The organism is Arthrobacter sp. T572 (assembly GCF_056780115.1).
Genome location: NZ_JBRAZQ010000002.1, coordinates 3,590,258 through 4,043,820, shown reverse-complemented (window position 1 = coordinate 4,043,820; position 453,563 = coordinate 3,590,258). Strand labels below are relative to the sequence as shown.

At 64.0% G+C, this 453,563-nt stretch carries 408 protein-coding genes, 1 tRNA gene, 6 rRNA genes, 1 pseudogene and 4 riboswitches (1 of these 420 cut by a window edge); of the genes and pseudogenes, 215 read left to right on the top strand and 201 right to left on the bottom strand.

What is annotated here, in order from left to right:
• Positions 1–148 precede the first annotated feature (148 nt).
• From ACUYMZ_RS19905 to ACUYMZ_RS19875, 7 genes are all read right to left on the bottom strand, one after another.
• Positions 149–1,153, bottom strand: coding sequence for a hydroxyacid dehydrogenase (locus ACUYMZ_RS19905; protein WP_481605532.1), 1,005 nt, complete (start codon positions 1,151–1,153; stop codon positions 149–151).
• Positions 1,150–2,103, bottom strand: a complete 954-nt coding sequence (locus ACUYMZ_RS19900; RefSeq protein WP_481605530.1) for a carbohydrate ABC transporter permease — start codon at positions 2,101–2,103, stop codon at positions 1,150–1,152. The genes ACUYMZ_RS19905 and ACUYMZ_RS19900 overlap by 4 nt, the downstream gene beginning before the upstream one ends.
• The gene (locus tag ACUYMZ_RS19895) at positions 2,100–3,020 is read right to left on the bottom strand and encodes a carbohydrate ABC transporter permease (protein WP_481605528.1); all 921 of its coding nucleotides are present in this window, start codon (positions 3,018–3,020) and stop codon (positions 2,100–2,102) included. Before ACUYMZ_RS19895 ends, ACUYMZ_RS19900 begins: the two co-directional genes overlap by 4 nt.
• A 64-nt stretch (positions 3,021–3,084) precedes the next feature.
• On the bottom strand, positions 3,085–4,392 hold the full coding sequence (locus ACUYMZ_RS19890) for an ABC transporter substrate-binding protein (protein WP_481605526.1): 1,308 nt from the start codon (positions 4,390–4,392) through the stop codon (positions 3,085–3,087).
• A 182-nt stretch (positions 4,393–4,574) separates the two neighbouring features.
• Complete coding sequence (locus ACUYMZ_RS19885) at positions 4,575–5,771, bottom strand: substrate-binding domain-containing protein (protein ID WP_481605524.1); 1,197 nt, start codon at positions 5,769–5,771, stop codon at positions 4,575–4,577.
• 84 nt (positions 5,772–5,855) lie between these two features.
• Entirely contained in the window at positions 5,856–8,357 is a 2,502-nt protein-coding gene (locus ACUYMZ_RS19880; protein ID WP_481605523.1) for a zinc metalloprotease, read from the bottom strand.
• 3 nt (positions 8,358–8,360) lie between these two features.
• A complete protein-coding gene (locus ACUYMZ_RS19875; protein ID WP_481605521.1) occupies positions 8,361–9,050 on the bottom strand; it encodes a peptidoglycan-binding protein in 690 nt (229 codons plus the stop codon).
• A 165-nt stretch (positions 9,051–9,215) separates the two neighbouring features.
• On the opposite strand from ACUYMZ_RS19875, the gene ACUYMZ_RS19870 reads away from it, so the two are divergent.
• From ACUYMZ_RS19870 to ACUYMZ_RS19845, 6 genes are all read left to right on the top strand, one after another.
• Positions 9,216–9,440, top strand: a complete 225-nt coding sequence (locus ACUYMZ_RS19870) for a hypothetical protein (protein ID WP_481605519.1) — start codon at positions 9,216–9,218, stop codon at positions 9,438–9,440.
• A gap of 52 nt (positions 9,441–9,492) precedes the next feature.
• Complete coding sequence (locus tag ACUYMZ_RS19865; protein WP_481605517.1) at positions 9,493–9,786, top strand: hypothetical protein; 294 nt, start codon at positions 9,493–9,495, stop codon at positions 9,784–9,786.
• A 283-nt stretch (positions 9,787–10,069) separates the two neighbouring features.
• Positions 10,070–10,264 (top strand): hypothetical protein, encoded by a 195-nt coding sequence (locus ACUYMZ_RS19860; protein WP_426004733.1) that lies wholly within the window; start codon positions 10,070–10,072, stop codon positions 10,262–10,264.
• A gap of 178 nt (positions 10,265–10,442) precedes the next feature.
• Entirely contained in the window at positions 10,443–11,246 is an 804-nt protein-coding gene (locus ACUYMZ_RS19855) for a DUF1206 domain-containing protein (RefSeq protein WP_481605938.1), read from the top strand.
• A gap of 130 nt (positions 11,247–11,376) precedes the next feature.
• Complete coding sequence (locus ACUYMZ_RS19850; RefSeq protein WP_481605515.1) at positions 11,377–12,339, top strand: SDR family oxidoreductase; 963 nt, start codon at positions 11,377–11,379, stop codon at positions 12,337–12,339.
• Positions 12,340–12,389: 50 nt separating this feature from the next.
• The gene (locus tag ACUYMZ_RS19845) at positions 12,390–12,962 is read left to right on the top strand and encodes a cysteine hydrolase family protein (RefSeq protein WP_426004731.1); all 573 of its coding nucleotides are present in this window, start codon (positions 12,390–12,392) and stop codon (positions 12,960–12,962) included.
• Between the two features lie 233 nt (positions 12,963–13,195).
• Here ACUYMZ_RS19845 and ACUYMZ_RS19840 read toward each other — a convergent pair whose 3' ends face one another.
• The 3 genes from ACUYMZ_RS19840 to ACUYMZ_RS19830 all read right to left on the bottom strand — a co-directional run bounded on the left by ACUYMZ_RS19840 (position 13,196) and on the right by ACUYMZ_RS19830 (position 14,217).
• Positions 13,196–13,456: a hypothetical protein gene (locus tag ACUYMZ_RS19840; protein ID WP_481605512.1), complete on the bottom strand. Its 261-nt coding sequence runs from the start codon at positions 13,454–13,456 to the stop codon at positions 13,196–13,198.
• Positions 13,449–13,721, bottom strand: coding sequence for a GlsB/YeaQ/YmgE family stress response membrane protein (locus tag ACUYMZ_RS19835; RefSeq protein ID WP_426004729.1), 273 nt, complete (start codon positions 13,719–13,721; stop codon positions 13,449–13,451). The genes ACUYMZ_RS19840 and ACUYMZ_RS19835 overlap by 8 nt, the downstream gene beginning before the upstream one ends.
• Before the next feature lie 307 nt (positions 13,722–14,028).
• Positions 14,029–14,217 (bottom strand): CsbD family protein, encoded by a 189-nt coding sequence (locus ACUYMZ_RS19830; protein ID WP_481605510.1) that lies wholly within the window; start codon positions 14,215–14,217, stop codon positions 14,029–14,031.
• Positions 14,218–14,403: 186 nt separating this feature from the next.
• Here ACUYMZ_RS19830 and ACUYMZ_RS19825 point away from each other — a divergent pair, with 186 nt between their 5' ends.
• Positions 14,404–14,826, top strand: a complete 423-nt coding sequence (locus ACUYMZ_RS19825) for a hypothetical protein (RefSeq protein WP_481605508.1) — start codon at positions 14,404–14,406, stop codon at positions 14,824–14,826.
• A 115-nt stretch (positions 14,827–14,941) separates the two neighbouring features.
• Here the strand turns inward: ACUYMZ_RS19825 and ACUYMZ_RS19820 are convergent, their stop codons facing one another.
• Entirely contained in the window at positions 14,942–15,646 is a 705-nt protein-coding gene (locus ACUYMZ_RS19820; RefSeq protein WP_481605506.1) for an alpha/beta fold hydrolase, read from the bottom strand.
• Between the two features lie 193 nt (positions 15,647–15,839).
• Here ACUYMZ_RS19820 and ACUYMZ_RS19815 point away from each other — a divergent pair, with 193 nt between their 5' ends.
• The 7 genes from ACUYMZ_RS19815 (at position 15,840) to ACUYMZ_RS19785 (ending at position 23,227) form a co-directional block, all read left to right on the top strand.
• The gene (locus ACUYMZ_RS19815) at positions 15,840–17,336 is read left to right on the top strand and encodes a fumarylacetoacetate hydrolase family protein (RefSeq protein ID WP_481605504.1); all 1,497 of its coding nucleotides are present in this window, start codon (positions 15,840–15,842) and stop codon (positions 17,334–17,336) included.
• Positions 17,329–17,991 carry a GntR family transcriptional regulator gene (locus ACUYMZ_RS19810; protein WP_481605502.1) on the top strand — a complete coding sequence of 221 codons (663 nt, stop codon included), beginning with the start codon at positions 17,329–17,331 and terminating at the stop codon, positions 17,989–17,991. The genes ACUYMZ_RS19815 and ACUYMZ_RS19810 overlap by 8 nt, the downstream gene beginning before the upstream one ends.
• A 28-nt stretch (positions 17,992–18,019) precedes the next feature.
• Positions 18,020–19,531 carry a 5-carboxymethyl-2-hydroxymuconate semialdehyde dehydrogenase gene (hpaE, locus tag ACUYMZ_RS19805; protein WP_481605500.1) on the top strand — a complete coding sequence of 504 codons (1,512 nt, stop codon included), beginning with the start codon at positions 18,020–18,022 and terminating at the stop codon, positions 19,529–19,531.
• 104 nt (positions 19,532–19,635) lie between these two features.
• A complete protein-coding gene (gene hpaD, locus ACUYMZ_RS19800) occupies positions 19,636–20,724 on the top strand; it encodes a 3,4-dihydroxyphenylacetate 2,3-dioxygenase (protein ID WP_481605498.1) in 1,089 nt (362 codons plus the stop codon).
• Between the two features lie 3 nt (positions 20,725–20,727).
• Positions 20,728–21,513 (top strand): 2-oxo-hept-4-ene-1,7-dioate hydratase, encoded by a 786-nt coding sequence (gene hpaH, locus ACUYMZ_RS19795; protein WP_481605496.1) that lies wholly within the window; start codon positions 20,728–20,730, stop codon positions 21,511–21,513.
• A complete protein-coding gene (locus tag ACUYMZ_RS19790; RefSeq protein ID WP_481605494.1) occupies positions 21,498–22,301 on the top strand; it encodes an HpcH/HpaI aldolase family protein in 804 nt (267 codons plus the stop codon). The genes hpaH and ACUYMZ_RS19790 overlap by 16 nt, the downstream gene beginning before the upstream one ends.
• 86 nt (positions 22,302–22,387) lie before the next feature.
• Positions 22,388–23,227: an HpcH/HpaI aldolase family protein gene (locus ACUYMZ_RS19785; RefSeq protein ID WP_442423106.1), complete on the top strand. Its 840-nt coding sequence runs from the start codon at positions 22,388–22,390 to the stop codon at positions 23,225–23,227.
• Positions 23,228–23,322: 95 nt separating this feature from the next.
• Here ACUYMZ_RS19785 and ACUYMZ_RS19780 read toward each other — a convergent pair whose 3' ends face one another.
• Both ACUYMZ_RS19780 and ACUYMZ_RS19775 read right to left on the bottom strand, forming a co-directional pair.
• Complete coding sequence (locus ACUYMZ_RS19780) at positions 23,323–23,700, bottom strand: nuclear transport factor 2 family protein (RefSeq protein ID WP_481605492.1); 378 nt, start codon at positions 23,698–23,700, stop codon at positions 23,323–23,325.
• Positions 23,701–23,741: 41 nt separating this feature from the next.
• Positions 23,742–24,362, bottom strand: coding sequence for a hypothetical protein (locus ACUYMZ_RS19775; protein WP_481605490.1), 621 nt, complete (start codon positions 24,360–24,362; stop codon positions 23,742–23,744).
• Between the two features lie 262 nt (positions 24,363–24,624).
• Between ACUYMZ_RS19775 and ACUYMZ_RS19770 the strand changes: the two genes are divergently transcribed.
• Positions 24,625–25,833: an aspartate transaminase gene (locus tag ACUYMZ_RS19770; RefSeq protein WP_481605488.1), complete on the top strand. Its 1,209-nt coding sequence runs from the start codon at positions 24,625–24,627 to the stop codon at positions 25,831–25,833.
• Between the two features lie 13 nt (positions 25,834–25,846).
• Positions 25,847–26,521, top strand: coding sequence for a 4-carboxy-4-hydroxy-2-oxoadipate aldolase/oxaloacetate decarboxylase (locus tag ACUYMZ_RS19765; RefSeq protein WP_481605486.1), 675 nt, complete (start codon positions 25,847–25,849; stop codon positions 26,519–26,521).
• Positions 26,522–27,044: 523 nt separating this feature from the next.
• Here the strand turns inward: ACUYMZ_RS19765 and ACUYMZ_RS19760 are convergent.
• Entirely contained in the window at positions 27,045–27,998 is a 954-nt protein-coding gene (locus ACUYMZ_RS19760; RefSeq protein WP_442423100.1) for a LysR substrate-binding domain-containing protein, read from the bottom strand.
• Between the two features lie 279 nt (positions 27,999–28,277).
• Between ACUYMZ_RS19760 and ACUYMZ_RS19755 the strand changes: the two genes are divergently transcribed.
• From ACUYMZ_RS19755 to ACUYMZ_RS19735, 5 genes are all read left to right on the top strand, one after another.
• The gene (locus ACUYMZ_RS19755) at positions 28,278–29,066 is read left to right on the top strand and encodes a LamB/YcsF family protein (RefSeq protein WP_442423099.1); all 789 of its coding nucleotides are present in this window, start codon (positions 28,278–28,280) and stop codon (positions 29,064–29,066) included.
• Position 29,067: 1 nt separating this feature from the next.
• The gene (locus ACUYMZ_RS19750) at positions 29,068–29,796 is read left to right on the top strand and encodes a 5-oxoprolinase subunit B family protein (protein ID WP_481605484.1); all 729 of its coding nucleotides are present in this window, start codon (positions 29,068–29,070) and stop codon (positions 29,794–29,796) included.
• Positions 29,793–30,806, top strand: coding sequence for a 5-oxoprolinase subunit C family protein (locus ACUYMZ_RS19745; protein WP_426004707.1), 1,014 nt, complete (start codon positions 29,793–29,795; stop codon positions 30,804–30,806). Before ACUYMZ_RS19750 ends, ACUYMZ_RS19745 begins: the two co-directional genes overlap by 4 nt.
• 57 nt (positions 30,807–30,863) lie before the next feature.
• Complete coding sequence (locus tag ACUYMZ_RS19740; protein WP_426004705.1) at positions 30,864–32,204, top strand: MFS transporter; 1,341 nt, start codon at positions 30,864–30,866, stop codon at positions 32,202–32,204.
• Between the two features lie 62 nt (positions 32,205–32,266).
• Positions 32,267–33,016: an SDR family oxidoreductase gene (locus tag ACUYMZ_RS19735; protein WP_426004704.1), complete on the top strand. Its 750-nt coding sequence runs from the start codon at positions 32,267–32,269 to the stop codon at positions 33,014–33,016.
• Between the two features lie 151 nt (positions 33,017–33,167).
• On the opposite strand, the gene ACUYMZ_RS19730 is transcribed toward ACUYMZ_RS19735, so the two are convergent.
• The 4 genes from ACUYMZ_RS19730 to purB form a co-directional block, all read right to left on the bottom strand.
• Complete coding sequence (locus ACUYMZ_RS19730; RefSeq protein WP_426004703.1) at positions 33,168–33,602, bottom strand: acyl-CoA thioesterase; 435 nt, start codon at positions 33,600–33,602, stop codon at positions 33,168–33,170.
• A 33-nt stretch (positions 33,603–33,635) separates the two neighbouring features.
• Positions 33,636–34,139 (bottom strand): GNAT family N-acetyltransferase, encoded by a 504-nt coding sequence (locus tag ACUYMZ_RS19725; RefSeq protein ID WP_442423096.1) that lies wholly within the window; start codon positions 34,137–34,139, stop codon positions 33,636–33,638.
• 153 nt (positions 34,140–34,292) lie between these two features.
• Complete coding sequence (locus tag ACUYMZ_RS19720; RefSeq protein ID WP_481605481.1) at positions 34,293–34,949, bottom strand: histidine phosphatase family protein; 657 nt, start codon at positions 34,947–34,949, stop codon at positions 34,293–34,295.
• 480 nt (positions 34,950–35,429) lie between these two features.
• A complete protein-coding gene (gene purB / locus ACUYMZ_RS19715; RefSeq protein ID WP_442423094.1) occupies positions 35,430–36,836 on the bottom strand; it encodes an adenylosuccinate lyase in 1,407 nt (468 codons plus the stop codon).
• A gap of 167 nt (positions 36,837–37,003) precedes the next feature.
• On the opposite strand from purB, the gene ACUYMZ_RS19710 reads away from it, so the two are divergent.
• Together ACUYMZ_RS19710 and ACUYMZ_RS19705 are read left to right on the top strand one after the other, a co-directional pair.
• A complete protein-coding gene (locus ACUYMZ_RS19710; RefSeq protein ID WP_481605479.1) occupies positions 37,004–37,321 on the top strand; it encodes a hypothetical protein in 318 nt (105 codons plus the stop codon).
• The gene (locus ACUYMZ_RS19705) at positions 37,314–38,654 is read left to right on the top strand and encodes a WXG100 family type VII secretion target (protein WP_481605477.1); all 1,341 of its coding nucleotides are present in this window, start codon (positions 37,314–37,316) and stop codon (positions 38,652–38,654) included. Before ACUYMZ_RS19710 ends, ACUYMZ_RS19705 begins: the two co-directional genes overlap by 8 nt.
• Before the next feature lie 140 nt (positions 38,655–38,794).
• On the opposite strand, the gene ACUYMZ_RS19700 is transcribed toward ACUYMZ_RS19705, so the two are convergent.
• Positions 38,795–39,223, bottom strand: coding sequence for a phage holin family protein (locus ACUYMZ_RS19700; protein WP_481605475.1), 429 nt, complete (start codon positions 39,221–39,223; stop codon positions 38,795–38,797).
• Between the two features lie 72 nt (positions 39,224–39,295).
• Between ACUYMZ_RS19700 and ACUYMZ_RS19695 the strand changes: the two genes are divergently transcribed.
• The 5 genes from ACUYMZ_RS19695 to ACUYMZ_RS19675 all read left to right on the top strand — a co-directional run bounded on the left by ACUYMZ_RS19695 (position 39,296) and on the right by ACUYMZ_RS19675 (position 45,056).
• On the top strand, positions 39,296–40,414 hold the full coding sequence (locus ACUYMZ_RS19695; RefSeq protein ID WP_481605473.1) for a histidinol-phosphate transaminase: 1,119 nt from the start codon (positions 39,296–39,298) through the stop codon (positions 40,412–40,414).
• 150 nt (positions 40,415–40,564) lie between these two features.
• Positions 40,565–41,752 (top strand): pyruvate dehydrogenase (acetyl-transferring) E1 component subunit alpha, encoded by a 1,188-nt coding sequence (pdhA, locus tag ACUYMZ_RS19690; protein ID WP_481605471.1) that lies wholly within the window; start codon positions 40,565–40,567, stop codon positions 41,750–41,752.
• A complete protein-coding gene (locus ACUYMZ_RS19685) occupies positions 41,752–42,732 on the top strand; it encodes an alpha-ketoacid dehydrogenase subunit beta (RefSeq protein WP_426004687.1) in 981 nt (326 codons plus the stop codon). The genes pdhA and ACUYMZ_RS19685 overlap by 1 nt, the downstream gene beginning before the upstream one ends.
• A 52-nt stretch (positions 42,733–42,784) precedes the next feature.
• Positions 42,785–44,419: a dihydrolipoamide acetyltransferase family protein gene (locus ACUYMZ_RS19680; RefSeq protein WP_481605469.1), complete on the top strand. Its 1,635-nt coding sequence runs from the start codon at positions 42,785–42,787 to the stop codon at positions 44,417–44,419.
• Positions 44,420–44,441: 22 nt separating this feature from the next.
• Positions 44,442–45,056 carry a phosphatase PAP2 family protein gene (locus ACUYMZ_RS19675; protein ID WP_481605936.1) on the top strand — a complete coding sequence of 205 codons (615 nt, stop codon included), beginning with the start codon at positions 44,442–44,444 and terminating at the stop codon, positions 45,054–45,056.
• Between the two features lie 43 nt (positions 45,057–45,099).
• Here ACUYMZ_RS19675 and ACUYMZ_RS19670 read toward each other — a convergent pair whose 3' ends face one another.
• The 3 genes from ACUYMZ_RS19670 to ACUYMZ_RS19660 all read right to left on the bottom strand — a co-directional run bounded on the left by ACUYMZ_RS19670 (position 45,100) and on the right by ACUYMZ_RS19660 (position 47,318).
• Positions 45,100–45,438 (bottom strand): hypothetical protein, encoded by a 339-nt coding sequence (locus ACUYMZ_RS19670; protein WP_481605467.1) that lies wholly within the window; start codon positions 45,436–45,438, stop codon positions 45,100–45,102.
• 147 nt (positions 45,439–45,585) lie between these two features.
• On the bottom strand, positions 45,586–46,014 hold the full coding sequence (locus tag ACUYMZ_RS19665) for a universal stress protein (RefSeq protein ID WP_426004684.1): 429 nt from the start codon (positions 46,012–46,014) through the stop codon (positions 45,586–45,588).
• Positions 46,011–47,318 (bottom strand): aminotransferase-like domain-containing protein, encoded by a 1,308-nt coding sequence (locus ACUYMZ_RS19660; protein ID WP_481605465.1) that lies wholly within the window; start codon positions 47,316–47,318, stop codon positions 46,011–46,013. The genes ACUYMZ_RS19665 and ACUYMZ_RS19660 overlap by 4 nt, the downstream gene beginning before the upstream one ends.
• A gap of 96 nt (positions 47,319–47,414) precedes the next feature.
• On the opposite strand from ACUYMZ_RS19660, the gene ACUYMZ_RS19655 reads away from it, so the two are divergent.
• The 3 genes from ACUYMZ_RS19655 to ACUYMZ_RS19645 all read left to right on the top strand — a co-directional run bounded on the left by ACUYMZ_RS19655 (position 47,415) and on the right by ACUYMZ_RS19645 (position 50,021).
• Positions 47,415–48,263, top strand: a complete 849-nt coding sequence (locus ACUYMZ_RS19655) for an isocitrate lyase/PEP mutase family protein (RefSeq protein WP_481605463.1) — start codon at positions 47,415–47,417, stop codon at positions 48,261–48,263.
• 146 nt (positions 48,264–48,409) lie between these two features.
• Positions 48,410–49,501: a hypothetical protein gene (locus ACUYMZ_RS19650; protein ID WP_481605461.1), complete on the top strand. Its 1,092-nt coding sequence runs from the start codon at positions 48,410–48,412 to the stop codon at positions 49,499–49,501.
• Positions 49,482–50,021 carry a hypothetical protein gene (locus ACUYMZ_RS19645; protein WP_481605459.1) on the top strand — a complete coding sequence of 180 codons (540 nt, stop codon included), beginning with the start codon at positions 49,482–49,484 and terminating at the stop codon, positions 50,019–50,021. Before ACUYMZ_RS19650 ends, ACUYMZ_RS19645 begins: the two co-directional genes overlap by 20 nt.
• Positions 50,022–50,054: 33 nt before the next feature.
• On the opposite strand, the gene ACUYMZ_RS19640 is transcribed toward ACUYMZ_RS19645, so the two are convergent.
• The 3 genes from ACUYMZ_RS19640 to ACUYMZ_RS19630 form a co-directional block, all read right to left on the bottom strand.
• Complete coding sequence (locus ACUYMZ_RS19640) at positions 50,055–50,675, bottom strand: GNAT family N-acetyltransferase (RefSeq protein WP_481605457.1); 621 nt, start codon at positions 50,673–50,675, stop codon at positions 50,055–50,057.
• A 113-nt stretch (positions 50,676–50,788) separates the two neighbouring features.
• On the bottom strand, positions 50,789–51,691 hold the full coding sequence (locus ACUYMZ_RS19635; protein WP_481605455.1) for a GerMN domain-containing protein: 903 nt from the start codon (positions 51,689–51,691) through the stop codon (positions 50,789–50,791).
• 179 nt (positions 51,692–51,870) lie between these two features.
• On the bottom strand, positions 51,871–52,434 hold the full coding sequence (locus ACUYMZ_RS19630; protein WP_426004675.1) for an NAD(P)H-dependent oxidoreductase: 564 nt from the start codon (positions 52,432–52,434) through the stop codon (positions 51,871–51,873).
• Positions 52,435–52,518: 84 nt separating this feature from the next.
• On the opposite strand from ACUYMZ_RS19630, the gene ACUYMZ_RS19625 reads away from it, so the two are divergent.
• From ACUYMZ_RS19625 to ACUYMZ_RS19600, 6 genes are all read left to right on the top strand, one after another.
• Positions 52,519–53,127: a TetR/AcrR family transcriptional regulator gene (locus ACUYMZ_RS19625; protein ID WP_481605453.1), complete on the top strand. Its 609-nt coding sequence runs from the start codon at positions 52,519–52,521 to the stop codon at positions 53,125–53,127.
• 303 nt (positions 53,128–53,430) lie between these two features.
• A complete protein-coding gene (locus ACUYMZ_RS19620) occupies positions 53,431–54,414 on the top strand; it encodes an ABC transporter permease (RefSeq protein WP_426004673.1) in 984 nt (327 codons plus the stop codon).
• Entirely contained in the window at positions 54,414–55,376 is a 963-nt protein-coding gene (locus ACUYMZ_RS19615; protein WP_442423088.1) for an ABC transporter permease, read from the top strand. The genes ACUYMZ_RS19620 and ACUYMZ_RS19615 overlap by 1 nt, the downstream gene beginning before the upstream one ends.
• Positions 55,373–57,556 carry a dipeptide ABC transporter ATP-binding protein gene (locus tag ACUYMZ_RS19610; protein ID WP_481605451.1) on the top strand — a complete coding sequence of 728 codons (2,184 nt, stop codon included), beginning with the start codon at positions 55,373–55,375 and terminating at the stop codon, positions 57,554–57,556. Before ACUYMZ_RS19615 ends, ACUYMZ_RS19610 begins: the two co-directional genes overlap by 4 nt.
• A gap of 69 nt (positions 57,557–57,625) precedes the next feature.
• Positions 57,626–59,353: an ABC transporter family substrate-binding protein gene (locus ACUYMZ_RS19605; RefSeq protein ID WP_426004668.1), complete on the top strand. Its 1,728-nt coding sequence runs from the start codon at positions 57,626–57,628 to the stop codon at positions 59,351–59,353.
• 305 nt (positions 59,354–59,658) lie between these two features.
• Positions 59,659–60,717 (top strand): Gfo/Idh/MocA family protein, encoded by a 1,059-nt coding sequence (locus ACUYMZ_RS19600; RefSeq protein ID WP_481605449.1) that lies wholly within the window; start codon positions 59,659–59,661, stop codon positions 60,715–60,717.
• Here the strand turns inward: ACUYMZ_RS19600 and ACUYMZ_RS19595 are convergent.
• Together ACUYMZ_RS19595 and ACUYMZ_RS19590 are read right to left on the bottom strand one after the other, a co-directional pair.
• Positions 60,706–61,221, bottom strand: a complete 516-nt coding sequence (locus tag ACUYMZ_RS19595) for a hypothetical protein (RefSeq protein WP_481605447.1) — start codon at positions 61,219–61,221, stop codon at positions 60,706–60,708. The genes ACUYMZ_RS19600 and ACUYMZ_RS19595 overlap by 12 nt on opposite strands.
• Before the next feature lie 44 nt (positions 61,222–61,265).
• Positions 61,266–62,591, bottom strand: coding sequence for a hypothetical protein (locus ACUYMZ_RS19590; RefSeq protein ID WP_481605445.1), 1,326 nt, complete (start codon positions 62,589–62,591; stop codon positions 61,266–61,268).
• Between the two features lie 269 nt (positions 62,592–62,860).
• Between ACUYMZ_RS19590 and ACUYMZ_RS19585 the strand changes: the two genes are divergently transcribed.
• The 3 genes from ACUYMZ_RS19585 (at position 62,861) to ACUYMZ_RS19575 (ending at position 65,052) form a co-directional block, all read left to right on the top strand.
• Positions 62,861–63,565, top strand: a complete 705-nt coding sequence (locus tag ACUYMZ_RS19585) for a hypothetical protein (protein WP_481605443.1) — start codon at positions 62,861–62,863, stop codon at positions 63,563–63,565.
• A 144-nt stretch (positions 63,566–63,709) separates the two neighbouring features.
• Positions 63,710–64,252: an RNA polymerase sigma factor gene (locus ACUYMZ_RS19580; RefSeq protein WP_481605441.1), complete on the top strand. Its 543-nt coding sequence runs from the start codon at positions 63,710–63,712 to the stop codon at positions 64,250–64,252.
• On the top strand, positions 64,249–65,052 hold the full coding sequence (locus ACUYMZ_RS19575; protein WP_442423080.1) for a hypothetical protein: 804 nt from the start codon (positions 64,249–64,251) through the stop codon (positions 65,050–65,052). The genes ACUYMZ_RS19580 and ACUYMZ_RS19575 overlap by 4 nt, the downstream gene beginning before the upstream one ends.
• A gap of 124 nt (positions 65,053–65,176) precedes the next feature.
• Here the strand turns inward: ACUYMZ_RS19575 and ald are convergent, their stop codons facing one another.
• Positions 65,177–66,295 carry an alanine dehydrogenase gene (gene ald / locus ACUYMZ_RS19570; RefSeq protein WP_426004659.1) on the bottom strand — a complete coding sequence of 373 codons (1,119 nt, stop codon included), beginning with the start codon at positions 66,293–66,295 and terminating at the stop codon, positions 65,177–65,179.
• 208 nt (positions 66,296–66,503) lie between these two features.
• On the opposite strand from ald, the gene ACUYMZ_RS19565 reads away from it, so the two are divergent.
• Both ACUYMZ_RS19565 and ACUYMZ_RS19560 read left to right on the top strand, forming a co-directional pair.
• Positions 66,504–67,724, top strand: a complete 1,221-nt coding sequence (locus ACUYMZ_RS19565; RefSeq protein WP_481605439.1) for a PucR family transcriptional regulator — start codon at positions 66,504–66,506, stop codon at positions 67,722–67,724.
• A 65-nt stretch (positions 67,725–67,789) separates the two neighbouring features.
• Positions 67,790–68,710, top strand: coding sequence for an AEC family transporter (locus ACUYMZ_RS19560; RefSeq protein ID WP_481605437.1), 921 nt, complete (start codon positions 67,790–67,792; stop codon positions 68,708–68,710).
• Positions 68,711–68,897: 187 nt separating this feature from the next.
• Here the strand turns inward: ACUYMZ_RS19560 and ACUYMZ_RS19555 are convergent, their stop codons facing one another.
• Positions 68,898–70,253, bottom strand: a complete 1,356-nt coding sequence (locus ACUYMZ_RS19555; RefSeq protein WP_481605435.1) for a DNA polymerase III subunit gamma/tau domain-containing protein — start codon at positions 70,251–70,253, stop codon at positions 68,898–68,900.
• A gap of 14 nt (positions 70,254–70,267) precedes the next feature.
• Positions 70,268–70,417: riboswitch (cyclic di-AMP (ydaO/yuaA leader) on the bottom strand.
• 229 nt (positions 70,418–70,646) lie between these two features.
• Here ACUYMZ_RS19555 and ACUYMZ_RS19550 point away from each other — a divergent pair.
• Positions 70,647–71,714 carry an ATP-dependent DNA ligase gene (locus ACUYMZ_RS19550; protein ID WP_481605433.1) on the top strand — a complete coding sequence of 356 codons (1,068 nt, stop codon included), beginning with the start codon at positions 70,647–70,649 and terminating at the stop codon, positions 71,712–71,714.
• Positions 71,715–71,716: 2 nt separating this feature from the next.
• On the opposite strand, the gene ACUYMZ_RS19545 is transcribed toward ACUYMZ_RS19550, so the two are convergent.
• From ACUYMZ_RS19545 to ACUYMZ_RS19525, 5 genes are all read right to left on the bottom strand, one after another.
• Positions 71,717–71,959, bottom strand: a complete 243-nt coding sequence (locus ACUYMZ_RS19545) for a DUF6480 family protein (RefSeq protein ID WP_426004641.1) — start codon at positions 71,957–71,959, stop codon at positions 71,717–71,719.
• Positions 71,960–72,072: 113 nt separating this feature from the next.
• Positions 72,073–72,873, bottom strand: coding sequence for an alpha/beta fold hydrolase (locus tag ACUYMZ_RS19540; protein ID WP_442424133.1), 801 nt, complete (start codon positions 72,871–72,873; stop codon positions 72,073–72,075).
• A 61-nt stretch (positions 72,874–72,934) separates the two neighbouring features.
• Positions 72,935–73,573, bottom strand: a complete 639-nt coding sequence (locus ACUYMZ_RS19535) for a maleylpyruvate isomerase family mycothiol-dependent enzyme (RefSeq protein WP_481605432.1) — start codon at positions 73,571–73,573, stop codon at positions 72,935–72,937.
• A gap of 35 nt (positions 73,574–73,608) precedes the next feature.
• Positions 73,609–73,872 (bottom strand): hypothetical protein, encoded by a 264-nt coding sequence (locus ACUYMZ_RS19530; RefSeq protein WP_442424128.1) that lies wholly within the window; start codon positions 73,870–73,872, stop codon positions 73,609–73,611.
• A 77-nt stretch (positions 73,873–73,949) separates the two neighbouring features.
• A complete protein-coding gene (locus ACUYMZ_RS19525; RefSeq protein ID WP_481605431.1) occupies positions 73,950–74,372 on the bottom strand; it encodes a helix-turn-helix domain-containing protein in 423 nt (140 codons plus the stop codon).
• Between the two features lie 197 nt (positions 74,373–74,569).
• Between ACUYMZ_RS19525 and ACUYMZ_RS19520 the strand changes: the two genes are divergently transcribed.
• From ACUYMZ_RS19520 to ACUYMZ_RS19485, 8 genes are all read left to right on the top strand, one after another.
• The gene (locus ACUYMZ_RS19520) at positions 74,570–75,643 is read left to right on the top strand and encodes a LacI family DNA-binding transcriptional regulator (RefSeq protein WP_481605430.1); all 1,074 of its coding nucleotides are present in this window, start codon (positions 74,570–74,572) and stop codon (positions 75,641–75,643) included.
• A gap of 80 nt (positions 75,644–75,723) precedes the next feature.
• Positions 75,724–77,394 (top strand): ABC transporter substrate-binding protein, encoded by a 1,671-nt coding sequence (locus ACUYMZ_RS19515; RefSeq protein WP_481605428.1) that lies wholly within the window; start codon positions 75,724–75,726, stop codon positions 77,392–77,394.
• A gap of 103 nt (positions 77,395–77,497) precedes the next feature.
• Complete coding sequence (locus ACUYMZ_RS19510; protein ID WP_481605426.1) at positions 77,498–78,475, top strand: ABC transporter permease; 978 nt, start codon at positions 77,498–77,500, stop codon at positions 78,473–78,475.
• 11 nt (positions 78,476–78,486) lie between these two features.
• Positions 78,487–79,443, top strand: coding sequence for an ABC transporter permease (locus ACUYMZ_RS19505; protein WP_481605424.1), 957 nt, complete (start codon positions 78,487–78,489; stop codon positions 79,441–79,443).
• On the top strand, positions 79,440–80,402 hold the full coding sequence (locus ACUYMZ_RS19500; RefSeq protein WP_481605422.1) for an ABC transporter ATP-binding protein: 963 nt from the start codon (positions 79,440–79,442) through the stop codon (positions 80,400–80,402). Before ACUYMZ_RS19505 ends, ACUYMZ_RS19500 begins: the two co-directional genes overlap by 4 nt.
• Positions 80,399–81,529 (top strand): ATP-binding cassette domain-containing protein, encoded by a 1,131-nt coding sequence (locus ACUYMZ_RS19495; protein WP_481605420.1) that lies wholly within the window; start codon positions 80,399–80,401, stop codon positions 81,527–81,529. The genes ACUYMZ_RS19500 and ACUYMZ_RS19495 overlap by 4 nt, the downstream gene beginning before the upstream one ends.
• Entirely contained in the window at positions 81,526–83,178 is a 1,653-nt protein-coding gene (locus ACUYMZ_RS19490) for a glycoside hydrolase family 32 protein (protein WP_481605418.1), read from the top strand. Before ACUYMZ_RS19495 ends, ACUYMZ_RS19490 begins: the two co-directional genes overlap by 4 nt.
• 104 nt (positions 83,179–83,282) lie before the next feature.
• Positions 83,283–86,945, top strand: a complete 3,663-nt coding sequence (locus ACUYMZ_RS19485) for a glycoside hydrolase family 32 protein (protein WP_481605416.1) — start codon at positions 83,283–83,285, stop codon at positions 86,943–86,945.
• A gap of 27 nt (positions 86,946–86,972) precedes the next feature.
• Here ACUYMZ_RS19485 and ACUYMZ_RS19480 read toward each other — a convergent pair whose 3' ends face one another.
• Positions 86,973–87,251, bottom strand: a complete 279-nt coding sequence (locus ACUYMZ_RS19480; protein WP_426004625.1) for an HPr family phosphocarrier protein — start codon at positions 87,249–87,251, stop codon at positions 86,973–86,975.
• 45 nt (positions 87,252–87,296) lie between these two features.
• A complete protein-coding gene (ptsP, locus tag ACUYMZ_RS19475) occupies positions 87,297–88,997 on the bottom strand; it encodes a phosphoenolpyruvate--protein phosphotransferase (protein ID WP_481605414.1) in 1,701 nt (566 codons plus the stop codon).
• 130 nt (positions 88,998–89,127) lie between these two features.
• On the opposite strand from ptsP, the gene ACUYMZ_RS19470 reads away from it, so the two are divergent.
• The 7 genes from ACUYMZ_RS19470 to ACUYMZ_RS19440 all read left to right on the top strand — a co-directional run bounded on the left by ACUYMZ_RS19470 (position 89,128) and on the right by ACUYMZ_RS19440 (position 97,244).
• A complete protein-coding gene (locus ACUYMZ_RS19470) occupies positions 89,128–89,850 on the top strand; it encodes a TetR/AcrR family transcriptional regulator (protein WP_481605412.1) in 723 nt (240 codons plus the stop codon).
• Positions 89,851–89,914: 64 nt separating this feature from the next.
• Positions 89,915–91,975, top strand: a complete 2,061-nt coding sequence (locus ACUYMZ_RS19465; protein WP_481605410.1) for a PTS mannitol transporter subunit IICBA — start codon at positions 89,915–89,917, stop codon at positions 91,973–91,975.
• On the top strand, positions 91,975–93,123 hold the full coding sequence (locus ACUYMZ_RS19460; protein WP_481605408.1) for a mannitol-1-phosphate 5-dehydrogenase: 1,149 nt from the start codon (positions 91,975–91,977) through the stop codon (positions 93,121–93,123). Before ACUYMZ_RS19465 ends, ACUYMZ_RS19460 begins: the two co-directional genes overlap by 1 nt.
• Before the next feature lie 358 nt (positions 93,124–93,481).
• Positions 93,482–94,432, top strand: coding sequence for a siderophore ABC transporter substrate-binding protein (locus ACUYMZ_RS19455; RefSeq protein ID WP_481605405.1), 951 nt, complete (start codon positions 93,482–93,484; stop codon positions 94,430–94,432).
• Positions 94,433–94,443: 11 nt separating this feature from the next.
• The gene (locus ACUYMZ_RS19450; RefSeq protein WP_426004618.1) at positions 94,444–95,451 is read left to right on the top strand and encodes an ABC transporter permease; all 1,008 of its coding nucleotides are present in this window, start codon (positions 94,444–94,446) and stop codon (positions 95,449–95,451) included.
• On the top strand, positions 95,444–96,472 hold the full coding sequence (locus ACUYMZ_RS19445) for an iron chelate uptake ABC transporter family permease subunit (protein ID WP_481605403.1): 1,029 nt from the start codon (positions 95,444–95,446) through the stop codon (positions 96,470–96,472). The genes ACUYMZ_RS19450 and ACUYMZ_RS19445 overlap by 8 nt, the downstream gene beginning before the upstream one ends.
• Positions 96,473–96,485: 13 nt before the next feature.
• Complete coding sequence (locus ACUYMZ_RS19440) at positions 96,486–97,244, top strand: iron ABC transporter ATP-binding protein (protein ID WP_481605401.1); 759 nt, start codon at positions 96,486–96,488, stop codon at positions 97,242–97,244.
• Between the two features lie 220 nt (positions 97,245–97,464).
• Here the strand turns inward: ACUYMZ_RS19440 and cycA are convergent, their stop codons facing one another.
• From cycA to ACUYMZ_RS19415, 5 genes are all read right to left on the bottom strand, one after another.
• On the bottom strand, positions 97,465–98,925 hold the full coding sequence (gene cycA, locus ACUYMZ_RS19435; RefSeq protein ID WP_481605399.1) for a D-serine/D-alanine/glycine transporter: 1,461 nt from the start codon (positions 98,923–98,925) through the stop codon (positions 97,465–97,467).
• A gap of 149 nt (positions 98,926–99,074) precedes the next feature.
• A complete protein-coding gene (locus ACUYMZ_RS19430; protein WP_481605397.1) occupies positions 99,075–99,836 on the bottom strand; it encodes an ABC transporter permease in 762 nt (253 codons plus the stop codon).
• Positions 99,833–100,606: an ABC transporter ATP-binding protein gene (locus ACUYMZ_RS19425; RefSeq protein ID WP_481605395.1), complete on the bottom strand. Its 774-nt coding sequence runs from the start codon at positions 100,604–100,606 to the stop codon at positions 99,833–99,835. The genes ACUYMZ_RS19430 and ACUYMZ_RS19425 overlap by 4 nt, the downstream gene beginning before the upstream one ends.
• Entirely contained in the window at positions 100,603–100,974 is a 372-nt protein-coding gene (locus ACUYMZ_RS19420) for a DUF1048 domain-containing protein (protein WP_481605393.1), read from the bottom strand. Before ACUYMZ_RS19420 ends, ACUYMZ_RS19425 begins: the two co-directional genes overlap by 4 nt.
• Positions 100,975–100,976: 2 nt before the next feature.
• The gene (locus tag ACUYMZ_RS19415; protein ID WP_481605391.1) at positions 100,977–101,306 is read right to left on the bottom strand and encodes a PadR family transcriptional regulator; all 330 of its coding nucleotides are present in this window, start codon (positions 101,304–101,306) and stop codon (positions 100,977–100,979) included.
• Between the two features lie 108 nt (positions 101,307–101,414).
• On the opposite strand from ACUYMZ_RS19415, the gene ACUYMZ_RS19410 reads away from it, so the two are divergent.
• Positions 101,415–101,915, top strand: coding sequence for an N-acetyltransferase family protein (locus ACUYMZ_RS19410; RefSeq protein WP_481605390.1), 501 nt, complete (start codon positions 101,415–101,417; stop codon positions 101,913–101,915).
• A 58-nt stretch (positions 101,916–101,973) separates the two neighbouring features.
• Here ACUYMZ_RS19410 and ACUYMZ_RS19405 read toward each other — a convergent pair whose 3' ends face one another.
• Positions 101,974–103,131 carry an IS30 family transposase gene (locus tag ACUYMZ_RS19405; RefSeq protein ID WP_481601904.1) on the bottom strand — a complete coding sequence of 386 codons (1,158 nt, stop codon included), beginning with the start codon at positions 103,129–103,131 and terminating at the stop codon, positions 101,974–101,976.
• A gap of 136 nt (positions 103,132–103,267) precedes the next feature.
• On the opposite strand from ACUYMZ_RS19405, the gene ACUYMZ_RS19400 reads away from it, so the two are divergent.
• Positions 103,268–103,708 (top strand): MarR family winged helix-turn-helix transcriptional regulator, encoded by a 441-nt coding sequence (locus ACUYMZ_RS19400; protein ID WP_426004606.1) that lies wholly within the window; start codon positions 103,268–103,270, stop codon positions 103,706–103,708.
• 23 nt (positions 103,709–103,731) lie between these two features.
• Positions 103,732–104,958 carry an MFS transporter gene (locus ACUYMZ_RS19395; RefSeq protein WP_481605389.1) on the top strand — a complete coding sequence of 409 codons (1,227 nt, stop codon included), beginning with the start codon at positions 103,732–103,734 and terminating at the stop codon, positions 104,956–104,958.
• Between the two features lie 58 nt (positions 104,959–105,016).
• Here ACUYMZ_RS19395 and ACUYMZ_RS19390 read toward each other — a convergent pair whose 3' ends face one another.
• Entirely contained in the window at positions 105,017–106,486 is a 1,470-nt protein-coding gene (locus tag ACUYMZ_RS19390) for a sugar porter family MFS transporter (protein ID WP_481605387.1), read from the bottom strand.
• A 412-nt stretch (positions 106,487–106,898) separates the two neighbouring features.
• On the opposite strand from ACUYMZ_RS19390, the gene ACUYMZ_RS19385 reads away from it, so the two are divergent.
• From ACUYMZ_RS19385 to ACUYMZ_RS19355, 7 genes are all read left to right on the top strand, one after another.
• Entirely contained in the window at positions 106,899–107,582 is a 684-nt protein-coding gene (locus ACUYMZ_RS19385) for an IclR family transcriptional regulator (protein ID WP_481605385.1), read from the top strand.
• Positions 107,579–108,685: an ABC transporter ATP-binding protein gene (locus ACUYMZ_RS19380; RefSeq protein WP_481605383.1), complete on the top strand. Its 1,107-nt coding sequence runs from the start codon at positions 107,579–107,581 to the stop codon at positions 108,683–108,685. The genes ACUYMZ_RS19385 and ACUYMZ_RS19380 overlap by 4 nt, the downstream gene beginning before the upstream one ends.
• Entirely contained in the window at positions 108,682–109,332 is a 651-nt protein-coding gene (locus ACUYMZ_RS19375) for an ABC transporter permease (RefSeq protein ID WP_481605381.1), read from the top strand. The genes ACUYMZ_RS19380 and ACUYMZ_RS19375 overlap by 4 nt, the downstream gene beginning before the upstream one ends.
• Entirely contained in the window at positions 109,329–110,045 is a 717-nt protein-coding gene (locus tag ACUYMZ_RS19370; RefSeq protein WP_481605379.1) for an ABC transporter permease, read from the top strand. Before ACUYMZ_RS19375 ends, ACUYMZ_RS19370 begins: the two co-directional genes overlap by 4 nt.
• A 94-nt stretch (positions 110,046–110,139) precedes the next feature.
• The gene (locus ACUYMZ_RS19365; protein WP_481605377.1) at positions 110,140–111,054 is read left to right on the top strand and encodes an ABC transporter substrate-binding protein; all 915 of its coding nucleotides are present in this window, start codon (positions 110,140–110,142) and stop codon (positions 111,052–111,054) included.
• A 28-nt stretch (positions 111,055–111,082) separates the two neighbouring features.
• The gene (locus ACUYMZ_RS19360) at positions 111,083–112,810 is read left to right on the top strand and encodes a urocanate hydratase (RefSeq protein ID WP_481605375.1); all 1,728 of its coding nucleotides are present in this window, start codon (positions 111,083–111,085) and stop codon (positions 112,808–112,810) included.
• A 255-nt stretch (positions 112,811–113,065) separates the two neighbouring features.
• A complete protein-coding gene (locus ACUYMZ_RS19355) occupies positions 113,066–114,514 on the top strand; it encodes an aromatic amino acid lyase (RefSeq protein ID WP_481605373.1) in 1,449 nt (482 codons plus the stop codon).
• 109 nt (positions 114,515–114,623) lie between these two features.
• On the opposite strand, the gene ACUYMZ_RS19350 is transcribed toward ACUYMZ_RS19355, so the two are convergent.
• Both ACUYMZ_RS19350 and rraA read right to left on the bottom strand, forming a co-directional pair.
• Positions 114,624–116,276: an MDR family MFS transporter gene (locus tag ACUYMZ_RS19350; RefSeq protein ID WP_481605371.1), complete on the bottom strand. Its 1,653-nt coding sequence runs from the start codon at positions 116,274–116,276 to the stop codon at positions 114,624–114,626.
• Positions 116,277–116,396: 120 nt separating this feature from the next.
• Positions 116,397–116,870: a ribonuclease E activity regulator RraA gene (gene rraA, locus ACUYMZ_RS19345; protein WP_481605369.1), complete on the bottom strand. Its 474-nt coding sequence runs from the start codon at positions 116,868–116,870 to the stop codon at positions 116,397–116,399.
• 155 nt (positions 116,871–117,025) lie between these two features.
• Between rraA and ACUYMZ_RS19340 the strand changes: the two genes are divergently transcribed.
• The gene (locus ACUYMZ_RS19340) at positions 117,026–118,330 is read left to right on the top strand and encodes an MFS transporter (RefSeq protein ID WP_481605367.1); all 1,305 of its coding nucleotides are present in this window, start codon (positions 117,026–117,028) and stop codon (positions 118,328–118,330) included.
• Positions 118,331–118,335: 5 nt separating this feature from the next.
• On the opposite strand, the gene ACUYMZ_RS19335 is transcribed toward ACUYMZ_RS19340, so the two are convergent.
• The 5 genes from ACUYMZ_RS19335 to ACUYMZ_RS19315 all read right to left on the bottom strand — a co-directional run bounded on the left by ACUYMZ_RS19335 (position 118,336) and on the right by ACUYMZ_RS19315 (position 125,197).
• Positions 118,336–119,550 carry an FG-GAP repeat domain-containing protein gene (locus ACUYMZ_RS19335; RefSeq protein ID WP_481605365.1) on the bottom strand — a complete coding sequence of 405 codons (1,215 nt, stop codon included), beginning with the start codon at positions 119,548–119,550 and terminating at the stop codon, positions 118,336–118,338.
• Positions 119,551–119,603: 53 nt separating this feature from the next.
• Positions 119,604–120,887, bottom strand: coding sequence for an FG-GAP repeat domain-containing protein (locus ACUYMZ_RS19330; RefSeq protein ID WP_481605363.1), 1,284 nt, complete (start codon positions 120,885–120,887; stop codon positions 119,604–119,606).
• Positions 120,888–121,029: 142 nt separating this feature from the next.
• Positions 121,030–122,790: an FG-GAP-like repeat-containing protein gene (locus ACUYMZ_RS19325; RefSeq protein ID WP_481605361.1), complete on the bottom strand. Its 1,761-nt coding sequence runs from the start codon at positions 122,788–122,790 to the stop codon at positions 121,030–121,032.
• A gap of 87 nt (positions 122,791–122,877) precedes the next feature.
• A complete protein-coding gene (locus tag ACUYMZ_RS19320) occupies positions 122,878–124,020 on the bottom strand; it encodes an FG-GAP repeat domain-containing protein (RefSeq protein ID WP_481605358.1) in 1,143 nt (380 codons plus the stop codon).
• 49 nt (positions 124,021–124,069) lie between these two features.
• Positions 124,070–125,197, bottom strand: a complete 1,128-nt coding sequence (locus ACUYMZ_RS19315; protein WP_481605356.1) for an FG-GAP repeat domain-containing protein — start codon at positions 125,195–125,197, stop codon at positions 124,070–124,072.
• A 231-nt stretch (positions 125,198–125,428) separates the two neighbouring features.
• Between ACUYMZ_RS19315 and ACUYMZ_RS19310 the strand changes: the two genes are divergently transcribed.
• The 3 genes from ACUYMZ_RS19310 to ACUYMZ_RS19300 all read left to right on the top strand — a co-directional run bounded on the left by ACUYMZ_RS19310 (position 125,429) and on the right by ACUYMZ_RS19300 (position 128,115).
• Positions 125,429–126,037, top strand: a complete 609-nt coding sequence (locus ACUYMZ_RS19310; protein ID WP_426004591.1) for a TetR/AcrR family transcriptional regulator — start codon at positions 125,429–125,431, stop codon at positions 126,035–126,037.
• Between the two features lie 269 nt (positions 126,038–126,306).
• A complete protein-coding gene (locus ACUYMZ_RS19305; RefSeq protein WP_481605354.1) occupies positions 126,307–127,500 on the top strand; it encodes an NAD(P)-dependent malic enzyme in 1,194 nt (397 codons plus the stop codon).
• 111 nt (positions 127,501–127,611) lie between these two features.
• Positions 127,612–128,115: a DUF456 domain-containing protein gene (locus ACUYMZ_RS19300; RefSeq protein WP_442424100.1), complete on the top strand. Its 504-nt coding sequence runs from the start codon at positions 127,612–127,614 to the stop codon at positions 128,113–128,115.
• 106 nt (positions 128,116–128,221) lie between these two features.
• Here ACUYMZ_RS19300 and purU read toward each other — a convergent pair whose 3' ends face one another.
• The 7 genes from purU to glyA are packed head-to-tail and all read right to left on the bottom strand — an operon-like array spanning position 128,222 to position 137,041.
• A complete protein-coding gene (gene purU, locus ACUYMZ_RS19295; RefSeq protein WP_481605352.1) occupies positions 128,222–129,121 on the bottom strand; it encodes a formyltetrahydrofolate deformylase in 900 nt (299 codons plus the stop codon).
• A gap of 2 nt (positions 129,122–129,123) precedes the next feature.
• A complete protein-coding gene (locus ACUYMZ_RS19290; protein WP_481605350.1) occupies positions 129,124–130,503 on the bottom strand; it encodes an L-serine ammonia-lyase in 1,380 nt (459 codons plus the stop codon).
• Entirely contained in the window at positions 130,503–131,147 is a 645-nt protein-coding gene (locus ACUYMZ_RS19285; protein WP_481605348.1) for a sarcosine oxidase subunit gamma, read from the bottom strand. The genes ACUYMZ_RS19290 and ACUYMZ_RS19285 overlap by 1 nt, the downstream gene beginning before the upstream one ends.
• Positions 131,140–134,085, bottom strand: a complete 2,946-nt coding sequence (locus ACUYMZ_RS19280; protein ID WP_481605346.1) for a 2Fe-2S iron-sulfur cluster-binding protein — start codon at positions 134,083–134,085, stop codon at positions 131,140–131,142. The genes ACUYMZ_RS19285 and ACUYMZ_RS19280 overlap by 8 nt, the downstream gene beginning before the upstream one ends.
• Positions 134,082–134,453, bottom strand: coding sequence for a sarcosine oxidase subunit delta (locus ACUYMZ_RS19275; protein ID WP_426004582.1), 372 nt, complete (start codon positions 134,451–134,453; stop codon positions 134,082–134,084). Before ACUYMZ_RS19275 ends, ACUYMZ_RS19280 begins: the two co-directional genes overlap by 4 nt.
• A 21-nt stretch (positions 134,454–134,474) precedes the next feature.
• Complete coding sequence (locus ACUYMZ_RS19270; RefSeq protein WP_442424096.1) at positions 134,475–135,695, bottom strand: sarcosine oxidase subunit beta family protein; 1,221 nt, start codon at positions 135,693–135,695, stop codon at positions 134,475–134,477.
• Complete coding sequence (gene glyA, locus ACUYMZ_RS19265; protein ID WP_481605344.1) at positions 135,692–137,041, bottom strand: serine hydroxymethyltransferase; 1,350 nt, start codon at positions 137,039–137,041, stop codon at positions 135,692–135,694. The genes ACUYMZ_RS19270 and glyA overlap by 4 nt, the downstream gene beginning before the upstream one ends.
• Positions 137,042–137,191: 150 nt before the next feature.
• Here glyA and ACUYMZ_RS19260 point away from each other — a divergent pair, with 150 nt between their 5' ends.
• The 5 genes from ACUYMZ_RS19260 (at position 137,192) to ACUYMZ_RS19240 (ending at position 144,138) form a co-directional block, all read left to right on the top strand.
• Complete coding sequence (locus ACUYMZ_RS19260; protein ID WP_481605342.1) at positions 137,192–137,863, top strand: GntR family transcriptional regulator; 672 nt, start codon at positions 137,192–137,194, stop codon at positions 137,861–137,863.
• A gap of 496 nt (positions 137,864–138,359) precedes the next feature.
• Positions 138,360–139,688 (top strand): MFS transporter, encoded by a 1,329-nt coding sequence (locus ACUYMZ_RS19255; RefSeq protein ID WP_481605340.1) that lies wholly within the window; start codon positions 138,360–138,362, stop codon positions 139,686–139,688.
• 31 nt (positions 139,689–139,719) lie between these two features.
• Positions 139,720–140,976, top strand: coding sequence for an aminopeptidase P family protein (locus ACUYMZ_RS19250; RefSeq protein WP_481605338.1), 1,257 nt, complete (start codon positions 139,720–139,722; stop codon positions 140,974–140,976).
• Positions 140,977–141,091: 115 nt separating this feature from the next.
• The gene (locus ACUYMZ_RS19245; protein ID WP_426004574.1) at positions 141,092–141,895 is read left to right on the top strand and encodes an IclR family transcriptional regulator; all 804 of its coding nucleotides are present in this window, start codon (positions 141,092–141,094) and stop codon (positions 141,893–141,895) included.
• A gap of 206 nt (positions 141,896–142,101) precedes the next feature.
• A complete protein-coding gene (locus ACUYMZ_RS19240; protein ID WP_481605336.1) occupies positions 142,102–144,138 on the top strand; it encodes a glycoside hydrolase family 28 protein in 2,037 nt (678 codons plus the stop codon).
• A gap of 135 nt (positions 144,139–144,273) precedes the next feature.
• Here ACUYMZ_RS19240 and ACUYMZ_RS19235 read toward each other — a convergent pair whose 3' ends face one another.
• Positions 144,274–144,750 (bottom strand): DUF4383 domain-containing protein, encoded by a 477-nt coding sequence (locus tag ACUYMZ_RS19235; RefSeq protein WP_426004570.1) that lies wholly within the window; start codon positions 144,748–144,750, stop codon positions 144,274–144,276.
• 143 nt (positions 144,751–144,893) lie between these two features.
• Between ACUYMZ_RS19235 and ACUYMZ_RS19230 the strand changes: the two genes are divergently transcribed.
• Positions 144,894–145,865, top strand: a complete 972-nt coding sequence (locus ACUYMZ_RS19230; RefSeq protein ID WP_481605334.1) for a tetratricopeptide repeat protein — start codon at positions 144,894–144,896, stop codon at positions 145,863–145,865.
• Positions 145,866–145,867: 2 nt separating this feature from the next.
• Here the strand turns inward: ACUYMZ_RS19230 and ACUYMZ_RS19225 are convergent, their stop codons facing one another.
• The gene (locus tag ACUYMZ_RS19225) at positions 145,868–146,503 is read right to left on the bottom strand and encodes a LysE family translocator (RefSeq protein WP_481605332.1); all 636 of its coding nucleotides are present in this window, start codon (positions 146,501–146,503) and stop codon (positions 145,868–145,870) included.
• A 103-nt stretch (positions 146,504–146,606) separates the two neighbouring features.
• On the opposite strand from ACUYMZ_RS19225, the gene ACUYMZ_RS19220 reads away from it, so the two are divergent.
• Positions 146,607–147,062, top strand: a complete 456-nt coding sequence (locus ACUYMZ_RS19220; protein ID WP_426004565.1) for an Lrp/AsnC family transcriptional regulator — start codon at positions 146,607–146,609, stop codon at positions 147,060–147,062.
• Here ACUYMZ_RS19220 and ACUYMZ_RS19215 read toward each other — a convergent pair.
• Positions 147,059–147,523, bottom strand: a complete 465-nt coding sequence (locus ACUYMZ_RS19215; protein ID WP_426007614.1) for an Lrp/AsnC family transcriptional regulator — start codon at positions 147,521–147,523, stop codon at positions 147,059–147,061. The two genes, ACUYMZ_RS19220 and ACUYMZ_RS19215, sit on opposite strands and share 4 nt — an antisense overlap.
• 335 nt (positions 147,524–147,858) lie before the next feature.
• On the opposite strand from ACUYMZ_RS19215, the gene gluQRS reads away from it, so the two are divergent.
• Positions 147,859–148,749, top strand: a complete 891-nt coding sequence (gene gluQRS / locus ACUYMZ_RS19210) for a tRNA glutamyl-Q(34) synthetase GluQRS (RefSeq protein WP_481605330.1) — start codon at positions 147,859–147,861, stop codon at positions 148,747–148,749.
• 41 nt (positions 148,750–148,790) lie between these two features.
• Here gluQRS and ACUYMZ_RS19205 read toward each other — a convergent pair whose 3' ends face one another.
• Entirely contained in the window at positions 148,791–149,996 is a 1,206-nt protein-coding gene (locus ACUYMZ_RS19205; protein ID WP_481605328.1) for a type II toxin-antitoxin system HipA family toxin, read from the bottom strand.
• Positions 149,993–150,232 (bottom strand): helix-turn-helix transcriptional regulator, encoded by a 240-nt coding sequence (locus ACUYMZ_RS19200; protein WP_481605326.1) that lies wholly within the window; start codon positions 150,230–150,232, stop codon positions 149,993–149,995. The genes ACUYMZ_RS19205 and ACUYMZ_RS19200 overlap by 4 nt, the downstream gene beginning before the upstream one ends.
• Before the next feature lie 228 nt (positions 150,233–150,460).
• Between ACUYMZ_RS19200 and ACUYMZ_RS19195 the strand changes: the two genes are divergently transcribed.
• The 4 genes from ACUYMZ_RS19195 to ACUYMZ_RS19180 all read left to right on the top strand — a co-directional run bounded on the left by ACUYMZ_RS19195 (position 150,461) and on the right by ACUYMZ_RS19180 (position 157,128).
• A complete protein-coding gene (locus ACUYMZ_RS19195; RefSeq protein ID WP_481605324.1) occupies positions 150,461–150,838 on the top strand; it encodes a hypothetical protein in 378 nt (125 codons plus the stop codon).
• Between the two features lie 1,562 nt (positions 150,839–152,400).
• Positions 152,401–154,530: a DUF6531 domain-containing protein gene (locus ACUYMZ_RS19190; RefSeq protein WP_481605322.1), complete on the top strand. Its 2,130-nt coding sequence runs from the start codon at positions 152,401–152,403 to the stop codon at positions 154,528–154,530.
• Entirely contained in the window at positions 154,481–155,881 is a 1,401-nt protein-coding gene (locus ACUYMZ_RS19185; protein WP_481605932.1) for an RHS repeat-associated core domain-containing protein, read from the top strand. The genes ACUYMZ_RS19190 and ACUYMZ_RS19185 overlap by 50 nt, the downstream gene beginning before the upstream one ends.
• Before the next feature lie 662 nt (positions 155,882–156,543).
• The gene (locus tag ACUYMZ_RS19180) at positions 156,544–157,128 is read left to right on the top strand and encodes a recombinase family protein (RefSeq protein WP_481605320.1); all 585 of its coding nucleotides are present in this window, start codon (positions 156,544–156,546) and stop codon (positions 157,126–157,128) included.
• Between the two features lie 425 nt (positions 157,129–157,553).
• Here the strand turns inward: ACUYMZ_RS19180 and ACUYMZ_RS19175 are convergent, their stop codons facing one another.
• The 4 genes from ACUYMZ_RS19175 to ACUYMZ_RS19160 all read right to left on the bottom strand — a co-directional run bounded on the left by ACUYMZ_RS19175 (position 157,554) and on the right by ACUYMZ_RS19160 (position 162,041).
• Complete coding sequence (locus tag ACUYMZ_RS19175) at positions 157,554–158,798, bottom strand: low temperature requirement protein A (RefSeq protein WP_426004545.1); 1,245 nt, start codon at positions 158,796–158,798, stop codon at positions 157,554–157,556.
• Between the two features lie 128 nt (positions 158,799–158,926).
• Positions 158,927–160,255, bottom strand: a complete 1,329-nt coding sequence (locus ACUYMZ_RS19170; RefSeq protein ID WP_481605318.1) for an ATP-binding protein — start codon at positions 160,253–160,255, stop codon at positions 158,927–158,929.
• A gap of 109 nt (positions 160,256–160,364) precedes the next feature.
• The gene (locus ACUYMZ_RS19165) at positions 160,365–161,126 is read right to left on the bottom strand and encodes an SDR family NAD(P)-dependent oxidoreductase (protein ID WP_481605316.1); all 762 of its coding nucleotides are present in this window, start codon (positions 161,124–161,126) and stop codon (positions 160,365–160,367) included.
• Positions 161,127–161,129: 3 nt separating this feature from the next.
• On the bottom strand, positions 161,130–162,041 hold the full coding sequence (locus ACUYMZ_RS19160) for a fumarylacetoacetate hydrolase family protein (RefSeq protein WP_481605314.1): 912 nt from the start codon (positions 162,039–162,041) through the stop codon (positions 161,130–161,132).
• A gap of 146 nt (positions 162,042–162,187) precedes the next feature.
• On the opposite strand from ACUYMZ_RS19160, the gene ACUYMZ_RS19155 reads away from it, so the two are divergent.
• From ACUYMZ_RS19155 to ACUYMZ_RS19135, 5 genes are read left to right on the top strand one after another with little or no spacing between them, the layout of a single operon-like run.
• On the top strand, positions 162,188–163,492 hold the full coding sequence (locus ACUYMZ_RS19155; protein WP_481605313.1) for an L-fuconate dehydratase: 1,305 nt from the start codon (positions 162,188–162,190) through the stop codon (positions 163,490–163,492).
• Positions 163,489–164,775 (top strand): alpha-L-fucosidase, encoded by a 1,287-nt coding sequence (locus tag ACUYMZ_RS19150; RefSeq protein ID WP_481605311.1) that lies wholly within the window; start codon positions 163,489–163,491, stop codon positions 164,773–164,775. The genes ACUYMZ_RS19155 and ACUYMZ_RS19150 overlap by 4 nt, the downstream gene beginning before the upstream one ends.
• Complete coding sequence (locus ACUYMZ_RS19145) at positions 164,768–165,082, top strand: L-rhamnose mutarotase (RefSeq protein ID WP_426004536.1); 315 nt, start codon at positions 164,768–164,770, stop codon at positions 165,080–165,082. Before ACUYMZ_RS19150 ends, ACUYMZ_RS19145 begins: the two co-directional genes overlap by 8 nt.
• Positions 165,079–166,044, top strand: a complete 966-nt coding sequence (locus ACUYMZ_RS19140) for an aldo/keto reductase (RefSeq protein ID WP_481605309.1) — start codon at positions 165,079–165,081, stop codon at positions 166,042–166,044. The genes ACUYMZ_RS19145 and ACUYMZ_RS19140 overlap by 4 nt, the downstream gene beginning before the upstream one ends.
• Positions 166,037–166,894, top strand: coding sequence for an amidohydrolase family protein (locus tag ACUYMZ_RS19135; RefSeq protein ID WP_481605307.1), 858 nt, complete (start codon positions 166,037–166,039; stop codon positions 166,892–166,894). The genes ACUYMZ_RS19140 and ACUYMZ_RS19135 overlap by 8 nt, the downstream gene beginning before the upstream one ends.
• Here the strand turns inward: ACUYMZ_RS19135 and ACUYMZ_RS19130 are convergent.
• From ACUYMZ_RS19130 to ACUYMZ_RS19105, 6 genes are all read right to left on the bottom strand, one after another.
• Positions 166,891–167,562: a FadR/GntR family transcriptional regulator gene (locus ACUYMZ_RS19130; RefSeq protein ID WP_426004533.1), complete on the bottom strand. Its 672-nt coding sequence runs from the start codon at positions 167,560–167,562 to the stop codon at positions 166,891–166,893. The two genes, ACUYMZ_RS19135 and ACUYMZ_RS19130, sit on opposite strands and share 4 nt — an antisense overlap.
• Positions 167,563–167,758: 196 nt before the next feature.
• Positions 167,759–169,270: an amino acid permease gene (locus tag ACUYMZ_RS19125; protein WP_426004532.1), complete on the bottom strand. Its 1,512-nt coding sequence runs from the start codon at positions 169,268–169,270 to the stop codon at positions 167,759–167,761.
• A gap of 142 nt (positions 169,271–169,412) precedes the next feature.
• Complete coding sequence (gene aspA / locus ACUYMZ_RS19120; protein WP_481605305.1) at positions 169,413–170,828, bottom strand: aspartate ammonia-lyase; 1,416 nt, start codon at positions 170,826–170,828, stop codon at positions 169,413–169,415.
• 9 nt (positions 170,829–170,837) lie between these two features.
• Complete coding sequence (locus tag ACUYMZ_RS19115; RefSeq protein ID WP_481605303.1) at positions 170,838–171,887, bottom strand: asparaginase; 1,050 nt, start codon at positions 171,885–171,887, stop codon at positions 170,838–170,840.
• Complete coding sequence (locus ACUYMZ_RS19110; RefSeq protein WP_426004527.1) at positions 171,884–172,612, bottom strand: FadR/GntR family transcriptional regulator; 729 nt, start codon at positions 172,610–172,612, stop codon at positions 171,884–171,886. The genes ACUYMZ_RS19115 and ACUYMZ_RS19110 overlap by 4 nt, the downstream gene beginning before the upstream one ends.
• 123 nt (positions 172,613–172,735) lie before the next feature.
• The gene (locus ACUYMZ_RS19105) at positions 172,736–172,960 is read right to left on the bottom strand and encodes a helix-turn-helix domain-containing protein (RefSeq protein ID WP_426004526.1); all 225 of its coding nucleotides are present in this window, start codon (positions 172,958–172,960) and stop codon (positions 172,736–172,738) included.
• A 147-nt stretch (positions 172,961–173,107) separates the two neighbouring features.
• Between ACUYMZ_RS19105 and ACUYMZ_RS19100 the strand changes: the two genes are divergently transcribed.
• Both ACUYMZ_RS19100 and ACUYMZ_RS19095 read left to right on the top strand, forming a co-directional pair.
• The gene (locus ACUYMZ_RS19100) at positions 173,108–173,716 is read left to right on the top strand and encodes a hypothetical protein (RefSeq protein ID WP_426004525.1); all 609 of its coding nucleotides are present in this window, start codon (positions 173,108–173,110) and stop codon (positions 173,714–173,716) included.
• A gap of 61 nt (positions 173,717–173,777) precedes the next feature.
• Entirely contained in the window at positions 173,778–174,239 is a 462-nt protein-coding gene (locus ACUYMZ_RS19095; protein ID WP_481605930.1) for a DUF3817 domain-containing protein, read from the top strand.
• 269 nt (positions 174,240–174,508) lie between these two features.
• Here ACUYMZ_RS19095 and ACUYMZ_RS19090 read toward each other — a convergent pair whose 3' ends face one another.
• The 5 genes from ACUYMZ_RS19090 to ACUYMZ_RS19070 form a co-directional block, all read right to left on the bottom strand.
• Entirely contained in the window at positions 174,509–175,402 is an 894-nt protein-coding gene (locus ACUYMZ_RS19090; RefSeq protein ID WP_481605300.1) for a hypothetical protein, read from the bottom strand.
• Positions 175,403–175,451: 49 nt separating this feature from the next.
• The gene (locus tag ACUYMZ_RS19085; RefSeq protein WP_481605298.1) at positions 175,452–176,108 is read right to left on the bottom strand and encodes a DUF6318 family protein; all 657 of its coding nucleotides are present in this window, start codon (positions 176,106–176,108) and stop codon (positions 175,452–175,454) included.
• A gap of 101 nt (positions 176,109–176,209) precedes the next feature.
• Complete coding sequence (locus tag ACUYMZ_RS19080; protein WP_426004520.1) at positions 176,210–176,575, bottom strand: RNA-binding S4 domain-containing protein; 366 nt, start codon at positions 176,573–176,575, stop codon at positions 176,210–176,212.
• Positions 176,576–176,601: 26 nt separating this feature from the next.
• On the bottom strand, positions 176,602–177,705 hold the full coding sequence (locus ACUYMZ_RS19075; RefSeq protein WP_481605296.1) for a sulfite oxidase: 1,104 nt from the start codon (positions 177,703–177,705) through the stop codon (positions 176,602–176,604).
• A gap of 108 nt (positions 177,706–177,813) precedes the next feature.
• Positions 177,814–178,848, bottom strand: coding sequence for an aldo/keto reductase (locus tag ACUYMZ_RS19070; RefSeq protein ID WP_481605294.1), 1,035 nt, complete (start codon positions 178,846–178,848; stop codon positions 177,814–177,816).
• Positions 178,849–179,091: 243 nt separating this feature from the next.
• Here ACUYMZ_RS19070 and ACUYMZ_RS19065 point away from each other — a divergent pair, with 243 nt between their 5' ends.
• Complete coding sequence (locus ACUYMZ_RS19065) at positions 179,092–179,583, top strand: flavin reductase family protein (protein ID WP_442424049.1); 492 nt, start codon at positions 179,092–179,094, stop codon at positions 179,581–179,583.
• A gap of 20 nt (positions 179,584–179,603) precedes the next feature.
• On the opposite strand, the gene ACUYMZ_RS19060 is transcribed toward ACUYMZ_RS19065, so the two are convergent.
• Complete coding sequence (locus ACUYMZ_RS19060) at positions 179,604–180,674, bottom strand: hypothetical protein (RefSeq protein ID WP_481605292.1); 1,071 nt, start codon at positions 180,672–180,674, stop codon at positions 179,604–179,606.
• 186 nt (positions 180,675–180,860) lie between these two features.
• Here ACUYMZ_RS19060 and ACUYMZ_RS19055 point away from each other — a divergent pair, with 186 nt between their 5' ends.
• Entirely contained in the window at positions 180,861–181,265 is a 405-nt protein-coding gene (locus ACUYMZ_RS19055; protein WP_426004513.1) for a YchJ family protein, read from the top strand.
• Positions 181,266–181,282: 17 nt separating this feature from the next.
• On the opposite strand, the gene ACUYMZ_RS19050 is transcribed toward ACUYMZ_RS19055, so the two are convergent.
• Both ACUYMZ_RS19050 and ACUYMZ_RS19045 read right to left on the bottom strand, forming a co-directional pair.
• Positions 181,283–183,247, bottom strand: a complete 1,965-nt coding sequence (locus tag ACUYMZ_RS19050) for an acyl-CoA dehydrogenase family protein (RefSeq protein WP_481605290.1) — start codon at positions 183,245–183,247, stop codon at positions 181,283–181,285.
• Positions 183,248–183,309: 62 nt separating this feature from the next.
• Positions 183,310–183,612, bottom strand: coding sequence for a hypothetical protein (locus ACUYMZ_RS19045; protein WP_481605288.1), 303 nt, complete (start codon positions 183,610–183,612; stop codon positions 183,310–183,312).
• A 335-nt stretch (positions 183,613–183,947) separates the two neighbouring features.
• Here ACUYMZ_RS19045 and ACUYMZ_RS19040 point away from each other — a divergent pair, with 335 nt between their 5' ends.
• Genes ACUYMZ_RS19040 through ACUYMZ_RS19030 form a run of 3 tightly spaced genes read left to right on the top strand, consistent with a single transcriptional unit; the run spans position 183,948 to position 189,677 of the window.
• Positions 183,948–185,405 carry a DUF3375 family protein gene (locus ACUYMZ_RS19040; protein ID WP_481605286.1) on the top strand — a complete coding sequence of 486 codons (1,458 nt, stop codon included), beginning with the start codon at positions 183,948–183,950 and terminating at the stop codon, positions 185,403–185,405.
• On the top strand, positions 185,398–186,234 hold the full coding sequence (locus ACUYMZ_RS19035) for a DUF4194 domain-containing protein (RefSeq protein WP_481605284.1): 837 nt from the start codon (positions 185,398–185,400) through the stop codon (positions 186,232–186,234). The genes ACUYMZ_RS19040 and ACUYMZ_RS19035 overlap by 8 nt, the downstream gene beginning before the upstream one ends.
• Positions 186,231–189,677 carry an ATP-binding protein gene (locus ACUYMZ_RS19030; RefSeq protein ID WP_481605282.1) on the top strand — a complete coding sequence of 1,149 codons (3,447 nt, stop codon included), beginning with the start codon at positions 186,231–186,233 and terminating at the stop codon, positions 189,675–189,677. Before ACUYMZ_RS19035 ends, ACUYMZ_RS19030 begins: the two co-directional genes overlap by 4 nt.
• A gap of 79 nt (positions 189,678–189,756) precedes the next feature.
• Here ACUYMZ_RS19030 and ACUYMZ_RS19025 read toward each other — a convergent pair whose 3' ends face one another.
• The gene (locus ACUYMZ_RS19025) at positions 189,757–190,260 is read right to left on the bottom strand and encodes an FBP domain-containing protein (protein WP_426004505.1); all 504 of its coding nucleotides are present in this window, start codon (positions 190,258–190,260) and stop codon (positions 189,757–189,759) included.
• 480 nt (positions 190,261–190,740) lie between these two features.
• Here ACUYMZ_RS19025 and ACUYMZ_RS19020 point away from each other — a divergent pair, with 480 nt between their 5' ends.
• From ACUYMZ_RS19020 to ACUYMZ_RS18990, 7 genes are all read left to right on the top strand, one after another.
• Complete coding sequence (locus ACUYMZ_RS19020) at positions 190,741–191,814, top strand: iron-siderophore ABC transporter substrate-binding protein (RefSeq protein WP_426004504.1); 1,074 nt, start codon at positions 190,741–190,743, stop codon at positions 191,812–191,814.
• Between the two features lie 5 nt (positions 191,815–191,819).
• On the top strand, positions 191,820–192,935 hold the full coding sequence (locus ACUYMZ_RS19015; protein ID WP_481605280.1) for a FecCD family ABC transporter permease: 1,116 nt from the start codon (positions 191,820–191,822) through the stop codon (positions 192,933–192,935).
• 65 nt (positions 192,936–193,000) lie between these two features.
• A complete protein-coding gene (locus tag ACUYMZ_RS19010) occupies positions 193,001–194,041 on the top strand; it encodes a FecCD family ABC transporter permease (RefSeq protein WP_481605278.1) in 1,041 nt (346 codons plus the stop codon).
• Between the two features lies 1 nt (position 194,042).
• A complete protein-coding gene (locus ACUYMZ_RS19005; RefSeq protein ID WP_426004501.1) occupies positions 194,043–194,891 on the top strand; it encodes an ABC transporter ATP-binding protein in 849 nt (282 codons plus the stop codon).
• Complete coding sequence (locus ACUYMZ_RS19000; RefSeq protein ID WP_481605277.1) at positions 194,888–195,943, top strand: siderophore-interacting protein; 1,056 nt, start codon at positions 194,888–194,890, stop codon at positions 195,941–195,943. The genes ACUYMZ_RS19005 and ACUYMZ_RS19000 overlap by 4 nt, the downstream gene beginning before the upstream one ends.
• A gap of 170 nt (positions 195,944–196,113) precedes the next feature.
• Positions 196,114–196,944 carry an SGNH/GDSL hydrolase family protein gene (locus ACUYMZ_RS18995; protein WP_442424041.1) on the top strand — a complete coding sequence of 277 codons (831 nt, stop codon included), beginning with the start codon at positions 196,114–196,116 and terminating at the stop codon, positions 196,942–196,944.
• Positions 196,941–197,765 (top strand): SGNH/GDSL hydrolase family protein, encoded by an 825-nt coding sequence (locus tag ACUYMZ_RS18990; protein WP_481605275.1) that lies wholly within the window; start codon positions 196,941–196,943, stop codon positions 197,763–197,765. The genes ACUYMZ_RS18995 and ACUYMZ_RS18990 overlap by 4 nt, the downstream gene beginning before the upstream one ends.
• On the opposite strand, the gene ACUYMZ_RS18985 is transcribed toward ACUYMZ_RS18990, so the two are convergent.
• Positions 197,741–198,028 (bottom strand): YciI family protein, encoded by a 288-nt coding sequence (locus tag ACUYMZ_RS18985; protein WP_426004497.1) that lies wholly within the window; start codon positions 198,026–198,028, stop codon positions 197,741–197,743. The genes ACUYMZ_RS18990 and ACUYMZ_RS18985 overlap by 25 nt on opposite strands.
• Positions 198,029–198,101: 73 nt before the next feature.
• On the opposite strand from ACUYMZ_RS18985, the gene ACUYMZ_RS18980 reads away from it, so the two are divergent.
• The 15 genes from ACUYMZ_RS18980 (at position 198,102) to ACUYMZ_RS18910 (ending at position 219,650) form a co-directional block, all read left to right on the top strand.
• A complete protein-coding gene (locus tag ACUYMZ_RS18980) occupies positions 198,102–198,581 on the top strand; it encodes a MarR family winged helix-turn-helix transcriptional regulator (RefSeq protein ID WP_426004496.1) in 480 nt (159 codons plus the stop codon).
• Between the two features lie 51 nt (positions 198,582–198,632).
• Positions 198,633–199,397, top strand: a complete 765-nt coding sequence (locus ACUYMZ_RS18975; RefSeq protein ID WP_481605273.1) for an SGNH/GDSL hydrolase family protein — start codon at positions 198,633–198,635, stop codon at positions 199,395–199,397.
• Positions 199,398–199,762: 365 nt separating this feature from the next.
• The gene (gene rpmB, locus ACUYMZ_RS18970; RefSeq protein WP_021474712.1) at positions 199,763–199,999 is read left to right on the top strand and encodes a 50S ribosomal protein L28; all 237 of its coding nucleotides are present in this window, start codon (positions 199,763–199,765) and stop codon (positions 199,997–199,999) included.
• A complete protein-coding gene (rpmG, locus tag ACUYMZ_RS18965; protein WP_003798558.1) occupies positions 199,999–200,166 on the top strand; it encodes a 50S ribosomal protein L33 in 168 nt (55 codons plus the stop codon). Before rpmB ends, rpmG begins: the two co-directional genes overlap by 1 nt.
• A gap of 4 nt (positions 200,167–200,170) precedes the next feature.
• Positions 200,171–200,476, top strand: coding sequence for a 30S ribosomal protein S14 (gene rpsN, locus ACUYMZ_RS18960; RefSeq protein WP_021474711.1), 306 nt, complete (start codon positions 200,171–200,173; stop codon positions 200,474–200,476).
• A gap of 687 nt (positions 200,477–201,163) precedes the next feature.
• Positions 201,164–202,689 (top strand): 16S ribosomal RNA (locus ACUYMZ_RS18955).
• Between the two features lie 586 nt (positions 202,690–203,275).
• Positions 203,276–206,421, top strand: a 23S ribosomal RNA gene (locus ACUYMZ_RS18950).
• Positions 206,422–206,564: 143 nt separating this feature from the next.
• Positions 206,565–206,681, top strand: a 5S ribosomal RNA gene (rrf, locus tag ACUYMZ_RS18945).
• A 1,862-nt stretch (positions 206,682–208,543) separates the two neighbouring features.
• Positions 208,544–210,069 (top strand): 16S ribosomal RNA (locus ACUYMZ_RS18940).
• Positions 210,070–210,655: 586 nt separating this feature from the next.
• Positions 210,656–213,801 (top strand): 23S ribosomal RNA (locus ACUYMZ_RS18935).
• Positions 213,802–213,943: 142 nt separating this feature from the next.
• A 5S ribosomal RNA gene (rrf, locus tag ACUYMZ_RS18930) occupies positions 213,944–214,060 on the top strand.
• The 16S, 23S and 5S rRNA genes sit together here, the layout of an rRNA operon.
• Positions 214,061–214,197: 137 nt before the next feature.
• Positions 214,198–214,701 (top strand): GNAT family N-acetyltransferase, encoded by a 504-nt coding sequence (locus ACUYMZ_RS18925; protein WP_426004492.1) that lies wholly within the window; start codon positions 214,198–214,200, stop codon positions 214,699–214,701.
• A 206-nt stretch (positions 214,702–214,907) separates the two neighbouring features.
• Positions 214,908–215,195: an HU family DNA-binding protein gene (locus tag ACUYMZ_RS18920; RefSeq protein ID WP_011776355.1), complete on the top strand. Its 288-nt coding sequence runs from the start codon at positions 214,908–214,910 to the stop codon at positions 215,193–215,195.
• Between the two features lie 226 nt (positions 215,196–215,421).
• Positions 215,422–217,677, top strand: coding sequence for a bifunctional copper resistance protein CopD/cytochrome c oxidase assembly protein (locus tag ACUYMZ_RS18915; RefSeq protein WP_481605269.1), 2,256 nt, complete (start codon positions 215,422–215,424; stop codon positions 217,675–217,677).
• Complete coding sequence (locus ACUYMZ_RS18910; protein ID WP_442425046.1) at positions 217,677–219,650, top strand: NHL domain-containing thioredoxin family protein; 1,974 nt, start codon at positions 217,677–217,679, stop codon at positions 219,648–219,650. Before ACUYMZ_RS18915 ends, ACUYMZ_RS18910 begins: the two co-directional genes overlap by 1 nt.
• A 109-nt stretch (positions 219,651–219,759) precedes the next feature.
• Here the strand turns inward: ACUYMZ_RS18910 and ACUYMZ_RS18905 are convergent, their stop codons facing one another.
• From ACUYMZ_RS18905 to ACUYMZ_RS18890, 4 genes are all read right to left on the bottom strand, one after another.
• Positions 219,760–220,758: a ubiquitin family protein gene (locus ACUYMZ_RS18905; protein WP_426004489.1), complete on the bottom strand. Its 999-nt coding sequence runs from the start codon at positions 220,756–220,758 to the stop codon at positions 219,760–219,762.
• Positions 220,759–220,941: 183 nt separating this feature from the next.
• Complete coding sequence (locus ACUYMZ_RS18900; protein ID WP_481605266.1) at positions 220,942–222,630, bottom strand: helicase HerA-like domain-containing protein; 1,689 nt, start codon at positions 222,628–222,630, stop codon at positions 220,942–220,944.
• A 9-nt stretch (positions 222,631–222,639) separates the two neighbouring features.
• Positions 222,640–223,158: a GNAT family N-acetyltransferase gene (locus ACUYMZ_RS18895; RefSeq protein ID WP_426004487.1), complete on the bottom strand. Its 519-nt coding sequence runs from the start codon at positions 223,156–223,158 to the stop codon at positions 222,640–222,642.
• 80 nt (positions 223,159–223,238) lie between these two features.
• Complete coding sequence (locus tag ACUYMZ_RS18890) at positions 223,239–225,161, bottom strand: FAD/NAD(P)-binding protein (protein ID WP_481605264.1); 1,923 nt, start codon at positions 225,159–225,161, stop codon at positions 223,239–223,241.
• A 290-nt stretch (positions 225,162–225,451) separates the two neighbouring features.
• Here ACUYMZ_RS18890 and ACUYMZ_RS18885 point away from each other — a divergent pair, with 290 nt between their 5' ends.
• The 7 genes and pseudogenes from ACUYMZ_RS18885 to ACUYMZ_RS18855 all read left to right on the top strand — a co-directional run bounded on the left by ACUYMZ_RS18885 (position 225,452) and on the right by ACUYMZ_RS18855 (position 232,720).
• Positions 225,452–226,417, top strand: coding sequence for an amino acid ABC transporter permease (locus ACUYMZ_RS18885; protein WP_442425042.1), 966 nt, complete (start codon positions 225,452–225,454; stop codon positions 226,415–226,417).
• Positions 226,414–227,355, top strand: coding sequence for an amino acid ABC transporter ATP-binding protein (locus tag ACUYMZ_RS18880; protein WP_442425041.1), 942 nt, complete (start codon positions 226,414–226,416; stop codon positions 227,353–227,355). The genes ACUYMZ_RS18885 and ACUYMZ_RS18880 overlap by 4 nt, the downstream gene beginning before the upstream one ends.
• Before the next feature lie 11 nt (positions 227,356–227,366).
• Positions 227,367–228,386 (top strand): ABC transporter substrate-binding protein, encoded by a 1,020-nt coding sequence (locus ACUYMZ_RS18875; protein ID WP_481605261.1) that lies wholly within the window; start codon positions 227,367–227,369, stop codon positions 228,384–228,386.
• Positions 228,383–229,515 (top strand): annotated as a pseudogene (locus ACUYMZ_RS18870) (LLM class flavin-dependent oxidoreductase). Before ACUYMZ_RS18875 ends, ACUYMZ_RS18870 begins: the two are co-directional and overlap by 4 nt.
• Positions 229,499–230,320 carry a DUF1684 domain-containing protein gene (locus tag ACUYMZ_RS18865; RefSeq protein ID WP_481605259.1) on the top strand — a complete coding sequence of 274 codons (822 nt, stop codon included), beginning with the start codon at positions 229,499–229,501 and terminating at the stop codon, positions 230,318–230,320. Before ACUYMZ_RS18870 ends, ACUYMZ_RS18865 begins: the two are co-directional and overlap by 17 nt.
• Positions 230,317–231,366 carry an LLM class flavin-dependent oxidoreductase gene (locus ACUYMZ_RS18860; protein ID WP_481605257.1) on the top strand — a complete coding sequence of 350 codons (1,050 nt, stop codon included), beginning with the start codon at positions 230,317–230,319 and terminating at the stop codon, positions 231,364–231,366. The genes ACUYMZ_RS18865 and ACUYMZ_RS18860 overlap by 4 nt, the downstream gene beginning before the upstream one ends.
• A 10-nt stretch (positions 231,367–231,376) precedes the next feature.
• Entirely contained in the window at positions 231,377–232,720 is a 1,344-nt protein-coding gene (locus tag ACUYMZ_RS18855) for an NtaA/DmoA family FMN-dependent monooxygenase (RefSeq protein WP_426004475.1), read from the top strand.
• A gap of 143 nt (positions 232,721–232,863) precedes the next feature.
• Here the strand turns inward: ACUYMZ_RS18855 and ACUYMZ_RS18850 are convergent, their stop codons facing one another.
• Together ACUYMZ_RS18850 and ACUYMZ_RS18845 are read right to left on the bottom strand one after the other, a co-directional pair.
• On the bottom strand, positions 232,864–234,066 hold the full coding sequence (locus ACUYMZ_RS18850; RefSeq protein ID WP_481605255.1) for an FG-GAP repeat domain-containing protein: 1,203 nt from the start codon (positions 234,064–234,066) through the stop codon (positions 232,864–232,866).
• 105 nt (positions 234,067–234,171) lie between these two features.
• Positions 234,172–235,074: a helix-turn-helix transcriptional regulator gene (locus ACUYMZ_RS18845; RefSeq protein ID WP_481605253.1), complete on the bottom strand. Its 903-nt coding sequence runs from the start codon at positions 235,072–235,074 to the stop codon at positions 234,172–234,174.
• A gap of 87 nt (positions 235,075–235,161) precedes the next feature.
• Between ACUYMZ_RS18845 and ACUYMZ_RS18840 the strand changes: the two genes are divergently transcribed.
• Positions 235,162–236,049: an aldo/keto reductase gene (locus tag ACUYMZ_RS18840; RefSeq protein WP_481605251.1), complete on the top strand. Its 888-nt coding sequence runs from the start codon at positions 235,162–235,164 to the stop codon at positions 236,047–236,049.
• Between the two features lie 100 nt (positions 236,050–236,149).
• On the top strand, positions 236,150–237,079 hold the full coding sequence (locus tag ACUYMZ_RS18835; protein ID WP_481605249.1) for a threonine/serine dehydratase: 930 nt from the start codon (positions 236,150–236,152) through the stop codon (positions 237,077–237,079).
• Positions 237,080–237,131: 52 nt separating this feature from the next.
• Here the strand turns inward: ACUYMZ_RS18835 and ACUYMZ_RS18830 are convergent, their stop codons facing one another.
• Positions 237,132–238,289, bottom strand: coding sequence for an IS30 family transposase (locus ACUYMZ_RS18830; RefSeq protein ID WP_481602287.1), 1,158 nt, complete (start codon positions 238,287–238,289; stop codon positions 237,132–237,134).
• A gap of 188 nt (positions 238,290–238,477) precedes the next feature.
• Complete coding sequence (locus ACUYMZ_RS18825; RefSeq protein ID WP_442425034.1) at positions 238,478–239,473, bottom strand: ABC transporter substrate-binding protein; 996 nt, start codon at positions 239,471–239,473, stop codon at positions 238,478–238,480.
• Positions 239,474–239,747: 274 nt separating this feature from the next.
• Here ACUYMZ_RS18825 and ACUYMZ_RS18820 point away from each other — a divergent pair, with 274 nt between their 5' ends.
• Both ACUYMZ_RS18820 and ACUYMZ_RS18815 read left to right on the top strand, forming a co-directional pair.
• Positions 239,748–240,737, top strand: a complete 990-nt coding sequence (locus ACUYMZ_RS18820) for an LLM class flavin-dependent oxidoreductase (protein ID WP_481605247.1) — start codon at positions 239,748–239,750, stop codon at positions 240,735–240,737.
• Between the two features lie 141 nt (positions 240,738–240,878).
• Positions 240,879–243,515, top strand: a complete 2,637-nt coding sequence (locus ACUYMZ_RS18815; RefSeq protein WP_481605246.1) for a trehalase-like domain-containing protein — start codon at positions 240,879–240,881, stop codon at positions 243,513–243,515.
• A 77-nt stretch (positions 243,516–243,592) separates the two neighbouring features.
• Here ACUYMZ_RS18815 and ACUYMZ_RS18810 read toward each other — a convergent pair whose 3' ends face one another.
• Both ACUYMZ_RS18810 and panD read right to left on the bottom strand, forming a co-directional pair.
• Positions 243,593–244,519 carry an AEC family transporter gene (locus ACUYMZ_RS18810; protein WP_426004466.1) on the bottom strand — a complete coding sequence of 309 codons (927 nt, stop codon included), beginning with the start codon at positions 244,517–244,519 and terminating at the stop codon, positions 243,593–243,595.
• Between the two features lie 164 nt (positions 244,520–244,683).
• Positions 244,684–245,115 carry an aspartate 1-decarboxylase gene (gene panD, locus ACUYMZ_RS18805; RefSeq protein WP_426004465.1) on the bottom strand — a complete coding sequence of 144 codons (432 nt, stop codon included), beginning with the start codon at positions 245,113–245,115 and terminating at the stop codon, positions 244,684–244,686.
• A gap of 126 nt (positions 245,116–245,241) precedes the next feature.
• Here panD and ACUYMZ_RS18800 point away from each other — a divergent pair, with 126 nt between their 5' ends.
• Together ACUYMZ_RS18800 and ACUYMZ_RS18795 are read left to right on the top strand one after the other, a co-directional pair.
• Positions 245,242–246,165, top strand: a complete 924-nt coding sequence (locus ACUYMZ_RS18800; protein WP_481605244.1) for an AEC family transporter — start codon at positions 245,242–245,244, stop codon at positions 246,163–246,165.
• Between the two features lie 101 nt (positions 246,166–246,266).
• Entirely contained in the window at positions 246,267–246,545 is a 279-nt protein-coding gene (locus tag ACUYMZ_RS18795; protein ID WP_426004463.1) for a putative quinol monooxygenase, read from the top strand.
• Here ACUYMZ_RS18795 and ACUYMZ_RS18790 read toward each other — a convergent pair.
• From ACUYMZ_RS18790 to ACUYMZ_RS18775, 4 genes are read right to left on the bottom strand one after another with little or no spacing between them, the layout of a single operon-like run.
• Positions 246,524–248,029, bottom strand: a complete 1,506-nt coding sequence (locus tag ACUYMZ_RS18790) for a rhamnulokinase (RefSeq protein WP_481605242.1) — start codon at positions 248,027–248,029, stop codon at positions 246,524–246,526. The two genes, ACUYMZ_RS18795 and ACUYMZ_RS18790, sit on opposite strands and share 22 nt — an antisense overlap.
• 8 nt (positions 248,030–248,037) lie before the next feature.
• Positions 248,038–250,074 carry a bifunctional aldolase/short-chain dehydrogenase gene (locus ACUYMZ_RS18785; RefSeq protein WP_481605240.1) on the bottom strand — a complete coding sequence of 679 codons (2,037 nt, stop codon included), beginning with the start codon at positions 250,072–250,074 and terminating at the stop codon, positions 248,038–248,040.
• 5 nt (positions 250,075–250,079) lie between these two features.
• Positions 250,080–251,246 carry an L-rhamnose isomerase gene (gene rhaI / locus ACUYMZ_RS18780; protein WP_481605238.1) on the bottom strand — a complete coding sequence of 389 codons (1,167 nt, stop codon included), beginning with the start codon at positions 251,244–251,246 and terminating at the stop codon, positions 250,080–250,082.
• A complete protein-coding gene (locus ACUYMZ_RS18775; RefSeq protein ID WP_442424463.1) occupies positions 251,243–251,617 on the bottom strand; it encodes an L-rhamnose mutarotase in 375 nt (124 codons plus the stop codon). Before ACUYMZ_RS18775 ends, rhaI begins: the two co-directional genes overlap by 4 nt.
• A 127-nt stretch (positions 251,618–251,744) precedes the next feature.
• Here ACUYMZ_RS18775 and ACUYMZ_RS18770 point away from each other — a divergent pair, with 127 nt between their 5' ends.
• Positions 251,745–252,761 (top strand): LacI family DNA-binding transcriptional regulator, encoded by a 1,017-nt coding sequence (locus ACUYMZ_RS18770; protein WP_426004456.1) that lies wholly within the window; start codon positions 251,745–251,747, stop codon positions 252,759–252,761.
• Between the two features lie 62 nt (positions 252,762–252,823).
• Here the strand turns inward: ACUYMZ_RS18770 and ACUYMZ_RS18765 are convergent, their stop codons facing one another.
• Together ACUYMZ_RS18765 and ACUYMZ_RS18760 are read right to left on the bottom strand one after the other, a co-directional pair.
• Positions 252,824–253,789: a LysR family transcriptional regulator gene (locus ACUYMZ_RS18765; RefSeq protein WP_426004455.1), complete on the bottom strand. Its 966-nt coding sequence runs from the start codon at positions 253,787–253,789 to the stop codon at positions 252,824–252,826.
• Positions 253,790–253,814: 25 nt separating this feature from the next.
• Positions 253,815–255,095 carry an amidohydrolase gene (locus ACUYMZ_RS18760; RefSeq protein WP_481605235.1) on the bottom strand — a complete coding sequence of 427 codons (1,281 nt, stop codon included), beginning with the start codon at positions 255,093–255,095 and terminating at the stop codon, positions 253,815–253,817.
• 130 nt (positions 255,096–255,225) lie between these two features.
• Between ACUYMZ_RS18760 and ACUYMZ_RS18755 the strand changes: the two genes are divergently transcribed.
• From ACUYMZ_RS18755 to ACUYMZ_RS18725, 7 genes are all read left to right on the top strand, one after another.
• Positions 255,226–256,143 carry a LysR family transcriptional regulator gene (locus ACUYMZ_RS18755; RefSeq protein ID WP_481605233.1) on the top strand — a complete coding sequence of 306 codons (918 nt, stop codon included), beginning with the start codon at positions 255,226–255,228 and terminating at the stop codon, positions 256,141–256,143.
• Between the two features lie 150 nt (positions 256,144–256,293).
• Entirely contained in the window at positions 256,294–256,794 is a 501-nt protein-coding gene (locus tag ACUYMZ_RS18750; RefSeq protein WP_481605231.1) for a RidA family protein, read from the top strand.
• The gene (locus tag ACUYMZ_RS18745) at positions 256,787–257,572 is read left to right on the top strand and encodes an aspartate/glutamate racemase family protein (protein WP_481605229.1); all 786 of its coding nucleotides are present in this window, start codon (positions 256,787–256,789) and stop codon (positions 257,570–257,572) included. Before ACUYMZ_RS18750 ends, ACUYMZ_RS18745 begins: the two co-directional genes overlap by 8 nt.
• Positions 257,573–257,595: 23 nt before the next feature.
• Positions 257,596–258,366 (top strand): amino acid ABC transporter ATP-binding protein, encoded by a 771-nt coding sequence (locus tag ACUYMZ_RS18740; RefSeq protein ID WP_481605227.1) that lies wholly within the window; start codon positions 257,596–257,598, stop codon positions 258,364–258,366.
• 1 nt (position 258,367) lies between these two features.
• Positions 258,368–259,006, top strand: a complete 639-nt coding sequence (locus ACUYMZ_RS18735) for an amino acid ABC transporter permease (RefSeq protein ID WP_481605225.1) — start codon at positions 258,368–258,370, stop codon at positions 259,004–259,006.
• Positions 259,003–259,656, top strand: a complete 654-nt coding sequence (locus tag ACUYMZ_RS18730; protein WP_426004448.1) for an amino acid ABC transporter permease — start codon at positions 259,003–259,005, stop codon at positions 259,654–259,656. The genes ACUYMZ_RS18735 and ACUYMZ_RS18730 overlap by 4 nt, the downstream gene beginning before the upstream one ends.
• Before the next feature lie 26 nt (positions 259,657–259,682).
• Positions 259,683–260,525, top strand: coding sequence for a substrate-binding periplasmic protein (locus ACUYMZ_RS18725; protein ID WP_481605223.1), 843 nt, complete (start codon positions 259,683–259,685; stop codon positions 260,523–260,525).
• Positions 260,526–260,597: 72 nt separating this feature from the next.
• On the opposite strand, the gene ACUYMZ_RS18720 is transcribed toward ACUYMZ_RS18725, so the two are convergent.
• The 7 genes from ACUYMZ_RS18720 to xylA form a co-directional block, all read right to left on the bottom strand.
• Positions 260,598–261,494 carry an aldose 1-epimerase family protein gene (locus ACUYMZ_RS18720; RefSeq protein ID WP_481605221.1) on the bottom strand — a complete coding sequence of 299 codons (897 nt, stop codon included), beginning with the start codon at positions 261,492–261,494 and terminating at the stop codon, positions 260,598–260,600.
• Positions 261,491–263,020 (bottom strand): L-arabinose isomerase, encoded by a 1,530-nt coding sequence (gene araA, locus ACUYMZ_RS18715; RefSeq protein WP_481605219.1) that lies wholly within the window; start codon positions 263,018–263,020, stop codon positions 261,491–261,493. The genes ACUYMZ_RS18720 and araA overlap by 4 nt, the downstream gene beginning before the upstream one ends.
• A gap of 56 nt (positions 263,021–263,076) precedes the next feature.
• A complete protein-coding gene (locus ACUYMZ_RS18710) occupies positions 263,077–263,784 on the bottom strand; it encodes an L-ribulose-5-phosphate 4-epimerase (protein ID WP_481605217.1) in 708 nt (235 codons plus the stop codon).
• Positions 263,781–265,559 (bottom strand): ribulokinase, encoded by a 1,779-nt coding sequence (gene araB / locus ACUYMZ_RS18705; RefSeq protein WP_481605215.1) that lies wholly within the window; start codon positions 265,557–265,559, stop codon positions 263,781–263,783. The genes ACUYMZ_RS18710 and araB overlap by 4 nt, the downstream gene beginning before the upstream one ends.
• Before the next feature lie 198 nt (positions 265,560–265,757).
• Positions 265,758–266,741 carry a LacI family DNA-binding transcriptional regulator gene (locus ACUYMZ_RS18700; protein WP_481605928.1) on the bottom strand — a complete coding sequence of 328 codons (984 nt, stop codon included), beginning with the start codon at positions 266,739–266,741 and terminating at the stop codon, positions 265,758–265,760.
• Between the two features lie 69 nt (positions 266,742–266,810).
• On the bottom strand, positions 266,811–268,241 hold the full coding sequence (gene xylB, locus ACUYMZ_RS18695) for a xylulokinase (protein WP_481605213.1): 1,431 nt from the start codon (positions 268,239–268,241) through the stop codon (positions 266,811–266,813).
• A gap of 72 nt (positions 268,242–268,313) precedes the next feature.
• The gene (gene xylA, locus ACUYMZ_RS18690) at positions 268,314–269,501 is read right to left on the bottom strand and encodes a xylose isomerase (RefSeq protein ID WP_481605211.1); all 1,188 of its coding nucleotides are present in this window, start codon (positions 269,499–269,501) and stop codon (positions 268,314–268,316) included.
• A 58-nt stretch (positions 269,502–269,559) separates the two neighbouring features.
• Here xylA and ACUYMZ_RS18685 point away from each other — a divergent pair, with 58 nt between their 5' ends.
• Together ACUYMZ_RS18685 and ACUYMZ_RS18680 are read left to right on the top strand one after the other, a co-directional pair.
• Positions 269,560–270,825, top strand: coding sequence for an ROK family protein (locus ACUYMZ_RS18685; RefSeq protein WP_481605926.1), 1,266 nt, complete (start codon positions 269,560–269,562; stop codon positions 270,823–270,825).
• Between the two features lie 128 nt (positions 270,826–270,953).
• Positions 270,954–272,036, top strand: coding sequence for a YihY/virulence factor BrkB family protein (locus ACUYMZ_RS18680; RefSeq protein ID WP_481605209.1), 1,083 nt, complete (start codon positions 270,954–270,956; stop codon positions 272,034–272,036).
• 101 nt (positions 272,037–272,137) lie between these two features.
• Here ACUYMZ_RS18680 and ACUYMZ_RS18675 read toward each other — a convergent pair whose 3' ends face one another.
• From ACUYMZ_RS18675 to ACUYMZ_RS18665, 3 genes are read right to left on the bottom strand one after another with little or no spacing between them, the layout of a single operon-like run.
• Positions 272,138–272,977 (bottom strand): sugar phosphate isomerase/epimerase family protein, encoded by an 840-nt coding sequence (locus tag ACUYMZ_RS18675; RefSeq protein WP_481605207.1) that lies wholly within the window; start codon positions 272,975–272,977, stop codon positions 272,138–272,140.
• Positions 272,974–274,188, bottom strand: a complete 1,215-nt coding sequence (locus tag ACUYMZ_RS18670; protein WP_481605205.1) for a dihydrodipicolinate synthase family protein — start codon at positions 274,186–274,188, stop codon at positions 272,974–272,976. The genes ACUYMZ_RS18675 and ACUYMZ_RS18670 overlap by 4 nt, the downstream gene beginning before the upstream one ends.
• Entirely contained in the window at positions 274,188–275,357 is a 1,170-nt protein-coding gene (locus ACUYMZ_RS18665) for a Gfo/Idh/MocA family protein (protein WP_397325734.1), read from the bottom strand. The genes ACUYMZ_RS18670 and ACUYMZ_RS18665 overlap by 1 nt, the downstream gene beginning before the upstream one ends.
• A 197-nt stretch (positions 275,358–275,554) precedes the next feature.
• Here ACUYMZ_RS18665 and ACUYMZ_RS18660 point away from each other — a divergent pair, with 197 nt between their 5' ends.
• Positions 275,555–276,592, top strand: a complete 1,038-nt coding sequence (locus tag ACUYMZ_RS18660; RefSeq protein WP_426004431.1) for a LacI family DNA-binding transcriptional regulator — start codon at positions 275,555–275,557, stop codon at positions 276,590–276,592.
• A 234-nt stretch (positions 276,593–276,826) separates the two neighbouring features.
• On the opposite strand, the gene ACUYMZ_RS18655 is transcribed toward ACUYMZ_RS18660, so the two are convergent.
• The 4 genes from ACUYMZ_RS18655 to ACUYMZ_RS18640 all read right to left on the bottom strand — a co-directional run bounded on the left by ACUYMZ_RS18655 (position 276,827) and on the right by ACUYMZ_RS18640 (position 280,808).
• Positions 276,827–277,147, bottom strand: a complete 321-nt coding sequence (locus tag ACUYMZ_RS18655) for a hypothetical protein (protein ID WP_481605202.1) — start codon at positions 277,145–277,147, stop codon at positions 276,827–276,829.
• 87 nt (positions 277,148–277,234) lie between these two features.
• A complete protein-coding gene (locus ACUYMZ_RS18650; RefSeq protein WP_426004429.1) occupies positions 277,235–278,038 on the bottom strand; it encodes a cyclase family protein in 804 nt (267 codons plus the stop codon).
• A gap of 52 nt (positions 278,039–278,090) precedes the next feature.
• The gene (locus ACUYMZ_RS18645; protein WP_481605200.1) at positions 278,091–279,734 is read right to left on the bottom strand and encodes a thiamine pyrophosphate-binding protein; all 1,644 of its coding nucleotides are present in this window, start codon (positions 279,732–279,734) and stop codon (positions 278,091–278,093) included.
• A 132-nt stretch (positions 279,735–279,866) separates the two neighbouring features.
• Entirely contained in the window at positions 279,867–280,808 is a 942-nt protein-coding gene (locus tag ACUYMZ_RS18640) for a LysR substrate-binding domain-containing protein (RefSeq protein WP_481605198.1), read from the bottom strand.
• A 121-nt stretch (positions 280,809–280,929) separates the two neighbouring features.
• Between ACUYMZ_RS18640 and ACUYMZ_RS18635 the strand changes: the two genes are divergently transcribed.
• The 12 genes from ACUYMZ_RS18635 to dmpG all read left to right on the top strand — a co-directional run bounded on the left by ACUYMZ_RS18635 (position 280,930) and on the right by dmpG (position 292,695).
• Positions 280,930–282,408 carry a 2-hydroxymuconic semialdehyde dehydrogenase gene (locus ACUYMZ_RS18635; protein WP_481605196.1) on the top strand — a complete coding sequence of 493 codons (1,479 nt, stop codon included), beginning with the start codon at positions 280,930–280,932 and terminating at the stop codon, positions 282,406–282,408.
• Positions 282,405–283,193 carry a 2-keto-4-pentenoate hydratase gene (locus tag ACUYMZ_RS18630; protein ID WP_426004423.1) on the top strand — a complete coding sequence of 263 codons (789 nt, stop codon included), beginning with the start codon at positions 282,405–282,407 and terminating at the stop codon, positions 283,191–283,193. Before ACUYMZ_RS18635 ends, ACUYMZ_RS18630 begins: the two co-directional genes overlap by 4 nt.
• Positions 283,190–283,651, top strand: coding sequence for a RidA family protein (locus ACUYMZ_RS18625; protein WP_481605194.1), 462 nt, complete (start codon positions 283,190–283,192; stop codon positions 283,649–283,651). Before ACUYMZ_RS18630 ends, ACUYMZ_RS18625 begins: the two co-directional genes overlap by 4 nt.
• A complete protein-coding gene (locus ACUYMZ_RS18620) occupies positions 283,648–284,193 on the top strand; it encodes a 3-hydroxyanthranilate 3,4-dioxygenase (protein ID WP_426004421.1) in 546 nt (181 codons plus the stop codon). The genes ACUYMZ_RS18625 and ACUYMZ_RS18620 overlap by 4 nt, the downstream gene beginning before the upstream one ends.
• A gap of 39 nt (positions 284,194–284,232) precedes the next feature.
• Complete coding sequence (locus tag ACUYMZ_RS18615; protein WP_481605192.1) at positions 284,233–285,288, top strand: amidohydrolase family protein; 1,056 nt, start codon at positions 284,233–284,235, stop codon at positions 285,286–285,288.
• A gap of 73 nt (positions 285,289–285,361) precedes the next feature.
• A complete protein-coding gene (locus tag ACUYMZ_RS18610) occupies positions 285,362–286,711 on the top strand; it encodes an MFS transporter (RefSeq protein WP_481605190.1) in 1,350 nt (449 codons plus the stop codon).
• Between the two features lie 48 nt (positions 286,712–286,759).
• Positions 286,760–287,902: a thiolase family protein gene (locus ACUYMZ_RS18605; protein ID WP_481605188.1), complete on the top strand. Its 1,143-nt coding sequence runs from the start codon at positions 286,760–286,762 to the stop codon at positions 287,900–287,902.
• A complete protein-coding gene (locus tag ACUYMZ_RS18600) occupies positions 287,899–288,204 on the top strand; it encodes a PhlB family protein (protein WP_426004417.1) in 306 nt (101 codons plus the stop codon). The genes ACUYMZ_RS18605 and ACUYMZ_RS18600 overlap by 4 nt, the downstream gene beginning before the upstream one ends.
• Before the next feature lie 7 nt (positions 288,205–288,211).
• On the top strand, positions 288,212–289,828 hold the full coding sequence (locus tag ACUYMZ_RS18595; RefSeq protein ID WP_481605186.1) for an ATP-dependent acyl-CoA ligase: 1,617 nt from the start codon (positions 288,212–288,214) through the stop codon (positions 289,826–289,828).
• A gap of 33 nt (positions 289,829–289,861) precedes the next feature.
• Positions 289,862–290,668 carry a 2-keto-4-pentenoate hydratase gene (locus ACUYMZ_RS18590; RefSeq protein WP_481605184.1) on the top strand — a complete coding sequence of 269 codons (807 nt, stop codon included), beginning with the start codon at positions 289,862–289,864 and terminating at the stop codon, positions 290,666–290,668.
• Positions 290,669–290,707: 39 nt separating this feature from the next.
• Entirely contained in the window at positions 290,708–291,664 is a 957-nt protein-coding gene (locus ACUYMZ_RS18585) for an acetaldehyde dehydrogenase (acetylating) (RefSeq protein WP_481605182.1), read from the top strand.
• Positions 291,661–292,695 (top strand): 4-hydroxy-2-oxovalerate aldolase, encoded by a 1,035-nt coding sequence (gene dmpG, locus ACUYMZ_RS18580; protein WP_426004412.1) that lies wholly within the window; start codon positions 291,661–291,663, stop codon positions 292,693–292,695. Before ACUYMZ_RS18585 ends, dmpG begins: the two co-directional genes overlap by 4 nt.
• A 142-nt stretch (positions 292,696–292,837) precedes the next feature.
• On the opposite strand, the gene ACUYMZ_RS18575 is transcribed toward dmpG, so the two are convergent.
• Together ACUYMZ_RS18575 and ACUYMZ_RS18570 are read right to left on the bottom strand one after the other, a co-directional pair.
• A complete protein-coding gene (locus ACUYMZ_RS18575) occupies positions 292,838–293,611 on the bottom strand; it encodes a sugar phosphate isomerase/epimerase family protein (protein ID WP_481605180.1) in 774 nt (257 codons plus the stop codon).
• A gap of 71 nt (positions 293,612–293,682) precedes the next feature.
• Positions 293,683–294,537 (bottom strand): LysR substrate-binding domain-containing protein, encoded by an 855-nt coding sequence (locus ACUYMZ_RS18570; protein ID WP_481605179.1) that lies wholly within the window; start codon positions 294,535–294,537, stop codon positions 293,683–293,685.
• Between the two features lie 170 nt (positions 294,538–294,707).
• Between ACUYMZ_RS18570 and ACUYMZ_RS18565 the strand changes: the two genes are divergently transcribed.
• Positions 294,708–296,129, top strand: a complete 1,422-nt coding sequence (locus tag ACUYMZ_RS18565) for an MFS transporter (protein WP_426004407.1) — start codon at positions 294,708–294,710, stop codon at positions 296,127–296,129.
• Positions 296,130–296,208: 79 nt separating this feature from the next.
• Here ACUYMZ_RS18565 and ACUYMZ_RS18560 read toward each other — a convergent pair.
• Together ACUYMZ_RS18560 and ACUYMZ_RS18555 are read right to left on the bottom strand one after the other, a co-directional pair.
• Positions 296,209–296,279, bottom strand: a tRNA-Gly gene (locus ACUYMZ_RS18560).
• 70 nt (positions 296,280–296,349) lie between these two features.
• Entirely contained in the window at positions 296,350–297,849 is a 1,500-nt protein-coding gene (locus ACUYMZ_RS18555; protein WP_481605177.1) for a M15 family metallopeptidase, read from the bottom strand.
• A gap of 218 nt (positions 297,850–298,067) precedes the next feature.
• On the opposite strand from ACUYMZ_RS18555, the gene ACUYMZ_RS18550 reads away from it, so the two are divergent.
• Positions 298,068–298,511 (top strand): SRPBCC family protein, encoded by a 444-nt coding sequence (locus ACUYMZ_RS18550; RefSeq protein ID WP_426004405.1) that lies wholly within the window; start codon positions 298,068–298,070, stop codon positions 298,509–298,511.
• A gap of 93 nt (positions 298,512–298,604) precedes the next feature.
• Here ACUYMZ_RS18550 and ACUYMZ_RS18545 read toward each other — a convergent pair whose 3' ends face one another.
• Complete coding sequence (locus tag ACUYMZ_RS18545) at positions 298,605–300,632, bottom strand: CAP domain-containing protein (RefSeq protein ID WP_481605175.1); 2,028 nt, start codon at positions 300,630–300,632, stop codon at positions 298,605–298,607.
• Between the two features lie 110 nt (positions 300,633–300,742).
• Between ACUYMZ_RS18545 and dcd the strand changes: the two genes are divergently transcribed.
• A complete protein-coding gene (gene dcd, locus ACUYMZ_RS18540; protein ID WP_426004403.1) occupies positions 300,743–301,318 on the top strand; it encodes a dCTP deaminase in 576 nt (191 codons plus the stop codon).
• A 144-nt stretch (positions 301,319–301,462) separates the two neighbouring features.
• Here the strand turns inward: dcd and ACUYMZ_RS18535 are convergent, their stop codons facing one another.
• The 3 genes from ACUYMZ_RS18535 to ACUYMZ_RS18525 form a co-directional block, all read right to left on the bottom strand.
• Complete coding sequence (locus ACUYMZ_RS18535; RefSeq protein ID WP_426004402.1) at positions 301,463–302,662, bottom strand: cation:proton antiporter; 1,200 nt, start codon at positions 302,660–302,662, stop codon at positions 301,463–301,465.
• An 8-nt stretch (positions 302,663–302,670) separates the two neighbouring features.
• On the bottom strand, positions 302,671–303,153 hold the full coding sequence (locus ACUYMZ_RS18530; RefSeq protein ID WP_426004401.1) for a cation:proton antiporter regulatory subunit: 483 nt from the start codon (positions 303,151–303,153) through the stop codon (positions 302,671–302,673).
• A gap of 122 nt (positions 303,154–303,275) precedes the next feature.
• Positions 303,276–304,679, bottom strand: coding sequence for an MFS transporter (locus ACUYMZ_RS18525; protein WP_442424485.1), 1,404 nt, complete (start codon positions 304,677–304,679; stop codon positions 303,276–303,278).
• A gap of 196 nt (positions 304,680–304,875) precedes the next feature.
• Here ACUYMZ_RS18525 and ACUYMZ_RS18520 point away from each other — a divergent pair, with 196 nt between their 5' ends.
• Genes ACUYMZ_RS18520 through mnhG form a run of 6 tightly spaced genes read left to right on the top strand, consistent with a single transcriptional unit; the run spans position 304,876 to position 311,169 of the window.
• Positions 304,876–307,878 (top strand): Na+/H+ antiporter subunit A, encoded by a 3,003-nt coding sequence (locus ACUYMZ_RS18520; protein WP_481605172.1) that lies wholly within the window; start codon positions 304,876–304,878, stop codon positions 307,876–307,878.
• Entirely contained in the window at positions 307,875–308,375 is a 501-nt protein-coding gene (locus tag ACUYMZ_RS18515; protein WP_442424487.1) for a Na(+)/H(+) antiporter subunit C, read from the top strand. Before ACUYMZ_RS18520 ends, ACUYMZ_RS18515 begins: the two co-directional genes overlap by 4 nt.
• Positions 308,372–309,937 carry a Na+/H+ antiporter subunit D gene (locus ACUYMZ_RS18510; protein WP_426004396.1) on the top strand — a complete coding sequence of 522 codons (1,566 nt, stop codon included), beginning with the start codon at positions 308,372–308,374 and terminating at the stop codon, positions 309,935–309,937. The genes ACUYMZ_RS18515 and ACUYMZ_RS18510 overlap by 4 nt, the downstream gene beginning before the upstream one ends.
• Positions 309,934–310,500 carry a Na+/H+ antiporter subunit E gene (locus ACUYMZ_RS18505; RefSeq protein WP_426004394.1) on the top strand — a complete coding sequence of 189 codons (567 nt, stop codon included), beginning with the start codon at positions 309,934–309,936 and terminating at the stop codon, positions 310,498–310,500. The genes ACUYMZ_RS18510 and ACUYMZ_RS18505 overlap by 4 nt, the downstream gene beginning before the upstream one ends.
• Positions 310,497–310,775, top strand: coding sequence for an MrpF/PhaF family protein (locus tag ACUYMZ_RS18500; protein ID WP_426004393.1), 279 nt, complete (start codon positions 310,497–310,499; stop codon positions 310,773–310,775). The genes ACUYMZ_RS18505 and ACUYMZ_RS18500 overlap by 4 nt, the downstream gene beginning before the upstream one ends.
• Positions 310,765–311,169: a monovalent cation/H(+) antiporter subunit G gene (gene mnhG / locus ACUYMZ_RS18495; protein WP_426004392.1), complete on the top strand. Its 405-nt coding sequence runs from the start codon at positions 310,765–310,767 to the stop codon at positions 311,167–311,169. The genes ACUYMZ_RS18500 and mnhG overlap by 11 nt, the downstream gene beginning before the upstream one ends.
• 87 nt (positions 311,170–311,256) lie before the next feature.
• On the opposite strand, the gene ACUYMZ_RS18490 is transcribed toward mnhG, so the two are convergent.
• Entirely contained in the window at positions 311,257–311,517 is a 261-nt protein-coding gene (locus tag ACUYMZ_RS18490; protein WP_426004391.1) for a DUF4235 domain-containing protein, read from the bottom strand.
• A gap of 62 nt (positions 311,518–311,579) precedes the next feature.
• The gene (locus tag ACUYMZ_RS18485) at positions 311,580–312,257 is read right to left on the bottom strand and encodes an NUDIX hydrolase (RefSeq protein WP_481605168.1); all 678 of its coding nucleotides are present in this window, start codon (positions 312,255–312,257) and stop codon (positions 311,580–311,582) included.
• Positions 312,258–312,392: 135 nt separating this feature from the next.
• Positions 312,393–312,529: riboswitch (TPP riboswitch) on the top strand.
• A gap of 78 nt (positions 312,530–312,607) precedes the next feature.
• Between ACUYMZ_RS18485 and ACUYMZ_RS18480 the strand changes: the two genes are divergently transcribed.
• From ACUYMZ_RS18480 to ACUYMZ_RS18470, 3 genes are read left to right on the top strand one after another with little or no spacing between them, the layout of a single operon-like run.
• The gene (locus tag ACUYMZ_RS18480; protein ID WP_426004387.1) at positions 312,608–313,228 is read left to right on the top strand and encodes an ECF transporter S component; all 621 of its coding nucleotides are present in this window, start codon (positions 312,608–312,610) and stop codon (positions 313,226–313,228) included.
• On the top strand, positions 313,228–314,772 hold the full coding sequence (locus ACUYMZ_RS18475; protein ID WP_426004386.1) for an ABC transporter ATP-binding protein: 1,545 nt from the start codon (positions 313,228–313,230) through the stop codon (positions 314,770–314,772). Before ACUYMZ_RS18480 ends, ACUYMZ_RS18475 begins: the two co-directional genes overlap by 1 nt.
• Positions 314,769–315,563, top strand: a complete 795-nt coding sequence (locus ACUYMZ_RS18470) for an energy-coupling factor transporter transmembrane component T family protein (protein WP_426004384.1) — start codon at positions 314,769–314,771, stop codon at positions 315,561–315,563. Before ACUYMZ_RS18475 ends, ACUYMZ_RS18470 begins: the two co-directional genes overlap by 4 nt.
• An 18-nt stretch (positions 315,564–315,581) precedes the next feature.
• On the opposite strand, the gene ACUYMZ_RS18465 is transcribed toward ACUYMZ_RS18470, so the two are convergent.
• Together ACUYMZ_RS18465 and ACUYMZ_RS18460 are read right to left on the bottom strand one after the other, a co-directional pair.
• Positions 315,582–316,184 (bottom strand): GNAT family N-acetyltransferase, encoded by a 603-nt coding sequence (locus ACUYMZ_RS18465; RefSeq protein ID WP_442424490.1) that lies wholly within the window; start codon positions 316,182–316,184, stop codon positions 315,582–315,584.
• A gap of 36 nt (positions 316,185–316,220) precedes the next feature.
• Positions 316,221–318,338 (bottom strand): penicillin acylase family protein, encoded by a 2,118-nt coding sequence (locus ACUYMZ_RS18460; RefSeq protein ID WP_481605165.1) that lies wholly within the window; start codon positions 318,336–318,338, stop codon positions 316,221–316,223.
• Between the two features lie 102 nt (positions 318,339–318,440).
• On the opposite strand from ACUYMZ_RS18460, the gene ACUYMZ_RS18455 reads away from it, so the two are divergent.
• The gene (locus ACUYMZ_RS18455; RefSeq protein ID WP_481605163.1) at positions 318,441–319,175 is read left to right on the top strand and encodes a siderophore-interacting protein; all 735 of its coding nucleotides are present in this window, start codon (positions 318,441–318,443) and stop codon (positions 319,173–319,175) included.
• Here ACUYMZ_RS18455 and ACUYMZ_RS18450 read toward each other — a convergent pair whose 3' ends face one another.
• Complete coding sequence (locus tag ACUYMZ_RS18450; RefSeq protein WP_426004380.1) at positions 319,176–319,661, bottom strand: hypothetical protein; 486 nt, start codon at positions 319,659–319,661, stop codon at positions 319,176–319,178.
• Entirely contained in the window at positions 319,658–320,605 is a 948-nt protein-coding gene (locus ACUYMZ_RS18445) for a DUF6973 domain-containing protein (protein ID WP_481605161.1), read from the bottom strand. The genes ACUYMZ_RS18450 and ACUYMZ_RS18445 overlap by 4 nt, the downstream gene beginning before the upstream one ends.
• Before the next feature lie 223 nt (positions 320,606–320,828).
• Between ACUYMZ_RS18445 and ACUYMZ_RS18440 the strand changes: the two genes are divergently transcribed.
• Positions 320,829–322,352, top strand: a complete 1,524-nt coding sequence (locus ACUYMZ_RS18440; RefSeq protein WP_481605159.1) for a UDP-N-acetylglucosamine 1-carboxyvinyltransferase — start codon at positions 320,829–320,831, stop codon at positions 322,350–322,352.
• A gap of 134 nt (positions 322,353–322,486) precedes the next feature.
• Entirely contained in the window at positions 322,487–323,680 is a 1,194-nt protein-coding gene (locus ACUYMZ_RS18435; RefSeq protein ID WP_481605157.1) for a glutamate--cysteine ligase 2, read from the top strand.
• A 226-nt stretch (positions 323,681–323,906) separates the two neighbouring features.
• Here ACUYMZ_RS18435 and ACUYMZ_RS18430 read toward each other — a convergent pair whose 3' ends face one another.
• The 4 genes from ACUYMZ_RS18430 to ACUYMZ_RS18415 form a co-directional block, all read right to left on the bottom strand.
• Positions 323,907–325,115 carry an O-succinylhomoserine sulfhydrylase gene (locus ACUYMZ_RS18430; RefSeq protein WP_481605154.1) on the bottom strand — a complete coding sequence of 403 codons (1,209 nt, stop codon included), beginning with the start codon at positions 325,113–325,115 and terminating at the stop codon, positions 323,907–323,909.
• Positions 325,116–325,117: 2 nt separating this feature from the next.
• The gene (locus ACUYMZ_RS18425; RefSeq protein ID WP_426004374.1) at positions 325,118–325,528 is read right to left on the bottom strand and encodes a rhodanese-like domain-containing protein; all 411 of its coding nucleotides are present in this window, start codon (positions 325,526–325,528) and stop codon (positions 325,118–325,120) included.
• Positions 325,525–325,791 (bottom strand): DUF1737 domain-containing protein, encoded by a 267-nt coding sequence (locus ACUYMZ_RS18420; RefSeq protein ID WP_426004373.1) that lies wholly within the window; start codon positions 325,789–325,791, stop codon positions 325,525–325,527. The genes ACUYMZ_RS18425 and ACUYMZ_RS18420 overlap by 4 nt, the downstream gene beginning before the upstream one ends.
• Positions 325,792–325,804: 13 nt before the next feature.
• Positions 325,805–325,917: riboswitch (SAM riboswitch) on the bottom strand.
• Between the two features lie 78 nt (positions 325,918–325,995).
• On the bottom strand, positions 325,996–327,699 hold the full coding sequence (locus ACUYMZ_RS18415; protein ID WP_481605151.1) for a SulP family inorganic anion transporter: 1,704 nt from the start codon (positions 327,697–327,699) through the stop codon (positions 325,996–325,998).
• A gap of 129 nt (positions 327,700–327,828) precedes the next feature.
• Here ACUYMZ_RS18415 and ACUYMZ_RS18410 point away from each other — a divergent pair, with 129 nt between their 5' ends.
• From ACUYMZ_RS18410 to ACUYMZ_RS18395, 4 genes are read left to right on the top strand one after another with little or no spacing between them, the layout of a single operon-like run.
• On the top strand, positions 327,829–329,157 hold the full coding sequence (locus tag ACUYMZ_RS18410; RefSeq protein ID WP_481605149.1) for an NtaA/DmoA family FMN-dependent monooxygenase: 1,329 nt from the start codon (positions 327,829–327,831) through the stop codon (positions 329,155–329,157).
• Between the two features lie 2 nt (positions 329,158–329,159).
• The gene (locus ACUYMZ_RS18405) at positions 329,160–330,701 is read left to right on the top strand and encodes an aromatic amino acid ammonia-lyase (protein ID WP_481605147.1); all 1,542 of its coding nucleotides are present in this window, start codon (positions 329,160–329,162) and stop codon (positions 330,699–330,701) included.
• Entirely contained in the window at positions 330,698–331,741 is a 1,044-nt protein-coding gene (locus tag ACUYMZ_RS18400) for a PLP-dependent cysteine synthase family protein (protein WP_442424501.1), read from the top strand. The genes ACUYMZ_RS18405 and ACUYMZ_RS18400 overlap by 4 nt, the downstream gene beginning before the upstream one ends.
• A 24-nt stretch (positions 331,742–331,765) precedes the next feature.
• Positions 331,766–332,248, top strand: a complete 483-nt coding sequence (locus ACUYMZ_RS18395) for a carboxymuconolactone decarboxylase family protein (RefSeq protein WP_481605145.1) — start codon at positions 331,766–331,768, stop codon at positions 332,246–332,248.
• A 121-nt stretch (positions 332,249–332,369) separates the two neighbouring features.
• Here ACUYMZ_RS18395 and ACUYMZ_RS18390 read toward each other — a convergent pair whose 3' ends face one another.
• Both ACUYMZ_RS18390 and ACUYMZ_RS18385 read right to left on the bottom strand, forming a co-directional pair.
• The gene (locus ACUYMZ_RS18390) at positions 332,370–333,833 is read right to left on the bottom strand and encodes an amino acid permease (protein WP_426004366.1); all 1,464 of its coding nucleotides are present in this window, start codon (positions 333,831–333,833) and stop codon (positions 332,370–332,372) included.
• A 235-nt stretch (positions 333,834–334,068) separates the two neighbouring features.
• Positions 334,069–335,010 carry an aminodeoxychorismate lyase gene (locus ACUYMZ_RS18385; protein WP_481605141.1) on the bottom strand — a complete coding sequence of 314 codons (942 nt, stop codon included), beginning with the start codon at positions 335,008–335,010 and terminating at the stop codon, positions 334,069–334,071.
• Between the two features lie 85 nt (positions 335,011–335,095).
• On the opposite strand from ACUYMZ_RS18385, the gene cls reads away from it, so the two are divergent.
• Positions 335,096–336,568, top strand: a complete 1,473-nt coding sequence (gene cls, locus ACUYMZ_RS18380) for a cardiolipin synthase (RefSeq protein WP_481605140.1) — start codon at positions 335,096–335,098, stop codon at positions 336,566–336,568.
• A 3-nt stretch (positions 336,569–336,571) separates the two neighbouring features.
• On the opposite strand, the gene ACUYMZ_RS18375 is transcribed toward cls, so the two are convergent.
• The 3 genes from ACUYMZ_RS18375 to ACUYMZ_RS18365 all read right to left on the bottom strand — a co-directional run bounded on the left by ACUYMZ_RS18375 (position 336,572) and on the right by ACUYMZ_RS18365 (position 339,959).
• Positions 336,572–338,677, bottom strand: a complete 2,106-nt coding sequence (locus tag ACUYMZ_RS18375; protein WP_481605137.1) for a chorismate-binding protein — start codon at positions 338,675–338,677, stop codon at positions 336,572–336,574.
• Positions 338,674–339,222, bottom strand: a complete 549-nt coding sequence (locus tag ACUYMZ_RS18370; protein ID WP_426004361.1) for a low molecular weight protein-tyrosine-phosphatase — start codon at positions 339,220–339,222, stop codon at positions 338,674–338,676. Before ACUYMZ_RS18370 ends, ACUYMZ_RS18375 begins: the two co-directional genes overlap by 4 nt.
• A 98-nt stretch (positions 339,223–339,320) precedes the next feature.
• Positions 339,321–339,959 (bottom strand): TetR/AcrR family transcriptional regulator, encoded by a 639-nt coding sequence (locus ACUYMZ_RS18365; protein ID WP_481605135.1) that lies wholly within the window; start codon positions 339,957–339,959, stop codon positions 339,321–339,323.
• Positions 339,960–340,058: 99 nt separating this feature from the next.
• Between ACUYMZ_RS18365 and ACUYMZ_RS18360 the strand changes: the two genes are divergently transcribed.
• The gene (locus ACUYMZ_RS18360) at positions 340,059–340,388 is read left to right on the top strand and encodes a putative antibiotic biosynthesis monooxygenase (RefSeq protein WP_481605133.1); all 330 of its coding nucleotides are present in this window, start codon (positions 340,059–340,061) and stop codon (positions 340,386–340,388) included.
• Between the two features lie 27 nt (positions 340,389–340,415).
• On the opposite strand, the gene ACUYMZ_RS18355 is transcribed toward ACUYMZ_RS18360, so the two are convergent.
• The 4 genes from ACUYMZ_RS18355 to uriH all read right to left on the bottom strand — a co-directional run bounded on the left by ACUYMZ_RS18355 (position 340,416) and on the right by uriH (position 345,391).
• Positions 340,416–341,654 (bottom strand): IS110 family RNA-guided transposase, encoded by a 1,239-nt coding sequence (locus ACUYMZ_RS18355; RefSeq protein ID WP_481605132.1) that lies wholly within the window; start codon positions 341,652–341,654, stop codon positions 340,416–340,418.
• Positions 341,655–342,006: 352 nt separating this feature from the next.
• A complete protein-coding gene (locus ACUYMZ_RS18350; protein ID WP_481605129.1) occupies positions 342,007–342,948 on the bottom strand; it encodes a ribokinase in 942 nt (313 codons plus the stop codon).
• Positions 342,945–344,378 carry a uridine transporter UriT gene (gene uriT / locus ACUYMZ_RS18345; protein ID WP_481605127.1) on the bottom strand — a complete coding sequence of 478 codons (1,434 nt, stop codon included), beginning with the start codon at positions 344,376–344,378 and terminating at the stop codon, positions 342,945–342,947. Before uriT ends, ACUYMZ_RS18350 begins: the two co-directional genes overlap by 4 nt.
• Entirely contained in the window at positions 344,378–345,391 is a 1,014-nt protein-coding gene (uriH, locus tag ACUYMZ_RS18340) for a uridine-preferring nucleoside hydrolase UriH (protein ID WP_481605125.1), read from the bottom strand. Before uriH ends, uriT begins: the two co-directional genes overlap by 1 nt.
• 246 nt (positions 345,392–345,637) lie before the next feature.
• On the opposite strand from uriH, the gene ACUYMZ_RS18335 reads away from it, so the two are divergent.
• Positions 345,638–346,621 (top strand): LacI family DNA-binding transcriptional regulator, encoded by a 984-nt coding sequence (locus ACUYMZ_RS18335; RefSeq protein WP_481605924.1) that lies wholly within the window; start codon positions 345,638–345,640, stop codon positions 346,619–346,621.
• A 6-nt stretch (positions 346,622–346,627) separates the two neighbouring features.
• Here the strand turns inward: ACUYMZ_RS18335 and ACUYMZ_RS18330 are convergent, their stop codons facing one another.
• Positions 346,628–347,254: a LysE family transporter gene (locus ACUYMZ_RS18330; protein WP_481605123.1), complete on the bottom strand. Its 627-nt coding sequence runs from the start codon at positions 347,252–347,254 to the stop codon at positions 346,628–346,630.
• A gap of 181 nt (positions 347,255–347,435) precedes the next feature.
• Between ACUYMZ_RS18330 and ACUYMZ_RS18325 the strand changes: the two genes are divergently transcribed.
• Complete coding sequence (locus ACUYMZ_RS18325; RefSeq protein ID WP_481605120.1) at positions 347,436–348,509, top strand: DNA polymerase IV; 1,074 nt, start codon at positions 347,436–347,438, stop codon at positions 348,507–348,509.
• 91 nt (positions 348,510–348,600) lie between these two features.
• Here ACUYMZ_RS18325 and ACUYMZ_RS18320 read toward each other — a convergent pair whose 3' ends face one another.
• The 3 genes from ACUYMZ_RS18320 to ACUYMZ_RS18310 all read right to left on the bottom strand — a co-directional run bounded on the left by ACUYMZ_RS18320 (position 348,601) and on the right by ACUYMZ_RS18310 (position 351,050).
• A complete protein-coding gene (locus ACUYMZ_RS18320; protein ID WP_481605117.1) occupies positions 348,601–349,584 on the bottom strand; it encodes an aldo/keto reductase in 984 nt (327 codons plus the stop codon).
• A 68-nt stretch (positions 349,585–349,652) separates the two neighbouring features.
• On the bottom strand, positions 349,653–350,468 hold the full coding sequence (locus tag ACUYMZ_RS18315; RefSeq protein WP_481605114.1) for a methyltransferase domain-containing protein: 816 nt from the start codon (positions 350,466–350,468) through the stop codon (positions 349,653–349,655).
• A 69-nt stretch (positions 350,469–350,537) separates the two neighbouring features.
• Positions 350,538–351,050 (bottom strand): MarR family winged helix-turn-helix transcriptional regulator, encoded by a 513-nt coding sequence (locus ACUYMZ_RS18310; RefSeq protein WP_481605112.1) that lies wholly within the window; start codon positions 351,048–351,050, stop codon positions 350,538–350,540.
• Between the two features lie 159 nt (positions 351,051–351,209).
• Here ACUYMZ_RS18310 and ACUYMZ_RS18305 point away from each other — a divergent pair, with 159 nt between their 5' ends.
• Positions 351,210–353,375, top strand: a complete 2,166-nt coding sequence (locus ACUYMZ_RS18305) for an MMPL family transporter (RefSeq protein ID WP_481605110.1) — start codon at positions 351,210–351,212, stop codon at positions 353,373–353,375.
• Between the two features lie 64 nt (positions 353,376–353,439).
• Entirely contained in the window at positions 353,440–354,417 is a 978-nt protein-coding gene (trxB, locus tag ACUYMZ_RS18300) for a thioredoxin-disulfide reductase (RefSeq protein WP_481605108.1), read from the top strand.
• A 9-nt stretch (positions 354,418–354,426) separates the two neighbouring features.
• On the opposite strand, the gene ACUYMZ_RS18295 is transcribed toward trxB, so the two are convergent.
• Genes ACUYMZ_RS18295 through ACUYMZ_RS18285 form a run of 3 tightly spaced genes read right to left on the bottom strand, consistent with a single transcriptional unit; the run spans position 354,427 to position 356,223 of the window.
• Positions 354,427–354,768, bottom strand: a complete 342-nt coding sequence (locus tag ACUYMZ_RS18295; RefSeq protein WP_481605105.1) for a hypothetical protein — start codon at positions 354,766–354,768, stop codon at positions 354,427–354,429.
• A gap of 3 nt (positions 354,769–354,771) precedes the next feature.
• Entirely contained in the window at positions 354,772–355,227 is a 456-nt protein-coding gene (locus ACUYMZ_RS18290; protein WP_481605103.1) for a prevent-host-death protein, read from the bottom strand.
• A gap of 48 nt (positions 355,228–355,275) precedes the next feature.
• A complete protein-coding gene (locus ACUYMZ_RS18285) occupies positions 355,276–356,223 on the bottom strand; it encodes a prephenate dehydratase (protein WP_481605100.1) in 948 nt (315 codons plus the stop codon).
• Between the two features lie 402 nt (positions 356,224–356,625).
• On the opposite strand from ACUYMZ_RS18285, the gene ACUYMZ_RS18280 reads away from it, so the two are divergent.
• Positions 356,626–357,864, top strand: a complete 1,239-nt coding sequence (locus ACUYMZ_RS18280; protein ID WP_481602290.1) for an IS110 family RNA-guided transposase — start codon at positions 356,626–356,628, stop codon at positions 357,862–357,864.
• Positions 357,865–357,904: 40 nt separating this feature from the next.
• Here ACUYMZ_RS18280 and ACUYMZ_RS18275 read toward each other — a convergent pair whose 3' ends face one another.
• The gene (locus tag ACUYMZ_RS18275; protein ID WP_481605097.1) at positions 357,905–359,317 is read right to left on the bottom strand and encodes an aldehyde dehydrogenase family protein; all 1,413 of its coding nucleotides are present in this window, start codon (positions 359,315–359,317) and stop codon (positions 357,905–357,907) included.
• A gap of 178 nt (positions 359,318–359,495) precedes the next feature.
• Between ACUYMZ_RS18275 and ACUYMZ_RS18270 the strand changes: the two genes are divergently transcribed.
• A complete protein-coding gene (locus ACUYMZ_RS18270; RefSeq protein ID WP_481605094.1) occupies positions 359,496–360,137 on the top strand; it encodes a LysE family translocator in 642 nt (213 codons plus the stop codon).
• A gap of 3 nt (positions 360,138–360,140) precedes the next feature.
• Here ACUYMZ_RS18270 and ACUYMZ_RS18265 read toward each other — a convergent pair whose 3' ends face one another.
• From ACUYMZ_RS18265 to ACUYMZ_RS18255, 3 genes are all read right to left on the bottom strand, one after another.
• Entirely contained in the window at positions 360,141–360,524 is a 384-nt protein-coding gene (locus tag ACUYMZ_RS18265; RefSeq protein WP_481605091.1) for a hypothetical protein, read from the bottom strand.
• Positions 360,514–361,200 carry a helix-turn-helix domain-containing protein gene (locus ACUYMZ_RS18260; protein WP_481605088.1) on the bottom strand — a complete coding sequence of 229 codons (687 nt, stop codon included), beginning with the start codon at positions 361,198–361,200 and terminating at the stop codon, positions 360,514–360,516. The genes ACUYMZ_RS18265 and ACUYMZ_RS18260 overlap by 11 nt, the downstream gene beginning before the upstream one ends.
• A 112-nt stretch (positions 361,201–361,312) precedes the next feature.
• Positions 361,313–361,903 carry a TetR/AcrR family transcriptional regulator gene (locus ACUYMZ_RS18255; protein WP_481605083.1) on the bottom strand — a complete coding sequence of 197 codons (591 nt, stop codon included), beginning with the start codon at positions 361,901–361,903 and terminating at the stop codon, positions 361,313–361,315.
• A 121-nt stretch (positions 361,904–362,024) separates the two neighbouring features.
• On the opposite strand from ACUYMZ_RS18255, the gene ACUYMZ_RS18250 reads away from it, so the two are divergent.
• Positions 362,025–363,989 carry a primary-amine oxidase gene (locus ACUYMZ_RS18250; protein ID WP_481605080.1) on the top strand — a complete coding sequence of 655 codons (1,965 nt, stop codon included), beginning with the start codon at positions 362,025–362,027 and terminating at the stop codon, positions 363,987–363,989.
• Positions 363,990–363,992: 3 nt separating this feature from the next.
• Positions 363,993–364,436: a hypothetical protein gene (locus ACUYMZ_RS18245; protein WP_481605077.1), complete on the top strand. Its 444-nt coding sequence runs from the start codon at positions 363,993–363,995 to the stop codon at positions 364,434–364,436.
• A gap of 80 nt (positions 364,437–364,516) precedes the next feature.
• Here the strand turns inward: ACUYMZ_RS18245 and ACUYMZ_RS18240 are convergent, their stop codons facing one another.
• The 3 genes from ACUYMZ_RS18240 to ACUYMZ_RS18230 form a co-directional block, all read right to left on the bottom strand.
• The gene (locus ACUYMZ_RS18240) at positions 364,517–365,752 is read right to left on the bottom strand and encodes a pyridoxal phosphate-dependent aminotransferase (protein WP_481605074.1); all 1,236 of its coding nucleotides are present in this window, start codon (positions 365,750–365,752) and stop codon (positions 364,517–364,519) included.
• Between the two features lie 67 nt (positions 365,753–365,819).
• The gene (locus ACUYMZ_RS18235; RefSeq protein WP_426004327.1) at positions 365,820–366,482 is read right to left on the bottom strand and encodes a hypothetical protein; all 663 of its coding nucleotides are present in this window, start codon (positions 366,480–366,482) and stop codon (positions 365,820–365,822) included.
• 115 nt (positions 366,483–366,597) lie between these two features.
• Positions 366,598–367,575, bottom strand: a complete 978-nt coding sequence (locus ACUYMZ_RS18230) for an AraC-like ligand-binding domain-containing protein (RefSeq protein ID WP_481605070.1) — start codon at positions 367,573–367,575, stop codon at positions 366,598–366,600.
• Between the two features lie 199 nt (positions 367,576–367,774).
• On the opposite strand from ACUYMZ_RS18230, the gene ACUYMZ_RS18225 reads away from it, so the two are divergent.
• Positions 367,775–369,295 carry a GMC family oxidoreductase gene (locus ACUYMZ_RS18225; RefSeq protein WP_481605067.1) on the top strand — a complete coding sequence of 507 codons (1,521 nt, stop codon included), beginning with the start codon at positions 367,775–367,777 and terminating at the stop codon, positions 369,293–369,295.
• A gap of 3 nt (positions 369,296–369,298) precedes the next feature.
• Here ACUYMZ_RS18225 and ACUYMZ_RS18220 read toward each other — a convergent pair whose 3' ends face one another.
• A complete protein-coding gene (locus ACUYMZ_RS18220; protein ID WP_481605065.1) occupies positions 369,299–370,879 on the bottom strand; it encodes an alkaline phosphatase D family protein in 1,581 nt (526 codons plus the stop codon).
• Between the two features lie 232 nt (positions 370,880–371,111).
• On the opposite strand from ACUYMZ_RS18220, the gene ACUYMZ_RS18215 reads away from it, so the two are divergent.
• Entirely contained in the window at positions 371,112–372,125 is a 1,014-nt protein-coding gene (locus ACUYMZ_RS18215) for an Abi family protein (RefSeq protein WP_481605063.1), read from the top strand.
• A gap of 30 nt (positions 372,126–372,155) precedes the next feature.
• Here the strand turns inward: ACUYMZ_RS18215 and ACUYMZ_RS18210 are convergent, their stop codons facing one another.
• Complete coding sequence (locus tag ACUYMZ_RS18210) at positions 372,156–373,088, bottom strand: NAD-dependent epimerase/dehydratase family protein (protein ID WP_426004320.1); 933 nt, start codon at positions 373,086–373,088, stop codon at positions 372,156–372,158.
• 136 nt (positions 373,089–373,224) lie between these two features.
• Between ACUYMZ_RS18210 and ACUYMZ_RS18205 the strand changes: the two genes are divergently transcribed.
• The 8 genes from ACUYMZ_RS18205 to ACUYMZ_RS18170 all read left to right on the top strand — a co-directional run bounded on the left by ACUYMZ_RS18205 (position 373,225) and on the right by ACUYMZ_RS18170 (position 381,272).
• On the top strand, positions 373,225–373,938 hold the full coding sequence (locus ACUYMZ_RS18205) for a TetR/AcrR family transcriptional regulator (RefSeq protein ID WP_481605062.1): 714 nt from the start codon (positions 373,225–373,227) through the stop codon (positions 373,936–373,938).
• 22 nt (positions 373,939–373,960) lie between these two features.
• Complete coding sequence (locus ACUYMZ_RS18200) at positions 373,961–374,767, top strand: oxygenase MpaB family protein (protein WP_481605060.1); 807 nt, start codon at positions 373,961–373,963, stop codon at positions 374,765–374,767.
• Positions 374,760–375,668: a DUF817 domain-containing protein gene (locus ACUYMZ_RS18195; RefSeq protein ID WP_481605058.1), complete on the top strand. Its 909-nt coding sequence runs from the start codon at positions 374,760–374,762 to the stop codon at positions 375,666–375,668. Before ACUYMZ_RS18200 ends, ACUYMZ_RS18195 begins: the two co-directional genes overlap by 8 nt.
• 865 nt (positions 375,669–376,533) lie before the next feature.
• Complete coding sequence (gene dnaK / locus ACUYMZ_RS18190) at positions 376,534–378,402, top strand: molecular chaperone DnaK (protein ID WP_426004314.1); 1,869 nt, start codon at positions 376,534–376,536, stop codon at positions 378,400–378,402.
• Positions 378,403–378,404: 2 nt separating this feature from the next.
• Positions 378,405–379,064 carry a nucleotide exchange factor GrpE gene (locus tag ACUYMZ_RS18185; protein WP_426004313.1) on the top strand — a complete coding sequence of 220 codons (660 nt, stop codon included), beginning with the start codon at positions 378,405–378,407 and terminating at the stop codon, positions 379,062–379,064.
• A gap of 87 nt (positions 379,065–379,151) precedes the next feature.
• A complete protein-coding gene (locus ACUYMZ_RS18180) occupies positions 379,152–380,123 on the top strand; it encodes a DnaJ C-terminal domain-containing protein (protein WP_481605056.1) in 972 nt (323 codons plus the stop codon).
• Between the two features lie 10 nt (positions 380,124–380,133).
• The gene (locus ACUYMZ_RS18175; protein ID WP_426004311.1) at positions 380,134–380,565 is read left to right on the top strand and encodes a heat shock protein transcriptional repressor HspR; all 432 of its coding nucleotides are present in this window, start codon (positions 380,134–380,136) and stop codon (positions 380,563–380,565) included.
• A gap of 14 nt (positions 380,566–380,579) precedes the next feature.
• Positions 380,580–381,272: an HAD family hydrolase gene (locus ACUYMZ_RS18170; protein ID WP_481605052.1), complete on the top strand. Its 693-nt coding sequence runs from the start codon at positions 380,580–380,582 to the stop codon at positions 381,270–381,272.
• A 12-nt stretch (positions 381,273–381,284) separates the two neighbouring features.
• Here the strand turns inward: ACUYMZ_RS18170 and ACUYMZ_RS18165 are convergent, their stop codons facing one another.
• Genes ACUYMZ_RS18165 through ACUYMZ_RS18105 form a run of 13 tightly spaced genes read right to left on the bottom strand, consistent with a single transcriptional unit; the run spans position 381,285 to position 393,856 of the window.
• Entirely contained in the window at positions 381,285–382,190 is a 906-nt protein-coding gene (locus tag ACUYMZ_RS18165) for a MurR/RpiR family transcriptional regulator (protein ID WP_426004309.1), read from the bottom strand.
• 15 nt (positions 382,191–382,205) lie between these two features.
• Positions 382,206–383,162 carry a phosphoglycerate dehydrogenase gene (locus ACUYMZ_RS18160; RefSeq protein ID WP_426004307.1) on the bottom strand — a complete coding sequence of 319 codons (957 nt, stop codon included), beginning with the start codon at positions 383,160–383,162 and terminating at the stop codon, positions 382,206–382,208.
• 5 nt (positions 383,163–383,167) lie between these two features.
• Positions 383,168–383,776, bottom strand: a complete 609-nt coding sequence (locus ACUYMZ_RS18155) for a glucose-6-phosphate isomerase (RefSeq protein ID WP_426004306.1) — start codon at positions 383,774–383,776, stop codon at positions 383,168–383,170.
• Positions 383,773–384,732, bottom strand: a complete 960-nt coding sequence (locus ACUYMZ_RS18150; RefSeq protein WP_481605049.1) for a shikimate dehydrogenase family protein — start codon at positions 384,730–384,732, stop codon at positions 383,773–383,775. The genes ACUYMZ_RS18155 and ACUYMZ_RS18150 overlap by 4 nt, the downstream gene beginning before the upstream one ends.
• 35 nt (positions 384,733–384,767) lie before the next feature.
• Positions 384,768–386,267, bottom strand: a complete 1,500-nt coding sequence (glpK, locus tag ACUYMZ_RS18145; RefSeq protein ID WP_426004303.1) for a glycerol kinase GlpK — start codon at positions 386,265–386,267, stop codon at positions 384,768–384,770.
• Between the two features lie 43 nt (positions 386,268–386,310).
• Positions 386,311–387,360, bottom strand: coding sequence for a zinc-dependent dehydrogenase (locus ACUYMZ_RS18140; RefSeq protein WP_481605047.1), 1,050 nt, complete (start codon positions 387,358–387,360; stop codon positions 386,311–386,313).
• A complete protein-coding gene (locus ACUYMZ_RS18135; RefSeq protein ID WP_426004301.1) occupies positions 387,357–388,424 on the bottom strand; it encodes a galactitol-1-phosphate 5-dehydrogenase in 1,068 nt (355 codons plus the stop codon). Before ACUYMZ_RS18135 ends, ACUYMZ_RS18140 begins: the two co-directional genes overlap by 4 nt.
• Positions 388,425–388,430: 6 nt before the next feature.
• Positions 388,431–389,270: an SDR family oxidoreductase gene (locus ACUYMZ_RS18130; protein ID WP_426004300.1), complete on the bottom strand. Its 840-nt coding sequence runs from the start codon at positions 389,268–389,270 to the stop codon at positions 388,431–388,433.
• A gap of 45 nt (positions 389,271–389,315) precedes the next feature.
• Positions 389,316–389,957, bottom strand: coding sequence for a bifunctional 4-hydroxy-2-oxoglutarate aldolase/2-dehydro-3-deoxy-phosphogluconate aldolase (eda, locus tag ACUYMZ_RS18125; protein ID WP_481605044.1), 642 nt, complete (start codon positions 389,955–389,957; stop codon positions 389,316–389,318).
• Position 389,958: 1 nt separating this feature from the next.
• Positions 389,959–390,855 carry an MBL fold metallo-hydrolase gene (locus ACUYMZ_RS18120; protein WP_481605042.1) on the bottom strand — a complete coding sequence of 299 codons (897 nt, stop codon included), beginning with the start codon at positions 390,853–390,855 and terminating at the stop codon, positions 389,959–389,961.
• Positions 390,852–391,679 (bottom strand): ATP-binding cassette domain-containing protein, encoded by an 828-nt coding sequence (locus tag ACUYMZ_RS18115; protein WP_426004296.1) that lies wholly within the window; start codon positions 391,677–391,679, stop codon positions 390,852–390,854. Before ACUYMZ_RS18115 ends, ACUYMZ_RS18120 begins: the two co-directional genes overlap by 4 nt.
• On the bottom strand, positions 391,676–392,755 hold the full coding sequence (locus ACUYMZ_RS18110) for an ABC transporter permease (protein WP_481605039.1): 1,080 nt from the start codon (positions 392,753–392,755) through the stop codon (positions 391,676–391,678). Before ACUYMZ_RS18110 ends, ACUYMZ_RS18115 begins: the two co-directional genes overlap by 4 nt.
• Before the next feature lie 48 nt (positions 392,756–392,803).
• Positions 392,804–393,856: a substrate-binding domain-containing protein gene (locus ACUYMZ_RS18105; protein ID WP_426004295.1), complete on the bottom strand. Its 1,053-nt coding sequence runs from the start codon at positions 393,854–393,856 to the stop codon at positions 392,804–392,806.
• 134 nt (positions 393,857–393,990) lie between these two features.
• On the opposite strand from ACUYMZ_RS18105, the gene glmS reads away from it, so the two are divergent.
• Positions 393,991–395,901 (top strand): glutamine--fructose-6-phosphate transaminase (isomerizing), encoded by a 1,911-nt coding sequence (gene glmS / locus ACUYMZ_RS18100; RefSeq protein ID WP_481605035.1) that lies wholly within the window; start codon positions 393,991–393,993, stop codon positions 395,899–395,901.
• Positions 395,902–395,938: 37 nt separating this feature from the next.
• Here the strand turns inward: glmS and ACUYMZ_RS18095 are convergent, their stop codons facing one another.
• Entirely contained in the window at positions 395,939–396,715 is a 777-nt protein-coding gene (locus ACUYMZ_RS18095) for an SDR family oxidoreductase (RefSeq protein ID WP_426004293.1), read from the bottom strand.
• 249 nt (positions 396,716–396,964) lie between these two features.
• On the opposite strand from ACUYMZ_RS18095, the gene ACUYMZ_RS18090 reads away from it, so the two are divergent.
• On the top strand, positions 396,965–398,269 hold the full coding sequence (locus tag ACUYMZ_RS18090; protein ID WP_442424397.1) for an MFS transporter: 1,305 nt from the start codon (positions 396,965–396,967) through the stop codon (positions 398,267–398,269).
• A gap of 78 nt (positions 398,270–398,347) precedes the next feature.
• Positions 398,348–399,352: an alcohol dehydrogenase catalytic domain-containing protein gene (locus ACUYMZ_RS18085; RefSeq protein WP_426004291.1), complete on the top strand. Its 1,005-nt coding sequence runs from the start codon at positions 398,348–398,350 to the stop codon at positions 399,350–399,352.
• Positions 399,353–399,432: 80 nt separating this feature from the next.
• Here ACUYMZ_RS18085 and ACUYMZ_RS18080 read toward each other — a convergent pair whose 3' ends face one another.
• The 5 genes from ACUYMZ_RS18080 to ACUYMZ_RS18060 form a co-directional block, all read right to left on the bottom strand.
• Positions 399,433–400,197: an SDR family NAD(P)-dependent oxidoreductase gene (locus ACUYMZ_RS18080; protein ID WP_481605030.1), complete on the bottom strand. Its 765-nt coding sequence runs from the start codon at positions 400,195–400,197 to the stop codon at positions 399,433–399,435.
• Between the two features lie 30 nt (positions 400,198–400,227).
• On the bottom strand, positions 400,228–401,316 hold the full coding sequence (locus ACUYMZ_RS18075; protein ID WP_481605028.1) for a 1-phosphofructokinase family hexose kinase: 1,089 nt from the start codon (positions 401,314–401,316) through the stop codon (positions 400,228–400,230).
• Positions 401,317–401,333: 17 nt separating this feature from the next.
• The gene (locus tag ACUYMZ_RS18070) at positions 401,334–402,266 is read right to left on the bottom strand and encodes a transketolase family protein (protein ID WP_481605026.1); all 933 of its coding nucleotides are present in this window, start codon (positions 402,264–402,266) and stop codon (positions 401,334–401,336) included.
• Positions 402,263–403,156 carry a transketolase gene (locus tag ACUYMZ_RS18065; protein ID WP_481605024.1) on the bottom strand — a complete coding sequence of 298 codons (894 nt, stop codon included), beginning with the start codon at positions 403,154–403,156 and terminating at the stop codon, positions 402,263–402,265. The genes ACUYMZ_RS18070 and ACUYMZ_RS18065 overlap by 4 nt, the downstream gene beginning before the upstream one ends.
• A gap of 82 nt (positions 403,157–403,238) precedes the next feature.
• A complete protein-coding gene (locus tag ACUYMZ_RS18060; protein ID WP_481605022.1) occupies positions 403,239–404,270 on the bottom strand; it encodes a zinc-dependent alcohol dehydrogenase in 1,032 nt (343 codons plus the stop codon).
• A gap of 169 nt (positions 404,271–404,439) precedes the next feature.
• On the opposite strand from ACUYMZ_RS18060, the gene ACUYMZ_RS18055 reads away from it, so the two are divergent.
• Both ACUYMZ_RS18055 and ACUYMZ_RS18050 read left to right on the top strand, forming a co-directional pair.
• Positions 404,440–405,249, top strand: a complete 810-nt coding sequence (locus ACUYMZ_RS18055; RefSeq protein WP_426004284.1) for an IclR family transcriptional regulator — start codon at positions 404,440–404,442, stop codon at positions 405,247–405,249.
• Positions 405,249–405,989 carry an IclR family transcriptional regulator gene (locus ACUYMZ_RS18050; RefSeq protein WP_442424400.1) on the top strand — a complete coding sequence of 247 codons (741 nt, stop codon included), beginning with the start codon at positions 405,249–405,251 and terminating at the stop codon, positions 405,987–405,989. The genes ACUYMZ_RS18055 and ACUYMZ_RS18050 overlap by 1 nt, the downstream gene beginning before the upstream one ends.
• Here ACUYMZ_RS18050 and ACUYMZ_RS18045 read toward each other — a convergent pair.
• Positions 405,986–406,444 carry a hypothetical protein gene (locus ACUYMZ_RS18045; protein WP_481605020.1) on the bottom strand — a complete coding sequence of 153 codons (459 nt, stop codon included), beginning with the start codon at positions 406,442–406,444 and terminating at the stop codon, positions 405,986–405,988. The two genes, ACUYMZ_RS18050 and ACUYMZ_RS18045, sit on opposite strands and share 4 nt — an antisense overlap.
• Before the next feature lie 235 nt (positions 406,445–406,679).
• Here ACUYMZ_RS18045 and ACUYMZ_RS18040 point away from each other — a divergent pair, with 235 nt between their 5' ends.
• Entirely contained in the window at positions 406,680–407,009 is a 330-nt protein-coding gene (locus ACUYMZ_RS18040; protein ID WP_426004280.1) for a DUF3040 domain-containing protein, read from the top strand.
• Between the two features lie 6 nt (positions 407,010–407,015).
• Here the strand turns inward: ACUYMZ_RS18040 and ACUYMZ_RS18035 are convergent, their stop codons facing one another.
• Positions 407,016–407,489 carry a hypothetical protein gene (locus ACUYMZ_RS18035; protein WP_426004279.1) on the bottom strand — a complete coding sequence of 158 codons (474 nt, stop codon included), beginning with the start codon at positions 407,487–407,489 and terminating at the stop codon, positions 407,016–407,018.
• Between the two features lie 75 nt (positions 407,490–407,564).
• On the bottom strand, positions 407,565–408,221 hold the full coding sequence (locus ACUYMZ_RS18030; RefSeq protein WP_442424402.1) for a CG0192-related protein: 657 nt from the start codon (positions 408,219–408,221) through the stop codon (positions 407,565–407,567).
• Between the two features lie 104 nt (positions 408,222–408,325).
• Here ACUYMZ_RS18030 and ACUYMZ_RS18025 point away from each other — a divergent pair, with 104 nt between their 5' ends.
• The gene (locus tag ACUYMZ_RS18025) at positions 408,326–408,670 is read left to right on the top strand and encodes a hypothetical protein (RefSeq protein ID WP_481605017.1); all 345 of its coding nucleotides are present in this window, start codon (positions 408,326–408,328) and stop codon (positions 408,668–408,670) included.
• 103 nt (positions 408,671–408,773) lie between these two features.
• Here ACUYMZ_RS18025 and ACUYMZ_RS18020 read toward each other — a convergent pair whose 3' ends face one another.
• From ACUYMZ_RS18020 to ACUYMZ_RS17995, 6 genes are all read right to left on the bottom strand, one after another.
• Positions 408,774–410,507, bottom strand: coding sequence for a glycoside hydrolase family 35 protein (locus ACUYMZ_RS18020; RefSeq protein WP_481605015.1), 1,734 nt, complete (start codon positions 410,505–410,507; stop codon positions 408,774–408,776).
• Between the two features lie 16 nt (positions 410,508–410,523).
• Positions 410,524–411,222, bottom strand: coding sequence for a DUF624 domain-containing protein (locus tag ACUYMZ_RS18015; RefSeq protein WP_481605013.1), 699 nt, complete (start codon positions 411,220–411,222; stop codon positions 410,524–410,526).
• Complete coding sequence (locus ACUYMZ_RS18010) at positions 411,219–412,154, bottom strand: carbohydrate ABC transporter permease (protein WP_426004273.1); 936 nt, start codon at positions 412,152–412,154, stop codon at positions 411,219–411,221. The genes ACUYMZ_RS18015 and ACUYMZ_RS18010 overlap by 4 nt, the downstream gene beginning before the upstream one ends.
• Complete coding sequence (locus tag ACUYMZ_RS18005) at positions 412,154–413,083, bottom strand: carbohydrate ABC transporter permease (protein WP_442424404.1); 930 nt, start codon at positions 413,081–413,083, stop codon at positions 412,154–412,156. Before ACUYMZ_RS18005 ends, ACUYMZ_RS18010 begins: the two co-directional genes overlap by 1 nt.
• A gap of 8 nt (positions 413,084–413,091) precedes the next feature.
• Entirely contained in the window at positions 413,092–414,375 is a 1,284-nt protein-coding gene (locus tag ACUYMZ_RS18000) for an ABC transporter substrate-binding protein (RefSeq protein ID WP_426004271.1), read from the bottom strand.
• Between the two features lie 62 nt (positions 414,376–414,437).
• Complete coding sequence (locus ACUYMZ_RS17995; protein WP_481605010.1) at positions 414,438–415,451, bottom strand: hydroxyacid dehydrogenase; 1,014 nt, start codon at positions 415,449–415,451, stop codon at positions 414,438–414,440.
• A 163-nt stretch (positions 415,452–415,614) separates the two neighbouring features.
• On the opposite strand from ACUYMZ_RS17995, the gene ACUYMZ_RS17990 reads away from it, so the two are divergent.
• Genes ACUYMZ_RS17990 through ACUYMZ_RS17980 form a run of 3 tightly spaced genes read left to right on the top strand, consistent with a single transcriptional unit; the run spans position 415,615 to position 420,594 of the window.
• Positions 415,615–417,573, top strand: coding sequence for a heparinase II/III family protein (locus ACUYMZ_RS17990; RefSeq protein ID WP_481605008.1), 1,959 nt, complete (start codon positions 415,615–415,617; stop codon positions 417,571–417,573).
• Positions 417,563–418,699, top strand: coding sequence for a LacI family DNA-binding transcriptional regulator (locus ACUYMZ_RS17985; protein WP_442424407.1), 1,137 nt, complete (start codon positions 417,563–417,565; stop codon positions 418,697–418,699). The genes ACUYMZ_RS17990 and ACUYMZ_RS17985 overlap by 11 nt, the downstream gene beginning before the upstream one ends.
• Entirely contained in the window at positions 418,699–420,594 is a 1,896-nt protein-coding gene (locus ACUYMZ_RS17980; protein ID WP_481605006.1) for a DUF2264 domain-containing protein, read from the top strand. The genes ACUYMZ_RS17985 and ACUYMZ_RS17980 overlap by 1 nt, the downstream gene beginning before the upstream one ends.
• A gap of 305 nt (positions 420,595–420,899) precedes the next feature.
• Here ACUYMZ_RS17980 and ACUYMZ_RS17975 read toward each other — a convergent pair whose 3' ends face one another.
• Complete coding sequence (locus ACUYMZ_RS17975) at positions 420,900–424,430, bottom strand: discoidin domain-containing protein (RefSeq protein ID WP_481605005.1); 3,531 nt, start codon at positions 424,428–424,430, stop codon at positions 420,900–420,902.
• Positions 424,431–424,683: 253 nt separating this feature from the next.
• Here ACUYMZ_RS17975 and ACUYMZ_RS17970 point away from each other — a divergent pair, with 253 nt between their 5' ends.
• A complete protein-coding gene (locus ACUYMZ_RS17970) occupies positions 424,684–425,349 on the top strand; it encodes a GntR family transcriptional regulator (RefSeq protein WP_426004264.1) in 666 nt (221 codons plus the stop codon).
• Positions 425,346–426,524, top strand: a complete 1,179-nt coding sequence (locus tag ACUYMZ_RS17965; RefSeq protein ID WP_481605003.1) for an MFS transporter — start codon at positions 425,346–425,348, stop codon at positions 426,522–426,524. The genes ACUYMZ_RS17970 and ACUYMZ_RS17965 overlap by 4 nt, the downstream gene beginning before the upstream one ends.
• 74 nt (positions 426,525–426,598) lie before the next feature.
• Here ACUYMZ_RS17965 and ACUYMZ_RS17960 read toward each other — a convergent pair whose 3' ends face one another.
• On the bottom strand, positions 426,599–430,012 hold the full coding sequence (locus ACUYMZ_RS17960; RefSeq protein ID WP_481605002.1) for a DEAD/DEAH box helicase: 3,414 nt from the start codon (positions 430,010–430,012) through the stop codon (positions 426,599–426,601).
• 165 nt (positions 430,013–430,177) lie between these two features.
• Here ACUYMZ_RS17960 and ACUYMZ_RS17955 point away from each other — a divergent pair, with 165 nt between their 5' ends.
• Both ACUYMZ_RS17955 and ACUYMZ_RS17950 read left to right on the top strand, forming a co-directional pair.
• Positions 430,178–431,026 (top strand): DMP19 family protein, encoded by an 849-nt coding sequence (locus ACUYMZ_RS17955; protein ID WP_481605000.1) that lies wholly within the window; start codon positions 430,178–430,180, stop codon positions 431,024–431,026.
• Between the two features lie 234 nt (positions 431,027–431,260).
• Complete coding sequence (locus tag ACUYMZ_RS17950) at positions 431,261–432,205, top strand: type IV toxin-antitoxin system AbiEi family antitoxin domain-containing protein (RefSeq protein ID WP_481604998.1); 945 nt, start codon at positions 431,261–431,263, stop codon at positions 432,203–432,205.
• A 112-nt stretch (positions 432,206–432,317) separates the two neighbouring features.
• Here the strand turns inward: ACUYMZ_RS17950 and ACUYMZ_RS17945 are convergent, their stop codons facing one another.
• Positions 432,318–432,824 (bottom strand): COG4315 family predicted lipoprotein, encoded by a 507-nt coding sequence (locus ACUYMZ_RS17945; protein WP_481604996.1) that lies wholly within the window; start codon positions 432,822–432,824, stop codon positions 432,318–432,320.
• Between the two features lie 139 nt (positions 432,825–432,963).
• Between ACUYMZ_RS17945 and ACUYMZ_RS17940 the strand changes: the two genes are divergently transcribed.
• Positions 432,964–433,461 (top strand): sigma-70 family RNA polymerase sigma factor, encoded by a 498-nt coding sequence (locus ACUYMZ_RS17940; RefSeq protein ID WP_481604994.1) that lies wholly within the window; start codon positions 432,964–432,966, stop codon positions 433,459–433,461.
• Positions 433,458–434,126, top strand: a complete 669-nt coding sequence (locus tag ACUYMZ_RS17935; protein ID WP_481604993.1) for an anti-sigma factor — start codon at positions 433,458–433,460, stop codon at positions 434,124–434,126. The genes ACUYMZ_RS17940 and ACUYMZ_RS17935 overlap by 4 nt, the downstream gene beginning before the upstream one ends.
• Here ACUYMZ_RS17935 and ACUYMZ_RS17930 read toward each other — a convergent pair.
• Genes ACUYMZ_RS17930 through trmB form a run of 3 tightly spaced genes read right to left on the bottom strand, consistent with a single transcriptional unit; the run spans position 434,115 to position 435,918 of the window.
• Positions 434,115–434,597: an SRPBCC family protein gene (locus ACUYMZ_RS17930; RefSeq protein ID WP_481604991.1), complete on the bottom strand. Its 483-nt coding sequence runs from the start codon at positions 434,595–434,597 to the stop codon at positions 434,115–434,117. The two genes, ACUYMZ_RS17935 and ACUYMZ_RS17930, sit on opposite strands and share 12 nt — an antisense overlap.
• 1 nt (position 434,598) lies before the next feature.
• Positions 434,599–434,991 (bottom strand): hypothetical protein, encoded by a 393-nt coding sequence (locus tag ACUYMZ_RS17925; protein ID WP_442424416.1) that lies wholly within the window; start codon positions 434,989–434,991, stop codon positions 434,599–434,601.
• 21 nt (positions 434,992–435,012) lie between these two features.
• Positions 435,013–435,918: a tRNA (guanosine(46)-N7)-methyltransferase TrmB gene (trmB, locus tag ACUYMZ_RS17920; protein WP_426004253.1), complete on the bottom strand. Its 906-nt coding sequence runs from the start codon at positions 435,916–435,918 to the stop codon at positions 435,013–435,015.
• A 98-nt stretch (positions 435,919–436,016) separates the two neighbouring features.
• Here trmB and ACUYMZ_RS17915 point away from each other — a divergent pair, with 98 nt between their 5' ends.
• Positions 436,017–437,318 (top strand): CynX/NimT family MFS transporter, encoded by a 1,302-nt coding sequence (locus tag ACUYMZ_RS17915; RefSeq protein WP_481604988.1) that lies wholly within the window; start codon positions 436,017–436,019, stop codon positions 437,316–437,318.
• A gap of 80 nt (positions 437,319–437,398) precedes the next feature.
• On the opposite strand, the gene ACUYMZ_RS17910 is transcribed toward ACUYMZ_RS17915, so the two are convergent.
• Positions 437,399–438,691, bottom strand: coding sequence for an MFS transporter (locus ACUYMZ_RS17910; RefSeq protein ID WP_481604987.1), 1,293 nt, complete (start codon positions 438,689–438,691; stop codon positions 437,399–437,401).
• Between the two features lie 29 nt (positions 438,692–438,720).
• Positions 438,721–439,941, bottom strand: a complete 1,221-nt coding sequence (locus ACUYMZ_RS17905; protein WP_481604985.1) for a M20 metallopeptidase family protein — start codon at positions 439,939–439,941, stop codon at positions 438,721–438,723.
• Between the two features lie 139 nt (positions 439,942–440,080).
• On the opposite strand from ACUYMZ_RS17905, the gene ACUYMZ_RS17900 reads away from it, so the two are divergent.
• On the top strand, positions 440,081–441,118 hold the full coding sequence (locus tag ACUYMZ_RS17900; RefSeq protein WP_481604982.1) for an Lrp/AsnC family transcriptional regulator: 1,038 nt from the start codon (positions 440,081–440,083) through the stop codon (positions 441,116–441,118).
• Positions 441,119–441,222: 104 nt separating this feature from the next.
• Here the strand turns inward: ACUYMZ_RS17900 and ACUYMZ_RS17895 are convergent, their stop codons facing one another.
• Entirely contained in the window at positions 441,223–441,951 is a 729-nt protein-coding gene (locus tag ACUYMZ_RS17895) for an SAM-dependent methyltransferase (RefSeq protein ID WP_481604980.1), read from the bottom strand.
• 115 nt (positions 441,952–442,066) lie between these two features.
• The gene (gene soxR, locus ACUYMZ_RS17890) at positions 442,067–442,528 is read right to left on the bottom strand and encodes a redox-sensitive transcriptional activator SoxR (RefSeq protein ID WP_481604978.1); all 462 of its coding nucleotides are present in this window, start codon (positions 442,526–442,528) and stop codon (positions 442,067–442,069) included.
• Between the two features lie 66 nt (positions 442,529–442,594).
• On the opposite strand from soxR, the gene ACUYMZ_RS17885 reads away from it, so the two are divergent.
• Positions 442,595–444,007 carry an MFS transporter gene (locus ACUYMZ_RS17885; RefSeq protein ID WP_481604976.1) on the top strand — a complete coding sequence of 471 codons (1,413 nt, stop codon included), beginning with the start codon at positions 442,595–442,597 and terminating at the stop codon, positions 444,005–444,007.
• A gap of 328 nt (positions 444,008–444,335) precedes the next feature.
• Complete coding sequence (locus ACUYMZ_RS17880) at positions 444,336–446,069, top strand: DEAD/DEAH box helicase (RefSeq protein WP_481604974.1); 1,734 nt, start codon at positions 444,336–444,338, stop codon at positions 446,067–446,069.
• Positions 446,070–446,076: 7 nt separating this feature from the next.
• On the opposite strand, the gene ACUYMZ_RS17875 is transcribed toward ACUYMZ_RS17880, so the two are convergent.
• The 5 genes from ACUYMZ_RS17875 to ACUYMZ_RS17855 form a co-directional block, all read right to left on the bottom strand.
• Positions 446,077–446,727, bottom strand: a complete 651-nt coding sequence (locus ACUYMZ_RS17875) for an MBL fold metallo-hydrolase (RefSeq protein WP_481604972.1) — start codon at positions 446,725–446,727, stop codon at positions 446,077–446,079.
• Positions 446,728–446,731: 4 nt separating this feature from the next.
• Entirely contained in the window at positions 446,732–447,736 is a 1,005-nt protein-coding gene (locus tag ACUYMZ_RS17870) for an aldo/keto reductase (protein ID WP_481604970.1), read from the bottom strand.
• A 115-nt stretch (positions 447,737–447,851) separates the two neighbouring features.
• Positions 447,852–448,235, bottom strand: a complete 384-nt coding sequence (locus ACUYMZ_RS17865; RefSeq protein ID WP_481604968.1) for a DMT family transporter — start codon at positions 448,233–448,235, stop codon at positions 447,852–447,854.
• 2 nt (positions 448,236–448,237) lie between these two features.
• Positions 448,238–448,552, bottom strand: coding sequence for a DMT family transporter (locus ACUYMZ_RS17860; protein ID WP_481604966.1), 315 nt, complete (start codon positions 448,550–448,552; stop codon positions 448,238–448,240).
• Positions 448,553–448,561: 9 nt separating this feature from the next.
• Positions 448,562–448,627: riboswitch (guanidine-III (ykkC-III) riboswitch) on the bottom strand.
• A 56-nt stretch (positions 448,628–448,683) separates the two neighbouring features.
• Complete coding sequence (locus ACUYMZ_RS17855) at positions 448,684–449,277, bottom strand: HutD/Ves family protein (protein ID WP_481604964.1); 594 nt, start codon at positions 449,275–449,277, stop codon at positions 448,684–448,686.
• A gap of 99 nt (positions 449,278–449,376) precedes the next feature.
• Between ACUYMZ_RS17855 and ACUYMZ_RS17850 the strand changes: the two genes are divergently transcribed.
• Complete coding sequence (locus ACUYMZ_RS17850; RefSeq protein WP_481604962.1) at positions 449,377–449,973, top strand: phosphoribosylanthranilate isomerase; 597 nt, start codon at positions 449,377–449,379, stop codon at positions 449,971–449,973.
• 120 nt (positions 449,974–450,093) lie between these two features.
• Here the strand turns inward: ACUYMZ_RS17850 and ACUYMZ_RS17845 are convergent, their stop codons facing one another.
• A complete protein-coding gene (locus ACUYMZ_RS17845) occupies positions 450,094–450,546 on the bottom strand; it encodes an SRPBCC family protein (protein ID WP_481604960.1) in 453 nt (150 codons plus the stop codon).
• A 411-nt stretch (positions 450,547–450,957) separates the two neighbouring features.
• On the opposite strand from ACUYMZ_RS17845, the gene ACUYMZ_RS17840 reads away from it, so the two are divergent.
• Positions 450,958–451,359 carry a YccF domain-containing protein gene (locus ACUYMZ_RS17840; protein WP_426004232.1) on the top strand — a complete coding sequence of 134 codons (402 nt, stop codon included), beginning with the start codon at positions 450,958–450,960 and terminating at the stop codon, positions 451,357–451,359.
• On the opposite strand, the gene ACUYMZ_RS17835 is transcribed toward ACUYMZ_RS17840, so the two are convergent.
• Together ACUYMZ_RS17835 and ACUYMZ_RS17830 are read right to left on the bottom strand one after the other, a co-directional pair.
• Entirely contained in the window at positions 451,356–453,014 is a 1,659-nt protein-coding gene (locus tag ACUYMZ_RS17835; RefSeq protein ID WP_481604958.1) for a sialidase family protein, read from the bottom strand. The genes ACUYMZ_RS17840 and ACUYMZ_RS17835 overlap by 4 nt on opposite strands.
• An 18-nt stretch (positions 453,015–453,032) precedes the next feature.
• Positions 453,033–453,563 carry the 3' portion of a DUF4031 domain-containing protein gene (locus ACUYMZ_RS17830; protein ID WP_481605922.1) on the bottom strand. 342 nt of this gene lie beyond the right edge of the window, so the window shows 531 of its 873 coding nt (coding positions 343–873); its start codon lies beyond the right edge, outside the window; the stop codon is at positions 453,033–453,035.

Sequence of the window (453,563 nt, the reverse complement as noted above, 5' to 3'; positions counted from 1 at the left end):
GCGGGAATGGGTGCGCTGCGTTCCGCAAGGGGTGCGCCTACACTACGTAATCCGACCGGCGAATCAGGAAGAACGTCAAGGAGGACAAGACGCACACCGCGGGTTTCCGCCCTGGTGACAGCCGCCGTCGTGCGTTCCGCCCGGACCGTCAGGCAGTAAAGGCGAGGTCCTCCGCCCGCACCGGGAACCGCAGAGGTTCGCCGCGTGCCAGGCGGAGTGCTTCGGCCACGGCACTCGACGCCATTCTCTCCAGTTCATTGCCCAACGACCCTGCTACGTGCGGTGTCAGCAGGACATTGGGGTGGGTGTAGAACGCCGAATCCGAGGGGAGCACCCATGGTGTAGTGACATCCAGGATTGCGTACAGGTCCCCGCGTTGAATCCGGGCCAGCAGTGCATCCTGGTCCACCAACTCGCCGCGGGCTGTGTTGATGAAAGTGGCCCCGGAACGCAACCGCCGGATCAGCTCCGCATCGATCAGGTTCCTGGTGGACGGCAACGACGGCGCGTGGAGGCTCACGATGTCTGACGTCGCCACGAGCTGGTCCAGGCTCACGCGTTCGACGCCGAGAGCACCGGCCTCAGCCTCGGTGAGGTACGGATCCGCCACCACGATGTCCAGCTCGTAGTCGCGCAGGAGCCGGATGACATGCCGGCCAATCCTGGAGGCACCGATGATCCCAACGCGCTTGCGGTAGTTGCCCATGTCCGGGAAAAGCTGTTCCGGGAGGACCTCCGCGTGGGTGGTATGCAGCACGCGGGCAATCTGGAGGACGCGCTTGTTGGCCAGGACGATCATGGCCACTGTGTACTCGGCAACGGGGATGGCGTTGGCATCCGCGGCCGAGCTGACCTGGATGCCGCGCTCCCAGCACGCGGCACCGATGTGGTGTTTCACGCTTCCGGCGGCGTGAAGGACGTATTTAAGCTGTGGCGCGTGATCCAGTACGTCATCATCGATCATCGGGCAGCCCCAGCCGGTGAGGAGGATGTCGGTTTCCCGCAGGACAGCTTGCGCCCGCTGGGTGCGGAAATCCTGGAGGGGGTCCCGGCTCAGGAGGGTGAGCGAGGGCTCCAGCGGATTCAGGCTGCGGGCCGGGAAGACGGCGCGTGCCGTGTGTGCCGGCATGGCCAGGGCCACTTTCAGTGTCACTTGACGCTCCCTGCGGTGAGGCCGGATTTCCAGAAGCGCTGCAGCATGATGAAAGCTACCAACAGCGGAATGACCGAGAGCAGCGAGCCGGTGATCACCATGGGCGTGAACTCCGGCTGCGGGACGGAGTACCCCTGCCAGATGGAGATGCCGACGCTGACAGGAAGCAGTTGCTGGTCCTGCAACATGACGAGCGGGAGCATGAAGTTGTTCCAGACGCCGACGAACTGGAAGAGCGCGATGGTGATGTAGCCGGGCATCATCATCGGCAGTCCCAGGGAGAAGAAGGAACGGATCGGCCCGGCACCATCCACCCGGGCTGCTTCCAGGGTTTCCGCCGGAACGTACGCCGCCGAGTAGACCCTTGCCAGGTACACGCCGAACGGGTTGCACAGGACCGGGATCAGGATGGCCCAGATGGTGTTGGTGATCCCGAAGACCGAGGCCAGGAGGTACATGGGCAGCACGGTTGCTGTGTTGGGGATCAGGACGCCCACCAGGACCACCCCAAAGAATGAGTCCTTGCCGCGGAACTGGAATTTGTCGAACGCATACCCGGCCATGACCGAGATCAGCCCGCCGAAAACAGCCCCGAACGCTGCATAGAACATCGAGTTGGCCATCCAGCGGAGGAACATGCCGCCGTCCTGTGTGATGACAGCGCTGACGTTGTCGAAGAACGCTGGCTGCCCGAAGGCGTAGGCAGCCGTCGCGTAGAGGTCGGAGGCGTTCTTGGTGGAGGCAAAGAACAACCACAGAACAGGGAGGACCATGTAGGCGCACCCGAGGAGCAGGAGCGCGTTGACGGTAAAGGCACTGGCGAACGCCCCCGGACGGACCTTGTGGGTCCGGAGCCGGCCGGTCCTGCCGCTGCGGTGCGGTCCGCGCGGACCAACTGTGCTTCCGGAGCCGGGTATGCCCGTGGGGCGGGTAGGAGTGGAGGTGCTCATGCCTTGTTCATCCTTGAGCTGAAGCGGGTCACGGCCCAGGACAGCACGGCGGCCATGAGCGCGATGATGATCGATGCTGCTGCGGCCTGGTTCAGGTTGTGCCGGTTGAACGCGGCATCATAGGCCCACATATTGGGCACCCAGGTGCTGGTGACGGAGGCTGTGGCCTTGGAGATGATGGACGGCTCGGTGAACAGCTGCAGGGTTCCGATGATGGTGAACAGCATGATCACGCTCAAGGCCGGCAGGATCAGGGGCAGCTTGATGGACAAGGCAGCCCGGATTTCCCCGGCCCCGTCCACCCGGGCGGCTTCCAGGATTTCGCGGGGCACGGCCTGGAGCGCGGTGAAAAGGATGATCACGTTGTATCCCGTCCACTCCCATACGGCGATATTCACAATGGACGGCAGGATCATGTGGTTGTCCAGGAAATTCAGGGAGATTCCGCCGCCCTCCAGGACCGAGACGATCGGGCTGACGCCGGGGGTGTAGAGGTAGGCCCAGATGAGGGCCGCAATGACTCCCGGCACGGCGTGGGGGAGGAACACCAGCAGCTGGAACAGCTTCCTGGCCCGCGCGACGGCGGAATCCAGCAGGAGCGCGAAGGCCAGGGCGCCGCCCACCATGCACGGGATGTACAGCAGGCAGTACAGCGCGAGCCGGCCGATGCCGCCCACGAAACTTTCGGACTGAAGGACCTGAAGGTAGTTCTCCAGGCCAACGAACGTGGTCTTTGCCTCGCCGAAGCCCAGGCCCGACTTCTGCTGGGCGTAAAAGCTGAGGACGATCGAGTAGACCACCGGTGCCAACATGGCCAGGGTGAACACGCTGAAGAAGGGAACCAGGAACAGGGCTGCGGTCCGGCCGCCGGTTCCGGCCATGGCCCGCGATGCAGGGGGCGCTTTGGTGTGTGCCATTGTTTATCTCCTCGCCGGCGGGGTGGCTTCCCCGGGAGTGGGGAAGCCACCTTGCCGCGCGGGCCTACTCCTTGACGGAGAGGCCGTTCTGCTTGAGTCCGGCCACCGTGGCGGTTTGCGCGGTTTGGACGGCGTCGACGACTTTTCCGCCGGTGGTCAGCTTGGCGTAGGCGTCCTTGAGGGCGGTGTTGGTGATGTCCCAGTTGGGACCCCACTGCCAGCCCGGAATGATCGTGGAATAGGCCTTGTCGAAGACCTCGTAAATATCGTTTCCGAAGAAGCTGGCGTCGAATGCTTCCTGCGCCACGGGCGTGAGTCCGGGGAAGGCCAGGTATGCCGACCCGGTGTTACCCCTGGCCTTGATCGCATCAGGGCTGGTGGCCAGGTACTCGATGAACTTCGCGGCAGCGGCGGGGTTCTTGCTGCTCTTGGTGATATTGAAGCTGGATCCACCGTAGAAGGCGTCTGCCGGGGTGCCCCAATGGGGAACTTCCGCTGCGATCCACTGGCCCTTCTGGCCGCTGGCTTCGGTCCGCTTTTGGATGCCGGTGGCGCTCCAATTGGCTCCCAGGACACCCACGACGGCGCCACTTGCCAAATCTGCCGACCATTCGTCACTGAAGGACTGCTGGACCTTGACGATCTTCTGGTCGATCAGCTTCTGCCAATACGCGCCGACCTTCCGCGTGGCTTCGTCGTTGATGCCAACCTTCCAGCTGTCGCCCTCGGTACCGAACCACTTGGCGCCGGCCTGCCAGGACAAAGCGGCCGTTAGGGTTGCCTCGTTGGGGTTGAAGCTGGCCAAATGGGCTTCCGGCGCGACGGCCTTGATCTTGCGGCCCGCCTCCTCGAACTCCTCCCAGGTGGAGGGAACTCCGACGCCGGCCTTGTCCAGCATGTCTTTCCGGTACCACATGATCATGGGGGCCGCGTCGTAGGGGAGTGCGTAGGTCTGGTCGCCCAGCTGCACCAGGGACTTGGTTCCATCGGTCAGCTTGTCCACGGTTGCAGACTTGTCGATCAGGCCATCCAGCGGCTGGAGTTGGCCGTTGCTGACAAATTGCGGAAGCTGGGCGTACTCGATCGTGGCGACGTCCGGGCCGTTGCCGGCTGTGATGGCGGTTGACAGCTTGGCATAGCCGCCTGCCGCCCCGTTCGGCACTGTTTCGAATGTGACCTTGATCTTGTCCTGGCTGGCGTTGAAGGCCTCGGCGACCTTGTCCATCCCGGCCAACGAGGACCAGAACGTGATGTTTCCGGACGGGTCCTGTGTTGGGGTGGGTGCGGCGGCCGGGGTGCTGCCGCATCCGGTTACCAAGGCGGCACTGGCCATCAGGCCGGCCGCCCCAAGCAGAAGCTGGCGACGCTTCATTCTGTTCTCCTTTGAAGTTCACGATGCGAAGTCGTGGTGTGCTCTAGGCACGTTGTGACTGAGCACCATGCAATACTCAAAAGTGAACATGAGCAATGAAGTAAACAGAAGTGAACAACCCGGCGCGGCTCGCTGAGCTGACGCTCGATGGCAACCTGGAGCACAAACAGCCAGCTCGCGGGCTAGGGTTCCGTCGAGTCCCTGACCACAAGTGCGGGTGACAGGTTGACGCGCTGGAGGGCGCTGGTGCTGCCGCGACGGACCCCCAACCTGTTGAGGCACATCACCAAAGCCTGGTGGCCGACGTCGTACTTTGGTGGTGCCACCGCTGTGAGGGGAACGGCCCCCAAAGCCGCAATTTCGTCGTCGTAGGCCACAATGGCGAACTTGCCCGGAACGGCAAGGTCCCGCTCCTGGCACACGCTGGCGAACTGGAGGGCGTCTTCATCCGTATGGACCAGCGCCGCGGTGACCCCGGAAGCGGCGCACCAGTCGAGGATGCCGCCCACCATCAACCGATGGGCCTGCGGATCGTTTTGGGCGCGCGTCATGGTGCGGACCATGGAATCGTCGCGCGGCTTGCCTGCACGCTCCAAGGCGAGGTGGAAGCCTTCGATCAGCGGTGGGGCCGTGGGGCTGTTTTCCCGCAGGCACAAGGCGATCCGCTGGTGGCCGAGCCCGAGGAGGTGGTTAACCGCGATCTCGGCGCCGCGGACGTGGTCGCTCCGGACTGCTTCCAAGCGGCCATGGTCCAGCGCGTTGTCGATGGACCGCTCCACCACCACCACGGGAACCTCCGCCTGGGCCAGCAGTTCCAGCGTCTCCGTGCCGGCCAGGGACGTTGCACTGGGCGTGATGAGGATGCCGTCCACGCCGTGGTCGTACAAGCGTCGCAACTGCCGCTGCTCCTCTGCCTCCGAATAGTTGGAGACGCCCAGGACCAGGCGGACGCCCGCCTCCTGCGCTGCGGCCTCGGCACCGCGGATCACCCCGGGGAAGTAGTACGACGCCGATGGCACGATCATCCCGATCGTCGCCAACGGCCTCCTTCCGCCCGGCCGCCACGAGGTTTTGCGGACGGCCCCGGTGCCGGGGGAGGGCGCCCAGTTGGAAAGCGCGGCGCTGGAGGGCGCCCCGGCGGGATGCGCGCCGCTGGAAGGCGCTCCGCTGGAGGGTGCCCCGCTGGAGATGGCCCGGCCACCCGGGGGAACTGCTCCGCCATGGACCCGCTCCAGCAGCCCCTGTTCGGCCAGCAGGGCCAGGTCCCGCCGCACCGTCATGCCGGACGTCCCCAGCTTGGCGGCGAATTCGGCGGCATTGACGGACCCGTGCAGGGCCAGTTCCCGCAGGATGAGCTGTTGGCGGTCCTCGGACAACATTGGTGGCCTCCGCAGGGATCGTTCACTTGTGTTCAGTTGTTCATTATTGCCTACAACAGGACGGAGTGCTGGGGAGGGCCGCGCCTAGCCGCCCGTGCCCGGGGCCGGCGTGGTTGGTCCTGCTCCTGCCGGAGCCTGGGAAGGAGACGGGGCGGGGGTGATGGCTGGCGGGGCACTCACTGAAGGGGCTGGCTGGGGTTGTGCTGGTGACGGCACGGCCGTGGATGCGGGGACAGCAGGCGCGGGCGAGGCCGACGCCGCAGGCGAGGCCGGCGCAGCAGACGAGGGTTGGGGCGGAAGTGCTGTACCGGTTCCCGGTCCCTGTGAAGGGGCCTGTGATGGCGTCGTGTGCGGATTGGTTGGCGAGGCAGTGCCGTCGGATGCAGGTGTTCCGCCAGCGCCGGGGTCGGACCGGATGAGCTGCGCGATCCGGTCCTTGTAAGCGGAGAGGCGGGACTGCAGCTCGGACAAGGGAACGTTGCGGAGGTTCCGTCCGAATTCGGCGATCTCCTGCCACAGGGTTTCCAGCGTGGACATGCCTTCCGGGCTGAGCGGGCCGTCCAGGGTCAGCACCAGTTGACTGGCCAGCGCGTACGTGACGCAGGAAAGGCAGCCGTAGTTGGCCGCGGCGGACAGGTTCCGGGGCACCACCACATCGGCCTGCCCCAGGACCAGCACCACTTGGAAGCCCACCGCAATGGCAGCACATCCGGCGCAGGACGCGAAGGCATACGCTTCGTTGGTTGTGTCCACAGCTTTTGTGCCGTCCGCCCAGACCAGGGCGAAGGCCACGTCGTAGACAACAGAGCCGTCCGTGGTGTTGACGGCCAGTGCCTGGTTGCCGTCCGCTTCTGGCGCCTGCGGTTTGTCGAAAGGGAAAACCCACGACGGCGGCACGCGGCTTTCGGCGCCGGCACCCGGGCCGGGGGACACGCTGCCGGTCTGTGCCGTGCCGGTCCGGGGTACCAGGATCAGGCTGAGCTGGGGGTTGTCGCGTGTAGGCAACGACAGCCCCTCCGGCCACAGGGTCACTGTCTGGCCGGGCCTGCCCTCTGACAACCCGGCCGGGCCGGCAGCAGACGAGATGGCGGGAGCGGCGTCCAGGAGTGTTCCGCGCTCATAGGGCCTCACTGGCGTATAGGTGCCTGGAGCCGGCCACCATGCCCAGGCAAGTCCGGCAGCTACTGCTGCGACAGCCACCAGTGCCACGGCGCGTTGGCCTGCCTTCCCCCGGGTTTTGCGCCACAAGCCTCGAAGGAACTGGCGCAGCAGGCGCACCAGCATGTAGCTGATTCCCGCAATGGGCAGGGCGATGGCCAAGAGCGCGAGCACCTGCGCACCAGCACCGGCGAGGTCGCCGTTGGCCGCGCGTTCGGCCAGTGAAGCATAGTGGCCCGTGGCGCTTGCCCACGCAGTTCCTAGCAGCCGGGGCAGGGCAACAACCAGCAGCAGGAGGCTGATGACCAGGAGGGGCACTGTCACCAGCACCCACACGCTGACCACGGCCCGGGCCCACGGCTTCAGCGCTTGTGCCTCCGGGTTTTTCCTGTGCCTGGGAAGCAATGCCAGGAGCGTGGGCTTGATGCGGTGGAAGAGGTCGGGAACCCCGGTGGCATCAGCCAAAATGTGGTAACCGTCGAACCTGAGCAGCGGCAGGAGCTGACGCACCATCTGCAGTACCTGGGTGACAATCACCAGCAACCACGCGTCGTCGTGGGTCAGGAACCACACTGCCATGATGCCCACCGCAGTGATGGCATTGAAATAAAGGCCGCCCAGGTCCGTCCGCAGGCGGCCGCCGCGGCCCAGCCGGTAGGAATCGGTCACGTCCGTAAAGAAGGCGGGCCACACCAGGTACAACCCGGCCCCCATCCTCCCTGGAACGGCCCCGCCACGGGTGGCGGCGGCAGCGTGGCCGAACTCGTGGAACCCGGCCGAGACGATGGTTACGCAGAACACCAGCAGCAGGAGTCCCGGATTGTCAAAGGCGTTGTGTGTTGCCGAGGCGAGTCCCTTGACCATCAGAACCCACCAGCATGCGGCCAGGAAGGCTGCCGTGACGGCGAAGACGATGAAGGGATGGAACAGGATGGCGAAGGGTGTGGTCAACCGCCGCGTCATGGACGGGTCGGTCACGGTGAAGCGGAACCGCATGCCCAGCAGGGGGTCGGCCCGCTTCAACCCGGGCTGGGAGCCGTCGGCCAACTGGAGCAGCCCCAGGGGCAGAAGGTGGGAGGCCATCAGGGCGGCCACATTTCCTGCGGCGACGTGTTTGCCGAACCGGGGCGTCACCTCCGCGGCGATCTCGTCCAGCGTCCGGGTGCCGTTGGAAGCCTCGAGCACCATGAACAGCAAACTGGTCAGTTGCAGGACCTGGCCGTCAGCGCGCCGGACCAGCGACGGCGGTTCGCGGTAGCCCGAACCCTTCGTCTCACCCAGCAACTGCACACCATCGGCCAGGACGGGCAGCTCCGGCACATTCGCCAGGTCAGGCTGTTGTTTTTCGGGCAGCGCATTTTCTCCGGGCAGCGCGGAGGTGTGAGGCGGGCCGCCCGTGGTGGACGGCCCGCCGTCGGCGATCCTCATGGGCTACTGCTGCAGGTCGGACTGCTGGTTGGCGTTGGCTGTCGCTTCGCCTTCGATGTTTTGGTTGATGATGGCGTCCTGCTGCGACACGGCAGTGGCGCTGCTGTCGATGGAGCCGATGTTGGCCGCCACGGCTGCGTCGATCGGCGCTGCCACGTTCGCGTTTGCGGCGACAGCACCGTTGATCGGCGCGGCGATATCCGCATCGGCGTCCAGGTCCACGTTGACGTTCAGCAGGTCGCCGTCCAGGGCTGCTGTTGGGTCGGTGGGGAGGGCGCCGAGGTCAGTGGTCCCGTCGGTGTCGCCAGCCGGTGCAGCGGCGTCGTCACCGGTTGGCGCGGCGGTGGTCCCGCCGTCGATCGTGTCATTGCCTTGGTCGATCGCGCTGTCCTGGGCTGATTCAGCTGCGGCGTCGGCGGCGATGTTCTGGTCAATAAGGACACCCTGATCGGACAGCGCCTGGGCCTCGGAACCGAAGGAAAGGATGTTTGCTGCGGCAGCGGCATCGATGGGTGCCGCGACGTTGGCGTTGGCCGCTACAGCGAGGTCGATCGGCGCGGCGGCGTCGATGGCGAGGTCGAGATCCGCGTTCAGGTCCAACACGGACGCTACCTCCTTGTCTGGGAGGGCGGTGCTTTGCTGCTGCAGCAATTCGTCGTCGGTCAGCGGGGGCAGATCCTGTTCGTTACTCACGTTCAGCTCCTCTCCGGCACCGGCCGGCCCTCCCCCCTCGGGCGGACTCCACGCCGGTGCGCCTCATGCGACTGAATAGTAAGCATATTGATTATTTATTGGAAAGCGGCGTTACGGCGTGACCGTTCCCGCCTCCTGGTCCGCCTGTCGGTCCCCGCTGCGGAGATGCAGACGGCGGTGCGCGGGGCGGAGGTGCCAGCGGCGGAGATGCCGACGGCGGTGCGCGCGGCGGAGGTGCTGACGGCGGTGCGCGGGGCGGAGGTGCTGGCGGCGGTGCGCGTGGCGGAGGTGCTGGCGGCGGTGCGCGGGGCGGAGGTGCTGGCGGCGGTGCGCGGGGCGCGAATCCGGGGCCGCATCCTTCTCCATGGCTTTCTCGGGAATTTTAGTTAGACTTCCGTATAACTAGCTAAACAAGCTAGCTGCCACCATAAGAGGAGTGATCATGACAGCAGTACTGAGTGGAGAAGCGCTACAGCAGTCAGAAACCGGCTCCTTGGTTGAAACCCGGACCCCGGACCACCGGCCCGTGGTGCTTCCGGGACTGGGAAGATCCGAACTGCTGGGCGCGGTCTGGACCGCATCGGCCCGGCTGGAGAGCCTTCAATGGGAGGTCGATGCAGCACAGAACGACATGAACCAGGCGCTTAATGCAGCAGCAGCCGCGGGGGCTCAACTGCCGGACCTCGCTGTCGCCTCAGGGATGAGTTTCGCGGACATCGAGCAACTGCTGGCCTGAACCAAACCCCTGCCGGTCATTGGCCCCAGGCGCGACCCCCGGACAGTCCAGAAGCGTGGCTGTGGGCCGGGGCGCCTTCAACGAGGAACACGGGACCGGCACTACCTGGCGCGCAGGCTGCACCAGGCCTCCCCTTCAACCTTCCCGAAGCGCACTACGATCACGCGGGGCTGGAATCTTGAGCCAATCTTGAGATGACCCGGCGTGCTTCTTGAGGCCCCCCACCCATGGTTGAACTAACAGCCAACCGTGCTGATGGGAAGCTCCGGGAAGGACCGCCGAAATGCCCGACCAGATCACTGACATGTCCGCCACGGGTGCAGCCCGCATGGCTCCCGAATCGTTCGGTGCCGACAAGGCCCTCAGGGCCGGCGAGCCGTCTGCCCAGTCGCGCCCCGGGACGTCCATCCGCGAGCAGTTCAACCCGCTGGGCGGTGGACTCGGCAGCATCTGGCCCCAGTCGGTCTGCGGGTACTAGTCCGCGGACATTCGGTCGCGGGGTACTTGCCCGTAGGTACTGACCCCGTCGGTACTGACCCGTCGGCAGCGCCGGCCGCCGCACCCCTTTGCAACACCCTGCGTGGCCTTCCCCTGTTCCAAAGTGGCACCATGGATCGCAGCCACAAACTGTCAGGAGGCTTGCCATTAAGGAAGAGATCAAGAAGGCCGCCGATGTGGCCGAAGAAGCCTCAAATTCGAAGATCCTGGAGATCGCGGCGCGCGCCGGGTATGCCGTCAGCGGTATCCTTCACGCGTTGATTGGCGGCATCGCCCTTCAACTGGCCTTCGGCAACAGCGGAGAAGCCGATGTCAGCGGAGCTGTCGCCCAACTCGCCCTGCAGCCTCTGGGCCCCTTGTTGCTGTGGGCCTGCTTCGGAGCCTGTGCTGCGCTGGCCCTCTGGCAACTCGGGAACGCCGTCCTAGGCCACCGCAGGGAATCCGACAACAAACCCGGGAAGCGATTTTCCGCGGCCGGGCAGGGGATCCTCTTCGCGGCACTCGCAGCCACCATCATGTCCTTCGTCGTCGGGCAGGGAAGCAGCAGCCGTGAGTCGACCAGTGACTTTACGCTGGCGCTCATCAAGAACCCCTTCGGAGTGGCACTCCTCCTTGGCATCGGTGTCGGAGTCATGGTGACAGGTGTGGTTTTCGCCGTCCGCGGTTTCAGGCGGACTTTCACCAAGGATCTCGTCTTGTCCTCCCACAAACCTGTTCGAAAGTTCCAGGTGGTGGTAGGCGTCGTGGGATACGTGGCCAAAGGCTTGGCGCTGCTCTTGGTGGGCTTGTTGGTTTTCGTCGCCACGATCCGCGCCGAGCCTGAGCAATCCACAGGCCTGGACGGAAGCCTGCGTGCCCTCAAGGAACAGCCGTATGGGCCCTACCTCCTTGCCGCAGTGGCCGTGGGACTGATCGCCTACGGTTTGTTCCTCATGGTGAAGGCGAAAACGCTCCGGACCTAGCGGGAACGGGTTTGGGAGGAACCCCCGCGGGGTACAGCTTGTGACGAGACGACCTTGCACGCCGTTGCGGCTGTGCGCGGCAGTAAGTGGGCAGGGTCGCGGCAACCAGACTTCCGGGAAGGGCAGAACCGTGAATCAAGCCAAGCCAAACAAGCCTGGGCAGCAGACCAATCCTGGCCGGCACTCCGGTGCCGAACAGTCCGGCCAGCGCCTTGAGGCTCCGCCTGCGGATCCCCGCACCGGGTACCATTCGGACGAATTCCCCCAACAGGAACAGGAACAGCCCGGCCTGACCAAGCCCCTCGAACCCCAGCCGGACCACGGCGAAGCCAGCTACGTGGGCCATGGGCGGCTTCAAGGCAAGACGGCGCTTATCACCGGCGGTGACTCCGGGATTGGTGCCGCCGTGGCTATCGCCTACGCCCGTGAAGGCGCCAACGTGGCCATCAGCTATCTTCCGGAAGAGGAAGAAGATGCACAATCGACGGCGGAATGGATCCGCGAGTGCGGCGCCCAGGCTCTGTTGCTTCCCGGTGATGCCAGGGATCAAGGTTTCGCTGCGGACATCGTGGAACGAACGGTCCGGGAGCTCGGCGGGCTGAACATCGTGGTCCTGAACGCGGCCTACCAAAAGAACCGCGAAGGCCTGGAAACCATCCCCACGGACGAGTTCGACCGGGTCTTCAAAACCAATCTCTATTCCCTCATCTGGACGGCCCAGGCGGCCATACCGCATCTCCGCCCGGGTGCCTCGATCATCGTCACCGCCTCCATCCAGGCCTTCAATCCCTCGCCGCAGCTCGTGGATTACGCGATGACCAAGGCCGCCCAGGTCGCCTTCACCAAGGCCATGGCCCAGGAACTGGGGCCGAAGGGAATCCGGGTGAACGCGGTGGCCCCGGGACCTGTTTGGACCCCGCTTATTCCCGCTACCGAATGGCCGGACAAGCTCCCCACCTTCGGGCAGGACACGCCCTTGGGCCGTGCAGGCCAGCCCGCCGAGCTGGCTCCCGCCTACGTGCTCCTGGCATCCGATGAAAGCTCGTACATTTCCGGAGCCGTCCTTCCCGTCACGGGCGGCAAGGGCCTCTAGGGCCTCCTTCACCAGAATCCGACGCCGAACCCAAGGAAGTTACCCAGCTTATGATCGCGGTACTCGTCATCGACATGCAGAATGCCTTCTTCGAGGAGCCGGTGCTGCAGCGGCGCCAGGAAGAAGTGGTAGCGGCCTGCAATTCCCTTACCAGCGCAGCCCGGGAGGCCGGGGCGAAGGTCCTGCTGGTGGGAACTGAGCATGAGCGCGACAAATCCACGTGGAGCCTGAACATGCTGGACGATGACCAGGGGTTCATCTTCCGGGGGAGCGATCAGGCCAGGTTCGTCCCTGGCTTGGTGACAGCCGACATACCCCAGATGGTCAAGACCAGGGACAGCGCGTTCATGGGCACCGACCTGGGGATGCGGTTGCGGAACTGGGAGGTGGAAACCGTCATCCTGGCGGGCGTCTCGGCGCACAACTGCATTGCCCAGACTGCGGCGGACGCCTTCGCGCATAACCTCCGCGTCATCTACGCTGCAGAGGCCATCGCGACGGAGAACCCGGAGGCTGCCGAGGCGGTCCTCCGGGTTCTGACCCGCGAGTACCGGCAACGGGTTTTGCCTCTGGACGAGATCAAGGCACTGTTCGGCTCCGGCCCTGCCGGCGCGGGCGCGTAAGCCCGCCAGCGGTCAGTGCCTAAGCCTGCGGCGGTCAGCGCCTGAGCCTGCGGGGTCAGCGCCTAAGCCTTCCGGCGCCAGTACAACCCGGGCGTCAGCCGTGACTAAAAGTCCTGCGCCTTGTGCCCAATAAGGAGCCGGGGCCGGACGCCGGAAACCCGGAGCTGCAACGTGCGGCTCCGGGTTCCTGGTTTTTCACTTGTTCGAAGGTCCTGGTTCAGGACTCCCGCATCTCACGGGCTGCTTGAACCGGATGCCTCCTCATCGGGCTCGGACGAGAAAGGCCTGTCCTCCGGGGTATCTTCGGTGTTGCGCTCATCGAGTTCTGCGTCCGCTGAGGGGACCGTCTTCTCGGCGTAGTCGCCTGCCGTGTAATCCCCGCCGGCGTCGTCCTTCAGCGCTTCAGATGACACACCCGCGTCTCCGTAATCGCCGTTGTCGTACTGGCCCTCGCGTTCGCTCTTCGTGGGGTCGGGAACTCCGTGGTCAGCCATGGTGTGTCCGGCGGCGACCGGTGACCATGCCCCAGATCAGCAGCACGAGGATGGAGCCGCCGATTGCGAGGAGCCACGTCCTGATGGCAAAGAACTCGGTCAAACCCTCACCAAAGATGAGACCGCCGATCCAACCACCCAGCAAGGCGCCGACGACGCCGAGAAGGAGGGTGACCAGCCAGCCGCCACCCTGGCGGCCGGGAAGAATAAGCTTTGCGATGGCTCCAGCCAAAAGGCCGAGCAGAAGAAAACCAAAGAAACCCATTTTTGCTCCTACTTTCTTGTTGATGGAAATTCCATGAACTCGGTGAAGCGGTTCAGCTCATCGGGCGTCCGCTACGTGGGTAGGGTCACTCACGCCGGGCCGAATTCGGCTCGGCTGCACAATTGGGGATTTAGAACGGATAAACAATCCCGATGAATTTTTCATTAATGCAGCGAAGCATTGCTGCCGGCCTGTTCCGACCGCAGTGCTACATCAGTAACGCTAGCCGGTCCCCGGGCCAACAGCAAGTAACCTGACTATTTTTTGGTCACAGGCGTGCCGGCCTGTTCCCGGGCGCTCCGCTCCGCTACTTGTCGCCGAAGACGTCCTTTGCGGCGTCTTTGACCTTCTCGCCGGCCTGCTTGGTGTTTGCCGAGGCCTGATCGCCTACGCCCTCTGCCTGGAGATCCCTGTCTCCGGTAGCCTCGCCGGTCTTTTCCTTCGCCTTGCCGCCAAGGTTTTCAGCAGCATTCTTGATCTTGTCATCCAGTCCCATGGTTTTCACTCCTCGGGTAGCGATGTAGTTGTTGCCTGCGGGTTTCCGCTGGTTGGCAATAAAGTTTAGTCCAATATTTCAATTGAGCAAATTCAGATTAACCGGATGCTCATTACGGACGGCGTGACACCGTGTTCCAGCGGGACTAGTGTCGTAGGTAAATACACCTCGAAAGGAGTTGGTCCTGTGAAAGGGAAAGCATTCTTCGCTGTTGGCGTCGCTGTGGGATACGTATGGGGTTCCAAGTCCTGGCCGCAGGTGTACAGTCGGATCCGCGGAGGCGCGGAGAAGGTCTGGAAGACCCCTGAGGTCCAGGAAAACGTGCACCAGGCGGCGGGGACCGTGCAGGAGTCGGTGCCGGACATCCTGGACAACCTTTATGCTGCCGGCAAGAAGCTGCTGGAAAAGGTCGAGACCGTCCTGCCGGGCGTCCTTGATTCCAAGAGCGGGCAGAAGGCCGAGTCGGGGGACAAGCAGCCTACGGTGTCGACGGTCAAGGGTGACGTGGTTTCTGATCCAGCCCTTGACATCACCACCGGAAGCGACTGGACGGACGAAGGCGGTGCTGCGCCAGAGGGGCCGGCCACCAATACCAAGCCACGGCCCTGAGCTTGTCCGGCCCCGGACTCGGGGCGTTACTTCCCCGATGGTGGTTGGACCAGCACGACGCCGGGTGGTCCGCGGAACCGGGCCACCCGGCGTCGTACTTTTACCGGTTATCCACTCAGGCTAGGTGGTCCACTGCGGCGAGCAGCGCCTGGCCCAATTCGGCGGGCTTGGTGAACTGCGGCCAGTGTCCGGTGGGCAGGTCCACGAGTTCGACATTGCGGATCCTGGCCAACTCCTCGGTGAAGGGGTGGCCGGCGTCCATCATCTGGTTGAGCATGGACGTTGGGAACTCGCAGGCGATGATTGTGGCCGGAACGTCGTAGCGCCGGACGTCGTGGAGGTGCTGTTGCTCGTAGGCAACACCCTTGGGCTGGGGAATCGCCCGGGCGCGGAACTTTTCCCGCAGCTCCTCCGTCAGGTCCACGAGGTCCGCCTCCTCGAAACCGTCCCAAGGTGGCAGGGGGATGTCGTCGCCTTCGTGCGGCAGCTCGTCGTTAACGACACCGCCTTCGCCCAGCGGTCCACTGTCCACGTAGATCGCGCGGGCAATCCGGTCGGGCCGGGCGTCTGCGACGCCGTGGATGATGGCACCGCCGCCCGAGTGTCCTACCAGGACCACCTTGCCCTCCAGTGAGTCCACCTTGTTGATCACGGCGTCGATGTGTGTCCGCAGGCCGATGCCGGCGCGGGGCGTGTCTGCTGATTCCAGTCCCGGCAAGGTCAGCGGATGAACCGTGTGCCCGGCCGCCACGAGCGCCGGTGTTACCTCCTCCCAGGATGAAGCGTCCAACCAGAATCCAGGTACCAGGATGATGTCCATGCCCCGACCCTACGGGAGCCCCCTGACAAGATGTAAGGCCCAACTGGCTGGTCCGGGCGCACATAACAACCGCTACTGACAGTCAGTTGGGAAAGGGGGTTGACGCAGGCCACATTCTGGATCATAGTTTTCGTATACGATTTCGTACTTGATAGCTGAGTCGATCAGATAGCCAATGCAGGAGGAAGCGGTCGTGACAGTGGAGTTCCGGACGCAGGAGTTGGGCCAGGATGTGCTGGACCGGACGCGCAAGGTGATTGCGGTCCACATCAATTACCCCAGCCGCGCTGCCCAACGTGGGCGTACTCCGGCCCAGCCGTCATACTTCCTGAAGCCCTCGTCCTCGTTGGCGCTGGGCTCCGCGGATGCCCCGGGTGTGGTTGAGCGTCCGGCCGGTTGCGAGCTGCTCGGTTACGAGGGCGAGATCGCTTTGGTCATTGGCAAGGCTGCCCGCCGGGTTGATTTGGAGGACGCGTGGAGCCACGTTGAATGGATCACCGCGTCCAATGATCTTGGTGTGTACGACCTCCGGTACGCGGACAAGGGCTCGAACGTCCGGTCCAAGGGCGGCGACGGATTCACCCCGGTGGGCCCGGCACTGATCCCGGCCGACGCCGTCGACCCCGCCGCCTTGCGGATCCGGACCTGGCACAACGGCGAACTCGTCCAGGACGACACCACCGAGGACCTGCTCTTCCCGTTCGCGCAGCTCGTCGCGGACCTCTCCCAGCTCCTGACGCTGGAGGAGGGCGACATCATCCTGACCGGCACCCCGGCCGGGGCCTCGGTCGCGAAGCCCGGTGACGTCGTCGAAATCGAGGTCACCGGCGGTGAGTTCAGCACCGGCCGCCTCACCACCAAAGTGACGGAAGGTACGACGCCGTTCGCGGACTTTGGTGCCTTGCCCAAGACCGATGACACCCAGCGGGAAGAAGCGTACGGTTCACGGGAAGCTGCCGGTCTGGCGCCGGTTTCGGCGGGATTGTCGCCGGAGCTGAAGGCCAAGCTTGAATCCGTCGCGACCGCTACTCTTTCGTCCCAGCTCCGTAAGCGGGGATTGAACAACGTCAGCATCGACGGCTTGCAGGCCACCCGTCCGGACCGGAAAGTGGTGGGCCTGGCCCGGACCCTGCGCTACGTGCCCAACCGTGAGGACCTGTTCAAGACCCACGGCGGCGGGTTCAACGCCCAAAAACGAGCCATCGACTCGGTCAACGAAGGCGAAATCCTGGTCATGGAAGCCCGCGGCGAAAAGGGCACCGGCACGGTCGGTGACATCCTGGCCCTCCGCGCCCAAGTGCGCGGCGCCGCGGCGATCATCACCGACGGCGGCGTCCGCGACTTCTCGGCCGTGGCGGACCTGGAAATGCCCACGTACTTCGCCAACCCGCACCCGGCAGTGCTCGGCCGCCGGCACATCCCGTGGGACACGGACATCACCATCGCCTGCGGCGGAGCGACCGTGCAACCGGGAGACATCATCGTGGCCGACTCCGACGGCATCCTGGTGATCCCGCCGGCCATCGCCGAGGAACTCGTAGACGACTGCATCACCCAGGAAAAGGAAGAGATGTTCATCTTCCAGATGGTCCAGGAAGGCAACAGCGTTGACGGTCTCTACCCGATGAACACCGAATGGCAGGCCCGCTACAAGGCATGGGAAGCCACGGAAGGAGCCCACGGTGACTGAAACCGCCGTCGGAAGCAAGTCCCAGCAAGCCTATGACGCCGTCAAGGCGAGGATTGTCGAGGGCACCTACACGCCGGGATACCGGCTGGTGCTCGCGAAGATCGCCGAGGACCTGGGCTTCAGCGTGGTCCCCGTCCGGGAGGCGATCCGCCGCCTCGAGGCCGAGGGCCTGGTGAAGTTCGAACGCAACGTCGGTGCCACGGTTTCCGGGATCGACCCCACCGAGTACCTGTACACCATGCAGACCCTGAGCATCGTGGAGGGGGCGGCCACAGCGCTGTCCGCCCCGCTGATTGATGCCCGTGCCATAGAACGCGCGCGTGCAGTCAACGCAGAGATGCGCGAATGCCTGGAACACTTCGATCCCGTAAGTTTCACCGCGTTGAACCAGGACTTCCACAGCGTCCTGTTTGAACACTGCCCCAACCCGCACATCCTTGACCTCGTCCACCGCGGCTGGAACCGGCTGGCGTCACTGCGCTCGTCCACGTTCCGCTTCGTTCCCGGCCGCGCCCAGGAATCCGTGCGCGAACACGAGGCCCTGCTCCAGCTCATCGAGTCCGGAGCAGACGCCGACACCATCGAAAAAGCAGCCCGCCAACACCGCGCCGCCACCCTGGACGCCTACCTCGCCCAAGCCAACAACCAGGCCTAAAGCCGCCTCACCAGTTAGGACTTCAACGATGACGACCTCCGTAGAAACCGCCAAGCATTACGTCCCCGAGGATCTGCCCACGCACATCCAGCACTACATCAACGGCGAGTTCGTTGACTCGGTTTCGGGCAAGACGTTCGACGTCCTTGACCCGGTCTCCAACCAGAACTACGCCACCGCCGCCGCCGGGCAGAAGGAAGACATCGACCTCGCTGTCGCTGCAGCACGCGAAGCGTTCGTCAACGGTCCTTGGCCGAAGATGAAGCCCCGCGAGCGTGCCCGGGTGCTGAACAAGATCGCCGACGCCGTCGAGGCGCAGGAAGCCCGCCTGGCCGAACTCGAGACGTTCGATACCGGCCTGCCGATCACCCAGGCCAAGGGCCAGGCCCTCCGCGCTGCCGAGAACTTCCGCTTCTTCGCGGACCTGATCGTCGCCCAGTTCGACGACGCCATGAAGGTCCCGGGCTCGCAGATCAACTACGTCAACCGCAAGCCGATCGGCGTCGCAGGTTTGATTACCCCGTGGAACACCCCGTTCATGCTCGAGTCCTGGAAACTGGCCCCGGCCCTGGCCACCGGTAACACCGTGGTCCTTAAGCCGGCTGAGTTCACGCCTTTGTCTGCCTCGCTCTGGGCCACGATCTTCAAGGATGCCGGCCTTCCGGATGGTGTGTTCAACCTGGTCAACGGCCTGGGCGAAGAGGCCGGCGATGCGCTGGTGAAGCACCCTGAGGTTCCGCTGATTTCCTTCACCGGCGAGACCACCACGGGCCAGACGATTTTCCGCAACGCAGCCGCCAACCTCAAGGGCCTCTCCATGGAGCTCGGAGGCAAGTCCCCGTGCGTCGTGTTCGCCGACGCCGACCTGGACGCCGCCGTGGATTCGGCCCTGTTCGGTGTCTTCTCCCTCAACGGCGAACGCTGCACCGCCGGCTCCCGCATCCTGGTGGAACGCGCCATCTACGACGAATTCTGCGAAAAGTACGCCGCCCGGGCAAAGAACATCGTGGTGGGCGACCCCCACGATCCCCAGACCCAGGTTGGTGCACTGGTCCACCCCGAGCACTACGCCAAAGTCGCTTCCTACGTGGAGATCGGCAAGTCCGAAGGCAAGCTCCTGGCCGGCGGCGGCCGACCCGACCACCTCCCCGAAGGCAACTACATCGCACCCACGGTGTTTGCCGACGTCGCACCTGACGCGCGGATCTTCCAGGAGGAAATCTTCGGTCCCGTCGTGGCCATCACCCCGTTCGAGAACGACGACGAAGCCCTCGCCTTGGCGAACAACACCAAGTACGGCCTGGCGGCCTACATCTGGACGCAGAACCTGACCCGGGCCCACAACTTCTCCCAGAACGTGGAGGCCGGGATGGTGTGGCTCAACAGCCACAACGTCCGCGACCTCCGCACCCCGTTCGGTGGTGTCAAGGCTTCCGGGTTGGGCCACGAGGGCGGCTACCGCTCCATCGACTTCTACACCGACCAGCAGGCCGTCCACATCACCCTCGGCTCAGTCCACACCCCCAAATTCGGCGCCTAGCACCCAACTAGGTCGCATTAGTGCGCGTTTTGAGCCCTCAAAACGGCATCAGCTGCGACCTAGTTGGGTTCCCACAAGAACCCTTTCAACGAAGAGAGACCATCATGAGCAACTTCACCGGCCCCATTCCCACCCCGACGGTCCCGGCCCCGGACATTGTCCGTTGCGCTTACATGGACATCGTGGTCACGGACTTGGCCAAGTCCCGCGAGTTCTACGTCGACGTCCTGGGCCTGCACGTCACCGAGGAAGATGAGAACGCGATCTACCTGCGCTCCTTGGAGGAGTTCATCCACCACAACCTGGTGCTGCGCAAGGGCCCGGTCGCGGCCGTCGCCGCGTTCGCGTACCGGGTGAAGTCCCCGGCCGAGGTCGACGCCGCCGAGGCCTACTACCGTGAACTCGGTTGCCGGGTGGAGCGCCGCAAGGAAGGCTTCACCAAGGGCGTGGGCGATTCCGTCCGCGTCGAGGACCCGCTGGGCTTCCCGTACGAGTTCTTCTACGACGTGGAACACGTCGAGCGCCTCACCCAGCGCTACGACCTCTACTCCGCCGGTGAACTGGTCCGCCTGGACCACTTCAACCAGGTCACCCCGGACGTTCCCCGCGGCCGCAAGTACCTGGAGGACCTCGGCTTCCGCGTCTCCGAGGACATCAAGGACTCCGACGGCGTTACGTACGCGGCGTGGATGCACCGTAAGCAGACCGTGCACGACACTGCCCTGACCGGCGGCAACGGACCCCGCATGCACCACGTCGCGTTCGCCACGCACGAGAAGCACAACATCATCCAGATCTGCGACAAGATGGGCGCCCTGCGCATCAGCGACAGGATCGAACGCGGACCCGGCCGCCACGGCGTCTCCAACGCGTTCTACCTCTACATCCTGGACCCGGACGGGCACCGCATCGAGATCTACACCCAGGACTACTACACCGGCGACCCGGACAACCCCACCATCACCTGGGACGTGCACGACAACCAGCGCCGCGACTGGTGGGGCAACCCCGTGGTCCCGTCCTGGTACACCGAGGCCTCCCTCGTCCTGGACCTCGACGGCAACCCCCAGCCGGTGATCGAGCGCGAAGAGAAGTCCGAAATGGCTGTCACCATCGGCGCCGACGGCTTCTCCTACACCAAGCCCACCGAAGGCACGGCCGCTGAAGGATTCAAACTGGGAGCGCAGGTCTAAGCCATGTTGGACGCGAAGACGATCGAAGCCATTGCCGACGAGCTCGTTGAGGCCGGCCGTAACCGCAAGCCGGTGCCGCGCCTGACTGCCCGGTACCCGGAGATGACGGTGGAGGACTCCTACGCCGTGCAGCAGTTGTGGCGGCAACGCAACGAGGAAGCCGGGCGCACGTTGGTAGGGCGGAAAATCGGACTCACGTCCAAGGCCATGCAGGCCGCCACGGGCATCACCGAGCCGGACTACGGGGCCATCTTCGATGACATGGTCTTCGAAACCGGCTGCTCCGTCGATTGGGACCAGTACACCCACCCGCGGGTCGAGGTGGAGCTGGCCTTCGTCCTCAAGGAAGGACTGAAGGGCCCGGGCTGCACCATTTTCGATGTCCTCAACGCCACCGACTACGTGGTTCCGGCCCTCGAAATCCTGGACTCCAGGATCGAAATGGAGGGCCGGACCATCGTGGACACCATCTCGGACAACGCCGCGATGGGTGCCATGGTGATCGGAGGCCGGCCCGTGAAACCCGACGCCGTGGACCTCCGCTGGGTCTCGGCCATCCTGTACAAGAACCAGACCGTCGAGGAAACCGGAGTCGCCGCCGGGGTCCTGGACCACCCCGCCAACGGCGTGCACTGGCTGGCCAACAAGATCGCCGCGCACGGGGACTCGATGAAAGCCGGCGACATCATCCTGGCAGGCTCTTTCACCCGGCCCCTGTGGGTCTACAAGGGCGATACCGTCCACGCCGACTACGGACCGTTGGGAGTTGTGACATGCCACTTCAACTAGGCCCCACGTTCTACCAGTCACTGGACCAAACGGGCAGGCCTCTGGCCGGCATGTGGGTGTGTTCCGGCAGCCCCCTCGTGGCAGAAATCTGCGCCGGGGCTGGCCTCGACTGGATCCTGGTCGACGCCGAACACAGCCCCAACGGACTCGAATCGATCCTCGCCCAACTCCAGGCCATCCACGGCTACCCCGTCCAGGTCATGGTCCGGCCCCCGCTCAACGACACCGTGGTCATCAAGCAATACCTCGACCTCGGAGTGCAGAACCTGCTCATTCCCATGGTCAACTCAGGCACCGAAGCGGCCGCGGCTGTGGCTGCCGTGAGGTATCCGCCCCACGGCGTGCGCGGGGTCGGGTCCGCGCTGGCCCGCGCCTCGCGCTGGAACCGGGTCCCGGACTACCTCGCCGAAGCAGCCGGCACCGTGAGCGTCACCGTCCAGATCGAATCCACCGCAGCAGTGGACGCCGTCGAGGAGATCCTGGCCGTCGACGGCGTGGACGGCATCTTCCTCGGCCCCTCCGACCTCGCCGCATCCATGGGCCTGCTGGGACAGCAGGAACACCCGCAAGTGCGTGACGCCGTCGAACACTGCATCAAGGCCGCCACCGCGGCAGGCAAGCCAGCCGGCGTCAACGCCTTCAACCCCGACACCGCCCGCGCATACCTCGACGCCGGAACCTCCTTCGTGCTGGTCGGTGCCGATGTGGCGATGCTCGCGCGGGGGTCTGAAGCCCTTGCATCGCAGTTCGTCCGGCCGTCGGAAGGTGCGGTAAAAGCCAGCTACTGATCTGCGAAAAAGGGACTGTTTTGTCCGCCGCCAAAGGGGTACAACAGTGGTATCAACCTGCGGATTCGGACCCTTTGGGAGCTGTGATGTCGATCCGTCCAGTGCCTCACCCCACGTTTTATGCCGTGCTGGAAAACGAGGCCCGACCCCTGGTGGGCATGTGGGTTTGTTCAGGAAGTCCGCTGGTGGCGGAGATCTGTGCCGGGTCAGGGCTGGACTGGTTGCTGATCGACGCCGAGCACAGTCCCAACGGCATTGAGTCCATCCTGGGACAGTTGCACAGCGTCAGCGGCTACCCCGTGCAGGTCATGGTCCGGCCGCCGGTCAACGATCCCGTGGTCATCAAGCAGTACCTGGACCTTGGCGTGCAGAACCTGCTGGTGCCCATGGTGAACTCGGCACTGGAGGCAGAAGAAGCGGTGGCCGCCGTCCGGTACCCGCCGCTGGGAATCAGGGGGGTGGGTTCGGCCCTGGCCCGGGCGTCGCGCTGGAACCGTATTCCGGACTACCTTGCCCAGGCCGGTGACACCGTCAGCGTCACGGTCCAGGTGGAGTCCGAGGCCTCGGCAGCCGTGGTGGAGGACATCCTGGCAGTGGATGGCGTGGACGGCATCTTCCTGGGTCCCTCGGACCTGGCCGCTTCCATGGGTCTGCTGGGACAGCAGGAACACGCTTTGGTGCGTGCCGTCGTCGAGCATTGCCTGGCCGCCGCCCAGGTGGCCGGAAAGCCTGCCGGCGTGAACGCCTTCAACGAGGACATCGCGCGGGCCTATCTCGACGCCGGCGCCTCCTTTGCGCTGGTGGGTGCGGACGTTGCGGTGCTGGCCAGGGCCTCGGACGCGTTTGCCGAGCGGTACATCCACTCCAAGCGACCTGTGCGTTCAGCCGACGAACCGGTGGCCGAAACCCTGGACCGCGCCGGCTGACCTAGACCGCGCCGCCTGACCTGGCCCGCGCCGGCGCCCCCAACTAGGTCGCAGTTGTGCGCGTTTTCACGGCTCTAAACGCGCACAAATGCGACCTAGTTGGGTGTTGCGGGGGTGTCCTTCCGGGCCATGTACCACTCCGTGAATTCGCGGGCACGGCCGTCCTCGGCGAACCGGATGACCCACAGATTGTCGTAGGTGGGCTGGCCATTGAGGTAGGTGGTGACTCCCTGCACGAAAGCGGTATCCCCGTCCCGGCCCAGGAGCGTCCATTCGAACGTCCAGTCCCCGGGTGCGTCCGAGGACTCGCCGGACCACTCCTTCACGATTGCCTCGTGCCCGTGCCAGGCCTCCTGGTCATGGGGTCGGGTGTTGTAGACGGCGTCCTCGGTGAAGAGGGCCTTGATGTCACCGGGCTGGTTTGAGTTCCACGCCCGCACGTACTGGTCCATCCACGAATTCACATCGCTCATCACTCTGTTCTACCGGTGAACCCGCCAGGGGACAACGGTTGTCAGGCGGATCGGGTCAACCCCCGGATGGAGCGGCGGATGTGGTCCGGGGTCAGGCCGGTGAGGGACGCGAGTTCCAGATCATCGCAGGTTTGTGCCCTCGCCGCCGCAACGATCAGCGCCTCCCGGCGTTCCGTTACCTGCCCGCGGTGACTTTCGGCGGCCTTCAACTCATCGCTCTTGGCCTTCAGCGCGTCCAGCAGGGCCTGGCGGGGGAGGCCACTGACCTGCAGGTCGTCATAAGCCAAAGCGATGGTCCGGACGGTGCGGAGGTTCTCGCCGGTCACGGCTGCGATGGTGGCCATGGTGAGCCCGTCTTCCACGGCTTGGGCGATCAAGTCATTCCTTGCAGCCGTCAAGGTCCTGATGGAGCTGGCTGCATGGGAGAGGAGTTGTCGGTGCACACCCAGGGCGTGGGCCAGTTTCGCGTGCTCGGCGTCCGCGGTCGAGGAAGTGCGCGCAGGAGCGCCGGCGCGGTAGGTGTAGCGCCCAGTGGCGGACCGGCCTTGGGCGGTAGCTGCTGGAGCCAAAGCTGGCATGAAATCCCTTTCGAACGCTCGACGGCGGTGGGCCGGGACAGCCGTCAACGTCGCCGCAGCGGCGCTGTAGTCAGCTGTTCCCACCACTCGAATCTAGGCAGCGTTCACCCGCCCTTGGAAATACCAATACCGCGTGAACCCATAAGCAAAGTGCATGGATCCGGCCTGATTCAGGCGCACAGCCCCCTGTCTAAGCATGGAGCGCTGCGAAAGCAACCCGCGTCATAAGGGACCCTTATGAATCCACGCTATTTAGGTCTTATCCAGAGCACCGGATGCGTACTTAGTCTCGAACAAAGGGATCCGCGAATCCGCGCGTCCCGAGTTCCACATCCCTGGAGGAGACATGTCCGAGTTCCTGCCGGCGTCGAGGGTTACCCGCATCAAGGCCTCAGCCAGCGTCGCCGCGGCCGCCCGCGTGCGCGAACTGAAAGCCGAAGGCATTCCGATCATCGACCTGACTGTCGGCGAGCCGGACTTCGACACCCCGGACCACATCAAAGAAGCAGCTGTCGCCGCGATCAGAGACGGTGAGACCAAGTACACCTCGGTCACCGGAACTCCTGAGCTGCAAAGCGCGATCCTCAACAAGGTCGAGCGGGACACCGGACACGGTTACGGAGCCAACCAGCTGACCATCGGCGGCGGCGCCAAGCAGGTCCTGTATGTGGCGCTCATGGCCTCGCTCAACGAAGGCGACGAAGTGATTGTCCCGGCGCCCTACTGGGTGTCCTACCCGGACATGGTCCTGGCCAACGACGGCACCCCGGTGATCGTCCCCTGCGGTGAGGAAACCGGCTTCAAGCTCACTCCCGAAGCCCTCAAGCAAGCCATCACCCCCAAAACCAAGTGGCTGATCCTCAACGCGCCGTCCAACCCGACCGGTGCCGTGTACTCCCGCGAGGAACTTCAGGCCCTCGGCGAGGTGCTGGAGGAAAACCCGCACGTCTTCGTCCTCACCGATGAGATTTACGACGAGGTGTACTTCGGCGAAGGCCGCGTCACCAGCCTGGTCACGGCCGCCCCGGCGTTGAAGGACCGGATCCTGCTGGTCAACGGTGTCTCCAAGGCCTACGCCATGACCGGTTGGCGCCTCGGATACGGCGTCGGACCGGCTCCGTTGATCGCAGCCATGAACAAGCTGCAGTCGCAGACCTCGTCCTGCCCGTCCTCGATCAGCCAGGCTGCCGCAGCTGCCGCACTGAACGGTGACCAGTCCTTCGTCCGCGACAGCGTGGAGGTGTACCGCAAGCGCCGCGATGCCGCCGTCGATGGTTTGAACGCCATCGACGGCCTGTCCGTGGCCCCGGCCGAGGGCGCCTTCTACGCCTACGTGAACTGCTCCGGCGTGATCGGCAAGACCGCGCCGGACGGCCGGGTCATCGAAAACGACCAGGACTTCACGCTGTACCTGCTGGACGCCGCGCGCGTCGCTGTCATCCAGGGTTCGGCCTACGGCCTGGGCCCCTACTTCCGGATCTCCTTCGCCACCTCGCTGGAGACCATCAACGCCGGCGTGGACGCTGTCCGCGATGCCGTCAACGCACTCAACTAGAAGGAACCCGAAAATGATCCATGTCAAGACCAAATTCGAGCGCCCGGACGCCGACGTCGTCGCACGCCTCGCCAGGTTCTCCTCGGCCACGATCCACGAAGCACAAGGCCGCCGCGGCGCTCTGAGCTCCAAAATCAAGCCGATCGACCGCTCCATGTCCTTCTGTGGTCCGGCTGTCACCGTGGCTTGCGCTCCGCAGGACAACCTCATGCTCCAGGTCGCCATCCACTATGCACAGGCCGGCGACGTGGTCCTGGTCGGTGCGCAGGAAATGGCCGAGGCCGGAACGTTCGGCGACGTCCTGGGCAACGCCATGAAGGCCAAGGGCATCGCGGCCATGGTCACCGATTCCGGCGTCCGCGACACCCAGAACCTGATCGAACTCGGGCTGCCCGTCTTCTCCGGCAGCGTCAGCATCAAGGGCACGGTCAAGGAAACGCTCGGCCCGATCAACCATCCGATCGTTTTCGGCGACGAAATCATCTACCCGGGCGACATCCTGCGCGGCGACGCTGACGGCGTCGTAGTGGTCCGCCGCGAAGAAGCCGAGGAAGTCATCGCACTCTCCCAGGCCCGCGACGACCACGAGCGCGAGCTCATCAAGCTCTACCACGACGGCGGCAACACCATCGAGCTGTGCGGCCTCACGGAGAAGCTCAAGCAGAAGGGCCTCCTTGTGGAGGACTAGTCTTTCCGCTGAGGGGCCGGCCACTGTTGTGGCCGGCCCTTTGGCGTGGGTCTCAGGGAGTCCGGGCACAAGAAAGGCGCCGTGCCCGGGTCTTGGGGGCAGGGCGCCTTCAGCGCGGTGCAGCTGTGGTTGGCGTACGACGGCGGGTGGCTGGCGTCTGTGCCTGGCGTACTGGTCAGTCGAGGCCGGAATGGCCGGGCCGGGTGTCCACCAGGTGCCATTCGATGCTGTTCCCGGCGTGAGCCGGCATGAGGCTTCCTTCAAAGACGAACAACGGCTCGCCGATACCGCCAATGGGCCGCCAGAACCCATTCTTTGGGCAGTGAAATCCGGTTCGTGCTGTGACAGTTCCGCGGGTTGGATTCGAAACCCATCCGGAGGTGCTGATCTTTTTCACCGTTTTGTCCTTTGAACAGGCCCGCAGTCTTCCGTGGGCTGTATTTCGAATTTCTTCTTAATTCGATAATAGGAAACTAAAACGGCTTTGAATAAGACCAAAGCTGTCTGTCCGGATAAGACTTTGTTATGGATGTGCGGGCAGCTGCACGGGGTCTGTTCCGTACTTTGAGATCAGCTGCTGGTGGAGCATCTCCTTGACCACCAGAAGGACGGCGGAGGCTGCCTCGGACAGGGGCTCGTGGTCCGGTGTGCAGAGGGCGATCTTGCTTTGCAGGGCAGGCTCCACGATCCGCAGTACCTTGAATTCCTGGTCCGGGAAGAGGGCGTCCGCTGCCGACTTGGGCAGTACCGTGCCGCCAAGGTTCGCCCGGATCAGCCTGGTCAGGGAGGGGACAGATTCCACTTCACCCACGAGCTTGAGCGGCAGGTCCTGGTCGTCCAAGCCCTTCTCGATCAGTTGCCGGAGCGTGTGGTTCTTCTCCGGGAGGAACAGGCCCGCGGTGCTCGCTTCGGCCAAGGTAATGGTGTCCCTGCCGGAGCTGAGGCGGGCCACCTCAGCTTCCGGGTGAACCACCAGGTGCAGATCTTCGACGATCATGGTGGTGAACTGCACGCCCCGGATTTTGCCGGGTTCATAGATCAACGCCATGTCCAGGCGCCCATTCTTGATGGCTTCGCTGAGGACACCGCCGAAAATCTCGGTCAGATGAACCACGATGTCCGGGTAGCGCCTGCCCACTTCGCTGATGATCCTGGGGGTCAGGCTGGAAGCCATGCTGTAAGGGGCGATCGCGATGGATACCCGTCCTGACGGTGCAGCCCCGGAGGTTGCCACGTCCTGCCGGGCCTGTTCAACCAGGCGGAGGATCGACTGGGCGTGGCGGTACAGCGTGTGTCCGGCTGCGGTGGGTTCAACCCCCTGCTTGCTGCGGATCAGCAACCGCTGCTTGAGGTCGTTTTCCAGGGCGGACACCTGCTGGCTCAGGGCCGGCTGTGCAACGTGAAGGGCTGCAGCGGCCTTGGTGATGCTTCCTGAGTCGACGATTTGGACGAAGTAGGAGAGCTTTCGTGTGTCCATGGATCTACCTTTCTGGTTGTTCAAATATAGACGCACCCGCACGCGCTGGGAGCCGCGCCACAGCACCGGGTGGCGCAGGTCATAACGGAGAGCTATCACGGGATAGCGATTAGGTCTTTGTGCAAGGCAGTTGGCGGGTGCGAGACTTCTGGAAGAACCTTAGGCGAAGTTTTGAAGCATCAGGACAGCAGCCACTTTCCGGGAATTCCCATCATCAACCCTGATGGTCTGCGGCATTTTTCGGAATTTCATAAGAATTACCCACGGAAAGAGAACCACGTGAACCCGATGATTGATCTTGTAGCGGATCTCGGAGAGGGATTTGGCGCCTACACCATTGGTGACGATTCCGAACTCCTGGAGATCGTCTCAAGCGCCAATATCGCGTGCGGGTTCCACGCCGGTGACCCGGACATCATGGCAAACACTGTTGCTGAATGCGTCCGCCGCGGTGTGGGCATTGGAGCCCACCCAAGTTTCCCGGACCTCCGTGGCTTCGGACGCAGGGACATGGGTTTGAGCGCCGGCGAAGTCCAGAACGATGTCCTCTACCAGTTGGGCGCCTTGAACAGCTTCGCTGCCTTCCACGGCACCAAGGTCACGCACCTCGCACCCCATGGCCGGCTCGGTAACCTCGTGGCCGTTCGCGCCGACTACGCCAAGGCTGTGGCCGAGGCGGCAGCCCGCGTGGACAATGAACTCATCGTGGTGGCCCAGGAAGGCGAACTGGCTGCGGCCGCACGCACCGCAGGGCTGGACGTGGCCATCGTGGGGATCGTGGACCGCGCCTACCAGGAAGACGGCACGCTGGTTCCCCGCAGCCAGCCCGGCGCTGTCCTGCACGATCCTGCCGAGATCGTCGAGCGGACCCTTCGCATGGTGGTCGAGGGCAAGCTTCGCTGCGCCAACGGCGTGGACATTGTTATCGACGTTGACACGGTCCTCCTGCACGGAGACAACCCGGGCGCTGTCGAACTGGCCCGCCTGATCCGGTCCGAGCTGATCGCAGCCGGTGTCCGCATTGCACCCCTGGCCGAGGTCATGGACGCCAAGAGGAAGGCGGCCTGACATGACCGTCCTGACAGTGGCTCCCACCGAGATCTACGAATCGGGTGATTCGGCGCTCCGGGTGGTCGCAATCTCGGAAACCAGCGAAGACAACTGGCTGACCGTCCACCGCCTGGCCGGCTGGCTCGAAGAGTGCGGTGCCGAGGGCCTCCACGCCGCGGTTCCCACTTACGATTCCGTGCTCGTGGAGTTCGACCCCGTGATGGTTTCCGCGGGCCAGATGCGCGCGTTCGTGAAACTTGGCTTGGGCGAGCTCGGCCGTTCGGCAGGAAGCAGCTCAGCACCCCGTGAGTTCGACGTTCCCGTGGTCTACGGGGGCGAGTATGGGCCGGACCTGGAAAAGGTTGCCGCATTCCAGGGAATCTCCACGGAGGATGTTATCCGCCTCCACACGGAGAAGACCTACACCATCCGTTGCCTTGGCGCACCCGCGGGTTCCCCCATGATGGACGGTCCTGCATTTCCCAAGCCTGTACCGCGGTTGAAGGACCCCCGGCTGAGCGTACCGGCAGGTGCGGTATCCGTAGCTGGCCGCCAGGCTGTCATCGCTCCGGCCAAGGCTCCCGGTGGTTGGTGCGTCATCGGCCAGACTCCTCTGTCCGTCCTCAACATCCGCCGCGAACCGCTGGTCCCCTATCAGCCCGGAGATATCGTGCGCTTCCGGCAGATCGGCGCCGCCGACTTCCACACGTTGGCTGGACTGGAACTGGAAGCGCAGGCGCAGTCATGAACGGCCGGATCCTGATCCATCAGCCGGGAAACTCTGTCGTCACCGACCTGGGGCGCTTCCGGGGACCCCGGTTCGGGCTCCCCGTGAACGGCGCCCTGGACCAATACTCAGCCCGGGCAGCCAACATCCTTGCCGGAAACCTGGACAACGAACCCCTGATCGAAATCACTGCCCTGGACTTCCGCATGACGGCCACCCAGGACATCCTGATCGCGGTGACGGGCGCTCCCTTGACCCTCACGGTCGGTGGACGAACCGTCAGCCAATGGGAACCGGTATCGGTCCGGGCCGGCGAATCCGTTTCCCTCCGGGGCATCCACCGCGGACTGCGGGCCTACCTCGCCATCCACGGATCCGTGGAGGCGGATACGCTCCTGGACAGCGTTGCTCCGGACACCGTGGTCGGATTCGGACTGCAGCTCAAGGAAGGAACCACGCTCACCACCCGTCGCAGCGTGGGTCCCGTGCGGCAGCCGTACTTCGACCTTCCACTTTTCCGGCTGGGCCTCGAACGCCCCAGCATGGGTTCAGACCTGTCGGTCGACGTGACCGACGGACCGGACGTCGCTGAGTTTGGCGCATCCGGTGAATTGCTCTTCACCTCGGAGTACACCGTCAGCGGCCGCAGCAACCACATTGGCCTGCGGCTCGGCGGTGAACTTCCGGAAAGAACCTCAAGCAGTGAGGTCCTTTCCCGCGGAGTGCCAGTGGGCGCCGTCGAGGTTCCCTCCAGGGAAGAGTTGCTGGTACTGCACCGGGGACGCGGCGTCACCGCCGGGTATCCCGTGCTGGCAGTGGTCACCAGCACCGGACTGGATGTCCTGGCCCAGGCGCGGCCAGGGGACAAAGTCCGTTTTCGGAAAACCACAGTGGCAGAAGCAACTGCCGCCCACCGGCGCTCGCGGGCCCAACTTGAAACACTCCGCGAATCCGTCAACACCGTCTTCGGACTCCTCGGCATCGGATGCCGTCCCCAGTGGCAGGACCTACCAGTTGCGGCATGCAGCTAAAAAACCTGTCGTCATACCTAGTAGGCGTTGCTACGCTCATTTCAGTAAGGAAAAGTCATGACCGCAAGCACCAATGCTGCCCCGGAGCAGCATGAGCGGCTCACGAGCCGCCAAACCCGCAAGGTTGTCACCGCAGGTTGTGTTGGCATCTTCGTGGAGCTGTACGACAACGGCATCTTCGCCTTCATGGCGGGAACACTGGCCCTCGTCTTCCTGGCCCCCGGCAACCCGGACAACGCGCTCCTCTTTGTGTTCGCCGGTTACGCGGTCTCGTTCTTTGTCCGTCCCCTCGGCGCGATCGTCTGCGGTTACCTCGGCGATAAGATCGGCAGGCAAAAGCTACTGGTCTTCGTGATCATGCTGATCAGCGTCGCCACCGCCGGTATCGGCCTGCTTCCTCCGTATGCGGCCATTGGCATCGCCGCGCCGATCCTGCTGGTGCTCCTCCGCCTGGTCCAGGGCTTCTCCGTGGGCGGCGAAGCTGCCGGCGCCATGACCTTCCTGGCCGAACACGCCCCTGAGGGCAAGCGTGGCGTCATCACCTCTTTCGCGCAGATCGCGTCCTTCGCCGCACTCCTCACCGGTACCCTGGTTGCCTTCGCAATGTCGCCATGGCTCACCCAGGCTGCCATCGACGGCGGCGGTTTCGGTTCCTTCGCCTGGCGCATCCCGTTCCTCGTGGCCATCCCCATGGGCATCATCGGCTGGTACATCCGCAAAGCCATCAGCGACACCCCCAATTTCGAAAAGCTCAAGGAAGAGGGCGGACTCTCCAAGAACCCGCTCAAGGAAGCCCTCGCCAGCCCGGTCCACCGCCGCGCCATGCTGCTGGCCCTCTTCATCCCGCTGATGAACGGTTCCGGCTACTACGTCCTCTTCTCCTACATGCCCACGTTCCTCAAGGGCAAGCAGCTGAACTTCACCATCGGCGAGGCACTGCTGGTCACCGCCTGCAGCCTGGTGGTCATCTGCATCGCCATCCCATTCATGGGTGCACTCTCCGACCGCCTGGGCCGCAAGAAGGTGATCGCCGGATCAGCAATCGGAATGGCCGTTCTGGGCATCCCGTCCTACGCACTGATCGCTACCGGTGACATGGGCCTGGCCATCCTGGGTGCCTGCATCATGGCCGTGATCTTTGCCGGACACACCGCCGTCATCCACATCCTGCTCGTGGAACTGTTCCCCACCCGGGTCCGCTACTCCGCCTACGGCGTCGGCTACAACATCTCCTCGGCACTGTTTGGCGGCACCGCCCCGCTGCTCATGACCTGGCTCATCAGCAGCACCGGCAACATCTACATGCCGGCGTTCTACGCAGTCGTCACGGCCTTGGGCACCCTCATCGCCGTCAGCACCGTCAAGGACCGTGCCCACGAACCACTGCGCGACGCCTAGCAATAACCATCCGGCGGGCGCCGTCATCGATGGCGCCCGCCCCTCCCACTTTTGGAGAACCAATGTCCTTTTCTGACTACACCACCGCCCTGGTCACCGGAGCTTCCACCGGTATGGGAGCGGCCATCGCCGAACGCCTCGCCAAGCGCGGGTTGACCGTCCACGCCGTGGCCCGCAACGGCGAGCGCCTGGCCGAACTGGCCGACCGCACCGGAGCAGTCCCGCACGTGGTGGACCTGACCGACACGGCCGCACTGGCCGGCGTCGTGGGTGACCTCAAGGTGGACGTCCTGGTGAACTGTGCCGGTGTCTCGCGGCCAGGCAACATCCTGGACTCTTCGGAGCAGGACATCGACGAACTGGTGGACGTGAACCTCCGCGGCCTGCTGCAGCTGACGCGCCTGGTGCTGCCTGGCATGGTGGAACGCGACCTCGGGCACGTCATCAACATCAGCTCGATCGCCGGCGTGTACAACTTCTACGGGCACACGGTCTACCACGCCACCAAGGCCGCCGTGCACCAGATCTCCCGCCAGTTGCGCAACGACACCGTGGGCAAGCGGATCCGCGTTACCGAAATCTGCCCCGGCCGCGTGGAGACTGAGATCTTCGGCCGTAACATGGGCGGCACGCCGGAAGCCATGGAAGAAGCGTGGAAGACCTACTACGAAGGCTACGAGTCCCTCACCACTGATGACATCGTCAACGCCCTCGATTACGCCATTGAAACCCCGCGCCACGTCAACGTGGGCATGCTCGAACTGATGCCGACCTTCCAGGTTCCCGGCGGACTGACGTTCGACCGGCGCTGACGCCCTTCCGGTTCAGCCCCACAGGTTCCGGCGGCACTCACTCCCGCTGCCGGAAAACATAGGCCGGCGGCCGCGGTTTCCGCGGCCGCCGGCACCCGTTTAAGCATGATTGCAGTGCTGCAGTTGCCGGAAACCCACGACGGCGGGTGGTTTAGTCGTCGTCGCGGGTTTTGGTCAGGTGGTGGGTGGGGATGCGGTCCCGGTCATACGTAATTTCTGTGTAGCCGTGGGGCTGCGGGCGCCCGTCGGGGCCCAGGTTCACGAACACGATCTCCTCAATCGTGAGGATGCTTTGGCGTGTGATCATGTTGCGGACTTCGGCCCGCATGGTGAGCGAGGTGCGCCCGAACTTCTTGGCGGTCAGGCCCATCTCGATCAAGTCGCCTTGCACAGCCGAGCTCACAAAGTTGATTTCGGAGATGTACTTGGTCACGGCGCGGCCATTGCCCAACTGCAGGATGGCGTAGATCGCGGCTTCCTCGTCAATCCACTTCAGCAGGCTGCCACCGAAGAGCGTGCCGTTGGCGTTGAGGTCTTCGGGCCGCACCCATTTGCGGGTGCGGAAGGTGATGTCTGCTTTTTCCATGATCCGAGATTATCGAACCGTCCCCCGTGCCGCCTAAGCCATGGCGGTATGCGAAGCACTGTGCGAGTCGATGCGCTTGGAGTAGCAGTACGAGCCGCTGGCGCCAACGTAAGGGCCAAAGTTGGGAATCTCGGAGAACCCGGCGCTGACGTAGAAACTCCGGCCGTCGGACTGGGCCGACCCGGCTTCTGCCGCAATCACGCTGAATCCCCGTGAATGAGCCTGCGCCTCGAGTGCAGCCAGGATGGAGCTGGCCACTCCCGACCCGCGGGCGTAGGGGACCACATAGAGGCGCTTGACCTCTGCGGTGTTCTCGTCGAGCATCCTCAGTCCACCGCACCCCAGAGGTTGTCCCGAGCACTTTTCGTAGGCCACGACGAACACTGCCGTGTCCGCTTCAGACGGCGGCGGACCGGGTTCGTGGTCGGTGGTGCCGAAACGCGAGTCCAGTTCCGCCTGCTGTGCGGCCCGAAGATCTGCGCCAACCGGGTTCGCCCAGGTGACCTGCCGGATATTGAGCCGTGGGTTGGTCTGCATCAATGCCTCGTTTCGCTTCCGTACCGCTGAGGTGTTTATGCCTCTTAAGCCTAGGAAACGGCGGTTACCGTGGTGTTTCCTGCTCGTAAGCGTCCGGAGAAATGCTGGCTACTGCCGTGTCTGCTGCATGTCTGCAGGGCCTAAGGCCCACACCTACAGGGCGTCGCCCGTCGGATCCTCGGCCGTGCGGTCTGCAAGGGCCGGGCCACCCACGGGAACCTGGTCCCAGTGCACTACGTGCCAGCCGGAGGCAGGATCGCCTTCCAGGGCAACAACGCCCGTGTTGGGCAGCATGTGTGATTCCGCGAAACCGGTGCCGATGTCCGTTGCGCGCAGCCCGGCCCAGCACCGGATAGCGGCACCATGGCTCACTATTGCCGCAGTTGCATGTCCGGCGGCAGCTACCTTTTCCACCGAGGCATCGAACCGGGCAAAGAAGTCATGGCCGGTGAACCCGCCCGGCATCCGGGCTTCAAGGTCGCCTGCGGTCCACGAGAACACGGTGTGCATGTAGCGGAGGTGTGATTCGTGGTCGGTCTTCTTCTCAAGAGTTCCGGCTTCGATCTCGTGGACACCATCCAGGATGACCGGTTCCAGCCCGGTGGCCCTTGCCAGCGGTAGGGCCGTGCGCTGGGTCCGCACCAGCGTGGACGCGTACAGAGCCTCGATGGTTTCTCCGGCCAACGCGCGGGGGAGGGCGTCAGCCTGGCGCTCACCGAGCTCCGTCAGTCCGGGGCCGGGGAATGCCGTATCCAGTTGGCCCGCGACGTTGCCCGGTGTTTGTCCATGCCTGATCAACAGGAGCCTCATAAACGCTCCGCTCCTTCTCTGGTAGCTGACGTGTTTCCAGAAACCGCGCCTGGCTTTAGGGCGGTTCCTTGGTTCTTTGGTTCCTTGGTCCAGCCTAGACGCAGCGACTGGGAATCTTCGCCAGAGCGCAGCCCTGGGCAGCAATGACGCGGTGGAGACGGGCGGGTGTTGGCTCCGGGGCGCGGGGCTGTGGCGCGGCTGTGTGGTGCGGATGGCTAGCGCGGCTTGGTGGCGCGGCTGTGTGGTGCGGATGGCTAGCGCGGCTTGGTGGCGCGGCTGGGTAGCGCGGCTTGGTGGCGCGGCTGGATTGACAGACAACGACGGCGGGCCGTGTGGCGCGGCTGTGTGGCGCGGCTGGGTTGATAGACAACGACGGCGGACCGTGTGGCGGGGCTGTGGCGCGGCTCCGTGGTCGGACAACGACGGCGGGCTGGGTTTGCCCCGCCCGCCGCCGTGTGCGTTTGTGCTGCAGCTCTGAAATTACTGAAGGTGGTCTACGAGCTTTTCCGCAATGCCCGTGTACTTCCCGGGGGTGAGTGCCAGGAGGCGTGCTTCAGCTTCGGGGGACAGACCCAGGCCTTGGACGAATTCCTGCATACGCGCGGCGTCTACGCGCTGTCCGCGGGTGAGGTCCTTCAGGCGTTCGTAGGGGTTCTCCATGCCTTCCACTCCGGCAATGGCCTCTGCCCGCATCACCATTTGGATGGCTTCACCCAGAACCTCCCAGTTGGTGTCCAGGTCGCCGGCCAGGACGTCCTCGGCAACGTCCAGAGCCTTCAGGCCCTTGGCGACGTTCGAGATGGCCAGCAGGGAGTGCCCGAAAGCCACGCCGATGTTGCGCTGTGATGAAGAGTCCGTGAGGTCGCGCTGCCAACGGGAAGTAACCAGAGTGGCGGCGAGCGTGTCCAGGAGGCCGTTGGAGATTTCGAGGTTGGCTTCGGCGTTCTCGAAGCGGATGGGGTTGACCTTGTGAGGCATGGTGGACGAACCGGTAGCGCCGGCCACAGGGATCTGCCGGAAGTAGCCAATCGAGATGTAGCTCCAGATGTCCGTGCAGACGTTGTGCAGGATGCGGTTGAAACGGGCGATGTCCGCGTAGAGCTCCGCCTGCCAGTCGTGGCTTTCGATCTGGGTGGTGAGCGGGTTCCAGGTAAGTCCGAGTCCCTCCACGAAGGACTTGGCCACGGACTCCCAATCCGCGCCGGGTACCGATGCCACGTGGGCGGCGTAGGTTCCGGTGGCGCCGTTGATCTTGCCGAGGTACTCGGTCTTGGCGATGCGGACCAGCTGGCGGTTCAGGCGGTGCGCGATGACCGCCAGTTCCTTGCCGAGCGTGGTGGGCGTAGCGGGCTGGCCGTGGGTGCGGGACAGCATGGGGACGGAACGGTTGGCCTCGGCCATCGCCTGGATCTGCTGGACCAATGCGGTGGCATTGGGAAGCCACACGTCCTCCACCGCGCCCTTGATGCCGACTGCGTAGGAAAGGTTGTTGATGTCCTCGGACGTGCAACCGAAGTGGACCATGGCCGTCAGGTTTTCGATGCCGATGGCCGGCAGCCGACGCCCGATGTAGTACTCCACGGCCTTGACGTCGTGGACGGTGACGGCCTCGATCTCGGCGAGCTCATTGACGGAAGCGGCGTCGAAGCCTGTGACGATGGCGCGCAGTTTGGCGACTTGGTCGTCGGTGAGGGGACCGGCGCCCGGAAGCACTGAGTGGCTGGTCAGGTGGATCAGCCACTCGACCTCGACATGAACACGATCGCGGTTAAGGGCAGCCTCGGACAAGTAGTCGACGAGGGGCGCGACGGCGGCACGGTAGCGGCCGTCGAGGGCGCCAAGGGCGAGAGGTTCAGAAGCGAGGGAAACGCGGGGGGATTCAGCCATGGTGCCTATTCTTTCATGTTCCAAGCGAGGCCCTGAGTCGGTGACAAGCCGTATGTGGAAACCCCTCCGCGTTTTCCACATACATGACGCGCTCGCTTCCACCCCGCTCCGCGGCTCCGTACCGTCGAACTCACCGATCCGAATAACAAACCACGGAGTACACAGACATGAGCGTCGGCTTGATGCCCGCAGCCAACCCGCCCACCTTCGACCCCCTTGAGTGCGCGTCCCGCAGCCACGAAGTCCAACGACTGGCCTGGCGCATCAAGCGCTGCGTGGATCAGACGGACCAAGTGCTTGCAACCCTGCGGCGGACGCAATTGGAAAGTTGGCAGTCCCCGGCCGGGCGCGCGTACCGGACCACCATTGCAGTGCACGCTTCGGCGGTGATGCGCACCAGGGAGTCCCTGGACACGGCTGCAGGATTGATCCTCCGGCACTCGCAGAATGTAGCTGTCTCGGGGCAAAGGGTGAGTAATGGCTGATTCGGCACCGGTGGGGGCCGGCTCCCCGCCCCTTCCCTCTCCGCCCCTTCCAGATGGTTCCTTGACGATCCGCGGAGGGCTCGGCGGGATTTCCTTCCAGTTCGAGGAACTGTTGCGTGGCGTAGCCCAGCTGGATGACCTGGTCCAGCAGCTCAAAGGCGTAGAGGACGAAGCTCGTCGCGTCCAGGACGAACTGGCCGGGTCCCTTTATGAGTCTTATGCAACGGGGTGTGACGCTATCAATGCGGTAGCCGAGAGCGGCAAGGAAGCCGGCCGCGTCCGCCGGGAACTGGAAGCTGTAGCCGAGGGTGTAAGGCAGGGACATCGCGACTACGAGCGTGCCGAGGCCCGCAACGCAGCCCTGGGGGATTTCGGCCCGGAACAGTTCGGGCTGTCCGTGACGGCCCGGACCCTGAGCCGGGACATGACGGAGAACGTCATAGGAAGTGCTCTTCCGTCCGGCATGGGTGCCGGGGATATCTTGCGGAGTCTCGTGGGTTCGCCGTTCATGAAGGGAGTCCAACCGCGCCCGGTGCACGCTGAAAGCTTGGGCGAATCGGTGGAGCTGGTGGACCCGTCCATGGCTGCGAGCATGCGCCGGCTTCAATCCCTGCACGCCCGGGGTGACGGTGAAATCGAGGTCATTCAGTTCGATAACAATGGAACTGCAGCCTGGATGGTCCTCATTCCAGGCACGCAGCCCGATTCACCCAGCAGCAACCCGTTCGATATTGCCGGCATTGGAGAAGCTCTCGGTTACGACTCCGAGCAGGTAGTTCCCGCTGTTGCCCAGGCCCTGCGGCATGCAGGGGCTGAAGCCGGTGATCCAGTGGTGGCAGTGGGCCATAGCCAGGGTGGAGCACATGCGATGAACCTCAGCCAGAACAAGGCCTTCCTCAGCGAGTTCGACCTCAAGTATGTACTGACTGCGGGAGCCCCGACAGGAGGCATCACGCCGGGGCAAGGAATCAGCAGCATGCACCTGGAGCATGTCCAGGACTGGGTGCCAGGCAGCGATGGGCGTATCCCCGCGGATACCAAGGACAGGGTGACGGTCACGCTGACGAATCCTGTGCAGACACCCAAGGGGGAGGACCCGGGGTTGGGGCCAGGTCATGACCTTGAAAACTATGCTGAAGGTGCCGAATTGATCGCTGCCAGCCACGACCCGTCGCTCGCGGCGTCCAACGCTGCCTTCACTGCCGCTGTCGGATCCGGGGGTGCCGCCAAGGTGACGCGCTTCAAGCTGGAGCGGGAACCATTGCGGGATCCCCGGGCGGCGCTGCGCGATCCGCACCTGCCGGATTCCAAGCCGGCCATCGGTGAACGATGAACCAGGTGAGTCCCTGCTCGGCAGCGGTCGTTCCCCCGGCGCGGGATTCCTTTCTTCGCCTCGGGAGTTTGCCTGTGTTGCTATCGCGCGGGCTCGGCATCCACTCCACCCACGGACACTACCCCCGGGCGAGGAAGTTATCAGCGTTTGCGGGCACCCGGGATCAGCCCGGCCACCAAGCTGATGATGCTGACGATGATCGAGGCAAGAATGGCAGTCCAGAAGAATGAGTCGATAGTCAGATGCACCGGGGTGAAACTGCTCAACCATGCCGTCAGGTACAGCATTCCGGCATTGATGACGATCGTGAAAAGACCCAGTGTCAGAATCGTCACGGGAAGGGACAGGAACTTCACCAATGGGCGGACGAAAGCGTTGACCACACCAAAAATCAAGCCGATGAAGAGGTATGCCAGCACAATGCCTGCGGTGTCAGCGCTTTCCGTCAGGCCGGCATTGGCAGCTACCTGCTCCGTGGCGGACGTTGTGATCTCCAGTCCATCCAGCAGCCAACTGGCAACCCACAGGGCCAGACCGTTGATGAGGACGCGAATGATGAATGAACCCATGGGCCAATGCTGTCATATGGACCTGTTAAACAGCCCGGGAACAACCCGATGCGGGCAAGTAGTCTTGAACCCATGACTACTACTGACAACGCACCGGAGGGCGTACTCCCTCGGCCGGTCGTGGACAGGCTCCCCAAGTATGCTGCCGGCAAACCTCCGGCAGCAATTGAGGGCCTCACCAGCTACAAACTGTCGTCGAATGAAAACCCCCTGCCGCCGATTCCTGCAGTGTTGCAGGCCATCGCCGACCAGTCGGACATCAACCGCTACCCCGACCCCCTGGCCACCAAGCTGCGCACTGCTCTGGCAGAATTCCTGGATGTTCCCGCTGACGATGTCGTCACCGGTGCCGGAAGCCTGGGCGCGCTTAACCAAATCCTCGCAACATTCGCCGGGCAGAATGACGACGGCAAGCAGGACGAGGTGATTTATGCCTGGCGTTCCTTCGAGGCCTATCCGATCTGCGTCGGACTTGCAGGGGCCGCGAGTGTGCAGGTCCCACTGCTCCCGGACGGGCGCCATGACCTGGAGGCCATGGCCGCTTCAGTGACGGTGCGTACCAAGGTCATCCTCCTGTGCACGCCGAACAACCCCACCGGCCCCATCCTCACTGCAGAGGAAACAGAACGTTTCATCCAGTCGGTGCCGCCCAACGTCGTGGTGGTGATCGACGAGGCCTACCAGGAATTCGTTCGTGACCAAGCTGCCGTGGACGGCATCAAGCTTTACCGCAAATACCCTAACGTGGTGGTGCTCAGGACCTTCTCCAAGGCCCACGGTTTGGCCGGACTCCGGGTCGGCTACAGTGTTTCGGGCCCGTTGCTCACCCAGCACCTTCGGGTAACCGCCACACCTTTTGCTGTTTCCCAAATCGCGGAACGCGCCGCAATTACGTCTCTGGAGAATTTCGATCAAGTTGTCGAAAGGGTACAAAGCCTGGTTGACGAGCGGGACCGTGTGACTGCGGGCCTGCGAGGCCTCGGATGGTTCGTGCCGGAGGCGCAAGGGAACTTCGTCTGGTTGAATCTGGGCGAGAACAGTGGCGAATTCGCGGCCCTCGCGGCGGAACAGGCCTTGTCAGTGAGGGCCTTCGGGAATGAGGGTGTCCGGGTCAGCATCGGCGAGGTCGAAGCCAACACCCGGTTCGTCAAGTTATGTGCGGGTTATACAAAGGCACCCGCGGGTTCCTAGCGGTTAACAAATGCGCCTACGGTACTTACTACGGATAAAGTAAGGACCGAAAGCCAATGTATATGCCCATTCAGGAATGCATTCCTGAATGGGCATATATCCCAGCGACAGACATTGCACGGCATCCGCCGCGGCAAGCAAGGAGACGGAATGGGCTCGACACAACTGCCCCCTGGGGCCGATGACACCCTGGCGGCTACCTCAGCAGCGGTAGCTGCGTCCGGGGAATCCGTGGAGATGGTCCAGTTGCTCGGCCCCGACGGGACGCTGGGCAGCGACCCCGTGTTCTCCGACTACGCCAAGCGGATCGACCCTGAGAAGCTGCGGACCTTCTACGCTGACATGGCGCGGATCCGTCGCTTCGACCAGGAAGCCACTGCCCTGCAGCGGCAGGGTGAGCTGGCGCTCTGGGTACCCCTGACCGGCCAGGAAGCCGCACAGATTGGTTCCGGGCACGCGAGCCAGGCGCAGGACTACATCTTCCCCACCTACCGAGAGCACGGCGTCGCGTTGGTACGGAACGTGGACCTCGCGGAACTGCTGCGCCAGTTCCGGGGCATCTCCAACGGCGGATGGGATCCCCGCCAGAACAACTTCCACCTGTACACGCTGGTGCTTGCGGCCCAGACACTCCACGCGGTCGGGTACGCCATGGGGATCCAGCGTGACCAGAAAATGGCCCGGGACTCCACCGATCCCAAGGCGGCTGTCATCGCCTACTTCGGTGACGGCGCCAGTTCGGAGGGCGATGTCCATGAGTCCATGGTCTTCGCAGCCTCCTACGACGCCCCGGTGGTGTTCTTCTGCCAGAACAACCACTGGGCCATCTCTGTGCCCACTGAAGTACAGACGAAGGTGCCGCTGGCCAATCGTGCCAAAGGCTACGGTTTCCCCGGAATCCGGGTGGACGGCAACGATGTCATCGCCGTCCACGCCGTTACCGAGTGGGCGCTGGAGCATGCCCGCGAGGGTCGGGGCCCGGTCCTCATCGAGGCTTACACTTACCGGCTCGGTGCGCATACCACCGCCGACGACCCCACCAAGTACCGCGAATCGGCCGAGGAAGCCGCATGGCGTGCAAAGGACCCCCTGGATCGCCTTGAGAAGTACCTCCGGTCCGAGGGCCTCGCGGACGAGGCGTTCTTCGAGCAGGTCAAGGTGGACGGCGACGAGCTCGCGAAGTACGTCCGCGAAACCACGCATGGCCTCGAAGTGCCGGACATCCGGGACGCATTTGCCAATGTCTACGCCGAGCAGCACCCCCTGATCGCCGAAGAACTGGAGTGGTTCGAGGAATATTCCGCAGGATTTGAAGGCGAAGAGGAGGCATCCAACTGATGGCAACCATGACCATAGCCAAGGCCATCAATGAGGGCCTTCGCGCATCACTGAAGAACAACCCCAAGTCGCTGCTCATGGGTGAGGACATCGGCCACCTTGGAGGTGTTTACCGGGTTACTGACGGCCTCATCAAGGAGTTCGGCGAAGACCGCGTGGTGGACAGCCCCCTGGCTGAGTCCGGCATTGTCGGTACCGCCATTGGCCTGGCCTTGCGGGGCTACTCGCCCGTCTGCGAGATCCAGTTCGACGGATTCGTGTTCCCGTCGTTCAACCAAATCACCACACAGCTCGCCAAGATCCATGCCCGCAGCCACGGCCAACTGACGGTACCCGTGGTCATCCGTATCCCGTACGGCGGCGGCATCGGTTCCGTGGAGCACCACTCGGAGTCGCCGGAAGCATTGTTCGCCCACACGGCCGGCCTCCGTATCATTTCCCCGTCCAATGCCCACGATGCCTACTGGATGATCCAGAAAGCCGTCGAGTGCACGGACCCGGTGATCTTCTTCGAACCCAAGCGCAGGTACTGGCTCAAGGGTGAGGTGGATGTGGAGAACGCGGGACTCTCCGAAGATCCTTTCAAGGCCCACGTGATCCGTCAGGGGACAGATGCGACCATCGTGGCTTACGGCCCGCTGGTTCCCGTCGCACTGGCTGCGGCCAACGCCGCCGCTGAAGACGGACGAAGCATCGAGGTCATTGACCTCCGTTCGATTTCGCCGCTGGACTTCGACACCGTGGAAGCCTCCGTCAAAAAGACCGGACGGCTGATCGTCGCCCATGAGGCTCCCACGTTCGGTGGTATCGGCGGCGAGATCGCTGCCCGTATCGGTGAGAGGGCCTTCCTGCACCTGGAAGCCCCGGTGATCCGCGTCGGTGGCTTCCACATGCCATACCCCGTGGCGAAGGTCGAGGAAGATTACTTGCCGGACATCGACAAGATCCTCGAAGCCCTCGACCGCTCCCTGGCCTACTAACCCGCCCTGATCCAGCCCGCTACTGCAGGGCGCACGGAAACCGAGGACCACTGTGACTGTAAAGAAATTCCACCTTCCGGACGTTGGCGAAGGCCTGACCGAAGCCGAGGTCGTGGCTTGGAAGGTCAAGCCCGGCGACACGGTCGCGATCAATGATGTCCTGTGCGAGATTGAGACGGCCAAGTCCCTCGTCGAGCTGCCTTCTCCGTTTGCGGGCACGGTAACCGAGTTGCTGGTTGACGAAGGCATCACTGTGGAAGTGGGCACGCCCATCGTGGCGGTCTCCGATAACCAGCCAGGTGAGTCCCCGGGGGTCGCCCCGGACAACACGGCCCAGCAGGCGCCAGCTGCCGACTCCGAGAAAAGCTTCACGCCGATCCACGGCACTTTGTCCGCTGACAATTCCGCGGCGCCGACCTACGGCAAGCTTCCCGCCGACTCAGGGGATGCCCTCGCCGGCGGACCCTTGGTGGGCTCCGGTCCAAAGGCCGACGCCGTGAAGCGCCGCCCGCGCAAACGTCCGGTTGCGTCGCCGGTCGCCCCGGTTCATGTCGACGAAAACGCTGAAGGGACAGTCCAGGACAACCAGGCTGTCCTCGAAGCCGAAGCAGCCCGGACGCCGGCGCCTCACCGACCGCACGGAACTCCCGCCGTCGTCCGTCCTGCGGCCCCGGCCGCTGCGACCCCCGCCGGTGCGACGGCCCCGGAAGGTGCCGCCACGGTAACCGCTCCCGTTCCCCCCGCCTTCAGGGGCGCTGCCATCAGCGGCACCATCAGCGGGCTGGTCAACAAGGTCCTGGCCAAGCCCCCGGTACGCAAGTTTGCCCGGGACCTGGGAATCGACCTGGCAGACGTCGTGGCTACCGGTGAACGTGGGGAAGTGACCCGCGAGGACCTGGTCAGCTACCAGGCGCAGCGCGACGCCGAACTGGACAAGGCAGACACCTTCTGGGGAGCTTCCAAGAAGCCGCAGGAGCAACGGATCGAGCGTGTGCCGGTCAAGGGCGTGCGGAAGGCGACGGCCAAAGCCATGGTCGATTCGGCGTTCACTGCACCGCACGTGAGCATCTTCGTGGACGTCGATGCCAGCCGCACCATGGAGTTCGTCAAGCGCCTCAAGGCCTCCCGTGATTTCGAAGGCATCAAGGTCTCCCCGCTGCTCATTCTGGCCAAAGCCGTGATTTGGGCGGCCGCCCGCAACCCCAGCGTCAACGCAACCTGGGTAGAGGACGCGGACGGCAAGGGTGGCGCAGAGATCCAGATCAAGCACTTCATGAACCTTGGGATAGCGGCCGCTACCCCGCGCGGGCTCATGGTTCCCAACATCAAGGACGCGCAGGACCTCTCGCTCAAAGAGCTTGCACTTGCCCTGAATGAGCTGGCTACCAAGGCCAGGGCCGGCAAAACCCAGCCGGCGGAGATGCAGGGCGGGAGCCTGACCATCACCAACATCGGTGCCCTGGGCATCGACACCGGGACGCCGATCATCAACCCGGGCGAGGTGGCCATCATTGCGTTTGGCACCATCAAGCAGAAGCCCTGGGTCCTGGACGGAGAGGTCATTCCGCGGTGGATCACCACGCTGGGCGGCTCCTTTGACCACCGGGTAGTGGACGGGGACCTGTCAGCCCGCTTCATGGCGGATGTCGCCGCGATTCTCGAAGAACCGGCGCTGTTGCTTGATTGATCCGCAGACGTCACCCCGGCCCCTGGCCACACCACAGCTTCTCACCGGGCCGTGGCGCACCTTCGCCCGCGGGCTGACGGAGGTTTTCCAGCCTCCGGTGGTGGTGACGCTGCTGCTGCTGATCAGCCCCGCCATCGAGCCGGGTTTCCCGGGAACTGCCTGGTTCGGGGCGTTGGCTGCCTTCTTTACCTGCGTGCTGCCCTTGGGTTATGTGCTGGTGCTGGTCAAGCTGGGTCGGATCACTGACCACCATGTCAGCGACAGGCGCCAACGGACGCCGTTGCTCCTCTTGTCCCTGGTCTCTGTTCTGGCCGGACTGGCCGTGCTCCAGTGGCTGCACGGACCCGCCAGTGTATCGGTCATGATCATTGCCTTGATCGGCGGAATAGCGGTCCTGGCAGTCGTCAGTGCCTTTTGGAAGATGAGCGGTCACGGGTCTGCCATCTCCGCCGCTGCCGTCATTGTGGTCCTGATGTTCGGACCGGCGTGGAGCCCGGTGCTGCTGCTCATCCCGGCCGTTGGCTGGTCCCGCGTGGTGTTGCGGGCCCATACCCTGGGGCAGGTCATCGCGGGATCGCTGTTCGGCGGGGGCGTCATCGCCGGGCTGTGGTGGCTGCTGCGCGGCTGGATGGTGTGATCGTGCGGGCTACTGGAAAGCCAGGCTGCGGCTGCCAGCCCGCCTAGAAGGCCGGGTAGTCGACCAGCAGCGCCTGGAGTTCCGACGTGGACATGTGGTTTGCCATCTCCACGCTGATGCCCATGGCCACGGCAGCCACGGTGAGCATGCCCACCAAGGCTACGGAGAGGAAACGCCAGTCCTTGCGGAAGATGCTGCCCATGGTTTCGGGCATTTCCAGGCTGGGGGAGATCGTGTTGGGGGCGCTGTCCCAGGAGCCGTCATCCAGCAATGCGATCACGCGGTCGTTGCCGCGATCCAAACGCATGGTGCTGATGTTGTTGCCGTGGCGGGCAAGCAGGATGTCGTGTCCGACGCGCTGGCGCGGCTGCAGAGTAAGCAAGAAAGATCCCCTGGAAGTTTAGGTGGGTGGAAGTGGCTCACGCCGTTGGGGGCATCTCAATTTTATAACGGTTCAGTTTCTCCACATGCTCTGAAGACGCAAAAAGCCGGGTGAGTCTCCCCACCCGGCTGCGTGATTCAGCTCGCTTTACGGCTGATCGGTCTTGGCGATGTACACGTCGCAAGGAGCAGTATGGGCCACGGTATTGGCGACGCTGCCAAGGACCCTGCCCAGACCCTGCATGCGGCGGTTTCCCACCACAATGAGTTTCGCGTCCAGCATCTCCGCTTCCTTGACCAACGCCTCACCGGGCTTTCCGCGTGCGGCAGAGAAGGTGACGTTCAGGCGCTCGTCGGTCAGCTGTTCGGCGACAGCCTTTGCCACGGCCTCAGCCTCCGCTGCATCGGAGACGATCCATTTGTCCGTGCCGATTTCCACGACTTCGGTCCGGTTGCTGTCGAAGGCGCTGACCACGCGCAAGGTGGCGCCAAGTCCGATGGCCAGTTGCTGCGCGGCCCTCGCAGCCCTGAGTGCCGTTTCGCTGCCGTCTACTCCTACGATCACGACGTCGGTCATGATGCTGCTCCTTTGGTGGTGGCTTGGATGGCCTCTGCCAAAACAGGGGCCAGGCGGCGGACGCCTTCGGCAATCGTATCCGGAGGCACGGCGCTGAAGGCCAGCCTGAGCTTGTTGGACGGGCCGTCCGCGGGCGTGAACGCCGCCCCGGGGATGAAGACCACGCCGTCGTCGATGGCTTTGCCCAGCAGCGGGTAGGTGTCCACTCCCTGCGGGAGAGTGACCCACACGAAGAAGCCCCCGTCGGGCCGGGTCCAGGTGACCCCGTCGGGCATGTATTCGTCGAGGGCCTTCAGCAACGCCCGGCACCGTTCTGCGTACAGTCCGCGGTAGGTTTCGATCTGGCCTTGCCAGTCGTAGTCGCGAAGGTATGCCGAGATGAGCATCTGGTTCAACGGCGGCGGACACAGCGTCACCGATTCGGAGGCCAGGTAGAACCGGCGCTGCAGATGTGCGGGAACCAGCGCCCAACCAATCCTCAGGCCCGGTGCGAAAATCTTGGAGAAGGAGCCAAGGTAGATGACGTCGTCAGGGTTGGCAGCGCGCATGGGGGCGATGGGGTGGCCGTCGAACCGCAACAGCCCGTAGGGATTGTCTTCGAGGACCAGAATATTCGCAGCGCGGCATATATCGACGATCTTCTGCCGGCGTTCCTGCGCCAGCGTGATGCCTGACGGGTTGTTGAAATTAGGGATCGTGTAAAGGAACTTGATGCTTTTGCCTGCTGCCTGGAGCTCCGCGATCCTGGCCTCAAGGACCTCAGGTACCAGACCGTCGTCGTCCATGTCGATTGGCTCCACCTCCACCTGGTAGGCCTCGAACGTGTTCAAGGCACCCACGTAAGTGGGGTTTTCCACCAGGACGACGTCTCCCGGGTTGCAGAAGACTTTGGTGGCGACATCCTGTGCTGACTGCGAACCGGCCGTGACCACGATGTTCTCCGGCGTCGCGTCGTTGATGCCTTCGGCGGCCATGATCCGGCAGATCTGCCGGCGCAACTCCTCGGTGCCCTGTCCGCCGCCGTACTGAAGCGCGGTCATGCCTTCTTCGGAGATGATCCGGGCGGCAGTCTGTCCCAGCTTCTCCAGAGGCAGAGACTGCAGGTAGGGATTTCCGCCGGCAAGGGACACGAGTCCGGGCTGCATGGAGATGTCAAAGACATCGCGTACCGCGGATTGTTTGATGTTGGCGGCCCGCGCTGAAAACAGTTCTTCATGCGGGTGCGCGGCTGTGGCGGCACGTTCGATGGCGTCGATGGCTTCAGCGGGCAGCGTGGTGCCGGCATCCAGTGTTTCGTGGGTCACAGTGACAGGATACCCCCGCTGGTTGCCAATAAGGCAACATCTGTTTCCAGACATTGGTGACTTTACGCCGATGGCGCCACGGGCTGGAATGTACCTATGACACCGCACAGAGCATTAGCAGCCAAAGCCGAACTGTTCACCAAGCTCCACGACGCGGGGCCCACGCCGCTGGTGCTCGTGAATGTTTGGGACGCGGCCTCCGCGCGAGTGGTCCAGGAGGCGGGGGCGACGGCGATCGCGACCTCAAGCTCGGCGGTTTCCTGGAGCCTGGGCTTCCGGGACGGAGACCATGTTCCCTGGGGTTTGGCCATGGCTGCGTTGGGCCGGATCGTCGGTGCCACCAAGCTCCCGGTTACCGCGGACATCGAGACCGGTTACGGCCGTACCGACGACGAACTGCGGGCAACGGTCCATGCGGTCCTGGACGCCGGGGCCGTGGGAATCAACATTGAGGACTCCGCCGAGGAGCCACTGACGGACATGGCCGAACAATCACGCCGCATCGCCCTGATCCGGGCCACGGCCGACGAACGCGGCGTCCCACTCTTCATCAATGCCAGGACGGACACATACCTCTCCGGCCACTACCCCGAAACAGCCTACGAGGAGACGCTGCTCCGCGCAGGGTCGTACCTCACCGCTGGTGCCAGCGGCATTTTCGTCCCCGGCGTCGTGGACCTGCACGTCCTCCACGAGCTGTGCAGCCATATCCAGGCTCCCGTGAACGCCCTGGCGGGAGTGGGGGCGCCGTCGCCCCTGGAACTGCACGACGCCGGAGTCCGCAGGGTCAGTATCGGCGGCAACACGGCGAAGGCTGCTTACGCCAAGGTCGCGAAGGTGGCCCACGAGATTCTGGGGGACGGCAACTGGTCCGGCCTTGCCGGAACACGCAGCCACGACGAGATGGACGCCTTGTTCGCGCACGGTCCCAAGTACTCGCTGTAACTGCCGCCACGCAAAGTACGACGGCGGCACCTGGCTTTAATGTCGGACCCCGCCGATAGCTTGGGATCAATCAGGCAGAAGGCCCGCAGGCCGGAGTCCCGCAGGCGCGGGAAGGCGGTGGAACAGGGCAAGGAAGGGGTGGCAGTATGGCCAGGCGCAGCGTCCAGTTCTGGCGCATCGACCAGCTCAACGGCTTCCCCCTCACCCGGCCGTTTCCTGCCCGCCGTGTGGCAGAGGTCCTGGCGAACGCCCGGCAGGCCGGAACGGACAGGCACTTCACCTGCGCTGACGGAACGGTCCTGCTGGCCCAGACTGCAGCCATGTCTCCGGCTCCGGTGCTTGTGCTGGACCGGGTCCGGTATTCCAACCTGCCCAGCGTCGGTGATGCCCTGGGCAGGCGGAAACCCTTGCCATTGGCGCCGGGGGACCACCTGCTGGAAACCACGTACTTCGCCTTCCTGAAGCGCAATGTCATGGCGGTGCTGACCAGCGGCAACGGCCCCAGGCCACCGCGGCTCGCTGAATACCTGGACGGAATGCTGGGACTGGACTTCGGCTTGCTTCCGGTGGTCAGGGAGGATGTGGAGGAGATCCTGGCCCGGCTCGAGGTGAGCCGCTTCGAGTTCGCCCTGCCCGCCGAGCGGCTGACGGGGAAGCTGATGGAGGGTGAGTGGGCCGATGTCCTCGACAGCGCATCACGCCTAATGACGGAAGGGACCTTCCGGCTTTCCCTCAGTGTGGGCCGCTCAGGCACCACGGAGGACAAGCAACGCATCCGGGAACGGATCCAGCGGCTGATCGACCTGTTCCGCAGGTCCGGCTCCGTGGAGCACTTCGATTACGTGGTTGCCGAGGGCAGGGACTCCGTCAATGGAGACCGTGAAATCGTTGATCTCCTCAAGGAGCGGTTTGTTTCGCACGTGGAGGTCGAGTCCGATGTCCTCAACGATCCCGCCAAGTCCACTGCCCAGGCCATCGCCATCCTCAATCGTCAGGCCAAGGACAACGAGGCCTTCTTGGCCAGGACGCTCCCGGAGGTCAGGGGCTCGGCGGAACCGGGGCTCGTCCCGGACCTGGTAGCCGGCGGAATGGCCGCTGCCCGGGAGCTGGCGGCGCGGGAGCTGGCGGCGCGGGAGGAACAGGCGGCGCGGGAGGAGCAGCCCGGAACGCCGGTCTCCGTCGGAGCTGATTCTGCGGGAAAACAAGGTGGTGCGGGTCATGAGCTTGTACGAGGTTGATATCCAACGCAGCGGCCGCCGCCGAACACTCTGGCGGTGGTTCCTGTTGCATCCCAAAGCGGACTATGTCTGGGCGCTTCTGCTGGTCCTGGTGTGGTTGGGCCTGGCGGTGCTTGCACAGCGTCCTTTGATGCTGGAGAACGTCGGTACGGACGCCCGGCGCACCCTCTTCCAGACGCTCGCCACGCTGGCAGGTGCTACTGCGGGCCTGACCCTCACGAGCGTGTCCATGCTGATCAACGTTCTGGGCAAGAAAGCCGCTCCCGGACAGCAGGAACTTCCGCTGGAAAGGCTGACCGCCACGCATCGCCGGCAGATAGGCGAGGTCTTTCTGTTCGCCATTCCCGGGTTGGGGCTTCTTCTGGTTGCCGCCCTCGCCACCGTGGTTCTGGAAGGTGACCACGCCACCGGCCTGTGGATTCCGGAAGCAGTGGTTTTCGTCATGGCTTTCGCGTCTGCTTTTGCTGTCCTTCGTATCGCCTGGGCATTGCGCCGTGTTCTGGCGATCGCCACTGCCTGATCACACGGAGGCGGACAGCGGCCGTCCAGCGGGTCAGCTGGGTTGGTCCGGGACCGCAATTCGACGACCCGCAGTGAGTTTCTCCTGGAGCGCAAGCCTGACTGTTGGCCATTCGCTCTCGATGATGGAAAAGACAACCAGATCCCGCATTGTCCCGTCGCGCCACAGATCGTGATTACGGAGTATGCCGTCCTGCTTGGCTCCCAGGCGGGCTACAGCCGCGCGTGAAACGTGGTTGTGCCAGTGCGTCCGGAATTCGACGGCTATGCAGTCCAGGGTTTCAAATGCGTACGCGAGCTGCAGAAGCTTGGCCTCGGTGTTGATACCGGTCCTCTGTGCGCTCTTGGCCAGCCACGTTGAACCAATTTCCAACCTTCTGTTGTTGGCCCGGATGTTGCAGAAGGTGGTCATTCCGCAGATCTCTCCGGTGTCATTCCGACGAGTGGTCCATGGCACCATGGTTCCCTCCGCCTGAAGGCGAAGCCTTGTGTGGATCTCGGAGAGCATTTGGTCCGGCGCTGGAATCCGGGTGAACCAGGTGGTCCACATCCGGCCGTCCTCGACTGCTGCGCACAAGCCGTCCAGATGTTCTTCAGCAAGGGGCTCAAGGGTCACGTGGATACCGGAAAGCGTCACCGGTTGAGCGAAGGTCATGGCGCTTAGCCTATGTGATGGGCGGGCGCATGGCCTCGGGTGGAGCGGGTTTATCCACAGGCCCGGAGGTCGATATTTTCCAGGCCAACTGCCTGATCACGCGGAGGCGGACCTCACCCCACACCAAGCACATCCGCCAGCGTCCGGCCGTTGATGTAGATCTCTGCCCTGGACGCGCCGCTCGCCGACACCACGGTGTGCGTCAGTTGGGCTTCGATCCGCGGAATGTCGCACACCCCGCCGGGTTGCAGCGAGCCGCCAAGATTGACCACTACCGTTGACCCGCTGACGTAGCCGGAGAGGAAACGCAGCGACGATCCGGCCAGGGAGTCGTAGAGTCCGGCATCGCTGTCCACGGGCATGCCGGCGTCCAGCAGGCGGCTGAGGGCTACGGTCAGGGGGTCGCCGGGAATCGCCGCGCCGCGCACAGGCACGAGGCTGTCATTGCAACCGAACCGGACGCCCCGGGCGCCGCCGTCGTCCACCGCCACGTAGTAGACAGCCGGTCCCAGGTCGATTGCGTCGGGTGGCAGGGCCGCAGCCCTGGCGGCTGCCGCAGCATCCGACGGCGAAAGTGCTGTGGCGGTTGGCTTCGGTGAAGGCACGACGCCGGTACCCGGCGCCGGCGGGCTGGCCGCCCCGGGCGGGCTGGTCGACCCGGACGGAACTGTGGGCTCGGACGAACCCGCGGAACCGGATGATCCGGCAGAACCTGAAGAGCCCGAACCCGTCGCAGGTGTATCAGTGGACGGGCTTCCGGGTGCTGGGGGCGCGGTGGTGGGAGATCCACCGGCAGCAGTGGGAGGCAACACCGGACCGTCATCAACGGAAGCGTCGCTGGATGGGGCTGCGCCCGACGCGCCGGATGGCGTAGCCACTGCTGCGGAGGCCGGAGTACTGGAAGCGGCCGGGCTCCTCGAACCTTCGGGGGCCGTGCAGCCAGCCACCCACAAAGCCACCATGAGGCAGGCAGCCGCGATCGCCGTCGTACTTTCCGATCCCCGCCCGGCACGCATGACAGCCCCACGCTCCTGTCCGTCCACCCGTAGTTCAACGTTAGGCCGATGCCGGCGGCAGGAACATGCCGCTTCGGTGACGGTTAGGACAAGACTTGGTCACGCCGCGAGCGGACACGGCAGCGCCCCCGGTCCGCAAGGGGCAAGCAAGCGGAACGGGGGCGCTGGGGGTGCAACGGCTAGGCTGCGGCTTCTTCCTGAACGGCCGTCAGGGGCTCGAAGATGCCCTTGATCTGCTCAACGACCTCTGCGTCGTCCTTCGGGTGCAGTTCAGCGAAGCGGACCATGGAACCGGGAACGGCCAGCTTGACGTCCTCCAGGACCTTGGCGCCGGCAATGCCAACGGCCTTGCGGGCTTCGTCCTGCGCCCAGACTCCGCCGTACTGGCCAAAAGCGGTTCCGACGACGGCGGTCGGCTTGCCTGCCAGGGCGCCGGCGCCGAAGGGGCGGGACAGCCAGTCGATGGCGTTCTTCAGGGAGGCGGGCACGGTGCCGTTGTGCTCGGGGGTGACCAGGAGGATGGTGTCTGCCTTGGAAGCGGCGTCGCGGAGGGCTGCGGCCTCGGCGGGGATCTGGCCCTCCACGTCGATGTCCTCGTTGTAGAACGGGATGTTGCCCAGGGACTCGTGGATCTGGACTTCGACGCCTTCAGGGGCGTTGAGCTGGATGGCTTCAGCCAGCTTCTTGTTGTGGGAATCGGCGCGGAGGCTGCCGACGAGGGTGAGGACGGTGCTGCTGGACATGATGTCTCCTTTGGAAGTTGGGGCCTTCACCGATACTAAACGGACTGCGGTCCGCTTTCTATTCCCGGGTCTAGAATATTTCTTGTGAGCTCGATCCCACTCCAGCCGGAAGTGCCCTTCGGGCCGCCGCACGAGCGCAGTGATGCTGCCCGGAACCGTGAGCGGCTGCTATGTGCTGCCCGGGAGCTGGTGGAGGAGTTCGGCGCAGAAGCACTCACCATGGATGCGCTGGCCTGCAAGGCCAAGGTGGGCAAGGGGACCGTGTTCCGGCGTTTCGGCAGCCGTGCGGGGCTGATGATGACACTGCTGAGCGACTCCGAATCCGAGTTCCAGCGTGGCTTCATGTTTGGGCCGCCGCCCCTGGGCCCCGGTGCGCCTCCAGCGGACCGGTTGGTGGCCTTCGGGGAAGGCCGGATCTACTTCGTCCTGGAGTACGGCGACCTGTGGAAGGCGGCGGGCGCTTCTACGCGGAACCGTTTTGAGGTGCCGGCCACGCTTCTGGCGCATCGACATATCGAGGTCCTGCTGCGCGAAGCCGGCATCGCGGATCCTTGGGTGATGGCGATGACGCTGATTTCCGCACTGGACCCCGAACGGATCGTGAACGACGTCCGGGTGCACGGCGTCTCACCCACCCGGCTTACTGATTCCTGGCGCGACCTCGTCGGCAGGCTGTTGGGCAGCGTCCGCTAGCTTGCCCGGTTGTTGCGGCGGTGACCTGCGCGCCTAAGTAGCTCCGGCGTCGTAAATATGACGCAGTCTGCACATAACAATCTGGCTGCAGGCGTGAAACTGGACTCGTTGAAGCAAAACGTGAAGCAGTTATTGTGGTAGTTTCCTCTTGAATGTGACCCATGCCATATCAGGCCGGTGATCACTGAAGGGGTTTGGGGGTACAAGTTCCCCTGCGCCAATTCGTTGCTGACACCGGCCACAGCCGGGAACCGCGGAAGGACGACCATTGAGCTTTGCCAAGATCGAGGGCAGCCGCCCGACATGCTGAAATACCTTGCAAAGCGATCGGGCATCTACCTGATCATGATCTTCCTGACCACCAGTGCGGGCTACTTCCTGGCCGTAACATCCCTCAAACCGGCATTGCTGGAGCAGGAAAAGATTCCCCGGCCAACACCGGAACAGGTGGCAGCGTCCTTCCGGGGACTCGGACTGGATCCTGAAAAGAACGCCTGGGAGCGGTACGTCGAATGGCTCGGCGGGATCATCACCCGTTGGGACTGGGGCCGCAGCCCCAACGGCGCGTACGTCAACGCCGAATTCGCCGACCGCGTGATGGTCTCAACGCGGCTGTTCATCGCCTCGATCATCCTGACCCTGATCATCGGCGTGGCCTTGGGCGTGTACTCAGCTGCGCGCCAGTACAAGTACCAGGACCGTGTCATCACGTCCTACAGCTACCTGGTCCACATCCTTCCCGCCCCCATCGCCTACTTCCTGGTTCAGTTGGGCGCCATCAGCATCAATGAGACGGTCGGCGAACGGATCTTCTTCGTCACCGGAATTTCGACGCCGGGAATCGACCCGGGCTGGCCGGCTTTCGTCGACCTTGTGGCCCACTACGCCGTGCCCACCTTCGCGATGACCATCTTCGGTTGGGCGGGCTACCAGATCGCCCAACGGCAATACCTCCTGGACAACGTGAACGCGGACTTCGTCCGCACAGCCCGCGCCAAGGGCCTGACGCGCAACCAGGCCATCCGGCGCCACGCACTCAGGGTCTCCTTCATCCCCGTTGCGCAGAGCATAGCCTTCACCATTCCAGCGATCTTCACGGGCGGCTTCTTCGCCGAAGCGATTTTCGCCTGGCCCGGCATCGGGCTGTGGAGCATCCAGGCAATCGGGCTCCAGGACGTCAACGTCGCCACAGCCACGCTGGCCTATGGTTCGGTGATCTTCGCCATCGGTGCCATCCTGGCCGACTTCGCCACCACGCTGGTTGATCCGCGAGTGAGGGTCCAGTAATGACCAACATCATCGATCCCATCGCCGAAATCGACGAGTCACGTGTCTCGGACCAGGACGTCGTGATCGGGAAATCCCGCATCATCTTCCGGCGCTTCATGCGCAACAAGACCGCCGTCGCCGGACTCATCATCTTCCTGGCGCTGTTTCTCTTCTCCCTCTTCGGCGGCTTCCTGACGCCGTGGGACAAAGACACCATCGACCCCCTCAACATCGGCATGGGACCGTCCCCGGAGCATTTCTTTGGCACCACGCAGGCCGGGATCGACCTCTTCTCGCTGATCGTCGAGGGCACCCGCATTTCGATCTTCATCGGCCTGATCGTGGGTGGCATTTCGGTCCTCATCTCCGCCGTGTACGGCTGCACCATGGCGTTCTTCGGCGGCAAGGTGGATGCCACCATGCTGTTCATCCTCGAGGCCCTCATCATGATGCCGGCCATCCTGGTGGTGGCCGTGGCAACCAGCGGCGGCGGGGGACTCAAGGACCTGCCCAGCTGGCTTCTGCTGATCATCGTGCTGCTGTTCTTCAGCTGGATGGGCACGGCCCGCCTGGTGCGCTCGCTGTCCATGTCCCTCATGCAGCGCGACTACGTCAAAGCCGCAAAGTACATGGGCGTCCCGTCCCGCAGGATCGTGTGGCGGCACCTCGTACCGAACATCGGTTCCTTGCTGGTCCTCGACTTCACGCGCGGCATCACCGGCGCGGTCCTGGCCGAGGTGGCATTCTCCTTCATCGGTATAGGCATCAAGCTCCCCGACGTGAGCCTGGGTGTCCTGATCGGCCAGGCCACCGGCCAGGTGTCCTCGTTCCCGTGGATGTTCTGGGTTCCGCTGATTGTCATGTTCCTCCTGACCGGCTCACTGGCCATGATGAACGACGGCCTCCGTGACGCCTTCGACCCCAGCTCCAGTTCCATTGGCCGCGCAAAGTCAAAGACCGCAAAGAAGACCAGCAAATGAGTACCAACATCTCCCAGTCGGCCAGCTCCCCGGCACCAGCCGAGCGACTCCGCGACGCCGGGCTCTACGCCCCGGGCGACGCCGTCCTGAGCGTCCGCGACCTCAACGTCCGTTTCAACTCCGAAAACGGCGTGGTCCACGCTGTCCGCGGCGTCGATTTCGACCTCATGCCCGGAAAAACCCTGGGCATCGTCGGTGAATCCGGTTCCGGCAAGTCCGTCACGTCCATGGCCATCATGGGCCTGCTCCCGGAAACCGCAGACATCACCGGCTCGGTGCGCTTCAAAGGCAAGGAACTCCTGGGCCTCAGCGACAAAGCCATGTGCAAGCACCGCGGCAACGATATCGCGATGGTGTTCCAGGACCCGCTGTCCTCCCTGACCCCCGTGTACACCATCGGAAACCAGATCACGGAGGCGCTCACGGTGCACAACCCCACCATGAGCAAACAAGCCAAAGAAGCCCGCGCCGTCGAACTTTTGCGGATGGTTGGCATCCCGAGCCCGAAGGACCGGCTCAAAGCCTTCCCGCACGAATTTTCCGGCGGCATGCGCCAGCGCGTCATGATCGCCATTGCGATCGCCAACGATCCGCGGGTGCTGATCGCCGATGAACCCACGACGGCGTTGGACGTCACCATCCAGGCGCAGGTGCTGGAAGTCCTGCACACGGCGCAGGAGGAAACCGGTGCTGCGGTAGTCATGATTACGCACGACCTCGGCGTCGTGGCGGGCATGGCCGACGACATCATGGTCATGTACGCGGGCAAGCCTGTGGAAACCGGGACTGTGGAGGACATCTATTACAGCCCCCGCATGCCGTACACGCTGGGACTGTTGGGAGCGGTTCCCCGGGTGGATACGTCCACCAAGCAGTCGCTGGTTCCGATCGAGGGAACGCCGCCCAACCTCACCCTGCCCGTGACCGGCTGCTCCTTTGCGCCGCGGTGCCCGTTGGCCAGCCAGGAGTGCCTCGATGGTGAGCCCACACTGTGGCCGGTTACCGCTCCGGACGGCTCCGCCGTCGCCGGTCATCACGCCGCATGCATCAAGTCGGACAAACTGTCCGGCGACGCTGACGCGCACGAGATCTTCCACGCGCCGCCCCAGCCGGTGTCAAAGTTCGACGGCGTCACCCGCCTCGAGCGCCAGAAGGTCCTGGAACTCAAGGACGTCAAGAAGCACTTCCCGCTCCTCAAGGGGGCCCTCATCAAGCGGAGGATCGGCACGGTCAAGGCCGTGGACGGGCTGAGCTTCGACATCCGCGAGGGCGAGTGCCTGTCGATCGTGGGCGAGTCCGGTTGCGGCAAGACCACCACCCTGCTGGAAATCATGGAATTCCACCCGGACCAGGTGGGTGAAGTGGTGATCGGCGGGGTCAGCAACAAAGCTGCCACGGACAACAAGACAAAGCTGGCCATGCGCAAGGAAATGCAGATGGTCTTCCAGGACCCAACGGGTGCCCTGGACCCGCGGTTCACGGTGTACGAGGTTCTGGCCGAGCCGCTGGAGAACCTTGGCATGCCCAAGGCGGCCATCCGGAAGCGCATCATGGAGCTTATGCGGCTGGTGGGGCTTCAGCCTGACCACGTCAACCGCTTCCCCAACCAGTTCTCCGGCGGCCAGCGGCAACGCATCGGCATCGCCCGGGCGCTTGCCGTCAACCCCAAGCTCGTAGTGCTGGACGAACCCGTTTCCGCCTTGGACGTCTCCGTCCAGGCAGGAGTCATCAACCTCCTGGACCAGCTCCGCGCCGAACTCGGGCTGAGCTACTTGATGGTGGCCCACGACCTCTCCGTGGTTCGTCACATTTCCGACCGTGTAGCGGTCATGTACCTGGGCAAGATCGTGGAAACCGGACATGTCGATGACGTGTTCGATAACCCCCGCCACCCCTACACCAGGGCGCTGCTGTCCGCGATCCCCGTGCCGGATCCCCGCCTTGAGCGAACGCGGGAACGCATCATCCTTCAGGGAGACCTTCCGAGCCCGTTGGATGCTCCCAAAGGCTGTAACTTCGCGACTCGTTGCCCTGTCTTCGCCGCGCTTCCCCCTGCCAAGCAGGAGAAGTGCCTTAATCTGGAGCCGCCCCTGGCTTCGGAAGCGGATCAGCGTCAGGAATTTGCATGCTTCTTCCCTGACGGAGAGATTGATGCCGACATGCTGGTGGTGTATGCCTGACGACACATGACTCAACTGAACCCTGTATTCAACTCGCAAAATCCTGTCGTAAAAAATGAAGGGTAAACCATGAAGAAGTACACGACGATTGGCGGCGTAGCAGTTGCAGCTGCACTGATGCTGACCGCTTGCGGCGGGGGAACGCCGTCGGGTCCTGCCTCCCAGAAGGCAGAAGAAAGTGGCGGCGACATCAGCAAGCTGATCAGCGTCAACGCCAAGGAAGCAAAAGACTTGGAGCAGGGCGGCACTGTCACCCTGGCTGTGGGCAGCATCGGCCCGGACTTCAATGGTTTCTCCAATGTGGGCAACAGCGCCGACACCTCGGCCCTGATGACCCCGGTAAACGTCGCCTCCATCAACAGTGGCGGAATCGGCGGCTGCTGGAAGCTCGACTTCGACGGCAAGGCCGAGCCGAACAAGGACTTCTGCGAAGAGGTCAAGAGCGAAGTCAAGGATGGCAAGCAGACCATCACCATCAAGGTGAACGACAAGGCGACCTGGAACGACGGAACGCCGATCGACGTCAAGACGTTCGAGAACACCTGGAACATGCTCAAGGGCGAGGATACGTCCATCGATATCGTTTCCGCGGGTGCTTACGCGTTCGTTGATTCGGTCAAGGCCGGCGCCAATGACAAGGAAGTCATCGTCACCACCACCCAGCCGGTCTTCCCGCTGGAAGGCCTGTTCTTTGGCCTGATCCACCCCGCAGTGAACACCCCGGATATCTTCAACAAGGGCTTCGCGGGTGACATGCACCCCGAATGGATGGCTGGTCCGTTCAAGATCGACAACTACGACACCACCGCCAAGACGGTCACCATGGTTCCCAACGACAAGTGGTGGGGCCAGAAGCCGGTTCTGGAAAAGATCGTGTGGCGGCAGATGGAGCCCAGCGCAACGATCGCCGCGTTCAAGAACGGCGAAATTGATGCAGCCAACGGCCGCACCCTGGGCCGCTACAAGCAGCTCGAAGGCACCAAGGACGCCGACATCCGGCGTGGCCAGCGCCTGTTCGCCGGTGGCCTCAACCTGAACGCCAAGCGCCCGGCCCTGACCGACGTGGCCGTGCGCAAGGCGATCTTCACCGCCGTCGACCGCAAAGCCATCCGCGATGTCCGCTTCAACGGTCTGAACTGGTCCGAAGAGAGCTCGGGCTCAATGATGCTCATGCCGTTCTCCGAGTACTACCAGGACAACTACCCCGTCAAGGAATCGGGCGCCGAGGCAGCCAAGAAGGTCCTGACCGACGCCGGCTACACCGCCAATGACAAGGGCATCATGGCCAAGGACGGCGTTCCGGTTGCCTTCAAGATCACCAACTTCGGTGACGATCCCACCACGGCTGCCACCTCCCAGACCCTGCAGAAGCAGCTCCAGGCCGCCGGCATGGACGTGTCCATCGACCAGCGCGGTGACGCCGACTTCGGCAAGGTTGTTGGTACCCGCGACTTCGATGTGACCATTTCCGGCTACACCGTGGGTCCGGACGCCACGGACGCGGTCAAGCAGTACTACGACTCCGCAACCAACGAGAACGGCCTGGGCGACGCTGAGCTCGACGCCGAAATCAAGCGCCTGGCAACCATCGCCGATGACGCTGAGCGCAACAAGGCCGCCATGGAGGTCGAGAAGAAGCACATGGAGAAGTACTTCTCCATGGGTACCGTCCTGAACGGTCCGGAAATCCAGTTCGTCCGGACCGGCCTGGCCAACTACGGGCCGTCGCTGTTCAAGAGCCTGTCCAACGTTCCTGACTGGACCACCATCGGTTGGGAAAAGGGCGCCAAGAAGTAACGCCCGCAGCCTGATTCAAAGAAGGCCGGGACTCCCCGCGACCCATGGTTGATGCCAAGGTCCGCGGAAGGAGCCCCGGCCTTCCCCTTCCCGATCCTCTATCACCAAAACATCCCTTTCGCCCGATCCTCTCTCACCAAAACATCCCTTTCGCCCGATCCTCTCTCACCAAAACATCCCTTTCGCCCGATCCTCTATCGCTTTCCTCAGGGGAGTGAGAGAGCATCGGTGTATTCCGGGGGATAGGTGAGAGAGCATCGGGGCAGAAGGGGCGTTAGGTGAGAGAGCATCGGTAGCCTAGGCACATGACTTCCTCGAGGATCCGTACTGCCGTTGCGGGCTTTGGTCTGTCCGGCAGCGTCTTCCATGCGCCGTTCATCGCCGCCAACCCTGCCTATGACCTGGCCATCATTGCCACGTCGGACCCCGACCGGCAGGCCAAGGCCGCGGCCACCTACCCCCAGGCAACGATCGTCAACACCCCGCAGGACATCCTGGCCCACGCGGACCAGCTTGACCTGGTGGTCCTTGGCACGCCGCCCGCAACCCACTACCCGCTTGCGAAAGCGGCGCTGGAAGCCGGGCTCGACGTCGTCGTCGATAAGCCTTTCGTGGTCCACAGCGCGGACGGCGGGGAACTGATCGAACTCGCCGCGCGGCTTGGCCGCGTGCTCACCGTGTACCAAAACCGCCGCTGGGACGGTGACGCCCTCACCGTGAAGAAATTGCTCGACGCCGGGGCGCTGGGTACCGTGACCCGGTTCGAGTCCGGCATGGAACGGTGGGCGCCGGACATCGCCAAAGCATGGAAAGCCGGTGCCGCGGTGGACGACGGCGGTGGCGTCCTTTTCGATCTAGGCTCGCATGTGCTGGACCTTGCCCTCCGGTTCTTCGGGCCGGCGCAGGTCACGTACGCGGAGATCGCTGCCCGCCGACCCCAGGAACGCGCAGATGACGATGTCTTCATCGCCCTCAGCCATGACTCCGGCGTGGTGAGCCACGTGCGCCTGAACCTCACCAGCCATCTCCACGGACCCCGGTTCCGGGTGCTGGGCACCCACGGCGGCTTCGTGAAGTACGGCGTGGACCCGCAGGAGCCGTTTGTCCTGGGAGGTGGGCTGCCCACGAATCCGCAGTACGGCGTCGAGCCTTCCGAAAACCATGGCACTCTGGAAGCCGACGGGCGCCGCAGAACTGTTCCCACAGAACGCGGCGCCTACCCGGAGTTCTACCGTCTCCTCGGGGAAAAAATCAACGACGGCGGTACAGCCTCCGCGCTTCCGGCACCGGTGGATCCGGCGGACTCAGTGGCGGTGCTCCGGCTCATCGAGGAGGCAAGGGCCAAGGCATCGTCAGCGGGCTGAGGGCTTGTGCCCCACCGCTGTTTGCGAGGGTGCGGCGCTAACCTCTGCGCTGGCCACCAACGAATAGATGGCCTTTTTGTGGTCGTCTTCCTGGAAGCGGCAGCTACCCGTGAGTTGAACGACGTCGGCGGCAACGCCTTGGTCCACCACTGTGACCGCTGTGAACTGCGTCAGGGATCCGGCCTCCGGATGTGTGTACCGGGCTTCCCGCACATGCCACTGACGGCCATTGATCACGGCGGGTTCAGTACCGAGCAGAACAGCATCCGGCAAGGTGGCCATGAAGGCATCCACGGAGGCAGCAATGTCCTGCAGCTGATAGCCGGGGGTGCGCCGGGACACGGAGATCACCACGTTCGCCGTGTATTCGCCGTCGATGACCGGGCCCTTCAGCGCACCGAGGGCATCCGGGACCACATCCGGCGTCCACTCTGCAGGGGGAGTGAGGGAGATGGCGGGGTAGGCAGGGAACGTAGCGGACGGAAACACTTGCTGCGAGGTCATGGGGCCCTTTCGGCAGATTTTCGTGGAATGTGTGGCCGGTATGTCTACTTGGTGATGAAGTCCGCGAAGCCGCTCACGGATTCCATGAATCCCGAGGGGCTGATGGTGATTTCGGCGCCGGCGCCCAGGCCGATTTCAGCCGTGATCTTGGCCCCGACTCCGAGGGTGAAACCGTCCTCGTCCAAGGATGCAGTGAAGTTGTAGCCCTCACCCGCGCCGACAGCCGCAGTGGCTGACGTGGCGAGGCGCTGGCCCAGGACTTCAACATACTGGGATTGCGTCAGCTCGGCTCCGGCCCCCGCACTGGATGCTCCGCCCGTGACCTTGTCCGACTTGTCCACGCTCAGTTCGCCTTGTCCGGCACTGGCCCACGCGCCGCCGCGGAGCTCGGTGCCCTGGCCGGTGGTGAACAGGCCGCCGGCGAACTCGGTCTCTTGGGTGAGCGTGACCTTCTGGCCCGCGAAGGCCTCGCCGCCGGGGGAGAACAGGAAGCCGCTGCCCACGGCGTGTGCTTCTGCCTCGGCGCCGGTCATGAAACGGGCGGTGCTGGTGCTGTTGACCCAGCCATCGAAGAAGTCGCTCTTGGCTGTGGTGATGTTCTCGACGCCGACAAAGGCTTCGCCAGTGGCCTGAAACTCCGGCAAACCAAATCCGAAGGGGACGCTGGCATCTAGTCCGCCGTCGGCCCGTGCACCAATGAAGGTCTCGTTGGTGATGGACGAGCTGACCGGACCGTTTTCGCTGGTTGCGGTGAAGACTGCCCGACCCCCGGCTGACACCTCGCCCGTCGCCTCAACGTCTATGCCATGCGGACCCACGGAGCCGTTGACCTGCCCGGTGCCTCCCACGCCCACCGAGCCGTGACCCTCCACCGTGACCGGCCCGTAGGTCCTGGGGCCGATGGTGAATCCGGGGAGCCCGCCGGAGCCGGACCCGCCCGCGCCGGACCCGCCCGCGCCGGAGCCGCCCGCGCCGGAGCCGCCGGAGCCGGACCCGCCGGAGCCGGACCCGCCGGAACCGGACCCGCCCGCGCCGGAACCGGACCCGCCCGCGCCGGAACCGGACCCGCCCGCGCCGGAGCCGCCAGGACCCGCAGATCCCACCGATGCCTGCTCCTGCTGGTCAGCATTGAGCCGCAGAGTACGGGCATTCGTCTTCAGACACAGCGCGGCAGCCGCGAGGCGCGCGTGGAGGTCGCTGCGCCAGAGGCTGCGGAAGCGCTCGGCGTCGTTGCCCTTCCAATAGTGTCCGTTGTCGATCAGCGAGCCCAGTTGGCGCTGGAGCGTGGTGATCTTCTCCGCCTCGGAGTCCATCAGCTTGGACAACCGCCGCAGATCCGCGACGTCGGCGCCGACCAATCCCTGCCCCATGACGCATTCCCCTGCGCTAGTCGTGTCATGCCTGGCCGCAAGATGCTGCCTGGCTAAAAGTATGACCTGAGCTTAGCCGTCGGCGCGGCACAGCGGCGATGGGCAGAACTTCCCTTGTGGATGCAGGCGCGGAAAAAGTTTCAGCCCATGCGTAACCTCTGCACGGAAAGAAACGATGTAAGGGGAGTACGGGCCACGTCCGCACACTGATCATCCGGCAGCTGCACCATGGTTGCCGGGGCAATCCCCAATGTTTGACGGAGGAATCCATGTCCTTGTTCACTGTCCTTGCCACCAGCAAAGTCGCCGCGGGCGTCCTGGCCGCCGGAGCTGTTGCGGCCGGCGGAACCGGCGTAGCCGCCTTCAACGGCGCCCTCCCCGCTGGACTTCAGCAGGCAGCCCACGATGCCGTTGGCGCCCCGGCTCCCGTGGCAGAGCAGGCAAACACTACAGCAGCCGAAGCCGTGGCGGCGGGCGGGGACAAGGCCGCTGACGCCGTCGAAACCGCCCAGGCAAAAGCAGCCGACGCTGCCTCAGCGGGCCAGGCCAAGGCCGCAGACGCCGTCGGGACCGCCGCTGACGCCGTTGAAGACGCCACGTCCCCCGAGGCGTTCGGCCTGTGCACCGCGCTGCTGGGCGGCGGGCTCGCCGCGGACGCCAAAGTGCCCGGTTACGAGTCCCTGGTGATCGAAGCCGGCGGCGACGCCAACGTTGAAGCCCACTGCGCCGCCGTGGTCGAAGCCGGCAAGGCAGCCGGCCTGAAGGCCGACGGTGCAGCAGGAGCAAAGGTCGACGGCGGTGCCTCCGTCGCGGCGACGGTACCTGCTGTTCCGGCCACCCCGGCTGTCCCCGGTGCCCCTGACGCGCCGGCCGTGCCCGCGACACCCGCTGTTCCGGCTGCTCCGGAACTGCCCACGCAGGTTCCCACCGACATTCCTTCGGCTCCCGGCGCGCCGCTGGATTCTGTCCGCTAAACCGCCAGCGGCTACGGTTAACAGCGGGGCTCCCCGAAATCGATCTGATGTCGATCACCGGGAGCCCCGCTACGTAACGGACGGCAGCGCAGTGGTTTACCCGCCCGGGACGTCGCTGCGCTGCGTGGATGGAGGCATCCGCGGGTGCTTGGGCCTTTAACTGACGAATATCTGCAGACGGACAATGATGATCCCGCTCTGCTCTTCACGGCTGCCTACAACAACTTCGCCGGGCAGGTGTGCGGGTACCTGCGTGCCCGCGGTGTGGACGATCCCGAGGCCATCACCCAGGACGTCTTCCTTGCCTTCCACCCCAAGCTCCAGGGCCTGCACGGAGGGCTCCAGGGAGCCCGCACCCTGCTGTTCACCATCGCCCATGCGCGCATGGTGGACCATTACCGCAGGAAGGAGCGGACGCCGGAGGCAGCCCCCTACCAGCCCGAGCTGGATGGTCGGCGGGAGCCATCGGCTGAAGAGCAGGCGGTAGGAGCCCTGGGCGTGACCGGGCTCCTGGAAGAATTGGCCACCGAGCATCGTGAGGTCCTCGCTTTGCGGGTGGTGGCAGACCTTTCCGTGGAAGAAACAGCGGCCATCATGGGCAGGTCCCAAGGTGCCGTGAAGCAGTTGCAACGCAGGGCGCTGGGTGCACTGAGGAAGCGTGTACTGAAAAGGAACGGCACATCATGAGCGAACAGACCAAGGCACGCGCAGTCGAACAGCTACTGGCCGACGCCGGAATCGATGCTGCCCGTGACGGCTCCGGTGTCCGCGACGAACTGCTCCGCCTGCGCTCGCTGGCTGACACGGCGCCGTTGCCGTCGGAGGCCGTGCGCGCCTTGATGGCAGGGCAGGCGGGCGAGGCCGCCACTGCGTTGGTGCCTGTCGTTGAGGAAAACCCGACGGCGGTCCTTCCGTCCGTTGGCGGGTCCACCGCCCAACCTCCGCGCCACGACGAACTCGCGGCCCGCCGTCGTAAGCGCCGGGCAGCCATTGCCGGATTGGCCCTGGCAGCCACGCTGGCAGGTGGTGCCTCGGCGGCGGCCGCGCAGGAAGGCGGGATCCCGGGGACGTTCCAGCATCTCGGCGCGGCCATCGGCTCCGTGGTGTCGCAGCTTGCCCCGGGACCGGCCAAGGCTCCGCAGCCGGAGCGGCCGGCCGGGCCCGCTGAAGAACTCCCCACAAACGGCGCCCACCCGGCACCGACCGCCCCCAATCCAACGGACAGTGCCGGCGGAGCCACAGGAACCGGGCCTTCGACGGGCACGGACCACGGCAACTCCGCCAAGCACCAAGGCGGCGGAGTGTCCCAGGCACCCAAGGCCCCGGGGAACGCGGGCAATGTGCCCACTCCCGAACCCGGGATCACGCCGCCGTCCATCGGAACACCGGATCTTCCACCGAGCCTGGGTCCGTCCACCCTGCCGGTTCCTGTGCCCACGCAGGTGATCCCGGAGGTTCCCAAGGCCCCAGGCAACCCCGCGAAGTGACACTTAATGCCAATGTTTGCCCCAAACATTGGCATTAAGTGCCATCTCGTTGGGCAAGAGACAAACGACGGCGGGGTGCGGTCTCCGTGGAAGCCGCACCCCGCCGTCGTGCTCGCCAGGAAGCCTAGGCAGTGACCAGGCTGTGCCAGTCCTCAACCAGGGGCAGGTTGTGCGCCTCGGAGACGGAGTGGTGTGCCACCTGGCCGCCGGCGATGTTGAGGCCGGCTGCCAGTGCCGGATCGCGGTCGAAGGCGGCCTTGACGCCGAGGTTGGCCAGGGCGACGGCGTAGCGCAGGGTGACGTTGGTCAGGGCGTACGTGGAGGTGTTCGGAACAGCGCCGGGCATGTTGGCAACGCAGTAGAAGATCGAGTTGTGGACCTTGTACGTCGGTTCCTGGTGGGTGGTGGGGTGCGTGTCCTCGAAGCAGCCGCCCTGGTCCACGGCGATGTCCACCAGCACCGAGCCCGGCTTCATCCGGGACACGAGTTCGTTGGTGACCAGCTTCGGGGCCTTGGCGCCCGGGATCAGGACGGAACCGATCACGAGATCTGCGTCGACAACTGACTTCTCGATCTCGTAGGCGTTGGAGGCGACGGTCTTCAGGCGGCCCTGGTAAAGGGCATCGAGTTCGCGCAGCCGGTTGATGTTGATGTCCATGATGGTGACATCAGCACCGAGGCCCAGCGCCATGGCAGCGGCGTTGGTTCCCGCAACGCCGGCTCCGAGGACAACAACTTTGGCCGGGCGCACGCCCGGAACGCCGCCCAGCAGGATGCCCTTGCCGCCGGCGGGTGCCATGAGGGAGGATGCGCCGACCACCACGGAGAGCCGGCCCGCGACCTCGGACATGGGGGCGAGCAGCGGGAGGGCGCGGCCTTCCTGCACGGTTTCGTAGGCGATGGCCGTGACGCCGGAGTTGATGAGCTCGGTAGTGAGCTCGGGCTCGGCGGCCAGGTGCAGGTAGGTGAAGAGGATGAGGCCCTTGCGGAAGCGGTGGTATTCGGCCTTGATGGGTTCCTTGACCTTCATGACCATGTCGGCACGGGCCCAGACGTCGTCGGCTTCGTTGACGATTTCGGCGCCGGCGATCGAGTATTCCTCGTCGGTGATGCCCGAGCCGAGGCCGGCACCGCGTTCAACGAGGACAGTGTGTCCGTGGGTGCGGAACTCGTGCACGCCGGCGGCCGTGATGGCTACGCGGAACTCGTTGTTCTTGATTTCCTTGGGGACACCGATGATCATCTGGGGCTCCATCGTTTGCGGCTTTTTTCGGCCGGATTTTGCTGCGGGCTGTAGTTCCAGAATAGATCCGGCTGTGAGGCAGGCGACACGACTACCTCAGCGCTTGAGGGGGAAGAACCGCGGAAAATCAGGGTTTTTGGAATATCTAGCTCGACATTTGTCGAGCCTTGGAACGTCAGGTGTCGCCTGATGTTGGTACGCTGTCCCCGTGCAGCAGGACGTCGAACAGATTGTTGAGAGGGTCGCTTCGAAACTCGGGCGGGGCCTGTCCTTGGAAGACCTCGACGGTGTCCTCCTGGCCTACAGCTCCAACCAGTCCCATGCGGACCGCGTGCGCGTGAATTTCCTCCTGAGCAAGAAGGTCCCCGGCGACGTCAGCGCGTGGCAGCTTTCGCATGGAATTTCGACGGCGGTCCGTCCCGTTGTGGTGCCCGCCAACGATGATCTGGGCATGCTTGGCCGGGTCTGCGTGCCGTTGCTGGTGCGCGGTTTCCGGGTGGGATACCTCTGGGTGCAACAGGACCTTGAGGAGCAGACCGCGACGGCGATCCTCGCCCAGTTGCCCGGCGTGCGGGACGAACTGGATCTGTTGGCAGGGGTGTTGCTGGATTCCAATACTGCCGAGTCGGAGTTCCGGAGGCGGCGGGAGCAGGAATTCCTGGCTGCCTGCGGAGGCGAGTCGAATGCTGTGTCGGCTGTTGCCGGGTGGAAGGAAATCCAAGGCCGCGGACCATGGCAGGTGGTGACGGTGCTGGACGCCGGTGGTGCGGGATCCGCCGTCGATCCCATTGCCGCGACGCTGACGCACCGTTCCGCCGCATTGCAGTCCACCATTGGGGTGGACGCTGCCCTGTTCAGTGCCGGAACGGAAACCCATGCGGTGATGCTGTTCCGGGCTTCCGGCGGCCGGGCGGAGCATGCCCAGGTGCTGGTGCACTACCAGCTGGAACTGGCCAAGCGGGCCGGGCGGACCGTCGACCGCGTGATCCTGGGCATCAGCGAGCCCTTCCCGGTGATCCGCCAGTTGGCAGCGGCCTACCGGGAATCCAGGGTTGCTGCCCAGGCGGCTGCGGTGGACCCGCCGCTGGGAGAGTTGGTGGACGGACGCGCCGTGGGGATTTACCAGTTGTTCGACCGTCTGCAGGCCCCCGGCGGTTGGGACGACACGGGATCGGTCCACTTCAGGGCGCTGGAAGGCCACGACCGCAACGGCGAGCTGCTGCCGGTGCTGGAGTTGCTGTACGACAACGACGGATCGGTCCAGGATGTTGCCCGGAAGCTCCACCTGCACCGCAGCAGTATCTACAACCGGCTCGGCCGGATCCGCCAGCTCATCGGAGCTGATCCGCTGAGCGGCGCGATCCGGCTCGAACTGCATGCGGCGCTGAAGGCCCGTCGTTGGGCGGGGAGGCCCAGGATCCAGGGCTAAATGGACAGCCGCCACCTTCACCCCTATGCTGAGAAAACGTTTTCTCTGGCAATGGAAGGGGTGTGGTGGGCGGAGTCGTCTCGGGCATCCTGATTATCTCGGTGGTCATTGCGGTGGGATACGCCGCTGCGCGTTTCAAACTGTTGGCCCCTGAAGTCCAGGGAGCGCTGACCCGTACAGCGTTCTACATCACCAACCCTGCCCTGCTGTTCACTGTGGTGGCCGGAAGTGATATCCGGGCTGCCTTGGGCGTGGATGCGCCGCTCGCCCTCCTGTCCGCCGTCGCCGTGGGGCTCCTTTACTGCCTGGTGAGCTTCCTCTTCTTCCGGAGGCCCGTTGCCGAGACCGCCGTAGGGGCGATGGCCAGCAGCTATGCCAATGCCAACAACATCGGCATCCCTGTATCCCTCTACGCCGTGGGGACAGCGCAGCACGTTGCTCCCGTTCTGCTGGTGCAACTGCTGGTGCTGGCCCCGTTCTACGTGACGGTTTTGGGCTTGGCCGGCGGAGAGAAGATCCACTGGAAGCGCGTGGTCCTCCAGCCACTTGGCAACCCGATGATCATTGCCTCCGCGCTGGGCGTAGTGGTGGCGCTGACCGGCTGGCACGCGCCGGAGTTGGTCCGGAAGCCCATCGACATGCTCGCGGGCGCCGCCGTGCCCATGGTCCTGCTCGCGTTCGGCATGTCGCTCGCCGGCAAGGCGCCGCTGCAGAAGGGAGACGGCCGCGTCGAAACGGTGGTGGCCACACTCCTGAAGGTTGCGGGCATGCCTGTCATTGTTTGGGCGCTCGGCGTCGTCGTTTTCGGGCTGGAGGGCCGGCACCTGTTGGCTGTGGTCATCATGGCTGCCCTCCCCACAGCCCAGAACGTCTTCCTGTTCGCTTCGCCGTACGGGCGGGGCACTGTGGTGGCCCGGGACGTCATTCTTTGCACCACGGTCCTCTGCATCGGCGCTCTTCTGGTGGTCGCCTGGCTGTTGGGGTGACCAGGGAAGACAGGAGGCTGGCACCCGGTGTGGGTGCCAGCCTCCTGTTTTTCGTCCAGCTATTTCGATCGCCGCAGCCGCTGGCAGCTCCAGCGGCCCATCCGCCGCCGGAACGTTGCCGTACGGCTGCTGCTGCAGTAACGGCCGTGCCAGCCGACGTGCGTGGTGGTCCGGGGCATGCGGGTGCTCACTTAAGCGCCTCCTTGGCGAGGTCCAGCAGCCCGTCCACGTTCAGCGACGGGTCATTGGTGGCCGGGGCGCTGCCCGCTTTTGGGTCGTTGCTGGGCCTCGGCTTCTGGGTCTGGGTCGGTGTTGGCGTCTGCGTGGGAGTAGGCGTGACGGTGGGTGCCGGCGTCTGTGTGGGGGTGGGGGTCGGCGCAGTGACCGCATCCGACGGCGGCGCGGGCTGGCCCGGAGCCGGAGTGGTCACTCCTGGCACCGGCACCACGGCCGACGGGGTTGTGGACGGTACCCATTTCGGCGCCGCCAGTGATACCGACGGAACGGGAACGGACGACGGCGACACTGCGGCAGGTGCCTCCGGTGCCGACTGCGTGGGGTCGGCCGGCGGCTGATCCGCGCCGGTTGCCGTCTGGGATGCTGCCGACGCCGTGGAGTACGACGGGCTCGGCGCGGGGGAAGCGGTGCCGGTATGGCGTCCATTGCCGTTGCCGGATGCAGTACCGCCGGCCTCCTGTGCGGGTGCTTCCTGACCGATCAGCGGCAGCTCCCAGGCCTGGCTCACCGTGCCGACCGTCAGAACAAGTCCCAAGGCACCGGCAACCACCGCCATGCGCTGGCCCATGGTTTTCACGGAGGCGGCCTTGGTCAGGGCGTTGTGGGGCTCCCGGGTGAATGGTGACGCGCCCAGGGATCCAAAAGCGGACGCGCCGGGCGAGTGGGTGCTTTCGCTTCGAGCTTGTGCGTGGCCTGCCGCTTCGGCGCGGGCAGCTCTGCGGCTGGACAGGCCGGCCGCGGCCGTAGCTGCTGCGGCTGTTTTTACCTGGCCTGCTGTTTTTGCCGTGCCTGCCGCCTTGGGCTGGGCGGGGACAGGTTCGACGCCGGGCTCGGCGCCGGGTGCGGCAATGACCGGGAGCGCCGCGGTAGCGGGTTCGGGGACAGGTTCCGGCTCGGCGGGTGCCGAAATGACCGGGATCGCCGCGGTAGCGGGTTCGGGAGCAGGTTCCGGCTCCGCGGGCTTGATGACTGGAATCGCCGACGTTGGCGGTCCGGGCGTGGTGGATTCGGCGCGGGTGGGCGCAGGGACGCCAGGGATGGCGGCAGTCCGGGGCTCTGCTCCAGCAGTGGGACCGCTGGCGGGGGCGCCGGCAGTTTCCGCAGCCAGAACCGCCTGTGCTGCGCGCTCGCGCTCGGCCGCGCGGGCCGCTGCGCGCGTCATGGGCGCCTGGGTAGGAGTGGCCGCGGTGGCGGGTGCCGCCGTCGTGGTTTCTTCACCGGTGACCTGTCCGCTGGGTTGGGCCCGACGGCGTCCGGTTGGCTTGGTGCGCTCGGCGGCCCCTGGGGCACGGCGCGGCTGATCCATGGTTGGGGACATGGTGTTTGCCTCTCAACGCCTGCGAGGTTAGCTGTCGGGTTCGGACGAGGCCGTCCGGCCGCGCGTGGCGGCTTCACCCCAAGGGCCTGCGGAGAACAGGCCCGGGAACTCTGGGTCCCCCGTCTCTGCCGCGGATCTGGCGGATTCCGGGATGCGGCAGAGCTCGGCGTCAGCCCGGAAGCGGCCCAGCGGAGATTCGGGTCGCCCTTCGAAGGTACAGGAGCACGGAAGTAAAGTCACATTAATGTAACGGACGGAACGCCTAAGGGTGGTCCGGGTCCGCGGCGCCTACCCTTCGGGGTCCGCCCGGGAGGGCCCTGTTTATGCACATAGGGGATTGCGCCCTAGCTTTGGGCAGGTGCGGGCCGGTAGACATGAGCTATGGATCTTCCCGTGATGCCGCCCATTTCGCCCATGCTCGCCAAATCCGTCCCGAACATCCCGGATGTCGGGCACTATGAACCCAAATGGGACGGGTTCCGGACCATCGTGTTCAAGGACGGGGATGACATCATCCTGGGCAGCCGCAACGAGAAACCCATGACCCGCTACTTCCCTGAACTCGTGGAGGCGCTAAAGAAAAACCTGCCGGAGAAGTGCGTGGTGGATGGCGAGATCATTCTCATCTCCGGCAACCGGCTGGACTTTGAGGGCCTACAGCAGCGCATCCACCCAGCCGACAGCCGGGTCCGGATGCTCGCAGAGAAAACGCCGTCCTCCTTCGTGGGGTTCGACCTCCTTGCCCTCGGTGACGAAGACTTCACCGGCAAACCGTTCAGGGAGCGCCGCTCGGCGTTGGAAGACGCGCTTGCCGCGGCCGAACCGCCGGTCTATGTGACGCCTGCGGTCACCGACTTGGAGCGGGCTCAGGAATGGTTCGTGCAGCTTGAGGGAGCAGGGCTCGACGGCGTGTTGTCCAAGCCGCTCGACGGCATCTACCAGCCGAACAAGCGGGTGATGTTCAAGACCAAGCATGAACGGACAGCGGACTGCGTGGTGGCCGGGTTCCGGTGGCACAAAACGGCGGACGTTGTCGGGTCCATGCTGTTGGGCCTCCATGACGATTCCGGCAAGCTCCATCATGTGGGAGTGGTGGCGTCCTTCCCCATGGCAAAACGGAAGGCGCTCGTGGAGGAGTTGGAGCCTTACAAAGTGGACATCGGCGACCACCCGTGGGGCGAGTGGGCCAGCCAGGAAGCGGGTGCCGCGGTCAATTCGAGGATGCCGGGCGCCCAAAGCCGGTGGAGTGCGGGCAAAGACTTCTCGTTCGTACCGCTGCGGCCCGAGCTCGTGATCGAAGTGGCCTACGACTACATGGAGGGCGACCGGTTCCGGCACACCACCCAGTTCCGCAGGTGGCGGCCGGACCGGACGCCTGCCAGCTGTACGTACTCACAGCTGGAAGGGCCCGCAGATTATGACCTCGGGGAGATCCTGCGGTTGTCTTAGCGCTACTCCTCGTGCCCCTGGTCCATGCTCATGCTGTCCTCGGCCGGTGGGGTTTCTCCGGGAGGAACTCCGCCGCCCGGCTCAAGGCCGGTCACGTTACCGTTCTCCGGGTCAGGGTTGGCTGAGGCTGCGGGATCGCTGTCTTCGTCCTGGCGCAGGTCCGGGTCTTCGTGGATGCTGTCGGGTTCGGCTGCTCCACTTGCGCCGAAGGTCTGAGGGTCGTCTTCCGGGTCATAGCTGGTCATCGTCAAGCCTTCCTAAGCAACCTTATGATCATGCTTGCACCGCCAGCCTAGCCGGGTGGTCCGGCAGGCAACAAGGGGCGCCGCTGCCGCCTGCCGTCGTCGTACTCCCGATCCTAGGTGTGCGGAGATGTTGCCGACACGAAGCTGCGGATGGCGTCCGCAACCGCCTTCGGGCGCATGTGCTGGGCCACGTGTCCCACCCCCGGAATCTCCACCAGCCGCCCGTGCGGGACCGCCCGCGAGAGGCGCAGCGACCATTCAGGTCCGGCCACGTGGTCGCGGCTTCCGCGAAGAACCAGCACCGGCACATTGACGTGCGACAGGCGCTGTTCAGTGGGGTAGTCCATCATGACCGGCAGTTCGGTGAGGTACCAGCGCGGACCGCAGCGGAGGTAGTCGGACACCACGATCCAGTTGGACGTCGGGCTTTCCCTGAGGAGGCCGTCCAGGAAGAGCGCCAGCGATTGGCGTCGCAGGTTCTTATGCCGGGAATCGACCACGGGCCCCATGAGGACCAGGTGGCGGATGCGGTCGGGCTCGTACAGGGCGGCCTCGATGGCAAACTGCACGCCCATCGAGTGCCCCACCAGGACGTAGGACTCGATTCCGCTGGATTTGAGGGCCTCGGCGATGTACCGCCCATAGTCCTCCACGGAGAGTTGGTGGTCGGGCTTGGGGGTGCCGGCGAATCCGGGCAGGTCCAGCGAGTACGTGGTGGCACCCTCGGCCAGGACCGCGTGGAGCCGGGCGAGGTAGCGGTGGGAGACTCCAATGCCGTGGATCAAAATGTACGCAGGCCCGGCTGGCCGCGGCGCTCCAGGTGCCATGGCAGGGGGCGGTTGGGTTCCCTCCGTCCAGAGGATACGGCCGGTCAGCCCGGAAACTTCGACGTCGGCAGACAGCAATGTTGTCAGCTTCCCCTTGCGCCCGGCCTGGCTTGCCAATCGATCATCCTCGCTGTCTGTGGTGGTGTGTTCAGGACCGTTGCAGGAACACTGCGGCTCCGGGTCCGCTGAGTTCATTGTCCGCTACCGGCCGTCCTGAGACGGCCAGAAGCAGGGAGATGGCAGGCCCCTGCACTTCAGGACCGTGCCCGTGCCTGAAGTCGGTATCCGTGGCCACCAGCGTCCATCCGGTGGCGAACTCCTTGCCGCCTCCCATTGCGGTGGTCGTCCGCGCCTGGTATCCGAGGGCGGTGGCTACCGGCGCAGGCGGGTAGCTGCGGGACAAACCCAGCGGACGACGGATGTCCTCGCCGTGGACGAATGCTTCCACCAGCCGCGTTTGCGGCGCTGCCGGCGGTCCGGACGTCCGGCTGGCTGCAGCGCCAAAGGCCCGCAGCGTGCCCTGCGGGTCCTGGGCGCGTTCGCGGGCAACACCATTGGCATTGTCCCGATCGAAGTCGAAGCGCGCGGCCATCATGCGGCCGATGAAGCCCCAGCGGGTGGTCTTCGCCGTATCCACGAGGTGGGCCACGACATCGTGGACATCCCAGCCTGGACACAATGATGGTGTCCTCCAGAGGTGGTCGGGCAGCGACTGGAGGTCGTCAATAAGGGCGCGGCGTTCCTGGTGCACTGTGGGCCAGATGCTGGAGCGGGGACTCAACGCCATACAGCCATTGAACCCCATCCTGTGACGCGGGGTGGTTACTCCCGTGCCGCGTCGTCCGATTCCGCGGCATCGTTGGCGTTGTGCGGCCGTGTTCCCGGCGCCTGCGGTGCGTTTGCAGCGTCAGCAGCGTCCCGGCGTCGGGCGATCTTTGATTCGGTCCACATGGCCACCGCGACGAAGACCACGCACGCGAACATGAAGGTGGCCACGAAGTTCAATCCCAAGGCCGATCCCAGGGGTGCGGCAAGGGCCATGGCGGCCAAGCCGGCCACTATATGCCACCCTTTGAAATTGCCCACCAAACAAGCGTAACCCCGGCCTTTATGGGTGCTGGCCCGTTGGCTGGGATCGTTGCTTGATCCTTATCACTCCGACGTCATCCCGACGCCTGTTGCGTGCCGTCCGGCGGGGCCTTGGAACCGGCCTCTTCCTGCTTCCGTTTCTGGGTTTCCAGCCAGGTCATGATCGCGGCCTGGCGGATGCGGCGGTGCGTGCCGCGATATTCCACGGGGATCTCGCCCCGATCGGTCATATTGCGCAGGTAGGTGTGCGAGATTCCCGCCAGCTCCGCTGCCTGGGACGTCGTGAGCATTTCTTCCACGCTGCCCACGGTGACCGCTTCGCCCCGGCTGAGGCGTGCGAGAAGATCCACGACGGCGTCCCTCGCCTGGTCGGGGAGGCGATGGACCGTGCCGTCCACAAACACAGTGATGTCGTTGCTGTCCTGCAGGGAGCGCGCGAGTTTCCGGGCGTCCTCGGCCGGGAGCCCGGGCGTGACGCGGGGAGCTATCAATGCCATGGCAGAAGCCTAGCGCGCCACTTTGCCCGCCATGACGCCGTTCCGCTGCAAGCACTGGCCGTGCGCAGTGCAGGGTATCCGGCCGCGCCATGAAAACGTGTCAGGAGGACCCGTTGACAGTCAGGAGGTAACGCGCGTAACCTAAATCACACGTTCGAAGTAACGCGCGTTACCTAATCAGGATCCCGGAGCATTCAATGGCGAAAAGCACCACACCCAAGCAAGCTGCAGCCGTGCGGCAAAGGGGCGTCACCATGAATGACGTCGCCAAGCACGCAGGCGTCTCCAGGACCGCAGTCTCGTTCGTGCTGAGCAACCGCGAAAATGCCAGCATCTCCGAGGAAACGCGCACCCGCATCAACCAGGCCGTGCAGGATCTGGGCTACCGCCCCAATGCCGGAGCCCGGGCGCTGGCATCCCAACGCAGCGACTGGTACGGGATCGTCACCGAGATCGTCACGGCACCGTTCGCCGTGGACATCATCAAGGGAGCCCAGGACCAGGCGTGGCTTGACCGGCGGTTCCTGCTGATCGCGCCCTCCGACCAGGCCGACGCAGCAGGACCCAACCAGGGCATGGAAGATGCAGCCATCGAAAAGCTGCTGGAACAACGAGTGGAAGGACTTCTTTACGCGGCCACGTATCATCGTGGCGTTCACGTCCCGCAGAGCGCCAGCGAGGTACCCACCGTACTGATCAACTGCTTCGACGCCGACGGAAAGCTGCCCTCGATCGTCCCGGACGAACGCGCCGGGGGACGGGTCGCCGTCGAGCGTTTGCTCCAAGCCGGCCACCGCAGGATCGGCGTTATCAACCTGGACCCGGACATCCCCGCAGCAGTGGGCCGGCTGGAGGGTGCCCGCGAAGCACTCGCCAACGCCGGGCTGGAGCTGGACCCTGACCTGGTGGTTTCCGGGAACGCGACCGCGGACGGCGGCTATGAGGCAGCCGGCCGCATCCTGGACCACTATCCGGTGGGTGCAGGCAGGCCGACCGCCCTGTTCTGCCTCAACGACCGCATGGCGATGGGCGCCTACGACGCCATCAAGGAACGGGGCCTGACCATCCCCGGAGATATCGCCGTGATCGGCTTCGACAACCAGGAACTGATCGCGGCCTACCTCAGGCCAAAACTGACCACGGTTGCGTTGCCGTTCGAACAAATGGGCGCCCTGGGAGTCAGGACGCTCGCCGCTCTCACAGCAGGACAGCCGATCACTGCCGACCAGCAATTGGTCGACTGTCCGCTGCTAGAACGCTCCTCGGTCTGACCGCGAAATCACTTCCGAAGAGCAAACCCCTCACCCATTCCTTCACCTCGGACGATGAAGACAGGAAAGAGATACCCATCATGACACAACCCCGATTCCTCAGGGCTGCCCGGATCACGGCGGCCAGCCTGGCGGTGGGCGCCATGCTGCTGACCGGCTGCGCCGCCACGGGCGGAAACAAGAACAACGACGCCGGAGCGAACGCGAGCGCGCTCCTCACCATTCCGCGCGAGGACATGGGCACGTTCGTCCAGAACTTCAACCCGTTCGCTCCCACGGTGAACCCGATGGTCCAGCAGTCCATCTACGAATCCCTGCTGATCTTCAACCCGGCCAAGGGCGACACAGTGCCGTGGCTGGCAACGGAGTGGAAGGCGGCCGAGGACGGCAAGTCCATCACCTTCACCCTGCGCGATGGCGTGAAGTGGTCGGACGGCCAGCCGCTGACAGGCGATGACGTGGCCTACACCTTTGAACTCCAGAAGAAGCTCAAGGGCGGTTTCGAATACCTGGACACCGTGACGGCAGAAGGCAACAAGGTCACTTTCGCCTTCAACAAGCCGTGGTCTCCGGCCTTGTACGACGTCGGCCAGCTCACCATCCTGCCCAAGCACATCTGGTCAGCCCTGGCGGACCCGGAAAAGGACCCGAACGCCAAGCCTGTGGGCACCGGACCCTACACGGAGGTGGACAGCTTCCAGGCCCAGTCCTTCGTTCTGAAGAAGAACCCCAACTACTGGCAGCCGGAAAAGCAAAAGATCGCCGGCATCAAGATGCTCGCCTTCGCGGGCAACGACGGCGCCAACCTCGCCGCTGCGAACGGCGACGTGGACTGGGCCCCGCAGTACATCCCGAACATCGAAAAGACGTTCGTTTCCAAGGACAAGGAACACCGCCAGTACTGGTTCCCTCCCACGGGCGCCATGATCAACTGGCAGCTCAACACCACCAAGGCGCCGTTCAACGACGTTGATGTCCGCAAGGCGCTCAGCATGGCCGTGGACCGCGACCAGGTGACCAAGATTGGCATGAGCGGTTACGCCAAGCCGGCAGACTGCACGGGCCTCTCCGGTAACTACGAGACCTGGAAAAACAGCACGGTCAAGGACAACTGCACCTGGACCAACCACGATGTCCAGAAAGCCAACGAACTCCTGGACAAGGCCGGCTACTCGAAGGGCGCGGACGGCAAGCGCACGCTGAAGGACGGCACGCCGTTCGAGTTCAAGATCTCCGTGGGCGCTTCCTCCTCAGACTGGCTGTCCGTGGCCAACGTGATCGCCCAGAACCTCGCTGAAATCGGTGTGACCGCCAAGGTCGATTCCCCGGACTGGGCTGCCGTGGTGGCCGGGTACGAGACCGGCGACTTCGATTCCGGCATTGTGTGGTCCGCCAACGATCCCAGCCCGTACAAGTACTTCAACACCTCCATGGGTTCGGCGACCGTGAAGCCGGTGGGCACCAAGACCTTCGACAACTACCACCGCTTCGGCGACCCCAAGGCTGATGCCCTGCTGGCCGAGTTCGCTGCAGAGTCCGATGAGTCCAAGCAGAAGGACATCGCCAACAAGCTCCAGGAAGAGTACAACGACGTCGCACCCCTGGTGCCGCTCTTCTCCGGCCCCGAGTGGGGCGCGTTCAACGACACCCGCTTCACCGGCTGGCCCACCCAGGACAACCCGTACGCCACCCTGTCCGTCCGGGCTCCCACCACGGTGCTCGTCCTGACCACGCTGGAACCGCGCAAGTAGCGTAGCCGGCTATCCACCGCACGCCCGGCGGCCTCGTCGCCGAAGGACAGCCCGCCGGGCGTGCCCCCAAACGTCTCCGCAATTCCCGAATTGGAGGGAAACCGTGCGCTTCATCCTGCGCCGACTGGGTTTCTACCTGATCGCCTTCTGGGCATCCATCACCTTGAATTTCCTGCTCCCGCGCTTCATGCCCGGCGACCCCGTGTCCCGCATGTTTGCCCGCTCCCAGGACAGAATGCAGCCCGAACAGATCGAGGCCCTGCGCAAACTGCTGGGCGTTGACGACCGCCCCATCTGGGAGCAGTACGTCGACTACCTGCACAACGTCTTCACCGGCCAGATGGGCGTCTCCATTTCCCGGTTCCCCACCCCGGTGACGGAGGTCATCTCCTCCCAGATCGGCTGGACCCTCCTGCTGGGCGGGACCGCGCTGGTGATTGCCGCCGTCGTGGGCAACCTGCTGGGGATCGTGGCAGCCTGGCGGCGCGGCGGGGCGATCGACTCCGCACTCCCGCCGGTGCTGGTGTTCATCGGTTCCTTTCCGTACTTCTGGCTGGCCATGGGGGCGCTGTACCTGTTCGGCGTGGTGCTGGGCTGGTTCCCGATCCGCCACGCGTTCTCCGACGGTTTGGAGCCCGGGTTTACGTGGGAGTTCATCGGCGACGTCGGTGCGCACCTGGTGCTGCCCGCGTTGACGATCGTGCTGGTCTCGATCGGCGGCTGGATGTTGGGGATGCGCAACACCATGATCGCCACGAACTCCGAGGACTACATCCTGATGGCCGAGGCCAAGGGGCTTCGCCCGGGACGCATCATGCTCCGCTACGCCGCCCGCAACGCCATGCTGCCGTCGGTGACGAGCTTTGGGATGGGCCTGGGGTTTGTGGTGGGAGGTGCGCTCCTCACCGAGGTGGTGTTCGCCTACCCCGGCGTCGGCTACCAGCTCCTCAACGCCGTGCAGGGCCTGGACTATCCGCTCATGCAAGGGCTGTTCCTGACCATCACCGCGGCCGTGCTGCTGGCCAACTTCCTGGTGGACATCCTCTACGTCCGCCTCGACCCCCGCGTGCGCAGCAACTAGGAGGAAACATCATGGCAACCGCAATCCTGCAGCAGCCCACCAAGGCCGCTGCCAAACCCAAAAGCAACCGCAGTTTCCTCCGCGGGCTGCTCGGCAACAAGAAGGCCTTGTCCGGCATGGCCGTGATGGTCGTGTTCATTGTGCTGGCCCTCCTTGCCCCCGTCCTGTTCCCGGGCGATCCTTCCCGGATCACCGCGATGGCTTCCATGGAGCCCGACGCCGAACACCTGCTGGGCACCACCGCCAAAGGACAGGACGTGCTGGCCCTGACCATCCACGGAGCCCGCAGCTCCCTGCTGGTGGGACTGACGGTCGGCTTCGCCTCCACCTTCATCGGGATACTCGTAGGGCTGGCCTCGGCGTACTTCGGCAAGTTCATCGACGATGCCCTGTCGCTGGTAACCAACGTCTTCCTCCTGCTGCCCGGCCTGCCGCTGCTGGTCATCCTGGCAGCATTCCTCCCACCGGGGCTTGGCACCGTGATCCTGGTGCTGATCGTCACCGGGTGGGCCGGCTCCGCCCGGGTGCTGCGCTCGCAGGCCCTGTCCATCCGCTCCAAGGACTTCGTGGCAGCCGCCGTGGTCTCCGGGGAACGGGCAGGCCGCATCATGTTCCGCGAAATCCTGCCGAACATGGCCTCGATCGTCATGGGCACGCTCCTGGCCTGCGTCATCTACGGAATCGGCGCCCAGGCGGGCCTGGAGTTCCTGGGCCTGGGCGATGTCAGCACGGTCTCCTGGGGCAACAACCTGTTCTGGGCCGGCAACGAGGGCGCACTGCTCACAGGAAGCTGGTGGGTCTTCGTGCCATCCGGGGTGTGCATCGCGCTCGTCGCTTTCGCCCTGGCCCTCATCAACTACGCCGTGGACGAGATCACCAACCCCCGTCTCCGCAAGATCCGGAAGCCAACCGCCGTGGCCACGACCCGCGGAGCCCACGCCACCGCAGAAAGGAGCGCGGCACTGTGACTGTTTCACAGGTTTCCTTCGGCTCCCACGAGCCCGTCCTCGAGGTCAGGAACCTCACTGTCCAGTACGTCGGCGACACCCGCTCCACCACCGCCGTGGACCGCGTCTCCTTCAGTATCGGCACGGGCGAGGTGTTCGGCCTGGCGGGTGAGTCCGGGTGTGGAAAGTCAACCATCGCCAACTCGATCATGCGCCTGCTCAAGGACCCGGCAAAGATCGCAGGCGGCAGCATCTCCTTCGGCGGGAAGGACGTCCTGGCCATGGGCCCGGAGGAACTGCGGAGGTTCCGGTGGCAGGACGTCGCCATGGTCTTCCAGTCCGCCATGAACTCCCTCAACCCGGTCCTGACCATCGGTGAACAGATCGTGGACATCTTCACCACCCATGCCGGCTACTCGCTCAAGGAGTCGCTGCGACGGGCCGGCGAACTGCTGGAACTGGTCCGGATCGACCGGTCCCGCCTCAAGTCCTACCCGCACCAGCTCTCCGGCGGCATGCGCCAACGGGCCGTGATCGCCATGGCCGTGGCCCTCAAGCCCTCCCTGCTGATTCTCGACGAACCCACCACCGCCCTGGATGTGGTGGTGCAGCAGGAGATCATGGCCCAAATCAAGGACCTGCAGCGCGAACTGGGCTTCTCCGTCCTCTTTATCACCCACGACATGTCCCTCATGGTGGAACTGTCCCACCGCATGGCCGTGATGTACGGCGGGCGCATCGTGGAAACCGCCAAAGCGCAGGACGTCTACAAGGACCCCCGCCACCCCTACACGCAGGCCCTCATGGGAGCGTTCCCGCCCCTCACCGGTCCCCGGCTTCCGTTGGCGGGATTGCCCGACGGCGTGAAGTTCCGGAACATCCCCGACCTCGCCGAAGCAGCACCCGGCCATTTCGTGGCCCCCTTCAATGCCGACGTCACCACTTCCGATCCGCTCTTCCTGGAAGGAGCTGTCCGATGAGCCACGCGGCCGTCCAGGCAAGCACATCCACGGCACCTGCCGGCCAGGCGCCAGCCCTTGAAGTCCGCGGACTGGGCAAGTCGTTCCCTGTCGGCGGCCTGTTCTCCCGCCAGTCCGTCCGTGCGCTCCACGGAGTGGACCTGTCAATCGGCCGCGGCGAGATCGTTGCCCTGGTGGGGGAGTCCGGTTCCGGCAAAAGCACCCTGGCCCGGTGTGTGGCACGGCTGGAGAAGCCGAGCGAAGGCGCCATCCTGGTGGACGGCGTGGATGTCCTCAAGCGCGACCGTTTCCAGGCCTCACGGGCGTTCCGATCCCAGCTGCAAATGGTGTTCCAGGACCCCTTCGGCTCCCTGAACCCGGCCCACAGGATCGAACATTTCCTGCGGCACTCGCTGGCCATCCACGGCAAGGGCGGTACCGGCAAGGGCGGTACCGGCACCGGAATCCAGGAGCGGCTGGAGGAGCTCATGACCACCGTGGGCCTGCAGGCGGACATGCTGAACTCCTACCCGCACGAGCTCTCCGGCGGGCAGCGGCAGCGCGTGGCCATTGCCCGCGCGCTGGCGGTGGAGCCCGCGGTGATCCTTGCCGATGAGCCCACCTCCATGCTGGATGTTTCCGTCCGGATCGGCGTGCTGAACCTGATGCGGAAGCTGCGGGACGAGCAAGGCATCTCCATGCTGTACATCACCCACGACCTCGCCTCCGCCCGATACCTGGCCGATCGCACGGCCGTGATGTTCGCCGGGGAACTGGTGGAGGAAGGGGAGTCCCTGAACCTGCTGGCCAACCCCGCCCATCCGTACACGCAGCTCCTGGTGTCAGCGGTTCCGGACCCGTCGCGCGCCGGGTCCTACGACCCCGTCCGCCGCGCCGAACTGCGGCAGGCCGTCATGGCCTCCACGCACTGCCCGTACAACGGCGACCCTGACCAGCCGTGCTCGGCCCACCAACCGGTCCGCCACCGGATCGGCGACCCTGCCTGCAGGCACTGGGTCCGCTGCCACCTCTACCGGCCCAGCTCCGGCGCGGGCGGGCACGCGCTCGCCAGTGAACCGGCAACCGGGCAGCCCGCTGGACCCGGCCACCCGGCGTCGAACCTTAACGAAAAGAAGGCTTCCGCATGACTGAACTGACCCACCCGCTCGCCACGGTTCCCCGCGACGAGCTGGTTGCCCGTGCCGAAGCCGACCCGTTGCGGCCGCGTTTCCATTTCGTTGCACCGGCCGGCTGGCTCAACGACCCCAACGGGGTCTGCCAGTGGGACGGCACCTACCACCTCTTCTACCAGTACAACCCCGAGGGCGCCTTCCACCACCGCATCCAGTGGGGCCACGCCACCAGCACCGACCTGGTCACCTGGACCGACCAGCCGGTGGCGCTGGAACCGTCGGCGGGTCCGGATGCGGACGGCTGCTGGTCCGGCGTGTTGGTGAACGACGGCGGCACGCCCACGATCGTCTACTCCGGCCGCCTCGGCGAGCGCGAACTGCCGTGCGTCGCCGTGGGGTCGCCCGATCTGGCCACGTGGACCAAGATTCCGCAGAACCCCGTCATCGCCGCCCCGCCCGCCGGCGTGGACATCACCGCCTACCGGGACCACTGCGTGTGGCGCGAGGGCGCCGTGTGGCGGCAGCTGGTGGGTTCGGGCATCCGCGGGCGGGGCGGGACGGCGTTCCTCTACGAGTCCGCGGACCTCCGGACCTGGGACTACGTGGGTCCGCTGGTGATCGGGGATGCCTCCCAGGGCGACCCTGCCGGCAACCACTGGACCGGCACCATGTGGGAATGCGTGGACCTGTTCCGTGCCGGGACTGGTTCCCTGGGGTCGGTGCCGGAGGATGGCTCACCCGATGTGCTGGTCTTCTCGGCATGGAACGACGGCGACACCCGCCACCCGCTGTACTGGACCGGCAGGTACACGGGGGACTCGTTCGAACCCGCTGCCCTGCACCGCCTGGACTACGGTGGCCGGTTCTTCTATGCGCCGCAGTCTTTCCTGGACGAATCCGGGCGCCGGATCATGTTCGGCTGGATGCAGGAAGGGCGGTCCGACGCAGCCATGGTGGAGGCCGGCTGGTCCGGTGTGATGAGCCTGCCGCGCGTGGTGTCGCTGGCGGACGACGGCACCCTCAAGTTTGCCCCGGTGCCTGGGATCACCGCGCTGCGCCAGGAGCAGGTGAGCCTGCCGGGCCGGGTGCTGGTGGGCGCCGGGACGCCCGTGGATACCGGAGTCCGCGGCAGGCAGCTTGACCTGGAACTTGAGGTGCAGCTGTCGCCGGGGGCGGTGTTCCGGTTGGCCGTGCTCACGTCCGATGACGGTGCCGAGACCACGGTGGTGGAGCTGTCACGGCCTGTGGATCCAACGCAGCCGGACGGCGTCCTGCGCCTGGACCGCACCCGGAGCAGCCTCGCCCCGGCTGCTGGGGCGGCGGCCCCGGCACTGGATGAGGTGGATGTGGAGGAGAAGTCCGGACCCGTTCCCCTGGCCGACGGGCACGTGCGCCTGCGCGTCCTGGTGGACCGGTCCGCCGTCGAGATCTTCGCCAACGGCAAGCCGCTCACGGCCCGGGTGTATCCCACGCTCGGCGGCGGGAACGTCACCGTGTCAGCGGCGGCCGGAACCGTGCGCCTGCTCAGCTTCGACGCCTGGACGATGGCCGATATCTGGACCGCTCCCACAGCCCAAGCCGCCCAACCCCAAGCCACCCAACCCCAAGCCACCCAACCCCAAGCCACCCAACCCCAAGGAGGTACCCGCACCCTCTTCCCGTAGCACCAACGCTCTATCACCTAATCGGCGTTTTCCCCGGACTCTCTCTCACTAAAACGCAGGTTCCGGGGAACGCTCTCTCACTTCGAGATCAAAGGCGATCTGTTATGCACAAGAGAATAGTTGCGGGCCTCACAGCAGCGGTCCTCGGTGTCGGCTTCGCGGGGACGGGAGTCACTGCCCCGGCAGTGGCGCTCAACCCCGCGCCCGTCACCCTCAACAGCACCACCAGTCCCATCCCCGACGTCGCCGGCACCAGCGGCACGTGGACCCGGACAGCGCAGGGCGGGTACACCGCCGTCGCGCCTTCCGGGCAGAACGCGGCGGCAACCAGCGAGCAGGTGATTGCCGGCACCGCCCGCTACACAGCCTCCGTGAAGGTCGACGGCGGCAGCCCTTACGGTGTGGGGGCGCTGGTTTTCCGGGCGACTCCCGACGCCGGCGCAGGCTACGCAGCCACGATCGACCCCAACCTGGACCGGGTGAGGTTGTTCGACCTCGCGAACGGCCAGGACATTGTGGCACCCGTACCGCTGCCGCTGAACACCGGGCAGTCCTACAACGTGGATGTCCACGTGGACGGGCCGCGGATCTACGTTGCAGTGGACGGAGTCTCCCGCATTGACGCCACGGACCACCGCTATGAATCCGGCCGGGTGGGACTCCACGCGTTCAACGGGACTGTGGCCTTCGGGACACCGGGCGTCCGGACCATCGATGCGAATGTCCACGGGTGGGGCCTCACCGGGGGCGGATGGTCGGCCACGGCTACCGGCTTCCGCGGCGCCGCTCCGGCGAACACCAACATCCGCGCCATCGCCACCGGCCAGTCGCCCACGGACGTGGACTTTGCCACGGACATCCAGGTGACGTCCCAGTACGGCGTGGGCACGGTGTTGTTCCGGACCAACGCGTCGGGTACCAACGGGTATGCGGCAGAGGTCGATCCCAACGCAGGAAGGCTGCGCCTCTACCGGGTTTCCGACAACGCCACGCTGGGAACCTACACAACGGCCATCGCCCTGGACAAGGTTTACCGGCTCCGGGTCACAGCCCTGGGCAGCAACTTGGCAGTCCACTGGCAGACCGACTTCCTGGACCCCAACGGTGCCACCCCCTCGATCACGGCCACGGATTCCACGCAAGCTTCCGGGCACGTGGGCGTCGGCTCCTACAACGGGACTGCGGTCTTCCAGAGCATGACATTGCGCGGGCTCGAGACCTCCTTGCAGGGGTGGCGTACTCCTGCCGGTTCGTGGGAGCCGGATGCGGCAGGGCTTCGCGCCTCTGCGGCGAGCGGCACCGCGGTGCGGTTCATCCCGGCGGTAGCGTCCGACGTCGTTGCCTCCTTGGACCTGACCGTCACCTCGCCCTCGACCGCCTCAGTGGTGGTCCGCAGCGGTGCCGACGGTGCGGGCGGGCTGGAACTCAGGGTGGACCCGGCGACGGGAACCGCCAAACTGTACAACCGGGCCAGTTCCGCGCTGATGCTCTCCGGCGCCCTGCCGGGCCACAGCTTCAAAGCGGGGCAGCTCAACCGCGTCCAGTTGACGGCCCGCGGTACGGAAGCCTCGGTACTCATCAATGGCACCCCCGTACTGAATGGCCAGGTTCCAGCCGCTGCAGGCACGGGCTTTGCGTTGCTGGCCACCGGCACGGCCTGGTTCCAGAGCGTCCGCGCGGACAACGTGGACCAGTATATGAACGGCCTCTACCAACCCGGCTACCACTACACCCAGAACTCCGGAAACAGCTCCGACCCCAACGGCCTGGTCTACCTGGACGGTGAGTACCATCTCTTCCACCAGGACCGTGGACGCTGGGCCCACGCGGTGAGCTCCGATCTCCTGCACTGGAAGCAACTGCCCATCGCGTTGCCGCACATGGCGGCGGGGGAGTCGTGGTCAGGGTCGGCCGTGGTGGACGCTTCCAACGCGAGCGGGCTGTTTCCGGGTGGGTCCGGACTTATCGCCTACTACACGAGCTTCAACCATGATGCTCCCAACGGAAACCAGTCGGTCCGTGCGGCGTACAGCACGGACAAGGGCCGCAGTTGGCAGACCGTCCAGGCCGCACCCGTGGTGGAAAACCCGGGCGGCCCCAATGGCGGCTGGGACTTCCGGGACCCCAAGGTCACCTGGGACGCGACCTCCGGCAGGTGGGTCATGGTGGTGGCCGGCGGAGACCACATCCGCTTCTATTCCTCCACAGACCTGCTCCACTGGACGTTCAAGAGCACCTTCGGCTACGGCGACTGGGTGCGGGGCGGGGTCTGGGAGTGCCCGGACTTCTTCGAACTCCCTGTGGAGGGACAGCCCGGCGTGAAGAGGTGGGTCCTGTGGTGGAGTACAGGGGCAGTACGCGCCACCAACGGTTCAGCCGCGCAGTATGTCACCGGAAGCTGGAACGGTACGTCCTTCACCCCTGACACCCCTGCCTCGACCGTGCTGCAAGCCGACCATGGCCGGGACTACTACGCCGCCATGAGCTTCTTCGGTGCCCCTGACAACCGGCGGATCATGATCGGCTGGATGTCCAATTGGGACTACGCCTTCAGCCCGCCCACGGGCCGGTGGAACGGTCAACTGTCCGTACCGCGCGAGGTCAAACTGGTGGATGTACCCGGTGCCGGGCTTCGGCTGACGCAGGCTCCCGTTGTGGAGGAACAGTCGCTGCGCAGTTCCACCTGGCAGGTTTCGGATGTCCCGGTAACGCCGGCCTCCGCGAACCCGTTGGCCGGAGCCTCCGGACGTTCGTTCGAGCTGGAGGCCGAGGTCGGAATCCCATCGTCCGGCGGCGCTTCCTCCTTCGCCTTCGGGCTCCGCAAGGGGAACGGCTCCACCGGTGCGCAGGAGACCAGCGTGAAGTACGACGCCGGAGCTGCCGCCCTGACCGTGGACCGCGGAACCTCCGGGCGGGAGGACTTCACCCGGTACTTCGCCGGCTCGGCGCAGGACAATTCCACGGCGCCATGGGCTTCCACCACGGTGGGGTCTGAACGGCGGATCAAGCTGCGGGTCCTGGTGGATGCTTCCTCGGTGGAGGTCTTCGGAGGTGACGGCACGGCAGCCATCACATCGCTGATCTTCCCGGACCCGTCCTCCACAGGGCTGTCCTTCTCGGCCACCGGAGGGAATGCCCGGCTGGTGTCCGTCAAAGTACACCAGCTCAGCGACACTGCCCGCCTGACCAGTGCGCCGCCGTCGGGCATCCTGCCTCCCGCCACCGGATCAGCCCGCCACAACCTGGGCGCGTATGCGGTGGTGCCCGGCGGAACGTGGGAAGCCACGGGCGCAGGGTTGGCCGGTACGTTCGACAAGGACTCCACAGCCCTGAGCCAATCCACCTATGCCAACGTGCGCGTCCAGGCCACAGTGCGGTTCGGCGGCGAGGCCTTCGCCGGTGAACTCCTGAACCGCGACCTGGCTCCGGAGAAAGGCTACGGCGGTGCGGGTTCCATGCTGCTTCGGTCCTCTGCGGACGGATCCAGTGCCTACTACGTGAACCTGGACCCCAACCTCCGCGTAGTGCGGGTGTTCAAGCTGGTCAACGGCGTGTTCACGGTCCTCGCGAGCGTGCCTTCCGCCGTGGGCCATGGGGTGGGCTACTCCGTGGATGCCGCTGTCACCGGCAGCAGGATCACGGTGTCGGTGGACGGTGCGCAACTGATCGACGTCACGGACACGGCCCTGTCCTCGGGCAGGGTGGGCGTGAACGTCTTTGACGGCCGGGCCGCCTACCAGGACGTGCTGGTGACGGCCTTGCCGTAGCCTGCGAAACGGACCTGGGCAGTACAGCTAGACGGCGTCCAGGTCCGTTTCCAGCAGCTTCACCAGCGCATCCAGCGCAGCGTCGGCACCCTCACCCTCTGCCCGCAGCACCACGACGTCGCCCTTGGCAGCCCCGAGCGTCATCAGGGACAGGATGCTGGCGGCGTCCATGGCTTCGTCAGCGGGTTCGCCCTGCATGGCGATCGTGACATCCACGGGCTGCTCGCCTGCTGCCTCCGCGAAGAGGGCGGCAGGACGGGCATGGAGGCCGGAGCTGCTGGCGATGGTTGCTGTGCGTTCGGGCATGGGTTTCTCCTTGCGGTTGGTCGTAGCTGAACTGGTCGTGCGGGACTAGAGGCCGAGCTCTTCGAGCACGGGGAGCTTGGCGCGGACCCACTCGCGGGCCTCGGTGGCGCTGGGCGCTGAGAGGGCCAGCCGCGCCAGTTCCTGTGCCTGTTCCAGGGTGACCGTCTTCAGGACGGTTCCGACGGCGGCCAGCGAGCGGGCGGTCATGGACAGGGTGGAGACACCCAGCCCGGTGAGGACGACGGCGAGGGCCGGGTCCGCGGCAGCCTCACCGCAGACGCCGATCGGCTTGCTGTCCCCTTCGCGGCCGGACGCTTCCAACGCCGAGCCTTCCACGGTGAGCTGGACCAGCCGGAGGACCGCCGGCTGCCACGGAGTGTTCAATTCCGCGAGCGGGCCGAGCTGCCGGTCCGCAGCCATGGCGTACTGGGTGAGGTCGTTGGTGCCCAGCGATGCGAATCCCACTTCCCGGAGCACGGACGCCGCAGTCAACGCTGCCGAGGGCACTTCCACCATGACGCCGGGGGTCTTGAGGCCGGCCGCGGCACACAGGGACGCGAACCGCCCTGCTTCGGCTGCCGTGGAAATCATCGGTGCCATGACCCAGACATCGGCTTCGGATTCCGAGGCAGCCTGGGCGATCGCGGAGAGCTGCCGTTCCAACACGCCCGGCGTGGTGAAGTCGGTGCGGTAGCCGCGGACACCCAGCGCAGGGTTGGGCTCGGTGGCATCCGTGAGGAAGGGCAGCGGCTTGTCGGCGCCGGCGTCCAGCGTGCGGAGGACCACTTTCTTGCCGGGGAAGGCATCGAACACGGCCTTGTAGGCCGTGGCTTGCTCATCCACGGAGGGCTCGGTGTCACGTTCCAGGAAGCAGAATTCCGTGCGGAACAGGCCAACGCCTTGTGCGCCCAGGCCTGCAGCGGCCACGGCGTCCTTGGCACCTCCGACGTTGGCCAGCAGCGGTACCAGGTGGCCGTCCGCCGTCGTGCCGTTTCCGTCGAAGGAGGCAAGCGTGGCGGAGGTTTCGGCCCAGGCGGCGGCGGAAGCGCGCTGTTCCCCCGAAGGAGAGGCTGCGACAAAGCCCGCGGCGCCGTCCACATAGATCTCGGTGCCGTCGGCGATCCCGTCCACACCGTGCGCCGCCACCACGGCAGGGAGCCCCAGGGAGCGGGCGATGATGGCGGTGTGGGACTGCGGGCCGCCGCCGGAGGTAACCAGCGCCTGCACGACGTCGGGATTCAGCGTTGCGGTGTCGGCGGGAGCGAGGTCTTCGGCCACGAGGATGAACGGCGTTGTGGAGGCGGGGATGCCGGGAGCAGGGACGCCGCGGAGTTCGGCCACAATGCGGGCACGGACATCCAGGACATCGGTGGCGCGCTCGGCCATGTAGCCGCCGAGGTTGTGCAGCATTTCGGAGACGGATGCACCGGCTTCCCAGATGGCGCGCTCGGCCGAGGTCCCGCCGTTGATGAGCTTGGTGGCCGACTTCAGCAGCATGGTGTCCTTGGCCATGAGTGCGGTGGCTTCGAGGACCGCCTTGCCATCACCGGAGGTGGATTCGGCACGGTTCTTCAGTTCGTCATGGACGGATTGCGCTGCTGCCTTCAAGCGCGCGACGGCGTCTTCCGGACTTGCGTCCGCGGCGAGCCGTTCGCCTGACGGTGGTTCGCTGACTGGCTTGGGCATCTGGCGGACCGACCCGATGATGCGGCCCGGGCTTACCCCTACTCCCTGGAAATTCTGCACTGAATCCTCTGTTCCTGCTGGTTGGTCAAGACCCCCCGGCGTCGGCACCGAGAGCCTGCGAAACTTAGCTTACAAAATTCCCTTGTGAGCTACTTCATATAGCAATGCTATAGGTGCTAGGGTAGCGGTTATGAGTTTCGATGACCAGCTTCCGCCCAAAATTCGGTTGCTTCGCGCAGCTGCCGAATTGCTGGCGGTTTCTGAAGGGTCAGCGGTCTCAACGCGCCAGATCACCAAGCTTGCCGGGGTCACGGCGCCAACGCTCTACCACCACTTCGGCGACAAAGAGGGCCTGTTCGACGCCGTTGTTTCGGCCGGCTTCGAAGAGTATGTGGCCGGAGAGCGCGATTTTGCACCGTCCGGGGAGCCCCTGGAGGATGTCCGGCGGATGTGGGACAACCACGTCCAGTTCGGCCTCACCCAGCCCCACCTGTACTTGGTGATGTTCGGCAACATCCGTCCGGAAAGCCGCCCGTCCATCGTGGCCGACGCGGAAGCCCTCCTGGAGGAAATGCTGAACAAGGCCGCCATCACCGGTCAGCTCAACGTGCCGCCCCGCGAAGCTGCACGCAGCATCCTCGCGGCCAACGTGGGTGTCACGCTCATGCTGATCGCAGAACCGGTGGAGGAACGGAACCTGGAGCTTTCCACCATGACCCGGGATTCCATGATTTTTGCCGTCTCCACGGACACCGCCCGTGGCGCCGCAGCGGAGGATTCCGGCAAATCCTCCGTGGTTGTTGCGGCAATCGCCCTGAATGCGGCACTGCAGGCCTCGCATTCGGACCAACTGTCCAGCTCTGAACTGAAGCTCTTCCTGGAATGGCTTCACCGCATTTCCAGCAGCTCCTAAGGCTGCTCTCTCGATCTATATCGACTGACCCCGCGCCGCCGCGGGACACACGTTAGGAATTCACATGGCAACAGAGACCGTTGCGAAGCCCCGCACCAGCCTGCGCGTTGGCGTCCAAAAGTTCGGAACCTTCCTGTCCGGCATGATCATGCCCAACATCGGCGCTTTCATCGCGTGGGGCCTGATCACAGCACTCTTCATCGAGAAGGGCTGGATCCCCGTTCCTGCCCTCGGTGGCTTCGGCACGAATGCCGAGGGAGTTCCCAACGTGGGCCTGGTTGGCCCCATGATTACCTACCTCCTTCCGCTGCTGATCGGTTACACCGGCGGCAAGATGGTCTACGACGTCCGTGGTGGCGTGGTGGGTGCCATCGGAACCATGGGTGTCATTGTCGGCGCCGGTATCCCCATGTTCATCGGCGCCATGATCATGGGCCCGCTGGGTGGCTGGACCATGAAGCAGCTCGACCGCATCTGGGACGGCAAGATCCGCCCCGGCTTCGAGATGCTGGTCAACAACTTCTCTGCCGGTATTTGGGGAGCCATCCTCGCGCTCCTCGGGTTCTACGGCATCTCCCCGGCCGTCACGGTGTTCAGCCAGGGCGCCGGAAACGTAGTGCAGTTCCTGGTCAACAACGGCCTCCTGCCGCTGACCAGCATCTTCATCGAGCCGGCCAAGGTCCTGTTCCTCAACAACGCCATCAACCACGGAGTCCTGACCCCGCTTGGCATCCAGCAGTCGCTGGAGCAGGGCAAGTCCATCCTGTTCCTGCTCGAAGCCAACCCCGGCCCGGGCCTGGGCATCCTGCTCGCGTACATGTTCTTCGGCCGCGGTGCAGCCAAGGCGTCGGCGCCGGGCGCTGCGATCATCCACTTCCTCGGCGGCATCCACGAGATCTACTTCCCGTACGTCCTGATGAAGCCGATCCTTATCCTCGCTGCCATCGGCGGCGGCATGACCGGCATTGCTACCTTGGCCATCACCAACTCCGGCCTTGTTGCTCCCGCTGCACCTGGATCCATCATCGCGGTGATTGCACAGACCTCTCGCGACAGCTACATCGGCGTGATCCTCTCGGTTGTCCTGGCCACCGCCGTCTCCTTCCTGATCGCATCCCTGATCCTGCGCACGTCCAAGAACAAGGGCGAGGACGACCTCAGTGAGGCAACGTCCCGCATGGAAGCCATGAAGGGCAAGAAGAGCTCCGTTTCCTCCGCTTTGGTCGGTGAAGGCGCTGCGGCCACCCGCGGCGAGGGCACTGTCCTGACCCGCCCGGTCCGGAACATCGTGTTCGCTTGCGACGCCGGCATGGGTTCCAGCGCCATGGGAGCCTCCGTACTGCGTAACAAGATCAAGGCGGCCGGGTTCCCGGACGTCAAGGTCACCAACTCGGCCATCGCCAACCTGAGTGACACGTACGACGTGGTGGTGACCCATGAGGACCTCACCGAACGCGCCCAGCCGCGCACCTCAAGCGCCGTGCACTACTCGGTGGACAACTTCATGAACAGCCCCAAGTACGACGACATCGTCGAGCTGGTCCGCTCCAGCAACAGCGGTGACGCAGGCACGACGGCGGAAACCACCGCCGGTGCGCCCGCCGCCGCAGCTGCGGGTACCGGAGCTGCCGGTACCGCGCCGGGGACGAGCCATGGTGCCCATGCCGCTGAGCCGGCTGCCGCCGTCGGGGGCAAGGGAGTGCTGCTCCGCGACAGTGTGGTCCTGAACGGCAAGGCCGGCGACCGCGATTCCGCGATTGACGAGGCCGGGCAGCTCCTGCTGGACCGTGGTGCCGTGGACGTGAGCTACGTGCACGCCATGCACGAGCGCGAGGAATCCGTCTCCACGTACATGGGCAGCTTCCTGGCGATCCCGCACGGCACCAATGACGCCAAGGACCACATCAAGCATTCGGCAGTGTCAATCGTCCGTTACCCGGAGGGAATCGACTGGGGCGGCAAGCAGGTCAAGTTCGTGGTCGGCGTGGCCGGCCTGAACAATGAGCACCTCCACATCCTGTCCACCATTGCCAAGATCTTCACCAACAAGGCCCAGGTGGCCCAGTTGGAGGAGGCAACCACGGTGGATGAGGTCCTGGAGCTGTTCGGAAAGGTCAACGCATAGTGAAGGCAGTCCATTTTGGGGCGGGCAACATCGGACGCGGATTCGTGGGGCTCCTGCTGCACGAGGCCGGCTATGAAGTGGTATTCGCGGATGTCGCGGATGCGCTGATCAGCCAGCTTGCATCCGCTGACAGCTACGACGTGCACGAGGTCGGCGAGAACGCCGCGGTCAAGACCGTGGACGGTTTCCGGGCGCTCAACTCGGGCACGCAGGAGGCCGCGGTTGTGGAGGAAATCTCGACGGCGGACGTGGTCACCACTGCGGTGGGGCCGCACATCCTGAAGTTCGTGGCTCCGGTGATTGCCCGGGGACTGGCCGCCAGATCCGCTGACCTGGCACCGCTGCAGGTGATGGCCTGCGAGAACGCCATCAACGCCACGGACCTCCTGCACCAGGAAGTCCGGGCGGCCTGGGACGAGTCGGCCGGGGACCTCGATTCCCTGGCTGTCTTCGCCAATACCGCGGTGGACCGCATTGTCCCCAACCAGGCGCCGGGCCAAGGCCTCGATGTCACCGTGGAGACCTTTTTCGAGTGGGTGATCGACCGGACTCCGTTTGGCGGGAACGTCCCGGTCATTCCGGGTGCAACATTTGTGGATGAGTTGGGGCCGTACATCGAGCGCAAGCTGTTCACGGTGAATACCGGGCACGCATCGGCGGCGTATTTCGGGTACCAGGCGGGGCTCGAGAAGATCTCCGACGCCATGGCTGACCCTTCAGTGGCCGCGAAGGTGCGGGCGGTGCTGGAGGAAACCAAGGATCTGCTGGTCGGCAAGCACGGCTTCGAGGAAGCTGCGCAGGAAGCGTATGTGCAGAAGATCCTGTCACGCTTCACCAATCCGCACCTGCCGGACACCGTGGTTCGTGTGGGCCGTGCGCCGCTGCGGAAGCTGGGCCGCCATGAGCGTTTCGTGGGCCCGGCGGCGGAGCTCGCCGAGCGTGGCTCAACTCCGGTAGCCCTGCTCGAGGCAATGTCAGCGGCCCTTCGTTTCGACGATGGCTCCGATGACGAGGCCGTGGAGCTTTCCACCATGCTCGTCGAGGTTCCTGCTGCCGAACTGGTGGAGCGCGTCACGGAACTGACCCCGACGCATCCGCTGTTCCCCGCCCTGGAGAAACTCGTGGTGGACCGCCAGGCCGAATCCTGATCCTCTCTCACCAAACACCCCCTTAGGGCCGATCCTCTCTCACCAAACACCCCCTTAGGGCCCGATCCTCTCTCACCAATGACCCCCTCAGGGCCGACCCTCTCTCACCAAAGGCCCCCTTAGGGCCGACCCTCTGTCACGTCCTTCCGGAACGCTGGATTCACGTGAGAGAGCATCGCCGGAAAGGGGGTGTTTGGTGAGAGAGCGTTTGGGTCTACGAGGGGAGAAAAAACGTGACTTTGGCCACAATCGCCCCGGGGAGAGGCTTTCGGTTTTGAAGTTAGCCTCACCTTACTAATAGAGTCGCAGGAGCAATTAGGCAACGTAACTGTGACGTATTAGTGAGCGGAGTACCGGCGTGAAAAAGAGGCTGTCGAGCTACATCGGGGCATTGGCTGCAGGGGCGGCCTTGCTGGCCGTGACCGCCTGCGGAGGCGGGGCCACTGCGTCCTCGCAGGCCGGGGAAGCCACGACCATCACTATCGAGCACGCCCAGGGCTCCACCGCCAACGTTCCCGTGAACCCGCAGAAGGTGGTCACGTTCGACCTCGGCGTCCTGGACACCATGGACGCTCTCGGTGTCGACCCCACCGGTGTACCCGAGGCCAGCTACCCGGACGCCCTCAAGAAGTACTCCGACGCCAAGTACTCCAAGGTTGGCTCCCTCAAGGAACCCGACTTCGAAGCGGTCAGCTCCGCAGCCCCGGACCTGATCATCATTTCCGGCCGCACTGCCGGCGCCTACGGTGAATTGAGCAAGATCGCCCCCACCATCGACCTCTCAATCGATGCGGCCAAGCCCATGGAAAGCTTCAAGGAGCAGACCGAAAAGCTTGGCAGGATCTTCCAGAAGGAAGACGACGTGGCCGCCAAGCTCGCCGAGGTGGACAAGACCGTTGCCGACACCAAGACCAAGGCTGCTACCGCCGGCAAGGGCCTGATCGTCCTCACCTCGGGCGGCGAAGTCACCGCATATGGCGCCGGCTCGCGCTTCGGCATCATCCACGACGTCCTGGGCGTCCCCACGGCCGCCGACGTCAAGTCCGAGGGCTCCCACGGTGAGGCCGTTTCCTTCGAGTACATCAAGGAAACCAACCCGGACATCCTCTACGTGATCAACCGCGACACCGCCATTGGAACCGCCGGGTCCGCTGCCAATCCGATCCTGGACAACGAACTCGTAAAGTCCACCAACGCAGCCAAGAACAACAAAATCGTCAACCTCGATCCCGCCGGCTGGTACATCGTGGGCTACGGACTGAACAACGTCCAGGCCATGGTCACCGCAATGGCCGACTCGGTCGCCTGACTCTTCCTGAGGTGACAACTACAGCCGTGCGCGCCACGGCACCAGCACGCCGCAACCGGACGGGCCAAACAGCCCGCCTGGTTGCGGCCGCTGCCGTTGTGCTGGTGATCGCGGTCGGCAGCATCTTCGTCGGCGTCAGCGACGTCTCGCTCCAGTCGTTGTTGGCGAACGACGCCGGAACCTGGGAAATCTTTTGGGTTTCGCGGGTGCCGCGCACCTTGGCTGTGGTCCTGGCCGGGATGGCGGTGGCTGTCGCTGGATTGATCATGCAACTCATGGCGCGGAACCGGTTCGTGGAGCCCTCCACGGTGGGGACCGTGGAATCCGCGACGCTGGGAATTTTGGTGGTGACCGTGCTTGCCCCGGAGTCTCCGATCCTCACCAAAATGATCGTCGCCAGCGTCTTCGCGATCCTTGGTACGGCCCTGTTCCTGGCGATCCTCCGCCGGCTCCCGGCCCGCAACACCCTGCTCATTCCTTTGGTGGGCATCATGCTGGGCGGCGTCATCGCGGCTGTCACCACCTTCTTTGCCTACCGCTTCGACCTCCTCCAAACGCTCAGCAACTGGATGATTGGCGACTTCTCCGGTGTGCTGCGTGGCCGTTACGAGTTGTTGTGGATTGTGGCCGTCCTGGTTTTGGTGGGCCTCTTTGCCGCGGACCGGTTCACTGTGGCCGGCATGGGCCAGGACTTCACCACCAACCTTGGCCTCAACTACGCGCGCACCATGCGGCTCGGCCTGATGATCGTGTCGCTGATCTCAGCCGTAGTTGTGACAACCGTTGGCGCCGTTCCGTTCCTGGGGCTCGTGGTCCCCAACATCGTGTCCCTGCTCTTTGGTGACAACCTGCGCCGCGCTGTTCCGTGGACCGCCTTGTTCGGTGCCGCGTTCGTGCTGGTCTGCGACATCATTGGCCGCACCATCAGGTTCCCGTACGAGGTTCCGGTGGGCATGGTCATGTCGGTACTGGGTGCCGTGATGTTCCTTTTCCTGCTGTTGAGGAAGCGAAATGCCTGAAACCTCGCTCATGCCGCCGGTTTCCCCGGCATCACTGTCAGTACGGACCCGCCTGCGCGAGGCCGCCCGAAGCACCCCGCCGGGACTGGTGGTCACTGTGCCGGCGATTGCCGCCGTCGTGCTTGTTGCCGTTTTCCTGATGATCGACCTCAAGGGAAACGTGGCCTATGTCCTGCCGCGACGCGGGATCAAGGTGTCCGCCATGCTGCTGGTGGCCGTGGCGGTGGGTGTTTCCACGCTGCTGTTCCAGACCGTAACGGCCAACCGCATCCTGACCCCGTCCATCATGGGTTTCGATTCGCTGTACATCCTGGTGCAGACCGCCCTGGCGTTCGTGGCCGGAGCAGCGACGTTGGCAGCCGCGCCGTCCACGGCAACTTTCGGCCTGGAAATTCTGCTGATGGTGGGGTTCAGCGCATTCCTGTACCGGTGGATGTTTACGGGGGCTACGAGGTCGTTGCATCTGCTGCTGCTGGTGGGCGTGGTGTTGGGCACGCTGTTCCGGGGTATGTCCTCGCTGCTGCAGCGGCTCATGGAACCGAGCGAGTTCATCATCCTGCAGGACTTGTTCTTTGCGAGCTTCAACAATGTGGACCCGGGCCTGCTGGGCGTTTCTGCGCTGCTGGTAGCGGCCGTCTGCGCGGGAGTCTGGCGCATGCGGCACACGCTCGATGTCCTGGCATTGGGCCGCGACGTGGCGATCAATGTGGGCGTGGACCACAAGCGCGTGGTGATGCGGGTGCTCCTGATGTGCTCGCTGCTCGTGGCGGTTTCCACTGCCCTGGTGGGGCCGGTGACGTTCTTCGGGTTGCTCGTGGTCAGCCTTGCCTACCAGGTTTGCCGCGGATTCCGGCATGCCTGGTTGCTCCCGATCGTGGTGCTGCTCGGCGCGATCGCGCTGGTGGGCGGGCAGCTCGTCCTGGAACGGGTTTTCGGTTTTGCAACGGCGCTGAGCGTGATCATCGAATTCGCCGGCGGCATCCTTTTCCTCTACCTCCTGCTGAAAGGCTCGCTGAAATGACCGGGGTCCGCCCATGATCACCGTCCGCAACGTCACCAAGCGCTACGGTGGCCAGACCGTCCTGGACGATGTCAGCTGCGACATTCCGCGTGGGGGCATCACCTCCATCATTGGCCCGAACGGTGCGGGGAAGTCCACGCTGCTGTCGCTGATCAGCCGGCTCCAGCCGATGGACGCCGGAGGAGTCTCGGTGGCCGGCCTGGACGTCACGGCCACACCCAGCAAGGAATTGGCCAGGACCATGGCCATCCTGCGGCAGGAAAACCACCTGACCATGCGCCTTACCGTGCGGGACCTGGTGGCGTTCGGGCGTTTCCCGCACAGTGGCGGCAGGCCTACGGTTGAGGACCTGGCCCACGTGGACGAGGCCATCCGGCACCTGGACCTGGAGTCCATGGCGGACAAGTTCGTGGATGAACTCTCGGGCGGGCAGCGCCAGCGGGCCTACATTGCCATGGTGCTGGCGCAGGACACGGAGTATTTGCTGCTCGACGAGCCGCTGAACAACCTGGATATGAAGCACTCCGTGGAGATGATGCGCCTGTTGCGGCGGTTGGCGGACGAGCTCGGGAAGACCATCGTCCTGGTGGTCCACGACATCAACTTCGCCTCCTGCTACTCGGACACCATTCTTGCGATGAAGGACGGCCGGATGATTCACCAAGGCGCGCCTGCGGACATCATGCAGCCGGGGATGCTGCAGGATGTCTACGACATCGATATCCGGATTGAGGAGATCGACGGGAACCGCATCGGGGTGTACTTCGCCTGAACAGGTGAGAGAGCGTTGCGCCAAACGGGCGGTTAGGTGAGAGAGCGTCGCGCCAAACGGGCCGTTAGGTGAGAGAGCGTCGCGCTAAAGGGGCGGTTAGGTGAGAGAGCGTCGCGCCAAAGGGGCGGTTAGGTGAGAGAGCGTTGCGCCAAACGGGCGCAGAAAGCCCGACGCCGGCACTCAAGGTGAGTGCCGGCGTCGGGCTTTCATGGTTGGCGGCTTAGCGCGCTGCCGCGGTCTCGCGCTCGGCCATTGCTTTCCACTCCGCAACGCGGGCCTGGTGCAAGGGGGACTTGCGGACCACGGCGTAGGCCACGCCGAGGACTGCAAACCAGATGGGCGTGACCAGCAGCGCAGTCAGCGTGTCCGGCTGCGTGGTCAGGGCCCACACCAGGAAGGCGAAGAAGGCGAACACCACCCAGACCATCGGGACCCCGCCGGGCATCTTGAAGGGCGACGCCGCATGCTGCTCCGGACGGCGCTTGCGGTACACAAGGTAGCTGGCCAGGATGATCGACCAGACGAACATGAAGCAGACGGCGGACACCGTGGTCACCATGTCGAACGCGGCACCAACGTCTTTGCCCGCGTACAGCAGGACGACGCCGGCCAGCAGCAGGACGCAGGACAGGAACAGGGCGTTCTGGGGTACTTTGCGGCGGGAGAGGCGGCTGAAGACCTTGGGGGCGTCGCCGTCGTTGGCCAGGCCGAACACCATGCGCGAGGTGGAGTAGATGCCCGAGTTGGCGGAGGACATGGCGGACGTGAGGACCACCAGGTTCACGACGGTCGCTGCCATGCCGAGGCCGGCCAGGGAGAACATGGCGATGAACGGGCTGTGGCCGGCCTTGAACTCGGTCCACGGGGTGACGGACATCAGGATGATGAGGGCGCCTACGTAGAAGAGCATGACGCGCAACGGGATGGCGTTGATGGCGCGGGGGAGGTTGTGCTCGGGGTTCTTGGTCTCAGCCGCGGCCGTTCCAACGAGTTCGATGCCAACAAAGGCGAAAACAGCAATCTGGAAGCCGGCTACGAAGCCCATGAATTCCTTGGGGAAGAAGCCGCCGTGGCTCCACAGGTTACTGAAGCTCGCGGTGCCGGCGTTGGACTGGAAGCCGGTGAAGATCATGACCAGGCCCACCACGATCAGCGCCACAATGGCGACGATCTTGATGAGGGCGAACCAGAACTCTGTCTCGCCGAACGCCTTGACCGTGGGGAGGTTCAGGAGCAGGAGGATGAGGATGGTGGCCAGGCCCGGGATCCACAGGGGAATGCCCGGCCAGAGCTCGTTGGCGTAGCCGGCAATGGCGATGACGTCGGCAACGCCCGTGACCACCCAGCAGAACCAGTAGGTCCAACCCGTGAAGAATCCGGCCCAGGGGCCCAGGAGGTCGCCGGCAAAGTCGCTGAATGACTTGTAGTTCAGGTTGGACAGCAGGAGCTGGCCCATGGCGCGCATGACGAAGAACAGCATGAAGCCGATGATCATGTACACGAAGATTACGGAGGGTCCGGCCACGGAGATGGTCTTGCCCGAACCCATGAACAGGCCCGTGCCGATCGCGCCGCCGATGGCCAGGAGCTGGATGTGCCGGTTGCTGAGCGAGCGTGACAGGTGGGGCTCGCTGCCCCTGCTGGAGGCATGGAGCTGCCCCTGTGTTGTCTGGTCAGACATTGATAGAACCCTTCGGAAGGCCCGTCACAAAAGTGACGACCGTTACAAATCTGGTGTCACCAAGCTATAGGGAATGCCCTCCGGTTAGCCAATCGGCCCATATGGCGAAAGCTCCCGCCGGATGGTGGGAGCTTCGCCTGCCGGTTTTCCTACGCTGTCCTCCTCCGGTACACAGCCATGGCTCCGGCGTAGGCAACGACCAAGAGCCCCACGCACCAGGCCAACGCGATCCAGATGTCACCGCCCGCCGGCCGCTGTGCGAGCAGGTCCTGGATGGTGTTCACGATGGACGTGACAGGCTGGTTTTCAGCAAACCATCGCACCGGGCCTGGCATGGTTTCAGTGGGTACGAAAGCCGAGCTGATGAAGGGCAGGAAAATCAGCGGGTAGGAGAACCCGCCGGCTCCGTCCACCGACTTGGCAGAGAGCCCGGCGATGATGGCAAGCCACGTCAAGGCCAGCGTGAAGAGCGCCAGGATTCCAGCCACCGCCAGCCACTCCAGCAGGCCTGCAGAGGTGCGGAATCCCATCAGGAGCGCCACGGCCACAATGACCACCAAGGTCAGCCCGTTTGCTGCCAGGGAGGTGAGCACATGGGCCCACAGGACGGAAGAGCGCGCGATCGGCATCGACTGGAACCGTTCAAAGATGCCGCCCTGCAGGTCGGTGAACAGCCTGACCGCCGTATAGGCGATACCGGATGCGATGGCGATCAACATGATGCCAGGCAGGAGGTAGTTGATGTAGTTGTCCGTGCCGGTACGGATCGCTCCGCCGAACACATAGACGAACAACAGCATCAGGGCGACGGGGGTGATGGCCGTGGTGATGATGGTGTCCGGGCTCCGGAAGATGTGGCGCATGGAGCGGCCGGTCAGGACTGACGTGTCCGCCAGGAAGTGGGTGCTCATGACCTGTCCTTTGCTGGTGCTGTGCTGCCCACCAATGCCAGGAAGATTTCCTCCAGCGTGGGCTGTTTTTCCACATATTCCACGGTGGCCGGCGGCAGGAGTTGTTTCAGTTCCCGGAGCGTGCCGTTGGCAATGATGCGGCCCTCATGCAGGATGGCGATCCTGTCCGCGAGTTGCTCGGCTTCGTCCAGGTACTGCGTGGTGAGCAGGACCGTCGTTCCTTGTCCGGCCAGTTCCTTGACGACCTCCCACACTTCGAGCCGCGCCTCGGGGTCGAGGCCGGTGGTGGGTTCATCCAGGAAGATCACATGGGGATCGCCGATCAGGCTCATGGCGATGTCCAGCCTGCGGCGCATGCCACCGGAGTAGGTGTCTGCCCTGCGGCTGCCCGCTTCCGTGAGGCTGAAGCGGGACAGCAACTGGTCGGCAATTGCTCCGGGGTCCTTTTGGTGCCGGAGCCTGGCCAGAAGCACCAGGTTTTCCCGGCCGGTCAGCATTCCGTCCACGGCGGCGAACTGTCCGGTGAGGCTGATGGCTTCGCGGACCTGCTGCGGTTGGGCCGCCACAGCAAAACCGACGACGGCGGCCGCGCCGGCATCCGCTGTGAGCAGGGTGGAGAGAATCCTGACCATGGTGGTTTTTCCGGCGCCGTTGGAGCCGAGGAGGGCGAAGATGCTGCCCGGCGCCACCTCGAAGTCCACGCCGCGGAGAACCTGGAGGTCCTTGTACGACTTCTCGATCCCCCTCACTGCTATGGCTGGTGCGGTCATGACTCTGCCTCCTTGGTTTTTGCGTGGTCCACGGCTTCGATCAGGCGTGTGCGTTCCTTGTCGATCCAGCGCTTTCCGCCGTAGGCCTGGGCGAAAGTTTCGGCGAACCCGACCGGGTCGTCACCCACGATCCCGCTGACCGGCGTGCCGTCAACGGCTGCGCGTTCCCACAGGTCTGCGAGGTCCATGAACATCTGTACGATCGTGTCGCCTTCGGTAACCCCGCCGTAGTACGTGAGGTACCGGTTGTAGGCGTTGGCGACTGACCGGTAGGGCTCGGGGAGTGCGTCGAGCCGGGCCTTGGCCTGCTTGTACTGCTTCTTCTGTTCGAGTGATCCGGTGACCAGTTCGATCCATTTGGCTGCCATGGTTATTTCCCTTCTTTGCGGAGCTGTTCCAGCCGTTCGGACAGGAAGCTCCAGGTGTTCCAGAATTCGTCCAGTTCCTTTTTGCCTTGGGTGTTGAGCGTGTACACCTTGCGGGGCGGTCCCTTTTCGGAGGGGCGCTTTTCCACGTCCACCAGGCCCTTTTGCTCGATCCTGACCAGCAGGGCGTACACCGTGCCTTCGGCGATCTCGGTGAAACCCTGTGCCCGGAGCAGCGTGGTGATTTCGTAGCCGTAAGCCGGGTTTCCCGTGAGGAGGGCCAGTACGATGCCCTCCAGCGTCCCCTTGAGCATTTCGGTCATTTGCTTGCCCATCCAGGACACCTCCTTTAGTACTCAGTATTGCTAGCTACCACTACATAGTAGAACTAGGTACCGGTACTTAGCAATACTTACTTGCGCGGAAAATGCGATGCTTTGGTGATGACCGCCAAACCTGCCGTGCCCCCTCTGCTGACTGCCGCCGTCGAACCTGGAACCTTTAACCTGAGGCGTGCGGCAAGAGCGGATCTGCCGCAGATTCTTCAATTACTCGCCGATGATCAACTGGGCGCGGGGCGGGAAAGTGCCGACGAGTTGGCGCCCTACGAGGCGGCGTTTGATGCGATCGACGCCGATCCGGCCCACCTTCTGGTGGTGGGTGAGTTGGGTGGCGAGGTAGTGGCGACGTGCCAGCTCAGCTTCATCCCCGGCCTCTCCCGAAAGGGTTCCTGGCGCGCCCAGATTGAGGCTGTCCGTGTGTCCAGTGGGCTGCGCGGACATGGTGCAGGTGCGCTGATGATCCAGTGGGCCATTGACCAGGCGCGTGAACGTGGCTGCGCGCTGGTCCAGCTCACCACGGACAAGTCCCGCGTGGGTGCCCATCGTTTCTACGAACGCCTTGGGTTCGTCGCCAGCCACGAGGGCATGAAGCTCACCCTCTAGCCCTCCGTACCCAACTGGGTCGCACTTGTGCGCGTTTTGAGCCGGCGGTTTCTAGCGGTTATCGCAACAGGAAGGTTCTGATCATCTCATTTGGGGTGCAGAAGTCGAATCGTTGGCGGGGTCTGTCGTTGAGTTCGTGGGCGACGTAGTCGAGGTCGGTTTGGCTGTAGATGCTTAGGTCTGCACCTTTGGGGAAGTACTGGCGCAGGAGCCCGTTGGTGTTCTCGTTCGAGCCGCGTTGCCAAGGTGAGTGGGGATCGCAGAAGTAGATGTCGATGTCGGCTGCGATCTTCACTTCCTTGTGCCTGTGCATTTCAGTGCCTTGGTCCCAGGTCAGTGAAAGCCTCAGTTCGTCGGGAAGGGCGCCCATTTTGCGGATCAGCCCATCCCGGACGGCCTCGGCACGGTTCTGATCTGTGGGGATATGGACGAGCATCACGAACCCGGTGGTGCGCTCCACAACGGTGCCGATGGCGGTTTTTCCGTCCTTGCCGACGATCAGGTCCCCTTCCCAATGCCCTGGCACGGCACGGTCTTCGACTTCGGCGGGGCGGTCGGCGATCATGACCATGCCTGGGATTCTGCCGCGGCGTTCGTCGGGGCGGCGTTGGGGTTTGCGCAGGGTCCGGCCGGTGCGCAGGTTCTTGACCAGTTCCCGCTTCAGTCCGCCCCGGGACTCGAGATAGAGGGACTGGTAGATGGTCTCGTGTGACACCCACATCTCCGGGTTGTTCGGGTGGTCCTTGCGGAGTCTGCCGGCGATCTGGACCGGTGAGCCTTTCTTTTCCAGTCGCTTTTCGACTTCCAGGCGCAAAGGTTTGTTGCTGTTGAGCTTAGCGGTCTTGGGCCTGGCTGCCCGGGCATGGGCGCGGGCATGGGCAGTAGTGGCCCGGTAGTAGTAGACCTCATCAGCGTTACGACGTAGTTCCCGAGATATCGTCGAGGGCGACCGGCCCAACCGCTTGGCGATCTCACGGATGGATTCCTTGCCCCTGAGCAAAGCGATCTGCTCGCGTTCATCAAAGGACAGCGAACGCCCGGTAAGGGTCCGACCCCTGCGGGGCCGGACCCCTCCCGAGGACCTCAGTTCACGCCGAACGGTCGTGATGGACCAGCCAACGGACTCTCCCGCTTCCTCAAAACGGGAGCCTTCCGCTACCTGCTGCCAGAACGACTGAACAACCTCAGCAACCAAACGACTTGAGAACTTCACCATGGCAATCGACACCCTTCAATAATCAGGCGTTGCGATCACCGCATGATTCGAAGCCGGCATAACGCGCACAACTGCGACCTACTTGGGTTCCGTTCAGATTGACTATTAGGTGTCCTAACTATTAGGGTACCTAAATATGAGCGAAGACCATGACAGCCTCCTCGACCTCGCCCAGGAATTCCGTGAATCCCTCCGCCTTGGCGTTTACATGTTCCGCCGATTGGACCCGGAAGGTGAACTCACCGCCGCCCAGCTCAGTCTGCTGTCCATGATTTCCGACGGCGGGCTCCGCGTCGGTGACATCGCGCGGAACCTGGGGATCAAGGTGCCAAGCGCCACAGAGCAGATCATCAAGCTCGAACGCGCGGGCCTTGTCCGTCGCCAGGCCGACCCCGACGATTCCCGCGCCGTCCAGGTGGCTGTCACACAGGCGGGGGTGGCCGCCGTCGAATCCGCCAACCTGCGCCGGAACTCCATGGTGGCAGCCCTTCTCCAGGAGCTCAGCCGGGAGGAAAGAGAGCACCTGGCTGCTGCCCTGCCCGTCATCACCAAGCTCAACAACGCCTTCCAGAACTGAACCGCACCGTAAGGAGCCATTGAATGTCACGCCAGCTGGCTGACGCTTCAGCAAGCGCCGAAACAACACTCGAAGCCGAAAAAACCTCACTGCTCAAGCAACCCAAGGCTGTGTGGGCAACGGCCCTGGCCGCCGTCTTCGCTTTCATGGGAATCGGGCTGGTGGACCCCATCCTCCCCGCGATTGCCAAGAATCTGGAAGCCTCCACCAGCGAAGTGTCCCTGCTCTTCACCAGCTACTTCCTGGTGACCGCGGTGGCGATGCTGATCAGCGGATTCGTGTCTTCGCGCATTGGTGGCAAGCGGACCCTGCTGATCGGGCTTGCCGTCATTGTGGTGTTTGCATCCCTGTCCGGCCTGTCCGGAAGCGTTGAACAACTGGTGGGCTTCCGTGCAGGCTGGGGTCTGGGCAACGCCTTGTTCGTGGCCACGGCGCTGGCGGTGATCGTTGGCGTGGCCACCGGAGGAACCGGAACCGCGATCATCCTCTATGAAGCCGCCCTTGGCCTGGGTATCTCACTGGGGCCGCTCCTGGGCGCGTTGCTGGGTGGTTGGCAGTGGCGAGCACCGTTCTTCGGCACCGCGGTGCTCATGGCTGCGGCATTCCTGGCGCTGTTGGCCCTCCTGCCCAAGACCCCGGCGCCGGCAAAGAAATCGCGGTTCCGGGATCCCCTGCTCGCCCTGGGGCACCGGGGCCTGAGCACCACCGCCGCCAGCGCGCTCTTCTACAACTACGGCTTCTTCACCATCCTCGCCTTCACCCCGTTCATCCTGGGCATGGACGCCTACGGGATCGGGGAAGTGTTCTTCGGCTGGGGTGTTGCGGTGGCTGTGTTCTCGGTCTTCGTGGCACCGGTCCTGCAGAACCGCTTCGGTGCCGTAAAGGTCCTGGGCGGCACGCTCTTTTTGCTCCTGCTCGACTTGGTCGGGCTGGGACTGGCGGCCGGGCACGCGGTGATTGCCGTCGTCGTGCTTGTCATCGTGGCGGGGGCGCTGCTGGGAGTCAACAACACGATCTATACCGAGCTGGCCATGGGTGTTTCAGACTCGCCGCGGCCGGTGGCGTCGGCCGGCTACAACTTTGTCCGTTGGATGGGCGGTGCGCTTGCGCCGTTCGCCGCGGCCCAGCTCGGTGAGCACTTTGGCCCGCAGGTTCCGTTCTTTGCCGGGGCTATGGCCATGGCGGTGGCGATCCTGGTGGTGTTCGGTGGGCGCAAGTACCTGACGTCGCACGAGCCCCACCTCGTATAACCCCAACTGGGTAGCAGAAGAGCGCGTTATGAGCAGTCATAACGCGCTCTTCTGCTACTTACTTGGGTTCGTTGCCCACGGGCAGCGGCGACACCGGTGCGCCCTTGGGAACGAACAGCGTTTCCGCCTGCTCCAGGGACATGCCGTTGGTTTCGGGCACCTTGAACATCACAAAGAAGAACGACGCCGCAGCGAACGTCGCGTACATGGCGTACGTCAGCGGCAGCGAACCTGCCGCCATGATGGGGAAGCTGAGCGTGATGGCAAAGTTGGCGATCCACTGGGCCGCCGCTGCCAGCCCCAAAGCGCGGGCACGGATGCGGGAGGGGAAAATCTCGCCCAGCAAGACCCACACCAGCGGCCCCCAGGACGCACCGAAGCTGATCACGAAGACGTTGGCGGCGATCAAAGCCACAGGTCCCCAACCGCCGGGAAGGGTGATGTCGGTCCCGGTGCCCGTTGCGGACGAGAACGCCACGGCCATGACGCCCAGCGAAACGGCCATGCCGATGGAGCCTGTCAGCAGGATCGGCCGCCGGCCTACCCGGTCCACCAGCGCGATGGCCACCAGTGTCACCAGGATGTTGGTGACCGAGGTAGCAACGGAGATCGTCAGGGAGTCCTTTTCCTGGAAGCCCACGGCCTTCCACAGCGTGGTGGAGTAGTAGAAGATCACGTTGATGCCCACGAACTGCTGAAGCACGGACAGGATGATGCCGATCCACACCACGGCCTGCAGCCCGAAGGTGTTGCCACGCAGGGAGCCCTTTTTGCTGGAGAGCTGGTCCTGCTGGATGGATTCGCGGATGTCCCGGATGTGCCGCTCGGTGTCGTCCACCGGGATGATCGTGTGGAAGATTTTCCGGGCCTGGTCTTCCTTGCCGTTGAGCACCAGGAAATGCGGGGATTCGGGGAGGCGGAAAGCGATCCAGCCGTAGACGGCCGCGGGAACTGCGCAGGCGATGAACATCCAGCGCCACGCCTCAATGCCCAGCCAGAGTGTGTTGGCGGCGCCGCCGGCCGAGTTGGCCAGGACGGCGTCGGACAGGAGTGCCGCGAAGATGCCGGTGGTGATTGCCAGCTGCTGCAGCGATGCCAGCCGCCCGCGGACGTGGCGCGGGGAGATCTCGGAGATGTAGGCCGGCGCGATCACGGAGGCGAGCCCGATGCCGAGTCCTCCCACCAGGCGCCAGAAGACGAGGTCCCAGACGCCGAAGGCGAGTCCCGTGCCCACGGCGCTCACCAGGAACAGCAGCGCCCCGATCTTCATGGCGGGAATGCGCCCGTAGCGATCGGCCACCTTGCCGGCGAAATAGGCACCCAGCGCACACCCCAACAGGGCAACGGCCACGGCGAAGCCGGTGATGGCCTCACTCATCATGAACTCGTCCTTCATGGCATCCACGGCGCCGTTGACCACGGACGAATCGAACCCGAACAGGAACCCGCCCACAGCTCCAGCGACGGCCAGGCCGATGACTTTCCGGGAAACTGGCGGCGCGCCTTCTTTGGTGCTGGGACTGGACATGGGTCTCCCTTGGGGCAGGTGGTGTGGGATCGCGGTGCGGGACGTCGTCGGCTGTCCGACGGGGACGCCGGTGCACTCGCGCTACACAGTGTGGCATGTCATATCAGCCAAGTTCCAGTCACAGTGATGGACATGACATGCATTTACCTTATGAACGCATGAACCTCTCGGTGAAGGCTGAAAGTCCGCTGGGAGGAGGCAATGAGGCGCAAATGGTGCCTGACCGGGGCTCTTGACTCAACTTTATGAACGCAAAGCACGACGGCGGCAGGTGCCGTCCGTAGCGAGGCCGGGCGTCCGCCGTCGTCATGTTGAGGCGGGAAGAAAAACAACCATTGCCATTTGATGAAACTTGGTTTTTACTGAATGGCAAGCAAGTTGTGATGCGAACCACGTGTGAAGAAGGTGTGTTGTGGCGGATTCCTCCACCCGGACAGTTGAGAGGGCCCTGGCTCTCCTGGGGGCAGTGTGTTCGGAGGGAGCCATCGCCTTGAGCGACGCCGCACGCGTGGCCGACCTCTCGCCCAGCACGGCGCTTCGGCTCCTGCGCACGCTCGAAAACAGCGGATTCGTCTCGCGGGACGACGGCGGAAACTTCCGCCCGGGGGGCAGCATCATCCAGCTTGGTGCGCTGGCGCTCGGCAAGGAATCGCTGGTGGCCTTGTGCACGCCGGCCATGAAGCGGCTCGTCGCGGAAACAGGCGAGTCCTGCTACCTGAGCATTCCGGGCGTGGGGGACACGGGAATCTACATCGCGATCGTCGAAGGGACCCACTCCATCCGCCACTCCAGCTGGGTCGGACGGAGCATACCCCTCGAAGGAACGGCGTCCGGCCAGGTCCTCAAGGGCGAACAGCCCGCGCGGGGATTCGGCGTGGTCCGCAGCGGCGTGGAGGACGATGTCACGGCCATCGCGGCTCCGGTCATCATGGGCGGACGCACGGTGGCTTCCCTGAGCATCGTGGCCCCGAGCTACCGCGTGGATGAACTGAAGGCGCTCAAGATCGGCCAGCAGCTGGTGGACGAAGCCGCGAACATCCTCACCCTGAACAACGAAAACCATGAGCTACCCCAGGAAAGCATGGAAGCAAAATGATCAAGTTCGACAACGTCACCAAGGCCTACCCGGACGGCACTGTCGCCGTCGATGGCCTCAACCTGGAGGCGCCCACCGGAAAACTGACCATCCTGGTCGGACCTTCCGGTTGCGGCAAAACGACATCGCTGCGGATGATCAACCGCCTCATCGAGCCCACCAGCGGCACCATTTATCTTGACGACGAGCCCACGTCCGGCATGGACGCCGCACTCCTTCGCCGCAGGATCGGCTACGTCATCCAGCACGCCGGACTTTTCCCGCACAAGACCATCGTGGACAACGTGGCCACCATGCCGGTGCTGCTCGGTGAAAGCCGCCAGAAAGCCCGGAGCAAGGCGCTTGAGCTGATTGAGCGCGTGGGACTGCCGGCCAGCTTTGCCAAGCGCTACCCCTGGCAGCTCTCGGGCGGCCAGCAGCAGCGCGTGGGTGTTGCCCGCGCCCTGGCCTCGGACCCCGCGTTCATGCTGATGGACGAGCCCTTCAGCGCCGTTGACCCTGTGGTCCGCGGCCAGCTGCAGGACGAGTTCCTCCGTCTCCAGCGCGAAATCGGCAAGACCATCATCATGGTCACCCACGACATCGACGAGGCCCTTAAGCTCGGTGACCAGGTTGCCGTGATGCGCGTGGGCGGCAAGCTTGCGCAGATGGCATCGCCGTCCGAACTGCTCACCTCGCCGGCCGACGAGTTCGTGGCGGATTTCGTGGGCCGCGACCGCGGCTACCGTTCACTCGGCTTCACCAAGACGGCCGGAGCCGTGGCCATCGGCGAGGAAGCGGTGGTGCAGCTGGGGGCGTCGGCGGACGAAGCCCGCGCCAAGGCGTCCGGCGCCTGGGTCCTGGTGGTCGACGGCGAACGCAAGCCCCTCGGTTGGGTCCAGCCTGAGCTGCTCAGCGTCGAGGTGAAGCGCGGGGACCTGAACCTGAGCGGCATTCCTGCCGCGGTTTCGGGAACCATGCGGCAACTGCTCGACGCGGCCCTGTCCTCACCGAGCCGCCGCGGCGTGGTGGTCAACGATCATGGTGAGCTGCTCGGCACCGTCACAGCAACGGATGTCGTCAAAGCCATCGAGGCCGAGCCCCACCTGGAGACGGCACGATGAACTTTGAATGGCTGGGCCGCCAGTTCGACAACATCGTCTTCCTGCTTGGCTGGCACGTACTGCTGGCCGTCATTCCCCTGGCCCTGGGTCTGCTCATCGCCCTTCCCCTGGGCTGGTGGGCGCATCGCAGCCGCCGGATCTATCCCTTGTTGGTTGGTGTTGCGGGGCTGCTGTACACGGTGCCCTCCCTGGCCCTGTTCGTCCTGCTTCCGCTGGTCCTTGGTACCAAGATCCTGGACCCGCTGAACATCATTGCCGCCTTGACCATCTACACCGTCGCCCTCCTGGTGCGGGTGGTTGCCGATGCTCTTGAATCCGTTCCCGAGGATACGGTCCAGGCGGCGAAGGCCATGGGTTACCGCGGATACCAGAGCCTGCTCAAAGTGGAACTGCCTGTGGGCGTGCCCGTGATCTGCGCCGGGCTCAGGGTGGCTGCCGTCTCCAATGTCAGCCTCGTTTCCGTAGCCGCGCTGCTGGGCATCCCGCAGCTGGGTTCACTCTTCACGCAAGGGTTCCAGCTCCGCTTCTTCACTCCGATCATCGCCGGAATCGTCCTGTGCGTTGTCCTGGCCATGGTGCTCGACGGGCTGATCATCCTTCTCAACCGGTGGCTGACACCGTGGACCCCCAAGGTGGTGGCATCGTGAACTATCTGTTCGACCCCGCGCACTGGACCGGTGCGGACGGCATCCCCAACCTGATCGGCGAGCACCTTCTCTACTCGCTCATTGCCCTGGCCATCGCTGCCGTGATTGCCATCCCGCTGGGAATCTACATCGGCGTGACCGGCAAGGGAGTGTTCATGATCGCCGGCCTGGCCAACGCCCTCCGCGCCTTGCCCAGCGTGGGCCTGCTGATCCTCCTGGTGTTGCTGATCTCCCCGTCATTTCCCTCGCGGATGGGCTACATCCTGCCGAGCCTCATCGTCCTGATCCTCCTGGCAGTTCCGCCCATCCTGACCAACACCTACGCCGGCGTTCGCGCGGTGGACGCTGCCGCCGTCGACGCCGCCAAAGGCATGGGTTTCCGCCCCTTGAAGATCCTCACGGATGTCCAGCTGCCGTGCTCACTTCCGCTGGTTTTGTCCGGTATCCGCAGCGCGCTTCTGCAGATCATTTCGACGGCGACCATCGCCGCGTACATATCGCTCGGCGGCCTGGGCCGCCTCCTGATCGACGGCAAGGCGCAGAACGATTACGGCCAAATGGTGGCCGGAGCCGTGCTGGTGGCGCTGCTGGCCCTGTTCTTCGACCAATTGCTTGCGTTCATCACCCGTCGGGTCGTCTCACCAGGACTGACGCGGCGGACCATCAAGACGGCTGTCCCAGCCGAACCCGTGAAGACCCCCGTCGCGGCATAACCCCGGCGCCACCCCAACGGCGCACCCGATTCACCTCCATCCACCCCACCCTGGCCGCCGCATGCCCTGCGGCGCCCCCTTCAGGAGAGTTGACATGAAGAAGTACCTGACCGGTTTCACCCTGGCTGCCGTGGCGGCTCTGACCCTGAGCGCCTGCGGCGGTGGGGATCCTCTGAGTTCGTCCAACACTGCCGCTGCCGGAGCCTCCGGAGACAGCATCATTGTGGGCTCCGCCGACTTCCCGGAAAGCCAACTGATCGCCAAGATCTACGCCGAGGCCCTCAAAGCCAAGGGCGTCGACGTCACGGAGAAGCCGAGTATCGGCAGCCGCGAAGTCACCATTCCCGCGCTCAAGGACGGGTCCATCGACCTCATGCCCGAATATGGCGGCGCGCTGCTGCAATACCTTGATTCGGCTACAAAGGCCGTTTCCTCCGAGGACGTCATCAAGGAATTGGCCACCAAGATCCCGTCCGGCCTGACAGTCCTCACGGCCTCCGAGGCCGAGGACAAGGATGTCCTCACTGTCAAAAAGGAAACCGCCGAACAGTACAAGCTGAAGACCATCGAGGACCTTCAGCCCGTCGCCAAGGAACTCGTCCTGGGTGGTCCGCCGGAGTGGAAGACCCGTCTCAACGGCGTGGCTGGCCTCAAGTCCGTTTACGGCCTTGAGTTCAAGGAATTTTCAGCGCTCGACGCCGGTGGGCCGCTCACGCTGAATGCCCTCCTTTCCGGCCAGGTACAGGTAGCAGACCTCTTCAGCACCGACCCTGCGCTGGCCGAGAACAACCTGGTGGCGCTGGAGGACAACAAGAACCTGTTCCTCTCGGAGAACATCGTCCCCGTCATCAACCAGAAGAAGTCCACGGACACCGTCAAGCAAACCCTGGACAAGGTGTCGGCTGCCTTGACCACCGAAGACCTGATCACCATGAACGGACGGGTGGCCAAGTTCGAGGACATTGGCGAAATTGCCAAGCAATGGCTGAAGAGCAAGAACCTGGGCTAGTCGCCGGTTCGTGTTGAGGGAGTAAAGAATGAGTGCTGATTTCACTACTGGAGCCCGTCCGGTCAAAGCTGCCCGTGGTACGGAGCTCACTGCCAAGTCGTGGCAGACCGAGGCGCCGCTGCGCATGTTGATGAACAATCTTGATCCGGAGGTTGCCGAGCGTCCGGATGACCTGGTGGTTTACGGGGGTACGGGCCGGGCGGTGCGTTCGTGGGCTGCGTTTGATGCGATCACCCGGACGCTGGAAACCATGGAAAAGGACGAGACCCTGCTGGTGCAGTCGGGTAAGCCGGTGGGTGTGTTCCGTACGAATGAGTGGGCTCCGCGGGTGTTGTTGGCGAACTCGAACCTGGTGGGGGACTGGGCGACGTGGCCTGAGTTCCGCCGCCTCGAGGCCGAGGGCCTCACGATGTATGGGCAGATGACCGCCGGGTCGTGGATCTACATTGGCACCCAGGGCATCCTGCAGGGCACGTACGAGACCTTCGCCGCGGTCGGGAACAAGCTGGCTGAAGAGGGCCGGCACCCGGCTCCTGCCGCCGAGGGCTCGTCGGAGGGCCCGTTGGCGGGGACGCTGACCCTGACGGGTGGGTGTGGTGGCATGGGCGGGGCCCAGCCGCTCGCGGTGACGTTGAACGACGGTGCGTGCCTGATTGTTGATGTCGATGAGACGCGTCTGCGCCGCCGTGCGGGGAAGCGGTACCTGGACGAGGTCGAAACGGACCTGGACACCGCGATCGCGAAGGTCAACAAGGCCAAGGCTGAGCGTCGCGGCTGGTCCGTGGGGTATGTGGGTAACGCCGCGGAGGTGTTCCCGGAACTGCTTCGCAGGCATAAGGCGGGCGAGTTGACCATTGATGTGGTCACGGACCAGACCTCCGCGCATGATCCGCTGTCGTACCTGCCGGAGGGCATCACGGTTCAGGAGTGGCACACCGAAGCCGGAGCTGATCCGGAAGGGTTCACGAAGAAGGCCCAGGCTTCCATGGCAAGGCACGTACAGGCGATGGTGGAGTTCCAGGACGCCGGGGCTGAGGTGTTCGATTACGGCAACTCCATCCGCGACGAGGCCCGCAAGGGCGGCTACACCCGCGCGTTCGAGTTCCCCGGGTTCGTCCCGGCCTATATCCGTCCGCTGTTCTGCGAGGGCCTGGGCCCGTTCCGCTGGGTCGCGCTCTCCGGCGATCCGGAGGACATCCGCGTCACCGATGAGGCCATCAAGGAACTGTTCCCCGAGAACAAGCACCTGCACAAGTGGATCGACGCCGCCGCGGAGCGGGTCGAGTTCGAAGGCCTTCCGGCCCGGATTTGCTGGCTCGGCTACGGTGAACGCCACCAGGCCGGGCTGTTGTTCAACAAGCTCGTGGCCGAAGGCAAGGTCAAGGCCCCGATCGTGATCGGCCGCGACCACCTGGACTCCGGGTCCGTGTCGTCCCCGTACCGGGAGACCGAGGCCATGAAGGACGGCTCGGACGCGATCGCTGACTGGCCGCTGCTGAACGCCCTCACCGCCGCCTCCTCCGGTGCCACCTGGGTTTCCATCCACCACGGCGGTGGCGTGGGAATCGGCCGCTCCATCCACACCGGCCAGGTCTCCGTCGCTGACGGCACCGAACTCGCCGCGGCGAAACTGACCGCACTCCTGACCAACGACCCCGGCATGGGCGTCATCCGCCACGCCGACGCCGGCTACGAACGCGCCATCGACGTCGCCCACGAACGCGGCGTCCGCATCCCCATGAACGAAGGCAAGTAAATGTCGGTGACTGCCAGTCCGCGAACACTACGGGCCAATGGTTCGGAGGCCCGGGAGGTCGGGGCTGGATCAACCGTCCAAGCTTGCACGCGACAACAGGAGCCGGCCCGGACCATTCCCGCCGAGGTCTGGAACCCTGTCCGGTTCGCTCCCGAAACGGACTAGCTGAACGTTGTGGTTGCCATGCAGCTCATGGCAACCACAACTGCCGGCAAGCCCGGTGAAGCACCTCAATAACGATGAAAGGACCGGTCCATGATCGAGATCGACGGCAGGAACCTTGCCCTTGCGGACATCGTGGCTGTGGCAGATGGCGCGCCCGTCAGCCTGGCAGCGGAGGCCCTTGCCCGTATGGCTTCTTCGCAGGAGTCGGCTGTTGCCACGGCCGCCCGCCGTCCGGTCTACGGCCGATCGACGGGGGTTGGTGCAAACAAAACGGTGACCTTGGCCGAAGCGAATGGCGGCGACACCCATGGCCTGAATCTGTTGCGGAGCCACGCCGTGGATGCGGGAGAACCATTGGACCGGCGAACCGTACGTGCCATGATGGCGGTTCGATTGTCCCAGCTGGCTGCGGGTGGCTCAGGAATCAGCCCGGTGATAGCGGAGGCACTTGCTGGGATGATCAACGCGGACGTCGTGCCGGAGGTGAGGGAGTTCGGCGGCATCGGCACGGCTGACCTGCCTGCCCTTGCAGGAACAGCCCTCACCATGTTGGGTGAGCGCAGGCCGTTGGGCGGCGGAAATATGCCAGTCGAGCTGGAGGTCTGGCCTACCTCGGACGCCCTTCCATTCATCAGTTCCAGTGCCCTGACCATTGCCCAGGCGGTCTTGGCCCACCAAGAGCTGTCGCGTTTGGTGGAGAACGCCACGGTGGTGGCGGGCTTGTCCTTCATCGCGATGGCTGGAAACCCGGAGGCTTTGAGCCCTGCGGTGGCGGCGGCTGCCGACAGCCCGGCAACCACGACGGCGGCTCACACCTTGCGCGCGCTGGTGGAGGGAAGTGGTCGCCCTGCCAGAATCCAGGATCCTTACTGCCTGCGGACCCTGCCGCAGATCTTCGGCTCGCAGACCGAGGAGCTCGATGCGCTCGGCACGTTGCTGCGGTGGCTGGCGGTGGCCGCCAACGAGAATCCCTTGGTCCACGGGTCTCCGGCCGGAAGCACCAACGATGTGGCGCACCACGGCCTGTTCCAAATGACCAATCTGGCCAAGCGGCTCGACGCGGTGAACCTCGCTGTTGGTACCGCGTGCGCGACGCATCTGCGAAGGATCGACCTCCTTTGCGACCCTGACTACACCGGGCAGCATCCGTTCCTTGCCGAGGACGGTTCAGGTCAATCGGGTGTCATGATGCTCGAATACGTGGCCGCTGCTGCTGTTGGCCGGATCCGGGCCAACGCTCAACCAGCGAGCCTCCAGACAGTGGTCCTGTCGCTTGGGGCGGAGGAAGACGCCAGCTTCGCCAGCCTGGCCGCGGCGCAGCTCAGGTCCACTTCAGCCGCGTTGGCGACCGTGACCGCCGTCGAGCTTGTGTGCGCGGTCCGTGCCCTGCGCCTGCAAGGCAGGCGCGCTGACGAGTTCTCGAGCGCCACCCTGCGGAACCTGCTGGTGGCGGGTCTCGACATGCCGGCAGGGCTCCATGACCGGGATCTGCGCGGCGACCTGGAACAGGCAACACAGTTGGTCAAGCAAAAATACTGAAACACCGGAGGCTGTGCCAGAACTCCGGGGCTGCAGGGAATGAGGCTGCAGGGAATGAAAGTACGGCGGCAGTCCATGGACCGCCGCCGTACTTTTGTGGGTCGCGGCCCTAGTGCGCCGGGACGGACTCCTTGGCTGCCGCCTTGGGGTCGGTGAGCTTCTTGTTCGGCAAGGCGAAGCTGATGAGGAAGGCCACCAGCATCAATCCGGCAGCGGTGAGCATGACGACGTCGATCGCTTGGGCGAAGCCCTCGGTAATGGGCCGGGTCAAGGTGCTGTTGGCGGAGTGGAGCCAGCTGGTGTCATTCAGGGAGTCGTTGTTGGCGCCATTCTTGAAGAAATCGAAGAGCTTGGCGTTGGCGGGGTCGGAAGCCACCGCCGGGTCCTGCATGACCGCCTGGTAGTCCGGATTGGAAGCGGCATCCTTCATGGCGTCGGCAATCTTGTCCGCTGCCAGGCTGAAAAGCATCGAAATGAAGACTGCCGTACCCACGGCTCCGCCCATGGACCGGAAGAAGGCAGCGGTGGATGTCCCGACGCCCATGTCCTTCGGCGGCACGGATACCTGCATGGCGAGCGTCAGCGGCTGCATGCAGAAGCCCAGCCCAACCCCGAAGAAGACAGCAATGAGCCCTGGTACCCAGAGGCCCGTGTCAACGCCCAGGGACAGCCCCATCACGACGGCTGCTCCGGCAAGGACGGCGGTCCCGAGGATCGGGAAGATCCGGTAGACACCGGAGGATGAGATGGTGCGCCCTGCCGTGATGGAACCGAAGAGGATGCCCACGGTGAAGGTGATCATCATCAGGCCTGCCTCGGTGGGGGTAAGCCCCTTGACCAACTGCAGGTACATCGGGAGCATCGCGATGGCGCCGAACATGCCGATGCCGATGATGAAGTTCAAGAGTGAGGAGAGCCCGAACGTCGCGTTCCCGAACAAACGCAGCGGGATCAGGGCGTAGTCTCCCGCCCGCTTCTCAGCCAAAAGGAAGGCCACGATGCCGATGGCACCCAACGCGTAGCAGAGCAGGGAAGCGCCTGAAGCCCAGCCCCAGACCCGGCCCTGCTCCGCCACGAGCAAAAGCGGGACGATGGCCAGCGTAATGGCCGCGGCGCCCCAGTAGTCGATCTTTTGCTTGACGTGCCGTGCGGGGAGGTGGAGATACATGAAGACCACCACCAGTGCCGCCAGGCCGATGGGAAGGTTGATGAAGAAGACCCAGCGCCAGCCGTCGAAGCCAAGGATGTTGGACGTGCCCGCAAAGGCTCCGCCAATCACGGGACCCAGCACGGACGAGATGCCGAAGACGGACATGAAATAGCCCTGGTACTTTGCCCGGTCCTTCAACGCCACGATGTCGCCGATGATGGTCAGGGCGAGTGCCAGCAGGCCCCCGGCGCCCAGGCCCTGCACACCACGGGCCAGCGCAAGTTCCGTCATGGAGTGCACCGAACCGGCATACAGCGAGCCGGCCAGGAAGATCACAATGGCCACGAGGTACAGCGGGCGCCGGCCGAAGATGTCGCTGAGTTTTCCGTACAACGGTGTGCTGACAGTCGACGTGATCAGGTACGCCGTGGTGGCCCATGCCTGGAGCGACAAGCCATCGAGGTCGTTGGCAATGGTGTAGATGGACGTGGACACAATGGTCTGGTCCAACGAGGACAGGAACATGCCGAGCATGAGTCCCACCATGACGGTGAGGGTCTGACGATGGGTCAGGACCTCGCCGGCAGCCCGGACGGGCGTGGATTTGGACATATCTTCTCCAAGGGATGGCAGATCAGGAATTAAGCAGGATAGTTGCTTTCAGTAACTATCCTAATGCCTCATTGATTCCCGGTCCGATGAAGTTTCGCTGGACAGCAGCCGCCGGATAGGTCACTTCTCCACAAGGATGCCGTCCGGGTCGCAATAGATCATGGCGCCTGGCCGGATGCGCACACCATCCAGTGTCACGTCGACGTCCGTCTCACCCGCCCCGTTTTTGGCGCTCTTTCGCGGATTGCTTCCCAGGGCTTTGATGCCCAAGGGCAACTGCGCCAGAGCCTCACGGTCCCGGATGGCACCGTGGATCACCACGCCTGCCCAGCCGTTGGCGACCGCGCTGTCGGCAATCATGTCTCCCATCAAGGCTGTACCCAACGAGCCGTCGCCGTCGACCACCAGCACGCAGCCATTGCCGGGTGTAGCAAGCGTGGACTTCACCAACGCGTTGTCCTGGAAACAGCGGATGGTCCGGACGGGCCCGCTGAAATGGGTGCGTCCGCCCAGGTCCTGGAACTGCACCGAAATCGAGTCGAGTTCCTCTCCACGCTGGTCGTAGAGGTCGGCGGTGTTTACCTGATCGTTCATGGGATTCTCCTTCGGGGTTTGAGCCCACATTACGTTCGGATCGGTGGTGCGGCACGGCATGTCCACGCCTATGTGGATAACGCCGCCACAAAGGGCTCCACGCCTGTCTGCCGCGCTAGGCTGAATCCAAGCATCGAAAGTAGGGGGAACCTGCCATGAGTCTGTCCGATCTGCCGGGGCCGGTCCCGGATCCCCTCGTCGTTCGCGGCAGCACGGCCACGGCACTCGCCGAGCCGGTGGACCGGGTCCGCGGGCTTTGGGTGACCGGCGTCGTCCTGGTCAACCTGGGTATCAACGCAGCATTCTTTGGCCCACTCCAGGTTTTGCTGGGCCAACAGGCCGCCCACTTTGACGAAGGCGGAAAGGAAGCCATCCTGGCGTTGGTGACAGGGTGCGGAGCGGCCGTTTCCATGGTGGCGAACCCCTTGTTCGGTGCGCTGAGCGATCGTACGGTCTCCCGGTACGGCCGTCGCGTTCCCTGGGTGGTTATCGGTGCGATCCTCGGCGCGGTCGCCCTGGTGGCCCTGGCCGGCGCCCCCGATGTAGCGTTCATGACTCTGTTGTGGTGCGTGGTGCAGGCCGGAGCCAATGCCATGTACGCGGCAATTACGGCTGCCGTTCCCGATCGTGTTCCTGTTGTCCAGCGCGGGACCGTGGGTGGCCTCGCCGCCATGGGGCAAACAGTCGGCATCCTCCTGGGAGCGGTGATCGCCGCCGTTGTGGCCGGCGACTTCGCCGTGGGCTACTGGCTGTGCGCCGCGGCGCTGCTGGCCGGCGTCGTGCTGTACCTGGTCAAGAGCGACGACCAGCCGCTGCCCCAGGAAGCCCGGCCGCAGTTCCGGCTGCTGGAATTTATCAAGGGCTTTTGGGTGTCGCCAAGGCGCAACCCGGACTTCGCGTGGGCCTGGCTCACCCGCCTCCTGGTGAGCACCGGCAACCATATGGTCACCCTGTATCTGCTCTACTTCCTCAGCGACGCGGTGCACCTTGAGGAAACCGAAGGCATCAAACCCGAGTTCGGTGTGCTCATCCTGACGGGCCTGTACGCGGTTACCGTGATCATCACCAGTGTGCTCGGCGGGCGGCTGAGCGACCTGATGGGCAAACGGAAGCCCCTGGTCATAGCCTCGTCCGTCATCATCGCCGTGGCGTCCCTGATCCTGGCTTTTGCGCCCACATGGATCGGCGCCCTGTTGGGTGCGATAGTGCTGGGAATCGGCTTCGGCGCCTACCTGGCCGTCGACTTTGCGCTCATAACGCAGGTCCTTCCCACAGCGCTGGACCGCGGGAAGGACCTCGGAGTCATCAACATCGCGAATTCGCTGCCCCAAGTGATCGCACCCGGAATCGCGTTCCCGTTCGTGACGTACTGGGGCGGCTATATCTCGCTGTACGTGGCTGCTGCCGTGATCGGCTTGCTGGGTGCAGTGTTCGTGGTGAAGATCAAGAGCGTGGCATAGCCGCCTTAGAAGACTGCGGTGAAGCCGCCCCAGCCCCAGCCGACCACTGACTGGCCTTTCCAGATGTTGCCGGGCAGGCCGGTGGCCAGATAGTCAGCGCCGTTTCCGTAATACATGTTGAGGTTGCCGGCCTTATCGATCGCGAACACATCCGTTTTGTCATCACCATTGAAGTCACCGGCCGAACCAATGGGGCCAACGGCATCCCACCCGGTGCCCAATGCCCAGCCCGCGTAACGGTCAAACCACCCATTCCGGGGTGATTCGAACGACCGAAGGAATCCATAGGGTCCCCGTGCAGCGATAACCAGGTCACTCCTGCCCTGGAAGTGGTTCGCGCTCATGAGGTTGTCGTAGCTGCCCCAATTCCACCCAACGGTGTAGGAGGCCAGCCATCCGCCCCTTCCATTGCCAGGGTAGAGAACAAGATTGCTGGCGGCGTCCCGCGCCATAACATCGTTGGTGCCATCTCCATTGAAATCCCCCGCCCCAAAAATGGCGTTGAATCCTTGCCAGCCTTGGCCAACCTGCAGTGCCTTCTTCCAACCTCCGGAACCATTGCCCTGGTAAAGGAACAGCCGCCCTTGGGAATCGCGGGCCATCACATCGACATTGCCGTCGTTATCGAAATCCCCCGGTGAGAAGAGGTGGTTGAAGGCGTTCCACCCGGTTCCGATTACCTGCGCGGGCTGCCAGTGTCCACGTCCGTCGGTCGGATACAGCCAGAGCCGCCCGGACGTGTCCCGGGCAAACATATCCAAGGTGCTGTCACCGTTGAATCCGCGGGCACGGGGTTTTGCAGCTATGCGAAGGGATTCCCGCGCCTGAAGGGTCAGGACTGACTCTGCGTCGTAAGTGACTGTGACGAAGGCTGTTACGACTGTGCCGTAATCGTCCATAGTCGCCCGGTACGTCTGACCGGTGGCTCCCCGAATAACTTGACCGTCCCTGGTCCATTGGAAGGAGAGAGCAGGGCTTCCGCCCTCAGGAACAACCGTGGGCGTGGTCCAGCTGAGATCAGCCTTCAACAATCCGCCTACGGTCGGTTCCCCGGTGAGTTCGGGCGGTGCCATGTAGATCTGGCGGAGCGGGACAGCCACCGATGGTTCAGACGCATGGACAGGCAGGCCGGCAGCGAGGAGTCCGCAGGTCAGAACGGAGGCAGCCACCAGACTGGCGAGACGACGCCAACGGTGTGGTGTGACGTTATTGAGTTTCAAGAATCCTCATAAAAAGTTGCACGAAAGCGGTTGGACCCGGGTGGTGGAACCCGCTAGAAAACTGCGTTGAAGTCGCCCCAGCCCCAGCCGACTACCCCGGAACCCTTCCATCCGCCGGAACCGTTGCCGTAGTACATGCGCATCTGGCCGGCGGTGTCGATTCCCCAGACGTCGTTGGCGCGGTCGCCGTCGAAGTCGCCGACGCCGCCCAGCTTGGTGATGGCGTTCCAGCCTTGGCCAATCACGCGGCTGGTGGTCCATCCTCCGCGCCCGTTGCCGCCGTAGAACACCAGGTTGCCGGCGCTGTCGCGGGCCAGGACGTCGGGCTTGCGGTCACCGTCGAAATCTCCCGGGGAGAAGATCGAGGTCATGCCGTTCCAGCCCCATCCCACGGTGGACGCAGACAGGAAGCCGCCGTGCCCGTTCCCTGGATACAGGACCAGTTCTCCGTTGGTTTTGCGGGCCAGGAGGTCGTTGTTGCCGTCGCCGTTGAAGTCGCCGGCGGCGAAGATGGAACTGAAGACATGCCAGCCCCACCCGATTTGCTGGCGCGGGAACCATCCACCGTGCCAGTCGGCGGGGTAGAGATAAAGGGCACCGGAACCGTCACGGGCAATGACGTCGTTCTCGCCGTCGTTGTTGAAGTCGCCGGCGGCGAGCATGAGGTTGAAGATGTTCCAGCCGGAACCGACCTCGTAGGCCTGCTTCCACGTTCCGTTTCCTCCGGTGGGGAACAGGCCGAGCCGGCCCCAGGAGTCCCGGATCAGCAGGCTCATGGTGTAGTTGTCCCAGTACGCATCGCGGTAGAACCCGCTGGTGTGGGGTCGGTCGATGTTCACGGAAGTGACGTAATTGAAATCCAGGGCCTCCAGGGTCACCGCCGCAGTACCCGAGGCTGGAAGGTTCCCGGAATTGTGGACTAGGGATCCGTCCCGCCAGTAAGCAACCACGTTGCCCACCTCGGTCCGTGCTTCGACATACTGGGCGCGGTAGGAACCCGCAGGGGTGCCTTGGCCGAAGAACACTTCGAAGGTGTAGGTGGAATCGGCCGCACTGTAGGAGCCTTGGGTCAGTTCCTTGTGGACTTCGCCCGTGGCCGTGTTCCGGAAGGCGACATACACGTCGTTCAACGGGCCGGAAGCCTGGAACGTGATCCGCGATGTCGCATGACCGCCGGAGGCCACGTTTACGGGCGTCGTGGAGACCGCCACGGGAACGGGTGCGAAAGTGTCATCAGCCTGCGCCGCTGGTGCCACACCAAGTCCACCGGCCACCATGATGCTGCCAACGATTGCGGCCAGCCAATTGCGCACACGGCGCCGAGGAGTGCTCCCCATGATTCCCCCAATTCGGGCCGGCCACAGACAACCGGCAGGTATAAGTGAGTTGAGAGTACATGCTGGAAACCGCAGTCTGGGAATTTGCTGGCAAAAATTCACGCAGAAGACAAGTCAAGCTTCAAAAGCAACCGAAATCGGCTTAGAAAACCGCCGTGAAGCTGCCCCAGCCCCAGCCGACAGCCGCAGCACCTTTCCAGTTGCCGTTGCCCGCGCCGTAGTACATCACCAGTTGGCCGGAGGAATCGATGGCCCAGACGTCATTAAAGCCGTCGCCGTTGAAATCACCCGCGCCACCGATCCGTGACATGACGTTCCATCCGGTCCCGACGGCCCGCGCCGTGGTCCACCCTCCGCTGCCGTTGCCGCCATACAGCCGCAGGTTCCCGGCGGAGTCGCGTCCCATGACGTCGGGGTGGCCGTCGCCGTCGAAGTCGCCGGGTGAGAAGACGTGGCTGAGGACTTCCCAGCCCTGGCCCACTGCGCCGGGTGCCCGGAACCCGCCGCTTCCGTTGCCCGGATACAGCACCAACGCGCCTGTGGGCGTGCGGGCCATGAGATCGTTGTTGCCGTCGCCGGAGAAGTCGCCCACGGGGAAGACCGCGTCAAAGATGTTCCAGCCCCACCCGATTTCCTTGCGCGCCAGCCAGCCGCCCAGGCCGTTGCCCGGGTACAGGAAGAGCGTGCCGTTCCGGTCCCGGCCAATGACGTCGTTGAACCCGTCGCCGTTGAAGTCACCGGCGTTGAAGACGGCGTCGAAGACATCCCAGCCGTAACCGATGGTCCTCCGGGCCTGCCAGCGGCCGGCTCCGTCCGTGGGGTACAGCAGCAGGTTCGCGGCAGCGTTCCGGGCGAACATGTCCAAGGAGGTACCGGCGTCGAACCCTTCTGCGGGCGGCTTGTTCCGCACCACGGTGCGGCCGTACACCGTGAACGGCCTGGTCATCCCGGCAGGATCACCGGTCTGGACTACTGCCCGGAAACCCACGACGGCGCCACGGTCGGCAGCGGTCAGGGTGTAGGTACTGCTGGTCGCACCGCTGATCGGGGTTCCGTTCCGCACCCATTCGTACCTGACGCTGACGGGACCGCCGGCTGTTCCCGTGGAGACGGTGGCCTCGTTGAAGACGCCGGTGAGCTTTGATCCGACGGTCAACTTGCCCTGGAGTGTGGGAGGTGTGGCCGTCATGGGGGAAGTGGGCGTCAGCGGAAGCGACGATGCGGACACTGCGCGGTACCCGGACCGGGTTGCCGTCACGCGGACGGACAGGGTCTGGTCAAGGTCCGCTTCGACCACCCGGTAGCTGTTGACCGTCGCACCTGCGATCGGCTGCCCGTTTCGCAACCACTGGTAGATGTAGCCGGTGGGCGGATGGGTCCAGGCGCCGTTGTCCGTGCTGAGGACCTGGTCGTAGCGCGCCGTCCCGGAGACTACCGGCGGCTTGGTGTTCGGGTTGTCCACCAGGGGGAGGGCGGGGTTGTCGACGGAGAAGTCGATCCTGTCCAGGGCGCCCGGGCGCTGGGTCGGCGCTTCCAGGCCCTGGGTGAGGAAGATGATGTTGCCATCACGTCCGTACCGCACGGCACCTTGCCCTGCGGGCAGGGTGATGTTAACGCTGACCAGCCTGTAGCGGCCGGTTCGTTTGAAGGAGCTGCCCGTCACAGGAACCTTCGCCTGTGCGCTGTACGGTCCAGCGGCTGAACTGGTGGGGCCCAGGAGGGTCGCTTGTTCCAGGGTGTCCTGGTTGACGTAGGTGAATCCGACTTCCTTGGCAGGACCGTTCAGGGTGAAGGACACTGCAATGGTGTCGCCGGGCCCCGCAGTGGGCGGCGATGTCAGCGTGGCAACGGTGGGCAGCGGGACGCCCGGCCCGGCAGCGCCGGCCGGAACGGGTACGGCCATGACCAATCCTGCGACGAGGATCACCGCCAGGAGAACCCTTAAAAGAGGGCGGACGGAAAAGAACACTGCCATGACTCCCCCCAGCCCTTAGAAGACGGCGTTGAAGCCGCCCCAGCCCCAGCCGATCACGCCGGAACCGTTCCAGCCGCCGTCGCCGTCACCGTAGTAGGCGATGAGGCGGCCGGACCCGTCCACGGCATGGACGTCAACGTTGCCGTTGCCGTCAATATCGCCGGCGGACGCAATGGTTGCCATGCCGCCCCAGCCCCAGCCGATGGTGGAGGACCCGCGCCAGCCGCCGCTTCCGTTGCCGGTGTACAGGCGAAGGTTTCCAGCGGTGTCCCGGGCCAGGACATCGACGTCGTTGTCCCCGTTAAAGTCACCCGGGGTGATGATCTGGTTGACCACGTTCCAGCCGGTGCCGGCTACCGACCTGCCCAGCCAGCCGCCGTTGCCGTTGCCGGGGTAGAGGAAGAGCGTGCCGGCGGAGTCCCGTGCCAGGACGTCGTTGTTGCCGTCTCCGTTGAAGTCGCCGGGGGAGACAATCGCAGTGAATCCGTTCCAGCCGCTGCCGATCTGCCGGCCGGCGAAGAAGCCGCCGTCGCCGGTGCCTGCGTAGAGGAACAAGCGACCGGAAGAGTCGCGGGCCAGGATGTCGTTGACGCCGTCGCCGTTGAAGTCACCCGGCGAGAGGACGGAGGTGAACCCGTTCCATCCAGGTCCCACGGTGCGGGGTGCTTCCCAGGCGTTGCCGGAGCGCGGATAAAGGACGAGGTTGCCGTCCGTCCGGCGGGCCAGAACCTCGAAGATGCCGCGACCGGTGAATCCGTTGGCGCGGTGGGAAGCGGAGATCGCTGCGGTTTCCTGGCTGGATACCTCCACGGGGTCACAGCCGTTCTGGCTGGCTACCAGGTGTGCGGCGATTGTTGCTCCCCGGTCTTCCTCAGTGACGATGTAGTTCGGCCACTGTCTGGAAGAGAGGACGCCGTCGCGGGTCCAATAGATGCTGTAGTCCGGCCCGGCAGCAGCTCCGCAACCGCTGAACGAACCCTGTTCGATCTCCACGGTGAGCGTCGAGCCAACGAACGGAGCGCCGTGGATGACAGGTTGGTCGGGATCCATGGTTGCCTGGGCCGGGGCCGGTACCAGCATGAATGCCGCTGCAAATACGGCCGCGATTCCGGCTACGGCCCGGCGCACGCCAAACACAGGGCACGGTAAAGCGTTCATTGTGTCCTCCCCAGACTTATGCGCCAATAATATCGCGGCTGGGTTTCAGCTAAAAGATTGCTGTGAACCCGCTCCAACCATTACCTGCCGGCTCGGACTTGCGCCACCCGGTCCTTCCATCGCTGTAATACATGACCAATCGCCCCTGTTGGTCCACGCCGTAGACATCGGGAAAGCCGTCCCGGTCAAAGTCGCCCGCAGCGCCGACAGACTTGAGGGCACTCCAACCCACCCCGATCAGCCACGACCGCGTCCACCCGCCGGCGCCGTTGCCGCCATAGAAGTAGAGGTAGCCGCTGCGGTCCCGCGCCAGGACGTCGACCTTGCCGTCGCCGTTGAAGTCTCCGGGAGTCACCAGTGCGTCCATCACCTGCCAGCCCTGCCCGACGGCGGTCCTCGCCAACCAGCCTCCGGAACCGTTGCCGGGGTAGAGGTACAGGGCGCCACCTGGCTCCCTGGCCAGGATGTCGCTGTGGCCGTCACCGTTGAAGTCGCCCGGGCTGACAATCTGGTCAAAAATGTTCCAGCCCCTGCCGATCACCTGGGCAGGCTTCCAGCCGCCGGTTCCGTCGCCCGCATAGAGGTAGAGGGTTCCTGCGGCGTCCCGAGCCAGAACGTCCCCTTTGCCGTCACCGTTGAAATCCCCTGGGGCAATCAGAGCATTGAAGCCGCTCCAGCCCCACCCCACGGCACGCGTGGTGTCCCAGGCTGTTCCCTTGCGCCCGTACAGCATAAGGGTGCCGTCGTTGGTGCGGGCCAGGAGTTCGAAGCTGCGACCGGTGAAGCCGCTGGCGCGGTGGGCCGCTGCCACGGGCCCGGTCTCGTTGCTGTGCAGCGTTTCTCCGGAACACGCGGTCTTGCTTGCTGTCAGGTGGGCGGACATCCGGGCTCCGGTGTCATCGGGCTGAAGGACGTAGGTACGGGCGGTTTCACCTGCTACGAGGAAGCCGTCACGGGTCCAGTAAACCGTGAAGTCGGGCCCCTTTCCGCCGCCGCAGCCGTAGAAGGTGTAGGGCCCGATCTCCGTGGTAAGTGTCTTGCCCACCACAGCCTCTCCCTGGACCACCGGGTCGGGCCCGCTGCCGGGGGCTGCCGACGCCGGCAGGGCGCCAAGTGCCATGACCGCCGCAGTGGCCGTTGCAAGCGCCGCTGCCATCCGGCGTCGTAATGTCCCCATGCTGTTCCTCCCGCGCCTGTGCCCCCAACCGGGTCGGAGTTGGGGGTGAAAACCTTCCTGAAGTTTAGGGTCGCGGGCAGCGGAATCCGGGGAGCGGCATGCGGCCGGCCTGATCCAGGCACTCTCAGGAAACAGTCAAGAAGCTCCCGTATCATTGATGCGATCGGCCAGCCGCGGGTCCTCGATTCCGGCCGGCCGCTGCCTTGCCAGCTTCCCAAGAGATCGCCGGAGATGTCTGCAGCAAATTCACTGGAACCGTACTCACTGGATCTGACCACGGGGTTGCCCCGCATGGCTGCCGCGCCCACTACGCCGCGGCAGTTGCTGCGCTATGCCCGGATCCTGAAGACGGCCGCCGGTTTTGCGCAGCGCCAGTTCGACACCCTGAGCCTTTCGGATGTTGCCGCCCGGGCCGATGTTCCGCTGGGAACCCTGTACCGCTACTTCCCCTCCACCGCGCATCTCATGCTCGCGGTCTACCGGCAGCAGTTGCGTGAGCTGAAGGACGGGCTGCGGCAGCGCGACGGCAAGGGCCATGTGCTCTCCGGGCTGATGATGGAGATCTTCCACCTGCGGGTCATGCAGCCGGGCGTTGAACATTGCCTGATCCGGCCTGCGGGCAAGGACACTGACACGGCGCAGCTGCTGCGGGAGATCGATGTCCTGTCCGAGGAAGTGGTGGGTTCTTTGACGGACCGCGGCAGCAAGGACCCGGCCAGGGCACGTATCCTCCTGCATCTGGTCAGCGGGCTGGTCCAGGCGGTCCGGTGCCGTCGGCTGTCCCTTTTTGAAGCGGAGAAGGACCTTAAGAGGGCCTGCAGCCTGCTCACCGGTGACTGACTGGTCTAGACCGGAGGCCCGCTGGGATGCGGTTTTTCCCGTGACCTGAGTCACATTATTTGCTGGATAAACGTTTTACTCTCGAATCGTCTCTCTTGGTATTGAATCTTGTACCTTCCGGGCTTGCCTACGCTGGAAAGACCGAAGCGGCTAGCAGCCCATCTCTGCAGAAGCACCTTCCAGGCCAGCCACCTTTTGGCCTGAACAGCAGTTCTGTTCCTGCCCGAATCATTGCCGTGGGTCCACGGCTAGCCTGAGGAGACAACGACGTGTCCACCGAGACAATCGCTACTGAAACCACTGACAACCTGATCCTCACCGAAGAGGAAATCTTCACCGCCCACGAGGGCGGCAAGCTCACCGTCACGAGCACTGTTCCGCTGAACGACAAGCGCGACCTCTCCATCGCCTACACCCCCGGTGTCGCACAGGTCAGCCGCGCCATCCACGCCGACCCCAAGCTGGCCCGCACCCACACCTGGGCAGAGCGCCTGGTGGTAGTGGTCAGCGACGGCACCGCCGTCCTCGGCCTGGGCAACATCGGCCCCAGCGCTTCCCTCCCTGTGATGGAAGGCAAATCGGCGCTGTTCAAGACCTTCGGCGACCTCGACTCCATCCCGCTGGTCCTCAACACCACCGACGTGGACGAGATCATCGAAACCCTGGTCCGCCTCCGCCCGAGCTTCGGCGCAGTCAACCTCGAAGACATTTCGGCGCCGCGATGCTTCGAACTCGAAGAGCGGCTCATCGAGGCCCTGGATGTCCCGGTCATGCACGATGACCAGCACGGCACCGCCGTTGTGGTCCTCGCAGCGCTGACCAACGCCGCCAAGGTGACCAACCGCGCCATCGAAGGCCTTAAGGTAGTTGTCTCGGGCGCAGGAGCCGCCGGCATCGCCATCGCCGAGATCCTCCTGGCCGTGGGCATCAAGGATGTCATCCTGCTCGACTCCAAGGGTGTCATCAACGCTGACCGTGCAGACCTCGTGGCCGATTCCGGCAGCGTCAAGGCCCGCTTCGCCCAGCGCACCAACCCCCGCGGCGTCAGCGGCGGGCCGGCAGAGGCCCTGACCGGCGCCGACGTCTTTGTGGGTGTCTCCTCCTCCAAGCTGGATGAAGAACACCTCAAGCTCATGAACGACCAGTCGATCGTGTTTGCGCTGTCCAACCCGGACCCCGAGGTCCTGCCGGAGGTGGCCCGCAAGCACGCCGCTGTTGTTGCTACCGGCCGGAGCGACTTCCCGAACCAGATCAACAACGTCCTGGCCTTCCCGGGCATCTTCCGCGGGGCCCTGGACGCAGGTGCCCGCCGCATCACGTCCGAGATGAAGATCGCCGCTGCCCGTGCCATCGCCCAGCTGGCCGAGGAAGATCTGTCCGCGGACTACATCGTCCCGAGCCCGCTGGATGCCCGCGTGGCACCTGCGGTCACCGCGGCAGTCGCTGCCGCAGTCACCAAGTAGCGGTCACCACCGCTTCCACGACGACGGCGACCCTCCCCACCGCGGGGAGGGTCGCCGTCGTCGTAGGCGTCAGAAGGCCGGACCGAAGTTCAGCCACCTAGACTTGGGGCCATGAACGCCGAACTTATCGTGACCATCCTGTGCGGCCTGGCCATTGCGGTAGGGATAGCCGGGACCATCATTCCGGTGCTGCCCGGAAGCATCCTGATCGGCGCAAGCCTGCTGGCCTGGGCCATCTGGGGAGGAGCCGGAACGCTGGGTTGGGTGGTCTTCGGTGTGGGCCTGGTGTTCGTGATCGCGGGCATGGCGGCGAGCGCGGTCCTGACCGGGCGGAAACTCAAGGAACATGGCATCCCCAACAGGTCCGTGGTGATCGGACTCGTGCTGGGCGTCGTGGCCATGTTCCTCATACCCGTGGTGGGGCTCCTGGTGGGGTTCGCCGTCGGCCTTCTGCTCAGCGAGGTCCAGCGGACCCGCAACTTCCGCACCGCCGTCCGGTCCAGCCTGGCTGCCATCAAGGCCACGGGCATCGGCATTCTGGTGGAGTTCGGGCTGGCGTGCGCCGCCGGGAGCACGTGGATCATCGGGGTGTGGATCAACGCCGCGACCCCTTAACCACGCGCCGAGATGGCACTTGATGACAATGCTGGGCGGCAACATTGTGATCTTTTGCCATCTCGGCGGCGGCTTAGAAGCCCGCAGGCAGGCAGGAAGCAAGGCCCTACTTCAACACGATCGTCCTGTTCCCATTCAGGATGATCCGCCCTTCGCAGTGCCAACGAACGGCGTTGCTGAGGGCCTTGCATTCCGTGTCCCGACCGGCGGCTACGAGATCGTCCGGTCCGAACGTGTGGTCCACCTCCACTACCTGCTGCGAGATGATCGGTCCTTCGTCGAGTTCACCGTTGACGTAGTGCGCGGTAGCGCCCACGGTCTTGACGCCTCGTGCGTAAGCCTGGTGGTACGGCTTGGCGCCCTTGAAGCTCGGAAGGAACGAGTGGTGGATGTTGATGGCCCGGCCGTCAAGCTTCCGGGCAAGGTCGTCACTGAGGACCTGCATGTAGCGCGCCAGGACCACGAGCTCGACGTCCAGCTCGTCGATGATCTCCAGCAGGCGTGCCTCGGCAGCAGGCTTGGTGGCGGCGGTGACAGGGACGTGGAAGTACGGGATTCCGTGCCACTCGGCCAAACCCTTGTGGTCAAGGTGGTTGGACACCACTCCCACCACGTCGATGGGAAGCTCGCCGATCCGTGCCCGGAACAGGAGGTCGTTCAGGCAGTGGCCGAACTTGGACACCATGATCAACACTTTGCGCTTGTAGCCCTGGCGTTCCAGTTGCCAGTTCATGCCGTACTTCTCGCCGACCGGGGCAAAAGAAGAACGCAGCGCCTCCACGGTGGAGTCGTCGCCGTCGGAGGCAAAATGCACCCGCATGAAGAAGTGCCCCTCGGCCCGGTCGCCGAACTGTTTGTTGTCGATAATGTCGCAGCCGTGTTCCAACAGGAACCCGGAGACAGCGTGCACAATGCCCGGCCCTTCGGGGCAGTCCAGGGTGAGCACGTGCTCCACGGTGGTCTCTGTACCGGAAGAAACGGCGGCTTCGGATTGAATGGCAGTCATGGTCAGCACTCCACTACGTTGACGGCGAGGCCTCCACGGGAGGTCTCCTTGTACTTGGATTTCATGTCGGCGCCGGTCTCCCGCATGGTCTTGATGGCCTTGTCCAGGGAGACTTTGTGGCTGCCGTCGCCGTGCAGGGCAAGGCGGGCAGCGTTGATCGCCTTGACACTGGCAATGGCGTTCCGCTCAATGCACGGAATCTGCACCAGTCCGCCCACGGGGTCGCAGGTGAGGCCAAGGTTGTGCTCGATCCCGACTTCCGCTGCATTTTCAACCTGCCTCGGAGTTCCGCCGAGCACCTCGCAGAGCCCTGCGGCCGCCATGGAGCAGGCCGAACCCACCTCGCCCTGGCAGCCGACTTCGGCTCCCGAAATCGAAGCATTGATCTTGAACAGGATCCCGACGGCGGCCGCGGCCAGCAGGAACCGCACGACGCCGTCGTCGTTGGCTCCTGGAACAAACTTGGTGTAGTAGTGCAGCACCGCCGGCACAATGCCGGCCGCGCCGTTGGTGGGTGCCGTAACGATCCGGCCGCCGGCCGCGTTCTCCTCGTTCACCGCCAGGGCAAACAGGTTCACCCATTCCATGGCGAGCAGGGGATCGCTGCTGTTGGACGCGTCGGCTTCAGCCAGCTTCTTGAACAACGACGGCGCCCGTCGCTTGACGCTCAAGCCTCCCGGCAGGATTCCCTCGGCAGAGCAGCCGTTGTCCACGCACTCCCGCATGACGGCCCAGATGCCCAGCAGCCGTTCGCGGAGCTCCTCCTCGGAACGCCAGACGAGCTCGTTGGCCAGCATGATGTCGGAGATGGATTTGCCTTCGCGTTCGCAGATGGCCAGGAGTTCGTCGCCGGTCGTGAAAGGGTAGGGCTGGACCGTGGTGTCCGGCACCACCTTCTCCGTGCCGGTGACGTCGCCGTCCACCACGAAGCCGCCTCCGATGGAGTAGTAGCTCCGCTCCCGCAGCACCGCGCCCGTGTGGTCCAGCGCCCGGAAGGTCATGCCGTTGGGGTGCGCGGGCAGGGATTTGCGGCGGTGCAGGACCACGTCTTCGTCCCAGTTGAAATCCACCCGGTGGTTCCCGCCCAGCCGCAGCTCGGCATCCAGGGCAGCCGCAGCCACCTGGTCATCCGCCGTGCGGGTGTCCACGGTCTCGGGGGAGTGGCCTTGGAGCCCAAGCACCACTGCCTTGTCCGAGCCATGGCCCCGGCCGGTGGCGCCCAGGGAGCCAAAAAGCTCAGCCTGGACGCGCACCGTGGCCGGGAATTGGCCGGACGAAACAAGTCCGTCCGTGAACTGCTTTGCCGCCCGCATGGGGCCCACCGTGTGTGAAGACGACGGCCCGATGCCAACGGAAAACAGGTCGAGCACACTCAGTGCCATTACGGGACCTCAGGCGACGCGTACTCCCGCATGGAATCCAGGAGCCAACGACCCAGGTAATCGGCAAAGGAAGCGCGCGGGAAGATCTTGAACGACTCCTCGTCGACCTTCCAAAGGACCACCGGGATGTGTCCGATTTCCGTGGACAGGGCGGTGCCTGCCTTCAGGACACGGGGGTGGAGGTCCAGTGCGCAGCTCTTCTCCAGGACTGCGCGGGCGCGGCTGCCCGAGAGCTCGAACGTGGTGCGGTTGGCGGAGAGGTCCACCACCTGGCCGGAGTCGCTGCCCAGAGCGGCCGTCAGGTCGCTGACCAGGGAGCCGCCGAGGGAATCGTGGGATTCCTCCGTTGCCACCACCAGGAACTCAGTGGGGCCGAGCCACACGGTGCTGGCGGAATCCGAGGACACTACCTCACCGCACGCGGCAGGCAAGCCGCCGGTGACGGACGCAACCCGGGTACCGGCGTCGGACGTCCTGTCCACCCGGACACCCACCTGGGTCTGGTAGGGGATTTCCTTGAGCGTCACCGCCCCGGGCACTGAGCCGGCGGCGAAGGCGTCGGCAAGGTGCTCGGCCGGGCTGCGGCGCGCGGCGCGAACGCGGTCAACATTCACGGTTTCTGCGGGAGTTGCTGTCTCAGCCATCTTTGCGGGTCCCTTCAGCATCAAAAAGTACGGTTTCGCCAACAACCACGTCCACCAGCTGGTCTCCCACGGAAGCCACGAGGGTTTCGCCAATGCGGTTGCGGCCGTTCTGGATCAGGGCCAAGCCAAAGGAACGGCCCAGGGCGGCGCTGTGGTAGCTCGAGGTCACGAAGCCTTCCATGGGAACGGGACCGTTGGCCGGGTTGACCGCGATGCCCTTCTCCACCAGCTGGGTGCCTTCGGGCAGCTTCAAGGAGTGGTTCACGGGCAGGACGCTCACCAGGTGCTTGCGGTCCTCGCGCTTGGAATCCTCTCGGAGGTAGGAACGCTTGCCGATGAAGTCCTTGGCCTTGGAGACGATCCACTCCATGCCGGCATCCTGCGGGGTGACCGTGCCATCGGTGTCCTGCCCGACGATCGGGTAGCCCTTTTCGGCGCGGAGGACGTGCATGGTTTCCGTGCCGTAGGGGGTGATGTTGAACTCGGCACCTGCGGCAGCAACCGCTTCCCAGGTGTTGAGTCCGTACCAGGACGGAACGTTGATTTCGTAGGCCAGTTCACCGGAGAAGGAGATCCGGCATACACGGGCCTGAACGCCCGAGGCCAGCGTGGTCTCGCGGAAGGTCATGAACGGGAAGTTCTCTGCTTCCAGCCCACCGTTTTCGGCCAGCTGCGGAGCCACCTTGGCGATCACCGCACGGGACTTGGGACCGACGACGGCGATCGTGCTCCACTGCTCCGTGACGGAGGTGAAGACCACATCCAGTTCCGGCCACTCCGTCTGGTGCCACTCTTCCAGCCAGTCCAGCACCTTGGCTGCGCCGCTGGTGGTGGTGGTCATGAAGTAGGTGTCCTCGTCCAGGCGAAGGGTCACGCCGTCGTCGAAGATCATGCCGTCCAGCGTGCACATGACGCCGTAGCGGGCGGAGCCGGGAGCGAGCTTCTTGAACGCGTTGGTGTACACCCGGTTCAGGAACTCGCCGGCGTCCTTGCCACGGATTTCGATCTTGCCGAGGGTTGTGGCGTCCATGAAGCCCACGGAGTCGCGGACTGCGGCGCACTCGCGGAGTACCGCGGTGTCCATGTCCTCGCCGGCCTGCGGGTAGTACCAAGGACGCTTCCACTGTCCGACGTCTTCGAACAGTGCGCCCTGGGCAACGTGCCACGGGTGGATGGAGGTGACGCGGGCCGGGTCGAACAGCTCGCCGCGCTGGCGTCCGGCCAGGGCTGCGAAGGCCACCGGGGTGAACGGGGCGCGGTACGCGGTGGTGCCGATCTCGCCGATGCCCGGAACAGCGTCCGCGCCGCCGAACTTGAGCGCTGCGGCAATGACGCCGATTGCGTTGACGCCGGAGGTCTTGCCCTGGTCATTGGCGGTGCTGATGGAGGTGTACCGCTTGACGTGTTCCACCGACCGCATGCCCGCACCCGTGGAGCGAAGGACGTCGGCCACGGACTGGTCGCGCTGGAAGTCCACGAAGTGGTTGTGCCACTCACCCGGTTCACCGGTCTGGCCGGGAACCAGCCACAGCTGGCGGGTGGGTGCGCTGGCTACCGGAGCCTTGACCTCGGAAGGAGTCACTGCGGACTCGAAGCCTGCAGCGATGGATGCGGCTGCCCCGGCGGAGATACCCTCTGCCAGGCAGTCCCGCAGTTCGTAGCTGCCACGGCCTGCGCCCACAACCTGCTGGTCGCGGACCACGGTGGAGGGGATGAACGCTGCGAGATCATCGTCCCAACGCAGTTTGCCCTGGCGCTGGCTATGGAGGTGGACCACAGGGCTCCAGCCACCGGACACGGCGAGGACATCGGCGGCGATCTGCTCGACGCCCGAGGTGAGTTCGCCGTCGTCGTTGATGCTGCGGACGGTGACGCCGCTGAGGCGGCCCGACTCATCTGCGCTGGTATCGGCAACGGCGCTGCCGATCAGGACGCGCAGGCCGGATTCGACGGCGGCTGCGGCCTTTTCGCTGATCTGCGGACGGGCATCGACGACGGCGGCAACCGGCACGCCTGCTGCCTTCAGGTCCGCGGCGAGCAGGTAAGCGGAGTCGTTGGTGGTGCTGATGACGACGCGCGAACCGACGGCGACGGCGTAGCGGTTGAGGTAGGTGCGGACGGCCGAGGCGAGCATGATGCCCGGGCGGTCGTTGTTCTCGAAGACCAGCGGACGCTCGTGGGCGCCCGGTGCCAGGACTACCTGTGCAGCACGGATGTGCCAAATACGGGTACGGGAGACGCCGGGAGCTGCAGGAACGCTCAGGTGGTCCGTGCGGTTCTGGGCTGCAATCAGGTAGTTGGAGTCGTAGGAGCCGAAAGCCGTGGTGCGGTGCAGGACCGTGCATTCCTCGGCAGAAACGAGTTCGGCTTCAACGTCGGCAACCCACTCCAGGGCGGGCTTGCCTTCGATCTCTTCCGCGAGTCCCTCCGCGGTGGAACCGGAAAGCAGCGAACCGCCGAGTTCGGGCTGGTCGTCGATCAGGATGACGCGGGCGCCGGTGCGGACTGCTTCACGGGCAGCTGCCAGGCCGGCAACGCCACCGCCGACCACCAGGACGTCGGTGTGGACGTACTTCTTGTCGTACTCTGCCTTGTCCTCGGCCGGGTCGAGCTTGCCCAGGCCGGACAGGAGCTCAATGTTCTGTCCGTCCACCAGCGAAACAGCCGTGGCGGGAAGCATGGATTCGGCTACGTGGCCGGGGAAGCGCGGAGCGATCTTCACCAGGGCGTTCGGCTCCTCGACGCCTGCGGCGACGATGCCGCGGGGGCGGTCCTCGTAGAGGGAGTTGCCTGCGTTGATGTGGCCGTTGGCAAGGAGGGCCGAAGCGATGGTGTCACCCGGGTGGCCAACGAATTCCTGGCCATCCACGGTGAACCGCCAGGTGATGCTGCGGTCAATGCGGCCGCCGGTGGCAAGGCGGGCGTTCTGGCTGCTCACTTCTGGGCTCCTTCCGGGGAGGTGGTTGTGGTGGGGGCTGCCGGTGCGAGTCCGGGGGTGCCGGCCTGGCCTGCTGCTCCCTGGTCTGTCGCTGCGAGGTCTGGCCGCGGTGAGCCCATCGCGTAGATCGAGTGGATGTCGTAGCTCACGGTGTCCCGGAGCATGTTGAACCACTGGCGGCAACCGGTGCTGTGAACCCAGCGTTCGGCGTAGGTGCCCTTGGTGTTCTCGCGGTAGAAGAGGTACTCAGCCCACTCCCGGTCCGTGAGGTCGTTAGGGTTTTCCGGGTAAGGGACGTGGGCCTGTCCGCCGTAGTGGAATTCGGTTTCGTCGCGTGGCCCGCAGTTGGGGCATGAAATGAGGAGCATGTCTTTTCCTGTCCTGTGCGGCTAGTGGGCCACGGCTGCGGCGCCGTGTTCGTCGATCAAGGCACCGGTTTCGAACCGTTCCAGTGCGAAGGGAGCGTTGAGCTTGTGCGGTGCGCCCGTGGCGATCGTGTGGGCGAAGGTAAGGCCCGCTGCCGGGGTTCCCTTGAAGCCACCGGTTCCCCAGCCGCAGTTGACGAACATGTTCTCCACCGGGGTCACGCCGACGATCGGCGAAGCGTCCAGCGTGGTGTCCACGATGCCGCCCCAGGTACGGAGCACGTGGGCCCGGGCGAAGATCGGGAAGAGTTCCACGGCTGCTGCCATCTGCTCCTCGATCACGTGGAAGGAGCCGCGCTGGCCGTAGCCGTTGTAGGAGTCGACGCCCGCACCCATGACCAGTTCACCCTTGTGCGCCTGGGAGACGTACACGTGGACGTGGTTGGACATGACCACCGTCGGGTGGACGGGCTCGTGCAGTTCGGAAACCAAAGCCTGCAGCGGGTGGGACTGGATCGGCAGGCGGAACCCGGCCATCTCGGCCAGGACCGAGCTGTGGCCGGCGGCTGCCAAGCCTACCTTCTCAGTGTGGATGGTTCCGCGCGTGGTCTTGACGCCGGTGACGCGGTTGCCGTCCTTGATGAAGCCGGTGACTTCACAGTTCTGGATGATGTCCACGCCCAGCTCGTCGCACTTGCGGGCGAAGGCCCACGCAACGTGGTCGTGCTTGGCGATGCCAGCGCGCGGCTGGTAGGTGGCACCCATGACGGGGTAGCGGATGTTGTCGCTCGTGTTCAGGATGGGGCAGAGTTCCTTGACCTGGTCCGGCTCCAGCCATTCTGCGTCCACACCGTTGAGGCGGTTGGCGCCGACGCGCCGCATGCTTTCGCGGACATCGCCCAAGGTGTGGGCGAGGTTCATGACACCGCGCTGGCTGAACAGGAAGTCGTACTCGAGTTCCTCGGGAAGGATTTCCCACAGCTTGAGGGCGTGCTCGTAGATGGCCGCGCTCTCGTCCCAGAGGTAGTTGGAGCGGATGATGGTGGTGTTGCGGGCCATGTTGCCACCGGCCAGCCAGCCCTTTTCGAGGATGGCGATGTTGGTCATGCCATGGTTCTTGGCCAAGTAGTAGGCCGTGGCCAGGCCGTGCCCGCCACCACCGACGATTACTGCGTCATAGGACTGCTTGGGTTCGGGGTTGCGCCAGAGGAAGTCAGGGTGTTCGGGGAGGTGGTCGACACTCACTGGGCTGCTCCAATCATTTCTGCTTCGAGTACGGATTCGGCACCATTGCCGTTGTTGGAAAGGTGGGGGTACAGCGGGAACTTGTCCGCCAGCACGGTCACGCGGTTGCGGAGTTCGACGGCGGTCGCGTCGTCCAAGGTGCCGGTGGCTGCCGAGGCGATCAACGCCGTCGCAATGATGTCTGCAACTTCAGTGAATTCCTCGGCGCCGAAGCCGCGGGCGGCAAGTGCCGGGGTGCCGACGCGGAGGCCGGAGGAGACCATCGGCGGGCGCGGGTCGAAGGGGACGGCGTTGCGGTTGACGGTGATGCCGATGCGGTGGAGGGCATCTTCGCCCTGCTGGCCGTTGAGTTCGGAGTTGCGGAGGTCGACGAGGACCAGGTGGACGTCGGTGCCGCCGCTGACTACCGAGATGCCGGCCTGGGCAACATCATCCTGCAGGAAGCGCTCGGCCAGAATCTTGGAGCCTTCCAGCACGCGGACCTGGCGTTCCTTGAACTCAGGCTCGGAGGCGAACTTGAAAGCCACGGCCTTGGCGGCAATGACGTGCTCCAGCGGTCCACCCTGCTGTCCGGGGAACACTGCGGAGTTGACCTTCTTGGCGATGTCGGCGTCGTTGGTCAGGATCACGCCGCCGCGCGGGCCGCCGAGGGTCTTGTGCGTGGTGCTGGTGACGATGTGGGCGTGGGGGACCGGGCTCGGGTGCAGGCCTGCTGCCACCAGTCCGGCGAAGTGTGCCATGTCCACCATGAGGTAGGCGCCCACCGAATCGGCGATCCGGCGGAATTCGGCGAAGTCCAGCTGGCGGGAGTAAGCGGACCAGCCGGCAACGATCAGCTGCGGCTTGTTCTCGACGGCGAGGCGCTCCACCTCGGCCATATCGATGGTGTGGGTGTCCTCGCGGACGCTGTACGGGACCACGTTGTAGAGCTTGCCGGAGAAGTTGATCCGCATGCCGTGGGTGAGGTGTCCGCCGTGGGCGAGGTTGAGGCCCATGATGGTGTCGCCGGGGGTGATCAGCGCGTGCATGGCAGCAGCGTTGGCCTGGGCACCGGAGTGCGGCTGTACGTTGGCGTATTCGGCGCCGAACAGGGACTTCAGACGGTCGATGGCCAGCTGTTCGATCACATCAACGTGTTCGCAACCGCCGTAGTACCGCTTGCCCGGGTAGCCTTCAGCGTACTTGTTGGTCAGCACTGAGCCCTGGGCTTCCATGACTGCGGTGGGAGCAAAATTCTCCGAGGCAATCATCTCCAGCGTGGACTGCTGGCGGATAAGCTCCTGGGCGATCGCCTGATCAACCTCCGGGTCCGCCTGTGCGAGCGGGCGGATCAGCGGTTCAACCATGGTGTTCTCCTTTGACGTGCTTCTAGCGGCCGACTGTTAGGCAACTGATATATTAGAACTATTGCCATAGTATGTTGAACGTCACATAGTCGTCAACGGGTCGGTCAAAACTCGTCCGGCAGACCGCTTTACGGCCACGGGAAGAGAGTCATGAGCACAGCACTGGAAGCGTTGGAATCGGCACCGCAGGGTACGTCCCTGGCGGAAAACGCCTACCTGCTGTTGCGCGACCGGCTCATCATGCTCGATATCAAACCGGGCGACCCCATCAACGACGGTCAGATTGCAGCCGAACTCGGTATTGGCCGCACGCCGGTCCGCGAGGCCATCAAGCGGCTCGAAAGCGACCACCTGGTGGTTTCCTATCCCCGCCGCGGCACCTTCGCTACCGGCGTGGACATCACCCAACTCGCCGAAGTCTCCGAGATCCGCGAACTATTGGAGCCCTTGGCTTCCCGCAAGGCTGCCCGCATGGCCAGCTCCGCGATGCGATCAGAGCTTCGTGACGTTGCCGCCGCCATTCGTGACCTTGAAGGCAAGGATGCCTCCTCTCAGGAACTCATGCGCTACGACATCCAGGTGCACCGCCTGATCTACAAGGCCTCTGCCAACGCACACCTCGAGGACGTCCTGATCCGGTACGACAACCTCGCCACCCGCATTTGGTGCCACATGCTCGAAAAGATGCCCTCCGTTTCCGGGCACATCTCCGAGCACGCCGAACTTTTGACGGCCATTGCCGACGGCGACGAAGAGCTCGCCGCCAAGCTCGCCATGCACCACGTAGTGAGCTTCGAAGAGACCATCCGCCAGGTCCTCTAACCCCTCTCTCACCTTTTTCCCGTTTTTTGGGGACGCTCTCTCACCTTTTCCCCCTTTTTTGGGGACCCTCTCTCACCTATTTCCCGTCTTTTGGGGACGCTCTCTCACCTATTTCCCGTTTCTTAGGGACGCTCTCTCACCTTTTGTGTCGTTTGGCCGGACGCTCTCTCACTGTTCCCGCGCGGGTTGGTCGGCCCATGGTCGACGCCGGCACTCGTCTGGTCGCAACAGGTACCTCCTCTGTCAAATGGTGAGAGAGCGTTGGGGGCGGGTGGGGTTTTGGTGAGAGAGCGTCGGGGCTTTGGTGTGTGCTCTGCAACGTTGTTCTACTGAAGGCAACGGTCCCATGTGCCTGAACAAGCTGGCTGTGGCGCTGCGGTGCAACGCACCTCCAGAAGATATGGACTAAAACTACCCCTTGACCGTGCCGCACGTCACACATACTCTGGTGCAACAGCGTTGCGTCGAATGCAACCCCAATAATTTTGGTGGATCCATGAGTAACGAAACATCCTCAGTGGCAGCCGCTGCTACCACTTTCAAAGAGACAGCCAGCAGGGACACTCGACGGCGAGTTGTCACTGCCAGCTTCATCGGCAACTTCGTCGAATGGTTCGACTACGCCGTCTACGGCTATCTGGCCGGCATCATCTCCTCAGTGTTCTTCCCGGAAACGGATCGGCAGACCGCGTTGCTGGCAACGTTCGGCGTCTTTGCGATCTCCTTCTTTGTGCGGCCAATCGGTGGTTTCATCTGGGGCCATATCGGCGACAGGATCGGACGCAAGCAGGCGCTGAGCCTCTCCATTCTGATGATGTCGGTCGCTACGTTCTGCATCGCCCTGATCCCCGGCTACGCCACGATCGGCGTCATGGCTCCGATCCTGCTTTTGCTGGTCAGGGTGGTCCAGGGATTCTCCGCGGCAGGTGAGTATGCCGGGGCTTCCGCCTTCCTGGTGGAATACGCGCCGGCCGGTCGGCGCGGACTGTATGCCGCCGTCGTGCCTGCCAGTACCGCAGCGGGACTGCTGCTGGGATCGTTGCTTGCCGCCCTCCTCAGTTCGCTGATGACCGCTGAGCAGCTCAACGAGTGGGGTTGGCGCCTTCCGTTCCTCCTGGCCGCGCCGATGGGCCTGATCGGCCGCTACATCCGGACCAAACTGGAGGACACGCCGGCGTTCCGGGAACTGGCCGAGAAGGACCATGCGGTGAAGGCGCCCGCGTTCGCGATGTTCCGCCGCTACAAGAAGCAGTTGATCATCGCCACCGGCGCGGTGCTGCTGAATGCCGTCGGCTTCTACGTGATCCTCAGCTACATGCCGACGTACCTCTCGGAAGAACTGGGCTTCGGCGCCACGGAGTCGTTCCTGGCTACCACCATTGCCTTGGCCAGCTACATCGGCTTCATCTTCCTGACCGGCATCGCGTCGGACAAGTTTGGCCGGAAGCGGATGCTGCTCACAGCGTCCATCCTGTTCTCGCTGCTGACTGTGCCGGCGTTCATGCTCCTGGACACGCGGAACTTCCTGGTGATTGTGCTGGTGCAGATCCTCCTCGGCGGAATGCTCACCCTGAACGACGGGACGCTCCCCAGCTTCCTCGCGGAACTTTTCCCCACCAAGGTCCGCTACACCGGCTTTGCTGTCAGCTTCAACCTCTCCAACGCCTTGTTCGGCGGCACCGCCCCGTTCATGGCCACCCTCCTGATCGGCATGACCCACAACCAGTTGGCACCCGGCTGGTACCTGGTGGCTGCCTCCCTTGTTTCCCTCATCGCAGTCCTCTTCGCAGCAGAAACGTCAAAGAAGCCGCTGCAGCAGGACTGACAAACAACCACACCCATTGAAAGGAACACCCATGACCATCACCCAAGACCAGGCTGTCAACGACGTCGCCAAGCTTGAGCGCCTCAAGGTCCTCAACAACGGCCGGAAAGTCTCCTTGACCTTCTCCGACGCCGAGTTCGAGCGCCGTCTCGCCGGCCTCCGCCGCATCATGGCCGAGAAGGACCTCGACGCCGTGGTCCTCACCAGCTACCACTCCATCAAGTACTACTCCGACTTCCTCTTCACGTACTTCGGCCGTTCGTACGGGATGGTGGTCACCAAGGATGACACGGTCACTATCACGGCAAATATCGACGCCGGAATGCCTTGGCGCCGCAGCTACGGTGAGAACCTCGTGTATACGGACTGGCGGCGTGACAACTACATCCATGCCATCCAGGACGTCCTACGCACGCGCGGCATCAAGCCGCGCCGCATCGGCGTCGAAGATGACTCGCTGCCGCTGGACAACCGCAACAAGATCCAGGCCGCGTTCGCCGACGCGACGCTCGTTGACGTGGCCCAAGCCGCGATGCGCCAGCGCATGATCAAGTCGGCTGAGGAAATCGAGGTCATCAAGCACGGCGCCCGCATCGGTGACCTTGGCGGCGAGGCAATCCGCAACGCCATCAAGGCCGGAATCACCGAATACGAGGTTGCGCTGATCGGTACCGAAGCCATGGTCCACGAGATCGCGCGCACCTTCCCGAACTCGGAAATCCGTGACACATGGGTGTGGTTCCAGTCGGGCATCAACACTGACGGCGCGCACAACTGGGCAACTACGCGAAAGATCCAGGAACACGACATCCTGTCCCTGAACTGCTTCCCGATGACCAGCGGCTACTACACGGCACTTGAACGGACCCTGTTCTATGGCGAACCCGATGCCCGCTCGCTGGAACTGTGGAACATCAACGTCGAGGTACACAAACGAGGCCTGGAGCTCATCAAGCCCGGTGCCGTCTGCAAGGACATTGCCGCCGAGCTCAACGAGATCTATGTCAACCATGGCCTTCTCGCCAACCGCACCTTCGGCTACGGCCACTCGTTCGGCGTGCTCAGCCACTACTACGGCCGCGAAGCCGGACTGGAACTGCGTGAGGACATCGAGACGGTGCTGGAACCGGGCATGGTGGTGTCCATGGAACCGATGATCACTGTCCTGGATGGGCAGCCGGGTGCCGGCGGCTACCGCGAGCACGACATTCTGGTGGTTGGCGAGGACGGTGCGGAGAACATCACCAAGTTCCCGTTCGGCCCCGAGCACAACATCATCGGAGCGTAAGTGATGGGACCGGTGGTCACGGTGCACGGTGGCCACCGGCCCGATCGCGCCGCCGTCCGATTCGTGCCCGCGAGACGGTTCCGGTGCGGGCGACCCGGCGAAATATAGTGAATCCATGACTCCCGCGGAATCCAACGATGCTCCCAGCAACGGCGAAGGCAAAGGCGCCTCAGTAATCGTCAACGCCATCGCAGTGCTGAAGAGCTTCAGTGCCGAAGAACCTCTGCTCGGGGTCACCGAAATAGCCGGCCGCATCGGCATGCACAAGAGCACGGTGTCGCGCATCCTTGCCACTTTGGAGCAAGAGGGTTTGGTAGAGCGCGACGTCGATTCGCGCAGGTTCCGCTTGGGGCTGGGAATGATCGCCATGGCTGGCCCCCTCTTGGCGGAACTTGAAGAGCGCCGCGTCGCGTATCCGGTCCTCCGGGAGTTGACCGAACGCACCGGTGAGACCAGTGCGCTCATGGTGTGGAACGGCGTCGAATCCATGTGCGTTGAGCAGATCCCCAGCCGGCATCAGGTGAAGCACCTTGCTCCACTCGGCGCGCGCTACAACGAAGCTCTCAGTTCGTCAGTGCAGGTGTTTCTCGCTGGGGAGAATCCCGATCGCGTCCGGAGCCTGCTGCGCAGCGGCTCGGTCACGTTGCCCGGACTGGATGACGACGCCGTTGAGGCGTACGTCGGGCGGTTGGCGGAAGCGTCCAAGCGCGGATGGGCCGTCAATTTCGGAGAAACGTCCATTGAGGAAGTGGGCGTGGCCTCGCCCGTCTACGACCATCGCGGCGACATCGTGGCGTCCGTGCTGATCCCCGCACCCAAATTCAGGGTCTCCGAAGACATCCTGAACAGCCTTGGCGAAGCGTGCGCCGCCGCAGCAGCAAAGGTCACCACGCGCTTGGGCGGGCGCCCTCTGGCCTAGCGGCCCTACGGATCCCCTCGAGGTGGCAGTTAATGACAATCCCGTGCCGCAGCATTGTCATTAACTGCCAGCTCGGGGTTGACCTGACTCTCCTTCCTTCCTAGGGTATTCTGAGAAAACGTTTTCTTACCCTTGATTGTCCATGCCGGAGTGCCGTGTGCGCTCCAGGACTGGGTCACATCGTTGTGCCCGGGAAGGAATCATCCATGCGAACAGCCCGTACGAAACGCGCGCGCTTTGGAACGGCCGTTTTGGCAGTAGGCCTTGCGTCGCTCACGGCTTTTGGAACGCCGGCTGCCGCGGCACCGGCCAAAAAGCCCGGCGGGACGGACAGCCCCGTATGCTCCAGCAGCAGCGTCATGCTGACCGCAGGCACTGGCAACGCACCGCAGAACCTCTGCGTTCCTGCCCAAGCCACGGACCACAGCAGCACGCTCTTGGTGTGGAATAAGCCGGCGGACTACGCCGATGTGGTGGACTACCGCGTCTATATGAATGGGCGGCCGCTGGGAACAGCTGAGGAAAATGCCAAAATCCATTCGCCGGCCCAGGAGTACATAGATGCGTTCAGGGCCGCTGACCGGGACGGTTTCCACGTGAGGACCGTGGCGCACAACTTCACCGTGACCGGGTTGGCCCCCACAACTGCCTACCAATTCAGCGTCTCGGCGATGAGGGAAGATGGAACGGAATCGACGGTGAGTGGCCCCATCACTGTGACCACAACCCCGAGAGCACTTAAAGTCAGCATCACAGATCCGGCCTATAAAGCCGTTGGCGACGGGCAAACCCTCAACACCGCGGCAATTCAGAAAGCGATCGATACCTGCCGCACGCCGGGCTGCACCGTGGTGGTTCCTGCGGGCACCTTCACAACCGGGGCTCTGTTCCTTCATTCGGACATGACGCTGCATCTGGAAGAAGGCGCCCGGCTCCTCGGATCGGATCGGCCTGAGGACTATCCGCTGGAGAAGGGCTACTACCTCTATCCCGTCCCGGACCCCCTGCCCACCGAAACGGAGTACCGGAACTTCCGGAGGCCGCCGTCGTTGATTAACATCCTGCCGGCAGACAACGGGCGATCGGCCGAAAGCCGCGAGCCGGGAGCCGTCGCGAAGAACGTCCGCATCACCGGTAAGGGTGTGGTGGACGGTAACGGCTGGAAGCGGACCGCAGAAGGTTCCATCACGGACGAAGCCGGAAATGTGCTTCCGCAGTACGTCGCCAGCTCGGCCGGCAAGGTGCTGGATGACGGCCTCCTTGCCGCGGCTCAATTCCGCAACGCGAAGGAACACCCGGAGTTCCTGACGGGAGTGGTCAATAAGCCGGAAACGCTGGAGGATTCCGTGCTGTACGGCCAGTATCGCTCCAGCCTGATGACCTTCGTGGGTGTGGAAAACCTGTACCTGGAGGGAATCACAGCCGACAATCCTGCCTTCCACGGCGTCATGATCCTGGACAGTGAAAACACCACCGTGAACGGCATGCGCCACACGACATACAACACCAACAACGGCGACGGCTTGGAATTCGGGGGCACCAGCAATGGCATGGTGCTCAACAACTTCTTCGACACCGGGGATGACCAAGTCAATTTCGCTGCCGGACAGGGCAAGTACGGGGCACAAGGACGGCCGAGCGAGGATGTATGGATCTTCAACAACTACATGCGTATGGGCCACGGCGGAGTTGCTGTAGGTTCCAATACGGCGGCGTGGGTCCAGCGCGTCCTTGCCGAGGACAACGTGATGTACAAGGTCGAAACCGGCGGACTCCGGATGAAGAGCACCTCCGACATGGCAGGTGGCGGACGGGATTTCCTGTTCCGTGATACCGCCATGGCCTGCATGGGCAGCAGCGCGTTCATCATGACGCTCAGCTACAACCAGTCGCCGTCGGGGTATGTTGCCGCGGACTCCGCGACCTTCAAGAACGTCGCGGTCAGGAATGTTTCTGTGGATGGCAACAACTCGCCCACATGCGGCATGGCTGTCTCTGACAGCAAGCCGGTGATCGACATCCAAGCGGGCCCATCCCTGGGCGAAGGGACGGCCACCCTGGGCGCCTTCACGTTCCAGGATGTGGTGTTCCGAAATGTGAATCCCACCAACATCAAGGGGCTCACGGACTCCACTTTCGACGGCGTGACCTTCGAGAGCGTCCGGAACAACGCCAATCCCTGGCGCTTGGACGAGTACTCCACCGGGAACACCTTCACGGAGGTAAGCCCGGCGCCGCAGTAACCCCGAGATGGCAGTTAATGACAATCCGACGCGCAAACACTGCCATTAACTGCCACCTCGGCGGGTGAGACAACAGAACGGCGGCCGTCCCGCGAAAGTGGACGGCCGCCGTCGTTGTTATCAACGAGGGAAAGGCTACCTGGCCCTTCTTGCCGTTGTTGTCTCGTCCATGGCATCCCTGCCGAGCCACGCACCCAGGCCGATCATGGCCACGCCCAAGATCAAGTGCAGCCAGTTATCAGCGGTGTTGAACGGAACAAAGTTGGCGCCGGTTTCCTGGTTGATGACCAAGCCGTAGATCCAAAGAACTACGTAAACGGCGCCGCCACCCAGGAGGAACAGGCGTGCCATGCGAGCGTTCCTCGCCATGGCCAAACCTGCTACGCCGAACAGAAGGTGGACAATGTTATGGAGTATCGACACTTGGAAAACTCCAAGCAGCATGGCGCCGGATTCATGTCCCGCGAAGGTCATGGCGCCGTAATTGGTGGTGATTCCGGGGATGAATCCCAAGATGCCTACCAGCAGAAATACAATGCCAACGCCCATGGCGGTGTTGTGGAGCGTTAAGCCCATCGCGTGGTGATGGGCGGGGTGCGAAGCGGTGGTCATAAGTCCTCCCTTTCACGCTGGTTTCCGGCTCTTCTCGTGGAGAGCCGGCCTGCGGCAAGGGTGTCGGAAAACCTTGCCGACGCCGCCATAATACTCCTGAAATGCCGCAGATAGCAGGGGAAACAGCCGGATAGCATGGGTTCATGAGCCATGGTTCAGATGGGGAATTCAGGTCGTTCTTTTACGACACCCGTGACCTCACGCCGTTCCTGGAAGGGTACGTCCGCACTCCCGTCCGCGGCCTGACTGACGGTTTGGGTGACGCATTTTCCGGCGTCCTGAACGGTCGCAATTCCGCCAAGCTGTCAGTCGCGGGTCCGGTACCGCGGCTGAAGATGCTCTCCGGCAAGCCGGCCAAGGCCATGCACGACGCCATTTTCACCTCCACGGAGCCGGAATCGTTGCTTGCCCTGGCCCGCGCCTACCCGGGATGGGCGGGCCTTTGCCACGTCATGGCCGGACTTCTGGCGTACAAGCATGGAAGCTATCTCAGGGCGTCGGAGCTGTTGCGGCGCGGCTTGTCCACCAGGATCGACGACGACGCCAGCCAGTTCTCGGCAATGTACCTGGGGCGTGTGGTCACCCGGGTTGAGGTTGCGGAGCGCATCGAGGTTCCGGTCCTGTTCAGTGAGGAATCCGTGTTCCTTGCCTTGGCCCATTGCCTTCGCGAGATGGGCCTGACCGACTCGGCGCTGCAGGCCGTGGTGGGGCTGCCGCCGTCGTTGCCTTCTGCTTTGGCGCGCTGTTCGGCAGCGCATGCGCTGGGACGCCACCGCGAAGTAGTGGCCTGGACTGAGGGGCTCCTCAACACCGATGACCTGTCTGCCGCGCTGTTGCTCGTTCGCGCCAGGTCCCAGCGGGCGCGGGGTGACTATGACTCAGCGCAGCAAGCGTTGCGGGAGGTCCTCCGACGGCGGAAGACCAACCTGGCGCTGAAAAATGACGCACTGACCGACCGTGCCCTGCTTGCCCTGGACCTGGGTCGCCGTTCCCTCACGCCCCGCTCCATGAGGCCCTCCCCGGCGGCGGATCTGGAACCCGTGGAGTTCATCCGCAAAGACGAGGAAATGCGCAGGCTCTGGGAAAACGACTTCAAGAACCTCGGGGGAGAGTAGGCCTAGGCAAAAACCGGCAGGAGTTGCTCGGCCAGCAGCACCGCACCCAGCCCCACCATGATGATCCCGCTCGCCAGCGTCACCGCACGTGCCGCACCTGGTCGTGAAGCCAGCAGTTTCCGCGACGCCAAGGCGACGCCCGTGTAGACAAGCCCGGCCAGGGCCACGAACGTCAAGCCCAGCAGCCCTGACTGGACGGGCACGGGAAGGGTGGCGTCGGAGCTTACGAATTGCGGAACCAGCGCCACGAAGAACAGCAGGCCTTTGGGGTTGATGCCGCTGGTGCCAACGCCCTGCAGATAGGTGCGGAGGCGGCTGCCGGAAGGTACGACGGCGGCTTCCGCGCTGAAGCTCGCCCCGCGCCACGAGCGGAGGGTGACGACGCCGAGCCACAGCAGGTAGGCAGCGCCCGCGACAGTCAGCCAACCCAGCAGGCCCGGAACTCCTGCCAGGAGAGCCGCCAGGCCAAGCACCATGAGCGCGGTGTGGAGCACGTACCCGCTGCAAAGCCCGGCCACGGCAGGCACGAAGCTGGTGTGGCGTAGACCGGCGGAGATGGAGTAGGCCCAGTCGACGCCGGGCGTGCAGGCCAGGGTGGCTGACACGACGAGGAAGGCCAGAAACAGCTGCGGGTCCACGGTTCTCTCCAGGGTTTGTTGGTAGGAAAACTCTAGGGAAAACGGGGCGAAAAGTGCTCTCATTTTTTACTGCCCAGACTGCGGATTGCAGTAGTATTCTTGCGTGATTGATGGAATCGACAGAAGTATTTTGCGTCACCTTCAAGAAGACGGGCGGATTACTGCTACCGCCCTCGCGTCGAAGGTGGGTCTGACGGTGGCGCCCTGCCATCGACGTCTCCGCGATCTTGAGCAGTCCGGCGTTATCCGTGGGTATCGTGCGGACATTGACCCGGCCGCCGTCGGGCTTGGATTTGAGGCGATTGTCTTCGTCACGCTGCGCCAGGCGGACAAGGCCACCATGGCCGCCTTCGAAGAGAAAGTCGCCGCAAGCACCAACATTGTGGAGGCCCAGCGGCTCTTCGGTTCGCCGGATTACCTCCTGAAGGTCATCGCGGCCGATTTGCCCGCATACCAGCGCTTTTACGACGACGAGTTGGCGGCGTTGCCCGCAGTTGAGCGGTTGAATTCAACGCTGGTGATGAAAAACCTGAAGACCAACACCGGCCCGCCGGTCTAACCCTTTTCCTGCAGGAGTCCGGTGGTCCGGTACGGGATGACTTCGCGGAGGAACATGCTGGTGGACGTGCGGACAATGCCTGGGCACAGCCGGATCTCCTCGGACACCCGGTAGAGGTCGTCGGGGCTCCTGGCCACTACCCGGATGATGAGGTCGGTATCGCCGGCGGGGGCGTGGCACTCCAGTACTTCGGGTATCTCGCGCAGTGCGGCGATGGCTTCATTGAGGTGGCTTTGGTCCAGTTCGGCGCTGACCGCAGCGGCCACGCCCCGGCCAAGCGCGGAAGGAAGGACCCGGCTGCTGTTGGCGCGCAATGCCCCCGAGGCGGTCATACGCTCCAACCGTGACTGGACGGTCCCGCGGGCCAGCTTGAGTTTCTGCGCCAGCACCATGATGGGGACACGTGGATCCTCGTCCAGTGCAGCCATGATGCGGCGGTCTGTGGCGTCGAGTTCCTGCAAAGTGACCACTTCCTGTCGATGAACCGTGCCGGGACTGGTCAGATTGACTACTCAAGCACGCTCCTGTTGCACCTACTGTATGCCCCCTGCTGAAATAGTGGCAACGAGGCAGGGTGAAGCTACCGCTGGAATCCTGCCGGCACCAGGCAGCTGGAACACCACCCGGCGTCCTGCGACGTTTCCCGCAAGGAAACCGCCGCTGATTGACTCTTGTTCACGCATTGTCATTCTGCACTCGCCCGGAAACGGGCAGCACAGTAAGAGCCCCTGAGCCACCGAACCGTTGCGGTAGCTGAGGGGCTCTTGTGCTGCCGCCCGGCACATAGGCTGGGACCATGACTTCCGCAGGCCGTTTTGCCCCCAGTCCCTCCGGCGAACTCCACGTGGGCAACCTGCGCACTGCCATTCTCGCCTGGCTTTTTGCGCGCTCCACGGGGAGAAACTTCCTGCTGCGCGTCGAAGACCTTGACCGCGCACGGTCCGGCGCCGAAGCCCGGCAGCTCCGCGACCTGGAGGCCGTCGGCGTCGGGTGGGATGCCGCCGTCGTACGTCAGACGGAGCGCGGTGCGTTGTATGCAGAGGCGATTGACCGCCTGGCCGGGCAAGGCCTTACTTACGAATGCTTTTGCACCCGCAAGGAGATCCAGGAGGCCCCGTCAGCTCCGCACGCACCGCAGGGTGCCTATCCGGGGACGTGCCGGAAGCTGTCGCACGCTGAACGGGAGATCCGGCGCGCTTCCCGCCCCGCCTCGATCCGCTTGAGATCCGACGTCACGGAGTGGGCTGTTGAGGACCAGTTGCGCGGCCGCTATGTGGGCGTGGTGGATGATTTGGTGCTCCGCCGGAACGACGGTGTGACCGCCTACAACCTGGCGGTGGTGGTGGACGACGCCGCCCAGGGAATTGACCAGGTGGTGCGAGGCGATGACCTGCTCCCGTCCACACCGCGGCAGGCATACCTCGCCTCGCTGCTGGGGCTGCCGGTCCCCGAATACGCCCACGTTCCGTTGGTGGTGAACCACGACGGCGTGCGGCTGGCAAAGCGCGACGGTGCCGTGACGCTGGGCGACCTCGCCGCCGTCGGAATCCCGGCTGACCAGGTGCGAGATCTGCTCCTGGGGTCGCTCGGGCTGCCACCCGGATCTTTGGAATCTTCTGTGTCACGGTTCCGTCCGGAGGAGCTTCCACGGGAACCGTGGGTGTGGAGCGTTCCCCGCGGCGCTTAGCTGTTGGCCTCGGCCGCCCGTCGCAGCGGGACCAGCTGTCCTCACCCCTCAACGAGGCGGCGCCGATGTTTGAGTTCCTTGATCCAATCTCTCGTTTGCATGGCGCCAAAGGGTGAGGCGCCGCCGTCGAGGTCGCCGATCAAGGGGCCGCTGGCTTTGAGTGCAGCCTCCAGGGAATGCTGCGCGGCCCGGTCCGTGAGCCCGAGCTTCACTGCCCAACCCAGGAAGTGCTTCCGGCTGATTCCGGTCTTCTTGCCTCCGATGGCCAGGGCCAGCGTCTTGTCGCCGTAAATCACTGTGGAGGGGATGTCGTAGACCGGAGCGATGGTGAACTCGCGCCGACCCTGCACGCCGGGTGTTTCGACCACCGAAACGTTCTTGGCGTGGAGATCGCCGTTGCCGGTCAGCCAGGCGAAGGCCATCTGGATCACCAGGCTCCTGAGGGCAGGCAGTGGTGCAGGGCAGTGTGCGGCCAGCGCCATGCACACGTCGCTGAAGGGAATGCTGTACTTGTCGGCCGGATAGAGGCCCAGGATTTGTGCTCCGTCCTCCACCGCTAACCGCTGCGGTGAGCCGTCGGCTGCGGTGATGCGATCGAAACGCTCCACCAAAAGCCCTGCCCGCCCGCCGACGTCGTGCACCAATTGGACATGGCTTACCGGAATCCGCAGCCGACGCGCGTAACGGAACATAAGAAACTCGTTTTCCACGACGAACGGAAACTCCGGCGCGTTGAGCTTCAGAATGTAGCGCTTCCCGGCCTGTGCCACGGGCAGGGAGATCATCCCCGCCGACAACTTGTCCTGCACACCCGCCAGAGCCACGGGGTCGATCAATCCGGAGTCGCCCAGCAGGGCGTCGAAGTCAAGCGGCAGTTTGGGATCAAGCACGACGGCGGAGCCCCCTTCTGCCGGCGGCTCGCCGTGGGGGACCGTTTGGACATCGCCGACCGCGTCTCCGCCGGCTGCCATGAGGAGCGCGAGTTCGTCGTCGGCGCTGGCCTTGACATGGCGGCGAAGTGCGTTGAGGCGTCGACCCTCGGGCAGCAGCCCTGTGAAGTAGGGAGGAACAGCGCCGCTTGGCGTGACTACCGGTTCATTGCTGACGGGCAGGGTGGTTGCTACCGCTGGGAGGTCCTTGTTCAGATAGCCAGGCAGGTAGCTGAACTTGGTGCCCCCTTGATGGCGCTCAAGACGGGCTGCGTGGATGCCTTGCTTGTAGACGTCTGCGATGCGGTGGTACGTCATGGGGTTGCCGTGCTGGCTGGACTGGCGGCGTGGACGACCGAAAGTTCCAACCCGAGTGTGGACAGGACGGCCATAAGTGGCTCAAGTTGAATGGTGGGCTTGCCGTTTTCCACGAAGCGCACGAAGCGTTCGGAGACTCCTGCGAGGTCGGCCACGTCCTGCTGGCTGAGGCTGAGGGACGTGCGGCGGGCGCGCACTTCCGCGCCGAGGGTTGAGCTGAAACTGCTGCCTGTCACCCTGGCCTCCTGAATCGGTTGGAGCGGCACGAACGTGCCGGTCTCAACATTCTGGACGCTTTTGTGCGTCGCTTCAAGGGGCGTATGCGCCATTTTCGGCACGTTCGTACCGGAGGTTTTCGTTGCGGCACATTAGAGGACGTGGGGGACATGTCAGGATGTGAAGCACACATTTGCATAGGGCCACGGGAGGTCCCTAACGCCGGCAACTACACGGTACGTTCATGGGTGGTGCGGTTCATCCTTGCAATCATCATGATTCCGGCCGCGATCGGCAGCTTCATCATGCTTAGCGCGGCCATCGTCAGTCTGAACTGGATCGTGCTGATCTCCGGCTTGGTCTGGACCCCGCTATTCGCTGCCGCTCCATCTTTAGGCTTCGAAGCAGCCAGGGATGGGCGGGAAGCTCGGAAGGCGCGCAAGCTAAACGGTCTTCCGAAACCTCAGACATCCGTGGACGACGAAGCAGCCAGGCGCTACTTCACGAAACATAAGGAACCCGGGCTAGAGATCACCCAGGGAACTTCCCTGACGCCAAATGGTGAGCACGTTGACCGGGAACTGTGGCGGCGGGGTGTTCCAGTTTCAAGGAAGTGGACTGGTTAACCGTGTAGCGTTTAGGGAACCTTCACCGGGCATTTTTGGGGGCGGGTCTTACGGGAATGCCGTAACACTGGAACGGCGGGGTCGTCGATTGCACGTCAGATACGGCCGGTGGGGGACCCTTTACCGGACACTCCATTTGGGTTCCTCATAGAGGGCAGAGTCATACATGTGCACAGGCCGTGACTAACCCGGCACCATGAACACCTCCATCTACGACGCTTCTGCTTTCGCGCAGTGGTAGCTGAGGAAGGTGCGGGAGAGGTAGTTAACGGCCACAGTCAACAAGTTTCTGAGATTGTCAGGTTCGGTCAAAGTACCAGCACTCGCAAGGTCACAACGCCGATCGACCGTGAAGCCGCTGCCGCAGCCCTGCTGACGGCCTCTTGATTTCAGTCGAATGATCATTGACGATCTGCCTTAGCTCGGAGTTGAGCGGCAAATGTGCCATTAGTGGGGGCACCGAAAATTGGGGGGCGGCATGCGTGCTGTTCGGTAGGTTCTTTGCTGTCTTGTTAGCTTTGCCTTGGCGATCCTGGGACTGGTTCCGGCATCTCTGGCAGCAGGACCCGCTCCAGCGGTTGCCGACGCGTCGGCAGCTGTTCTACGAGGGGGTACGCCAAAGACTTTACCCAAAGTGACGGCACCCCAGTCGGTGTTGCCTGCGACCAATGCGGAGTCGTCTGACCAAGCCCCTTCTGTTTGGAGGTGGCAGGGTGGCCTCCGATGTTGTGGTCACTGATCCGAGCGACTGGACCGTCAGCTTGTCGATGACTGTCGACACGGAAGTGCACCTCTCGGCGACGGTCAACAAGACATTGTCCAGTTCTGGAATGACTGTCGAGATCCATTCGCTGACCGCTTCCGGCAATTCAGAAGTGGTTTGGTGCTACACAGGAACTGTCTGCTCAAAGTCGACCACGCCCTCTGAAGTGCAGACCACCTACGTGGCTGTAGTTTCACCGCCCACCAGCGGCAAGCTGATGCCAACAACCATCATGGCGGCCTCAGAGACAGTAACCCCTCCGGCATGGACGCTTAGTCTTGCTACCGAGATCACGACCGTGGTTACGCTTACGGCCACGAGCAATTACAGGATGGATAGCCAGAACACCAGGTTCCTACGCGTTTACGATCTAGCCACCGGAAAAGCTGTTCAGCATTCAATGAGTTGGTGCAGTTCTGGTGCGGTCTGTGTGCAGGCCGGCTTCGTTCCGACCAGGCTTGATAGCCGATACAGGGCTTATGTGACGACGGATAACTCCGCGTCTCCGCCGAGCACCGGATTTCTGGCTTCCTCCAACGTAATCACGCCGCCCCCGTGGACCATCACGCTCGAACGCAGTGGAAGTACTCTCACGGCACGCACAAACTACGACACCTCTGCTACTGGCGCCCAGTGGATGACGTTCTTCGACCTATCAAGTAGCAGCACAGCACCGTATAACTACGTCGCCTTCTGCAATAGTGGGACGGTTTGTTCCACTACTGTGTCAAGTACGCGTGTGGGTCACCAGTTCATAGCGACTGCCGGCAACCTAAACAACCTCTTCCCGCCTAACCCGATGCTTGCTGTTTCAAACCAGATCGGGCTGCAGGGGCCCACTTCTCCGTATGAGACAGCAGGCGGCTCGAACCCTGCCCAACTGAATGACTGCTATTCCTGCGTCGGCGATCCCATCAACACCTCCAACGGCGAATTCTTCGAGACTGACAGCGACATCGCAGTCCCTGGTAGGGGTGGCGGGCTTACGCTGTCCAGGACTTATTCTTCCCAACGGGCTGGGATTGATGGGCGGTTCGGTTTCGGCTGGGCTGATGGCTACTCCATGGCTGCGGCGGAGCTCGCTGACGGCACTGTGCAGATCCACCAGGAGAACGGCTCCCGGGTTGTGTTCACGGCTGCCGGAGCAGGCACTTACACGGCACCATCGCACGTGCTGGCGAAGCTGGTGAAAAACACCGACGGCACTTGGACGTATACACGCCGCAGCAAGGAAATCTTTGTCTTCGGTACCTCGGGAAAGCTCACCAGCGTCGCTGACCTGAACGGCAACGCTGTAGCACTGTCGTGGGACTCGAACCTTAAGCTCACCACCGTCACAGACGGCAGCGGCAGGACCATCAGCTTCACTTACGGCAGCAACGGGAAAGTGTCCACGGCCACTGATCCGGCCGGACGGGTAGTCACGTACGGATATGACGCGGCAGGCCGGCTCGAGACCGTGACGCTTCCGGGCAACAGAACGACCAGCTACACCTATGACGTCTCGAACCTCGTCACCTCCATGACAGACCCGCGGGGATCCGTCACGGTCAATACGTATGACGCTGCCCGCAGGGTCACCAAGCAAACCACAGCCGCCGGTGACCTCATGCTTGCCTACAGTGCAGACGGCAGCGACGCCCTGACGACGATTACGTCCCCCGGGGGCCGGGTCACGAAGGAAACCTACCGTGGTGGCCAGATGATCAAACGGGTCGTTGGCGCCGGGACGCCGCAGCAGGCCACATGGACGTACACCTATGATCCGGCCACTTTTGCCAAGACGTCGGTGAAGGATCCGCTGAACAGGACCAGCTCAGCTACCTATGACGCCCGTGGCAACAAGCTCACAGCTACGGAGAGCGGGGGAGGGACGACCAGTGCCACGTATGACAGTCTCGATAATGCGCTGACCAGCACCAACGCTGCGGGCACTACTACGACGTTCACCTATGACACTGCCGGCAACCGGCTCACTGCCTCGACGCCGCTCACTGGAACGAGCCAGACAGCGGCAATCACCTACGGTTATGCGGACACGAACCATCCGGGTGACCTCACCAGTGTCACAAACCCGAACGGGCACACCACGACGTTCACCTACGACAGCCACGGCAACCGCACCAGTGTGGCGGACGCCCTCGGCAGGACAACGTCCACGGCCTACGACATCCTGGGCAGGGCAACCTCCCTGACCACGCCAAGCGGCAAGACCACCACCGTGACCTACAACACCGCTGGCTTCCCCGCCACCATCACCGACCCGCTCGGCAAGACCACCACCTCGACATATGACGCCAGCGGCAACAAGACCTCTGTGACTGATCCGATGGGCCGCACCACGACGTACACTTTTGACGCGCTGGACCGCCACACGGCAACAACGGCACCCGACAACACTGTCACAGCGACCGGGTACGACGCTGACGGAAACATGACCTCCCAAACAGATCAGGCGTCCCACGTCACCAACTACACCTACGATTCATTGAACCGCCTGACGTCCTCAACAGACGGGCTGAACAGAACCACGAGCTACGCCTACGACGCCGCAGGACAGCTGACCGGCAAAACAGATCCGTCCAACCGCACGACGACCTTCACCTACAACACCGCGGGGGACAAGACCGGCACCAGCTACTCCGACGGCATCACACCCGAACGAGACGTTCACGTACACCGCGCTGCACCAGGTCGCCACCACCACGGACGCCACCGGGACGAGTACCAATGTTTACGATTCCCTGGGCAGGCTGACTTCCAGGACCAACGGGGCCGGGAAGAACATCTCCTACGGCTACGACCTGGCAGGCAACGTCACCTCCCAGACGTACCCGAACGGCCAGAGTGTAAGCAGAGACTACGATGCCGGAGGCAACCTGACGTCGCTGACGGACTGGCTGAACAACACCACAACCTTCACCACTAACCTCGACAGCCAATCAGCCACGACAAGCTACGCCAACGGCATCACATCAACGTTGGCGTATAACGACAATGGCCTGGTCACCGGCATCGATGTGACCAATGCTTCGGGCAGTATCGCGAGCTTCGGTTACACCCGCAACGACAACGGCAACCTGGCCACGGCCAACACCACCGGCATAACCCAACCAGCTGAGACGTATGGCTACACAACCCGCGACGAGCTCGCCAGCGTCAACACATCCACCTACGGCTACGACTCGGCAGGGAACCCCACGAGCCTGGCCAACGGAGCGACACTGACCTACGACGCCGCCAACCAAGCCACGCAGTTCACGCTGGACGGGACGACGACGGCGATCACCTACGACAACCAAGGGAACCGGCTCACGGGCCCGGCACCAACACTGGGGACATCCACCTATTCGTGGAACCAGGCCAACCGGCTCACGGCTGCCAACGGCACGTCGTATACCTATGACTCATCCGGCCTGCGGGCGTCCCGCACACCCGCCAGCGGACCGGCGCAGGCCTACACCTGGGACACGACCCGCGCTGTGCCGCTGATGCTCAGCGACGGTGCCCTGAGCTACATCTATGACGCCGCCGGTAATCCCGTCGAGCACATCGACACTTCAGGAGCGGTCACTTACTACCAGCACGACCAGTACGGTTCCACGAGACTGCTGACGGACACCGCTGGCAGTGTCACCGCGACGTTCATTTTTGATGCGTATGGGAAGCTTGTGGCGAAGACGGGAGCAGGAGACAGTGTGCTGCGTTGGAATGGACAAGCACAGGACAACGACACTGGCCTGTACTACCTCAGAGCCCGGTACTACGATCTGACCACAGCACAATTCCTCGGCATCGATCCATTGGCTGTAGCCACGCGCGACATCTACTCGTATGCGAAGAACAACCCACTGAACTTGTCCGACCCCTTAGGTCTGTTCGCTCGTCCCTTGGAAATCTTGGGCAAAAGTAGTGCAGGCGCTGCCGACTGCGTTCCGAGCCAAACAGTTGATTTATCAAAGACAGCGGGAACGTCAGACTACATGTGCAGCCGCTATGGGTCGGGTTGTGACCCAGCACCCCTTTACAACTGCTTTTCATTCAATAATTGTGGGCAATCAACAGGTGATAACCCTCGTTTGAGGTGTGTATATGGCGTCATGGGGCAGGCAGCGGTCGGAGGGGCTCTTGGAGGAGCTGCAAAAGTTGGACTGGCCAAATTTATCCCCATTCTGGGCCAAGCTGCGTTTGTTGGATCCGTGGCTCTGGGGGGAGCCGGCGGGCTAGTATCAGGTGCCTACTTTGGCTTAACCGTTGCATGTCCGAGTTCGGAGGGTTAGATGACAAAGCGTGAGATCATCGGGTCGGCCCTGGGCCTGACTATTACCATCGGAGTCACAGTTTTCGTGATGTCCTTTACGTTCCCGCCCAGCCACCCAAACTTTGCTCCGATGGTTGGAACGATCGTTGCGGTCTTCGTTCTCGTCGAAGTGGCCCGCAATCTTTGGCTTCACAGAAGGCGACAACGAGCCGATAGCAAGCGAACCTAGCGGTGCTGTTCGTTGATCACTTGAGTGGCCCTTGAGATGGATCATTATTGCTACCTGACATGGGGCCGCGACGTCGTTCAAGATGAACGAATCACCACTCACCAGTTGGGCCACCGCTTTCGTCCCTGAAACGAAGTAGTCCCATACATCCTGCACCCCAAAGAGACTACAGCCAGGGCGCAGTTGGCGGTGCCCTGGCCGCCACCCAAAGGTTGGAAGCAAGCCCTCATGGGTAAGGGAACGGAGCGCCGTCGACTGACCCGTCCCGGAACGCACTCAGATGGGTCATTTGCGCGCAGAACAGCGGCGCCCGTAAGCCGGTCCCCCACCGGCCGCCAGTCCGTCCCGAACAGCGCCCACCAATTTCGCGGCATTCCCCAGAACGAGGATTGCCGTAAGACCCGCCCGCAGAACTGCCCGATAAGAGTGCACTAAACGCTACACTCAGCGTCATGCTTATTGGCTACGCCCGCGTCTCCACCAACACCCAAGATCTGACCGCCCAGCGCGATGCTCTCACGGCCGCTGGGGTGGAGCCCGAGGCGATCTACGTCGATCAAGGATTCACTGGAACCCAGCGCGAACGGCCCGGCCTTGGCAAAGCCCTGGCCGCATGCCGCAACGGAGACACTCTCGTGGTAACCAAGCTCGATCGCCTCGCCCGGTCATTGCCCGACGCCAGGGACATCGCGGACGAGCTCACGCGCAAAGGAGTTGTCCTCAATCTTGGTGGCAGCGTATACGACCCGCACGATCCAGTGGGCAAGCTGCTCTTCAACGTCTTGGGTATGGTGGCCGAATTCGAAGCCGACCTCATCCGTGCCAGAACCCGGGAAGGAATGGCAGTAGCCAGGTCGAAAGGCCGGCTCAGAGGGAAGCAACCGAAGCTATCCAAAGCCCAAGAGGCGCACCTAGTCAGTCTGCACCAAGGCGGTGAGCACACCACCACCGAGATTGCCGAATTATTCGGCGTCGCTCGCTCTACGGTCTACCGCGCCATCCAAAGAGCAACAACGACTGATTCTCAGAATCATTGACATTGGTCCTTTGACAAGGGGGAGAAGACCAAGGATCAGCGGGACGTCTTTGTAACGGCTAGCTTTTCAACGTTCATAGCAGCCATTGTCTCTACTGACGCCTGCGCCGAGTCGCGCGGCGTTCGTGTGCAGAGAAGCCCTGAGGTCAGTTCGCGCCGAAGTAGGCCACGCTGGGAGCGGCAGCCAGATCACTACCGGCACCTTCGTCTACGAGGATGTCAGCGGCCGCGGCGGTTATGACCATCGCAGCAATCTATGGGCTTCCAACTTCGGATCAAAGTTCTGGGGCTCGCCCCACCCATCGTGGTGTCATCGTTGTTGGGGGCGTAGCTGCCAGCCAAGAAGCCAGTGGCGTGTGACCGATCCGGTGACCTACGACGACGGCACCACCCCGGCGCGGACACTGTCCTTCTGAGGGTGGTGGTTTAGCCCGCCGCGGCCTCCAGCCGCCGGAGTGCTGCCGCTCGGCCTTTGTGGCCCGACCGTTCGTCCAGGGCAATGGAGACACCCAAGGCGGCGACCATGACCAGCATGCACACCGGAACCGAGGCTCCCGAGGCAGCCAAGCCAACGCTTCCCGCGAGTACCGCCACCACCATGACGGAGCTCCAGAGCACGTGCTTGTCCGCGCCGAGCATGGCCGTGTAGATCAAGGTCAGTGAGATCTTGAAGATTGCTATGGGGGCCGCAATCCAGGCGATGGCCGTGGCCGCGCTGATGTGTGCTTCGTGGTCGATGAAGTAGGCCGCCACGTGGAGCCCTGCACCCGTGGCGGCGATCGCGGCGAAGACCATCATGTGGCCGTAACCAAAGAGGAACGAGCGGTGCCGCTGGAGATGCAGGGACTTGCCCGAGGGAAGGATGAAATATATCCACCACATACCGAAAGCCAGGCCTGTACCGCCGATTCCCACCACGGCCGCCTCGAGGGACCAGCCGTGCAGGGCAACAATTGCACGGAGGGTTTCGATGGCCCCGATAAGGCATTCGCCGAGAGCGATGATGGCCAGCAGTCCATAGCGCTCCGCAATGTGGTGCGCGTGCCATGGCGTACGCATTTTCCGTTCCGCGAGGCTCGGCACAGACATTTCCAGGACAAACAGGGGTGCCGCCAGGAGGAAGGTGGTGAGGACGTCGGTCTCGATCACCAAAGCAGCCACCCAGCCCAGCTGCACCAGAGCAAGATATTTGGCGTACCTCAAGCAGGTCTCGCGCCGTGCGGGATCCTGTTTGGCGGCCCGGAGCCACTGGAACACCAAGGCGAGGCGCATCACGATGTACCCGATGAGGATGGCCACGTTGTTCACATGGTCGCCCTCAAGGATCGAATGGAACATTGGCTCGATGCCCATCGCGAGGATGAGCACACCCAGCATCTGGATCATGGTGACTACTCTGAACACCCAGTCGTCGGTGTCGTATGCGCTGGCAAACCACGTGAAGTTCACCCACGCCCAGATGACGGCGAACATGGCGTAACAGAAGCCAAGAAGACCTGCCCCGAAGTGCGCTTCGGCAACATTGTGGGCCAATTGGTTGGCGGCCACACTGAAGGCAATGACAAAAGTCAGGTCGAAGAACAGTTCAAGGGGCGTGGCGGTGCGATGCTTCTCATGTGGATCGCGACCGCCCATCCGTGCCAAGGCATGACGAAGGGGGTTCGTGGACATAGCTCACAGATTACCCACTGCCGCGCAGCTCCGCCGAGATCGCGGGAATGCTGCGAAGTAGACGTGCTTTAGCGCACGAAATCGCAGGTTTCCCACGAAGTCGGCGCGGAGCCCCGCATGGACGAGCCCTACACCCGCCCCAAGACGTCGATGTCTTCGAGGAATTCCTGGTACACCTCGTCGCTGACGGTGGTGCGGGTTTCTGAGATCGCATCCAGGTAGTCCTGCGTGACCGGTCCCTTCCGCCCGTTGGAGCCGTTGGAGCCGTTGGCGCCGTTCGGTGCGGAGCCGGCGGCAGCACCGTCGTCGTACACGGCCTTTTCCAGGGCACGCTGTGAGGCGCTGCGCGCGGCGAACTCGATGTCTGCCGGCGAGAAGCCTTCGGTGCGGGAGACCAGCAGGGACACGTCCACAGTGTCTACCACGGTTGCCGGGATGAAGCGCTGCCACATCGCTTCGCGTGCGTGGACGTCCGGCAACCCGATGGGGATGACGTAGTCGAATCGGCCGTGGCGCAGGAACGCAGTGTCCAGGGCGCGGATGAAGTTGGTGGCGCACACGAGCAGACGCCCGGGCTGTTCGCGGAAGGCCGGGATGATCTTGAGGAGTTCGTTCGTGACACCCTGCAAGGGTGAAGGCGGGTCGCCGGCGCGTTGGGAGGCAATTTCCTCTACCTCGTCGATGAAGACCACTGCGTGTTCCAGTTCGGCGATTTCCAGGAACGTTTCCCGCAAGGCACCCGCGAGGCCCTTGGGATCGGAGGCCAGACGGGAGGGGAAGACTTCCACGAACGGCCATTCCAGCCGGGACGCAATGGCTTTGGCGAACGTGGTCTTGCCCGTGCCGGGAGGGCCGAACAGCACCACAGCACGCGGCGGGACTACACCATATTCGTCGGCGAGGTCGGCTTCAGCCAGGGGCAGCACGAGGCGCCGTTCCAGGAGTTCCTTCTCGCGCTTCATGCCGGCGACGTTTTCCCACAGGTCCCGGGCCAGGATGCGTCCGCCGAGCAGGCTGAGCGGTTCGAGTTCCTGGCGTTGGACGGGGATGGTCCGTTCAAAATAGCGCAGGTTCTTCTTGACCACGAACCCGCGCCCCAGGAAGGCTTCCACCCGGGTTTCGGTTTCCGGCATGAGCGCGGAGAGTTTGTTCAGGCCGTGCGGGGCCATGCGGTTTTCGACGGCGGACAGCAGCGAGGTGCCGATCCCTCGCCCACGGAACTCGGTCAGCGTGGCAAGGAAGACTACCCAGCCCTGATCGTGCGCGGCGCGTCCGACGGCGGCTCCGACCACCTGGTCGCCCTGGACCGCCACCACGGCGTGGTCCTTCTCGCAGGAAGCCAACACCTCGGACAGGGCGTACACCGGCTCCACGCCATCGGCCTTGAGCGACTCCCACAGGTGCAGGATGCCGTCCAGATCGGACGAGTGGAAGTCCCTGATACGCCAATTCGTCATGGCTGTGTCTCCTGGGTCTGCTAGGTGAATCGCCGTTGATGCCTTGGAGTTGAGCATAGGCGAACCCCGGCGAACAGGAGGTTGCGGGACCGTTGCGTTACGTGGGTCCCTATTGAACCGGACGCAGCCGCAGACCCTGCATGCCGCCGTCGACCGCCAGCGAGGTTCCCGACGTCGAGCCTGACAGCGGGCTCGCGAGGTAGGCCACGGCGCCGGCCACCTCTGCGGGACCCACCAGGCGACCATGCGGCTGGCGCGCGTTGAGGGCTGCGCGCTCGGCAGCCGGATCGACGGCGGCGTCCAGCAGCCGGCCGACCCAAGGCGTGTCCACGGTTCCGGGGTTCACGCAATTGACGCGGATGCCCTCGCGGACATGGTCCGCCGCCATGGCGAGCGTCAGCGACAGGACAGCGCCCTTCGATGCCGAATACAGCGCACGCTGCGGCAGCCCCGCAGTCGCAGCGATTGAGCAGGTGTTGACGATCGCTGCGGCGGGTGACTCACGGAGGTAGGGCAGGGCCGCGCGGCTGACGCGCGCGATGCCCACCACATTGACGTTGAGGACGCGCAGCCACTCGTCGTCGTCGTTTGCGGCGATGTCGCCTTGGGCGCCGATCCCGGCGTTGTTGACCACGACGTCCAGGCGACCGAACTGTTGCGCCACGCGTTCGACGGCGGCGCGCACCGAGGCGTCATCGGCCACGTTGCATTCAACGCCGTAGTGGGGACTGCCTGCCGGGGAGAGGTCCAGGACGGCCACTTGGGCTCCTCCGGCGGCGAGGCGGTCCGCAATGGCCGCCCCGATCCCGGAGGCACCCCCGGTGACGAGTGCTGCAAGGCCTTCGAAGTCGTTGCCCACCGTGGTCCCCATGTCTCAGGCGTGGGTGCTGGCGTACGTAGCCGGGCGGGCCGATCCGGCCGCCGCGCGGTAGTACTCCTGGCGTTGGCGTCCGAGTCCCTCGATCTCCAGCTCCACTACGTCGCCGGGTTGGATGAACGGGAAGCGTCCGGACAGTGCGACGCCTTCCGGAGTGCCCGTGATGATCACGTCTCCCGGTTCAAGGACCATGTATTGGCTGAGGTGGTGCACGATCGTGGCCGGATCGAAGATCATGTCCGACGTGCTGGAGTCCTGGCGGGATTCACCGTTGACGGTGGTGCGCAGGCGCAGATTTCCGGCGTCGATGTCGCTCGCCGGAACCAGCCACGGACCCAGGGGAGTGGAACCAGGCAGGGATTTGCCCTTGGTCCACTGTCCGGCCGCGCCCGGAATCTGGTAATCGCGCTCGGAGAGGTCGTTGGCCACGGCGTAGCCGGCGATGCACGCTTCCGCTTCAGGGACAGAGGAAAGGTATGACGCTTCCTTGCCGATCACAATGGCAAGTTCCACTTCCCAGTCGTACTTCTCCGACGACGGCGGGATGGGCGCGGCGTCGAACGGGCCACTGATGGTGTTGCCCGGCTTGAGGAACACCACGGGAACCTCGGGCGGCGTGGCACCGGACTCGGCAGCGTGGGCTGTGTAATTGAGCCCGACCGCAATGACGTTGCCGGGGCGCGCGACGGGTGCTCCGATGCGGACGCCGTCCACGGGAATTTCCTTGAGTTCGCCGGATTCCAGTGCTTCGCGGGTGCGGGCGATGCCGTCCGCGGCAAGGAAGGCGCCGTCGATGTCTTTGGTCAGAGACGAGAGACTGTAGTACTTCTCGGTGCCGCTGGCGTCCTTGGAAATGACGGCCGGTTGTTCGTTTCCGGCCGTACCCAGCCTGGCGAATTTCAAGGTCATGGCTTCCTCCGTGCGTTCGGGACTAACATCCGAGCTCTAGTGTGCTGTTTTCCTCCACAATACAGAAATGTGACCCGTTGACAAGGCAGACATCGGATGTTTAGGCTCGTGGCAATTCGTGAAGCCCGTCGACGCGCAGGAGCCGCATGAGCACCGTTACCGCTGTGGATACTTTCGATATCCGCTTTCCCACCTCCCTTGAACTCGACGGCTCGGATGCCATGAACCCGGACCCCGACTATTCGGCCGCCTACCTGGTCATCCGCACCGACGCCGGCGACTACTTTGAGGGTCACGGGTTCGTGTTCACCATCGGCCGCGGCAACGACGTCGAGACTGCAGCGATCAGCGCCCTAAAGGACCATTTGCTCGGCCGAAACGTTGAGGAACTCCTCGGCGACATGGGTGCTGCGTGGAAGCTGCTGGCCCACGATTCCCAGTTGCGCTGGCTGGGACCCGAGAAGGGCGTCATGCACATGGCGATCGGTGCCGTGGTCAACGCCCTCTGGGACCTGAAGGCAAAACGGGCCGGGCTGCCGCTGTGGGAGCTGTTGAGCGGGATGAGTCCGGAAGAACTCGTTTCCCTGGTGGACTTCCGGTATCTCAGCGATGCCCTTACTCCCGAGGAGGCGCTGAGAATGCTCCGTGCTGCCGAACCCGGGAGGGAAGCGCGCAAAGCCGTACTTCGCGCCGAGGGTTACGCCGCGTACACCACGACGCCGGGCTGGCTGGGATACAGCGACCAAAAACTTTCGCGGCTGGCCAAGGAAGCCGTGGCCGACGGATTCACCCAGATCAAGCTGAAGGTCGGGGCTTCCCTGAAGGACGACATCCGGCGGGTGCGGGCAGCCCGGGCTGCGGTGGGGCCGGACATCCGGATCGCCGTGGACGCCAACCAGCGCTGGGACGTGCAGCAGGCCATTGACTGGATGGCGCATCTGGCCCCATATGACATCGCGTGGATCGAGGAACCCACCAGCCCGGACGACATCCTGGGGCATGCCGCCATCGCCCGCGGGGTTGCGCCCATCCCCGTGGCCACGGGAGAACACGTCCAGAACCGGGTGGTCTTCAAGCAGATGCTCCAAGCACGTGCCTTGGATGTGCTGCAGATTGACGCTGCCCGCGTGGCCGGAGTCAACGAGAACATCGCCATCCTGCTGCTCGCGGCCAAGTTCGGCGTCCGGGTGTGCCCGCACGCCGGTGGAGTCGGTCTCTGCGAGGCTGTGCAGCACCTGTCCATGTTCGACTACGTCGCCGTGTCCGGAAGCAAGGAAGACCGGATGATCGAGTTCGTCGACCATCTGCACCAACATTTCGTTGATCCGGTGGACGTGCATGCAGGTGTTTACTGGCCGCCGTCGTCGCCTGGAGCCGGCACCGAAATGCTTCGTGAAACACTGGCTGAGTACAGCTTCCCCGACGGTCCCGTCTGGAAGGACAAGCATTGATCAAGCACGCACCCTGGTTCGAAGAAGCCCGTTTCGGCATGTTTGTGCACTGGGGCATCTACGCGCTCCCCGCCCGCCACGAGTGGGTGATGAATCGGGAAGAGATCACTGTGAAGGACTACGAACAGTACTTCCGCCGCTTCGATCCCGATCTTTACGATCCGCACGAATGGGCACGCGCTGCCCGCAATGCCGGGATGAAGTACGTGGTCCTCACCACCAAGCACCACGATGGTTTCTGCCTGTGGGACTCGGGCTTGACGGACTACAAAGCCCCCAACACCCCTGCGGGCCGGGACCTGATCGGGCCCTACGTCGAAGCCCTGCGGGCGGAGGGGCTCAAGGTGGGCTTCTACCACTCGCTGATCGACTGGCACCATCCGGATTTCACCATCGACGGCGTCCACCCCCAACGCAACTCCGCCGACGTCGAACGCCTCAACAGCGGCCGCGACATGGCCCGCTACCGCGAGTACCTGCACGGCCAGGTGCGTGAGCTCCTGAGCAATTACGGCACCATCGACTACCTGTTCTTCGACTTCTCTTACGCCGACCACGGCGACTTCCGGGACGGCAAGGGCCGGAAAGACTGGGACTCGGAGGCGCTGCTGGCCATGGTCCGGGAACTTCAGCCGGGGATTGTGGTCAATGACCGGCTGGATATCCCGGGTGACTTTGTCACGCCGGAACAGTACCAGCCGGCCGCTCCCATGATGCTCGACGGCGTCCCGGTCACCTGGGAAGCCTGCCAGACCCTGAACGGCAGTTGGGGCTATGACAGGGACAACCTGGACTACAAGTCCGTCGACCTGCTCATCCGCATGCTTGTGGACGGAGTGTCGAAGGGCGGGAACCTGCTGCTCAACGTCGGGCCCACGGGACGGGGAAACATTGATCCTCGCGCGCTCGCATCCTTGGAGGGGATCGGGGAGTGGATGAGGCTGCATGCCCGCTCCATCTACGGCACCGGTCCATCCCGGTTTACGGCGCCACCTGATGCCCGCTACACCCAGTGCGGAGACCGGCTGTATGTTCACCTCTTTGCGTGGCCTTTCGAGTACGTTCACCTTCCGGAGCTGGCCGGCAAAGTGGAATACGCCCAACTCCTTAACGATGCCTCGGAGGTCTTCCTTCGCGAAGTGGATCCGGGACAGCAGGCCATGAACATGACACCCGGCGGCCAGCCTCCGGGAACCCTGACCATCAAGCTTCCCGTGCAGCGACCCGACGTCGCCGTGCCGGTGCTGGAACTTTTCCTGAAACCGGAGGCCGCACATGGCTGAGTCGATCGCACTCCACACCCGGCTCAAGCCAGGCGTCGAGGCTGCCTACGCGGAGGCGCATGCGAACATCCCGCCGGAACTTGTGGCCGCCCTGAAGGAAGCCGGCGTTCGTAACTGGCGGATTTGGCGCAGCGGCCAGGACCTCTTCCACGTGGTGGACGTGGACGACTACCAGGCCATGCGCCGGGCGCTCGCCGACCATCCGGCCAACGTGCCCTGGCAAGCACGGATGGCCGAACTACTTGAGGTCCAGGACGATTACTCCGGCAACGATTCGGGTATCCAAAAGGTATGGGAATTGCCATGACTTCACCTGATCCGGGCAAGGCGTGGGGGCCGGGCAAACTTGGCAAGCTTGGCTTCGGCGGGGCCGGTATCGGAAACCTTTACCGGGCCATGCCGGACGGGGAGGCGCTTGCCACGGTCCTCGCTGCATGGGACGCGGGCATCCGCTACTTCGATACGGCACCGCATTACGGCCTGGGCCTGTCTGAACAACGCCTTGGTGCAGTACTCCGGGACAAGCCCCGCGACGACTTCGTCATTTCCACCAAAGTGGGCCGCCTCCTGGAACCGTCCTCGCGCGGTGGCCGGGACCCCGAGGGCTTCGACGTTCCCGCGGACAAGGAACGCGTTTGGGATTTTTCGGAGGCCGGCATCCGGCGGAGCCTGGAAGACTCCCTGGAGCGGCTGGGCCTTGACCATGTAGACATCGCCTATCTCCACGACGCTGACGTCCATGACCTCCAGGCGGGAATCTCGCAGGGACTACCGGCCCTGGAGAAGCTGCGCGCCGAGGGCATTGTCAAAGCCATTGGCGTAGGCCTTAACTCGGCCGAAGCCGCCCTCGAATCCGTCGAAGCCGCCGATCTCGACCTCGTCATGCTCGCCGGACGGTACACCCTGCTGGAGCAGCCCAGCGTCCCCTTGCTCGAACGATGTCTGGAGCGCCGCACCGGCGTCGTAAATGTTGGCGTCTATAACTCCGGGCTGCTGGCCCGGCCGGACGTCCCGGACGACGCTCACTACAACTATGAACAAGCCCCGCCGGCCGTCGTCGAACGCGCAAGGGCGCTCGCGGCCGTCTGCCGGGACTTTGGCGTGGAACTTCCGACGGCGGCCCTCCAGTTTCCGTTGCGGCACCCCGCCGTGGTCAACGTGACTGTCGGCGCCAGTGCTCCTGAACAGGTAGCCGCCAATGCGGCCCGCATGGCGGAGTCCGTGCCGGAGGAGCTGTGGGCCGCGCTGGAGGCCGCCGGGCGTGATTGACGCGCATCTGCATTTGTGGAGCCTGGAAACCTTCGTTACCGGCGGTGTCCGTCCCTACGCGTGGCTTGGCCCGCAGCACGGTCCGCTGTTCCGTAGCTTCCAGGAGGACGAGGCGCGGGAAGTCCTTGAGGCTGCCGGGATGCGCGGCGCGGTGCTGGTCCAGGCTGACGACACCATGGCCGACACAGAGAGCATGCTTGCCGTGGCCGCGCGGCAACCGTGGGTGCTGGGAGTGGTGGGCTGGGTGCGGCTTGATGCGCCGTTTGAGGCTGCCGGCCAGCTGGACCGGTTCGCCGCGAACCCGCTGTTCCGTGGCGTGCGGCATTTGGTCCACGATGACCCGCGGGATGATTTCCTGGAGCTGCCCGCTGTCCGGGAATCCTTGGCGTTCGTGGCGCGCCGCGGGCTGGTGTTCGACGTTCCCGACGCCTTTCCCCGGCATCTGGGCGCCACCATCCGGCTTGTCCGCGAACTGCCCGAGCTGACCGTTGTCCTGGACCACCTGGGCAAGCCGCCGCTCGCTGATCCTTCGGGGATGGACGTGTGGCGGACCGGCATCGCGTCTTTGGCCCGGCAGGAGAATGCCGTGGCCAAACTGTCCGGACTGCACGTCTCCGGGGTTGACTACTCGGCGGATTCGTTGCGGGAGGTCTTTTCCCTCGCGGTCGATGCCTTTGGGCCGGAGCGCCTCATGCTGGGAAGCGACTGGCCGGTGAGCACCCTCGGGGCACCGTACGGGCGGACCGTGGATGTGTTGCTGGAACTCGTTGCCACGCTCAGCCCCGCCGAGCAGGACGCCGTGCTGGAAGGAACAGCGACCCGCGTGTACGGGTTGACCGCAAAGGGCTAGAGGGCCTGCCGAAGCCAGCTCTCCACGCCGCTGATGTGCACGGTCACCAAGGCTCTGACGAGCTCCGCATCTCCCCGTTCCAGGGCGTCGGCGATGGCGCGGTGCTCGGACAATGTGTGCGCCACGGCCTTTTCCTGCGTGAGGCCGCGCCAGATCCTTGCCCGCACGGTGCTGCTGGACAGGGCTTCCAGCAGGCTTCCCAGGTAGTCGTTTCCCGCGGCGTCGGTGATGATGCTGTGGAACTCGAGGTCGTGTGCCACGAGCTCTTCCACGGGGGTGTTCTCGTCAATGCCGTCCATCGTGCCCCGCAGTTTGTCGATGGCTTCAGGCGTGATCTTGCCGGCGGCCAGATGGGCGGTGGCCGGTTCCAGGATTCGTCGGACCTCAAAGAGTTCAAGGATGGACCGGTCCTGGTGCAGGTCGACCACGAACGCCACGGCCTCGTTCAGCAGCTTGGCATCGAGGCTGGTCACGTACGTTCCATCGCCGCGCCGGACATCCAGGACACGGATGAGTTCCAGTGCTTTGACGGCTTCCCGGAGCGAACTGCGGGACAGCCCGAGCCGTTCGCTCAGCTCCTTCTCCGGCGGGAGCCTGTCGCCGGCTTTGAGTTCCCCGCGGATCAGCATGTCCTTGATCTTGCCGATCGCCTCATCTGTGACAGCCATGGACCAATACTAATCACCAATGATCGGATGTCTGGGTTCGCCGCGTCCTCACCCAACTGGGTCGCATTAGTGCGCGTTATGAGCCGTCAAAACGCGCACAAATGCGACCTAGTTGGGGGCGTTAACCAACGACGGCGGCACCCGCGTTCCGCTGGTACGGAACCCGGGTGCCGCCGTCGGGCGCTAACGGGTAGTGTTACGAGTCGCCGCCGCGCAGGGGGCGGTTGGCAACCACGGGCGCACTGCCGGTGTAGCCGTCACGGGCTGCAGCAATCTCGTGGATCTGCTTGCGGCACATGAACCAGCCAACCACCATCAGCACGCACGCAATGGCGGTAACCAGCATGGTCAGCGGGGAGTCAATGAAGACCATCACCAGCACGCCCACCAGGAACAGCAGGGAGAGATAGCCCGTGTAAGGGGCGCCGAACATCCGGAACGACGGCCGCTTCAGCCAGCCCTTGTCCGCCCAGCGCTTCAACTGCATCTGGCACAGGACGATCGTGGCCCACGTGACGATGATGCCCACGGAAGCGACGTTCAGCACGATCTCGAAAGCCTGGGCGGGGACGAGGTAGTTCAGCGGGACACCCAGAAGGGAGACTCCTGCCGTGATCGCGATACCACCATAGGGAACACCGGCCTTGTTCATGCGCTGGGCGAACTTGGGGGCGGAACCGGCCACGGACATGGAGCGGAGGATGCGGCCGGTGGAGTACAGGCCGGCGTTCAGGGAGGACAGTGCGGCGGTGAGGACCACCAGGTTCATGATGACGTCCACGCCCTGGACGCCGATGGAACCGAAGAAGGTCACGAACGGGCTGACGCCCTTTTCGTAGGAGGTGTACGGCAGGAGCAAGGCCAGCAGGATGACGGAGCCAACGTAGAAGACCGCGATACGGAAGACCACGGAGTTGATGGCCTTGGGCATGATCTTCTCCGGGTTCGCGGTCTCGCCGGCGGCGGTACCCACGAGCTCGATCGAGGCGTAGGCGAACAACACACCCTGCATCAGGATGATCATGGGCAGCAGGCCGTTCGGGAAGATGCCGCCGTTGTCGGTGATCAGGCTGAAGCCGACTTCCTGGCCGTCCACGGGGGTGCCGAAGATGACGAAGTAGGTGCCCACCAGCAGGAATGCCACCAGGGCGGCGACCTTGATCAGGGCGAACCAGAACTCGAGTTCACCGAAGACCTTCACCGAAACGAGGTTCAGGCTCAGGACCACCACCAGGGCGATCAGCGCCCAGGCCCACTGCGGGACCGCGCCCATCCAAGGGACATACTTGCCGAAAAAGTTCATGTAGAGAGCAGCCGCCGTGATGTCAACGATCGTTGTGGTGGCCCAGTTGATCCAGTAGAACCAGCCGGACACGAATGCTGCCTTCTCGCCGAAGAACTCACGGGCGTAGGAGACGAAAGAACCCGACGACGGGCGGTGCAGTACCAGCTCGCCCAGCGCACGCAGGATCAGGAACGCGAAGAAGCCGCAGACGGCGTAGGCGATGACCAGCGAAGGGCCCGCCGCGTTGAGCCGGCCGCCGGCGCCAAGGAACAAGCCCGTGCCGATGGCGCCGCCGATGGCGATCATCTGGATCTGACGGGGTTTCAGGTCCTTGTGGTAGCCCTTGTCCTCCGTGTGGAGGGCTTTCTCGCTGGCGTGCGCTTGGGCCGGAACCGTGTGGTCCGTGATGGGTTGGTTGGTCATGGGAATCCTTAGGGGTGTCCTGTTGGGGTGTCCTGTGTGCCGGCGGTCGGGGTCCGGGCACGCAGGACAGGGCCTCTTTGGGTGTTTGCCTTGCAGGCGACACGGCTCACACGAGCCGCGCTGGGAATCTGGCCTTGGCGGCCTACTTGCTGAGGTTTGCCAGACGTTCCGGGCTGAGCAGTTCTTCCAGCTGGGCTGCGGTCAACAGACCGTGCTCCAGGACGAGTTCCGCAACACCCTTGCCGCTGGCCAGCGCTTCCTGGGCGATGGCAGTGGCTGAGGCATAACCGATATGGGGGTTCAATGCCGTGACGAGACCGATCGACTGCTCCACGGTAAGCCGTAGCCGCTCGGTATTAGCTGTGATTCCCCGGACGCAGCGTGCCGTAAGGGTTCGGCACGCCGCTTCCAGGTGGGAGATGCTCTTGTGCAGGCTGTGCACAATGATCGGTTCGAAGGCATTGAGCTGAAGCTGGCCTGCCTCCGCGGCCATGGTGACGGTGACATCGTTGCCGATGACTTCATAAGCCACCTGGCTGACCACTTCCGGGATCACCGGATTGATCTTGCCGGGCATGATCGACGAGCCGGACTGTACTGCCGGCAGGTTGATCTCACCCAATCCCGCGCGCGGCCCGGAGGACAGCAGGCGGAGGTCGTTGCAAATCTTGGAAAGCTTCACGGCCACGCGCTTCAGGACACCGGACAAGTGCACGAACGCCCCAACGTCCTGGGTGGCCTCAATCAGGTCGGCAGCCGTGATAAGCGGCAGACCCGTGACGTCGGCCAAGTGGCGGCAGGCGGCCTCCGCATAGCCTGACGGCGCATTCAGGCCGGTGCCGATCGCGGTGGCTCCGAGGTTGATCTCGTGGATGAGCATGTGCGATTCGTCCAGGCGAGCCCGGTCCTCGCCGATGGTGACGGCGTAGCCACCGAATTCCTGGCCAAGGGTCATGGGGACGGCGTCCTGGAGTTGGGTGCGGCCCATCTTCACCACGGTGCGGAACTCGCGGCCCTTCTCAGCGAAGGCTACTTCGAGTTCTTCCAGGGCTTCAAGGAGTTCCTTGACGGAGAAGATCGTGGCCAGGTTCACCGCTGTCGGGTAGACGTCGTTGGTGGACTGGCTCAGGTTGACGTGGTCGTTCGGGTGCAGCTTGGAGTAGTCGCCCTTGGGGTGGCCAAGGATTTCCAGCGCGCGGTTGGCGATGACCTCGTTGGCGTTCATGTTGGAGCTGGTGCCCGCGCCGCCCTGGATCACATCCACCATGAACTGGTCCTGGAGTTTGCCGTCCAGGATGTCCTGGCAGGCCCGCTCAATGGCATCGGCCCGTTCCGCGTCCAGGAGTCCGAGCTTATGATTGGTGCGTGCGGCTGCCTGCTTCACCGCTGCCAGGCCCCTCACCAGGTGCTTGTTGGTGGAAAGAGGCTGCCCAGTAATGGGGAAGTTTTCGATTGCCCTGAGCGTGTGAACACCCCAGTACGCGTCCGCGGGAACATCGCGGTCTCCCAGGAGGTCGTGTTCTGAACGGACGGAGATCGCCTGATCGACGGTGGTCATAGCTGTCCTTTAGTTCGTGGTGAAAATCCGGGCCGCACGCAGTTCGCCGACCGGAAGGCCGCCGCCCAGCACGGGTGGGCTCTGAAGCGGGTCCAAAGTGCCGCCGTCGAGCCCCAACCGGCGAAGCACCTCAACGGTGACCGGCATGCGCGCGCGGTCCCCGCCGTCGGAAATTTTGACGGCAACGCCACGGCCGTCCGGCAGGCCCACCAGCTGGAGGCCCTCGAAGCCGTCCTTCGCCAGCAGCCCCGGTACGGCCCGCATGAGAGCGGTGACATCGCGGCCCTCGCCGGCCACCATCTCCGGGTAGCGGCGCATGGCGTGGGCAACCTTGCCCTCGGTGGTGCTTTCATCCGCCGCAGCCAGCCGGCCATACGCCCGGGCCATGCCGTGCAGCGAGTGTGCGAAAAGCGGCGTGCCGCAACCATCCGTGCTGACCGCGGCGGCTTCCTCGCCGGTCAGGTCCGTGATGGTGTCCCGGACCAGGACCTGGAGCGGGTGCTCCGGGTGGAGGTAGCTGTCAACCGGCCAGCCGTTGATGACACACACGGCGGTCATGGAGGCGTGCTTGCCGGAGCAGTTCTGTGCCAGCTGCGTGGGACCGTTGCCGTCGCGGAGCCATTCTTCCCGCTCTTTCACACCGTATGGGAGGTCCGTGCTGTTGCCGAGATTCGCTGGTGTCAGGCCGTAGAGGCGAAGGATTTCAGCGGCTCCATCGCGGTGCATCCTGCCGCCCGAATGGCTGGCCGCGGTCAGGGCCAGCAGTTCTTCCGGGATGTCCAGGCCTGCCTTCAGGAGCGCCACGGCCTGCAGCGGCTTGAGGCTCGACCGTGGGTACATCGGCGCTTCCGGCTGTCCGGCAGCCAGGGCTGTGCTGCCGTCTGCGTTCAGTGCGATCAGGGAGCCGTAATGGATGCTTTCCACCAGGCCGTCGCGGGTCTGCTCCACCAGAGGGACGTGGTTGGGCGTTGACGCAGGTGTGTGCTGGTGATGGGGCGCTTGCTGGGCCGTGGTCTGGTGTGCCGTTGCTGCGGGCATGCTGTCCTTTGGGTGGTTCATTTGCTGAGGATCGTGTCCAGTGCCACGCTGACGGCCCGGAGGTGGTCGGCCATCGCTTTGCTGGCGGCGTCGGCATCTCCGGCTTCGATCGCCTCGAGCACGGCGACGTGTTCCTCGTCCGAGCGGTGCTGGCGGTCGGCCACCAGGTTGAGGGTCTCGGACTGGTGGGCCAAGGCATCGCGGATGTCCTGCACGACGCTCGCGAAGACGCGGTTGCCGCTGGCGCGCGCGACGGCGGAATGGAAGCTTGCGTCCAGGTTCACCCAGGCTTCGGGGTCGGTTTCGTTGAGCATCTCCTGGACGATCTCTTTGAGGTGCTCCAGCTCTTCTTCGGTTCGCCGCTGGGCGGCCAGACCGGCGGCGGGGATCTCGATATGGGGTCGGGCTTCGTTAAGATCGCGGGCGCTGTACTGGCCCAAGGTAAGGTCATTAGCGACCTTGTTTGCCACGACGAACGTGCCCTTGCCCGTTTTTGTGGTGGTGAGTCCCAGCGTGTTGCAGGACCGGAGGGCTTCCCTGATGACGGATCGGCTCACGCCGTACTGCGCCGCGAGCGTGGCTTCGGAGCTGAGCTTGGTGCCGATGTCGAACTGGCCGCCCTCGATTGCCCTCCTCAGCGCCGCGAAGACCGCCTCAGCTGCGGAGATGCGCGAGATGGGGGTAGGCGTCGCTCGGCTCTGATCCGCGCCTTGCTGTCCGGCTGTCCGGCTGTCTGACAGGTTCACGCTACGAATATGGCACGGGTCACAAGACCCTGTCAACGCTGAAAGGACTGCTTCACGGTTTGGGGGTTAGCGGCTGGGAATCAGCTCGTGTCCAGACGGTCAGCAGGCCGCGTTAGCTCGGGCTCACCACCGGACGTTGCCGGTACCGACGTCGCGTATGGCAATTTCGAATCCCAGAGCCTGGAACAGATCCATGAATTTCGATGCCTCCACGGTTGCCTTGCCGGCCTCGGCGTCGATCACGAAACTTCGTGAGACAGACGCGCGGCGGGCCAACTCTGCTTGGGTCCAGCCCTGCTCCTCGCGAAGCTCCCTGATCAGTGGCCCAGCCTCGCGGACTGTTCTCAAGAGAAACTCCTGTTGTGATCGGATGGTTGTTTTGTCGTCGTACGGCGACTTTTGCATTTGTCGCCGTACGACGACAATCGAATGAGCCTGCCAGTTCCCCGCCAACACGCATTCACGCACCCCTGCAGCCCGGCGCATAATGCAACCATGACAGGTCATGACCCGGTCGAAGGTACGGCTCACGCGTCCCGGATCACGGTGGAGGTGCCGGTTCTGCGTGTGGGAAGCGGGACGGAGGACTTCGAAAGGCTCGGAATGTACGTCGAATCGCTTCGGAAACCGGCAGGCCTCCACATGACGCTGCTCCATGTAGGGATACTGGACGATCTGGTAGGCGACATCGTTTCCTGGACCAGCGGCAGGGCGAAGGCCGAAGAGGTCAGGGCGGAAATCGTGGCGTGGCTTCATGCGCTGCCGGTTCTGGAAGGGTTCCTTGGCAAGTCGAGCATGCTCGTCTCTCTTGGCGGCGGACGCGTGGCTGCCTTGGAAGTGGGAGTGCCCCAGGCCGTCCACGATTATCAGTCCCTTCTGGTTCAAGGCCTCCATGTGCTGCTGGACCAACTTGGCTTGGACAACATCGACGACTTCATCCTCAGCTCCCGGGCCTTGGGTTACCGTTCGCCGCGTTGGATTCCCCATGTGGCCATCGGCAAAACGCGGACCCGCCACGAACCGTCCGTGGAAATCGCTCCCTTGCCCCTCGAATTTGGTGATTCACGCATCAGGAACGCCCAGTCGCTGCCCACCGTTAAATGAGCGACCCTTCACGTCCACGGTAACTTTGGACGTGACAATCAATTCCCAGACGAGGATTTCCATGCAGCCGCGCGCCCTGTTCCGTACCGTAGCCTTCGCCGAAGCCGTGACCTGGACGTTGCTGCTGATCGGGCTGTTCCTTAAGTACGTCACCCGGACCACCGATATCGGTGTGAGCATCGCCGGCGGCATTCATGGCTTCGTCTTCCTGTGCTACGCCGCCACGGCCGTCTTCACCTGGATCAACCAAAAATGGTCTGCCCCGGTTGGTGTCCTCGCGGTTGTGTCCGCGGTTATTCCGTACGCAACCATTCCGGTCGAGAAGTCACTGGACCGCCGTGGAATGCTCGACGGCGGGTGGCGGCTCGCTGCTGGTGGCGAAAAGCCCCAGGGAGCCCTGGAAAAGGCGCAGGCCTGGGTGCTCGGTAATCCGATTCTTGCTGTGGTTGTTGTGCTGGCCGGCGTCGCTGCCGTCTTCAGTTTCCTGCTGATCATGGGCCCGCCGGACACCTGGTTCTCCTAAATCACTGTTTTCCGGGCCGAAGCGCGGATCTTGTCTTGTTAGTGTCGCCCTGTTGAGGTTCCTGACGGAAAACTTGCTCAGGGGGAGAAACCACGTCCAGAGAATCTGCCGAAGCTGCTGACACGCCACTCTGCCCGATGGTCTGATGCGTCCTTTTGACGGAGGGAGGTATCACAGAACCACGGTATGTGCGGTCATTCGTCCGTGGAACCGATCAGTAGGTTTATGTGGAAAACCAGTGCTCTGCTGCGCCAGTGTTCAGCGGTCGTCTATCGGTTTTGGGGGCAGCCCCATGAGGTGGGGTTTTCTTCGCAGGTGTCGGCGACGAGGGCTCGTTCTGTTTTCCAGGCGTGGATGGTTTTGGGTGGGGTGGTGAGGTTGAGGGTGCCGTTGATGGGTAGGGGTGGGCCGTTGTTGACGGAGTAGGTTCCGGTGAAGGTGGTGGTCACGGTGATGGGGTAGTTCCCGGTGGTGGTGTAGGTGTGGCTGGTGCGGGTTTTGTCTTGGAGCCAGTGTTTTTCGGGCAGTGGGGCGCCGGGGTCGGGGGTGGGTCCGAGGGTGGTGCCGTCGCCGTAGGTGTAGGTGTGACTGGTGGGGGTGGCGGTCAGGTGGACGTTTTGGCCGAGGATGGTGGTGTTGAAGGTCTGGGTTGTGGCGGTGGTGTAGGTGTTGGTGGGTGCGCCGATGAGGGTGTGGGGGAAGGGTTGGATTTCCACGGTGCCGGGGTTGATGGGCAGGTGTTGGAAGTCGGTGAGGATCCGTGCGGCGATCTCGGCCAGGACGTCTGCGGGTTCTTCGGTGTAGAGGCAGGTGGGGCCGCTGACGGGGATCCAGTCGGTCCAGCCGGGATTGGTGATGGCTTTGGGTGCTTGTTTCCAGATCACCGGGGTGCCTTCCGCGCCTCCGGTGGCCGGGGGTGGGCAGGACAGGGCCAAACAGCCCGGGTCCACGGTGTCCGGACCATCAGCCCGGCAATGAGTATCGGCCATGTACTGATTCGGATCCTCGGTGGTGGCTGTTCCGGGTCCTCCAAGGGCGGACTTCGAGGCGCCGGTGACAGGATCTACCCTGTAGATCGCCCCGAAGTCGACGTTGCCTGTCGACTGGTTGAGGCTGCCCCAAGTTTCGTGATTGTCTCCCGCGACTGCTGTGGCCGGTAACACCAGTAACAAGATAACCAGCCCGGCAATGCTCGTAAGAAGGCGATACCGCTCAACGTAGGACACCGGACTGCGTCACCTTCCACTCCCCTTCGAAAGCTGCGATCACCAGGAAAACGTCATTGGTCGCCGGGTCTGAAGGCCGTCCTTCACTTCCATTTGCGTTGTAGTAGTGAATTTCGTCCTGCATCACTTGAATTCGGGCGTGAGAATGGGGGACGAGGGATTCGCCTTCGATCAGAAATGCGCCGGTACTTAACTTGCCGCCGGATATCCAACGCCCCGACTCGTAGCTCTCAAGGGTTAGCTCGACCAGATGAGTGCAGACACCGCACTCTGATGTGTGCAGACTCCTGAGAGTCTGCACGTCTCCCGTCTCGTTCGCGTAGCTCTTCACCGCGTACCAATACCGAATAAACGCCTCCAACCCCTCCTTCGTGTTCTCCCGGGCCGCCGCCGGCATCACCGGCACCGGCACATTCTCGGCCCGGCCCTTTGCATCCGCAGGCTTGTACGCGCCCGCGGTTGAGCCGACGGGCGATGGGCTTTCCGAAGGACTGGCCGGCGCACTCACGGTGGGGGTCGCCGTCGTCGTGGTTGTGCCGGAGGGAGCGCCGCCGGATGAGCAGCCGGCCAGAAGCAGAGCTCCCGCCACGGCGGCAGCCAGGAGGTAGGAAGGCACGGAAAAGGAAGGAAAACGGCGTGGCATGACAGACTCCCCAAGGACTGCTGAGACGTGATGTCCGCCAGTCTAGGCAGGGGAAATCACAAGAAGCACGCGGGAACCGGCCCCATGTGGATAACCGGGCGCTACCCCCGCAGCTTCTCCATGTCCCGCCGGTCCTTCTTGGTGGGCCGGCCAGCACCGCGGTCCCGCTGGGGGAGGCCAAGCTGGGGCATCACGGGCCGCGGGGGAGTGTGGTCGGTGAAGCAGTGGGAGGCGGCCTCGGCACCGACGCGTTTCGCGATCAGCTGCCTGACCTCGTAGATGCGTTCCCAGCCGGATTCGCGGATGCGAACAGTGTCCCCGATGATCACTGTTTGCGAGGCCTTCACAGGGTTCCCATTGATGCGGATGTGCCCGGCGCGGCACGCGGCAGTGGCGAGGGACCTGGTTTTGTAGGCCCGGACAGCCCACAACCAGGCGTCGATGCGGACGCTTGAAGAACTACTCATGATTCAGATGAGTCTAGCCGTGGCTTTTACCGCACCGTCACCTCAACCCGCTGCGCCATGTTGTTCCCAATGCCCTGGTAGTTCCATACCTGCTCAGTGGACTGCAGCGCGCCCGACGAATCCATGGCCCTGCACCGCACTACGTGATCGCCTGGCGTGGCCACCCACACCACGGACCAGGACCGCCAGGCGAAGTCGCCCAAGGGATCGTCAAGTTGGGCGGGCATCCACTCGCCGTCGATCCCCACCTCGACCCGCTCGATTTCGCCGTGGCCGGACCACGCCTTGCCGTGCAGCATGACGGGACCGCCTTCAACCACACGCCGGCGGGTGAAGAAGTCCGGGATTCCCGGGGGCACCATGAGCGACCGGACGCGGATGTGCGATACGGGCAGGCCAGGCCCATCCGGACCTTGCAGGTAGTGATACGCCACAGCCTGTTGGAATCCCATGAACCGCGAGGTCACGGCCTCGATGGACGTCAACCACTTCACGCTCGCCATGCCGTACCACCCCGGGACCAGCAACCGCAGTGGAAAACCATGCTGCGGGGGCAGCGGCTGCCCGTTCATGGCATACACCAGCATGACCTCGGGGTGCATGGCTTCGTCGATGCTCAGGCTTCGCGCGTACGGCTCTTCGGCGCCGCCCTGGATGCCGCTGTCGGCACCGGTAAAAACAAGTTCGACGGCGTCACTCGCCAAACCGGCTTCCTCCAGCAGGGGTGCCAGCGGCGTTCCCGTCCATTCCGCCGTGCCCACGGCGCCCTGAAGCCAAGGCTGGCTGAGCGGACGGGGCTGCAGAAGTGCCCGGCCGTTTCCTGCGCACTCCAGGGTGACGGGCATGGTCACGGACGGGCGTGCCTTGATGTCTTCGAGGCTCAACTCAAGAGAATGGGAAACTGCCCCGCCCAGGCGCAACCGCCACTGGTCAACAGGTACCTGCGGGATGTCGAAGTGGATCAGCAGGTAGTGGAGTCCCGCGGGTGTGATGTCGTGCGCCAAGGCTTCCAGCGGCATCGAGTGGTTTCTGCCGGCCAGGAGGAGTTCTTCCTGGGTCAGCGGACCATCCGTGGGCTGACCGGCGGCGGGTTCTTTGGCGGTGCTCTGTGAAACACGTGGCTTGACCATGGCGGCGGCGTTCTACTTGACCTGAAACTGCGGTGTCCCTGCAGCTGTTAGGTCAAGGATCACGCCGGGGTCCGTGGGCGTCAATACCTCATTGCGGCGGCCAGGCGACTACCGGCGTCGAAGCTCCGGGTACTCCAAGTGCGGGGCCACGGTACCGGCGTCGCGCTCAAGGAAGTTGATGGCCGGAGCCACGATGTCGTCGATCTCATCCAGGACAGCATCGCTCAGCGCTACGTCCGCGGCCTTGAGATAGTCGGTCAGGTGGTCTTCGGTCCGCGGGCCAATGATCACACTGGTGACGGCCGGGTGGTTCATGGCAAACGCCACCGCCAACTGAATGAGCGTGAGGCCGTGGCGGGACGCGAGCTGCGCGAGTGCGTCAGCCGCGTGCAGCTTGGCCTGGTTGAAGGGCGCCGCGACGTCGAACCGCCCCGGAACAGCTGCCGCCCGGGAGCTTTCGGGCTGGCCCGCACCCAGGCGGTAACCGCCGGCGAGCCAGCCGCCGTCGAGCGGTCCGTAGCTCAAAACCCCGACGCCGTATTGCTGGGTGATGGGGAAAACGTCACGTTCGTTGGCGCGCACCAGCAGGGAGTAGGGAACCTGGTCAACCACAGGCGGTGTGAGGTGGTTGGTGTTGGCGATCCACTGCGCCTCCACCAGCTGGGCCGGGCTGAAGACGGAGGTGCCGTAATAGAGGATCTTGCCCTGGCGGATCAGGTCGTTCAGGGCCGTGATGGTTTCGAGGAGGTCGGTGTTGTAATCGGGCCGGTGCGCTTGGTACAAGTCGATCCGGTCCGTGTTCAGTCGACGCAGGCTGTCCTCCACGGCGCGGACGATCCAGCGTCGTGAATTTCCTGCATGCGCGGGGTTGGAACCCATCTGGCCGTGAAACTTGGTGGCCAGGAAGACATCGTCTCGCCTGCTGTGGATTGCTTGTCCCACCACGGTTTCTGCTTCACCCTGTGAGTAGATGTCCGCGGTGTCGACGCTGGTGATGCCCGCGTCGAGGGCGGCCTTGATGATGCGGATACTTTCGGCCGGCCCCGTGGGGGCTGTTCCGGTGCCGAAGTTCAGCGTGCCCAGGGTAAGCGGGCTGATCAGGGCGCCAGTGCGTCCAAGCGTTCGTAGCTCGTTGAGGCTCATGTCGGCTTCCTGTGGTGGGGCTGGATGTCCAACCGAGGCTACACAGGACCGTGGCGGGCAGAAACGCAAGCGGTAGAACTTCTTCGCTTTTCGTCTTGCGGAGTAATGCAAGGCGCCTTAGTTCGCGATATTTCTTGACATGCGGCAACACAAATGTCTTCCGGATCAACAAATATTGAGCTTCCCCGGAACGCGTGAATCATGGGAAAGGAGTTCACAGACACGCACAAAGGGGACACCGGAATGACACAGACTGCAGCGGAAGAAACAGCGGCGATCAAGACTGCCTTTGCCCAGTTCCCGTCCGGAGTGGCTGCCTTCAGTGCAATGGTGGATTTCACGCCGGAAGCCCTGGTGGCGTCATCCTTTACCGTCGGCGTTTCACTGGAGCCGCCGCTGGTGATGTTCGCCGTCCAGAATTCCTCCACAACATGGCCCAAGCTGCGGCAGGCCAACCGCCTGGGTGTATCCGTGCTCGCCGAGGGCCAGGAGGCAGCGTGCCTTCAGTTGTCGTCGAAGAACCGCGACCGCTTTGCCGGGATCGCCACGAGCGTCAGCGACTCAGGTGCAGTGCTGATCGACGGCGCAGTGCTGGGTTTCGAATGCGAGATCGTGTCCGAGACGCCCGCCGGGGACCACGCGATTGTGGTCCTCGAGGTCAAGGCCACCACCATCAACCGCGAGTCCAACCCTTTGATCTACCACGGGGCGTCCTTCCGGCAGCTGGCCGCTTAGGGGATCGCCCGCCGGGCCAGCTAGTTGTTGCGGCTGGCGCCGCTGAGGGAACCTTTTCGAATCGGGCTCGGTGTCTTTCCATTCCTGGAAGGCGCCGGGCCCGGTTTCTTTGCGCCCTGGGCGCCGGTGCTTGCGCCCTGGGTGCCGGTGCTCTGTCCGGCCCCTTGGGTGCCGGCGCCCTGCCCGGTTGCGGGCGCAGCAGGTTCGCGGGCCGGCTTGGGCTCCCCGGCCGGCTTGGAGGTGTTGCCTTGGGAGGCGCCGGCGGGCTGCTTGGCTCCGCTTGGCTTTTTCGGAGGGGTACCCGTGCTGGCATTTGTGCCCTGCTTCCCGTTGCCGCCGGGCTTGGCGCTGTTGGAAGACGGAGTGTCAGGGGCCTTGGGTCCGGACGGAGTGCCGTTGGTGGAACCGGGCTCGTCGAAATCGCGGACAGTGACCTTGATGGCCGGGGGCTGCTCCGCTTTGGCCCGTGCGGCTGCGCGTTCATCCGCCCGGGCAACGGCGTCGGCCCAATCCTTGGAGAGCACAGGAGGCTCCTTGCTGGCCGCAACAATCAAGGGGTGGTGCTGGGTTTGGGTCTCCACCACAGTCTTGGAGGTGTTGGTGGCCCAGTCTTTGACCTGCGCCGGCTTGGGAAGGTTGCGGGGATCCACCTTGGCTTTCCACCCGCCGCCCTTGACGGCCGCAGACGCCCCGGAGAGCCGGCGTCGAACATCACCCAGGAGGTCCCGCTTTGGCGGGGCAACGGCTGCCGGGACGGTTTCAGGGGCAGGGGAGGGGGCAGGTGTGGAGCCGGCGGGTTCGTAGGCCAGGTCTTCCAGCGGGGACTCAACGGTTTGTTCGGAGTCCACGACGCCGGCACCCGCCGGAGCGGGAACGTGCTGTGGGCGCGGGGGCAAGTGGACGATCGCAACGGTGTCCTTTTTGGGGAAGATGCCCACCATGGCCAGGAGTACCACTGACAACAGTCGCCCGATTCCGGCTATCACCAGAGTGATGATGATGATCAACCCGAGACCCAGGAACATGAGGACGGCCATCCCCAGTGTGCCCAAGTACGTCAGGTTGATGGCGAGTGTTGTCGGATCCTCCACGTAGCCTCCCCTGGCCGTCGTTTTGTGATGCGCGCATTGCCCACCCAGCTTGCATCTCTAGCCTACGGGCCAGCACCGACGGAATCACGCGCGCCCCCACCCTCAGGCGGGGTTGTTTCGAAGCTGTTATAACGCGTGGGAAAATATGTTGCCCAGCTCTCATTTACCGCCCCGGAAAGGTATACATTGACGCCTGACCTCAGCCGACTCCGCAACGGCGCCTGCCCCTGCCTTTCCGGCGAGCAGTACGACCACTGCTGCGGCCGCTTCCACCGTGGCCAGGCCGACGCCCCCACCGCCGGGCAACTCATGCGTTCCCGGTACTCAGCCTTTGTGGTCCTGGATCCGGAGTACCTCCTCCGGACCTGGCACGCCAGCACCCGCCCGGCCGCGATGGACCTGGATGCGCAGATGGAGTGGCGTCGCCTGGACGTTGTGTCCACGCAGGGCGGCGGACCCCTCGACGCAACGGGAACGGTGGAGTTCGCTGCGCACTACCGGGTGGACGGGGAGCGCGGCGTGCAGCGCGAACTGAGCCGGTTCGTGCGGGAGAACAAACGGTGGTTCTATGTGGATGGCGATGTCCGCTGACTTTCCCCGGCCACGGCCTACCGGTATTTCCGGTGCAGTGTCTCCTTGGTGGACGGGCCATGCGACGCGTCGCTGATCCACGGCCCGGTTCCTTCGGACTGGTCCAGCACCCCAGCCTCAAGCCAGGCGTAATCCCCGGCGAGGACTTTGCGCGAAAAGTGCCGGTCGGCGTCGTCGGTATTGCGCCATAGCTGGTCAAAGTATTCGTCCACCCGGACGCGGGCCTGTTCACAGTACGCCTCGGCCAGCTCGAACGCAGCGGCGCCGTGCGCGGGCTGCGTGCGGAGGATGTGTTCTGCCCGCGTGCAGCAGGCCGCCATGGCAAACAGCTCAGCGCCGATGTCCACGATCCTGCCCAGGAATGCCTGCTTGTGCTCCAGTTTGGCCTGCCACCGGCCCATGGCGTAGAAGGTCTGGCGGGCCAGGCGGCGCGAGGACCTCTCCACGAACCTCAACTGCTTGCCCAACCGTCCGAAGTCCGCGTAGGAACGCGGGTCCATCCCAGCGCCGGCAACCAGTTTCGGCAGCCAGCGGGCATAGAAGCCTGAGGCCCCGACGGCGGCCCTCGCCTTGTCCTGCAGGCTCGCTTCGGCTGAGGCCAGGTCGCCCGCGGCTGCAAGGTGCGCGTCCACGGCCTCGCGGGCAATGAGGAGCTTCATGATTTCGCTGGAGCCCTCGAAAATCCGGTTGATGCGGAGATCGCGGAGAAGTTGTTCGGCAGCAACAGCACGCTCGCCCCTGGCCTCCAGGGAGTCAGCGGTCTCAAACCCGCGCCCACCGCGGATCTGCACCAGCTCGTCGGCGATCCGGCAACTCAGCTCAGTGGACCACAGCTTGGCCAGGGCAGCTTCAATACGGATGTCCTTGGCTCCGGCGTCCGCCATCTCGGCGGACAACTCAAAGACCGCCTCCAAAGCGAAAGCAGTGGCCGCAATGAAAGCGATCTTCTTGCCCACGGCTTCGTGCTGGCCAACGGGCCTGCCCCACTGTGTCCGTGCATTCGACCATTCGCGGGCGATCTTCAGGCTCCACTTGCCGGCGGCAACACAAAGCCCGGGGATGGAGAGCCGGCCGGTGTTGAGGGTGGTCAACGCGATCTTGAGCCCCTGGCCTTCACGTCCCAGGCGGTTGGCAACGGGCACCCGCACCTGATGGAAACGTGTCACGCCGTTCTCAATGCCGCGAAGGCCCATGAACGTATTCCTGTTTTCCACGGTCACACCCGGGGAGTCCATTTCCACGACGAAGGCGGAAATGCCTCCCTTGTGCTCCGTGCCGTCCGGGTCTGTATAGGCGGGAACCCGCGCCATCACCACCACGAGTTCCGCAATGACACCGTTGGTGGTCCAAAGCTTCACGCCGTCCAAAAGGTAAGACCCGCCGTCGTCCGACAGTACGGCAGTGGCGCCCATCCGCGCGGGGTCGCTGCCGACGTCGGGCTCCGTCAGGAGGAACGCCGTCACGGCACCGGCGGCGCAACGCGGCAGGTACGCCTGTTTCTGCTCCGGCGTGCCGAACACCTTGACGGGCTCGGGGACGCCAATGGACTGGTGCGCCGAGATCAGGGCACCGAGGCTCGGGTGCACCGAACCCAGCAGCGCGAGGGCGCGGCCGTAGTACACCAAAGACAGGCCCAAACCGCCGTACTCGCGCGGAATCTTCATGCCGAACACGCCAAGATCGGCCAGACCGGCCATGTACTCGTCCGGCACTTTGGCATCGCGCTCAATCACGCGGCCGGACATGGTCCTGCAGTAGGCCTCGAGCTTGGCCATGAAGTCCTCGCCGCGCTGGACGTCCTCGGCTTTGGCCTGGGGCCATGGGTGGATCAGGCCGATGTCGAAGCTGCCCAGGTACAGGCCTTTGGCAAAACTGGGCCGGTTCCATTCGGTCTCCCGGGCGGCTTCGGCGACGGCCCGGGCTTCCTCTGCTGTGGCGTTGACGCTTGCGGCGGTGAGGCTGCTGTCTGTAGCGGACGTCATTTCATAACTCCTCTAGCCGGGGATGCCGGATGGAGCCAGGGTCCGCCTTGGGTGGGAACCCTTCAGCTGTCCCTCAATGCTACCCGCGGGTAGCTACCGGTGCCAGAGGATACCTGGGGCTGGAATTCGGCGGGAATTTCCACCTGGCCGGCGTGGTGGACCACCCGGTCCCAAGCGAAGTTAATGCCGTCCACCAGGGCACCCAGGACAGCTTTGGCGGCGTACCAAAACAGTCCGAAGACTCCAATGAGGACAATCGTTGCCATTGCTGCTGCTGCAATAAAGGCCACCAAAAGTGCAGCGAAGACCAGCGTTCCAATGAATACGTAGGTGGCAGTTTCCAGCGCCGTGAGATCGAAATTCATGGTTCCCCCTGAGCGACAATGCATGGGTGAACGCGGCGTCGCCGCGTCGATGATCTGACATTAGGGGTGGCAGCGCTTCCCGGCCAGCATGGAATGGCCTTGCAGGGGCGTTGATATGGGATCGAAACCATACTCGGGGGTAGGTAACGGAACGGGCACAGCGGTGGGTGGTTGCGTGGGGTGCCCGGCCTGCCCAACTGGGTCGCAGTTGTGCGCGTTTTGAGCCGTGTAAACGCGCACAACTGCGACTTAGTTGGGTGACGGCGCTCTGCGTTAACCTTGTACGGGGCAGTTTTCGCTGCCGGCAGGGTTTCGCAGCAGCTGAAGGAGAGTAATTGTCCCGTTCAGCCATGTCCTCCGCCGACGCCATCAGCGCCAGGTTGCGGGACCTCGAACACCTCACCAAGGGCCCCGCCTGGGCGTTGACCCGCTCGGCCCCCTGGGTCATCGCGGTCCTCCAGGCCTCCTTCACCCGCACCCGTCCGCAGCTTCCGCTCGAAGAGTTCCACGCCGACGTCGACGCTTTCCTTGAGCAGCTCCGTCGCCAGGAGCCCGGGCTCGGTGGCCAACTGAATGGCAAGGGCTTCGGCGACGAATGGACGCGCAAGCAATTCCTGACCCGGCGTAACCAGTCCGGGCAGATCGTTTACGAAGTCACCGAACCCGCGGCCCGTGTCCTCGCGTTCCTGGACAGTCTCTCCAGTGAGCGGTCCACCCTCAACGGTTCCCGCCTGGGCACGCTCCTGGGCGACGTGGAAAAACTCGCCAACGAGACCAACCCGGACCAGAGCGCCCGGCTCGAAGCCCTGGAGGAAGAAATCCAGGAACGCCGGCAATTGGTACAGGACATTAGCTCGGGCGATTTCGACGGGCTCCTCGATGACGAAGAAGCCGTGGAAGCGGCCGGCAACATCCTCGACCTCGCCGCCAGCCTTCCGGCCGACTACAAGAAGATGCGTGACCGGATCGAAGAACTGGTGGGCGAACTGCGCAACCAGATCATCGAGGAATCGCTCAGCAAGGGGGCCACCATGGCCCAGGTGCTGGAAGCGGACAAACGGCTGCGGCAGAGCCCGGAAGGCCGGACGTTCCGTTCCTTCACCGCTTTCCTCGAAGACCCGCAGCAGCAGCTGCGCTTCCGCTCGGCGATCGGGGAGGTCCTGAGCCGGCAATTCGCCGACGACCTCTCCCACGAAGACCGGGAAACCCTCAAGAACCTCGTCGCGGAACTGCGCTCGCAGCACAGCCAGATCCAGCGGATCTACGGCAAGCTCTCCGAGAGCCTCAACACGTACATCCAAAGCGACGATGTCCGGCAGTCGGTCAGCCTCCGCAAGGTCCTGGCCGAGGCCGAGCAGGCGGTCCGTTCCCTGCCGTACGAACGCGACCGCCCGGACCTGGTTCCGGGGCCTGCCCTGTACAACGCGGGATTCGAGTCGCTGTCCATGGTCAAGCTTTTCGATCCTGACGAATTCGCTGCCCCGCCGCGCCTGGCCGACCCCATCGCCTTCAGCGACTCGGACCGGGTCAAGTCCGCCCGCACCGGCAAGGCGAGGCCCGACGTCGTCCGCGCAGCCATGGCGGGCTCCGCCACCCTGGGCGAGGCATGGGACAACCTGCCCGAAGGGGAGCGGCACATCAACACCGTCCGCTCCCTCCTTTCCATGGCACTGCAAACCGGCGCGGCCTTTGACCGCGCAGCCTGGGAACACATCGACTTCGAACAAATCGACGGCAGCATCCGCACCGCGTACCTGCCGGTCGTCTCGCTGAGCAAGGATTCTGATGACTGAGGAAATCACGACGACGGACCCCACCTCTGAGGAGGATGTCGCCGTCGCAGCTGGTCACGTTGGTACAGGGCCGGCCGAGCACCCGGCGGACCCGTTCCGGGTAACTCCGCGCGATACGTTCGTGGACGGCGCGGCGTTGTTCCCCGGTGACACGGGCGTGCTCCCCATGAAGGTCCGCCATGCGCTCGTGAAGCTTCTTAAGGGCCCCTACATTGATGGCGGCAGAGACGAGAAGCTCTGGACCACGCTCCTGGACAACCAGCTGATTCTCCGCAGCCGCCTCTCAGAGCTGTTCCTCGCCCTTCAGCTGGACCACGACCGCAAGATTGCGGTCCTCAGGCCAGTCGACCCGGACATCATCGGCGCCAGCGCACGGTCAAGCATCCTCCGCCAGCAGCGCGCCCTCAGCCGCGTGGAGACCATTGTCCTGCTGCGCCTCCGCCTCCTCCTGGACCGCCACGTCACAGCCCAGACGGACCCGACCATCACCCGCGAGGAAATCTCGGATCTGGTGGCCAACTACACACCGGCCGGCCAGCAGGATGCGCTGCGCGACTCGGACGTGGTCACCCGCACCATCACCAAACTCCTGGCCCGCCAACTCCTCCTCCCCACCCCGCTGGACGATACCTACACCATCAGCAACGCACTCCCGCTTGCTCTCCCCTTTGAGAACATCGGCGACATCCCGGCCCACATCGAGGCACTCGTAGCGGCAGCGGCGGACGAATCGGGAACGGAGCCTCTCTTGGAGGTCGCCGATAGCGATGCGGGTGGGAACGACGACGCCGAGGGTGGCGCTGACGCAACCGAAGGAGCAGCCAAATGACGATTGCCAGCATGCTCCCGCTCGGAGAACTCACCAACCCGGGCCAGATGCGTCTGGCCCTGGTGCAGGTAGTCAACTGGGGTACGTTCCATGGCGCCCACACCATGCATGTGGATCGCAACGGCACTCTTTTGACAGGCAACTCAGGGGTTGGCAAGTCGACGCTCTTTGACGCGATGCTCCGTGTTTTCGATGCCCGTCCACGCTCGAATGAAGCTGCTGCCCAACGCGCCGGCGGGGCTGTGGAGGACAAGAGGACCACGTTCACCTACATGCGCGGCAAAGTTGGTGATAAGGCCGTTGGTGACAGCTCGGCCAGTGCCTTCCAGCGCCCCGGGGCGACCTGGTCCGCCGTCGCCCTGACGTTTGACAACGCTGCCGGGACCAAGGTGACGGTTTCGGCCCTCTTCGACCTGCCCAAGAACGGCACGGAATCCAGTGTTGGCCGGTTCTACGTGATCGACAGCAAGCCGTTGGACCTGGAAGCAATTGAGGGGATCGCGCAGAAGCGGTTCACCAAAGGGGCTTTGGAGGGGATCTTCCCCGAGGGGCAGGTCTTTGACGTCCACAAAGCGTTCGCCGAGCGTTTCCGCCGGCTCCTGGGCATCAATTCCGACCAGGCGCTCCCACTGCTTCGCGTGATTCAGGCCGGCAAGGGCCTGGGCGGCAGTGTCAACACGTTCTTCCGCGACCAGGTCCTTGATGCCCCGGCCACGTTGGCTGCCGCCGATGACGTGGTGGAAGAGTTCAGCAACCTCATGTCCATCCGGCAGCGCCTGGAGGATGTGCGTCAGCAACGGGACCAGTTGGCCCCCGTTCCCGGGCTGAACAAGGAGTACGCCCAGGCTCTCCTGGATGCGAACCGGCTCCGGGAACTTGCCGGTGAGGAGTTCGAGGCCTACAAGCAGCAACTGGCCGTGTCGGTCCATGCCAGGACCTTGGCCCGCTTCAAGGAGTTGGCCCAGACCAAGGCCCAGGAACTGGCTGCCGAGCGCACCGTTCGCGATGCCCTGGCCAAGGAGTTGCGCGGGCTGGAGTCGGATTACAACAACCGCGGCGGCAACGCGATTTCCGCGATCGAGCAGTCGCTGGAGAATGCCCGGGTCAGCCTTAAGCTGCGCCAGCAGGTGGAGGAATCAGCCCGGCAGGCATTGACGGATGCAGGGCTGAACCTCGAATGGTCCGCGGAGGGGTGGGATCAGGCCCACGAACAGGCCGCTGCCCGGTCCGCAGAGTTGAAAGACGATTCCGAGGCCCTCAAGGAACTCCGTTTTGAGGCTTTCGATGCCCACGCCACCATGAAGCGTGAACTGGCCGCTGCTGAGCAGGAACTGCTCTCGCTGCGGTCGCGCAAGTCCCTGTTGCCGCCGTCGAGTATTGACAACAGGGCAGCCATTGCCGCTGCGACGGGCGTGCCTGAGGAACGGATGCCGTTCGGTGGCGAGCTGATCGACTTGGCCGAAGGGCAGGAGCAGTGGCGCCCCGCCGCGGAACGCGCCTTGCGGAGCCTTGCCACCACCTTGCTGGTCCCCGGCGAGCACTTCGCCGCCGTGACGCGCTACCTCAATGACAACACGGTCAGGGGTGCCCTGCGGGCAGTGGACGTTTCCAAGCCCCTTGCCGGTGGAGCGCTGGCTGTGGAGGACGTGTCCGACGGCGAGCTGTTGACCAAGTTGAGCATCCTCACCCTGGGAGCCAATGCGGAGGCGGGCGAATGGATCCGTGAGCGGATAGCACTGGATTTCGCCTATCCGTGCGTGGAGGATCCAGACGAGTTGGCCTCGCTGGAGAAAGGCCTCAGCCTGGGCGGCGTGGTCAAGCGCAACCGGCACACCGTGGAGAAGGACGACCGCTTCACCAGCCGGCAGGATTACGTGCTGGGCTTCGACAACGCCTCAAAACTCGAACTGGTTGCGGCGAGGGTCGGCGAGCTTCAAAACGGGCTGGCCAAGGCCGCGGAACTCGCCCAAAGCCGCGAGGATTCGCACCAGGGCATGGCCAGGCAATTGGAAGCCCTGCGCAGGGTTGCCGAGGACGAGCGCTCCTGGGAACAGGTCTCCGCATCGGTCGCGGCCGAGGAATTGACCCGGATCGAGCAGCGCCTGGCAGATGCCCTGGCGGCGCAGGCTGACCTCGAACCGCTGCGCACCACCATCGAGGCGGTGCGCGAAAAGCACCAGTCCTCCACAGGAGCGGCGGCTGTCCTGCAGAGCGAATACAAGGCGCTCGACCAGCAGATGACCACAGCTGACGGCCTGCTCGATGCCGCGAGGCTCAAGCTCGAGCAAGCACCGCCGTCGAGCTCCACCGTGGCGGCACTGGAGCCGTACTTTGCCGGCGCCTCCGACGTTGCCGAGTTGTACCAGCTGGACAACCTCGCCAACGGCGTCCGCAACAAGCTGCTGGACGAGCTGCACGCAGCGGAATCGCGCGGCCAGGCCACCGCCGAGCGCCTGACCCGGATCTTCGAGACGTTCGTGCGCGAGTGGGGCAGCGCCATCAGCGCCGACCATGGCACATCGATCGGTGCCGCCGGTGATTTCGAGTCCCGGTACCACGCAATCGTGAGCGACGGGTTGCCCGCGCAGGAAGCGGAGTTCCGGCTGTTCTTCAACCAGCGCACGCATGAATCGTTCAGCACCCTTCTGCACCTGCTGGACGAGGAACGGCGCAGCATTACCAGCCGGATCCTCCCGCTGAACGGCATCTTGTCCGAAGTGAACTTCCACGAGGGCAGCTACCTGGAACTGGACATCAAGCAGACGCTCCCCGCTACGGCAAAGCAGTTCAAGGACGCGATCCAGAGCGCACTGAAGGCCAAACACACGCGACCCTCCAGGGGAGCCGCCGCTGCGGTTGAGGCGGATGAGGACGCTGAGCTGACGGCCCGTTACAAGTCCCTGGAAACCTTGGTCAAGAGGCTCGGTTCGCAGACGCCCGAGGACCGGCGCTGGCGTGCAGAGGTCCTGGATGTCCGTGGGCACCTGTTCATCCAGTGCAAGGAACACCGTGAGGTGACCGGAAAATCAGGCCGGAAGAAGACCGAAGTCTTCATGCACGCCGACACCGGTTCCATGTCCGGCGGCGAGCGTCAGCGTTTCACCGCCTTCATCATGGCCGCCGCGCTGAGCTACCAGCTGGGTATCGCAGAGCAGGGCTTCACCACCTACGGCACCGTGATGATGGACGAGGCTTTCGTGCTTGCCTCCGAGGAATTCGCCGGGGCGGGCATCAAGGCGCTCCATGAGTTCGGCTTCCAGCTGCTCCTGGCGGCCCCGGAGAACGTGATCGACCTTTCACGGCACCTTGGTTCGGTCACGGAAATCCTCCGCGACAAGCGCACCAACCGTTCGGGCGTGCTCACGGCTCCGGTCATCTCGGGCCAGGGCGAGCCGGGAGCGTGGCGTTCGGAAGCCAACCCGGTGGACATCGTGCTCCGCTGACCCCCCGTGCTTACCCAACTGGGTCGCAGTTAAGCGCGTTTAGGGCCGTCTAAACGCGCTTAACTGCTACTTACTTGGGTCAGCGCGTGGAGCCTTGGCGCACCCTGTCCACGAACCGGGCTGTCCGGAATTCCAGGCCGGCGATCTGTTTCCGGACCACGGCCGCGGGATCCGGGTTGATCTCGTTGACCGGAGGTTCTTTGCGGACGTTGTCGCTGCAGTCAAACCCGGCGCAAATCAACGTTCCTACGGTGTTGCCGTCCTTGCCGGACTGCCCGGCCCGCTTCGCGACCCACAGATAAACGTCGGCCTTGGAGAACACGTCCCGGCACAGCTCACAGAGGACTGCGCGGTTCTTGGCCGAGCCACCCTCTGGTGCACGGAGCATTATGCCTGTCAGTTTCCCGTCAATCGGGAGTACGAGGTACCCGCGCTGCGGCATTTTCTCGTCCCGCCAGCCCAGGAACTCCAGCGAATCCCAGTCGATGGACTCGAAATTCCGGGGCAGGTTGAGCTTGGCGGCTTCTGAACGGCTGGCGTTGATGAAGGACGACCGGATTTGTTGGGCAGTAACTTTCTGCATGGCAAAGCTGCTTTCGGAAGATAACGACGGCGGCAGCGCACCTCGCGCTGCTTCATGGCACTGAGGCGTCGGTCGCCTGAAAGCACTTGCGCACGCGCAAGAACCAACGATGCGTTGGCTCTTGCTGCCTATGGCGCTACTTGGAGGATCCCGACGCGAAGGGGTGTGCCAAGCAGGCCAAAGCGGCCACCTCGCCAACCATGGCTGCAGCAACTGGAACAGTGCGCACGCTCATCTCCTTCGTCATTTCCTGAACCGGACCTAAATGGGAGTCCGCTGCCAATCCTGCCAAAGCTTCGCCGACGGTGTCCACCGGAAGGTGGGCGAGGAAGTGGGCGGATGGGGGTGTGAGGTGAGCGAGCAAGCGGCTATTTTCGTCAAATTCGCGTCATGCAAGGATTACGTGATGCAAACGTTTCGTAATTGACCGGAGGGTAGGCTAGCCTTACTTAGGTTCGCATCACTTACTTAAGGAGTCCCGTGGCTACCCTTCTCCCACGCCGCGCCCTGCTGAAGACCGCAGGAACCGCGACGGCCGCTTTGGCCGCCGTCGCCCTTACCCTCACTGGCTGCTCCACCGGCCCCGCAGCCTCCACCTCGGCCACGTCCGAGGCCACCTCCTCCGCTTTCCCGGTCACCATCAAGCACGCCTTTGGTGAGACCACCATCAAGGAACAGCCCAAGCGCGTCGTCACCATTTCGTGGGTCAACGATGACATCGCGATCGCACTCGGTGTGGTTCCGGTAGGCGTTCCCAAGAACGAGTGGGGCAACAACGACAAGGGCTCCACCCCCTGGAAGGACGCTGCACTGGAGAAGCTGGGCGCCGGCTTCGGCACCGACAAGGCTCCGGTCCAGTTCTCCGAGGCAGACGGCATCAACTTCACCGAGATCGCCAAGCTCAGCCCGGACGTCATCCTCGGCGCGTACTCCGGCCTTGAGGAAGCGGACTACAAGAAGCTGTCCGAAATCGCCCCCGTGGTCGCCTACCCGGAGCTCGCGTACGGTACGCCGTGGCAGGAAAGCACCGAAATGATCGGCAAGGCGCTGGGCAAGGAAGCCGAAGCCAAGAAGCTGGTCGAGGACACCGAGGCCACCATCAATGACAAGGTCTCCAAGTTCCCGCAGATCAAGGACAAGACCTTCATCTACGGCAACCTCGAGCCCGCCAAGGGTGACGGCGTGAACGTCTACACCGCTATCGACAACCGCCCCCGTTTCCTCTCCGACATTGGAATGAAGCTCGCCCCGGTTGTCTCGGAAAACACCAAGACCGACCAGGAGTTCTTCATTCCTTGGTCCGCTGAAAAGGCCAACGAGCTCGCTTCCGACGTCTTCGTGACCTGGGTTCCCGACGCCACCACGGCCGAGGCCATCAAGGCTGATCCGCTGCTGAGCCAGATCCCGGCCATCAAGAGCGGGGCCCTGGTTGCCGACTCGGACAACACCCTGACGTTGTCCATCTCCGCGTCCTCGCCGCTGAGCCTGCCGTGGGCGCTTGACACCTTCCTCCCGCAGCTGGGTGCCGCGGCCGAAAAGGTAGCGGGCAAGTAACCGCAATGAAGCAGGGTACGACGACGGCACTTCAGGGACGGGGCCACAGCACCAATGTGCTGGCGGGCCCGGGGGGCATATCTCCTGAGGCTGCGGGAACCGGAGGGGGAACCGGTTCCCGCAGGTCGGCAGGCAAGCGATCAGCCTGGTTGCTGGCCGCCGTCGTCGTACTCGGCATTGCGTGCGTGGCATCCCTGGCTATCGGCGCGCGCGGGCTTCCCCTCCAGACGGTCTGGGAAGCCCTCACCAACTTCAATGCCCAGGACGGCAACCACGCCGTGGTCATCGCGCGTATCCCGCGGACCATCCTTGGCCTCCTGGCCGGCGCCGCCCTCGGCCTGGCCGGTGCGGCCATGCAGGGGGTAGCCCGCAACCCGTTGGCGGACCCGGGCATCCTGGGCCTCAACGCCGGCGCTGCACTCGCCGTTGTCACAGGCATCTACGTCTTTGGCGTCAGCTCCCTGACCGGCTACATCTGGTTCGCTTTCGTCGGGGCCGCAGCGGCCGCCGTCGTGGTTTATGCCATCGCTTCCCGGGGCCGCGACGGTGCGACCCCCGTCAAACTGGCCCTCGCAGGCGCGGCCCTGAGCGCCGGCCTTTTCTCCCTGATGAACGTCATCCTGGTATCGAGCCAGGACACGCTGGACCGGTTCCGGTTCTGGCAGGTAGGCAGCATCGGTGGCCGTGACTGGTCCGTGTTGCTTCCGGCACTGCCGTTCCTTGCGATCGGCGCAGTGATTGTCCTTGCCGGCGGCCGCATTCTCAACAGTCTTGCCCTGGGTGACGACATCGCCCGTGGCCTGGGCCAGAACGTTGGACTGTCCCGGGCAGTGATCGGCATGGGCATCGTGCTGCTGTGCGGGTCCGCCACGGCACTGGCCGGGCCCATCGGCTTCCTTGGGCTGGTCATCCCGCACGCGATCCGGTCACTGACAGGTCCGGACTACCGGTGGATCCTGCCGTTCTCAGCAGTGGCGGCGCCGGTGCTGTTGATCTTTGCCGATGTTGTTGGCCGCGTGATCCTGCTCCCCGGAGAAGTCCCGGCCGGAATCATGACGGCCATGGTTGGCGCGCCGGTCTTTGTCTGGCTCATCCGCCGCGGAAAGAAGGCCGGACTGTGAGCACCCTCAAGCCCACCCCCGAGTTGGCACTTAATGACAATGTTGACCCCAAACACTCTCATCAAATGCCATCTCGCCGCGCGTTCAGCCCCACGATCTTCCTTGCAGCGGCACTCGTGGTGATGTTCGCCGTGTACGTCCTCCTGGGCAGCTACACCGTGACCATCCCCGATTTCTTCACCATTGTCATCAACCACCTGACCGGCGGCGAGAAGATTCCAGGCGCCAGCTTCATCGTCATGGAGCACAAGCTGCCCCGGGCCGTGGTGGGAACCTTGATCGGGTTGGCTTTTGGCCTGGCAGGTGCCCTGTTCCAGACCATGCTCCGGAACCCGTTGGCCAGCCCGGACATCATCGGCATCAGCTACGGCGCAAGCGCCGCTGCCGTCACGGCGATCGTAGTCTTCGGTGCTTCCGGTGCGGTGGTGTCGGGATCCGCGCTGGCCGGCGCCCTGGGCGTCGCAGCGATCATCTATGCCATCTCCCGCGGCACCGGATCCGGTGCTGGTGGCGGAAGCCGCGGCAATGCTGCCGGAAACCGCCTGATCCTGGCCGGCGTCGGCATCGCTGCGGCCCTCCACGCCGTGGTGAACTTCCTGATGACCCGTGCCGATATCCGCACCGCAGCCGACGCCCTGGTGTGGCTCAACGGCTCCCTCAATGCCGCCACCTGGGAGCGCGCAGGAGTACTCTCCGTATCCTTGGTGGTTCTGGTTCCCGCTGTCATAGCACTCGCCGGTCCGTTGCGGATCCTCGAATTGGGTGATGATGCCGCCGCCGGGCTTGGCATCAAGGTCAACGGCGTCCGGCTGGGGCTGGTGCTGACCGCCGTCGGACTCGCCGCCGTCGCCACCGCCGCAGCCGGTCCCGTGGCGTTCGTAGCTTTCCTGGCCGGGCCGATCGCCCGCCGCATCGTCCGCAAACCAAGCCTCCCGGCGTCGGCCCTTACCGGTGGGTTGATCGTCCTGGCCGCCGACTTCTTCGCCTCCAACCTCGCTCCCGTCATCCTGGACGGAACCGTCCTCCCGGTCGGCGTCATCACCGGCGCTCTCGGTGCACCCTTCCTGTTGTGGCTCCTGCTCACGTCAAACCGAAAGGAGGCCTGACATGGCCATCCTTAATGCCAAAGACCTGACGCTCCAATATGAGCAGCGCAAAGTGGTGGAAGGGCTGTCCACCCAGATCCCCGAGGGCAAGGTGACCATGATCGTGGGGGCCAATGCCTGCGGCAAGTCCACTCTGCTCCGGGGGCTGTCCCGGTTGCTGAAACCAGCCGGCGGTGCGGTCACGCTCGATGGCAAGGACATCCATTCCCGCCCCGCCCGTGAACTTGCGCGCACCCTCGGCCTGCTCCCGCAGCACCCCACCGCGCCGGACGGCATTACCGTGCGCGACCTCGTGGGACGCGGCCGGTACCCGCACCAGGGTTTCTTCCGCAGTTGGAGCGCCAACGACGACGCCGCGGTGCAGCGCGCGCTCGACGCCACGGGAACGCTGGAACTGGCGGAGCGGAGCATCGACGAGCTGTCCGGCGGACAGCGCCAGCGCGTCTGGATCGCCATGGCCCTTGCCCAGGAAACCGAAGTCCTCCTCCTGGACGAGCCCACCACGTACCTTGACCTCGCCCATCAGGTGGAAGTCCTGGACCTGGTCACCGACCTGAACCGCACCCGCGGAACCACCGTTGCGATCGTGTTGCACGACCTCAACCTCGCTGCACGCTATGCGGACCACGTGATCGCCATGAAGGGCGGATGCATCGTGGCCGAGGGGCCCGCACCCGTGGTGGTCACCGAGGAACTGGTTCACACCGTTTTCGGTCTGGAATCCCGGGTTGTTCCGGATCCCATTTCCGGGACGCCGCTGATCGTTCCCATCGGACGCCACCACGCCGTGGCCCCGCAACCGACTGAACACCACGCCCGCCACGCCAACGAACTGGAGATTGCCTCATGAGCACACAACCCGCCCGTACCCAGGCCGGTGCAGCAGTGGAACCCATGACCCTGGCGTTCGATGTCACGGTGACCGCGGTCCAGGAACTGAGCCCCAACTTCCGGCGCATCACGTTCGGCGGCTACTCCCTGCGTGACTTCGGCGTGGCCGGCGACACCTTGGACCTGCGCGTGAAGCTCATGATCCCCTCCTTCGATGAGGAGGGCCGCATCGTCCCGTTGCCGGAGTTCAAGATGGAGGAGGCCGGCTGGTACCAGGAGTGGCTCGCCATGGATCCCTCAGTCCGTGGGGCAATGCGGACCTACACCGTCCGGTCCGAGCGCCTGGACGCCGTGTACCCGGAGATCGACATCGACTTCGTGATGCACTTTGACGACGAAGGCCACGGCGGTCCGGCGGCCAACTGGGCTGTCGCCGCCAAGCCTGGCGACGCGCTCACCATCATCGGACCCAACAACCGTGCCGCCCAATGCACCACCGCCGGTGCCTACGGCGGCATCGAATGGCGTCCGGGCCTGGCGCAGCGCGTTCTCCTCGCCGGCGACGAAACGGCTGTACCCGCCATCAGCGCCATCCTCGAAAGCCTCCCCGCCGACATCACCGGCCACGCCTTCCTGGAAGTTCCCGAGGCCGGCGACTTCCAGGACATCACCACGGCAGCCGACGTCGAAATCACATGGCTTGCCCGCGGCGCGGCGATCGGCCGCTCCCGCCCCCACGGCGAGCTCCTGAAAGAAGCCGTGGCCAAGGCCGTGCCGGTTCCCGGCTGGGTTGGCTTGAAGGGCTCCGATACGGCGGCCGGCCCCGAGCCGGAAGACGTCAACGTGGACCAGGACATCCTGTGGGAAACCCCGCAGCGCATGGACGCCGCGGCCATCGAAGCCACCAAGAACCCCACCCTTCCTTCCGGGGCATTGCCGTTCTACGCCTGGATCGCCGGCGAAGCCTTTGTCATCAAGGAAATGCGCCGCTACCTGGTGCGGGATGTTGGCATCGACCGGAAGCAGGTTGCCTTCATGGGCTACTGGCGCCGGGGCAAAGCAGAAGGCTGATCCCCCTTCCCAGCGGACGCTCTCTCACTTAAACCCCCTTTCGGGCAAACGCTCTCTCACTCCTTTCGGGGAAGTGAGAGAGCGTTTCCGTAAAGGGGGTGTTTTGTGAGCGAGGGTTGGTTTACCTGCGGTTGGTCCGGGCTTAACCACGGGCGGGTAGCTTCGGTGGGGTGCGGGAGGAATTCAGGCGCGGGAACAACGCTCGACGGCGGTATGTCGCCTTGGGAGACTCCTTCACCGAGGGCGTGGGGGACACCAGCACGGTCCTGCCGAATGGTGTCCGCGGATGGGCGGACCGCGTGGCCGAGAAACTGGCCAAAGCCGAACCGGGCTGGGAGTACGCCAACCTCGCCGTGCGAAGCAAGCGTCTGCGCCAGATCATCGACGAGCAACTGGAACCGGCATTGGCCATGGAACCAACCCTGGTCACGCTTTATGCGGGCGGGAACGACATCCTCGATTTCGGCACCGACATGGAAGCCCTGCTCAACGACTATGAACTCCTTGTCGCCCGGCTGGCCGGGACCGGAGCCACGGTGGTCCTGTTCACCGGGTTCGACGTCAAAGTGTCAGCCGTCCTTGAACCGTTCCGCAAACGCAACACCCTCTATAACCAGCGCGTCCGTGGCATCGCTGCCAAGTACGGCGCAGTGCTGGTGGACTACTGGTGTTTTGAGGCATACCACGACCCCCGGATGTGGTCCTCGGACCGGCTCCACATGTCCAAAGCCGGCCATAAGTACCTTGCTGCACAGGTCCTGGACCATCTGGGTGTTCCGCACAAGATCTCTCCCAAGGAGTGGGACCCTCCCGCCAGGGTGGGTATCAGGGAGTGGGAACGACGCCAGCGGCGCTGGGTAAACGACTGGGTGTTGCCGCTGTTCGGACGGAAACTCCGCGGCGTCACCTTGGGCGATACCCTGAGTGCCCGCTGGCCTGAACCCGTAAAGGTGCCGCGCAAAGGCGGGCTGAAAAAGCTCATGGAAGAGGCAACCAGATGACCGGGCCCATCCGATACGTGGCACTTGGCGATTCCTTCACGGAAGGCGTTGGCGACCACGACCTGCGTCTGCCCAACAACTGCCGCGGCTGGGCAGACCGGGTGGCCGAAGAACTCGCCCGCCAGGACCCGTCAACTACCTACGCCAACCTCGCCATCCGCGGCAGGCGCCTGCAACGGATCCTCGACGAACAAATCGAACCAGCCCTGGCCATGAAGCCCACTCTGGTCAGCTTCTATGCCGGCGGGAATGACCTCCTGATGGTACGGCTCAACATGGCCGCACTCATCAGGAACTATGAGAAAGCAGTCCGACGGCTCAAGGACAGCGGAGCTACCGTACTGCTCTTCACGGGCTACAACGTTCCATTGTCACCACTGCTGGAGCCGCTCAAACTCCGGACCGCGGTCTACAACCGGCACATCAGGCGCATCGCGGCGGAGCAGAACACCCTCCTGGTGGACTACTGGTGTTTCGAAAAGTTTCAGGATCCGCGCATGTGGTCGCCGGACCGCTTGCACATGTCGACCCCCGGGCACAGCTATATGGCCAAGAAGGTGCTGGAAGTACTCGGGGCGCGGCACACGCTGGCGTCGCCGGTGTTCGCGCCGCCGCGTGCGCGGACCCTCACCGAAAACATCGTCGACGACGTCAGCTGGCTCAGGCGCGACGTTGGACCTTGGTTCCTGCGCCGGCTCCGCGGTGTCTCCAGCGGCGACCGGCTCGGTGCACGGTGGCCCGAGCCCATGCCTGTAGTTCTTCCGGAGCGGCTGGGCACTGCGAAAGCACGGCAGGCTCAGGTGTCCAGCAGGTTTTCGTAGCCCTCTGCGACGCTCGTAGCCGTGAACTCGATGACCTCGAATTCAGCGACACCGTTGATGTAGAACGGGTCCTTGGCCAGGGACGCGTCCAGCGTGGCCCGGTCGGCCTTGGACAGCAGCACGCCTCCCACCGCTGGGACGCGACGTCCGGACGCAAGGAACACACCGGCGTCGAACGCGTCCTTAAGCCAGGCCATGTGGCCGGCGCGGTGGAAGTCCACGGTTTCGTCGGGCACTTTGTAGGTCAGGGAGACAACGAACATGCGGCCAGCCTACCGTTTGGGCGGCATGGGCGGCATGGGCGGGCCAAACCCGGGATTCTCCTAAGATGGAGCCATGACTGAACCCCGCTGGCTTAATGCCGAGGAACGCCGTGCCTGGCTTGCCCTGCTGAGCATCAACACCCTGCTTCCTTCGGCATTGGATACGCAGCTTCAGTCCGCGGGGAAGCTCTCCCTTTTCGACTACAACGTCCTGGCCATGCTGTCCGAAACCGACGGCCGCTACCTGCCCATGAGCGAACTTGCCGCCCGGACCAGCGCCTCGCTCTCCCGCCTGTCCCATGTGGTCACCAAACTGCAAAAGCGCGGGTGGGTGGAGCGGCAGGCGCACCCCGGTGACGCCAGGGTCACGGTAGCCCACCTCACCGACGCCGGCATGGCCACCATCGTGTCGCTGGCTCCCGGGCACGTGGAATCGGTGCGGACCCTCATGCTCGACTCATTGACTCCCGACGACGTGGCGGACCTTGCCCGCATCGGCGAGAAGATCGTCGCCCGCTTGGACAACAACCACTGGATCCTCCGCGATTCCTGACCGGCAGCGCCTGCTTTGTGGCCCTGAGCACCCAGATGGCAGACTGGCGGCATGGATTTTTCTGCCCGATACGTTGCCTTGGGGGATTCGTTCACGGAGGGTGTCGGTGACGCCGACCCCACTCGCCCCAACGGCGTCAGGGGTTGGGCGGACATCGTGGCGCAGCAGCTGGCGCGCAGCAACGACGGTTTCGGCTACGCCAATCTCGCCATCCGCGGCCGAAAGCTCCGCCGGATCATGGCAGAACAGGTGGCTGCCGCCGTCGAACTTAAACCCACGTTGGTGACGCTGTACGCCGGGGCCAACGACATCCTCCGCCCGAAAGTCAGCATTGACTCGCTTTTGGAGGATTACGACGCCGGTATCGCCCGGTTAAGCGCCACCGGCGCCACCGTGGTGCTCTTCACGGGCTTCGACGCCAAGGGTTCGAAGGTATTCAGCACCATGCGGGGACGGACGGCGATCTACAACGAACTTGTCCGCGAAATCGCGGAGAACCACGGCGCCCTGCTGGTGGATTACTGGCGGTTCGACGAATACGACGACTGGCGCATGTGGGATACCGACCGGATGCACATGTCGTCGGCCGGTCACTTGAACATGGCCAAGCGCGTGCTGGACGTCCTGGAGCATGAGCACGTCATCGACGTTCCGGAACTGGCGCCCCTCAAACTCCTGAGCAGGGCCGAAACCCTGCGGTCCAATGCCCAATGGGTCCGGGAGTTCGCTGCGCCATGGGTGGTCCGCAGGGTGCGCGGCACATCGTCCGGTGACGGCCTCAGTCCCAAGTACCCGCAGCTCATCCAGCCTCGCTAGGCGCGTCGGCTTTGAGCCGGGCGATCCCGGCCTATCATGCCTGATTGGTCTTAATTTGGCGCGCCCCGTAGAATAGTTAGGCGCCAGGTAGTGCGGAGCGTGTGCAATTGCTCCGGTTGTCGGTGAATGTCGGTCTGACCGACGTCCCGGGGGCCGGTAGTTAGGGGCTCAAGTTGCGTGCATTCCTGTATTCGCCCGGTATCCCAGGATCTGATCCAGTGTCTTCCACTGCCCGGTTCTGAGGCCAGCCTTCTTCGCCGCGTTTCCCGCGGATTCGGGGAACGCACCGGATGCGGACACCGCCTGTCGCACGGTATCGCAGGAACATCTGCACGCCGTTTTCATTCAAACTTTGGAGGAGAGTCATGGCAGCACACTGCCAGGTGACCGGAGCCGAGCCGGGCTTTGGACACAGCATTTCGCACTCGCACCGCCGCAACAAGCGCCGGTTCGACCCCAACATCCAGAAGAAGCGCTACTGGGTTCCGTCCCTGCGCCGCAACGTCACCCTGACGCTGTCGGCCAAGGGCATCAAGGTAATTGACGCACGTGGCATCGACGCGGTCGTCGCCGACATCCTGGCACGAGGAGTGAAGCTCTAATGGCAAAGGACAAGGACGTACGTCCGATCATCAAGCTGAAGTCCACCGCGGGCACGGGCTACACCTACGTTACGCGCAAGAACCGCCGTAACGACCCCGACCGCCTGGTCCTCAAGAAGTACGACCCCAAGATCCGCCAGCACGTCGAATTCCGAGAGGAGCGCTAAACACATGGCAAAGAAGTCCAAGATTGCTCGCAACGAGCAGCGCAAGGTCATTGTTGAGCGCTACGCTGCCAAGCGCCTCGAGCTGAAGAAGACCCTGGTTGACCCCAACGCGTCTGACGAAGCCCGCGAAGCTGCACGCCTCGGCCTGCAGAAGCTGCCCCGCAACGCCTCCCCGATCCGTCTGCGTAACCGCGACCAGATCGACGGCCGTCCCCGCGGCACCTTCCAGAAGTTCGGTATCTCCCGCGTTCGCTTCCGCGACATGGCTCACAAGGGTGAGCTGCCGGGTATCACCAAGTCTTCCTGGTAAGCACCAAGCTCTGAAAGGGCCGGTAACCGTTATGGTTGCCGGCCCTTTCGGCGTTTAAGCCACCCCCGCGGACGCTCTCTCACCTATCGCCCGTGTTGGTCGGACGCTCTCTCACCTATCGCTCGTTTTGGGTCGACGCTCTCTCATCTATTGCCCGTGTTGGGCCGTCGCTCTCTCACCTGTGTTGGCTTTTGGGCCGTCGCTCTCACTTCCCGGCGCGTTGTGTGGGGTGTTTTGGGGTGTGATGGGGTTCACGGGTTGTGGATTTGTTTGTGGTGTTGGGGGTGTGTAAAGTTATTCGAGTTGCCGCCGCTGATGCGGGTTTGAAGGCGACGATCTCCCTTTTGAATGGCCGGTTTCCGGTGGTGCTTTGGTGTGCTGTCGGGGTTGGTGGGGGCTTGGGCTGGTTTGCTTTGTGGGGCTGGTTCGGGTAAGTTTGAAAAGTTGCTCCGGAGCGATCTGCTGGCCTGTGTGGTTGGTGGTGGTGCTGGTTTGTGACCTGTTGTTTGAGAACTCAATAGTGTGCCAAGTTTGTTGATACCGATTGTTTTTTGATTGGTTGGATTTTGCCGGGCCGCCGTGCACCCCCGTGTGTGGTGGTTTGGTTTTCAGCTGGTTTCAGATTTTTGCATGGCTTCTCCTGTCTTTTTCCGGTGGGGGTTGTTGTGTTTTCGTTTTTGTTTTACTTTGACGGAGAGTTTGATCCTGGCTCAGGATGAACGCTGGCGGCGTGCTTAACACATGCAAGTCGAACGATGATCTCCAGCTTGCTGGGGGGATTAGTGGCGAACGGGTGAGTAACACGTGAGTAACCTGCCCTTGACTCTGGGATAAGCCTGGGAAACTGGGTCTAATACCGGATATGACCATCTGGCGCATGTCATGGTGGTGGAAAGCTTTTGTGGTTTTGGATGGACTCGCGGCCTATCAGCTTGTTGGTGGGGTAATGGCCTACCAAGGCGACGACGGGTAGCCGGCCTGAGAGGGTGACCGGCCACACTGGGACTGAGACACGGCCCAGACTCCTACGGGAGGCAGCAGTGGGGAATATTGCACAATGGGCGCAAGCCTGATGCAGCGACGCCGCGTGAGGGATGACGGCCTTCGGGTTGTAAACCTCTTTCAGTAGGGAAGAAGCCTTTCGGGGTGACGGTACTTGCAGAAGAAGCGCCGGCTAACTACGTGCCAGCAGCCGCGGTAATACGTAGGGCGCAAGCGTTATCCGGAATTATTGGGCGTAAAGAGCTCGTAGGCGGTTTGTCGCGTCTGCTGTGAAAGACCGGGGCTCAACTCCGGTTCTGCAGTGGGTACGGGCAGACTAGAGTGCAGTAGGGGAGACTGGAATTCCTGGTGTAGCGGTGAAATGCGCAGATATCAGGAGGAACACCGATGGCGAAGGCAGGTCTCTGGGCTGTAACTGACGCTGAGGAGCGAAAGCATGGGGAGCGAACAGGATTAGATACCCTGGTAGTCCATGCCGTAAACGTTGGGCACTAGGTGTGGGGGACATTCCACGTTTTCCGCGCCGTAGCTAACGCATTAAGTGCCCCGCCTGGGGAGTACGGCCGCAAGGCTAAAACTCAAAGGAATTGACGGGGGCCCGCACAAGCGGCGGAGCATGCGGATTAATTCGATGCAACGCGAAGAACCTTACCAAGGCTTGACATGGACCGGAAAGACCTGGAGACAGGTGCCCCGCTTGCGGCCGGTTTACAGGTGGTGCATGGTTGTCGTCAGCTCGTGTCGTGAGATGTTGGGTTAAGTCCCGCAACGAGCGCAACCCTCGTTCTATGTTGCCAGCGGTTCGGCCGGGGACTCATAGGAGACTGCCGGGGTCAACTCGGAGGAAGGTGGGGACGACGTCAAATCATCATGCCCCTTATGTCTTGGGCTTCACGCATGCTACAATGGCCGGTACAAAGGGTTGCGATACTGTGAGGTGGAGCTAATCCCAAAAAGCCGGTCTCAGTTCGGATTGGGGTCTGCAACTCGACCCCATGAAGTCGGAGTCGCTAGTAATCGCAGATCAGCAACGCTGCGGTGAATACGTTCCCGGGCCTTGTACACACCGCCCGTCAAGTCACGAAAGTTGGTAACACCCGAAGCCGGTGGCCTAACCCTTGTGGGGGGAGCCGTCGAAGGTGGGACCGGCGATTGGGACTAAGTCGTAACAAGGTAGCCGTACCGGAAGGTGCGGCTGGATCACCTCCTTTCTAAGGAGCTGCTAACAACTTGCCGGTGCCCCTGTAGGGGGTGTTGGTGGTTGTCAGTGTTGCCCATTGCGCAGGCGGATGTTCTGCGGTGGGTGCTCATGGGTGGAATATCAACGAATCATTTTTTGTGGTGGCATGGTTTTTGCTGCTGGTGTTCTGGTGTTAGTACGGCGGTCCTGCCCTTTTGTGGTGGGGTTGTTTGGAAGGTGCCGGGGTGTTGGTGGTGGGGGTTGTGTTTGGCGCACTGTTGGGTCCTGAGGCAACAGGACCTTCACGCAGCTTTTTGCGGGGAGACACGTTTCTGGTGTTTCTTTGTTTTCCTGCGGCCGTTTCCTTGTCACACGGGTACCCCTCTTTTTTGTGGGGTTGTGTGGTGGGGGTGGTTGTTGGGGTTGTTGTTTGAGAACTACATAGTGGACGCGAGCATCTGGACGCATGCACCTGTTGGGTGTGTGTGTTCGTAGCAATTTCTTTGATTTAGAACCTGGGACTGCTGCCTGCCTGTTGGGTGGGTGGTGGTTTTCCTGTGGTTCTCTCGAATGGATTCAAGCATCAGCCAGGCCCCTTGGTGGGGTTTGGTGTGTGTGGTCTAGTTTTTAAGGGCGCACGGTGGATGCCTTGGCATCAGGAGCCGAAGAAGGACGTAGGAATCTGCGATAAGCCTGGGGGAGTTGATAACCGAGCGGTGATCCCAGGATGTCCGAATGGGGAAACCCCGCATAACGCTGTGAGGTGATTGTGTGACCCGTACCTGAACTCATAGGGTGCGTGGGGGGAACGCGGGGAAGTGAAACATCTCAGTACCCGTAGGAAGAGAAAACAAGAGTGATTCCGTTAGTAGTGGCGAGCGAACGCGGATGAGGCTAAACCGACCCATGTGTGATAGCCGGCGGGCGTTGCGTGGGCGGGGTTGTGGGACTTGCTGTACTGGTTCTGCCGGACCGGTGGGGTGAGAGTGCAGGTATAGGTGAACGGTCTTGAAAGGCCGGCCAGAGAGGGTGTGAGTCCCGTAACCGTAATGTTGTGCACCGCCTTTGGTGAGGATCCCAAGTAGCACGGGGCCCGAGAAATCCCGTGTGAATCTGTCAGGACCACCTGATAAGCCTAAATACTTCCTGATGACCGATAGCGGACCAGTACCGTGAGGGAAAGGTGAAAAGTACCCCGGGAGGGGAGTGAAACAGTACCTGAAACCGTGTGCTTACAATCCGTCAGAGCAGCCTTGTTGTTGTGATGGCGTGCCTTTTGAAGAATGAGCCTGCGAGTTAGTGTTACGTCGCGAGGTTAACCCGTGTGGGGCAGCCGTAGCGAAAGCGAGTCTGAACAGGGCGTTTGAGTGGCGTGATCTAGACCCGAAGCGGAGTGATCTACCCATGGCCAGGTTGAAGCGACGGTAAGACGTCGTGGAGGACCGAACCCACTTCAGTTGAAAATGGAGGGGATGAGCTGTGGGTAGGGGTGAAAGGCCAATCAAACTCCGTGATAGCTGGTTCTCCCCGAAATGCATTTAGGTGCAGCGTTGCGTGTTTCTTGCCGGAGGTAGAGCTACTGGATGGCCGATGGGCCCTACAAGGTTACTGACGTCAGCCAAACTCCGAATGCCGGTAAGTCAGAGCGCAGCAGTGAGACTGTGGGGGATAAGCTTCATAGTCGAGAGGGAAACAGCCCAGACCACCAACTAAGGCCCCTAAGCGTGTGCTAAGTGGGAAAGGATGTGGAGTTGCTTAGACAACCAGGAGGTTGGCTTAGAAGCAGCCATCCTTGAAAGAGTGCGTAATAGCTCACTGGTCAAGTGATTCCGCGCCGACAATGTAGCGGGGCTCAAGTACACCGCCGAAGTTGTGGCATTCACGCATTACCCGAGCCTTCGTGGTTCAGGGGTGTGGATGGGTAGGGGAGCGTCGTGTGGGCGGTGAAGTCGCGGTGGAAACCAGCGGTGGAGCCTACACGAGTGAGAATGCAGGCATGAGTAGCGAAAGACGGGTGGGAAACCCGTCCGCCGAATGATCAAGGGTTCCAGGGTCAAGCTAATCTGCCCTGGGTAAGTCGGGACCTAAGGCGAGGCCGACAGGCGTAGTCGATGGACAACGGGTTGATATTCCCGTACCGGCGAAAAACCGCCAATACTGAGCGGGGGATACTAACCACCCCCCACCTGGCCGGATCACCACTTGTGGTGTGATGGTTGTGGTGGTGGCTGGGACCTGATCCCGGGAGGTAAGCGTATTAACAGGTGTGACGCAGGAAGGTAGCCGGGCCGGGCGATGGTAGCCCCGGTCCAAGGATGTAGGGTCAGGGATAGGCAAATCCGTTCCTGTGTGCTTCGAGCACGCTCCTGAGATCTGATGGGACCCCCGTTCGGGGGGATCCGGTGATCCTATGCTGCCTAGAAAAGCATCGACGCGAGGTTTTAGCTGCCCGTACCCCAAACCGACACAGGTGATCAGGTAGAGAATACCAAGGCGATCGAGAGAATTATGGTTAAGGAACTCGGCAAAATGCCCCCGTAACTTCGGGAGAAGGGGGGCCTGCCCCGTGAAACGACCTTGCGTTGTGGAGCGGGTGTGGGCCGCAGAGACCAGGGGGAAGCGACTGTTTACTAAAAACACAGGTCCGTGCGAAGTCGCAAGACGATGTATACGGACTGACTCCTGCCCGGTGCTGGAAGGTTAAGAGGACCGGTTAGCCACCTCGCGTGGCGAAGCTGAGAATTTAAGCCCCAGTAAACGGCGGTGGTAACTATAACCATCCTAAGGTAGCGAAATTCCTTGTCGGGTAAGTTCCGACCTGCACGAATGGAGTAACGACTTCCCCGCTGTCTCAACCATAAACTCGGCGAAATTGCAGTACGAGTAAAGATGCTCGTTACGCGCAGCAGGACGGAAAGACCCCGAGACCTTTACTATAGTTTGGTATTGGTGTTCGGAGTGGCTTGTGTAGGATAGGTGGGAGACGTTGAAGCCCGGACGCCAGTTCGGGTGGAGTCATCGTTGAAATACCACTCTGGTCACTTTGGACATCTAACTTCGGCCCGTGATCCGGGTCAGGGACAGTGCCTGATGGGTAGTTTAACTGGGGCGGTTGCCTCCTAAAGAGTAACGGAGGCGCCCAAAGGTTCCCTCAGCCTGGTTGGCAATCAGGTGTCGAGTGTAAGTGCACAAGGGAGCTTGACTGTGAGAGAGACATCTCAAGCAGGGACGAAAGTCGGGACTAGTGATCCGGCGGTACATTGTGGAATGGCCGTCGCTCAACGGATAAAAGGTACCTCGGGGATAACAGGCTGATCTTGCCCAAGAGTCCATATCGACGGCATGGTTTGGCACCTCGATGTCGGCTCGTCGCATCCTGGGGCTGGAGTAGGTCCCAAGGGTTGGGCTGTTCGCCCATTAAAGCGGTACGCGAGCTGGGTTTAGAACGTCGTGAGACAGTTCGGTCCCTATCCGCTGCGCGCGCAGGAAATTTGAGAAGGGCTGTCCTTAGTACGAGAGGACCGGGACGGACGAACCTCTGGTGTGTCAGTTGTACTGCCAAGTGCACCGCTGATTAGCTACGTTCGGATGGGATAACCGCTGAAAGCATCTAAGCGGGAAGCTCGCTTCAAGATGAGATTTCCACACACCTAGCGTGTGAGAGGCCCCCAGCCAGACCACTGGGTTGATAGGCCGGACGTGGAAGCGAGGACCAAAGACTCGTGAAGCTGACCGGTACTAATAGGCCAACAACTAACACCACACACTTGCATGCACGCGTCCACTATGTGGTTCCCGAACAACAACCCGTTCAGGAAAACCAACCACAACCAAATAACAACACCACAGTTGTAACCACACAAACTTCCCACCCCCACCAACAACCGGGGGGACGGGTAACAAGGTTACGGCGGTCATAGCGTGGGGGAAACGCCCGGTCCCATTCCGAACCCGGAAGCTAAGACCCACAGCGCCGATGGTACTGCACCCGGGAGGGTGTGGGAGAGTAGGACACCGCCGGACAACCATTCAGGTCGAGACCCCCCAACCACGTTGGGGGGTCTCCCACATTAACCACCCAAACACCCACACAGAAACCCCGACCAAGGACGGTCGGGGCTAAACCCACTTAACCCCCAAACCAGATCGCAGACCAGGCCGTTCCCAGCGCCCGGAACGCGCACAAACGCGACCTGATCGGGTAGCCGCTACCCCGAGAAGAACACCGACAACTCACCAACAAGCTTCTCCGGTGCCCTATTAGGGCTAGCGTTGCTGCAGCAGTTCGTGCAGGACATCTGAACAGCGCTGGAGTCCCCGGCAGGTCAGTAGCTGCCGGCGTGCCGTTGTCCCTGGAGAACTACCCGTAATACGTTGTCCCAGGACCGTCCATCAAGCCCTCTACGGGCCGGGAAGATCGGACCTGGCCGCGGATCCTGCCGCTTCTGTTCGCACCGGATGGGCGCTTCTGTTCGCACCGGATGGGCCGGTCGCCGGCGGCGTCGTCGGAAGGAAAATCGATGCAGGCCCTTCGGGCATGGTCATGATTCGAGACCGGCCTTGCAGAAGCGATCGGCAGTTTGGTGTCGGGGCTAAGGAAGGGACTTAGTCACTAGAGAGAGGGCGCTCCGTCATCGGGACTCTGGTTGAACCCTCGTACACCTGGCGGGTGTAACCGCGGAGCTAGAATCTGCGAGTTCCACTGGTCGAAGCACTGACACCTCTTCCAGCCCACCTGGATCGCTCTCCGACTGGGATCAAGGCATTGAGACGGCCTGCCACCACGAGTTCACGTGGCAAACACCCACGCCTGTGTACTCCTGCGACTTTGCGAGTCCATGGCAACCCGGATCTAACGAAACACTAATGGTTAGCTGCGGCAGTACGTTCCGAAAGGAACAGATCAGGGCGTCCACACTCACGAACACTTGGCTGTGTTCGCAGTCGAGCTCAATCAGCGACCACGTGAGATTCCCAGAGGCAGAGCCCCTTCCGAGCGCCTGACTGGACTGCTCTCACCTTCGACCGAGCCCTAAAATGTTGCGACGACCGCTGAATTTCGCAGCCCTCACAATGGCTAACGCGTCGGCCGTCGCCGACAGTCGGGCCGGTAGGAGGGTTCAGCCGGTCTGGTCGCGACTTTCCGCTGTGAGGCGGTTGAGTGCTGCACGGAGATCCCGGCCGCGAGACGGTTTCGACGGAGCTGTAATTGCCCGGCCACCTGATTCACCAGGCCTACGCCGCTTCTCCTGGTCCGGGGGACCAACCGCTCCCGCAAGCGACTTCTGGTCAACGACTTCACCCAGCCGGGTGAACCGACCGCTTTGGCGTGACTACACGCACGCGCATCTCCTTTGATGAAGCTCCTCTGGATCGCCGGATCCCACACCTCCAGCAGGCTCTTCCCTTCCCGGGGATGTGGTGGGGTTCACGTTGATTGTTGTGCTGGCGTTGGGGTGGGGACCGCAGGACGGTGTTGGTCTTAGTGCGTGTTTTAGGGGTTTTGGGGTGGTTGCCGGGTGGATTTGCGTTGGGGGTTGGGGGCGTGTATTGTTTTCTGAGTCGCCGGGAGCGGAACGGAAAGCCGGAAGGTGTGTACGGGCCGGGAGGCGGCGGATAAATAACTCTTCTTTTCCAATGGCCCTTGGTGGGTGTGCTGCTTTGTGTGGTGCGCTTCGGGGTTATGTTTTGGAGGGTCTGTTGTTTGAGAACTCAATAGTGTGCCAAGTTTGTTGATACCGATTGTTTTTTGATTGGTTGGATTTTGCCGGGCCGCCGTGCACCCCCGTGTGTGGTGGTTTGGTTTTCAGCTGGTTTCAGATTTTTGCATGGCTTCTCCTGTCTTTTTCCGGTGGGGGTTGTTGTGTTTTCGTTTTTGTTTTACTTTGACGGAGAGTTTGATCCTGGCTCAGGATGAACGCTGGCGGCGTGCTTAACACATGCAAGTCGAACGATGATCTCCAGCTTGCTGGGGGGATTAGTGGCGAACGGGTGAGTAACACGTGAGTAACCTGCCCTTGACTCTGGGATAAGCCTGGGAAACTGGGTCTAATACCGGATATGACCATCTGGCGCATGTCATGGTGGTGGAAAGCTTTTGTGGTTTTGGATGGACTCGCGGCCTATCAGCTTGTTGGTGGGGTAATGGCCTACCAAGGCGACGACGGGTAGCCGGCCTGAGAGGGTGACCGGCCACACTGGGACTGAGACACGGCCCAGACTCCTACGGGAGGCAGCAGTGGGGAATATTGCACAATGGGCGCAAGCCTGATGCAGCGACGCCGCGTGAGGGATGACGGCCTTCGGGTTGTAAACCTCTTTCAGTAGGGAAGAAGCCTTTCGGGGTGACGGTACTTGCAGAAGAAGCGCCGGCTAACTACGTGCCAGCAGCCGCGGTAATACGTAGGGCGCAAGCGTTATCCGGAATTATTGGGCGTAAAGAGCTCGTAGGCGGTTTGTCGCGTCTGCTGTGAAAGACCGGGGCTCAACTCCGGTTCTGCAGTGGGTACGGGCAGACTAGAGTGCAGTAGGGGAGACTGGAATTCCTGGTGTAGCGGTGAAATGCGCAGATATCAGGAGGAACACCGATGGCGAAGGCAGGTCTCTGGGCTGTAACTGACGCTGAGGAGCGAAAGCATGGGGAGCGAACAGGATTAGATACCCTGGTAGTCCATGCCGTAAACGTTGGGCACTAGGTGTGGGGGACATTCCACGTTTTCCGCGCCGTAGCTAACGCATTAAGTGCCCCGCCTGGGGAGTACGGCCGCAAGGCTAAAACTCAAAGGAATTGACGGGGGCCCGCACAAGCGGCGGAGCATGCGGATTAATTCGATGCAACGCGAAGAACCTTACCAAGGCTTGACATGGACCGGAAAGACCTGGAGACAGGTGCCCCGCTTGCGGCCGGTTTACAGGTGGTGCATGGTTGTCGTCAGCTCGTGTCGTGAGATGTTGGGTTAAGTCCCGCAACGAGCGCAACCCTCGTTCTATGTTGCCAGCGGTTCGGCCGGGGACTCATAGGAGACTGCCGGGGTCAACTCGGAGGAAGGTGGGGACGACGTCAAATCATCATGCCCCTTATGTCTTGGGCTTCACGCATGCTACAATGGCCGGTACAAAGGGTTGCGATACTGTGAGGTGGAGCTAATCCCAAAAAGCCGGTCTCAGTTCGGATTGGGGTCTGCAACTCGACCCCATGAAGTCGGAGTCGCTAGTAATCGCAGATCAGCAACGCTGCGGTGAATACGTTCCCGGGCCTTGTACACACCGCCCGTCAAGTCACGAAAGTTGGTAACACCCGAAGCCGGTGGCCTAACCCTTGTGGGGGGAGCCGTCGAAGGTGGGACCGGCGATTGGGACTAAGTCGTAACAAGGTAGCCGTACCGGAAGGTGCGGCTGGATCACCTCCTTTCTAAGGAGCTGCTAACAACTTGCCGGTGCCCCTGTAGGGGGTGTTGGTGGTTGTCAGTGTTGCCCATTGCGCAGGCGGATGTTCTGCGGTGGGTGCTCATGGGTGGAATATCAACGAATCATTTTTTGTGGTGGCATGGTTTTTGCTGCTGGTGTTCTGGTGTTAGTACGGCGGTCCTGCCCTTTTGTGGTGGGGTTGTTTGGAAGGTGCCGGGGTGTTGGTGGTGGGGGTTGTGTTTGGCGCACTGTTGGGTCCTGAGGCAACAGGACCTTCACGCAGCTTTTTGCGGGGAGACACGTTTCTGGTGTTTCTTTGTTTTCCTGCGGCCGTTTCCTTGTCACACGGGTGCCCCTCTTTTTTGTGGGGTTGTGTGGTGGGGGTGGTTGTTGGGGTTGTTGTTTGAGAACTACATAGTGGACGCGAGCATCTGGACGCATGCACCTGTTGGGTGTGTGTGTTCGTAGCAATTTCTTTGATTTAGAACCTGGGACTGCTGCCTGCCTGTTGGGTGGGTGGTGGTTTTCCTGTGGTTCTCTCGAATGGATTCAAGCATCAGCCAGGCCCCTTGGTGGGGTTTGGTGTGTGTGGTCTAGTTTTTAAGGGCGCACGGTGGATGCCTTGGCATCAGGAGCCGAAGAAGGACGTAGGAATCTGCGATAAGCCTGGGGGAGTTGATAACCGAGCGGTGATCCCAGGATGTCCGAATGGGGAAACCCCGCATAACGCTGTGAGGTGATTGTGTGACCCGTACCTGAACTCATAGGGTGCGTGGGGGGAACGCGGGGAAGTGAAACATCTCAGTACCCGTAGGAAGAGAAAACAAGAGTGATTCCGTTAGTAGTGGCGAGCGAACGCGGATGAGGCTAAACCGACCCATGTGTGATAGCCGGCGGGCGTTGCGTGGGCGGGGTTGTGGGACTTGCTGTACTGGTTCTGCCGGACCGGTGGGGTGAGAGTGCAGGTATAGGTGAACGGTCTTGAAAGGCCGGCCAGAGAGGGTGTGAGTCCCGTAACCGTAATGTTGTGCACCGCCTTTGGTGAGGATCCCAAGTAGCACGGGGCCCGAGAAATCCCGTGTGAATCTGTCAGGACCACCTGATAAGCCTAAATACTTCCTGATGACCGATAGCGGACCAGTACCGTGAGGGAAAGGTGAAAAGTACCCCGGGAGGGGAGTGAAACAGTACCTGAAACCGTGTGCTTACAATCCGTCAGAGCAGCCTTGTTGTTGTGATGGCGTGCCTTTTGAAGAATGAGCCTGCGAGTTAGTGTTACGTCGCGAGGTTAACCCGTGTGGGGCAGCCGTAGCGAAAGCGAGTCTGAACAGGGCGTTTGAGTGGCGTGATCTAGACCCGAAGCGGAGTGATCTACCCATGGCCAGGTTGAAGCGACGGTAAGACGTCGTGGAGGACCGAACCCACTTCAGTTGAAAATGGAGGGGATGAGCTGTGGGTAGGGGTGAAAGGCCAATCAAACTCCGTGATAGCTGGTTCTCCCCGAAATGCATTTAGGTGCAGCGTTGCGTGTTTCTTGCCGGAGGTAGAGCTACTGGATGGCCGATGGGCCCTACAAGGTTACTGACGTCAGCCAAACTCCGAATGCCGGTAAGTCAGAGCGCAGCAGTGAGACTGTGGGGGATAAGCTTCATAGTCGAGAGGGAAACAGCCCAGACCACCAACTAAGGCCCCTAAGCGTGTGCTAAGTGGGAAAGGATGTGGAGTTGCTTAGACAACCAGGAGGTTGGCTTAGAAGCAGCCATCCTTGAAAGAGTGCGTAATAGCTCACTGGTCAAGTGATTCCGCGCCGACAATGTAGCGGGGCTCAAGTACACCGCCGAAGTTGTGGCATTCACGCATTACCCGAGCCTTCGTGGTTCAGGGGTGTGGATGGGTAGGGGAGCGTCGTGTGGGCGGTGAAGTCGCGGTGGAAACCAGCGGTGGAGCCTACACGAGTGAGAATGCAGGCATGAGTAGCGAAAGACGGGTGGGAAACCCGTCCGCCGAATGATCAAGGGTTCCAGGGTCAAGCTAATCTGCCCTGGGTAAGTCGGGACCTAAGGCGAGGCCGACAGGCGTAGTCGATGGACAACGGGTTGATATTCCCGTACCGGCGAAAAACCGCCAATACTGAGCGGGGGATACTAACCACCCCCCACCTGGCCGGATCACCACTTGTGGTGTGATGGTTGTGGTGGTGGCTGGGACCTGATCCCGGGAGGTAAGCGTATTAACAGGTGTGACGCAGGAAGGTAGCCGGGCCGGGCGATGGTAGCCCCGGTCCAAGGATGTAGGGTCAGGGATAGGCAAATCCGTTCCTGTGTGCTTCGAGCACGCTCCTGAGATCTGATGGGACCCCCGTTCGGGGGGATCCGGTGATCCTATGCTGCCTAGAAAAGCATCGACGCGAGGTTTTAGCTGCCCGTACCCCAAACCGACACAGGTGATCAGGTAGAGAATACCAAGGCGATCGAGAGAATTATGGTTAAGGAACTCGGCAAAATGCCCCCGTAACTTCGGGAGAAGGGGGGCCTGCCCCGTGAAACGACCTTGCGTTGTGGAGCGGGTGTGGGCCGCAGAGACCAGGGGGAAGCGACTGTTTACTAAAAACACAGGTCCGTGCGAAGTCGCAAGACGATGTATACGGACTGACTCCTGCCCGGTGCTGGAAGGTTAAGAGGACCGGTTAGCCACCTCGCGTGGCGAAGCTGAGAATTTAAGCCCCAGTAAACGGCGGTGGTAACTATAACCATCCTAAGGTAGCGAAATTCCTTGTCGGGTAAGTTCCGACCTGCACGAATGGAGTAACGACTTCCCCGCTGTCTCAACCATAAACTCGGCGAAATTGCAGTACGAGTAAAGATGCTCGTTACGCGCAGCAGGACGGAAAGACCCCGAGACCTTTACTATAGTTTGGTATTGGTGTTCGGAGTGGCTTGTGTAGGATAGGTGGGAGACGTTGAAGCCCGGACGCCAGTTCGGGTGGAGTCATCGTTGAAATACCACTCTGGTCACTTTGGACATCTAACTTCGGCCCGTGATCCGGGTCAGGGACAGTGCCTGATGGGTAGTTTAACTGGGGCGGTTGCCTCCTAAAGAGTAACGGAGGCGCCCAAAGGTTCCCTCAGCCTGGTTGGCAATCAGGTGTCGAGTGTAAGTGCACAAGGGAGCTTGACTGTGAGAGAGACATCTCAAGCAGGGACGAAAGTCGGGACTAGTGATCCGGCGGTACATTGTGGAATGGCCGTCGCTCAACGGATAAAAGGTACCTCGGGGATAACAGGCTGATCTTGCCCAAGAGTCCATATCGACGGCATGGTTTGGCACCTCGATGTCGGCTCGTCGCATCCTGGGGCTGGAGTAGGTCCCAAGGGTTGGGCTGTTCGCCCATTAAAGCGGTACGCGAGCTGGGTTTAGAACGTCGTGAGACAGTTCGGTCCCTATCCGCTGCGCGCGCAGGAAATTTGAGAAGGGCTGTCCTTAGTACGAGAGGACCGGGACGGACGAACCTCTGGTGTGTCAGTTGTACTGCCAAGTGCACCGCTGATTAGCTACGTTCGGATGGGATAACCGCTGAAAGCATCTAAGCGGGAAGCTCGCTTCAAGATGAGATTTCCACACACCTAGCGTGTGAGAGGCCCCCAGCCAGACCACTGGGTTGATAGGCCGGACGTGGAAGCGAGGACCAAAGACTCGTGAAGCTGACCGGTACTAATAGGCCAACAACTAACACCACACACTTGCATGCACGCGTCCACTATGTGGTTCCCGAACAACAACCCGTTCAGGAAAACCAACCACAACCAAATAACAACACCACAGTTGTAACCACACAAACTTCCCACCCCCACCAACAACCGGGGGACGGGTAACAAGGTTACGGCGGTCATAGCGTGGGGGAAACGCCCGGTCCCATTCCGAACCCGGAAGCTAAGACCCACAGCGCCGATGGTACTGCACCCGGGAGGGTGTGGGAGAGTAGGACACCGCCGGACAACCATTCAGGTCGAGACCCCCCAACCACGTTGGGGGGTCTCCCACATTAACCACCTGCTGAGGGTAGGCTCTCGGAGTGGATCTTTCCAGAGAGTTGAACTTGGTGGATGGCGGAGGCCATCCGGGGGCTTTTCATATGAGGCCAGTCCTCTTGGAGGATGCGCATGCCCTCGCAGACCTGTACACCAGGAATGCCGCACACCTGTCGCCTTGGGAACCGCGGAGGGATGCCAGCTTCTATAGCTTGACCGGACAGAAAGCTGTCCTCGCATCCAAGCTGGAACAGTTCGAGGCCGGTTCCGAGGTGCCTTGGGTGATCACACTGCAGGATAAGCCAATAGGCATGGCTACCTTGACCGGGATAGTCAGAGGCCCCTTCCTCAGCGCGAACCTCGGCTACTGGGTGGACTACGCCCAGACCGGCAACGGTGTAGCTTCGGCTGCTGTTTCATCGGTCGCGGCGATGGCCCGTGATGAGTTGGGTCTTCACCGTGTGCAGGCCGGCACCTTGCTCCATAATGTTGCCTCACAAAGAGTCCTGAAGCGCAACGGTTTCGACCGGATAGGAGTGGCTTCTGCCTATCTCTGTATAGCCGGGACGTGGCAGGATCACGTGCTGTACCAGCGCATCCTCTTCTGACCTTGCGGGCAGTCGAAGGCCCGTAGGGTACGCGATAGCCGTCCAAGCCGCGAAAAACCCCGGAAATCCGGTGATTTTGGTCAAAAAAGCGCGGAAACACGCGGAATTTGCTGGCCATGCACGCCCAAGCTGGTAAGTTTTCGAGCAGTGGCTTGCTCGCACTCCGCGTGAAAGCTCAAAAAACGTATGAGTCCAGGAGGACGTAAATGGCTAAGAACCGCAGTGAACTCGTTGCAGAGGTAGCAGGCAAGGCTGGCACCAGCCAGGCTGCTGTCAACTCCGTGCTCGATGCTCTGTTCGAAGTTTTCGAGACTTCTGTTGCCGCTGGCGAAAAGATCACCATCCCGGGCTGGCTCGCAGTTGAGCGCACGGACCGCGCAGCACGCACCGGCCGCAACCCCCAGACCGGCGAGACCATCCAGATCGCAGCAGGCCACAGCGTAAAGCTGACCGCAGGCTCCAAGCTGAAGGCAGCTGTCGCCAAGAAGAAGTAGAACTTCTTCGGCGCACACGCCTCAAAGGGACGGCAACCGTTGGGTTGCCGTCCCTTTGCTTTTGCCGACCCCTGCAGGCAGCCAGCCCACAGGCCGACCCTGCAGGCAGCCAGCCCACAGGCCGACGCCTGCAGGCAGCCAGCCCACAGGCAGGCAGGACCTTGACTGTTCCTCCCCAACTGTCCGCCGATTCGCAGCCCGGCGGCTGGTAACGGACAATGGATAGGTGCCATCAGCAAGAAACTCCGCAACTGCCCCTTCGCCCCTTTCCAAGCCGGGAGCGCGGAGAGGCGATGCCGGCACGGGGATTTCCCTTCCCTGGCAGTTGGCAGGGCTCGCGCTGCTGATCGTGTCATTGGTGGCAGCGCTCCTGTTCTCCGGGGCTGCGGCCGCCCGGCAGGTAGCCGATCCCGGCGCCCTGGTCCGCTGGGGCCTGCCTGTGGCCAAAGCCCTGCACAACGTCTCTGTTGCTACCGTCATCGGCGGCCTGATCTTTGCCGTTGGAATCCTCCCTAAGAACCTGCGTGTTTCCCGCTCCCGGGAAAAGGACGAGGAAGCTCCGGAACACCCTGCTTTCGCCCGGGCACTGGCAGTGGCAGCAGCCGCGGGCGCTGTCTGGACGCTGTCAGCTGTGGCGGTCCTCGTGCTCACCTACGCTGACGTAGCGGGACAGGGATTGTCCGGAGACGCTGAGTTCACGCGGTCGTTGGTCTACTTCATGACTGACATTGAGACCGGTAAAGCCTGGCTGGCGGTCACCATTATCGCTGCCGTGGTCACAACAGCCCTCTTCGGCGTCAGGTCCCTGACCGGCCTCGCGTTCACTTTGCTCCTGGGATTGATCGGCCTGGTACCCACTGCGCTGATCGGCCACTCTTCCAGCTCCAGCGACCACGAAGGCGCCATCAACTCCCTCGGCCTGCATTTGGCAGGTGTTTCCACATGGGTCGGCGGCATCATCATGCTGGCCGTCCTCTCAGGAATTCTGACGGGCTCCCGCACCTCAGGAACCGGTGACATCACAGAGCCCACGCTCAGGCGCTTCTCGTCCCTGGCAGGCTTCGCGTTTGTCCTGGTTTTCGCGTCCGGAGTCATCAACGCCGCAATCCGGGTCACCAGCCCCGCCGACCTCTTCGGTTCGCCGTATGGTCAGCTGATCCTGGCGAAGTCCCTCGCCACGCTGGTCCTTGGCGGGATCGGCTTCATGCACCGTCAGTGGGTCATTCCGCAGCTCGGCAGGAGTGCGTCAATGTCAGCGCGCCGTGTGCTCTGGCAGCTGGTCCTGGTGGAGCTGCTGGTCATGGGAGCCACCTCCGGCCTGGCGGTGGCCCTTGGCCGGTCTGCCCCGCCGCAGCCCTCGGAGTACGCACCTGACGCTTCGCCGGCGTTCATCCTGTCAGGATATGAGGTTCCTCCCGAACTCACAGCCCAGCGCTGGCTGACCGAATGGCGCTTTGACTGGCTGTGGGTCGGCGTGGCCTTGTTCGGCGCGGTCACCTACATCCTGGGAATCATCAAGATCCGCAAGCGCGGCGATTCCTGGTCCTGGTTCCGGATGGTTACCTGGATGGTCGGCCTGCTGGTCCTGACCTACATCACCTCGGGACCCCCGGCTGTCTATGGCCGGGTGCTCTTTTCAGCCCACATGGTGGACCACATGGCCCTCACCATGGTGGCGCCAATCTTCCTTGTACTGGGCGCGCCTGTGACCCTTGCCTTGCGGGCGCTGCCGTCCCGGGGTGAAGGGGCGCACGGCTCAAGGGGCTTGCGTGAGTGGTTGTTGCTGTTCGTGCATTCGAAGTTCTCCCAGGTGGTCACGCATCCGCTGTTTGCGGCCGCCAACTTTGCTGGTTCCATTGTGTTGTTCTACTACTCGGACCTCTTCGGCCTGGCGATGCGTGAGCACGTGGGCCACGAGCTGATGAACCTGCACTTCCTCCTGACGGGTTACATCTTTGTGCTCGGCATGATCGGCAGTGATCCGCTGCCGCGCCGGGCTCCCTATCCGATGCGTCTCCTGCTCCTGCTCGCCACCATGGGCTTCCACGCTTTCTTCGGTGTCGCGATCATGGGCGGGACCGGTCTGCTCGCCGCGGACTACTTCGGGAACCTTGGCCGGACCTGGGGTCCTTCGGCCATCGCCGACCAGCAGCTCGGTGGTGCCATTGCCTGGGGCATCGGTGAGGTCCCCACGCTGTTGGTGGCGATCGGGGTGGCGATCATGTGGTCGCGCTCGGATGAACGGGAGACGCGCCGCGTTGACCGCGCGGCTGACAGGAATAATGACGCCGAGCTGAGCGCTTACAACGATATGTTTGCCCGGCTCGCCGACCGCGACGCCCGGCTCGCCGACCGCGACGCCAAGCAAGCCGGGACTACTGGCAAGGTTCCCCGCCCCGCACCCCAGGGAGCACCGGCCGAGGAGCACGGGGACAATGACGCCGGGCAGATCGAACGCAACACCAAGCTGGAAGGACGCTGATGAGCGAAACCGTACGCACCCAACTCCGGGTCAGGGCATCCGAACTTGAGGGCCGCGGCTGGCTCAATACCGGCGGCAAATCACTGGATCTGGAAGCCCTGCGCGGCAAGATCGTGCTGCTGGATTTCTGGACGTTCTGCTGCATCAATTGCCTGCACGTCCTGGACGAACTTCGTCCTCTCGAGGAGAAGTACTCAGACGTCCTGGTGACGGTCGGCGTCCATTCGCCCAAGTTCGAGCACGAGGCCGATCCGGAGGCCTTGGCTGCGGCCGTCGAGCGTTACGAGATCCACCACCCTGTGTTGGACGATCCCGAGCTCGCAACGTGGAAGGCCTACACCGCCCGGGCCTGGCCAACGTTGGTGGTGGTGGACCCCGAGGGCTACATCGTCGCCCACCTCTCAGGTGAGGGCCACGCGGATGGCCTTGCTGTCCTTCTGGAAGAACTTGTCGCAGAGCATGACGCCAAGGGCACGCTCCACCGTGGCAACGGCCCGTACGTGGCACCGGAGCCGACGTCGGGCACCCTCCGGTTCCCGGGCAAGGCAACCCAGCTGGCCAACGGCAACTACCTCGTGGTCGACTCCGGCCACCACCGGGTGGTGGAACTTCGCCCCGACCTGGAGACTGTGGAACGCGTCATCGGTTCCGGCACGAAGGGCTACCAGGACGGCGACGCTGAAACCGCCCGGTTCAACGAACCCCAAGGTGTGGCGCTGCTGCCTGCTGAACTCGCTGCCCGGCTTGGATACGACGCCGTGGTTGCCGATACGGTGAACCACCGGCTGCGTGGCGTGGCCCTTGCGTCCGGTGAGGTCCGCACTGTAGCCGGCAACGGCGTGCAGCGGCTCCTCGATGCGGGCCCTGCCCGGGTCACGGACTCCGGTGCCGGCACGTGGTCTGAACATCACGACGGCGGTCCGGCCGACTTCGCTGCCGACGCCCTCGACGTCGGGGTTCTTGGGTTGGGAACCGGGGTTTCCCTGTCCTCGCCGTGGGATGTTGTGTGGAGCGAAAAGCTGCAGCGTGTGGTGATCGCGATGGCCGGAACACACCAGATCTTCGCCTTCGACCCCGTGGCAGGCGAGGTTTCCATCCTTGCTGGCTCCGGACTTGAGGGACTGTTGGATGGCGTGGCCGAGGAAGCGTGGTTCGCGCAGTCGTCAGGGCTTGCCATTGACGCCGATGACAACATTTGGGTAGCTGACTCCGAGACGTCGTCATTGCGGCGCTTGGTGGTCGGTGATTCCGGGGTCACGGTGGAGACGGCCGTGGGCAAGGGTCTGTTTGACTTCGGATTCCGGGACGGCGATGCCTCCGAGGCCCGGCTGCAGCACCCCTTGGGGGTCACTGTGCTGCCGGATGGTTCCGTTGCGGTCGCTGATACGTACAACGGTGCTGTGCGCCGCTACGACCCCGCGACCAAGACCGTGTCCACGCTGGCCCGCGGTCTGGCCGAGCCCAGCGATGTTGTTGTGGTCAATCACGACAACACGGATCCGCTGCTGGTGGTGGTCGAATCGAACAAGCACCAGCTGGTCCTCGTACCGATTCCCAAGGAAGCCCAGCAGGTGGACGAGGGCGCGTCCCAAACCCACCGGCCCAAGAGCCCTGTCACGCCCGGCACGCTCGAACTGGCCGTGCGTTTCAAGGCCCCCACGGGCCAGAAGCTTGATGACCGCTGGGGAGATCCTACCCAGCTCAAGATTTCGTCCACTCCTCCGGAACTTCTGGTCTCCGGTGGCGGGACTTCGGTTGGACTGTTGCGGACCTTGGAGCTGTCCCCTGATGTCCCCGAAGGCATCCTCCACATCACCGCGCGGGCTGCGGCCTGTGATGGCCCCGAAACGGAGGACGGCGAAATTCCGGACCACGCAGCCTGCCACTTATACCAGCAGGACTGGGGCATCCCCGTGGTCCTGCAGGCCGATGGGGATTCGGAGCTGGTACTCGACCTGCGCGGCATGGACTGAGAATTCCACAGTTGACGGCCCGGTTCTCCCAGCGAGATCCGGGCCGTGCCCGTTAAGCCGTGCCCGTTAAAGCCGTGCCCGCTAAAGCCGTGCCCGTTAACGCAGGAACCTAGAACGTCAGCAGCGGCGTGACGGTGACCGTGTTGTTGTCGGTGTCCAGTTGCGTGGTGAAGCTGAAGTCGTGTTCCACATTGAGGTCCCGGCCGTAACCGGTGAACAGGTTGATCTCGCGGGCCGTCAGCCGGGCCTTGCCGTTCAAGGGTGCCACCACCCACTTGCCGCCAAAGGGTTCGATGGTGATCTTGGGGTACTCCGTGATCTCCCATTTGATGGTGCCGTCCACTACCCGGGTGTTGCTGGCGTGGTAGAACGGGCAGTCAGGTTGCAGCCGCTGCTGCTCGGTGGCTTGGGCGGCGCAGGTGTCCAGGAACTCCCGCACCTTCCCGGCGACGGCCTCGTTCATGGCCTTGGTGGACCGGGTCTGCAGGTTCAGGGGCGCGGAGCCGCCATCGCGCGTGGAGACCAGGACGGAAGTGGCTGGGGCTTCGAAGAAGGTGCCGTTGAGGCTGGCCTCGTACTTGCCGGGGTAGAAAACGGCGAAGGTGTTGTGGCCGTTGGGCATGTTCACTGGAACACCGTTCAGGGCCACCTCACTGGCGTTGACCACGGTGACTTCAATGGTGGGCAGTGTGGTGGGAACGAAGGCCCATTTCCCGAAGAACATCCACTGTGTCCCGGTTCGCTCCATCAGGAACTCGGTGCGCAGGCGGCTGCCGTCCAGCGTGTATTCCACGGGAACGGCCATGCGGTTGCTGCCCCTGGATTCAGGATTGCCGATTTTGACGTCGGACATCCTGGCTGCCGCGGTTTGCAGCGCTGTGCCGTCCAGCATGGCGGCATTGGCGGAGGGTACCTTGGCACGCAGAAGCCCCAGGGCTTCCTCGCCTTCACCCTTTTGCAGGGCCTCGAGGTATTCGCGCACAGGCTGCTGGGGACTCGCGACCGAGGAGCTCACAAGGTTGATGCAGACGATGGCTCCGGCAGCAGCAAGCATCAGACCGAGCAGCCACCCGGCTGCGGTCTTGACGAAGGCTTGACTTAACTGCACGACCCTTACGTTACCTGCCGTGGGTGCCGTAGCAGTGCATGAAGACGCGCAGGTGACCTTGGGGCAACGCGCAAGGAAAGCCCGACGGCGGGTGGCGGCAAGCGTAAGCCGCGTCCCGGCGTCGTGGGTTCCACAGCTGCCGGGGACCGCGTAAGCCGTCCGGCATCCCCGGGATGGCCGGTGTCAGCGGCGGCGCCTGGAGGATGTACCGAAGACGCCCCGGAGGAGTTCGCGGCCCAATTGCGTGCCCATGGAACGGGCCATGCTCTTGAGGCCGCCGCCCAGGGCGCCGCCAAGGACTCCGGCGAGATCGCCCAGCACTCCGGGCTCTTGTTGCGGAGGGAGGGGCGGGGCGGGTACGGGCTCGGGGTACGCCGTGGGCGCTGGCCGGGAACTTGGACGACCGAGGATCTCCTCCTCGATGCGGCGTGCTTCGGCGTCGATGTCGCTTTGAATATTGCCGGTGATTGTTCCCGGAACCGGAGGCAGTCCGGGGGCGGGGTCGCCTGTGGATACGGCAGCGGAGTCATTGAGTTTCTCGTAGGCGGAGACGTTGTCAACGGCGGTACCGTACTTGACCAGGAGCGAGGACGCGGCCACGGAGCTGCGGATGAGCTCGTCCGTGCTGGGACCCATCACGGATTCGGGGGCGCGAAGGCGGGTCAGTGCCACGGGCGTGGGGGCGCCCTTCTCGTTCATGACGGTGATGACGGCCTCGCCGATCCCCGCGGAGGTCAGGGTTTCCTCGAGGTCGTAGTCGCTTACCGGGAACGTGGACACGGTCGCTTTCAAGGCCTTGGCGTCTTCAGGGGTGAAGGCACGGAGGGCATGCTGCACGCGGTTGGCCAGCTGGCCCAGGACATCCGCCGGCACGTCCTTGGGGGTTTGGGTGACGAAGAAGATGCCCACGCCCTTGGAGCGGATCAGCCGGACCGTGGTGGTGATGGCTTCCAGGAAGGCCTTGGACGCGCCGTTGAAGAGCAGGTGTGCCTCATCCAGGAAGAACACGAGCTTGGGCTTGTCCAGGTCGCCGGCCTCCGGGAGGTCCTCGAACAGGTCGGCGAGCAGCCACATCAGGAAGGTGGAGAACAGCAGTGGCTTGGTCTGCAGGGTAGGCAGTTCGAGGCAGCTGATGACGCCCCGGCCATCGGGGGCGGTGCGGAGGAGTTCGGCGGTGTCGAATTCGGGTTCGCCGAAGAACTTTTCCATGCCCTGAGCTTCAAGGGCCACCAGTTCGCGCAGGATCACCCCCGCCGTAGCTTTGGACAGCCCGCCAAGGTCTGCCAGCTCGGCCTTGCCTTCATCCGAGGTAAGGAATTGGATGACAGCCCGGAGGTCCTTGAGGTCGATGAGCTCCAGGTTGTTCTTGTCCGCGAAGTGGAAGATCAGCTGGAGGCTGGATTCCTGGGTGTCGTTGAGGTCCATGATGCGGGAGAGCAGGATGGGCCCGAATGAGGTGATGGTGGCGCGGACAGGGATGCCGTTGCCGTCCCCGCCGAGGCAGAGGAACTCCACGGGAAAGTTCTTGCCGGACCACTCCTGGCCAAGCGCAGAAGTGCGCGCCGTCAACTTCTCGCTGGCCGTCGCCGCCGTCGCCAATCCTGAGAGGTCGCCCTTGATATCGGCGAGGAAGACCGGAACCCCGGCCGTGGAGAGTTGCTCGGCGATCATGTGCAGCGTGACGGTCTTGCCCGTACCTGTCGCACCGGCCACCAGACCGTGCCTGTTCATCATGGCAAGCGGGAGCCGGACCTGGGCTTCCTTGTGGACTTCGCCGTCCACAATCGCGGCGCCAAGCTCAACGGTGGCACCTTGCAGGGTGTACCCCTGCTGGATGGTGGCAAGTTTTTCAGCAGTGGTTTTCTTGGCCATGCGCATAGCTTAGCTGTGCGGGGAAAGATCCTTGCTGAAGGCCAGGTGCTTGATGTCTTCGGGATCTGCAGCGAGGTCGAACAACGCCTTGTAGCCTGTGGCGAGGTACAGGTTCTTGGCTTCCGGCTGCCGCGGTCCGGTGGTCAAGTACAGCTTGCGGTAGCCCCGCCGTCGGGCTTCTGCCTCAAGTTCGGCCAGCACACGGCGGGCCAGACCGCGGCGGCGATGGGCCGAGTGGGTCCAGATCCGCTTGAGCTCGGCGGTGTGTTGGTCGTAGCGGCGGAAAGCGCCGCCCGCCACGGATTCGCCGTTTTCCTGGAGGATGATCAGTGCCCCGTGCGGTGCCGCGAATTCTTCTGCGGGGTAGCGGTTGAGCTCCTCGGCGGCACCTTCGCTGCTGAACAGGTCGCCGTAGCGGGTGTTGTACTCGACCGCGAGTTCGTCCAGGAGCGGGCGCACGCGGGGGTCGCGCATGGGCAGGCTCAGGACCGTCAGGCCCGACGGTGGGAGGGTGGGCGTTGCGGTCATGTCTTGCCTTTCGTAGGTGGGAACCCAACTGGGTGACAGTTGTGCGCGTTATGAGGGCTCAAAACGCGCACAAATGCGACCTAGTTGGGCTGGGGTGCTGGGACCGAAGCCGCGACGGTTTCCAGGATCCGCCGGGCCAGGGCGTCGTTTTCGCGGAACGGTGCCGCGTTGGTGTTGGGCCGGGCGAACGCTCCCGCTCCCCATCCCGACGTCCAAGGACCTACCGCAAACAACCCCTTCTGTGCTGTTCCAACAGGTGAGAGGACCTCGTGATTCCCGGAGACCAGGAGTTTTCCGGTGGAGTGGGCGCCCTCGGTGGTGAGCAGCCGCTGTTCGGTGCCCAACCCGGCGTCGTGCAGGTCCAGCAAGGCGGGATTCGCGGACCGCTCCACCGAAGCAGCAGGCAACCGCGCCTCAATGTAGGCCGAAGCGTCCACCACCACAGGTGACTGGAACGAGCCCGCCACAAAACGACCGCTCGACTCGTCGCTACGGACCCACATTCCCGGTCCCAGGAACTTCAGGAGCCCCGCGCGGTGCAGCGCGAGCATCTCGCGGAGGCGGTGCGCGGGCGGGCCGGAGTCCACGAAGCTGAAGAAGCCATGCCACCAGCCGTGGATGGCCTGCTGGGACCTGGCGTTGAGCCGCTCCTGCGGGACCAGCCGGCCCAGGTCCATGTAGACGAACAGCAGCGCCATGAACAGGGCAAGCGTCTCGGAGTGGTCGGGGCTGGTCCGGAGGTCGAGGTCGCGCTGGATGTACGCGGTGACGGATCGTTGCACGGCGTCATGGGAGTCGAACGCGCAACCACTCAACGGGTGGTCCACCGCCTCGAGGTCCAGGCGAAGGGCGCGGTCCGGCACAGCGAAGGCTGCCAGTTCTTCGCGTTCGCTGCTGTACCAATCCAGGGCGTCGAAGCGCGCCTGGAAACTTGCCCACGTCCCCAGCACCCGATCCGGGTAGCCGGTGAACAGTTCGCGGTAATAAGCGTATCCGGCGTCCTTGGCGATCAACGGCCAGAGGTGGGCACGGAAGTCGAGTTCCTGATGCTCGGCGAGCAGGGCGTCGATCGCGTCGGCAGTAAAGTACCGGGGACGGTCCACAGGGGTGCGCAGCGAGGAGGAGATCTTGGAGTGGTACGGAACCCCACGGCGTGAGCCTGCCCAGACGCGCGGCTCGGCGCCGGAGGGCACGTAGTCCAGTTCGCCGTCGGGCCTTTCCTCGAAGCGGCCGCCCCGGCCCTCGAACAGCAGCACCAACAGGTCCACGAACGCCAGGCCCATACCGGACACAATGACGTCCTGCCCGACTTTGACTCCGGAGTAGTCAACATCCGTGGTGTACGACGGCGGCGCATGGAACCCGCCGTGCCTGGCGGCAAAGGCGCTCAGCCGCGCGGACTCCGGTTCCACTTGCGAGTCGGTGTGGCCCAGGGCGTAAACCACGACGTCGGCAGCCACCTCGGTGCCCGAAGCCAACTGAACGCGGTGGGTACCGCCGTCGTGGTCGCCGGAAGCGGCTTGGACAGATGTGGCAAGGTCCCGGTGCACGGTGACGGAGACGTCCGGCCCGAGGGACGTCACGGCGCGGCGGAAGAACCACTCCAGGTACTTGCTCTGGAGCTGCCGGGAAGGGAAGGACGCAGGGCCCAGGGACCGGAGCTGTTCCAGGATGTGCGGCTCAAAGACGGGCACATCGCGGATGCTGCCATCGAGCACTCCTGCGGCCCAGGTAGCCAGTGCCGGACCATCCAGGGCCGGGCCGTCGCAGGTGACGGATGAATCGGTGAACATTGTGACGTCCGCAGCCGTGGAGTTCATGAGCAGGCCGGGACCTTGGTCGTAACGCCAGATCCTGCCCGAACCAGGTTGGTGCGGCTCTATGACGTGGATCTGCAGCGGGCCTTCGAAGAGGGCGGGACGGTTCGCCGCCAGCCTCTCCAGGACGCCGGCCGTGCGCGGACCGCCGCCGATAAAGGCAAGGGCGGGAATTCGTGACGGCATGGGGATCTCCTGTAAAGCAGCGGTTGGTATGCCCAATGTAGGGACCCGCCGGCCAGCGGGTCGAGACGCCGGTAACCGCCGTTCACCACACGTCATTCGGAGTTAAACGACGACAAGGAAGCGACGCATATGGCGTTATGTGAAATGCCTTTATGACGCTGCACGAACGATTTTGAAGCTGCGCTAAGCCCGGTGAAGAAGTGCAAATTCCCGCCTTGCTGGCCGTTCCGGGCCCCCCTAGATTTGCAGAAATCCGATAGACAACATCCCCAATTGAAATGAGGTGGCGCATGAGTGCAACAGCACCGCCTGCCACGGCGGAAACCGCACCGCCCACCCCGGACTACTCCAACTACAAACTGGTTCCGGCCAGGCACCCGTGGCGCTGGGTAGGAACGGTCATTGTTGCCGCGGGCGTCGCCGCAGTGGTGTGGTCCCTGCTGACCAACCCCCGGTGGGAATGGGATGTGGTGGCCGAATGGTTCACCGCCCAGTCGGTGGTCACAGGCCTGGTGGAGACCCTGAAGCTGACCGCGATTTCCGGCGTCCTCGGATTCGTGCTCGGGTTCATCCTTGCCCTCATGCGCCTGTCGGCCTCGCCGCTGCTGGTTTCGGTGTCCTGGACGTTCTCCTGGATCTTCCGGTCCACGCCGCTGCTGGTCCAGCTCCTCCTTTGGTACAACCTCGGTTACCTCTACGAGAAGATCAGCCTGGGCATCCCGTTCACCGATGTCCGCTTCTTCGAGGCACAGACCACCACCTTGATCAGCCAGTTCGCGGCGGCAGTGCTGGGCCTGACCCTGAACCAGGCGGCGTACTCAGCAGAGATCATCCGCGGCGGCATCCTCTCCGTGGACCAGGGCCAGCTGGAAGCCGCGGCAGCCCTGGGCATCCCGGCCTGGAAGCGCAACACCAGGATCGTCCTGCCGCAGGCCATGCGCGCCATCCTGCCCAACGCCTTCAACGAGATCATCGGACTGGTCAAAGGCACCTCGATTGTCTATGTCCTTGCCTACTCCGAGCTCTTCTACACGGTCCAGGTCATCTACAACCGCACCCAGCAGGTCCTGCCGCTGCTGCTGGTGGCGACGCTCTGGTATGTGGTGATCACCTCAGTGCTCAGCGTCTTCCAGTACTACATCGAACGCCACTTCTCCAAGGGTGCCGTGCGGAACCTGCCGCTGACGCCACTTCAGAAAGCGCGCAGGTTCTTCGCGACCCACGCACCCCTCAAGCCTGGGAAGGAATCCCGATGAGCACCGTCTTTTCCTCCTCCGAAGCCGCTGCTGCCGCGCACCTCGCAGAGACGGAACTCGCCACCGCGCCGGGCCAGGACACGGAACGTACGACGGCGGCACGGGCTGCCGCTGCTGTTCCGGCTGCCGCCGTGGTTTCCCCGGGAGCGGGTGCCGCGACCCGGGGCCAGGTGGACATCGTGAACGTCCGCAAGTCCTTCGGCGCGACCGAAGTCCTCAAGGGTGTTTCCCTGTCCGTCCCTCCCGGCGGCGTGGCCGTGATCGTGGGCCCTTCCGGCTCCGGAAAGTCCACCCTGCTGCGGACCATCAACCACCTGGAGAAGGTGGACGGCGGCTCCATCACCATTGACGGCGAGCTGGTGGGGTACCAGGTCCGGGGCAACAAGCTCCACGAACTGCGGGAGAAGGACATCCTCAAGCAGCGCACCAACATTGGCATGGTGTTCCAGAGCTTCAACCTGTTCCCGCACCTCACCGCGCTGGAGAACGTGATCGAAGCTCCCATCGTGGCCCAAAAGCGATCCAAGGCCGAGGCCCGCAAGCGAGGGCTGGAGCTGCTGGACCGGGTGGGACTCAAGGACCGCGCCGATGCCTACCCCCGGCAGCTGTCGGGTGGACAGCAGCAGCGCGTGGCCATTGCCCGGGCGCTCGCCCTAGACCCCAAGATCCTGCTCTTCGACGAGCCGACTTCCGCGTTGGACCCCGAACTCGTCAACGAAGTGCTGGACGTCATCAGGGAACTTGCCAAGTCCGGTACCACGCTGGTGATCGTGACCCACGAGATGGGCTTCGCCCGCGACGTCGCAGACACTGTGGTGTTCATGGACCAGGGGCAGATCGTCGAGTCCGGTCCGCCCCAGGACATTTTCGGCAATCCCCGTGAAGAACGCACCCGCAGCTTCTTCTCCAAAGTCATCGAACCAGCCTTCAATATCTAGGAACCTCCTCCATGCTTCGCATCTCCCGCCCCACCACTGCACACCATCCCAAGCCCCGCCAGGCCAAGGGCAGGCTCCTGGCACTCGCGGTGCTTCCCGCCGTCGTGCTTCCCGTCTTGGCCGGTTGCGCCGACCCTGGTGCCTCCGCTGCCAAACCGGAGTCCGCGGCGGCCAAGAACGGCGTGGTCTACAACACCTCCGTTGACCAGAACCGCATCAGGGCTGAGAAGGACGCCACCGCTGCAACTGCCGTTCCTGCCGCCATCGCCGAGGACGGCAAGCTGACAGTGGCCACCACGGCCGGTGCCATCCCGCTGTCCTTCCACGCCACGGACGACAAGACCCCGATCGGCGTCGAAATCGACATTGCGCAGTTGGTCGCAGACAAGCTTGGCCTGGAACTGGACCTGCAGGTGACCTCCTGGGAGAACTGGCCGCTGAAGACCCAGTCCGGTGACTTCGAGGCCGTGTTCTCCAACGTCGGCATCAACGCCGCCCGCGTGAAGCTGTTCGACTTCTCCACGTACCGCGCGGCCTACATGGGTTTTGAGGCAAAGAAGAGCTCCACGTACGACATCAAGGGTTCGGACGACATCTCCGGCCTCAAGATCTCGGTAGGTTCGGGCACCAACCAGGAAAAGATCCTGCTCGCCTGGAACAAGGAACTCGAAGACAAGGGCAAGGCCCCGGCCACGCTGCAGTACTACTCCTCCGACGCCGACACGATCCTGGCGTTGTCCTCGGGACGCACCGACCTGAACCTGGCTCCGTACCCGTCCGTGACCTACCGTGAGAACACCCGCGACGACCTCAAGGTGGTTGGCAAGGTCAACGCCGGCTGGCCGTCCGAGACCCTGGTCGCAGCCACCACGCTCAAGGGCAACGGACTGGCACCGGCCGTCACCGAAGCGCTGAACTCCACTATCAAGGACGGCTCCTACGCCAAAGTCCTGGAGCGCTGGGGTCTCTCCGAGGAAGCCGTGCCCGAATCCAAGACCGTCACCGAGGCCACCTTTGGGACGGGCAAGTGAAATTCCAGGTCCTGGACATCATCCCCCACCTGAAGAACCCGGTGACGGGGGAGATCGTCTCCACCGCTGACCGGCTCAACCAGGTGGTGGAGACCGCCCGCCGGGCTGAGGCGCTCGGCTTCGACAGCTTTTCTGTGGGGGAGCGACGGTCCTCGCCGCGATCGCGGCCGTCACCACGCGGATCCGCCTCCAGACCGGGGTCACCGTGCTCTCCGTCCTGGACCCGGTGCGCGTGGCCGAGGACTACGCGACCATCGACCAACTCAGCCGTGGCCGCCTCGAACTGGTGATCGGCAAGGGCAACGAGGTATTGCAGTACCCGCTCTTCGGCCTGTCCCTTGATGACCAGTGGGATCTCCTGGCCGAGAAGTACGCGCTGCTCCGGACCCTGTGGCGCAAGGAAAGCGTCACGTGGTCCGGCCGGTTCCGCCCCGCGCTCACCGAACCAACGACGACGACGCCCCGCCCCTTCGCCGGTTCACCCCGGATTTGGCACGGCTCGGCTACAACCCAAACCTCCGCGGCGCTCGCCGCCAAATGGGGTGATCCGCTGTTCACGGCCAACGCCATCCAGCCCCGGGAAAACTACAAGGTGCTGATTGACCACTACCGCGAGGAGTACGAACGCCACGGCCACGATCCCCGGCACCAGTACATCGGTTCGGGCAGCGGCGCCGGAGGGGTGTTCATTGCGGACACCACCCAGGAAGCCATCCGCCAGTACGGTCCCGTGTATGAGGGCTTGACCGCCGGCCGCAACGTCCCCGGCAACAACTCGCCCTTCCGGGACATCGAACACGCGGTGGCAGAGGGACCTGCCTTGGTGGGCAGTCCGGAGCAGGTCATCGACAAGATCCTCAGCTACCACTCGCTGTATGGCCACGACCTGCAGTCAATCTCGCTGCCCACCACCCTGCCGTTTGAGCAGCAGCTGGAGATCCTGGAGCGCTTCGCCCTGGAGGTTATCCCGGCCGTCCGGGCGTCCGCGCCTACCACGCTGTGGGAGTCCGGGGATCCTTTCGGCGGCCGCCCGGAATTCGCCGGGGCCACCGAACCGGATGCCGCAGCCACCGTCACCGCAGACCACGCCTTCAACAGGACGGATAACGCTAATGTCTACGCACACTGAAACAGCACTCGAAGCCTTTGAAGAGGAATGGCAGCAGTGGCACGCAGCCCACGAACGCCACCGCGCCCACCCGCACGGATTCCTTGCCGTCACCCACCTCCACTGGCTCACCGCTGAACCGACCCCGTTGGACGGTGCGCCGGGAACCTGGAGTGCGGAAGCCGACGTCGTACGTGTTGTCCTGGAACCAGGCGAAAGCCTGCTCCAGGACGGCGTGGAGCTAAGCGGCAGCGTTGAGCTGGGACCGATCGAAGAGCGCGGCGGCATCAACCTGGTCTCCGGCGACACCGTGATCGAGGTGGCAAAGCGCGGCGGCGAGTACATCATGCGTCCCCGCAACCCGGGGAATCCCTTGCTGCAGGAGTACCAGGGCACACCGGCGTACACCCCGAATGCGGCATTTGCCGTCGCCGGAACCTTTGTTCCGTTCGAGACCCCGCGTGAGACCACTGTTGGCGCCGCCGTCGAGGGCATCCAGCACGTCTACCAAGCCCCGGGCGAGATCCGTTTCAAACTGGCTGGGCAGGAGCTCGCGCTGACCGCGTTCAACGGTTACGCGCCGGGTTCCCTTTCGGTGCTGTTCACCGACCAGACCTCGGGCAGGACCACCTACGCAGCCAACCGTTCCCTGTCGGTGACACCTGCTTCCGACGGCAGCGTACAGCTCGACTTCAACCGTGCCGTCAACCTGCCGTGCGCCTACACCGACCTCGCCACGTGCCCGCTTCCGCCCGCCGAAAACCGGCTGCCTGTGGCAATCGAAGCCGGCGAAAAGATTCCCTACGAACGTCAGGACCAAAAGTGAGCAGTGAAAACAAGGCCGGATTCCTGGCCATCGAACTTGACGGTGCTGGTTGGGACGGCGGTGCCTTCCGCAGTCTTTCCGAGGCCGTCCTCGCCGCCGAATCGGCAGGCTTCCACGTGGCGACGTTTGCCGATGCGCCGGACGCCGGCCGGGCCAACGCACTCCAGCGGGCAGCTTTCGCCGGCCCGGTGACCCGGACGATCGCCCTGGTCCCGGAAGTGGATACGGTTTACACCGAGCCCTTCCACATCTCCACCCAGCTTGCCAGCCTGGACTACGTCTCAGGCGGCCGTGCCGGGTGGATCGCCACCGCAGCCGAATCGCCCGAGGCCGCTGCCGCCGTCGGACGTTCCTTCGTGACCGGAGACGCGCTGGGGCAGGAAGCCGCCGCGTCGATCGAGGTTGGCCGCCGCCTGTGGGACTCCTGGGAGGATGACGCCGTGATCCGCGACGTCGCCACCGGCCGGTACATCGACGTGGACAAGCTGCACTATGTGGACTTCGAAACTCCCGCCGACTTCGCGGGAACGGCGTACTCCGTGAAGGGGCCGTCCATCATCCCCAGGCCGCTCCAGGGACAGTTGCCGGTGCTGGCGTCTGCTTCGCTGGTGGGTGACGGCGCCGTTCCCGTTGAGGCCGTTGACGCGGTGCTGGTCACTGCGCCGACGCCCGAACTGTTGGTTGCCGAAGTGCGCGACGTTCGTGCCCGCCTGGGTGCCTCGGTCGCGGTGGTGGCGGAGCTCGACGTCGTCCTCGACTCCCGTGGCGAGGCCGCCGAGGTGCGGGCGGGATCCTCTGGTGGGCGCGCACAGTTTGTCGGCACGGCTGCCGGGCTCACTGAGCGTCTGGACGCGTTGTTGCAGGAGGCCGACGGCGTTCGGCTGCACCCGGCTGCTTTGGCGCTGGAACTGGACGAGCTGTCGCGGCTCGTGTTGCCGGAACTGCGTCGCCGAGGTTCGCTTCGGCCGCCGGTCCACGACGGAACGTTCCGTGACCTGCTCGGCCTGGAACGGGCCGAAAACCGCTATGCGAGCTCCGGTAAGTAAGGAAAGAACCATGACACGCGATATTTTCCAGCCGAGCGGACAGATCCAGTTCGGTATCTTCTTCCAAGGCGTCAACTCCGGCACCATCTGGAAGGCAGCCGAGTCCGGCTCGCAGACCGACTTCGAGTCCTTCCGCCGCATTGTCCAGACGGCAGAGCGCGGTAAGTTCGCTGCGTTCTTCCTGGGTGAAGGCCTGCGGCTGCGTGAGCACCTCGGACGCCCGCACGCCCTGGACGTGGTTGGCCGTCCGGACGCCCAGACCATGCTCGCCGCCCTGGCGTCGGTGACGAAGAACATCGGCCTCGTGGCAACGCAGAACACCACCTACAACGACCCCGCGGACCTGGCCCACCGATTGTCCTCGCTGGACCTGATCTCCGGTGGCCGTGCGGCGTGGAACATCGTGACCACGGACAACGCGTGGACTGGCGCCAACTTCCGCCGCGGCGGCTACCTCGACCACGCTGACCGGTACAAGCACGCTGAGGCTTTCGTCGAGACTGCCAAACGCATCTGGGACTCCTGGGAAACTGCGTCCGGACCCGCCCGCCGCGTGCTGCACGAGGGCCAGCATTACACGGTGGACGTGACGCCCCGACTCCCGCGCAGCGCACAGTACCGTCCCGTGCTGTTCCAGGCCGGTGACTCACCTGACGGCCGTGACTTTGCCGCCCGCCAGGCAGACGTGATCTTCTCCGCCCACCCCAAGTTCGACGACGCCGTGGAATTCCGCCGCGACATCGTTGCCCGTTCGGTTGCTGCCGGGCGCGGGGCCAACGCGGTGCAGATCATGCCGGCCAGCGAGTTCATCCTTGCCGCCACCGAGCAGGAAGCCCAGGAGAAGAAGGCCTGGGTCCGCAGCCTGCAGATCGGTCCGCAGCAGGCCATCGCCTACCTGGAACAGTTCTGGGGACGCGAGCTCTCGTCCTATGACCCGGATGGTCCCCTGCCGGAGATCGACCCGGTGGTCGAAGAGACCTCCGAAACACGCGGCAGCGGATTCCACGGCGCCAAGGCCCGCCAGTTGGCGGACCAGTGGCGCGCAGAAGCCAAGGACAAGGGACTGTCCATCCGCCAGTTCGTCACGTCCAAGACAGCGCGCATCGATGCGACCTTTACCGGCTCCTACAACGCCGTGGCAGACCACCTGGCCGAGTACGCCCGCGTAGGCGCAGTGGATGGCTTCAACATCTCGCCGTGGCTCATCCCCACCGGCCTGGACGACATCGTGAACCACCTGGTTCCCGAGCTCCAGGAACGCGGCGTGTACCCCACGGAGTACCGCGGCACCACGCTGCGGGAGAACCTGGGACTGGAGACCCCGGTGCGTTCAAGCGAGTCCGTGGGCGTCTGATGGGGAAGCTGCTCGATCTTGCTGGATCACTCTTCCGTCTGGTTGGAGTGGTCCAGCAGGATCCTGAACCTGCCCATGAACCGCGGGGGACCATTGCCCTCCAGTTCGCTGTATGGGAGCAGCAGCTCTAGCCGTTTGGGGCACTAGAGCAGCTCGCGGAACACGTTCCACCCTGCGCCCACGGGCCCATAGGGACCCCACAACACTGCCGTGGAGGCGCCGGTTGAGTAGGTCACAAGGTTTCCGTTCCCGTTGACGGCGAACAGGTTGTTGTACTTCTGGTGGCCGAAGCTGCCAAGGCCCGCGATCTCCGTGAAGGTGCCCCAGCCTCCGCTGATGACTGCAGAGGAGTCCCAGCCGCCTTTGCCATCGGCCCGGTAGATCGAGATATTGCCGTTGCCGTCCCGGCCGAAGACCTCCACGAGACCATCACCGTTCATGTCGCCGCCGGTGATGATTTTATTCATCACCTGCCAACCCTGGCCCACCTTGGTCCGTGGAAGCCACCCGCCGTCTCCGTCGCCCGGATACAGGTACAGATCGCCGGCGGCATCACGGGCCAGGACATCGTTGGTGCCGTCCCCGTTGAAATCGCCGGGGCCGACGATCGCGTCGAAGATGTTCCAACCCTGGCCGGCTTTGCGCCGGTCCAGCCAGTTGCCCTCGCCGTCGCCGGGGTACAGGTACAGATCTCCCGCGGCGTCGGTGGCCAGCAGGTCGTTGTAACCGTCACCGTCGAAGTCCCCGGGCGAGAAAACGATGCCCATCGCATCCCATCCCTGGCCGACTCGCCGGGGTTCGTCCCACTCACCGTCATACCTCGGGCACGGGCCCTCGCAACTGCCTGGCACGTACGTGTAGGTACGCGGGTAGAGAATCAGCCTGCCGTCCTGCGTGCGGCCCAAGGCTTCAAAGTTGCCACGGTTGGTCCAGCCCATGGCCCGGGAGGAAGCCTTCACCGGCGCCGTGTCGGGGCTGACCCGGGTAGCGTCCGGGCAGTTGGGTTCTTCCGGTGTGGAGGGGTGGACCCTGAGTGCCAACCGGTGGCCAACATCTGCGGGGAGCACCTTCAGCACCTCACCCTGGCGTTCCGGCGGCAACGGCACGCCGTCGCGCACCCATTCGGCTGTGTAACCATTGGGGGTGGTCCCGTCCGGATTCAAGCACCCGGCATAGTCGTAGTCGTACTGCTTACGGAGTTCGGCACCTACATAGGGGACACCATCTATGGTGGCTGTTGGTCCCACGGACGGGGCAGCTGAAGCCGGCGCCACGCTGATCAAAGAAGCTCCCGCCACCGCCGTTGCTGCTGCGAAGAGTGCCGTGCACGTGCGAAATATCCCCATTGTTCCCCCCGGAAGCCAGCATCGATAGTGCGTGGGTCTTTGCTGAGCGTACCCCAGCAGCCGGGGTATGGGCAGTAGCTCCCGGGATCCTCCGGGGTCAGTCCATCAGCCCTTCCCCTGAACCGGCTTGTCCCGGACCGGGTTGTTATGAACCGGGGCCTCTTTGTGCGTGGCCACCCAACTTGCCAGTACCTTGAGCGCATCCTCCGAGGGCGTGGCCGGGTCAGCCGTGTACACGTTGATCCGCAATCCCGGATCTGCCGGGAGCTCAAGCGCTTCGAAGCTCAGGTCCAGGTCACCGACAATCGGGTGATGGAGCCGCTTGCGTCCCGTCCGGTGGTACTTCACATCGTGCCGCGCCCATCGGGTCCTGAACTCTTCGCTCCTGGTGGAGAGTTCACCGATCAGGTCCGTCAGGTCCTTGTCGTAGGGGTTTTTCCCGGCGGTGGAACGCAGTACGGCCACGATGTCGTCCGCGCTGCGTTCCCAATCGGCAAAGAACTCCCGCGCTTTGGGGTTCAGGAAGGTAAACCGGGCGCTGTTTGGCGGAGCTGTTTCCTCGGCCATCAAGTCCATATACAGCGCTGCGCCGAGCTCATTGGAAGCCAGGACATCGCCGCGGTCATTACGGACCCAGGCCGGCGCCGTCGTGATCGCATCAATGACGCGTTGGACGCTGGGGCGGACTGTCCGCGGGCTCCTTTTGCGGCGTATCCGCGGTGCTGCGGAAGCAGCCCGGGCCAGATCGAAAAGGTGGGCCGTCTCGGCGTCGTCAAGCTGTAAAGCGCGGCCGAGCGCCTCCAGGACGCTGTCCGAAGCGCCCGAGAGGTTTCCGCGCTCGAGCCGGATGTAGTAGTCGATGCTCATGCCTGCGAGCATTGCCACTTCCTCGCGGCGAAGTCCGGCCACACGCCGGTTCCCACCGTAGGCAGGCAGCCCCGCGGCCTCCGGCGTGATGCGCGCACGCCGCGAGGTCAGGAACTTCCGCACGTCGTCACTGTGAGTCATGACTGCAACGCTACGCTGCGCCTCATGATGGAGGGAGGGAATGGCGTGCACTCCCTGCCGCCGGTTGGCCGCCATAGCGTTGGATGCATGACCAACGAAATAATCCTCAACAACGGAATCACCATGCCTGCCCTCGGCTTGGGCGTCTTCCAAAGCGCTCCGGAAGAAACGACGGCGGCCGTCGAGGCAGCGCTCGCGGCCGGTTACCGGCACATCGACACAGCGGCGGCCTACGGCAACGAACGGGAAGTGGGCGAAGGCATCCGGGCGTCGGGTCTGGGCCGCGCGGAGGTCTTCATCGAAACCAAGGTCTGGGTCAGTGACTACGGCTACAACGAGACACTGCACGCCTGGGACAAAGCCGTGGGCAAGCTCGGTGTGGAGTACCTGGACCTGTTCATCCTGCACCAACCTGCCCCGGACCGTTTCGAGAAAACGATCTCGGCCTACAAAGCGCTGGAGCGGCTGCTGTCCGAGGGGCGGGTCCGTGCGATTGGTGTCAGCAACTTCATGCCACATCATCTGAAGGAGTTGCTCGCCTCCACAGAGATCGTTCCCGCAGTGAACCAGATCGAACTGCACCCCTACTTCACCCAGCCGGAAGTCCAGGCGGCGGACACTGAGCACGGCATTCTCACCCAGGCCTGGTCGCCGATCGGCGGCATCACCTTCTACCCGGGCTGGGGAGAAGAACGCCGGAACGTGATGGAGGATCCCGTGGTCGCGGCGATCGCCCGGGAGCACGGCAAGACGCCGGCGCAGGTCATGATCCGCTGGCACCTGCAGCAAGGCCGCTCGGCCATTCCGAAATCCACCAATCCTGGGCGCATTGCAGGAAACTTTGATGTTTTCGACTTCCAACTCGCCGCGGGGGAACTCGCTGCCATCGACGCCCTCGACCGCGGCGTACGGAACGGTCCCGACCCGGACGTAGCCCGGCCGGAGCGCTTTGCGATGGTGATTCCCGAAGCCTGATCCTGCCTATGACCTGGTCCCTCCGCCCTGGTGATGCGTGCCTCCGGACCTCATGAAGCGATGCTGACCGTAGGATGAAACGGACGAAAGGGGCCCGCTCATGGTCACGCGCGAAGAGGTGGAAGCCGCATACTCGAGGACGTCGGGGTGGGTGCGCCATACGCCGGTTGCAGAAAGCGGCAACCAGGAGCCCTACCACCTGTGGTTCAAGCTCGAGTACATGCAGCACACAGGGTCGTTCAAGGCCCGGGGTGCTTTCAACCGGCTCCTCACGGCACGTGAAAACGGGCAGCTGAATCCGGAGATCGGGGTGGTGGTTGCTTCCGGCGGCAACGCAGGCCTGGCCAACGCATACGCCGCAGCCAAACTGGGTGTTCCGGCCACCGTCTTTGTTCCCACATCCGCTCCGGCCAACAAGGTGCACAAGCTATACGCAATCGGAGCCCGGGTAGTCCAAGGTGGCGCCGAGTACGCCGAGGCCTATGCTGCGGCCGTCGCTTTCGCCGAGGAGAAGGGCGCCATCTACTGCCACGCCTATGACCAGCCGGAGATCGTGGCGGGCGCCGGCGGCGTGGGGCTTGAGCTTTTGGATGAACTGCCCGACGTCGACACGGTCCTCGTTGCTGTTGGCGGCGGCGGGTTAATGGGCGGCATTGCGGCAGCTGTCGAAGGCAGGGCGACAGTGGTGGGCGTCGAACCGGAGACAGTACCGACGCTGCATACTGCCCTTGCACAGGGAGAACCCGTGGACGTTCCGGTGTCGGGTATTGCCGCCGATTCGCTGGGAGCCCGGAGGATCGGCGAGATCGGTTTCGGCGTGGCCAAAAGAACCGGCGTTCACAGCTTGCTGGTCAGCGACGAAGCCATTGTCCAAGCCCGCCGCAAGCTGTGGGAAGACCACCGGATCGTGGTGGAACACGGCGCGGCAACTGCGTATGCCGCGCTGCTTACGGGCCACTACGCTCCGCACCAAGGTAAGACGGTCGCCGTCGTACTTTGTGGCGCGAACACAGACCCCGCCCACCTCTAAGCACCCAACTGGGTCGCAGTTAAGCGCGTTTTGAGCGGGCGGTTTCTAGCGGTTATCGCAACAGGAAGGTTCTGATCATCTCATTTGGGGTGCAGAAGTCGAATCGTTGGCGGGGTCTGTCGTTGAGTTCGTGGGCGACGTAGTCGAGGTCGGTTTGGCTGTAGATGCTTAGGTCTGCACCTTTGGGGAAGTACTGGCGCAGGAGCCCGTTGGTGTTCTCGTTCGAGCCGCGTTGCCAAGGTGAGTGGGGATCGCAGAAGTAGATGTCGATGTCGGCTGCGATCTTCACTTCCTTGTGCCTGTGCATTTCAGTGCCTTGGTCCCAGGTCAGTGAGAGCCTCAGTTCGTCGGGAAGGGCGCCCATTTTGCGGATCAGCCCATCCCGGACGGCCTCGGCACGGTTCTGATCTGTGGGGATATGGACGAGCATCACGAACCCGGTGGTGCGCTCCACAACGGTGCCGATGGCGGTTTTTCCGTCCTTGCCGACGATCAGGTCCCCTTCCCAATGCCCTGGCACGGCACGGTCTTCGACTTCGGCGGGGCGGTCGGCGATCATGACCATGCCTGGGATTCTGCCGCGGCGTTCGTCGGGGCGGCGTTGGGGTTTGCGCAGGGTCCGGCCGGTGCGCAGGTTCTTGACCAGTTCCCGCTTCAGTCCGCCCCGGGACTCGAGATAGAGGGACTGGTAGATGGTCTCGTGTGACACCCACATCTCCGGGTTGTTCGGGTGGTCCTTGCGGAGTCTGCCGGCGATCTGGACCGGTGAGTCTTTCTTTTCGAGTCGCTTTTCGACTTCCAGGCGCAAGGGTTTGTTGCTGTTGAGCTTAGCGGTCTTGGGCCTGGCTGCCCGGGTGTGGGCGCGGGCATGGGCAGTAGTGGCCCGGTAGTAGTAGACCTCATCAGCGTTACGACGTAGTTCCCGAGATATCGTCGAGGGCGACCGGCCCAACCGCTTGGCGATCTCACGGATGGATTCCTTGCCCCTGAGCAAAGCGATCTGCTCGCGTTCATCAAAGGACAGCGAACGCCCGGTAAGGGTCCGACCCCTGCGGGGCCGGACCCCTCCCGAGGACCTCAGTTCACGCCGAACGGTCGTGATGGACCAGCCAACGGACTCTCCCGCTTCCTCAAAACGGGAGCCTTCCGCTACCTGCTGCCAGAACGACTGAACAACCTCAGCAACCAAACGACTTGAGAACTTCACCATGGCAATCGACACCCTTCAATAATCAGGCGTTGCGATCACCGCATGATTCGAAGCCCCCAAAACGCGCTTAACTGCGACCCACTTGGGTAGGGGGACGCGACACGGTGGGCCGGGCACAAAGAATCCCCGCCGGGTGGTGTCCGGCGGGGATTCCACGTCGGCAGGTCTGCCCTGCCCGGTTACGGCGCCTACTTCTTGGGCAGGCCTGCCGGGTTCAATTCGGACGTGGGAATGGCCTCGGAGGAGAGGCCCCAGCGGTCCAGGATCTGGGCGTAGCTGCCATCCTTGATGAGCTTGTTCAGTGCCGTCTGGGCTGCCACTGCCAGGCCGTTGCCCTTCTTGGTGGTGAAGGCGATTTCGGCCTTCAGCGGCCAGCCGCCCTCCAAGGTGCCCACCTGCTTGGTTTTTCCGTCCTTCGCGGCCTTGTAGGCAGCAGAAGCGTTCGGGCCGAAGGTGAGGTCCGCGCGACCGGACTGGAGTGCCAGGCTGGAGGCGGAATCGTCGTCGTAGTACTGGAACTCAACCGGCTTCAGGCCGTTCTTCTTGTTTTCCTCATCCCAGCGGACCAGGATTGCTTCCTGGTTGGTGCCGGAACCGACGATGATGCGCTTCCCCGCTACGTCCTTGGCTTCCTTGATCTCGCCGATGTCAGAGTCGCTCTTGGCGTAGAAGCCCAGGAGGTCGTTGCGGTAGGTGGCAAAGTCGAACTTTTCCTTGCGGGCCTCCGTCACGGTGACGTTGGACAGGACGGCCTCGTACTTGGCTGACTCGATCCCCAACGGCCAGTCGGCCCATGCGACGGGCAGGACCTCCACCTGAAGGCCGAGGGTCTCGCCGACGGCGTAGGCGATGTCCACTTCGCTGCCGATCAAGGTCTTGTTGTCCGTTGCGAAGAGGCTCAACGGGGCGGCACCGCCCGTGGTGACAACCGTCAACTTGCCGTCGGCCTTGATGGCTTCCGGGACCTGGGCAGCCGCTGCGGAATCAACACTGACCTTAACCCGGTTCTGCTCCGGAGTGAGGTTGAATTCCTTGGTGGTCGAGCTCGAAGCGGCGTTCGCGCTTGCCGATCCCTGCGGGGCGGTTGCCGCCGTTGCGCCCGGGTCGGAGCAGGCCGCGAGGCCTAAGAGAGCGGTTGCGGCCAGCGCCGCAGTGACGCCGGTTTTGGCTGCAAAACGTGCCATGGTTTCCCCTTTTGGTTTGCCTTCTTGAAAGTCCGATGCGTACTTGTGGCTGCAACTATCCGGCAGGGCCGCGAAGCCGGTCAAAGCGTCCTGACACGCTGGGATACAGGGGTTCACAACGGTTCATCGGACGTCGAAATGGGTCATAAACCTCCTCCGTTGGCGGAGCGCGACGCAACTCACAGAAATAAGCCGGGGGTCGCCGTCGTTGTCGCTTAAGCGCCGCTGAACAACCCGGGCAGGCGCAAAACCTCACCGAAAGGCCGGCATCCACGTGACTGTTCCTCTTTCCATCCTCGACCTGGCAACCATCGGAAAAGGCCAGACAGTGGCGGAAAGCCTCGCAGGCAGTGTGGCCATGGCCCGGAAAGCGGAGGAGCTGGGCTACCGGCGGGTCTGGTACGCCGAGCACCACAACATGTCCGCGATCGCTTCTTCCGCTACCAGCGTCCTGATCGCCCACGTCGCCGCGCATACCAACAGCATCCGGCTCGGTGCGGGAGGCATCATGCTGCCGAACCACTCGCCACTGACCATCGCTGAGCAGTTCGGCACGCTGGAAACCCTGCATCCGGGCCGCATCGACCTGGGTCTGGGACGCGCTCCCGGCAGTGACCAGAACACCATGCGGGCACTGCGCCGCGACCACACCTCCTCGGACAGCTTCCCGCAGGACGTCCTCGAACTCCAGGGCTACCTCACCGGTCCCACGCGCATCCAGGGCGTGGAGGCGACGCCGGGCAAGGGCACCAACGTGCCGCTCTACATCCTGGGTTCCTCCCTTTTCGGCGCACAGCTCGCTGCCCAGTTGGGGCTTCCGTACGCCTTCGCCTCACACTTCGCGCCCGCTGCCCTGCGTGACGCTGTGGCCATCTACCGGCGCGACTTCAAGCCATCCGAGCAGTTGTCGGAACCGTACGTTATTGCCGGCGTGAACGTCACCGCCGCAGACAGCAACACTGAGGCGCAGGCCATCCACCTGGCCGTGAAGCGTGCCCGGGTGTCCCTGTTCTTCGGGGGTGGCCGGGAGTTCACGGACGACGAAGCGGATATGGTGCTGGATTCCCCGCAGGGCCAGCACATCGCCCAGATGATGAAGTTCTCGGCCGTCGGGACGCCGGACGTGGTGCAGGACTACCTGGAGGAATTCGCCCGGCACGCCGACGCCGACGAACTCATTGTTGCGCACCAGAGCACGGGGACCGAGGAACGGTTGCGGTCCGTTGAGCTGGTGGCGGAGGTTGCGGGGCTGGTTCCGGCGTAGGGGCGGGGCCCCCGGCGGGGCGGGGGCCGCCGGCCGCGGCCACGGCGGGGCGAGAAAGATTTAACGCCCCTGCAATTACGAGGTATACGAGCGAAACATTTCGGGCGGAAACTATATCTATCCGCTTCGGAAGGATCCGCCATGCCTACTCCGTTGAACCAGTCAGTCGCCGATTCCGCGCTGCTGATGAACTCGCTGCCGCTTGGCCTGCTGCGGACCTTCGTGCGTCCGCATGAGGACCACGGCATTACCCCGGAACTGATGGCCGACCTGAGAATCCTGTCCAGGGTTCCCGGCCTGTTGGTTGCCTGCAACTACGGAGGCACGCTGTGCGCGGCGGAAGGTGTTTCCACGGAGACGCTTCCGCTGGACAGTGCCGCAGTGGCCCTCCGGGCGCTCGCAGCGTTGCCCAACACGCATGCCGCCATCATTTCGGGGCGCTCGCTCCGTGACCTTGCGGCGGTGTCGCGGCTTCCGGCCGAGGTGCACCTGGTGGGCTCGCACGGTGTCGAGTTCGACATGGGTTACGCCTACAACCTCTCCCTTGCGACCGAGACGCTGCTCCAGCAGGTGGCCACTGCCCTCACGGAAGCGGTGGCGTACGAGAAGGGCGTCAGCATCGTCCGCAAGCCGGTTGGGGTTGCTGTACACACGCGTCCGGCGACACCCGAAGTCGTGGAGCGTGTCATCTTCAAGTCCCGGCAGATCGCCGTCGAGTACGGGCTGTACTTCATCATCGATGGCACCGTCCTGGACCTCACAGTGGAGGAGCCGGCCAAGGGTCAGGCCCTTGATGCGCTGCGCCAGCGGCTTGGTGTCAGCGCCGCCCTCTTTGCAGGCGATGCCGAAAGCGATGAAAAAGCTCTCGCCACTCTGCGCGGCCCCGACCTTGGCCTGCATGTTGGTTCGGGAATGACGACGGCGGGACACACCATCCCGGACCCGGAAGCGTTCGCGAGGGTGCTGGCTTTGCTGTTCGAACTCCGGCGGTCGTGGCTCTTCGGTGAAGATGCCGTAGGTCTGGAGCGGCACTCGATGATTGCCAACGGAACGTCGACGGCGCTGCTCACCCCGGACGCGAAGGTCTGCTGGATGAGTCATCCACTGCCTGATTCGGGATCGTTGTTCGCCCACATCCTGGGTGGCGACCCGGCGGGGCATTTCAGCATCGAACCCGTCAAGCCTTCGCCGGTGCTTGCCCAGCGCTATCTGGACAACACCATGGTTGTGGAAACCCGCTGGGCCGATGTCACGGTGACCGACTATCTTGAACCGGCGCCCGAGGGCATCACCAGCCTGGTCCGTGTGCTCTCGGGAACAGGCACGGCACGAGTGACATTCGCGCCGCGGCCGGACTACGCCACCGCTCCCTTCAACATGGAGATCCGGGATCACGAGGTCCACGTGGTGGGAACATCCGATCCGATCATCCTCGTCGCACCGGGTGTGGACTTCACCATCACCAACGACAGCCGCCACGCCACGGCCACCGCTGAGGTCCCGCTCCAGTCCGGTCCGGTCGTGCTCAACCTGCGCTGCGGGGATACTGAGTCCTTGCCCACGGACCTGGACGGGGAGCCTGGGCGGCGTGCCGCCGTCGTGCAGTCCTCCCGGGAGTGGGTCACCTCGCTGCAGCTGCCCACCATCAAGACCTCTTTGGTGCGGCGTTCGGCGCTGGTGCTGAAGTCCCTCGTCCATGAGCCGACCGGCGCCGTCCTCGCCGCGCCCACCACATCCTTGCCGGAGGGGATTGGCGGCACGCGCAATTGGGATTACCGGTATTGCTGGCTGCGGGACGGTGCCATGACCGTGAACGCGCTGGTATCCCTGGGATCAACCGCTGAAGCCGACGGTTTCCTGCGTTGGCTGGGAGGCATCCTGGAGAACGCTCCGGGTCCGGAGTGGCTGCACCCGCTGTACTCCGTGACGGGTGCGCCGTTGTCCACCGAGGCCATTGTGGAGAGCCTCCCTGGCTATGCGGGGTCGCGCCCGGTCCGCATCGGCAATGCTGCGGATCACCAGGTGCAGCTGGACGTGTTCGGTCCCATCGCCGAACTTATCCACGACCTCGGTGAACGCCGTGGCTACCTTCCGGATGGGCATTGGTATCTGATGGAGCAGATGGCCCACGCAGTGATCGCGCGCTGGCACGAGCCGGACCATGGGATCTGGGAAGCCCGCCGGCCGCCGCGGCACCACGTGTACAGCAAGGTGATGTGCTGGGTGACCCTGGACAGGGCGCTGCGTGCGGCAGTCCTGCACGGGCGGGCCACTCATGCCGACTGGTCCTCCACAGCCGAAACCATTCGTGCCGAGGTCCTGCGGGAGGGCTGGGATTCTTCCGCTGCGTCGTACACCGTGGCCTACGACAGCCCCGACCTTGATGCCGCGGTGCTGCACATTGGCTTGTCCGGGCTTCTGGAGGTGAAGGACCAGCGCTTCCTGGATACCGTGGCTGCCGTGGAGCGTGAGTTGCGCGTCGGGCCCACGGTGTTCCGTTACAGGTACGACGACGGCCTGCCGGGCCTGGAGGGTGGCTTCCACATCTGCACCACGTGGCTGATCGAAGCGTATTTGGCGGTGGGGCGGCTGGACGATGCCTTGGAGTTGTTCAACCAACTCGTGGCGTTGTTCGGGCCGACGGGTTTGCTTCCTGAGGAATACGATCCGGGCACGGAAACGCACCTCGGCAACCATCCGCAGGCGTACTCGCACCTGGGCTTCATTCGCTGCGCGCAACTGCTGGACCGCTATCTGGCGAGTGCCGACGTCGAATAACCCAAGTGGGTCGCATTTGTGCGCGTTTTGAGCCGTCAAAACGCGCACAAGTGCGACCCAGTTGGGTGAGGGGGCGGTTAGGTGAGCAGCAGAGCTACGGCGATCATCGCGGGGACGGCAACGATGGTCGTTATGAGCACCGTGTCCTTGGCCACCGTGATGCCCGCCTGATACCGGTTGGCCGCGACGAACACGTTCTGGGCGGTGGGCAGCGCGGAGGTCACCACCACCGCGAACAAGGCATGGCCGTCCATGTTCAACGCGAAGCGGGCAAACAGGTAGGCGATCAAGGGGTGCACGATCAGCTTGAAGCCGCTCGCCAGGAGGGTGTCCAGCCGTCTGCCTTCAGACTTCTGCAGGGGCCGTGAACCATTGAGGCTCATACCAAACGCCATCAGCATGGCCGGAATCGCTGCGCCACCGATGAGGTGGATCGGTTCCAGGATCAGGGTCGGCACCTGGAACCCCGTGCCGGCCACGATCAGACCCAAAGCCGAGCCCACAATCATCGGGTTCTTCACGATCATCAGCAGGAAGCGCAGGGGAGTGGTCCGGTGCGTGCTGGTGCTCGCATCCAGGGCCATCAGGTAGAGCGGGGTAAAGAAGGCCAGCTGGAAAATGAGCAGCGGGGCAACGTAACTCGCATCTCCCAGGACAAACACCGCAATGGGGATGCCGAGATTCGCGGAGTTGGCCAGCGACGAACTCATGGAGGACATGAGCGACTCCGGCAGGCTCCGCTTCAGCCAGAACTTTGCGATGAGGAAGAACAATAGCCCGGTGATGGTCGCCCCGACGGCCGTGACCAGCAGGGGCGCCGCAAACACATCGTGCAGCTTGGCCTTGCTCAGCGTCTCGAACAGCAGGGCAGGGCTGGCGACGAAAAACGTCAACGAGCTGAGGACCGACCTCGCGTTCTCACCGAGGATGTTGCGGCGGCCAACGAACATGCCCACCAGGATGATGGCCCACACCACGAAGAACCCGGACAGGACACCGATCATGGCGGCGTGCTGGCAGGGAAGCGGTGGGTCACCGTCCCAGCCTAATCAGATTTATTGGGTCAGTAAGCGTTTTCGGGTACAGGGTCCGTTATCCGGACACCGCGTTAAAGCACGACGGCGGCACCCGCGTGAGTGCCGCCGTCGTCATTAAGCGTGTGGCTGGGTCAGCTGAGGTGCGCTGCGTTGCTCAAGGCGTGCGGCGGCCGCATCAGGCCCGGAGTGTGCGCCTCGGCAGGATCGTTGCCGAGTTGCAGGATCTGGTTGTCCGCACCTACATGGACCACTCTGGGCTCGTAGGACTTGGCCTCTTCCGTGGTCATCTGCGCGTACGTGATCAGGATGACGAGGTCGCCCACATGGACCTGGTGCGCAGCGGCGCCGTTGATGCCGATCACGCCCGAACCGCGCTCGCCGGCGATGGTGTAGGTCTCCAGGCGGGCCCCGTTGGTGATGTCCACAATGGAGACGAGTTCGCCGGGGAGGATGTCGGCAGCGTCCAGAAGGTCCAGGTCAACGGTGACCGAACCGACGTAGTGGAGGTCGGCATGAGTCACCGTAGCGCGGTGAATCTTGGACTTGAACATTGTGCGGATCATAATGCGATCAGTTTAGCGTGGGACCCTTCACGGGCGCTGTGACGTAGCAGACGTTCGGGCCCTGGGCGGCGTGAAAGCGGTTACCATCGCTGGGGGCCACCATCGCCGAATCAAAGGACAAGAAGCTTGGACGGAGTACTGAAAGGCTTCTTTGTGGTGGGCGTGGTCCTGTTGGTTGGTTACGTCCTGGGCAAGACCAACGCCTTGGGGCCGCAGGGCAGCAAGGTGCTCTCCACGCTGACTTTCATGGTGGGCCTGCCAAGCCTGATGTTCTCCACTATTGCGTCCAGGCACATCAGCGACGTCCTGAGTCCCACTGGTTTGATTTCGGTGGTCAGTGCCTCGGCGGTCATGGTGGTGTTTGCCCTGGCTGGCGCAATCTTCCGCTGGGGTGTCCGGCGAACCACCATCGGTGCGTTGGCCACGGGCATTGTGAACTCGACCAATCTTGGCGTCCCGCTGTCCCAATACATCCTGGGCAGCACCACCTACGTGGTGCCCATCATGTTGTTCCAGCTGGCTTTGGTGACCCCGATTGCCCTAACGATCCTGGACCTGACGAACCCGACTGCCACCAAAGTTTCCGTGTGGCGGATCCTCGCCACGCCTTTCAGGAACCCCGTGACCGTGGCGGCGATCCTCGGTGTCATTGTGAGCGCTTTGGGCATCGAGTTACCGTCGTGGACGCTCGATCCCCTCAGGCTTGTGGCCCAGCTCGCGGTGCCGCTCATGCTGATCATTTTTGGCATGTCGTTGCATGGATTGTCAGCCGGGCAGGGGATGGGGGACCGTGCTCCCACGGCGCTGGCCATCGCCTTGAAATCCGTGATCCAGCCGGCAATGGCGTGGGTGCTGGCGGTCTTTGTTTTCCGCCTCGATTCGTTCAGCACCTTTGTTGTCACGGCCTGCGCAATCCTCCCCACCGGGCAGAACGTTGTGCTCTATGCACTCAGGTATGGGGTGGGCCAGAAGATCGCACAATCAACCGCCGTGACCACGTCAATCCTTGCAGTGCCGCTGCTGCTGGGGGCGGCGTGGGTGATGGGGTAGGGCCGGCCGCGCCGGGGCGGAATCGCGAAGTCGCGGCAAACACGCCAGGACCCCTGGAAAGTTCCGGCGACCACGCACGTTTCCCGCGAACAGGAGGAACCATGACCGAAGTACGTCTTACTGGGCAACTCGTCTGCCAGGACCTGGATGAGGCGGCGATCGTCGTCGAGCATCTGGCCCGCCACGTCGAATTGACGCTCGCCGAACCCGGCTGCGTCTCCTTCCAAGTGAACGCAACCGAGGACCCCTGCGTGTGGCAGGTCGATGAATTGTTCGACGACGCCGCATCATTCAGGGCACACCAAGACCGCGTCGCTGCCAGCGAATGGGGCCGGGCCACGGCCGGCATCCAGCGCCGCTATACGGTGACGGGACTCTGACGACCAATCTCGTAGCGCACCAGTTCCGTACCTGAGGCGACAAGCGAGCGCAGTTCAGCCAAACCTCCGGTCACCACTCCGGCAGCCCGCGCCTGCACCAGCACATTGCCCAGCGCAGTCGCCTCCACTGGGCCGGCTACCACGGGCTTACCCGTTGCATCGGCAGTCAGTTGGCAGAGGAGTCGGTTCTGCGAACCGCCGCCCACTATGTGCACCGCGGACGTATTACGGCCGGTGAGGCGTTCGGCGTCGGCCAGGGTGCGGGCGTAACCTGCCGCGAGGCTGTCCATGATGCAACGCACGACGGCGGCAGGCCGGTCCCCGAGCACGTCGCCGTTGTGCCGCACGGCTGCGCGGATGCGTTCGGGCATGTTGTCCGGGGCCGTGAACGCGGGATCGTCAGCGTTGATCTGCGGCCCACCCGGCGGCAACGCCGCGGCAGCGTCGAGCAGGGCAGGCAGTGATTGGCTGAAGCCCTGTGCCGCCCACGCCCGCTGGCATTCGCTGAGCAGCCACAGACCGCCGACGTTGCGTAGGTAGCGGATGGTTCCGTCCACGCCGCGCTCGTTGGTGAAGTTCGCTGTCCGGCTGGCTTCAGTGAGCACCGGTGCATCCAGCTCCACTCCCACGAGGGACCACGTGCCGGAGGAAATGTAGGCGAAATCCTGGTCCAGCGCGGGGACGGCTGCGACGGCCGAAGCGGTGTCGTGGGAACCCACGGCAACTACGACGGTGTCCTCGGGAAGCCCGGTCTGCTCGCGGATCGCAGGCAGGAGGGCACCTACGGTTTCCCCGGGTTGGATCAGCGGCGGAAACACCTCCCGCGGCAGCCCCAAGGCGTCCAGGAACTCTGTGGCCCACTGGCCGGAAACAGCATCGAACAGCCCGGTGGTGGACGCGTTCGTGGCTTCGGTCCGGCGGACTCCGGTCAGGAGGAAGGCGATCAGGTCCGGGATGAGAAGTGCCTGCAATCCGTCGAGCACTGGCTCGGCGGCGAGTTGGTACACGGTGTTGAACTGCAGGAACTGCAATCCCGTGGTCGCGTAGAGCTTCTCCGGGGGGATGGCCGCGTGGACCCGTGAGACGGTGGAACGGCTGCGCTCGTCGCGGTAGCTGAAGGGCACTGAGACCAATTCCCCCGAAGAGTTCACCAGTCCGTAGTCCACCGCCCACGTATCGATCCCAATGCTGGCGATCCGTTCCCCCTTCGCCGCTGCTACCGAAGCAGCGGCCGCCAGGCCTTTGAGTACCTCGGCGAAGAGGGCGTCGAAGTCCCAGTGGAGTCCGCCGTCGAGCTCCACGACCCCGTTGGGAAACCGGTGGACGGTCTCCAGAGTGGCGCCTGTGGAGGGGCCGGCGCGGCCGAGCATGACGCGACCGGAGGACGCGCCGATGTCGATGGCGGCGAAGACTTGTTTGGCATGGGGAGCGGGCACCGCCCCGGCGTTGGCCGGGGCGGTGCTCGTCGTTGCAGCGTTGTTCACGATGTGACCTATCGGAGGAACGCTGCCGCGACGCCGGCGTCCACGGGGATGTGGAGGCCGGTGGTGTGGGAGAGTTCGTTGCTGGTGAGCACGGCCGCGGCGTTGGCTACGTGTTCGGGGAGCACTTCGCGTTTGAGCAGGGTGCGTTGGGCGTAGTACTTGCCCAGTTCCTGCTCGTCCACCCCGTATACGGCTGCGCGTTTGGCGCCCCAGCCGCCGGCGAAGATGCCGGAGCCGCGGACCACGCCGTCGGGGTTGATGCCGTTGACGCGGATGCCGTGGTCGCCCAGTTCCGCAGCCAACAAACGCACCTGGTGGGCTTGGTCGGCTTTGGTGGCGGAGTAGGCGATGTTGTTCGGGCCGGCGAACACGGAGTTCTTGGAGGAGATATAGATGATGTCCCCGCCCAGGCCCTGGTCGATCATGACCTTCGCCGCGGCCTTGGACACCAGGAACGAGCCCTTGGCCATGACGTTGTGCTGCAGGTCCCAGTCCTTCTCGGTGGTTTCCAGCAACGGCTTGGAGATGGAGAGGCCTGCGTTGTTGACCACCAGGTCCAGGCCGCCGAAGGCGAGCACGGCCTCTTGGATGGCGGCGGCGATCTGGGCTTCGTCGGTCACATCGGCCTGGACGCCGATGGCGACGTCGGGCCCGCCCAGTTCCGCGGCGACGGCTTGGGCGTTCTCAAGGTTCAGGTCGGCAATGACGACGCACGCGCCGTCGGACGCCAGCCGGGTGGCGATCGCCTTGCCGATGCCCGACGCCGCCCCAGTCACCAAAGCGATGCGGGTCGCGTGGGACTTGGGTTTGGGCATGCGGGCGAGCTTGGCTTCTTCCAGGGCCCAGTATTCGATGCGGAACTTCTCGGATTCCTCGATCGGGGCGTACGTGGAGATCGCCTCGGCCCCGCGCATCACATTGATCGCGTTGATATAGAACTCCCCGGCCACCCGTGCGGTCTGCTTGTCCTTGCCGAAGGAGAACATACCCACGCCCGGGACCAGCACGATCGCCGGGTCCGCGCCGCGCAGCGCGGGTGAATCTGCGTCCGCGTGGCGGTCGTAGTAGGCCTGGTAGTCCTGCCGGTATTCGGCGTGCAGCTCCTTCAGGCGGGCCACGGAGTCTTCAATGGAGGCGTCCGCGGGCAGGTCCAGGATGAGGGGCTTGACCTTGGTGCGGAGGAAGTGGTCCGGGCAGGAGGTGCCGAGCGCGCCGAGGCGCGGGTGCTCGGTGGCGGCGAGGAAGTCAAGGACGACGGCGTCATCACTGAAGTGCCCCAGCTGCGGTTTGTCCGTGGAGGCCAGGCCGCGGATGACCGGAGCCAACGCTGCTGCCTTGGCGCGGCGTTCGGTCTCGGTGAGGGTGCCGTAGCCCGGCAGGGCAGGGCCGAAGGGCTCGGCTTTGCCGTTCTCAGCGATGTACTTCTCGGCGGTGTCGATGATCCAGAGGGAGTTGGCCTCGGCCTCCTCGGACGTGGCGCCCCAGGCCGTGATGCCGTGCCCGCCCAGGATGGTGCCGATGGCCTGCGGGTTGGCTTCCTTGATCGCTGCGATATCCAAACCCAGCTGGAACCCGGGACGGCGCCAGGGAACCCACACCACCTTGTCGCCGAAGATCTTGGAGGTCAGCGCTTCGCCGTCCACCGCCGTCGCGATCGCGATGCCCGAGTCGGGGTGCAGGTGGTCAACGTGCGCGGCGTCCACGAGTCCGTGCATGGCGGTATCGATCGACGGCGCCGCGCCGCCCTTGCCGTGCAGGCAGTAATCGAAAGCGGCCACCATTTCGTCTTCACGCTCGACGCCGGGGTAAACGGACTTCAGTGCCTGCAGACGGTCCAGCCGGAGGACAGCAAGGTTCTCGGCTTTCAGGGTGCCGAGGTCACCGCCGGATCCCTTGACCCAGAGCAGCTCGACGTCCTGCCCGGTCACGGGATCCTTCTCGGTGCCCTTCGCGGAGGTGTTGCCGCCGGCGAAGTTGGTGTTCCGCTTGTCCGCGCCGAGGCGGTTGGAGCGGGTAATCAGGTCTTCAACAGTCTTGTTGCTCATTTGAATTAAGCGCCCCATCCGGCTTGCTGGCCGCCTGCGCGGTCCTCGTTGATCTTCTTCTGGTAGCCGCTGGCCTTGTAGGCAGCGATCGGGTCGGCGGGCAGGCCGCGGGATTCGCGCCATTGGGCCAGGACCGGGCGGACATCGGTGTAGAAGGCATCGTTGAAAATGCCGTTCGCTGCCAGGACATCCCCGGCACGCTGGGCCTCGTTCAATGCAGCCGTGTCCACCAACAGGGCACGCGCGGTCATTTCCTGGACGTTGAGTACCGAGCGGATCTGGCCCGGGATCTTCTCTTCCAGGTTGTGGCACTGGTCCAACATGAGCGCAACTCCCGATTCTGCACCGAAGCCGCCACCGCGGATCACCTCGTGCATGATGCGGAACAACTGGAACGGGTCAGCCGCGCCCACGATCAGGTCGTCATCGGCGTAGAAGCGGGAGTTGAAGTCGAAGGAACCGAGCTTGCCCAGGCGCAGGAGCTGCATCACGATGAACTCGATGTTGGTGCCCGGGGCGTGGTGGCCGGTGTCCAGGCACACGAAGGCCTTCTCGCCCAAGGCAAGGGTCTGGGCATAAGACGTTCCCCAGTCCGGAACATCGGTGTGATAGAAAGCCGGCTCGAAGAACTTGTACTCCAACACCAGCCGCTGCTCATCGCCCAAGGCCGCGTAGATTTCCTGGAGCGACTCGGCCAAACGGTCCTGCCGGCCGCGCATGTCGTCCTGTCCCGGGTAGTTGGTGCCGTCGGCCAGCCAGATTTTCAGATCCCGGGACCCTGTGGCGTGCATGATTTCGATGCACTCCAGGTGGTGCTCGATCGCGCGGCGGCGGACCGCGTCGTTGGACGAAGTCAGGGAACCAAACTTGTACTCATCATCCTGGAACGTGTTGGAGTTGATGGTGCCCAAACCAACCCCCAGCCCCTCCGCAAAAGAACGCAGGGCTGCATAGTCATCCACCTTGTCCCACGGGATATGCAGCGCCACAGTAGGTGCGAGCCCCGTGAGCTCGTGAACCTTCGCGGCGTCGGCGATCTTTTCCTGGACGGTGCGAGGCGTACCCGGGGTGCCGAAAACCTTGAACCGGGTCCCCGAATTCCCATAGGCCCAGGACGGCACTTCAATGGCCAATTCTCCCAAGCGGCCAAGGGCCGATTCTGTGGTGTTCATGCTTGTTCCTTCTGATGGGTAGGGGCGTTGCCGGCTTCGGAAGCCGAAGCCAGTTGGTCTTCCAGGTTGAAAACTTCCTCGACGATTTCGAAGCCCTCGTCCGGAGGGACATCGCTGTTGGCAAAGAGTGTGGCCATCTCGGTCTGCCATCGTGCGTTGACCTCCGTGAGGGCCATTCGGGCTTGTGCCGCCTGGTAGTCCTCACATTCCAAGTAGCCGATCAACTGTCCGTCTGACGCCAGAAAGAGCGAGTAGTTGTTCCAGCCCGCATCTTTGAGCGCACGGAGCATTTCCGGCCATACGGCGGCGTGGCGGCGCTTGTACTCGTCCATCAACTCTGGCTGGACGGAGGAGCGGAAACATACCCTCATCTGCGGTTCTCCGGGGTTACTCGTCTTTGAATCGTTTCATTTGTTACGATTCAAACTACCCCGCACAAAGGGGGGTGTCAAGGCATTGCATGTACTTGAGAATTCGAGCCCGGGGAGATCGGAAAGCATGTCCCAAACAGCGAGCATCAAAGACGTCGCCACCCATGCCAAGGTTGCCGTGGGTACCGTGTCCAATGTGCTGAATTACCCGGACAGGGTGTCGCAGCGGACCAAGGAGCGCGTCCTCAAGTCCATCGCTGAACTGGGTTTCGTCCGCAACGACGCTGCCCGGCAACTCCGCGCAGGCCAGAGCCGCACCATCGGTTTGGTGGTACTCGACGTCGGAAACCCCTTCTTTTCGTCTGTCGCCCGGGCGGCCGAGGACGCCGCAACGGCGATGGGGAGTGTGGTCCTCGTGGGGGACAGTGGCCAGGATGCTGCCCGCGAAGCGCATTACATGGACCTGTTCCAGGAGCAGCGTGTCCAGGGCCTGCTTATCTCACCCGTGGGCGATGTTTCTGAAAGGATCGATACCCTGCGCGAGCGCGGGGTGCCCACGGTGTTGGTGGACCAGCTCGCTGATGAAGGCCGCTGCAGCTCGGTCTCCGTTGATGACGAAGAAGGTGGCTATCTGGCTGCCCGGCACCTGCTGGACATCGGCCGCCGTCGTTTGGCTTTTGTGGGCAGCCCCTCCATCCGCCAGGTGGCGCACCGCCTTAAAGGTGCGCAACGTGCTGTTTCCGAGGTGGAAGGCGCATCCATTGAGGTACTCGACTCTGCAGGCCAGACCGTCCTGGCGGGGCGGCAGGTAGGCAACAAGCTGGTGGAGCGGGAACCGGGAGAGCGCCCCGAAGCTGTCTTCTGTTCCAACGACCTCCTGGCGCTCGGCGTCATGCAGTCACTCACCATGCTGCGGACTGTTCGCATTCCGGAGGACGTGGCGCTGATTGGCTACGACGACATCGATTTCGCCATCTCCGCCGTCGTCCCGTTGTCCTCCATCCGCCAGCCCACCGAGGCGCTGGGGCGGACCGCCGTCGAGCTTCTTGCTGAAGAGCAGGAGAGCGGCGGCACCAAGCACCGCGCCGTCGTGTTCACTCCCGAACTGGTGGTCCGCCAAAGCACCGCCGGCGCACCCAAGTAGGTCGCAGTTGTGCGCGTTTTGAGCGTTCAAAACGCGCACAAATGCGACCCAGTTGGGTGAGATTACGACGCGCGGAGGCTCGTCAGGTAGCCGAGCGGCACCACAGCATCGGGCTGCTTCGTCTGACGGGAGATGCCGGGCGCTGAGGCGGCAAGGCGGTCCGCCGAGCGGCCGAGGCATTGCAGGATGCTGGTGATGGAAACGCCGGTCTCCGACTTCTGGTGAAGGGCGGAGATATGCCGCCGGGCGACGCAGCCGCTGATGGTCCTGGCCACGATCTTGTCCGTAGCAACATGGTCGAGCGCTGGCACGAGCGCAATGCCCACCCCGGACCGCACCATGCCGCGGATGGCGTCGTAGTTGTTGCTCCGCACACTGATGCGCGGCGCGAACCCCCCACTCGCGCACAGGTGCCTGAGGCATGCGTCACCGGAGGAGTCCTCCTTGGTGGACACCCATCCCTCCTTTGCCAGATCCTGGAGAGTGATGGAGTCGGCCCCGGCAAGCCTGTGGTTCTCCGGCAGCAGGAGCATGAGTTCCTCGGCCAGCAACGGAACGGCCGCAACATTGGAGGGCCATTGCTGCGGGACGAGGTCGTAGTGGAACACCACCGCGACATCCAGGGCCGCATCCCGGACCATGCCTGCCAGCTCGGCAGGGCAGTCCTCTTCAAGTTCCACGGTGGAGTTGGGGTGCCGGCGGAGGTAGGACGCCAGTCCCGAGGGCAGCAGCCGTTGGCTGGCGGTACTGAAGCTCCCCAGCCGCATCAGGCCGTAGTTGCCTTTGCTGAACCCCTTGATCTCGTCCTCCAGCGTGACGAGTGCGTTGATGATGTCGCTTGCCCGGGCAGCCAGGAACTTCGCCGCCTCCGTGGGGCGGATGCTCTGCGCGTCGCGTTCCACCAGCGGCGCCTGCACGGCCCGTTCGAGAGCGGCAACCTGCTGGGATACCGCTGATCCTGTGTATCCAATCTCGCGGGCAGCGTCTGCGAAGGAGCCCGTCCGGAGGACCACTGACAGCGTGCGCAAATGGACTGGATTTAACACGGCATTGCTACTTTCCAGAAGGTGGTGTGAGGAGTTGCGCCACGTTCACCGCTCCACCTGCGGCCTCGAAATCCAACTGCGCCTGCTCGCGGAGCCGCTCATCTGCAAGATAGTCGGCCATGGTCAAGGCCAAGCCGATGGCGCCGTCCACTACGGCTTGGTCGCCTGACGGGCTGATGGCGTGCTGGCCGAACTCCACCGTGTGCATGGGCGTGGCTTCGCGGGCGATGCTGATCGTCGGATGGATGGACGGAATCCGCAGGCTGAGGTTCCCCAGGTCAGTCGACCAGCCGCCACCCACCAGCTCCGTTTCCAAGGTGATGCTGCGCCCGCGCTCGGAGATATGCCGGTGGTATCTGGCCGCCAGGGCCTGGTTGCTGCGGACCGGCAAGTACGCGGGGAACGGATCCCACGTAGTGTCCAGCCGGGTTCCCGTCATGAGCGCCGCCCCCTCCAGGATGTTCTGCACCTTCTCCGACAGCTCAACCAGTCCGTCCGGGTCAAGGGAGCGGATTTCGACGACGGCGCTCGCCAGGTGGGGGACGACGTTCACCGCTGACCCGCCCTCGACAATGAGGCAGTGGAGCCGATCCGTGGCGGGGATGTGCTGGCGCAGTGCCGCTATTCCCTGGTAGGCCGCGACCACGGCGTCGAGGGCATTTCGGCCCAGCTGTGGTGCCGACGATGCATGCGCGGCGACGCCGTGGAAGGTCACATCCACATCCCGGACTGCCAGGGATGCGAAGGACGCAACCTCGTATTCACCCGTGAACGGATGCAGCATGACGACTGCGTCGACGTCGTCGAACGCGCCGGCCCGGGCCATGAGTTCTTTGCCGTTGCCGTTCTCTTCGGCGGGGGTTCCCATCAGGACAACCGAGCCGCCGAGGTGTTCAATCTGCGAAGCGAGCCCAATAAAAGCTCCGACGGCCGCTGCGCAGATGACGTTGTGTCCGCAGCCGTGGCCTACGCCGGGCAAGGCATCGTATTCGGCCAGGACTGCAATCCTGGGTGAACCCGAGCCCACCTCTGCGCGCAGGGAGGTTCGCAGGCCGTACCGTCCCACCTGAACCTTGAAGCCCCGGTAGCGGAGGAAGTCGGCTACGAAGGCGGCTGACAGTCGCTCCTCAAAGCCAACTTCGGCGATGCCGTGGATGCCATGGCTGAGTTCGCGAAGATCAGGTGCGAGGTCCTCGATGGTGCTCGCGATGGTCCGCGCGAGGGAGTCAGTGGCTCCGAGGATGCCAGTGAGGGCAGGGCTGGACGGGTGGGTTCCCACGGTGTTCACGTGGCGTCCTTTCGGGGGAAGTTCTTGGGTGGCTTGCTGCCGGGCATCATTGCCCGGCAGCAAGCTCGTTGTTTAACTTAAGATACATCCGGATCTAACTTAAGAACAGCTAACCATGCAAGAATGTTCCATGACCGAAAAGCCGCTCCCGGATGTCTCCCGTCTTCGCCTCCTCAACGAGGTAGCGCGGCAAGGATCGCTGGCTGGCGCAGCCCGGGTCCTCGGCATCACGTCCTCGGCGGTTTCGCAGCAAATCAGCCTCCTGGAGCGGGAGGCCGGAGTGCAGCTCCTGGACCGCTCATCCCGCGGTGCAGGCCTGACCGGAGCCGGCGAGATCCTGGTGGAACGGGCGCGGGCGGTGATCCGGCTCCTCGAAGAAACTCGCGCCGAGATGGACCAGCTCAGTGGCGATCTCACAGGCAGGGTGCGGATCGGCTCCATTCCCTCCCTTGCCCGGAATGTCCTCCTGCCGGTCGCGGAAAAGCTTGAGGTGACCGAGCCCGACGTCGAACTTACCGTCAACGTGGTGGAACCGGTGGACAGCATCGAGCAATTGCTGAACGGAGCCTTGGACGTTGCGATCGTAGACCTCTACGACAACGTGCCCGTGGCATTCCCTGACTACCTGGTGACCCGCGAGGTCATGAACGAACCCCTGGTGCTGGTGACGGCCCCTGACTACAAGGTGCCGCCGCGGCTGAAGCTGACCGACCTCAAAGACGCCGACTGGGTTCTCACTCCTGAAGCCGGGGCCTGCGGGCAGGCCGTGCGCTTTGCCTGCCGGACCGAGGGGTTCGAGCCCAGGGGCAGTTGGGTGGTGGACGATCTGCTCCTGCTGGTTGAAGCCATTTCCCGCGGAAGGGGCATCTCGCTGCTGCCCCCGTTGTCCGTGGACGACACGGTGGCACCCGTCGGGATCCATGCCTTCGACAAACCGGGGATCCGGCGCCGCGTCCTGACGGTCACCCGCAGCAGCGACGCCCGGCGCCCCATCGTCAAGGCCGTCCTGGACGAAATCCACACCCTCCTTGGTGCCGCAGCCGCCTGAGCCGGGCTCCGCCGTCGGGCCTTAAACAGCAGCCCAAGAAAGTCTTGCGGCAGCCCCAGCAAACCTCGTACTTTCGCCGGGTTAAACGGCTCTTCTCCGTTCCATGCTTGTAGTGATCAGTGACGATCACCACAAAGGAGAACGAAAGACATGACCACCCTCGAACGACGTTTCGCAGAGCTTCCCGGCCACTGGCAGGTGCCCGGCCACTTCAAGATCAACCACAGCCACGGCATCCGGGTGGGGGACATGATCTACGTCGGTGGCCAGGAAGACCTCGACGAACAGGGCAACGTCCGCAACCCCGGCGATATCGTGGCGCAGTGCAAGTCCGTCATGGAATCCCTCAAGCGGGTCATCGAAGAACTTGGCGGAACCATGGGCGATGTAGTCCAGTTCAACACCTTCTACGCCGGTGAACTCAGCTACGAGGAATGGCAGCGCACCTACGACATCCGCTTCAGCTACTTCCCGGCTCCCGGCCCTACGGCAACGGGCATCCTGATCGGCGAGGAGCTGAACCTGCCGGGCATCCGCGTGGAGGTGAACGCCGTCGCTATCGTTGGGAGCGCGGCCACCCGCGTGGAAGCGTTCGACGGCGGCACTCCGGCGCTGCTCGACGTTCCGGTTCCGGGCGAGCGAAATGACTAGCATCAAGCCCCAGCTTGGCGTCATCCTCTGCGACCTCGACTCATATCCCGTGGACTACGTGGAGTGCCTCACCTCGGATGCGCCCGGCATCAGCGACAACCCGGTGGGCTTCTTTGAAAACCCGGCCAGTTGGCAGGGCCTTCCTGTGGCCTATGCCGTGGCCCGCGGCGCCCGCGTCGAGCCCCTGGTCAACGGCGAACCTGAAGCCATCGAGGCCTTCTGGGCGGCCAGCGAAAAGCTCGCCCACTGCCCCCTGGTCATCACCGACTGCGGCTTCTTTTTCTACGCACGCAAGGACATGCGCCAAACCGCCAACGTCATCACCAGCGGCCTCGACCTGTTGCCGATTGCCTCGGTACTGACCAGCAAGGACATCGGCATCCTTACGGTCTCGGAGCCCCTTGCCACCAAGCTCCTTGGCGACCACGTGTTGTCCTCCCGCATTGTCATTGCCGGAATGGAAAGCGAGGCCGGTTGGGCCACCATGCTCACCAACGACCACGCCCTCGGCAACGGCTGGGATCAGGCTTTGCTGAAGGAAGGCGTGGCCGCCGTGGCCAAACGGGAGTTCGGCCCGGGCGGGCGCTTGGAAAACGTCGGCGTCCTGGTCCTCGAATGCACGCTCCTGCCTGAATTCCGCCAGGAGATCCGCAAGTACACCAACGTGCCGATTCTCGACGTCGCCTCCTTCGCGCTGAACGCGCTGGGCAAAGGGTTCGACGCCGGTGCTGCCGCAGGCCCCCTGCCACCCTCCCCACAGTTCGCGCCAGAGCAATGACCCAAGTCAGGAACGAATCAACCATGCAAGAAGACACCGAACAGCATCGGACGGCCATATCGCTGGAATCAGTGGTGAAACGGTTCGGGGAGCACACGGTGATCAACGATGTCTCGTTGTCCGTCCGCGAGGGCGAAGTAGTCGCCATCATTGGGCCGAGCGGCGCCGGCAAGAGCACCTTGCTCAGGTGCATCAACCTGTTGGAAGTCCCGGACAGCGGTCGCATCACGGTCGAAGGCAACCACGTAGACGCCGGAACCGACATCAGCCATAAGGACCTGGTCCGTTTGCGCCGCAACGTGGGCATGGTGTTCCAGTCCTTCAACCTCTTCCCGCACATGACAGTCCTCCGGAACATTTCCCTGCCCCAGGAACGTGTGCTGGGCAGGACCCGGGCCGAAGCCGACGCCCGTTCCTTGACGTTGCTCGAGCGGGTGGGCTTGGCGGACAAGGCGCAGCAATACCCGGGCCGTTGTTCCGGGGGCCAGCAGCAACGCATCGCCATTGCCCGGGCGCTGGCACTCGATCCGCAGGTCATGCTGTTCGATGAGCCAACGTCGGCCCTCGATCCCGAGGTAGGCCTGGAAGTCCTTGCCGTCATGCGGGAGTTGGCCGCAGAGGGCATGACCATGGTGGTGGTGACCCACGAGATGCAGTTCGCCAGGGACGTCTCGGATCGCGTGGTGGTGATGGCCGACGGCGCCATTTTGGAGCAAGGTGACCCGGCCGACGTCTTTACCTCCCCCAGCATGGACCGCACGCGGAAGTTCCTGCGGGCCGTATTGGAGCGCTGACATGGAACATCTTGGCGTAGTGGCACAAGGCGTCACCATGACGCTGCTGCTGACACTGTCCTCCCTGCTTTTCGGTGCCCTTGGGGGAGTGCCCTTGGTTTTGGCGCGGCGCTCGCGGTTTGCAACTGTGCGGTTCGTTGCCAGAAGCTTCATCGAATTACTCCGGGGCATTCCACCGCTCGCGTGGCTGTTCATCATCTACTTCGGTATTGGGACCGGGGTGATCGAGCTGAGTTCCTTTGCAGCGGCAGTGATCGGATTCGGGCTGGTGTCTTCTGCCTACATGGCGGAGATCTACCGGGGCGGTTTGACCGCTATCCATGAGGGCCAGTGGGAAGCGAGCGATGCCCTGGGACTGTCCCGGGCGGCGACGCTGGCTACAATCATCGGTCCGCAAGTGCTTCGGGTGTCCATACCCGCGGCCGCCACCTTCGCCATAGGACTCCTGAAAGATTCCTCCGTGGCTTCCGTGATCGGCGTACAGGACACCATCTATTGGGCCGGCCACGAATCCACAGTGACTGGCGACGCCATAGTGCCGTTCCTCTGGGCGGCGGGACTCTACGTTGCCATGACGATTCCCTGTGCGTGGGCAACGCGGTTGCTGGATGCCAAGCTCCGAAAGAGGGTTGCGCGATGACATTCTTCAACGACTGGGTGGAGTACTTCCCGGATCTGCTGGGCGGACTGGGAGTGAGTCTGCAGCTGACTTTCGTCACCTTGCTGATCGGGCTTCCGGCGGGCCTCGTCCTGGCTTTGGGCGCAGGTTCCGGGAACCGCGCCGTACGGGTTGTGTCCATTGGCGTGATCGAGATCGGCCGCGGCACCCCGGCCCTGGTCGTCCTGCAGCTGTTCTACTTTGGACTTCCGACGGCTGGCATGACGCTGACGTCCTTCGTCGCGGCATCGCTGGCGCTCGCCTTCACCACCGCGGCTTACACCAGCGAGATCATCCGTGGCGGTCTGCAGGCAGTGCCTGGCGGTGAGGTGGAAGCGGGGCATGCCCTGGGCATGGCCCGCCGCGACATCCTTCGCTTTGTTGTGATTCCCCAAGGGATCAGAATCGCCATCCCGCCGCTCATGGGATTCGCGATCATGGTGTTCCAGGCAACCTCCCTGGCCTACACCATTGCCATGCCGGAACTGATGAGCCAGGCCTACTCCATCGGCTCCATCACTTTCCGCTACCTGAGCATCCTCACCCTCGCGGGCCTGATGTACGCATTGATCACCATCCCTGCGAGTTCCCTCAGCAACTTCGTCGAGCATCGATTGGCACGTCACCGTTGACACGCCATCCAGGCAAAGGAACCACCATGAAACTACGAATGATTGCGTCGGCAGTGGCTGCCGTGACGCTTGCTGCAGCCCTCAGCGGTTGTGGCGGTGGCACTCAAGCCGCCGGCTCCAGTACCCCGGCCGACTGCAAACCTGCGTCTGAATTCAGCACCATGAAGAAGGGCGCCCTGACGGTGGCGGTGTATGAAGCGCCTCCGTATGTCACGTTCAAGGGCAATGAACTCGGGGGCGTCGACGGCGACATCCTCATGGGCTTCGCTGCGAAGGAATGCCTCACCATCACCACGGTCTCCGCAGCCGCAGCAGCGGTGATCCCCACAGTCCAAGGCGGCCGCGCAGATGTGGCCACGGGCGGCTGGTGGCGCTCCAAGGCACGCGCCGAAATCCTGTCCTTGACCGATCCGATCTACACCGACCAGATGGTGCTGATCTCCAAGGACGGCCTGAACAAGGTCACCGATCTCAAGGGCAAGAAGGTTGGCACCGTCAACGGAAACGTCTGGGTGGATGACGCCAAGAGCTACCTCGGCGGAGAACTCCAGCTGTACAAGGCTCCGGTGGACCTGTTCCAGGATCTGAAGTCCGGTCGTCTTGACGTTGGTATCGATGGCTTCGGCGAGGCACACAACAACAGCAACGGACTCAGGGTGGAAGTGCTGGAGCCGGACAATGCCATCAAGGCTTCGCTCGAACCGCCGCAGACGTGTCTCCCGGTCACCAAGGACAACGCCGGACTTCTCAAAGCCCTGAACGATTACGTGGACGGCCTGCGCAAGGATGGCACGCTGGAGAAGATCGTGGTGAAGAACGGCTTCCCAGCCTCCGCAATCAACACCGGCGACGCCCGCCTGATCGGCTAACCCCACCCAACTAAGTAGCAGCAGAGCGCGTTTTGAACCCTCAAAACGCGCTCTGCTGCGACCCAGTTGGGCTTAGAGGGAGTAGATGGACCAGGACGCCGTGTGCGTTGCCCCGGGTTCCAGGCGGATCAGGTCCCTGCCGCTGTTGAAGGCGTCCGGGGGACACGTCATCGGCTCCACGGCCAGTCCAATCCGGCTCGGGATGGGGGCCGGCTTGTCTGCCGTATGGATCTGCAGCCAGCGGCAGCTTTCGTCCCATGACATTCCGACGCCGGTGCCCGCCGGGTCCCGCAGCGACAGCCGCGCCAGCCCGCCGTCGAAGGTGACGTCCGTAAACGCGTGGTCGATTTCGGTGGTGCCGATGGCCCGTGCGGCGCGGAAATCGAATTCGTGGCCGTCCACCGAGGCCAGTGAAACAGGCAGCAGCCGGTCCGGCGTGACTTCCAGGAAAGCTCCCACCGGCGCTTCCAGAATCCACTCGTCCAAGGGCGAGGAGCCCGCCACCAGGTACGGATGCGGGCAGACGCCGTAGGGCGCTGCGACGTCTGCGGCGTTGTGTGCAGTAACAGCGCAATGCAGGCCACTGTCGGACAGGGCGTAGTGCGCGGTCAGCTCCACCACGAACGGATAGCCCTCCGTGGGCCCCACCGTGCACGTCAAGGTGACCGAACCGGCGTCGTATTCCTTCACGGTCCAGTCGAGCGGGTAAGCGAGCCCGTGCAGCGCCGTGCCCCGCTCCGGTTCGCTGACCGTCAGCTGGTGGCTGACGCCGTCGAAGGTGTATCTCCCGTCAGCGATCCTGTTCGGCCACGGCGCGGCGATGATGCCGCGGTAGTCCGGGATCGGGCCGCCTTCGGGGAACGGAACCACAAGGTCCCTGCCGTTGAACTGCAGAACACGCAACACTGCGGCACGTTCCGTGACAACCGCCTCGTAGCCGCCGGCTTTCAGGCTGTATTCAGCGCTCACAGGCCGCCTGCCAGTTTGTAGTAGGCCGCGTTCCAGGCGAGTTCCTTTTTGAATTGGTTGATGGTGGTGCTTTCGTCGATGGTGAGCAGTTCCGTGCGGGCGATCTCGGCGAAGTCTTCGAACACCTCCAGGCCCACTTGCGTGGACAGTACCGTGTGGTGGGCGGCGCCGGCGGTGAGCCACGCTGCGGCGGAGGTTGCGAAGTCGGGCTTGGGTTCCCAGAGTGCGCGGGCTACCGGCAGGTTGGGAAGGGGCTGGTCGAGGTCGACGACGTCCACGGCGTTCGCGACCAGGCGGAACCGATCGCGCATATCGGACAGCGCGACGACGACGCCGGGCCCTGCGTCGGTGTCAAAGACCATCCGGACGGGGTCTTCCTTGCCGCCAATACCCAGGGGATGGATCTCGACGCGCGGTTTCTTCGCCGTGAGGGACGGGCAGACCTCCAACATGTGGGCGCCAAGGATCTTTTCGCTGCCCGGTTCCAGGTGGTAGGTGTAGTCCTCCATGAGGCTCGCACCGCCTGGCAGGCCGCCGCCCATGACTTTGGCTGCGCGGACCAGAATGGCGGTTTTCCAGTCACCTTCGGCGCCGAAGCCGTAGCCGTCGGCCATGAGGCGCTGGACGGCCATGCCGGGGAGTTGGCGGAGTTCGCCCAGGTCCTCGAACGAGGTAGTAAACGCCGCGGATCCGTTGGTTTCCAGGAAGCTGCGCAGGCCGAGTTCGATCCGGGCGCTGTACCGCAACGATTCGTGCCGGTCGCCGCCGGCCATCAACTCGTCAGCCACGTCGTAGAGGCGCTCGTACTCGGCAACCAGCGCGTCGACGTCGGACTCTGCTACGGTGTGGACTGCCTCGGCGAGTTCGTTGACGGACCAGGTGTTGACCGAGACGCCGAAGCGCAGCTCGGCTTCGGTCTTGTCTCCTTCGGTGACGGCGACGTTGCGCATGTTGTCACCGAAGCGCGTCAGTTTCAGGTTGCGCACGGCGGCCCAACCGGCGGAGGCCCGCTGCCACGCGCCGACCTGGCGGGCGACCTCCGGGTTGGAGACATGGCCGACGACGGTCTTCCGCGGCACCCCGAGGCGGGACTGGATGTACCCGAATTCGCGGTCACCGTGGGCTGCCTGGTTGAGGTTCATGAAGTCGAAGTCGATGTCCGCCCAGGGCAGGTCCCGGTTGGCCTGGGTGTGCAGGTGCAGCAGCGGCTTGCGGAGGGCGTCGAGGCCCTGGATCCACATCTTGGCCGGGCTGAAGGTGTGCATCCACGCGGTCACGCCGATCACGGAATCGTCCGAGTTCGCTTCAAGGGCCGTGCGGCGGATGGCGTCGGAGTCGGTCAGGACAGGTTTCCAGACGAGTTTGACGGGGACGTCTGCGCTGGCGTTGAGTGTTTCGGCGATCTCCTGGGACTGTGCCGCGACCTGTTTGAGGACATCCTCGCCGTAGAGGTGCTGGCTGCCGGTGAGGAACCAGACCTCGTAGTGATCCAGGGTGGTTGAGTTTGCGGACGTGCTGTTGGGCATGGGGTTCTCCAGAAAGTTGGGGTGGGGCCGGCCGTCGGCGGGTTGGGCCGGCCGGTTCAGCGGCCGTACACGTTTTGGTAGCGGTCATACAAGGAGGCGATCTTGGCCTCATCGATGGGCAGCGGTTCGCCGAGTTGCCGTGAGACGTGGACGGTCTTGGCTACTTCCTCGCACATCACGGCCGCTTTGACTGCTGCGCGGGCGTCCTTGCCGATGGTGAAGGGCCCGTGGTTTTGCATGAGCACGGCGGGGGAGTTGGAGTTCCTGAGCGTTTCCACGATCCCGTGGCCGATCGAGTCATCGCCGATCAGCGCGAACGGACCAACGGGAATGGGCCCGCCGAATTCGTCGCTCATCATGGTCAACACGCACGGGATCTCCTCACCCCGGGCTGCCCAGGCCGTGGCGTAGGTGGAATGCGTGTGCACTACTCCGCCGACCTCTGGCATGTTCCGGTACACGTAGGCGTGCGCTGCGGTGTCCGAGGACGGCGAAAGGTCCGGGTTGCCCCAATCGACGGTGCCGCCGCTGCCGGTGTTGATGCCCCGGACGGGTACGCCATGAAGATCGGTTACGACCATCAGCTCCGGGGCCAGCTCGTCATAGGAGACACCGGAGGGTTTGATGACCATGAGGTCGTGTCCCGGAATGCGCCCGGAGACGTTGCCTGCCGTCCAGACGACAAGTCCGTACCGGGTAAGTTCAGCATGCAGTTCGCAGACTTCCGTGCGGACCTTCGCGATGGTTTCCAGCAGCGCGCTCATGCGGGGGCTCCTTCCATGCTGGCTGCGGTGATGTCCGACGGCGGTGCTGCCGCCAGCGGCGCCGCGGCAGTCGCCGTCGTGGTTTCGCGTATGGTCCCTTCACGTGCGGTCCGCTGGATGGCCTTCAGGCGGTGCATGACGTTGTTGGTTCCGCGGCCGAAGTAGTCGTGGAGGGTGCGGTATTCGCGGAACAGTTCCTCGTAGGCGGCGACGTTCTCCGGGATGGGTGTGTAGACGGCGCCGGGCTCCGCTGCCATCGCTGCGGCCGCTTCACGGATGTCCTTGTACTTACCGGCAGCAACGGCGGCGTGGATCGCCGAGCCCAGGGCCGGTCCCTGTTCAGATCCGATCGTGGAGAGCTGCAGCCCGGTGGCATCGGCGTAGATCTGCATCAGGAACTTGTTCTTCAGCAGTCCGCCGGCCACGATGAATTCCTTCACCGGAACGCCCGAGTCCCTGAAGGCTTCCACGATGGTCCGGGTACCGAAGGCCGTCGCCTCGAGCAAGGCCCGGTAGATGTCCTCGGGTTTGGTGGCCAACGTCTGGCCCACCACAACGCCGGACAGTTCGTGGTCCACCAGCACCGAGCGGTTCCCCGAATGCCAATCGAGGGCGATCAGGCCGTGCTCACCAATCTCCTGCTCCGCCGCGAGCCCGGTCAGGTACTCGTGGATGCTGACGCCCTGTGCCGAGGCGGCCTCGTGGTATTCCGGCGGGACACCGTTCCTGGTGAACCACCCGAAGATGTCGCCCACGCCCGACTGCCCTGCTTCATAGCCCCACAGACCCTCCACGATCCCACCGTCCACCACGCCGCACATGCCAGGGACCTCGCGCAGGACATCGGCGTTCATGACGTGGCACGTGGACGTACCCATGATCGCGACGAGCTGCCCGGGTTCCACCGCGTTCGCAGCAGGAGCGCTGACGTGTGCGTCCACGTTGCCCACGGCCACCGCGATCCCGGCAGGCAGCCCGGTCCAAGCGGCGGCTTCTTCAGTGAGGTAGCCGGCGGCATCGCCCAACCGGCCGATGGTGTGTTCCAGCTTTTCGGAGACAAAGTCCTTGAACCCAGGGTTCAGGGCAGCCAGGAAGTCCTCGGAGGGGTACTTGCCGTCCTGGTAGATGCCCTTATACCCGGCCGTGCAGGCGTTCCGCACATACTTCCCGCAGAGCTGCCACACGATCCAGTCCGCAGCCTCCACCCAATGATCCATCGCGGCGTAAATTTCCGGGTCTTCTTCGAGGAGCTGCAGCCCCTTGGCGAACTCCCACTCCGAGGAGATCAGGCCGCCATACCGGGGAAGCCAGGCTTCGTCCCGCGCCTCGGCGAGCTCGTTGATGCGGTCCGCCTGCGGCTGCGCAGCGTGGTGCCGCCACAGCTTCACGTAGGCGTGGGGACGGTCAGCGAAGCGGTCCAGTTCGTTCAGCGGCGTGCCGTCCGCCGTCGTCGGAACCATGGTGCACGCGGTGAAGTCAGTCGCGATGCCCACCACGTTCTTCGGGTCTATACCGGCATCGGCGACGGCGGCAGGTACCGCGTGGCGCAGGACGTCGCGGTAATCGTCGGGCACCTGAAGCGCCCAGTCCGCCGGAAGCCGCCGGCCCGAGCCCGGGAGGGTGTCCGAGACAACCGCGTGCGGGTACTCGAACACCCCGCTGCCAAGTTCCTTGCCATCCGAAACACGCACCACAACGGCGCGACCGGACAAAGTGCCGTAGTCGACCCCGATGACGTATTGCTCGTCGGGCGGGAAGTTTTCAAAGGTAGTCATGGTGGTCTCCATCCGGCTGGCCAAGGCCTCATTGCCGGGGTCGGGTGAAGGGGGTCCTTGAGGGTCTGTTGCAATTGTTAGCGCTAACAACATGGAAGTCAAGCACCCAGCCCCAACTAGGTCGCATTAGTGCGCGTTATGAACGCTCAAAACGCGCACAAATGCGACCCAGTTGGGTGCTCGGGCGGGGGTGTCACTTCAGCTGCCGGCTGCCGCCGTCGTGGATCTGACCACCAACCGCGGGGCCACCGTGACCGGTGCGCCGGGCTTGCCCGACTCCAACCGGTCCAGGAGCAGTCCGATGCAGCGCCGGCCCAGTTCCTCGAAGTCCTGCGCAACCGTGGTGAGCGGCGGGATGAAGTAGGCGGCTTCAGGTTGGTCGTCAAAGCCGACAACGCTGATGTCCTGAGGAACGCACACTCCGGCCTCGTGGAAGGCCCGGAGGACGCCCAAAGCCATCTGGTCGTTGGCGACGAAGAGCGCGGTGATGGAGCGGTCCCGGGCGATTTTCAAACCCTCGCGGTACCCGCATTCGGCACTCCAGTCTCCTTCGATCAGGACCGGTGCCTCCAACCCTGCGTCAGTAATGGCGTCCTGCCAGCCTTCGATGCGCGCGGCGGCGTCGATCCAGCCGGCTGGTCCGGACAGGTGGCCGATGCGTTGGTGACCCAGGGACACGAGGTGTTCCACCACCAGTCGGGCACCTTCGCGTTGGTCTACCGTGGCACCGCTAAGATGCTCATCGCCGCTCGCGCCGACGGCCACCAGGGGCACCTGCGTGGTGATGTCCTTAAGGACGTCGAAGGTTCCCGGGTGGGGGACTGTGACCACGATCCCATCGACTCCCTGGTCCATGAAGTGTGCAATGGCATCTTTGATCGTGTCGGGTGTGACGTCCCGCAGGCCGGCCACGCTGACGAAGTACCCGGCATCGCGCGCTGCCTGCTGGACCCCAAGAAGCGTGTGAGACGGTCCATACTGGGCAAGTTCGCTCCCAAGCACTCCGATGGTTTGCGAACGCCTCGTCACCAGGCTCCGCGCGGCGGTGTTGCGTCGGTAACCAAGTTCGGTGATGGCCTGTTCCACACGTTCGCGGGTCTTCTTGCTCACGTTCGGATGGTTGTTTAACACCCGGGACACTGTTTGGTGGGACACGCCTGCCACGCGTGCCACGTCTTCCATGACGGGAGGCCGATTCGGGGCGGATTGTTCGGTGCTCACCCTGTCACGATAGAGCACCGAACCATTGGATCAGCCGAGGGCCGCCTTCGCGGCGTGACGCCGGTACCTGGACAGGAATTCCGGAGCCCTGCCCTGCTGGCGGGCTTCGATGCTGGTTCCGTCCAGGGGCCACTCGGGGAGCGTGCCGGTCAGGACACCCGCTGCTTGGCGGGCGGCGCCGTCGGCCACATACTCCCCGGGCTCGGGGACAAAGACAGGGAGGCCGAAGACGGCCGCAGCCACCTGCTGCACCGCGGGAGATTGCGCTCCGCCGCCCACCAGAATGATCCTCCGGGCGGAGACGCCTTGTGCCTGCAGCGCGGCAAGGCCGTCGGCCAGCGAGCACAGGACACCCTCGACGGCGGCGCGCGCCAGGTTTGCGGGCGTGTAGTTGGACACCGTGAGCCCGTGGAGGGAGCCTGTTGCATCGGGAAGGTTGGGTGTCCGTTCCCCCTCAAAATATGGCACCAAGGTGAGGCCTTCGGCGCCTTCAGAAGCCGACATCGCCAGCTCGCCGAACTCCTTCAGGTTGACGCCAAGCAGGGATGCGGTGGCATCGAAGATCCGGGTGGCGTTCAGCGTGCAGGCGAGCGGCAGGTAATGCCCGGTGGCGTCGGCAAACCCTGCCACCAGTCCGCTGGCATCCCTGGCCGGTAGGTCGGACACGGCAAAGACCGTCCCGGACGTCCCGATCGACACCACGACGTCCCCCACTGAGGCGCTGACACCCAGTCCCGCGGCTGCGTTGTCACCGGCGCCGGGCCCGATCAGGGCACCCGCCGGGGTTTTGCCTGCGGCTTCAAGAGGCCCGACGACGGCGGGCAGCACCGGAACGTGGCCGAGCGTGCTGTTGAGGACCTCGGGTAGGTACTCTCCCTTTTCTGCGGAGAAGTATCCCGTGCCCGAGGCATCGGAGCGGTCGGTGCGGAGCAGCTCAAGGGAAGCCGGGCCGGACCCCGGACCGTGGCCTGCCAGTCGCCAGGACAGCCAATCGTGGGGCAGGCAAACGGCGGCGGTCCGGCGGGCGTTGCCGGGTTCGTTGCGCCCGAGCCAACGGAGCTTGGTGGCGGTCAGCGAGGCAACAGGTACGGTGCCGGTGAGGGAGGCCCAGTGCCGGCCGCCGGCTTCAGGGTCCCCGGCGCCGGCCTCCCGTGTCAGTTCCTCGGCATCCGGGGCAGACCGCGTGTCGTTCCAGAGGAGCGCCGGCCGCACTACGTCGCCGGATTCGTCCAGGCACACCATGCCGTGCTGCTGGCCGCCGACGGACACAGCGTCCACATCGTCGAGTCCACCCGCCTGGGCAATGGCTTCCTGAAGTGCTGTCCACCAGTGGTCCGGGTGAACCTCGGTGCCCTCCGGGTGTGAAGCGCGGCCCTGGCGGACCAAAGCGCCGGTGGCTGTGTCCCGGATGACTACCTTGCAGGACTGGGTGGAGCTGTCGATCCCTGCGACAAGCGGCATGGGTTTTCCTTCGTGATGCAGTTGCCGGGTCCGGATAAACGGTATCCGGACCCGGCCATGGATTGCTGTGGTTTAGCGGGCGCCGAGCAGGTGCTCGATGGCCAGCTGGTTGAGCCGGATAAAGGCGAAGGAGCGTTCGGCAGCCTTGTCTGCGTCGAACGACTCAAAAGCGGCAGCATCAGCCAGCAGGTCCGCGGTGGTCTCACCCGCGGCAAGCGTGGATTCTCCGAGCTCGAAGACGCCGGACGTGGCCAGGGCTGCCTGTACTTCGGGATCCGCGCGGAAAGCGAGGGCGCGTTCCTTGAGGAGCAGGTACATGGCCATGTTGGACTTGGCGGACTCCCACACGCCGTCGTATCCGTCGGTGCGGGACGGCTTGTAGTCGAAGTGGCGCGGTCCTTCGTAGCGCGGTCCACCGTTCGGGAAGCCGTTCTCCAACAGGTCCACGGTGAAGAAGGCGCTGGTGAGGTCGCCATGGCCGAAGACCAGGTCTTGGTCGTACTTAATACCGCGCTGGCCGTTGAGGTCGATGTGGAACAGCTTGCCCGCCCACAGCGCCTGGGCAATGCCGTGGGTGAAGTTCAGTCCGGCCATCTGCTCGTGGCCGGTTTCCGGGTTGAGGCCCACGATGTCGCCGTGTTCCAGCTGGGCGATGAAGGCCAGTCCGTGTCCGACGGTGGGCAGGAAGATGTCGCCGCGTGGCTCGTTCGGCTTGGGTTCCAGGGCGATGCGCAGTCCGTAGCCCTTTTCCTTGATGTAGCCGGCGGCGGTGTCCACGCCTTCCTTCATGCGGTCCAGGGCAGCGGAAAGATCCTTGGAACCGTCGTATTCGCTGCCTTCGCGGCCACCCCACATCACGAAGGTCTCAGCACCGAGTTCGGCTGCGAGGTCGATGTTGCGCAGGACCTTGCTGAGGGCGAAGCGGCGAATGGAGCGGTCGTTGGAGGTGAAGCCACCGTCCTTGAAGACCGGGTGGCTGAACAGGTTGGTGGTGACCATGGGGACCTTGAGGCCCGTCTCGGCCAGGGCTGCCTTGAAGTTCTTGAGGATCAGCTCCCGCTCCGACGCGGAAGCGTCAAAGGGCACCAGGTCATTGTCATGGAAGGTGATGCCGTAGGCGCCGAGTTCGCTCAGCTTGTGGACGGCCTCCACGGGATCCAGGGCCTGCCGTGTGGCAACGCCGAAGGGGTCGGCGCCGGTCCAGCCGACGGTCCAGAGGCCGAAGGTGAAGCGGTCCTGGGGAGTGGGCTGCGGGGTCATGGTTGCTCCTTTGCAAAAGCTGGTGAATTAGTTTTCAATCTGAACTATATGGGGGATGATGGATCATGGTCAATGGAACTGCGGGAAAAATTTCAACACTGTCAGGAGGCGTCAGCCTGTGAACGAGCAAGCCGCGCCCGGCCGCGTAGGTGACGTCCGCCGTCGTAATCTCTCCCTGGTGTTGGACTCCATTGCCCGGACGGGCGATTCAAAACCCAGCCGCGCGCAGCTTGCCGCCGGAACGGGGCTGACCAAGGCAGCCGTGTCCAGCTTGGTTGCGGATTTGGTGGAATCCGGGCTGGTGGCCGAAGTCGGCCTGTACCGCGACGGGGAGCGGGGGCGCCCGGGGCAGGGTCTGGAGCTGAGTTCCCGGCGCGGCGTGGTGGGCATGGAAATCAATGTCGACTACCTGGCGGTGGGTCTGGTGGACCTCGGCGGGAAGCTTCGCTTCAGCGCGGCCGTGGAGTCGCCCAACCGTGACATGCGGCCCGCGGAGGTGATGGACAGCCTTCGGGAATTGGCGGGGCAGGCGGAGGCTGTAGCGGCTGCGGAGGACGTCACCGTTCTGGGTGGCGGTTTGGCGGTACCCGGGCTGGTGGACGAGCGGCAGAATCTGGTGCTGTCAGCCCCGAACCTGCACTGGAACCACGAGCTCTTGGCGCCGGGCAACCTCCTGCATGGCGCGCCGCTCGGCGTGCGGCTGTCCAACGAGGCCAACAGTGCAGCCCTCGGCGAGCTTTGGTACGGCGCGGGGCGGCCGGACTTCCTTTACGTCTCGGGGGAAGTCGGCGTTGGCGCCGGCATCATCATCAACTCGGACCTTTACCGGGGTCCCGGCGGATCCGCGGGGGAACTCGGCCATATCGTGGTCCATCCTGAAGGTCCTTCCTGTTCGTGCGGCGGGGCGGGCTGCCTGGAAACTTTTGCCGGCCAGGAGGCGATCTTCTCGTCTGCGGGCATCGCGCCGGGATCGCTGGCCACGCGCACTGATGACCTGCTGGCAGCCCTGGCGGCCAATGAGCCGCGGGCTACCCGGGCAGTGCACGACGCCGGAAGGTACCTGGGTGTTGCGCTGGCGTCTTCGGCGCGGCTGCTTGATCTTGAAGCCGTGGTCCTGGGTGGACACTTTGCCGTGCTTGCCCAGTGGCTGAGGCCGGCGCTTGAGGCCAGCCTGGAGCGGCACGCACCCGGCCTGTTGGCTCCGGAGAACCTGGTTGTTTCGAGCCTTGAGCATTCGGGTACCTTACTGGGAGCTGCGGGCCAAGTTATCCGCTCGGTGATCGAATCGCCGTTCGAGTTCCTGCTGGCGAGCAAACTGGCTTAGTCCGCAGTCCCGCCCATCGGCAAGGATTTGCCGGGTTGTCCGGCGTGGGCGCTTCCCTCTCAATCATCAGCATGCTTACTATTGATGAGTCAGTTGTTCGCGCAATCTACCCCACGGACGAGTGCCTCATGACTACACAAGATTCATCACATACCAGCACAGCCAAGGCGGGCCAGGCCCCGGCTCCGGAAGACTCCCGCAAGCCGGACAGTCCCAACGACCTCGTCAAGCCCACCTGGATGTACATCGCCAAGAGGACGCTGAAAGAGTTCAACAAAGACCAATGTCCGGATGCTGCCGCAGGGCTCACCTACTATGCGGTGCTGTCCCTTTTCCCGGCACTCCTTGCCTTGGTGTCCCTGATCGGTCTGTTCGGTGATGCCGGAAAGACAACGTCCGCGCTGCTGGACATAGTCCAGCAGTTCGCTCCCGGCCCAGGCGTTGACGCCATGCGGCAGCCGATCGAGGAGCTGACACGCTCCAACACCGCCGGCTTCGCATTGGTCTTCGGTATCCTCGTGGCCTTGTGGTCAGCCTCCGGCTACACCACGGCGTTCAGCCGGGCCATAAACCGCGTGTACGAGGTGGACGAGGGCCGCGGCTTCGTGAAGCTCCGTGGCACCATGCTGGCCGTCACCGTCGTCGCAGTTGTCGGTGCGGCACTGGTAGCCGGCATGCTGGTGCTCAGCGGCCCGGTCGCCGAAGCGGTCGGCGGCGCGATCGGCATGTCCGAGACCTTCCTGACCGTGTGGAACATTGCCAAGTGGCCGGTCCTGATCCTCCTGACCGTCGTTGTCATTGCAGTGCTCTACTACTTCACGCCAAACGTCAAACAGCCCAAGTTCCGCTGGATGAGCATGGGTTCCTTAATCGCCCTGGTGGTCTTCGGCCTGGCCTCGCTGGGCTTCGGGTTCTACGTCGCCAACTTCAGCAACTACAACAAGACGTATGGTGCGCTGGCCGGCGTCATCATCATGCTGCTGTGGCTTTGGATCCTGAACATGTCCCTCCTGTTCGGCGCCGAGTTCGACGCAGAAATGGAACGTGGACGCCAGTTGCAGGGCGGCATCGAAGCCGAAGAAAGCATCCAGCTCCCGCCCCGCGACACCAAACGCAGCGAGAAGCAGCAGAAACAAGAGGATGAAGTGATCCGTCGCGGTCAGGAGATCCGTGAGGAACATGGAAAACCGGAGCCTGACCGCAAGTCGTAAACAACCCTATGAAAGCGGGCCCCTGCCGTGACCTTGGCAGGGACCCGCTGGTGGCGCGATCCTCCCGCGGAACTTAGGGCATCTGCGGGAGGACCAGTCTTTTAGGCGTACGGGAGGACGAGCTCCGCGTAGCGCTGTTTCATGGTTTCCAGGACCGAGTCGCCGTCGGCGTCCCAGATTTCCTGGTTGAAGATTTCAACCTCGATATCGCCCGTGTATCCGGCATCCCTGACCCAGGTGCCGATGGTCGCGAAGTCGATGACGCCGTCGCCCATCATGCCGCGCGACAGGAGCGCGTCCGCAGCGATCGGCACATTGAAGTCGCACACCTGGTAGGAAGCGATGCGGTTTTCGTGGCCGGCGCGTTCGATCTGCGCCTTCAGGTCCGGATCCCACCAGACGTGGAAGGTGTCGACGGCGACGCCCACAGCCTTCGCATCGTACGGCGCGGCGAGATCCAGTGCCTGGCCAAGGGTGGAGATCAGTGCCCGGTCCGCGGCGTACATCGGGTGCAGAGGCTCAAGGACCAACCGGATACCGTTCTCCGAAGCGAACGGGACCAGTTCCTCGAGGCGATCGGCCACACGCTGGCGAGCGGCGACGACGTCCTTCTCTCCGGGAGCGAGGCCGCCGACCACCAGGAACAGTTCCTGCGTGTCCAGGGCCACCGCTTCACGGACGGCTTCGAAGTTGTCGGCCAGCGCGGCGGCCTGTCCCTCGGCGTCGGCCGCGGTGAGGAACCCGCCACGGCACAAGGACGACACGCGGAGTCCCGCGTCCTTGATCAGCTTGGCGGCCTTGTCCAGCCCGGCTTCGGCCACGCGGTCACGCCACGGGCCGATGGCAGGGATGCCGGCGCGGGCACAGCCGTCCACAGCCTCGGCCAGCGTCCATTTCTTGGTGGTGGCGCTGTTGAGGGACAGTCGCGTGAAGTCGCTCATGCACCCACCCCGTTGATCCGCAGGAAGTCGGACATCCGGAAGGCTGCCAGCGACGGATCCCTGAGGAGGCCCGCCTGGTCTGCCAGCTCGAAGGTCCGCGCCAGGTGCAGGACCGAACGGCCGGAGTGCAGGCCGCCCACCATCTGGAACCCGGGCTGCTTGCCGTTGAGCCAGGACAGGAAGGCAATGCCGGTCTTGTAGTAGAAGGTCGGTGCACTGAAGATGTGCTTTCCGAGCTCACGGGTGGAGTCCAGGATGGCGCGCCCTTCCGCACCGTTGCCGGCGTCGTACTTCTGCAGGGCGACCGAAGCGGCAGGGTAGATCGCCGCAAAGATGCCCAACAGGGCGTCCGAATGGTGGGTTTGGTCGCCGTCGATCAGTTCCGGGTAATTGAAGTCGTCGCCGGTGTAGAGGCGGACGCCTTCCGGAAGGTTCGCCCGGAGGGCGACCTCGTGCGAGGCGTCCAGCAGTGAAACCTTGACGCCGTCCACCTTGTCCACGTGTTCCCGGATCAGGCTGAGGAAGGTCTCGGTGGCGACGGAAACATCGTCCGAGCCCCAGTATCCGGCCAGTGCGGGATCGAACATGGTGCCGAGCCAGTGCAGGATGACGGGTTGGTCCACTTCCTGCAGGAGCGTGGAGTAGACATGGAGGTAGTCGTCGGCACCGTTCGCAACCTTGGCCAGGGCACGGGACGCCATCAGGATCACCTTGGGGCCGGCTTCGCTGACGACGGCGATCTGCTCCCGGTAGGCCTCGATCACCGCCTGGATGCCGGCGGCGCCGTCGGGAAGGGCAGCGATGTCCAGCTGGTCGGTTCCGGCCCCGCAGGACACGAGGTCGCGGACGGACTTGCCTGTGATTGCCGCGTTTCCGGCCGAAACAATCGAGGCAGCCTCGGCTCCGGTGCGCTTGATGAGCTGCTGGGTCGCTGCCCAGTCCAGGCCCATGCCGCGCTGGGCGGTGTCCATGGCATCGGCAACGCCCAGGCCGTAGGACCACAGCTCGTGGCGGTAGGCCAACGTGGCGTCCCAGTCGAGCTGTGCCGGGGCGCCGGGGGTGTTGTCCGCAGCGACCTCGGGGATGACGTGTGCTGCGGCGTAAGCGCGGCGGGCCGTCAGAGGAGCGGCCGGCTTGGCCCACGACGTGGCGGGCTGGAGGCGGTACTCGCGTGTCCCGCCGTCGTTGGTGGGAAGAATCAGTGAGGTCATTAGAGGGTGATCTCCGGGATGTCGATGGTGCGGCGCTCAGCCGAGGACTGCAGGCCGAGTTCGGCCAGCTGGACGCCGCGGGCGGCGGAGAGCAGGCCGAAGCGGTGCTCGCGGCCGGCGACGACGTCGCGCAGGAACTCTTCCCACTGCAGCTTGAAGCCGTTGTCCAGTTCAGCGTTGGCGGGGACTTCCTGCCACTGGCTGCGGAAGGACTCGGTGACGGGAAGGTCCGGGTTCCAGACGGGCTTGGGGGTGTGGGCGCGCTGCTGCGCAACGCACTTGTTCAAACCGGCGACGGCGGAACCGTGCGTGCCGTCGATCTGGAACTCCACCAGTTCATCGCGGTAGACGCGAACGGCCCAGGAGGAATTGATCTGGCCGATGACGTCGTCGCCGCCCGGGGTTTCGAGTTCGAAGATGCCGTAGGACGCGTCGTCCGCGGTGGCCTTGTATTCCTTGCCGGCCTCGTCCCAGCGTGCCGGGATGTGCGTGGCGGTCTTGGCGTTGACGCTCTTGACCTTGCCGATGATGCCTTCGAGCACGTAGTTCCAGTGGCAGAACATGTCCGTGGTCATTCCGCCGCCGTCTTCCTTGCGGTAGTTCCAGGACGGACGCTGTGCAGCCTGCACGTCGCCTTCGAAGACCCAGTAGCCGAACTCGCCGCGGATGGAGAGAATGCGGCCGAAGAAGCCTTCGTCCACCAGGCGGCGGAGCTTGACCAGGCCGGGGAGGTACAGCTTGTCGTGGACCACGCCTGCGGTGACGCCGGCTTCCTTGCCGATCTGTGCCAGCTCGATCGCTTCCTCAAGCGTTTCTGCGGTGGGCTTCTCGGTGAAGATGTGCTTGCCGGCGCGCATGGCCTTCTTGAGGGTGGCTGCGCGGAGGCTGGTCATGGAAGCGTCGAAGACGATGTCCACGGTGGGATCGTTGATGACGGCGTCCAGGTCGGTGGTCCATTCGGAGACCTTGTGGAGCTCGGCGAGCTCGCGGATCTTGGCTTCGTTCCGGCCGACCAGAATCGGTTCGACCTGGACCTTGGTGCCGTCTTCCAGCGTGAAGCCGCCGGCGTCCCGGATCGGAAGGATGGACCGCAGCAGGTGCTGGCGGTAACCCATCCGGCCGGTGATGCCGTTCATGGCGATGCGGATCGTCTTTGTTTCGAAGCCCATGTTTTCTCCAGTGCCTTGGTGTGCTTGCTCGCTGCGGTGCGGCCAGCTGGTGCGAATACTATGTGGGAAAGCGCATTCCCATTGCTTCGATAATGCCTCACTGCCCCTGCAATTGGCAAGCGCTTTCCCAAAACTGCCGGAAGACTGCCATAATTTCCTTAGCGCCAGCCCCGATGCCTGCAGAGAAGGAGGGCCCCGTGGCCGCCAGCACACTCAGTGAAGTAGCCCGCCTGGCAGGAGTATCCCTGGCCACGGCATCCCGGGTGCTCAACGGGTCTTCACGCAAGCCCGCCGAGGAAATCGCCGAGCGCGTCCGCGAAGCCGCAGACAAGCTCGGCTACATTCCCAACGCCCAGGCGCAGGCGCTCGCCAAGTCCAGTTCGGGTCTCATCGGCTTGATCGTGCATGACATTGCCGATCCCTACTTCGCCGCCATCGCACGCGGGGTCCAGGACGCCGCCCGCCAGCAGAACCGCATGGTGCTGCTGGCCAGTACATCCGGGGCTCCGCTCGATGAGAAGGAAGCCGTAGCCGCCTTCGCCGCGCGCCGCGCCGACTCGATCGTCATTGCAGGTTCCCGCTCCGTGCGCCCCGGGGACAAAGACGGGAACGCCCAACTCGCGGCCGAACTGGACCGCTATTGCCGCAACGGAGGGCAAGTCGGCGTTGTTGGCCATCCGGTGGCTGGATCTTCAGTCACCGAGGGGTACCACGTGGTGGAGGTACCCAACCAGGAGCTTGCGGCTTCCCTGGCCCTCGAGTTGGCGGGTACCCACCACGGCGACTTCCTGGTGGTGGCCGGTCCTGAGGGGCTGCTCACATCCGACGACCGTGTCCGCGGCTTCCAGAGCGGGCTCAAGAAGGCTGGCCGTCCCGAAGCAGAGGTGATCCGCACCGGCTTTAACCGCGACGGAGGCTACGACGCCGGCCCCGGCCTGGCTGCCCGCATCAAGGCATCAGCGGAGCGGCTTTGCATCTTTGCCGTGAACGACGTCATGGCCATCGGGATCACTGCCGCGCTGCGGTCCGAAGGGGTATGGATTCCGCGGGACGCCACCATTGCGGGCTTCGACGACATCGAGACCCTCCGCGACTTCCGGCCTGCGCTTTCCACCGTCTACTTGCCCCTTGAGGAAATCGGCAGGCTCGCTGCCGGCGCAGCAGAAGGCGGCTCGGTCAGCGGTTCCGTCAAGCTTCGCCGGAGCACCGAAGTTCCGGCTGACAACCCCGCCTGACGCGCCGGCGGACGGGGCAATTCCCGACGGCGGCAGGCCGGTTTGCACCTCTGGCGCACCAGCGCTCGATTGGCCTCACGCGGTGACGGTGATTCCCGCCGTCGGGGATGACGCGGGCGGGGAAGGCAGCCTGTCACATCGTGTTCGGGTCTTGACAGTGTTGAGCCCGGATACGGTCCGAAAGAGGCCGTTGTAGCTTAAGCCTCTTTCGGACCGTGATGGTCGCACCTGATCTCACCCACCCACTTGGTAACCCGGTACGGTGTTCGTGAAACGCCTCTGCGGCCGGTCTCTCGATCTGGATGGGTAAAGATGATCATCGGTCATTCGGTATCGAAGCTCGCCGTCGAGGAGCCCCGGTTCCAGCCAGACCTCGTAGTTGTCCGCTGCCAGGAACATCTCGCGTTCGTATGCCCCGTCCGCAGCTATCCAGATCATGCTTGCGTCGGGCATTACGGCGGCCACCGTTCCCGTGCGTACCACCGCGCCCAAGTGCCTTATCTCTACAGGAACGCCGTCCAAGCGGTGCCACTCGGATGCGGGATACAGCATCATCGATCTGCCCTTGGCTTGAAGCCTTCCGGCCCGTCGGCATGGACCAAGAGATAGCTCTCCTTCGATAGGGCTGCCTGGGCAGCTGCCCTAGACCTGGGGTTCTTCGACAAAAGCCAGAACACGGGCCGGGCTCGCAGTTCCGCCCACTATGGGCAAGGGCGTGACCACAATGAAGGCGCCAGTGGCCGGCAACTGCTGAAGGTTCTTCAGGGAGGTGACCCCATACTTGTCGTTTCCCAACAGAAAATGATGCATGGGGAAAGGTGGCTCCAAGCTGAAGCCTGCACCGGCGTCGATCCCTACCGTCTCCACACCAAAGCCAGCAATATCGGTCTCCTCAGCAAGCCATCGCGCGCACTCTGCCGAGACGCCGGGCGTGTGCGGCCCCGTTTCATCGGCATTGAGGAACAGGGATTCGTTGTCTCCAAAAGCGTCCCACCCAGTACGGTAAAGCAACCATGCACCCTTGGGCAGCTTGCCGTTGCTGGCTTCCCATGCCTCGATGTGGTGGACCTCAAGCAGAAAGTCGGGGTCCGCCGCGGCCTCTGAGGATGCATCAATCACGACGGCGGGGCCGACGAGTTTTTCGGGCGGCAGCTGGGAAATGTCCCGCCCTTCCCTCCCGCTGACCCAGTGGATGGGCGCGTCGACGTGGGTGCCAAAATGCTCGCCCACGTGGATGTTGTTGTGCGCCCACATGGGTCCACGCTCGTCGTAAGCCGCTACTTCTTCGAGGCTGAGATCGATGACGTTGGAAAGAGGTGCCGGCAAGCGCAGGGCGGGAGTATTGGGCGTCAAGGGAGTTGTCAGGTCGATGACGCGAATGCACCCCTGGGCAAGTCCTTCAACCAAGTTGGCCAGCAGCTGCGGCTTGGACGTTGTGTTGGTCATGACAGTGGTACCTGTGCGGTCAATTTTTTTTGCCTCGTTCCTGTTGATGGCCTTAGTGGCCTTTGAATGCTTCCTCGAGCCACCAAGACGCAAAGCTGACGGTCTTTGCGTCGATAAGCAGCGGCTTGTCCCGGTCCCCTTCGAGCCATTCACGCACTGGTTCCAGATCTTCCGGCTTACGTACGGTTGCAGCTGCAAAGCCGTAGCCGCGTGCGATGGCTGCGAAATCAGTGTCAGGAAAAGTGATAAGACCCAAGGCGTCATCGTCCTCACCGAAGTGGTGGACTTCGGCTCCGTAGGCAGAGTCGTTGTAGACGATAACCACGAGCGGGATACCGAGCCGCACAACGGACTCCATCTCCGCTGAAGCCATCAAGGCCCCGCCGTCACCGGTGCCCAGAACCGAGAGCCTGCCCGGCTGTGCATAGGCTGCCCCGATCGCACTGGCAAGACCCAGTCCCACGCATTGGAATGCCTGGCTGAAGACAAGTCCGTTTTCATCCGGGATATCAAGGAAGGCGCTGGGATACCCGAGGAAATTGCCGGAGTCGACGGCCACAACCCGCTCCTTATCGAGCATCCGGTCCAGAGCGATGGTGAGGGTTCGGGGATCGATGCGCTCTCCATCTCCGCGGTCCTCGTAAGGGACATCCTGCCACCGGCCTTCAGCCTTGATGGCCTGTGCAATTTCTTCGGTACGGTAGCCGACGCGGGAGAAACCGCGGTTGCGGAGCTCGCTGGCTGCTGCTGCGGCCGTAAGTCCGGCGTCGCCCAAGACGCCAAAGTCCACCGGCCGGTGCTTGCCGGGTGCCAGCGGATCAACGTCCACCTGCACAACCGTGGTGGTCGGGCCAATGAGCTCGCCGTGACGCATGGTCCACATGTTCAACGCAGAACCGAAGGAGATGATGAGGTCCGAGTCCTGGATGGCACGGGCCGCCAGCGGCGTACTGAAACCACCGGAGATGTCCAAGTAGAAGGGATCGTCATTGAACAGCCCGCGGGCTACGGCCGAGGTTGCCAGGAGGGCTCCCGAAGCCTCCGCCAGATCCCGAAGCTGGGGTCCGGCACCGCGCCCACCGCGGCCGGCGATGATGACAGGTCGCTCCGACCGCTCGATAAGGTCCGCCAGTTGGATGATGTCCTCAGCCGCTGGTGCGGCCACCGTTGAAAGGGCCCGGCCGGGAACAGGCGCGGCGTAAACTTCAGTGGTTTCGGAGTTCTGGATATCCAAGGGGAGATTGACCAGGACAGGGATGCGGCGCGTCACCGCAGTGCGATAGGCAAGGGCAACGTCCCGGGCTGCGGTCTCCCGGGAAATGCGGAAGCTGGCCGCTCCCACGGATTCAACCAGGTTGCTCTGTTCGATCCGGAAGTTCGAATGAATGGCCGAAGCGGCAACTTCAGCGGCCAGAACCAGCATGGGGGTGCCGGACTTCGCGGCTTCTGCAATGCCGGTGATGGCATTTGTCAGCCCGCACCCCTGGTGCAGGGAGACTACAGGGACTGAGCTGCCAACCCGTGCAAAGGCGTCGGCCATCGATGCCGCTCCGCCCTCGTGACGGGCCGCCACATACGTGGCCCCGCCGGCAATGAGAGCCTTGGTCACGTCATAGTTTCCGCTGCCGACGACACCAAAAACCTGGCGGACGCCAAGCTCTATCAGCGTTTCAGCCACTTTCTCAAAAACACGCATCTGATTCGTACCTCGGGTTCTGGTTGCGGGAAGCTCTACACGAAGATGCTCCCCTTGGCTGGCTCGAATGGCTAATGCCTATTTCACTCACCAATCCTGAATAGGGCATAGCTGTGGATCAGGGGCATCACATCAGGAGGCCGAAATCGTCTTGCGGATTCCCACGGCTACTTGTTCAAAGCAACGCAGCATCAAGACCACCGCAGGGCTCGGCAGCCTGTCCTGCAAAGTGGTCACGCCAACCGTTTGGCTGATGCCTTTGATTCTTGCTCCAACAATGCGAAGGAGCGGATCAGCGGCCCCAATAGTGCGGGGCTGGAGCGCTAGAAAGTCAGTTTCTGCAACGATGGCACGAAGGGTCATGGGGGAGGAGCAATCCACCTGTTGCTCCGGCAGCTCCAGACGCTCAAGGGCAAAGGCGCTTTCAAGCTCGCCGCGCAGTGCTGTCTGCGCCACCGGCATGACCCACGGGTAGTTTCGCAATTGATCCAAGGTGGTTTCACCGCGCTCAAAGACAGGGTGCCCATCTCTTGCAACAACTTCGAATGGCTCGTGGTAAAGCGCCGCTTGCTGTAAGTCAGGAACGCCATGCTGCGGGGTGAGGCGCCCTACGACAATGTCGATTTCACCTGCGACGAGTCCATTGGTCAGCCGGTCGGGAGTCGCCTCGTGGACATGGACGCTTACGTGCGGCCGTTGTTGCTTCAACAGCGCTATCGCCTTGGGCAGCAGCAGGTTGCCTCCTGCCACGTACGTGCCGATGGTGACAGACCCTGCGGTGGCATCCGCCAGCTCTGCTATGTGCTGGGTCGCTTGCTGCAGGTGGCCCACCACGGCCCGCGCGTGACTGATGAAGACCTCCGCAAAGGGCGTGGGGCGGACCCCGCGGGCGCCCCTTTCGAAAAGTGGTGCCCCAAGGGCATCCTCGACCTCTCGCAAACCCCTGCTGACCGCGGGCTGGGTGATGTACAGGTGCCTGGCCGCACTCACGATGGTGCCGTGATCCGCGATCGCCAGAACGAGGACGAGATGACGGATCTTCAGGGGGCCATTCAAGAGGGATCTGATATCCATGTCGACGATGATATGCCCATATGGACATGGCTGGTACGGGAAAAGGCATTCGACGGACATGGGTTGCCCGCAGCACACTGGTGATACAACCCACACCGACGACCCGGGAGAAGCATCCATCATGGCGATTCCTACCCTGCGTAACTTCGTTGGCGGAGCCTTCCTTGACGCCGCCGACAAGACATTTGAAAAGATCAGCCCTGTCGATGGCAGCGTGATCGCCTACGTTGCCGAGGCCGATCGGGGCACTATCGACATGGCGGTGAAGGCCGGACGCAGCGCACTCCAAGGACGTTGGGGGAATTCCACAGTCAACGAACGGGCAGCGCTGCTGCGTCGTATCGCCGATCGCATCGAGGCGCGTTTCGATGACCTGCTCGCTGCCGAAATCGCGGACACGGGCAAGCCGGAACAACTTGCGAGGGACCTCGACGTAGCCCGCGCAGCAGCAAATTTCCGCGCATTTGCCGACATCATTGCCGCCGAAGGCCTGGACTCCTTCCTCACCGAGCTTCCCGACGGTCGGCGGGCCCTGAATTACGCTTTGCGCCGGCCCCTGGGAGTTGTTGCCGTAGTAGTGCCGTGGAACCTCCCCCTGTTGCTGCTGACCTGGAAAGTGGCTCCGGCAATCGCCTGCGGCAACGTGGTGATCGTCAAGCCCTCGGAGGAAACGCCGTCGTCTGCGACGTTGCTGGCTGAGATCATGGCCGAGGCGGGCGTGCCCGACGGGGTGTTCAACCTGGTCCATGGTTTCGGCCCCGGTTCGGCCGGCGAATTCCTGACCACGCATGAAGGCATCGACGGAATCACCTTCACGGGGGAATCCTCCACCGGTTCAGCCATCATGCACGCTGCAGCGGCCCACGTTCGCCCGGTTTCCTTTGAGCTCGGTGGAAAGAATGCCGCCCTCGTTTTCGCAGACGCCGATGTAGAGGCTGCGGTGGACGGCCTCACGAAATCCATCTTCACCAACACCGGGCAAGTCTGTCTCTGCACCGAGCGTGTCTACATCCAGCGTCCCATCTTTGACGAAGTCGTGGCCGGACTTGCGGAGCGGGCCAAGGGCTTAATGCTCGGTCAACCCCGCGATCCCCGGACGACCACCGGCCCATTGATCTCCCTTAATCACAGGCAGAAAGTACTCACGTATCTCGAACGCGCCAAACAGCAAGGCGGAGAGGCAATCGTGGGTGGTGGAATCCCGAACCTGGGCCACGAACTTGGCGGTGGCGCTTGGATTGAACCCACGCTATGGACCGGGCTCAGCCATGACGCGCCTGTGATGCGCGAAGAGATCTTCGGCCCCGTCGCAGGGCTGGTCCCCTTTGACGACGAAGAAGAAGCCGTACGACTGGCCAATGACACCAAATACGGCCTTGCCGCCGCTGTTTGGACCTCCAACCTGGAGAGGGGACACCGGGTCGCCGGTCGCATGAATACAGGCATCACCTGGGTCAATACATGGTTCCTGCGCGATTTGCGCTCGCCTTTCGGCGGAGCCGGGCTCTCCGGCATCGGCCGCGAAGGGGGAACCCATTCCCTGCACTTCTACACCGAGCCCACGAACGTGTGCGTAAACCTGAGCGAGGCAACACGATGACCACAACCCACCCGGACCAAATAATCAACGACATCGCACGCAAACTCGACCAGGCTCAACGCGAGGGTGTGGCCATCAATCAGTTTGGCGACCTGCTCTCGCTTGAAAGTGCCTACAAAGTGCAGTCGGAATTGCTTAGCCTTCGCCTGGCCCGCGGCGAGCAACTTTCAGGTGCGAAGCTCGGGTTCACCAGTCAGGCGAAAATGGCGCAGATGGGCGTGAAGGAAGTGATCGTCGGCTTCCTGACCTCCAGCATGCAAGTGAACGAGGGCGAACAGCTGCCGTTGACCGGGTCCGTCCACCCACGGGTCGAACCTGAAATCGCGTTCCGCTTCGGCCAACCCGTCCCACCGGACGCGTCAGAGGAGCAGATCCTTGCAAGCGTGGACGCAGTCGCACCTGCGCTGGAAATCATCGACTCGCGCTATCTCAACTTCTCCTTCAGCCTCGCCGACGTCGTTGCCGACAATACGTCCGCCAGTCGCTACGTCCTCGGCGAGTGGACTTCGTTTACGGACGATCTTGCCGGCAGGACCGTAACACTGCTCGTGGACGGATCCATCACCGAAACCGGAACCACCTCAGCAATCCTCGGCGACCCCATGAACGCGCTTCGGGCGTTTGCACGGATGTATCCGCGCCACGGAACCGGCCTTCCTGCCGGTGCGGTACTTCTGGCAGGTGCGGCCACCGCTGCGGTTCCCCTCCCGCCAGGATCCACCATCACGGCCATTGTGGCCGGCATCGGCGGCGTTGAACTGGAGACGGCGGGAGCCGACTCATGAGCGGGGCCAAACTCATCGGGGAGATGGCAAGGCCCCGAGGCCGTTTCCCACACGTCAAGACTGCCGGTGATTTGATCTACGTTTCCGGAACGAGCAGCAGGCGACCGGACAACACTTTCGTTGGTGTCGACGTCGATGAACTGGGCACCACAAACCTGGACATCCGCGCACAGACCCAGTCCGTCATCGAGAACATCGGACGCATCCTGCAGAACGTTGGCGCCTCCCTGGACGACGTCGTGCAGATCACTACTTTCCTGGTCAACATGAATGACTTTGGAGGCTACAACGAAGTATATGGACAGTATTTCGACGAGGACGGGCCCGCCCGCACCACAGTCGCAGTCCATCAACTTCCCCATCCACACCTTCTCATCGAAATCCAGGCGATAGCCCACAGGCGGCAACCGCCGGCAACACCAACACAACACCCGGAAGAACAAGGAGCAGGACAATGACCAAGAGCACCAACAAGACGAGCATCCTTCCCGTCTTCAACTTCCAGCAGTGGCTGGCCGAAAACGAGGCTTCGTTGAAGCCACCGGTGAATAACAAAGCAATGTGGACCAAGGTTGATGACTTCATCGTCCAAGTGGTCGGGGGCCCGAATCAGCGCACCGATTTCCACGTTGATCCCTACGAAGAGTGGTTCTACCAGGTAAAGGGCAACATGCACGTCAACGTCGTTACCGACGAAGGCGTCAAGCGGGTTGACGTAAAGGAGGGCGAGATGTGGCTGCTCTCGGGCAACATTCCCCACTCGCCCCAGCGACCGGAAGCCGGCTCCATCGGCATTGTCATCGAACGCATCCGGGAGGAAGGGACCACGGAGAAGTTCCAGTGGTACTGCCTCGAATGCTCCGACCTCATCCACGAGGTCGAACTCCAGGTCCGGGACATCGTCGAAGACCTGCCGCCCGTGTTCGAACAGTTCTACGCCAGCGACGCTTCGGCGCGCACGTGCAAGAACTGCGGGGCCGTCCACCCCGGCCGGGGCTAAGCAACCCCTCCGGAAAACGCACCAAAGGAAAAGATCCCAGTGACCAACCTTTCACCCACCATCGACGTCCACACCCACTACGTGCCGAACGGGTGGCCTGACCTCGGGCAGGAAACAGGCGGAAACGGCCCCTGGCCGTGGCTGCGCAGCGACTCGGAACGGGAAGCGATGCTCATGCTGGGCTCCGCTGAATTCCGCCCCCTTCGCTCGAACGCCTGGGCGGCCGAAGAGCGCCTCGCGGCGATGGACGCCGATGGTGTGGACGTACAGGTTGTCTCACCTACACCGCTGTTCTTCTCCTACGCCCGCGACCCTCAAGAAGCAGTGAAGGTCAGTCGGATCTTCAATGATTTGGCGTTGGAGGTCTGTGATCCAGCACCACAGCGCCTGATCCCGTTCTGCCAGGTACCCCTGCAGGACACGGACGCCGCGTGCCGGGAACTTGACCGATCGCTGGAGAACGGCCATGTCGGCGTCGAGATCGGCAACCACGTCGGCGACCGCGACCTGGACGATGAAGGCATCATCACGTTTCTCCAGCACTGTGCGGACCGCAACGCAGCTGTTTTCATACACCCCTGGGACATGCCCACTTCACCTCGACTCGAACGATGGATGGCACGCTGGTTGGTGGGCATGCCCGGGGAAACACACTTGTCCATACTTTCGCTCATCCTCGGTGGGGGCTTCGACAGGCTACCCGAGCACCTGCGCCTCTGCTTTGCCCACGGAGGTGGATCCTTTCCTTACTGGGTAGGCCGCATGGACAACGCCTGGCACCAGCGCCCGGACCTTATCGCGACATCCGAGTTCCCCCCATCGCATTACCTGAACCGGTTCAGCGTGGACTCCGTGGTTTTCAATGACGCCTCTTTGCGGCTCCTCATTGACGTCATGGGAAGCGAACACGTCATGCTCGGCTCCGATTTCCCGTACCCCTTGGGTGAAAGGCCCGCGGGAAACCTGATCAGGCAGGCTCCCTTCCTGACCCAGCAGCAACAAAGTCAACTCCTGAGCAAGAACGCTCAAAAGTTTCTCGGAATGGACGTCGACGCTGACGTCCGGATCTTCACCGGAACACAGGCCAGTGCTTGATGGCTGACCAGCAGGATCCCCGCCGTCGTGGATCCTTGCCCCACCACACCCCCCTTTCCACCAGGAGACGCTCATGTCACAAAAAGCCCTAGGCGCGTCCGGCGCCAAAAGCCCCGGAATCAAGCGCTATGTCATCGCATCGCTCGTTGGGAATTCGCTCGAATGGTACGACTTTTTCCTTTATGCGACGGCGGCCGCCATCGTCTTTGGAAAGCTCTTCTTCCCGTCAGGCACCGATCCGCTGGTGGGCACCTTGGGAGCCTTCGTCGGCTTCGCCGTGGGATTCGCCGCCCGTCCGTTTGGTGGCATACTTTTCGGCCACATCGGCGACCGTATCAGCAGGAAAACTGCCCTGGTCATGACACTGAGCATCATGGGCATCGCCACTTTCCTGATGGGCCTCCTGCCCACGTATCAGCAGGTAGGCATCTGGGCTCCCATCATGCTTGTGGTGCTTCGCGTCCTTCAAGGAATAGCTGCCGGCGGCGAGTGGGGAGGAGGCGTCTTGATCATCAGCGAAAACTCCTCGGAAGAACGCCGCGGACTGTTTTCGGCGTTCAGCCAAGGGGGAGTCACCCTCGGGTTCGTCCTCGCCTCTGCCGCCTTCTACCTCGCACAATTGCTCCCGGAGGAGCAGTTTATGGCTTGGGGCTGGCGCCTGCCGTTCCTCCTGAGCATCCTGTTGTTCGGCGTCGGCATGTACATCCGTTTCCGGCTTCCGGAGACGAAAGAATTTGAGCAGGTCAAGTCCGACGGCGACAGGGCCGCCTTGCCGGTCTGGACCGCGCTGCGTACCCACCCGAAGGAAATCCTGGTGGCCATGGGTCTCCGGGTTGCCGAAAACGGTGGCTCGTACCTGCTGCTGTCATTCTCCTTGGTCTACGGCGTGCATGTGGGAGTCGAGCGTGGAACGCTGCTCTTGGGCGTCATGCTTTCCATGCTGTTTGCGTTCGGGACCATCGTCTTCTTTGGGCATCTGTCCGACAAGATTGGCCGGCGTAAGGTGTACGCCATCGGAGCCACGGCCCTTGCACTCATGGCTTTCCCTTTCTTCTGGCTTATCGATTCGAACTCACCGGGCCTCATTGTGCTCGCCTACTTCATTGGCAACGGAATCTGCCACGCCGCAATGATCGGGGCCCAGCCCGCGTTCTTCCACGAATTGTTCAGCCCCGAAGTTCGTTATTCAGGAATGGCGCTGGGCCACGAGATTGCAGCAGTCTTCGCGGGAGGACTGGCACCGTTCATTGCCACCGCGCTTCTGCTGACCTACAACAGCTCGACGCCGGTTGCCCTGTACGCCATCGGCCTGGCGGCCATCACCCTGATTGCGCTGGCCTTCTCCAAGAACGTGGGCCAAAACCGTACACCTGCTCCTGATGCCCACGTGGACGTGCACGAAGTCAACGTCGCACCCCGATAGCCGTCAGCCCCGGCCGACTCCACCCCACTGAACAGGAAAGAACCAACCATGGCAGTATCCATCATTGCTACCGGCGAATCCCCGTATACGCGGCATCCCCAACCCGGGACCACTACATCGGGCACCATTGCCGATGCAGTGGGCCGTGCACTCAAAGACGCCGGACTTTCTCCCAGCGATGTAGACGGCTTTGGAGTATCCAGCTTCACGCTGGATCCGGACCACGCCATCGACCTCGCGTGGAGGATGGGTTTGAAGCTGACCTGGCTCATGCAAGACACCAACGGTGGCGCCAGCGCCGGTAACATGCTGCAGCACGCCGTCCACGCCATCGAAGCGGGCGATGCCTCGGTAGTTGTACTCGCAGCCGGCGACCTTATGGACGGTGACGCCTTCGCCAACCTTGTTGCCAAGTACAACAGGGCAACGGCTGACCACTTGACCCCCTTGCCCATGTCAGGCCCGAACGCACTCTTTGCCATGCTGACAACCCGCCAGATGGAGAAGCTTGGCTTGGCCCGGGAGGACTATGGCCGCATTGCAGTGGCCCAGCGGGAATGGGCGGGCCTGAACCCAGGGGCCGTGTACCGCACACCTTTGACGCTTGAGGAGTACCTTGCCGCTCCTTTGGTTGCCGAACCCTTGGGCCGCTTTGACTGTGTTCCGCCTGTCACAGGTGCCGACGCCGTTGTGGTCGTTGCGGATGAGAGGGCAAACGGACAGCGAAGGGCGAAGATTCTTTCGACCACCGCTTCCTACAATCAGGACAACCAAGCGGGCGATGGTCTGGTCACCGGTTTGCGGTCTTGCGCACCTTTGGCATGGGAGAGGGCGGGGGTCTCTCCAGAGGATATGGACGTCCTCAGTGTCTACGACGACTATCCGGCCATGGTGGTCGCCCAGCTCGTAGACATGGGAGCGGTGGCAGAGAACGCGGACATCCCGGAATTCATCCGGGCACGCATTCTCTCCAGGGAGCTGGCCCTTAACACCTCAGGAGGGCAACTCTCCGCAGGCCAGGCAGGATCTGCCGGCGGTATGCATGGCTTGGTGGAGGCCACGCGGCAGTTGCTGGGACAAGGAGGAGATCGGCAGGTGCAAGCGAGACTGGCTGCAGTCAGCGGATATGGGATGGTGCTGTACCGCTACGGTGCGTGCGCAAACCTGGCAGTGTTGGAGGCTTCGGAATGAGTGCTGTTTTTCAAAGATGCGTCAATTGCCGCAAGGCCTACTTCCCGTTCCGGCTCATCTGCTCCAGATGTTCCAACACTTCCTTTGTTGAAGACGACGTCGACTCCGGAGTGGTCGAAGCGGTCACCTTGCTCTCGAGCGGGCAGCAGACAGCTACCGTCGTCTGCCCGGAAGACGTTCAATTCATTGCCCGGATTCTGGGTGGGACCGTCAAAGCAGGCGACAGTATCGACCTCACCAACACTGCCAGCGAAGAAACTGCCCTGGTTGGCTACGTACCTTTTCAGAGAAATAAAGCCTAGGAGAACCATGTCCGAAGATACCTACACCGCAGGTTCGGTTGCCGCCTCGATGACGGTCCCTGGCCTGTTGATGAACCGGGCAGAGAAGCTCCCGAACGCGCCGCTTATGCGCTGCGGTTCAGTCCGACGGGATGGCCGGCAAATGCTGGAAGCCGTCGCCCTCGCGGGAGGAGTGCTGCTGAATCATGGCATTCGTCCGGGTGACCGGGTTGCTCTGATGTCCAGCAACCGGATCGAACTCCTGGACCTCATCCTCGGATGCGCGTGGGTGGGAGCGATAGCTGTCCCGATCAACACGGCCGCCCGTGGCGAGCAGCTGCATCACATCCTTGCCAATTCCGAGTCATCACTCCTTGTTACCGAGTCAGAGCTGCTGGAGCATGTGGACCGGCTCCCCGGACTTCCGTCGTTGCGCCAGATCTGGCTACTGGATGAGCCCGTTCCCGAAATGGGCAGTCGTTACCCCGTCACGGGGCTGCCCAAGGCATCCTCCAGTGCTGAGCCTGCCTCTGTGCTGCCGGGCGATACTGCCGCGATCCTGTACACATCAGGCACCACAGGTGTATCCAAGGGCGTCCAATGTCCTCACGGCCAGTTCTATTGGTGGGGCGTGAACGTTTCCCGGCAGCTTGAACTGACAGAGGAAGACGTCCTTTACACGTGCTTGCCGCTTTTCCACACCAACGCGCTGAATGCCTTCAGCCAGGCGTTGGTCAGCGGTGCTGAATACGTGCTGGGACCGCGCTTCTCGGCCTCCCGTTTCTGGTCGGATGTCCAGAGCGCCGGCGCAACCTTCACGTACCTTCTTGGTGCCATGGTGAGCATCCTCGCGAGCAAGCCACCGACTCCGCTGGACCGGGCACATGGAGTAGTCGCCGCACTCGCTCCGGCAACCCCGGCCGGGCTGTTGGCCTCTTTCCGCGAACGGTTCGGGATCACCCTCATGGACGGCTACGGCTCAACCGAGACCAACTCCATCGTGGCCTCCAGCCGGAGCGAACAAAGGCCCGGTTACATGGGGAAGGTACAGCCGGGATTCAGTGCGCGCATCGTGGACGAGTACGGGCTGGAGGTCCCGGCCGGGGAGCCGGGCGAGCTGTTGCTGCGCAGCGACCAGCCCCATGCGTTCGCAACCGGCTATTACCGGATGCCCGAGGCCACGGTCACGGCTTGGCGGGACCTTTGGTTCCACACCGGAGACCGCGTCGTGGTGGAACCAGACGGATGGGTGCGGTTCGTCGACAGGATCAAGGACGTTATCCGTCGCAGGGGCGAGAACATATCTTCAGCCGAAGTCGAACAGGCACTCCTCGAACATCCCCTGATCAGTGAAGCGGCGGTCTATGCCGTGGATTCTGAACTGGGCGAAGACGAAGTCATGGCGGCGATCATCACCAAGGGCCCTGTTGATTTCGGCGAGATCTCGGCTTTTTGCGAACCCCGGCTGGCCAAGTACGCGATCCCGCGGTTCATGCGTGTGGTCCCGGACCTGCCAAAGACCGAGAACGGAAAAGTGCGGAAGGCCGTGCTGAGGGAGGAAGGTACTGCGGCGGCCCAATGGGACAGGGAACTGCTGCAGCACCACCAGCCCACCCCGGTACTGAACTCCGTGGGACATGGATAGGCCAGGAACGATCACGCGCTGATAGGAACAACAATGCATACAACCGCCAACGCCACGGAACGCGAAGAAGTCCTGCACGGTTTTGCCCAGGAGCTGCTCACCGCCACGGCTACCCGTGCCCCTGTGCCACCCCTGCGTGACCGGATCGCGTCCATGACCGTCCAGGATGCTTACGAGGTGCAGGCCGCCCAGCTGCAACAGCACCTGGAAGCAGGCCGGGTACTCGCCGGAAGGAAAATTGGGTTGACCTCCCAGGCGATGCAGGCCCAACTTGGTGTCGACTCGCCCGACTTCGGCTTTTTCTTCGAAGACATGGTCCATCACGACGGAGCACACGTCTCCAGTGGCAGCTTCATCTCTCCGAAGGTCGAGCCCGAGTTCGGATTCCTGCTGAAGGAAACGCTGCAAGGTCCCTCAGTCACCTACCAACAGGCAGCCGGTGCCGTGGAAGCGGTCTACCCTGCCATTGAGATCATTGATTCACGCATCGCCGACTGGGATATCCGACTGGTGGACACTGTGGCAGACAACGCTTCCTGCGGTGCCATCGCCGTGGGACGAACCCCCCTGGATGTGTCCGTGGATCAACTCAAGCAGGTCGAATGCACCCTGCGCATAGACAACCATCCGGTGGAAAGCGGTACCGGCAAGGCTGTCATGGGAGATCCAATACTTGCGCTCGTTTGGCTGGCCAACGTCCTGGGAGAACAAGGGGTTGCCCTGGAGGCAGGGCAGCTTGTCCTCCCAGGATCGTTCACCAAGGCCCTTCCCGTGGTTTCGGACAGCAGCGCGACAGCAGACTTCGGCGAACTCGGATCCCTGACAATTCACTTCATCTAGCCCACGCGCATAGCCGGCTAATAATCAAAGGACACCCACATGGCCAAGAAAACCGCAGCAATCGTCGGTTCAGGCAACATCGGGACCGACTTGATGTTCAAGATCATGCGGCGCTCGAAAAACGTCGAAGTCAAATACATGATTGGCATCGATCCAAACTCTGACGGCCTTGCCCGCGCAGCCCGCCTCGGGGTGACCGTCTCCGCTGAAGGCGTTGATTGGCTGCTGGCGCAGGAGGACAAACCGGACTTCGTGTTCGAATGCACGTCCGCAAAAGCCCATGCGGCGAATGCCCCCAAGTACCGCGAGGCGGGCATCCGGGCCATCGACCTGACTCCCGCAGCGGTGGGCCCCTACGTCGCTCCCGTGGTCAACCTGGAATTGATCGACGACGCCATGAACGTGAACATGATTACCTGCGCCGGCCAGGCCACGACGCCGATCGTTGCGGCGATTTCTTCGGTGGTTCCGGTGGATTACGCAGAAATCGTGGCATCCATAGCGTCGAAGTCGGCTGGTCCGGGTACACGGGCCAACGTTGATGAGTTCACCGAAACCACCGCAGAAGCACTCCAAGTTGTCGGTGGTGCCAAGCGGGGCAAAGCCATCATCATCATCAACCCCGTGGAACCGCCCATGATCATGCGGAACACCATTTACTGCGCAATACCGGCAGTGGCTGCCGAACCGGGAGAGACCCAGGAACGGATCCGGGCCGCCATCAACGAGGCCGTTGAGAAGACGCGGGAATACGTTCCTGGATACGAACTGCGGGTCGAACCGCAATTCGATACCGCCCGGGACGATTGGAAGGGTGCCGGAAGGGTTGGCGTCTGGGTGCAGGTAAAAGGTGCCGCAGACTACCTTCCCGAGTACGCCGGCAACTTGGACATCATCACCGCTGCCGCCACCCGAACCGCAGACCTGCTTGCCGAAAAGATGGACGAGCAGGAGCTTGTTGCTGCTTCCACCCAGAACACCAGGAGCCAGTCATGACCCTTCCGGAAAAAAATGGTTACGCCGTCCGCCTGACGGATACCACTTTGCGCGACGGTTCCCACGCCATGAGCCACCGGTTTACGGAAGCGCATGTGCGAAGCGTCGTCAGGGCGCTCGACGATGCCCGCGTGGACGTCATCGAAGTGACCCATGGAGACGGCCTGGGCGGTTCGTCCTTCAACTACGGGTTCTCACTGACCCCGGAACTGGACCTCATCAAGGCCGCCGTGCATGAAGCCAAGCGGGCCCGGATCGCGGTGCTCATGCTTCCCGGCCTCGGCACCATCCACGACCTCAACAAGGCACACGACGCCGGCGCTTCAGTAGCGCGGATCGCGACGCACTGCACGGAGGCAGATATCTCCACCCAGCACTTCTCCCGTGCGCGGAAGCTGGGCATGGAGACCGTGGGTTTCCTCATGCTGTCGCATCGGGCGAGCCCGGAGGAGCTGGCCAAGCAGGGCCGCATCATGGCCGACTCGGGATGCCAGTGCGTTTACGTAGTCGACTCTGCCGGTGCCCTGATCCTGGAAGGTGTTGCCGAGAGGGTCGCCGCCCTGGTGGCAGAACTGGGCGACGACGCGCAGGTGGGGTTCCATGGCCACCAAAACCTGAGCTTCGGCGTCGCCAATTCAGTCTTTGCCGTGCGCGCCGGTGCACGGCAAATCGATGGCACGCTTGTGGCTCTCGGGGCCGGAGCAGGCAATTCCCCAACCGAAGTGCTCGCTGCAGCATTCGATCGGCTCGATATAACCACTGGTGTCGACACCCAAGGCCTGATGGCTGCCGCTGAAGACATCGTCAAGCCCATCATCACCCGCATGCCCGTCATGGACCGTGCATCCATCATGCAAGGCTACGCAGGCGTCTACTCCTCGTTCCTCATCCATGCAGAGCGGGCAGCGGAACGCTACGGAGTGCCGGCCTGGCAGATCCTTCAGGAAGTCGGTAATGCCGGCTACGTGGGGGGACAGGAAGACATGATCGTCGATGTGGCGTTGAATCTACAGGCAGCCGAAACCAACTGAGAAGCCCTGTCATTCCCGGGTGGGTAGCCCACACCGTGCCAATGCCTCCCTCGCGGCACGTGGTGCTGCCGCTTCTTACGGGGAATTACGTGCCGGTTGTGGCCGTCATGGTTCCGGCCTTGGTGGACCCGACAGGGCCGGACTAGTCCTCGCCCAAGGTGATGCCGTGCAGGAAGGCGGCGTCGTGAAGGACATTCTCCGGGAGGTCGTCCTCTACGAATTCCATCATGATGTCCAGGTCCTGGCCGTTCCCGCGCAGCACGTCGGATACGGTCTGCCACAACAGTTTCCGCGCCCGCAGCGGATGGCGTTCCGCCTTGGGCCCCCACGAAAAGCAATGCACACCCACCACGTGCGGCAGGACGTGGTGAAGCGAGTCGAGCGCCTGCTGGTCGGAAAGCCCGACGGCGGGCTGCCAGTAGGTGCCGATGTTGGCGTGGTCCACGCGGCGCAGCAACTCCAGGGTGGTTTCCGGTGTATCAGTGAGGGTATTGCCGTGGTACTCGAAGGCGATAGATATGCCATGTTCATCCGCCAGGCCCGCAATCCGCTGGGAGTCGCTGACTACCGATTCCCAGTGTTCGTCGGTGGCCTCATGGCTGCCGACGCCGCCGGCCCAGACACGGATCCTCGGTGCGCCCAGGGTCGTGGCCAGATCGAGGAGGTGGTCGAAGCCGGCGAAGGATCCTGCCCGGTAGTAGGAGCCCAGGGACAGGACGCGAAGCCCGGCCTCTTCGCCCGCCTTCCTGGCGTGTTCGGCGGAATCCGTGTCCTTGATGTGCACGTCCGTGCCCCACTCAATGCCGGCCAGGCCCGCTTCGGCGGCTATACGGACCACCTCGTCGATCCCTTTGTCCCTGAGGGTGACGGAGCAAATGCCCGGCGTGAGGTCTGCCAGCGTTGTGAGGTCGATCATTGGTTCAGGATAGCGGGAATGCGCTTACCCGCGGAAGAGTGAGGAGTCTTTCCGGACAAAAGCGAACACGGTCAGGAGGATTTGCTCAATGTCCGGCCCATGATGGCCTGGGTCAGGGCATCGATGACCTCGGCGTTGGCCAGGGGGTTCCTGATGAGCGTGAAATCGACATCTCCCACCGGCGGCAGGTCGAAGCGCTGGGTGATCACTTTGAGATCCTCCGGAACCAGCGAGGCCGGCATGACGGCTACCCCGATGCCCGCGCGGACGGCGGCCAGTACGCCACTGATCTGCTTGGTGCTGCAGGTGATCCGCCAGGTCCTTCCGGCTGCCTCCAAGGCGTCGATGGCCAGCTTCCGGCTCAGGCTGGGAGCCGGGTACGCGATCAGCGGCACGGGAGCGCCGGGTTCGAGTACGGTCTGTTCCAGACCCACCCAGGCGAAATTGTCATGCCGCACCACGGTCCCTTCCTTGGCTCCCGCCACCCACTTCACAAAGACCAGATCCAGTTGACCGGCATTGAGCCTCTTGTAGAGCTGGTCGCTCTGGCTCACGGTCAGCTCGAGGTTGATCTGCGGGTACAGCTGCCTGAACTCACGCAGGATCCGGGGCAGGCCTGTAATGGCGAGGTCGTCGGCGGTGCCGAAACGGAGTCGTCCGCGCATCGCCGAACCCGAGAAATATCGCGACGCAGAGTCGTGGGCCGCCAGGATGCTCCGGGCGAAGCCGGCCATGGCGTCGCCATTGTCCGTCAGCCGGACCTCGCGGGTGTCCCTGGCTACGAGGACCCTCTTCGCTGCCGCCTCGAGCTTGCGCACGTGCTGGCTGACAGTGGGTTGGGCCAGGCCAAGGCGGTCCGCTGCCTTGGTGAAGCTCAGCGTTTCAGCGACGGCCAGGAATGAGCGCAGCTGGACGGGTTCGAACACGCAAAACTCCTTTGAGTGCTTGCCGCGACAGGGGCCAAAGTGCTGCTCCAGCGCTGGACGATCATTGCATTCCGCAATGCTACTTATAGGCCCAATAGGCTTCCACAATTGCTGCAGGCAACCATAGCGTTAAAGCCATCCCACCGAAACTCCTAATCCGAGGACTAACTTTGGCACCCCCACCGCCTTCAGCGGCACATGTCAGCCAGCCCGTCATCGATTCCCTGTCCGCTGGTCCCTTGCAGGACACTAACCCCTTGCAGGACACAAACCAGACGGACCCCGTCACCCAGCCACTCGCCGTCGTGAGTGAAAAGCTGCCCTGGCGGCACACGTTCATTTCCTTGAAGGTCCCCAACTTCAGGATCTTCGCCCTTGGCCACTTTATTGCCGTGATCGCCATCTGGATGCAGCGAATCGCCCAGGACTGGATGGTGCTGGAGCTGTCCGGTTCCGTCACCGCTGTGGGAATCACCGTGGCGCTGCAGTTCATGCCGTCACTGTTCCTTGGTCCTTGGGGCGGCATGATGGCGGACCGCTTCGCCAAGCGGAAGATCCTCATCATCTGCCAGTCGGCGGCCGCAGTCCTGGCTGCCGCGCTGGCGATCCTGTCCCTGACCCACGTAGTGCAGGTGTGGCACGTGTACATCATTGCCGTGCTCCTGGGGTTCGTGACTGTGCTGGACCAGCCGGCCCGGCAGGTATTCGTCAACGAACTCGTCGGCCCCAAATACCTGCGCAACGCCATCAGCGTGAACTCCACAACTTTCCAGCTGGGCGGCCTGATCGGGCCCGCGCTCGCCGGCTGGCTGCTCACCGCCGTGGGCGCCGGCTGGGCTTTTGCCGGCAACGCCGCGGCCTGCTGCTCCACAGTGGCCATGCTGATGATCCTTCGCAAGGACCAGCTCCACCTGAGCCAACCCACCCCGCGCCGGAAGGGCATGCTGCGCGAGGGTCTTCGCTACGCGCTCGCCAAGCCCACCATCTACTGGCCGTGGCTGATGGCAGGCTTCGTGGCAGTTTTCGCGATGAGCCTCCCCGTGCTGCTGGCCGCCTTCGCGGACCATGTGTACGACGCCGGCGCCGGAGGCTACGGCCTGCTGAACGCCATGGTTGCACTCGGGGCACTGACGGGAGCGGTTGCCTCCACACGGCGCCGGCAACTGCGGTTGCGCTCCGTGGTGGCCTCTGCCGGACTGTACGGTCTGATGCTCTGCCTGTCTGCTGCCATGCCGTCCATGGTCTGGTTCAGTGCAGCGATGGTCCTGGCCGGGTTCTGGTGCCTGATGTTCCTTACCGCGGCCAACCAGATGGTGCAGACCAGCTCCAACATGGGCATCCGTGGCCGTGTCATGAGCCTTTACCTGGTGGTGCTGATCGGTGGCCAGGCGATCGGCGGTCCCATGATGGGATGGCTGGCCGAGCACTTGGGCCCGCACCTTGCCATCCTGGTATCGGGCGGTGTTCCGGCACTCGCAGCAGGCGTGGTGGCCGTGGTGCTTGCGCGGCGCTCCTCGCTGCAGCTCAAGGTCAACCTGCGTGACCGCCGCCGGGTGCTCAGGATCGTGGAGACATCCGCAGCCTCGGCCTAGCGGGATGTGTGGCCCTCAAAGCCGGCGCGTAGCGGCTTTGAGGGCCACGAACCAGGTCAGCGAGGATGGAAATGAAGAGAGCGGGCGACGGGAATCGAACCCGCGTATCGAGCTTGGGAAGCTAGCGCTCTACCATTGAGCTACGCCCGCGTTGCCCCGACTGCACGCCGGAGCGAATCTCAGCTTAGCGCAGATCAAGGGCTGCCAATGACAGGCGCGCCTACTTGAACAGCTGCAGGCCGTTCCAGCCGGAGCCCACTTGGCCGTACGTGGTCCACTGACCCCGGCCCAGTCCGTAGTTGTAAAGGTTGCCTTCCATGGTCCGCGCCGTGATTCCGCGTGTGCCTGCACCGGTCAGCCCAAAGCTGGGAACCAAGGCCCGGATGTACTGCCAGCCTGTACCGACGGTGGTCGCCGGTCCGTAGAAACCTGCCCAGCCGTCCCCGCGGTAGTTGATGAGCGCGCCCGAGGCTGTTCGGGCAAGGATGTCGTTGGCGCCATCGCCTTCCCAGTCGGCCATGGTCAGTTCCATGCCGTTCCAGCCCTTGCCGATGATCTGCGGCCCGCTCAACGCCCCACCAAACGTGTTGGGGTAGTAGCGCAGGACGCCGTCAGGGAAGTACCCCACCACACTGGGGCGGGGATGGCTGTGGGACCACTTGCCCACGGTGATGGTCATCTGCTCCCAGCCGCCGTTGCCCACCACTACCTGGCCGGCAAAACCTCCACCCGGGAGGCCGCGGTAAACGCCCAGGACACCGTTGTTCCATTGGGCCAGGATGTCGTACACCCCGTCGATGTCCCAGTCCACCACGAAGCCCTGCTTCAATCCGGTCCAGCCCGAACCGATCTGGACAGGCGCCATGTAGCCGCCTGCCGCCGTCGCGGGGTAGCGCAACAGCCTGCCGGAAGAATCGGCAGCCACAAGGTCGGCGCCGGACTTGATGCTCGCGGAGCGGGCGGTGTTGCCTGCGAAGTAGTGCTCCAACGTCGGGAAGCCGCGGCGCTGCATATCAGTAGCCAGAGCGACACCTACATAGCGCAGGTGCCAGGGTTCGTAGCTGTAGCCCGTGGTCCCTGTGTAGCCATTGGGATACCGGACGATGAACCCGTATTTGTGGGCGTTTGCCGCCACCCACTTGCCTGCGGCGGTGTCGCCGAAGCAGGTGCTGAGGCCACAGGAGCCGCCCGCGTTGCCGATGTCCATGGCAAGGCCGGTCTGGTGCTCGCTGTAGCCCGGTTTGGCGGAGATGGTGTCGGCGTAGGCTTGGCCGTACTGGTTCACATAGCCCCAATAGACCTGCTGCTGCGTGGCATAAGACCGGTACCCGCTGATAATGGACAGGCCACCCGTTCCGGCATCGGCTGCACCCTGGAACAGCCCGTTCAACCATGCGGCGGCTTCAGCGCGCATGTACTGGCCTGAACCGCGGGCGTTGATGAGGTCATGCGGGACATAGCTGAGGGGGTTCAACGGGCGGGACTTGTTGACCAGCACGGAAAAGCTGGACGGATCCCCAATAGGATCGACGCTCGGCAGCGGGTTCGCCGTGGTGGGGACGGCAGCCTTCGCAGCACTGGAGACGGCCGGTGCAGGAGCAGCAAGCGCAGGAGCCGCGGACACAACACCGCCAGCCACAGCGACAGCCAGGAATGCCGCACACGCGGCCACCCGCCGTCGTGCTTTTCCAACAAAAGTGCGGTGGTCCAAACGTCGCATTACGCCCCCAATTTGATTAATACCGGCCCGGAGGAACTCTACCCGGACAGGCGGGATGTGTCAGCAGCATGACGACACCCGGCCGGGAGGTAACCATTCGGTCAAGGCTCGTCAGCAATGTGTCCTGCGTGAGCGGCGCTGTCTATTCTGAAGGTGTTAGCTGCAGTGTATGGGGAACCGGGCTACGACACCGTGAACGTACGCCGAAAGAGGTCTCCGTGGCATTTGCAGCCCATGAAGTGGTGATCGACAGGGATGCCATGACCGTCTATGGCTTCCTGATGGACGGAATGAACAACGCCCTCTGGCGCTCGGGCGTCCGGAGCATCTCCCTGAAGGCCGGTGTCCAGGGCGAGAACGGCGCGGTGTACCAGCAGACCCTCAACGGACCCGGAGGCCGGCCCATTGCCGCGGACTTCCAGATCACCGAATCGCGCCCCGGCGCCGAGGTGCGGTTTGCCGTGGTGGCAGGACCCGCCCGGCCCACCGGGGGCTACTACCTCAGCACCGAGGGCAAGACCACGCGGTTGCGGTTCGCGCTGGAGCTCCACCCCAAAGGCCTGCAGAAACTCATGGGCGGCATGATCCAGAAGACCATGGAGGCCGAGGTCGCGCAGCTGGAACAACTCAAGACGGTGATTGAGTCACGCCCGGCGGCGTGACAGTCCCGTGTTGGGTACGACGCTTTAGGTAAGACGCTTTAAGTACGACGCCGGAACCTGGCTTGGGTGCCGGCACCGCGCCGGGCAGCGCGTCTACTGCGCGAGCTTGAAGCCGGACCATCCGCCGCCCACCGCCACCGGCGTGGTGAGCTTTCCGGACGTCAGGTCCCAGTACTCCAGCACCCCATTGGTTCCCAGGCCGGCAACGCCGGTGGTGTCAGGGCCGTTGACGCCCTGCAGCGCCCGGATGCCCGAGTAGTCAGTCCACGCTGCGCCCACGATCGGCCTGGACTCCTGCTTGGGAGTGGCCAATCCCGAACCCCTGTACAGGCGGAGGTAGCCATTCGGTTCCACTGCCAGGAGGTCCTGGAATCCGTCAGCGTTGTAATCGACCATGCTGAGCCTGACAGATCTGTTGCCAGTACCGATCGCCGCCTGGGTGCGGATGTATGACAGGCCCGAGTTCTTGTAGAACCACAAGCCTCCGGACGCGTCCATGGCCACGATCTGGGGCAGGCGGTTATTGGCGCACCAGGTGCCGATGGCGAGGTTCAATGACTGCCAGCCATGGCCCAGGACACCCGGCGATCCGAACCCGCCCGACTGCCTGCCCGGATACACCAGCAGGGCACCATCGGTGCGTTGGGCAATCAGGTCGAACACGCCGTCTCGGTCCCAGTCGGTGACGAAGAGATCCTTCAGCCCGGTGAAACCGACACCGATCTTGCGGGCTGCCCCGTATTTCGCATTGCCCAGGGACGGGTAGGAATAGACCGTTCCGTCCGGTCCAATGGACACCAGGTCCGCGGCGCTGCGGATCGAAGCTGTACGCAGGTCGACGGTCGGTGGCTGGTACTTGTCTCCCGGCTGGCATACTCCCACCGGATCAGTGGGCGGGGTAACCGTTCCGCCCGGCCGCGTGGTGGTTCCCGCCGGCAACGTGGTGTAGCCGAAGAAGTTCACCACGCCCCACAGCGTGTAGCGGTTGGGGGTGGTCTGCCAGTTGCCGTCCGTGTACGTGATGCCAATGCCCATCACGTTGAAGCGCGGATCGCGCAGGAGGGCGTCATGCCCCGGGGATCCTTTCCACCACTCCACAAGCTGGGCCGCATCCCGGTCCCACCGGACGGCAATGACCTCACCGGCACCGTTGTTCGGGTTGAGGGCCCGGGGGTCGGTCCAGAAGTTGGGCCGGTGCTGGATTACTTCCCGGCTGGCGATGCTGTTGGACCACTCCTGCGCCAGGCCGGCCACGGTGGCGTGGTACTTGACCGGGGCAAGGCCCAGTGACGCCCGGTAGCTGTTGATGGCGTTGAAAACGGTCAGGATCGCGGCGGTGTTGTCGTCGGGAAGCAGGGCCAAGGCGCCGTTGCCGGGGTCGGCTTCGGCGCTGGGGGTCTTGCCCGGGAACGGGGTGGACGTGGGGGCCGGGGTCTGCGTCGCTTCTGATGCGGGCGCGAGCGACGGCGAGGGGGTGGATGTGCCCTGTGGTGGGGCGCTCGCCGTGGGGGTCGGGGTGGGACTCGGGGTGTGGCTCGCTGAAGGCGAGGGCGTGGGTGTGGGCTCCGCGGACGGGGCCCGGGATGTGGGGCTTGCCGGGGGCGTGTTGCTCGCCGTGGGCGAGGGGGTGGGCTCCGCGGAAGGAGACGGGCCCGCTGCCGGTGCGGAAGGAGTAGGCTCGGCGGTCAGCGTGGGAGCCGCCGAAGGTGACGGGCCGGCAGGAACGGAGGGCGCCGGACCGGACGGAGCCTCGGGCGCGGGCCCGCCTGGACCCCATGACGGTCCGATGGATGGCAGCGGCGGCGGAGACTCCACTACAGGGTCGACGGCGATCGGTCGCGTGGGTGCCCTGCCCGGCATTCCAGGTACTGCCGCCGGATCAGGAATGGGGGTGGCGGATTCCTCCGGGGCGCCACCGGTTGCGACGGGTGCAGCGGAAGGTGAGGGCTCCGCCGTCGTACCCGCCTCCGGGGCGGTTAAAGCGGAAGGTGTGCCGGCAGAGGGCGTGGTGCCTGAGCCCGGGACGGCTTCGGTAGCCGGCAGCAGCTGGCTGGACGCCGCCACCATGACTGCAAGTGCGCCGGCCACGGCGACTGCCGCAGGCGCTGCCCATTTCCCCACAATTACCCCGCGAATGCTCGTTGCCCCCAAACTCCGGGCGCGGCTTAACCTGTCCGGGAACTATAGTCGCACGGGACGGCAGGGACAATGCATGCGGTATTTTTGATGCTGTGCTGATCTCTGACCGCGATATTCGTGCCGAAATTGACTCCCAACGGATTGTCCTTGACCCGTACGACCCCGCGATGGTTCAGCCTTCATCCGTGGACGTCCGGATTGACAGGTTCTTCCGCCTGTTCGACAACCACAAATACGCGCACATCGACCCTGCCGAAGAGCAGCCGGAACTCACGCGCCTGGTGGAAGTGGAGGGCGACGAGCCCTTCATCCTCCACCCCGGCGAGTTCGTCCTTGGCTCCACTTTCGAGACCGTCAGCCTCCCGGACGATATCGCTGCCCGGCTGGAAGGCAAGTCCTCCCTGGGACGCCTTGGCCTGCTGACCCACTCGACAGCCGGATTCATCGATCCCGGCTTCTCCGGCCACGTCACCCTTGAGCTGTCCAACGTGGCAACGCTGCCCATCAAGCTGTGGCCCGGCATGAAGATCGGCCAGTTGTGCTTCTTCCGGCTGACGTCCTCAGCCGAGCACCCCTACGGATCAGGTGAATACGGCAACCGCTACCAGGGCCAGCGCGGTCCGACCGCCAGCCGCAGCCACCTGAACTTCCACAAGACCGCCATCTAAGGCCTTCTCTGCGCGGGGTCGCGCGGCAGAAGGCAGTGCTCCAACGGGCGGAGCGTCCCAAACGGGAGCGCGTCCCCGACGGGAGCGTCCCAAGGGGTGAGCGTCCCAAACTGGCGCGTCCCCAGCGGGAGTCCGGGGTAGGCCTTAGGCGGGAGTCCGCTCCGGCGTCCGTGGCGGCGACCCCGGTGTCTTGCGCAGGGCCTTGACCACCGGCTCCACGAAGCGGGCTGCCAGCGGGCCGAGGATGGCCATGATGAGTACGTACGCAGTTGCCAGTGCGGCCAGTTGGCCCGGTACTGCTCCCGAAGCCACCGCCAACCCGGCGATGACGATCGAGAATTCGCCGCGGGCAATCAACGCCGCGCCAGCACGGAACCGGCCTGGAACAGCGATTCCCGCCCGCTTGGCCGCCCACATGCCGGTGAGCATCTTGGTCAGCGCGGTGAGCAGCGCCAGGGCCAGGGCCCATCCAAGAACTGGCGGGATGGACCGCGGATCGGTGTTCAGCCCGAAGGCCACGAAGAAAATCGCCGCAAAGAGGTCCCTCAGGGGCTCGAGGATCCGGGTGGCGTTGTGCGCTGTGGCGCCGGAAATGGCGATGCCCAACATGAATGCCCCCACAGCCGCCGACACCTGCAGGGCCGAAGCGATGCCGGCTACCAGGAGCGCCAGGCCCAGCACGTTCAGGAGGAAGACTTCGGAGTTTTCGCTGTGGACAGCCTTGGATACCCGGTGGCCGTGCCGCAGCGCGATCAGCAGGACCACCGTGACAACCGCCAGGGCAATGCCTACGGTCTGCAAACCGCCCAGGAACCCGACGCCCGCCAGAATCGCGGTAAGGATGGGCAGGTAGACGGCCATGGCGAGGTCTTCGAAGACCAGGATGGAAAGCACCACGGGAGTTTCACGGTTGCCGATCCGCCCCAGGTCGGTGATCACCTTCGCGGCAATCCCCGATGACGAAATGTAGGTAACGCCGCCCATCACTATGGCGCCCACCACGCCCCACCCCAGCAGCACCGCAATGGCAGCGCCGGGGATGAAGTTCAACACGAAATCCATCACGCCCGCCCGCCACGAGCGCTTCAGCCCGGTGACAAGCTCCGCCGCCGTATATTCAAGGCCGAGCATCAACAACAGCAGGATGACCCCGATTTCACCCGACAAATGGGCGAACTCGTGCATTCCGTCCAGCTTGACGAATCCGCCCGCTCCGAACGCGAGCCCTCCCACGAGGTACAGCGGAATGGGGGACATGCCGATCCTGCCCGCAAGCCGAGCAAGGAGACCGAGGCAAAAGACGACGGCCCCCAGTTCAACGAGGGCTAGGGCGAGTGGATCCATAACGGGGTTCAGCCGTTACGGAGAATGTCAGCGGCAGAGTCGAGGCCCTCCTGCGTGCCAACTGCCACCAGCAGGTCCCCGGCGTGAAGAACGATGTCCGGTGCCGGCGACGGAACGACCTCGCCTTCGCGCATGATCGCCACAATGGAGACGCCGCTGCGGGTACGTATTTGTGCCTTTCCCATGGGCTGGTTGATGAAGGGGGAATCCGGGGCTATGGAGAACTGGCGCGTGACGATGCCCGGCACCTCGCGGTGTGCCTCCGCGAGCCGCATGGCAATGTGCTGGCCGCCCAGGAGGTTGCCCAGCGTGGCGGCTTCATCGGCCGTCAGGGGAATGGACGCCTGGCAGGTATCGGGGTCGTCCCAGGTGGACACGAAGAGCTCGGTTTCACCTTCCCGAAGTTCCACGACACCGATCCGGCGGCCCGAGGCCGTGACGAAATCCTTGCGGACCCCGAGGCCCGGAAGTTCAGTCTCATCCACGTTCATGACTCCACCTTAACTCTCTTGAATGCACGCTGGTACGGCGTTCGCGTTGGGCTGCAGCGTGGGTGCCGCGGCTTGCCGCCGATGTCGCTGTCCGTGGGGCGGCAGGCCCTGTATCTTGCCGGTCAGTTCTGCGGTACGACGGCAATGCGCGTCCTGCTGGGCGGCTTGACGGGCAGTAGCACCAACAGACCCGCGAGCAGCACCACCATGATGCCCAGGATGCCCCAGCGTTGGGCTTCGCCTTCGTCAACCAAGGGGGCCGCGATGGTGATGCACACCGTGAAGAGCGTCGGTGCCAGGAAGCTGACGGCGCGTCCAGTGGTGGCGTATAGGCCGAAGAGCTCCCCGGATTCGCCTTCAGGTGCAAGCCTGGCCAGGTAGGCGCGGGAGGACGACTGTGCAGGCCCGACGAACAGGCACAGCAGCAGGCCGAAGATCCAAAAAGTGTTGGCGCCCGGCCACTCGTTGCCGAAGAAAACGTACGTGCCGTTGCCGAGGACCAGGATGAAGGTGCCCGCGATGAGCAGGCCGACCAACGACAGCATGATCACGGCCTTCGGTCCGATCCTGTCGTCCAGGAAGCCGCCGATGATGGCACCGACAGCCGCTACGACGTTTCCGAAGATCGCGAAGAAGATGACGTCCTTGAGCTCGAACCCAAACGTTCCGGCTGCGATGACACCACCGAAAGTGAAGACAGCAGCCAATCCGTCGCGGAAGATGGCGCTGGACAGGAGGAAATAGATAGTGTGCGGGCTCGTCTTGTAAATGGCTGCGATGCGCCGGAAGAGGAGCTTGTAGGAGGCAAGGAACCCCAGGGAAGCTGTGTCCCTCTTTGCAGGAACCTCGGGCACGGCGAACAATACGGGGAGCGCGAACACAAAGAACCACAGCGCCGAGAAGACCGCCACGAGCCGGATGTTGAGGGAGTCTTCGGTGGAGGCACCGAACCACTGGAACGACGGTTGAACGAAGAGCTGCAGCACCAGGAGCAGTGCCACGATCCCGCCCAGGTAGCCCATGCCCCACCCGAAGCCGCTGACCTTGCCGATGTTCCTGGGCGTGGAGATCTGGGCAAGCATGGCGTTGTAGTTGACGCCGGCAAACTCAAAGAAAATGTTCCCCAGCGCAATCAGGCAGACGCCCAGCAGGAGGAACTCGGGCCGGGGAAAGACGAAGAAACACAGGGCGGTCAGGACGGCGGTGGCCGCTGTGTTCACTCCCAGCCACAACTTGCGGCGTCCCCCGGCGTCGGAGCGCTGACCGGTGACGGGCGCCAGGACAGCGATGGCAAGGCCGGCGATGGCCAGGGCAGTTCCCAAGGCAGCGGATGCCGTGTCCTCCCCACCGAAGGCGTTGGAGGTCAGGTACACCGTGAACACGAAGGTGGTCATGATGGCGTTGAAGGCAGCCGAGCCCCAGTCCCAGGAAGCCCACGCGAGGATCTGGCCCTTCTTGGAGGCGGCGGGCCCCGAGGCGAGCTCGGAGGCCGGCTGGGAAGCATGGGGGAGCGCGGCCGGGTTCATAAGGTGCATGCTATCGGGACTCGACGGGGTGCCTGCACCCGACAGACCGCTATGTGGATAAAGGGGGCAAGATACTCCTCCGGACGTCATCGTGCAAAAAAGTGTCTGTTCACCTTGATAAACTGGATCTTCCGAACCCAACGTATGACCGCCTGCTCCAACTTTGACAACTCGTTCCTGACTTTGCGGAGAAAAAGTGATCACAGTCCTTGCCATCATCTTTGCAGCGGCAACTGTGGCGCCCTTCATCTTTAAGAAACTTGGTCGGAACGCCTTCCACGTCCTGGCAGCTGTGCCTGCCGGTGCCTTTGTGTGGCTGCTTTTCCAGTACGGCGCGGTCTACCCCGCAGAGGGGCGCACGGGTGGAACCCTGGAGGAAGTCCTCCCGTGGATCCCGGACCTCAAGCTTGAGTTTGCCTTCAGGATGGATGTCCTGGCGTGGGTCATGTCCCTGTTGGTCCTGGGCGTCGGTTCCCTGGTGTTGGTGTACTGCGCCCGGTATTTCAAGACCAAGGACCCGGGGCTGGGTGGCTTCGGCGCGCAGTTGCTGGCTTTCGCCGGCGCGATGTTCGGTCTTGTGACCTCAGATGATTTGTTGATGCTCTTCATCTTCTGGGAGCTCACCACCATCCTTTCCTACCTGCTGATCGGGTATGCCCGGACCCGCCTGGCAGCCCGCCGCTCGGCCCTCCAGGCACTCATGGTCACCACTGCAGGCGGCCTTGCGATGCTGGTGGGATTGATCATCCTCGGGCAGGCAGCCGGCACGTACCGCATCTCCGGCGTCCTCGAACAAGCAGGGTCTCTGATGACCGGTCCCATGCAGGGCGCGGTGAGTGCCGCCGTCGTACTGGTCCTGGTAGGTGCCGTGACCAAATCGGCGCTGGTCCCCTTCCACTTCTGGTTGCCCGGGGCCATGGCGGCGCCGACGCCGGTGAGTGCCTATCTGCACGCCGCTGCCATGGTCAAGGCCGGTATCTATATCGTTGCCAGGCTGGCCCCGGGATTTGCCGCGTCGGAGTTCTGGTTGCCGCTGACGCTGGGACTGGGCCTTGCCACCATGCTGGTGGGCGGTTACCGGGCCCTCCGCCAAACGGACATCAAACTGATCCTCGCGTACGGCACGGTGAGCCAACTCGGCTTCCTCACCATGGTGGTGGGGCTTGGCCGCCCGGACGCCGCCCTGGCAGGCCTGGCCCTTCTGCTGGCCCACGGCCTGTTCAAGGCCGCGTTGTTCCTGGTGGTGGGCATCATCGACCACCAGTCGGGGACCCGTGACATCCGCAAACTGTCCGGCGTCTTCAGGTCCTCCCGCGCCCTCGGAATCGTGGCCGCAGTTGCCGCAGCCTCCATGGCAGGCGTTCCGCCGCTGGCCGGATTCGTGGCCAAGGAATCGGTGTTCGAGGCCTTCGTCCACTACGGCACGGGGCACGATGCTCCTGCCTGGGGAATCTGGATCCTGGCCGGCCTGGTGGCCGGGTCCATCCTGACCTTCGCATACAGTGCACGCTTCATGTGGGGTGCGTTCGCCACCAAGCCGGGCGTGGAACCCACGCCGTTCAAGGCGATCAAGCCTTCGTTCCTGGCGGCGCCGGCGATCCTGAGTTTCCTGACGGTTGTCTATGGGCTGTGGCCGGTACCGGTGGACACGTGGATACAGCCTTATGCCGCCCTGTTTGCCGCCCCCGGTGAAACCGCCGACGCCGGCCACCTGGCTTTGTGGCACGGCCTCACCCCCGCGCTGGGGCTGACGGCCATCACGTTCGTAGCCGGAGCGGCGATGTTCTACGGACGCAATGTGGTGGCCCGGGCACAGGGCCTGGTGCCCGACTGGGTTGATGGGGACCGGGCGTACCAGCACACCATCGGCGCCTTGGATGACATCGCGGTCTGGGTCACCGGCCGTACCCAGCGTGGTTCGCTGTACTTCTACCTGACGGTGATCCTGTCGGTTGCCTTCGCGGTGCCTCTGGCCGCACTGTTGCTGGCCAACAGGCCGCTGCCGGAGGGCATGTACTGGATCGACCCCAACTCCCCGCTGCAGATGATCGCCGGCGTGGGCATTATTGCCGGGGCCTTGGCTGCGGTGCGGGCCAACAAACGGTTCCTTGCTGTGCTCATGGTGTCCGTCACGGGGTACGGCATCGCGCTGATGTTCGCGCTGCAGGGTGCGCCGGACCTCGCCCTGACCCAGATGCTGGTGGAAACAATCGTGCTGGTGGCGTTCGTCCTGGCCATGCGAAGCCTTCCCGCCGAGCTCAGGGACCGGACCGGAGGACGGCTCCGGGTGATCCGTGTGATCATCGGGGCAGCTTTTGGCATCACCATGATCTTCGTGGCCATCTTTGCCATGGGTGCGCGTGTAGCTACTCCGGTGTCGCTTGAATTCCCGCGGCTGGCCTATGAAGGCGGAGGTGGCCTGAACGTCGTCAACGTGACCCTGGTGGACATCCGCGCCTGGGACACCTTCGGTGAGATCTCCGTGCTGGCCGTGGCCGCCACCGGTGTGGCCAGCCTGATCTTCGTGCGGAGCCGGGGAGACCGCATCAGAACCGCAGCCTCGGTGCCGGAGGGCAGCGTGGGGCGCCGCACCGGCGTCGACCGTGACTCCCGCGACGGCGTCACGCTGGCCGTGGCGCGCAAGTTCAGCGATGTAGCGCGTGACGCCTGGCTGGTTGCCGGCCGCACGCTGGCACCGGAGCGCAGGTCCATCATCTTCGAGGTGGTCACCCGGCTGATCTTCCACTCGATGATCGTGTTCTCCATCTACCTGCTCCTGGCTGGACACAACCTCCCCGGCGGCGGATTCGCAGGCGGCCTGACCGCCGGCCTGGCCCTGACCATCCGATACCTTGCCGGTGGCCGGTTCGAGCTCAGTGAAGCAGCGACAGTCAGCGCCGGAACACTGCTGGGAACGGGACTTGCGACGGCTGCCGCCTCCGGTTTCGTGCCGCTTCTCCTGGGTGGGCAGGTGTTCCAGAGCGCCATTATCGAGTTCTGGTTGCCGGTGTTCGGGGACGTCAAGTTCGTCACCTCCACCATCTTCGATATCGGCGTGTACATCGTGGTGGTCGGGCTGGCCCTGGATGTACTCCGCAGCCTGGGCGCCGAGATCGATGAACACTTCGAAGGCAAGCGCGTACCGCTCGCGGAAGCCGACGCTGCCGAGCAGGCCGTTTCAGGGAAGGGCAACGCATGACCATCAACCTGACCCTGCTGGTTGTCATGGGCGTCCTGTACGCCTGCGGCATCTACCTGATCCTGGAACGGAGCCTCACCCGGGTGCTGCTGGGCCTGATGCTGCTGGCAAACGCGACCAACCTGCTGATTCTCTGCACCGGTGGATACGCCGGACTGGCCCCCCTGTTCAACAAGGACACCGATCCCGGCAGCTATAACGATCCTTTGCCGCAGGCCTTGATCCTCACCTCGATCGTGATCTCGTTTGCAGTCACGGCCTTCATGCTCGGCATCATCTACCGCACGTGGGCCCTGGCCCGCCAGGACGACATCCAGGACGATATCGAAGACCGCCGCGTGGCCAATACGCCGAGCTTCGATGCCGAGGACGACGCGATCGTTCCGCTGGAAACGTCCGAGTTCGCAGTAACCCCCTCGTCTACGGAAGACCTTTCCCCGGCCGAGGCGACCGAAACCCCCAACACGGTGAAGAACCAGGAAGGAGGCAGTGCGTGAACCTCGCCAACCTGTCCCCGCTCGCTGTCCTCCTGCCGATCCTGGGCGCCGCCCTTGCCTTCGTGCTGATCCGTCACACGGCGGCGCAGCGCATGGTCAGCATCGGCATCCTCAGCGCCACGTTGCTCCTCGAGTGCCTGCTCCTCTTCTCCGTGTGGGACGGCGGAACGACGTCGGTCACGCTGGGTGGCTGGCTTCCACCCTGGGGCGTGGTGCTGGTGGTGGACCAGTTCTCCTCGCTGATGCTCGTGGTTTCCACGGTGGTGAGCCTTGCTGTCCTTATCTACGCCACGGGCCAGGGCATGGCCGACGGAGACCAGGAAGCTCCCGTCTCGATCTTCCACCCGACCTACCTGATCCTGGTGGCCGGCGTCTCCAACGCCTTCCTCACCGGCGACCTCTTCAACCTCTACGTGGGCTTTGAAATCCTCCTGACCGCCAGCTATGTGCTGATGACGCTGGGTGGGACGGGGCCGCGCATCCGGGCCGGTGTCACCTACGTGGTGGTCTCGGTGGTGTCGTCGGTGCTGTTCCTCATCGCCATTGCCATGATCTACGGAGCCACCGGCACCATCACCATGGCCGACCTCGCCATCAAGCTGGCGGAACTGGATCAAGGCACCCAGAACCTGCTGCACGTGATGCTCCTGGTGGCCTTCGGGATCAAAGCGGCCGTCTTCCCGCTGTCGTTCTGGCTCCCTGACTCCTACCCGACAGCCCCCGCCCCGGTCACTGCCGTGTTCGCCGGTCTGTTGACCAAGGTGGGTGTCTACGCCATGGTCCGGACAGAGACACTCCTGTTTCCCGGCGATACGCTCAACGTCCCGCTGATGGTGGTTGCGTTGCTGACCATGGTGGTGGGGATCCTCGGTGCCTTGGCGCAGAGCGACATCAAGCGTCTGCTCTCCTTTACCCTGGTCAGCCACATCGGGTACATGGTGTTCGGGCTGGCCATGTCCTCCGTGACAGGACTTGGCGCCGCGGTCTTCTACGTTGCGCACCACATCACCGTGCAAACAAGCCTGTTCCTGGTCACAGGGCTGATCGAACGGCGCGGTGGGTCGTCCTCCATCGACCGGCTGGGTGGGCTCGCCAAGCTGTCCCCGCTCCTGGCCCTGCTGTTCTTTGTCCCAGCCATGAACCTCGCCGGCATTCCGCCGTTCTCCGGATTCCTCGGGAAGCTGGGCCTGCTGCAGGCCGGGGTCGAGCTGGGGACGCCGTTGGCGATCGTCCTGGTGGTGGGCGGCGTGGTCACCAGCCTCCTGACCCTGCTGGCCATAGCCAGGGTGTGGAACAGGGCGTTCTGGCGGAAACCCGAAGACGCGGACTTCCCCGATCCCGTCCTCCAGACACCCGGCAACGTGGGCGTCCTCCCGCGGACCATGGTGGGTTCCACAGCCGGCCTGGTGGTGTTCGGGGTTGCCCTGACCGTCTTTGCCGGCCCGCTCTTCCAACTGGCAGGAGGCTCCGCGGAAATCATGCTTGACCGTTCGGCGTACATCCATTCAGTCCTGGGAGATGCCGCCCCCGTTCCGCCGCTGGCCCAGGGCGGTGCCAAATGAGCCGCAAGCCGATCTCCTTCCGCACCGAACTCCCGCTGCTCATCTGGCTGGTCATCGTGTGGGGTGCCTTGTGGCAGGACTTCAGCCCGGGCAACCTGCTGTTCGGCGCACTGATCGCCATTGTGGTGGCCAAGCTGTTCTACCTGCCGCCGGTGGAACTCAGCGGCCGGTTCAATGTGCTGCGGGCCGTTCCCTTTGCCCTGTTGTTCCTCGGCAAAGTGGTGGCGGCGAGCTTCCTGGTGCTGTACCTGGCCGTGGTGAAGGGACCCAAGGTGCGCAGCGCCGTCGTCGAGGTTCCGTTGCGGAGCCATTCGGACCTTATGGTGACGGCCACCGGCCACGTCATTTCCCTGATTCCCGGGTCGCTGGTGGTGGAGGTGGACCGGTCGACGTCCACGCTGTATCTGCACGCGCTGAACATCTACAACCAGGCTGACATCGACAAAATCCGCCGGGAGGTACAGAACATCGAGGCCGGATTGATCAGGATCATGGGCACACGCGAAGAAGTAGAGGCGCTCCGAAGCGAAACGCGTCCGGGCATGGAAGGTGCGGCGCTGTGAAGGAACTTGTCCTGGTGGTCACTGCCGTGATCCTTAGCCTGGCAGGGGCCGGTGCCATCATCCGCATTGCGATCGGGCCTTCCCTGCTGGACCGCGTGCTGGCATCCGACGTGCTGCTGGCCATCGTCGGCGCGGCCCTGGCAATCGACATGGCCATCAACCGGCACCTCAACAACCTGATGCTGCTGGTGGCCCTGGCCGTGATCGGCTTTATCGGTTCCGTGACGGTGGCCAGGTTCGTGGCCGAAAGGCGGGAACAGAGCAATGACTCCTGACGCTACGGGCGTAGACGCTGTAATCGATGTTCTGACGGCCGTTTTCCTGGTGGTCGGCGCCCTCATGTCCTTGGGCGCGGCGATCGGCCTGCTGCGGTTCCCGGACCTCATGAGCCGCATGCACGCCGCGACCAAGCCGCAGGTCCTGGGCCTCTTCCTGATGCTGGCTTCCATCGGCCTGCAGATGCGGACGTGGTGGGTGTGGCCGGTCCTGCTGGTGGCCTGGATATTCCAGTTGCTGACCGCGCCCGTGTCCGCGCACATGGTGGGCCGTTCCGCTTACCGGACCAAGCACGGCCACCGCGAGCTCCTCACCAAGGACGAACTTGAGGCCGTGGTCCAGCGGGCTGCCGGTGAACATCCGGGGGACGGAACGCACGACGCCGGCCGCTGAGTCCGGCGTTCAGGGCATCTTGGAAAAGGGTCGCCCAAGGGTGCGCCGCCGGTGGTGGGGTGCCTTGGCTTGTCCCCGGGCAGCGGGTCAGACGATGTCGTGCGTCTTGGCGAAGCGGGCGATCGCGCGCTGCGTGCCGCGGCTGGTTAGGACCTGGATGAGGGTGCTCACGAAGGCCGAAACCAGCGCGAATGTCAGTGCTGAGCGCAGGCTGGTTTCGAGGTCGTCATGACCTGCGGGCGGCTTGTTGCCGGTGGCCTTCTCCCAAGCCAGGTTGACCAGTTTGGTGCCGACGAATCCTGCTCCGAGGCTCACTCCGGTCCCCAGCAGCTTGAAGAAGAAGTTCATGTCCCAAGCCTAACCTCACCTACAGCGTGCACCAGGCACCGTTCCCGGGCGCAAGGGGAGCGTTATCGGCGGTTTTCCCTGTCTTTCAGGAAGGCCGCCATGGAGCCCCGGGGTGCCAGGACGGGAACTACGGGGTGCCGGGCGCCCCACACAGCATCCACGGTGCCCAGGCTCGCAAGTTCCTTGAGCAGGTAGTAGGTGGGTGGCATGAGGTGGAGCGTGCCTTCGGCTTCAGCGGAGAGGACGCCGGCCACGGGCATCCAGAGCGACTGCCAGGCTTCCGTTGTTTGGTGTTGGGGCGCTGCCCCGTCACGGGCCTTGGCGACGTAGAAGTAGGTGTCAAAGCGCTTGGGCATGTCCACGGGGGTCACCCAGTTGGCCCACGGACGCAGATCTGCAGGCTCAAGCGTGAGTCCGGCTTCCTCCTGCACCTCGCGGAGGGCGGCAGTCAGCACGGTGCCCGCTTCCCGGATGGCTTGGTCCGGGTTGGCGGCGATGGATGCTTCCGACCACGCATCGGCGTGCCCTGCCAGCAACTCCTGCGGGTAGTCCCACCCTTCACTGTCCGCGGCATCCACGCGGCCTCCGGGAAAGACCACCATGCCCGCGGCGAAGTCCATGGTGGACACACGGTGCTGGACGAAGACCTCGAGGCCGTCGGCGGCGTCCCTGAGCAGGATCACGCTGGCAGCGAGCCGTGGTTCGGGTGCAGGCGGGACTGTGCCGGGATGATCCGTCATGAAGTCATTCTCTCAGGTGTGCATGAGAGAGGAAGCCGCCAAACGGGCCGGGAGAAACCGCAACCCTTTATGACTGCCACCGAGGGCCAACGCACGGACCCGGGTGTAAACTGGACCTCGCCCATCAGGGCAGATTGATAACGACAGGGGAGCGCCGCCGTCGAACCCTGCAGGGATGCAGGTGACGCGAGGGCGCTGAGAGTGCGGACAGCCGCAGACCCTCGAACCTGATCCGGTTAGTACCGGCGCAAGGGAGTCGAGCTTCTCAGAGTGTCCGGAACACCGGTGGCGCATGCCTGCCGGGAATCCGGGGAGCACTTTCCCCTCCTGTAACCTCAGGAGGCAAAGAAATGACCACGGCAAGCGTGAAGAAGACCAGTTACAACTGGCGTGTAGTAGACATCGTGGTGGCAGCTTTGATCGCCATCGCCGGCGGCGTGATCTTCTGGGCATGGTCCCAGGGCGCCGCGATCGTATCCATTCCCATGAACGCGGCCTACCCGCCCTTGACCGGCCTGATCGCCGGCGGCTGGATGATCCCCGCAGTCCTGGGCATGCTGATCATCCGCAAACCCGGCGCCGCGCTGTTCTGCGAGGCTGTGGCCGCGACGGGTGAGCTGATCATGGGTTCCCAGTACGGCACCACCGTGCTGATTTCCGGCGTCCTGCAGGGCCTGGGTGCCGAGCTGGTGTTCGCTGCGTTCCGCTACAAGAAGTTCAACCTCCCCACGGCGCTGCTGGCCGGTGCCGGTGCGGGCCTCTTCTGCGGCCTCAACGACTCCTTCATGCCGTGGGGCTGGAACATCGCCTACGAGGCCGTGGACAAGCTGGCCTACATCGCGTTCTGCACGTTGTCCGGCGCCATCATTGCCGGCGCCCTCTCCTGGGTCGCCACCCGCGGCCTGGCCAAAACAGGCGTGTTGAGCGCCTTCGCATCGCGCAAGGCCGCCTCGGAGCCCGTCTTCAACTGATGGCCGCAACGAGCACCGGCAGGCCTGCCGCCATCTCCGCCGAGGGCTGGGGTTGGCGGCACGCCGGCCGGACCACACCTGCCATCCAGGGCCTTGACCTCCGCATCGATCCGGGCGAGCGGGTGTTGCTGTTGGGTCCCTCCGGTGCGGGCAAGTCGACCTTGCTGCACGCGCTGGCCGGGGTCCTGGGCGAGGAAGAGGATGATTCGGACGAGACCGGTTCACTCCTGCTGGACGGTGCTTCGCCGCGGGAACAACGCGGCCGCGCCGGATTGATGCAGCAGGATCCCGAAACGCAGGTGGTCTTGTCCCGGATTGGCGACGACGTCGCGTTCGGAGCCGAAAACCTTGCCGTGCCCCGTGACCGGATCTGGACCCGGGTTCATGAAGCGCTCGACGACGTGGGGTTGCGTACCGCTGATGGCGGCGGTTTGGCGTTGGACCACCCGACGGCGGCGCTCTCCGGCGGCCAAAAGCAGCGGCTTGCGCTGGCAGGCATTTTGGCGATGAGACCGGGATTGATCCTGTTGGACGAACCGACGGCCAACCTGGACCCAGCCGGTGTGCTGGAAGTCCGTGATGCCGTGCGCCGATGCTTGGACAAGACAGGTGCCACCTTGGTTGTGGTGGAACACAGGGTGTCCGTCTGGAAGGACCTGGTGGACAGGATCGTGGTCCTGCAGCCCGGTTCGGCTGGCGGTGGGGTGCTCCTGGATGGGCCGCCGGACCAGGTTCTGGCCGAAGCGCACAGCCTGCTCAAGGCCGCCGGCGTGTGGGTGCCCGGGTACGTTCCCGAAACCCGCCGCAGGGAACGCGGGAACCAATCCGCGCAACTGCTGGTGGCGGCCCAGGACCTGGCGGTTTCCCGCGCCAAGCCACGCAGGAAGGGTTTCAGGTCCATCCCGCCGCAGCCGGTGCAGCACGGCATCAGTGCCCAGGTCCGGGCAGGGCAGGCGCTCACCATCACCGGACCCAACGGCGCCGGAAAATCCACGTTCGCCTTGACGCTGGCAGGACTTTTGGCGCCGGTGGCAGGTAAGGTGTCTGCCGCCGTCGAGCTTTCCGAAGGCGCCGGAATCGATCCCTTCCGGTGGAAAGCGGACCAACTGATTTCCCGGATCGGCACGGTGTTCCAGGAACCGGAGCACCAGTTCGTCACCGGCAAGGTGCTGGATGAGCTGATGTTCGGTCCCAGGCATGTGGGCCGTGGCGAGGAGCGGGTCGACGAACTGCTGGAGCGGCTCCGGCTGACGCACTTGGTGGACGCGAATCCCTACACCCTGTCCGGCGGCGAGAAGCGCCGGCTGTCCGTAGCGACCGTGCTCGCCGCACACCCCAAAGTACTGGTCCTGGACGAGCCGACCTTCGGCCAGGACGCGAACACGTGGGCCGAACTGGCGTCGTTCCTGTCGGAACTGCTGGACCAAGGCACCGCCGTGGTCTCGGTGACGCACGACGAGGAGTTCAGTGCCGTGCTGGGCGGCGCGGAACTCAGGTTGGCCCCGGCGGAGCGGTCCCGGAAAATGGAAGCGGGTGCGGCATGAGGGACACCTTGAGCCTGAGCGGCAACCATGCCTTGTTGACGCGGGCCAACCCCTTGGCGAAGTTCGTCGCCGTTTTCCTGATTTCGCTGGTCCTGGCACTGTCCATCGACTGGGTCTCCGCGTCCGTGGCCCTGGTTGCCGAGCTTGCGCTATTCCCCCTTGCCGGGCTCACGCTCGGGCTTCTCTGGTCAAGGGCCTGGCCGCTGATTATCGCCGCGGCCGTTGGCGGCTGGAGCACAGCGATCGTCGCCGCTGACAGCGGCGCTGTATTGCTCGACGTCGGGCTCTGGTCCATCAGCGAAGGCTCGCTGGAGCTGGGACTCGGGTTCATGCTTCGAGGGCTGGCCATCGCGCTTCCGGCGATCCTGCTGATGACCTGCACGGACCCGACCGACCTCGCCGATGCTTTGGCGCAGAAGGCCAGGCTCCCGCACCGGTTTGTGCTGGGCTCCCTGGCCGCGATGCGCTTGGTGGGTTTGCTGGCCGAGGAATGGCAGACAATAGGCATGGCCAGGCGCGCCCGTGGCGTGGGTTCGCAGGGCAGCCCCCTGCAACGGCTGAAGGCGACCCTGGGACAGAGCTTCGGCCTGTTGGTCCAGGCTGTCCGGCGGGCTTCCCGGCTGGCAGTGACCATGGAAGCCCGCGGTTTTGGTGGCGGCCGGCGCACATGGGCGCGTGAGTCCACCTATTCCCTGCTGGACGCCTGGGTTCTCCTGGGCGGCGTCCTCATTGCCGGAACCGCGGTGGTGGCAGCCGTAGGAGCAGGCACCTGGAGCTTTGTCTGGCGCTAGAGGAGGCGCCACGCGGGCTTAGCTGGCCGGAACTTCCTGGGCCTGGATTTCCTCGAACCCGGCCCGTGTAAGGAACCCCAACTGTGCTTGCTTCTCCTCCAGTTGGACGATCGGGCCCAGTTCAAAGCAGGTGGCTTCAAGCCGTCGCAGGGCCTTGGCGTTCCGGGCGTCAGGCTCCACCACGATCCGGTCTTTGCCCGGCAGCGAGAACATGTACTTGATGAGCGAGGTGGCCAGGCGCGGCGTGAAGTGGGGGATCGGCCGGGTGGCCGGGGCCAGCAGCAGGTGCATGCCGATGTCTTCTTCCCGTGCCGGGTAGGCCTCGCTCACGGGATCGTGCAGGGGCTCATAGGTTTGGAACAACGCCAGGGGCTGGCCGTCCAGCTCCACCAGGAAGGCGTGGTGCGTGTCCAGTGAGTCCAGGAACTCATAGATCTCCAGGACTTCCTCCCGGCTTTTCTCCAGCATGCCCCAGAACCTGGCCCTCGGCTGGCCGACCCATTCATGGATGAGGTCGATGTCTTCGGCGGGAACCAACGGAACAATCCGCAGGGCTCCCCAGCCGTCGAGTTCTTCGGCGTAAACGGTGGTTCGGGTGGCAAAGTCCTGGGCAGCGGTCATGTTTTCCTCGGGGCTTGGTGGCGGATGGGGAGAGTCTTAGCGGGGGTCTTTGGTCAGTTGGTCCCAGGACGTTGCCGCGGGGACGAGTTCCCCAACAGTCCACAGGGGCAGCTGGTCTGCGAAGTGCGGGTCAGCCGGAGAACCGGAAGCTCCGAACGGAACGATCCAGCGGCTGCTGTCCCGGTCCTGGAGATCCCAGACGTAGCGGGCCACGGGCCCACGGAAGCTGCGGTCTTCCACGCCCGGCAGGCTTTCCGTGCAGAGGACGCACCCTGTATCCCCGCTGAGTGGTGAATCCGGCGCCGAACCGGCCAAGGAGCCCGGGAGCACATGGACGGGGAGGACCCGGTGGCGGTCGCCCCACACAGCGGAGCCCTCCGTGGTGGTGCCGGCCTCTTCCAACGCGGCGGCCGCTTCGAGGGGTACGGCTATTCCGAGCTCTCCTCCCCGGACCAGGAGGGTCTCCAAGGCGAAGCCTACGCGGGAGCCCACTGAGAGCCAGGGACCGAACAGCGCAGGGAACCCGGTGGCCTCGTGAAGCCGGGCCAATGCAGGATGCCTCACGATCCGCTGGACCAGCGCACCGCGCCAGGACGCGAACGCTGCTGCCTGCCGGCTCCCGCTGTCCATGCGGCCGTCCCACTCCAAAAGGTGGAGGCGAAGGGCATGGGCATCGGGGGAAAGCCCTGCCATGGGCAGATCCTCCAGCAGGCTGCGGAAAAGCGGCCAGGGGCCCAACAACGTATCCGTGTGGATGGCCTGCATCTCTTCAACGGACAGCGGGCCAGCGGCCTCCAGCAGCTCCGTGATTCTCCGCGCCCGGTGGGCTGGAGCGAATTCCATGGCCACGGGGTCACCTCCGCCTGCAGCCCGGTCGTTGGCGGAAACAACGAACTTCTTCACTTCGGTGCGCGGTAGGGGAACGTACTGGCGGTCCCACGCATGCCGCGCCGAGAGCCCCGGGACCGGGAAGCGGCGGTTGTCCGGGTGGCGCTGTGGAACGAGGCCGGCAACAAAATGCCGAACGTCCCCGGCTGCGTCGGCGGTGACCACGCTGTTGACGGGCTCCACCCAGGCATCGAATGCGGCTTCGACGTCGGCGACGGTCCGGCTTCGCAGGAGCGGCAGGAGGGCCTCGAAACCCAACCGCCCCTCAACCCGGGCGGGAAACCTCAACGCCAGCGCGCCGCCGTCGGGCGTTTCCGAAATGACCGGGCCCCGGGAAGTTTCGATCACCTCCACCGTCTCAACACTGCCGCCGCGCACGTGGATGCTTTCCGTGGTGAGGACGGCGGTTTCCCACCCTTCCGGGCTGCGCGCCAGAACGCGGGCGCCACCGGTTTTGCGGGAAGGAACCCGGCGGAGCTGCTCCTCGAACAGGTCCTGGTAGTCGGCCATGGCATTGGTGATGGCCCAGGCTGTGTGCCCGGTGTGGGCGAAGTGGGGCAGTCCGGGAACGCCGGGAAATGCGAAGCCCAGGGCGTCGAACTCGGGGCATGCCAAGCGGATCTGCTGGTAGACGCCGGGCAGTTCCATGAGCCGGTGCGGGTCGCCGGCGATCAGCGGGAGGCCGCTGGACGTGGTGGAACCATGCGCTGCCCAGGCGTTGCTGCCGGACCAGACAGGCGCCTCGATGCTGAAGAGGTCCACTGCGTCCGGTCCGAGCGTGCGGGCCGCATGGGCACGGAACAACTTGTTGGGAAACGTTGAAAACAGAATGTGGTGGACCAGGAAGACCCCCAGGGGCGTCCAGGGATTCCATGGTTCGGGTGTGCAGCCGGCCTGGTCGAATTCGGGAGTGGAGCGCACATCGTCGGCCAGCGCCTGGTTGATCCCGGCCACGTACTGCGTGCACCACCGCCGGGTGTCCGGATCGAGGCGGTCAAAGCAACGCCTGGCTGTGTCATCGAGCCTGGCTTGCCGCGCGAAGCGGTCCCACGCCACTGCGTCAGGGCCAAGGATCTCCGCGGTGCGCCCTTCCGAGCGCCACCGTTCCAGCTCGATCTGCCAGGAACGGTCGGTTGCCGCGTTCACGCCTTGCAGGTAGGCCAGCTCGTCGGCGGACCCGGCCCAAAGGTGCGGGATTCCCCAGGAGTCCCGGTAGATGCCCGGACCGCCTGCCGGGGCGGTGTGGTGCGTCGGGGCAGGCGTCATAATCACAGGCTGCTTTCGAGCTTAGGTTAGGCTTACTTAAGTTCAAGATAGGTGGGGTTGGTCCGGTTCGCAAAATCGGCGCCCTTCGTGAAGGAGTATTGCTTGAAACGCAGTTGGGAAGGCGTCGTCCTGAAGGTAATGGGCGCCAAGGACTTCACGCTCCATGTCACCGGGCGGCAGGAGATCACGCCGGATTTCCTGCGCATCCACGTCCGCGACGGAGGACTCCTGTCCAGCGTTGGCCTGCACCCCACGCTGTGGATCCGCCTGTGGTTCGACGACGCCGGCAAAGGGCACCAGCGCGCCTACACCGTGGTCAATGCCGACCCCGTGGCGGGAACCTTCAGCATGGACTTTGCCATGCACGACGGACTGGCTGCCGACTGGGCACGCTCCGTGCAGCCCGGGACCACGATCGAGGCCACTGTCCAGGGCAGCGCCTTCGCGTTTCCGGACACCGCGCCGCGCCGCATCTGGGTAGTGGGCGACCCTGCTTCCCTTCCCGCCATCAACTCCCTGCTGGACGAACGGAATGCCGTCTTGGGGACTGCCGCTCCCGTGACGGCGTGGCTTGAGTACCAGCACGACGCCGACCCCTCGATTGAGGTGCGCGCCTCAACGTCCGACGTCGTCACCTGGGTTCCGCGCAAACGCGACGGTGACGCTCTGGTTGAGGAAGTTGTCCTTGCCCTGACCGCCGATACCGTGTCCGCCGCCGAGGACTTCTTCTGGATTGCCTGCGAAGCGTCCAGCACCCGGGCCATCGTCAAACACCTGCGGAAGGTACTGGGCGTGGACAAGCACAGGATTGATGCGCTGGGGTACTGGCGGGCGTAGCTACTCCCGCCAGTTCAAGAAGCCTTTTCCGCCATCCGGGGGCGTGAGGATTACCTCGCGGCCATACTTCTTTTTCGCATCCTCGCCGAAAAACGCATCCGGAATGATGCGCACGGCCTTCGTGACTTTCCCGTCCTTCAGGAAGACGAACAGTGCCGGCGAGGCCGTGTAGCGGTTCTCCTTGGTCAGGGGTTCGCCGAACGCGGCTTCGATGTCCTTGGCGGGGGTGCCCTCCATGACGAAACCGGCCTCGTCCCAGTCAAAGTCGGTGGCGTCTGCCAGCTTGAGGGCGGTTCCGTTGGTGGCGGACTCAAGGACCTGGCTGTTGAGCTTTTCGTTGGATTCGGGCATGACGGAACCTCCCAGTGAACAGGCGCCCAGGGCGCAGGTCAAAACAACTAAGAGCAGCCCGGCGAGGGCTGCCATGGCGGTGGTTGCCGGCGACCGGCGTCGTAGTCCTGCTGCCGGTCCCATCAGAAGCCTCACGACGTGGTCCTCGACTCGTCGTTGAACTCGGGATCCTCGCCCGGAGCCGGCGGTGCGTTGCCGGCGTCGCCTGTCTGGTCCATGGGGACCTCGTTGGAAGGGTGCGGCAGGAGGTCCTGTCCCACCACCACCGTGTCGCCGTTGCGGACGGCTTCCTCCACAAGGTCGGCCAGCTCCTCCGCGCCGGCGTCCGGGTGGGCGATGGCGATGTTCCGGCCTACCTCGTTGTTGTACAGGTCCATGGCCTCACGGGGTGCCGGGTTGCCGGGAAGTTGCTCATGGGCCGTCGCGTAGTCCTCGGCCCAGGCGGCCCCGAACTCCTGCACCATCAGGGCATTCCAGTAGGCGTGGCGGAAGGCGTCGTTCTGGTCATCGTTCCGATCCTCGCTGGGGAAACGCTCGTCCGCAACGCTGAAGGCGTCGTCGTGGATGCCTTTGAACGCGTTCATCTCCAAGGGTCCCAGGCCATTGAGCAGTTCGGCCTCTTTCCTGGTGACTTCGCGCTGGTCCACCACCAGGCGCAGCGGGTCCCAGTCTCCTGGCCAGCGGGTGGTCTCGGCGTCGCTGACCTGGTATTTCTCAAGGATCTCTTCAGGGGTGGGCATTCCTGGGTTGGCCGGAGAAGCTGCCGTGGAGATGCTGCCACTGCCTTGGCTTCCGGCGGGGATACCGCTATTGCCTGTCGACGCCGTGGACTGTTCTTCCGCGTTGGTGAGCACCGCTGTGGACGCCGCCTGAATGCCGAGGGAGGTCTTGACCAGCAAGGGGCGGAGGCTCGACTGCCATTCCCCGGCAAACCGCTTGGCATCCTGGCCCTGCCAGTGGCCGCCCTGCCCGATGACCGAATCCAGCTCCCGGGCCTTCGAAGCCAGGAGATCGGCTCCCTTTGCCAGAGCCTTGGACAGTGTCTTGAGCTGATTGATGTCTGCGCCGTAAAAAGGCATGTTCCCCCCTTGAACCGTGCTGTCCATGCTGGTCCAGTGACTGGCTGGAACGCAATGGGGAGTTCTTCCCGCAACCAAGCCACCCGCCCCGGGTACCGTGGCTGACTAACGGAAGCGCCGCCGTCGTGCTTGACATATCGCACCGTTCGGGTACGGCGTGACCTTAACCGCAAGAATCGCGGAATGTCCACCACTTCTAACTCATTTGTGATATTTCTTGAGTATGACGCAACCTACCGCCGAACACGTAGGCCTCCTGCTCCGCAACGCGCGCAGCGACAAAGGCTGGACGCAGGGGCAACTGGCCTCGGAGCTGGGAACCAGCCAGAGTGCCATCGCCCGGATGGAACAGGGCAAACAGAACCTCAGCCTCCGCATGATCGAACGAATCGAGGCTATTTTTGGACGACCGATCGTGAAAGTCGGAAAGCCCCAGATGACCCACCTCCGGGTGGAAGGCGGCCGCACGCTCTCCGGGGAAGTGGATGTCAACAGCAGCAAGAACGCCGGTGTGGCACTCCTGTGCGCAAGCCTGATCAACCGTGGCACCACCACCTTGCGGCGCCTGGCCCGGATCGAGGAAGTCAACCGGATCGTGGAAGTGCTCACGTCGATCGGCGTCGAATGCACCTGGCTCAACGGCAGCGACCTCCGCATCCGCCGCCCCGAGAACCTGAACCTGGACCTCATGGACGTCGACGCTGCCCGCCGTACCCGCAGCGTCATCATGCTGCTGGGCCCTTTGCTCGACCAGACCAACGACTACCTCCTGCCGTACGCCGGAGGCTGCGACCTCGGCACACGCACCGTGGAACCGCACATGCAGGCCCTGCGTGAGTTCGGCCTGTCCGTCGAGGCGAAATCCGGCTTCTACTCCGTGGCTGCGCCGCCGGCCGATGGGCAGGACCGCTCCTTCGTCCTGACCGAACGCGGCGACACCGTCACCGAGAACGCCATCATGGCCGCGGCCCACCGCGAGGGCACCACCGTCATCCGCAACGCCAGCCCCAACTACATGGTCCAGGACCTCTGCTTCTACCTGCAGGGCCTGGGGGTGGAAATCCAGGGCATCGGAACCACCACCCTGCGCATCACCGGCCGTTCCAGCATCGACGTGGACATTGAATACTTCCCGTCAGAAGACCCCATCGAGGCCATGAGCCTCATCACCGCGGGCATTGTGACCAATTCCGAAGTCACCATCCGCCGGGTACCCATCGAGTTCATGGAGATCGAACTCGCGACCCTCCAGCAGATGGGCCAGGAACTGGTGGTGTCCGGCGAATACATGGCACGCAACGGCAGGACCCGGTTGGTGGATGTCACCACCAAACCGTCTGTTCTGCGCGCTCCGCAGGACAAGATCCACCCCATGCCGTTCCCGGGCCTGAACATCGACAACCTGCCCTTCTTCGCCGTGATCGCCGGTAACGCGGAAGGCCAGACCATGATCCATGACTGGGTCTACGAGAACCGCGCCATCTACCTGACAGAGCTCAACAAGCTCGGCGCCCAGGTGCAGCTCCTTGACCCGCACCGGATCTACGTGAACGGCCCCACCAAGTGGCGCGCCGCTGAGGTCGGCTGCCCGCCGGCCCTGCGCCCGGCTGCGTGCCTGTTGCTGGCCATGCTCGCCGCGCGCGGAACCTCCGAGCTGCGCAACATCTACGTCATCGAACGTGGTTACGAGGACCTGGCCGAGCGGCTCAACACCATCGGGGCCAAGGTGGAGTACTTCCAGGACTAAGGCAGCGCACCCGTTTCCGCCATTCGCGCCCCACGTACGCCTGGGCGCACCCGTTTCCGCCATCCGCGCCCGGTCCATTGGGGGCGGACGGCGGCAGGGGGTGCGCACCAGGATAGCTAAGGGCAGAATGAAGCATGCGGACTTTCGGGGTTGAGGAAGAGTTGCTCATCGTCGATCCTGTGACGGGAGCGCCGCTGGCCCTCGCGGACGCACTGCTGGCGGGAACTGATCCCGTGGAGCCGGGCCTGGGCCTGAGCCACGAGTTCAAGCTCGAACAGATCGAAACGCAAACCCGGCCATGCCATACCTACGCCGAGCTTCTTCCGCAGATCCGGCGTGGGCGCAACATGGCCAACCAGGCCGCCAGGAAACACGACGCCCGTATTGCCGCCCTGGCCACCTCGCCCCTGGAGTCCGGGACGCACACCACGCCCGATCCCCGGTTCGCCGAGATGCTGGAACGCTTTGGGCTCACGGCCCATGAGCAACTGACCTGCGGTTTCCACGTGCACACCTCCGTGGAGTCGCCGGAAGAGGGCGTGGTGGTCCTGGACCATATCCGGGACAAACTGGCCGTGCTGACGGCGATCAGCGCCAATTCCCCGTATTGGCGCGGCCAGCACAGCGGCTTCGACAGCTTCCGGACCCAGGCCTGGAACCGCTGGCCGACGTCCGGTCCGTCAGCGGTGTTCGGTTCGCTGACCGCCTACCGGCGGATGGTCAAGCGGTTGCTGGAAACCGGCGTCATCTTGGATGAGGGCATGATCTACTTTGATGCCCGCATCTCCCGCAACCATCCCACCGTGGAGATCCGGGTCGCCGACGTGTGCCTCCGCGCCGAAGACGCGGCGCTCATTGCCGTGTTGGTGCGCGCCTTGGTGGAGACGGCGACCTTGGAAATGCTCGACGGCGTGGATCCCGCCTCGGTGCCCACGGCCCTGCTCAGGATGGCCAGCTGGCAAGCGAGCAACACCGGTCTCCGCGGGGACCTCCTGGACTTCGGCGACTTCCGTCCCCAGCCTGCCGCGGACGTTGTGTGGGCCCTGGTGGACTACCTCAGCCCGGTCCTGGACGACCAAGGGGAGCTGGAACTGGTCAAGGCAGGCATTGCCGACATCCTTGAGCGGGGCAACGGGGCTCAGGAACAGCGCGCAGCAGCGGACCGGTTCAGCACCCGTTCCGCCGGTGCCGGCTCTCCGGGAACCCCGCCCACCACGGAAGTCCTGACCGCCGTCGTCGGGCATGCCGTGAAAGTCACCACCCGCGGCACCTCAACCGACGCGCACAAGGAACCGGCGCCGCTGTTGACCAGGGTCCGGAGAGCTTAGGGGCGCTCTTCGGCCGGTTCTTCCCACGTCATCAGGTACGCTCCGGCCACCCCCCCCGGTGATCCAACGGCCTTCTTCCGCCAGCAGCATGCGAAGCCGCTCCGCAGCATCAGCGGTGAGGTACACCCGCTGGACCGGGGAGATCCCCAGGAACCAAACCGCCGTACCGGAAACAATGACTGCTCCGGCACGGCGATAAGGGCGGTTCCCGCTCATGGCATGAAGGTTAGACCTGCTTGAGCGCCTTTTCCAGATCCAAAATCAGGTCGTCCACGTCTTCCAATCCAACGGACAACCGGACCACGCCGTCGGACAGTCCAATGGCGGCCCGTCCCTCCGGTCCCATGGCCCGGTGGGTGGTGGTGGCAGGGTGCGTGATGAGGGACTTGGCGTCGCCCAGGTTGTTGGAAATGTCGATGACCCGCAGGCCGTCCAGCAACGCAAAGGCGGCTTCCTTGGCGCTCCGCCCGGAGGACGGTGACAGTTCGAACGTCAGTACGGTGCCGCCGGCTTTCATCTGCTTGGTGGCGAGCTCATACTGCGGGTGGGACTTAAGCAACGGGTACTTGACCCAGTTGATGGCCGGCTGCTGCTCGAGCCATTCGGCGATTTTCAAAGCCGATGCGGAGCTGTGGTTCACGCGCAGCCCGATGGTTTCAAGGCCCTTGGTGAGGACCCAGGCGTTGAAGGCGGACAGCGACGGTCCGGTATGCCGCATGAGCTGCTTGACGGGGCCGTCAATGAACTCCTTGGTGCCCAGGATCGCTCCACCCATCACGCGGCCTTGGCCATCGATGTGCTTGGTGCCCGAGTAGACGATCACATCGGCGCCCAGCTCACCGCAGCGTTGCAGCAGGGGAGTGGCAAAGACATTGTCGACGACCACAGTCGCCCCGGCGGCATGTGCCAGTTCGCTGACGGCAGCGATGTCCACGATTTCCTGCATCGGGTTGGACGGTGACTCGAAGAAGACGGCCGTGGTCGGCTCGGAGAGCGCCGCGCGCCACTGGTCCAGGTCCGGGCCGTCGACGAACACTGTTTCCACGCCCCAACGCGGCAGGATTTCGTTCAGGATCACAAAGCAGGAACCGAAGAGTGAACGGGCGGCAACCACGCGGTCGCCGGCTGCCAGCAGTGCGCCCAGTGCGGTGAAGACTGCAGACATGCCGGACGCCGTGGCAAAGCAGGCCTCGGTTCCTTCAAGGAGCCGCAGCCGTTCCTGGAACGTGGCCACGGACGGGTTGCCGTAGCGCGAGTAGACAAAGCGTTCGTCTTCGCCGGTGAACGCCCGTTCTGCTGCTGCAGCGGATTCGTAGACGAAGCCGGAATTGAGGAACACCGGCTCGGCGGTTTCCTGGAAGTTGGTACGGTCGAGTCCACCGCGGACGGCCTGGGTGTCAGCGCTCCAGCCGGCGGCGTCAGGATTGAAAGTCACTTTTAGTCGGTCCCCAGGTTGGTGGGCAGGCCACGGTTCTTCCAGCCGTTGACGGTGCGTTCCCCGTAACGGTCAGGTTCGCCCTCGAAGCCTTCCAGGACGTTGTAGGACGTGAATCCGGCCTGCGTTGCGGCGATGGCGGCGGAGATGGAGCGCTGGCCCGAACGGCAGATGAACAGCAGTTCAACGCCGTCAGCCTCGGGAGCCTGCTGCTTCAGGTCGTCGATGAAGGTCGGATTCGGGATGCCGCCGGCGAGGTTCCACTGGATGAACAGGGGATCATTCTCCGTGGCCTTGGTGTCAGGGATGCCGATGTGGGCCCATTCGCCCTCGGTCCGGACATCAACCAGGATGGCGCCGTCCTTAAGCTTGGCCCACGCATCCTGCGGGGTCAGGTCACCTGCGTAGCTCATGCGTGTCCCTCGAATGCTTCTTCGTCTTCGTCGTTTTCCAGTTGGTCCACGGCGTTCGCGACGGCGGCATCCGCACTTGCGATCGCGGCGGGCAGGACGATGGCTTGCGCCACAATCACGTCCGTGCCGTTGAAGGTTGCGGACGGGCTGCCGTGCAGCACATAGCCTTCGGCGAGGGCGTTGCTGATGCGCTCGCAGAATTCGCGGGTATCCGGGCCCGTGATCAGGCGGTAGGCGAGTTTGTCGTCAGTGGGTTCTGGCATTCGTGGTGCTCCTCAGTCACGCTTGCAGTTCGAAGTGTCGATACGCCGAGTAGTCACCTGAGGCACCCCGCCGCGGGAGAGGGTTGCCGACCAGCAAGTCAGGGCTTAACGCTGGTGCTCATTACTCAAGAAAAACGTAACATCCGTGGACGTTCACCTGCATTTGTTGCGGGCATGGCAGCCGTCATGTTGCGTAACCGGTGCCTACTTGTGGTCCTGTCCGGCCAGTTCACGGACCGCCGCACCAACTGTCGAATAGAAGTGGTCAGGAGTGAAGCGGGCAGCCGTGCCCAGCTGGACCAGCTTGTCCTTGACCGGACCCTTCAGCTCGGCGAACACGAGGTCCACGCCCCGTTGGGCCAACCATTCGTCCAGCGTGACAAGGTCGTCCAGGGCTGTGGTGTCGATCCCGGTGATGGGCTCGGCAGCGAGGATGACGTGCGTGATGTGGTCCTCGGCCTCGTCCAGTTCTTCCCGGACGAAAGTGGCCAGGACCTGCCCGTTCCCGAAGAAGAGGGGTGCATCGAACCGGAGGATCAGGAGCCCGGGGATCCTGTCGCCTTCCGGGTGGCGTGCGAGGTCGTGGTATCCGGGGCGGCCCTCCTGGGCGCCGAGCTCCGTACGGTAGGGATTCCATGCCCGCCGCACAAAATCAAGGAGGGCCAGGGCGATGGCCACGAGGATTCCCTGCAGCACGCCAACCAGGAGCACTCCAAGGAACGCCGCCAGCATGACCACGGATTCGCTGCGGCTCATGCGCAGCAGGCGCCGCACTCCCGCGGGATCGGCCAGGGCGACCGCGGCGGCGATCACCACGGCCGCCAAGGTGGCCGACGGCAGGAATTCGGTGACTCCGGGCGCCAGGAGCATGAAGGCGAGCACCAAGGCCGCTCCCACGGCACCCGTGAGTTGGGACTTTGCCCCGGCATCCACCGCAACAGGTGTCCGGGAACTGCTGCCGCAGATGGGAAAGCCACCCAGGACACCCGTTGCTGCGTTGGCTGCACCCAAGGCAGCCATCTCCCTGTTGCCGGAGATCCTCTTCCCTTCTTTCGCTGCCAGGGACTGGGACAGTACTCCGGTGTCAGCGAACGCCATGAGGGCGATGCCGGCCGCCGCCGGGACCAGGGCAAGGGCGTCGCCCCACGTGATGCCACCAAGCGCTGGAGCCGGCAGGCCCTGGGGGAGCGCCCCTGTTACCTTGACGGTATCGCCCAGGTCCAGGAAAGCCGTGGCCAGGCAGGAAGCGACCACGGCCAGCAGGACTCCGGGAACCTTCCATTTCAGGCGGCGCGGAATCCAGATCAGTGCCAGCGAGCCCAGTCCGAGGGCGACGGCGGCAAGGTTGGTGCCTCCGTCCATGACCTGGGTGTAGGCGCCGGCCAATTTCTCCCAGATCGAGTCGCCTTCTGCCTCAATCCCCAGGAAGGCGGGAACCTGGGACAACCCCACGTACAGGGCAAGCCCGTTGAGGTAGCCCAAACGGATGGGTTTTGAGAGCAGGCCGGTGATGGTCCCCAGGCGGAGGACTGAACCCACGAGCATGATGCCGCCGACGAGCAAGGCCAGCAGGCCCGCAAGTGCCACGGATTTCTCGCTGCTGCCCATGGCCAAAGGCATGATGGCTGCCGCGATCAAGGGTGCCAGGGCAGAATCAGGGCCCAGCACCAGGATCCTGGAAGGACCCACGATTGCGTATACCAGCAGGGGGACGACCGTTGCGTAAAGACCGGTGACAGGCGGGAGTCCTGCCGCCTGCGCGTAAGCCATGCCCGCAGGGACCAACAGGGCAAACAGTGCTGCGCCGGCAATCAGGTCATGCCGCAGCCATTCCCGCTTGTAGCCCTTCAGTGCCCAGGCGCCCAACAACCGGTCCCTCACAGATCGGGCGAACGTGGGCGCACTCATACAGAGATCATTCCGGACCCTGCCGTTTTCCGGAAGCCGGGCCGTGCTGCAGGCACTTCACATGTGACGCCACGGGAGCATAATTGACGCAGTACGACCCCCTGTAACTTCGCATGAAATCAGGTCGCGGTGAACGGACACAGCAGTTCTACACTCAAGCCCATGCTTCATTTTGGTTGGTTCGTGGGACACGGCTTCGGAGTCCAGGGGTGGGGAACTCCGGGGTACAGCCTGGGTTACGACTGGAAGAAACCCGCGTTGTACCAGGAGGCCGTGCGTGCCTTCGAGAGATCCGGCCTGGACCTGTTCATCATCGAGGATTCCCTCACAGTCCCGGATACGTACGGCGGCACCGCGGAAGTATCCCTTGCCCATGCCTCTTTCGCCCCCAAACATGATCCGCTTGCCCTGGTCCCGTACCTGCTCTCCGCCACGGAGCACCTCGGGATTGTCCCGACGGTCAGCGCGTCCTTCTACCCGCCCTTCACCGCGGCGCGGCTGCTGGCCACACTCCAGCATTTCTCCGAGGGCCAACTGGGATGGAACGTGGTCACCTCCGGCAGCGACCTCGCCGCGCGGAACTATGGCCTTGACCAGCAGATCGAACATGACCTCCGGTACGAAAAAGCGGAGGAATTCGTCGACGTCGTCAGGCGGCTGTGGCGGAGCTGGGAACCGGACGCCGTGCTGGAGGACGTTGAGGCCGGTCGGTTTGCCGACCACACCAAAGTTCACCCGATCAACCACGACGGCGAATTCTTCAAGGTCCGCGGTCCGCTCAACACAGCGCCGCTGCCGGAAGAGCCGGTGCTGGTGCAGGCGGGCGCCTCGCCCCGGGGCAAGGCCTTCGCCGGAGGCCACGCCGATGTGGCGATCGCCCTGGCCCGCGGCGTGGACGGCATGAAGGCCTACCGGGACTCCATCCGGGCTGAGGCCGCCAAGGCGGGCAGGAACCCCGACCATGTCAAGGTACTTTTCGTCCTCAAGCCCACCGTGGTGGGATCTACGGCAGAGGCCGAGGACCTGCGCGCCCAACGCAGGGAGCTGACGCAGCGGGACATCGACAGCCAGCTCAACTCGATCTCCTACCTTTCCGTCATTGATTTCAAGCAGTTCGACCTCGACGCACCCTTGCCCGAGCTCACCACCAACAGCAACCAAGGCACCCTGGAGCACTTCTCCAAGGCAGCACCTCCAGGCTCCACGCTGCGCCAGATCCTCCAGGCCCGAAGCGGCGGCGCCGGGGACTCCATCATCGGTACAGCCGCGGAAATCGCGGACTATCTGCAGGAAACAGGCGAGGCAGTGGGCGGTGATGGCTTCCTGTTTTCCGGCTTCGTGGATCCCGTGACCGTGCATGGCGTCCTGGACAAGCTCACTCCCGAGCTGCGCCGCCGCGGTGTCTTGAGGACCAGTTACGGAAACGGTGGCTTCCGGCAAAACCTCCTGGACTTCTGACGATGCCCGGGCCTGGGAAGACACTGGTCATCGGCACCTCCGCCGTGAGCGCTCCCGAGGTGGCGGAGGCAGCGGCCGATCCGACGTTTCACGTGGAACTCAACCGTGAAGCGTTGACCTTGATTCAGCAGTCCAGGGACGTGGTGGAGAAAGCCGCCGCATCGGGACAGCGTGTCTACGGACTCAACACCCTGCTGGGATCCGGGCGCGACACGGCTGTGGAGGAAAAGTCCATCCTGGCGTACCAGGTCCAAGTGGTCCGCTACCACAACAGCGGGGTCGGCGCCTACCTGGACCGGGCCGCCGCCCGTGCCGTGATCCTTGCCCGGCTCATCGGATTCAGCCGCGGCGGCTCGGGCGTCCGCCCCGAAACAGCCCGGTTCTACGCCGACCTGCTCAACAGCGGCATCCATCCCGCCATCCCGCGCGAAGGATCGGTGGGGTCATCCGACCTCACCCAGCTTGCCGCCGTCGCCGCGGTCGCAATCGGGGAGGGGGAAGCCCTCGACCCCTCGGGCGCCGTGGTTCCGGGCGCCAAGGCGCTCGCCGACGCCGGACTCCAACCGCTGGTCCTCGCTCCCGGCGAGGCCCTGGCGCTGGTCAGTGCCAACTCCTACTCCGTGGGCGCCGGAACCCTCGCCCTGGTGAGGCTGCAACGCCTGGCCGGGCTGGCCGACGTCGCGCTTTCCCTCTCGCTTGAGTCCATTGCAAGGTACGACGGCGGCGGGAACCTCAGCCCTTTTTCGCCGCCGATCCAGGCGGCCAAGGCGGTAGACGGCCAGCGGCTGTCCGCGGAGGCTGTCCGGCGCCTGTTGAGCGGTGGTTGGTTGGAGCGCGCCCGCCCCGAGGTGTCCGTGCAGGATGCCTTGTCCTTCCGTGCGGCACCGCAAACCCATGGAGCTTTCCGCGATCTGGTCCAACAGTTCGAGCGGGCGCTGGAGGTGGAACTCAACGGCCGGAGCGACAACCCACTGGCTGACGTCGGGTCCGGACTCATGGTCTCGGGTGGCAACTTCCAACCGATGCAACTGGCGCTCTCCTTTGAATCGCTCAGGCTGGCCCTGGCACATGTGGGCATTTCCAGTGAGCGCCGGATCGCCAAACTGTACCCGCCGCAACGCACCATCCGGGCCAGGCATTTGGCTGCCGCGTCGGGCGGGTCGGGCTTGGCGCAGGAGGAACTGCCCGGACTGCTGTGGTACTCGGCCGCCGGCTTGCTCGCCGAACTCAAGTTCCTTGCAGCCCCGGCAACCCTGGGCGCTCCAACCCTTTCCGCCGATATCGAGGACCACTCCACGCTGGCTCCCTTGGCGCTGCAGCAGTTGGAAAAATCTCTGGAAGCGGCCGAAAAACTCCTGGCGATCGAAGCACTCACCGGCTCCTACCTGCTGCTCGAAGCGGATGCCGCGCAGCCGCTCGGAAAGGGGACTGCCGCCGTCGTGGGCTGCCTGGCCGACATCCTGGCAGACCGGCCGCCCGCTTCCGTACTGGTGGAAAGGGCGCGGCATGCCCTGCTGGTCCGGGAGGAAGGGGAGGCACAGTGACCACGGAAGCAGCCGGGCCGGCCCATACCGACGGGCTCGAGGCCTCCATCCTGGACAAAGTGGGCCACACGCCGCTGGTGGCCTTGGAGTCACTGGGCAGGGGTCTGGGCAGCAGCATCCACGTCAAACTAGAATCCGAAAACCCCGGCGGCTCCATCAAGGACCGGACCGCTTTGAGCATGGTCCGTGCCGCCGAGGAATCCGGGGAGCTGCAGCCCGGGGCCACGATTGTTGAGAGCACCTCGGGAAACACGGGGATCGGGCTTGCCCTGATCGGCCAGCTGACCGGGCACCCGGTGGTGGTTGTCACCGGCGACTCCATCTCGCAGGAGAAACTCGACGCCCTGCACAGCTACGGGGCGCGCGTGGTGATCACCGATTGGAACGCGCCGTCCGAGTCGCCGGAGAACGCCCGGGCGGTAGCGGCGCGCATCACTGCGGAGACCCCCGGGGCCTGGCGTCCAATGCAGTTCGACAATCCCGCCAACCCCTTGGTCCACTACCGCACCACCGGGCCCGAAATCTGGGAACAGACGGGCGGGCTTGTGACTCACTTTGTAGCCGGAATTGGTACCGGCGGGACCATCAGCGGCAACGGCCGGTACCTGAAGGAGCGCGTGGCTGCCGAACGGCCGGGAGGCCACGTGGAAGTGGTCGCGGCAGATCCCCATGGCTCGGCCTACAGCGGCGGGCATCCCGGTAACATCCTGGTGGACGGCGTCGGCAACTCCTGGCCTGAAGCGGAATGGCCCAAGATTTTCGACCGGTCGATCGTGGACCGGTTCCTGCGGATCCCCAATGATGAGGTGTACACCACCGTCCACCGGCTCCTGGATGAAGAGGGGCTTGCGCTGGGTCCGTCGTCGGGGCTCATCGTGGCCGCAGCCCTCCGTGTCGCGCGGGCCGCACCAAGGGGGTCGGTGGTGGTGGCGATTGCTCCCGACGCCGGAACCAACTACCTCAGCAAAGCCTTCAACCCTGTCTGGCTGGCAGAGAACGGCATTCGCCTCACGGCGGACATCCCCGCCCCCGGCGAGTGATCCTCGGTGCGTTAAGCTCCACGTATGCCCGAACAGGAACCAGCGCACCGCCTTGCCGGTTATCTGGACAAACAGCAGCCCGAACTGTACTCAACGCTGAGCCACTACTCCCAGCAACTGGTGGACGAGGCGGACAGGCTTGGGGTCCCCCGCCGGACCCTGGAGCTCATCAATTATCTGTGCTCCCAAATCAACGGCTGTGCCTTTTGCCTGGACCTGCATCACCGCCGGGCGCTGAAATACGGCGAGACCGAGCAGCGTCTGTCCTTGGTGCCCGTCTACCGTGAAGTCCAACTGTTCGAGCCCTACGAGGTCGCCGCCATGGAGATCGCAGAGCAGATCACCCGCATGAGCACGTCGCGGCCCACCTTTGAACTCTTCGAAAAAGCCCGGCTGCATTACACGGATGCCCAGATCAGCGTGATCTGCATGGCGGCGATCGGCATCAACGCCTTCAACCGCCTCTCCATCCTGAGTGAGCACCCCGTCCGGGCGGCCAGGAAGTAGTCCAAGCACGCCTGGGGCGTACCGCCACCACCTTCTTTGGGCCCACAGCCAGCTCGAGGCCAGGATTTTCCCGGCGTGTTGGGTGTCCGTCGGCTCAAAGTTGGTGGTGGCGGCACACCCCCTAGGGTGAAACCTTTTCCGTGGCAGGCGAGGCAAGCTTCCGCCGTCGTCCGTACTTGAAGTGGAAGAACGCATAGCAGGCACCCACGAACGGAATGCCGAACAACAACGCAGCCACCTGGTTGGGATCGAAGGCGATACCTATGAGGGACACCACGCAGAGCGCGAACGCAAGGATCGGAACCAGCGGGAACAGCGGCGCCCGGTAGGGGAGCGATGCAAGATCACCGCCGTTGCGGACAAAAGTTCGCCGGTACACGAAGTGCGAGGCCACGATGGACATCCACACACCCACCGTGGCGAAACCGGCTATGGAGACCAGCACCAGGTAAACGGTGGCGGGTGCCACGATGCTGCTGACCAGGGAGGCAAGGCCACCGAGCATGCTCACACAGAGCGCCACGAGAGGGATTCCGCGCTTGGTGAGCTTCTTGAAGGCCTTGGGGGCGTGGCCTTCGTCGGCCAGCGAGAACAGCATGCGCGCGCAGGAGAACAGGCCGCAGTTACCGGCTGACAGCAGCGCGGTGATGATCACGAAGTTCATGATGTCCGCCGCGAACGGGATGCCCAGCATGGAGAACACCGTGACGAACGGGCTCTCATCCACGCTCACTTTCTCGTAGGGGATGGTGGCGGCGATAACCGTGATCGCCCCGACGAAGAAGATCATGAGCCGGATGACAGTGGTCCGCATGGCCTTGGGGATGTTCGCGCCCGGGTTGGCTGTTTCGCCGGCGGCGACGCCGATCAGCTCCGAGCCGGAGAACGCGTAGAAGACCGCCAGGCAGGTCACGAAGACACCCGTGAAGCCGTTGGGGAACAGCCCTGCATCCGTGGAGAAGTTCTCGGTCAGCGACGGGTAGCCGCCCTCGGCGAGGGGGTGGAAGCCCAGCAGGGCAGCGCCGCCCAGGATGATCAGGCCGACGACGGCGGCGACCTTGATCAGTGCGAACCAGAACTCCGATTCACCGAAGACACGCGATGAGATGGCATTGAGGGTGAACAGGACCGTGGCGAAGACGAAGCACCAGATCCAAACGTCAACGCCCGGGAACCACCGCTGCATGAGCAGGCCGGCCGCTGTGAACTCCGACCCCAGGGCCACCGCCCAGCAGAGCCAATACAACCAGGCCGTGGCAAAGCCGGTGGCCGGCCCGATGGTGCGGGCAGCATAGATGTGGAATGCCCCTGAAACGGGGAATGCGACGGCGAGTTCCCCCAGGCACGCCATCACCAGATAGACCACCACGGCGCCGATCAGGAATGCGATGACTGCGCCGAGCGGGCCGGCGGTGGCGATGGTGTAGCCCGAGCTGACGAACAGGCCTGAACCAATGACGCCTCCCATGGCGATCATGACCAGGTGCCGGGCCTCCATGGACCGGCGGAGGCCTGATGAGGCGCCCTCTTCAGGCTGCGCCTCAGGTGCCGATACCTCGGCTTTGAGTGGGGAGCTGTGTCCCATGTTCCCTCCGGGAAGTAGACAGCAAAGTCTTGGAAGTGCCGTGCCGTTGGAGTGATCCAACTAACACGAAGACAAGATTCATCACACGACAAACACCCATTTCAAGGAGGATAAGAAACCCCTCGCATAGACGGGCGGGCACCCTGAGCGAGACTAAGATTTCCTTATCTGCAAGTCATGCGAGCAATTACTCTGCTTTCGACCTGCTAAGTTCCAAGCGGAGCTTCTGCAAGGATTACTCGATGCCGGCGAACAACTCGTTGAGTTCAGCCGTGAGCTGCTTGCGGACGGCTGGTGATCCGATCTCGTGGCCGTTGATGTGGTTCACCGGTGCGATCAGGCGAATGCTCGAAATCAGCCACACGGCGTCGGCGTCAAAAAGGTCCTGCGGAACCAGCGGGCCGTAGCCAAGCTCCCAGCCGGCAGCTTTGGCGGCCGCGAAAAGCGCGCCTTGCGACGTGCCCGGAAGGATGCCGCTGTCCAGTTGGGGAGTGATCAGGCGACGCACCGTGCGGACTGAACCTTCGCCGTCGTCGACTGTTTCCAGGTGGGCCAACAGCACAGTGGACGTCGGCCCCTCCAGGACGCGCCCGTCTGTGGAGGTGAAGATGGCGTCATCGGCACCCTGCTTGTGCGCATAGCGCAGCGCGGCCATGTTCACGGCATAGGAGAGCGTCTTGGCGCCCAGCAGTAGCCAGGGTGCGCGCTCGCCGGCTTCGGTGTCGAAGCCCCGGTCCAGAAGTACGACGTCGATACCCGTCTCCCGCTGCCGGCGGCTGCCCGCGGGTGAAGGCGAAGCCTGGACCCAGCACGTGGGGCTGGCTGCACCTTCCACGCCCCGGGTCACCAGGAGCTTGACGACGACTTCGTCTTCTTCGGGAGTAGGCGCGGGGTGGGCGGAACGGAACTCGGTGATGGCAGTGTCGATGGCCCTGCGCCAGGCATCCTGCTCCGGAACGGCGAGGTCCAACGCCGCGGCCGAGCTGCCCAGCCGGTTCAGGTGCGCCTGCACTTTGCGCGGCTTGCCCTGGACGGCCAGTAGCGACTCGAACACGCCATCACCACGGGTGGCACCGAGGTCCGTTGCCATGAGCTGGGGCTGGCTGGAGTCGGCGACGCGGCCGTTGGGGAGGGCCGGATCCAGGAAAACAAGGACCGTAGGGGCAGGTGAAGTCATGTTCCAAGCTTAGTGGCGCCCTCCACCACGGGCGGGCGGATAGGCTGAGGTCACTGTTTGTATTCGGACCGTGGGGGTTTGTCGAGTGCTTTTTCCGTTTCCGTTTGGCCCCGAGTGGACGTGGCTCGTGGGTGTCTGGGCCATCGCGGAAGTCATCATGCGGATCGTGCTGCTGGGCATCATCCCCGGCAACCGCCGCCCCACCACTGCCATGGCCTGGCTCCTGGCCATCTTCCTGATCCCGTCCCTTGGCTTCGTGCTTTTCCTGCTGTTCGGAAATTTCAAGCTTTCCAAGCGGCGGAGGGAGCAGCAGGAAGCGGTGAACCACCGGGTCCGTTCCGTCACTTCCGAGCTGGCGGATCCGGCCAGCGAATATTCCGGTCCCGAATGGGTGCGCTCGGCAGGCGAACTCAACCACCAGCTGGGCTCGCTTCCCATGGTGGACGGCAACAAAGTGGAACTGATTCCGGGCTATGACGAGTCACTCAAGGCCATGGCGGAAGCCGTCCGCGGTGCCAAGGAATACGTCAATGCCGAGTTCTACATCATGAGCAGCGATTTCATGACCGACGAACTGCTCACGGAACTGGAGAAGGCCGCAGAACGCGGTGTCACGGTACGGCTGCTCTTCGACCACATCGGCACCCTCCGCATCAAGGGCTACCGGCGCTTGGTGCGCAGGCTCAAGGCGAGCAAGATCCAGTGGAAGCCGATGCTCCCGCTGCTGCCCATCCACGGACAGTGGCGGCGCCCGGACCTGAGGAACCACCGCAAGATCCTGGTGATCGATGGTGTCCTGGCGTTCACTGGCTCCCAGAACCTGATCGAGCCCTCCTACAACAACCCCAAGCACCGCAAGGTTGGCCGGAAATGGGTGGAGCTCATGGCACGGCTGGAAGGTCCCATTGTGCCCACGCTCAACGTGGTGTTCGCCACCGACTGGCTGAGCGAAACGGACGAGTCGCTGGAAGAGCAGCTGCGGTTGCCCACCGGGCCGAACCCCGGGCACGTCACCGCGCAAGTGGTCCCGAGCGGTCCCGGGTTCTCCACGGAAAACAACCTGCGCCTCTTCAACACCCTGATCTACTCCGCCCAACACAGGATTTCCATCTGCAGCCCATACTTCGTGCCGGACGATTCGCTGCTGTACGCCATCACCACGGCAGCCCAGCGCGGGGTGGACGTGGAACTGTTCGTCTCGGAGAAGGGCGACCAGTTCCTGGTGCACCACGCTCAGCGCTCCTACTACGAGGCCCTGCTGGAGGCCGGTGTCCGGATCTACCTCTACAAGGCCCCGTACGTCCTCCACGCCAAGCACTTCACGATCGACGACGAAGTAGCCGTCCTGGGCTCCAGCAACATGGACATGCGGTCCTTCTCCCTGAACATGGAGGTTTCGGTGATGTTGCTGGGCGCTGAGACGGTCAACCTCATGCGGGCCGTGGAATCGACCTACCGCGAGGTCTCCACGGAATTGACCCTGGACGACTGGATGCACCGGCCACCACTGGCCAAGTATGTGGACAACGTGGCGCGGCTGACTGCCACCCTGCAGTAACCCTCAGGAGGGGAAGTCCGCCCCCAGCGTAGAGAGCACCCCGTACGCCTTGGTCCGGATTTCCTCGTATTCTTCATCCGCCACGGAGTCCGCAGTGATGGCTCCCCCCACGCCAAGGGTGAGGGTCCGCCCCTCGGGCGCTTCAGGGTTCACCACCAGCGTGCGGATCACTACGGCAAGGTCCGTCGCGGCGTTCATGGAGAAATACCCCACGGCGCCCGAATACATTCCGCGGGGCCCGGACTCAAGACGGTCCAGGATGTCCATGGTGCTGATCTTGGGCGCGCCGGTCATGGAACCGGCAGGAAACGCGGCGGCGACGGCTTCAGCCCTGGGAGCCCCCGGCCGAAGCTGTGCATCCACGGTGCTGACCATCTGGTGGACCGTGGCATAGCTTTCAATCGCGCAGAGGCGGCTCACGGTGACGGACCCCGGCACGGCGTAGTGACTCAGGTCGTTGCGGAGGAGGTCCACGATCATGATGTTCTCCGCACGGTCCTTGAGTGACTCCTCGAGCTCATGCCGCAAGCGGATGTCTTCGGCGTCATCCTTGGACCGGCGGCGGGTGCCCTTGATCGGCTCGGCCCGAATGCCGCCGTCGGACAAGATCCTGAGGAAGCGCTCCGGCGAGGTGCTGGCCGCCACGAGCCCGCCGAACTTCAGGTAACTTGCGAAAGGCGCGGGGTTGCGGCGACGCAGTGCCAGGTAGGTTTGCCACGGGTCGAGGCCCGGGTCACCGGCTTCAAGGGTGGTGGTAAGGCAGACCTCGTAGGAGTTGCCTTCGCTGATTTCGTGCTGGGCGTCGGCGATCTTCCGCTTGTAGTCGGTAGCGGAGTCGCGGCAGGTGAACCCGGGGATGGAACCAACGACGGCGGATGGGGCACCGGCGGTGACCGGCCGGCCGGCGGCGCGGCGGCCGGAGGCGGGGTGGGTTGTGGCCGGGTGCACACCGGCACTTTCGCTGCTCGAAGCAGCCGCCACCGAGGCGCGTGCCGCGCTGAACCATTGATCGGCGTCGGGGGCGTCCAGGGCCAGCAGCCACACGGCGCGGTCGCGGTGGTCCAGCACCACGGCGCGCCCCGCGAAGAGGAGGGCCGCATCCGGAGTAAGGGAGCGGACATCGTTGCCGCCGGTTTCCCGCTTCAGCTCATAACCCAGGTATCCAAGCCAGCCCAAGGTGAACTGGCCGTCGTAGCCCTCGGGAGCGCGGACTGCCTTGCGCCCCCACACGGAGTCGAGCCAGCGGAAAAACGGCCCCGACGTTTGGGCCGTAGCGGATCCGGCAGTCACCAAAGTAGTCCCGGACCGGTGCTCTACAGACTGTCCGAACGCGCCGCCGTCGTCGGCCAGGATGCTGAAGCGGCTCCGGGCAGCCGCCTGGGTTCCACCGGTGATCGCGGTGGCGTAGTTGGACGAATCCAACCACACCGCGTTGGCGGAGCGGCCGTACAGCGAGCCGAACAGCACGGCGGGGTCGGGGGCGGCATCGATCCGTTCGGACCTGAGCCGGAGGCCGCGGCGGGCGCTGAGTTCGGGAGCCAGGACGGCCGAAAGTGCGGGCAAGTACGGCATGGCGTTGAGGACGTCGGTCGGCGCGCTGCCGTCCGCGCGGTTCAGGACCCGGATGTCCGCATGGTCACCCACGGGGTCCGTGGCCAGCCAGTCATCCTCCTGGGCAGCCCAGGTGTCCCAGTAGGGCTCGTAGGTGCTTCCGTCCCGCTCCAAAGCACGACGGCGGCGCTCCTCGCCTGTCGCTTCGACCCACACGACGACGTCCAGCATGGGCCGTGCGGCGGCAGAAGCGGCCCCGACACCTTCCACGATCACGATCTCGGCGGGCTGGGTGACCTGGTGGTGCCCATCGCCGTGGCGCTCCCAGTCCCAACTGGTCCATTCGGCGGCCAGGTTCCGGCTCAAGGGTGTGAGGACGGTGGCAACGTAGCGTTCGATGCCCGGGGCAAGGCCGTTCCAGCCGGGGTAGATGTCCTCAAGGTGGAACATGGACACCTTGTGGTGCTCCCGCAACCGGGCCGCCAACTCGACGGCCAGCGTGGTCTTGCCTGCTCCGGAACGCCCGTCGACAGCAATGATCACGGGTGCAGGGGTCATGACATAGAGGTTACCTGCTGGGGCTGGTTGGCTTGTCCGGCGATTGCTTCCTTGACGTGCCGCACAATTCCCGGGATGGCCGCGTGGATGAGCGTCCAGGTGTTTTCGAAGTCCGTGTGTCCGCCGTACCAGGGGTCTTCGATGCCCAGGTCAAGGGTGCTTTTGCCAGTCATCCGGGGGTCGAAGCTGCGGAGCATCCGGACCTTGCCCAGCGATTCGTCGTCCGGAGCGCCTTCCTGCAGCCACCCGAAGTGGTCCACGTCCAGGGCAAGGATAAGGTCGCGTTCGGCGAACCATTCCCGCCGCCATTCCCGGGCGAGGTGGTCTTCGGAAGCGATGTGCTGGGTGGTCAGGATGCGGGCTGCGCGGGGGTCGATTCCGTGCCCGACTTCGTAAGCCGTGGTTCCTGCGGAATCGACGTCCACAAGGTCGGCGAGCCCTTCCGCGGCGAAGGCTTCGGTCAGCATGAGGGCCGCCATGGGGGAGCGGCAGATGTTTCCTGTGCAGACCGTAATGATGCGGTATGGGCTCGTCTTTGAGTACATTCTGCAAGCATGGTTGATGGCACCCCTCTTTGGCTAGGGCGCCACTCCACAGGAATGTCATTTTCGGTGTCGAATCTGTCACATTCGACGTTTGGGCGTCAGGCGCTGTGCGCGGGTAAGGCTCCGGCTTCCGCAGCATCGGCTGCTTTCGCCGCTTCGGCGGCCAGCGCTGCGGCCGCCAGGTAGACGGTACGCACGACGGCGGCGCGTCGCCTTCCGATACGCCCGGGGTCATTGCCCGCCATAAGGCCGTCCAGTGCAGGCAGGACAGGGGCCGAATCGCAGAGGCTCACGATGGTGATCAGCAGATCGCCGGCATCTTCCCGCGAAACGCCGGGGAGGGCTGCGATGGTGCTGTTGACCTTGGAGGCACAGTTGGCCATGCGCTTGGGCAGTCCGACCACTTCGGTGCCCCGTTCCAGGCCTTCCCAGAACAGGAGCCGCGGAGCCGTCGCGTCCTGTTGGTGGTGGTCAAAAAGCCGGCCTGCATAATCCGCCATGGCTTCCGGGCCGTGGCCTTCGATGGGAACCTCATCCATCAGCGTGCTGAGTGCGGTGACGATCACGGCGTCGAAAAGTGCGTTCTTATTGCCGAAGTACTGGTAAATCCGCTCTTTGTTGACGCCGGCCTCGGACGCAATACGGTCGATGCGCGCACCGGCAAGTCCGCGGGCGCAGAACTCCGCCGTTGCAGCTTTCAGCAACAGCCCTTTGGTTCTTTCTGTGTCCCACGCCATAGGGTCATATTACCAGTTTCCAACTAAGTGGTTGTAATTGGATCGCGGTCCCGTTAGGGTGGTGCCAAGCCAATTGCAACTATCTGGTTGGAGAATCCGATGACCGCCCCTGCCGCTTCCAAAACGACCGCCGAGTCCGCCGCCGCACAGCCTTCTGCTGTTGCTCCTGCACGCCCGCACATCCCGTCCGTGCACATGCGTGCGCTGATCACGTGGCTCGCCATTTTCCCGCTGGTGTCCATTGGCATGCTTGCCCTCGGACCGTTGATGGAACCGTGGCACCCGGTGCTGCGCGCGCTCCTTTTGACGGCATTGGTGGTCCCGCTCGCCGTGTACATCGTGGTTCCGCGGCTCATGGCCGGACACGGAGTACTGACCCGCAAGGCCGTGGAACGCGCAGCCCAACGAGCCGCCCGCCGCTCCGTTTAGCCCAACTAGTACGAAAGTAGTGGTGGGTTAGGCTGCGGTGACCGGGGTGATGGTGACGTTGTAGCCGAGGTTGTTGAGTTGTTTGATGGCGTTGTTCTTGGCTCTGGTTGGGTTGATCCTGTTGAAGTGGTCGGCGCCGGGGTCGGTGTAGCACTCGCCGTTGCGGAGCATGTGCCAGGCCGCTGTGAGGATGGAGTGTTCGATGGCGACGAGGGCTTTGTTGGTTCCGGAGCGGGCGGTGATGCGGCGGTATCTCGCGGCGAGGTAGGTGTTTTTGGATCGGGTCGCGGACATGGCCGCGGTGCCGAGTGCTGCTTTGAGGTATTTGTTGCCGGGCATGATGTGGCTGGATTTGATCCTGCCGGCGGATTCGTTGGCGCTGGGGCAGACCCCGGCCCAGGACGCGAGCCGGCCCGGGGTTTCGAACACGCTCATGTCAGCTCCGGTTTCGGCGATGATCACTTCGGCGACTCGTTGGGATACTCCGGGGATGGTGGCCAGGGCTTCCCTGGCCTCACGAAAGGGTTCCATCGCCTCCTCAATCCGTGCCGTGAGGGTATCGATGGTGCGGGTGTGGGCGTCGATCTGGTCCAGGTGCAGTCGTGCCATGAAGGCGTGGTGGGGTTTGAACCTGCCGGTGAGGGCGTCGACCAGTGCCGGGATTTTCGAGCGCAGCATTCCACGGGCCATCCCGGCCAGCACCTCGGGGTTCCGTTCGCCGTTGATGAGGGCTTCGAGCATGTCCCGGGAAGAGACCCCGGTCAGGTCTGAAACCACGGAAGAGAGTTTGATCCCGGAGCTTTCCAGGAACTTCTCCAGCCTTTGGATTTCCCGGGCCCGGTCGCGGGTGGCGATGGCGCGGGCCCGGGTGAGGTCCCGCAGTTCGCGGATGGGTTCGGGCGGCACGAATGATGCCCGCAGCAGCCCGTGCGCGGCCAGTTGGGCCAGCCACGCGGCGTCGGAGACATCGGTTTTGCGTCCCGGGATGTTCCGGGCGACTTTGGCGTTGACCAGCATCACCGGCAGGGTTTCTTCGAACAGGTAGAAGAACGGTTTCCAGTAATCGCTGGTCGCTTCCATCACCACAACAGTGACGTGTTCGCGTTCGAGGAACTCCCGAAGTTCCAGGATCGCGTGCGTGGTCGCGCCCCAGGTTGTGACCTTTGAGGTGTAGGTCCCTGCCCGTTCTCCGGGGACCCGCACGCAGACCTTCGCGTCGCGTTTGGAAATATCCATTCCCGCGGCCCGTTCATGAACAATGTCCATTCCAGCTTCCCTTCAATACATCCAGTTACCGGCGTCGTCTCGGGGAGGACAGGGAGAATATTCAGGAATCTAGTACCCGTGCTTGAAAGCAACAATCCACGGTTCCCGTGGAAGTCCTCCACGCCACGCTGGGTCACGGACTCAAGGCACCAAGTTGGGCCGGCGTTCACCGAGACGAACAATCCCATGATCAACCCGTATGGGCAGAGCCCACCAGAGCCCAGGCGAGCCAACCGCATACTTTCCCGGATCACGGCGCGCCGAAGGCACTCACACGCTGGGTCGCATTTGTGCGCGTTTTGAGGGCTCAAAACGCGCACAAATGCGACCCAGTTGGGTGCCGGGGCTGGGTTCAGGCGTCGCGGGCTGCTGTGACTTCCTCGAGAGTTGCGTAGGCCGCCTGGGTTCCCTTCTTGGTCGCAGCCAACGCGGCCGCTACAGAAGCGAAGGACGCGGCGTCCATCAGCGAGTCACCCGCGGCCAAACGCGCAGCCACAGCTCCTGTAAACGCATCGCCGGCGCCCGTGGTGTCCACCGCGTTGACGCGCGTAGGAGCGATCCGGGTGAGCTGCTCACCTCGGGCCGTCGAATCCAGCACCACGGAACCCTGCGAGCCGAGCGTCACCAGCACCCGCTGCAGGCCGCGGTCTGCGAATTGGCTGCGCACCGGCTCCCACGCTTCGGCCTCTGCGTCGGCGCCAGGTATGAATGCCTCCGAGCCAAGGAACAGGGCAGCCTCGTGCGCATTCACCAGGAGGACGTCGCTCAACCCGGCCAACAACTCCGGTATCTCAGCGTAAGGCGAGAGGTTCAGCAGGACGGTAGCTCCGGCGTCGTGCCCGGCCTGCGCGGCGGCCACGACGGTATCGATACCCACCTCCAGGCAGAGGCACACGACGGCGGCGTCCCGGAAGGCGGCGAAGTCGACGTCGGCGGGGGAAAGGGTGCCGTTGGCGCCGGCAGAGATGATGATGCTGTTCTCGCCGCGCGCATCCACCGAGATCACAGCGACGCCGGTTGCGGTGTCCGAGCGTCGGACCCGCGAGACATCCACGCCTGCGTTGGCTGTCGAGTCCAGAAGCATGATGCCGTTGGGGTCCTCGCCCACTGCACCGATCAGGCTGACCCGGCCACCGAGCTTGCTGGCCGCAACGGCCTGGTTGGCACTCTTGCCGCCGGGGTTCACCGCGAAGCCGTTGCCGTGCACCGTTTCACCCGGCTGGGGAAGGCGTTCTGTGTAGATGGTCAGGTCGGCGTTGAGCGAACCCACCACCACGATTCCGGGTGTGCTCACGCAGCCACCTCTTCGTCCTCGTGGACCTCGGCGTCAACCGGCTTGGGAATCAGCAGCGAGGCCGCGAACGCGGCGAACGTGATGGCAAAACCAACGACGACGACGGTCAAGTAGGAAGCTTTCGCGTCACCCATCGCTGAGGTAGCCACCAGGACGGCGGGCAGGACCAGGAAGCTCAGGCCGGCACCGAGGTTGAAGGCGCCGGCGTTCATGCCGGGGAGGAAGCCGGGGTTGCCCTTGGGCGAGAGCACCACACCGAGTCCGTTCAGCATGATGTTGACGGTACCGGCGTACATGATGCCCAGCAAGGCCGTGCCGGCAATCATCATCGGAAGGCTGTTGAGGCCGAAGAGGGCAATGATCGCCAATGCCACGAGGCTGCCGACCATACCGATGCGCAGCACCTTGGTGTAGCCGAGGACCGGGGCCAGCCGGCCGCTGATCGGGCCGAAGAGCCAGCCCAGAAGGGCGTACGGAGTGAGGATGATGAGGGACATCTCGGTGGGCCCTACGCCGAAACCGGGATCCGCAGCCTGGACGAACGCGGGGACGATGCCGTTGATCACCGCGAAGATACCGGTCATGGTGAGCGTTGTGGTCAGCAAAGGAGCCCAGGTTGAACGCTGGCGCAGGTGGACGATCTCGACCATCGGCTGCTGGGCGCGCTTCTCCACGGCCCAGAAGGCGGCGAATGCGACGACGGCAATGACCGTGAGTCCGACGGCGAGGGCAAGCGTGCCGCCGTCGAATGCCGACGCGAGCTTGGCGCCCTCGTTCAGGGCAGTGAGCAGGGCGCCCACGGCGATGACGATGAAGAACACGCCGAGCCAGTCCATGGTGGTGCCCGCGGCGGGCTTGCTTTCGCTGGCCAGGAACGCAATCAGCAGCGTGGCGACCACAGCCAGGGCAACCATGAGCCAGAAGATGCTGCGGAAACCGAAGCTCTCCGCGAAGTAGCCGCCCACGAACGAGTCGACGCCGGCCACGCCGCCGTTGACCGCGGTGATGAGGCCCATGAGTGCGCCGTACTTGCGCGGGTTGCTCACGGCTGAGCGGAGCATGATGAGGCACAGCGGAACCGTGGGGCCGCTGACTCCCTGGATGATGCGGCCCACGAAGAGCCACGTCACGTCCGGAGCCAAGGCGGCGATGACCGAGCCGACGGCCATCAGGATCATCATGCCCACGAGGATCTTCTTGCGTCCGACGATGTCGCTAAGCCGAGGCAGGAACAGGGAGAACAGGGCCGCAGCCGTGAAGAACCACGTCTGGGAGAGGCCGATGGTGGCCTGGTCGGTGTGGAGTTCGTTGCCCATGGTGACCAGGGCCGGGCTGAGCATGGAAGCGTTGAGCTGGAACGCCACGCACGCTGCCAGCAGGGCGACCATGAGGGCTGTGACGTTGCCTTTGGTTGTTGCGGGGACGGACATTACTTGGCCTCTCCTGCCAGAACCGTTTCGGCGACCTGCGCGCCTGAGGAAGTGCCGCCGTCGGGCTCGCCGATCCGCTCGATCGCATCGGTGACCAGGTCCCAGAACTTCTTGTGGTCCAAATCCACTGCGACGGAGGTGTGGCAGTCCTCCGGTGCGGGTGCCCGGAAGTCGGCCACGGTCATGCCAAGGGTGAGCCTGCCCTGCAGTTCGATGTCCACGGGGACCTTGCGGGTGGTCATGACGGTGGGGTCGATGACGTAGGCGACGGCGCAGGGATCGTGGACCGGCGGGAAGTCGAAGCCCTGGGCGTCCTTGTAGGTCTTCTTGAAGAACTCCATGAGCTCCAGGACGAACTTGGCGGGCTTGGTGCCGATGCGGGCGATGTTGTTGACCACCTCGTCAGTGGCCAGCGCCTGGTGCGTGAGGTCCAGGCCAACCATCACTACGGGCCACTTCTCGTTGAATACGATGTGTGCGGCCTCGGGATCGATGATGATGTTGAACTCGGCAACGGCGCTCCAGTTGCCCACGTGGTAGCCGCCGCCCATGAGGACAACTTCCTTGACGCGCTCCACGATGCGGGGCTCCTTGCGGGCGGCCATCGCGATGTTGGTCAGGCCCGCGGTGGGGACCAGGGTGACCGTGCCCGGCTCATGCGCCATGACGGTTTCGATGATGAGGTCGACGGCGTGACGCGGGTCGAGCTCGACGGTGGACTCGGGCTGTTCAGGGCCATCCATGCCGGAGTCGCCGTGGATGCTGGGGGCCGTTTCGATGGTTCGCACCAAGGGGCGGTCGCAACCGGCGGCGAACGGAACCCCCGTGATGCCTGCAATCGTGGCTACGGACAGGGCGTTGCGGGTGACCTTCTCGAGAGTCTGGTTGCCAACCACGGTGGTCACGGCCAGCAGTTCGATGTCAGGGTTGCCGTGTGCCAGCAGCAATGCCACTGCGTCGTCATGGCCGGGATCGCAATCAAGAATGATCTTTTTGCGGGGGTTGGTTTCCACGTTTCTCTCCACGTCATTGGGGCCTGTCCGGAGTTCTTGGCTTTCAGGGTGGTGCCGGCGCCGGACAGGGCGCTAAGCATTCAGGGGAATCATGGCACTTCGACTGCATTTACGTCAAACGCTTAACGTGGGGTACGTCAAGCGCTTGATGCATTGTGCCGCCTGTCGGTTGCGTAACAACGCTAGGATCGATGCATGGAAACCCCCGCCCACCTCGGCAAACGCGCGCCCCGGGTCACGGCCGCCATGGTTGCAGCGAAGGCGGGCGTTTCGACGGCGACAGTCTCCCTGGTTGCCAACGGCAAGACGCAGGGGCGCGTCTCGGAAGACAACATCTCCCGGGTCCGGACCGCCATCGCCGAGCTCGGTTACGTGGTGGACAGCATCGGGAGTTCCTTGGCCCGCGGGGTCAGCTCGATCGTCATCCTGGTAACCCCGGACGTGTCCAACCCGTTCTTTGCCAACGTCATTGCCGGGGTCCGCGAGTCCTTGGGCGCGGACTACCAACTGCTGCTCTCCGTGACCGACGCCGGCGAATCGCCGCAGGCAGACGACGTCCGGAAACTCTTGTCCCTGCGACCGGCGGGGCTGCTGGTGGGCGCGCCGAGCGCGGAGTTTCTGAAGGATCTGTCCGCCAGCGGCCCGTTGGTGCTGCTGGATGCTCCGGGGCTGGAGACCTTCGCTCCGTCGGTAAACCTGGATGTTGCGCAGGGGGCGCGCGAACTTGCCCGGCACTTGGCTTCCGCCGGGCACACCCGGGCCGCCTATGTGGACGGTATTACGGGCACGGCCACGTTCGAGCTGCGGCGTCAGGCGTTCCTCGAGGAGGCTGCATCGTGTGGCCTGCTGGTCTCGGAGGACCACATCATCAGCACCTCGATCGATGTTGGAGAGGCCGCGGCTGCCTTCGCCTCCGCCTGGCCTTCGTGGAAAGCGGCAGGCGTGACCGCCGTCGTCTGCGGTACCGATACACACGCCTATGGCGTGCTGCAGGAGGCACGGGTGGAGGGCGTAAAGATCCCCGGTGAGCTTGCGGTAGCGGGTTTCGACGACCTGCCCTATTCCGTAACCAGCAACCCCAGCCTGACTACTGTTCACCTGCCCGCGACACCGCTGGGCCGCAAGGCGGGGGAACAGCTGCGGGGGCTGATCGAGGGGGTTCCCCTGGCCGAGCCGCACGTGACGCTGGAGAGTTCGCTGGTGGTCCGTGGGTCAACCGTGCAGGGCTGACCAGCGTTAGTGGATGACCGCCAGCAGGATGCCCACCAAGACGAACAGGCACCCGAAGATGCGGTTCAGGATCTTCTGGCCGTGGGCGTTGCGGGTGAAACGCTGGAAGGACCGTGCTGCGAGGGCGAAGAAGAGCCACATGACCAGGATGTCAATCGCCAGGACGGTCGCCGTCAGCACCAGGTACTGCGGAACAAGGGGCTGGTCCGGCTTGATGAACTGCGGCATGAACGCCAGGAAGAACACGATCGCCTTGGGGTTCAGCAGGTTGACCCAGATGCCGCGCTGGAACATCGACAGGGCGGGCTCGTTCTTCTTGTCCTCCACCTCTTCTTTGTCCAGGTCTGGCTTGTGCAGGAACTGCCGGATGCCCAGGTACACGAGGTAGGCCGCGCCGGCGTAGCGAATGATGTTGAAGACCAGCGGCGAATTGGAAACCAGCACGCCAACGCCCAGGGCGACGATCACGATGTGGATCACCAAGGCGACCTGCTGGCCGAGAATTCCCCAAATGGAGCGGCGGAAGCCCGAATTGAGCGAGTTGCTCATGGTGAAGATGGCCCCGGCGCCGGGAGTGAAACTGATCAGGGTGCCGGCACCAACCAAAGCCAGCCAAAGGGAAAATTGCACCATCTCAGCTTAAGGTGCTTTTGGTAGGCCATCGCGCCGCTACCTGCCCCGTACCGCCACCACCCACTTTGCCGCCGCCCGCCGTCGAACTCGCCCAAAATCAGGTTGATTTTCGACGACGGGGAGCCCAAAGTCGGTGGCGAAGGTACAGACAGCGCCGCCCAAGACCGGGCAGACTGGTCCCGTGAGGGGAATCCCGTGGGTCCTGCACGTAGATCTCGACCAGTTCATCGCTGCCGTCGAGATCTTGCGGCGGCCTGAACTCGCTGGGAAGCCCCTCATTGTGGGCGGCCGAGGCGATCCCACGGAACGGGCGGTAGTGTCCACGGCGTCCTATGAGGCGAGGGCCTTCGGCGTTGGCTCAGGGATGCCCCTCCGCATTGCCGCACGGAAAGTGCCCGAGGCCATCATCCTCCCCGTCGACCAGGAGGCGTACCTCGCGGCCTCGGAGGTTGTGATGACCACCCTTAGGAAACAGCCAGGGGCCACGGTGCAGGTCCTCGGCTGGGACGAGGCCTTTGTTGGCGTCACAACGGATGACCCCGAGGCCTACGCCAAGCAGATCCAGGCTGCCGTGCTGGAAAACACGCGGTTGCACTGCAGCGTGGGCATCGGCGACAACCTGGTTCGTGCCAAGAACGCGACCGACTTCGGCAAGCCAGCGGGCATCTTCCGGCTTACCCAGGAGAACTGGCTCGACGTCATGGGTGCACGGCCCACGAAGGACCTCTGGGGGGTTGGTCCCAAGATTTCCAAAAGACTCGCGTCCCACGGCATCACCACAGTCAATGAACTTGCCGCCATTGACCCAAACAGCCTGGTCCAGGAGTTCGGCCCCAAGATGGGTCCTTGGTACGCCCAGCTCGGTCGCGGCGACGGTGCCACGGAAGTAGACGATACGCCCTGGGTAGCCCGGGCCCACGGCCGCGAGACCACCTTCCAGCAGGACCTGACCGAACCCGAACAAATCAGTGGTGCCGTCAAGGAACTCACTGCCCGGGTCCTTGAGGACGTCGCAGCCGAAGGCCGCCCGGTGGTCGGGCTAACGCTGAAGGTCCGCTACAAACCGTTCTTCACCAAGACCTACGCAAGGAAGATCCCGGAGACCTTCGACCGCAGCGAAGTCCTGGCCCAAGCACTGGACCTTACTTCAAAAATGGAGCCGGACCGTCCGATCCGCCTGTTGGGACTCCGCGCCGAAATGGCCATGCCCGACGACGCACGCAAAGGCCACACGCCTACGCGCAGCGGCTGGTAAAGCGGCCGGGAAAGCACGACGCCGGCCTGCCGCCTCGCGTGCCGGGTGCAGACCACGACGCCGGCCTGCCGCCACGCGTGTTTGGCGACGCCTACCAGCGCGGGTGGATCGCCGCCCGGAAGTAACGGTCGTAGATGTCCCGGACGCCGGCAGCCAGCCCGGTTCCAACATCCTCCAAACCGCCAGCTTCGGCATTCGCCCGTGCCTGCGCCGCGGATCGGGCGCCCGGAATGACCGAGGTGACGCCATCCTGGGCGATGACCCAGGCGAGGGCCGCCTGCGAGGTGGTAACGCCGTCGGGAACCAGCTCGCTGAACTCCTGCGCGGCCTTGACGCCTGTGGCGAAGTCGACGCCGGAGAAGGTCTCCCCGACGTCGAAGGCGGCGCCGGAGCGGTTGTAGTTCCTGTGGTCGTTCTCGGCGAACGTCGTCTCAGTGGTGTATTTGCCGGACAACAAGCCAGATGCCAAGGGGACCCGGGCGATGATGCCAACCCCGGCTTCCCTGGCCGCGGGCAGTACCTCGTCGAGGGGCTTCAGGCGGAAGGCGTTGAGAATGATCTGGATGGTCGATGTGTTGCCGCGCTTGATGGCCTCGAGGGCTTCATCGGTCCGTTCGACGCTGACGCCGTAGTTCCGGATGGTGCCTTCGCTGACGAGGGTGTCCAAGGCGTCGTAGACCTCGGTATTGCTGTAGACCGAGGTGGGCGGGCAGTGGAGCTGTACCAGGTCCAGGGTGTCCTGCTGGAGGTTCCGCCGCGAACGGTCGGTCCACTCGCGGAAATTTTTGAGCGTGTAGTGCTCCGGGAGTTGGTCTACGCGGCGCCCCATCTTGGTGGCCACCGTGACGTCCAGTTCCGGGTGGTTCTTCAGGAAGCGGCCAATGATCTGCTCGCTGCGGCCGTCACCGTAAACGTCCGCGGTGTCGAAGAAGTTGACGCCGGCTTCTACCGATGCCGCAAGGACGGCTGACGCGTCGGCTTCACTCACGGCGCCCCAGTCGGCGCCAAGCTGCCAGGTGCCCAATCCTACGACCGACACCAAGCGGCCGGTCCTGCCAAGTAAGCGCTGTTCCATGGGTTCGACTATATGCCGCTTGTGAGCGCTATCACCAAGGATGTCCGGATTGAAAGACGGGACAGCGCTTATGCGCGGGCAATGACTTCGCCGTTGGGAATGAGGAAGTATCCGTCCTCCGTAGCGCCCCAGCGATGCCAGCCGGCAGCGATCCGGGCAAGGTCGGCCTCCTTGGCGAAGCCGTACTCGAGGGCTTGCTCCGCAAAGGCAGAGTGCAGGACGCGTTCGCTCCAGACCCGCGACTGCCAGGCCCGCTGCTGCGCCGTGGCGTACAGCCAGTTGCTGCTGCTCGGTGCTACCTGTGCAAAACCTGCCTTTTGCGCCCATGACACCAGGCGGCGGCCCGCATCGGGCTCTGCCCCGTTGCGTCGGGCGATCTTTTGGTACAGCTGCATCCAGTCGTCCAGCTCCGGAACCTCCGGGTACCAGCTCATGCCATGGAAATCGGCATCCCGGACTGCCACAATCGCCCCGGGCTTGGCGACCCGGCGCATCTCGCGCAGAGCTGCCACCGGGTCCGTGAGGTGCTGAAGGACCTGGTGGGCGTGGACGAGGTCGAAGGTCTCGTCGTCGAACTCAAGGTCGTAGATGTTGCCGGTGCGGAACTCCACGTTCTCCACGCCTCTGTCCTTGGCCAGTTCGGTGGCCTGGGCGATGATGTCAGGGGCGCGGTCCAGCCCTACGACGTGGCCGGGCGCAACCAGCCCCGCGAAGTCGCACGTGATGCTGCCCGGTCCGCAGCCGACGTCGAGCACTGACGACCCGGGGGTGAGATGGGGGAGGACGAACGCCGCCGAATTCTCGGCTGTCCGTGAGGCGTGGGCCCGGACAACCGACTCGTGGTGCCCGTGGGTGTAGACATCTTCAGGTTGCTCCGCGTTCATAGGGAAACGCTACCCAACTGGGTCGCATTTGTGCGCGTTTTGAGTGCTCAAAACGCGCACAAATGCGACCTAGTTGGGTTTGGGGTGGGAGGCTTCCTGGCGGGCAGCAACAGTGGCGTCCACCATGTCCGACATGAATCGGCGCACGACCTCAAGCTCAGTGTCGCTGTAGGAGCTCATCGCTTGACCCATGCGCAGGGCGAGCGGCATAAACATGGCGCTGCCGTCGCTGTAGGCCTTGGGTGTCATGTGGAGCTGGACCTGCCGGCGGTCTGTCCCCAGACGTTCCCTGGTGACATGCCCCGACGCGTGCAGCCGGTCCACGAGTGCTGTGGTGGCCGGGGAGCTCAGGCGGAGTTCGCTGCGCAGGACTCCGGGTGTGACCACCCGCCCTGCTGCTGTATGCCGCATGATGACGGCGAGGGCATTGAGGTCCGTCCGGTGCATATCGTTCTTGCCGCCCGCGGCGTCAACATAGTGGTTCGCTTCCAGGGTGAAGTCCTGGAGCAAGCGGATCAGGTCCTGCGGAGCGCCGGCCGGAGGTCCGCCAGGCACGCCGGCTGAGTCCGCCGTTGAAGCCATCTCGCCCTCCCGCCTTGGATCTCCGTGAATGCTGCCTTCCGGATATTACTCCCAGCGGCGGGGGAACCCGGCATTGGGAAACTCTTGGAATAGTTCCATGATAGAGATAATCTATGGTGGAAACAATCGCTCCGCCCCAAAACCCTGGAAGAAGGACCCATGAAATCCCAGAAGGTACCGTTCTGGCTCCGATGGCTGGTGCCCGTGGTGCTGATCATCGTCTGGTTCGGAATCGCCGGCGTCGGCGGCCCCACGTTCGGCAGGCTGGAGGAGGTCTCATCCAACGACCAGGCGTCCTTCCTGCCTGCCGGTGCTGAAGCGACGGAAGCCGGTGACTGGCAGGCCAAGTTCCGCGACTCCGAAGAGATCCCGGCCGTCGTGGTGATCGAGGGAGATGCCGCCTTCACCCCCGCCCAATTGGGCGAAGCAGGCCAGATCAAAGCGGACATTGAGGCACTCAAGCTGGGTAGCGCCGTCGTCGGACCCATTCCGTCGGAAGACGCCAAAGCGGTCCAGTACATTGTCCCGATCGCCGAATCGGACGAACTGCGCGACGTCGTCAAGGAACTGCGGGATACCGTCCAACCCGGCGCACCGGACGGCATGCGCGCCTACGTGACGGGACCGGCGGGCCTCACCGCAGACCTCGTCAACGCTTTTGGCGGGATCGACGGCATCCTTCTCCTGGTGGCACTCGGTGCCGTGTTTGTCATCCTGTTGCTGGTCTATCGCTCGCTCGTGCTGCCAATTGCCGTGCTCCTGACGTCTGTGTTCGCTCTCTGCGCCGCGATCCTCCTGGTCTTCGGCATGGCAAAGCTCGGCTGGATCCAGTTGAACGGCCAAAGCCAGGGCATCCTCTCCATCCTGGTCATCGGTGCCGCTACCGACTACGCCTTGCTCTACGTGGCAAGGTTCCGTGAGGCGCTGACACACACTGCCAACCGCACCGAGGCCGTCCTCACCGCGTGGAAAGCATCATTCGAGCCGATCCTCGCCTCCGGTGCGACAGTCATCATCGCGTTGCTCTGCCTGCTCTTCTCCGACCTGAACTCCAACAAAGCGCTCGGCCCCGTGGCTGCGGCCGGTATCGTCTGCTCACTGTTCGCAGCGCTCACCCTGCTGCCGGCCTTCATGGGTCTGCTGGGCCGCGCAGCTTTCTGGCCCTTCCGCCCCAAGCTGGTGCCCGACGGCGAACGCGAACCTGAGCTGGTCACCGGCCTTGAGGGGCAAAAGGGCTTGTGGCGCGCCACCGGACGGCTGGTTTCCCGGCGGCCACGGACAGTGTGGGTGGCCTCCGTGCTGCTCCTGCTCGTGGCGTCCACGGGCATCCTTCAACTCAAGGCAAACGGCGTCCCGCAGACCGACGTCATCCTGTCCCAGTCAGACGCCGTTGACGGCCAGGCCGCGCTGGCGCGCCATTTCGACGCCGGCAGCGGCAGCCCCGCCGTCGTGGTCGCCTCAGAGGACGCGGCAGAAAAGGTGCTGGATACCGTGAAAGCAGCCGACGGAGTGGGTGATGCGTACCTGCTGGCCGAAGGCAACGTCCCCATCACGGGTGCCCCCGGGGCTCCGACTGATCCCGCGGTGCGTGACGGCAAGGTGCTCATCAACGCGACGTTGAACTCCGCGGCTGACTCGATCGAAGCTGAAGAAGCGGTGAAATCACTGCGGACAGCCGTGAAGGACGTGGACGCTGAAGCCCTGGTTGGTGGGGTGACCGCAACAGCCCTGGATACCAACACCACTGCGCAGCGGGACCTGGTGGTCATCATCCCGATTGTGCTGGTAGTCATTCTGTTCATCCTGATGCTTTTGCTCCGCTCCGTGGTGGCGCCGGTCCTGCTGATCCTGTCCGTGGTGCTGTCCTATGGGGCCGCGATGGGAGTCTCGGCGTGGGTGTTCAATGGGATCTTTGCCTTTTCAGGAGCCGACGCGACTGTTCCGCTGTTCGGTTTCGTGTTCCTGGTGGCGTTGGGCGTGGACTACAACATCTTCCTCATGAGCCGCGTCCGCGAAGAATCAATCAAGCACGGAACACGTCCGGGAATCCTGCGTGGGCTGGGCGTGACCGGTGGCGTGATCACCTCGGCCGGTATTGTCCTTGCCGCTACGTTTGCGGCCCTGGGTGTCATTCCCATCATGTTCCTGGTGCAGCTGGCGTTCATTGTGGCGTTCGGGGTGTTGCTTGATACCGTCCTGGTCCGGTCACTCCTGGTGCCCGCGCTGGCCTACGACATCGGAGACAAGATCTGGTGGCCCGGCAAGCTGGCACGCCGCAGGCAGAAGGGTCAGGTGCAGGAGCGGGAGGCATCAGTTGTGCCTTAGCCCTTGATTGCCCGGCGGGTACTTGTTGCACTTGATGGGTACCCGCCGAGCCAAGGGAGATGCTGTGAGCCAGGAACAACTGATCATCATCGGGTCCGGTCCGGCCGGGTATACGGCCGCGATTTACGCCGCCCGGGCCGGCCTCAGCCCACTGGTCCTGGCAGGTTCGGTCACTGCAGGCGGGGCGCTGATGAACACCACTGAGGTGGAGAACTTCCCTGGCTTTCCAGAGGGCATCCAAGGCCCCGAGCTCATGGATGGACTGCAGGCGCAAGCGGAAAAATTCGGCGCCCGGATAGTGTTCGACGACGTCACGTCAGTTTCGTTGGCGGGTCACGTTAAGTCCGTGGTCACCGGGGCGGGGGACACCCACCAGGCTACGGCCGTTATCCTCGCCACCGGCTCGGCGTACAAGGAGCTCGGGTTGCCGGAGGAGAAGAAGCTCAGCGGGCATGGAGTCTCCTGGTGCGCCACGTGCGACGGTTTCTTCTTCCGCGAGCAGGACATCATGGTGGTGGGTGGCGGTGACTCCGCCATGGAGGAAGCGACCTTCCTGACGCGGTTCGGAAAGTCCGTGACCGTCGTCGTCCGCAAGGGCGAACTGCGCGCCTCACGCATCATGGCCCAGCGCGCCAAGGACAACCCCAAGATCAGCTTTGCGTGGAACTCCGCCGTGACTGCCATCCATGGCGACACTAAAGTCACCGGTGTGACGCTCACTGACACCCGCACTGGTGAAACCCGCGAGCAGGCAGCCACGGGCATTTTTGTGGCCATTGGACACCTGCCGCGGACGGAGTTGGTGGCCGGGCAAGTGGACCTCGACGCGGAGGGCTACATCAAGGTGGACTCACCCACCACGTGTACCAACCTGTCCGGCGTCTTCGCCTGCGGGGATGCCGTGGACCACCGTTACCGCCAGGCCATCACAGCCGCAGGCACCGGGTGTGCTGCCGCCTTGGATGCCGAGCGCTACCTTGCAGCTTTGGAAGACGCTGACAGCATCGCGACGGCGTTGGTGGAGGAGCCGACGCACTTCTAAGGTGGCGCGCTACTTGGTTTCGCTGGGGTGGTGAGTGTGAACCTGCTCCAGATACACCACTTGGTCGACGACAAAGAACCAGATCCGCGCGTCGCCTTTGAGTGTGGGCTTGTGCTGCCAGCGTTCATGAATGGAACCTTGGTGCGTTACGAAACCCAATTCGCCGCGGAGGGGATAGTTGGTCGGTGTCCTGAGTTGGGGTGTCCGTGTGAGAAAGTCCCAGGTATCCGTCAGAGCGTTCCGAATGGTGGCACGCAGGTCTACCCATCCACGTTTCGCCTGAACGGACGCGAACCGGAGATCATATTCACTCTTTTTGGTGGGGCGCTCAACCTTTGAATCCTTCGCCATGCCCTACGGACGCTCCACAGGTTCGAACTCTTCAAGCCACTCGGTCGGTTCCCGGCCAAGACCGGCTGCTATGGCCGTTGCCGACTCACGCCAGGCGGTCAGTTCGGCAATGGCCAGATGGGGTTGATTCGTAGCGAACGAGGCACGGGCAGCGGCCAAGATTTCACTGGCACAGGTTTCCTGGTCAGCTTTGCTGAGCGCCAGCATCCATGGGAAGCGGTCGCTCATGCGGCCCGCCAGTGTCCCTTCGGTACTGGTGGAGACAGCCACGAGTTGGGCCGCAAGCTCCAAGAGGGACACTCTTGCCCGGTCTGCGCTTTCGGACATCAGCACGAGTGCTTCTCCGTCTCGGCGAGTGACTCGGACCGGGTGATCCGCAGCGGCCGCGAAGACCTCTGCGGAAGACCTGCTTAGCTCAGACGACTGGAAAGTTGTCCTTGAGGTGGCGGCAGTGCTCATGCCCACATTGTATTCAGAATATGTTCTGAATGAAAGTGGACCGCATGTTCAGAGCGGGGGAAGGCCGAACTCTCGCCGGAGGTCATCGCCGCTGACCGTGTCGCCTTCATCGATGTCCCTTTGGGCCTGTTCGAGGTCGTTTTTGAGTTCCTCGGCATGTTCCCGGTAGCCGTCGGCCGCGTACACGCCGAGGACGCGTACCTCGGTGGTGAAGAACTCCAGTTCCTCCAAAGCCCTGCGGAGGCGTGCGTCTTCGGGGTGGCCTTCGACGTCGGAAATGAACATGGTGGCGGCAAACTCGTTGCCCACCATGTAGCTTTCCAAACGGGTCATGTTCAGGCCGTTCGTCGCGAAACCGCCCAGAGCCTTGTAGAGGGCCGAGGGTACGTTGCGCACACGGAACACGAACGTGGTGATGGCCGGGCCGGGTAACTCTTCTTTGGTGGGCAGTGCCCGTTCCCGTGCCAGGACCACGAAGCGCGTGGTGTTGGTGGGATCGTCTTCCACGCCGGACGCCAGCACCTCGAGTCCGTACAGTCCCGCTGCCAACGGGGGAGCCAGGGAGAGTTTCCGGGGATCGTTCCAGTCCCGGACCTCGCGGGCTGAACCGGCAGTGTCCCCGGCGATGACGGGCTTCAATCCGGCGTCGCGGATGATGCGCCGGCACTGGCCAAGGGCGTGGATGTGGCTGTGGACTTCCGTGGCACCCTCGATGGTGCTGCCCGGAATGCCCAGCAGGTCAAAGCGGATCGGCAGGAAGTATTCGCCAACGATCTGCAGGTTCGACTGGGGGAGCAGGACGTGGATGTCCGCCACACGGCCTGCGATGGAGTTCTCGATGGGGATCATCGCAAGGTCCACAGCCCCGGTGGAGACCAGTTCAAAGGCGTCCTCGAAGCTGGCGCAGGGCACGCTTTCGAGTTCCGGGAACATTTCCTTGCATGCGAGGTCCGAGTTGGCTCCGGGCTCACCTTGGTACGCGATCTTTTGGGACATGCTGCTCATGGTTTCACGTGGGGCATATGGCCGCGCAAAAGCGTCCACCGTATGGCCAGCCCTACCCAACTGGGTCGCAGTTGTGCGCGTTTAGAGCCGTGAAAACGCGCACAAATGCGACCCAGCGTGTGAGTGCCTTCGGCGCGCCGTGATCCGGGAAAGTATGCGGTTGGCTCGCCTGGGCTCTGGTGGGCTCTGCCCATACGGGTTGATCATGGGATTGTTCGTCTCGGTGAACGCCGGCCCAACTTGGTGCCTTGAGTCCGTGACCCAGCGTGGCGTGGAGGACTTCCACGGGAACCGTGGATTGTTGCTTTCAAGCACGGGTACTAGATTCCTGAATATTCTCCCTGTCCTCCCCGAGACGACGCCGGTAACTGGATGTATTGAAGGGAAGCTGGAATGGACATTGTTCATGAACGGGCCGCGGGAATGGATATTTCCAAACGCGACGCGAAGGTCTGCGTGCGGGTCCCCGGAGAACGGGCAGGGACCTACACCTCAAAGGTCACAACCTGGGGCGCGACCACGCACGCGATCCTGGAACTTCGGGAGTTCCTCGAACGCGAACACGTCACTGTTGTGGTGATGGAAGCGACCAGCGATTACTGGAAACCGTTCTTCTACCTGTTCGAAGAAACCCTGCCGGTGATGCTGGTCAACGCCAAAGTCGCCCGGAACATCCCGGGACGCAAAACCGATGTCTCCGACGCCGCGTGGCTGGCCCAACTGGCCGCGCACGGGCTGCTGCGGGCATCATTCGTGCCGCCCGAACCCATCCGCGAACTGCGGGACCTCACCCGGGCCCGCGCCATCGCCACCCGCGACCGGGCCCGGGAAATCCAAAGGCTGGAGAAGTTCCTGGAAAGCTCCGGGATCAAACTCTCTTCCGTGGTTTCAGACCTGACCGGGGTCTCTTCCCGGGACATGCTCGAAGCCCTCATCAACGGCGAACGGAACCCCGAGGTGCTGGCCGGGATGGCCCGTGGAATGCTGCGCTCGAAAATCCCGGCACTGGTCGACGCCCTCACCGGCAGGTTCAAACCCCACCACGCCTTCATGGCACGACTGCACCTGGACCAGATCGACGCCCGCACCCGCACCATCGATACCCTCACGGCACGGATTGAGGAGGCGATGGAACCCTTTCGTGAGGCCAGGGAAGCCCTGGCCACCATCCCCGGAGTATCCCAACGAGTCGCCGAAGTGATCATCGCCGAAACCGGAGCTGACATGAGCGTGTTCGAAACCCCGGGCCGGCTCGCGTCCTGGGCCGGGGTCTGCCCCAGCGCCAACGAATCCGCCGGCAGGATCAAATCCAGCCACATCATGCCCGGCAACAAATACCTCAAAGCAGCACTCGGCACCGCGGCCATGTCCGCGACCCGATCCAAAAACACCTACCTCGCCGCGAGATACCGCCGCATCACCGCCCGTTCCGGAACCAACAAAGCCCTCGTCGCCATCGAACACTCCATCCTCACAGCGGCCTGGCACATGCTCCGCAACGGCGAGTGCTACACCGACCCCGGCGCCGACCACTTCAACAGGATCAACCCAACCAGAGCCAAGAACAACGCCATCAAACAACTCAACAACCTCGGCTACAACGTCACCATCACCCCGGTCACCGCAGCCTAACCCACCACTACTTTCGTACTAGTTGGGCCCGCACGCGGAGCTAGCCGTTGATGATCTGCGGGACGCCGAGGTGCTTGAGGCCTTCGGCGCCGAACTCCAGGCCGTAACCGGACTGCTTGGCGCCGCCGAAGGGGACGCGGGGGTCCACGGCGCCGTGCTTGTTGATCCAGACCGTTCCGGCCTGGATGCGGGCGGCGACTTCGCGGGCGGCGGCCGGGTCGGAGGACCAGACCGAGGCGCCGAGTCCGACGTCGAGGGCGTTCGCTTTGGCGACGGCCTCATCAACGGTGCTGTACTTGATGATCGGAAGGGCCGGGCCGAACTGTTCCTCGGCAACGAGTGGGTTGTCGTTGTCGATGTCTGCCACCAGGGTGGTGGGGTAGAAGTTGCCGGGCTGGTCGGCGTCGGGGTCGCCGCCGAGCAGGATCCGGGCGCCGGAGTCGCGGGCCGCGTCCACCAGGCGGGCGACGATGTCGTACTGCTGGCGGTTCTGCAGCGGCCCCAGGACGTTGTTCTCATCGAGTCCGTTACCCATGGGCATTGCGGCCGCCACAGCGGCCAGTTCGGTGCAGACGGCCTCGTACTGGGATTCGTGGACGTACAGGCGCTTCAGGGCGGCGCAGGTCTGGCCGGTGTTGATGAACGCGCCCCAGAACAGGCCTTCGGCGATGGCCTTGGGGTCGGAGTCGGGAAGGACGATGCCCGCGTCGTTGCCGCCGAGCTCCAGGGTGAGGCGCTTGACCGTGTCCGCAGAGGAACGGATGATCGCCTTGCCGGTCGCGGTGGAACCGGTGAACATGACCTTGCCGATTGCCTCGTGTTCTGCCAGCCGGGCGCCGACGTCGCGTCCGCCGGAGACTACGGATACCAGGCCTTCGGGGAGTTCCTGGTTGATGATGGAGATCAGGGCGAGCACGGACAAGGGCGTGTACTCGGACGGTTTGACCACCACAGAGTTGCCCATGCGCAGGGCGGGGGCGATCTGCCAGACGGTGATCATCATGGGCCAGTTCCACGGGCCGATCGCGCCGACGACGCCGATGGGCCGGTAGTGCAGCTCGGCGCGGGTTTCGCCGTCGTCCACCACGACTTCGGGTTCCAGCGGGGTGCCGGCGGTGGCGCGGAGCCAGGCGGCGCAGGCGCCGACTTCGAAGCGGGCGTTCGGGCCGTTCAGCGGCTTGCCCTGCTCGCGGGAAAGAAGCTGGGCGAGTTCCTCGGCGGAGCGTTCGACGGCGTCGGCTGCTTTCAGGAGCGCGGCGGACCTGGCGTCGTGGCCCAGCGCAGCCCACGCGGGTTGCGCTGCAGCGGCAGCAGCGATGGCGGCTTCGAGGTCCTCGACGGTGTGGACCGGTGCCTCGCCAACGGTTTCGCCCGTAGCCGGATCGAAGATGGTGCGGCTGTTCTGGCCCGGGGCTGCGGTGATCGAGGCCAGCAGGGCGTCGTAAGTCTCCATTGGTACTCCGCTCAGGTAGTAAGTCGTGGCGGCCGGTGAGGGCGCGTTGCAATGTCTCCAGTGTGGTTGGCATCACGTCCCGGCACCTTGTCTATGCACGAACGCCCCTTGACGGGAAGCGAACGCTTTAGGCTCACGTGGCTTTCGCTACCTGTCGGTATGCTCCACAATCGACTGTGTGACTCTCGCTTCCCTGGCTGCTTTCGCCGGTCTTTGCCTTGTCCTGTCCGTGACTCCCGGCCCCGACACGTTCCTGGTGCTGCGCATTGCGTTGAACAGGCCTTCAGCTGGAATTGCTGCCGCGGCGGGTTCGGCGGGTGCAGCGATTGTCTGGGCGGCGCTGGTGGGCGTAGGCCTCGCCGCGATCCTGGAGCAATCCGCCGAGCTCTTCCGGTGGATCAAGATCGCCGGTGGCTTGTACCTGCTGTACCTGGGCATCTCGTCGTTCATCAAATCACGCCGCGCTGCGAAGGCGGGCGCTGACGGGTCTGCCGCCGAAGCGCCCCTCCCTTACAGCAGGCTTTCTGCGCTGGGTGCCGGCGCGCTCTCCACGCTGCTCAACCCCAAGGTGGGCCTCTTCTACCTTGCCGTGGTCCCGCAGTTCATCCCTCACGGCGGCGACACCATGGGCACGTCCCTGGTCCTGGGTGTCGTGGTGGCCGTCATCGCCTTCGCGTACCTTTCGATGATCGCCGTGGTGGCGTTCAAAGCGATGCGGTGGCTCAAGAAGCCCAAGGTGAGCACCGTCGTCGAACGTGCCTCGAGTGGGATTATCGCGGGGCTTGGTGTCGGCGTGGTGGCGTCGGGAGCGACGAGCTAGCAGCTAGTTCAGCGAGATACGCAGACGTTCCACGCCCTCGGCACCCTCCGGCACTTGGTCCATCAGCGATGGTTCGTTGGCCAGGCGACCAAGCATGTTTGCCAAATGGTCCCGTTCGGCAGGCTTGTAAGTGACACCGCGAAGGTCCGCAGCCCGGACGACGGAGGCCAAGGTGAGGAAATCGTCGATGTGTCGTTTACGGATATCGTGGGCCATATCCGCGTCCTTCGTTGCCCGCACGTACGGCGCTTCCCGCTCGACAGCGTGGAGGAAGACGGCTTGGCCTCCGACCAGAACCCAACCCTGCGGCATCGCTCTATGGATTTCGAAGACCGCCTGCCATGCTTCCTGCTGTTCGGAGAGCATCGCGGGAAGTTCAATCGGCACGGACGCTCCTGACGATTTCGCGAGCGGCTTGCTGTTCCCGGACGCCGGGCCTTTCGGCCAAGTCTGCTGCGACGACCAGTGGTGGAAGGTTGTCTGGGACCTGCTCGGCGGCCCGCAGGACGACATTGGGCCTCTTTCCGGGCTTGGGCTCAACCAGGAACCAGTCCCTGACGACGTCCTTGAGTTCGTCGCGTCGCACGTAAGCCTCCACTTCTGAGTTGGCCAGTAGTCCGGACCGTGGGTGAGAGACTCCGGAGAGATGGAGGCGTTTGTCATGGCGAAGTTCCGCTATATCTGCAGGGCTGGAAGAGAACTCGAACCTTTCGGCACGGTTGGCCAGCCAGGCTGCAAGAAGCTCCAGCGAGCCGGGGGAGTCCTCCAAGCGGCTGATGCGTGCCTTGAGGCGATGTCTCTCGACGGGCGACGGTTCCAAGTACCCAGGGCGGGATTGCCGCGGACTGTCGTCCCAGAAGGATGACATAAGCTGCCAGGCGCTTCGTTCGGAAAGCGGACGGCCGGCAGGCTTGCCGGGGCGATATTGGGCGGCGTCGGCTTCCTCAACGATCCAGCGTCCACCGATCCGCTGTCCGCGTATGCGACCGGAGTGAACGAGATGCCGTGCCCGGCTCTCGTTGACATGGAGGCGATTCGCCAACTCGGGGATACTCAGCGCCATTTCATAATCCTAGCGGTGTCGCCACGAATATGTAATGCCTCAGCCTTTTTGGGTTATTACACATTCGTGGCGATTCCGCTATGAATGTGTAATCGAAGGGAGCCGCAGCTGCCTAGGCAGCCAGTAGCGCCAGGTAGTTGTCCAACTGCCCCGCGAGGTCGATCGAGAAATGCTCGGCCGGCGACAGTGCTGCCACAATTTGGGCGCCCAGCATCATGTTGAGCAAGTGATCGGCGACGGCGGCATCCGCGATGGGGGTGGCGATCTCACCTGCTGCCCGGGCTGCGGCCGTGTGGGCTGTGATGGTGGCGTGCCACTGGTTCATCGAGTCGCTGTGCAGGGCCGCCATGTCCGGGTCGTTGAGTGCCTTCTGCCAGAAGGGTATGACGATCCGGGCTTCATTCACCTGCTCCTCGTCCAAGGGGAGCACCTCGGCACAGAAGGCCCGGAGTGCGGGCAGTCCTGACAGCCCTTCGGTGACCAAGGCGATCCGCTGGTTGGTCCGGTTGAACACGTGTCCGAATGCGGACGTAAGCAGCAAGTCCTTGGTAGGGAAGTAGGGCTTCAAGGCCCCGTTGGCGAAGCCTGCCTCTTCGGCGATTTCCCGCATGGTGGCGCCTTCAATGCCCAGTCTGGCGATGATCCGCCAGGTGGCATCAACGAGTTCAAGGCGTCGTTGATCGTGGTCAACAATCTTTGGCACTGAGGGGACTCCCGGGAAATTTTTAGCGGAAAGGTCTTGTGACCCATCTTACGTTTTGGTTATTCTCTACAACTATAGAAAATAAATCCCGACCTTCCAGGGTCCCGGACCAGAGGCAGCCATGACGCCCACAGCAACTGAAACTTCCACCCAATACGGCCTGGCCACCGGTGAAGAGATCACCACGGTGCGGGGCATCCTGCAGGCTGCCGGGCACCTGGGCGACGGTCACCGGATCGCCTATCTGGGGCTCGTGGATCCCTCGCGCGATGCTTCCCCGGAGGTGGACCGCCGGTTCCGCGTCTTCATCCACGACATCTCCGGCGGCGCTCCCACGGATGTTCTCGTTTCCGCCACCCGCGGAGAGATCCTGTCCGCCGTCGAGCTTGATACCAAAGTCTCCGGCGAACTTCCGGTCCTTGAAGAGGAGTTCGAGGTTGTCGAGACGCTCCTGGCCACCGATGAGCGTTGGCTCGCCGCGCTCGCAGCCCGGAACCTGGACGTGGAAAAGGTCCGCGTGGCTCCGCTGTCCGCCGGTGTCTTCGAATACGAAGAGGAGCGTGGCCGGCGTATCCTCCGCGGGCTGGCATTCGTCCAGGACTTCCCCGAGGACAGTGCCTGGGCACACCCCGTCGACGGCCTGGTTGCCTACGTGGACGTGGTCAACAAGGAGGTCACCCAGGTGATCGACCTTGGCGTCATGCCGATCCCCGCTGAGCACGGAAACTACACCGACCCCGAACTGACCGGGCCGCTCCGCGAGACGCAGAAGCCCATCAGCATCACCCAGCCGGAGGGCCCCAGCTTCACGGTCACGGGTGGTAACCACGTGGAGTGGGAAAAGTGGAGCGTGGACGTCGGATTCGATGTCCGCGAAGGAGTTGTCCTCCACAACCTTGCCTTCCAGGACGGGGACCGCAAACGGCAAATCATCAACCGTGCCTCGATCGCCGAAATGGTGGTCCCCTACGGTGACCCTTCGCCCATCCGGTCCTGGCAAAACTACTTCGACACCGGCGAATACCTCGTGGGCCAGTACGCGAACTCCCTGGAACTGGGCTGCGACTGCCTGGGGGACATCACCTACCTCAGCCCCGTGATCAGCGACGCCTTCGGCAACCCCCGAGAGATCCGCAACGGCATCTGCATGCACGAGGAAGACTGGGGCATCCTCTCCAAGCACTCGGACCTGTGGACCGGCATCAACTACACCCGTCGCAACCGCCGCCTGGTGATCTCCTTCTTCACCACCATCGGCAACTACGACTACGGCTTCTACTGGTACCTCTACCTGGACGGCACCATCGAGTTCGAAGCAAAGGCCACCGGAATCGTGTTCACGTCTGCCTTCCCGGAGGGCGGCTCGGACAACATCTCCCAGCTCGCACCGGGCTTGGGTGCGCCCTTCCACCAGCACCTCTTCAGCGCCCGCCTGGACATGGCAATCGATGGCTTCACCAACCGCGTGGAAGAAGAAGACGTGGTCCGCCAGGCCATGGGCGAAGGAAACGAGCGCGGCAACGCGTTCTCCCGCAATCGCGTTCTCCTGGCCAAGGAGTCCGAGGGCGTCCGCGAAGCCGATGCCCGCGCCGGAAGGACCTGGATCATCTCCAACCCTGAATCGAAGAACCGCCTGGGCGAACCCGTCGGCTACAAGCTCCATGCCGAGAACCAGCCCACGCTTTTGGCCGATCCTGCCTCCTCCATAGCGAAGCGGGCAGCCTTCGCCACAAAGGACGTGTGGGTCACGCGCTACGCCGACGAGGAACGCTACCCCACAGGCGACTTCGTGAACCAGCACTCCGGCGGGGCCGGCCTGCCGGCCTATGTTGCCCAGGATCGCGACATCGACGGGCAGGACATCGTTCTCTGGCACACCTTCGGCCTGACCCACTTCCCGCGCGTGGAGGACTGGCCGATCATGCCCGTGGACACCGTTGGCTTCAAGCTGCGTCCAGAGGGCTTCTTCGATCGCAGCCCGGTGCTCGATGTTCCGGCCAACACCTCCGGATCGAGCTGCCACACCGCCGCCCCGGAAACCGGTTCTGAGGCCGGGCACGGCCAAGCCGCCGGGCACTGCCACTAAACCATGGCAATCATCGCTGGACGGGTCCGCACCAGCGGACCCGTCCTCCACCCCCGGTTCTGCGCGGCACTGACGGCTATCTCCTGCGCCGTGCACCTCTGGCTCGCGGCCTCCGGACACCACGAGGCGTGGGTCGGCGTCCTCATGATCGCCCTGGCAGCCGTGTGCGTTCCGTGCACCATCCACATCTGGCGCCACAGCCGCGTCGGAGCCCTCCACCAGGTCACGGGGTCAGCCCTTGCCATGGTTGCCCTGCATGCTGTGCTGCTGCTGGGAGCGGGCGGTGCCGGTCACGCGCACGGCGGCAGGTCGCCGTCGGGCGCTGTTGACGCAACCGGAGCCGCGCAACTGTTGCTGGTGATCGGGCTGGAACTCACGACGGCGTTACTCGCCGCGACGCTGGTAGCCCGGCTACGGCGTCGGGCGGCTGTGCGGGCGCGGTACTGACCCGCACTGAGGGAGATCGCAAACCCAACTGGGTCGCAGTTAAGCGCGTTTTGAGCCCTGAAAACGCGCACAAATGCGACCTAGTTGGGCAGGTCAGTGGGGCGGTTCCGGTATGCCGCCAGGAAGTGCGAGATGCGGCGGACGGCTTCCTCGATGTCCCGGACCGCCGGCAAAATCACGAACCGGAAATGGTCCGGGGTGGGCCAGTTGAAGGCCGTGCCGTGGGAGATAAGGATCTTCTGTTCCTGTAGGAGTTGGAGGACGAACTTCTCATCCGACTCGATGGGGTAGATCTCCGGGTCAAGCCGCGGAAAGAGGTACATAGCTCCGGCAGCCGGCACGCAGGACACCCCGGGAATCGCCGTGAGGAGCTTCCAGGCCAGATCCCGTTGCTCCCGCAAACGCCCACCCGGGGCGATGAGGGCCTCGATGCTTTGGTATCCACCCAGGCAGGTTTGGATTGCGTGCTGCGCGGGGACGTTGGAGCAAAGGCGCAGCGATGCCAGGAGCTCCAAGGATTCCCGGTAAGCGGCCGTTGCAGCCAGGGGACCTGTGACGGCAACCCAACCAGCGCGGTAGCCAGGCATCCGATAGGCCTTCGAGAGTCCGCTGAAAGTCAGCACGCAGATATCGTCGGCTATGGAGGCGGTGTGGATGTGCTGGGCGTCGACGTACCGGATCTTTTCGTAGATCTCGTCGGAGAACAGGACAAGATCATGCTTCCGGGCGAGCGCCGCGAACTGGTCCAGGATGTGGCGTGGGTAGACGGCGCCGGTGGGGTTGTTCGGGTTGATGATGACGATGCCGCGGGTACGTGGAGTGATTCTCGCTTCAACGTCGGCCATGTTCGGCCACCAGTTCTCGTCCTCGTCGCAGAGGTAGTGCACGGCCTTGCCGCCGGTCAGAGTGACGGCTGCGGTCCAGAGCGGATAATCCGGGGCGGGGACCAGGATCTCGTCGCCGTTCTCCATGAAGGCCTGCAAGGTCATGGAGATGAGCTCGCTGACGCCGTTCCCGATGAAAACGTCCTCGACGCCGATGTTCATGAGTCCGCGCGTCTGGTAGTACTGCGAAATGGCGGTCCGTGCCGAGAAGATCCCCTTGGAATCGCTGTACCCCTGTGCGCCGCGGATGTGGTGGATCATGTCCACCACCACGGACTCCGGCGCCTCCAGTCCGAACGGGGCGGTGTCCCCGAGGTTCATCTTGAGGATCCTGTGCCCCTCGGCTTCCATGGCCTTGGCGGCCTGGAGGATGGGGCCACGGAGTTCGTAGCGGACGTTCTGGAGCTTGCTGGAGGACTGCATCGGACGCATGGTTGATCTTTTCATGAGTGATGCCGCTGCGGACACTGCCGGACACAGTGCTACGCCGATTGGGAGGCTAGGTCCAGCGGATGATGACCGGCAAACTGCTGGTGCTGGCGGAAACTTCGCGCTCTGTTCCGCGCACAGCTACAGCGAAATGCTGGAGTTCATCAGGGGATGCCATCACCTCAAAGTGCCCTGTTGCGTCGCTCCGCACGGCCGTGGCCGAGGAGTGCGCGTGGATGTAGGCGTCCGGAATTCCCTTGTTGTGGCTGTCCACCAAGCGGCCGTGGATGCGGCGTGCGGCGCCATTGCTCGCCACCAGTGTCTCCAACGCCGGAGGACCGGACGGCTCGTCGAAGTGCAGGGACACCGGGATTCTCACCAGGAATCCCAGTCCGTCGCGGATGCTTTTCTCGTACTCACCCGGCCGGTATTCACCGCTGGACACGATCGAGTACTGGCTGTGCCGCTCCACAGACAGGAGGAGTTGCTCCATGTTGTCCAGTTGCTCGGGACCGTGGCATTCCACGGCCACCCGGAGCTCCAGGTCAAGGACGGGACCGTCAAGCCGGGACCTTCCCACCCGGCTGAGCGTTACCGCGTGCACGGTGACCGGCGCCTCCGGTGGAGGAACGACGGCGGTGGGGGACCCGTCGTCGAACCTGACCCGCTGGGGAGCCACGGCGTCGGAAAGTATCCCCAAAAGGTCGGTCAACGACGAACGGACGAAGCTCACGGCAGAACCCCAGCTGGACAAAATCCACACTTGCAACTGGAAACAGACTACTCCCGGTTGTGCCGGTAGTCACTGGAAAACGTGGGTAACTCCAGTCGTTGGGATGACCACTGGCCTATCCTGGCCGGTACGAATAACGGTACTCGGACGGTGAGTATCCGAACGCTGATTTGAAGGCCCGGGAGAAGCTCGAGGCATCGGTGAAACCCCAGTGCATGCCCACGACGGACACCGGCCTGGTCTGCAATCGTGGATCCAGCAGGTCCGTGCGGCACTTCTCCAGGCGTTGGCGTCGCAGCCACGCGCTGACAGTGTCGTCCCGCTCTTCGAAAAGTTTCTGGAGGTACCGGACCGAGACGTTGTGGGCGGCAGCGATGTCGCGGACGGACAGCTCCGGGTCGCTGAGCCGGGAGGCGACGAATGCTTCGATCCGCTCCATCAGCGCGAGCCGCTCGTGCGACAACGGCGACGACGGCGGCACGCGCTCGGCGAAGACCGCCGAGATGAGGTTCATCAAGGCATCCGAAACCGAGGCCGCGTCAGTCACGGAACCCTCATGGAGTTGCTTGGCCACGGCGCCCAGGAGCGCCGAAGTCAACGAACCAAGGCCTTGGCGTCCCGAGACGCGGGATGCGGTCAGCGTTGCGATGCTCTTGCGGTTCAGGTGCAGAGCCTCAGGCGGAAACATCACCACCATCATGCGGAAAGCGTCGTCAAAGTAGAGGTCGTAAGGACGGGTGGTGTCGTAAATTGCGAAATCGCCGGGCGTCAGGGCAGCTTCGCGGCCATCCTGCGCCACCACCGAGTAGCCCCGCAGTTGGAGGCCGAGCTTCACCAGGCCGGGATCATTGGCGCTGATTTCGCGGGGTCCCCGGCTGACGTGGCTTGCCGTTCCGGATACTGCGCTGAGGAAGACCGGTCCGACTGTTTGGTTGATGAGGCCGCCGTCGAATTCCTTCACGTCTGCGGCGGCCACTGAAAGCGGGACGAATGCGTCATTGACGGCTTGGTTCCATGCCTCAAAGCGATCGGTCCTGGCGAGGGCCTTGGTGCTGAACTCTTCGCGGGTTTGTTTGGCGATGGCTCCGGACACGTCGAGTCTCCTTCGAATGACGCACGGGGGGGTCAAACCCAGTGTCCCACGGAATCGCCGGTAGGCGTGATCGGCATCACAAGTGTGCAGATGGTGTGCAGGGCTGTGCGTTCCCGGCCAAGGTCTTCCCGGGACGACAGCGAAAGACTCGTGGAGACGAACTCCCTTTCGCAAGCCAACCCTGTTCAAGGAGGAACCCATGGCTGAAACCCAAACCCACGACTATGTGGTGGTCGGCGCAGGCTCGGCCGGCAGCGTGATTGTCCGCCGTTTGCTGGACGCAGGACACAGCGTGCACGTTGTGGAAGCAGGATCAACCGATACCGACCCCAACATCCACAGCCCCCAGGGTTGGCCTGCACTGCTAACCGGGGCCAACGACTGGGCCGTCATGACCACCCCGCAGAAGCATGCCAACAACCGCAGCCTGTACTGGCCCCGCGGCAGGGTCCTGGGCGGCAGCAGCTCGCTCAACGGCATGATCTACATTCGCGGACACAAGAGCGATTACGACTCCTGGGCGGCCAACGGCGCCGAAGGCTGGTCCTGGAATGACGTCCTTCCGCTGTTCAAGAAGTCCGAGGACCACGCCGACGGTGCCAGTGAGTTCCATGGCAAGGGCGGGCCGCTGCACGTGGAACGGATTGCTGAACGCCACCCCGCCGCCCAGGCCTTCGTGGAGGCCGCGAAGGCTGTTGGCCATACGGAAACCGACGACTTCAACGGTATGCAGATGACCGGCGTCGGGTTCAACCACACCACCACCAAGGAAGGGAAACGTGCCAGCGCCTGGCAGAGTTTCGTCGCTCCGGTACTGGACCACCCGAACCTCAAGGTCACCACGGACGCCCTGGTCACCCGGGTGACGGTCGACGGCGGACGCGCGACCGGCGTCGAATACCGGCTTGGTGATGAGGTGCTTCGTGCTGAGGCCGGCGCGGAAGTGATCATCAGCGCAGGAGCCATCGGTTCGCCAAAGATCCTCCTGCTGTCCGGGATCGGGCCGTCCGCCCACCTGCGCGAGGTGGGCCTTGACGCCGTCGTGGATCTGCCCGGCGTTGGCGAAAACCTGCACGACCACCTGCTGGCGGGCAACATCTACGAGGCGAACGGTCCGCTGGTGGCCGGCCGGCACAACCTTCTGGAGAGCCAGCTGTACGCCCACAGTGACCAGACCGACGAGGAAGCGCCGGATCTTCAGCCGCTCTTCCTGCACTTGCCGTATCCCACCGATGGAGGGTCGGCACCCGAACATGGCTACACGATTGCGCCGGGCATCGTGCGCCCAAGGTCGCGGGGAACCCTGCGCCTCGCCTCAGCCGATCCTGCCGCCGCACCCTTGGTGGATCCCAATATCCTGGCCGAGGAGTACGACCTCGAAGCCCTCGTTGACGCCATCATCCTTTGCCGGGAAATCGGGCAGCAGGACGCTTTTGAGCCATTCCGCAAACGCGAGTTCACGCCGTCGGACGCTCTAGTTTCCCGGGATCAGGTGCGCGGGTTCGCCCGGCAGGCCGCCGGGACTTATCACCACCAGGTGGGCACCTGCAAAATGGGCATCGATGATCTGTCCGTCGTTGATCCGCAGCTGCGTGTCCGGGGTGTCGCGGGCTTGCGGGTGGCGGACGCGTCCATCATTCCGTTCGTTCCGAGCGGCAATACGAACGCGCCCGCCATCATGATCGGCGAGAAGGCAGCGGAGCTGATCCTCGGCTCTTAGCCGCTACGCCAGGCCGGGCACTCCGTCATTGATCACGAACGATTTCTTGGTGGAAACCGGGGCGCCCGGCCTGGTCACGTAGTCCAGAACACGGAAATCCGCAGTCAGCTGGTCTTTGGTGATGCGGGTGTTCACGTACCCGCGGTTGTCGTTGTAGAACTTCAGGTGCGGGTTCCAGGCCATGACGGGATCCGTGGTGGAGCCGGAGCCGTCACCGTTGGACGTGATGGACGAGCACACCAGTTCCGAACCCACCACGGGAGAGGACGGGTCCTTGTAGTCCACCTTCAGGTCGGTGGCCCAGTGGCGGTGCACGTCGCCGGTCAGTACGACGGCGTTGCGCACCTTCGCGTCAATCCAGCCCTGGGTGATGCGGCGGCGGGAAGCGGCATAACCGTCCCAGCCGTCCATGGAGACGTCGTCGATCTCGGGCGCCTTGTCGCGGTCCCGCTCCGCGAAGAACACCTGCTGGCCCAGGATGTCCCAGCGCTGGGTGGAGTTCCGGAAACCATCCAGGAGCCACTTTTCCTGTTCGGCTCCGGTGATGGTGCGGTTCTCGTCCAGGCGTCCGGCCACGTTCTTCCGCCAGCCGTCTCCGGCGAGCTGGTCGTCGCGGTACTGCCGGGTGTCCATCATGTGGAAGTTGGCCAGCTGACCCCACTGGATGGTGCGGTAGATCTTCATGTCGAAGCCGGCGGGCAGTTGCGACGGTCGGAGGGGCATGTTCTCGTAGTACGCCTGGAAGGCCGCGGCGCGACGCTGCCGGAAGTGCTCGGTGGTGTCGTTGAGCTGGGTTGGATCGTTGTTCTCCGGGATGTCGTCAGCCCAGTTATTGTCCACTTCGTGGTCATCCCAGACAACCAACCAGGGCGCGATTGCGTGTGCGGCCTGCAGGTCGGTATCAGCCTTGTACTGGGCGTGACGCTGGCGGTACCCCGCCAGGTTGGTGGTCTCGGGGCCTTCGTGGTCGCGGGGATTGCCGCCGCCGATCACATAGCTGTCCTCCTTGTACTCATAGACGTAGTCGCCCAAGTGGAGCACCAGGTCGGGGTGGTCCTCGGCAAGCCGTGAATACGCGGTGAAGTAGCCGTGTTCGTATTGGGCGCAGCTGGCGAAGGCCATCGCCAGAGCGGCGGGCGTTTCACCGGGAGCGGGGCTGGTGAGGGTACGGCCTACCGCACTGAAATGGCGGCCTGTGCGGAAGCGGTAGAAGTACTCGCGTCCGGGCCTGAGGCCCTGGAGCTCCACGTGGACCGAGTGGGCGGATTCGATCCGGGCTGTCTCGACGCCGCGGGCTACTACCCGGCGCATGGCCTGGTCTTCGGCTACCTCCCAGGCGACGGCGACGTTTCGGGAGGGCATGCCGCCCAGACCATCTTCCGCCACGGGGTTCAGGGCCAAACGGGTCCAGATCACGAAGCCGTCGGGCCAAGGCTCGCCGGAGGCGACACCGAGCGTGAAGGGATCGGTGCGGAGACCGGCGTCGTCCGCTGTTGAAACGGCCACGGCGCTGACGGGGACAGCGGCAACCAAACCGGCGCCGAGGCCAGCTGAGATGAGGGATCTGCGGGTGATGTTTTCCATGGAGCTGACGCTAAGGAACCTGTCTTGACACGGCGCGAGGGAGGTGTGAATGCTGGGTGAACTGTGTGACACAGGTTGCTAACTCGTGCCCGCACGGCAGGAGAATGTTGCCGCGCGCTGGCGGGTTACCCTACGTGCGGGCAAATGTGTTAGCTTCAAACCATCAGACATTGCCCCCCTCTGAGCCGCGGCTCAAGGGGGCAATTTTCGTTGTCAAGGACTTGTGGTGGGTTTGGAGTACACGAAGGAATTCAAAGAGCGCGAAGATCTACTTCAGCAGCTTGAAGACCGTGGTCTTGCGGTTCCTGATCGAGCGGCCGCGCTTACTTTCCTCACTCGTGTTGGCTACTTTCGCTCCGGCGCGTACCGGTATGTCTTCCGAGAGTTCCTGCCACCACAGGAGGTCGATTCGAAGCTGCACCAGTACCGCTCGGATGACTATGTGAGTGGTGCGGGCATTGGTGATGTCATGGCTCTGGAGGCGTTCGACTCCCGGCTGATACGGGTCTGTCAGGACGGCCTTTTGGACTTCGAAGTCCGTCTGCGGGCGGCGATCGCCCATACTCTTGCTGCGAAGGATATCGCCGCCCATGCGTCGAGAGAGTTCTTGGACGAACATAGCTGCGATCAACCAAGAGGGCAGCACACGAAGTTCGATGCATGGACCATGACGTGGCAGGATGCGGTGCGGGCGGCTGCGGAAGACGAGGATTTCATCAAGCACCATGTGTTGAAGTACCCGCGTCAGCCTGTGCCGATCTGGGCCGTCACTGAGGTACTAAGCTTCGGAAGCTTGCCCTATCTTTTCGAGTTGATGCAGACGCCGGACGCCCGTGCCGTGGCTCGCATGTTTGGGTTTGCCCACCCCCGGCGGTTCGGAGCGGTGATCCGCACGATGGTCGATTTCCGAAACGTTTGTGCGCATGGTGCCAGGTTATTCAACCGTTCCTTCAAGAGAGCAATCTCCATCGGCGCTCACGACACTGACGGAGTCCTCTTGGCGCATCTCAATGAGCCGGGCTTTACGACTACACCCAAAGGGCACCAGAGACTCTATATCTACGCAGCCGTCCTGGCGTTCATGCTCCGATCCCACACAGCTGGGACCAATTGGCATCTAAGCTTCAAGACGCAAGTCAAGAAGTTCGATACCACCGTCCGAGCTCCGGATGGCTCCGCGCTCCTCTCTCCGGAGGCAAGCATGGGATTCCCTGGGGATTGGCTGAAGCTGGACCTATGGCAATAGTTGCATGGCGTGTGGCGGTCAGTATGTAATTCACGCCACGGTCGGGCGGGTGGAGCCCCACCACGCCATCGTTGCTTCGGCCGCCTCCGGAAGTGGCGTCGGTTTCAGGCCCAGCAACCGCTGGCTTTCCGATGAATCCATGACGAATGGCTTCTCGAACTGGTACAGCATTTCCGCGAGCTCACGCATGGCGGTGGAGAACAGTCCGGCGGACCGCAGGATCCACCCCGGCACTGCGCCCACTTTTGGTGCCTTCACGCCCGCCGCCGCGGCAAAAGCTGCTGCCAGTTCACGCTGGGTCAGGGCAGGTCCAGTGGGCGCGTGAAGCACGCGGTTCCACAGTCCAGGGTTTTGCGCCGCGGCGATCATGGCATCGGCCAGGTCGGGAACATAAGTGAAGGAGTGGAGCTGCCCTGCGCTCCCGATCACTTGGAGGGGCTTTCCTTCAAGAATGGGCGTTACCACCCGTTCACCGCCGTGGGCCATCTTTACCCGTGGCCCGAAGAAGTCGCCGGCAACCACGCTCACGGTGTCAGCCGGGTGCGCCTCACGGGCCTTGAGCAGTTGGGTCCGGACGCCGCGCTTGCCGCCCGTCGCCTCCCGGGGCCCGGCCTCGGTCATGGTGCGATCGGGCTCGCTGTACGAGTACAGGCTTTCAGGAAATACGACGACGGCGCCCGCGACCGCCGCTGCGTCCATCACCACTTGCTCGGCCTGGGGGAGTTCGGCCTGCCACTCCTTTGCCCGATATTTGGACCCGTGGATGCAGTGGAAGACTGCCTCGGCACCGCGCACTGCCTGGCGCAGTTGGGCCGAGTCGGAGGCGTCTGCCCGCATCCGCTCAACCCGCGGGTGCTCCGGTCCGCTGCCCGACCTCGTCAACACGCGAACCTCTCTGCCTTGCGCGGCGAGCTTCTCGGCAATGGTCCAGCCAACGGGTCCTGCTCCTGTGACGACGTACATAGGGTGCTCATTTCGTTTCCGGGAAGATATTCGAGAGCGGTGCTCTCTCAAATCCAGAATGACCCTCGAGTAACGCAAAGTCAAGAGCACTGCTCTCTTTTGTTGCTGTTGCTCTCACGTGTGGCAAGCTGTTCATATGCCAGACAATCCCAAGCCGCAGACTCCCCGGGAACGCGCCCGCGCCCGGACCATCTCCGACATTGTCCGGTTGGGTCGTGAGCACTTGGCGATCCACGGAGCGGCAGCGCTCTCGCTCAGGGCCGTGGCGCGGGATCTCGGCGTCGTCTCCTCCGCCGTATACCGGTACGTCGAGAACCGCGATGAGCTCCTGACCCTCCTCCTTATCGACGCCTACAACGAGTTGGGGGACGAGGTGGATGAGGCGGTCGATGCCGTTGCCCCAAGTGACTTCGCAGCCCGGTTCCACGCCCTCGGCACGGCCGTCCGTTCCTGGGCATTGCGCGAGCCAGCGAGTTACGCATTGCTTTTCGGCAGTCCCGTGCCCGGCTACCAGGCGCCAGGGGAGCGGACCACCATTCCCGGCACGCGCGTCATCGTCCGCCTCGTCGGGATTTTCGATGCCGCCTACCGTGCCGGTGCCCTGACCGCGGAGGTGGGTCCCGCCGTCGTGATTCCACCGGCGCTGGCAAAAGATCTGGCGGGTATCCGCGCAGAGATGGGGCTTGCAGCACCCGATGCGTCGCTCGCGCGGGGCGTGCTGGCCTGGACCTCGCTGTTCGGGGCCGTGAGCTTCGAGGTGTTTGGGCAATACGGCCCGGACACCTTTGCCGCCCGCGATGACCTCTTTGCGCATCAGATGTCTGTGCTGCAGGCAGTCGCGGGCTTGTAAGGGGCGGAAGTAAAGTATTCGGATGGCTCGTGGACTGGCTGACATTGGCGCGGAGAGCGTTTTGCTCGCCGGAGCCGGGCGTGCCATTTTGCTTCAGATCGCCGACCCGAGGGTAGGACACGGCGTAGCCGAGCACAGTGACTTTGCTAAACGTCCACAAGACCGGTTGCGGGCCACTCTGACGTATGTCTACGCGATCGTGTACGGCACCGAGGAACAGATCGCGGCTGTCCGCCGCGCAGTCAACCGGGCGCACGCCCCGGTGCGCAGGACCGCCGGGGCAGGGTCAAGGGGATACAACGCTTTCGACGCCGGGTCGCAGCTTTGGGTGGTGGCCACCCTGTACGACACGGCCGTCACCGTTTGCGAACAAGTCCTGGGCCCGCCCGACGACGACACTGCCGAGCGTATGTACCAGGACTATGCGCGGATCGGGACTGCCCTCCAGCTACCGCCGGACATGTGGCCCGAGAACCGCGCTGCTTTTGCCGAATACTGGAACACACAGCTGGGGTGCCTGCGGCCGGACGACCAGGCCCGCAAGGTGGCCCGCGACCTGCTGTACCCCGCCGGAGGGCCGACTCTCATGCGCCTCCTGATGCCCCTGGCCCGGTTCCTCACAGCCGGGCTCTTGCCGGACCATCTGCGTGAGGGATTCGGACTCGAGTGGGGGCCGGCGCATTCGCGCCGTTACGCACGGACCATGCAACTGCTTGGCCGCCTGTACCCGCGTCTCCCTCGAAAGATAAGGCATTGGCCGAAAGACTATTGCCTCAGCACCCTCGCGGGGGTGCCTGTCCGGGCCCGGAGTGAGGTCCACCATGCGTAATTCGACATCGGTGGAAGAGTCCATTGACCGGCTGGCCCACCGTTTCCTGGACCGTTCGCCCGGCGGCCGCCTGCGGGGCCGGCTTACGGAATTTCTCGTCTTTGGACTCAAGCAGGCCTGGGCGTGTGTTTTCGGCGCACTGTTGCTGGCCGTCATCATGGGGGCGCGGCTTTGGTACCCCTCGGACGCGGGGCTGGCCCGGAACGATTTCCTGACCCTCGCCGCCGTCCTGATCCAGGTACTCATGGTGGTGTTCCGGCTGGAAACCCTGAGGGAGCTCCGGGTGATCGTGCTGTTCCACGTGGTGGGCACGGTGATGGAACTGTTCAAGACGGACGTAGGTTCGTGGGCCTATGAAGCTGAGGGAGTCCTCCGGATCGGGGCGGTTCCGCTGTTCAGCGGCTTCATGTATGCGGCCGTGGGGTCTTACATGGTGCGCGTGTTCCGCCTGTTCGACCTCCGTTTCGACAGGTACCCGCGGCGCTGGGTCACCGCCCTGGTCGCTGCCGCGATCTACGTCAATTTCTTCTCGCACCACTACATCCTCGACTTCCGCTGGGTGCTGCTTGCCGCCGTCGTGATCGTGTACGGACGGTGCGTGATGCATTACCGCGTATTCCGCAAGCGGTTCCGGATGCCCATCCTGGTCGCGTTCCTGTTGGTGGCGCTGTTCATCTGGTTCGCGGAGAACATTGGCACCTGGTCCCGCGCCTGGCTGTACCCGAATCAGCTGGATGGCTGGCAAGCGGTCTCGATCGACAAGCTGCTGGCGTGGTTCCTGCTGATGATCATTTCCGTGGTGCTCGTTGCGTGGGTGTACAAGCCGGAGGGGCCGGGCGCCGTCGACACCTCTGACGACGCGCGAGCCCCCGCGGATGCGGGAGTCACCCGGTCGGAGTGACGCTGGCGCGTGTGTCTCATCGAGGATGACGCGGCGAGTTGCGTGGCCGGCCTGGAGCAGGCTTGACGTCGGGGACTCGGGTCAAATGGAGGGTGGAAGGCTGCGGACATCGCTCCGGGCGACAATCCCGACTCCGGGTTCAGCTGGATATTGTCTGGCTGGCTAATAACCCGAGTCACTCTCGTTTTCCCGGTTACGCTTGAATCATCAGGCATAAGCCTGAGGTGCCGTTAACGAACAATGGACCCGACTGGCATCGGGTCCTTGTTCTGAGCGGTGCGCTCATAGGTGCGGTAAGAGGGTCATATCCTCGAACATCACACTTTGAGTTTATGGCCCTACGCGCGCAGGGCGCAACGTTGTTGTGCCCACAAGCACGTGCGTGCCGTGCCCTGTTCCTCCGGGAGGAGGTGTCCGGCATGGAACCCAAGCGGAAACGCGGAGAACCATGGGGCGCCTGGAACCTGGTGGTCAACATCATCAGACTAGTCGTTGATGTTGCCCGCCTGTTCTGGCACAACATCCCTTAGCGGGGAGCGGCGGCCGCCAGCTTACTTCTGGCGGCCGCCGTCGTCTCCGTCGCTGAACCCAGTCATTTGGCAAAGGCCCCGCGTTCGTTTGCCAGTTCACCGACGGCGAAACCAGCCCCCAAAACCGCGTGATTCCGGGCGTCCTGGCCATCATAAAAGCAAAGTTGAGCGTACTAGACTCAACTTTGGATTGACATCTTTCTGACGCTGAGTACAGTTGAGTGCAGAACGCTCAACTAGCCGATTGTTGAGTGGGTCCCCGACCAGGTAAGCCGCTTCTGCGGAGTGCTGTCCGGGTGCAATCTTCAACATCGGCCATTGAAAGGAAACAAGATATGTCACGTGCAGTAGGTATCGACCTCGGAACCACCAACTCCGTGGTCTCTGTTCTTGAAGGTGGCGAGCCCACCGTCATTGCCAACGCAGAAGGCGGCCGCACCACGCCGTCGGTCGTCGCGTTCTCCAAGTCCGGCGAAGTCCTGGTCGGCGAGATCGCCAAGCGCCAGGCCGTCAACAACATCGACCGCACCATCGCCTCCGTCAAGCGCCACATGGGTACTGACTGGACGGTCGCCATCGATGACAAGAAGTACACGCCGCAGGAAATTTCCGCGCGTATCCTCATGAAGCTTAAGAACGACGCCGAGAGCTACCTGGGCGAAAAGGTCACCGACGCTGTGATCACCGTTCCGGCATACTTCAACGACGCCGAGCGCCAGTCCACCAAGGAAGCCGGCGAAATCGCGGGCCTCAACGTCCTCCGTATTGTCAACGAGCCCACCGCGGCCGCTCTGGCCTACGGCCTGGACAAGGGCAAGGAAGACGAACTCATCCTGGTCTTCGACCTCGGTGGCGGTACCTTCGACGTCTCCCTCCTCGAGGTTGGCAAGGACGAAGACAACTTCTCCACCATCCAGGTCCGCGCGACCGCCGGTGACAACCGCCTGGGCGGCGACGACTGGGACAACCGCGTTGTCGAGTGGCTCCTGGGCCAGCTTAAGGTCAAGGGCATCGACCTCTCCAAGGACAAGATCGCCCTCCAGCGCCTCCGTGAAGCTGCTGAGCAGGCCAAGAAGGAACTGTCCTCCTCCACCAGCACCAACATCTCCCTCCAGTACCTGTCCGTCACCCCCGACGGCCCGGTCCACCTGGACGAGCAGTTGACCCGTGCCAAGTTCCAGGACCTCACCAAGGACCTCCTGGACCGCACCAAGAAGCCGTTCCACGACGTCATTGCTGAGGCCGGAATCAAGGTCTCCGACATCGACCACATCGTCCTCGTCGGTGGTTCCACCCGTATGCCTGCCGTCTCCGAGCTCGTCAAGGAACTCGCCGGTGGCAAGGAACCCAACAAGGGCGTCAACCCGGATGAAGTTGTGGCCGTTGGTGCCGCACTCCAGGCCGGTGTCCTGAAGGGCGAGCGCAAGGACGTCCTGCTCATCGACGTCACGCCGCTGTCCCTCGGCATCGAAACCAAGGGTGGCGTCATGACCCACCTGATCGAGCGCAACACCGCCATCCCCACCAAGCGTTCGGAAACCTTCACCACCGCTGATGACAACCAGCCGTCCGTAGCCATCCAGGTCTTCCAGGGCGAGCGTGAATTCACCCGCGACAACAAGCCGCTGGGCACGTTCGAGTTGACCGGTATTGCTCCCGCCCCGCGTGGCGTGCCGCAGATCGAGGTCACCTTCGACATCGACGCCAACGGCATCGTCCACGTATCCGCCAAGGACAAGGGCACCGGCAAGGAACAGTCCATGACCATCACCGGTGGCACGGCACTGTCCAAGGAAGACATCGACCGCATGGTCCGCGAAGCCGAAGAGCACGCCGCCGAGGACAAGGCCCGCCGCGAAGCTACGGATACCCGCAACTCCGCAGAGCAGCTCGCCTACTCGGTGGAGAAGCTGATCTCCGAGAACGAGGACAAGCTGCCGGAAGAGGTCAAGACCGAGGTGAAGGCCGACGTCGACGCCCTCAAGTCCGCCCTGGAGGGCACCGACGACGCCGCCGTGAAGACTGCGTTTGAGAAGCTGCAGGCTTCCCAGACCAAGCTCGGCGAAGCCATCTACGCCCAGGCGTCCGCTGCGGACGCTCCGGGTGCCGGTGCTGAAGGCGCTCCCGCAGGTGGCGCTGGTGACAAGGCCGACGAGGACATCGTCGACGCCGAAATCATCGACGAAGACGAAGCGAAGAAGTAGCCATGCCTCATCACGGCAACGAAGAAGAGCACTCCGAAGGCAACGAGCAGCGCAAGCCCGTCATCCGGGACAACCGCAAGGTTGACCCGGAGACCGGGGCCGCGCGGCACCCTCATGGTGAATCCGCGGATGCAGCTGAAAGCGACGCCGCTCCCACCGAGGGCGACGCCCTTTCCCAGGCTGAGGAAATCCTCAACGGGGTGGAGGTTCCGGCTGAAGAGTCGGTAGCGTCCGGTGCAGCGGCCGAGGCCCAGGCAACGGAGCTCCGCAACGATCTCCTCCGCCTGCAGGCTGAGTACGTCAACTACCGCAAGCGCGTGGAACGTGACCGTGCCGTAGCAGGAGAAATGGCCGTCATCGGCGTCCTGAACTCGCTGCTTCCGGTGCTGGACGACGTCGACGCTGCACGCCAGCATGGTGACCTCGAGGACGGACCCTTCGCCGCCATCGCCACCAAGCTGGAGAACGCGCTGAAGACGTACGGACTCGAGCGCATCTCGGAAACGGGTGTGGAATTCGACCCCACCATTCACGAGGCACTCATCCAGCAGCCCGGCGAGGACATCGAGGTAGACACCGTCAGCCAGGTGCTGCGCTCCGGATACCGCTCAGGCGAGCGTGTCCTGCGGGCAGCCCAGGTGATTGTGGCTGTACCCGCGTAACAACTCATCGAGATGGCAGTTCGTGACAGTGTTTGAAGAGAACATTGGGACGAACTGCCATCTCGTTACCAACGAAAGGAAACGCTCTTGGCCAGCCAGGACTGGGTTGAAAAGGATTTTTACGCGATCCTTGGTATCGCCAAGGACGCCTCCGACGCTGATATCAAAAAGGCTTACCGCAAGCTTGCCCGGCAGTACCACCCGGATACGAATGCCGGTGATGCTGCTGCGGAGAAGCGGTTCAAAGACATTTCCGAGGCCTACTCGGTGCTGTCGAGTCCTGAGGACCGGCAGCAGTACGACGCCATCCGCGCCATGGGTGGCGCCCGGTTCGCCCCTGGCGCGGGTGGACGCAGCGGTGCCGGCGCCAACGGCGGGTTCGAGGATCTGTTTGGTGGCCTGTTCGGTGGCGGTGCGCGCCAGCCGCAGGGCGCTGGGGGCATCCCGCCGGAGTTCGCTGACCTGTTCGGCGGGGGATTCGGTGGAGGCCCGACTGGTTTTCAGCGGGCGCCGCAGAAAGGGTCCGACCGCACGGCCACCACGTCCATTTCGTTCGCCGGCTCCATCAAGGGCACCACGGTGAGCCTGCGCGAAAGCAACGGCAACGTGATCGACGTCAAGATTCCCGCGGGCATCAAGGACGGCCAGAAGGTTCGTCAGCGCGGCAAGGGCAACGTTGGCCCGGCCGGCAACGGCGACCTCATCATCACTGTCAACGTGAAGCCCCACGACTTCTTCCAGCGGGACGGTGACAACATCCGCGTCCACGTGCCTGTCACGTTCGCGGAGGCGGCGCTGGGCGCCACCATCGAAGTTCCAACGCTCGACGGCGACACCGTCAAGTTGCGTGTCCCGGCGGGCACACCCGCTGGCCGCACCCTGAGGGTCAAAGGCCGTGGCGTGAAGACATCGAAGGCGACCGGTGACCTTCTCGTGACGATCGACGTCGCCGTTCCCCAGAACCTGAGCAAGGAAGCGGAAGAGGCCGTCAAGGCGTTCGCTGCCGCCACCTCGGACGCGAACCCGCGTCAGGATCTGGCCGCGAAGGCCCGGCTGTAAGGAGGCGGTCATGGCAATCGACGTCAACCAGCCGATCTTTGTCATCTCCGTCGCCGCGGAGCTTGCCGACATGCATCCGCAGACGTTGCGCCAGTACGACCGCCTGGGCATCGTCTCGCCCAGCCGCGCCCCCGGCAAGTCCCGCCGCTATTCCCAGCATGACGTGGACAAACTGCGGGAGGTCCAGCGCCTCTCGCAGTCGGGGGTGTCCTTGGAGGGCATCAAACGCATTATGGAGCTCGAGAACCAAGTGGCGGCCTTGCAGTTCAAGGTTGCCGAACTGACTGAGGAGCTTTCACGGCGCAGGACCCCCTTGGATGCACGGATTTTCGCAGCTGGTGCTGCCGGTGACGTGGTCAGCCTTGCCCGCGGGCAGCGGCCGCGCCCCCGCTCGCAGGCCGTGGTGGTGTGGCGTCCGCGGTCGGGGGAGGGCCAACGATGAATCCCTATGCCGGGATGCCAACTCACCGTGACCAATTCTTTTCCACCTTCCTTGAGACATTCGGTTCCTGGCGTCCGGATGCCGTGATCTTCGATTGCGACGGCCTCCTGATGGACACCGAATCGCTGTGGACCCGCACACAGGAAATGGTGTGTGACCAACTCGGTATAGCCTTGGACAGGGAGCTGCGCCATCAATTGGTTGGTCTCCCTGCCAGCCGCATTGGGCCCCTCATGGCCCAGCGGGCGGGTGCCGAGCCGGCCTCTGTCATCAAGCAGCTGTTGGATGTCAATGAGCTCCTGGTGCTGGAGTCGGGTCGCCCCATGCCCGGGGCCCGCGAAATCGTGGAGGCGATGGGGGCGAAGGTACCGCTGGCAGTCGCGAGCAACTCGGCCCGTCGCATCCTGGACGTGGCCATCTCCCGCAGTGGCTTCGAATCACAGTTCACGGCCACTGTTTCGGCTGAAGAGGTGGCGCAACCCAAGCCGGCCCCGGATGTCTACCTGGCCGCAGCGGAGGCGTTGGGTGCAGCCCCGGGGAAATGCGTCGCCTTCGAGGATTCCGAGGCCGGCGCCAAGGCCGCGGTGGCCGCAGGCATGAAAGTCATCGCCGTCCCACACATGGCAAGCCAGGAGCCGCTGGCCCATGCCTTTTGCGGATCCCTGGAATCGCGGGATCTGCTGGCTTGGGTAGCGGCTTGGAAGTAGGTGCCGAGGGAGCTACGAACTCCGGCGCGATTGCCGGATGCTGCTCTGGTAGGTGTCCTTAAGGTTCTTGACGGTCGCGTCATAGTGCCTTGTGGCGTAGGCGGCGTAGAGGATGTCGATGACCAGCAGCTGCCCCCATTTACTGGTGACCGACTCCCCGTAGAGTTCTCCGCCGCTCGGGGCCGTAGCCGTGAACAGTGCGATATCGGCGTGCTCCAACAGGGGAGAGCCTTCGGCGCCAGTGATGGCCAGGGTTGCCGCCCCACGTTGTTGGGCCAGATGGAGCGCTTCGATGATGGGCGTGCTTTGCCCCGAATCGCTGATACCAATCAAGAGATCACCCGGGGCAAGGATGGTCGCGAGCATGACCTGGATAGTGGTGTCCCGGTAGAGCATGCATTTCTTGCCTGCGCGGGTGAAGCGCATCACGGCCTCTTCGGCGGCGATGCTGGAGGACCCCATGCAGCAGAACACCAAGGTGTTGGCGGCGTCGATCATGTCTACGGCGCGCTGGATGGCTTCCACGTCCTGGCGCTGTCCCGTACGCCTCAGTGACTGGATGCTGCTGCGTTCAACCTTGCCGACGATGTCCTCGGGGGTGTCACCGCGGTTGACGCCCTCGTACACAACGTCCGACGCCGCAGGCTGCTCCTGGGTGGCAGCCTTGGATATGAAGGCCGCTTCGGCCAAACCCAGCAGCAGGGACTTGTAACCGTCCACGCCCAGCTCGCGCACGAAGCGCGAGACGGTCGATTCGCCAACGCCAGCGGCCAGCGCCAGTTCGGTGATGGTCATGGCCTGCGCGCGTTCGGGTGATTTCAGGACAGCTTCCGCCACAAGACGGAGCGACGGCGGAAGGTAAGGCAGCCGCGCCGAAATCCGGTGCAGCAGTCCGCCGTCGGTAAAGGTCTCCGTCATGTGGCAGTCTCCGGTCTAGTGCTGGTTGGCCAGGGCCTGAAGCAGGTTGTCCACGGCAGCCCAGGTGGCCCGGTCAACGCTTTCCCCAGTGTATCCACCGATGTGCGGGGTCGCGATGACATTCGGGTGCCCCACCAGGGGAGTGCGGCCGGGAGGCTCGGTTTCGAAAACATCGGTGGCGAGGAACGCCACGGCTCCCGATTCCAGGGCGGCCAGAACTGAATCATCATCCACCAGGGAAGCCCGGGCTGTGTTGATGATCCCTGCCCCGCGTTTGAGCAAGCCGATAGTGGCCTTCCCTATAACCGGCTCCGCCGACGGCGGCATGTGGAGGGAAACTACGTCGGAGGTTCGCAGGACGTCGTCCAGCGAACCCCAGGCGAATTCCTCCGAAGGTCGGAAGGACTCCAACGGGTAGGCGTCGAAAGCCAGCACTTTCATCCCAAGCCCCAGCGCCATCAGGGCCACCCGCCGTCCGATCTGGCCGCAGCCGAGCAGGCCGAGCGTTAGCCCCGACACTTCCCGGCCAGGGCGTCGCGCCCACTGCCCGGACTTCAGTTGACCGTCATGCCACGGGATGCCTCGCACCGCAGACATCATGAGGGCGATGGTCAGTTCCGCGACACCCTGGGAATTGGCACCGGGCGCGGTCAGAACGCTGATGCCTTGCCGTTTGGCGGCGTCGACGTCGATCGAATCGATCCCCACTCCGTTGCGGGAGATTGCCTTCAGCTCAGGGAATTCGGACAGGAATGAGCCGCTCAGGCGTTCCGTCCCGGCGATATAGCCCACGCAACCGCGCAACGCGCTGCGCAGCTGCTGTTCGTTGGGGACGGCACCCGGGGCGGGATACACGACGTCGTATCCCGCCTTTTCGAGCTGCCGCAAGGCGGGGTGCCCCCCGTCCGAAATGGAACGGGGGGTCACCGCAATCCGGCGAGGGCCGCCGTCGTGCGTTACGTTCGGCGACATGGCACTCAGGCCTGCCAGCGCGGGTTGTCGATGAACTCAGGCTTGCCGTCCCGCTCGACGCACAATTTGCGGAAGCCTTTGGTCTCGATGGTCCCGTAGTCGTGGCCGGCGTGGCCCGGGAAGGCGAAGAAGGTCACCAGCGGCTCCGTGGCCGAAACGTTGATGCTCCGATGGGCGTAGCGGCGCGGAACGTAGACTGCCTGTCCTGGCGTGAATTCCGCGGCCTGCCAGTCGCCCTCGGGGTTCTCCATCAGCATGTAGCCATGGCCGCTCAGGCAGTAGTAGATCTCCGCGGTGTCCAAGACCTCGTGGAAGTGGCCCTTGGTCATGTAGTACTCATCACCCACCTTGCCCGGGTAGGTGATGCTGGTTCCGTAGGCCACGTCACCGGACGTGGACGGAACGCCCATGTCGAAGAATTCATAGACCAGGACGTCGTCCTCGGCCACCTGTGCGGCAGCGGCGGCTTGGTCCGCGTACATGTTGGCCATGGCTGAGAGCCGGCGTTGCAGCGGTGCCTTCGCGGTGGACAGCCCGGTCTTGACGTCGAAGTCTGTCAATACTGCCTGGACGGTCGTCTCAGCTGCAGTTGTCTTGGCGGCGGTGGTGCTCATGAGGAAATCTCCTTCTTGGAAACGTTCAGTGCGATGTCGGACAAGCGGTCGAAGACCGGTCCGCGGGTTGGAATGTCGATGGCGAAGACGTCGGCGATCACGCGCGTCCACCCGTGGAGGAAGTAGACCCAGCCGTCTTCTACCCGGACGTTCAGGCTGGGTTGTTGGGCGTTGGCCTGGTCCAGGAACACGAGCTCGCCCCGGTAGTTGAAGTCCCAGGCAACGGCGTCCTGGGGGAAGACCACTTTGTCCGTGAGCGGTGAGCCCGGCCGGTCTTTCCCCAAGCCAGTGGCATTGATGATCACTGAGCCGGGTGGAGCGGCGGAAACCACGGCGTCGTTCTCCGCAGCGTCTGCCACCTGGACGTAGCTGATGGGCAGGTTGCTGCCGAGCTTGGCATGCATCGACCGCATTTCCTCCAATCGGCTGGCCCGGCGGTTGGTCACCGTGATCTTGGCCGGTACCGGGAATCCTGCGCCTGCGCGTTTGTGCAGGTAGTACGTCAGGGCCAGGGATGAACCACCGGCCCCCAGCAACACCAGCTCGGCCCCGCTGTCCTGCCAGTAGTCATCAGGAACAATCGCTTCCAGGGACAGCCCGCTGGTGACGGCGTCCATGGCGTTGCCCCACAGCTTCCCGTCCTTCTTGGAGATGCTGCTGATCTCGTGCAGCACCTGTGCATCCTCACCGAAGCCGTCGAAGTGTTCCTTTGCTGCGCTGACGATGTCCAGCTTGTGGGTGGTGACCAGCGCGCCGAGCGACAGGGGATCAGTTTTGAGGAACCGGACAACGTCCTGGTAGTCGGGCGCCGGTGCGCCCGGAGGGAGGTCGATTCCCTTCAGGACTGCGGACAGTCCCAGTTCCTCGGCCCATGCCGGGAAGACGCGCATGATGGATGATTGCTTGGTGGTGACCCCCACGAAGTACATGGTGGGTTCAGTGGCGGGCAACAACATAGTGGTGCTCTCCTCGATGTGCAGTGGTCAATGGTCTAGTGCTCTTCCCAGTCGGAGGCACGGGCTACGGCGCGCTGCCAGCCGGAGTACAACTTCTGCCGCTTCTCCTCCGCCATGTCCGGAATGAATTCCCGGTCCAGCGCAAAGGTCTCGCGGAGTTGGTCCTGGCTGTGCCATATTCCGCACGCCAACCCGGCCAGGAGGGCGGCGCCCCGCGCGGTGGATTCCACCTGCCGGGGGCGGAGCACACGGACGTTGAGCATGTCCGCCTGGAACTGCATCAGGAAGTTGTTGCGGACGGCCCCTCCGTCCACCCGGATTTCGGAGACCGGGATGCCCGCATCCGTCTCCATGCAGTTGATGACGTCCTTGATCTGGAACGCGATGGACTCCAGGGTTGCCCGGATGATGTGGTTCCGGCTGGATCCCCGCGTGAGGCCCAGGATCGCGCCACGGGCATAGGGATCCCAATATGGCGCGGCCATTCCCGTGAACGCCGGAACAACGTAGACCCCGCCGGAGTCCTCCACGCGCATGGCGGCATACTCGCTGTCCGCCGAGTCATAGATGACGCGCAGCTCATCACGCAACCACTGGATCGAGGCAGCAGCCACAAAGATCAGGCCTTCCAGGGCGTACTCAACCTTCCCGTTCAAACCCCAGGCGATGGTGGTGAGCATCCCGTTGGTTGAGCTGACGGGCGCGTCCCCGGTGTGCATCACCAGGCTGGCTCCTGTCCCGTAGGTGGCTTTGACCATGCCACGGTCAAAGCAGGCCTGGCCGAACAGGGCTGCCTGCTGGTCACCCACGGCCGAAGCCACGGGAATGCGGGCCCCCGCGAAGATCGCATCGCAGGTGTGGCCGTAGACTTCGCTGCTGGGCCGGACCTGGGGGAGCAGCATCCGTGGAACCCCCAGTTCGTCCAACAGTTTGTCGTCCCAGTCCAGGGTGTTGATGTTGAAGAGCATGGTCCGTGCGGCGTTGGAGTAGTCCGTCACGTGGGCCTTGCCCCCGGTGAGGTTCCAGATCAGCCAGCTGTCCACGGTGCCGAAGCACAGTTCTCCGGCCTCGGCGCGCGCCCGGGCGCCGGGAACGTTGTCCAGGATCCAGGCGATCTTGGTTCCGGAGAAGTAGGCGTCCACCACCAGGCCGGTGGTGGTCCGGACGTACTCTTCAAAGCCTTTCTCCTTCAGCTCATCGCACAGCCCAGCCGTGCGCCGGTCTTGCCACACGATGGCGTTCATGATGGGCTTGCCGGTGCTTCGGTCCCAGATCACGGTGGTTTCGCGTTGGTTGGTGACACCGATTGCGCCGATGTCCCGCGGATCGATGCCCGCTGCCTCCGTCGCCCGCCGGGCTACGGCCAATTGGGTGTTCCAGATCTCGATGGGATCGTGCTCCACCCAGCCGGGCTTGGGATAGATCTGGGTGAACTCCTGGCTGGCTTCACCCACGATTTCAAGGTCCTGGCTGTAGAGGATTGACCTGATTCCGGTGGTGCCGGAGTCCAGTGCCATGATGTACTTCGTCGTCATCAGATGTCCGTTTCTGCGTGCGCGGTAACTGTGGGCCCGCGCTTCACTTCGAGTCGAAAAGGATCATGGCTTTCATGCCCGCGCCCGATCCTGCGTAGTCCATGGCCTTCTCGATGTCATCCAGTGTGAAGGTCTCCGTCACCAGTGGCGAGAGGTTCAACCGGCCTTCTCCGACGAGCCGCAGCGAGGCGGCGTAATCGGAGTTGCTGGAGCCGGTGGTTCCCGTCAAAGTGAGGCCTTGGTAGTGGACGCGGTTGGTATCCACGGGAACCCCCTGGGCCTTGCCGAGGCCGGCGAAGAAGTTCACCCGCCCGTGCATGGCCAGCAGGTCCACCGCTTCAGCCTGGACTTCCGGTTTGGAAACGCACGTCAGTGCGACGTCCACGCCCCGGCCGGACGTTTCTTCCGCCACCACGGACGCCAGCTCGCGCTCGCCCAGGTTGACCAGGACGTCAGCCCCAACGGAGCCTGCGAAGTCGAGCCGTGCCTGGCGGTTGTTGGAGACGATGACCTTGGCGGCGCCGTAGAGCTTGGACAGCATCACGTGGCACGCCCCGATCGGCCCGGCTCCCATGACCAGCACGGTGGTTTCGGGTCCGACGTCCAGCTTGCTGATGGCGTTGTAGCAGCAGGACAGCGGTTCCACCAGGGCTGCCTCGGCATAATCCACGGTATCCGGAAGATGGAAGACGTTGCCGCGTTCAATGGCGAAGCGCGGAATCAGGACGTATTCCTGGAAACCACCGTCCATGGTGATGCCGAATGCCTCGTAGGACGGGCACATGTTGTTGAGTCCCACCAGGCAGCTCGCGCAGCGTCCGCAACCTACGTTGGGGGTGACACTGACCCTGTCGCCCACGGCATAACCGGCAACTTCATCCCCGGCCGAGACGATGTCGCCGGCAAACTCGTGGCCGAGGACCCTCGGCGTTCCTTCCGGAAGCTTGAAGTGGCCGTTGGTGGCGATGCGGCGGTCCGTACCGCAAATGGATGCCGCGCGGACCTTGATGACAATGTCACCGGGTCCGGCCACCGGACGGTCAACCTCGTCCACAGTGATGGTGCCGGCGGAGTGGAGCCTTGCAGCCTTCACTGTGACCGCACCTCCTCCTGCGCTTCTTCGGAGACCGCGAACAGCACCTTGTTGTACCAAATGGAGCGGTCGGTGAGTTGCCGGAAAAGTCCCGGGGCCTCTTTCAAGGGACGGACGTGGCTGATGAGCTCCTCCACTTTCAGGTCTTTGCCCAGATGCGCGATAACCATGTCCCACTCACTGTGGCCCTTGGGGGTCACTTTGGCGTTCCACGTCCCGTAGAGGCGCAGTTCCCGGCGCAGCAGGGAGGATACCTCCGCCTTGGCCAAGTGGAGGTCCCCGCTCAAGTCACCGAGCAGCACTACCTGCCCCTGGACGGAAGCGGCGTCGATGGCCTGGACCAGTGCCTTCGGGTTCCCGGTGGCTTCCACGGTGATCTGCGGTCCCCAGCCGTCGGTGGCAGCCCGTGCGAGGTCGGCGGTGTCGCCGGTCCTCGCGTCGAGGACATCGAACCCCAGCCCGGACATGATCTCCAGTTTCCGGTCATCGATATCGGCCACAAGCACCCGTGAACACCCCAGGATCCTGAGCCACTGGGCCGCCAAGGCACCAATGGGACCTGCTCCGATCACCAAGGCCGTGGCGTGGGTAGGGATGTCCAGTTTGAGCATGGCGTGCAGGGCTACGCCTGCCGGCTCCACCATGGCTGCGTGCGTCAAGGGAGTATTTTCCGGGACACGGAAGATGCTCTTGGCCGGTACCCACATCCGTTCGGACATGGCACCGTGCCGTCGGGAGCCGAAGTAGTCGTACCCGGTGCCCAGGGCGTGTTCACCGATTTCGGACATCGGGTCCCCGTGCTGGTGCAGCAGGGGAAAGACTGCAGCGCGGTCACCGGGCCTGAGCCCGGAGTCCGTGGGGGCTTCCTCCACGATCGCGGAGAACTCGTGGCCGAGCACCAGCGGATAGTGGTACGCCTTGCCGTGGCCGTAGCGCAGCACGTCGGAACCACAAACCCCGACGGCGCCGACGCGCACCAGGACGGGGTCCTCGCCTACAGGCTCGGGCTCAGGGATGTCCTGGTACTCCAGGTCATTGAGTCCATTGAGAATGGCAGCCTTCATGACAGGCTAGACCTCCATGCCGTAGCGGTGTGCCTTGTGGGTGGGGTACAGGGCGATCTGCGGAATGGTGACGTCCGGTGTCCGGGTTGCCACGTAAAGGGTGATCTCGGCGACGTTGTCCACCTCGATGCAGCTGGCGTGGATGCCTTCCTCGATTTCCTTCTTGTCCAGCCAGCCGTCGATGTAGGCGGGAACATCGCCGTCGTAAAGTCCCTTGTCGATGATTTCGGTCATGGGGGTCTTCACATGGGACGGGTTGATGACCGTGACGCCGATCTTCTTGTCCTTGCCTTCCAGCAGGATGTTCTTGCTGAAACCCATGAGGCCGTGCTTGGACGCACGGTAGGGGCTGTGGCCCGGGCCGGAAGCGACGCGGGCCGACGAGGAACCCATGTTGATGATGCGTCCACCGTTCTCCTGCTTCTCCATGATGCGGAACGCTTCGCGGCACATCAGGAACACGGCGGTCAGGTTCGGGTTCAGGGTCTTGTTCCACTCGTCCAGGCTGACGTCCGTGACGGGCGGGGCGAGGGAGTCGCGGCCGGCGCTGTTCACCAGGAGGTCCACGCTGCCCCAGTTGGTCTTGGCCCAGGCGAAGAGGTCGATCACGGACTGCTCGTCGGTGACGTCGGCCAGGATGGAGTGGACTTCGCCGCGGCCGTAGCCGCGGATGCTGGCGGTGACCTTGTCCAGGCGTTCCTCGTCGATGTCCACCAACAGGACGTTGCTCTCGTTGGCAGCGAAGATGCGGGCCACGGCCTCGCCGATGCCGGATGCCGCGCCGCTGACGATTGCGACCTTGCCGCTCAGCGCCACGCCGTTCTGGGGGACGTATGTTTCACTCATTGTGGTTCTCCTTGTAATAGGTGGTTTTGATGGGATCGGTGGCCGTCAGGAGGACGCCACTGAAGGGGATGCCAGGCGCACGGCCTGGCTGGCTTTGCTGCGGATGTCGTCCCAGCGCCGGCCGGAGATGTCGGCCTTCGTGGCGATCCAGGAACCGCCGCAAGCGGCCACGTTGGGCGCCTCCAGCCAGGCCTCCACTGTTGAGGCGGTGATGCCACCCGTGGGCATGAACGTGACATCCGGATAGGGCGCGGCAAACGCTTTGACGAGCGGCAGCCCGCCCACGGCTTCGGCAGGAAAAAGCTTGAGCAAACGGAGGCCGAGGGCCCGTGCGGCTTCAATTTCCGTGGGTGAGGTGACCCCGGGAATGATCGGCACGCCTGCCGCCTGTGCCCTGCCAACCACCGCGGGATTCGTCCCCGGCGAGACCAGGAAGTGGGCGCCGGCGTCGACGGCTGCGTCCACATCCGCCTCGGAAAGGACCGTGCCGGCACCTGCCAGCAATCCGGGCACCTCACGTACCATGCGTGCAATGGCCTCGGCCGCGGCCGGTGTCCTGAAGGTCACTTCAGCTACCGGCAGTCCGGCCTCCACCAGCGTTTGCCCCAAGGGGACAGCATCGGCGGCGTCGGCGATTTCGATGACGGGTACGATCCGAAGTCCACGGAGCGATCTTTCGAGGTCCATGTCAGCGTCCTTCCAGCTGTGCGGCGTGGTGGGCGGACTCGATGACGTGGCATGGGCCCACATCGGGGAGGGTCCATTGCAGGTCACCGGCCACCTCGCCAAGTTCGCGGGCGGCTTCCTCGCGGGACACCGTATTGAAGTCGAACAAGCCGAAGTGGTGGCCAACGACGGCGGGAATCGCCGCCTGCTTGCAGAGGGCCGCTGCTTCGTGAACTGTGAAATTGCCGGGAACGCCGTTCTGCAGCCTGTGCTTGTCGCGTCCGTTGATGGGCAGCAGGGCAAGGTCCACGGCGTGGCTACGGAGTAGTTCCGCTTGACCCTCATAAGGGACGCAGTCGCCGGAGTGGTAGATCCGCAGGCCGGCGATGTCCAGGATGTAGCCGAGGAAGACCGAATCGCCGTTGGCGTCGACTTCGAGCTCTTCATGGGCTGCCGGTACGGCCGTGACGGTCACGCCGTCGCCGAGGTCCACTACGTCCCGGGCGGTGACGGCACGCAGCCGGTCCTCGGGAACGTGCCGGGCCAAGGCGACCTCGCGCCGTGCCCTGGGCGCCACGAACACGGGGGAGTTGTGCGCCAGCAGGCCGGCGACCGTGTCCGGGTCCAAATGGTCCGTGTGGGCGTGGCTGTGCAGCACGGCTTCCACACCGCGCACCTCCGCCGGGTCCACGGGCACTGGCTGGAGCCGCGTGTGCGGGAACAGGGTTCCGGCGTACTTCTTTGCAAGGCTGTCCGAAAGGTACGGGTCCAGCAGGATTCGCCGCCCGGCATATTCAAAGGCGAAGCCCGCTTGGCCAAGCCACCAGAAGCGGAGGCGGCCGTCGTCGTCGGCTGCTTGGGTGAGATGCCCGACGTCGGGCCCGTCACTTTCGGCACGAACAGTGAAGTAAGCGTTCATCGGACGGCCAGCCGGGCTGGGAGTGCTTCGGGATCGTGCCCCTCGGGCGGTGTTTGCGCACCGGTCATCAGCGACACAGCGTCGTTCATGGTGATGTCCGTTTTCTGGACGCAGGCGATGCGGCGGCCCAGCCGTTGGACATGGATCCTGTCCGCTACTTCGAAGACGTGGGGCATGTCGTGGCTGATAAGGATGACGGGGATGCCGCGGTCCCGGATGCCCGCGATCAGGTCCAGAACTTTGCCTGATTCCTTGACGCCCAAGGCGGCTGTGGGCTCGTCCATAATGATCACGCGGCTGCCGAATGCTGCCGCGCGGGCAACGGCCACCCCTTGGCGTTGGCCTCCGGAGAGCGTCTCGACCGCTTGGCCGATGTTCTGGATGGTCAGCAGCCCCAGGTCGCCCATGATCCGGGCGGTTTCACTGCGCATTTTCTTGTGGTCCAGCATCCGCAGTCCCCATCCCAGCGGGCCGGGCTTCCGGATTTCGCGGCCAAGGAAGAGGTTCGCGGCGATGTCACGTGCCGGGGCCAGGGCGAGGTGTTGATAGACCGTTTCGATGCCAGCGCTGCGGGCGTCCAAGGGCGAACGGAACTTCTGCGTGGTGCCATCAACCTGGATTTCGCCTTCGTCCGGGATCAGCGCACCGGAGAGCGCCTTGATGAGGGAGGATTTACCGGCACCGTTATCGCCGATCACTGCCAGGACTTCGCCGGGGTAGAGGGTCAGGTCGGCGCCTGCCAGGGCGGTGACGTGACCGTACCGCTTCACGAGGTTCCGTGCCTGGAGGATAGGCTGCGTGGTGAGGGTTGGGTTCGAAGTCATCCTGCGACCTTTCGGGTCCACTGGTCCAGCCCGACGGCGACGATGACCAGCACTCCTGTAGTGAATACCTGCCAAAGGACGTCGACGCCTGCCAGGGTCAGGCCGTTACTGAAGACCCCGATGATGAGGGCGCCCAGGAGGGTGCCAAGGACGTTCCCGCGGCCACCGAAGAGGCTGGTTCCTCCGATGACCACAGCAGTGATGCTGGCGAGGTTGACGCCTTCTCCTGAGAAGGGGCTGACGGATCCGACGCGGCCGATGAGCAACCAGCCTGCAATGGCGCAAATGATCCCCGCCACGACGTAGACGCTGAGCAGTACGCGAGTGGTGCGTATGCCGCTGAGCCGGGCTCCTTCGGCGTTGTCGCCTACTGCGTAGATGTGCTCGCCCCACGCGGTGCGCTTGAGGATGAACGCAACAGCGACGAAGCTCAGCAACACCAGGATGGACCCGTATGTGACCGGTGCTCCGAGGACCCGGAACGTTTCGCCCGGCCACAGCAGCAAGTCCGGCAGGACGTTGGCCTTGATGGTCTGGCTGCCTGAAGCCAGCAGGTTCAAGGCCGTGAAGATGCTGAGCGTTCCCAAGGTGGAGATGAACGGCGGGACACGGAAACGCGTCACCAGGATGCCGTTGAGGAAACCGCAGGCAGCACCCGTCGCCAACGCAATAACCAGCGCGACGACGGCGGGAAGCCCGGCTTCGGCGGCCAGCTTGCCGGAGATGACGGTGGTGAAGACCATAACGGCGGCGACGGAAAGGTCGATGCCGGCTGTCAGGATGATGAGCGTTTGTGCGATGCCCACCATGCCGATGATCTGGACCTGCTGGAGGATGAGCGAGACGTTGAGGGGATCGATGAACCGTGGGCCCACCATCGCGGTGAAGACGACGCAAGCGAGGATCAGGACGGCCGTCGGCCCCAGGAGGGGGTGGGCGTGCAGTTGGCGCTGGATCTTCCCGAGCAACGGGACGGGTGGCTGGTCATCAAGGCGCTCGCCGACCCTGCGTTGGGCCGGTGCCTCGGCGTTCTTGGCAGGCGCCGGGCTGCCGGGGGTCGCGGATACTGACTTCATTGTTGTACCTTCGCTGTTCAATGAACGGTGTGGTCTGGCTGCCTGGCTTTAGCCCCAGCAGTTCTCCAGGCCCCAGGAAGTGGGTTCGGAAGTGACACCGGGTGCGGCTTTGTCCGTGATGAGCGTGACGCCCGTGTTGGTGAAATCGAGGCCATCCGTGGTGGCGGGCTTGGTGCCGTCCTCCAGGTAACCGCTGATGGCTTGGAGCGCGTCGCTGGCCATCTTGATGGGGAACTGCATGGACGTGGCGCCGATTGCCCCGGCCTTGACGTCATTGACGCCCGGGCAGCCGCCGTCGATGGAAACCACCGTGACCTGCCCTTCCAAGCCGGCGGCCTTGATGGAGGAGTAGGCGCCTGCCGCGGCAGGCTCGTTGATGGTGTAGACGAGGTTGATGGTGCGGTCCCTTTGGAGGAGCTTCTCCATGGCAGCCCGGCCGCCGGCCTCGTTTGCGTTGGTGACTTCATGCCCCACGATCCGGGGGTCCTTTTCGTCGCCTATCTTGTTCTTGTCCGCGACATCCACGCCGAACCCCTGCAGGAATCCCTGGTTTCGCTGGACATCCACGGCAACCTGCGCCGGGCTGAGGTCCAGCATGGCGATCCTTGCGGGTTTGTTGGCAAACTGCGCTGCGGCCCATTGCCCGATCAATACGCCGGCCTGGAAATTGTCGGTCGCGAACGTCGCGTCGGCAGCATCTGTCGGGTTAGTGGGGGAGTCGAGGACTGCCACGAAGACTCCTGCGTCCCGGGCCTTCTTGATGGCGGGGAGGATCGCTTCAGAGTCTGAGGGGGCAATCATGATGCCCTTGGCGCCACGGGCTACAAGATTCTCGATCGCCTTGACCTGCGAGTCGTTGTCGCTCTGGCCCTGGCCGGAGAGGGACTGAAGGTCGAAGCCCAATTCCGCTGCCTTCTTCTCGGCACCCTCACGCATCTTCACGTAGTAGGGGTTGTCATCGGTCTTGGTGATGAGCCCTACGAGTGGCTTGGACTCGGCTGCGGAGGAGGAGCAAGCGGCCAGGCTTGCCGTGAGGCCGGCCGCGGCGATGAAGGCGGCTGCCTTGGCTGTCATTCCACGCCGTTGTGTACGAGCGGTCATTTCGAGGCCTTTCTGTCGAGAGAACTCTCTGCTGGGTGTTGGGGAGGGGGTGGTGTTGATCACAACCTTAGCAGGAATTTTCTACCAATCAATATAGCTTGGAAGAAATTTCCAAGCTCGGCTAGGCTGGGCCCATGTGTGGAATCGTTGGTTACGTCGGCAGGTCCGACTCAGTTCAAGCTCACCGGCAACGTGCCCTGGATGTGGTCATGGGCGGCTTGCGCCGCCTTGAGTACAGGGGGTACGACTCGTCGGGCATCGCCGTTCAATCGGCAGGCGGGGTCCATATCCGCAAGAAGGCCGGGAAGATCGGCAACCTCGCTGCGTTAATCGATGAATCGCCGGTTCCGGGCGGTGAGGTTGCAATTGGGCACACCCGTTGGGCGACCCATGGCGCCCCGACGGACGCCAATGCCCACCCCCACCTTGCTGATCGGGGACGGCTGGCAGTGATTCACAACGGGATCATCGAGAACGCTGCAGCCTTGAGGCTGTCGCTCTCCGGCGAGGGGCATGTCTTTTCCTCTGAGACGGATACCGAGGTGGCTGCCGCCCTGCTCGCGCAGGCGTACCGGTCCGCAGTCGATGACCGCGGGCCGGTCGCCGTCGATGACAGTGATGACCTGCTCGTTGGCGCCATGCGCAGCGTGTGCCGGCAGTTGGAAGGTTCCTTCACGCTCCTGGCAGTCCATGCGGGGCATCCCGGGCTGGTGGTGGCCGCACGGCGCAACTCGCCGCTCGTCGTCGGAATTGGGGACGGCGAAAACTTCCTGGGCTCCGACGTCGCGGCCTTTGGTGAATTTACCAGGCGTGCCGTTGAGCTGGGCCAGGACCAGGTTGTCGCCGTCACCGCGGACACCGTGGCGGCGACCGACTTCGACGGCGTACCGGTGCAGGTCACCGAAGTGGCAGTGGACTGGGACCCCGTGGCAGCATCCAAGGGCGGCCATGCTTCCTTTATGGCCAAGGAAATGCTGGAGCAGCCCGAAGCTGTCCGCCGGACCATCCAGGACCGCATCGGCATTGACGGATCTGTCCGACTGGATGGGTTGGGCATCGAGGAGTCCACGTTCGCCGGGATCAACAGGGTGGTGGTGGTTGCCTGCGGTACGGCATCCTACGGCGGGCAGATCGCCAAATACGCAATCGAGCGCTGGTGCCGGATACCGGTCGAAGTCGATCTCGCCCACGAATTCCGATACCGCACGCCCATGCTCGATGCGCGGACGCTGGTGGTGGCCATATCGCAGTCCGGAGAAACCATGGACACCTTGATGGCGGTCCGTTACGCCCGGGAGCAGGGCGCCGTGGTGCTGTCCATCTGCAACACGCAAGGATCGACGATTGCCCGTGAATCGAACGGCGTCCTCCATACGCTCGCCGGACCCGAAATTGCCGTTGCTTCCACCAAGGCCTTCCTTGCCCAGGTCACCGCCAACCTCCTCCTGGCGCTGTACCTGGCCCAACTTCGGGGCGGCGCATTGCGGGAGGAAACCTTTGCCGTGGCCAAGGAGTTGCGGAGCATCCCGGACCTGATCCAGCGCACGCTCGACCGTGCGGGCCGGATCAATGCCTTGGCCGCAGACTTGCGGGAGGCAACATCCGTACTCTTCATTGGGCGGCATGTTGGATTCCCGGTGGCTTTGGAGGGCGCCCTCAAGCTCAAGGAGCTCGCGTACATCCATGCCGAGGGGTTCGCGGCGGGCGAGCTGAAGCATGGCGCGATCGCCCTGATCGATGAGGGTCAGCCGGTCATCGTCATTGTTCCCTCGCTGAGGCACAGCAGCCTTCTTCACGCGAAGGTCATGTCCACCATCCAGGAGGTCAAAGCACGCGGTGGATGGGTGATTGCCGTGGCGGAGGAAGAGGACGGGGTTGTTGCGGAATGGGCGGACGAGGTAATTGCTGTGCCGGGGTCGTCACCGCTGCTGGCGCCCTTGCTGACCACGGTTCCGCTTCAGCTCTTTGCTGCAGGCCTTGCCGCTGAAAAGGGACTCGACGTTGACCAGCCACGCAACCTCGCCAAATCGGTCACGGTGGAGTAGTAAAGGGCCGCCCGCTGAGGTGGGCGGCCCTTTTGCCTTAGCTCCGCATGGAGGCCGGAAGTTCAGGGGTGGCCGCCTGTGTGTTGCTCAGGGACTGCAGCCGGGTGGCCACAACGCTGATTTCGGCGATGTTGGTCCGGGGTGGCAGACTCACGGCGCAGTGGACCGCCTCCGCGATGTCGTCAGGGTGGATGGCCCAATCGCGGACTTCACGCGGCGGCGGGCTCGGACGAAGGTCCAGGATGGGGGTGTCCACGATGCCCGGCAGGATGCTGCACACGCGGATGCCGTTGCCGTGCTCATCCCGCGAGGCTCCTCGTGCCAGGCCCAGCAGCGCGGCTTTGGACGCGCCGTAAGCGGCGCCGCTGTGGTCCGGCCAGCTCGCGGCGATGCTGGAAATGATGACCACGTCCCCTTGACGTTCGCGCAACTGGTCAAGCGTTGCCGAGAGCAGCGTGAAGACACCGTAGACGTTGGTTTTCATGATCTGGTCGAAGCTCTCATCCGTGAGCTCTGCTACCCGCCGGCGCGGAACGTTGGTCCCTGCGGCGCAGACAAGGATGTCGATGGGGTCGGATTCCGCCAAATGTGCTGCGAGGCTCCGGGCGCCAGCAGTGTCGGAGACGTCCAAGGCGTGTGCCACAAAGCGGCCGTCGGCGAGGTGTCCAGGACTGACTTCGTTGAGGGCTTCCTGTCGACGTGCCACCCCGTGCACCCGGGCGCCGGCCGTGAGGAGCCGGCGGACCACGCTGGCGCCAATACCGCTGCTTGCTCCGGTAACAAGGGCTACTCTGCCCTCAAGATTCGTGTCCATGGGTCCTCCTTGCGCCTGGTTTGGCGTTTTCTTGTTCGGGAATTGGGCTGGGAGGCGGGGCCTTCCTGCCATTTTTCTAAATTATCACTTGACAGACATTTTGTCCGCATGGTGATGTTGATTGCAGAAAGTGAGCCTTCCGGCCCACATCCCGGCCGATTCTGCCTCGCCCAGAGGGGCAGCACATCGTGGCCGGGTCACTACCGAGTCCAAGCCACCTAACGTGGCTTCCCAACGCGGGAGCATTCAATGACGATTGTTGAGCAGAACGCAGCCCAGCAGGGGATCAGCCCCGAGCGGCTGCGTCTACAGCGCAAATCCTTGCTCGCCACCGGAGTAGGCAACCTGCTGGAATGGTTCGACTGGACCATCTACACCGTTGCCTCGGTCTACATCGCCGGCAGCCTCTTCGACTCCGGAAATCCCATGTCGGCGCTGCTGAGCACCCTGGCCGTTTTCGCCGTCGGCTTCCTCATGCGGCCCATTGGCGGGCTGGTCTTCGGCCCGTTGGCCGACAAATTGGGCAGGCGCAAGGTCCTGCTGACCACCATGTTCCTGATGGCAGGGGCCAGTCTCGGCATCGCCCTGATCCCGTCTTACGCCGCGATCGGGAGCTGGGCATCCCTGCTCCTTTTGCTGGCCCGTCTTATCCAAGGCTTTGCCCACGGTGGCGAGTCGACGACGTCCTATGCCTACATCGCGGAGATCGCGCCGCCGAAGCGGCGCGGCCTGTGGTCGAGCTCGGTCTTTATCGCCGTGGGGTCGGGTTCCCTGCTCGCCACCTTCTTCATGGCCATGCTGACGGGTGTGTTCAGCAAGCCGGAGATGATGGAGTGGGGATGGAGAATTCCGTTCGCAGCAGGCGCCCTGTTGGCTGTCGCAGCGCTATGGCTGCGCCGGGGCATGATGGAAAGCGAACACGTAGCGGGTGCTCCCGAAGCCGATGCAGCGCCAGCGTGGAGCAAGAAGCAAGTGGTTGCCGCCGGCGTTAAGCTGTTCCTGTATGAGGCCGGGGCAACCTTGACCTACTACACCTGGGTTACCTCGGCAGCCATTTACGCAATCGGAGTCAAGGGCATGGACCCAGGCCAGGCCTTTGTGATGAGTGCCGTCGCCCAGGTGGTCTACATCCTGTTCCTCCCTGTCTCGGGTTGGATTTCCGACCACTGGGGCCGCAAGGTCACTACGCTGATCTCGCTCGTGGGCATCGCGGCCACCGTTTTCCCGCTGTGGGGTTTGATGAGCAGCGAGCCGTGGACGTTGCTTGTCGCACAGACCGCAGGGCTCTTGTTGGTCGCCTTTATCACTGGTTCCAAGCCGGCTGCTATCTCGGAACAGATCCCCACCCGATACCGCACCCGCATCTTCGGAGTGTCCATCTCCCTGGGCGTCGCCATTTGCGGCGGCACCGCGTCCTACCTCAGCACCTGGCTCAACTCGATCGATATCGGCTGGGTCTTCAATCTCTACGTCATCGCCGTAGCAGCCATTTCCACCGTTGTGGTCCTGAAGTGGAAGAACAACTCCGGCAAGCCCTTGGACCAGATCCAATAACTCCGCTCATCAGATACACGGACAGTTCCCGGCGGTGCCCCAGGCCCCCGGGAACTGCCGCATTCCGGAAGGAAAACAGTGAACTTACCGGCATCAGCGCCTGCCGCCGTCCGATCATCGACAGCCCCTCACAGCGTCACCGTTGGCATGAAGGACCTGCTCGCGCCCGGTGCGGGCGAGGTTCTTGTCCGCACCCAATACTGCGGATTGTGCGGGTCCGATCTTCACATCTGGAATGGCGACGACGGCTATGACTGGGTGCCCTGCGGCACCACTTTGGGCCACGAGATTGTGGGAACTGTGGTCCGCGATGGGCAAGGTTTTGCGGCGGGGGACAGGGTCACCGCGATCGCCCAGTCGGGGTGTGGGGACTGCCCTTCGTGCTTGGAGGACTACGCGAACGGCTGCGACGGAAAGGTCACCTTGGGCTTAACGCGCGACGGCGGTGCCGCGGCCTACGTCCGGATCCCGGCTTCCCAGTTGCTGGCCGTGCCCCCAGGAGTCCCGTCCAAAACGGCAGTTCTCACCGAGCCACTGTCCGTTGCCGCTCGCGCCGTCGCCAGCAGAGGCAGGATCACCTCAGAAGACGCCGTGGTGGTCAGCGGGCCAGGAACGATCGGCATTCTGGCAGCTCTGGTGTGCGGATATCTTGGGGCCCGCGTCCTCCTGAAGGGTACGGCGCGTGACGTCGCTGATCGTGCGCGCCTCGCGGCCCGGCTCGGGTTGGACTTGGTGGAATCAGTGCCCGGAAGTTTCAGGCCCACGGTCTGGATTGAGGCCGCCGGCGCGTCTGCCGCCCTGGATGATGCCGTAAGGGAACTGCCTGTGCGAGGCCGCTTGGTGATGGTGGCCCTCTATGGAGAGCCGCCCGTGCTCGCAGCCAACGATGCCGTGCGGAAGGAACTCGACATCATCACGAGCTACAGCTCACACCGGCCTGACTATGAACTGGCGCTGGCAGTTCTGCAAGCGCACCCGGACTTAGGGGAGCTGATGGTTGAGACCGTCCCGCTCGCCGATATTGCTGGTGCCTTCGAAAAGGTGGGCAGGGGCGCCTCCCCCAAGGTCGCCGTCGTGCCTTGAAGTAGTCTGGACCGCGCCGCAAACGTAAAAGGCCGCAGCTCCCGGGAAGCCCGGTGGCTGCGGCCCTCTTGTATGGTCAGTCAGTCGAATGTCCCGTCGATGGTAAGCCCGCCGTCTACCTTGACCACTTCGCCGTGAATGAACGATGCGTCCGGGGACAGCAGGAAAGCAATCACGGAGGCGATTTCCGATGGTTCCGCCAACCGGCCCAGCGGCGTGCGTCCCAGGAGGGTCTGCTCGCTGAGTGTGCCGTTCCGTAAGCCGCTGCGGACCATTTCGGTGTTCACATAGCCTGGAGCCACCGCATTGACGCGGATTCCATGCTTACCCCATTCAACGGCGAGGGTCCGGGTCAGGCCCAGCATTCCGGTCTTCGCCGTGGAATAGGCAGAGCGGCCCGGGAGCCCGAACGTGGAGCCCACTGAGGCGATGTTCACGATCGAACCGCGGCTGGCTTTCAGCAGTGTAAAGCCGGTCTTCGCCATCAGCATGGAACCCGTCAGATGGATGTCCAAAAGACGCCGCCACTGGGCGATGTCCAGCTCTTCAGCGGGTTGCCGGAGGATGTTGCCGGCGCAGTTGACCAGGCCGTCCAAACCGGCGGTCTCCTGGGCCACAGAGGCAAAGAGGCCTTCCACGCTGGTCTCGTCCGCTACATCCACGCCGAAACCGAGATGGGGTGCGTACGTTGGTGCTATGCGGTTGAGTTCCTCGGCGAGATCTTTGGCGGCCCCCTCGTTGAGGTCGGCTAACAGTACACGCCAGCCCCTTGCGGCCAGGGTATGCGCTGCACGGGCGCCTATTCCTTGGGCGCCACCGGTGATCAGGGCAGTACGTGGTTTCATAATGTGCTCCTTTGTGACATCGGTTGCGCCTTAGGCCACGCCAAGGCGGAAGTCTTCTTCAGGGTCTTGGACTGGCACCGCCGGCGCGCCGGAGAGGCTGCCGAGTGCCGTCGTTGTACGTGCCACGGCCAGGGCGCCCCAGGCAGCGGACCTGGCCAGCGCTTTCGAGAAAGACCACGCACGGTTGCGCGGCCCGTTCGGGCCTTCGGGTTCCGAGCAGGCCTCGCTCAGGAATCCGGCCAGGGCGGCGTCTCCGGCGCCTGTTGTATTGACCACCGGGGTCCTTGGCGCCCGGGCCCAGAGAACACCGTCGGGTCCAGATCCAATGAGCCCGTCCGCCCCCATGCTGGCCAGGACCGCCCCGACGCCGGCCCGCCGGAGCGCTTCGGCCGCACGGACTACGTCGCCGACTGTTGTCAGTTTCCTTCCGGAAAACGCTTCAAGCTCGGGAACGTTGGGTTTGACCAGATCAACGAGGCCTGTTGCGGCCCAGCGGCTCAGATCGGGGCCGTTGACGTCCAAACAAATCTTGGTGCCGACAGCCCGCGCCTGACGAAGGAGCCAATCAAGATCGGCCGGTTGGCCGTCCTCCGTGACCGGCAGGGCACCTGCAACCACAAGCCAGTCGGCATCCAATGCCAGGACCTCCCGCAGCGTCGCTTCGCAGATGGACCGCCATTCCCCCAGGGGCAGCATTCCGGGGCGCTGGTTCGCATTGGTTGTGGTGCCTCGGGAGTCCACCAGCACCGTGTTGACCCGGAAGGACGTGGAAACGGGAACGGTTGAAACCGGGGCCGACACCGACTGCAGAAGTGCAGCCTTGGTCCTGTCCGCTTCGCTGGCAGGGATCACGGCCATGGTGGGGTTGCCTGCCAGATTGAGGGTGCGCGCAACGTTGATGCCGTTGCCGCCCAAGCCCTCCTCGACGGCGGTCGCACGGTTGACCTTACCGGGAACCAGGTCCCTGAAAAAGTACACGCGGTCAACAACGGGCGACGGCGTCAGCGTCACCACCCGCTGCTGGCGCAACCTGGGTGGGGCGGTCGTGACGGGGTGGTCGCCACCACGGGACCGGTAGACCAGACCGCCGCGGGTGGTTCTGTGCGTGAGGCTGCTCATGCTGTTTGCACCTGCGGCTAGTCGTCAGCCAAGGCGTGCCGGACCTGCTCGGCCACCCTCTGGGCTGATAGGCCGTACTTGTCCAGCAGGTAGGCATTGGGGGCCGACTCGGACCAGGAATCCGCCAAACCCAATCGGGTGACGGTTTTTCCCAAGGTGGTGCTGGTTACCAACTCGCTTACCAAGCCACCAAGGCCTCCTATGATGCTGTGCTCTTCGATCGTGAAGGTCGGTGCCGGTCCGGAGAGTGCGGACAGGAGAGCGGCTTCGTCGACGGGTTTTAGACAGGGAACGTGGACGACGCGGACTTCGAGTCCTTGTTCGGTCAAGAGCCCTGCGGCATCCATCACCCGCGAAGTCTGAACACCCGTGGACACCAGAATGGCGTCGCTTCCTTCGCGCAGTACATGAACTTCTCCGGGGGTAAAGGCGTGGCCGGGATCGAAGACGTCGGCCACCGCGTCGCGGGCGAGACGGAGATAGACCGGACCGTCGTAGTCCGCCGCCCACCGGATCGCTGCCTCCGCTTCCGCCGCGTCGGCAGGGGCGATGACCGTCATGCCGGGCATGGCCCGCATGATCGCGAGATCTTCGATGTCCTGGTGCGTTTTGCCGCTGCTGCCGTTGAGGAGGCCCGCATAGGAAGCCGCAATCTTCACGGGTGCACCGGTTTGGGACACGAGCATACGGATAGGGTCCAGGGCACGGTGGGTCAGGAAGACTCCGAAAGTGGACAGCCAGGGCCTGTAACCAAGCGTTGATAGGCCAAAGGCCACACCTACCATGTTCTGCTCGGCGATGCCGATCTCAAAAAAGCGGTCCGGGAATGCGTCTGCGAACAGGTCGGCCTTGGTGGAGGTGGCCAGGTCGCCGTCAACCAGGGCCACCCGGTTGTCGCTGCGGGCAAGGTCCACCAGGGTCTGGCCCCAGACATCGCGTTGTGCTTTCACTTTGCTTCTCCTTCGAATGACTGGCCGAGTTCTGCAGCGGCAATGGCCAGCTGTTCCGGGGTGGCAACCCCGTTGTGCCACTTGTAGGTTCCCTCCGTAAAGGAGATGCCCTTGCCCTTGATGGTCTTTGCAAGGATCACGGTCGGCTTGCCCGAACCACGGGCCGTGCGGACCTGGTCGAAGGCTCCCTGGATCTCATTGAAATCGTGTCCGTTGATGCTGACCACATTCCACCCGAAACCATTGAAGACGCCCTCAAGGTCCACCCCTGCCCACGGGTTTGAGCGGTCGAAGCGGTCGCCGTCTTCGGTCACCGGCCACCCGTATTGTTGGAGGCCGTTCAAGTCGATGATTGCGGTGAGGTTATCCAGCTTGAAGCGCCGGGCTGTGTGGACTGCCTCCCATACCATTCCCTCTTCCAGCTCTCCGTCGCCCAGCATCACCCAAGTGTGGAATCCGGCCCCGAGCTGCTTGGCCGCCATAGCCATCCCTGCCCCCGCCGAAAGGCCCTGGCCCAGCGACCCGCTGGACGAGTCGACCCCCGGTGTGAGTTTCATGTCCGGGTGCCCTTGGAGTCGGGAACCGCCCTGATCGAAGGTAGCCAGTTCCTCGAGGGGAAAGTAGCCGCGGAGTGCCAGCACGGCGTAGAGCCCGATCGCGCAGTGACCTTTGGACAGGATGAAACGGTCCCTCGTTGGATCGTCCGGTTGTTGGGGGTCGATGGCGAGCTCATTGAAGTAGAGCGACACCAGCAGGTCCATGGCCGAGAGCGGGCCGCCGATGTGACCCGCCTTGGCTTTGGCGACGGTTTCGACAACGTGCCAGCGGCCGGCGGCCACCAGTTGCTGGAGTTCGGCCGTGCTGGTCCGGGTTGCGTTCGTATTCGACATGACTTGTCCTCGTTGATCGTGTCAGCAGTCTGTACCCAATTATTATCGTAGAACGGACTTTAAGTCCATCCCACGATAAAAGCTAATTGCTCCTGATGAGGACTTTGACGGCACCAGTGCCGGAACGAGCCTCCGCGAAAGCTTTCGCTACGTCGGCAAGCGCATACTCCGAGACGGGAATGTCGGCCAAGGGCAGGACTCCGCGGCTGATCAGCTGGACGGCTCCGGCGAAATCGTCGGGCTCATAGACGCGCACCCCGATGATTTCCTGCTCTGCGAAAGCCAGTTCCCGGAGGTCCACCCCCGTCGGGCCGTGATGGACGGCCACAATGACTATCCGACCCCGGACGGGTGCCACTTCGGTGAGGCGCGGGGTGACGCTGTGGTGGCCCGCGCAGTCAAAAACGACGTCGGCGCTTCCGTCGTGATGCAGGCGGGCCACGGGCGCTTGGTCGGGGGTGAGGGCGGTGAGCCCGAGAGACTCGACCACCTGCCGGCGTCGTACGCTCGGTTCGACTATGCCAACCACCACGGCGCCCGCGTGCCGCGCGACCAGCGCGACCAGAATCCCGATCGGTCCCGCGCCGAAGATGAGTACGCGATCCTGGGTGGCAACCCGTGCCCGATGCACGGCGTGCACGGCCACCGCGAGCGGCTCCGCGAGGGCGGCCTCCCCGGCGGGAACCGGGCCCGCAAAGGGGGTAATGTTCGAGATCGGCACTGCCATGAGTTCTGTCATCGATCCCGGAGCGTCAATGCCGAGTAGCCTCAGGTTTCGGCATACGTGGGGAAGTTCCATCGCGCAGGCTCCGCAGTTGCCGCATGGCAGGAGGGGGTTGACTGCCACCATGGTGCCTGTCGGCAGGCCGCTACGGCCCGGCCGCTCGATGATCCCGGTCATCTCGTGTCCCATGACCAAGGGAAGTACAGCGCGGGGGTGCGCGCCATCGACAATGGGAAAGTCCGATCCGCAGATGCCTGTGTAGGTGATGCGGATCAAGGCCTCATCGGGTCCTGGTTCAGGTGGCGATACAGGCTGAATGGCAAACTGACCCGGTCCTGTGAGAACTGCCGCGCGGCTCTTTGTGGCTGCGGGACTGGTGATGGTGGACATTGCGACTCCTTTTGCTTCGGGTGTTTAGGGCGGTTGATGACTAAAATTATCAATGAGCAGACATTTGGTCCACAATGCGAGAAGATGAGTAGGTCGCCATGCTTGCGTCTCGGGGCGCGCCTTCCGTATCGTGAGTCATGGTCTTTGTCCGCTACGTGAGAGGTTTCCAATGTCGGAAGCAACAGACCCAACCGGCGGAATGAACCTCGTCACCAAGTCGGCCGCTGTGCTCCAAGCAGTCGCCGACGCCGGTGAACTTACGGTGGGCGAGTTAGCGGAACGCACCGGCGAACCGGCGAGTTCGTTGTACAGGCTGCTATCGACGCTCCAAGGAATCGGTTGGGTGGAGGATGGTTCGCGTCGCGGAAAAACGCGGCTGGGCATCGATTTCATTCGCCTGGGGGCCAAACTCGAAGCCCAACTGGATTTGCGGGAGTTGGCACGTCCCGAGCTGGAAAGGCTGCACACGGCGACGGGCCAGACGGCATTCCTCTGCATACGCCGGGATCTTCGGGCAGTGTGCATCGACAGGATCGACGGCCTTGACGTGCAGATCCACAATCTCAGGTTGGGTGAGTCCATGCCCCTGGGGCAGGGCGCCGCGCCCAGGGCCATCTTGGCGTTTGAATCGGATGAAGTGGTGGAGCGTTACCTGCATGAGCTTCCCGAAGACGAATTCTTCGGACCCGTGGCGAAGAACGCCGATGATCTCCGCCGTCGTCTTAAAGAAACAGCGGCCGACGGCGTCGCCGTTGCCCACAGCGACTGGGGCCAGGGAATCGGCGGCGTTGGAGCTCCGATCTTCAACCACGCCGATGTGGTTGTCGGGGCCTTATCCATCAGCGGCCAGACCCACAGGCTCTTTCACAGCGGATATGACCCGGTGGAAATGGTCATGTCAGCCGCCGCGGCGGTCAGCCGCGCACTGGGAGCTACGAGCACGGCACTCGTCCCCGCCAAAGAAAGCGTGCGCCTCTGATGTCTCCCAAGCCTATTAAAGTCATGGCCAACAGTGCCGATCTGCTGAACGCACTGGCAGATCAAGGACCCCTGGGCGTCGCGGACATTGCCGATGCCATCTCCATGCCGCGGCCCAGCGTCTACCGTCTGCTGGACGCGCTGGCCCACGTAGGCCTGGTCACGGTGCGGGAAGACGGGCGCGCCCAGCTTGGCACCGGGATCCTTCACCTCGCCTCTGCGGCCCTCAACGGAATTCCGGAGGTCGGGGCGGCGCGCACCGTGATGCAACGGCTCAACGACCTGACCGGCCAAACCGTTTACCTCTGTGCCCTCCGGGACAGGCGAATAGTCTGCCTGGACTGGGTCGAGGGCACCAAGGTCACGCTGATGTTGCTCAAACCCGGAGGAAGCCTCCCGCCCCACGCCGGCGCGACTTCCAGGGTGATTTTGGCTTACGACGATTCCTTGAGGAGCCAGGTCCTGGACACGGTGCCCCTTCAGGAGTTCACGCCCCTAACGCTCACCAGCGCCGAACAGTTGGAGGCCGATGCTGCCCTGATCCGCGAACGTGGCTACAGTCTGTCTGACGAAGACGTAACCATTGGTGTTGCGGCGCTTGGGGTTCCGTTGTTCGACTCCAAAGGCCTCCTGCGGGGAGCCCTTTCCGTCGCTGGGCTGCGGGACGACGTCCTGCCGCACCAGGCGGAGTACGCGGACGTGCTGCGCAAAGCTGCCGACGAAGTCGCGCCAAAGCTCTAGGCGCCTGTGTTTCTGGCCCAGCTGACCGCGACCTTGGCCGCCCCTTCTTCCGTCCGTTCAACGTCTACCGCGATCTCGGACTCGGCAGCCCCCATATCCCGGATCTGCTGCTTGTAGTCCTCGATATGGGCTTGCAGCGACTCTTCGGTCCATTCACCCGGACGCATCCTCGTGGAGATTTCCACTGGCTCGGCCTGGGGCACAAGAAGCTCTTCGGGCTGTTCGGCTGTGGTTCCTGTACTTTCCGGTGCGTGTGCCGTTGATCCGTGGGGTGCACGGCGGTTTAGAGGCTCAGGGTCTCCGCCGGGGGCCATCATGCGCCATGCGAAAAAACCGCCGGCAACCCCGGCGAGCAACCCGGTGGTGATCAACCACAGGGCGCGGCTGGTGCGTCGGCGGGGTCCAGAAACAAAAGTGCCGGGTTGGTTGGAATCGGTACTGAATCGTCGTGTCACGGTACCCAGCTTTCGGTTGGCGAGGTCACTGTCCTTTCGCTAAGCATACTTAGGGTGAGCTGTCGCCCAAACCCCGCCGCCTTCGCACCGCGACCACAAGTTCCTTCAGGACCTGTGGATAGTGTCCGGAATTCGACCGATAATGAAGTCAAGGCACGGCAAGCAGCCGCACGTGCCGCTGGCTGGAGCGTTGGCGCCGCAGGCGTGGAGTGCTCGTGTAGTGAGGATGATTCCGATGTCGTTATCGGATGAGGAGCGCAGGAGGCTGGAAGCGCTTGAGCGGGATCTCGCTGCAACGGATCCCGATCTGGACCTCCAACTGAAATCCGGTCGTCTCCGGGGGACAGCCGTCCGCAACGCCCTGGGCGCGGGGTCGATGCTGGCCGGCTTTGCCTTGGTCATCACCGGAATCATTACCCAACTGGTCATTGTGGGAGTGGTCGGTTTCCTGCTGGCCGGCACCGGCGCCTATGTGATTCTCAGCCGCCTCGTGTTCCGGCGGAGAGTCCGCATGAGCGATGAGGGCCAAAGCGAGCAAGGCCTCAATGGCAGGTCCGGCCAGTAAAGTCCTTCAGTACGTCTCGGGTGGGACCTCGCCACCCGACGCCTGCTCGGTGGGCTTCACCGGGGCAGGTTCCCCCGGCGGCATCAACATCCGCCAGAAAACCACCGCAGCCGCACCGATACCTGCGGCTGAAAGGAAGATCAGCCAGCGCGCAGGCCGCGACGGGCGGGCCGGTGCAGCGCCAAACCGGGCTGCGCTTCTGCTCAATGCCTGTGTCCTCCCGGCCTGCGAGCGCAGCGCCCGGCTTGCCTTGACCACGGCCTTCGCAGCAGTTCGTCGGGCTTTCCTGGCGGATTTGCGGTTACCGGTGAGCGTAAGCACCACACCATGGACCACGCCGGGAACGTCGGCATGGTTGATGCGGCCCAAGGCCCACCTCACCACGGCATCTGTTTGTGATGACGTTCCCTCCGCCGCGTGCCTTACCCACTCGCCTGCAACGTCCTGGACTGCGGGAATGATGTCTTGCGCTTTGTACACGTGAACCCCTCACGTCGGTTGATGGCCCCGTTGCCAGCCTACGCTGCCCTTTCGGCGGCGAACAGGCGGCGTTCCTCAGTTGCGGACTACGGCGGCCAGTTCGACTGGTCCTTCCAGGCCTTCCCACGTGCCCTGCAGCGTGAGCTCGTGGTGGAGTTCAGGTGCTGCCGCGGAGGCGGAAGACAGCTCAGCGGGGACGTCCACTACCCGGGCGATCTTCAGTCGGAGTCCTCCTGCATCGATGACGGTCACTCCGCTGCCTGAAACCGGCGCCGAGGCGCTGACGGTGGGGACACCGCCGTCGAGCGTGCCGCTGCCTTTCACCGAAACCGTGCTGGGCCGCGGTTCCAAGGTGCCGTTGTTGTCCACGAATTGCTCCGCCTGTTCCTGGCCGGTGAGGATGGCTGTTGCCAGGGCTTTGACGTAAACGGGGTCGGCACAGGCGTCGTACACCCAGCGTTTGCCCAGCACGGAGTGCTCCATGGTTCCGACGAGCCATTCCTCGGCGCCGGCCAGTTCGTAGCCCCGGTAGCTGAGAGGGACCTGGTAGATGCGGTCGCCTGCGGCAACCACATGCGTCTCAAGTCCTACCTCCCCGGCGGGATCGTCAAAGCGGTACGCACCCACGAGTTCCGGGGTGCCGTCCTGGATGAACCACGGCTGCTTGGGCAGGTAGCCTGCGATGAGTTCGAGCTTGGTGGGGGACAGGGTTGCTTTGTGAAGGATCGCCATGGCACCCAGCCTAGGGCAGCCCGGCGGGGCATCCGAAGTCAAAGCGGCACACGCGGCTCAACACTCTGACTACAATCAAAGGGACGTCGACCACTGAGGGAAACATGAAGAAACTCACCACTGTCCTGATCGCTGCCGGGCTGCTTGCCACGGCCTCCGCCTGCTCTTCGCCGCAGCTGACCACCGCTGAAACCTGTGACCGGGTGGGTGTCGCCGTCGCCAGCCTCCCGAGCAACGCCAGCAAGACCGCAACCATCCGTGTTGCCAATGCAATCCGTCCCATCGAGCCCGTAGCCTCCGAGGACATGAAGCCCGTGGTCAAGGTAATCCTTGAATACTCGGACGAGTTGGTGAAGGACGAGGACCACCGCGACGAAGCGAAGATGGGCGAACTGTCCGCTGCCTACCAGGAAGCCGGCACCAAGTACGGCGAACTCTGCCGCGGCTAGCACCACCCACAACGCTCTCTCACATCACCACCCTTAAACCCGAACGCTCTCTCATCCGGTGAGAGAGCGATCGTCAACAGGGGACGTTATGTGAGAGAGCGTTTTACTTTTCGTCGGGGCCCAGGTCAGGCGCGACGGCGAAACGCACCTCGCGCGTCGCGCTTCCGTGCAGTTCCAGGACAGCGAGCTCGTTGGTGCCTTTGCGGATCAGCGGCCCGGGTACGTAGAGGGTGCGTTGTGGTCCGCGGCTCCAGTAGCGGCCCAGATTGAAACCGTTGATGAACGCGTTGCCCTTGGTCCAGCCGTCGAGCCGGAGGAAGCGGTCACCCGGTCCGTCCGCCTCAAAGGTGCCGAAGGCCATGGACGGGCCCGCAACCGCCGGCCCGTCCAAGGGTTCAGCGGCAGTACGGAACCCATCCAAGTTCGCCAGGTCAACAGCGCCGAGCTCCCAATCCAGCATCTCGGAACCGTCCAGCAACGCCGGCCCGATCAGGCCCTTCGCCTCGCCGATTCGCTGACCATAATTGACGCGTCCCTGGTCCTCCAACAGGACACGAAGCCGGCCGCCGCCGGGAATCACCAGGGAGCGCTCGCCCAGTTCGCGGCTCAATACACCAATGGGGACGTTATTGAGGAAGAACTGCGCACGGTCACGCACTTCGGTGAGTGACAAAACTCCGCCGCGGTTCAGGTATGTCTCGTAGAGATGGAATCCGCGGTACTGGCCGGTGACTTCGACTGGCGGAACGGGGCCTGCCACAGGAGCCAAAGGGACAAAGGACAACGGTGCCGCACGGTCCACCGTCACCACGCCTGCAGCGGCCGGGGTACGCCCGGCAGGTACTTCCGCCGGCACCGGGAAATGCTTCGCAATGACATTCCGGAACGCAAAATACTTCTCCGTCGTATGACCGTCTTCGGACAGCGGAGCATCGTAATCGTACGACGTGATGGTCGGCTCGTAGATGCCCTTGTCATTGGCTCCGTTGGTGAAACCGAAGTTGGTGCCACCGTGGAACATGTAGATATTCACCGAAGCCCCCGCAGACAGCAGCGCGTCCAGTTCGGCGGCGGCAGCACCGGCGTCGGTGGTGTGGTGGTGCGTTCCCCAGTTGTCGAACCAGCCGTTCCAGAACTCGGCACACATCAGGGGGCCAGTGGGTTGGCGTTCCCGCAGGAAGGCGAGCCGCTCCTCTGCCCGTGAACCGAACGTTCCGGTCTTGTGCAGCTCCGGCAGCGATCCGTCCTCGATCATGGTCCCAACCGGCTGATCACAGGTGAACAGCGGAACGTCCACGCCCGAACGCTTCGCCACATCAACCAAGTGCTGGAGGTAGGCCTTGTCCGTCCCGTAGGCTCCGTACTCGTTCTCGATCTGGAGGAGGATCACTGGTCCGCCGTGGGAGATCTGCCGAGGCACCACCAGTTCCAGCACGGACTCCATGTACGCAGTGACCGCGGCGAGGTAGGACGGCTCGCTGCTCCGGACGCCCACGGAAGGATCGGTAAAGAGCCACGCAGGCAAGCCTCCGTTGTCCCACTCGGCGCAGATGTACGGACCCGGACGCACGATCGCCCGCATCCCCTCAGCCGCCACCAGGTCGAGGAACCGGCCCAGGTCCAGCCCGCCGTGGGTGTGGAAAGAACCAGGAGCCGGAGAGTGCTCGTTCCAGGGCACGTACGTCTCAATGGTGTTGAGCCCCATGAGCCGTGCTTTGTGGATGCGGTCAGCCCAAAGGTCCGGGTGGACGCGGAAGTAGTGGATGGCACCGGACAGGATGCGGAAGGGCTGATGGTTCAGGAGGAAATCCTGATCGCCGATTGCGAAGGTGTCCAAAAGAGTCCTCGGGAAGCTAGGGAGTGCGGAGCACGGCGTGGAAAGCGAACGAGGCGTTGCTCCAGATCACGAACAGCAGCGGGGCCGGTGCCAGGGCAATGCCCAGCACGGGCTGCAGTACGGCTGCGGAGATGATGATGCCCAGGAGCGCCAGCATGGCCAGGCTCAGGTACCAGCGCTGCACCACCAGGTAGAGGGAGGCCTTCAGGATGCTTTTCAGCCTCGCCTCGGGCAGGAGTACGACGCCGGCGATCGCCGTCACTGCCAGGCTCACCGTCATGGCGGCTGCTACGACAATGAGCGGCAGCAACAGTGCGGCGCCCGGAACCGTTTGCACGGCTATCAGGTCCATGCCGAGGAACAACAACAGGGCAACCGCGCCGAGTCCCACCGGTGCGACCTTCGTGAAACTGCGCTTGTATCCGGAAAGGAACGCCGCTACCGGCTTGACCGCGCCGCCGTCGTCGTTCAGCGAGCGGAAGGCCGCGAAGAGACCGGCGAGGGAAGGGGCGATGGTGACCGAGAGGGCCAGGAAGAACGGCCACGCGGCCGCCGGGTCTGCCACCAGGGAGAGGCAGAGCACCAGCGGCGCGTTGGCGACGGCCAGCAGTACGTTGCCGGCCAGGAACGTGTAGACGAAACCGAAGATGCTGCCGAAGGCTTCGAATCCCGGCCCTGACCAGCGGCGCTTGCGGGAAGCACGCAAGGTGCTCATCCTTTCATGCCGCTCGTGGCGATGCCTTGGATGAAGTAGCGCTGGCCGATCAGGAAGATGATGAGGATCGGGATCACGGAGATCACCGAGCCGGTCATGATCATGGCGTACTCGGCGTCGAACTGGCCCACGAAGGAGCGCAGGCCGAGCTGGACGGTCCAGAGGCGGTTGGATGTGAGGTAGATGAACGGGCCCATGTAGTCGTTCCAGGTATTCACGAAGGTCAGCAGCGCCAGGCTGGCCAGGGCAGGCTTGGACAGGGGCAGGATCACGCGGGCCCAGATGCCGTACTCACTGAGTCCATCGATCCGGGCGGCTTCGCAGAGTTCGTCCGGGATGGTCATGTAGTACTGGCGCATCAGGAACACCCCGAACGCACCGAAGGCCTGGAGCAGGATCAGGGCGTTGAAGCTGTTCGTCAAACCGAGCTGCTGCATCATGATGTACTGCGGAACCATGTACGCCTGCCATGGAACGGCGATGGTGCCGATGTAGGCCAGGAACAGCACGTCCCTGCCGGGGAAGCGGACCTTGGAGAAACCGTAGGCGGCCAGCGACCCGGTAAGCACCTGCAGGCAGGTGATGATCACCGACAGGTAGAGGGAGTTCTGCAGGTAGCCCATCATGGGGATGCGGGTCCAGATGTCCGTGTAGTTGCTCCACACGAATTCGGTGGGGATCCACTGGATGGGGACGGTGAGGACCTGGTTGTTCTCCTTCAACGAGGAGGAGACCATCCAGATGAACGGCACCATGAGCGCCACCACCAGGACCACCAGCACGCCGTAGATGATGATGTTGGCGGTCCGTTTCTTCTGCTCGCGCGGGGAGCGCTTCCGGACCGTACGACGGCGGTCTTCCGCGGCGGCAGGTGGCAGGCCCGACCCGGCGAAGCGGGCCTCGGCCTTGAGGTCTTCGGCCATGTTGGTCATCAGCGTTCCCTCCGCTGTTGGATCTTGAATTGCAGGACGGTGACCGTCAGGACGATGAGGAACAGGACCAGCGAGATTGCCGAGGAGTAGCCGAACTTACCTTCGCCGATGCCCTCCTGGTAGATGAGCTGTGAAAGGACGGTGGTGGACCGGCCGGGGCCACCGTTGGTCATGACCACGATCAGGTCGAAGACCTTGAAGCTGGAGACCGTCAGCATGACCACCACGAAGAACGTGGTGGGCCGCAGGGACGGGATGGTGACGTTCCAGAAGCGCTGCCAGGCGCTGGCCCCATCAACCTCGGCGGCTTCATACAGCTCGGTGGGGATGGCCTGGAGTCCGGCCAGGTACAGGACCATGTAGTAGCCCATGTCCCGCCACACGCTGGTGATGATCACTGCCGGCAGTGCCCAGTCCGAGCTGGAAGTCCAGCCCGGTGCGTTGGCTATGCCGACTGCGTGGAGGAACTGGTTGATGGGTCCGTTGTCCGGGCTGAACAGCATGTTCCACACAACAGCTACCGCAACCAGTGAGGTGATGTAAGGGAAGAAGATCGCGACACGGAAGAAGCCGATGCCCTTGAGCTTGCGGTTCAGCAGCATCGCCAGGATCAGGGCCAGGGCCATGGTCAGCGGAACGTGGCCGATGGCGTAAACCACCGTGTTGCGCAGCGCGATCCAGAAGGAGTCGGAGGCGAACATGCGTTGGAAGTTCGCCAGGCCCACCCACTTGGGGGCGCTGAAGGACGTCCACTCCATGAAGGAAAGAGCGAACGCCGCGAGGACCGGAACCAGGGTGAAAGCCAGGAAGCCAACGAAGTTCGGGAGGATGAACGTCCAGCCGATCAGGGTGTTGCGCCTGGCCTGCTTCCTGTTGCCCCGGCCGGCAACAGCCGGGGCAACGGGCTTGGAGATTGTTTCTGTACTCATAACGGGCCTTACTGGCCGAGGACTTCGCTCTTGACGCGCTTGCCCATCTCAGCGATGCCGTCGGTGACGGAGCGCTCACCCACCATGATCAGATCGTGCTCCTGGTTGAGGATCTTGTCCGTTGCTGCGGACTTGTCACTGACCGGCATTTCGAGGGCGGTGGTGTCAGGGGTGAACGCCTTCTTGGAGAGCTCATCCGTGGGCATACCGTCCAGCGCGAAGTAGGCGTCCTTGACGGCATCGTTCTGCAGTGCCGGGACAACACCGATCTTGGAGATCGCCTTGGCGCCCTCTTCACCGGCAGCCCATTCGATGAACTTCTTCGCTTCCTCGGTGTGGACCGCGTTCTTGTTCACGGCGAAGGCCGTGGGCGAACCGAACGTGGTGACCTTGCCGTCGTCGTTCTTCTGCGGCATGGGGGCCAAGCCCCAGTTGACGTTCGACTTGCCGTCCTTCTTGGCCTGCAGGATACCGGCGATGTACCAGGTGCCCATGGGCATCATGGCTGCCTGGCCGGTTTCAAACATGGTGCGGTAGCTGGTCTTCTGGCTCTTGGCAGTGCCGTAGTCCAGGGTGGCGCCGGACTTCTGCAGGTCCAGGGCAGTGTTGTACTGGTCCTCGAAGTAGCCGTAATCGCCGCTGTTCTGGTCCTGGCCGTTCTGGGCAGCGGAAATTGCTTCAACCACCGAGCGCCAGATGTGGTGGTACGTTCCGTAGACCTTCTTGCCGTCCGCGCCGGTAGTGGTGAGTTTCTTGGCCAGGGCGGTGTACTCGTCCCAGGTCAGGTCCTGGGGATCCTCCACGCCGGCGGCCTTGAGCAGGTCCTTGTTGTAGTACAGGAGCCAGAAGTCCTGGCGGTAGGGGGCTGCGTAGTATTTGCCGTTCATGTCGAAAGCATCCAGGCCAGCGAGGTTGTCCTTGCCCACCTTGTCCACCACGCTGTTGATCTCCTGCAGCTGGCCGTTGTTGGCATAGCGGGAGTAGTCGATGACGTTCTTCATGGTGAGGACGTCCGTGGTGTCCCCGCCGGCCAGCATGGTGGTGACCTTCTGCGGGTAGTCGTCAGCCAGGATGTCCACCGGTTCGATGTCGACGTTCGGGTTGGCAGCCTCGTAACTGTCGAACAGCGCCTTGAACTCCGGGGTTCCTTCGTAGTTCCAGACGGACACGGTCAGCTTGGTTTTGCCGTTGGCGGCCGGCTGGTCTGCGGGGCCGGCGGCGCCTGCACAGCCGGTGAGTCCAAGTCCGGCAGTCACCGCAAGGGCGATTGCGGCGAGGGTGGTGCGCTTCATTGCGTTCTCCTTTGGTACTGGTTTAAGTCTGCCGCACCTGCGGCGGTCTGGTTCTTGCGGACCTAGGCGCTGAGGCCCAGGTCCGCGTGTACTACTTGGGCCAGGAGGTCCTTTCCGGCGAGGTACCGTTCAAGGTCATCCAGGGCGGCATCGGACATCCGCCGGGTTTCCGTGCCGAGCGAGCCGGCGATGTGTGGCGTGATGACCACGTTGGGCAGGTCATACAGGACCGAGCCCGCCGGGAGCGGTTCCGGTTCGGTGACGTCCAGCAGGGCGGTGATGCGGCCCTTTTGGCATTCGACCTCCAGCGCTGCCGTGTCCACCAAGGAGCCGCGGGCGGTGTTGATCAGTGTTGCGTGATCCTTCATGGCCTGCAGTTCCGCGGTGCTGATCATGTTCCGGGTTTCCGGCAAGGCAGGCGCGTGGATACTGACGACGTCGGACTTCCGGAGCAGTTCCTCCAGCGTCACCAACCTGCCACCAGCGGCAGCGACCTCAACCGGGTTGGCATGGGGATCGCTGACCAGGCACGTGACGTCCTGCAGTTGTTGGACGAGGTTCACTACGCGGCGGCCAATGCGGGAGAATCCTACGATGCCCACCACGCGACCGATGTTGCCCAGTTCGCCCCGGGCCGACACATAGTCCCAGTCATCGCGGAACGTGCGGGCGTCATTGGCCAGGACGTGTGCCTTTTTCCCGGCGAGCACGATCGAGGCGAACGTGAACTCCGCAACCGGGATGGCATTGGCGTCCGCGCCGTTGGTCACGGTGATGCCGCGGTCCCACAATTCCTCGCTGACAAAGCTGCGGACCGTTCCTGCACAGTGGAACACTGCCCTGAGCTTGGGCATGCGTTCCAGGCGTTCGGCTGTCAGCCGGGGAACTCCCCAGCTGGTGAGGAGGATTTCCACCTCTTCAAGCCGGCCCGCGAGTTCGGCTGCGTCGAGGGTATCCGTCCACGCCTGATCGCCAAGTTCCACCATTCCTGCCAGCCGCTCCAGTCGTGTGGAATCGAACTGGTCAGCAAAGGTTCCGCTATTCATGACCAGCAGTGCCTGGGGCTTGAGCGACATTCAGGGACCCTCCCTTCGGATTCTCATCCGGTCTGTTCGACCGGTTATTTATGTGTTGCATCACATCTAATAATCAGTACATACTCATGAACAAGACAGTTCATTCAACTCAATCGAGCTTGATCTAATACGTTCAGATTCGAACACATGAGAGAAGAAACCCATGGCAAAACCTCCCGGCGCCGTCACCGTCGACGCGCCGCCGCTGCGTACCGCATGGGGCCCCGAGGCGTCCGTTCCGGCTCTGGTCTCCTCGCTTCGCGGCGCCCGCTCACGGCTCACCGTGCGTCCAGCGCGCGACGGCGGGTGGCGCCTCATCGCTCCGGATCGCATTTCGGCGCTGGCTGAGTCGGCGAAGGCCGAGAAGGGCACCCCTTGGCCACAACCGCTGGTTTCGCACTACGCGCGCTACTTCCGCGACGGAAACCGCACGGCGTACGAAGGACTCGTGGCGGCCCGGCAGCAGCGGCTGACGCGCGCCGTCGTGATGGCGGCCATCCAAGGGGCCGATTCGGGTGAGGGCTGGCTGGACGAGGTGATCGATGGCGCCTACCTCCTGTGCGAGCAGAGCTCCTGGAGTTGGGCGGCGCACGACGACGTGTACACCCATACCGGCGAGGTTGTCCCGGACCGTTCCCGCCCGTACCTTGATCTGGGCGCCGGAGAAGGGGTGGCGCAGCTTGCCTGGCTGGACCACATCCTGGGCGATGACCTGGATCATCGGGCACCTGGCCTGCGGAAACGACTCCGGCTGGAAGCACACGAGCGAGTAATCCGGCCCTTCCTGGGTCGCCTCGACTGGCACTGGCTTGGCCTCAACGGGGACGTCCACAACTGGAACCCCTGGATCCATTCGAACATCATCACGGCCGCGTTGCTTTTGGTTGATGACGCCGGGCTGCAGGCCACGGTCATTGCCCGCTGCATCGAGGGCCTGGACCGGTTCCTCGCTTCCATCCCGGCTGACGGGGCCATTGATGAGGGCTTCGCCTACTGGTGGAAGGGGGCCGGTCGCGCCTTGGAGGGTCTTGCCCTGCTTGAGGAGGCCACCGGGCTCGATCCTGATCTCCCGGTGGTTCGTGCGCTCGTTGCATTCCCCGGCAGCATGCACTTGGGTGATTCGTGGTTCCTTAATGTTGCCGATGGTCCTGCCCGCGCGGCCGGCTCGCTCCCGTGGGACATGCTTCACACCTGGGCCGGGCGCTTTGGGGATCCGGAAACCGCCACCCTCGCTGCCGCCTTGACCCGGGCTGAGCCGGACCCCGCTTCAGGACTGGGCCGCGTCCTCACCTCCCTCACCCAACTGGGTCGCACTTGTGCGCGTTCTGAGCCCTCAAAACGCGCACAAATGCGACCCAGTTGGGTGACGTGGCTGCCGTCCGTGCAGATCATGTTGGCCCGGCAAACTCCCGGCTCCACGAAGGGGTTCACCCTCGCGGCCAAGGGCGGGCACAACGGCGAACACCACAACCACCGCGACGTCGGATCTGTGGTGGTTGCCATGGACGGAATTCCCTTGCTGGTCGACGCCGGCCAGCCCACCTACACTGCGCAAACGTTTGGGCCGGACCGCTACCGGATCCGCGCCATGCAGAGCGGTTGGCACAACGTCCCGGCGCCTTTCGGGCTCGAGCAGGGAACAGGCAGGGAGTTTGCCGCTTCCGTCGTCCAGGAGCCAACTCCGGGGGAACCCACGCTGGCCCTCGGGCTCGGCCTTGCCTACGGACTGGGTCACGCCGAGCAATGGATCCGCACGTCCTTGCTGAACCGCGAGGCCGGGACAGTCGTCATCGATGACCGCTGGAACCTGCCGTCGCCCCCACCTGATGGAACGCACGACGTCGACATCACCTACCTCGTAGCCGGCACCGTCCGCTTGGGCCAGGACGCGACGGCGACCATCACCCCTGAAGGCATCCCCACTGTGGCGGGTGGCCGCGGAGTCCAGCTGCGCTGGAAGCCCGCAACCGCCGTCGTACTTGTGGACGAATGGCACCTGGACGATCCGCTGCTGGGCGACATCTGGGGAGAAAAACTGACCCGGCTGCGGTTCCGCATGCCCGCCGACAACCGCGCATCGGGCGCATTCACCCTCACTTTGGAGGCAACACATGAGCACTGAATCGAGTCCGGAATCCGGCGGGAAGTCGCTGTTTTCGCTGCAGCGTCGCGAGCGGCTGATGGAGGAACTGCGCGCGCACGGGGCCATCACAGTCCGCGACATCGCCGCCAAACTGGGCGTGAGCGAGTTGACCATCCGGCGCGACGTGAACATCCTGGCTGACGAAGGGCTCGTGTCCCGCGTGCACGGCGGCGCGACGTTGCCCAGCCCGCTGGACCGATCCACTGCGGGGCGGACCACATCCCACAGCTACTCCATCGGCATGGTGGTTCCATCGTTGGACTACTACTGGCCACAGGTCATCAGCGGTGCCCGAGGCGAGGCCGAGGTTCAGAACCTCAGGATCGTGGTCCGCGGCTCGGCCTACGACGCCGCCGACAACCGCCGGCAAGTGCAGGCGTTGCTCGATACCCAGAACATCGACGGGCTGATCGTGGCTCCGGACATGGGCGGGGAACACGGCAAGGAACTGCTCCGCTGGCTCAACGCCCTGCCCATTCCGGTGATTCTTGCCGAGCGTCGGGCGCCGTTGGAGATCCCTGCGCATAAGCTCGAATGGGTGGCCACAGACCACGCGTTCGGTGCGGGCATGGCCGTGCGGCATCTGTGGCAGGAAGGGCACCGAATGATCGGATGCCTCACCGATTCCACCAGCCCCACCAGCCCGCACGTGGTCCGCGGCTGGACGCAGGCCATGAACGCTTTGAAGATTCCGTTGGAGAAGTCCATCCATGAGGACTCGGCCAAGCTTGATAATGGCGACCGCGCCAAGCACTTCGACCGCGTGCTGGAACTGTGCCGTGCATCGGGGACCACGGCCATGCTGGTGCATTCTGACACCCAGGCCGTCGCGTTTGTCCAGCACTGCGTGGACCGCGGCGTGGACGTGCCGGGTTCAATGGCAATCGTTGGTTATGACGACGAGGTCGCCTACCTCGCCGAGCCCGCTATCTCGGCAGTGCGGCCTCCCAAGAGCTACGTGGGAAAGGTCGCGGTACAGCTCATGGCAGCGCGGTTGGCTGAAGGAAGGATGCGGCCCGTCCACCGGGTCGACCTGAACCCTGAGCTGATTGTCCGGGAGTCGTCCGTCGGGGCTCCGCGCGTTGTCATGGAGGAAGCACTGTAATGGCCCTTGAACTGCCTCCTTTGGACCACCGGCTTTCCCCGTACACGGGCTTGACCCGTGCGCACTGGAATGCCTCCGCGGACTACCTTTTGCGCTCCGCCCACCGCTTCGGTTCCGACGATCACGCCAATATCTACCTGCCCGGACCGAACAGCCGGTATGGACGGGGAAGTGACTCGCTCGAAGCCTTCGCCCGGACGTTCCTCCTGGCCTCGTTCCGGATCGCCGGAGACCCCGGGAACACCGGCTGGATCGCCGAGTGGTACGCGGCCGGGCTCGATGCCGGGACCAACCCCGCAAATCCTGACCGGTGGCCTACGCCAGGCGAGTTGGGGCAGGCGAAGGTGGAGGCGGCGTCGTTGGCCGTTGGTTTGGCGCTGACCCGCGACGTGCTGTGGGACAAGCTGTCGCAGCGCGTACAGGAGCAACTCATCGCCTGGTTCGAAACCGTGATCGGCGAGGAGTATCCGCCCATCAACTGGGTGTGGTTCCAGATTGTGGTGGAGACATTCCTGGCTTCCGTGGGTGGCCGGTACTCCGAGGAGGATATCGACGCCGGGCTCGCCATCCACGACTCCCTCTATCGCGGCGGCGGCTGGTTCGCCGACGGTCCCGAGCGCGCCTACGACCACTACGTGGGCTGGGCCTTCCAGGTGTACCCGCAGCTCTGGGCGTTGATGGCGCCCAACGATCCGCGCGTCACCGCCCGCAAGAAGCTCGACGGCGACCGGCTGGCTGATTTCCTGGACGACTTCTCCTACCTTGTGGGTTCCAACGGTGCTCCGCTGATCCAGGGCCGCAGCCTGATCTACCGGTTCGCAGCGGCGGCGTCGTTCTGGGTGGGGGAGTTGTCCGGGCACACGCGACTGGCTCCCGGCTTGGCACGGCGGGCGTCCTCGGGGATGCTCGACTACTTCGTCCGGCACGGCTCCATCACCTCCGACGGGCTGCTGTCCATCGGCTTCCACGGGGAGTTCCCGGGCATGAAGCAGGCGTACTCCGGGTTCGGATCGCCATACTGGGCAGCCAAGGGGATGCTCGGCTTGGCACTGCCCGCCGACCACCCGGCCTGGACGTCGGTGGAAGCCCCATTGCCCGTTGAAACCGGGGACACCCAGCGGATCATTGCCGCTCCCGCTTGGCAGGTGGACGGGACTGTTGCCGACGGCGTGGTGCGGATCCGGAACCATGGAACGGACCATGCCATACCCGGGGCTGCTCTGGCGGATTCTCCCCTGTATGCCCGGATTGGCTACTCGACGCACACATTTCCGGATCTCACGCCCGAGTCCGTGGACAATGCAGTGGTGTTTGTTGGGCCGGATGGCGCACTGACCCATCGGACCGGATTTGAGCACCTCGGAACTTTCTCCGCAGATGGCCTCTCCGTGGGGGCATCCCGGTTCACAGCCCACTGGATCACGCCCGATCCCGACGCCGGTCCGGATCACGGCAGCGGCGTCTCCGGCACGGCAACTGCCGGGCCTTCCGTGACGTTGGTGTCGGTGACCCGCGGTGCCGTTGAGTTGAGGCTGGTGCGGGTTTCCGGGGCTTCCGGCTCTGAGTCGCGCGCCCGGCTGCAGATCGGTGGATGGCCCGTGGATGCGGCATCGTCCGTGGTGAGCTCGGTCCAGGCTGTGTCCGGTTTCGGCAATGTCCTGGATGACTCCGGGACATTCGTCCGCTCCGGCGAACACCCGATGGGTTCGGAACTCACCATCCCCTGGGTGGGAACCGCCGGGCCCGCGTACGACGGCGACTACGCCGCCGTCGTACTTCTCGCCGGTGCGGGAGGTACTTCGGTGGACGCGGGCGTTCGGTACGAGGACGGTGATTTCGTGTTCCCCGACGGGACGCGAATCGGGCTGGAAACGCTTCGCCGATTCGATGCCTAGCTGCGTGTTAGACGTTGCCCGCCATCGAGTGTGCAGCTAGCCATCGAACCGGGCGCGGCCCTCGCTTCAGATGTCGCGACCTGCCAGCCGGCGGTTGAGGCGATCCACTTCATCCAAGACTTCCGTGGCTGCCCAAGCGCGGTTCCGTTGTGACTGGGTGATCTGGGTGAGGACCCCGGCATCTGTCCATGAGCAGGCCATGAGCCCAAGATGCACCTCAAACTGGATAACTACGATGTCCTTATTGCGCAGGCGGGCCTCCCGGAACGTGTCCCGGGAGGCCCGCCGTGCAACGCGACGCTAGCCTACTTGCGCGCCGCGAAGCTGCTCACGCATTGCCCCTGGTTCTTGAATACCGGAGACGGGCTCGTCTTCCATCCGTCGTCCATGCATGCTTCCTTGCCCGTGGAGATGTCTACCCGGTACTCCCTGACCGTCCCGTCGGGGGCCGTGACGGTGACTATCGCCGTCGGGCTTTCCGCAGTGGCCTGCCGAACGCTCACCTTCGCGTTCGTGTCCAGCGGGTAGCCGACGACGGCGGGAGTCGCCGAGGCGGTCAAGGCGCGGTACCCCGTGGTTCCGGGAGCGAATCCGACCACGGACGCTTGGTTGACGAGGAGCCGGCCGAGGTCGGCGAGCCCTGCATCAGCCAAGCGGGTCCCGGCGATGGCGACCTCGGCCACCTTGGTGTAGGAACCAGTGGTCACAAAGGAAACCCGGATCCCGCGGGTCGTGACGGGGTCGAAGCGAACGGTGGTCGGCTGGGTGACCGAGAGTCCGGTAATGACCCCGGCCGAGGTGTCTTTCCACGTGCCCGCAGCGTCCTGGTACTGGACCTTGAGGCTCGCGGCAGCCTTCTCGGCGGACGTCACCGTGACCGACGAAACCGTGTAATCCCGGCCGAAACCATAGGACAACGAGTCACCGGCCCGGCCCCCGCTCACCCAGTTGGACCAGCGGGTGGAGGCGTTGGTGTCGCACGTGTTCCTGGCGACGTATGAACCCTCGGTGTAGCTGGCCGTGACGGTGGTGGCGGGATCGTCCTTGCAGATGTTGCCTACCGGGACGCGGTCCACCACGATGACGGTCAGGGTGGCCTCAAGTGAGCCCGCCTTGCCTGGCACCGTCAGTGTTCCTGCTTTTTCCAAGGAAGCGGTGTCCAAGGAAGCCCAGTCCCACGCCACAGACAGGGGATTGCGGGCCGGTCCATCGGAAATCTGGCCGGGCACAGTGGCTGGAGCAGCCGCCTGCACTGCGGCCAAGGAAGACCCAACGCCAACCGTGACGGATGCAGGATCTGTCGCGATGTAATCGCCCACAGTCACCGTGAGGACCGCCTCAAACCTCTGGCCGTACGGATCGACGCCGGCACCGTACAACGTCACCTTTCCGGCGCTGCCCCACACAGCGGGATCGACAGGCGCCCATGTGACAGAAAGGGGCCTGCCCGGACCGGCCTCGTAGACAGGTGTGACGGTAGTTGGCAGGACAGGAGCCACGCCAACGGGTGTGCTCACGTCCAGCGGAGCAACCCCCAGCAGCTTCAGATCCGCGATGTCCGTGAAGGCCCAGGCCTGGTGCGGACTGGCCAGCGCGGTTGACGTGCTGCCCGTGGAGGAAGCCAGCGCGACTGAGGTCCCGGCCGCCGTCTGGTTCCCCGAAACCTGAAGGGAAATCGCCGCAGCAGCGTTGACCAAAGTCCACTGCTTGCCGTTTTCCGTGGTGACTATCCACTGTGCGGAAGGAGTGGATTTGGCCTGCTCAAGCGAAAGCGATGCCAAGGAAAGGGTGCCGCTCTGGGACCCATTCAGCACGCCGCCGTTCCCTGCCAGGACGCGGCCATCAGAGGAGGTGACAACCCAGCGGCGGTCGTTGGCGAACTCATCGTCAGGGTGGACAGCGTTGAACGTCCAGATCTGCGGCGCAACCCCTGCAGCGTCGGTTCCAAGGTCCTGGATGGACGCCGCTGCGGAACCAGCTGTCAGGTACTTCCCGCTCGCCTCCCCGCTGAGGTGGTACTTGTGGCCGTCCTGCACCGGTGCGGCGTCGTCCGAAACTCCGCTGACGCCGTCGACGACGAACGTCACCACTGATGCGGCAGGAACCTCCAGCGTCGCGGACTTCGAAGCGGCGTCGACGGCGACCGGCTGGCCCTTCACCAGCGCATTCTTCTCGATGTCATCCAAGGGCGACTTGGTGGTGACCACAGGCGTGACCTTCGCGCCGGTGGCGATGCTGCCGAAGCGGCTGAGGTCGATGGTGACCTTTTCCGGCGTCGGGGTGTCATTGAAGTGGACCAGCGTGGCGCCGCTGCCGTCCGCGCGGAGGGCGCTCGCGGTCTTGGGGTCGTTGTTCTGGATGAGGAAATCACCCGGGCGGATGTAGTGGGTGAAGTTCCGCGTGGTGTTGTACTTCTGGTTGGTCAGGACCTTGCACTTGGCGGCGTCCAGGGCGGCGCCGTCGTTGAGCCTGCGGTTGGAGTAGCCCTCACGGCCGGCGTAGTTGCAGTCGAAGTCGACGTAGATGGAACCCCAGCCTTTGTCGCCTTTCTCCTGCTTGTACGTGTCCTCTACGGGCTGCCAGAACACCCACGCGTCGGGCTCGAGCTCCCGGAGGTCGTTGACCATGCGGCTCGCGATGCCCAGGCCGTTGGTGATGTTGGAGCGGTCCCAGCCACTGGTCGAGTCGCCGAGTGCGGGATTGCCGGTCCAGAATCCGCCCACTTCGCTCATCCACAGCGGTTTGTCCGTGGAGTTGGCAAGGTCCCGGACCCGGCGACGGTCGTTGGTGCCGTACGTGTGCACGTTCAGCTGCGAGACGGCCTCCTTGGCTTCCTGGCTGTAACCGTTCCAGTTGGTCATGAACTTGGAGGGGTCGGTCTCGTCCATTGCTGAAATCACGGCATCGGTGCTGCCTTTGGCGAGTTCGGCGGCCAGGAGTTTGGTCACGCGGTCCTGGGCGGCCGGATAGATCAGGGCGCCCTCCTGCTTCTGTGTGTATGTTGTGGGCGGTTTGCCCGTGGCCGCGTTGATGTCCGTTCCCCAATAGCCGGAGTTGGGCTCGTTGAACGGATCGATAGTGTCCACCGTGATGCCGCTGCCGGCTTCCAGAAGTTCGACGGCGTGCCGCATATACGCGGCGAACTTGGCTTCCGCCTCAGGCAGCAGGTTTTCGCCCTTGCTGGTGTTGACCTGACCGGAGACGTAGCCGCTCTTGGTCATGAACCATGGAGGCGAGTTGCTGAAGGCTTCCCAGTGCGTGATCTGCTGGTCTTCGGCGAGGCGTTCCACCCACCACCGCTGGTTCTGGTCGGCGTCAGGGTTGTAGGAGGCGGGGTCGTCAGGGTTCCACGCGTTCAGGAACGCGAGCTTGTTGGCTTGTGTCTTGTCGACGCTTCCGTCAGGGTTGTAGAGGTTCGACGCCGGCTGGCCGGGTTGCGCTTCCGGCACCGGCCTCCACCATCCCTCCACAGCGCTGCCATCGTTGAGGTAGTCCGCCACATCCGAGGCGTTGCCTCCGCCGACGTTGTAGCGGGCGATGTTGAGGTTCAGCCCATCTTCTCCGAAGACCTTTTGGTAAAGCTCCTCGCGCAGTTCCGGTGAGTATCCCGCCGTCGCGTTCGCGAACCAGACCAGGCTGGTGCCCCAGCCTTCGAACGCCTCGCTGCGGCTGGCCGGGTTAGGGGTGATCGTGACTGGGGTGGCATCGACTGCCTGGGCCGCTGGGCCGCTGGGCCTCTGGGCAGGAGCGCCATGCTGGTGGCTGCTGTGACGGCCGCCGCCAGGGCAGCGACCGGCCTTCGGAATCGTGGAATCGGCATAGGAGCACCTCATCATCGGGGTTTGCGAGTGGAACCGGCTGCTCTGGCGAAGCCGGTGCTGCCGAGACTATGAGGTGCCTTAGGGTGCCACAAGGGAGTCGAACAAGGTCGATCGTGCTTGGTCCGAAGTGTTCTTACTCAAAGCAACGCGGGGTCATGGAGGGCCCAAGACTGCCGCCAACAGCGGCGCGGGCCACCCCGCGTTGCTGCGGAGGGCTGATGACCTGTATAGATGTATACAAGTACACTCTTTGAACTTTGGCGGCAGCATGGCAGAATCACGACCCCGGAATACGGGCGCACACTTGGTTTACACGGAACTGAAACGGCAGATCCTGGACCTGGAACTCAAACCCGGGACGCGGATCTACGAGCCCGCGATGGCCACCTCGCTGCAGGTCAGCCGGACTCCGTTGCGCGAAGCGATCAGGCGCCTGATTTCCGAGAACCTCCTGGAGCAACAACCTACCGGGGGAGTTGTTGTGCCGTTGCTCGATGAAGGGGCAGTCCGCGAGCTCTACGACGTGCGCGCAGCCTTGGAATCCCTCATGGCCCGTGAAGCGTGCGCCCGCGCACAGGATGCCGACATCGACAAGCTGCAGGGAGTCCTTGAGCGGAACGCCGCCATGGTCGGGTTCGCGGACGAGGCCATGAGGTACGGCGTCACCCTGCACGCCACCATTGCCTCGATCGCGGGCAACTCTTGGGCCCGGCGCTTTCATGAACAAATAGCCAGCCAGGTGGAGCGCTACCGGTACTTCACCAACAACTCCCGGGAGCGGCGCGAGGAAGCATTGGCGGATCACCGGCTGCTGGTGGCTGCCCTGGCCGCCAAGGATGCCGATACTGCCGCGAAGATTGCCTTCGACCACGTCATCGGAGCCCGGGACGAGACGCTGCGCATGATCTCGGACAAAGGACTCGGCGTCGAATGATCGGCGAACTCGGGCGGCGCTCCTCCACGGCGCTCCTCATCCATTCTGCATTGATCCAGGCAGTGACTTTCCTAGTCCGGCCAGCCGCCACGTACCGGGCCTTGGAACTTGATGTGCCGGCCTTCGCGCTCGGTGTTCTCGCTGCCAGTTATGCGGTCTTTCCGTTGCTGCTGGCCCTGCCCATTGGCAACCTGGTGGACCGCTTGGGTGAGCGTCGGCTCATGGCCGCAGGGTCCGCCGTCGTCCTTCTTTGCTCAACGTTCCTGCTCCTTTGGGGGACGTCCGTTGCGGCGCTGATCGCCGGAACGGCGCTTCTGGGCGCTGGACAGTTGGCCTGTGTTGTGGGGCAGCAGGCAGTGGTGGCGAACAACGCGGCGTCTTCGCGTCTCGACTCGGCTTTTGGCTACCTGACCTTTGCGGCGTCGTTGGGGCAGGCGCTGGGACCGCTCGCGATTTCGATTGTTGGCGGTGCTTCAGTCAGGCCCAATACGCAGGCGATCTTCATTTTGGCTGTTGCGATGGGGTTGGTGCTGTTCGCGACGACGTTCCTCGTATCATCGCGGGTGAGCAGCGGTCGCCGCGCCTCAAGGTCCGCCGAAGCCCCGCGGGGGAGCGCCTTCTCCTTGCTTCGGGCGCCCGGCGTGGCGCGTGCCCTGGCAACCAGTGCGACGGTGTTGGCAGTAGTGGACCTGACCGTTGTTTACCTGCCTGCTCTAGGTGCTGAGCGTGGAATCACCGCTGCAACAGTGGGCCTGATGTTGACGGTCCGGGCAGTATTTTCCATGGTGTCCAGGCTCGGGTTGGGCCGCGTCTCCCGCAGGATGGGCAGGCTCAGGCTGCTGGTCCTCAGCCTGGCCGTATCCACGGGGGCACTTGCAGTGGCAGCGATTCCGATGCCCGAGTGGTTGTTGTTTGTTGTCATGGCTTTCCTCGGCCTCGGCTTGGGGATCGGGCAGCCGCTCACCATGTCCTGGCTGTCCGCGCAGGCACCTGCGGGGCAACGCGGGCGCGCCCTGGCCCTCCGGCTCGCCGGAAACCGCGTGGGCCAGGTGGTTCTACCCAGCGCCATCGGCGTGGTTGCTGTGGGCCTCGGGGCGGCGGGCGTTTTCCTGGCCTCCGCGGTGGCCGTGGGCGGGACGATGCTGATGCTGCGGGGCGTGCGGCTGGACGACTGATCGGCCCAACTGACTGGCATTTGTGGTTGTTCCCAGCGCTGGGAACAACCACAAATGCGAGCTAGTTGGGACCCCTACTCCGCGAACAGCGCCGCCAGGTCCTCCGCCGTCAAGGAACCACCGGCCAAGGCATCGCCTTCCATCACGTCCGCGAACAGCTGCGACTTCTTGGCTTTCAACGCCATGACCTTTTCCTCGATGGTGTCCTTCGCCACCAGCCGGTACACCATGACGTTCCGCGCCTGCCCAATCCGGTGTGTTCGGTCCACGGCCTGGGCCTCGGACGCCGGGTTCCACCACGGATCCAGCAGGAACACGTAATCGGCCTCGGTCAGGTTCAGCCCGAAGCCGCCGGCCTTCAAGGAGATGAGGAAGACCGGCGCGGTGCCATTCTTGAATTCGCTGACTACGTCGCCACGGTTCCGGGTGCTGCCGTCGAGGTAGCAGTACTCGATCCCCTCGGCGTCCATCCGCTCGCGGACCTTGCCCAGGAACCCGGTGAACTGGCTGAAGATCAGCGTCCTGTGGCCCTCGGAGATGATGTCCTCAAGCTGCTCAAAGAGGACGTCCAGCTTGGACGAGCGCACGGCAGCAAGCGAGGAATCCACCAGCGAAACGTCCAGGCTCAGCTGCCGCAGCAACGTCAAGGACTGGAAGATCGTAAAGCGGTTTTTGTTGACGTCGTCGATCAGCCCCAGGATCTTCTGCCGCTCGCGCTGGAGATGCGTCTGATAGACCTTTTGGTGCCGCGGGTTGAGAACCACCTCGAGCACCTGTTCCTGCTTGGGTGGCAGGTCCTGGATGACCTGTTCCTTGGTGCGGCGCATCATGAGCGGACGCACACGACGCCGGAGCTTGGCCAGCTGCGCCGAGTCACCGTTCTTCTCCACCGGCTTTTGGTAGTTCTCGGCGAACCTCTTGGGGCTCGGGAACAGCCCCGGTGCCACGATCGACGTCAGCGACCAGAACTCCATGAGGTTGTTCTCCAGCGGAGTGCCGGTGATGGCCAGCTTGAAGCGGGCAGGCAGCTTGCGCGCGCACTGGTACGCCTTGGACTGGTGGTTCTTGACGAACTGCGCCTCATCCAGCATGAGCCCGGCCCACGGGAGCGAAGCGTAGGCCTCGTAGTCGATGCGGAACAGCGCATACGAGGTAATCACGACGTCGGCACCACTCAGGGCTTCCGACGGCACCAACCCGCTCTTGGCAAACGTCTCGGAGACGGTACGTACGTCAAGGCCCGGGGCAAACCTCTGCGCTTCCGAGGCCCAGTTGCTCACGACGCTCGTGGGAGCAACCACCAGGAACGGAGCCCTCTCATTCCCGCTGGAGCGGGCCAACTCCTGCGCCGCGCACATCAAAGCAATGGCCTGCACGGTTTTGCCCAGGCCCATGTCGTCCGCCAGGACCCCGCCCAGGCTGTGCTTGTACAGGAAGCTCAGCCAGTTGAATCCCTCCAGCTGGTACGGACGCAGCTCAGCGTTGAGTCCGGCCGGCAGCGGCAGCCCGGTCACGCCGTCGTCGAGCAGTCCACCCACCGACTCCCGCCACGCGGCGGCTTGCTCGTCCACGATCCCCAGCTGCGCAAACTCGTCCCACAGCCCGGCCTGGAAGCGGCTGATCTGCAGGGTTCCGTCCTTGTTGTCCGGATTGTCCTGCAGCGAGCGGGCTTCATCGATGAGTGCCCGGAGTTGGTGCAGCTCGGGGAGGTCCAGGGAGAAGTGGGCGCCGCTGGGCAGGAGCATGCGGGTTTGCCCGGCGGCGAGGGCCGAGAAGACGGCGGCGAAAGATACCGGTTCGCCCTCCAGCGTGATCACGATGCCAAGATCGAACCAGTCACCGCTTGCCGTCTCCTTGGTGGAAATGGACACGACGGGCGCTTCTTCGGCTTCGCGGTAGTCGGCGATATCGCCGGACGTTTCGACCACGACGTCGGGCAAATCCCGCAAACGCGGCAGCACCTCTTCGGTGAAAGCCAGGGTGTCCAGGCCGCTCAGTTCAGCCGTGGCCGTCAGCCGGGGAGCACCCCAGCCACCGGTGGACGATTCCGCGAGGGCAGGGACGATTTCCCAAGGATGCCCGAGTGATTCAAGGATGCGGGCCTCGGCTGCGTCGTCCCGGTATCCGCGGTCTTCGGGGTGCCGCCACAGGGGCTGCGCCGTGACCAGGGTGCCCGAGGTGTAGTGCCACTCCCAGTGCAGCCGGACCTTGTGATCGTTTCCGTAGTTGGCCAGCAGTGACAGTGAAGGCACGGCCAGGGTGGGCAGTTCCACCGACTCATCCGCGGCCTGGACTGGTGTGGACTGCCGCAGCTTGGGGTAGAAGGACGTCAGGAAGCGGCCCTCGTCTTCCGCAGGAATTTGCAGCGTGGACCCGTCGGTGACAAATTCCAGCAGTTCGTCGCTGATGCTCCCCTCAATCGGGGCGAGGGTGATGAGGTTCTTCTGCTGCGTGACGCCTGGCAGCGTTTCCGGCCCGGAATGCGTGAAAAAGACGCCGTTCGCGGGCTTGCCCAGGAACCCCACGGACCCCGCATCAACCTGCTCCCCACCCACGGTCACCGACGGCGAAAGCTGCAGTCCGCCGTCGGGCTTTCCGTTGTGCCTTGCGTCAGCGCCCTGGCGCGCCAGGGTCAAACCCACGACGGCGGGTTGCGGCTCCACGCGCACTGGCTCGCTTCCAGCGGCGTGGATCAGCGGGATGCCCGCCTTCCTGGCATCCTCGAGAAGGGTCCAAAGGTTTCTGCCGGCGAAGTCGTTCAGGCTCAGCCACATGGCACCGGATGGTTGCTGCCGGCCGTTGGGGGAACCATGGGCGGCCAGGAACGTTTGCAGCCACTCAACGTGGGCCTCGTTGAACTCGCGGCGGAAGCTGATGTAACTGAGGTTGTTCCATGACACGTCGCCCCTGATCCATTTGCCTTTGGCGCCCATCATGACCGGACGGGCCTTCAGCTGCCGGACGCTACGCATGGGATCCCGACGCCCTGTGTAGGTGAAGTGGGCGGCCGGTTCCTCAACCTCGAACTGGAGGGCCAGGGGGATGCCGGCCGCGTGGGGAACCGTCCCGGGCTTGGCGATGAGCCTGTTGAGGGCAAGTTCCCAGGCCGGCCTGGACGCCGGTGGGCTGTGCGGGGCAGCGGTCTGCATGCCCGGGGCCTGGGCCAGGAGTTGGGCCCGGATGGTGGGATGGTCCTCGGCGGTGAAGAGGAGGGCGGCGACGTGCTTGCAGTCCTTCCGGACGGGGCAGCTGCAGATTCCCACGGTGCAGCTCCACCCGCTGGGTTTGCGCACCAGCTTGGCCGAGGTGGAGTACGGCTGCGGACCGGTACCGCGGACTTTGCCGAGCAGGAGGCCCGTGCCGGAATCGAAGGTTATTCCCGTCACCCGGCTGCCCATGGCGTACGCCAAGCCTGCCGCCAACGAACGATCAGTGATGGCAGGTGTTTGTATGGCCAGTTCCCAATTGTCATCGGGGTGGGACGGCATGCAGGCGGCTACTTTCGACAGGAGGCTATCTGTTCAATCTTAGTCAGGCAGGACCTGCCCCCAAACTTCGCCCACCGTTAACCTCAACCTCGATTCCTGCGCTGATGGCGCAGCTACGTTGAAAGTGTCCGGAGCACCACCCGCTTTCAGCAGTGAGGATTTCCCATGACTACCAACGAGTACCCCGTCGTCCTGAACAAGAGCGCCGTCGAAGCCGGCAGCGCGGACGTTGTGGATTCAAACGTCAATGTGGTGAATGAGATGTACGCAGAACTCCTCAACAGCGATGAGATCGCCCCGGCCGCGCTCAACAGCTACTTTGTCGACTTCTACCTGACACAGGCCCTGGCTGGAGGCTTTGCCCAGTACGTGTTTACGGCACCCGAGCGCGAAGAAGTGGACGGGTTCGTCCGCGCAGGCCTGGAAGCCATCGGCGCCCACCGGCACGCGGACCTTTTCGACCGCACGGCCGCGGCCTTCGATGCCCTGACGGAAGATGAAGCCGAGGCCTACCTCGACGGGGAGCTTGATGATACCGAGGGCGTCACCGCGCCGGTGGCATTGCTGGACGAGCTCGACGGCGAGTTCGAGGCGCTGCTCGAGGAAGAAGACCTGGTGGAGCTCAACGGAGAATACCTGCGCCGCCAACCGGACCTGCTGGCCCTGTCCGACGAGGACCTGGACGCCCACATCGCCGAGCGGGTTTCCCGCATCCCCGACCTCGCCGGGCGTCAGGCCGAGGCGGAGGAAGAAGCGCTGGCCAGTGCGCCCGATTTTGAGATCATCATCCGCGAATTGTGCGACGTGGCGGGCTACCAGCTGGAGAGGATCACCATGGGCGATCCCAACTACGAGCACGACGGCGGGACCATCCTCGCCTGGCACTTCTCCACGGACCATGGCGACTACGTCATGATCGAGGAAGAGGATGAAGCCTTCATGATCCATCCGGAGACGAAGGAAATCATCGCCGCGGTGGAGTTTGAGGAGTCCGACGAGTTCGTGGAGGCCTGAGTTTCCCCGCCCCGGCCCACGCCCAGATCGCTGGAACGCTGCGGGATCGCTGGAGTTTTCCAGCGATCCCTGCAGCTTCCGGCGACCTGGACGAGCTCTTGGCATTGAGGCCGATGGGATCCACGGCAGCGTGTCGTTCGAGCCGCGCAGTGTTTCCGCTATTTCGTCCCTCGCTTTCCACATAGCAAGGCCGAGCCCTTCTGCGGCAGGAACGGGCCCGGTGATGCTGGTCCGATGGAAATATCGTCAGCAACTCAGGTCACGCCTGTCTTGGCATTACCGTCGAGCGGCTACCTGTGGAGAACCGATGAACTGCTCCGCTTCGGGCTGAATGCCCGAAAAATCAAGGCGTTGGTCAACTCGGGGGAACTCCACCGATTGAGGTACGGCTGCTACATCAGGTCCAGCAAGTGGAACGCCCTGGGTCCGAGGCGGAAGGCGATGGAGCGCATCGTGGCGCACGCCCATGGCACACTGACAACCTCCTCGGGCGGTTTCGTTTATAGCCACCTTTCCGCGGCGCGGCTCCACGGATTGTTCGTGTGGGGGGTCGATGACAAGGTCCATGTGCTTTCTCAAGTCAGGCCTTCTTCGGACCGCTGGGGCAAGGATGTCACGGGACACACGGAGAACTTCACGGAGGACGACGTCGTGATTGTTCGGGGCCTGCGGGCAACCTCGCTGGAACGCACCATGTTCGACTGCGCAAGAATGCTTAGCTATCCGAAGGCGTTGGTGATTATGGACCATGGGCTGCGATTGGGCGCTAGCATCCAGTCGCTTACCCGGATGCTGGCAGCCTCCAGCGGCAAACGGGGTATCCGCACCCTGCGCAAGGCACTGGAGAACGCAGATCCGCGCTCCGAGTCTGCTGGGGAGACGCTCACCCGGGACCTGATGCAGAGATTGCGCATCAGGCCCCCTCAGCCGCAATTCAAGGTCCAAACCCGCATAGGCCGGCATCGCATGGACTTTGCGTGGGAAGAAGAAAAGCTGGGTTTGGAGTTTGACGGGCGAACCAAGTATTTCGACTACAAACCCACGGATGAGGTCATTTTCCAGGAACGCCGGCGTGAGAAGGCGCTCATGGAAGACGGCTGGCGCTTCATCCGGATCGAGTGGAAGGACTTGTTCCAGGAACGGGCCTTCAAGGAACGCATCCTTCGGGCGCTCAGGTGATGGCGGCTGCGCCCAATCCGCTGGAACCCTGCGGGCTCGCCGCAAATTTGCGGGGGTATTCGCAGGCTTCCCGCGAACTCGGCGTGGCAGGCGCAGGCTTCCCGAACAGCCCTCAGTATCCTGACGCCGCAGCCCCCTTGACCATCTCTCCGCTCGGGCTCACCAGATACCAAACATCGTTGACGCCCTGGCCCAGCACGTCCCCGGGTTTCTTGTCCTGTGCGAAGTAGTACAAGGGCAGCCCGTTGAGCGTGACCTGCTTCTTTCCGTCAGGCGTTGCTATGGTTCCCAGGGTGCCGGTGACGCCGTCCGCGGTGGGGGTGTCCGCCGTCGTCGTGAAAACCGGCCAGGCGGCCTGGCAGGCGCCGGTGCACGCGCTGGTTCCCGAGTCCTTGCTGTCCTTGGTGAAGAAGTAGAGGCTCATGCCTTTGCTGTCCACCACGATCTGGCCGGCACTGGACGAGGCTGTCTTCAGGTCGGCGGCCACGGCAGGGCTTGAAGCCGACGCCGAGGTGGCCGTCGGTGCGGGGGTTGCCGTGGTTCCAGGGCTTCCACCACACCCTGCAAGAAGGGCGGCCAAAGCCACAAATGCCACTCCGAGGCCCACTTTTCTGTTCATGTCCAGCTCCTTCGACGGACCGGCCGGTGGGACCGGCGCCAACCCTTACGACGCTGTCCGACCCGGAACGGTTCATGACAGTGAACCTTTCCCGCCTGCCGCTCGTCGTACATGATGAACAAAGCGCAAGGAGGTGGCCATGCCGTTGGACGAAGACGTCGTCGCAGCGATCTACCGCGACCACGGTACGGCCCTGAAACGCTTCGTCCTCAGTTGCACGCCGGATGCCCATCAAGCGGACGACGTAGTCCAGGAGACCATCCTCAAGGTGTGGCAGCACGCCCCGCAGATCACCGGGAGCCTGCGCAGCTACCTGTTCAGGACGGCCCGCAACGTCATCATCGACAACTACCGGAAAGCGCAGCGGCGCCCAGCGGAGGCGGGTGAACACGAACTGCCGGACCATGCGGCAACCGAACGGGTTGATGAGTTACTGAACCGGGTCCTCATGGAGGAGGCGCTCCTGAGGCTCAGCCACGAACACCGCGAGGTGGTGGTGGCCTTGCATTACCAGCGGTACACGGTCAGCGAAGCAGCCCTGCACCTGAACATACCTGCCGGAACCGTGAAGTCCCGGGCCTTCTACGCCGTGAAGGCCCTCCGAACGATCCTTGATGAAATGGGGGTGGAACGATGAACGGCAACTCCGTCCACCACTTGCTGGGCGCATACCTGCTGGGCGGTCTGACCCCTGACGAGGCGCGCGGCTTCGAAGAACACCTCGCCCGCTGCCCCGACTGCCGCACCGAACTCGAAGCCCTGGAAAGCCTCCCGGCGTTGCTCGATGCCGTGCCCAGGTCCGACGCCGTGGCGCTGACCGTGGCTGGCACCGCTGGTTTGCCGGCTGATCCGGCCCCCGACTCGGTGCCGCAAAAGGCGCTGGTTGAGCTTTCCCACCGTCAGCGGACATCACGACGGCGGTGGGCGGCTTGTGTGGGGGCGGTCGCCGCGGCTTGCCTGGCAATCGGCTTCCTGGCCGGACCACTGGTGAACCAACCACCTCAGCCGGATGCCACCTATTCCGTCCAGTCCGGCGATGGCTTGCAACTCAAGGTGGGCATGGTCAAGAAGAATTGGGGCACCGAACTGGCAGTCGAAGGCCAGAGCATGCCCAGGGAAGGCACCCTGTACCTGTGGGTGAAGGGCCGTGACGGTGCCGAGGAACGAACCTGCGGGTGGACAGCTACGTCAAGCGGCCGGATCAGGATCACGGGCGCTACACCGGTGCAACTGGCCGGGATCGCGGGAGTGGAGCTAAGGGACGCGTCCCAGAAGACGGTGGCCTCGATTTCAGTCCCCTGAGCTTGCTTGGAGTTCAGCTACCAGTGCCGGGTCTTCGCAGGCCCGGGCAAAGGCCTCAATCCTTTTCTCGATTTCGCGGCCCAGAAGCCACCTGCCCGCCCTGTCGGCGAAGGGCTTCAACCACGCCGGGCGGCAGGAGAAGGTGTACTTCCAGACCGCGCGGGTGCCGCCGTCGTCGGGGGTGAAACGCCAGCCACCGCCAAAGTTGGCGAAGAACCACGGGCCGGCCACCATGGTCATGCCCACGTTGCGCGGCGGCGCATAGGAGACGTATTCGGTGACCATGGTCAGGCCCATCCGGGACACGGTCCTGGTTCGAACGCCCTTGCCGGCCGACGTGGCGCCGTCCACGAAGCTTTGGGCGGAAATGAATGGATCCCATCTGAGCCGGAAGGCACCGGTTGTTTGGGACAGGGCGAAAACGGTGTCCGGGTCCAGCCGGATCAGGCGCTCGGCGCGTACCTGGGGCATGTCATGCACCTCCAAGGGCGCCGAGTACCAGGAAGACCAGGAATGCCACCACAAAGATGTTCACTGCCATCAGCGCCAGGCCAATGATTCCCGTGATCCGCCCGGCGTTCATGCGACCGGCCCGGACAACCGCGATCAGCCCCGCGACGATGGCCCCCACCGACAGGGCGCCTGATGCCGCGGCCAGCAGAACGGTGCCAATCCACCAGGACTGGTTGTCGCCGCTGTAATTACCGAGTTGCGAGGCCATGGCAGCAATACCCAGCGGGATGCTCACCACCGCCGGCACGGGGGACATCACCGCACACACGATGCTGGTGATCCCGGCACCGAGGCCCCTGTTGCGGGTCACCTGGCGCGTCTTGTAGTAGTCCAGCGGCGGTTGATAGGTCATGATTCCCCCGAATCGTGCAGCTCAGATCTTCCGGTAGGTGAGGTCGAAGATCATGCGCCCGGCCTCGTGGGCTTTGTTCTCGAAACTCGTCCGGATCCGGCCCTCGAAGCGGGGAGCCCACCCACCTTGGTGGTCGATTCCCTGGTTGGGACCCGTGTGCTCCGTGCTGACCGGTGCACGGCCTTCCTTCACGGGGGCGCCCCCCACCACGGATTCGACGCCGGACTGCCACACGTGGGTGAGCGGGCTTTCCTCGCCGGCCCGCTCGCCGTCGTGCATGTTCTCAAACTCGGTGGACCCGGCCAGAACCTCCCGGACGTGGATGGCGTAGTTGGACCAGTCGGTGGCGATGCGCCAGTACCCGCCCTTTGCCAGGGCCTTGGCCGCCACGGATGCGAACGCCGGCTGGATCAGGCGGCGTTTGTGGTGTCGTGCCTTGTGCCACGGGTCCGGGAAGAAGACCCAGAGTTCGCTGACGGAACCGGCAGGAAGCATGGATTCCAGGACTTCCGGGGCGTTCGCTTCCACCACGCGAACGTTCGTGAGCCCGCGGCTGTTGATTTTCATGATGGTGTTGGCCAAACCCGGTGTGTAGACCTCCACCGCCAGGAAGTCCTTGTCCGGGTTCTGCTCTGCGGCGTGGACCACGGCATCGCCCAGCCCGGAGCCGACCTCCACGATCAAGGGAGCCTTGCGGCCAAAGACTGCCTCGGCGTCGAAGACGTAGTCGGGGTGCACGGACGTGTTGGCCACGTGGCGGGGGACCTGGATGGCCCAGCGCTCGGCGTGCTCTTCCCACGCGGCCTGCCTCCTGCCCTGGAGGCGGGTGCCGCGGCGCACAAAACTGACGGGCCTGCCACCGTAGGTTCCATGGGACGCCTGGGTGCCGGGGGTGATGGGGCGCGGGGAATCTGGGGTTTCACTCATGACCCTTCCAGAATACTTGGCCCCTGCCCACGCGGCTGCCCGGGGTCACATCCCGCCCCAACGGGCCCTGGTCATACTCGGCTGACAGAATAGGACGTGTGACCTCCTCCCAGAAGCCCGTTTATTCAGAGAAAGACACGGACAAGTCCGCGCGCAACCAGCCGCTGCCCGAGATCGCCGTCGACGCTGAGATCAACGAAGAACCCGCCGCCGCTCCCACCGCGCTGCGGGGTAAACGCGCCCTGGCCTACCTGGCGGTGTGCCTGATCCTCATCGGCTTGAACTTGAGGACGGTCTTCTCCAGTTTGGGTGCCGTCCTGCCGGAAATAACGTCCGACGCCGGCCTGCCGGGTTGGTCCGTTGTGGTCCTGACGACCGTGCCGGTGACGTTGCTGGGGGTCTTCGCGCCCCTTGCCCCGGTCCTGGCCCGGAGGTTCGGAGCGGAACGGGTACTGCTGGGAGCCATGCTGGTCCTCACCGCGGGCCTCCTGATCCGACCCGGCGAACTCCCGGGGGCGGGGCATGTGCCTGCACTGCTCGTGGGGACAGCTGCCTGCGGTGCGGCGATAGCCCTGTGCAATGTGCTGCTTCCCGGCGTGGTCAAACGGGACTTCCCGCACCGGCTGGGGCTCATGGGCGGGCTCTACACCACGGCTATCTGTGCTTCGGCTGCCCTCGGCGCCGGGTTCACGTACCCGGTCTTTACGGCAACCGGCCACTGGACTTCGGCGCTGTGGTTCTGGGCGGTGCCTGCCGCCGTCGTGCTTTTGCTTTTCCTGCCGCTGGCCGTCAGGCAGCACCCCGTCCGTCACCAGGCCACCACCGGCGGCGTCAACGTGTGGCGCTCCGCGGTGGCGTGGCAGGTGACCGCATTCATGGTGCTGCAGTCGATGATGTCGTTCAGTGTCTTTGCCTGGTTGGCGCCGATCCTGCGGGACCGGGGAGTGGATGGCGCGACGGCGGGGCTGATCGTGTCCGTGTCGATTGTGCTGCAGATGCTCGGCTCGCTCTTTGCGCCGGCGCTTGCCACACGCTTCAAGGACCAGCGGGCGATCAATACCGTGGTGGCGCTGATGACCGGCGGCGGGTTTGCGTTGAGCATTTTTGGACCGGGTGAGCTGATCTGGGTTTGGACGGGGTTGCTGGGGCTCGGCCAGGGTTCGCTGACTGCCGTGGCCTTGACGATGATCATGGTCCGGACGCGCGACGCCCACACTGCCGCGCACCTGTCCGGGATGATGCAGGGCGTTGGCTACGGAGTGGGCTCCACCGGAACGCTTCTGGTGGGGCAGCTTCACCAGGCAACGGGTGGGTTTGCCGCCGCGGGGATCCTGTTCCTGGTGGTCGGATCCCTGGCGGCGTTCTTCGGGTACCGCGCAGGCCGCAACCGCTTCGTTTAACCCATCTGGGTCGCAGTTGTGCGCGTTTTGAGGGCTCAAAACGCGCACAAATGCGACCCAGTTGGGAGGGCGGGGCGGGGTTAGACGGTCAGGTCCTTGCCCTTTGTCTCCGGGATCGTGAACACGAAAGCGATGCTGATCACCAGCAGGATCACCGCGTACACGTTGAACAGGTAGCCCTGGCCGATCGTGCCCAGCCACGTCTGCAGATACGGGGCCGTGCCACCGAACGCTGCTACGCAGATGGAGTACGGAACGCCCACGCCCACGGTACGGATGTGGGTCGGGAACAGTTCAGCGTAGACGGCGGGAACGATCGCGGCGCTGCCTGCGATGAAGAACAGCATCACGGACATGGAAACCGTGAGCTGCCACGGGGAGTCCTTCAGCAGCCAGGTCATGGGGAAGTGGAACAGGGCAGCCCCCGCGGAGGACATGATCAGGACAGGCTTGCGGCCGATGCGGTCAGAGAGCCGTCCCCAGAACGGCAACGCTGCGATGAACACCACGTTGGCGATGACACCGGCCCACAGGGCGGCACCGCGGTCCATCTTTAAAGCCGTTGCAGCGTAGCTGGGAGCCACGACGCCCCAGATGTAGTAGACCACCGTCAGGCCAACCGTCAGCCCGATGACCTGCAGTGCCTGCCTGCGGTACTTCACGATCTGCGGCCACATGGGAGCCCGCTTTTCCTGCGGGGCCTCGGCCTCGAATGCCTCGGTTTCCTTCATCTTGGCCCGCATGATCAACGCGTACACACCCAGCGCGCCGCCGATCAGGAACGGAATGCGCCAACCCCAGGCGCTCATGTCGTCCTTGCTCAGGACGGCGGTCAGGATCGCACCCAGCAGCGTGCCGGCCAGGATGCCCGCGGTGCCGGAGGTGTAGATCAGGGTCGCCCAGAAGCCGCGCTTTTCCTTGGGTGCCATCTCGGAAAGGTACGTTTGCGACGACGGCAACTCACCACCGTGGGCCAGGCCCTGGATGAGCCGGGCCACCAGCAACATGACGGACGCAAAGGCGCCAACGGCAGCGAAAGTCGGTGCGATGCCGATCAACAGGCTGCCGATTGCGCCCAAGGCCACGGCGATGGTCATGGACGTCTTGCGGCCGATACGGTCGCCGATCCAGCCGAACACGAACCCGCCGAACGGCCGGGCAACGAATCCGACGGCGAAGATGGCCAAGGTGGACAGCACGGCCGATGTGGGGTCGGATGAGCTGAACAGGGCGCTCGCGATGAACGGCGAGAACGTTGCGTAGATGGCCCAGTCGTACCATTCAACGGCGTTGCCGATGCCGGTACCCACGAGCGTGCGCATGTGGGATTTGTGGACCTTGACGTCCGGGGACGTTCCTACGGTGGCGGTCATGGGGTTCTCCAAAGTGGGGCGGGCTGGGGCTAGTTGCTGGATGCCAGGGTGGCGATGCGGGACACGGCGAGCTCGGCATACAGCGCGGCACCGTCGGTGAGGACGCCGTCGTCGAACGTTGCGTACGGCGAGTGGTTAAAGGGCGACGTCGAGTGGTCGGCGCCGGGGGCCACGGCACTGAGTCCCACGAAGGTTCCGGGAACCTCGGCAAGGACTCGGGAGAAGTCCTCCGAGCCGCTCAGGGGAGTTGCCATCCGGGTGAGGCGGGATTCGCCGAACATGCCTGCGATGACTTTCTCGGCCGTGTTCGTCTCGTCCTCGTCGTTGATGGTGAGGGGGTATTCCTGCTGGTAGTCCACGTCCACCTCCAAACCGTGGGCCGAGGCGATTCCTCTGAGGAGTTTGGGTACTGCAACCATCATCTTCTGCCTTGACTCTTCGGAGAAGGTCCTGATGGTGGCCTCGATGCGGGCAGTTTCCGGAATGACATTGCGCTTGGTTCCTGCGTGCAGCACACCGACGGTCAGGACTACGGGGTCGAACATGTTGAACTGGCGGGTGACCATGACCTGCAGGGCCGTGACCATCTCAGCGGCGGCCGTGACGGGGTCCTTGGCAGAGTGCGGGGCTGAGCCGTGGCCACCGGCTCCCAGGACTGTCACTACCAACCCGTCGGAGGAACTGAGCATCACACCGTTCTTGGTGACGAACTGGCCGTGCGGTTCCAGCGACGAAAACACGTGCATCCCGTAGGCCGTGTCCACGCGGCGGCCGGCAGCATCCAGCACGCCTTCGTTGATCATGTAGCTGGCGCCGTCGAACCCTTCTTCGCCGGGCTGGAACATGAGGACCACGTCGCCGGCCAGTTGGTCGCGCCGCTCGGCCAGCAAGGTGGCAGCTCCGGCGAGCATGGACGTGTGGAGGTCGTGGCCGCAGGCATGCATCGCGCCGTCAACCCGGGAGGTGTAGTCCACGCCTGTGGTTTCCTGGACGGGGAGGCCGTCCATGTCGGCGCGCAGGAGCACCACGGGCTTCTCGGCCGAAGCGTGGGCCGCGCCGCCTCGCAAAACCGCGGTGACCGACGTCGTATCTTTCCCGAGGGTGATTTGGTACGGGAGTCCGTCCAGTGCCTTGAGTACCTTCTCCTGGGTGCGGGGGAGCTGCAGGCCGATCTCGGGTTCGCGGTGGAGGTCGTGGCGAAGGCGGACGATGTCGTCCTGCAGTTCCTTGGCGTCGGCGGCGATGGTCATTCGTTCTCCTGTGATGCTCGGCTACGGGTTCCTTATGCCATTCTGTGGTGACCTGATTCACAATCCTGAAAACATCTGGAAAACCGCATTGTTTTGGATGGAACGCAGGATTCATGCAGCTATGCGCGAGAATGGAGCCATGGAACTCAGTGAAGAAGATCTGCGCCTCATCAACGCACTGCAGATTTCACCGCGCATCAGCTGGTCCGACGCCGGCGATGTCCTGGGCGTCCACGCCACCACGCTGGCCGCGCGCTGGGACCGTTTGCGGGCCGCCGGTGCTGCATGGACCACCGCCCACCTCATGGGCGATCCGAAGAACATGTGCCTGGCAATGGTGGACATCGACTGTGAGATGGACCTGCGCCCGGAAGTAACGGCCGCAGTTGCGGAGCTCCCTGAAGTCATCACGGTGGAAGAGGCTGCCAGTAACCGCGACCTCACGTTGACGGTGATTACGCAGGACCTGGACCAATTCAGCACCAGCCTGTTGCCTCGCCTCAAGGAGGTCCGCGGCCTGACGAAGTACCATACCGCGCTCTGCACGCGGATCCACACCAGCGGCTACGCATGGCGCCTCAACGTGCTGAGCAAGGCCGAACAACAGGCGCTGCGTGGGCTCGCCGGGCCCGAGTCGGCCAACCCTTCAGCGCCCGACGCAATCGTGGTTCCGCTGCCCGAAAGCCACCTTGCCCTCATTCCGTTCCTGGCCCGGGACGGACGCGCCTCCGCAGCGGAGATTGCGCGCGCCCTGGGACGCCATCCGGCAACCGTTCAGCGCCAGTTGGGACGCGTGCTCGCCAGCAGGATGCTCTCCTTCCGCTGCGAGATCGCCCAGAAGTTCTCCGGCTACCCGGTCACCGTGCAATGGTTCGCCAACGTTCCCGCCGGCCGGCACGAAGCCGCCGCCACGGAACTCCGCGCCATCAGGAACGTCCGCTTCTCTGCCTCCACCACGGGCAGGACCAACTTCACCATGATCATGTGGCTGCGAACCCTGGCCGAGGTCATGGAGATGGAACTCGCCATCCAGCAGCGCATCCCCGGCGTGGAACTCGTGGAGAGCGTCGTCATGCTCAACACCGCCAAGCGTGTGGGCTGGATGCTCAACCCGGACTCCACGGCAACGGGCACGGTGGTGGCACCTTACGGAGAATTGCTGCCGGGTTCCGTTTAAGTACGACGGCGGGGCCTGGGTCCGACGGCGGCGCTCGGCATGGGTGCCGCGGGCGATCAGTGGCGCCCGGCGTGGGTGCCGGCCAGCGTGGGTGCCGCGGGCGATCAGTGGCGCCGGGTCGCCCGCAGGACGGTATCCAGGATGGTCGCGGGATTGCCGTCAGGGTCCTCGATGGTCCGTTGCCTGGCCTCCATGACATCCACTGACCACGGCCCGCCCTCAAGCCCCAGGGCTTCCGCCAGCTCATCAGGGGTGAAGAACATCTCCGGCGCGTGATGGTGCCCCCACGGTGCCAGGCCATGTGGGTGATGTCCAACAATCAGGAGTGTCCCACCCGGAGCCACTGCGGCTGCGGCCTTTGCAGTCGAGTCCCGCCAGGGCAGCAAGGGGGAGTGGAGGAATTGCGCCGACACCAGGTCGAATGCAGGTTCAGGTGTCCAGTCGGCCAGATCCTGCTGCTGCCATGTGATGCTGTCCTGCTGCCCGCTCTGCGCTGCGTGGTCTGCTCCCCGCTCCAGTGCCACTGCGGAAACGTCCATGGCCGTGACGGTCCACCCTTGCCTGGCGAGCCAGATCGCGTCTCCGCCCTCGCCGCAACCCAGGTCCAGTGCAGTTCCGGGTTTCAGGCCGGCCGCCTCTGCCACCAATTGGGGGTTGGGGTTGCCGCTCCAGATCTTCGGACGCTCGCGGTACATTCCGTCCCACATGTCCACGGCATTGTCTGCGTCTTCGTGGAGATTCAAGCGTCCCTGCTGGTCGCCGGCCTGGTGAGTGCCGCCGTCGTGCGTGTGCGCGTGGTGGTGAGTGCCGCCGTCGTGAGTGTGTTCAGCCATGACCCTAGCGTGCCGGGTGGCATCAAAAGGAGGCAAGCCCCGTTGCCGTTTCAGCAAACCCAACTGACTGGCAGCAGCGGTTGTTTTCAGGGCTCAGAACAACCCCTACTGCCAGTCAGTTGGGGTCGGTCCAGCGCAAAGCCCCCGCCCCGGTCGCGCCAAGTTCGTCCGACGGATTCTGCAGCGTGCAGGATTTCAGGCTCAGGCATCCGCAGCCGATGCACCCGTCCAGGTCGTCACGGAGGTGTTGCAGTGCCGCGATCCGTTCGTCGAGTTCCTTCCGCCAGCGGAGGGATAGCCGTGTCCAGTCCCGCTTGGTGGGCGTTCGCCCGTTGGGCAGCGAATCCAAAGCCTCGCGGATGTCCTTCAGTGGCAGGCCCACGCGCTGGGACGTCTTGATGAACGCCACGCGGCGCAGGGTCTCCCGCGCGTAGCGGCGCTGGTTTCCGGGAGTGCGTTCGGCGCTGATGAGGCCGTTGCGTTCGTAGAAGTGAAGGGCCGACGCCGACACTCCGCTTCGCTCGGACAGCTCGCCAATGCTGAGTTCGCGATGGATGGTGCCCGGAGCCTGGGGCATGGCTCGACCTCCTGTGCAGGCGTGTGAATTGACCTCAACAATAGTTGAGGTTTTAGGGTGGCGTCCATGACCCCTGACACCTCCGCGGCCGGTATCCTGCGCCGTCCGTACCTGTTGGCCACCGTGGGTACGTGCGCACTCGTCTTCCTGAGTGCCTTTGAATCCCTCGCCGTCACCACGGTGATGCCGGTGGTGAGCAGGGACCTGAACGGCGCCAGCCTCTACGCGCTGGCCTTCGCGGGGCCGTTGGCTACGGGTGTGATGGGGATGGTGGGTGCGGGCAACTGGTCGGACAGGCGCGGTCCCAGGGCGCCTTTGTACGCGTCGGTGGCCCTGTTCGTTGTGGGTCTCCTCGTCGCCGGGACCGCCTCGACAATGGAGATGCTGGTCTTTGGGCGACTGGTGCAGGGGCTCGGCGGAGGAGCCATGACCGTTGCCCTGTATGTCCTGGTGGCCCGGATCTACCCGCCCACCCTGCACGCCAGGATCTTCGCCGCGTTCGCCGCTTCGTGGGTGATTCCGTCGCTGGTTGGTCCCTTCGCAGCGGGGTTGGTGGCCCAGTTGAGCAGTTGGCACTGGGTTTTCCTGGGCGTGGTGGGACTGGTGGTTCCGGCGCTCGCCATGGTGGTTCCGGCCATGCGGGGGATGGCGCCTTCCACTCAAACCGAACCCGTCCCGTGGGCCTTCGGACGCATGGGCTGGGCTGCACTCGCAGCACTGACCGTCCTCGCCCTCAACCTGTCGGCTGAGGTGCCGTCCGTGGGCGGGGTGATTGCCGCCGTCGCGCTTGTCCTTGCGCTGATCGCCGTGCGGCCGCTGGTGCCGCGCGGAACACTCACGGCGCGTCGGGGCCTGCCGAGCGTCATCCTGTCCCGCGGTCTGGCCTCGGCCGCCTTCTTCGGTGCCGAGGTTTACCTGCCCTACCTGCTCACCGAACGCTACGCCTTCACCCCCACGTTCGCCGGGCTCACCCTGACCGGTGCTGCGCTGGCCTGGGCGGGTGCGTCGGCGTTGCAGGGACGGCTCGGCTCACGGCTGGCCGATTCGCTGGCGGTGCGTGTTGGAGCCTTCCTGGTGCTGGCGGCGATTGTGCTGGCGTTCGTCACGGCAGCCCTGGGATTTCCGCCGGCCGTTGCGATCGGTGGCTGGCTCTTTGCCGGCTTTGGCATGGGCCTGATGTATCCGCGGCTGAGCGTGATGACCCTTGCGCTGTCCACACCGGAGAACCAAGGCTTCAACAGCGCGGCCATGTCCATCTCCGACTCGCTCGGCGGTGCTCTGGCGCTCGCCTCCACGGGGCTCGTCTTCGCGGCCTTCACGACGACGGACCCGTTTGCGGCGGTCTTCGCACTGACGGCGATCATCGCCGTCGTCGGGGTTGCGGTGGCGCCGCGCGTCGCGGGTCGAAAGCCCGCTACGGGTGGCGGGGCGGGGGCTTCCGACGCCCACCCCAAACTCTCCCTCCCCCAACCCAAGTAGGTCGCATTTGTGCGCGTTTTGAGAGCTCAAAACGCGCACAAATGCGACCCAGTTGGGGGCGCGGTGCAAAGGGGTGCCTCGATCGCTGCTAGAATAGGATCACTTGATGTGCGGTGACGCCCTGAAGGCTTGCTTGGAAGAGCGGGCAGCAGGGCATTTTTCATGTGAGAGGCACATCCTGCGTCGATGAACGCGTTCCATTTGGTCCCGGCCAGCGCTGCTGCAGCGAACCGGTAGACCACCTGACTTTTCCTCGGCGAACCCCTGGCCCAACCGGCGTCGGGGGCCGATGTCCGCCACAGGACACCGCCCGAAAGACATGAAGTACATGACTGCTTTTGCTGCCCTTGGCACGCCCAAGGCAATTGTTGAATCCCTCGCCGCCACAGGCATCGAAGAGGCATTCCCCATCCAGGTCAAGACCCTCCCGGACACGCTGGCAGGCCGCGACGTGCTGGGCCGTGGCCGCACAGGCTCCGGCAAGACCATCGCCTTCGCCATCCCGCTGGTGGCCCGCCTGGCCGAACGTGAGGCCTCCTACTTCCGCAAGCCCGGCCGCCCCATGGGCCTGGTCCTTGCTCCGACCCGCGAGCTCGCAACCCAGATCAACGCAACCGTGGAGCCGCTGGCCAAGGCCATGGGCCTGAACACCACGGTGATCTACGGCGGCATCTCCCAGGCGCGCCAGGAGAAGGCTCTCCGCGCCGGCGTCGACATCGTCATTGCCTGCCCCGGCCGCCTCGAGGACCTGATCCGCCAGCGCATCCTGACCCTCGAGTCGGTCGAGGTGACCGTGCTGGACGAGGCCGACCACATGGCGGACCTTGGCTTCCTCCCGGTGGTCAAGAAGCTCATGGACATGACCCCCAAGCAGGGCCAGCGCCTCCTCTTCTCGGCGACACTGGACAACGGTGTTGACAAGCTGGTCAACCGTTTCCTGTCCAACCCGCTGACGCACTCCGTTGACGATCCACAGGCTGCCGTCACCACCATGGAACACCACGTCCTGGTGGTCAACGACCAGACCGTCAAGAAGCAGCTCATCGTGGAACTGGCCTCCGGTGCCGGACGCCGGGTGCTGTTCATGCGCACCAAGCACCACGCGCGCAAGCTTGCCAAGACCCTGACGGACGCCGGCATCCCCGCCGTCGACCTGCACGGCAACCTGTCGCAGAACGCCCGCGACCGCAACCTGGCCGAGTTCTCCAGCGGTGAGGTCCGCGTCCTGGTCGCTACCGACGTCGCAGCCCGCGGCGTGCACGTTGACGACGTCGAACTCGTCATCCACGTTGACCCGCCCACAGAGCACAAGGCCTACCTGCACCGCTCCGGCCGTACTGCCCGCGCTGGTTCCGAGGGCACCGTGGTCACGCTGACCCTTCCGGAACAGCAGCAGGACGTCAAGAAGCTCATGCGTGCAGCAGGCGTGGACGTCTCCTTCGAACGCGTTACCGCCAGCTCCCCGCTGGTGGCCGAGCTCGTCGGTGAGGTTGCCGACAAGGTCGACCCCCGCACCCGTGCAGCGCTCCTCGCTGCCAAGCTTCCGCAGCAGGGTGGCGGAACGTCCACCGGCGCCAACGCCCAGCGCAAGCGGGCTCGCCGCTCCGGCCAGGCTGCACCAACCGCGGGTGGCCGTGGTGGTCGCGGCGGACGGGGCAAGGTCGCGGCCGAGCCGGTTCGTACCGACGTCAACCGCGCCGAGCGTCGCGCAGCAATGAACGACGACGTCGCCCGCAACTCCCGCGGTCGCGGCAAGTCCGGTGCCACGCACCGAAATGACGTTCCCGGCTCGCAGGGCCAGAACAGCCGCAGCGGGCGTCCGGCCACGGGGCAGCGCGCCTCCGGTGGACAGCGTTCCGCCACGGCTCCGCGTTCGGCCTCGGCCACCACAACCCGTTCCAGTGGGAACCAGGCCGTGTGGTCATCGAACACGGGTGGAACGTCGGGTGGGTCCTACGGTTCGGGCAACTCCGGTCGTGGGAGCTCCGGCTCCGGTCGCCCGGCACGCAGCGGCCCCCGCCGTGCGTCGGCTCCGGCGTCCAACGAACGCCGCGGCCGATAGCACCAACTCACCAGCCCCGGGCGCGCCACTCTTCCAGATGGGGCCGCTCGGCTCCCAGGGTCGTGGGCAGTCCATGGCCGGGGTGGACCACCGTGTCATCCGGGTAGGCATCGAACAGCCGTTCCGTGACGTCGTTCAACAGTGACGTGAAACGTGCGGAATCGTTCTGTGTGTTGCCGACGCCTCCCGGAAACAGCGAGTCGCCACTGAAAATGTGCGCAGGTCCTTCCGGATCCTGGTACACGAACGCAATGGAACCCGGAGTGTGCCCACGCAGGTGGACCGCCCGGATCTCGATGTCGTCGAACCGCTCAACGTCGCCGTTGTTGAGCCGCACATCCACCGGAACGGGCAGCGCATCGGCGTCGTCCGCTCCCGCGGAGGTGCTGGCCCCCGCAGCCTTCACCAGTTCCGGCAGCGCACGGACGTGGTCCCAGTGCTGGTGGGTGGTGGCGATCCGGAGCAGTTTGGTGGGCTGGGCCGAGTCGGCAGCGCTGTCTTCGAGCAGTTGCTGGATGGCCGGGAGGTCGTCGGCGGCGTCGATCAACACCTGCGCACCCGTCGCTTTGGACGTGAGCAGGTAGACGTTGTTGTTCATTTCGCTGACGGAGATGCTCCGGATGGTGACGTCGCGGAGTGAGTGAATAAGCGAATCCATGCGTTCAGCCTACGTGGTTCGCTTCACGGCCCTGCGACACCCAGTTCGGGTCGGCGGAGCGTGAACCCACGACGGCGGCAGCGGCTTGGTCGAGCACCTCGAGTTGGGCTTCACCCAGGTCCAGGGACAGTGCGCCCAGGTTCTCGTCGATGCGGTGGGTTTTGCGCGTGCCCGGGATGGGAACCACGGGGATGCCAATGCGGCGGCCCTGGACGAAGAGCCAGGCGAGGGCAACTTGGGCCGGGGTCGCTTGGAGTTGCGCAGCGACGTCCCGGACTGCGGCCACCACGGCCTGGTTCGCATCAAGGGCCCCTTCGCCGAACCGGGGGATCTTATGGCGGAAGTCGTTCTCGCCCAGATCGCTGGCGCTGATGGTTCCGGTGAGGAAACCACGGCCCAGCGGCGAATACGGCACAAAGCCAACACCGAGTTCCTTGGCTGCAGGAACAACATGTTGCTCAACATCCCTGCTCCAGATGGACCACTCGCTCTGGACCGCGGCAATGGGATGGACGGCGTTGGCCTGCCTGAGTTCCTCGGCTGTTACTTCGGACAGTCCGAGGTGCCGGACCTTGCCCTCACGGACCAGCTCCGCCATGGCCTCCACGGTTTCCACAATCGGAACGCGGAGGTCGCGGCGGTGCAGGTAGTAGAGGTCAATGACATCAGTGTCCAGCCGGCGGAGGCTCGCTTCCGCCGCTTGCCTGACGTAGGCGGCATCCCCGCGGACGCCCGAGTAGCCGTCCGCGGGGTTGCCCTCAATGCCGAACTTCGTGGCCAGTTGGATCTCGTCGCGGCGCTCCTTGAGTAGCCGGCCGACGAGTTCCTCGTTGCTGCCCGCGCCATACACATCCGCTGTGTCGATGAACGTGATGCCCGCATCCACGGCGTGCCGGAGTGTTTGCAGGCCCTCTTCAGGATCGATCCCGCCATAAACGGGAGTAAGGGCCATGCCTCCGAATCCGAGGGGGCTGACAGTGAGGCCGTCTCCGAGGTGAACTGCAGTCATGACGTGCTCCAATACGCGTTCGGGTGCTCTTGAAGGCGTGAACTCCGCATGTGCTGCGGGTATTCCTCGGCCCGATTCGATGGGGGAGTGCCCGGCGCTGGTGGAGCGTTCGGTGCTACTCGGCGCTGGCCGTTTTGTCGGGCTTGTCCGCAGGGAGGGCCTTCAAACCGGCAGCACAGCCCACGATTCCGGCGATGAACAGCAACTTCAGCGGGCTCGCCGGCTCAACACCGGTGACCATGGCCCAGCCGACAGTCAGCGCCGCGCCAATTCCTACCCAAACGGCGTAGGCCGTGCCCAAGGCAATCCGCTTCACGGCGATGCCCAGGCCGATCATGCTCAGGGTTGCCGTGACTGCGAACACCAGGGTAGGAACTGGTTGGGTGAAGCCGCTCGACAAGCCCAGCGCTGTGGCCCACACGGCTTCGAGGATGGCCGAGGCAAGGAGAACCAGCCAGTACGCGCCGGCCTTGTTCGACTTCAGGGTTTGGGTACTCATGGCTACGCCACCACCTTCAGGCCGACCACGCACGCACCGATGCCGGCGAGCAGCCACAGACGTGCCGCCGTCGGGCGTTCCACCTTGGTGACCATGGCGTAAGCCGAGGTCAGCACGACGCCCACACCAACCCACACCGCGTATGCCGTGCCCGTGGGGATGGATTGCATGGCGATCGCGAGTCCGCCGGTGCTGGCAATGACCGACACCAGGAACACGATGGTGGGGATTGGCTTGCGGAAGCCCTTGGAACGGTGGAGGGCCGCGGCCCAAACAGCCTCAAGCGCTCCGGAAAGAATGAGAATTACCCACGACATGACAGATCCTTTGGCCAGTCTTGTCGCGTGCCGGGTACTGAACCGTCGTCCGGAGGTTCCAGAGCGGAACCTTCATTTCAGGCTAGCAACTCCCGTGCGGGGTGGCCACTTGTGGTGGCCAACCTCACCACTCAGGCGCGGTCGATGGAAATGACCGCCACGAAGCCCCGGCCCGAGATCTCCGGGCTGCGTTCATCGGAACCCACCACAGCGTCGTAGCGGGACAGTTCAACGGGTTCTTCGGTGGATGGCTGGCCAGCCGGGTCCGCGCCAGGGGCGACCGTGGCCTTGCCCTCAAGGAGCACCGCAAGTTGGCCCTCGAACACGGGGTGCGGGCGTTTCTTCGAGATCTCAACGATCGACGTGTAGCCCTTGAAGGAGCCCGTGCGGGCAATGACATTGAGGTCCCGGACATCGCCCGTGGGGAGGGTGGCGGAGGACGCGGCCTCTCCAGAGAACCGGAAGGGCCGGTACTTTTCGAGGGGGTGCTCGGACCCGTCCACCGTCAGGAGCATGAGCTCGCCATCGATGATGGTGATCACTCGTTCCATGCCCGGGAAAGCGGAGAAGTCGCCGGCTTTTGAGACGTCTGCGATGCTGACACGCCAGTCCCAGGTGCCGTCCTGCGCCGACGCGGCCTTGGGGTGGCTGGCCAGTTCGCGGGTCACCCCGCCACCGTTGCGCCATGGCTGGGGACGGAGGTCGGCAAAGCGGATGATGTCCATCGGACCAGCCTAATGCTGGACCGCGGTTCAACAATGTCGGACGTGTCTTGCTAACGTCATAAGAGGATAGTTGGGCGCGTAGCGGTGGGAGGTTCGGAAATGTTCGTCAAAGTGTGTGGCTTGAGCACGCCCGAATCCGTTCGCGAAGCCGTCGACGCCGGTGCTGACGCGGTGGGGTTCGTGCTCACGGCCAGCCCCCGCGAAGTCAGTCCTTCCGCTGTCCAGGAGCTCTTGCCCCTGGTGCCGTCCTCCGTCCGGGCCGTTGGCGTGTTCCGCCACGAGCCCGCGGCCGATGCCGTCGCCCTCGCCCGTGCCGCCGGCCTGTCCTGGGTTCAGCTGCACGGCCACCGCACTGCGGCTGACGTCCAGGTAGTGCACGACGCCGGCATGCGGGTTATCCGCGCGGTCACCATGGGTGCCTCCAAGGAAGAGTTCGGCGACCTGGGCGAGGACCTGTTTCTTATCGATGCTGCCATTCCCGGCTCGGGGGAGGCTTGGGACTACGCGTCCGTTCGCGACAAGGGGCTCGACGGGCGTTCTTGGTTGCTGGCCGGAGGACTTGAAGCCGGAAACGTTGCCTACGCTGTGGCCGCGGCCGGTGCCTGGGGCGTGGACGTATCATCCGGCGTGGAGTCGTCCCGCGGCGTGAAGGATCTGGCCAAGGTCCGGGCGTTCGTCGAAGCCGCCAAGGCCTGACCCTCTCTCACCGTTTGCCTGGTTTGGCTGGACGCTCTCTCACCGTTTGCCCGGTTTGGCCTGACGCTCTCTCACCGTTCGCGGCTTTTCAGCGGACGCTCTCTCACCAAATGCTCGCTGCTAGGCGAGCGCCGCATCTAATTTGTCGAAAGACGTGCCCCATCCGTCCCGCGTCATTTCCACCCACTCTTCAGATGCGAAGGGGCCCTGGGTCAAATGCATCCTCGTCCGGCTGCCGCCCAGGTCTTCGAATTCGAGGCGCATTTCTTCATATTCATGGTCGGCATCCGGGGCGGCTTTTGCCTGGGCGACCAGCAAGCCGGGGGCGTCGAGCTGGGTGATCACGGCTTCAATGGGCGCTTCCTGCTGACCGTTCTCATCCGTCCAAACCATGACCACCTGCCAGATCCCGCCGACTTCGGGCTCGACGATAATCTTTTCCCGGGGAGCTTCCACGTCAACGGGCCCGAACCACACGGTGAGCTGGTCCGGGTCCATCCAAGCCTCAAACACTTTCTCGCGAGGGGCGTCGAAGTCCCGAGTCAGGGTAAGGGTGTGCTGTGCCGTGCTCATGGTGCTCCTCGGTGTCTAATTCAGTGGATACCGTTGTGCCGTTTCGGCCGTCGTCGTAGCGCTGTCCTGTGACCGAGTCTAGGCTGACAGCCGTCCGAAACCGACGCTCTCTCACCAAACCACCCGATATTCGAAACGCTCTCTCACCTTCGGGGGGCCCGGAACGCGGTGAGAGAGGTTGGCACCAGGGGGGTGTTTTGGTGAGAGAGGGTGGGCGCCAGGGGGTGTTTTGGTGAGTGAGGGTGGGCGCCAGGGGGTGTTTTGGTGAGAGAGGGTTGGCGCCAGGGGGTGTTTTGGTGAGAGAGGGTTGGCACCAGGAGGTGTTTTGGTGAGAGAGGGTCCGGGAAGTCAGGGTCCGTTCAGGGCAGACCCCTAGGCTTTTGGGCGGTCGGGCACGAGAGAATGGGGACTATGAAAACTCTGCTCAACATCATTTGGCTGGTTTTTGGCGGCTTCTGGCTCGCCCTTGGCTATTTCGCCGCCGGGCTCATTTGCTGCGTCCTCATCGTGACCATTCCCTGGGGCATCGCGTCATTCCGCATCGGTTTCTATTGCTTGTGGCCTTTCGGCCAGATGGTGGTGGAGAAACCCGGCGGGAGCGGCGTCTTCGCTCTGCTCGGTAATGTGATCTGGCTGTTGGTTGCCGGCATCTGGATCGCGATCGGGCACGTGGTCACCGCGGTGGCCATGGCCATCACGATCATCGGCATCCCGCTGGCCATTGCCAACCTGAAGCTGATCCCGGTCTCGCTGATGCCCCTCGGCAAGCAGATCGTTCCCACGGACAGGCCGTTCGCCAGCAACTACCGCTAAGAGGCAGTGACGTCTCCGGTCCGCAGATCGAACCGGAACGTCCGCTGCAGCGGCAACGGACCGCCGTCGTGCGTTGCTCCGGAGGCTTGGACTGAGAACGTGAGGTCCAGGGTGCCCTGGCGCATGTCTGCGTCCGTGATCGTGTAGGTGGGCGTGAAGTACAGAACGTGCTGGCCGGGGGCCAGGTCAGTGGCCGGGAAGTCGCCCGGGTTGGTGTGCGGCCCTTGAAGTTCGACGCCGGTCATCGCCTCCCCGGAGCAGTTGCGGACACGTCCAGTGAAGGCGAGGATGTCGCCTGCCTTGTACCCGGGGATGATGGGGCCGTAGTTGAGGTCTTGGGCCTCCCGGGTGCCCAGAATCTGATCGCCGGTGTAGCCCTGCCCGATCTCCTTCCACGTTTGGACGTCCCATTGATCTCCGCTGGAGGAAGGGATCACGTGGAAGGGGCCGGCGTTTTGCCAGGCCTGCGGCCGGCCCGGAGTGATAGAGCGCAGTTCCATGTCGAAGGAGAACCCGGCCGGTGGTACAGGGTGCCCTTCTGCCAGCTGTTCAGTAAGCTGCGCCGGCGGAACCGACGCGAACACGAGCTCCCGGTAACCCTGCCGCTCGTAGAGGACGCCTATGTTCCCGTTGGGCAACCGCGTCACCGTCGAATAGGCCGAACTTCCCTCGCACAGCACCAGTCCGGCCGGCCACGTGGCTCCGTTGTCCGTGGAGAGGCTGAGCACGGTGTTTCGCCGCAGGTGCGGGTCCTGGTTGTTGCTTGCCAGGAGCCAGCGGTCGGTGTCGGGCGTGGCGAGTGACTTGATGGAGGGCAGCCCGTCGAACCGGGCCACCGAACCGTTGTCGCTGGGATCGGGAAGATCCGGTACAGGCTGCAGGGGACTCCAGCTTTGGCCTCCGTCTTCGGAAAGGGCGGCCAGACGGCACGGCGTGGCCCGCGAATGCAGCAACAGCCGGCCGTCCTCCAGGCAGACCACCTTGTTCTCGTTGGGCCCCACGCCGGACGGTCCGGGGCCAATGAACGAGCCCAGCGCCCACGTTTCACCGTGATCGTCACTGAAGGCTGAGGCTGCAACGATCCGGCCGTCCACCAGGAGGACGTATTGCTGCACCAGCCTGTTCCTGTAGGGGCCCGCATGGATCTGGATACCTTGGCCGGCGGCCGCGAAGAGGCCGGTGATTCGCCCTTCCCGTTTGAGCTGGGCGGTGAGGCGCCGGTGTTGCCAGGTGCCGCCGTCGTCGTCTGAAAAGCTGACGTCGGCGTGCTGGATGTCGTCCGCGGGCTCCAGGCCGGCGGCGGCCTCGAAGAAGCCCGCGTGCGTTCCTGCCGCATGGAACATGAAGATCCTGCCGGTCACCGGGTCGACCAGGAGGCTCGGATCGCCGTAGCCGTCCAAGCCGGTCCCGGTCCTGACAACCTGCTGGCAGCCCCAGGTGACGCCGTTGTCATGGCTGCGCCGCAGGAGGAGGTCGATCGGGTTGGGCAGGTCATCCAGATTGGGCCTGCCGTCATAGGCGGCCAGGATCGTCCCCCGGGTGCTGACCGCGAGTGATGGGATACGGTACTGCCGGTATCCGCCCGCACCGCGGACGGCAAGCACGTGCTCAACGTCGGGGCGGGCGTGCGGGTGAGGGGAGAGGTAGGAGGTCACACCTCCAGTGTACGAGAGTCAGCCATCCAACTCCGCGGCCAGGTTCCGACGGGCGGCATCCTGCCATAGCGACCGGGCACGCCCGCTGTGGAAGAGCGGATCCAGCGCCAGGAGATAACGCACGACGGCGGCACGTCCCGCTGCGAAATCATCGTCGCGCACGTGGGGGTAATCTTCGCGGACGGCGGCAAGATACCGTGCGTAGGACTGTTCGTCGCCGCCCAAAACGGAAAGGTCGGCGTCGCAGAGGAGCGCCCCGGCATGGTCGCCGGGCTCGGGCGAATGGGTGGCCGTGAGCCGGACCAGCCGGGCAACCTCGGCCACGTCCTCCGGTGCCAGGCGGGCAGCGGTCAGCCTCTCCTCGGCCAACTGCGCCGATTCCTCTTCATCCTGGCCGGCCACTCCCTCATAAACGGCGTCATGGAACCACGCAGCCAAGGCGACCGTGCGCGCAGGAAGGGCCGGCTCGGTGAGTATATCCAAAGCCTCCAGGACTGCCAGCAGGTGTGTCCGGCTGTGGTACTTCCGGCTGTCTTCACCCCACCGTTC

Bases quoted from the DNA above. Each gene is read 5' to 3' on its own strand.
- ACUYMZ_RS19900 (WP_481605530.1), bottom strand. From the start codon at position 2,103: ATGAGCACCTCCACTCCTACCCGCCCCACGGGCATACCCGGCTCCGGA.
- ACUYMZ_RS19895 (WP_481605528.1), bottom strand. From the start codon at position 3,020: ATGGCACACACCAAAGCGCCCCCTGCATCGCGGGCCATGGCCGGAACC.
- ACUYMZ_RS19890 (WP_481605526.1), bottom strand. From the start codon at position 4,392: ATGAAGCGTCGCCAGCTTCTGCTTGGGGCGGCCGGCCTGATGGCCAGT.
- ACUYMZ_RS19885 (WP_481605524.1), bottom strand. From the start codon at position 5,771: ATGTTGTCCGAGGACCGCCAACAGCTCATCCTGCGGGAACTGGCCCTG.
- ACUYMZ_RS19880 (WP_481605523.1), bottom strand. From the start codon at position 8,357: ATGAGGATCGCCGACGGCGGGCCGTCCACCACGGGCGGCCCGCCTCAC.
- ACUYMZ_RS19870 (WP_481605519.1), top strand. From the start codon at position 9,216: ATGCAGACGGCGGTGCGCGGGGCGGAGGTGCCAGCGGCGGAGATGCCG.
- ACUYMZ_RS19865 (WP_481605517.1), top strand. From the start codon at position 9,493: ATGACAGCAGTACTGAGTGGAGAAGCGCTACAGCAGTCAGAAACCGGC.
- ACUYMZ_RS19860 (WP_426004733.1), top strand. From the start codon at position 10,070: ATGCCCGACCAGATCACTGACATGTCCGCCACGGGTGCAGCCCGCATG.
- ACUYMZ_RS19845 (WP_426004731.1), top strand. From the start codon at position 12,390: ATGATCGCGGTACTCGTCATCGACATGCAGAATGCCTTCTTCGAGGAG.
- ACUYMZ_RS19840 (WP_481605512.1), bottom strand. From the start codon at position 13,456: ATGGCTGACCACGGAGTTCCCGACCCCACGAAGAGCGAACGCGAGGGC.
- ACUYMZ_RS19835 (WP_426004729.1), bottom strand. From the start codon at position 13,721: ATGGGTTTCTTTGGTTTTCTTCTGCTCGGCCTTTTGGCTGGAGCCATC.
- ACUYMZ_RS19830 (WP_481605510.1), bottom strand. From the start codon at position 14,217: ATGGGACTGGATGACAAGATCAAGAATGCTGCTGAAAACCTTGGCGGC.
- ACUYMZ_RS19820 (WP_481605506.1), bottom strand. From the start codon at position 15,646: ATGGACATCATCCTGGTACCTGGATTCTGGTTGGACGCTTCATCCTGG.
- hpaE (WP_481605500.1), top strand. From the start codon at position 18,020: ATGACGACCTCCGTAGAAACCGCCAAGCATTACGTCCCCGAGGATCTG.
- hpaD (WP_481605498.1), top strand. From the start codon at position 19,636: ATGAGCAACTTCACCGGCCCCATTCCCACCCCGACGGTCCCGGCCCCG.
- hpaH (WP_481605496.1), top strand. From the start codon at position 20,728: ATGTTGGACGCGAAGACGATCGAAGCCATTGCCGACGAGCTCGTTGAG.
- ACUYMZ_RS19790 (WP_481605494.1), top strand. From the start codon at position 21,498: ATGCCACTTCAACTAGGCCCCACGTTCTACCAGTCACTGGACCAAACG.
- ACUYMZ_RS19785 (WP_442423106.1), top strand. From the start codon at position 22,388: ATGTCGATCCGTCCAGTGCCTCACCCCACGTTTTATGCCGTGCTGGAA.
- ACUYMZ_RS19780 (WP_481605492.1), bottom strand. From the start codon at position 23,700: ATGAGCGATGTGAATTCGTGGATGGACCAGTACGTGCGGGCGTGGAAC.
- ACUYMZ_RS19770 (WP_481605488.1), top strand. From the start codon at position 24,625: ATGTCCGAGTTCCTGCCGGCGTCGAGGGTTACCCGCATCAAGGCCTCA.
- ACUYMZ_RS19765 (WP_481605486.1), top strand. From the start codon at position 25,847: ATGATCCATGTCAAGACCAAATTCGAGCGCCCGGACGCCGACGTCGTC.
- ACUYMZ_RS19760 (WP_442423100.1), bottom strand. From the start codon at position 27,998: ATGGACACACGAAAGCTCTCCTACTTCGTCCAAATCGTCGACTCAGGA.
- ACUYMZ_RS19750 (WP_481605484.1), top strand. From the start codon at position 29,068: ATGACCGTCCTGACAGTGGCTCCCACCGAGATCTACGAATCGGGTGAT.
- ACUYMZ_RS19745 (WP_426004707.1), top strand. From the start codon at position 29,793: ATGAACGGCCGGATCCTGATCCATCAGCCGGGAAACTCTGTCGTCACC.
- ACUYMZ_RS19740 (WP_426004705.1), top strand. From the start codon at position 30,864: ATGACCGCAAGCACCAATGCTGCCCCGGAGCAGCATGAGCGGCTCACG.
- ACUYMZ_RS19735 (WP_426004704.1), top strand. From the start codon at position 32,267: ATGTCCTTTTCTGACTACACCACCGCCCTGGTCACCGGAGCTTCCACC.
- ACUYMZ_RS19730 (WP_426004703.1), bottom strand. From the start codon at position 33,602: ATGGAAAAAGCAGACATCACCTTCCGCACCCGCAAATGGGTGCGGCCC.
- ACUYMZ_RS19725 (WP_442423096.1), bottom strand. From the start codon at position 34,139: ATGCAGACCAACCCACGGCTCAATATCCGGCAGGTCACCTGGGCGAAC.
- ACUYMZ_RS19720 (WP_481605481.1), bottom strand. From the start codon at position 34,949: ATGAGGCTCCTGTTGATCAGGCATGGACAAACACCGGGCAACGTCGCG.
- purB (WP_442423094.1), bottom strand. From the start codon at position 36,836: ATGGCTGAATCCCCCCGCGTTTCCCTCGCTTCTGAACCTCTCGCCCTT.
- ACUYMZ_RS19710 (WP_481605479.1), top strand. From the start codon at position 37,004: ATGAGCGTCGGCTTGATGCCCGCAGCCAACCCGCCCACCTTCGACCCC.
- ACUYMZ_RS19705 (WP_481605477.1), top strand. From the start codon at position 37,314: ATGGCTGATTCGGCACCGGTGGGGGCCGGCTCCCCGCCCCTTCCCTCT.
- ACUYMZ_RS19700 (WP_481605475.1), bottom strand. From the start codon at position 39,223: ATGGGTTCATTCATCATTCGCGTCCTCATCAACGGTCTGGCCCTGTGG.
- ACUYMZ_RS19695 (WP_481605473.1), top strand. From the start codon at position 39,296: ATGACTACTACTGACAACGCACCGGAGGGCGTACTCCCTCGGCCGGTC.
- pdhA (WP_481605471.1), top strand. From the start codon at position 40,565: ATGGGCTCGACACAACTGCCCCCTGGGGCCGATGACACCCTGGCGGCT.
- ACUYMZ_RS19685 (WP_426004687.1), top strand. From the start codon at position 41,752: ATGGCAACCATGACCATAGCCAAGGCCATCAATGAGGGCCTTCGCGCA.
- ACUYMZ_RS19665 (WP_426004684.1), bottom strand. From the start codon at position 46,014: ATGACCGACGTCGTGATCGTAGGAGTAGACGGCAGCGAAACGGCACTC.
- ACUYMZ_RS19655 (WP_481605463.1), top strand. From the start codon at position 47,415: ATGACACCGCACAGAGCATTAGCAGCCAAAGCCGAACTGTTCACCAAG.
- ACUYMZ_RS19650 (WP_481605461.1), top strand. From the start codon at position 48,410: ATGGCCAGGCGCAGCGTCCAGTTCTGGCGCATCGACCAGCTCAACGGC.
- ACUYMZ_RS19645 (WP_481605459.1), top strand. From the start codon at position 49,482: ATGAGCTTGTACGAGGTTGATATCCAACGCAGCGGCCGCCGCCGAACA.
- ACUYMZ_RS19640 (WP_481605457.1), bottom strand. From the start codon at position 50,675: ATGACCTTCGCTCAACCGGTGACGCTTTCCGGTATCCACGTGACCCTT.
- ACUYMZ_RS19635 (WP_481605455.1), bottom strand. From the start codon at position 51,691: ATGCGTGCCGGGCGGGGATCGGAAAGTACGACGGCGATCGCGGCTGCC.
- ACUYMZ_RS19630 (WP_426004675.1), bottom strand. From the start codon at position 52,434: ATGTCCAGCAGCACCGTCCTCACCCTCGTCGGCAGCCTCCGCGCCGAT.
- ACUYMZ_RS19620 (WP_426004673.1), top strand. From the start codon at position 53,431: ATGCTGAAATACCTTGCAAAGCGATCGGGCATCTACCTGATCATGATC.
- ACUYMZ_RS19615 (WP_442423088.1), top strand. From the start codon at position 54,414: ATGACCAACATCATCGATCCCATCGCCGAAATCGACGAGTCACGTGTC.
- ACUYMZ_RS19610 (WP_481605451.1), top strand. From the start codon at position 55,373: ATGAGTACCAACATCTCCCAGTCGGCCAGCTCCCCGGCACCAGCCGAG.
- ACUYMZ_RS19605 (WP_426004668.1), top strand. From the start codon at position 57,626: ATGAAGAAGTACACGACGATTGGCGGCGTAGCAGTTGCAGCTGCACTG.
- ACUYMZ_RS19600 (WP_481605449.1), top strand. From the start codon at position 59,659: ATGACTTCCTCGAGGATCCGTACTGCCGTTGCGGGCTTTGGTCTGTCC.
- ACUYMZ_RS19595 (WP_481605447.1), bottom strand. From the start codon at position 61,221: ATGACCTCGCAGCAAGTGTTTCCGTCCGCTACGTTCCCTGCCTACCCC.
- ACUYMZ_RS19590 (WP_481605445.1), bottom strand. From the start codon at position 62,591: ATGGGGCAGGGATTGGTCGGCGCCGACGTCGCGGATCTGCGGCGGTTG.
- ACUYMZ_RS19585 (WP_481605443.1), top strand. From the start codon at position 62,861: ATGTCCTTGTTCACTGTCCTTGCCACCAGCAAAGTCGCCGCGGGCGTC.
- ACUYMZ_RS19575 (WP_442423080.1), top strand. From the start codon at position 64,249: ATGAGCGAACAGACCAAGGCACGCGCAGTCGAACAGCTACTGGCCGAC.
- ald (WP_426004659.1), bottom strand. From the start codon at position 66,295: ATGATCATCGGTGTCCCCAAGGAAATCAAGAACAACGAGTTCCGCGTA.
- ACUYMZ_RS19555 (WP_481605435.1), bottom strand. From the start codon at position 70,253: ATGGATCAGCCGCGCCGTGCCCCAGGGGCCGCCGAGCGCACCAAGCCA.
- ACUYMZ_RS19550 (WP_481605433.1), top strand. From the start codon at position 70,647: ATGGATCTTCCCGTGATGCCGCCCATTTCGCCCATGCTCGCCAAATCC.
- ACUYMZ_RS19545 (WP_426004641.1), bottom strand. From the start codon at position 71,959: ATGACCAGCTATGACCCGGAAGACGACCCTCAGACCTTCGGCGCAAGT.
- ACUYMZ_RS19535 (WP_481605432.1), bottom strand. From the start codon at position 73,573: ATGGCGTTGAGTCCCCGCTCCAGCATCTGGCCCACAGTGCACCAGGAA.
- ACUYMZ_RS19525 (WP_481605431.1), bottom strand. From the start codon at position 74,372: ATGGCATTGATAGCTCCCCGCGTCACGCCCGGGCTCCCGGCCGAGGAC.
- ACUYMZ_RS19520 (WP_481605430.1), top strand. From the start codon at position 74,570: ATGGCGAAAAGCACCACACCCAAGCAAGCTGCAGCCGTGCGGCAAAGG.
- ACUYMZ_RS19515 (WP_481605428.1), top strand. From the start codon at position 75,724: ATGACACAACCCCGATTCCTCAGGGCTGCCCGGATCACGGCGGCCAGC.
- ACUYMZ_RS19505 (WP_481605424.1), top strand. From the start codon at position 78,487: ATGGCAACCGCAATCCTGCAGCAGCCCACCAAGGCCGCTGCCAAACCC.
- ACUYMZ_RS19495 (WP_481605420.1), top strand. From the start codon at position 80,399: ATGAGCCACGCGGCCGTCCAGGCAAGCACATCCACGGCACCTGCCGGC.
- ACUYMZ_RS19490 (WP_481605418.1), top strand. From the start codon at position 81,526: ATGACTGAACTGACCCACCCGCTCGCCACGGTTCCCCGCGACGAGCTG.
- ACUYMZ_RS19485 (WP_481605416.1), top strand. From the start codon at position 83,283: ATGCACAAGAGAATAGTTGCGGGCCTCACAGCAGCGGTCCTCGGTGTC.
- ACUYMZ_RS19480 (WP_426004625.1), bottom strand. From the start codon at position 87,251: ATGCCCGAACGCACAGCAACCATCGCCAGCAGCTCCGGCCTCCATGCC.
- ACUYMZ_RS19470 (WP_481605412.1), top strand. From the start codon at position 89,128: ATGAGTTTCGATGACCAGCTTCCGCCCAAAATTCGGTTGCTTCGCGCA.
- ACUYMZ_RS19465 (WP_481605410.1), top strand. From the start codon at position 89,915: ATGGCAACAGAGACCGTTGCGAAGCCCCGCACCAGCCTGCGCGTTGGC.
- ACUYMZ_RS19445 (WP_481605403.1), top strand. From the start codon at position 95,444: ATGCCTGAAACCTCGCTCATGCCGCCGGTTTCCCCGGCATCACTGTCA.
- ACUYMZ_RS19440 (WP_481605401.1), top strand. From the start codon at position 96,486: ATGATCACCGTCCGCAACGTCACCAAGCGCTACGGTGGCCAGACCGTC.
- cycA (WP_481605399.1), bottom strand. From the start codon at position 98,925: ATGTCTGACCAGACAACACAGGGGCAGCTCCATGCCTCCAGCAGGGGC.
- ACUYMZ_RS19430 (WP_481605397.1), bottom strand. From the start codon at position 99,836: ATGAGCACCCACTTCCTGGCGGACACGTCAGTCCTGACCGGCCGCTCC.
- ACUYMZ_RS19425 (WP_481605395.1), bottom strand. From the start codon at position 100,606: ATGACCGCACCAGCCATAGCAGTGAGGGGGATCGAGAAGTCGTACAAG.
- ACUYMZ_RS19420 (WP_481605393.1), bottom strand. From the start codon at position 100,974: ATGGCAGCCAAATGGATCGAACTGGTCACCGGATCACTCGAACAGAAG.
- ACUYMZ_RS19415 (WP_481605391.1), bottom strand. From the start codon at position 101,306: ATGGGCAAGCAAATGACCGAAATGCTCAAGGGGACGCTGGAGGGCATC.
- ACUYMZ_RS19410 (WP_481605390.1), top strand. From the start codon at position 101,415: ATGACCGCCAAACCTGCCGTGCCCCCTCTGCTGACTGCCGCCGTCGAA.
- ACUYMZ_RS19405 (WP_481601904.1), bottom strand. From the start codon at position 103,131: ATGGTGAAGTTCTCAAGTCGTTTGGTTGCTGAGGTTGTTCAGTCGTTC.
- ACUYMZ_RS19400 (WP_426004606.1), top strand. From the start codon at position 103,268: ATGAGCGAAGACCATGACAGCCTCCTCGACCTCGCCCAGGAATTCCGT.
- ACUYMZ_RS19395 (WP_481605389.1), top strand. From the start codon at position 103,732: ATGTCACGCCAGCTGGCTGACGCTTCAGCAAGCGCCGAAACAACACTC.
- ACUYMZ_RS19390 (WP_481605387.1), bottom strand. From the start codon at position 106,486: ATGTCCAGTCCCAGCACCAAAGAAGGCGCGCCGCCAGTTTCCCGGAAA.
- ACUYMZ_RS19380 (WP_481605383.1), top strand. From the start codon at position 107,579: ATGATCAAGTTCGACAACGTCACCAAGGCCTACCCGGACGGCACTGTC.
- ACUYMZ_RS19375 (WP_481605381.1), top strand. From the start codon at position 108,682: ATGAACTTTGAATGGCTGGGCCGCCAGTTCGACAACATCGTCTTCCTG.
- ACUYMZ_RS19365 (WP_481605377.1), top strand. From the start codon at position 110,140: ATGAAGAAGTACCTGACCGGTTTCACCCTGGCTGCCGTGGCGGCTCTG.
- ACUYMZ_RS19360 (WP_481605375.1), top strand. From the start codon at position 111,083: ATGAGTGCTGATTTCACTACTGGAGCCCGTCCGGTCAAAGCTGCCCGT.
- ACUYMZ_RS19355 (WP_481605373.1), top strand. From the start codon at position 113,066: ATGATCGAGATCGACGGCAGGAACCTTGCCCTTGCGGACATCGTGGCT.
- ACUYMZ_RS19350 (WP_481605371.1), bottom strand. From the start codon at position 116,276: ATGTCCAAATCCACGCCCGTCCGGGCTGCCGGCGAGGTCCTGACCCAT.
- rraA (WP_481605369.1), bottom strand. From the start codon at position 116,870: ATGAACGATCAGGTAAACACCGCCGACCTCTACGACCAGCGTGGAGAG.
- ACUYMZ_RS19340 (WP_481605367.1), top strand. From the start codon at position 117,026: ATGAGTCTGTCCGATCTGCCGGGGCCGGTCCCGGATCCCCTCGTCGTT.
- ACUYMZ_RS19330 (WP_481605363.1), bottom strand. From the start codon at position 120,887: ATGGGGAGCACTCCTCGGCGCCGTGTGCGCAATTGGCTGGCCGCAATC.
- ACUYMZ_RS19325 (WP_481605361.1), bottom strand. From the start codon at position 122,790: ATGGCCGTACCCGTTCCGGCCGGCGCTGCCGGGCCGGGCGTCCCGCTG.
- ACUYMZ_RS19320 (WP_481605358.1), bottom strand. From the start codon at position 124,020: ATGAACGCTTTACCGTGCCCTGTGTTTGGCGTGCGCCGGGCCGTAGCC.
- ACUYMZ_RS19315 (WP_481605356.1), bottom strand. From the start codon at position 125,197: ATGGGGACATTACGACGCCGGATGGCAGCGGCGCTTGCAACGGCCACT.
- ACUYMZ_RS19310 (WP_426004591.1), top strand. From the start codon at position 125,429: ATGTCTGCAGCAAATTCACTGGAACCGTACTCACTGGATCTGACCACG.
- ACUYMZ_RS19300 (WP_442424100.1), top strand. From the start codon at position 127,612: ATGAACGCCGAACTTATCGTGACCATCCTGTGCGGCCTGGCCATTGCG.
- purU (WP_481605352.1), bottom strand. From the start codon at position 129,121: ATGACTGCCATTCAATCCGAAGCCGCCGTTTCTTCCGGTACAGAGACC.
- ACUYMZ_RS19290 (WP_481605350.1), bottom strand. From the start codon at position 130,503: ATGGCACTGAGTGTGCTCGACCTGTTTTCCGTTGGCATCGGGCCGTCG.
- ACUYMZ_RS19285 (WP_481605348.1), bottom strand. From the start codon at position 131,147: ATGGCTGAGACAGCAACTCCCGCAGAAACCGTGAATGTTGACCGCGTT.
- ACUYMZ_RS19275 (WP_426004582.1), bottom strand. From the start codon at position 134,453: ATGCTCCTCATTTCATGCCCCAACTGCGGGCCACGCGACGAAACCGAA.
- glyA (WP_481605344.1), bottom strand. From the start codon at position 137,041: ATGGTTGAACCGCTGATCCGCCCGCTCGCACAGGCGGACCCGGAGGTT.
- ACUYMZ_RS19260 (WP_481605342.1), top strand. From the start codon at position 137,192: ATGAGCACAGCACTGGAAGCGTTGGAATCGGCACCGCAGGGTACGTCC.
- ACUYMZ_RS19255 (WP_481605340.1), top strand. From the start codon at position 138,360: ATGAGTAACGAAACATCCTCAGTGGCAGCCGCTGCTACCACTTTCAAA.
- ACUYMZ_RS19250 (WP_481605338.1), top strand. From the start codon at position 139,720: ATGACCATCACCCAAGACCAGGCTGTCAACGACGTCGCCAAGCTTGAG.
- ACUYMZ_RS19245 (WP_426004574.1), top strand. From the start codon at position 141,092: ATGACTCCCGCGGAATCCAACGATGCTCCCAGCAACGGCGAAGGCAAA.
- ACUYMZ_RS19240 (WP_481605336.1), top strand. From the start codon at position 142,102: ATGCGAACAGCCCGTACGAAACGCGCGCGCTTTGGAACGGCCGTTTTG.
- ACUYMZ_RS19235 (WP_426004570.1), bottom strand. From the start codon at position 144,750: ATGACCACCGCTTCGCACCCCGCCCATCACCACGCGATGGGCTTAACG.
- ACUYMZ_RS19230 (WP_481605334.1), top strand. From the start codon at position 144,894: ATGAGCCATGGTTCAGATGGGGAATTCAGGTCGTTCTTTTACGACACC.
- gluQRS (WP_481605330.1), top strand. From the start codon at position 147,859: ATGACTTCCGCAGGCCGTTTTGCCCCCAGTCCCTCCGGCGAACTCCAC.
- ACUYMZ_RS19205 (WP_481605328.1), bottom strand. From the start codon at position 149,996: ATGACGTACCACCGCATCGCAGACGTCTACAAGCAAGGCATCCACGCA.
- ACUYMZ_RS19190 (WP_481605322.1), top strand. From the start codon at position 152,401: ATGCTTGCTGTTTCAAACCAGATCGGGCTGCAGGGGCCCACTTCTCCG.
- ACUYMZ_RS19180 (WP_481605320.1), top strand. From the start codon at position 156,544: ATGCTTATTGGCTACGCCCGCGTCTCCACCAACACCCAAGATCTGACC.
- ACUYMZ_RS19175 (WP_426004545.1), bottom strand. From the start codon at position 158,798: ATGTCCACGAACCCCCTTCGTCATGCCTTGGCACGGATGGGCGGTCGC.
- ACUYMZ_RS19170 (WP_481605318.1), bottom strand. From the start codon at position 160,255: ATGACGAATTGGCGTATCAGGGACTTCCACTCGTCCGATCTGGACGGC.
- ACUYMZ_RS19165 (WP_481605316.1), bottom strand. From the start codon at position 161,126: ATGGGGACCACGGTGGGCAACGACTTCGAAGGCCTTGCAGCACTCGTC.
- ACUYMZ_RS19160 (WP_481605314.1), bottom strand. From the start codon at position 162,041: ATGACCTTGAAATTCGCCAGGCTGGGTACGGCCGGAAACGAACAACCG.
- ACUYMZ_RS19155 (WP_481605313.1), top strand. From the start codon at position 162,188: ATGAGCACCGTTACCGCTGTGGATACTTTCGATATCCGCTTTCCCACC.
- ACUYMZ_RS19145 (WP_426004536.1), top strand. From the start codon at position 164,768: ATGGCTGAGTCGATCGCACTCCACACCCGGCTCAAGCCAGGCGTCGAG.
- ACUYMZ_RS19140 (WP_481605309.1), top strand. From the start codon at position 165,079: ATGACTTCACCTGATCCGGGCAAGGCGTGGGGGCCGGGCAAACTTGGC.
- ACUYMZ_RS19130 (WP_426004533.1), bottom strand. From the start codon at position 167,562: ATGGCTGTCACAGATGAGGCGATCGGCAAGATCAAGGACATGCTGATC.
- ACUYMZ_RS19125 (WP_426004532.1), bottom strand. From the start codon at position 169,270: ATGACCAACCAACCCATCACGGACCACACGGTTCCGGCCCAAGCGCAC.
- aspA (WP_481605305.1), bottom strand. From the start codon at position 170,828: ATGACCACCGTCGATCAGGCGATCTCCGTCCGTTCAGAACACGACCTC.
- ACUYMZ_RS19115 (WP_481605303.1), bottom strand. From the start codon at position 171,887: ATGAACCACCCAAAGGACAGCATGCCCGCAGCAACGGCACACCAGACC.
- ACUYMZ_RS19100 (WP_426004525.1), top strand. From the start codon at position 173,108: ATGACAGGTCATGACCCGGTCGAAGGTACGGCTCACGCGTCCCGGATC.
- ACUYMZ_RS19095 (WP_481605930.1), top strand. From the start codon at position 173,778: ATGCAGCCGCGCGCCCTGTTCCGTACCGTAGCCTTCGCCGAAGCCGTG.
- ACUYMZ_RS19085 (WP_481605298.1), bottom strand. From the start codon at position 176,108: ATGCCACGCCGTTTTCCTTCCTTTTCCGTGCCTTCCTACCTCCTGGCT.
- ACUYMZ_RS19080 (WP_426004520.1), bottom strand. From the start codon at position 176,575: ATGAGTAGTTCTTCAAGCGTCCGCATCGACGCCTGGTTGTGGGCTGTC.
- ACUYMZ_RS19075 (WP_481605296.1), bottom strand. From the start codon at position 177,705: ATGGTCAAGCCACGTGTTTCACAGAGCACCGCCAAAGAACCCGCCGCC.
- ACUYMZ_RS19070 (WP_481605294.1), bottom strand. From the start codon at position 178,848: ATGAGCCTCAACGAGCTACGAACGCTTGGACGCACTGGCGCCCTGATC.
- ACUYMZ_RS19065 (WP_442424049.1), top strand. From the start codon at position 179,092: ATGACACAGACTGCAGCGGAAGAAACAGCGGCGATCAAGACTGCCTTT.
- ACUYMZ_RS19050 (WP_481605290.1), bottom strand. From the start codon at position 183,247: ATGACGTCCGCTACAGACAGCAGCCTCACCGCCGCAAGCGTCAACGCC.
- ACUYMZ_RS19045 (WP_481605288.1), bottom strand. From the start codon at position 183,612: ATGAATTTCGATCTCACGGCGCTGGAAACTGCCACCTACGTATTCATT.
- ACUYMZ_RS19035 (WP_481605284.1), top strand. From the start codon at position 185,398: ATGACTGAGGAAATCACGACGACGGACCCCACCTCTGAGGAGGATGTC.
- ACUYMZ_RS19030 (WP_481605282.1), top strand. From the start codon at position 186,231: ATGACGATTGCCAGCATGCTCCCGCTCGGAGAACTCACCAACCCGGGC.
- ACUYMZ_RS19025 (WP_426004505.1), bottom strand. From the start codon at position 190,260: ATGCAGAAAGTTACTGCCCAACAAATCCGGTCGTCCTTCATCAACGCC.
- ACUYMZ_RS19015 (WP_481605280.1), top strand. From the start codon at position 191,820: ATGAAGCAGGGTACGACGACGGCACTTCAGGGACGGGGCCACAGCACC.
- ACUYMZ_RS19010 (WP_481605278.1), top strand. From the start codon at position 193,001: ATGCCATCTCGCCGCGCGTTCAGCCCCACGATCTTCCTTGCAGCGGCA.
- ACUYMZ_RS19005 (WP_426004501.1), top strand. From the start codon at position 194,043: ATGGCCATCCTTAATGCCAAAGACCTGACGCTCCAATATGAGCAGCGC.
- ACUYMZ_RS19000 (WP_481605277.1), top strand. From the start codon at position 194,888: ATGAGCACACAACCCGCCCGTACCCAGGCCGGTGCAGCAGTGGAACCC.
- ACUYMZ_RS18990 (WP_481605275.1), top strand. From the start codon at position 196,941: ATGACCGGGCCCATCCGATACGTGGCACTTGGCGATTCCTTCACGGAA.
- ACUYMZ_RS18985 (WP_426004497.1), bottom strand. From the start codon at position 198,028: ATGTTCGTTGTCTCCCTGACCTACAAAGTGCCCGACGAAACCGTGGAC.
- ACUYMZ_RS18980 (WP_426004496.1), top strand. From the start codon at position 198,102: ATGACTGAACCCCGCTGGCTTAATGCCGAGGAACGCCGTGCCTGGCTT.
- ACUYMZ_RS18975 (WP_481605273.1), top strand. From the start codon at position 198,633: ATGGATTTTTCTGCCCGATACGTTGCCTTGGGGGATTCGTTCACGGAG.
- rpmB (WP_021474712.1), top strand. From the start codon at position 199,763: ATGGCAGCACACTGCCAGGTGACCGGAGCCGAGCCGGGCTTTGGACAC.
- rpmG (WP_003798558.1), top strand. From the start codon at position 199,999: ATGGCAAAGGACAAGGACGTACGTCCGATCATCAAGCTGAAGTCCACC.
- rpsN (WP_021474711.1), top strand. From the start codon at position 200,171: ATGGCAAAGAAGTCCAAGATTGCTCGCAACGAGCAGCGCAAGGTCATT.
- ACUYMZ_RS18925 (WP_426004492.1), top strand. From the start codon at position 214,198: ATGAGGCCAGTCCTCTTGGAGGATGCGCATGCCCTCGCAGACCTGTAC.
- ACUYMZ_RS18920 (WP_011776355.1), top strand. From the start codon at position 214,908: ATGGCTAAGAACCGCAGTGAACTCGTTGCAGAGGTAGCAGGCAAGGCT.
- ACUYMZ_RS18910 (WP_442425046.1), top strand. From the start codon at position 217,677: ATGAGCGAAACCGTACGCACCCAACTCCGGGTCAGGGCATCCGAACTT.
- ACUYMZ_RS18900 (WP_481605266.1), bottom strand. From the start codon at position 222,630: ATGGCCAAGAAAACCACTGCTGAAAAACTTGCCACCATCCAGCAGGGG.
- ACUYMZ_RS18895 (WP_426004487.1), bottom strand. From the start codon at position 223,158: ATGACCGCAACGCCCACCCTCCCACCGTCGGGCCTGACGGTCCTGAGC.
- ACUYMZ_RS18890 (WP_481605264.1), bottom strand. From the start codon at position 225,161: ATGCCGTCACGAATTCCCGCCCTTGCCTTTATCGGCGGCGGTCCGCGC.
- ACUYMZ_RS18885 (WP_442425042.1), top strand. From the start codon at position 225,452: ATGAGTGCAACAGCACCGCCTGCCACGGCGGAAACCGCACCGCCCACC.
- ACUYMZ_RS18880 (WP_442425041.1), top strand. From the start codon at position 226,414: ATGAGCACCGTCTTTTCCTCCTCCGAAGCCGCTGCTGCCGCGCACCTC.
- ACUYMZ_RS18875 (WP_481605261.1), top strand. From the start codon at position 227,367: ATGCTTCGCATCTCCCGCCCCACCACTGCACACCATCCCAAGCCCCGC.
- ACUYMZ_RS18865 (WP_481605259.1), top strand. From the start codon at position 229,499: ATGTCTACGCACACTGAAACAGCACTCGAAGCCTTTGAAGAGGAATGG.
- ACUYMZ_RS18855 (WP_426004475.1), top strand. From the start codon at position 231,377: ATGACACGCGATATTTTCCAGCCGAGCGGACAGATCCAGTTCGGTATC.
- ACUYMZ_RS18850 (WP_481605255.1), bottom strand. From the start codon at position 234,066: ATGGGGATATTTCGCACGTGCACGGCACTCTTCGCAGCAGCAACGGCG.
- ACUYMZ_RS18845 (WP_481605253.1), bottom strand. From the start codon at position 235,074: ATGACTCACAGTGACGACGTGCGGAAGTTCCTGACCTCGCGGCGTGCG.
- ACUYMZ_RS18840 (WP_481605251.1), top strand. From the start codon at position 235,162: ATGACCAACGAAATAATCCTCAACAACGGAATCACCATGCCTGCCCTC.
- ACUYMZ_RS18835 (WP_481605249.1), top strand. From the start codon at position 236,150: ATGGTCACGCGCGAAGAGGTGGAAGCCGCATACTCGAGGACGTCGGGG.
- ACUYMZ_RS18830 (WP_481602287.1), bottom strand. From the start codon at position 238,289: ATGGTGAAGTTCTCAAGTCGTTTGGTTGCTGAGGTTGTTCAGTCGTTC.
- ACUYMZ_RS18825 (WP_442425034.1), bottom strand. From the start codon at position 239,473: ATGGCACGTTTTGCAGCCAAAACCGGCGTCACTGCGGCGCTGGCCGCA.
- ACUYMZ_RS18815 (WP_481605246.1), top strand. From the start codon at position 240,879: ATGCCTACTCCGTTGAACCAGTCAGTCGCCGATTCCGCGCTGCTGATG.
- ACUYMZ_RS18810 (WP_426004466.1), bottom strand. From the start codon at position 244,519: ATGATCGGTGTCCTGTCCGGGTTCTTCGTGGTGTGGGCCATCATCCTG.
- panD (WP_426004465.1), bottom strand. From the start codon at position 245,115: ATGATCCGCACAATGTTCAAGTCCAAGATTCACCGCGCTACGGTGACT.
- ACUYMZ_RS18795 (WP_426004463.1), top strand. From the start codon at position 246,267: ATGACCGAAGTACGTCTTACTGGGCAACTCGTCTGCCAGGACCTGGAT.
- ACUYMZ_RS18785 (WP_481605240.1), bottom strand. From the start codon at position 250,074: ATGAGCAACAAGACTGTTGAAGACCTGATTACCCGCTCCAACCGCCTC.
- rhaI (WP_481605238.1), bottom strand. From the start codon at position 251,246: ATGAACACCACAGAATCGGCCCTTGGCCGCTTGGGAGAATTGGCCATT.
- ACUYMZ_RS18775 (WP_442424463.1), bottom strand. From the start codon at position 251,617: ATGAGGGTATGTTTCCGCTCCTCCGTCCAGCCAGAGTTGATGGACGAG.
- ACUYMZ_RS18770 (WP_426004456.1), top strand. From the start codon at position 251,745: ATGTCCCAAACAGCGAGCATCAAAGACGTCGCCACCCATGCCAAGGTT.
- ACUYMZ_RS18755 (WP_481605233.1), top strand. From the start codon at position 255,226: ATGACCGAAAAGCCGCTCCCGGATGTCTCCCGTCTTCGCCTCCTCAAC.
- ACUYMZ_RS18750 (WP_481605231.1), top strand. From the start codon at position 256,294: ATGACCACCCTCGAACGACGTTTCGCAGAGCTTCCCGGCCACTGGCAG.
- ACUYMZ_RS18745 (WP_481605229.1), top strand. From the start codon at position 256,787: ATGACTAGCATCAAGCCCCAGCTTGGCGTCATCCTCTGCGACCTCGAC.
- ACUYMZ_RS18740 (WP_481605227.1), top strand. From the start codon at position 257,596: ATGCAAGAAGACACCGAACAGCATCGGACGGCCATATCGCTGGAATCA.
- ACUYMZ_RS18735 (WP_481605225.1), top strand. From the start codon at position 258,368: ATGGAACATCTTGGCGTAGTGGCACAAGGCGTCACCATGACGCTGCTG.
- ACUYMZ_RS18730 (WP_426004448.1), top strand. From the start codon at position 259,003: ATGACATTCTTCAACGACTGGGTGGAGTACTTCCCGGATCTGCTGGGC.
- ACUYMZ_RS18725 (WP_481605223.1), top strand. From the start codon at position 259,683: ATGAAACTACGAATGATTGCGTCGGCAGTGGCTGCCGTGACGCTTGCT.
- araA (WP_481605219.1), bottom strand. From the start codon at position 263,020: ATGCCCAACAGCACGTCCGCAAACTCAACCACCCTGGATCACTACGAG.
- ACUYMZ_RS18710 (WP_481605217.1), bottom strand. From the start codon at position 263,784: ATGAGCGCGCTGCTGGAAACCATCGCGAAGGTCCGCACGGAAGTCTGC.
- araB (WP_481605215.1), bottom strand. From the start codon at position 265,559: ATGACTACCTTTGAAAACTTCCCGCCCGACGAGCAATACGTCATCGGG.
- ACUYMZ_RS18700 (WP_481605928.1), bottom strand. From the start codon at position 266,741: ATGGAAGACGTGGCACGCGTGGCAGGCGTGTCCCACCAAACAGTGTCC.
- xylB (WP_481605213.1), bottom strand. From the start codon at position 268,241: ATGCCGCTTGTCGCAGGGATCGACAGCTCCACCCAGTCCTGCAAGGTA.
- xylA (WP_481605211.1), bottom strand. From the start codon at position 269,501: ATGACCCCGCAGCCCACTCCCCAGGACCGCTTCACCTTCGGCCTCTGG.
- ACUYMZ_RS18685 (WP_481605926.1), top strand. From the start codon at position 269,560: ATGGATCATGGTCAATGGAACTGCGGGAAAAATTTCAACACTGTCAGG.
- ACUYMZ_RS18680 (WP_481605209.1), top strand. From the start codon at position 270,954: ATGACTACACAAGATTCATCACATACCAGCACAGCCAAGGCGGGCCAG.
- ACUYMZ_RS18675 (WP_481605207.1), bottom strand. From the start codon at position 272,977: ATGAGCGACTTCACGCGACTGTCCCTCAACAGCGCCACCACCAAGAAA.
- ACUYMZ_RS18670 (WP_481605205.1), bottom strand. From the start codon at position 274,188: ATGACCTCACTGATTCTTCCCACCAACGACGGCGGGACACGCGAGTAC.
- ACUYMZ_RS18665 (WP_397325734.1), bottom strand. From the start codon at position 275,357: ATGGGCTTCGAAACAAAGACGATCCGCATCGCCATGAACGGCATCACC.
- ACUYMZ_RS18655 (WP_481605202.1), bottom strand. From the start codon at position 277,147: ATGATGCTGTATCCCGCATCCGAGTGGCACCGCTTGGACGGCGTTCCT.
- ACUYMZ_RS18650 (WP_426004429.1), bottom strand. From the start codon at position 278,038: ATGACCAACACAACGTCCAAGCCGCAGCTGCTGGCCAACTTGGTTGAA.
- ACUYMZ_RS18645 (WP_481605200.1), bottom strand. From the start codon at position 279,734: ATGCGTGTTTTTGAGAAAGTGGCTGAAACGCTGATAGAGCTTGGCGTC.
- ACUYMZ_RS18640 (WP_481605198.1), bottom strand. From the start codon at position 280,808: ATGGATATCAGATCCCTCTTGAATGGCCCCCTGAAGATCCGTCATCTC.
- ACUYMZ_RS18635 (WP_481605196.1), top strand. From the start codon at position 280,930: ATGGCGATTCCTACCCTGCGTAACTTCGTTGGCGGAGCCTTCCTTGAC.
- ACUYMZ_RS18630 (WP_426004423.1), top strand. From the start codon at position 282,405: ATGACCACAACCCACCCGGACCAAATAATCAACGACATCGCACGCAAA.
- ACUYMZ_RS18625 (WP_481605194.1), top strand. From the start codon at position 283,190: ATGAGCGGGGCCAAACTCATCGGGGAGATGGCAAGGCCCCGAGGCCGT.
- ACUYMZ_RS18620 (WP_426004421.1), top strand. From the start codon at position 283,648: ATGACCAAGAGCACCAACAAGACGAGCATCCTTCCCGTCTTCAACTTC.
- ACUYMZ_RS18610 (WP_481605190.1), top strand. From the start codon at position 285,362: ATGTCACAAAAAGCCCTAGGCGCGTCCGGCGCCAAAAGCCCCGGAATC.
- ACUYMZ_RS18605 (WP_481605188.1), top strand. From the start codon at position 286,760: ATGGCAGTATCCATCATTGCTACCGGCGAATCCCCGTATACGCGGCAT.
- ACUYMZ_RS18600 (WP_426004417.1), top strand. From the start codon at position 287,899: ATGAGTGCTGTTTTTCAAAGATGCGTCAATTGCCGCAAGGCCTACTTC.
- ACUYMZ_RS18595 (WP_481605186.1), top strand. From the start codon at position 288,212: ATGTCCGAAGATACCTACACCGCAGGTTCGGTTGCCGCCTCGATGACG.
- ACUYMZ_RS18590 (WP_481605184.1), top strand. From the start codon at position 289,862: ATGCATACAACCGCCAACGCCACGGAACGCGAAGAAGTCCTGCACGGT.
- ACUYMZ_RS18585 (WP_481605182.1), top strand. From the start codon at position 290,708: ATGGCCAAGAAAACCGCAGCAATCGTCGGTTCAGGCAACATCGGGACC.
- dmpG (WP_426004412.1), top strand. From the start codon at position 291,661: ATGACCCTTCCGGAAAAAAATGGTTACGCCGTCCGCCTGACGGATACC.
- ACUYMZ_RS18575 (WP_481605180.1), bottom strand. From the start codon at position 293,611: ATGATCGACCTCACAACGCTGGCAGACCTCACGCCGGGCATTTGCTCC.
- ACUYMZ_RS18555 (WP_481605177.1), bottom strand. From the start codon at position 297,849: ATGCGACGTTTGGACCACCGCACTTTTGTTGGAAAAGCACGACGGCGG.
- ACUYMZ_RS18535 (WP_426004402.1), bottom strand. From the start codon at position 302,662: ATGGATCCACTCGCCCTAGCCCTCGTTGAACTGGGGGCCGTCGTCTTT.
- ACUYMZ_RS18530 (WP_426004401.1), bottom strand. From the start codon at position 303,153: ATGAACGTGGATGAGACTGAACTTCCGGGCCTCGGGGTCCGCAAGGAT.
- ACUYMZ_RS18525 (WP_442424485.1), bottom strand. From the start codon at position 304,679: ATGAACCCGGCCGCGCTCCCCCATGCTTCCCAGCCGGCCTCCGAGCTC.
- ACUYMZ_RS18515 (WP_442424487.1), top strand. From the start codon at position 307,875: ATGACCATCAACCTGACCCTGCTGGTTGTCATGGGCGTCCTGTACGCC.
- ACUYMZ_RS18505 (WP_426004394.1), top strand. From the start codon at position 309,934: ATGAGCCGCAAGCCGATCTCCTTCCGCACCGAACTCCCGCTGCTCATC.
- mnhG (WP_426004392.1), top strand. From the start codon at position 310,765: ATGACTCCTGACGCTACGGGCGTAGACGCTGTAATCGATGTTCTGACG.
- ACUYMZ_RS18490 (WP_426004391.1), bottom strand. From the start codon at position 311,517: ATGAACTTCTTCTTCAAGCTGCTGGGGACCGGAGTGAGCCTCGGAGCA.
- ACUYMZ_RS18485 (WP_481605168.1), bottom strand. From the start codon at position 312,257: ATGACGGATCATCCCGGCACAGTCCCGCCTGCACCCGAACCACGGCTC.
- ACUYMZ_RS18480 (WP_426004387.1), top strand. From the start codon at position 312,608: ATGACCACGGCAAGCGTGAAGAAGACCAGTTACAACTGGCGTGTAGTA.
- ACUYMZ_RS18475 (WP_426004386.1), top strand. From the start codon at position 313,228: ATGGCCGCAACGAGCACCGGCAGGCCTGCCGCCATCTCCGCCGAGGGC.
- ACUYMZ_RS18470 (WP_426004384.1), top strand. From the start codon at position 314,769: ATGAGGGACACCTTGAGCCTGAGCGGCAACCATGCCTTGTTGACGCGG.
- ACUYMZ_RS18465 (WP_442424490.1), bottom strand. From the start codon at position 316,184: ATGACCGCTGCCCAGGACTTTGCCACCCGAACCACCGTTTACGCCGAA.
- ACUYMZ_RS18460 (WP_481605165.1), bottom strand. From the start codon at position 318,338: ATGACGCCTGCCCCGACGCACCACACCGCCCCGGCAGGCGGTCCGGGC.
- ACUYMZ_RS18445 (WP_481605161.1), bottom strand. From the start codon at position 320,605: ATGCCTTTTTACGGCGCAGACATCAATCAGCTCAAGACACTGTCCAAG.
- ACUYMZ_RS18440 (WP_481605159.1), top strand. From the start codon at position 320,829: ATGACGCAACCTACCGCCGAACACGTAGGCCTCCTGCTCCGCAACGCG.
- ACUYMZ_RS18435 (WP_481605157.1), top strand. From the start codon at position 322,487: ATGCGGACTTTCGGGGTTGAGGAAGAGTTGCTCATCGTCGATCCTGTG.
- ACUYMZ_RS18425 (WP_426004374.1), bottom strand. From the start codon at position 325,528: ATGAGCTACGCAGGTGACCTGACCCCGCAGGATGCGTGGGCCAAGCTT.
- ACUYMZ_RS18420 (WP_426004373.1), bottom strand. From the start codon at position 325,791: ATGCCAGAACCCACTGACGACAAACTCGCCTACCGCCTGATCACGGGC.
- ACUYMZ_RS18415 (WP_481605151.1), bottom strand. From the start codon at position 327,699: ATGAGTGCGCCCACGTTCGCCCGATCTGTGAGGGACCGGTTGTTGGGC.
- ACUYMZ_RS18405 (WP_481605147.1), top strand. From the start codon at position 329,160: ATGCCCGGGCCTGGGAAGACACTGGTCATCGGCACCTCCGCCGTGAGC.
- ACUYMZ_RS18395 (WP_481605145.1), top strand. From the start codon at position 331,766: ATGCCCGAACAGGAACCAGCGCACCGCCTTGCCGGTTATCTGGACAAA.
- ACUYMZ_RS18390 (WP_426004366.1), bottom strand. From the start codon at position 333,833: ATGGGACACAGCTCCCCACTCAAAGCCGAGGTATCGGCACCTGAGGCG.
- ACUYMZ_RS18385 (WP_481605141.1), bottom strand. From the start codon at position 335,010: ATGACTTCACCTGCCCCTACGGTCCTTGTTTTCCTGGATCCGGCCCTC.
- ACUYMZ_RS18375 (WP_481605137.1), bottom strand. From the start codon at position 338,677: ATGACCCCTGCACCCGTGATCATTGCTGTCGACGGGCGTTCCGGAGCA.
- ACUYMZ_RS18370 (WP_426004361.1), bottom strand. From the start codon at position 339,222: ATGTACTCAAAGACGAGCCCATACCGCATCATTACGGTCTGCACAGGA.
- ACUYMZ_RS18365 (WP_481605135.1), bottom strand. From the start codon at position 339,959: ATGGCGTGGGACACAGAAAGAACCAAAGGGCTGTTGCTGAAAGCTGCA.
- ACUYMZ_RS18360 (WP_481605133.1), top strand. From the start codon at position 340,059: ATGACCGCCCCTGCCGCTTCCAAAACGACCGCCGAGTCCGCCGCCGCA.
- ACUYMZ_RS18355 (WP_481605132.1), bottom strand. From the start codon at position 341,654: ATGGACATTGTTCATGAACGGGCCGCGGGAATGGATATTTCCAAACGC.
- uriT (WP_481605127.1), bottom strand. From the start codon at position 344,378: ATGTCCGTCCCCGCAACAACCAAAGGCAACGTCACAGCCCTCATGGTC.
- ACUYMZ_RS18335 (WP_481605924.1), top strand. From the start codon at position 345,638: ATGGTTGCAGCGAAGGCGGGCGTTTCGACGGCGACAGTCTCCCTGGTT.
- ACUYMZ_RS18330 (WP_481605123.1), bottom strand. From the start codon at position 347,254: ATGGTGCAATTTTCCCTTTGGCTGGCTTTGGTTGGTGCCGGCACCCTG.
- ACUYMZ_RS18320 (WP_481605117.1), bottom strand. From the start codon at position 349,584: ATGGAACAGCGCTTACTTGGCAGGACCGGCCGCTTGGTGTCGGTCGTA.
- ACUYMZ_RS18315 (WP_481605114.1), bottom strand. From the start codon at position 350,468: ATGAACGCGGAGCAACCTGAAGATGTCTACACCCACGGGCACCACGAG.
- ACUYMZ_RS18310 (WP_481605112.1), bottom strand. From the start codon at position 351,050: ATGGCTTCAACGGCGGACTCAGCCGGCGTGCCTGGCGGACCTCCGGCC.
- ACUYMZ_RS18305 (WP_481605110.1), top strand. From the start codon at position 351,210: ATGAAATCCCAGAAGGTACCGTTCTGGCTCCGATGGCTGGTGCCCGTG.
- ACUYMZ_RS18295 (WP_481605105.1), bottom strand. From the start codon at position 354,768: ATGGCGAAGGATTCAAAGGTTGAGCGCCCCACCAAAAAGAGTGAATAT.
- ACUYMZ_RS18290 (WP_481605103.1), bottom strand. From the start codon at position 355,227: ATGAGCACTGCCGCCACCTCAAGGACAACTTTCCAGTCGTCTGAGCTA.
- ACUYMZ_RS18285 (WP_481605100.1), bottom strand. From the start codon at position 356,223: ATGTCCCAAAAGATCGCGTACCAAGGTGAGCCCGGAGCCAACTCGGAC.
- ACUYMZ_RS18280 (WP_481602290.1), top strand. From the start codon at position 356,626: ATGGACATTGTTCATGAACGGGCCGCGGGAATGGATATTTCCAAACGC.
- ACUYMZ_RS18275 (WP_481605097.1), bottom strand. From the start codon at position 359,317: ATGGAGACTTACGACGCCCTGCTGGCCTCGATCACCGCAGCCCCGGGC.
- ACUYMZ_RS18260 (WP_481605088.1), bottom strand. From the start codon at position 361,200: ATGGCGCTGAGTATCCCCGAGTTGGCGAATCGCCTCCATGTCAACGAG.
- ACUYMZ_RS18250 (WP_481605080.1), top strand. From the start codon at position 362,025: ATGACGCCCACAGCAACTGAAACTTCCACCCAATACGGCCTGGCCACC.
- ACUYMZ_RS18245 (WP_481605077.1), top strand. From the start codon at position 363,993: ATGGCAATCATCGCTGGACGGGTCCGCACCAGCGGACCCGTCCTCCAC.
- ACUYMZ_RS18240 (WP_481605074.1), bottom strand. From the start codon at position 365,752: ATGCGTCCGATGCAGTCCTCCAGCAAGCTCCAGAACGTCCGCTACGAA.
- ACUYMZ_RS18225 (WP_481605067.1), top strand. From the start codon at position 367,775: ATGGCTGAAACCCAAACCCACGACTATGTGGTGGTCGGCGCAGGCTCG.
- ACUYMZ_RS18220 (WP_481605065.1), bottom strand. From the start codon at position 370,879: ATGGAAAACATCACCCGCAGATCCCTCATCTCAGCTGGCCTCGGCGCC.
- ACUYMZ_RS18210 (WP_426004320.1), bottom strand. From the start codon at position 373,088: ATGTACGTCGTCACAGGAGCAGGACCCGTTGGCTGGACCATTGCCGAG.
- ACUYMZ_RS18205 (WP_481605062.1), top strand. From the start codon at position 373,225: ATGCCAGACAATCCCAAGCCGCAGACTCCCCGGGAACGCGCCCGCGCC.
- ACUYMZ_RS18200 (WP_481605060.1), top strand. From the start codon at position 373,961: ATGGCTCGTGGACTGGCTGACATTGGCGCGGAGAGCGTTTTGCTCGCC.
- ACUYMZ_RS18195 (WP_481605058.1), top strand. From the start codon at position 374,760: ATGCGTAATTCGACATCGGTGGAAGAGTCCATTGACCGGCTGGCCCAC.
- dnaK (WP_426004314.1), top strand. From the start codon at position 376,534: ATGTCACGTGCAGTAGGTATCGACCTCGGAACCACCAACTCCGTGGTC.
- ACUYMZ_RS18185 (WP_426004313.1), top strand. From the start codon at position 378,405: ATGCCTCATCACGGCAACGAAGAAGAGCACTCCGAAGGCAACGAGCAG.
- ACUYMZ_RS18175 (WP_426004311.1), top strand. From the start codon at position 380,134: ATGGCAATCGACGTCAACCAGCCGATCTTTGTCATCTCCGTCGCCGCG.
- ACUYMZ_RS18170 (WP_481605052.1), top strand. From the start codon at position 380,580: ATGCCAACTCACCGTGACCAATTCTTTTCCACCTTCCTTGAGACATTC.
- ACUYMZ_RS18165 (WP_426004309.1), bottom strand. From the start codon at position 382,190: ATGACGGAGACCTTTACCGACGGCGGACTGCTGCACCGGATTTCGGCG.
- ACUYMZ_RS18160 (WP_426004307.1), bottom strand. From the start codon at position 383,162: ATGTCGCCGAACGTAACGCACGACGGCGGCCCTCGCCGGATTGCGGTG.
- ACUYMZ_RS18155 (WP_426004306.1), bottom strand. From the start codon at position 383,776: ATGAGCACCACCGCCGCCAAGACAACTGCAGCTGAGACGACCGTCCAG.
- ACUYMZ_RS18150 (WP_481605049.1), bottom strand. From the start codon at position 384,732: ATGTTGTTGCCCGCCACTGAACCCACCATGTACTTCGTGGGGGTCACC.
- glpK (WP_426004303.1), bottom strand. From the start codon at position 386,267: ATGACGACGAAGTACATCATGGCACTGGACTCCGGCACCACCGGAATC.
- ACUYMZ_RS18135 (WP_426004301.1), bottom strand. From the start codon at position 388,424: ATGAAGGCTGCCATTCTCAATGGACTCAATGACCTGGAGTACCAGGAC.
- ACUYMZ_RS18130 (WP_426004300.1), bottom strand. From the start codon at position 389,270: ATGAGTGAAACATACGTCCCCCAGAACGGCGTGGCGCTGAGCGGCAAG.
- eda (WP_481605044.1), bottom strand. From the start codon at position 389,957: ATGGACCTCGAAAGATCGCTCCGTGGACTTCGGATCGTACCCGTCATC.
- ACUYMZ_RS18120 (WP_481605042.1), bottom strand. From the start codon at position 390,855: ATGAACGCTTACTTCACTGTTCGTGCCGAAAGTGACGGGCCCGACGTC.
- ACUYMZ_RS18115 (WP_426004296.1), bottom strand. From the start codon at position 391,679: ATGACTTCGAACCCAACCCTCACCACGCAGCCTATCCTCCAGGCACGG.
- ACUYMZ_RS18110 (WP_481605039.1), bottom strand. From the start codon at position 392,755: ATGAAGTCAGTATCCGCGACCCCCGGCAGCCCGGCGCCTGCCAAGAAC.
- ACUYMZ_RS18105 (WP_426004295.1), bottom strand. From the start codon at position 393,856: ATGACCGCTCGTACACAACGGCGTGGAATGACAGCCAAGGCAGCCGCC.
- glmS (WP_481605035.1), top strand. From the start codon at position 393,991: ATGTGTGGAATCGTTGGTTACGTCGGCAGGTCCGACTCAGTTCAAGCT.
- ACUYMZ_RS18095 (WP_426004293.1), bottom strand. From the start codon at position 396,715: ATGGACACGAATCTTGAGGGCAGAGTAGCCCTTGTTACCGGAGCAAGC.
- ACUYMZ_RS18090 (WP_442424397.1), top strand. From the start codon at position 396,965: ATGACGATTGTTGAGCAGAACGCAGCCCAGCAGGGGATCAGCCCCGAG.
- ACUYMZ_RS18080 (WP_481605030.1), bottom strand. From the start codon at position 400,197: ATGAAACCACGTACTGCCCTGATCACCGGTGGCGCCCAAGGAATAGGC.
- ACUYMZ_RS18075 (WP_481605028.1), bottom strand. From the start codon at position 401,316: ATGAGCAGCCTCACGCACAGAACCACCCGCGGCGGTCTGGTCTACCGG.
- ACUYMZ_RS18065 (WP_481605024.1), bottom strand. From the start codon at position 403,156: ATGTCGAATACGAACGCAACCCGGACCAGCACGGCCGAACTCCAGCAA.
- ACUYMZ_RS18060 (WP_481605022.1), bottom strand. From the start codon at position 404,270: ATGTCCACCATCACCAGTCCCGCAGCCACAAAGAGCCGCGCGGCAGTT.
- ACUYMZ_RS18055 (WP_426004284.1), top strand. From the start codon at position 404,440: ATGTCGGAAGCAACAGACCCAACCGGCGGAATGAACCTCGTCACCAAG.
- ACUYMZ_RS18050 (WP_442424400.1), top strand. From the start codon at position 405,249: ATGTCTCCCAAGCCTATTAAAGTCATGGCCAACAGTGCCGATCTGCTG.
- ACUYMZ_RS18040 (WP_426004280.1), top strand. From the start codon at position 406,680: ATGTCGTTATCGGATGAGGAGCGCAGGAGGCTGGAAGCGCTTGAGCGG.
- ACUYMZ_RS18030 (WP_442424402.1), bottom strand. From the start codon at position 408,221: ATGGCGATCCTTCACAAAGCAACCCTGTCCCCCACCAAGCTCGAACTC.
- ACUYMZ_RS18025 (WP_481605017.1), top strand. From the start codon at position 408,326: ATGAAGAAACTCACCACTGTCCTGATCGCTGCCGGGCTGCTTGCCACG.
- ACUYMZ_RS18015 (WP_481605013.1), bottom strand. From the start codon at position 411,222: ATGAGCACCTTGCGTGCTTCCCGCAAGCGCCGCTGGTCAGGGCCGGGA.
- ACUYMZ_RS18010 (WP_426004273.1), bottom strand. From the start codon at position 412,154: ATGACCAACATGGCCGAAGACCTCAAGGCCGAGGCCCGCTTCGCCGGG.
- ACUYMZ_RS18005 (WP_442424404.1), bottom strand. From the start codon at position 413,083: ATGAGTACAGAAACAATCTCCAAGCCCGTTGCCCCGGCTGTTGCCGGC.
- ACUYMZ_RS18000 (WP_426004271.1), bottom strand. From the start codon at position 414,375: ATGAAGCGCACCACCCTCGCCGCAATCGCCCTTGCGGTGACTGCCGGA.
- ACUYMZ_RS17995 (WP_481605010.1), bottom strand. From the start codon at position 415,451: ATGTCGCTCAAGCCCCAGGCACTGCTGGTCATGAATAGCGGAACCTTT.
- ACUYMZ_RS17990 (WP_481605008.1), top strand. From the start codon at position 415,615: ATGGCAAAACCTCCCGGCGCCGTCACCGTCGACGCGCCGCCGCTGCGT.
- ACUYMZ_RS17985 (WP_442424407.1), top strand. From the start codon at position 417,563: ATGAGCACTGAATCGAGTCCGGAATCCGGCGGGAAGTCGCTGTTTTCG.
- ACUYMZ_RS17980 (WP_481605006.1), top strand. From the start codon at position 418,699: ATGGCCCTTGAACTGCCTCCTTTGGACCACCGGCTTTCCCCGTACACG.
- ACUYMZ_RS17975 (WP_481605005.1), bottom strand. From the start codon at position 424,430: ATGATGAGGTGCTCCTATGCCGATTCCACGATTCCGAAGGCCGGTCGC.
- ACUYMZ_RS17970 (WP_426004264.1), top strand. From the start codon at position 424,684: ATGGCAGAATCACGACCCCGGAATACGGGCGCACACTTGGTTTACACG.
- ACUYMZ_RS17965 (WP_481605003.1), top strand. From the start codon at position 425,346: ATGATCGGCGAACTCGGGCGGCGCTCCTCCACGGCGCTCCTCATCCAT.
- ACUYMZ_RS17960 (WP_481605002.1), bottom strand. From the start codon at position 430,012: ATGCCGTCCCACCCCGATGACAATTGGGAACTGGCCATACAAACACCT.
- ACUYMZ_RS17955 (WP_481605000.1), top strand. From the start codon at position 430,178: ATGACTACCAACGAGTACCCCGTCGTCCTGAACAAGAGCGCCGTCGAA.
- ACUYMZ_RS17950 (WP_481604998.1), top strand. From the start codon at position 431,261: ATGGAAATATCGTCAGCAACTCAGGTCACGCCTGTCTTGGCATTACCG.
- ACUYMZ_RS17945 (WP_481604996.1), bottom strand. From the start codon at position 432,824: ATGAACAGAAAAGTGGGCCTCGGAGTGGCATTTGTGGCTTTGGCCGCC.
- ACUYMZ_RS17940 (WP_481604994.1), top strand. From the start codon at position 432,964: ATGCCGTTGGACGAAGACGTCGTCGCAGCGATCTACCGCGACCACGGT.
- ACUYMZ_RS17935 (WP_481604993.1), top strand. From the start codon at position 433,458: ATGAACGGCAACTCCGTCCACCACTTGCTGGGCGCATACCTGCTGGGC.
- ACUYMZ_RS17930 (WP_481604991.1), bottom strand. From the start codon at position 434,597: ATGCCCCAGGTACGCGCCGAGCGCCTGATCCGGCTGGACCCGGACACC.
- ACUYMZ_RS17925 (WP_442424416.1), bottom strand. From the start codon at position 434,991: ATGACCTATCAACCGCCGCTGGACTACTACAAGACGCGCCAGGTGACC.
- trmB (WP_426004253.1), bottom strand. From the start codon at position 435,918: ATGAGTGAAACCCCAGATTCCCCGCGCCCCATCACCCCCGGCACCCAG.
- ACUYMZ_RS17910 (WP_481604987.1), bottom strand. From the start codon at position 438,691: ATGACCGCCACCGTAGGAACGTCCCCGGACGTCAAGGTCCACAAATCC.
- ACUYMZ_RS17905 (WP_481604985.1), bottom strand. From the start codon at position 439,941: ATGACCATCGCCGCCGACGCCAAGGAACTGCAGGACGACATCGTCCGC.
- ACUYMZ_RS17900 (WP_481604982.1), top strand. From the start codon at position 440,081: ATGGAACTCAGTGAAGAAGATCTGCGCCTCATCAACGCACTGCAGATT.
- ACUYMZ_RS17895 (WP_481604980.1), bottom strand. From the start codon at position 441,951: ATGGCTGAACACACTCACGACGGCGGCACTCACCACCACGCGCACACG.
- soxR (WP_481604978.1), bottom strand. From the start codon at position 442,528: ATGCCCCAGGCTCCGGGCACCATCCATCGCGAACTCAGCATTGGCGAG.
- ACUYMZ_RS17885 (WP_481604976.1), top strand. From the start codon at position 442,595: ATGACCCCTGACACCTCCGCGGCCGGTATCCTGCGCCGTCCGTACCTG.
- ACUYMZ_RS17880 (WP_481604974.1), top strand. From the start codon at position 444,336: ATGACTGCTTTTGCTGCCCTTGGCACGCCCAAGGCAATTGTTGAATCC.
- ACUYMZ_RS17875 (WP_481604972.1), bottom strand. From the start codon at position 446,727: ATGGATTCGCTTATTCACTCACTCCGCGACGTCACCATCCGGAGCATC.
- ACUYMZ_RS17870 (WP_481604970.1), bottom strand. From the start codon at position 447,736: ATGACTGCAGTTCACCTCGGAGACGGCCTCACTGTCAGCCCCCTCGGA.
- ACUYMZ_RS17865 (WP_481604968.1), bottom strand. From the start codon at position 448,235: ATGAGTACCCAAACCCTGAAGTCGAACAAGGCCGGCGCGTACTGGCTG.
- ACUYMZ_RS17860 (WP_481604966.1), bottom strand. From the start codon at position 448,552: ATGTCGTGGGTAATTCTCATTCTTTCCGGAGCGCTTGAGGCTGTTTGG.
- ACUYMZ_RS17855 (WP_481604964.1), bottom strand. From the start codon at position 449,277: ATGGACATCATCCGCTTTGCCGACCTCCGTCCCCAGCCATGGCGCAAC.
- ACUYMZ_RS17850 (WP_481604962.1), top strand. From the start codon at position 449,377: ATGTTCGTCAAAGTGTGTGGCTTGAGCACGCCCGAATCCGTTCGCGAA.
- ACUYMZ_RS17845 (WP_481604960.1), bottom strand. From the start codon at position 450,546: ATGAGCACGGCACAGCACACCCTTACCCTGACTCGGGACTTCGACGCC.
- ACUYMZ_RS17840 (WP_426004232.1), top strand. From the start codon at position 450,958: ATGAAAACTCTGCTCAACATCATTTGGCTGGTTTTTGGCGGCTTCTGG.